444 protein-coding genes, 2 tRNA genes, 3 rRNA genes, 11 pseudogenes and 1 riboswitch (2 of these 461 cut by a window edge) are annotated in these 460,100 nt (G+C 46.8%); of the genes and pseudogenes, 228 read left to right on the forward strand and 232 right to left on the reverse strand.

Annotation, left to right across the window (positions count from 1 at the left end; genetic code table 11):
- The 9 genes from rnr to ACUHGC_RS00665 form a co-directional block, all read left to right on the forward strand.
- A protein-coding gene (gene rnr, locus ACUHGC_RS00625; protein WP_446833780.1) for a ribonuclease R crosses the window boundary here: on the forward strand, nt 1–1,872 show its 3' portion. It extends 483 nt beyond the left edge of the window; the window shows 1,872 of its 2,355 coding nt (coding positions 484–2,355); the start codon falls outside the window, past its left edge; it ends in the stop codon at nt 1,870–1,872.
- Nucleotides 1,873–1,902: 30 nt separating this feature from the next.
- Entirely contained in the window at nt 1,903–3,024 is a 1,122-nt protein-coding gene (locus tag ACUHGC_RS00630) for an S-(hydroxymethyl)glutathione dehydrogenase/class III alcohol dehydrogenase (RefSeq protein WP_446833781.1), read from the forward strand.
- A gap of 50 nt (nt 3,025–3,074) precedes the next feature.
- A complete protein-coding gene (gene fghA / locus ACUHGC_RS00635; RefSeq protein WP_446833782.1) occupies nt 3,075–3,917 on the forward strand; it encodes an S-formylglutathione hydrolase in 843 nt (280 codons plus the stop codon).
- A 56-nt stretch (nt 3,918–3,973) separates the two neighbouring features.
- Nucleotides 3,974–4,711, forward strand: a complete 738-nt coding sequence (rlmB, locus tag ACUHGC_RS00640; RefSeq protein WP_446833783.1) for a 23S rRNA (guanosine(2251)-2'-O)-methyltransferase RlmB — start codon at nt 3,974–3,976, stop codon at nt 4,709–4,711.
- A gap of 726 nt (nt 4,712–5,437) precedes the next feature.
- Nucleotides 5,438–6,250: a pyridoxal phosphatase gene (locus ACUHGC_RS00645; RefSeq protein WP_446833784.1), complete on the forward strand. Its 813-nt coding sequence runs from the start codon at nt 5,438–5,440 to the stop codon at nt 6,248–6,250.
- Between the two features lie 108 nt (nt 6,251–6,358).
- On the forward strand, nt 6,359–6,880 hold the full coding sequence (locus tag ACUHGC_RS00650; protein WP_446833785.1) for a YgiW/YdeI family stress tolerance OB fold protein: 522 nt from the start codon (nt 6,359–6,361) through the stop codon (nt 6,878–6,880).
- A gap of 53 nt (nt 6,881–6,933) precedes the next feature.
- Nucleotides 6,934–7,602, forward strand: coding sequence for a response regulator (locus ACUHGC_RS00655; RefSeq protein ID WP_446833786.1), 669 nt, complete (start codon nt 6,934–6,936; stop codon nt 7,600–7,602).
- Entirely contained in the window at nt 7,592–8,944 is a 1,353-nt protein-coding gene (gene qseC / locus ACUHGC_RS00660) for a quorum sensing histidine kinase QseC (protein ID WP_446833787.1), read from the forward strand. The genes ACUHGC_RS00655 and qseC overlap by 11 nt, the downstream gene beginning before the upstream one ends.
- A 98-nt stretch (nt 8,945–9,042) precedes the next feature.
- On the forward strand, nt 9,043–9,291 hold the full coding sequence (locus ACUHGC_RS00665; protein ID WP_446833788.1) for a YgaP family membrane protein: 249 nt from the start codon (nt 9,043–9,045) through the stop codon (nt 9,289–9,291).
- Between the two features lie 196 nt (nt 9,292–9,487).
- On the opposite strand, the gene ACUHGC_RS00670 is transcribed toward ACUHGC_RS00665, so the two are convergent.
- The 5 genes from ACUHGC_RS00670 to leuA all read right to left on the reverse strand — a co-directional run bounded on the left by ACUHGC_RS00670 (nt 9,488) and on the right by leuA (nt 15,244).
- Nucleotides 9,488–10,375 (reverse strand): IS256 family transposase, variant Zn-binding type, encoded by an 888-nt coding sequence (locus ACUHGC_RS00670; RefSeq protein WP_446834807.1) that lies wholly within the window; start codon nt 10,373–10,375, stop codon nt 9,488–9,490.
- Between the two features lie 164 nt (nt 10,376–10,539).
- Nucleotides 10,540–11,142, reverse strand: a complete 603-nt coding sequence (leuD, locus tag ACUHGC_RS00675) for a 3-isopropylmalate dehydratase small subunit (protein ID WP_446833789.1) — start codon at nt 11,140–11,142, stop codon at nt 10,540–10,542.
- 10 nt (nt 11,143–11,152) lie between these two features.
- Entirely contained in the window at nt 11,153–12,562 is a 1,410-nt protein-coding gene (leuC, locus tag ACUHGC_RS00680; RefSeq protein WP_446833790.1) for a 3-isopropylmalate dehydratase large subunit, read from the reverse strand.
- Nucleotides 12,563–12,598: 36 nt separating this feature from the next.
- Nucleotides 12,599–13,675, reverse strand: coding sequence for a 3-isopropylmalate dehydrogenase (gene leuB / locus ACUHGC_RS00685; RefSeq protein ID WP_446833791.1), 1,077 nt, complete (start codon nt 13,673–13,675; stop codon nt 12,599–12,601).
- A gap of 27 nt (nt 13,676–13,702) precedes the next feature.
- Nucleotides 13,703–15,244 (reverse strand): 2-isopropylmalate synthase, encoded by a 1,542-nt coding sequence (leuA, locus tag ACUHGC_RS00690; RefSeq protein WP_446833792.1) that lies wholly within the window; start codon nt 15,242–15,244, stop codon nt 13,703–13,705.
- Nucleotides 15,245–15,768: 524 nt separating this feature from the next.
- Between leuA and ACUHGC_RS00695 the strand changes: the two genes are divergently transcribed.
- Complete coding sequence (locus ACUHGC_RS00695) at nt 15,769–16,194, forward strand: TOBE domain-containing protein (RefSeq protein ID WP_446833793.1); 426 nt, start codon at nt 15,769–15,771, stop codon at nt 16,192–16,194.
- Nucleotides 16,195–16,269: 75 nt separating this feature from the next.
- Here the strand turns inward: ACUHGC_RS00695 and glmS are convergent, their stop codons facing one another.
- From glmS to ACUHGC_RS00780, 17 genes are all read right to left on the reverse strand, one after another.
- Complete coding sequence (gene glmS, locus ACUHGC_RS00700) at nt 16,270–18,102, reverse strand: glutamine--fructose-6-phosphate transaminase (isomerizing) (RefSeq protein WP_446833794.1); 1,833 nt, start codon at nt 18,100–18,102, stop codon at nt 16,270–16,272.
- Nucleotides 18,103–18,137: 35 nt separating this feature from the next.
- Entirely contained in the window at nt 18,138–18,863 is a 726-nt protein-coding gene (locus tag ACUHGC_RS00705) for a DeoR family transcriptional regulator (protein WP_446834808.1), read from the reverse strand.
- A gap of 170 nt (nt 18,864–19,033) precedes the next feature.
- The gene (locus tag ACUHGC_RS00710) at nt 19,034–20,236 is read right to left on the reverse strand and encodes an acetate kinase (RefSeq protein ID WP_446833795.1); all 1,203 of its coding nucleotides are present in this window, start codon (nt 20,234–20,236) and stop codon (nt 19,034–19,036) included.
- A gap of 20 nt (nt 20,237–20,256) precedes the next feature.
- Nucleotides 20,257–20,709, reverse strand: a complete 453-nt coding sequence (locus tag ACUHGC_RS00715; RefSeq protein ID WP_446833796.1) for a BMC domain-containing protein — start codon at nt 20,707–20,709, stop codon at nt 20,257–20,259.
- 131 nt (nt 20,710–20,840) lie between these two features.
- The gene (locus ACUHGC_RS00720; protein WP_446833797.1) at nt 20,841–21,869 is read right to left on the reverse strand and encodes a response regulator; all 1,029 of its coding nucleotides are present in this window, start codon (nt 21,867–21,869) and stop codon (nt 20,841–20,843) included.
- A 14-nt stretch (nt 21,870–21,883) separates the two neighbouring features.
- Entirely contained in the window at nt 21,884–23,119 is a 1,236-nt protein-coding gene (locus ACUHGC_RS00725) for a sensor histidine kinase (protein WP_446833798.1), read from the reverse strand.
- Nucleotides 23,120–23,141: 22 nt separating this feature from the next.
- Nucleotides 23,142–24,059, reverse strand: coding sequence for a glycyl-radical enzyme activating protein (locus ACUHGC_RS00730; protein ID WP_446833799.1), 918 nt, complete (start codon nt 24,057–24,059; stop codon nt 23,142–23,144).
- Nucleotides 24,060–24,129: 70 nt separating this feature from the next.
- Nucleotides 24,130–26,679 (reverse strand): glycyl radical diol dehydratase GrpM, encoded by a 2,550-nt coding sequence (gene grpM / locus ACUHGC_RS00735; RefSeq protein ID WP_446833800.1) that lies wholly within the window; start codon nt 26,677–26,679, stop codon nt 24,130–24,132.
- Nucleotides 26,680–26,739: 60 nt separating this feature from the next.
- Nucleotides 26,740–27,048, reverse strand: a complete 309-nt coding sequence (locus ACUHGC_RS00740; RefSeq protein ID WP_446833801.1) for a BMC domain-containing protein — start codon at nt 27,046–27,048, stop codon at nt 26,740–26,742.
- An 18-nt stretch (nt 27,049–27,066) separates the two neighbouring features.
- Entirely contained in the window at nt 27,067–28,590 is a 1,524-nt protein-coding gene (locus ACUHGC_RS00745) for an aldehyde dehydrogenase family protein (RefSeq protein WP_446833802.1), read from the reverse strand.
- 46 nt (nt 28,591–28,636) lie between these two features.
- Complete coding sequence (pduB, locus tag ACUHGC_RS00750) at nt 28,637–29,425, reverse strand: propanediol utilization microcompartment protein PduB (RefSeq protein WP_446833803.1); 789 nt, start codon at nt 29,423–29,425, stop codon at nt 28,637–28,639.
- 19 nt (nt 29,426–29,444) lie between these two features.
- Nucleotides 29,445–29,732, reverse strand: coding sequence for a propanediol utilization microcompartment protein PduA (gene pduA / locus ACUHGC_RS00755; RefSeq protein ID WP_446833804.1), 288 nt, complete (start codon nt 29,730–29,732; stop codon nt 29,445–29,447).
- A 257-nt stretch (nt 29,733–29,989) separates the two neighbouring features.
- Entirely contained in the window at nt 29,990–30,439 is a 450-nt protein-coding gene (locus ACUHGC_RS00760; RefSeq protein ID WP_446833805.1) for a GlcG/HbpS family heme-binding protein, read from the reverse strand.
- A gap of 9 nt (nt 30,440–30,448) precedes the next feature.
- Nucleotides 30,449–30,727, reverse strand: coding sequence for a EutN/CcmL family microcompartment protein (locus ACUHGC_RS00765; RefSeq protein WP_446833806.1), 279 nt, complete (start codon nt 30,725–30,727; stop codon nt 30,449–30,451).
- Between the two features lie 8 nt (nt 30,728–30,735).
- The gene (locus ACUHGC_RS00770; protein WP_446833807.1) at nt 30,736–31,050 is read right to left on the reverse strand and encodes a hypothetical protein; all 315 of its coding nucleotides are present in this window, start codon (nt 31,048–31,050) and stop codon (nt 30,736–30,738) included.
- 21 nt (nt 31,051–31,071) lie between these two features.
- A complete protein-coding gene (pduL, locus tag ACUHGC_RS00775; RefSeq protein ID WP_446833808.1) occupies nt 31,072–31,788 on the reverse strand; it encodes a phosphate propanoyltransferase in 717 nt (238 codons plus the stop codon).
- A 12-nt stretch (nt 31,789–31,800) separates the two neighbouring features.
- Nucleotides 31,801–32,919: a 1-propanol dehydrogenase PduQ gene (locus tag ACUHGC_RS00780; RefSeq protein ID WP_446833809.1), complete on the reverse strand. Its 1,119-nt coding sequence runs from the start codon at nt 32,917–32,919 to the stop codon at nt 31,801–31,803.
- A 346-nt stretch (nt 32,920–33,265) separates the two neighbouring features.
- On the opposite strand from ACUHGC_RS00780, the gene ACUHGC_RS00785 reads away from it, so the two are divergent.
- Nucleotides 33,266–34,171 (forward strand): hypothetical protein, encoded by a 906-nt coding sequence (locus ACUHGC_RS00785; protein WP_446833810.1) that lies wholly within the window; start codon nt 33,266–33,268, stop codon nt 34,169–34,171.
- 84 nt (nt 34,172–34,255) lie between these two features.
- Here the strand turns inward: ACUHGC_RS00785 and ACUHGC_RS00790 are convergent, their stop codons facing one another.
- The 21 genes from ACUHGC_RS00790 to fkpA form a co-directional block, all read right to left on the reverse strand.
- Nucleotides 34,256–34,528: an HU family DNA-binding protein gene (locus ACUHGC_RS00790; protein WP_446833811.1), complete on the reverse strand. Its 273-nt coding sequence runs from the start codon at nt 34,526–34,528 to the stop codon at nt 34,256–34,258.
- A gap of 155 nt (nt 34,529–34,683) precedes the next feature.
- Entirely contained in the window at nt 34,684–35,280 is a 597-nt protein-coding gene (locus ACUHGC_RS00795) for a YjaG family protein (RefSeq protein ID WP_446833812.1), read from the reverse strand.
- A gap of 2 nt (nt 35,281–35,282) precedes the next feature.
- Entirely contained in the window at nt 35,283–36,356 is a 1,074-nt protein-coding gene (gene hemE, locus ACUHGC_RS00800) for a uroporphyrinogen decarboxylase (protein WP_446833813.1), read from the reverse strand.
- 15 nt (nt 36,357–36,371) lie between these two features.
- Nucleotides 36,372–37,181 carry an NAD(+) diphosphatase gene (nudC, locus tag ACUHGC_RS00805; protein ID WP_446833814.1) on the reverse strand — a complete coding sequence of 270 codons (810 nt, stop codon included), beginning with the start codon at nt 37,179–37,181 and terminating at the stop codon, nt 36,372–36,374.
- A gap of 123 nt (nt 37,182–37,304) precedes the next feature.
- Entirely contained in the window at nt 37,305–41,531 is a 4,227-nt protein-coding gene (rpoC, locus tag ACUHGC_RS00810; RefSeq protein WP_446833815.1) for a DNA-directed RNA polymerase subunit beta', read from the reverse strand.
- A gap of 81 nt (nt 41,532–41,612) precedes the next feature.
- Entirely contained in the window at nt 41,613–45,644 is a 4,032-nt protein-coding gene (gene rpoB, locus ACUHGC_RS00815) for a DNA-directed RNA polymerase subunit beta (protein ID WP_446833816.1), read from the reverse strand.
- Between the two features lie 286 nt (nt 45,645–45,930).
- A complete protein-coding gene (rplL, locus tag ACUHGC_RS00820; protein ID WP_446231458.1) occupies nt 45,931–46,299 on the reverse strand; it encodes a 50S ribosomal protein L7/L12 in 369 nt (122 codons plus the stop codon).
- A gap of 54 nt (nt 46,300–46,353) precedes the next feature.
- A complete protein-coding gene (rplJ, locus tag ACUHGC_RS00825) occupies nt 46,354–46,845 on the reverse strand; it encodes a 50S ribosomal protein L10 (protein WP_446833817.1) in 492 nt (163 codons plus the stop codon).
- 277 nt (nt 46,846–47,122) lie between these two features.
- Entirely contained in the window at nt 47,123–47,815 is a 693-nt protein-coding gene (rplA, locus tag ACUHGC_RS00830) for a 50S ribosomal protein L1 (protein ID WP_446833818.1), read from the reverse strand.
- A gap of 4 nt (nt 47,816–47,819) precedes the next feature.
- Nucleotides 47,820–48,248, reverse strand: coding sequence for a 50S ribosomal protein L11 (gene rplK, locus ACUHGC_RS00835; RefSeq protein ID WP_446833819.1), 429 nt, complete (start codon nt 48,246–48,248; stop codon nt 47,820–47,822).
- Nucleotides 48,249–48,387: 139 nt separating this feature from the next.
- On the reverse strand, nt 48,388–48,942 hold the full coding sequence (gene nusG, locus ACUHGC_RS00840) for a transcription termination/antitermination protein NusG (RefSeq protein WP_446833820.1): 555 nt from the start codon (nt 48,940–48,942) through the stop codon (nt 48,388–48,390).
- 3 nt (nt 48,943–48,945) lie between these two features.
- Nucleotides 48,946–49,356, reverse strand: a complete 411-nt coding sequence (gene secE, locus ACUHGC_RS00845; protein WP_446833821.1) for a preprotein translocase subunit SecE — start codon at nt 49,354–49,356, stop codon at nt 48,946–48,948.
- Nucleotides 49,357–49,557: 201 nt separating this feature from the next.
- Nucleotides 49,558–50,742 carry an elongation factor Tu gene (gene tuf / locus ACUHGC_RS00850; RefSeq protein ID WP_446833822.1) on the reverse strand — a complete coding sequence of 395 codons (1,185 nt, stop codon included), beginning with the start codon at nt 50,740–50,742 and terminating at the stop codon, nt 49,558–49,560.
- 60 nt (nt 50,743–50,802) lie between these two features.
- Entirely contained in the window at nt 50,803–52,908 is a 2,106-nt protein-coding gene (gene fusA, locus ACUHGC_RS00855) for an elongation factor G (protein ID WP_446833823.1), read from the reverse strand.
- A gap of 94 nt (nt 52,909–53,002) precedes the next feature.
- Entirely contained in the window at nt 53,003–53,473 is a 471-nt protein-coding gene (gene rpsG, locus ACUHGC_RS00860; protein WP_034616418.1) for a 30S ribosomal protein S7, read from the reverse strand.
- 110 nt (nt 53,474–53,583) lie between these two features.
- Nucleotides 53,584–53,958, reverse strand: a complete 375-nt coding sequence (gene rpsL / locus ACUHGC_RS00865) for a 30S ribosomal protein S12 (RefSeq protein ID WP_034616415.1) — start codon at nt 53,956–53,958, stop codon at nt 53,584–53,586.
- Between the two features lie 193 nt (nt 53,959–54,151).
- The gene (gene tusB, locus ACUHGC_RS00870; protein WP_446833824.1) at nt 54,152–54,442 is read right to left on the reverse strand and encodes a sulfurtransferase complex subunit TusB; all 291 of its coding nucleotides are present in this window, start codon (nt 54,440–54,442) and stop codon (nt 54,152–54,154) included.
- 21 nt (nt 54,443–54,463) lie between these two features.
- Nucleotides 54,464–54,820: a sulfurtransferase complex subunit TusC gene (gene tusC / locus ACUHGC_RS00875; RefSeq protein ID WP_446833825.1), complete on the reverse strand. Its 357-nt coding sequence runs from the start codon at nt 54,818–54,820 to the stop codon at nt 54,464–54,466.
- Nucleotides 54,817–55,197 (reverse strand): sulfurtransferase complex subunit TusD, encoded by a 381-nt coding sequence (tusD, locus tag ACUHGC_RS00880; protein ID WP_446833826.1) that lies wholly within the window; start codon nt 55,195–55,197, stop codon nt 54,817–54,819. The genes tusC and tusD overlap by 4 nt, the downstream gene beginning before the upstream one ends.
- Nucleotides 55,197–55,868 (reverse strand): helix-turn-helix transcriptional regulator, encoded by a 672-nt coding sequence (locus tag ACUHGC_RS00885; protein WP_446833827.1) that lies wholly within the window; start codon nt 55,866–55,868, stop codon nt 55,197–55,199. Before ACUHGC_RS00885 ends, tusD begins: the two co-directional genes overlap by 1 nt.
- Before the next feature lie 79 nt (nt 55,869–55,947).
- On the reverse strand, nt 55,948–56,679 hold the full coding sequence (fkpA, locus tag ACUHGC_RS00890; protein ID WP_446833828.1) for an FKBP-type peptidyl-prolyl cis-trans isomerase: 732 nt from the start codon (nt 56,677–56,679) through the stop codon (nt 55,948–55,950).
- A 117-nt stretch (nt 56,680–56,796) separates the two neighbouring features.
- Between fkpA and ACUHGC_RS00895 the strand changes: the two genes are divergently transcribed.
- The gene (locus tag ACUHGC_RS00895) at nt 56,797–57,018 is read left to right on the forward strand and encodes a SlyX family protein (protein WP_446833829.1); all 222 of its coding nucleotides are present in this window, start codon (nt 56,797–56,799) and stop codon (nt 57,016–57,018) included.
- A 7-nt stretch (nt 57,019–57,025) separates the two neighbouring features.
- On the opposite strand, the gene fabR is transcribed toward ACUHGC_RS00895, so the two are convergent.
- Both fabR and oxyR read right to left on the reverse strand, forming a co-directional pair.
- Nucleotides 57,026–57,637: an HTH-type transcriptional repressor FabR gene (fabR, locus tag ACUHGC_RS00900; RefSeq protein ID WP_446833830.1), complete on the reverse strand. Its 612-nt coding sequence runs from the start codon at nt 57,635–57,637 to the stop codon at nt 57,026–57,028.
- A 5-nt stretch (nt 57,638–57,642) separates the two neighbouring features.
- Nucleotides 57,643–58,548, reverse strand: coding sequence for a DNA-binding transcriptional regulator OxyR (gene oxyR, locus ACUHGC_RS00905; RefSeq protein ID WP_446833831.1), 906 nt, complete (start codon nt 58,546–58,548; stop codon nt 57,643–57,645).
- A 245-nt stretch (nt 58,549–58,793) separates the two neighbouring features.
- On the opposite strand from oxyR, the gene hemC reads away from it, so the two are divergent.
- From hemC to ACUHGC_RS00925, 4 genes are read left to right on the forward strand one after another with little or no spacing between them, the layout of a single operon-like run.
- The gene (gene hemC, locus ACUHGC_RS00910; protein ID WP_446833832.1) at nt 58,794–59,741 is read left to right on the forward strand and encodes a hydroxymethylbilane synthase; all 948 of its coding nucleotides are present in this window, start codon (nt 58,794–58,796) and stop codon (nt 59,739–59,741) included.
- 11 nt (nt 59,742–59,752) lie between these two features.
- The gene (locus ACUHGC_RS00915) at nt 59,753–60,511 is read left to right on the forward strand and encodes a uroporphyrinogen-III synthase (protein WP_446833833.1); all 759 of its coding nucleotides are present in this window, start codon (nt 59,753–59,755) and stop codon (nt 60,509–60,511) included.
- Between the two features lie 16 nt (nt 60,512–60,527).
- On the forward strand, nt 60,528–62,222 hold the full coding sequence (locus tag ACUHGC_RS00920) for a uroporphyrinogen-III C-methyltransferase (protein ID WP_446833834.1): 1,695 nt from the start codon (nt 60,528–60,530) through the stop codon (nt 62,220–62,222).
- 10 nt (nt 62,223–62,232) lie between these two features.
- Nucleotides 62,233–63,468: a heme biosynthesis HemY N-terminal domain-containing protein gene (locus ACUHGC_RS00925; protein ID WP_446833835.1), complete on the forward strand. Its 1,236-nt coding sequence runs from the start codon at nt 62,233–62,235 to the stop codon at nt 63,466–63,468.
- A 153-nt stretch (nt 63,469–63,621) separates the two neighbouring features.
- Here the strand turns inward: ACUHGC_RS00925 and hslU are convergent, their stop codons facing one another.
- The 5 genes from hslU to ACUHGC_RS00950 all read right to left on the reverse strand — a co-directional run bounded on the left by hslU (nt 63,622) and on the right by ACUHGC_RS00950 (nt 69,781).
- Nucleotides 63,622–64,953 carry an HslU--HslV peptidase ATPase subunit gene (gene hslU / locus ACUHGC_RS00930; protein WP_446833836.1) on the reverse strand — a complete coding sequence of 444 codons (1,332 nt, stop codon included), beginning with the start codon at nt 64,951–64,953 and terminating at the stop codon, nt 63,622–63,624.
- Between the two features lie 19 nt (nt 64,954–64,972).
- The gene (gene hslV, locus ACUHGC_RS00935) at nt 64,973–65,497 is read right to left on the reverse strand and encodes an ATP-dependent protease subunit HslV (protein ID WP_446833837.1); all 525 of its coding nucleotides are present in this window, start codon (nt 65,495–65,497) and stop codon (nt 64,973–64,975) included.
- 71 nt (nt 65,498–65,568) lie between these two features.
- On the reverse strand, nt 65,569–66,750 hold the full coding sequence (locus ACUHGC_RS00940) for a XylR family transcriptional regulator (RefSeq protein WP_446833838.1): 1,182 nt from the start codon (nt 66,748–66,750) through the stop codon (nt 65,569–65,571).
- Between the two features lie 120 nt (nt 66,751–66,870).
- Entirely contained in the window at nt 66,871–68,118 is a 1,248-nt protein-coding gene (locus tag ACUHGC_RS00945; RefSeq protein WP_446833839.1) for an MFS transporter, read from the reverse strand.
- A gap of 13 nt (nt 68,119–68,131) precedes the next feature.
- The gene (locus ACUHGC_RS00950) at nt 68,132–69,781 is read right to left on the reverse strand and encodes a family 43 glycosylhydrolase (RefSeq protein WP_446833840.1); all 1,650 of its coding nucleotides are present in this window, start codon (nt 69,779–69,781) and stop codon (nt 68,132–68,134) included.
- A 272-nt stretch (nt 69,782–70,053) separates the two neighbouring features.
- Here ACUHGC_RS00950 and xylA point away from each other — a divergent pair, with 272 nt between their 5' ends.
- Both xylA and xylB read left to right on the forward strand, forming a co-directional pair.
- Entirely contained in the window at nt 70,054–71,373 is a 1,320-nt protein-coding gene (xylA, locus tag ACUHGC_RS00955; protein WP_446833841.1) for a xylose isomerase, read from the forward strand.
- Nucleotides 71,374–71,423: 50 nt separating this feature from the next.
- Nucleotides 71,424–72,873: pseudogene (gene xylB, locus ACUHGC_RS00960) on the forward strand (xylulokinase).
- Here the strand turns inward: xylB and rfaC are convergent.
- The 3 genes from rfaC to deoC are packed head-to-tail and all read right to left on the reverse strand — an operon-like array spanning nt 72,856 to nt 75,317.
- The gene (gene rfaC / locus ACUHGC_RS00965; RefSeq protein WP_446833842.1) at nt 72,856–73,839 is read right to left on the reverse strand and encodes a lipopolysaccharide heptosyltransferase RfaC; all 984 of its coding nucleotides are present in this window, start codon (nt 73,837–73,839) and stop codon (nt 72,856–72,858) included. The pseudogene xylB and the gene rfaC sit on opposite strands and share 18 nt — an antisense overlap.
- A gap of 29 nt (nt 73,840–73,868) precedes the next feature.
- Nucleotides 73,869–74,627 (reverse strand): DNA-binding transcriptional repressor DeoR, encoded by a 759-nt coding sequence (deoR, locus tag ACUHGC_RS00970; RefSeq protein ID WP_446833843.1) that lies wholly within the window; start codon nt 74,625–74,627, stop codon nt 73,869–73,871.
- 15 nt (nt 74,628–74,642) lie between these two features.
- Entirely contained in the window at nt 74,643–75,317 is a 675-nt protein-coding gene (gene deoC, locus ACUHGC_RS00975) for a deoxyribose-phosphate aldolase (protein ID WP_446833844.1), read from the reverse strand.
- Nucleotides 75,318–75,477: 160 nt separating this feature from the next.
- On the opposite strand from deoC, the gene rbsK reads away from it, so the two are divergent.
- From rbsK to ACUHGC_RS00990, 3 genes are read left to right on the forward strand one after another with little or no spacing between them, the layout of a single operon-like run.
- Nucleotides 75,478–76,398 carry a ribokinase gene (gene rbsK, locus ACUHGC_RS00980; RefSeq protein WP_446833845.1) on the forward strand — a complete coding sequence of 307 codons (921 nt, stop codon included), beginning with the start codon at nt 75,478–75,480 and terminating at the stop codon, nt 76,396–76,398.
- Nucleotides 76,399–76,414: 16 nt separating this feature from the next.
- On the forward strand, nt 76,415–77,707 hold the full coding sequence (fucP, locus tag ACUHGC_RS00985) for an L-fucose:H+ symporter permease (protein ID WP_446833846.1): 1,293 nt from the start codon (nt 76,415–76,417) through the stop codon (nt 77,705–77,707).
- 15 nt (nt 77,708–77,722) lie between these two features.
- Entirely contained in the window at nt 77,723–78,739 is a 1,017-nt protein-coding gene (locus ACUHGC_RS00990; RefSeq protein ID WP_446833847.1) for an aldose 1-epimerase family protein, read from the forward strand.
- 72 nt (nt 78,740–78,811) lie between these two features.
- On the opposite strand, the gene ACUHGC_RS00995 is transcribed toward ACUHGC_RS00990, so the two are convergent.
- The 6 genes from ACUHGC_RS00995 to ACUHGC_RS01020 are packed head-to-tail and all read right to left on the reverse strand — an operon-like array spanning nt 78,812 to nt 85,440.
- Complete coding sequence (locus ACUHGC_RS00995; RefSeq protein WP_446833848.1) at nt 78,812–79,456, reverse strand: L-fuculose-phosphate aldolase; 645 nt, start codon at nt 79,454–79,456, stop codon at nt 78,812–78,814.
- Nucleotide 79,457: 1 nt separating this feature from the next.
- Nucleotides 79,458–80,564, reverse strand: coding sequence for an S-methyl-5-thioribose-1-phosphate isomerase (gene mtnA / locus ACUHGC_RS01000; protein ID WP_446833849.1), 1,107 nt, complete (start codon nt 80,562–80,564; stop codon nt 79,458–79,460).
- A 2-nt stretch (nt 80,565–80,566) separates the two neighbouring features.
- Entirely contained in the window at nt 80,567–81,829 is a 1,263-nt protein-coding gene (gene mtnK / locus ACUHGC_RS01005; protein WP_446833850.1) for an S-methyl-5-thioribose kinase, read from the reverse strand.
- A 22-nt stretch (nt 81,830–81,851) separates the two neighbouring features.
- Entirely contained in the window at nt 81,852–82,880 is a 1,029-nt protein-coding gene (locus tag ACUHGC_RS01010; protein WP_446833851.1) for a substrate-binding domain-containing protein, read from the reverse strand.
- Nucleotides 82,881–82,915: 35 nt separating this feature from the next.
- Nucleotides 82,916–83,899 (reverse strand): ABC transporter permease, encoded by a 984-nt coding sequence (locus ACUHGC_RS01015; RefSeq protein WP_446833852.1) that lies wholly within the window; start codon nt 83,897–83,899, stop codon nt 82,916–82,918.
- Nucleotides 83,900–83,934: 35 nt separating this feature from the next.
- Nucleotides 83,935–85,440 carry a sugar ABC transporter ATP-binding protein gene (locus tag ACUHGC_RS01020; protein WP_446833853.1) on the reverse strand — a complete coding sequence of 502 codons (1,506 nt, stop codon included), beginning with the start codon at nt 85,438–85,440 and terminating at the stop codon, nt 83,935–83,937.
- Between the two features lie 250 nt (nt 85,441–85,690).
- Here ACUHGC_RS01020 and ACUHGC_RS01025 point away from each other — a divergent pair, with 250 nt between their 5' ends.
- On the forward strand, nt 85,691–86,662 hold the full coding sequence (locus ACUHGC_RS01025; protein WP_446833854.1) for a sugar-binding transcriptional regulator: 972 nt from the start codon (nt 85,691–85,693) through the stop codon (nt 86,660–86,662).
- Between the two features lie 96 nt (nt 86,663–86,758).
- Here the strand turns inward: ACUHGC_RS01025 and waaF are convergent, their stop codons facing one another.
- The 5 genes from waaF to ACUHGC_RS01050 form a co-directional block, all read right to left on the reverse strand.
- Nucleotides 86,759–87,799 carry a lipopolysaccharide heptosyltransferase II gene (gene waaF / locus ACUHGC_RS01030; protein WP_446833855.1) on the reverse strand — a complete coding sequence of 347 codons (1,041 nt, stop codon included), beginning with the start codon at nt 87,797–87,799 and terminating at the stop codon, nt 86,759–86,761.
- A 25-nt stretch (nt 87,800–87,824) separates the two neighbouring features.
- Nucleotides 87,825–88,748: an ADP-glyceromanno-heptose 6-epimerase gene (rfaD, locus tag ACUHGC_RS01035; protein ID WP_446833856.1), complete on the reverse strand. Its 924-nt coding sequence runs from the start codon at nt 88,746–88,748 to the stop codon at nt 87,825–87,827.
- Nucleotides 88,749–88,911: 163 nt separating this feature from the next.
- The gene (locus ACUHGC_RS01040; protein WP_446833857.1) at nt 88,912–90,921 is read right to left on the reverse strand and encodes a TRAP transporter permease; all 2,010 of its coding nucleotides are present in this window, start codon (nt 90,919–90,921) and stop codon (nt 88,912–88,914) included.
- A complete protein-coding gene (locus ACUHGC_RS01045) occupies nt 90,905–91,369 on the reverse strand; it encodes a DUF1850 domain-containing protein (RefSeq protein ID WP_446833858.1) in 465 nt (154 codons plus the stop codon). The genes ACUHGC_RS01040 and ACUHGC_RS01045 overlap by 17 nt, the downstream gene beginning before the upstream one ends.
- A gap of 36 nt (nt 91,370–91,405) precedes the next feature.
- Nucleotides 91,406–92,416: a TAXI family TRAP transporter solute-binding subunit gene (locus ACUHGC_RS01050; protein ID WP_446833859.1), complete on the reverse strand. Its 1,011-nt coding sequence runs from the start codon at nt 92,414–92,416 to the stop codon at nt 91,406–91,408.
- 263 nt (nt 92,417–92,679) lie between these two features.
- On the opposite strand from ACUHGC_RS01050, the gene nhaA reads away from it, so the two are divergent.
- Nucleotides 92,680–93,855, forward strand: coding sequence for a Na+/H+ antiporter NhaA (nhaA, locus tag ACUHGC_RS01055; protein WP_446833860.1), 1,176 nt, complete (start codon nt 92,680–92,682; stop codon nt 93,853–93,855).
- Between the two features lie 51 nt (nt 93,856–93,906).
- On the opposite strand, the gene ACUHGC_RS01060 is transcribed toward nhaA, so the two are convergent.
- The 5 genes from ACUHGC_RS01060 to ACUHGC_RS01080 form a co-directional block, all read right to left on the reverse strand.
- Nucleotides 93,907–94,191 (reverse strand): DUF1294 domain-containing protein, encoded by a 285-nt coding sequence (locus ACUHGC_RS01060; RefSeq protein ID WP_446833861.1) that lies wholly within the window; start codon nt 94,189–94,191, stop codon nt 93,907–93,909.
- On the reverse strand, nt 94,184–95,437 hold the full coding sequence (gene glyA, locus ACUHGC_RS01065; RefSeq protein ID WP_446833862.1) for a serine hydroxymethyltransferase: 1,254 nt from the start codon (nt 95,435–95,437) through the stop codon (nt 94,184–94,186). Before glyA ends, ACUHGC_RS01060 begins: the two co-directional genes overlap by 8 nt.
- Nucleotides 95,438–95,610: 173 nt before the next feature.
- Nucleotides 95,611–96,900 carry a phosphoribosylamine--glycine ligase gene (purD, locus tag ACUHGC_RS01070; RefSeq protein ID WP_446833863.1) on the reverse strand — a complete coding sequence of 430 codons (1,290 nt, stop codon included), beginning with the start codon at nt 96,898–96,900 and terminating at the stop codon, nt 95,611–95,613.
- 77 nt (nt 96,901–96,977) lie between these two features.
- On the reverse strand, nt 96,978–98,579 hold the full coding sequence (purH, locus tag ACUHGC_RS01075) for a bifunctional phosphoribosylaminoimidazolecarboxamide formyltransferase/IMP cyclohydrolase (RefSeq protein ID WP_446833864.1): 1,602 nt from the start codon (nt 98,577–98,579) through the stop codon (nt 96,978–96,980).
- A 318-nt stretch (nt 98,580–98,897) separates the two neighbouring features.
- A complete protein-coding gene (locus tag ACUHGC_RS01080) occupies nt 98,898–99,305 on the reverse strand; it encodes a DoxX family protein (RefSeq protein ID WP_446833865.1) in 408 nt (135 codons plus the stop codon).
- A 142-nt stretch (nt 99,306–99,447) separates the two neighbouring features.
- On the opposite strand from ACUHGC_RS01080, the gene ACUHGC_RS01085 reads away from it, so the two are divergent.
- On the forward strand, nt 99,448–99,777 hold the full coding sequence (locus ACUHGC_RS01085) for a DMT family transporter (RefSeq protein ID WP_446833866.1): 330 nt from the start codon (nt 99,448–99,450) through the stop codon (nt 99,775–99,777).
- A gap of 53 nt (nt 99,778–99,830) precedes the next feature.
- Here ACUHGC_RS01085 and ppnP read toward each other — a convergent pair whose 3' ends face one another.
- The 7 genes from ppnP to nudE all read right to left on the reverse strand — a co-directional run bounded on the left by ppnP (nt 99,831) and on the right by nudE (nt 106,372).
- Complete coding sequence (ppnP, locus tag ACUHGC_RS01090) at nt 99,831–100,112, reverse strand: pyrimidine/purine nucleoside phosphorylase (protein ID WP_446833867.1); 282 nt, start codon at nt 100,110–100,112, stop codon at nt 99,831–99,833.
- 70 nt (nt 100,113–100,182) lie between these two features.
- Nucleotides 100,183–100,965 (reverse strand): 4,5-DOPA-extradiol-dioxygenase, encoded by a 783-nt coding sequence (gene ygiD, locus ACUHGC_RS01095; protein WP_446833868.1) that lies wholly within the window; start codon nt 100,963–100,965, stop codon nt 100,183–100,185.
- Between the two features lie 148 nt (nt 100,966–101,113).
- Nucleotides 101,114–102,562, reverse strand: coding sequence for a decarboxylating NADP(+)-dependent phosphogluconate dehydrogenase (gene gnd, locus ACUHGC_RS01100; RefSeq protein ID WP_446833869.1), 1,449 nt, complete (start codon nt 102,560–102,562; stop codon nt 101,114–101,116).
- Between the two features lie 111 nt (nt 102,563–102,673).
- Nucleotides 102,674–103,387 (reverse strand): 6-phosphogluconolactonase, encoded by a 714-nt coding sequence (pgl, locus tag ACUHGC_RS01105; RefSeq protein WP_446833870.1) that lies wholly within the window; start codon nt 103,385–103,387, stop codon nt 102,674–102,676.
- A 1-nt stretch (nt 103,388) separates the two neighbouring features.
- Nucleotides 103,389–104,888: a glucose-6-phosphate dehydrogenase gene (zwf, locus tag ACUHGC_RS01110; RefSeq protein ID WP_446833871.1), complete on the reverse strand. Its 1,500-nt coding sequence runs from the start codon at nt 104,886–104,888 to the stop codon at nt 103,389–103,391.
- A 102-nt stretch (nt 104,889–104,990) separates the two neighbouring features.
- On the reverse strand, nt 104,991–105,809 hold the full coding sequence (gene cysQ, locus ACUHGC_RS01115) for a 3'(2'),5'-bisphosphate nucleotidase CysQ (protein WP_446834809.1): 819 nt from the start codon (nt 105,807–105,809) through the stop codon (nt 104,991–104,993).
- Nucleotides 105,810–105,811: 2 nt separating this feature from the next.
- The gene (gene nudE / locus ACUHGC_RS01120) at nt 105,812–106,372 is read right to left on the reverse strand and encodes an ADP compounds hydrolase NudE (RefSeq protein WP_446833872.1); all 561 of its coding nucleotides are present in this window, start codon (nt 106,370–106,372) and stop codon (nt 105,812–105,814) included.
- 88 nt (nt 106,373–106,460) lie between these two features.
- Between nudE and ACUHGC_RS01125 the strand changes: the two genes are divergently transcribed.
- From ACUHGC_RS01125 to ACUHGC_RS01150, 6 genes are all read left to right on the forward strand, one after another.
- The gene (locus tag ACUHGC_RS01125; protein ID WP_446833873.1) at nt 106,461–106,943 is read left to right on the forward strand and encodes an HAD family hydrolase; all 483 of its coding nucleotides are present in this window, start codon (nt 106,461–106,463) and stop codon (nt 106,941–106,943) included.
- Nucleotides 106,944–106,992: 49 nt separating this feature from the next.
- On the forward strand, nt 106,993–107,118 hold the full coding sequence (locus tag ACUHGC_RS01130) for a hypothetical protein (protein WP_446833874.1): 126 nt from the start codon (nt 106,993–106,995) through the stop codon (nt 107,116–107,118).
- A 3-nt stretch (nt 107,119–107,121) separates the two neighbouring features.
- A complete protein-coding gene (hslR, locus tag ACUHGC_RS01135; protein WP_446833875.1) occupies nt 107,122–107,514 on the forward strand; it encodes a ribosome-associated heat shock protein Hsp15 in 393 nt (130 codons plus the stop codon).
- Nucleotides 107,515–107,594: 80 nt separating this feature from the next.
- A complete protein-coding gene (gene hslO / locus ACUHGC_RS01140; RefSeq protein WP_446833876.1) occupies nt 107,595–108,479 on the forward strand; it encodes an Hsp33 family molecular chaperone HslO in 885 nt (294 codons plus the stop codon).
- Nucleotides 108,480–108,656: 177 nt separating this feature from the next.
- The gene (gene pckA / locus ACUHGC_RS01145; protein ID WP_446833877.1) at nt 108,657–110,261 is read left to right on the forward strand and encodes a phosphoenolpyruvate carboxykinase (ATP); all 1,605 of its coding nucleotides are present in this window, start codon (nt 108,657–108,659) and stop codon (nt 110,259–110,261) included.
- A 217-nt stretch (nt 110,262–110,478) separates the two neighbouring features.
- The gene (locus ACUHGC_RS01150; protein ID WP_446833552.1) at nt 110,479–111,321 is read left to right on the forward strand and encodes an IS256 family transposase, variant Zn-binding type; all 843 of its coding nucleotides are present in this window, start codon (nt 110,479–110,481) and stop codon (nt 111,319–111,321) included.
- 148 nt (nt 111,322–111,469) lie between these two features.
- On the opposite strand, the gene speC is transcribed toward ACUHGC_RS01150, so the two are convergent.
- Complete coding sequence (speC, locus tag ACUHGC_RS01155; RefSeq protein WP_446833878.1) at nt 111,470–113,617, reverse strand: ornithine decarboxylase; 2,148 nt, start codon at nt 113,615–113,617, stop codon at nt 111,470–111,472.
- A gap of 438 nt (nt 113,618–114,055) precedes the next feature.
- On the opposite strand from speC, the gene rpsJ reads away from it, so the two are divergent.
- From rpsJ to rplQ, 30 genes are all read left to right on the forward strand, one after another.
- Complete coding sequence (gene rpsJ / locus ACUHGC_RS01160; protein ID WP_001181005.1) at nt 114,056–114,367, forward strand: 30S ribosomal protein S10; 312 nt, start codon at nt 114,056–114,058, stop codon at nt 114,365–114,367.
- 16 nt (nt 114,368–114,383) lie between these two features.
- Nucleotides 114,384–115,016: a 50S ribosomal protein L3 gene (gene rplC / locus ACUHGC_RS01165; RefSeq protein WP_446833879.1), complete on the forward strand. Its 633-nt coding sequence runs from the start codon at nt 114,384–114,386 to the stop codon at nt 115,014–115,016.
- Nucleotides 115,017–115,031: 15 nt separating this feature from the next.
- Entirely contained in the window at nt 115,032–115,637 is a 606-nt protein-coding gene (gene rplD, locus ACUHGC_RS01170; protein WP_446833880.1) for a 50S ribosomal protein L4, read from the forward strand.
- The gene (gene rplW / locus ACUHGC_RS01175; protein WP_034615160.1) at nt 115,634–115,936 is read left to right on the forward strand and encodes a 50S ribosomal protein L23; all 303 of its coding nucleotides are present in this window, start codon (nt 115,634–115,636) and stop codon (nt 115,934–115,936) included. Before rplD ends, rplW begins: the two co-directional genes overlap by 4 nt.
- 18 nt (nt 115,937–115,954) lie before the next feature.
- A complete protein-coding gene (rplB, locus tag ACUHGC_RS01180) occupies nt 115,955–116,776 on the forward strand; it encodes a 50S ribosomal protein L2 (RefSeq protein WP_446833881.1) in 822 nt (273 codons plus the stop codon).
- Between the two features lie 25 nt (nt 116,777–116,801).
- Entirely contained in the window at nt 116,802–117,074 is a 273-nt protein-coding gene (gene rpsS / locus ACUHGC_RS01185) for a 30S ribosomal protein S19 (RefSeq protein WP_132964897.1), read from the forward strand.
- A gap of 15 nt (nt 117,075–117,089) precedes the next feature.
- Nucleotides 117,090–117,422 (forward strand): 50S ribosomal protein L22, encoded by a 333-nt coding sequence (rplV, locus tag ACUHGC_RS01190; protein WP_034615150.1) that lies wholly within the window; start codon nt 117,090–117,092, stop codon nt 117,420–117,422.
- Nucleotides 117,423–117,432: 10 nt separating this feature from the next.
- Nucleotides 117,433–118,134, forward strand: coding sequence for a 30S ribosomal protein S3 (gene rpsC / locus ACUHGC_RS01195; RefSeq protein ID WP_034615147.1), 702 nt, complete (start codon nt 117,433–117,435; stop codon nt 118,132–118,134).
- Nucleotides 118,135–118,147: 13 nt separating this feature from the next.
- A complete protein-coding gene (gene rplP, locus ACUHGC_RS01200) occupies nt 118,148–118,558 on the forward strand; it encodes a 50S ribosomal protein L16 (RefSeq protein WP_034615144.1) in 411 nt (136 codons plus the stop codon).
- The gene (gene rpmC / locus ACUHGC_RS01205; protein ID WP_446833882.1) at nt 118,558–118,749 is read left to right on the forward strand and encodes a 50S ribosomal protein L29; all 192 of its coding nucleotides are present in this window, start codon (nt 118,558–118,560) and stop codon (nt 118,747–118,749) included. Before rplP ends, rpmC begins: the two co-directional genes overlap by 1 nt.
- Nucleotides 118,749–119,003 (forward strand): 30S ribosomal protein S17, encoded by a 255-nt coding sequence (rpsQ, locus tag ACUHGC_RS01210; protein ID WP_446833883.1) that lies wholly within the window; start codon nt 118,749–118,751, stop codon nt 119,001–119,003. Before rpmC ends, rpsQ begins: the two co-directional genes overlap by 1 nt.
- A gap of 196 nt (nt 119,004–119,199) precedes the next feature.
- The gene (locus tag ACUHGC_RS01215; protein ID WP_446833884.1) at nt 119,200–119,565 is read left to right on the forward strand and encodes a hypothetical protein; all 366 of its coding nucleotides are present in this window, start codon (nt 119,200–119,202) and stop codon (nt 119,563–119,565) included.
- Nucleotides 119,562–120,023 (forward strand): pyruvate kinase, encoded by a 462-nt coding sequence (locus ACUHGC_RS01220; RefSeq protein WP_446833885.1) that lies wholly within the window; start codon nt 119,562–119,564, stop codon nt 120,021–120,023. The genes ACUHGC_RS01215 and ACUHGC_RS01220 overlap by 4 nt, the downstream gene beginning before the upstream one ends.
- A gap of 244 nt (nt 120,024–120,267) precedes the next feature.
- The gene (gene rplN / locus ACUHGC_RS01225) at nt 120,268–120,639 is read left to right on the forward strand and encodes a 50S ribosomal protein L14 (protein WP_034615134.1); all 372 of its coding nucleotides are present in this window, start codon (nt 120,268–120,270) and stop codon (nt 120,637–120,639) included.
- Between the two features lie 10 nt (nt 120,640–120,649).
- Nucleotides 120,650–120,973, forward strand: a complete 324-nt coding sequence (gene rplX, locus ACUHGC_RS01230) for a 50S ribosomal protein L24 (RefSeq protein WP_446833886.1) — start codon at nt 120,650–120,652, stop codon at nt 120,971–120,973.
- 15 nt (nt 120,974–120,988) lie between these two features.
- Nucleotides 120,989–121,528, forward strand: coding sequence for a 50S ribosomal protein L5 (rplE, locus tag ACUHGC_RS01235; RefSeq protein WP_084257852.1), 540 nt, complete (start codon nt 120,989–120,991; stop codon nt 121,526–121,528).
- Between the two features lie 12 nt (nt 121,529–121,540).
- Nucleotides 121,541–121,846: a 30S ribosomal protein S14 gene (rpsN, locus tag ACUHGC_RS01240; RefSeq protein WP_446833887.1), complete on the forward strand. Its 306-nt coding sequence runs from the start codon at nt 121,541–121,543 to the stop codon at nt 121,844–121,846.
- Between the two features lie 39 nt (nt 121,847–121,885).
- On the forward strand, nt 121,886–122,278 hold the full coding sequence (gene rpsH / locus ACUHGC_RS01245) for a 30S ribosomal protein S8 (RefSeq protein WP_446833888.1): 393 nt from the start codon (nt 121,886–121,888) through the stop codon (nt 122,276–122,278).
- Nucleotides 122,279–122,293: 15 nt separating this feature from the next.
- A complete protein-coding gene (gene rplF, locus ACUHGC_RS01250) occupies nt 122,294–122,827 on the forward strand; it encodes a 50S ribosomal protein L6 (protein WP_446833889.1) in 534 nt (177 codons plus the stop codon).
- A 12-nt stretch (nt 122,828–122,839) separates the two neighbouring features.
- Complete coding sequence (gene rplR / locus ACUHGC_RS01255; protein WP_084257856.1) at nt 122,840–123,193, forward strand: 50S ribosomal protein L18; 354 nt, start codon at nt 122,840–122,842, stop codon at nt 123,191–123,193.
- A gap of 15 nt (nt 123,194–123,208) precedes the next feature.
- On the forward strand, nt 123,209–123,709 hold the full coding sequence (gene rpsE / locus ACUHGC_RS01260; RefSeq protein ID WP_084257857.1) for a 30S ribosomal protein S5: 501 nt from the start codon (nt 123,209–123,211) through the stop codon (nt 123,707–123,709).
- Between the two features lie 6 nt (nt 123,710–123,715).
- Nucleotides 123,716–123,895, forward strand: a complete 180-nt coding sequence (rpmD, locus tag ACUHGC_RS01265; protein WP_446833890.1) for a 50S ribosomal protein L30 — start codon at nt 123,716–123,718, stop codon at nt 123,893–123,895.
- A 4-nt stretch (nt 123,896–123,899) separates the two neighbouring features.
- Nucleotides 123,900–124,334: a 50S ribosomal protein L15 gene (gene rplO, locus ACUHGC_RS01270; protein ID WP_446833891.1), complete on the forward strand. Its 435-nt coding sequence runs from the start codon at nt 123,900–123,902 to the stop codon at nt 124,332–124,334.
- 7 nt (nt 124,335–124,341) lie between these two features.
- Entirely contained in the window at nt 124,342–125,667 is a 1,326-nt protein-coding gene (gene secY, locus ACUHGC_RS01275; protein WP_446833892.1) for a preprotein translocase subunit SecY, read from the forward strand.
- 28 nt (nt 125,668–125,695) lie between these two features.
- Nucleotides 125,696–125,809, forward strand: coding sequence for a 50S ribosomal protein L36 (rpmJ, locus tag ACUHGC_RS01280; RefSeq protein WP_084589884.1), 114 nt, complete (start codon nt 125,696–125,698; stop codon nt 125,807–125,809).
- A gap of 139 nt (nt 125,810–125,948) precedes the next feature.
- Complete coding sequence (gene rpsM, locus ACUHGC_RS01285) at nt 125,949–126,305, forward strand: 30S ribosomal protein S13 (protein ID WP_084257862.1); 357 nt, start codon at nt 125,949–125,951, stop codon at nt 126,303–126,305.
- A gap of 15 nt (nt 126,306–126,320) precedes the next feature.
- Complete coding sequence (rpsK, locus tag ACUHGC_RS01290) at nt 126,321–126,710, forward strand: 30S ribosomal protein S11 (RefSeq protein WP_005701868.1); 390 nt, start codon at nt 126,321–126,323, stop codon at nt 126,708–126,710.
- Nucleotides 126,711–126,739: 29 nt separating this feature from the next.
- Nucleotides 126,740–127,360: a 30S ribosomal protein S4 gene (rpsD, locus tag ACUHGC_RS01295; RefSeq protein ID WP_132964871.1), complete on the forward strand. Its 621-nt coding sequence runs from the start codon at nt 126,740–126,742 to the stop codon at nt 127,358–127,360.
- A 28-nt stretch (nt 127,361–127,388) separates the two neighbouring features.
- Entirely contained in the window at nt 127,389–128,378 is a 990-nt protein-coding gene (locus tag ACUHGC_RS01300) for a DNA-directed RNA polymerase subunit alpha (RefSeq protein WP_446833893.1), read from the forward strand.
- 40 nt (nt 128,379–128,418) lie between these two features.
- Nucleotides 128,419–128,805, forward strand: coding sequence for a 50S ribosomal protein L17 (rplQ, locus tag ACUHGC_RS01305; protein ID WP_446833894.1), 387 nt, complete (start codon nt 128,419–128,421; stop codon nt 128,803–128,805).
- 187 nt (nt 128,806–128,992) lie between these two features.
- Here the strand turns inward: rplQ and ACUHGC_RS01310 are convergent, their stop codons facing one another.
- The 9 genes from ACUHGC_RS01310 to ACUHGC_RS01350 form a co-directional block, all read right to left on the reverse strand.
- Nucleotides 128,993–129,880 (reverse strand): IS256 family transposase, variant Zn-binding type, encoded by an 888-nt coding sequence (locus ACUHGC_RS01310; protein WP_446834810.1) that lies wholly within the window; start codon nt 129,878–129,880, stop codon nt 128,993–128,995.
- 294 nt (nt 129,881–130,174) lie between these two features.
- Nucleotides 130,175–131,116 (reverse strand): PstS family phosphate ABC transporter substrate-binding protein, encoded by a 942-nt coding sequence (locus tag ACUHGC_RS01315; protein WP_446833895.1) that lies wholly within the window; start codon nt 131,114–131,116, stop codon nt 130,175–130,177.
- Nucleotides 131,117–131,128: 12 nt separating this feature from the next.
- A complete protein-coding gene (locus tag ACUHGC_RS01320; protein WP_446833896.1) occupies nt 131,129–131,344 on the reverse strand; it encodes a hypothetical protein in 216 nt (71 codons plus the stop codon).
- A gap of 11 nt (nt 131,345–131,355) precedes the next feature.
- Nucleotides 131,356–132,516 carry a hypothetical protein gene (locus ACUHGC_RS01325; protein ID WP_446833897.1) on the reverse strand — a complete coding sequence of 387 codons (1,161 nt, stop codon included), beginning with the start codon at nt 132,514–132,516 and terminating at the stop codon, nt 131,356–131,358.
- 218 nt (nt 132,517–132,734) lie between these two features.
- Nucleotides 132,735–133,088, reverse strand: a complete 354-nt coding sequence (locus ACUHGC_RS01330; protein WP_446833898.1) for a diacylglycerol kinase — start codon at nt 133,086–133,088, stop codon at nt 132,735–132,737.
- 73 nt (nt 133,089–133,161) lie between these two features.
- Nucleotides 133,162–135,384 carry a GTP diphosphokinase gene (gene relA, locus ACUHGC_RS01335; protein ID WP_446833899.1) on the reverse strand — a complete coding sequence of 741 codons (2,223 nt, stop codon included), beginning with the start codon at nt 135,382–135,384 and terminating at the stop codon, nt 133,162–133,164.
- A gap of 10 nt (nt 135,385–135,394) precedes the next feature.
- Nucleotides 135,395–136,714, reverse strand: a complete 1,320-nt coding sequence (rlmD, locus tag ACUHGC_RS01340; RefSeq protein ID WP_446833900.1) for a 23S rRNA (uracil(1939)-C(5))-methyltransferase RlmD — start codon at nt 136,712–136,714, stop codon at nt 135,395–135,397.
- A gap of 155 nt (nt 136,715–136,869) precedes the next feature.
- A complete protein-coding gene (locus ACUHGC_RS01345; RefSeq protein WP_446833901.1) occupies nt 136,870–137,364 on the reverse strand; it encodes a YfbU family protein in 495 nt (164 codons plus the stop codon).
- A gap of 36 nt (nt 137,365–137,400) precedes the next feature.
- Nucleotides 137,401–138,111, reverse strand: coding sequence for an MlaA family lipoprotein (locus ACUHGC_RS01350; protein WP_446834811.1), 711 nt, complete (start codon nt 138,109–138,111; stop codon nt 137,401–137,403).
- 385 nt (nt 138,112–138,496) lie between these two features.
- Between ACUHGC_RS01350 and carA the strand changes: the two genes are divergently transcribed.
- Complete coding sequence (gene carA / locus ACUHGC_RS01355) at nt 138,497–139,648, forward strand: glutamine-hydrolyzing carbamoyl-phosphate synthase small subunit (RefSeq protein ID WP_446833902.1); 1,152 nt, start codon at nt 138,497–138,499, stop codon at nt 139,646–139,648.
- Nucleotides 139,649–139,713: 65 nt separating this feature from the next.
- A complete protein-coding gene (gene carB, locus ACUHGC_RS01360; protein ID WP_446833903.1) occupies nt 139,714–142,908 on the forward strand; it encodes a carbamoyl-phosphate synthase large subunit in 3,195 nt (1,064 codons plus the stop codon).
- Between the two features lie 45 nt (nt 142,909–142,953).
- On the opposite strand, the gene hemN is transcribed toward carB, so the two are convergent.
- The 6 genes from hemN to idnD form a co-directional block, all read right to left on the reverse strand.
- Nucleotides 142,954–144,321 carry an oxygen-independent coproporphyrinogen III oxidase gene (gene hemN, locus ACUHGC_RS01365; RefSeq protein ID WP_446833904.1) on the reverse strand — a complete coding sequence of 456 codons (1,368 nt, stop codon included), beginning with the start codon at nt 144,319–144,321 and terminating at the stop codon, nt 142,954–142,956.
- Nucleotide 144,322: 1 nt separating this feature from the next.
- Nucleotides 144,323–144,769, reverse strand: a complete 447-nt coding sequence (locus tag ACUHGC_RS01370; protein ID WP_446833905.1) for a DUF2489 domain-containing protein — start codon at nt 144,767–144,769, stop codon at nt 144,323–144,325.
- A gap of 3 nt (nt 144,770–144,772) precedes the next feature.
- Nucleotides 144,773–145,360: a Der GTPase-activating protein YihI gene (gene yihI / locus ACUHGC_RS01375; protein ID WP_446833906.1), complete on the reverse strand. Its 588-nt coding sequence runs from the start codon at nt 145,358–145,360 to the stop codon at nt 144,773–144,775.
- A gap of 175 nt (nt 145,361–145,535) precedes the next feature.
- Complete coding sequence (locus ACUHGC_RS01380; protein ID WP_446833907.1) at nt 145,536–146,885, reverse strand: GntP family permease; 1,350 nt, start codon at nt 146,883–146,885, stop codon at nt 145,536–145,538.
- A gap of 23 nt (nt 146,886–146,908) precedes the next feature.
- Entirely contained in the window at nt 146,909–147,676 is a 768-nt protein-coding gene (gene idnO / locus ACUHGC_RS01385) for a gluconate 5-dehydrogenase (RefSeq protein WP_446833908.1), read from the reverse strand.
- A 25-nt stretch (nt 147,677–147,701) separates the two neighbouring features.
- The gene (idnD, locus tag ACUHGC_RS01390; RefSeq protein ID WP_446833909.1) at nt 147,702–148,733 is read right to left on the reverse strand and encodes an L-idonate 5-dehydrogenase; all 1,032 of its coding nucleotides are present in this window, start codon (nt 148,731–148,733) and stop codon (nt 147,702–147,704) included.
- A gap of 263 nt (nt 148,734–148,996) precedes the next feature.
- Between idnD and ACUHGC_RS01395 the strand changes: the two genes are divergently transcribed.
- Entirely contained in the window at nt 148,997–149,527 is a 531-nt protein-coding gene (locus tag ACUHGC_RS01395; protein ID WP_446833910.1) for a gluconokinase, read from the forward strand.
- A 53-nt stretch (nt 149,528–149,580) separates the two neighbouring features.
- Here ACUHGC_RS01395 and ACUHGC_RS01400 read toward each other — a convergent pair whose 3' ends face one another.
- The 9 genes from ACUHGC_RS01400 to ltnD all read right to left on the reverse strand — a co-directional run bounded on the left by ACUHGC_RS01400 (nt 149,581) and on the right by ltnD (nt 159,490).
- Nucleotides 149,581–151,368, reverse strand: a complete 1,788-nt coding sequence (locus ACUHGC_RS01400) for an alpha/beta hydrolase (RefSeq protein WP_446833911.1) — start codon at nt 151,366–151,368, stop codon at nt 149,581–149,583.
- The gene (locus ACUHGC_RS01405) at nt 151,358–152,050 is read right to left on the reverse strand and encodes a cyclase family protein (RefSeq protein ID WP_446833912.1); all 693 of its coding nucleotides are present in this window, start codon (nt 152,048–152,050) and stop codon (nt 151,358–151,360) included. Before ACUHGC_RS01405 ends, ACUHGC_RS01400 begins: the two co-directional genes overlap by 11 nt.
- A gap of 15 nt (nt 152,051–152,065) precedes the next feature.
- On the reverse strand, nt 152,066–153,430 hold the full coding sequence (locus tag ACUHGC_RS01410) for an alpha/beta hydrolase-fold protein (RefSeq protein WP_446833913.1): 1,365 nt from the start codon (nt 153,428–153,430) through the stop codon (nt 152,066–152,068).
- A gap of 61 nt (nt 153,431–153,491) precedes the next feature.
- Nucleotides 153,492–154,964, reverse strand: a complete 1,473-nt coding sequence (locus ACUHGC_RS01415; protein WP_446833914.1) for a GntT/GntP/DsdX family permease — start codon at nt 154,962–154,964, stop codon at nt 153,492–153,494.
- 11 nt (nt 154,965–154,975) lie between these two features.
- Nucleotides 154,976–155,923, reverse strand: a complete 948-nt coding sequence (gene denD, locus ACUHGC_RS01420) for a D-erythronate dehydrogenase (protein WP_446833915.1) — start codon at nt 155,921–155,923, stop codon at nt 154,976–154,978.
- A 10-nt stretch (nt 155,924–155,933) separates the two neighbouring features.
- A complete protein-coding gene (gene otnI / locus ACUHGC_RS01425; protein WP_446833916.1) occupies nt 155,934–156,710 on the reverse strand; it encodes a 2-oxo-tetronate isomerase in 777 nt (258 codons plus the stop codon).
- A gap of 1 nt (nt 156,711) precedes the next feature.
- Nucleotides 156,712–157,344: a 3-oxo-tetronate 4-phosphate decarboxylase gene (gene otnC, locus ACUHGC_RS01430; RefSeq protein ID WP_446833917.1), complete on the reverse strand. Its 633-nt coding sequence runs from the start codon at nt 157,342–157,344 to the stop codon at nt 156,712–156,714.
- A complete protein-coding gene (gene otnK, locus ACUHGC_RS01435; protein ID WP_446833918.1) occupies nt 157,341–158,588 on the reverse strand; it encodes a 3-oxo-tetronate kinase in 1,248 nt (415 codons plus the stop codon). Before otnK ends, otnC begins: the two co-directional genes overlap by 4 nt.
- 2 nt (nt 158,589–158,590) lie before the next feature.
- Nucleotides 158,591–159,490, reverse strand: a complete 900-nt coding sequence (gene ltnD / locus ACUHGC_RS01440; protein ID WP_446833919.1) for an L-threonate dehydrogenase — start codon at nt 159,488–159,490, stop codon at nt 158,591–158,593.
- A 216-nt stretch (nt 159,491–159,706) separates the two neighbouring features.
- On the opposite strand from ltnD, the gene ACUHGC_RS01445 reads away from it, so the two are divergent.
- Nucleotides 159,707–160,465: a DeoR family transcriptional regulator gene (locus ACUHGC_RS01445; RefSeq protein ID WP_446834812.1), complete on the forward strand. Its 759-nt coding sequence runs from the start codon at nt 159,707–159,709 to the stop codon at nt 160,463–160,465.
- 46 nt (nt 160,466–160,511) lie between these two features.
- On the opposite strand, the gene glpX is transcribed toward ACUHGC_RS01445, so the two are convergent.
- The gene (glpX, locus tag ACUHGC_RS01450) at nt 160,512–161,525 is read right to left on the reverse strand and encodes a class II fructose-bisphosphatase (protein WP_446833920.1); all 1,014 of its coding nucleotides are present in this window, start codon (nt 161,523–161,525) and stop codon (nt 160,512–160,514) included.
- A gap of 206 nt (nt 161,526–161,731) precedes the next feature.
- Here glpX and zapB point away from each other — a divergent pair, with 206 nt between their 5' ends.
- The 6 genes from zapB (at nt 161,732) to glgP (ending at nt 171,865) form a co-directional block, all read left to right on the forward strand.
- Complete coding sequence (zapB, locus tag ACUHGC_RS01455; RefSeq protein WP_446833921.1) at nt 161,732–161,971, forward strand: cell division protein ZapB; 240 nt, start codon at nt 161,732–161,734, stop codon at nt 161,969–161,971.
- Nucleotides 161,972–162,315: 344 nt separating this feature from the next.
- A complete protein-coding gene (gene glgB, locus ACUHGC_RS01460; RefSeq protein ID WP_446833922.1) occupies nt 162,316–164,511 on the forward strand; it encodes a 1,4-alpha-glucan branching protein GlgB in 2,196 nt (731 codons plus the stop codon).
- A gap of 3 nt (nt 164,512–164,514) precedes the next feature.
- The gene (gene glgX, locus ACUHGC_RS01465) at nt 164,515–166,503 is read left to right on the forward strand and encodes a glycogen debranching protein GlgX (protein WP_446833923.1); all 1,989 of its coding nucleotides are present in this window, start codon (nt 164,515–164,517) and stop codon (nt 166,501–166,503) included.
- Between the two features lie 62 nt (nt 166,504–166,565).
- The gene (gene glgC, locus ACUHGC_RS01470) at nt 166,566–167,888 is read left to right on the forward strand and encodes a glucose-1-phosphate adenylyltransferase (RefSeq protein WP_446833924.1); all 1,323 of its coding nucleotides are present in this window, start codon (nt 166,566–166,568) and stop codon (nt 167,886–167,888) included.
- A 69-nt stretch (nt 167,889–167,957) separates the two neighbouring features.
- Complete coding sequence (gene glgA, locus ACUHGC_RS01475; protein WP_446833925.1) at nt 167,958–169,394, forward strand: glycogen synthase GlgA; 1,437 nt, start codon at nt 167,958–167,960, stop codon at nt 169,392–169,394.
- Between the two features lie 35 nt (nt 169,395–169,429).
- Nucleotides 169,430–171,865 (forward strand): glycogen/starch/alpha-glucan family phosphorylase, encoded by a 2,436-nt coding sequence (gene glgP / locus ACUHGC_RS01480; RefSeq protein WP_446833926.1) that lies wholly within the window; start codon nt 169,430–169,432, stop codon nt 171,863–171,865.
- Between the two features lie 115 nt (nt 171,866–171,980).
- On the opposite strand, the gene metL is transcribed toward glgP, so the two are convergent.
- Nucleotides 171,981–174,410, reverse strand: coding sequence for a bifunctional aspartate kinase/homoserine dehydrogenase II (gene metL, locus ACUHGC_RS01485; RefSeq protein ID WP_446833927.1), 2,430 nt, complete (start codon nt 174,408–174,410; stop codon nt 171,981–171,983).
- 166 nt (nt 174,411–174,576) lie between these two features.
- On the opposite strand from metL, the gene metJ reads away from it, so the two are divergent.
- Nucleotides 174,577–174,894: a met regulon transcriptional regulator MetJ gene (gene metJ, locus ACUHGC_RS01490; RefSeq protein WP_446833928.1), complete on the forward strand. Its 318-nt coding sequence runs from the start codon at nt 174,577–174,579 to the stop codon at nt 174,892–174,894.
- Nucleotides 174,895–174,941: 47 nt separating this feature from the next.
- Here metJ and ACUHGC_RS01495 read toward each other — a convergent pair whose 3' ends face one another.
- The 4 genes from ACUHGC_RS01495 to murB are packed head-to-tail and all read right to left on the reverse strand — an operon-like array spanning nt 174,942 to nt 178,665.
- Entirely contained in the window at nt 174,942–176,294 is a 1,353-nt protein-coding gene (locus ACUHGC_RS01495; RefSeq protein ID WP_446833929.1) for an alanine/glycine:cation symporter family protein, read from the reverse strand.
- Between the two features lie 36 nt (nt 176,295–176,330).
- On the reverse strand, nt 176,331–176,657 hold the full coding sequence (locus tag ACUHGC_RS01500) for a DUF2322 family protein (protein ID WP_446833930.1): 327 nt from the start codon (nt 176,655–176,657) through the stop codon (nt 176,331–176,333).
- Between the two features lie 41 nt (nt 176,658–176,698).
- Entirely contained in the window at nt 176,699–177,646 is a 948-nt protein-coding gene (birA, locus tag ACUHGC_RS01505) for a bifunctional biotin--[acetyl-CoA-carboxylase] ligase/biotin operon repressor BirA (RefSeq protein ID WP_446833931.1), read from the reverse strand.
- A complete protein-coding gene (gene murB, locus ACUHGC_RS01510; protein ID WP_446833932.1) occupies nt 177,646–178,665 on the reverse strand; it encodes a UDP-N-acetylmuramate dehydrogenase in 1,020 nt (339 codons plus the stop codon). The genes birA and murB overlap by 1 nt, the downstream gene beginning before the upstream one ends.
- A 127-nt stretch (nt 178,666–178,792) precedes the next feature.
- Between murB and ACUHGC_RS01515 the strand changes: the two genes are divergently transcribed.
- Nucleotides 178,793–179,740, forward strand: coding sequence for a DMT family transporter (locus tag ACUHGC_RS01515; RefSeq protein ID WP_446834813.1), 948 nt, complete (start codon nt 178,793–178,795; stop codon nt 179,738–179,740).
- 18 nt (nt 179,741–179,758) lie between these two features.
- On the opposite strand, the gene slyD is transcribed toward ACUHGC_RS01515, so the two are convergent.
- From slyD to lepA, 12 genes are all read right to left on the reverse strand, one after another.
- Complete coding sequence (slyD, locus tag ACUHGC_RS01520) at nt 179,759–180,361, reverse strand: peptidylprolyl isomerase (protein ID WP_446833933.1); 603 nt, start codon at nt 180,359–180,361, stop codon at nt 179,759–179,761.
- A 78-nt stretch (nt 180,362–180,439) separates the two neighbouring features.
- A complete protein-coding gene (locus ACUHGC_RS01525) occupies nt 180,440–181,177 on the reverse strand; it encodes an SIMPL domain-containing protein (protein ID WP_446833934.1) in 738 nt (245 codons plus the stop codon).
- 18 nt (nt 181,178–181,195) lie between these two features.
- Complete coding sequence (gene dtd, locus ACUHGC_RS01530; protein ID WP_446833935.1) at nt 181,196–181,630, reverse strand: D-aminoacyl-tRNA deacylase; 435 nt, start codon at nt 181,628–181,630, stop codon at nt 181,196–181,198.
- On the reverse strand, nt 181,605–182,564 hold the full coding sequence (locus ACUHGC_RS01535; protein ID WP_446833936.1) for a virulence factor BrkB family protein: 960 nt from the start codon (nt 182,562–182,564) through the stop codon (nt 181,605–181,607). The genes dtd and ACUHGC_RS01535 overlap by 26 nt, the downstream gene beginning before the upstream one ends.
- A 20-nt stretch (nt 182,565–182,584) precedes the next feature.
- Complete coding sequence (locus ACUHGC_RS01540; RefSeq protein ID WP_446833937.1) at nt 182,585–183,148, reverse strand: anthranilate synthase component II; 564 nt, start codon at nt 183,146–183,148, stop codon at nt 182,585–182,587.
- A gap of 78 nt (nt 183,149–183,226) precedes the next feature.
- Complete coding sequence (locus ACUHGC_RS01545) at nt 183,227–183,853, reverse strand: 7-carboxy-7-deazaguanine synthase QueE (protein WP_446833938.1); 627 nt, start codon at nt 183,851–183,853, stop codon at nt 183,227–183,229.
- On the reverse strand, nt 183,853–184,278 hold the full coding sequence (gene queD / locus ACUHGC_RS01550; protein WP_446833939.1) for a 6-carboxytetrahydropterin synthase QueD: 426 nt from the start codon (nt 184,276–184,278) through the stop codon (nt 183,853–183,855). The genes ACUHGC_RS01545 and queD overlap by 1 nt, the downstream gene beginning before the upstream one ends.
- The gene (queC, locus tag ACUHGC_RS01555) at nt 184,271–184,939 is read right to left on the reverse strand and encodes a 7-cyano-7-deazaguanine synthase QueC (RefSeq protein ID WP_446833940.1); all 669 of its coding nucleotides are present in this window, start codon (nt 184,937–184,939) and stop codon (nt 184,271–184,273) included. The genes queD and queC overlap by 8 nt, the downstream gene beginning before the upstream one ends.
- 2 nt (nt 184,940–184,941) lie before the next feature.
- Nucleotides 184,942–184,986, reverse strand: a riboswitch (PreQ1 riboswitch).
- Nucleotides 184,987–185,156: 170 nt separating this feature from the next.
- Entirely contained in the window at nt 185,157–186,077 is a 921-nt protein-coding gene (gene era, locus ACUHGC_RS01560) for a GTPase Era (RefSeq protein WP_446833941.1), read from the reverse strand.
- Between the two features lie 9 nt (nt 186,078–186,086).
- Nucleotides 186,087–186,773 (reverse strand): ribonuclease III, encoded by a 687-nt coding sequence (gene rnc, locus ACUHGC_RS01565; protein WP_446833942.1) that lies wholly within the window; start codon nt 186,771–186,773, stop codon nt 186,087–186,089.
- 10 nt (nt 186,774–186,783) lie between these two features.
- Nucleotides 186,784–187,758 carry a signal peptidase I gene (gene lepB / locus ACUHGC_RS01570; RefSeq protein WP_446833943.1) on the reverse strand — a complete coding sequence of 325 codons (975 nt, stop codon included), beginning with the start codon at nt 187,756–187,758 and terminating at the stop codon, nt 186,784–186,786.
- Between the two features lie 9 nt (nt 187,759–187,767).
- Complete coding sequence (gene lepA, locus ACUHGC_RS01575; RefSeq protein WP_446833944.1) at nt 187,768–189,564, reverse strand: translation elongation factor 4; 1,797 nt, start codon at nt 189,562–189,564, stop codon at nt 187,768–187,770.
- A gap of 402 nt (nt 189,565–189,966) precedes the next feature.
- On the opposite strand from lepA, the gene grxB reads away from it, so the two are divergent.
- On the forward strand, nt 189,967–190,614 hold the full coding sequence (gene grxB / locus ACUHGC_RS01580; RefSeq protein WP_446833945.1) for a glutaredoxin 2: 648 nt from the start codon (nt 189,967–189,969) through the stop codon (nt 190,612–190,614).
- A gap of 127 nt (nt 190,615–190,741) precedes the next feature.
- On the opposite strand, the gene malM is transcribed toward grxB, so the two are convergent.
- The 3 genes from malM to malK all read right to left on the reverse strand — a co-directional run bounded on the left by malM (nt 190,742) and on the right by malK (nt 194,215).
- Complete coding sequence (malM, locus tag ACUHGC_RS01585) at nt 190,742–191,590, reverse strand: maltose operon protein MalM (RefSeq protein ID WP_446833946.1); 849 nt, start codon at nt 191,588–191,590, stop codon at nt 190,742–190,744.
- A 60-nt stretch (nt 191,591–191,650) separates the two neighbouring features.
- A complete protein-coding gene (locus ACUHGC_RS01590) occupies nt 191,651–192,919 on the reverse strand; it encodes a maltoporin (RefSeq protein WP_446833947.1) in 1,269 nt (422 codons plus the stop codon).
- A gap of 177 nt (nt 192,920–193,096) precedes the next feature.
- Nucleotides 193,097–194,215, reverse strand: a complete 1,119-nt coding sequence (gene malK / locus ACUHGC_RS01595; protein WP_446833948.1) for a maltose/maltodextrin ABC transporter ATP-binding protein MalK — start codon at nt 194,213–194,215, stop codon at nt 193,097–193,099.
- 394 nt (nt 194,216–194,609) lie between these two features.
- On the opposite strand from malK, the gene malE reads away from it, so the two are divergent.
- The 3 genes from malE (at nt 194,610) to malG (ending at nt 198,341) form a co-directional block, all read left to right on the forward strand.
- Nucleotides 194,610–195,797, forward strand: coding sequence for a maltose/maltodextrin ABC transporter substrate-binding protein MalE (gene malE, locus ACUHGC_RS01600; RefSeq protein WP_446833949.1), 1,188 nt, complete (start codon nt 194,610–194,612; stop codon nt 195,795–195,797).
- Between the two features lie 79 nt (nt 195,798–195,876).
- Nucleotides 195,877–197,439 carry a maltose ABC transporter permease MalF gene (malF, locus tag ACUHGC_RS01605; RefSeq protein WP_446833950.1) on the forward strand — a complete coding sequence of 521 codons (1,563 nt, stop codon included), beginning with the start codon at nt 195,877–195,879 and terminating at the stop codon, nt 197,437–197,439.
- 11 nt (nt 197,440–197,450) lie between these two features.
- Nucleotides 197,451–198,341, forward strand: a complete 891-nt coding sequence (malG, locus tag ACUHGC_RS01610) for a maltose ABC transporter permease MalG (RefSeq protein ID WP_446833951.1) — start codon at nt 197,451–197,453, stop codon at nt 198,339–198,341.
- A 42-nt stretch (nt 198,342–198,383) separates the two neighbouring features.
- Here the strand turns inward: malG and malT are convergent, their stop codons facing one another.
- Complete coding sequence (gene malT, locus ACUHGC_RS01615) at nt 198,384–201,086, reverse strand: HTH-type transcriptional regulator MalT (protein ID WP_446833952.1); 2,703 nt, start codon at nt 201,084–201,086, stop codon at nt 198,384–198,386.
- A gap of 200 nt (nt 201,087–201,286) precedes the next feature.
- Between malT and malP the strand changes: the two genes are divergently transcribed.
- The 13 genes from malP (at nt 201,287) to ACUHGC_RS01680 (ending at nt 219,406) form a co-directional block, all read left to right on the forward strand.
- Nucleotides 201,287–203,698, forward strand: a complete 2,412-nt coding sequence (malP, locus tag ACUHGC_RS01620) for a maltodextrin phosphorylase (protein WP_446833953.1) — start codon at nt 201,287–201,289, stop codon at nt 203,696–203,698.
- A gap of 10 nt (nt 203,699–203,708) precedes the next feature.
- A complete protein-coding gene (gene malQ, locus ACUHGC_RS01625) occupies nt 203,709–205,802 on the forward strand; it encodes a 4-alpha-glucanotransferase (protein ID WP_446834814.1) in 2,094 nt (697 codons plus the stop codon).
- Between the two features lie 294 nt (nt 205,803–206,096).
- Nucleotides 206,097–206,849 (forward strand): DeoR/GlpR family DNA-binding transcription regulator, encoded by a 753-nt coding sequence (locus ACUHGC_RS01630; protein ID WP_446833954.1) that lies wholly within the window; start codon nt 206,097–206,099, stop codon nt 206,847–206,849.
- Nucleotides 206,850–207,105: 256 nt separating this feature from the next.
- Nucleotides 207,106–208,872 carry an L-fucose isomerase gene (gene fucI, locus ACUHGC_RS01635; protein ID WP_446833955.1) on the forward strand — a complete coding sequence of 589 codons (1,767 nt, stop codon included), beginning with the start codon at nt 207,106–207,108 and terminating at the stop codon, nt 208,870–208,872.
- Between the two features lie 96 nt (nt 208,873–208,968).
- Nucleotides 208,969–210,468: an L-fuculokinase gene (gene fucK / locus ACUHGC_RS01640; RefSeq protein ID WP_446833956.1), complete on the forward strand. Its 1,500-nt coding sequence runs from the start codon at nt 208,969–208,971 to the stop codon at nt 210,466–210,468.
- Nucleotides 210,462–210,896, forward strand: a complete 435-nt coding sequence (fucU, locus tag ACUHGC_RS01645; protein WP_446833957.1) for an L-fucose mutarotase — start codon at nt 210,462–210,464, stop codon at nt 210,894–210,896. Before fucK ends, fucU begins: the two co-directional genes overlap by 7 nt.
- 41 nt (nt 210,897–210,937) lie before the next feature.
- The gene (locus ACUHGC_RS01650) at nt 210,938–211,585 is read left to right on the forward strand and encodes an L-fuculose-phosphate aldolase (protein ID WP_446833958.1); all 648 of its coding nucleotides are present in this window, start codon (nt 210,938–210,940) and stop codon (nt 211,583–211,585) included.
- A 28-nt stretch (nt 211,586–211,613) separates the two neighbouring features.
- Nucleotides 211,614–213,149 carry a sugar ABC transporter ATP-binding protein gene (locus ACUHGC_RS01655; protein ID WP_446833959.1) on the forward strand — a complete coding sequence of 512 codons (1,536 nt, stop codon included), beginning with the start codon at nt 211,614–211,616 and terminating at the stop codon, nt 213,147–213,149.
- A 16-nt stretch (nt 213,150–213,165) separates the two neighbouring features.
- Nucleotides 213,166–214,155 carry an ABC transporter permease gene (locus ACUHGC_RS01660; RefSeq protein ID WP_446833960.1) on the forward strand — a complete coding sequence of 330 codons (990 nt, stop codon included), beginning with the start codon at nt 213,166–213,168 and terminating at the stop codon, nt 214,153–214,155.
- Nucleotides 214,156–214,201: 46 nt separating this feature from the next.
- Nucleotides 214,202–215,155 (forward strand): substrate-binding domain-containing protein, encoded by a 954-nt coding sequence (locus tag ACUHGC_RS01665; RefSeq protein WP_446833961.1) that lies wholly within the window; start codon nt 214,202–214,204, stop codon nt 215,153–215,155.
- A gap of 146 nt (nt 215,156–215,301) precedes the next feature.
- Nucleotides 215,302–216,453, forward strand: coding sequence for a lactaldehyde reductase (gene fucO, locus ACUHGC_RS01670; RefSeq protein WP_446833962.1), 1,152 nt, complete (start codon nt 215,302–215,304; stop codon nt 216,451–216,453).
- Between the two features lie 279 nt (nt 216,454–216,732).
- Complete coding sequence (locus ACUHGC_RS01675) at nt 216,733–218,055, forward strand: alpha-L-fucosidase (protein WP_446833963.1); 1,323 nt, start codon at nt 216,733–216,735, stop codon at nt 218,053–218,055.
- A gap of 10 nt (nt 218,056–218,065) precedes the next feature.
- Entirely contained in the window at nt 218,066–219,406 is a 1,341-nt protein-coding gene (locus ACUHGC_RS01680; protein WP_446833964.1) for a PTS sugar transporter subunit IIC, read from the forward strand.
- Nucleotides 219,407–219,516: 110 nt separating this feature from the next.
- On the opposite strand, the gene ACUHGC_RS01685 is transcribed toward ACUHGC_RS01680, so the two are convergent.
- The 20 genes and pseudogenes from ACUHGC_RS01685 to ACUHGC_RS01780 form a co-directional block, all read right to left on the reverse strand.
- Nucleotides 219,517–220,272 carry a DeoR/GlpR family DNA-binding transcription regulator gene (locus tag ACUHGC_RS01685; RefSeq protein WP_446833965.1) on the reverse strand — a complete coding sequence of 252 codons (756 nt, stop codon included), beginning with the start codon at nt 220,270–220,272 and terminating at the stop codon, nt 219,517–219,519.
- Between the two features lie 96 nt (nt 220,273–220,368).
- Nucleotides 220,369–221,049 carry an SDR family oxidoreductase gene (locus ACUHGC_RS01690; RefSeq protein ID WP_446833966.1) on the reverse strand — a complete coding sequence of 227 codons (681 nt, stop codon included), beginning with the start codon at nt 221,047–221,049 and terminating at the stop codon, nt 220,369–220,371.
- A 6-nt stretch (nt 221,050–221,055) separates the two neighbouring features.
- Nucleotides 221,056–221,523 carry a YhcH/YjgK/YiaL family protein gene (locus ACUHGC_RS01695; RefSeq protein ID WP_446833967.1) on the reverse strand — a complete coding sequence of 156 codons (468 nt, stop codon included), beginning with the start codon at nt 221,521–221,523 and terminating at the stop codon, nt 221,056–221,058.
- Between the two features lie 33 nt (nt 221,524–221,556).
- Nucleotides 221,557–222,333 (reverse strand): exo-alpha-sialidase, encoded by a 777-nt coding sequence (locus ACUHGC_RS01700; protein ID WP_446833968.1) that lies wholly within the window; start codon nt 222,331–222,333, stop codon nt 221,557–221,559.
- Nucleotides 222,309–222,722, reverse strand: a complete 414-nt coding sequence (locus tag ACUHGC_RS01705) for an exo-alpha-sialidase (RefSeq protein WP_446833969.1) — start codon at nt 222,720–222,722, stop codon at nt 222,309–222,311. The genes ACUHGC_RS01700 and ACUHGC_RS01705 overlap by 25 nt, the downstream gene beginning before the upstream one ends.
- Nucleotides 222,723–222,760: 38 nt before the next feature.
- Nucleotides 222,761–223,441: a TRAP transporter large permease subunit gene (locus tag ACUHGC_RS01710; RefSeq protein WP_446833970.1), complete on the reverse strand. Its 681-nt coding sequence runs from the start codon at nt 223,439–223,441 to the stop codon at nt 222,761–222,763.
- Nucleotides 223,357–224,625, reverse strand: coding sequence for a TRAP transporter permease (locus ACUHGC_RS01715; protein WP_446833971.1), 1,269 nt, complete (start codon nt 224,623–224,625; stop codon nt 223,357–223,359). The genes ACUHGC_RS01710 and ACUHGC_RS01715 overlap by 85 nt, the downstream gene beginning before the upstream one ends.
- 26 nt (nt 224,626–224,651) lie before the next feature.
- A complete protein-coding gene (locus ACUHGC_RS01720) occupies nt 224,652–225,020 on the reverse strand; it encodes a TAXI family TRAP transporter solute-binding subunit (protein WP_446833972.1) in 369 nt (122 codons plus the stop codon).
- On the reverse strand, nt 225,005–225,640 hold the full coding sequence (locus ACUHGC_RS01725) for a hypothetical protein (RefSeq protein WP_446833973.1): 636 nt from the start codon (nt 225,638–225,640) through the stop codon (nt 225,005–225,007). Before ACUHGC_RS01725 ends, ACUHGC_RS01720 begins: the two co-directional genes overlap by 16 nt.
- Nucleotides 225,641–225,981: 341 nt before the next feature.
- Complete coding sequence (locus tag ACUHGC_RS01730) at nt 225,982–226,512, reverse strand: tripartite tricarboxylate transporter substrate-binding protein (protein ID WP_446834815.1); 531 nt, start codon at nt 226,510–226,512, stop codon at nt 225,982–225,984.
- Complete coding sequence (locus tag ACUHGC_RS01735; RefSeq protein WP_446833974.1) at nt 226,439–226,975, reverse strand: tripartite tricarboxylate transporter substrate-binding protein; 537 nt, start codon at nt 226,973–226,975, stop codon at nt 226,439–226,441. The genes ACUHGC_RS01730 and ACUHGC_RS01735 overlap by 74 nt, the downstream gene beginning before the upstream one ends.
- A 23-nt stretch (nt 226,976–226,998) precedes the next feature.
- On the reverse strand, nt 226,999–228,498 hold the full coding sequence (locus ACUHGC_RS01740) for a tripartite tricarboxylate transporter permease (RefSeq protein WP_446833975.1): 1,500 nt from the start codon (nt 228,496–228,498) through the stop codon (nt 226,999–227,001).
- Nucleotides 228,499–228,509: 11 nt separating this feature from the next.
- Nucleotides 228,510–228,986 (reverse strand): tripartite tricarboxylate transporter TctB family protein, encoded by a 477-nt coding sequence (locus tag ACUHGC_RS01745; RefSeq protein ID WP_446833976.1) that lies wholly within the window; start codon nt 228,984–228,986, stop codon nt 228,510–228,512.
- A 44-nt stretch (nt 228,987–229,030) separates the two neighbouring features.
- Nucleotides 229,031–229,401 (reverse strand): annotated as a pseudogene (locus tag ACUHGC_RS01750) (hypothetical protein).
- Complete coding sequence (locus ACUHGC_RS01755) at nt 229,370–230,161, reverse strand: iron-containing alcohol dehydrogenase (protein WP_446833977.1); 792 nt, start codon at nt 230,159–230,161, stop codon at nt 229,370–229,372. Before ACUHGC_RS01755 ends, ACUHGC_RS01750 begins: the two are co-directional and overlap by 32 nt.
- A 19-nt stretch (nt 230,162–230,180) precedes the next feature.
- Nucleotides 230,181–231,158, reverse strand: coding sequence for a hydroxyacid dehydrogenase (locus tag ACUHGC_RS01760; protein WP_446833978.1), 978 nt, complete (start codon nt 231,156–231,158; stop codon nt 230,181–230,183).
- 23 nt (nt 231,159–231,181) lie between these two features.
- Nucleotides 231,182–232,057 carry a 4-hydroxy-tetrahydrodipicolinate synthase gene (gene dapA, locus ACUHGC_RS01765; protein ID WP_446833979.1) on the reverse strand — a complete coding sequence of 292 codons (876 nt, stop codon included), beginning with the start codon at nt 232,055–232,057 and terminating at the stop codon, nt 231,182–231,184.
- A 25-nt stretch (nt 232,058–232,082) separates the two neighbouring features.
- Complete coding sequence (gene pdxA / locus ACUHGC_RS01770; protein ID WP_446833980.1) at nt 232,083–233,084, reverse strand: 4-hydroxythreonine-4-phosphate dehydrogenase PdxA; 1,002 nt, start codon at nt 233,082–233,084, stop codon at nt 232,083–232,085.
- A 10-nt stretch (nt 233,085–233,094) separates the two neighbouring features.
- Entirely contained in the window at nt 233,095–233,652 is a 558-nt protein-coding gene (locus ACUHGC_RS01775; protein ID WP_446833981.1) for a nucleotide-binding domain containing protein, read from the reverse strand.
- A 7-nt stretch (nt 233,653–233,659) separates the two neighbouring features.
- Nucleotides 233,660–234,352, reverse strand: a complete 693-nt coding sequence (locus ACUHGC_RS01780) for a four-carbon acid sugar kinase family protein (RefSeq protein WP_446833982.1) — start codon at nt 234,350–234,352, stop codon at nt 233,660–233,662.
- 208 nt (nt 234,353–234,560) lie between these two features.
- On the opposite strand from ACUHGC_RS01780, the gene yqfB reads away from it, so the two are divergent.
- The gene (yqfB, locus tag ACUHGC_RS01785) at nt 234,561–234,875 is read left to right on the forward strand and encodes a N(4)-acetylcytidine aminohydrolase (RefSeq protein WP_446833983.1); all 315 of its coding nucleotides are present in this window, start codon (nt 234,561–234,563) and stop codon (nt 234,873–234,875) included.
- A 49-nt stretch (nt 234,876–234,924) separates the two neighbouring features.
- On the opposite strand, the gene tkt is transcribed toward yqfB, so the two are convergent.
- The 3 genes and pseudogenes from tkt to ACUHGC_RS01800 all read right to left on the reverse strand — a co-directional run bounded on the left by tkt (nt 234,925) and on the right by ACUHGC_RS01800 (nt 239,367).
- On the reverse strand, nt 234,925–236,919 hold the full coding sequence (gene tkt / locus ACUHGC_RS01790; protein WP_446833984.1) for a transketolase: 1,995 nt from the start codon (nt 236,917–236,919) through the stop codon (nt 234,925–234,927).
- 141 nt (nt 236,920–237,060) lie between these two features.
- Nucleotides 237,061–238,038, reverse strand: a complete 978-nt coding sequence (dusA, locus tag ACUHGC_RS01795; RefSeq protein WP_446833985.1) for a tRNA dihydrouridine(20/20a) synthase DusA — start codon at nt 238,036–238,038, stop codon at nt 237,061–237,063.
- Nucleotides 238,035–239,367, reverse strand: a pseudogene (locus ACUHGC_RS01800) (chloride channel protein). The gene dusA and the pseudogene ACUHGC_RS01800 overlap by 4 nt, the downstream one beginning before the upstream one ends.
- A gap of 205 nt (nt 239,368–239,572) precedes the next feature.
- On the opposite strand from ACUHGC_RS01800, the gene rsmD reads away from it, so the two are divergent.
- Nucleotides 239,573–240,184, forward strand: coding sequence for a 16S rRNA (guanine(966)-N(2))-methyltransferase RsmD (gene rsmD, locus ACUHGC_RS01805; protein WP_446833986.1), 612 nt, complete (start codon nt 239,573–239,575; stop codon nt 240,182–240,184).
- 50 nt (nt 240,185–240,234) lie between these two features.
- On the opposite strand, the gene ACUHGC_RS01810 is transcribed toward rsmD, so the two are convergent.
- A complete protein-coding gene (locus ACUHGC_RS01810) occupies nt 240,235–241,119 on the reverse strand; it encodes a DUF808 domain-containing protein (RefSeq protein ID WP_446833987.1) in 885 nt (294 codons plus the stop codon).
- A 132-nt stretch (nt 241,120–241,251) separates the two neighbouring features.
- Here ACUHGC_RS01810 and ACUHGC_RS01815 point away from each other — a divergent pair, with 132 nt between their 5' ends.
- The 7 genes and pseudogenes from ACUHGC_RS01815 (at nt 241,252) to ACUHGC_RS01845 (ending at nt 247,316) form a co-directional block, all read left to right on the forward strand.
- Nucleotides 241,252–242,001 (forward strand): homocysteine S-methyltransferase family protein, encoded by a 750-nt coding sequence (locus tag ACUHGC_RS01815; protein WP_446833988.1) that lies wholly within the window; start codon nt 241,252–241,254, stop codon nt 241,999–242,001.
- An 82-nt stretch (nt 242,002–242,083) separates the two neighbouring features.
- A complete protein-coding gene (locus tag ACUHGC_RS01820; protein ID WP_446833989.1) occupies nt 242,084–243,502 on the forward strand; it encodes an ABC transporter substrate-binding protein in 1,419 nt (472 codons plus the stop codon).
- A gap of 48 nt (nt 243,503–243,550) precedes the next feature.
- Nucleotides 243,551–244,507: an ABC transporter permease gene (locus tag ACUHGC_RS01825; RefSeq protein ID WP_446833990.1), complete on the forward strand. Its 957-nt coding sequence runs from the start codon at nt 243,551–243,553 to the stop codon at nt 244,505–244,507.
- Nucleotides 244,508–244,518: 11 nt separating this feature from the next.
- Nucleotides 244,519–245,373: pseudogene (locus ACUHGC_RS01830) on the forward strand (ABC transporter permease).
- Complete coding sequence (locus ACUHGC_RS01835) at nt 245,370–246,608, forward strand: ABC transporter ATP-binding protein (protein ID WP_446833991.1); 1,239 nt, start codon at nt 245,370–245,372, stop codon at nt 246,606–246,608. The pseudogene ACUHGC_RS01830 and the gene ACUHGC_RS01835 overlap by 4 nt, the downstream one beginning before the upstream one ends.
- Nucleotides 246,553–246,855, forward strand: coding sequence for a hypothetical protein (locus ACUHGC_RS01840; RefSeq protein ID WP_446834816.1), 303 nt, complete (start codon nt 246,553–246,555; stop codon nt 246,853–246,855). The genes ACUHGC_RS01835 and ACUHGC_RS01840 overlap by 56 nt, the downstream gene beginning before the upstream one ends.
- On the forward strand, nt 246,852–247,316 hold the full coding sequence (locus ACUHGC_RS01845; RefSeq protein ID WP_446833992.1) for an oligopeptide/dipeptide ABC transporter ATP-binding protein: 465 nt from the start codon (nt 246,852–246,854) through the stop codon (nt 247,314–247,316). The genes ACUHGC_RS01840 and ACUHGC_RS01845 overlap by 4 nt, the downstream gene beginning before the upstream one ends.
- A gap of 75 nt (nt 247,317–247,391) precedes the next feature.
- On the opposite strand, the gene ppx is transcribed toward ACUHGC_RS01845, so the two are convergent.
- The 5 genes from ppx to ACUHGC_RS01870 form a co-directional block, all read right to left on the reverse strand.
- The gene (gene ppx, locus ACUHGC_RS01850) at nt 247,392–248,915 is read right to left on the reverse strand and encodes an exopolyphosphatase (RefSeq protein ID WP_446833993.1); all 1,524 of its coding nucleotides are present in this window, start codon (nt 248,913–248,915) and stop codon (nt 247,392–247,394) included.
- A gap of 38 nt (nt 248,916–248,953) precedes the next feature.
- Nucleotides 248,954–251,035 (reverse strand): polyphosphate kinase 1, encoded by a 2,082-nt coding sequence (gene ppk1, locus ACUHGC_RS01855; protein WP_446833994.1) that lies wholly within the window; start codon nt 251,033–251,035, stop codon nt 248,954–248,956.
- 35 nt (nt 251,036–251,070) lie between these two features.
- Nucleotides 251,071–255,024, reverse strand: coding sequence for an autotransporter assembly complex protein TamB (tamB, locus tag ACUHGC_RS01860; protein WP_446833995.1), 3,954 nt, complete (start codon nt 255,022–255,024; stop codon nt 251,071–251,073).
- A complete protein-coding gene (gene tamA, locus ACUHGC_RS01865; RefSeq protein ID WP_446834817.1) occupies nt 255,024–256,736 on the reverse strand; it encodes an autotransporter assembly complex protein TamA in 1,713 nt (570 codons plus the stop codon). Before tamA ends, tamB begins: the two co-directional genes overlap by 1 nt.
- 233 nt (nt 256,737–256,969) lie before the next feature.
- A complete protein-coding gene (locus ACUHGC_RS01870; RefSeq protein WP_446833996.1) occupies nt 256,970–257,269 on the reverse strand; it encodes a helix-turn-helix domain-containing protein in 300 nt (99 codons plus the stop codon).
- Nucleotides 257,270–257,348: 79 nt separating this feature from the next.
- Between ACUHGC_RS01870 and ACUHGC_RS01875 the strand changes: the two genes are divergently transcribed.
- The 5 genes from ACUHGC_RS01875 (at nt 257,349) to ACUHGC_RS01895 (ending at nt 262,786) form a co-directional block, all read left to right on the forward strand.
- Nucleotides 257,349–258,650, forward strand: coding sequence for an extracellular solute-binding protein (locus ACUHGC_RS01875; RefSeq protein WP_446833997.1), 1,302 nt, complete (start codon nt 257,349–257,351; stop codon nt 258,648–258,650).
- 175 nt (nt 258,651–258,825) lie between these two features.
- Nucleotides 258,826–259,701 carry an ABC transporter permease subunit gene (locus tag ACUHGC_RS01880; RefSeq protein ID WP_446833998.1) on the forward strand — a complete coding sequence of 292 codons (876 nt, stop codon included), beginning with the start codon at nt 258,826–258,828 and terminating at the stop codon, nt 259,699–259,701.
- A 23-nt stretch (nt 259,702–259,724) separates the two neighbouring features.
- Complete coding sequence (locus tag ACUHGC_RS01885; RefSeq protein ID WP_446833999.1) at nt 259,725–260,588, forward strand: ABC transporter permease subunit; 864 nt, start codon at nt 259,725–259,727, stop codon at nt 260,586–260,588.
- A 20-nt stretch (nt 260,589–260,608) separates the two neighbouring features.
- The gene (locus ACUHGC_RS01890) at nt 260,609–261,697 is read left to right on the forward strand and encodes an ABC transporter ATP-binding protein (protein ID WP_446834000.1); all 1,089 of its coding nucleotides are present in this window, start codon (nt 260,609–260,611) and stop codon (nt 261,695–261,697) included.
- A gap of 24 nt (nt 261,698–261,721) precedes the next feature.
- Complete coding sequence (locus ACUHGC_RS01895; protein ID WP_446834001.1) at nt 261,722–262,786, forward strand: endonuclease/exonuclease/phosphatase family protein; 1,065 nt, start codon at nt 261,722–261,724, stop codon at nt 262,784–262,786.
- A 75-nt stretch (nt 262,787–262,861) separates the two neighbouring features.
- Here ACUHGC_RS01895 and ACUHGC_RS01900 read toward each other — a convergent pair whose 3' ends face one another.
- The 6 genes from ACUHGC_RS01900 to hxpB form a co-directional block, all read right to left on the reverse strand.
- Nucleotides 262,862–265,033: an autotransporter outer membrane beta-barrel domain-containing protein gene (locus tag ACUHGC_RS01900; protein ID WP_446834002.1), complete on the reverse strand. Its 2,172-nt coding sequence runs from the start codon at nt 265,031–265,033 to the stop codon at nt 262,862–262,864.
- Complete coding sequence (locus ACUHGC_RS01905; RefSeq protein ID WP_446834003.1) at nt 265,000–265,416, reverse strand: hypothetical protein; 417 nt, start codon at nt 265,414–265,416, stop codon at nt 265,000–265,002. The genes ACUHGC_RS01900 and ACUHGC_RS01905 overlap by 34 nt, the downstream gene beginning before the upstream one ends.
- A 113-nt stretch (nt 265,417–265,529) precedes the next feature.
- Nucleotides 265,530–265,781, reverse strand: a complete 252-nt coding sequence (locus tag ACUHGC_RS01910) for a hypothetical protein (RefSeq protein WP_446834004.1) — start codon at nt 265,779–265,781, stop codon at nt 265,530–265,532.
- The gene (locus ACUHGC_RS01915; protein ID WP_446834005.1) at nt 265,772–266,887 is read right to left on the reverse strand and encodes an ESPR domain-containing protein; all 1,116 of its coding nucleotides are present in this window, start codon (nt 266,885–266,887) and stop codon (nt 265,772–265,774) included. The genes ACUHGC_RS01910 and ACUHGC_RS01915 overlap by 10 nt, the downstream gene beginning before the upstream one ends.
- Before the next feature lie 321 nt (nt 266,888–267,208).
- Entirely contained in the window at nt 267,209–268,711 is a 1,503-nt protein-coding gene (locus ACUHGC_RS01920; protein WP_446834006.1) for a helicase HerA-like domain-containing protein, read from the reverse strand.
- The gene (gene hxpB, locus ACUHGC_RS01925; RefSeq protein ID WP_446834007.1) at nt 268,708–269,451 is read right to left on the reverse strand and encodes a hexitol phosphatase HxpB; all 744 of its coding nucleotides are present in this window, start codon (nt 269,449–269,451) and stop codon (nt 268,708–268,710) included. The genes ACUHGC_RS01920 and hxpB overlap by 4 nt, the downstream gene beginning before the upstream one ends.
- Before the next feature lie 285 nt (nt 269,452–269,736).
- Here hxpB and ACUHGC_RS01930 point away from each other — a divergent pair, with 285 nt between their 5' ends.
- Nucleotides 269,737–270,120 carry an endonuclease domain-containing protein gene (locus ACUHGC_RS01930; protein ID WP_446834008.1) on the forward strand — a complete coding sequence of 128 codons (384 nt, stop codon included), beginning with the start codon at nt 269,737–269,739 and terminating at the stop codon, nt 270,118–270,120.
- A 270-nt stretch (nt 270,121–270,390) separates the two neighbouring features.
- Here the strand turns inward: ACUHGC_RS01930 and ilvY are convergent, their stop codons facing one another.
- A complete protein-coding gene (gene ilvY, locus ACUHGC_RS01935; RefSeq protein WP_446834009.1) occupies nt 270,391–271,266 on the reverse strand; it encodes an HTH-type transcriptional activator IlvY in 876 nt (291 codons plus the stop codon).
- Between the two features lie 135 nt (nt 271,267–271,401).
- On the opposite strand from ilvY, the gene ilvC reads away from it, so the two are divergent.
- Nucleotides 271,402–272,883: a ketol-acid reductoisomerase gene (gene ilvC, locus ACUHGC_RS01940; RefSeq protein WP_446834010.1), complete on the forward strand. Its 1,482-nt coding sequence runs from the start codon at nt 271,402–271,404 to the stop codon at nt 272,881–272,883.
- Nucleotides 272,884–272,965: 82 nt separating this feature from the next.
- Here the strand turns inward: ilvC and brnQ are convergent, their stop codons facing one another.
- On the reverse strand, nt 272,966–274,279 hold the full coding sequence (gene brnQ, locus ACUHGC_RS01945; RefSeq protein WP_446834011.1) for a branched-chain amino acid transport system II carrier protein: 1,314 nt from the start codon (nt 274,277–274,279) through the stop codon (nt 272,966–272,968).
- A 258-nt stretch (nt 274,280–274,537) separates the two neighbouring features.
- Between brnQ and ACUHGC_RS01950 the strand changes: the two genes are divergently transcribed.
- From ACUHGC_RS01950 to ACUHGC_RS01965, 4 genes are all read left to right on the forward strand, one after another.
- On the forward strand, nt 274,538–275,584 hold the full coding sequence (locus ACUHGC_RS01950) for an extracellular solute-binding protein (RefSeq protein ID WP_446834012.1): 1,047 nt from the start codon (nt 274,538–274,540) through the stop codon (nt 275,582–275,584).
- A gap of 73 nt (nt 275,585–275,657) precedes the next feature.
- Nucleotides 275,658–276,368 carry a tRNA isopentenyl-2-thiomethyl-A-37 hydroxylase MiaE gene (gene miaE, locus ACUHGC_RS01955; protein WP_446834013.1) on the forward strand — a complete coding sequence of 237 codons (711 nt, stop codon included), beginning with the start codon at nt 275,658–275,660 and terminating at the stop codon, nt 276,366–276,368.
- 89 nt (nt 276,369–276,457) lie between these two features.
- On the forward strand, nt 276,458–276,763 hold the full coding sequence (locus ACUHGC_RS01960; protein ID WP_446834014.1) for a type II toxin-antitoxin system RelE/ParE family toxin: 306 nt from the start codon (nt 276,458–276,460) through the stop codon (nt 276,761–276,763).
- On the forward strand, nt 276,763–277,053 hold the full coding sequence (locus ACUHGC_RS01965; RefSeq protein ID WP_446834015.1) for an addiction module antidote protein: 291 nt from the start codon (nt 276,763–276,765) through the stop codon (nt 277,051–277,053). Before ACUHGC_RS01960 ends, ACUHGC_RS01965 begins: the two co-directional genes overlap by 1 nt.
- 62 nt (nt 277,054–277,115) lie before the next feature.
- Here the strand turns inward: ACUHGC_RS01965 and rmuC are convergent, their stop codons facing one another.
- Nucleotides 277,116–278,747 carry a DNA recombination protein RmuC gene (gene rmuC, locus ACUHGC_RS01970; protein ID WP_446834016.1) on the reverse strand — a complete coding sequence of 544 codons (1,632 nt, stop codon included), beginning with the start codon at nt 278,745–278,747 and terminating at the stop codon, nt 277,116–277,118.
- 77 nt (nt 278,748–278,824) lie between these two features.
- On the opposite strand from rmuC, the gene ACUHGC_RS01975 reads away from it, so the two are divergent.
- The 3 genes from ACUHGC_RS01975 to ACUHGC_RS01985 are packed head-to-tail and all read left to right on the forward strand — an operon-like array spanning nt 278,825 to nt 280,990.
- Nucleotides 278,825–279,445, forward strand: a complete 621-nt coding sequence (locus ACUHGC_RS01975) for a Maf family protein (protein ID WP_446834017.1) — start codon at nt 278,825–278,827, stop codon at nt 279,443–279,445.
- Nucleotides 279,442–280,443: an aminodeoxychorismate synthase component I gene (locus tag ACUHGC_RS01980; RefSeq protein ID WP_446834018.1), complete on the forward strand. Its 1,002-nt coding sequence runs from the start codon at nt 279,442–279,444 to the stop codon at nt 280,441–280,443. The genes ACUHGC_RS01975 and ACUHGC_RS01980 overlap by 4 nt, the downstream gene beginning before the upstream one ends.
- Complete coding sequence (locus tag ACUHGC_RS01985; RefSeq protein WP_446834019.1) at nt 280,427–280,990, forward strand: aminotransferase class IV family protein; 564 nt, start codon at nt 280,427–280,429, stop codon at nt 280,988–280,990. Before ACUHGC_RS01980 ends, ACUHGC_RS01985 begins: the two co-directional genes overlap by 17 nt.
- A gap of 49 nt (nt 280,991–281,039) precedes the next feature.
- Here the strand turns inward: ACUHGC_RS01985 and ACUHGC_RS01990 are convergent, their stop codons facing one another.
- The 4 genes from ACUHGC_RS01990 to ACUHGC_RS02005 all read right to left on the reverse strand — a co-directional run bounded on the left by ACUHGC_RS01990 (nt 281,040) and on the right by ACUHGC_RS02005 (nt 284,311).
- On the reverse strand, nt 281,040–282,464 hold the full coding sequence (locus tag ACUHGC_RS01990) for a DASS family sodium-coupled anion symporter (RefSeq protein WP_446834020.1): 1,425 nt from the start codon (nt 282,462–282,464) through the stop codon (nt 281,040–281,042).
- A 202-nt stretch (nt 282,465–282,666) separates the two neighbouring features.
- Nucleotides 282,667–283,182, reverse strand: a complete 516-nt coding sequence (gene rraA, locus ACUHGC_RS01995) for a ribonuclease E activity regulator RraA (RefSeq protein WP_446834021.1) — start codon at nt 283,180–283,182, stop codon at nt 282,667–282,669.
- Between the two features lie 69 nt (nt 283,183–283,251).
- Nucleotides 283,252–284,172: a 1,4-dihydroxy-2-naphthoate polyprenyltransferase gene (locus tag ACUHGC_RS02000; protein WP_446834022.1), complete on the reverse strand. Its 921-nt coding sequence runs from the start codon at nt 284,170–284,172 to the stop codon at nt 283,252–283,254.
- Nucleotides 284,153–284,311, reverse strand: a complete 159-nt coding sequence (locus tag ACUHGC_RS02005; protein WP_446834916.1) for a hypothetical protein — start codon at nt 284,309–284,311, stop codon at nt 284,153–284,155. The genes ACUHGC_RS02000 and ACUHGC_RS02005 overlap by 20 nt, the downstream gene beginning before the upstream one ends.
- Between ACUHGC_RS02005 and tsaA the strand changes: the two genes are divergently transcribed.
- Both tsaA and ACUHGC_RS02015 read left to right on the forward strand, forming a co-directional pair.
- Nucleotides 284,305–285,039 carry a tRNA (N6-threonylcarbamoyladenosine(37)-N6)-methyltransferase TrmO gene (gene tsaA, locus ACUHGC_RS02010; RefSeq protein ID WP_446834023.1) on the forward strand — a complete coding sequence of 245 codons (735 nt, stop codon included), beginning with the start codon at nt 284,305–284,307 and terminating at the stop codon, nt 285,037–285,039. The two genes, ACUHGC_RS02005 and tsaA, sit on opposite strands and share 7 nt — an antisense overlap.
- Before the next feature lie 165 nt (nt 285,040–285,204).
- On the forward strand, nt 285,205–285,573 hold the full coding sequence (locus ACUHGC_RS02015; RefSeq protein WP_446834024.1) for a helix-turn-helix domain-containing protein: 369 nt from the start codon (nt 285,205–285,207) through the stop codon (nt 285,571–285,573).
- Nucleotides 285,574–285,610: 37 nt separating this feature from the next.
- On the opposite strand, the gene ACUHGC_RS02020 is transcribed toward ACUHGC_RS02015, so the two are convergent.
- The 6 genes from ACUHGC_RS02020 to coaBC form a co-directional block, all read right to left on the reverse strand.
- Entirely contained in the window at nt 285,611–286,375 is a 765-nt protein-coding gene (locus ACUHGC_RS02020; RefSeq protein ID WP_446834025.1) for a class I SAM-dependent methyltransferase, read from the reverse strand.
- A gap of 131 nt (nt 286,376–286,506) precedes the next feature.
- Entirely contained in the window at nt 286,507–287,151 is a 645-nt protein-coding gene (gene crp, locus ACUHGC_RS02025; RefSeq protein WP_446834026.1) for a cAMP-activated global transcriptional regulator CRP, read from the reverse strand.
- A gap of 38 nt (nt 287,152–287,189) precedes the next feature.
- Nucleotides 287,190–287,414 (reverse strand): YheU family protein, encoded by a 225-nt coding sequence (locus tag ACUHGC_RS02030; protein ID WP_446834027.1) that lies wholly within the window; start codon nt 287,412–287,414, stop codon nt 287,190–287,192.
- A gap of 7 nt (nt 287,415–287,421) precedes the next feature.
- The gene (gene slmA / locus ACUHGC_RS02035; RefSeq protein ID WP_446834818.1) at nt 287,422–288,036 is read right to left on the reverse strand and encodes a nucleoid occlusion factor SlmA; all 615 of its coding nucleotides are present in this window, start codon (nt 288,034–288,036) and stop codon (nt 287,422–287,424) included.
- 12 nt (nt 288,037–288,048) lie between these two features.
- The gene (dut, locus tag ACUHGC_RS02040) at nt 288,049–288,504 is read right to left on the reverse strand and encodes a dUTP diphosphatase (protein ID WP_446834028.1); all 456 of its coding nucleotides are present in this window, start codon (nt 288,502–288,504) and stop codon (nt 288,049–288,051) included.
- Between the two features lie 43 nt (nt 288,505–288,547).
- On the reverse strand, nt 288,548–289,804 hold the full coding sequence (coaBC, locus tag ACUHGC_RS02045) for a bifunctional phosphopantothenoylcysteine decarboxylase/phosphopantothenate--cysteine ligase CoaBC (RefSeq protein ID WP_446834029.1): 1,257 nt from the start codon (nt 289,802–289,804) through the stop codon (nt 288,548–288,550).
- Between the two features lie 203 nt (nt 289,805–290,007).
- Between coaBC and radC the strand changes: the two genes are divergently transcribed.
- The 8 genes from radC (at nt 290,008) to ACUHGC_RS02085 (ending at nt 294,553) form a co-directional block, all read left to right on the forward strand.
- Nucleotides 290,008–290,670, forward strand: a complete 663-nt coding sequence (gene radC, locus ACUHGC_RS02050; protein WP_446834030.1) for a RadC family protein — start codon at nt 290,008–290,010, stop codon at nt 290,668–290,670.
- Nucleotides 290,671–290,881: 211 nt separating this feature from the next.
- Nucleotides 290,882–291,118, forward strand: coding sequence for a 50S ribosomal protein L28 (rpmB, locus tag ACUHGC_RS02055; RefSeq protein WP_034615498.1), 237 nt, complete (start codon nt 290,882–290,884; stop codon nt 291,116–291,118).
- Between the two features lie 11 nt (nt 291,119–291,129).
- Complete coding sequence (rpmG, locus tag ACUHGC_RS02060) at nt 291,130–291,300, forward strand: 50S ribosomal protein L33 (protein ID WP_446834031.1); 171 nt, start codon at nt 291,130–291,132, stop codon at nt 291,298–291,300.
- 119 nt (nt 291,301–291,419) lie between these two features.
- Nucleotides 291,420–291,671, forward strand: a complete 252-nt coding sequence (locus ACUHGC_RS02065) for an FAD assembly factor SdhE (RefSeq protein WP_446834032.1) — start codon at nt 291,420–291,422, stop codon at nt 291,669–291,671.
- A 119-nt stretch (nt 291,672–291,790) separates the two neighbouring features.
- Nucleotides 291,791–292,369 carry an RNA polymerase sigma factor RpoE gene (rpoE, locus tag ACUHGC_RS02070; protein ID WP_446834033.1) on the forward strand — a complete coding sequence of 193 codons (579 nt, stop codon included), beginning with the start codon at nt 291,791–291,793 and terminating at the stop codon, nt 292,367–292,369.
- Between the two features lie 57 nt (nt 292,370–292,426).
- Nucleotides 292,427–292,996 carry an RseA family anti-sigma factor gene (locus ACUHGC_RS02075; protein ID WP_446834034.1) on the forward strand — a complete coding sequence of 190 codons (570 nt, stop codon included), beginning with the start codon at nt 292,427–292,429 and terminating at the stop codon, nt 292,994–292,996.
- A gap of 81 nt (nt 292,997–293,077) precedes the next feature.
- Nucleotides 293,078–294,100: a MucB/RseB C-terminal domain-containing protein gene (locus ACUHGC_RS02080; protein ID WP_446834035.1), complete on the forward strand. Its 1,023-nt coding sequence runs from the start codon at nt 293,078–293,080 to the stop codon at nt 294,098–294,100.
- Between the two features lie 3 nt (nt 294,101–294,103).
- Entirely contained in the window at nt 294,104–294,553 is a 450-nt protein-coding gene (locus ACUHGC_RS02085; RefSeq protein ID WP_446834036.1) for a SoxR reducing system RseC family protein, read from the forward strand.
- Nucleotides 294,554–294,564: 11 nt separating this feature from the next.
- Here the strand turns inward: ACUHGC_RS02085 and greB are convergent, their stop codons facing one another.
- Complete coding sequence (greB, locus tag ACUHGC_RS02090; protein WP_446834037.1) at nt 294,565–295,044, reverse strand: transcription elongation factor GreB; 480 nt, start codon at nt 295,042–295,044, stop codon at nt 294,565–294,567.
- A gap of 107 nt (nt 295,045–295,151) precedes the next feature.
- Complete coding sequence (aqpZ, locus tag ACUHGC_RS02095) at nt 295,152–295,844, reverse strand: aquaporin Z (RefSeq protein WP_446834038.1); 693 nt, start codon at nt 295,842–295,844, stop codon at nt 295,152–295,154.
- Between the two features lie 311 nt (nt 295,845–296,155).
- Between aqpZ and ACUHGC_RS02100 the strand changes: the two genes are divergently transcribed.
- A complete protein-coding gene (locus ACUHGC_RS02100; protein WP_446834039.1) occupies nt 296,156–296,977 on the forward strand; it encodes a carbon-nitrogen hydrolase family protein in 822 nt (273 codons plus the stop codon).
- Nucleotides 296,978–297,032: 55 nt separating this feature from the next.
- Here ACUHGC_RS02100 and ACUHGC_RS02105 read toward each other — a convergent pair whose 3' ends face one another.
- The 3 genes from ACUHGC_RS02105 to ACUHGC_RS02115 are packed head-to-tail and all read right to left on the reverse strand — an operon-like array spanning nt 297,033 to nt 299,659.
- On the reverse strand, nt 297,033–297,785 hold the full coding sequence (locus ACUHGC_RS02105) for a heme ABC transporter ATP-binding protein (protein WP_446834040.1): 753 nt from the start codon (nt 297,783–297,785) through the stop codon (nt 297,033–297,035).
- A gap of 11 nt (nt 297,786–297,796) precedes the next feature.
- On the reverse strand, nt 297,797–298,807 hold the full coding sequence (locus tag ACUHGC_RS02110; RefSeq protein WP_446834041.1) for a FecCD family ABC transporter permease: 1,011 nt from the start codon (nt 298,805–298,807) through the stop codon (nt 297,797–297,799).
- A gap of 6 nt (nt 298,808–298,813) precedes the next feature.
- Nucleotides 298,814–299,659 (reverse strand): heme/hemin ABC transporter substrate-binding protein, encoded by an 846-nt coding sequence (locus ACUHGC_RS02115; protein WP_446834042.1) that lies wholly within the window; start codon nt 299,657–299,659, stop codon nt 298,814–298,816.
- Nucleotides 299,660–299,756: 97 nt separating this feature from the next.
- Here ACUHGC_RS02115 and ACUHGC_RS02120 point away from each other — a divergent pair, with 97 nt between their 5' ends.
- From ACUHGC_RS02120 to ACUHGC_RS02170, 11 genes are all read left to right on the forward strand, one after another.
- The gene (locus tag ACUHGC_RS02120) at nt 299,757–301,916 is read left to right on the forward strand and encodes a TonB-dependent hemoglobin/transferrin/lactoferrin family receptor (protein WP_446834043.1); all 2,160 of its coding nucleotides are present in this window, start codon (nt 299,757–299,759) and stop codon (nt 301,914–301,916) included.
- A 188-nt stretch (nt 301,917–302,104) separates the two neighbouring features.
- The gene (gene ftsB, locus ACUHGC_RS02125) at nt 302,105–302,389 is read left to right on the forward strand and encodes a cell division protein FtsB (RefSeq protein WP_446834044.1); all 285 of its coding nucleotides are present in this window, start codon (nt 302,105–302,107) and stop codon (nt 302,387–302,389) included.
- The gene (gene ispD, locus ACUHGC_RS02130; protein WP_446834045.1) at nt 302,389–303,084 is read left to right on the forward strand and encodes a 2-C-methyl-D-erythritol 4-phosphate cytidylyltransferase; all 696 of its coding nucleotides are present in this window, start codon (nt 302,389–302,391) and stop codon (nt 303,082–303,084) included. The genes ftsB and ispD overlap by 1 nt, the downstream gene beginning before the upstream one ends.
- Nucleotides 303,081–303,572: a 2-C-methyl-D-erythritol 2,4-cyclodiphosphate synthase gene (gene ispF, locus ACUHGC_RS02135; protein WP_446834046.1), complete on the forward strand. Its 492-nt coding sequence runs from the start codon at nt 303,081–303,083 to the stop codon at nt 303,570–303,572. The genes ispD and ispF overlap by 4 nt, the downstream gene beginning before the upstream one ends.
- Nucleotides 303,572–304,612 (forward strand): tRNA pseudouridine(13) synthase TruD, encoded by a 1,041-nt coding sequence (gene truD / locus ACUHGC_RS02140; protein WP_446834047.1) that lies wholly within the window; start codon nt 303,572–303,574, stop codon nt 304,610–304,612. Before ispF ends, truD begins: the two co-directional genes overlap by 1 nt.
- Nucleotides 304,613–304,620: 8 nt before the next feature.
- Nucleotides 304,621–305,361 (forward strand): 5'/3'-nucleotidase SurE, encoded by a 741-nt coding sequence (surE, locus tag ACUHGC_RS02145; protein WP_446834048.1) that lies wholly within the window; start codon nt 304,621–304,623, stop codon nt 305,359–305,361.
- A 1-nt stretch (nt 305,362) separates the two neighbouring features.
- On the forward strand, nt 305,363–305,989 hold the full coding sequence (locus ACUHGC_RS02150; protein WP_446834049.1) for a protein-L-isoaspartate(D-aspartate) O-methyltransferase: 627 nt from the start codon (nt 305,363–305,365) through the stop codon (nt 305,987–305,989).
- Nucleotides 305,986–306,561, forward strand: coding sequence for a YqaA family protein (locus ACUHGC_RS02155; RefSeq protein ID WP_446834050.1), 576 nt, complete (start codon nt 305,986–305,988; stop codon nt 306,559–306,561). The genes ACUHGC_RS02150 and ACUHGC_RS02155 overlap by 4 nt, the downstream gene beginning before the upstream one ends.
- Before the next feature lie 31 nt (nt 306,562–306,592).
- Entirely contained in the window at nt 306,593–307,837 is a 1,245-nt protein-coding gene (gene nlpD / locus ACUHGC_RS02160) for a murein hydrolase activator NlpD (RefSeq protein WP_446834051.1), read from the forward strand.
- Nucleotides 307,838–307,912: 75 nt separating this feature from the next.
- Complete coding sequence (locus tag ACUHGC_RS02165) at nt 307,913–308,374, forward strand: low molecular weight protein-tyrosine-phosphatase (RefSeq protein WP_446834052.1); 462 nt, start codon at nt 307,913–307,915, stop codon at nt 308,372–308,374.
- Between the two features lie 105 nt (nt 308,375–308,479).
- The gene (locus tag ACUHGC_RS02170; RefSeq protein ID WP_446834053.1) at nt 308,480–308,692 is read left to right on the forward strand and encodes a YdcH family protein; all 213 of its coding nucleotides are present in this window, start codon (nt 308,480–308,482) and stop codon (nt 308,690–308,692) included.
- 56 nt (nt 308,693–308,748) lie between these two features.
- Here ACUHGC_RS02170 and udp read toward each other — a convergent pair whose 3' ends face one another.
- Complete coding sequence (gene udp, locus ACUHGC_RS02175) at nt 308,749–309,504, reverse strand: uridine phosphorylase (RefSeq protein ID WP_446834054.1); 756 nt, start codon at nt 309,502–309,504, stop codon at nt 308,749–308,751.
- Nucleotides 309,505–309,567: 63 nt separating this feature from the next.
- Nucleotides 309,568–310,029: a transcriptional regulator AsnC gene (asnC, locus tag ACUHGC_RS02180; RefSeq protein WP_446834055.1), complete on the reverse strand. Its 462-nt coding sequence runs from the start codon at nt 310,027–310,029 to the stop codon at nt 309,568–309,570.
- A gap of 190 nt (nt 310,030–310,219) precedes the next feature.
- Here asnC and asnA point away from each other — a divergent pair, with 190 nt between their 5' ends.
- The 5 genes from asnA (at nt 310,220) to ACUHGC_RS02205 (ending at nt 315,909) form a co-directional block, all read left to right on the forward strand.
- Nucleotides 310,220–311,212: an aspartate--ammonia ligase gene (asnA, locus tag ACUHGC_RS02185; RefSeq protein WP_446834056.1), complete on the forward strand. Its 993-nt coding sequence runs from the start codon at nt 310,220–310,222 to the stop codon at nt 311,210–311,212.
- 139 nt (nt 311,213–311,351) lie between these two features.
- Complete coding sequence (locus ACUHGC_RS02190; protein ID WP_446834057.1) at nt 311,352–311,690, forward strand: P-II family nitrogen regulator; 339 nt, start codon at nt 311,352–311,354, stop codon at nt 311,688–311,690.
- A gap of 66 nt (nt 311,691–311,756) precedes the next feature.
- Nucleotides 311,757–313,058 (forward strand): ammonium transporter, encoded by a 1,302-nt coding sequence (locus ACUHGC_RS02195; protein ID WP_446834058.1) that lies wholly within the window; start codon nt 311,757–311,759, stop codon nt 313,056–313,058.
- Nucleotides 313,059–313,181: 123 nt separating this feature from the next.
- Nucleotides 313,182–314,552 carry a bifunctional UDP-N-acetylglucosamine diphosphorylase/glucosamine-1-phosphate N-acetyltransferase GlmU gene (glmU, locus tag ACUHGC_RS02200; RefSeq protein ID WP_446834059.1) on the forward strand — a complete coding sequence of 457 codons (1,371 nt, stop codon included), beginning with the start codon at nt 313,182–313,184 and terminating at the stop codon, nt 314,550–314,552.
- 220 nt (nt 314,553–314,772) lie between these two features.
- A complete protein-coding gene (locus tag ACUHGC_RS02205) occupies nt 314,773–315,909 on the forward strand; it encodes an N-acetylneuraminate epimerase (protein ID WP_446834060.1) in 1,137 nt (378 codons plus the stop codon).
- 118 nt (nt 315,910–316,027) lie between these two features.
- Here ACUHGC_RS02205 and glpQ read toward each other — a convergent pair.
- From glpQ to nfuA, 4 genes and pseudogenes are all read right to left on the reverse strand, one after another.
- Nucleotides 316,028–317,109: pseudogene (glpQ, locus tag ACUHGC_RS02210) on the reverse strand (glycerophosphodiester phosphodiesterase).
- A 62-nt stretch (nt 317,110–317,171) separates the two neighbouring features.
- Nucleotides 317,172–318,489: pseudogene (locus ACUHGC_RS02215) on the reverse strand (MFS transporter).
- Nucleotides 318,490–318,714: 225 nt separating this feature from the next.
- Nucleotides 318,715–321,036, reverse strand: a complete 2,322-nt coding sequence (locus ACUHGC_RS02220; RefSeq protein WP_446834819.1) for a Tex family protein — start codon at nt 321,034–321,036, stop codon at nt 318,715–318,717.
- A 117-nt stretch (nt 321,037–321,153) separates the two neighbouring features.
- Nucleotides 321,154–321,735, reverse strand: coding sequence for a Fe-S biogenesis protein NfuA (gene nfuA, locus ACUHGC_RS02225; RefSeq protein ID WP_446834061.1), 582 nt, complete (start codon nt 321,733–321,735; stop codon nt 321,154–321,156).
- A 155-nt stretch (nt 321,736–321,890) separates the two neighbouring features.
- Between nfuA and ACUHGC_RS02230 the strand changes: the two genes are divergently transcribed.
- Nucleotides 321,891–322,241 (forward strand): RidA family protein, encoded by a 351-nt coding sequence (locus ACUHGC_RS02230; RefSeq protein ID WP_446834062.1) that lies wholly within the window; start codon nt 321,891–321,893, stop codon nt 322,239–322,241.
- Here ACUHGC_RS02230 and vapC read toward each other — a convergent pair.
- From vapC to ACUHGC_RS02245, 3 genes and pseudogenes are all read right to left on the reverse strand, one after another.
- Nucleotides 322,238–322,630: a type II toxin-antitoxin system VapC family toxin gene (gene vapC, locus ACUHGC_RS02235; protein ID WP_446834820.1), complete on the reverse strand. Its 393-nt coding sequence runs from the start codon at nt 322,628–322,630 to the stop codon at nt 322,238–322,240. The two genes, ACUHGC_RS02230 and vapC, sit on opposite strands and share 4 nt — an antisense overlap.
- Nucleotides 322,617–322,820 (reverse strand): type II toxin-antitoxin system VapB family antitoxin, encoded by a 204-nt coding sequence (locus tag ACUHGC_RS02240; RefSeq protein ID WP_446834063.1) that lies wholly within the window; start codon nt 322,818–322,820, stop codon nt 322,617–322,619. The genes vapC and ACUHGC_RS02240 overlap by 14 nt, the downstream gene beginning before the upstream one ends.
- 60 nt (nt 322,821–322,880) lie before the next feature.
- Nucleotides 322,881–323,582: pseudogene (locus tag ACUHGC_RS02245) on the reverse strand (phosphoribosyltransferase family protein).
- A 223-nt stretch (nt 323,583–323,805) separates the two neighbouring features.
- Between ACUHGC_RS02245 and ACUHGC_RS02250 the strand changes: the two are divergent.
- From ACUHGC_RS02250 to ACUHGC_RS02290, 9 genes are all read left to right on the forward strand, one after another.
- Nucleotides 323,806–324,708 (forward strand): glycyl-radical enzyme activating protein, encoded by a 903-nt coding sequence (locus ACUHGC_RS02250; RefSeq protein WP_446834064.1) that lies wholly within the window; start codon nt 323,806–323,808, stop codon nt 324,706–324,708.
- Nucleotides 324,709–324,712: 4 nt separating this feature from the next.
- Nucleotides 324,713–327,145: a formate C-acetyltransferase/glycerol dehydratase family glycyl radical enzyme gene (locus tag ACUHGC_RS02255; RefSeq protein WP_446834065.1), complete on the forward strand. Its 2,433-nt coding sequence runs from the start codon at nt 324,713–324,715 to the stop codon at nt 327,143–327,145.
- A gap of 60 nt (nt 327,146–327,205) precedes the next feature.
- The gene (locus ACUHGC_RS02260) at nt 327,206–327,961 is read left to right on the forward strand and encodes a DeoR family transcriptional regulator (RefSeq protein WP_446834066.1); all 756 of its coding nucleotides are present in this window, start codon (nt 327,206–327,208) and stop codon (nt 327,959–327,961) included.
- A gap of 25 nt (nt 327,962–327,986) precedes the next feature.
- Complete coding sequence (gene fsa / locus ACUHGC_RS02265; protein WP_446834067.1) at nt 327,987–328,649, forward strand: fructose-6-phosphate aldolase; 663 nt, start codon at nt 327,987–327,989, stop codon at nt 328,647–328,649.
- 576 nt (nt 328,650–329,225) lie between these two features.
- Nucleotides 329,226–329,642: a PTS sugar transporter subunit IIA gene (locus tag ACUHGC_RS02270; RefSeq protein WP_446834068.1), complete on the forward strand. Its 417-nt coding sequence runs from the start codon at nt 329,226–329,228 to the stop codon at nt 329,640–329,642.
- A 32-nt stretch (nt 329,643–329,674) separates the two neighbouring features.
- Nucleotides 329,675–331,318 carry a PTS transporter subunit EIIC gene (locus ACUHGC_RS02275; protein WP_446834069.1) on the forward strand — a complete coding sequence of 548 codons (1,644 nt, stop codon included), beginning with the start codon at nt 329,675–329,677 and terminating at the stop codon, nt 331,316–331,318.
- Nucleotides 331,319–331,521: 203 nt separating this feature from the next.
- The gene (coaA, locus tag ACUHGC_RS02280; RefSeq protein ID WP_446834070.1) at nt 331,522–332,469 is read left to right on the forward strand and encodes a type I pantothenate kinase; all 948 of its coding nucleotides are present in this window, start codon (nt 331,522–331,524) and stop codon (nt 332,467–332,469) included.
- A gap of 47 nt (nt 332,470–332,516) precedes the next feature.
- Nucleotides 332,517–333,146 (forward strand): ABC transporter ATP-binding protein, encoded by a 630-nt coding sequence (locus ACUHGC_RS02285; protein WP_446834071.1) that lies wholly within the window; start codon nt 332,517–332,519, stop codon nt 333,144–333,146.
- Between the two features lie 3 nt (nt 333,147–333,149).
- On the forward strand, nt 333,150–333,929 hold the full coding sequence (locus tag ACUHGC_RS02290) for an ABC transporter permease (RefSeq protein WP_446834072.1): 780 nt from the start codon (nt 333,150–333,152) through the stop codon (nt 333,927–333,929).
- A 401-nt stretch (nt 333,930–334,330) separates the two neighbouring features.
- On the opposite strand, the gene ACUHGC_RS02295 is transcribed toward ACUHGC_RS02290, so the two are convergent.
- Genes ACUHGC_RS02295 through ACUHGC_RS02320 form a run of 6 tightly spaced genes read right to left on the reverse strand, consistent with a single transcriptional unit; the run spans nt 334,331 to nt 339,868 of the window.
- Entirely contained in the window at nt 334,331–334,918 is a 588-nt protein-coding gene (locus ACUHGC_RS02295; RefSeq protein WP_446834073.1) for a cytochrome c3 family protein, read from the reverse strand.
- A gap of 12 nt (nt 334,919–334,930) precedes the next feature.
- Entirely contained in the window at nt 334,931–335,380 is a 450-nt protein-coding gene (locus tag ACUHGC_RS02300) for a nitrate reductase cytochrome c-type subunit (RefSeq protein ID WP_446834074.1), read from the reverse strand.
- Complete coding sequence (gene napH / locus ACUHGC_RS02305; protein ID WP_446834075.1) at nt 335,377–336,258, reverse strand: quinol dehydrogenase ferredoxin subunit NapH; 882 nt, start codon at nt 336,256–336,258, stop codon at nt 335,377–335,379. The genes ACUHGC_RS02300 and napH overlap by 4 nt, the downstream gene beginning before the upstream one ends.
- Nucleotides 336,258–337,025 carry a ferredoxin-type protein NapG gene (napG, locus tag ACUHGC_RS02310; RefSeq protein ID WP_446834076.1) on the reverse strand — a complete coding sequence of 256 codons (768 nt, stop codon included), beginning with the start codon at nt 337,023–337,025 and terminating at the stop codon, nt 336,258–336,260. Before napG ends, napH begins: the two co-directional genes overlap by 1 nt.
- 13 nt (nt 337,026–337,038) lie before the next feature.
- Nucleotides 337,039–339,519, reverse strand: coding sequence for a nitrate reductase catalytic subunit NapA (napA, locus tag ACUHGC_RS02315; protein WP_446834077.1), 2,481 nt, complete (start codon nt 339,517–339,519; stop codon nt 337,039–337,041).
- A gap of 52 nt (nt 339,520–339,571) precedes the next feature.
- Nucleotides 339,572–339,868, reverse strand: a complete 297-nt coding sequence (locus ACUHGC_RS02320) for a chaperone NapD (RefSeq protein WP_446834078.1) — start codon at nt 339,866–339,868, stop codon at nt 339,572–339,574.
- Nucleotides 339,869–340,154: 286 nt separating this feature from the next.
- On the opposite strand from ACUHGC_RS02320, the gene ACUHGC_RS02325 reads away from it, so the two are divergent.
- The 8 genes from ACUHGC_RS02325 (at nt 340,155) to ACUHGC_RS02360 (ending at nt 349,394) form a co-directional block, all read left to right on the forward strand.
- Nucleotides 340,155–340,613 carry a DUF441 domain-containing protein gene (locus tag ACUHGC_RS02325; protein WP_446834079.1) on the forward strand — a complete coding sequence of 153 codons (459 nt, stop codon included), beginning with the start codon at nt 340,155–340,157 and terminating at the stop codon, nt 340,611–340,613.
- A gap of 125 nt (nt 340,614–340,738) precedes the next feature.
- The gene (locus ACUHGC_RS02330) at nt 340,739–341,308 is read left to right on the forward strand and encodes a TetR/AcrR family transcriptional regulator (RefSeq protein ID WP_446834080.1); all 570 of its coding nucleotides are present in this window, start codon (nt 340,739–340,741) and stop codon (nt 341,306–341,308) included.
- 33 nt (nt 341,309–341,341) lie between these two features.
- The gene (locus ACUHGC_RS02335; protein WP_446834081.1) at nt 341,342–342,535 is read left to right on the forward strand and encodes an efflux RND transporter periplasmic adaptor subunit; all 1,194 of its coding nucleotides are present in this window, start codon (nt 341,342–341,344) and stop codon (nt 342,533–342,535) included.
- A gap of 27 nt (nt 342,536–342,562) precedes the next feature.
- Nucleotides 342,563–345,664: an efflux RND transporter permease subunit gene (locus tag ACUHGC_RS02340; protein ID WP_446834082.1), complete on the forward strand. Its 3,102-nt coding sequence runs from the start codon at nt 342,563–342,565 to the stop codon at nt 345,662–345,664.
- A gap of 174 nt (nt 345,665–345,838) precedes the next feature.
- Nucleotides 345,839–347,209, forward strand: coding sequence for a signal recognition particle-docking protein FtsY (gene ftsY / locus ACUHGC_RS02345; RefSeq protein WP_446834083.1), 1,371 nt, complete (start codon nt 345,839–345,841; stop codon nt 347,207–347,209).
- Nucleotides 347,210–347,227: 18 nt separating this feature from the next.
- Nucleotides 347,228–347,887 carry a cell division ATP-binding protein FtsE gene (gene ftsE, locus ACUHGC_RS02350; protein WP_446834084.1) on the forward strand — a complete coding sequence of 220 codons (660 nt, stop codon included), beginning with the start codon at nt 347,228–347,230 and terminating at the stop codon, nt 347,885–347,887.
- Nucleotides 347,888–347,899: 12 nt separating this feature from the next.
- Nucleotides 347,900–348,835, forward strand: a complete 936-nt coding sequence (gene ftsX, locus ACUHGC_RS02355) for a permease-like cell division protein FtsX (protein WP_446834085.1) — start codon at nt 347,900–347,902, stop codon at nt 348,833–348,835.
- Between the two features lie 67 nt (nt 348,836–348,902).
- On the forward strand, nt 348,903–349,394 hold the full coding sequence (locus tag ACUHGC_RS02360) for a YbaK/prolyl-tRNA synthetase associated domain-containing protein (RefSeq protein ID WP_446834086.1): 492 nt from the start codon (nt 348,903–348,905) through the stop codon (nt 349,392–349,394).
- A gap of 127 nt (nt 349,395–349,521) precedes the next feature.
- Here the strand turns inward: ACUHGC_RS02360 and ACUHGC_RS02365 are convergent, their stop codons facing one another.
- From ACUHGC_RS02365 to ACUHGC_RS02395, 7 genes are all read right to left on the reverse strand, one after another.
- The gene (locus ACUHGC_RS02365) at nt 349,522–349,767 is read right to left on the reverse strand and encodes a hypothetical protein (protein WP_446834087.1); all 246 of its coding nucleotides are present in this window, start codon (nt 349,765–349,767) and stop codon (nt 349,522–349,524) included.
- Between the two features lie 229 nt (nt 349,768–349,996).
- Nucleotides 349,997–350,112 (reverse strand): 5S ribosomal RNA (gene rrf, locus ACUHGC_RS02370).
- Nucleotides 350,113–350,285: 173 nt separating this feature from the next.
- A 23S ribosomal RNA gene (locus tag ACUHGC_RS02375) occupies nt 350,286–353,291 on the reverse strand.
- Between the two features lie 245 nt (nt 353,292–353,536).
- Nucleotides 353,537–353,612, reverse strand: a tRNA-Glu gene (locus ACUHGC_RS02380).
- Nucleotides 353,613–353,698: 86 nt separating this feature from the next.
- Nucleotides 353,699–355,239 (reverse strand): 16S ribosomal RNA (locus ACUHGC_RS02385).
- The 16S, 23S and 5S rRNA genes sit together here with 1 tRNA gene alongside, the layout of an rRNA operon.
- Before the next feature lie 335 nt (nt 355,240–355,574).
- Nucleotides 355,575–355,673: a methionine/alanine import family NSS transporter small subunit gene (locus tag ACUHGC_RS02390; protein ID WP_446834088.1), complete on the reverse strand. Its 99-nt coding sequence runs from the start codon at nt 355,671–355,673 to the stop codon at nt 355,575–355,577.
- Nucleotides 355,674–355,682: 9 nt separating this feature from the next.
- Nucleotides 355,683–357,332, reverse strand: coding sequence for a sodium-dependent transporter (locus tag ACUHGC_RS02395; protein ID WP_446834089.1), 1,650 nt, complete (start codon nt 357,330–357,332; stop codon nt 355,683–355,685).
- Between the two features lie 281 nt (nt 357,333–357,613).
- Here ACUHGC_RS02395 and ACUHGC_RS02400 point away from each other — a divergent pair, with 281 nt between their 5' ends.
- Entirely contained in the window at nt 357,614–358,216 is a 603-nt protein-coding gene (locus ACUHGC_RS02400; protein ID WP_446834090.1) for a nitroreductase family protein, read from the forward strand.
- 62 nt (nt 358,217–358,278) lie between these two features.
- Here the strand turns inward: ACUHGC_RS02400 and aroE are convergent, their stop codons facing one another.
- The 5 genes from aroE to ACUHGC_RS02425 all read right to left on the reverse strand — a co-directional run bounded on the left by aroE (nt 358,279) and on the right by ACUHGC_RS02425 (nt 362,159).
- On the reverse strand, nt 358,279–359,076 hold the full coding sequence (gene aroE / locus ACUHGC_RS02405) for a shikimate dehydrogenase (RefSeq protein ID WP_446834091.1): 798 nt from the start codon (nt 359,074–359,076) through the stop codon (nt 358,279–358,281).
- A 4-nt stretch (nt 359,077–359,080) separates the two neighbouring features.
- Complete coding sequence (locus ACUHGC_RS02410) at nt 359,081–359,638, reverse strand: Sua5/YciO/YrdC/YwlC family protein (RefSeq protein WP_446834092.1); 558 nt, start codon at nt 359,636–359,638, stop codon at nt 359,081–359,083.
- The gene (locus tag ACUHGC_RS02415; protein WP_446834093.1) at nt 359,638–360,183 is read right to left on the reverse strand and encodes a topoisomerase DNA-binding C4 zinc finger domain-containing protein; all 546 of its coding nucleotides are present in this window, start codon (nt 360,181–360,183) and stop codon (nt 359,638–359,640) included. Before ACUHGC_RS02415 ends, ACUHGC_RS02410 begins: the two co-directional genes overlap by 1 nt.
- Nucleotides 360,184–360,244: 61 nt before the next feature.
- The gene (dprA, locus tag ACUHGC_RS02420) at nt 360,245–361,366 is read right to left on the reverse strand and encodes a DNA-processing protein DprA (protein WP_446834094.1); all 1,122 of its coding nucleotides are present in this window, start codon (nt 361,364–361,366) and stop codon (nt 360,245–360,247) included.
- 109 nt (nt 361,367–361,475) lie between these two features.
- Complete coding sequence (locus ACUHGC_RS02425; RefSeq protein ID WP_446834095.1) at nt 361,476–362,159, reverse strand: MliC family protein; 684 nt, start codon at nt 362,157–362,159, stop codon at nt 361,476–361,478.
- A gap of 145 nt (nt 362,160–362,304) precedes the next feature.
- Here ACUHGC_RS02425 and def point away from each other — a divergent pair, with 145 nt between their 5' ends.
- From def to mscL, 6 genes are all read left to right on the forward strand, one after another.
- A complete protein-coding gene (gene def, locus ACUHGC_RS02430) occupies nt 362,305–362,811 on the forward strand; it encodes a peptide deformylase (protein ID WP_446834096.1) in 507 nt (168 codons plus the stop codon).
- Between the two features lie 60 nt (nt 362,812–362,871).
- Nucleotides 362,872–363,828, forward strand: a complete 957-nt coding sequence (gene fmt / locus ACUHGC_RS02435) for a methionyl-tRNA formyltransferase (RefSeq protein ID WP_446834821.1) — start codon at nt 362,872–362,874, stop codon at nt 363,826–363,828.
- A 25-nt stretch (nt 363,829–363,853) separates the two neighbouring features.
- The gene (gene rsmB / locus ACUHGC_RS02440; protein ID WP_446834097.1) at nt 363,854–365,149 is read left to right on the forward strand and encodes a 16S rRNA (cytosine(967)-C(5))-methyltransferase RsmB; all 1,296 of its coding nucleotides are present in this window, start codon (nt 363,854–363,856) and stop codon (nt 365,147–365,149) included.
- 18 nt (nt 365,150–365,167) lie between these two features.
- Nucleotides 365,168–366,544 (forward strand): Trk system potassium transporter TrkA, encoded by a 1,377-nt coding sequence (gene trkA / locus ACUHGC_RS02445; RefSeq protein WP_446834098.1) that lies wholly within the window; start codon nt 365,168–365,170, stop codon nt 366,542–366,544.
- 21 nt (nt 366,545–366,565) lie between these two features.
- Complete coding sequence (locus ACUHGC_RS02450) at nt 366,566–368,008, forward strand: TrkH family potassium uptake protein (RefSeq protein ID WP_446834099.1); 1,443 nt, start codon at nt 366,566–366,568, stop codon at nt 368,006–368,008.
- Nucleotides 368,009–368,105: 97 nt separating this feature from the next.
- Entirely contained in the window at nt 368,106–368,504 is a 399-nt protein-coding gene (gene mscL / locus ACUHGC_RS02455; protein WP_446834100.1) for a large-conductance mechanosensitive channel protein MscL, read from the forward strand.
- A gap of 45 nt (nt 368,505–368,549) precedes the next feature.
- Here the strand turns inward: mscL and selB are convergent, their stop codons facing one another.
- Entirely contained in the window at nt 368,550–370,418 is a 1,869-nt protein-coding gene (gene selB, locus ACUHGC_RS02460) for a selenocysteine-specific translation elongation factor (RefSeq protein WP_446834101.1), read from the reverse strand.
- Nucleotides 370,415–371,803: an L-seryl-tRNA(Sec) selenium transferase gene (selA, locus tag ACUHGC_RS02465; RefSeq protein ID WP_446834102.1), complete on the reverse strand. Its 1,389-nt coding sequence runs from the start codon at nt 371,801–371,803 to the stop codon at nt 370,415–370,417. Before selA ends, selB begins: the two co-directional genes overlap by 4 nt.
- Nucleotides 371,804–371,889: 86 nt before the next feature.
- Between selA and ACUHGC_RS02470 the strand changes: the two genes are divergently transcribed.
- From ACUHGC_RS02470 to ACUHGC_RS02620, 31 genes and pseudogenes are all read left to right on the forward strand, one after another.
- Nucleotides 371,890–371,984: transfer RNA gene (locus ACUHGC_RS02470), tRNA-Sec, on the forward strand.
- Nucleotides 371,985–372,332: 348 nt separating this feature from the next.
- A complete protein-coding gene (locus tag ACUHGC_RS02475; RefSeq protein WP_446834103.1) occupies nt 372,333–373,589 on the forward strand; it encodes a tyrosine-type recombinase/integrase in 1,257 nt (418 codons plus the stop codon).
- A gap of 163 nt (nt 373,590–373,752) precedes the next feature.
- Nucleotides 373,753–374,430 carry a hypothetical protein gene (locus ACUHGC_RS02480; RefSeq protein WP_446834104.1) on the forward strand — a complete coding sequence of 226 codons (678 nt, stop codon included), beginning with the start codon at nt 373,753–373,755 and terminating at the stop codon, nt 374,428–374,430.
- 11 nt (nt 374,431–374,441) lie between these two features.
- The gene (locus tag ACUHGC_RS02485; RefSeq protein WP_446834105.1) at nt 374,442–375,251 is read left to right on the forward strand and encodes a hypothetical protein; all 810 of its coding nucleotides are present in this window, start codon (nt 374,442–374,444) and stop codon (nt 375,249–375,251) included.
- 210 nt (nt 375,252–375,461) lie between these two features.
- Entirely contained in the window at nt 375,462–375,650 is a 189-nt protein-coding gene (locus ACUHGC_RS02490; protein WP_446834106.1) for a helix-turn-helix transcriptional regulator, read from the forward strand.
- A gap of 9 nt (nt 375,651–375,659) precedes the next feature.
- Nucleotides 375,660–376,508: an antA/AntB antirepressor family protein gene (locus ACUHGC_RS02495; protein WP_446834107.1), complete on the forward strand. Its 849-nt coding sequence runs from the start codon at nt 375,660–375,662 to the stop codon at nt 376,506–376,508.
- Nucleotides 376,509–376,518: 10 nt separating this feature from the next.
- Nucleotides 376,519–377,253 (forward strand): Rha family transcriptional regulator, encoded by a 735-nt coding sequence (locus ACUHGC_RS02500; protein WP_446833242.1) that lies wholly within the window; start codon nt 376,519–376,521, stop codon nt 377,251–377,253.
- Nucleotides 377,240–377,473, forward strand: a complete 234-nt coding sequence (locus ACUHGC_RS02505) for a helix-turn-helix domain-containing protein (RefSeq protein WP_446833241.1) — start codon at nt 377,240–377,242, stop codon at nt 377,471–377,473. Before ACUHGC_RS02500 ends, ACUHGC_RS02505 begins: the two co-directional genes overlap by 14 nt.
- Before the next feature lie 156 nt (nt 377,474–377,629).
- A complete protein-coding gene (locus ACUHGC_RS02510; protein ID WP_446833240.1) occupies nt 377,630–377,803 on the forward strand; it encodes a hypothetical protein in 174 nt (57 codons plus the stop codon).
- A 171-nt stretch (nt 377,804–377,974) separates the two neighbouring features.
- Nucleotides 377,975–378,430, forward strand: coding sequence for an ArsR family transcriptional regulator (locus ACUHGC_RS02515; protein ID WP_446834108.1), 456 nt, complete (start codon nt 377,975–377,977; stop codon nt 378,428–378,430).
- Nucleotides 378,431–378,786: 356 nt separating this feature from the next.
- Nucleotides 378,787–379,227, forward strand: a complete 441-nt coding sequence (locus ACUHGC_RS02520; RefSeq protein ID WP_446834109.1) for a terminase small subunit — start codon at nt 378,787–378,789, stop codon at nt 379,225–379,227.
- Between the two features lie 225 nt (nt 379,228–379,452).
- Nucleotides 379,453–379,743: pseudogene (locus ACUHGC_RS02525) on the forward strand (ash family protein); the annotation flags it as partial.
- 42 nt (nt 379,744–379,785) lie between these two features.
- Nucleotides 379,786–379,965, forward strand: a complete 180-nt coding sequence (locus tag ACUHGC_RS02530) for a host cell division inhibitor Icd-like protein (RefSeq protein ID WP_446834110.1) — start codon at nt 379,786–379,788, stop codon at nt 379,963–379,965.
- Nucleotides 379,958–380,179 (forward strand): hypothetical protein, encoded by a 222-nt coding sequence (locus ACUHGC_RS02535; protein ID WP_446834111.1) that lies wholly within the window; start codon nt 379,958–379,960, stop codon nt 380,177–380,179. The genes ACUHGC_RS02530 and ACUHGC_RS02535 overlap by 8 nt, the downstream gene beginning before the upstream one ends.
- The gene (locus tag ACUHGC_RS02540; RefSeq protein ID WP_446834112.1) at nt 380,172–380,342 is read left to right on the forward strand and encodes a hypothetical protein; all 171 of its coding nucleotides are present in this window, start codon (nt 380,172–380,174) and stop codon (nt 380,340–380,342) included. Before ACUHGC_RS02535 ends, ACUHGC_RS02540 begins: the two co-directional genes overlap by 8 nt.
- Before the next feature lie 120 nt (nt 380,343–380,462).
- Complete coding sequence (locus tag ACUHGC_RS02545; RefSeq protein WP_446834113.1) at nt 380,463–380,984, forward strand: hypothetical protein; 522 nt, start codon at nt 380,463–380,465, stop codon at nt 380,982–380,984.
- A gap of 456 nt (nt 380,985–381,440) precedes the next feature.
- Nucleotides 381,441–382,457 carry an Abi family protein gene (locus tag ACUHGC_RS02550; RefSeq protein ID WP_446834114.1) on the forward strand — a complete coding sequence of 339 codons (1,017 nt, stop codon included), beginning with the start codon at nt 381,441–381,443 and terminating at the stop codon, nt 382,455–382,457.
- Between the two features lie 577 nt (nt 382,458–383,034).
- Complete coding sequence (locus ACUHGC_RS02555; RefSeq protein ID WP_446834115.1) at nt 383,035–383,520, forward strand: hypothetical protein; 486 nt, start codon at nt 383,035–383,037, stop codon at nt 383,518–383,520.
- A gap of 120 nt (nt 383,521–383,640) precedes the next feature.
- The gene (locus ACUHGC_RS02560; RefSeq protein ID WP_446834116.1) at nt 383,641–383,994 is read left to right on the forward strand and encodes a type II toxin-antitoxin system YafO family toxin; all 354 of its coding nucleotides are present in this window, start codon (nt 383,641–383,643) and stop codon (nt 383,992–383,994) included.
- Nucleotides 383,995–384,249: 255 nt separating this feature from the next.
- Nucleotides 384,250–384,702, forward strand: coding sequence for an FMN-binding protein MioC (gene mioC, locus ACUHGC_RS02565; protein WP_446834117.1), 453 nt, complete (start codon nt 384,250–384,252; stop codon nt 384,700–384,702).
- 413 nt (nt 384,703–385,115) lie between these two features.
- Nucleotides 385,116–387,020 (forward strand): tRNA uridine-5-carboxymethylaminomethyl(34) synthesis enzyme MnmG, encoded by a 1,905-nt coding sequence (gene mnmG, locus ACUHGC_RS02570; RefSeq protein ID WP_446834118.1) that lies wholly within the window; start codon nt 385,116–385,118, stop codon nt 387,018–387,020.
- Nucleotides 387,013–387,633 (forward strand): 16S rRNA (guanine(527)-N(7))-methyltransferase RsmG, encoded by a 621-nt coding sequence (gene rsmG / locus ACUHGC_RS02575; protein WP_446834822.1) that lies wholly within the window; start codon nt 387,013–387,015, stop codon nt 387,631–387,633. Before mnmG ends, rsmG begins: the two co-directional genes overlap by 8 nt.
- Nucleotides 387,634–387,878: 245 nt before the next feature.
- The gene (locus ACUHGC_RS02580) at nt 387,879–388,274 is read left to right on the forward strand and encodes an ATP synthase subunit I (RefSeq protein WP_446834119.1); all 396 of its coding nucleotides are present in this window, start codon (nt 387,879–387,881) and stop codon (nt 388,272–388,274) included.
- A 24-nt stretch (nt 388,275–388,298) separates the two neighbouring features.
- Nucleotides 388,299–389,099, forward strand: coding sequence for a F0F1 ATP synthase subunit A (gene atpB, locus ACUHGC_RS02585; protein WP_446834120.1), 801 nt, complete (start codon nt 388,299–388,301; stop codon nt 389,097–389,099).
- A gap of 74 nt (nt 389,100–389,173) precedes the next feature.
- Entirely contained in the window at nt 389,174–389,428 is a 255-nt protein-coding gene (atpE, locus tag ACUHGC_RS02590) for a F0F1 ATP synthase subunit C (RefSeq protein ID WP_084257557.1), read from the forward strand.
- Between the two features lie 58 nt (nt 389,429–389,486).
- Nucleotides 389,487–389,957, forward strand: coding sequence for a F0F1 ATP synthase subunit B (atpF, locus tag ACUHGC_RS02595; RefSeq protein ID WP_446834121.1), 471 nt, complete (start codon nt 389,487–389,489; stop codon nt 389,955–389,957).
- A 14-nt stretch (nt 389,958–389,971) separates the two neighbouring features.
- Nucleotides 389,972–390,505 carry a F0F1 ATP synthase subunit delta gene (gene atpH, locus ACUHGC_RS02600; RefSeq protein ID WP_446834122.1) on the forward strand — a complete coding sequence of 178 codons (534 nt, stop codon included), beginning with the start codon at nt 389,972–389,974 and terminating at the stop codon, nt 390,503–390,505.
- A 12-nt stretch (nt 390,506–390,517) separates the two neighbouring features.
- The gene (gene atpA / locus ACUHGC_RS02605) at nt 390,518–392,059 is read left to right on the forward strand and encodes a F0F1 ATP synthase subunit alpha (RefSeq protein ID WP_446834123.1); all 1,542 of its coding nucleotides are present in this window, start codon (nt 390,518–390,520) and stop codon (nt 392,057–392,059) included.
- A gap of 24 nt (nt 392,060–392,083) precedes the next feature.
- Nucleotides 392,084–392,950 carry a F0F1 ATP synthase subunit gamma gene (gene atpG, locus ACUHGC_RS02610; protein ID WP_446834124.1) on the forward strand — a complete coding sequence of 289 codons (867 nt, stop codon included), beginning with the start codon at nt 392,084–392,086 and terminating at the stop codon, nt 392,948–392,950.
- 22 nt (nt 392,951–392,972) lie between these two features.
- Nucleotides 392,973–394,346: a F0F1 ATP synthase subunit beta gene (gene atpD / locus ACUHGC_RS02615; RefSeq protein ID WP_446834125.1), complete on the forward strand. Its 1,374-nt coding sequence runs from the start codon at nt 392,973–392,975 to the stop codon at nt 394,344–394,346.
- A 58-nt stretch (nt 394,347–394,404) separates the two neighbouring features.
- Complete coding sequence (locus ACUHGC_RS02620) at nt 394,405–394,833, forward strand: F0F1 ATP synthase subunit epsilon (protein WP_446834126.1); 429 nt, start codon at nt 394,405–394,407, stop codon at nt 394,831–394,833.
- Nucleotides 394,834–395,754: 921 nt separating this feature from the next.
- On the opposite strand, the gene ACUHGC_RS02625 is transcribed toward ACUHGC_RS02620, so the two are convergent.
- From ACUHGC_RS02625 to ACUHGC_RS02635, 3 genes are all read right to left on the reverse strand, one after another.
- Complete coding sequence (locus ACUHGC_RS02625) at nt 395,755–396,642, reverse strand: IS256 family transposase, variant Zn-binding type (protein ID WP_446834810.1); 888 nt, start codon at nt 396,640–396,642, stop codon at nt 395,755–395,757.
- Between the two features lie 175 nt (nt 396,643–396,817).
- A complete protein-coding gene (locus ACUHGC_RS02630; RefSeq protein WP_446834127.1) occupies nt 396,818–398,266 on the reverse strand; it encodes a surface lipoprotein assembly modifier in 1,449 nt (482 codons plus the stop codon).
- 149 nt (nt 398,267–398,415) lie between these two features.
- Nucleotides 398,416–400,314 (reverse strand): transferrin-binding protein-like solute binding protein, encoded by a 1,899-nt coding sequence (locus ACUHGC_RS02635; protein ID WP_446834128.1) that lies wholly within the window; start codon nt 400,312–400,314, stop codon nt 398,416–398,418.
- 325 nt (nt 400,315–400,639) lie between these two features.
- Here ACUHGC_RS02635 and ACUHGC_RS02640 point away from each other — a divergent pair, with 325 nt between their 5' ends.
- From ACUHGC_RS02640 to ACUHGC_RS02670, 7 genes and pseudogenes are all read left to right on the forward strand, one after another.
- A complete protein-coding gene (locus ACUHGC_RS02640; RefSeq protein WP_446834129.1) occupies nt 400,640–403,255 on the forward strand; it encodes a TonB-dependent hemoglobin/transferrin/lactoferrin family receptor in 2,616 nt (871 codons plus the stop codon).
- A 15-nt stretch (nt 403,256–403,270) separates the two neighbouring features.
- Nucleotides 403,271–403,993, forward strand: coding sequence for an energy transducer TonB (locus ACUHGC_RS02645; protein ID WP_446834130.1), 723 nt, complete (start codon nt 403,271–403,273; stop codon nt 403,991–403,993).
- Nucleotides 403,994–404,061: 68 nt separating this feature from the next.
- Nucleotides 404,062–404,724 carry a MotA/TolQ/ExbB proton channel family protein gene (locus ACUHGC_RS02650; protein ID WP_446834131.1) on the forward strand — a complete coding sequence of 221 codons (663 nt, stop codon included), beginning with the start codon at nt 404,062–404,064 and terminating at the stop codon, nt 404,722–404,724.
- 2 nt (nt 404,725–404,726) lie between these two features.
- A complete protein-coding gene (locus ACUHGC_RS02655; RefSeq protein WP_446834132.1) occupies nt 404,727–405,146 on the forward strand; it encodes an ExbD/TolR family protein in 420 nt (139 codons plus the stop codon).
- 65 nt (nt 405,147–405,211) lie between these two features.
- Entirely contained in the window at nt 405,212–405,523 is a 312-nt protein-coding gene (locus ACUHGC_RS02660) for a transposase (protein ID WP_446834133.1), read from the forward strand.
- Nucleotides 405,524–405,655: 132 nt separating this feature from the next.
- A complete protein-coding gene (locus ACUHGC_RS02665; protein ID WP_446834134.1) occupies nt 405,656–406,300 on the forward strand; it encodes an IS3 family transposase in 645 nt (214 codons plus the stop codon).
- A 20-nt stretch (nt 406,301–406,320) separates the two neighbouring features.
- Nucleotides 406,321–407,040: pseudogene (locus ACUHGC_RS02670) on the forward strand (IS256 family transposase, variant Zn-binding type); the annotation flags it as partial.
- Nucleotides 407,041–407,102: 62 nt separating this feature from the next.
- On the opposite strand, the gene ACUHGC_RS02675 reads toward ACUHGC_RS02670, so the two are convergent.
- The 6 genes from ACUHGC_RS02675 to cyaY all read right to left on the reverse strand — a co-directional run bounded on the left by ACUHGC_RS02675 (nt 407,103) and on the right by cyaY (nt 412,581).
- Nucleotides 407,103–407,720, reverse strand: a complete 618-nt coding sequence (locus tag ACUHGC_RS02675) for a ferric reductase-like transmembrane domain-containing protein (protein WP_446834135.1) — start codon at nt 407,718–407,720, stop codon at nt 407,103–407,105.
- Nucleotides 407,720–408,646, reverse strand: coding sequence for a protein-methionine-sulfoxide reductase catalytic subunit MsrP (msrP, locus tag ACUHGC_RS02680; RefSeq protein ID WP_446834136.1), 927 nt, complete (start codon nt 408,644–408,646; stop codon nt 407,720–407,722). The genes ACUHGC_RS02675 and msrP overlap by 1 nt, the downstream gene beginning before the upstream one ends.
- A gap of 151 nt (nt 408,647–408,797) precedes the next feature.
- Complete coding sequence (sodC, locus tag ACUHGC_RS02685) at nt 408,798–409,343, reverse strand: superoxide dismutase [Cu-Zn] SodC (protein ID WP_446834137.1); 546 nt, start codon at nt 409,341–409,343, stop codon at nt 408,798–408,800.
- 106 nt (nt 409,344–409,449) lie between these two features.
- Nucleotides 409,450–410,337 carry an aldo/keto reductase gene (locus ACUHGC_RS02690; protein WP_446834138.1) on the reverse strand — a complete coding sequence of 296 codons (888 nt, stop codon included), beginning with the start codon at nt 410,335–410,337 and terminating at the stop codon, nt 409,450–409,452.
- Nucleotides 410,338–410,407: 70 nt separating this feature from the next.
- Nucleotides 410,408–412,246: a DNA helicase RecQ gene (recQ, locus tag ACUHGC_RS02695; RefSeq protein ID WP_446834139.1), complete on the reverse strand. Its 1,839-nt coding sequence runs from the start codon at nt 412,244–412,246 to the stop codon at nt 410,408–410,410.
- A 26-nt stretch (nt 412,247–412,272) separates the two neighbouring features.
- Nucleotides 412,273–412,581: an iron donor protein CyaY gene (gene cyaY, locus ACUHGC_RS02700; protein ID WP_446834140.1), complete on the reverse strand. Its 309-nt coding sequence runs from the start codon at nt 412,579–412,581 to the stop codon at nt 412,273–412,275.
- Between the two features lie 117 nt (nt 412,582–412,698).
- Here cyaY and lptM point away from each other — a divergent pair, with 117 nt between their 5' ends.
- Nucleotides 412,699–412,821: an LPS translocon maturation chaperone LptM gene (gene lptM / locus ACUHGC_RS02705; protein WP_446834141.1), complete on the forward strand. Its 123-nt coding sequence runs from the start codon at nt 412,699–412,701 to the stop codon at nt 412,819–412,821.
- A gap of 18 nt (nt 412,822–412,839) precedes the next feature.
- Nucleotides 412,840–414,090: a diaminopimelate decarboxylase gene (gene lysA, locus ACUHGC_RS02710; protein WP_446834142.1), complete on the forward strand. Its 1,251-nt coding sequence runs from the start codon at nt 412,840–412,842 to the stop codon at nt 414,088–414,090.
- A gap of 7 nt (nt 414,091–414,097) precedes the next feature.
- On the opposite strand, the gene ACUHGC_RS02715 is transcribed toward lysA, so the two are convergent.
- Nucleotides 414,098–415,036 (reverse strand): GntR family transcriptional regulator, encoded by a 939-nt coding sequence (locus ACUHGC_RS02715; protein ID WP_446834143.1) that lies wholly within the window; start codon nt 415,034–415,036, stop codon nt 414,098–414,100.
- 153 nt (nt 415,037–415,189) lie between these two features.
- Between ACUHGC_RS02715 and ACUHGC_RS02720 the strand changes: the two genes are divergently transcribed.
- The 9 genes and pseudogenes from ACUHGC_RS02720 to ACUHGC_RS02760 all read left to right on the forward strand — a co-directional run bounded on the left by ACUHGC_RS02720 (nt 415,190) and on the right by ACUHGC_RS02760 (nt 423,005).
- Entirely contained in the window at nt 415,190–416,194 is a 1,005-nt protein-coding gene (locus ACUHGC_RS02720) for a zinc-binding alcohol dehydrogenase family protein (protein ID WP_446834144.1), read from the forward strand.
- A 52-nt stretch (nt 416,195–416,246) separates the two neighbouring features.
- Nucleotides 416,247–417,236: a C4-dicarboxylate TRAP transporter substrate-binding protein gene (locus tag ACUHGC_RS02725; RefSeq protein ID WP_446834145.1), complete on the forward strand. Its 990-nt coding sequence runs from the start codon at nt 416,247–416,249 to the stop codon at nt 417,234–417,236.
- A 48-nt stretch (nt 417,237–417,284) separates the two neighbouring features.
- Entirely contained in the window at nt 417,285–417,788 is a 504-nt protein-coding gene (locus ACUHGC_RS02730) for a TRAP transporter small permease (protein WP_446834146.1), read from the forward strand.
- Nucleotides 417,785–419,071: a TRAP transporter large permease gene (locus ACUHGC_RS02735; RefSeq protein WP_446834147.1), complete on the forward strand. Its 1,287-nt coding sequence runs from the start codon at nt 417,785–417,787 to the stop codon at nt 419,069–419,071. The genes ACUHGC_RS02730 and ACUHGC_RS02735 overlap by 4 nt, the downstream gene beginning before the upstream one ends.
- A 26-nt stretch (nt 419,072–419,097) precedes the next feature.
- Nucleotides 419,098–419,948, forward strand: a pseudogene (locus ACUHGC_RS02740) (tagaturonate reductase).
- 26 nt (nt 419,949–419,974) lie between these two features.
- Nucleotides 419,975–420,541: a mannitol dehydrogenase family protein gene (locus ACUHGC_RS02745; RefSeq protein ID WP_446834148.1), complete on the forward strand. Its 567-nt coding sequence runs from the start codon at nt 419,975–419,977 to the stop codon at nt 420,539–420,541.
- 3 nt (nt 420,542–420,544) lie between these two features.
- Nucleotides 420,545–422,032 carry a UxaA family hydrolase gene (locus ACUHGC_RS02750; protein ID WP_446834149.1) on the forward strand — a complete coding sequence of 496 codons (1,488 nt, stop codon included), beginning with the start codon at nt 420,545–420,547 and terminating at the stop codon, nt 422,030–422,032.
- Nucleotides 422,033–422,082: 50 nt separating this feature from the next.
- Nucleotides 422,083–422,325, forward strand: a complete 243-nt coding sequence (locus tag ACUHGC_RS02755) for a PfkB family carbohydrate kinase (RefSeq protein WP_446834150.1) — start codon at nt 422,083–422,085, stop codon at nt 422,323–422,325.
- The gene (locus tag ACUHGC_RS02760; protein ID WP_446834151.1) at nt 422,322–423,005 is read left to right on the forward strand and encodes a sugar kinase; all 684 of its coding nucleotides are present in this window, start codon (nt 422,322–422,324) and stop codon (nt 423,003–423,005) included. The genes ACUHGC_RS02755 and ACUHGC_RS02760 overlap by 4 nt, the downstream gene beginning before the upstream one ends.
- Before the next feature lie 66 nt (nt 423,006–423,071).
- On the opposite strand, the gene fruA is transcribed toward ACUHGC_RS02760, so the two are convergent.
- The 4 genes from fruA to ACUHGC_RS02780 form a co-directional block, all read right to left on the reverse strand.
- The gene (gene fruA / locus ACUHGC_RS02765; protein WP_446834152.1) at nt 423,072–424,772 is read right to left on the reverse strand and encodes a PTS fructose transporter subunit IIBC; all 1,701 of its coding nucleotides are present in this window, start codon (nt 424,770–424,772) and stop codon (nt 423,072–423,074) included.
- Between the two features lie 4 nt (nt 424,773–424,776).
- Nucleotides 424,777–425,718 carry a 1-phosphofructokinase gene (gene fruK, locus ACUHGC_RS02770; RefSeq protein WP_446834153.1) on the reverse strand — a complete coding sequence of 314 codons (942 nt, stop codon included), beginning with the start codon at nt 425,716–425,718 and terminating at the stop codon, nt 424,777–424,779.
- A 2-nt stretch (nt 425,719–425,720) separates the two neighbouring features.
- Nucleotides 425,721–427,244, reverse strand: coding sequence for a fused PTS fructose transporter subunit IIA/HPr protein (fruB, locus tag ACUHGC_RS02775; protein WP_446834154.1), 1,524 nt, complete (start codon nt 427,242–427,244; stop codon nt 425,721–425,723).
- A gap of 240 nt (nt 427,245–427,484) precedes the next feature.
- On the reverse strand, nt 427,485–427,970 hold the full coding sequence (locus ACUHGC_RS02780) for a hypothetical protein (RefSeq protein WP_446834155.1): 486 nt from the start codon (nt 427,968–427,970) through the stop codon (nt 427,485–427,487).
- 213 nt (nt 427,971–428,183) lie between these two features.
- Between ACUHGC_RS02780 and ACUHGC_RS02785 the strand changes: the two genes are divergently transcribed.
- From ACUHGC_RS02785 to glpE, 4 genes are read left to right on the forward strand one after another with little or no spacing between them, the layout of a single operon-like run.
- A complete protein-coding gene (locus ACUHGC_RS02785; protein ID WP_446834823.1) occupies nt 428,184–428,696 on the forward strand; it encodes a TIGR00645 family protein in 513 nt (170 codons plus the stop codon).
- Nucleotides 428,697–428,728: 32 nt separating this feature from the next.
- Nucleotides 428,729–429,325, forward strand: coding sequence for a DMT family transporter (locus ACUHGC_RS02790; RefSeq protein WP_446834156.1), 597 nt, complete (start codon nt 428,729–428,731; stop codon nt 429,323–429,325).
- Nucleotides 429,326–429,354: 29 nt separating this feature from the next.
- Nucleotides 429,355–429,633, forward strand: coding sequence for an EamA family transporter (locus tag ACUHGC_RS02795; protein WP_446834157.1), 279 nt, complete (start codon nt 429,355–429,357; stop codon nt 429,631–429,633).
- 52 nt (nt 429,634–429,685) lie between these two features.
- Nucleotides 429,686–430,015, forward strand: coding sequence for a thiosulfate sulfurtransferase GlpE (gene glpE / locus ACUHGC_RS02800; RefSeq protein WP_446834158.1), 330 nt, complete (start codon nt 429,686–429,688; stop codon nt 430,013–430,015).
- Nucleotides 430,016–430,022: 7 nt separating this feature from the next.
- On the opposite strand, the gene ACUHGC_RS02805 is transcribed toward glpE, so the two are convergent.
- Nucleotides 430,023–430,337 carry a DUF5389 family protein gene (locus ACUHGC_RS02805; RefSeq protein ID WP_446834159.1) on the reverse strand — a complete coding sequence of 105 codons (315 nt, stop codon included), beginning with the start codon at nt 430,335–430,337 and terminating at the stop codon, nt 430,023–430,025.
- Between the two features lie 92 nt (nt 430,338–430,429).
- Between ACUHGC_RS02805 and ACUHGC_RS02810 the strand changes: the two genes are divergently transcribed.
- Entirely contained in the window at nt 430,430–431,293 is an 864-nt protein-coding gene (locus ACUHGC_RS02810; RefSeq protein WP_446834160.1) for a rhomboid family intramembrane serine protease, read from the forward strand.
- Between the two features lie 374 nt (nt 431,294–431,667).
- On the opposite strand, the gene adhE is transcribed toward ACUHGC_RS02810, so the two are convergent.
- On the reverse strand, nt 431,668–434,289 hold the full coding sequence (gene adhE / locus ACUHGC_RS02815) for a bifunctional acetaldehyde-CoA/alcohol dehydrogenase (RefSeq protein ID WP_446834161.1): 2,622 nt from the start codon (nt 434,287–434,289) through the stop codon (nt 431,668–431,670).
- Between the two features lie 293 nt (nt 434,290–434,582).
- Between adhE and rraB the strand changes: the two genes are divergently transcribed.
- Entirely contained in the window at nt 434,583–435,020 is a 438-nt protein-coding gene (rraB, locus tag ACUHGC_RS02820; RefSeq protein ID WP_446834162.1) for a ribonuclease E inhibitor RraB, read from the forward strand.
- 300 nt (nt 435,021–435,320) lie between these two features.
- Nucleotides 435,321–438,236 (forward strand): S8 family serine peptidase, encoded by a 2,916-nt coding sequence (locus tag ACUHGC_RS02825; protein WP_446834163.1) that lies wholly within the window; start codon nt 435,321–435,323, stop codon nt 438,234–438,236.
- A gap of 62 nt (nt 438,237–438,298) precedes the next feature.
- On the opposite strand, the gene shiA is transcribed toward ACUHGC_RS02825, so the two are convergent.
- Together shiA and ACUHGC_RS02835 are read right to left on the reverse strand one after the other, a co-directional pair.
- Nucleotides 438,299–439,621: a shikimate transporter gene (shiA, locus tag ACUHGC_RS02830; protein WP_446834164.1), complete on the reverse strand. Its 1,323-nt coding sequence runs from the start codon at nt 439,619–439,621 to the stop codon at nt 438,299–438,301.
- A gap of 232 nt (nt 439,622–439,853) precedes the next feature.
- Nucleotides 439,854–440,471: a MarC family protein gene (locus ACUHGC_RS02835; RefSeq protein ID WP_446834165.1), complete on the reverse strand. Its 618-nt coding sequence runs from the start codon at nt 440,469–440,471 to the stop codon at nt 439,854–439,856.
- 69 nt (nt 440,472–440,540) lie between these two features.
- Here ACUHGC_RS02835 and ACUHGC_RS02840 point away from each other — a divergent pair, with 69 nt between their 5' ends.
- Entirely contained in the window at nt 440,541–442,451 is a 1,911-nt protein-coding gene (locus tag ACUHGC_RS02840) for an ABC transporter ATP-binding protein (RefSeq protein ID WP_446834166.1), read from the forward strand.
- A 12-nt stretch (nt 442,452–442,463) separates the two neighbouring features.
- Here ACUHGC_RS02840 and ACUHGC_RS02845 read toward each other — a convergent pair whose 3' ends face one another.
- The 3 genes from ACUHGC_RS02845 to recA form a co-directional block, all read right to left on the reverse strand.
- A complete protein-coding gene (locus tag ACUHGC_RS02845) occupies nt 442,464–442,967 on the reverse strand; it encodes a GNAT family N-acetyltransferase (protein ID WP_446834167.1) in 504 nt (167 codons plus the stop codon).
- A gap of 115 nt (nt 442,968–443,082) precedes the next feature.
- On the reverse strand, nt 443,083–443,532 hold the full coding sequence (recX, locus tag ACUHGC_RS02850) for a recombination regulator RecX (protein ID WP_446834168.1): 450 nt from the start codon (nt 443,530–443,532) through the stop codon (nt 443,083–443,085).
- A 133-nt stretch (nt 443,533–443,665) separates the two neighbouring features.
- On the reverse strand, nt 443,666–444,715 hold the full coding sequence (gene recA / locus ACUHGC_RS02855) for a recombinase RecA (RefSeq protein WP_446834169.1): 1,050 nt from the start codon (nt 444,713–444,715) through the stop codon (nt 443,666–443,668).
- A gap of 223 nt (nt 444,716–444,938) precedes the next feature.
- On the opposite strand from recA, the gene mutS reads away from it, so the two are divergent.
- The gene (gene mutS / locus ACUHGC_RS02860; protein WP_446834170.1) at nt 444,939–447,536 is read left to right on the forward strand and encodes a DNA mismatch repair protein MutS; all 2,598 of its coding nucleotides are present in this window, start codon (nt 444,939–444,941) and stop codon (nt 447,534–447,536) included.
- A gap of 24 nt (nt 447,537–447,560) precedes the next feature.
- On the opposite strand, the gene ACUHGC_RS02865 is transcribed toward mutS, so the two are convergent.
- Nucleotides 447,561–447,791, reverse strand: coding sequence for a hypothetical protein (locus ACUHGC_RS02865; RefSeq protein WP_446834171.1), 231 nt, complete (start codon nt 447,789–447,791; stop codon nt 447,561–447,563).
- A gap of 268 nt (nt 447,792–448,059) precedes the next feature.
- Complete coding sequence (gene rdgC / locus ACUHGC_RS02870; protein WP_446834172.1) at nt 448,060–448,974, reverse strand: recombination-associated protein RdgC; 915 nt, start codon at nt 448,972–448,974, stop codon at nt 448,060–448,062.
- 81 nt (nt 448,975–449,055) lie between these two features.
- Between rdgC and proC the strand changes: the two genes are divergently transcribed.
- The 3 genes from proC (at nt 449,056) to clpB (ending at nt 453,722) form a co-directional block, all read left to right on the forward strand.
- A complete protein-coding gene (gene proC, locus ACUHGC_RS02875) occupies nt 449,056–449,871 on the forward strand; it encodes a pyrroline-5-carboxylate reductase (RefSeq protein ID WP_446834173.1) in 816 nt (271 codons plus the stop codon).
- Nucleotides 449,871–451,049, forward strand: coding sequence for a 3-phenylpropionate MFS transporter (locus ACUHGC_RS02880; protein WP_446834174.1), 1,179 nt, complete (start codon nt 449,871–449,873; stop codon nt 451,047–451,049). Before proC ends, ACUHGC_RS02880 begins: the two co-directional genes overlap by 1 nt.
- Nucleotides 451,050–451,148: 99 nt before the next feature.
- A complete protein-coding gene (clpB, locus tag ACUHGC_RS02885) occupies nt 451,149–453,722 on the forward strand; it encodes an ATP-dependent chaperone ClpB (protein WP_446834175.1) in 2,574 nt (857 codons plus the stop codon).
- An 89-nt stretch (nt 453,723–453,811) separates the two neighbouring features.
- On the opposite strand, the gene ACUHGC_RS02890 is transcribed toward clpB, so the two are convergent.
- The 4 genes from ACUHGC_RS02890 to ACUHGC_RS02905 all read right to left on the reverse strand — a co-directional run bounded on the left by ACUHGC_RS02890 (nt 453,812) and on the right by ACUHGC_RS02905 (nt 457,018).
- Nucleotides 453,812–454,486, reverse strand: coding sequence for a DNA-3-methyladenine glycosylase I (locus tag ACUHGC_RS02890; RefSeq protein WP_446834176.1), 675 nt, complete (start codon nt 454,484–454,486; stop codon nt 453,812–453,814).
- Entirely contained in the window at nt 454,483–455,247 is a 765-nt protein-coding gene (locus tag ACUHGC_RS02895; RefSeq protein ID WP_446834177.1) for a DeoR/GlpR family transcriptional regulator, read from the reverse strand. The genes ACUHGC_RS02890 and ACUHGC_RS02895 overlap by 4 nt, the downstream gene beginning before the upstream one ends.
- 155 nt (nt 455,248–455,402) lie before the next feature.
- A complete protein-coding gene (ytfE, locus tag ACUHGC_RS02900) occupies nt 455,403–456,074 on the reverse strand; it encodes an iron-sulfur cluster repair protein YtfE (protein ID WP_446834178.1) in 672 nt (223 codons plus the stop codon).
- A 194-nt stretch (nt 456,075–456,268) separates the two neighbouring features.
- Nucleotides 456,269–457,018, reverse strand: a complete 750-nt coding sequence (locus ACUHGC_RS02905) for an SDR family oxidoreductase (RefSeq protein WP_446834179.1) — start codon at nt 457,016–457,018, stop codon at nt 456,269–456,271.
- 180 nt (nt 457,019–457,198) lie between these two features.
- Between ACUHGC_RS02905 and asd the strand changes: the two genes are divergently transcribed.
- The 3 genes and pseudogenes from asd to ACUHGC_RS02920 form a co-directional block, all read left to right on the forward strand.
- Nucleotides 457,199–458,308 (forward strand): aspartate-semialdehyde dehydrogenase, encoded by a 1,110-nt coding sequence (asd, locus tag ACUHGC_RS02910; protein WP_446834180.1) that lies wholly within the window; start codon nt 457,199–457,201, stop codon nt 458,306–458,308.
- 146 nt (nt 458,309–458,454) lie between these two features.
- A complete protein-coding gene (locus ACUHGC_RS02915; protein ID WP_446834181.1) occupies nt 458,455–459,405 on the forward strand; it encodes an alpha/beta fold hydrolase in 951 nt (316 codons plus the stop codon).
- Between the two features lie 71 nt (nt 459,406–459,476).
- Nucleotides 459,477–460,100, forward strand: a pseudogene (locus tag ACUHGC_RS02920) (subtype B tannase); it runs 858 nt beyond the window's last position.

Consider the following 460,100-nt stretch of genomic DNA (forward strand, 5'->3'; position numbering starts at 1 on the left):
ATTGCATTTGTGGTGCCGGACGACAGCCGAATCAGCCACGATATTTTAATTCCGAACGAACACCGCATGGGCGCGCGCATGGGGCAAGTGGTGGTGGTTGAATTGCAACCGCGCACCCGCAATCACAACCCCGTCGGGATTATCACCGAAATTTTGGGCGACAACATGGCGCCGGGCATGGAAGTGGAAATTGCGTTGCGCAACCACGATATTCCGCACATTTTCCCTGAAGCGGTGTTGAAGCAAGTTGAAGGTTTAAAAGAAGAGGTGACCGAAGAGGCGAAGCAAGGGCGCATTAACTTACGCGATTTGCCGTTAGTCACCATTGACGGCGAAGATGCACGCGATTTTGATGATGCGGTGTATGCACGCAAAAACGGCGACAGCGGCTGGAAGCTATGGGTGGCGATTGCCGATGTCAGTTATTATGTACGGTTGAAAAGCGCACTGGACGGCGAAGCGCGCAACCGTGGCAATTCGGTGTATTTTCCGAATCGGGTGGTGCCGATGTTGCCGGAAGTGCTATCGAACGGCTTATGTTCATTGAATCCACAAGTTGACCGTTTGTGCATGGTCTGCGAAATGGACATCTCTAAAAAAGGCAAAATGACAGGTTATAAGTTCTACGAGGCGGTGATGAATTCCCACGCCCGTTTAACCTATACCAAAGTGTGGCGCATTTTAGAGGGCGATGAGGAGCTGCGCCAGCGTTATGCGCTGCTTGTACCGCACTTGGAAGAGCTGTATAGCCTGTTCAAAGTGCTGAACGATGCACGCAAAAAACGCGGGGCGATTGATTTTGAAACTATTGAAACCCAGTTTATTTTTAACCCGCAAGGGCAAATTGAGCGGATTGAACCGGTGGTGCGCAACGATGCACACAAAATCATTGAAGAGTGTATGATTCAAGCCAATATCGCTGCCGCAACGTTCGTGGAAAAAGCGCAAGAACCGGCGTTGTTCCGCATTCATGCCGGACCAAGCGAAGAAAAATTAATGGCGTTCCGCAGCTTCTTGAATGAATGCGGGCTGACGCTCGGCGGCGGTTTAAAACCGACACCGGCCGATTATGCCGAACTGATGACACAAGTGAAAGAACGCCCTGATCATGAGCTAATCCAAACCATGTTGCTGCGTTCGCTTAGTCAAGCGGTGTATTCCGCCGACAATATCGGGCATTTCGGCTTGGCGTTAGAGAATTATGCGCACTTCACCTCACCAATTCGCCGCTACCCTGATTTAAGCCTGCACCGTGCAATCAAATATTTGATTGCCAAACAAGACGGCAGCACCAAGCGTTCCACTAACGGCGGCGGTTTCCACTATTTGCTGGACGACATTGATTTGCTTGGCGAACACTGTTCCACCACCGAACGCCGTGCCGATGATGCGACCCGTGATGTTGCCGATTGGCTGAAATGCGAATATATGCAGGATCACGTGGGCGAAGAGTTTGACGGGATTATTTCGAGCGTCACCGGCTTTGGCTTGTTTGTGCGCCTGAACGATTTCTTTATCGATGGGCTCGTGCATATTTCCACCTTAGACAACGACTATTACCAATTCGACAGCGCAGGACAGTGTTTGATCGGCGAAAACAGCGGCATGTATTACCGCATCGGCGACAAAGTGCGGATCAAAGTGGAGGCGGTCAGCTTAGAACAGAAACAGATCGACTTCACGCTGATTTCCAGCGAACGCAAGCCACAACGGGAAGGCAAAACCGCGAAAGATCGGGTCAAGAAAAACGCACGCTACGCCGAAAGTTTGGAAAAACGGCTGCGTGACGGACACGACAGTAAAAGTGCGGTCGAGAAAAAGAAAAAACGCAATGCCAGAGGCACATTCAGCAAAGCGAAAAAGCGCAAATAGCGCGATAAACAACCCATAGGAGGATTGTCGATGACAGATTACATCAAAACCCGTGCGGCTGTCGCTTGGGCGCCGAACGAACCGCTAAAAATTGAGGAATTGGATTTAATGCCACCGCAAAAAGGCGAAGTGTTAGTGCGGATCGTCGCCAGCGGCGTGTGTCATACCGATGCCTACACCCTTTCCGGACAGGATTCGGAAGGCGTTTTCCCGTGTGTTTTAGGGCATGAAGGCGCCGGCATTGTCGAAGCGGTGGGCGAAGGCGTGACCAGCGTGGAGGTGGGCGATCATGTGATTCCGCTATATACCGCCGAATGCGGCAAATGCAAATTTTGCCTTTCCGGCAAAACCAATCTCTGCTCCGCAGTGCGTGAAACCCAGGGCAGGGGCTTGATGCCGGACGGCACGGTGCGCTTTTTTAAAGACGGGCAGCCGATTTATCACTATATGGGCTGCTCCACCTTTTCCGAATACACCGTGGTTGCCGAAGTTTCTCTGGCAAAAGTGCAAAAAGAAGCGCCGCTGGAAGAGATCTGCCTGTTGGGCTGCGGGGTGACCACCGGCATGGGTGCGGTGATCAATACCGCTAAAGCCAAGAGCGGTGACACCGTCGCCATTTTCGGGCTTGGCGGCATCGGGCTTGCCGCGATTATCGGCGCCCGCATGATTGGCGCCAGCCGCATTATCGGGATCGACGTGAATCCTGAAAAATTTGCGATGGCAAAAAAATTGGGTGCCACCGACTGCATTAATCCGAAAGATTTCGACAAGCCGATTCAAGAGGTGATCGTCGAAATGACCGACGGCGGTGTTGATTATTCATTTGAATGTATCGGCAACGTTGAGGTTATGCGCGCCGCGTTGGAGTGTTGTCACAAAGGTTGGGGCGAATCGGTGATTATCGGCGTCGCACCTGCCGGTGCTGAAATTCGCACTCGCCCGTTCCAGCTGGTGACCGGTCGGGTATGGCGCGGCTCGGCGTTCGGCGGCGTGAAAGGCCGCACTCAATTGCCGAAAATCATTCAGCAATATTTAGACGGCGAATTTGCCCTGAGCGATTTTATCACGCACACCATGCCGCTGGAGGAAATTAACAACGCCTTTGAGTTAATGCACCAAGGCAAATCGATTCGCAGCGTCATTCATTATTAATCTACCAAAGTGCGGTCAAACCGCACTTTGTGTTTTATTGTGAGGAAATGATGAACCAATTAACCCTACTCAGCAGCAACAAAATGTTTGGCGGCGTACACCGCCGCTACCTCCATACCGCCCACAGTACAAAGTGCGTGATGACCTTCGCGGTGTATCTGCCGCCACAAGCCGATCAAAACAATAAAGTGCCGCTGCTGTATTGGCTGTCGGGCTTAACCTGCAATGACGAAAACTTCTCCACCAAAGCCGGGGCGCAGCGCCTGGCGGCACACTACGGCTTCGCCTTGGTTATGCCGGACACCAGCCCGCGCGGTGAACAAGTCGCCGATGATGATAACTATGATCTGGGGCAAGGCGCCGGTTTTTATCTGAACGCCACCCAAGCCCCTTGGGCGGAACATTACCGGATGTATGATTACCTCACCCAAGAGCTGCCGCCACTGCTGCAACAGCACTTTCCGATTAATGATCAAGCGGCGATTTTCGGGCACTCGATGGGCGGGCATGGTGCGTTGTTCATTGGGCTGCGTAACAGCCAGCGCTTCAGCTCGATTTCCGCCTTTGCGCCGATCGTCAACCCAAGTGAAACCCCGTGGGGCATTAAAGCTTTTTCTGCGTATTTAGGCGAAGATCGGACATCATGGGCGCAATATGACAGCTTAATTCAGCTTGAGCAGGCAACACGAAAATTGCCGATTTTGATCGATCAGGGCGACGCTGACGATTTCTATCCGCAGCAATTGCAGCCGGAAAAATTTGTGCAGCGCGCGCTTGAACTCGGCTTTGAAGTGCAATTTAATCTGCGCAACGGCTACGATCACAGCTACTATTTTATCGCCAGCTTTATCGAACCGCACTTCGCCTTTCATGCCAAACATTTCGGATTATAATCAGGCGGTTTTTATGCTATCTTAACCGCAAGTGATTTCTGATTTTAAGAGCATTTATGAGCGAAAATATTTACGGCATCCACGCGGTGTCGTCTTTTTTAAACACCGCGCCGGAGCGGATTATTGAAGTGTTTGTGCTGAAAGGACGCGAGGACAAACGGCTGCTGCCGTTGTTGACTGCACTGCAAAACTTGGGCATTGCGGTGCAGCAGATGAACCGCGCCACACTAGACAAAAAAGCCGACGGTGAAGTGCATCAAGGGATTATCGCACGGGTGCAACCGGCAAAAGAGCTGAATGAAAACGATCTGGACGCGATTTTACACGGCAAAACTGCGCCATTTTTGTTGGTGTTGGACGGCGTAACCGATCCGCACAATCTCGGCGCCTGCCTGCGCACCGCCGATGCAGCGGGTGTGGATGCGGTGATCGTGCCGAAAGACAAATCGGCGCAACTCACTTCCACCGCGCGCAAAGTGGCATGCGGTGCGGCAGAAACCATGCCGTTGGTGCGGGTCACCAATTTAGCGCGCACCTTGCGCGAATTGCAGCAAAGCCACAATATCTGGGTGGTCGGCACCGCCGGCGAAGCGACCGAAACGCTATATCAAACCAAACTGAACGGCGCGATTGCGTTAGTGATGGGCGCCGAGGGCGAGGGAATGCGCCGCCTGACACGCGAACACTGCGATCAATTAATCAGCATTCCGATGGCAGGCAGTGTTTCATCGCTGAACGTTTCGGTTGCCACCGGCGTTTGTTTATTTGAGATTGTTCGCCAGAGGGCGGTTTAATTAATAATAGTCTAACTTTTTGGGTCAGATCATACGAAGTGCGGTTTTGTTATATACCCTCCCCCAGCCTTCGGCAGCCCCCTCCGTAAACGGAGAGGGCGAAAAACCAGATAGTTTTCTGTTCCGGTTTTCCAAATCGTGAATATTTTTCTCTCCGTTGGGGCTGAGTGAAAAACAAAGTGCGGTGAGAAAGAGCGGTAGGATGGGCTTGCTAGCCCATCATTGCAAACCATCGTTATGATATGGTGGGCTGGCAAGCCCACCCTACAATGTTATGTTGATGATAGAATAACTTGCGCAATTGAGGGTGAACGCCGCACACTCGGCGTGTGCGGTTAAGTATGGTTTCGCCCCGTTGGGGCTGAGTGAAAAGCAAAGTGCGATGCAATGGGTTTTAAATTCCCCTTCTGCGCTGCCTGAGCGGCGGTGAAATTTGTAGGAAAATTTTTTTGTTTGAGCGCAGCGAGTCTGCCCACAACGTGGGCGAATTAAAAATTTTCCGTGAAACAAATTCAGCGCAAGCGAAGATCAGCAGCGCAATAGGGGGCGTGCTTTTTTTGCTTACTTTTTTTGCACGAGCAAAAAAAGTAAGTCGCCATCGGCGAAATACGATATCGATAATGTAAATCGCAGAGAATAGCCCAAGTGCGGTGTCAACAGCGTAGCGGGCGTATGCAGATGATAAAGTAGATTTTTTTAATAGATTGATTGAAATAAGGAAACCACATGAAATACCGTGTAGTGGCATTTGATTTAGACGGCACCTTGCTCAACAGCAAAGGGGAAATTTTACCGAGCAGCATCGCGGCAATTCACGCGGCGCGTGCTAAAGGCGCGAAAGTGGTGCTGGTGACAGGGCGACACCACACCGCAGTGAAACCGTATTACCACCAGCTGCAACTCGACACCCCGATTATCTGCTGTAACGGCACTTATCTGTACGATGTCGCCAACGACAGCACCCCGATTGCCAATCCGTTCAGCTGGCAGCAGGCGCGCAAAGTGATCGACACCGCCGAACAACTGGGCATTCACCTGCTGATGTACACCCGCGATCAAATGACCTTCACCGAATACAATCCTCATATGCGCAAATTTAGCCAATGGGTTGACAGCTGCCCGCCGGAAGTGCGCCCGAACTTAGCGCAAATCAGCAGCTTCTATGCGCCACTGGCGGCAGGGGAAACTATCTGGAAATTCGTGATCAGCCACCCGGACCGCACCTTAATGGAACAGGCGGTGGCGCAATTGCCGGACGATCAATTCAGTTGCGAATGGTCGTGGATCGATCGAGTGGACGTGGCGAATAACGGCAACAGCAAAGGCGGACGGCTGCTGGATCTGCTGAAAATGTGGAATATCAGCCCGCAACAAGTGATTGCGTTTGGCGACAATCACAACGACACCAGTATGCTAAGTGCGGTCGGACTGGGCGTGGCAATGGGCAATGCGGAAGAAGAAGTGAAAACCCAAGCGGCGCTTATCACCACCGATAACGATCACAACGGCATTCAACAGGTGTTGGAAAAATATTTATAAAAATATCGGGGTTAAGTTTTTTTTAAGAACTCTTTGGTTTAATAGCCTCAACAAAACGCAAAACGGCGCTTTGTGAACATTAAAAATTAAATTCGGAGAGTGAATATTATGAAAAAATTAGCCCTTGTTTCCGCTGTTTTACTTGCCGTTAGCGGCGCCACCTTTGCAGCAACCCAAACTGCCGACAATGCACAAAGTGCGGTTCAAAGCGTACAGCCTGCAGCACAAGGTGGATTCAACAGCGACACAGCGACCCCACGTCAAGCAAATCGCGCCAATCTGCCGCGCGATGGGAAATTTAAAGACGGACGTCACTGTGACGGCGCACGCTTGCAAGACGGCAGCCGCGGCGGTTTTATCAACAATAATCTGACGGTGACTTCGGTCAGCGAGCTCAGCAAATTGAAAGACGACGACCGCATTGTATTAGAAGGCGTGATCGAAAAACAAGTCGGCAAAGATGACTTCATTTTCAAAGACGCCAGCGGCAGTGTTGAAGTGGAAATTGACCGCCGCGCTTGGATGGGGCAAAACATCACCCCAACGGATAAAGTCAAATTGTTCGGCGAAGTCGATAAATCTTGGAACAAAACCGAAGTGGAGATTTACCGTGTGGTAAAAATCCAATAACCCTTGAGCAAACCGCACTTTAACCAGTGCGGTTTTCACACTAGGAAAGCGAGATGCGGATTTTACTTATCGAAGACGACCCTTTAATCGGCGATGGTTTAAAAATCGGATTGACAAAATTTAATTACAGCGTGGACTGGTTTAAAGACGGTAAAACCGGCTTTGATGCGCTTGCCTCTGCTCCGTATGATGCGGTGGTGCTTGATCTTACCTTACCTAAAATGGACGGAATGGATATTTTGCAGCAGTGGCGCAAGCAGAACCAAGATGTGCCGGTGTTGATCCTAACCGCGCGCGATACACTGGAACAGCGAATTTCCGGCTTGAAACTAGGCGCCGATGACTATCTGTGCAAGCCGTTCGCACTGGCAGAAGTCGCTGCCCGTTTGGAAGCACTGATTCGCCGTCGCCACGGCAGCCTGAATCCGATTATCACCCACGGCAATCTGACCTTTGAACCCGACTCACGCAGCGTTAAGCTGAACGGCAACGAAGTCAACCTCACCAGCCGAGAATTTAAATTACTGGCATTGTTTCTCAGCAACAAAGAACGGGTGTTGGCACGTTCGCTGATCGAAGAAAAACTGCACAGCTGGGACGATGAAATCAGCAGCAACGCGCTGGAAGTGCATATTCACAATCTACGCAAAAAACTCGGCAACCATATTATCCGCACAGTACACGGCGTGGGTTACGCCTTGGGTAAACTCGATGAAAGTTAACAGCTTACGCCTGCGTTTAATTATCATTCTGTCACTTGTTTCGCTATTATTGTGGTTCGGCGCAGGTGCGATCGCTTGGTTCAAAGCAAAAGATGAAACCGATAAAGTGTTCGACGCCCAACAAATTTTGTTTGCACAACGGCTGGCGACCTCTAATTTAAAGCAAATTTTGATGCAGCAACGCGGCGGCAGAATGGCGGACAGTTTCAAACCGCCACGCCATATCCGCAAAAAAGTGCTGGATGATGACGCACTGGCGTTTGCGATTTTTACCCGCCAAGGCGAGTTGATTTTATCGGACGGACAAAATGGCGATCATATCGCCTTTTCGCCGGTGAAAGGCTTTGCCAAGCAACGCATTGATGACGACTCATGGCGGATTTTTTGGCTGCCTGCTGCTGGAGGCGATCTGATGATTGCCGTCGGGCAAGAGCTGGAATACCGTGAAGACATTGTCACCGATATGGTGCTCAGCCAGCTTTTGGTCTGGCTTGCCGGACTGCCGATTCTACTGGCGTTAATCGTGTTTGTGGTCAGTCGCGAACTGGCGCCGCTGAAACGCCTGCGTCATCAGCTGCAACAGCGTTCCCCTGATGACAACACCCCGCTCGTCATTCCACAGCTGCCGTCGGAAATTCAGCCGTTGGTCGACAGTTTGAATCAATTTTTCAACCGCACTTCGACGATGTTATTACGCGAACGACGCTTCACCTCTGATGCAGCCCATGAATTGCGCAGCCCGCTGACCGCACTTCGGGTGCAAACCGAAATCGCCCAACTGGCGGGCGATGACAGCGAAATGCGCAACCAAGCACTCAACCATTTAACCGGCGGAATTGATCGCGCCACACAGTTAATCGAGCAGTTGCTGACCCTTTCGCGCTTGGATTCGGTGGTCGAATTGGATAATCTCGAAATGATCCGCTGGCAGGATCTGATTGAATCCTTATTGGGCGAACGCTATTTTGCCGCCGACAAAAAACAGATCGAATTGGTGTTTGAACAGCAAGCCACCCCGGCGCCACAACTCGGACAGCCGCTGCTGATTTCACTGATGTTGCGCAATCTGATTGATAACGCCATTCACTACTGCCCACCCGGCAGCCGTGTTTGCGTCAGTTTAGCCGTCGATCGGATTACAGTGAGTGATAACGGCAATGGCGTTGCCGCCGAAGATCTGGAAAAACTGGGACAGCGTTTTTATCGTCCCGCCGGGCAAAATGAGAAAGGCAGCGGCTTGGGCTTGTCGATCGTCAATCGGATTGCCGAGTTGCACCATTATTCCATAAAATACGACAATTGCGTGCCTCACGGCTTTAAAAGCGAGATCATATTCGGATAATCAGAAAGAGTTATTTGACATCTTTTCTAAAATCTGTATTAATAAAATTGAAGCGGTAAAACCCCTACTTTCGATTTAACCGAACTAACGGAGGGAATATGCCTAAAAAGTTACGCAAAAATCTCAGTAACAAAGAACGAATTATTCGCATAATTTTAGGAATCGCACTGTGTATATTAAGTGCGGTCAAAATTATTGGTCCATGGGGCTACATTGGTATTTTACTCACCATCAGCGGGTTATTGAGTTACTGTCTTGTTTATAAATGGCTGGGCATTTCAACTTGCGTCAACAATTGCGAAATTGATTTTGACGACGAACAGCCTGAAAACCGCCCTAAATTATAACTATTTTGTATCTATCAAACCGCACTTGAAGCCGTATTGCCTCAAGTGCGGTTTATATTACCCTAACACATTACTCTTCACCTCTGTACTTGCCACATGCTTCAAGTAGGCATAGTAGCCAAAAATGTGGCTGATTTTGAGATCTAAGCTTCTATTAGACATTTTTGTGGCTACTCCTCTTAAAGCGCTAGTTTTTCTAGCTCTTTTTATTCAAAAAATCCTGTATAAACATAATCTTATTCCTTCGGTTTAGTCCATTATGAACGGATAATTTCTGCTTTAAATCCTTAAACAGCCCTTCCAGCCGATTTGTCGTTTTTTCTATCCGTAACTCCGGGTATTTTTCAAAGACAAACAAGTAATCCATATAGCGTTTAATACTGGCATAAGCCCCTCTCAATTTGCGATGTTTATAAGGAAATTTACCCTGATTATCGGGTATATCAGACCGTTCTTCTAAGTAAGCTTTATGCTGCAAAAACCAGTGATGCAAACGGACATAAAAGTCATTTTTGTGACTCTGCTTGAGTGTTTTAACCATTGTTTTCAGTTCCTTTCCGGCAACGGATTTAGGGTTTCTCGTCAGCTTGCGAATCACCATTGCAACAAGGTGAAATTGGCACATTTGGGTTGGCGTATTAAATATATCTTTCAATAAGTCCCGTCGCCCATCGCAAGTAATAGATTGAATAATAAATCCTTTTTTACGCAATCGATTGATGGCTTTGGTATAGTAAATGTCCTTTTCGGTACGAACGATTTGGTGGTAAATCACCTTTTTTGAGCGGGAATCCATTATGACTAATACGCCGAATTGTCGCCCGAAAAAAGTGACATCCATAATAAGATTCAACATTGTGGTTTGCGGTGTGCTGAGTGGCGTTTTAGGGGCTTTTTTCAGGTGCCTTTGGATAGTCCTGACCGAACAATCATAGGTTAACGCAAGCTGCTTATACGTCTGTTTTCCGACGGTGTAATCGTGCCAGATTTGGGCGGATTGAAGGTAATTTGTGTGAGAATATGTCCGTAAACAATCCAAGCATTTATAGCGTTGCTTGCCTGAATTTTTACCGTGTTTTTTAATGTGTTCTGAACCACAGAAATAGCAATTTTTTGGTCATTTTAAAAAATCTCACTTAACGCCTTATTCTATAAGGGATTAAGCGAGATTTCAGCCACATTTTTGTCTACTATGCCTTCAAGTATAAAAAAGCACGCCGCAGCGTGCTGTATCATTAACCCATTGAACTAGCGTAAAAATGCCGGAATATTCCGTTCATATTCGCTGATCGCATCAGCGTGTTGCAAGGTTAAACCGATGTTGTCCAAGCCGTTTAACAGGCAATGACGGCGAAATTCGTCCAGTTCAAAGGTGTAAACCTTGTCACCGACCGTGACGGCGTTCGCTTCCAGATCCACATCAATCGCTTTGCCTGGATTTGCCCACACCCATTGGAAAATCTCTTCCACCTGCTCTTCGCTCAAGCGGATCGGCAGCATATGGTTGTTCAAGCTGTTGTTGTAGAAAATATCAGCAAAACTCGGGGCGATCATCACCTTAAAGCCGTAATCCGCCAATGCCCACGGTGCGTGTTCGCGCGATGAACCGCAGCCTAAGTTTTTGCGCGCCAATAGAATGGTTGCGCCTTGATATTGCGGGTAATTCAGCACAAACTCAGGGTTTGGCTGTGTGCCCTCGACATCTAAATAGCGCCATTCGTGAAACAGATGTTTGCCGAATCCGACACGGGTGATCGCCTGTAAGAATTGTTTCGGGATAATTGCATCGGTATCGACATTTGCCGCGTCTAACGGCACAACTAAGCCTGAAAGTTGTTTAAAACCAGCCATTGTACGCTCCTTAATTTAATCCGATTTGACGAATATCGACAAATTTACCAAACACTGCCGCAGCGGCTGCCATTGCCGGGCTCACCAAGTGAGTACGCCCGTTGCGCCCTTGGCGACCTTCAAAATTGCGGTTACTGGTAGACGCGCAACGTTCCCACTCACCTAAGCGGTCATCATTCATGCCTAAGCACATTGAACAGCCCGGATTGCGCCACTCGGCACCGGCATCGATAAAGATTTTATCCAAGCCCTCTTGCTCCGCCTGTTCTTTCACCAAGCCTGAGCCCGGCACCACCAGCACTCGCTTCACATTGGCGGCAACTTTGCGCCCTTTCATCACCGCCGCCGCAGCACGCAGATCTTCAATTCGTGAATTGGTACACGATCCAATAAACACTTGATCGATTTCGACTTTGGTTAAATCGGTATTGGCTTGCAAGCCGATATAATCCAAGGCTTTTTCGGCAGAGGCGCGTACAACAGCATCACTCATCTCAGCCGGATTCGGCACCAATTGATCAATGCCGATCACTTGCCCCGGGTTGGTTCCCCAAGTCACTTGCGGCGCGATTTCACTGGCTTCTAACGTGACAACGGTGTCAAACTCTGCGCCTTCATCAGTTTGCAATGTTTTCCAATAGGCGATCGCATCATCCCAATCTTTGCCTTTCGGGGCGTGCTGGCGATCTTTCAAATAGGCAAACGTAGTTTCGTCCGGCGCAATCAATCCTGCTTTGGCGCCCATTTCGATCGCCATGTTACACACCGTCATCCGTCCTTCCATCGACAAATCCCGAATCGCTTCACCACAAAATTCAACAACGTGCCCTGTGCCGCCCGCCATGGTGGTTTTGCCGATAATCGCCAACACAATGTCTTTCGCGGTGATACCTGCGCCCACTTTGCCGCGCACTTCAATTTTCATGCTTTTGGCGCGCGCTTGTTTTAAGGTTTGAGTGGCTAAAACGTGCTCCACTTCAGATGTGCCGATACCAAATGCCAACGCACCAAATGCGCCGTGAGTGGCGGTGTGCGAATCGCCACAGACAATAGTCATACCCGGCAAGGTTAAGCCCTGCTCCGGCCCCATCACGTGCACAATGCCTTGCTCTTTGCTGTTCATATCAAACAGCGAAATGCCGGTGGCCTTACAGTTTTTATCCAATTCCAGCACCTGAATCCGCGCTTGCCCTTCCAGCTTATGCACATCACGCTCTTGAGTGGAAATGCTGTGATCCATCGTGCCGAAGGTTTTATTGACTTGGCGCACTTCGCGCCCCGCCACGCGCAATCCGTCAAACGCTTGCGGGCTGGTCACTTCGTGAATCAAATGGCGATTGATGTATAAAATCGGGGTTTCGCCGTCCGCTTCATAGACGACGTGTGAGTCGAACAGTTTTTCGTATAAGGTCTTTTTCATGTTAAATCCGTAAATTCGTGAGTATTCGTTTTCGAGTTAAATCTTCGCTGCGATCAAATCGCCCATTTGCGAAGTGGAAATCGGCTGGCTGTCGTCGGCTAAATCGGCGGTGCGATGTCCTTCGGCAAGCACCGCTTTAACCGCACTTTCAATCGCTTGCGCTGCATCTTCCAGATTAAAGCTGTAACGCAACATCATTGCCGCCGATAAAATCTGTGCAATCGGGTTGGCAATGTTTTTACCGGCAATATCCGGTGCCGAGCCGCCAGCGGGTTCATACAAACCGAAGCCTTGTTCATTTAAGCTAGCAGACGGCAGCATGCCCATAGAGCCGGTGATCATCGCACATTCGTCAGAGATGATGTCGCCGAAAATATTGGAACACAGCAGTACGTCAAAGAACGAAGGCTGTTTAATCACCTGCATGGTGGCATTGTCGATATAGATGTGATCCAACCGCACTTGTGGATACTCTTTCGCCACTTCACTGACCACTTCACGCCATAATACGGAACTGGTCAACACATTGGCTTTATCGACTGACGTAACGTGCGAATTGCGCTTAAGTGCGGTTTCAAACGCAATGCGGGCAATGCGTTCGATTTCAAAACGATGATACACTTCGGTGTCGTAGGCTTTTTCCATTGCGCCTTCGCCCTCACGCCCTTTCTGCTGCCCGAAGTAGATGCCGCCGGTCAGCTCACGCACCACTACCATATCAAAACCGGTGGCGGCAATGTCGGCACGCAATGGACAGAATTTCTCCAAGCCTTTATATAACGTCGCCGGACGCAGATTACAGAACAACGCAAAGTGCTTTCTTAGCGGCAACAACGCACCACGTTCCGGCTGTTCTGCCGGTGGCAAATGTTCCCATTTCGGGCCACCCACTGAACCAAACAGAATCGCATCTGCCGCTTCACAGCCTTTCAGCGTCACATCCGGCAGTGCTTTGCCGTGGTTGTCGATCGCCACACCGCCGATGTCGAAGCTGGAATAATTCAATTTAAACTGAAATTTTTGCTGCACAGCGTCCAGCACTTTAATGGCTTGTGCCATGATTTCAGGGCCGATACCGTCACCGGGTAAAACTGCGATATTATATGTTTGCATTCTCTGTTCCTTTTTAAGTAATGAGCGTTATTTTTTCGCTTTCAAATCTGCCACTTTGTGCGCGCGGTAAATCGCATTAATCGCATGGATCAGCGCCAACGCCGAAGATTCGATAATATCCGTCGCCAAACCGACCCCGTGGAATTTGCGCCCTTCATGTTCGACCACAATATCCACCTGCCCTAGCGCTTCCGCGCCTTCGCCTTTAGCAGTTAAATTGTAGTGCGACATACTGATGTCTAATCCGGTCAGTGCCAAAATCGCATTGTAGGTGGCATCTACCGGACCATTACCACCGGCGGAAACGGTGCTCAATTTCTCGCCGTCCAGTTCGATTTGCACGAAGGAAGTTGCCGGAAATTCGCTGACCGAATGCGCGGAGATTTTATCTAATGTTAACCGATCTTCGTCCCCTTGCTGCATATCAATAAACGCCAAGGCTTCAAGATCGTAGTCAAACACCTGCCCTTTTTTGTCTGCCAATTTCAGGAATGCTTCGTACAGTTTATCCAAATCGTAATCCGCTTCGGTATAGCCCATGTCCGCCATGTGTCCTTTCACCGCCGCACGTCCGGAGCGCGCGGTGAGATTCAATTTCTCTTTTTTCAGCCCAATCGATTCCGGCGTCATGATTTCGTAGGTATTTTTATTTTTCAGCATCCCGTCTTGGTGAATGCCGGAGGAGTGCGCAAACGCATTCGAGCCGACAATCGCTTTATTCGGTTGAATCGGCATATTACACAGTTGGCTGACCATTTGACTGGCGCGGTGGATTTCTTGGGTATTGATACGCGAATCCACTTTAAACATATCCTGACGGGTTTTGATCGCCATCACTACTTCTTCAAGTGCGGTATTACCGGCACGCTCGCCAATGCCGTTAACAGTACACTCGATTTGACGCGCGCCGTTCAGTACCGCAGTTAACGAGTTGGCGGTCGCCATGCCCAAATCGTTATGACAATGCACCGACACAATCGCTTTATCGATATTCGGCACACGGTTCATCACTTGATGAATGATATTGCCGTATTCGGTCGGCAAACAAAAACCAACGGTATCAGGAATGTTCACCGTGGTGGCGCCGGCATTAATCGCCGCTTCCACCACGCGACAGATATTGTCCACGCCGGTGCGTCCGGCATCCTCACAGGAAAATTCCACATCGTCGGTATAACGGCGCGCCCGTTTAACCGCACTTACCGCCATTTCGACCACATCATCAAACGAACGCTTCAATTTGGCTTCGACGTGCAGTGCCGAAGTGGCGATAAAAGTATGGATCCGAAAACGTTCCGCTTCTTTCAAGGCTTCATACACCGCGTCAATATCTTTATCCACCGCACGCGACAGCCCGCACACTACCGAGTTTTTGATGTGTCGCCCAATGGTGCGCACCGATTCAAAATCGCCGGACGAGGAAACCGGAAAGCCCACTTCCATCACATCAACCCCTAACCGCTCCAATGCCAGCGCGATTTGTAGTTTCTCTTTGACCGTCAAACTGGCACTCAGCGCCTGCTCGCCGTCGCGCAGGGTGGTATCGAAAATAATAATCTGATCACTCATCTGATGTTCCTTCTGTTAATATTGCCCAAGTGCGGTTTTGCGTCGCTTAAAATACAAAAAACCCGCAACGTTGTGCGGGTTTCAAACTCTGGTGAACTGTAATTTGCCAATCATCTTCCACAGTCAAGCCGCACAATTAGTTTGCGAGCAAGAGGAGGAGAGAGAAAGTAGCAAATGGAAAATTCATCGGGTATCCAATTCAGTTCAACTAAACAAGCTGTTAATAATCTGGAAGGTATTCTCACTTGAACACCGCCATTTGTCAATCAATTAAATAAAATATTTCACTGAAAAACGAGCAAAAAATCAGCCTTGAATTATATAAAAATCTAATTCAACCACTTTAATTAAAATAAAATTTTAAAAAATTTCAAATTTATGGTACGAATCAATTTTTAAATAGCAATTTGCAGAATAGCCTACTTTTAATTTTTACAATGCACACCGATTGCTTATACTGGTGCAATCGTCAGGCACAAGCTGGCGAGTACACTCTTTTCTAACCACGTCTAAAAGGAGCAACAATGACAATCAGCGCCAGAAATCAATTACAAGCGACCGTGAAAAGCATCAAGTGCGGTGCGGTTAACGATCAAATCGAATTAACTTTAAACGGTGGCGAAACCTTGGTTTCCGTGATCACCTCAGAAAGCACGCAAAAATTAGGATTAAAAGCCGATTCAAATGTGGTTGCTATTTTCAAAGCGCCATCGGTGATTCTGTCAACCGACAGCGAATTGCTGCTTTCCGCACGCAACCAGTTACAAACCACCGTTGAACAAATCACACATGGTGCAGTGAATGCCGAAGTGTTGGTGAAAACCCAAGGCGGCGTTTCTATCACCACCATCATCACCGAGCAAAGTGCTAAAAATCTGGCTCTGGAAGTCGGCAGCGCAGTGAATGTGCTAATCAAAGCATCGCACGTGATCTTAGGTGTGAAAAAATAAGCCTGACTCACAACAAAAAACCGCACTTGGTGTTTGCAATGCCAAGTGCGGTTTGTTTTTTAAGACTGTGGAAACTTATTCTACCGTCACTGCTTTCGCTAAGTTACGCGGCTGATCCACATCCGTGCCTTTGATCAATGCGACATGATATGCCAATAATTGCATTGGTACGGTGTAGAAAATTGGTGCCACCACTTCGTCCACTTCCGGCATGGTGATGATTTTCATGTCTTCGGTTGAGCTGAAGCCGGCTTTTTCGTCGGCAAACACATACAACTGACCGCCGCGCGCGCGCACTTCTTCGATATTCGATTTCAGTTTTTCCAACAGTTCATTATTCGGCGCAACCACGATCACCGGCATATCGGCATCAATCAGCGCCAGCGGACCGTGTTTCAACTCCCCTGCAGCATAGGCTTCAGCGTGAATATACGAAATTTCTTTCAGTTTTAACGCCGCTTCCATCGCGATCGGGTAGTATTCGCCACGCCCTAAGAACAACGCATGATGCTTCTCGGCAAAATCTTCCGACAGTTTTTCAATCGCTGAATCAAACGCCAACGCTTGCTCAATTTTCGCCGGCAGGCTTTGCAGTGATTTGATGATTTCACGCTCTTTCTCAGCGGAGATTTGTCCGTTTAATTTGCCGATTGCTACCACCAATAACAGCATGGTTGCCAATTGAGTGGTAAACGCCTTAGTGGAAGCCACCCCGATTTCCACACCGGCACGGGTCATAAACGCCAAGTCGGATTCGCGCACCAGCGAGGAGCCGGAAACGTTACAAATGGTCATTGCCGACATATAGCCTTTTTCTTTTGCCAACCGCAACGCTGCCAATGTGTCCGCCGTTTCACCCGATTGCGACAGCGTCAACAACAGGCTGTTCGGGCGGGTAACAAATTTGCGATAACGAAATTCTGAGGCGATTTCCACATCGCAGCTCACGCCTGCGAGGGCTTCAAACCAATAACGCGCCGCCATGCCGGAATTATACGACGTACCGCAAGCAACGATTTGAACGTGTTCGACTTTTTCCAGAATTTCGCGCGCACCGTTGCCGATACTGTCGATGATGACGGAATCGTTGGCGATCCGTCCTTCCAGCGTATTGATGATTGCGGTCGGTTGCTCAAAAATTTCTTTTTGCATGAAATGGCGATATTTGCCTTTTTCAGCCGCATCATTTTCCAGATTGGATTCGTGAACTTGGCGCTCCACTGGCTCACCATCACGATTATAAATCTCAATTGAACGGCGGCGGATTTCGGCGATGTCGCCCTCTTCCAAGAAAATAAAACGGCGGGTAACACTCAGCAGAGCTAATTGATCGGAAGCTAGAAAATTTTCGCCCAAGCCCAAACCGATGACGAGCGGGCTGCCGGAACGCGCGGTGATCAAATGTTCCGGTTGTTCACGATGCAACACCACCATGCCATAAGCGCCGGTGAGTTGTTTCACGGTTTTTTGTACCGCTTCCAGCAAACTGGCAGAAGTACGGTTTTCCCACTCCACTAAATGCGCGATCACTTCGGTGTCGGTTTGTGACAGGAATTGATAACCGCGCGCTTTTAAAATTTCACGCAGTTCTTCGTGGTTTTCAATAATGCCGTTATGTACCACGGTAATATCACCGGAAACGTGTGGATGCGCATTGGCTTCCGACGGTTCTCCGTGCGTTGCCCAACGGGTGTGAGCAATCCCGGTTCCGCCAATCAGCGGCTGGCTTGCCACTGCGTCGTCAAGGGCTTTCACTTTGCCCAAACAGCGCACCCGCTGCAGGTTATGTTGTTCGTCCACCACTGCGACACCCGCCGAATCATAGCCGCGATATTCCAAGCGGTGTAAGCCTTCGATTAAAATTTCCGCGACATCACGCTGCGCCACTGCGCCAACAATTCCACACATAGTTTTTCCTCTATCAATAGTATTAAATTATAAAATTAATTTGCCAAAATCACGTCAACTTGCTGTTGCTCGATTTGCGCGATCATCTCTGCAGAAATCTGTGAATCCGTGATCAGCACGTCGATTTGATCCCAACTGAGTTCTAAATTCGGCATTTTTCGTCCGATTTTTTGCGATTCGACCATCACCACCACTTCGCGCGCCGTTTCCGACATCACTCGGCTCAAACCGACCAGCTCGTTGAAGGTGGTCGTGCCGCGTTTCAGATCGATGCCGTCGGCGCCGATAAACAGTTGGTCAAAATCATAGGAACGCAGCACCTGTTCGGCAACCTGCCCTTGAAATGATTCCGAGCGCACGTCCCAAGTGCCGCCGGTCATCAGCAGCGTCGGTTCGTTTTCCAGTTCGGTTAATTGATTGGCGACGGCCAAAGAATTGGTCATCACCACCAGCCCCTGTTTTGGATTCAGCTGTTTAATCAATGCCGCTGTGGTGCTGCCGGAATCGATAATAATCCGATTATGATCACGAATTCGTTCAGCAGCAGCACGCGCAATCGCAAGCTTATGCTGCGAAAACGGTTCGTCGTGCTCATCAGACAGAATCTCACTCGGCATTAAAATCGCCCCACCGTAACGCCGCAACAATAAGCCGTTGTTCTCAAGTGCGGTCAAATCTTTGCGGATAGTGACTTCGGAGGTATTAAAATGTTGTACCAGACTTTCAACCGACACTTCGCCTTGCTGCTGCAACAGCTGCATAATCAAGTGCCGACGCTGGCTACTGTTTCGCTTTGACAAAATATCTTTCCAAACGATTGTTATAAGTTTCGGTTCGGAATTATATAGTGGGAGAAAATAGAGTACAACATATTATGACTATCTAATATGTGCTAATCTGACTTAAAATTAAACAGTTTTGGTTAAATACTTTAGGTTACAAGCTGCATGGCCTGCTGTGCAATGACTAGTTCTTCATTAGTAGGAATAACCCAAGCCGGGCGAAGAGAGTTGTTTGATGTAATCACACCCGTTTTGCCAAAACACATTTTTTCGTTCTGCTCTCGGCTTAATTCAAATCCTAATATCGAGAGTTTTTCCACTGTTAATTGGCGTATCAACACCGAATTTTCACCGATGCCACCTGTAAAAACCAGTGCATCCCATCTGCCATTCAATAAGGTACTATAGCCTCCAATATACTTTGCGAGACGATGAACATAAATATCCAGCGCATTTTTGGCATTGCTATCCGTATCATAATGCTCCGTTAAATAGCGGCAGTCATTACTCATACCACTGATTCCCAAAAAACCGGACTGCTTATTTAACATATTACTGACTTCTGATGTGGACAAAGATAACTTCTCCATTAAAAACAATAAAATTGATGGATCGAGATCACCACAGCGAGTTCCCATGACTAACCCCTCGCAAGGTGTAAATCCCATCGAAGTATCAACAGATTTACCGTTTTTAATTGCCGTAACAGAGCTCCCATTACCCAAATGACAGCTAATAATATTTAAAGTATCTATCGGCTTCTGTAATAATCTAGCTGCTTGTTTGCTGACATAATCATGGCTAGTACCGTGAAAGCCATAGCGTCGAATTCCATACTGCTCATATAATGCTTTTGGTAGTGCATATAAATAGGCGGATTTTGGCATTGTTGTGTGAAAGGCTGTATCAAAAATCGCAATATTTTTGGTACGTAAATGAGGAAAAGCAGCTAAAGCCGCATGAATTCCCAGTAAATTCGCGGGGTTATGCAACGGTGCAAAATCTACTGCGGCTTGAATACCTTGAATAACCGTATCATTGATTATGACAGCTTTCGTGTATTGTTCGCCACCGTGAGCAATTCTATGCCCAATTGCCTTAATGCTTGCTAAAAGAGATTTATTCGGCTGCAGAATATTGCGTAGGATAAAATCAAGTGCTTCAGTGTGTGCCGCTCCACCACTTAGTTCAACTTGATGCGAGACCGTATCTTTCCACTTAATCCGAGCGTCAGGTAAACCAAAACATTCAGCCAGACCGGAGAGATAATTCTCTCCGGTCTGAGCATCAATAACAGCAAATTTCAAAGAGGAGCTACCGCAATTCAGTACCAAAACTGTGGATTTAGACATACGCAATACCTTAGATATGCTTATTCACTTTTTGCTTTCGTCTCACTTGTAGCAGTTCTTCTTCTCGATGTACTCGGTTTATTTTCAACAGTCTCTGTCACTTGACTACCGATATCTGAGCACCCAAGTCCATTTTGGACGTCAGACACCTCAATTTCTTTGATTGTAATTGATTTTGACGGGGCCTCATCTTGCTTGAGCGCTGGAATGAGCAATTCTAATTCTTTAGCCGCCCTTGCAATCACTTTAGTAGCATAAACTTTGCCCACTTTCGCTACAGCAAAACTGGCAGCCTCCACTGCGGCATTCACCGCCCCCACTTCACCGGCAACTTTCACCACAACAAAACCACCTCCTTTTGTGATTTCATAGCCCAGCAGTAAAACATTCGCAGATTTTACAGCCGCATCAGCCGCTTCAAATGCGGCGGTTAAGCCAACGGTTTCAATTAGCCCTAAACTTTGTGGTTTCATCTTTTTATCCTCATCTGCAAGTAATTGATTTTCATCTTAACCGAGCGAGAATAAAAAAGTTTTGAACTGATGGTGGATTATTTTTCACTATCACTTCACCGTACACAAAATAATCCTATTCCCCGTTTACGCTATTCGACACCGACTTGTCGGCGGTATTCCGACGGCGACAGCCCGACTTCTTTCTTAAACAGTCGGCAAAAATAGTTCACATCATTATAGGCGAGCTCCAACGCAATGCTGTTGACTTGTAGATCACTAAAGCGCAATAACAGTTTTGCCAGCTCAATTTTCTGGCGAGAAAAATATTCCGAAAAGCCGATACCAAAATGTTTTTTATATAAACGACTGAGATAGCATGAGCTGACATAAGCATGTTCCGCCACTTCATCTAGCCTGATGCTGTTAAAAATATTTTTGCCGATATAATATTGCGCCCGTTGAATCGCATTCAAATTCGAGCCCAATTTTTTATATACAATATCGAAAATATGATTGCTGATATTAATCAGATTTTTCAAGGTCTTATAATAATTCTGCTTGGTGAGCTTGACACCACTTAACAATAAATCATATTGTTTAAGCTCATTCACAGCCCAGCCACGCTCTTTAATAATCTGCTGTAAGATATTGATTAAATGAGTAATCTCTAAATTATATGCTTCCGAATCCAGCATATTTTGATTCGCCAATTTCTCCATAAATAGCGAAGTCCATTTCATATATTGGAAATTATCAATCAACTCTTCTAGTTCTTTTTTCTTATTCTTCAACGCACAATTTTTCTGCTCATCAAATGAAAGGCTGTCTTTGATGGTATTGATCAACATCGGAGGCTTAATCGGCTTCAGCAGATAGTCATCCACTTTTAATCCGAACATATTTCTCGCCATCGCAATGTCATCATTTGCGGTAGTAACAATCACTTTGGTTTTATGTGATTTCGTGCGCAGGTAACGAATCACCTCCAACCCGTTTGGTAACGGAATGTTAATATCAACTAACATCAGATCAATATGATCGAGTTCATCAATAAATCGGATCGCATCGCTGCCTCGGTTTGCTTCAAAAATATTGATGCCATCAATATGACGATGGATAATTTTTTTTAGTGCCGCAACTTCGATAACCTCGTCCTCAACTAAGACAATATTATACATACCGACCTTCCTACTTAATTCATCTTAACCATGGGAACTCGCAACTGTACGGTTGTGCCCATACCTTTTTTATTGGCGCTATAAATATGAATCCCGTATTCTTCACCGAAAGAGAGTTTTAGACGATCATGCACATTTTTCAAGCCAATACCTTTTCCACTTGAGCTTTCAATCATGCCAGACAAAATAGAATTAATTTTATTTTGCTCAATACCATCGCCATTATCATTCACTGTTAAAAAAACATCTTTTCCATTATCATTCGCTTTAATCATAATATGACTTTTCTCTTCTCTCGGCTCGACCGCATAATTAAAACAATTCTCAACCAATGGCTGTAAAATTAAAAATGGACAGGTAACTTCTGAATATTTTTCATCCACATGAATTTCATAGCTAAACCGATCTTTCATTCGGCATTGTTGAATAGCTAAATAGCTTTCAATTGAATTTATTTCTGTACCAATCGTTATTAACTTATTATCACTTTTATTTAAGATATAGCGCATCATATCGGAAAAATTATACACAATATCTTCGGTTTGATTGGCATCTTCAAGGAATGCCAAGCGTCCGATGGTATTTAACACATTAAATAAAAAATGAGGATTAATTTGGTAGGAAAGGGCTTTATATTCGGCATCACGCAGCGCACCCTCCAGCTCGGCGTTGTTGCGCTGCTCCTCCGCCAGTTTAATGCTTTTGGCATGCAGTTCTTTTTGAATGTTGTTACTGTAACTCTGCTCGGCAAGGCTCTGCGTTACATTCAGCAGCAGGTGGGCTGCTGCCACAAATTTTTCATACGGCAGATAATTAGCTTCTTGATGCGCATGCACCAGCCGGTTGTCTTTTTTCCAATCATCAGAAGAATCAATGATATAAGGAATGTGTTTCTCTTTTTCCGGCTCAACCCGAATCTGTCCGGAAATAAACGCACCCAGATATTGATCGTGCACAATCAACGGCACGGCAAATTCAACAAAGCCACAATAGCAACGATAGAAAATCGGTTTGCTTGCCGACATCGCTGCCCGCCCACCGGCATTATCACACTCAAAACACTTGCCTGCCTGTTTGCAGTCCATGCGGGCTAAATTACAAAATGTCGAAAATCCGCTCGGCTCAATCACCGGAACGCCTTTTTCATCGACCACCACTAAGGCGACACCTAAGGCTTTGCTAAAATTATGTTGAATAACTTCCAGTTGTTTAATATCTAAGAGGTCATGTAATCGAAAGGAATAACTCATAAATACTCCTATGATGCAGCAATTACCCTCCTATTTGACAAGAAATCCCCTTATTTTCGATTTCCTGCTTAAATATATTCATTTTGTCTTTTTCAACTTCGCCGGTATTTCCCATCGGATAGATTCGCCCCAGCAATGAATATTTATTTTCACCATAGTTGTGATATGGCAGAAGATGAATGGTGGTAATGTTATGCATTAGTTTAGTGAAATCCGCAATCGCTTGAATCTCCGATATATTATCATTAACTCCGCCAATTACAGGTATTCTTACGATAGTTTTTGTAATATATGAGATTCGTATCACGTTTTCTAAAATAATGCGGTTATCCACACCTGTTGCATTACGATGAATCGTCGGATTAATTGCCTTAATATCAGTCAATGCCAAATCAACAAAAGGAAACACATCTTCAATCACCGCTTTTGTGGTTAAACCGGTGGTTTCAATCGCTGTATGCCAGCCTTTTTCCCGACACGCCCGCAACAATTCACGGGCAAAGTGCGGTTGACTCAACGGTTCACCGCCTGATAGGGTAATGCCACCTCCCGAACGACGATAAACATTGCTGTCTTTTTGCAACTCTTGCACCACTTGCGCCACAGTCATTCTTTTGCCTTTCATCAGCAGTGCTTGCGTCGGACAAACTTCGGCACAGTCACCACAGCCGACACAGGCTTGGCGATCAACAAAATTGGGATTGCTTATCGACAACACTTGATGCTGACAAACTGCGAGGCATTTGCCACAATGGATACAATCATTAGCTTTGAACAACAGCTCGGGTTTTGGATTTTGTGATTCAGGATTACTACACCATTTACACGCTAACGGACAGCCTTTTAAAAATGGAATAGTACGAATCCCCGGACCATCATGTAACGAGTAGCGTTGAATATTAAATAACACTCCTTCAGTATCATAAGCGATATTTTCCATAGTTGTCCCACCACGTCTATGTGATAAAAATGTGGTGAATAAGTTCTATCCACCACATTCACTGAGTGTATTAATAGTGCTGCTCTGTCCGACTGATGATGTCGTCCTGAACCTCTTTTGCCAATACAACAAATTGTGCACTATAACCTGCAACACGCACCACTAAATCATGATATTGTTCAGGGTTTTGCTGCGCTTTCAACAATGTTTCTCTGTCAATTACGTTGAACTGCACATGCATGCCTTTGCGATCAAAGTAGCCTCTCACCATACCGGCAAAGTTACGCAATCCACTTTCGCCTGCCAGTGCGGACGGAAGGAATTTTTGGTTATAAAGCGTACCATTAGAGGCAATAAAGTGATCCAGCTTCGCCACCGAATTGGCTGCGGCTGTCGGCCCCAGTGTATCTTTACCTTGGCGAGGGGAAACCCCGTCCGCCAGCGGCTCTTTGGCCAAGCGTCCGTCAGGCAATGCGCCCACGTCTTTACCAAACAGCACGTTTGCCGATACCGGATAGATCCCTGCTTGGAACTGACCACCCCGTGGGTTAGTGTATTTTTCCACCTCTTGACAATAGATTAAGGCACAACGGCGAGCCACTAAGTCCACTTCATCAATATCATTACCGAAGCATGGTGTGCTTTCTAAGATGCGGTGGATTTCTTGATAACGTGAATTGCCACCAGCGGTAGTGGTTGCAGTGTTACTGCCGGAAAGCAAGCGATACACTTCGTTTTTAATCGCTACCGGATCAAGTGAACCGCCTTGCGCAATCACTTGTTGAACCATCGCATACACATCTTGTTCACTAAGTGCGGCTGATGAAGTGCCTGCATGTGTACAACCACCAACCGGATAACCGAAGTTAGCTTGTAGAGCATCTTTCAATTCCGGCAGGGTGATTTTACGATCTTCAAACACTTGTTTTTGAATCGCATAAACCGAGTCACCGGTATCGGCAACACCGAACGCTTGCGGGCCGGTGAAGTTATAAATCGCACCGCCCTCTTGTAACGATTTGCCCCGTCCGATACAGTCATCAACCATCGCAGACAAGAATGGCAGCGGACAACGTTCGCCGTGGGCGATATCCACACAGTTACAGGATTCAACCAAATTGCGGACAAAGAATGCCATTTGTGTGCTGAATGCACGATAGAAATCGTCAAGACTGCGGAATGTGGTTAAATCACCGGTAACCGGTCCAAGCTGTTTACCGTTAACCTGTCCATTATTCAATGTAATATCTAAAATTTTCGCTACATTGAAGAACGCCGCATCATGCCAGCCTTCCGTTCTGTGAGGAGCTTGCGGTTCAACACAGCCGATAATGCAATAATCACGAGCATCTTTCAGTGAAACACCCCGATTTTGCAATGACGGAATAATCACCTCGTCATTATACATTGCCGGCACACCCAAGCCTAAGCGCACCACTTCACAGGCACGATGTAAGAACTCGTCCGGTGAGCCTTGCCAAACACGAATAGAGAATGACGGTTGTGGTAACCGAACGTGTGCGGTGGCTTCCATTGCCATGTAGCTCAACTCATTGGTTGCATCAAGCCCATCTTCGGTTTGTCCGCCGACACATAAGTTTTGGAACACGGCATAACCGGCGAATGCTTGCGCTGACACTTCATCGCGTGTTTTATTGATGTCGTTCAGTTTAATCCAGCAACAGTCCACCAGCTCTTGAGCAAAGGTCTGCGACAAGTTTTTATCCGCTTTATAATACGGATACATATATTGGTCAAAGCGTCCCGGTGAAATGGAATGGCCACTGGACTCAATTTGCAACAAACAGTGAATAAACCAGAAAGACTGACACGCTTCCCAGAAATTGGTTGCCCCGTATTCCGGCACACGACGGCAGTTTTGTGCAATTTGCAACAACTCAGTTTTACGAGTCGGATTGGTTTCACGCTGTGCCAATTCATTCGCATGATCCGCATAACGATGAGCGAAATTGATCGCTGCTTTATAGCTGATGATTACTGCACGATAAAACTGCTCTTTTTTGATCGATTCCGGATCTTTATGATCCAGTTTCTCCATCGCATTGTTCACTTCGCTGATAATGCCTTGGAAACCGATACGCAAAATTTTGCCGTAATCTACGCTGACATGCCCGACACCACCGTAGAAATAGTTGCCGACGGTGAACACACCATTCGCAATACAGTCACGGTTTTGTTGCGACATATAAGCGTTAGCTAAATCACTGGTAGTTCTGCCCGGCCAGTATAAAAAGGCATCGTGCAACTCTTTAGCGGTCTCTTTCGGGATAATAAACGGATCGGCAATGCGATGCTCCATCGTCTCGAACTCTTTTTCCACCCAGTCAAAAGAAAATTCCGGGCAAATTTCGGTTGAACGTGGATTTTTGGTAATTGCCCCGACAATCAATTCGTCTTCACGAATGGTTACCGGCAAATTGTTAAAGATTTTTTCAGCTACTTTGGCACGCCGTAAAATGGCCGGCAAGCCTTCCGTTTCCTTATACGCCTCTGTTGCAAGCACCGCACGCTCTGACTCTACATACGGCTTAGCATTCAGAATCATATTTTTTAATCTGACGACACGATCTGTCGGTTGGGAAAATCCTTTCTCTGCCATGATGTATGACTCCTATATAATCAAAATAATTAACGCAATAACTCAGGGAATAATCCCTAATTAAAATCCATGTTCATTCTGCTCGAGTGCTTCAATTGCCTCCATCGCAATTTTCACCGCCGAAATTTCGCCCAAAATCGCTAAGGTGGTCACGTGTTGCGGACAACTACCCGTGATTTCAGACACAATGACGTTGGCACTTTTGGCGGCAAGATCGGCATAAAAATACAACTCCGGAATCGACAGCATCAGCAACCCGACGGCATCAATATACTGTTGACCGACTAAGGTACGAGCCTCGCTCGACATTCGCCGCTTCATCATATTCAGCACCTCTTGGCTCGGTGCACTGATCAGTCGTTTCTTCATCTTGCCCGCCCTTTGCTATTAACGTACATTCAACGACTCAACCATCGTACAACGCCGCTGTCTGGCAAACGATTTAGCCGATGTCAGCCCCTCGCCCGTTGGTCCTGCGATGGTGAAGGTGCTGAATCCCTCGCCTCCAACACCAATGCCGGCATAGGACGGTCCGTTTTTCACAAAGATGGTGGTTTGAATCAGCTTTGCCATTTTGGTTAATTTTTCCACGTTGGTTGAGTGCATGATGGCGGTATGACGGTTGCCGTGTTCCACTTCAATGGCAAGATCAATCGCATCATCCACATTTTTCACTCGAATCAACGGGAGAATCGGCATCATCAATTCGTGGCGAACGAATGCATGATCACGATCGGTTTCAACTAAAATGACTTTAATATCTGCACCGGCTTCAATGCCCAATTGCTGCAATAGATAGACCGCACTTTTGCCGACAAACGCCGTGTTCACGCCGGTTTGGGTTTCATTCAACACCAGTGTTTGTAAACGAGCCACCAGTGCTGAATCCGTCAAACGGTATGCGCCGTTGTTGGTCATGCAATGGATCAGAAAATCTGCCACTTCATCAACCACAATCAGCTCTTTTTCGGCGATACACGGCAAGTTATTGTCAAAGCTACAACCGTTCACAATATCTTTTGCCGCTTTTTCCAGATTGGCCGTTTCATCAACCACCACCGGCGGATTGCCAGCCCCTGCGCCAATCGCTTTTTTACCGCTCGACATCACCGAACGCATAATCGCCGGCCCGCCGGTCGCCACCAACATATTGACCTTAGGGTGTTCGATCAGCACTCGGGTGCTCTCCATTGACGGCTGCTCCACAGTGGTGATCAAGTTGCTTGGTGCGCCCAATGCAGCTAATTTTTCATTAATCCGCTGCACCGCCAGTAAAGAGACATTTTTTGCTCGAGGGTGTGGGCTGAAAACCACGCTGTTGCCTGCCGCCAACATGCCGATGGAATTACAGATAATGGTTTCGGTCGGGTTGGTGGTTGGTGTAATCGAACCGATTACACCATACGCTGAGTATTCCACCAGTGTTAAACCGCTATCACCGCTACAAGCCTGAGTTGTCAAATCTTCTGTTCCCGGTGTATTCACCGCTGCCAATCGATTTTTCAACACCTTATCGTGGAAATTGCCCATGCCGGTCTCTTCCACCGCCATGCGAGCGATCTCTTCCAATAGCGATTGTTGCTGAAACAACTCACGAATACCGTCCACGAACAGTTGGCGATCCGCCATGGTGCAGAGTGCATATTGCCGCTGTGCAAGGTGTGCGGCGGCAATCGCCTGTTCCATATCGGAAAAAATACCGCTGTTTGCTGCGCCAGTGCTGGCTTCTTGCTGACGAGCTCCATTGAGTGCCTGATTGATGAAATGATCAATTGCCGGCACATCAGATGCTGGTGCAGACATGCTCGCTTCCTTGCGTGATTCAGGCAATGTTGAGATCTTCACCTCGTCTGTTGCTTTGTATTTCTGCAACACTTGCGCTACAGCTTGAGAAATCGCTAAATCGTCCATGCTATTATCCTACTTAAGTATTGTCCTGCTTATGCGGTAACGAAAATTAAATATACGGTGTCGTAACCGACTTCAACTCAGACGGATCAAGCGTTGACAACAGTTGTAATCCCACTTCCCGTGCAGCAATCACCGCTTGGCGCACAGCACCGGAATCACCGGAGAAGGTGAAAATCACTTCGTTGCTGAAGCTTGTGCCTTTGCTTGGACTAGAATAGCCCACTGCATCGACCACCGCTGATTTTGCCGCTACGTCTGCAATCACCACCCCAATCGACGCTGGACAACCAACGGTGATCCCGAACGATTTGCCCAATGGCGCGCCAAAGGCTTTGTTCAACGCATGACTGGCTCTTGCCGTATATTGAAACTCCAAATGTCCTGCCGGTGAGCCGTAAACATCACCCATGGTGCGTTCAATCTCGGTCAGTGACACTTCCACCGCTCTGCGTGCGTCAGATACATCTTGTGCGCCGAACAAAATCAAGCTGCCGTGTCCACCACCGCCAGCGGTATCCCGTGGCAATTCAATGGAAATAATTTCACTGTTGGTGGCTTTCACCGCTTCATCTGCAGCAAAAATATGCGGCCCTGCACCGGTTCTTGCCCCCAAAATACCGATGGAACGGTATTTTTTGTCAATCCCCATCAGCTCATGCAGCTGGCTATCTACATTGGCGATGACAAGCCCGATGGTCTGTCCGATGGCAGTGCCGACAAATTCGGTCAACCCACAACCGCTCGAATAAGAAGAGGCGCATTTGGTCTCTTGTTTGCCAAGCGACTGTTTTTTGATGACCTCTGATACAATTTGTTCTACAAGGCTGTTACTCATGTTGCCTCTCCTTTAGCGATTAACCTTTGATCAAACTGCTAGGCAGAATTTTTTCAACTTCGGTATGTGGACGAGGAATCACATGGATAGATACCAGTTCGCCGACTTTGCTTGCGGCCGCTGAACCTGCATCTGTCGCTGCTTTCACCGCACCAACATCACCCCGAACCATCACGGTAACAAAACCTGCACCGATTTTTTCATAACCAACCAAGGTAACATTTGCAGATTTCACCATCGTATCGGCTGCCTCGATTGCTGCGACCAATCCTTTGGTCTCAACCATTCCCAGTGCTTCTTGTTGCATATTGACTCCTTAATAATGAAATTGTCTGATAAGAGCAGCAATATTTATCCTAAGGCGAACCTGACGGGATAAATGTCTTGCTGATACCAAGCTTAGAGAGTCGGTGCTAGAAAGTCTTGACCACGGATTAGAGATTTTTGTTATCCCATTTTACTTCATGACAAAATAATCCTAATCGAACATCAGTTTAGGCAAAACAGGGGATAATCGGCTGAAACAGCCGATTGAATAGGGTGTAAAGTGCGGTTTCGAACGGCTTAACAGAGAGAAAGGGCAAACCGTTGTTTGCTGAATTGATGTGCGGTTGCCAACGCCAGTGCAATATCTTGCTCCACACTGCCGCCACTGATGCCGATTGCCCCGAGCAACACAGGAGCTGCATTTTCCGCAGTTGACCAACACGGGAATCCACCGCCGATGGCGCACAGTTCAGGAATGTGCCGTTCTAAGCCATAAAGTGCGGTTTGTGATTGCAACAGGGTATTCAGTTGATGGGTCGGCATGCGCATCGCCACCGCCGAATAGGCTTTTTGTCGGGCAAGCCGCTGACTGACAAGCAACACCTGCGGCATGCTGAAATAAAAACGTTCGATGCCGTTTGCGTCTGCGCATGAAAACGCAATCTCCAATTTCAGCATTTCCGCCTGCTGTTTTGCGATTATCGCCAACCGCTGCATATCGTCAAAGCTTAAACCATTCGCTTGCATATCCATTCCTTATACCAGTGAGATAAATTCCATATTATCGACAATGCCCACAATGGCGGCATCGATCACCGAATAGTCTTTATGGTGTGCAAAACGTGCCGAGCTACCGGTGGAAACAATCACAATCTCTCCGTTTCCTGCGCCGACCGTATCCACCGCAATTTCCGGATTAGTGTTATCCGGTTGCAATTGCGCATTTAAACGGGTGATCAGCAGTAGCTTCATGCCGCTTAACGACTCGTCCTTACTGGTTGAAACCACCGTGCCTATCACCTTCGCTAAATACATAACGCCTCCTATTGCCTGATTAACCGAATGCCTTTCTGGCGAATCAAATCCCTTGCCAATGGCGTGATCAGGGTTTTTTCATGGATATACAGTGGAATATCGGCACAATGCAGCCGAATATCCGCTTGGGTGATCAGCTTCTTGACCGCACTTGTCGTATGTACCGTTGCCGATTGCACAACACGCCCTAAAGTGCGGTTTGCCGCCACTGAAGCCGCCATCTCGCCGCCCGAACAGCGTAGCAATTCAACGATTTTGTCTGAAATCAGATCGACAATCACCTTGTCAATCAAGGCTGACAGCCTGTTATCCTGTTGCTCCATCGCCACTACCTTATATCGCTACTACTTCATGATGGTTACCGCCATATCATTTTTTAAGCCGTACGCATTGGCTTCTTCCACATCAATGTGCATTTCAAGCACCGAAGCCTCTGTCGCCCGAACCACCACATTATGCATCACCCCGCCACGAATGCCATGCACGTTTACATCGACTATTTCGCCATCTTTTAAGCCGTGTGCAGTGGCGGTTTGCGGATCAATATGAATATGCCGCCACGCCACAATGGCACAGTGCGTTTTTTTCACGCTGCCTTTCGGGCCGATAATCTCCAACGCTGCCGCCTGAGTTAAATCACCCGACATTTTGATTGGCGCTTGAATCCCCAAGGTATAATTATCGGCAATCGACAGTTCGACTTGGGTCTCTTTTCTTAACGGCCCCAGCACCCTGACCCGCTGAATTTCTGCCTTTTCACTTTTCAAGATCACCGTTTCCTGTGCAGCGAATTGCCCCGGTTGTTTCACCGCTTTCATGCGGGTTAAGGTTGATCCCTGCCCGAACAGAATATCCATATCCTCACGACTGAGATGCACATGCCGATTTGAAATCCCAATCGGAATCGACAATGCCGCTACCGCACTTTTTTCCACTGCCACGCTTGCCCCTGCTGACAGCGTAGGCTGCCCTACATTCAGCTCATTAACAATTTGCTTAGTCATCTGCTGTGCAAGCCCTTGCGTGATCATCTGCGTGATCCGACAGTCCATATTTTCCATTGTCCCGATTCCTTACTGTTTTATCAGCCTATCTAACAAACGTTCCACATCCTCTGCCGCAACCTGACGAGGATTGGTTTTGGTGCAACCGTCATTCAGCACCGCTTGCACAATCTGCTCCCGTTGTTGCTGCACCAATTTCAGATCACAACCCAAACTACGCAGCCCTTGCTCAATGCCCATCATGCTGTTCATCTTTTTAATTTTCAGCACCAACTGATTCACGGCCAGCGTTGCCGACAGCGTGCGGCAACCGCCAATCCGTGCACAAACCGCATATTTTTGCTGGATTTCATTATTGTCCTGTGCATTAAATTCAATAATCATTGGCAACAACACCGCATTCATGCGCCCATGGGGAATATGCAACAGCGCACCAAGCGCATGCGCCATGCCGTGCACTAGCCCCAAACCTGATGAATTAAATGCCATGCCTGCCATGCAGGACGCATTGTGTAGTTTTTCTCTGGCAGTCAGATCTTTCGGTTCGCTGTAGATCTGCGGCAAATAGTTAAACACCAACGCAAGTGCTTTTTCTGCCAAACCGTCGCTAAAATCATTCGCCTGCCGCGACACCATCGCTTCAATTGCATGAGTCATCACGTCCATGCCGGTTTCGACTGAAATCCGCTGCGGCAGACTGACCACCAATGACGGATCTAAAATCGCCACATCTGCCAGCAGATCGTCCGAGACTAAGGGGTATTTCACTTGCGTTTCACTATCGGAAATCACCGCATAGGCGGTAACTTCCGAACCTGATCCACTGGTGGTCGGAATGGCAATCAATAGTGGCTGTGCTGACGGCTGCAACGTACTCAAGGTAACCACAATCCCTTTGGCGGCATCTAATGCCGAACCACCGCCGCAAGCAATCATAATTTCAGGGCGGAATGCCTGAAAAAACGCCGCACCGGCTTTCAACACCGCCGTATCGGGATCTGGCTTGATCTCACTAAACAGCTCAATTTGGCAATCAGACAACTGTTCTGTGATTTTGCTAATCAAACCAGAGCTGACCATAAACGGATCGGTTACAATGCCGACACGCTTGTGGTGATAGCACGCCAATGCCTGTAACGCACTTGCACCGCTATATACTTTTGCTTTCACACTAAATTCAGTCGTCATATTGCTATCCGTCAACTCGCATTACGTCATAATTAGGTTAGTGTGTAATGTATCACTAACCTTGTTAAACAAAACGACGTTCTCTTGCCCTGCAATAGCACATTCTTGTCATTGTCTTTTGTTATGTATCAAAAAAATCTAGCCGTTTTCAATTGATCACGCTCTTGCTCATCAAGTGCGGTTTCAGCTCACTGAAAACGCATAGGATTTTTTTATCCCCCTCCCTTATAAACCAACAAAAAATCCTTTACTGTCGTCAAAATAATGCAATACGGCTCAGGTATTCTACGTTTACATTTAATTGCAATATCATTCGGCTTATTTTTATTACCTCGAGGGATTTATTATGGAAATAACAGATCTATTAATCGCATTCGGCGGTGGAATATTGGGAGCTGCATTAGGCGCATTGGCAGCATTTGAGTTGGTTGGTTTGTTGGTGATCATTCTGGTGGTTATACAGCTGGCAAGCGGTGCACCGTCCGACTTTGTCTCGATTCCGTTTGGCTATTTTGGTCCTCATGTCGGGGGATTTGCCGCCGGTGTCGCCGCCACCGCCTATGCCGCCAAAAAAGGCATGCTGGATTCAGGGCGCAATATTTTGACGGGACTGTGTGGCTTAGGCTGTGCCAATACGCTGTTAATCGGTGGTGTGTTCGGGATTATAGGCTTTCTCTGTGTCTCGTTATTAAATCAAGTGCCTGCATTCTCTTCAGGCTTAGCATGGACCGATACGGTCGCCTTCAGTGTGGTGATTTCAGGGATTTTAGTGCGTTTTGCCTTTGGCACAACGGGATTATTCGGCAAACCGGAAAATGGCATTTCACGTCTTATGCCACCAATTGAAAAATGTTGGATGCCGTATCACAGCCGCCTTGCGCAATTAATCACTCTCGGCTGTGGCATCGGGCTGTTTGCCGGTTATCTCGGCATATCTCTCGGTTCAAACGGGGTACTGTTGGCATTCGGTATTTCAGCCTTCTCGCTGATCTTCCTGCATTTCAACACCAGTGTACCAATCTCTCACCATATCTCATTACCGGCTGCAACCACCGCACTTTTATCCGGCAGCCTGATTTGGGCGGCAATTGTCGGCATCATCTGCGCCTTGTTGGGTGAACTGATTTCACGGCTGTTTTTAATTCATGGTGATACTCACATTGATCCGCCTGCGTTTGTGATTTTCCTGATGACCACCGTGATCCACTTCCTCACCACCGCCAACGTGTTCACCACGCTTGCGATGTTGTAAAGTTTCAAATAGTTAGTAGCTATTTGTCAGACATAAAAAACCCCTGCCGTTTGCAGGGGTTATTCAATTTGGGTCTATCCGTAATTATTTGATAGCGTCTTTCAGTGCTTTACCGGAAACAAATGCAGGTACTTTTGCCGCTGCGATTTGGATTTCTTGTCCGGTTTGTGGGTTGCGACCGGTGCGAGCTTGACGTTGGTTTACTTTAAACGTACCGAAACCGATCAATTGAACCGGATCACCTGCTTTCAGGCTGTCGGTAATTGCAGTTAAAGTCGCTTCTAAAGCCGCTTTAGCTTGTTTTTTGTTTAAATCCGCAGCCGATGCAATTGCATCAATTAATTCTGCTTTATTCATAAGATAGTACCCCTTGTTATTGATGTTTAAGTTAAGCTTTTGTATGGATTGAATATATAAATATTCTGTTTCAACAGCTGTCTAAAAACAGTATCGTAAGATTAATCTAAGTTGTGCCAGATTGAAAGCTATAAATCGCAAAATCTGACTGAAAATCACGTTTGTTGGTCAATTTTTATCCCAATATTGCTAATTGCCTCTTCGCGCAACTCATTTTTCAGGCTCAACAGCAGTTCGATATCGCGTTCTTCCGCTTCATTTAAGGTTCGATAAATCAGCCATTGTACGTCTAATTCCTGCTGAATATCTTCCGATTGCTTTAATTCCTGCTCATTAAAAGTGCGGTCTTGTTCGGTTTCCAAAAGTGAAACCACGGTCTGTAAGGATAATTTACTGACCAAAATCGCCTGTTCCAAACTGGAACCGGAAATAATCGTGTGCAATACTTCGGATAGCCCTTCACAGGCATCTGCCGCCGGAAATACGCCATATGAATCGTATTCGTTCACATCAGGAATAATCGCTTCCAGCTTTTCCAACTGTGATTCAAAATTAATTTTTGCCCCTTTGACGGTGAGATATTCCCAAACTAAATTGAGAATATTGTGATAAACCTTGCTATCTTGTTGTTTGTCGTGCATTTGGCAAAACAGTTGGAAATTCGGATACATCCGTTCGCATAAGCACAACATGAATGCCAGATGTTGCCATGTTTCAAAATGTTCCAGCCGTTTTTGAATCGGGTTACGCATAGTTAGTTTCCTGTTTGATGGTAAGGCTGTGAAAAACGGTGTACCGCATCAACCAAATAACGCGGGCTGTCTTGCGGCACATCTTGGTGAATGCCATGTCCCAAGTTGAAAACGTGTCCGCTGCCCTGTCCGAAATCACGCAGAATATGCTGCACTTCTTGATCGATGCGTGCTTGATCGGCATACAGTACACTCGGATCCATATTGCCTTGCAATGCCACTTTGTGTCCGACGCGTTGGCGTGCCTGATTGAGATCGACTGTCCAATCAAGTCCCACAGCATCGCAACCTGTTTCGGCGATCGCTTCCAGCCATAAACCGCCGCCTTTAGTGAATAAAGTCACCGGCACGCGGCGCCCACGATAGTCACGAATCAAGCCGTCCACGATTTTGTGCATATATTGCAGCGAGAAATCACGGTAATCACGGTGCGCCAACACTCCCCCCCAGGTATCGAAAATCATCACCGCTTGTGCGCCGGCTTTGATTTGGGCATTCAGATATAAAATCACACTGTCCGCCAGTTTATCCAGCAGTTGATGCAGCAAGTGCGGTTCGGTGTATAGCATTTTCTTAATTTTAGTGAACGCTTTGCTACTGCCGCCTTCTACCATGTAGGTGGCTAATGTCCATGGGCTGCCTGAAAAGCCGATTAACGGCACGCTGCCATCCAATTCGCGGTGAATAGTTCGCACCGCATTCATCACATATTGTAGCTCTTGCTCCGGATCGGGAATCGGCAATTGTTGCACATCGCGTGCGCTTTCAATCGGTTTAGCAAATTTCGGGCCTTCCCCTGCGCCAAAACTCAAGCCTAAGCCCATCGCATCGGGAATGGTTAAAATATCGGAAAACAGAATGGCTGCATCCAGCTCGTAACGACGTAGCGGCTGTAAGGTTACTTCGCATGCCAGATCTTGATTGCGGCACAGCGACATGAAATCGCCGGCTTGTGCGCGCGTGGCTTTATATTCCGGCAAATAGCGCCCTGCCTGACGCATCATCCAAATCGGAGTCATATCCACCGGCTGACGCAATAGCGCGCGCAAATAGCGATCGTTTTTTAATTCTGTCATCTTGAGGCTTCCTTGTTATTTTGATTTATTCTCGGATTGTGTATCACTCGCCTGTTCAGCACAAATCGTTTGTGTTAATTCAATTAATCGGCGTGCGATTGTGCCTTTTGGCGGTAAAGTCGGCAATTCGGCACCATAGCGGAACCAGCGGGCATCATTCAGTTCTTCCGCTTGAATTTGAATCTCGCCACTGTCGTAGTCAGCAAGAAAGCCTAACATTAATGAGTTTGGAAATGACCACGGCTGACTGCCGATGTAGCGGATATTTTTAATTTTCAGACCACTCTCTTCAAACACTTCACGTTCAACCGTCTGTTCCAATGTTTCGCCCACTTCGACAAAACCGGCCAGTGTGGTGTAGATTTTTTCACTGCTGTGGCGAACATGGTTGGCGAGCAGAATAGATTCGCCGTTACGCACTGCGACAATGATCGATGGCGCAATCATCGGGTAAGTGCGGTGTTGGCATGTGCAACATTCAACCGCCCATTCGTGTGGGGTCATGGCTTGTGTTTCACCGCCGCATACGCCGCAAAAACGATGGGTTTTCCAGAAGTAATTCAAGGCTACGCCACGGTTCATCAGATTAAAAATCCGTTCCGGCAGCACCAGTTGATCACGCAGCGAGAAGTAGTCTCGTGTATCCTCAAATTCTTGCACTAACCACAGGGGCGCATCACGGTATTCGCCAATGACCATTGCTTTCCATGCGGTTAAATTCAATTCGGCGGCTGTGCCGTAAGGCAATTCACCCTGTTCGAGATAAACCGCACTTCCTTTGGTCAGCAGCCAATAGCCGAAATCATGGGGTTGTAACTGTTGCATAGTTGCTCCGCAAGGATAAATTTAGCCGATATTATAAAGGATTATCAGCTTAAAAGGCAGATCGCACGCCATAAAAAAACCCAAAGTGCGGTACACTTTGGGTTTTTCGGTCAAGTAATTCGATTATTCGAATTCTGCCATATTCAACATTTCTGCCAAATTCGCAGTGGCTTCGTCAACGTCGAATTTGCTATCGATCTCTTCCAACGGTACGTTTTCCACTTTAGCACCTTTGCCGTTATGACGGTTTTGGTGGTAAACATAACCGGTACCTGCCGGAATCAAGCGACCAACGATCACGTTCTCTTTCAAGCCGCGCAACTCGTCACGTTTGCCTGCAACCGCTGCTTCCGTCAATACTCGGGTCGTTTCTTGGAACGATGCCGCAGAGATGAAGGATTCTGTTGCCAATGACGCTTTGGTGATACCCAGCAATTCGCGTTCAAATTCCACCAACGGTTTGCCTTCGGCTTCACGTTGACGGTTAACAATTTTCACGCGAGCCACTTCCACTTGTTCCCCTTCGAGGAATTCAGAGTCGTGAGCTTTGGTGATGATACCTTTACGCAACATCTGACGCACAATCACTTCGATGTGCTTATCATTAATTTTTACCCCTTGTAAGCGGTAAACTTCTTGCACTTCGTTAACGATATAATCGGTTACCGCATGGATACCACGCAGGCGCAGAATGTCGTGTGGCGTTTCCGCCCCTTCCGAAATAATATCGCCACGAGAAACCAATTCGCCTTCGAATACGTTCAGTTGACGCCATTTCGGAATCATTTCTTCATACACTTCGCCTTCGCTCGGAGTAATCAATAAACGACGTTTGCCTTTGGTTTCTTTACCGAATGATACGATACCGGAAATTTCTGCCATAATCGCAGGCTCTTTCGGTTTACGCGCTTCGAATAAGTCTGCAACGCGCGGCAAACCACCGGTAATATCTTTGGTTCCGGCCGATTCTTGTGGAATACGTGCTAATGGTTCACCAATGCTGATTTCCGCGTTGTCGTCTAAGGTGACAATCGCTTTACCCGGTAAGAAGTATTGTGCCGGCACATCGGTACCCGCGATCAACACTGGATTGCCTTTCGCATCAACAATACGCAACGCAGGACGCAGATCTTTACCGGCTGTCGCACGTTCACCGACATCTTGTACCACTACGGAAGACAAGCCTGTCAATTCATCGGTTTGGCGAGTAACGGTGATGCCGTCAATGATATCAACAAATTCAACCTTACCTTCCACCTCGGAGATAACCGGCATGGTATGCGGATCCCAGTTGGCGATGATTTCACCGGCATTCACGTCGCTGCCGTCATTTTTGCTTAAGATCGCACCGTAAGGGACTTTATAGTTCTCTTTGGTACGGCCAAATGCGTCGATCACGGTTAATTCGGTGTTACGCGACGTAATAACTAATTTGCCATCTTTGTTGGTGACGAATTTAGCATTTGTTAAACGCACGCTACCGTTGTTTTTGATCTGAATGCTGGACTCAGACGCCGCTCTTGATGCGGCCCCCCCGATGTGGAAGGTACGCATCGTTAACTGTGTACCCGGTTCACCGATAGATTGTGCGGCGATAACCCCAACGGCTTCCCCGTTGTTGATTAAGTGTCCGCGCGCCAAATCACGGCCGTAACATTTCGCACACACCCCGAAATCGGTGCTACAGGTTACCACTGACCGCACTTTGATGCTGTCAACGGAGTTGGCGTCAATCACATCACACAGTTTTTCGTCAATTAAGGTGTTACGTGCGATCAACACTTCGTCTGTGCCCGGAATTAAGACATCTTCCGCCACCACACGACCTAATACTCGATCACGCAGGGCTTCTTTAACATCACCACCCTCGATTAACGGGGTCATGATCACGCCTTCTTCGGTGCCGCAATCGTCTTCAACGATAACTAAGTCTTGCGCCACGTCAACCAAACGACGGGTTAAGTAACCGGAGTTCGCGGTTTTAAGTGCGGTATCCGCCAAACCTTTACGCGCACCGTGGGTTGAAATAAAGTACTGTAATACGTTCAAACCTTCACGGAAGTTCGCGGTGATTGGGGTTTCGATGATCGAGCCGTCCGGACGTGCCATCAAACCACGCATACCGGCTAACTGACGAATCTGTGCCGCAGAACCACGAGCACCGGAGTCCGCCATCATAAAGATGCTGTTAAATGAAGCTTGTTTTTCCAACTCGCCGTCACGGTTAACCACTTCTTCGGTTGACAGATTTTCCATCATCGCTTTGGCAACACGCTCATTCGCTGCCGCCCAAATATCGATCACTTTGTTGTAACGCTCACCTGCGGTAACCAAACCTGATTGGAATTGTTCCTGAATTTCTTCCACTTCGCTTTCTGCAGCAGAGATGATTTCATTTTTCTGTTCAGGGATCACCATGTCGTCAATACCGACCGATGCACCGGAACGTGCCGCATAGGCAAAACCGGTATACATGATTTGGTCAGCAAAGATAACGCTGGATTTCATGCCCAACAAACGGTAACAGGCATTGATTAAGCGAGAGATCGCTTTTTTGCCTAAGGTTTGGTTGAACAATTCAAACGGCATGCCTTTTGGCGCAATCATCCATAAAATCGCACGGCCCACGGTGGTTTCGGTCAATGTGGTAACGGCTTCAAATTCATTACCCGCCGATTTCACATATTCCGTGATCCGCACTTTAACACGGGCGTGCAGTTCTGCCTGAACGGTACGGTAGGCTTTTTCCGCTTCGCGCGGATCTTGCAACAACATGCCTTCGCCTTTGGCGTTGACTTTTTCACGGGTCATGTAATACAGACCCAACACCACGTCTTGTGATGGCACAATAATCGGCTCACCGTTTGCCGGTGATAAGATGTTGTTGGTTGACATCATCAGCGCACGGGCTTCCAATTGTGCTTCCAGTGTCAACGGAACGTGAACCGCCATTTGGTCTCCGTCGAAGTCGGCGTTAAATGCCGCACAAACCAACGGATGCAATTGAATCGCTTTACCTTCGATCAACAAGGGTTCAAACGCCTGAATACCCAAACGGTGCAAGGTTGGTGCACGGTTCAATAAGATTGGGTGTTCACGGATAACATCAGCCAAAATATCCCACACAATCGCATCTTCACGCTCAACCATTTTCTTCGCTGCTTTAATGGTTGACGCATAGCCTTGGCTTTCTAATTTGGCATAAATAAACGGACGGAACAGTTCCAGTGCCATTTTCTTCGGCAAACCACATTGGTGCAGGTGCAAATATGGACCTACGGTGATAACCGAACGACCGGAATAGTCAACACGTTTACCCAACAAGTTTTGACGGAAACGACCTTGTTTCCCTTTGATCATGTCGGCTAACGATTTTAACGCACGTTTATTTGAACCGGTAATCGCACGACCGCGACGACCGTTGTCTAACAACGCATCAACCGATTCTTGCAGCATACGTTTTTCGTTGCGCACGATAATATCCGGTGCAACCAGATCCAACAGGCGTTTTAAACGGTTGTTACGGTTGATCACTCGGCGATACAAGTCGTTCAGGTCAGACGTAGCAAAACGACCGCCGTCTAACGGCACTAACGGACGCAGATCCGGTGGTAATACCGGTAATACGGTCAACACCATCCACTCCGGATTATTGCCGGATTGAATGAATGCTTCCAGCAATTTCAAGCGTTTGGTGATTTTTTTACGTTTGGTTTCTGAGCTGGTTTCTTGCAACTCTTCACGCAGGGTTTCACACTCGTGTGCCAGATCCATTTGTTGCAGCAAGTGCTGGATAGCTTCCGCACCCATCTTGGCTTCAAATTCGTCTGCCCAGCAATCTTCCGCGTCCATGAATTGTTCTTCAGTCAGCAGTTGTCCACGCTCTAAATCGGTCATGCCCGGTTCGGTTACGATATAAGATTCGAAATACAGCACGCGTTCAATATCACGCAACGGCATATCCAACAATAAACCGATACGGGACGGCAGGGATTTCAAGAACCAGATGTGCGCAACCGGGGAAGCCAATTCGATATGCCCCATGCGCTCACGGCGGACTTTGGTTTGGGTAACTTCAACGCCACATTTTTCACAGATCACGCCACGGTGTTTCAGACGTTTATACTTGCCGCACAAACATTCATAATCTTTAACCGGCCCGAAAATACGTGCGCAGAACAAACCGTCACGTTCCGGTTTGAAAGTGCGGTAGTTGATGGTTTCCGGCTTTTTGACTTCACCGAATGACCATGAACGGATCATATCAGGCGATGCCAGACCGATTTTAATCACATCAAAATCTTCTGAAGATTTTGTTTGTGCTTTCAAAAACTTAACTAAGTCTTTCACAGATTTGCTCCTGTCGGAGTTAAACTTAATTCAAGTGCGGTCAAACCGCACTTGAGCATACTTTCTATTGCAACGGCAATCTTACTGGTCTTCATCCAAGTCGATGTTGATACCCAGAGAGCGAATCTCTTTCAACAATACATTGAATGATTCCGGCATGCCCGGTTCCATCTGATGTGCGCCGTCCACAATGTTTTTATACATTTTGGTACGCCCGTTCACGTCATCGGATTTCACGGTCAACATCTCTTGCAGGGTGTAAGCCGCACCGTATGCTTCCAGTGCCCATACTTCCATCTCCCCGAAACGTTGTCCCCCGAACTGTGCTTTACCGCCTAACGGTTGCTGCGTTACCAAGCTGTAAGAACCGGTTGAACGTGCGTGCATTTTGTCGTCAACCAAGTGGTTCAATTTCAGCATATACATGTAACCCACGGTAACAGGACGCTCAAACTTCTCACCAGTACGTCCGTCAAACAGGTTAATCTGACCGGAGGTCGGAAGATCTGCTAACGCTAACAAGCCTTTAATTTCGCTTTCATGCGCACCGTCAAAGACCGGTGTTGCCAACGGCATACCTTTACGCAAGTTCTGCGCTAGACGAATCACTTCGTCATCGCTGAAGGTCGCAAGATCCACTTGTTGTGAAACATCACCCAAGTCATACGCACGTTGGATATAGTCACGCAATTTCGCTACAGACTGTTGCTGTTTGATCATCGCATTGATCTTGTCGCCGATGCCTTTCGCCGCCAGACCTAAGTGTGTTTCTAAGATCTGACCGATGTTCATCCGCGATGGTACGCCCAACGGATTCAATACGATGTCAACCGGCTGACCGTTTTCGTCGTATGGCATATCTTCAACCGGGTTAATTTTCGAGATAACCCCTTTGTTACCATGGCGACCCGCCATTTTATCACCCGGCTGAATTTGACGTTTCACCGCAAGATACACTTTAACGATTTTCAACACACCCGGTGCTAAGTCATCGCCTTGAATGATCTTATTGCGTTTAATTTCTAATTTACGTTCAAACTCTTTACGCAACTCTTCATGCTGTTCAGCCAACTGTTCTAATTGGTTTTGTTGCGCTTCATCTGCCAGTGATTGCTCCAACCATTGGTTGCGTGTTTGTTTATCCAATTGTTTCTCATCAAAACCATTGTTTAGCAACAGGTTGCGAACACGGGTAAACAAGCCGGCTTCTAAGATCTCCAACTCTTCAACCAAGTCTTTTTTGGCTTGTTTCAGTTGCATCTCTTCGATTTCTAATGCACGTTTGTCTTTTTCCACGCCATCACGGGTAAAGACTTGTACATCAATTACCGTACCGGATACGCTGTTCGGTACACGCAATGAAGAATCTTTCACGTCAGAGGCTTTTTCACCGAAGATCGCACGCAGCAATTTCTCTTCCGGGGTTAATTGGGTTTCACCTTTCGGTGTCACTTTACCCACCAGAATATCGCCACCTTTCACTTCCGCACCGATATACACAATACCGGATTCATCAAGCTTGCTCAGTGCCGCTTCACCCACATTCGGGATATCCGCGGTAATTTCTTCCGCACCCAGTTTGGTATCACGCGCTACTGCAGTTAATTCTTGAATATGAATCGTCGTGAAACGATCTTCTTGTACCACACGCTCAGAAACCAACATGGAGTCTTCGAAGTTATAGCCGTTCCATGGCATAAACGCCACGCGCATGTTTTGACCTAACGCCAATTCACCTAAATCGGTTGAAGGGCCGTCCGCCAACACCTCGCCCCGTTCAATCGGCTCGCCCAGTGAAATACAAGGCACTTGGTTGATACAGGTGTTTTGGTTTGAACGGGTATATTTAGTCAGGTTATAAATATCAATGCCCGCTTCGCCCGGCACGGTTTCATCTTCGTTAACTTTAATCACGATCCGTGAAGCATCAATATACTGAACATAACCACCACGTTTCGCAACAACGGTTACCCCGGAGTCCACCGCAACCGCTTTTTCGATCCCGGTTCCGACTAACGGTTTGTCCGCACGCAAAGTTGGTACGGCTTGACGTTGCATGTTCGCACCCATCAAGGCACGGTTAGCATCGTCGTGTTCAAGGAATGGAATCAATGCTGCCGCAACAGACACCACTTGTTGCGTGGAAATGTCCATGTAATGAATCTCTTCCGGTTTATATAAACCGGATTCACCATGCTCACCACGACAGGTTACAAAGGTATCGGTGAAACGTGATTGTTCGTCTAAATTCGAGTTCGCCTGTGCGATTACATATTTGCCTTCTTCAATCGCTGACAAATATTCGATCTCTTCGGTTACCTGCCCGTCAACCACTTTGCGGTATGGGGTTTCCAAGAAGCCGTAGTCATTGGTACGCGCGTACACCGACAAAGAGTTGATCAAACCGATGTTCGGTCCTTCAGGGGTTTCAATCGGACAGACACGACCATAGTGAGTAGCGTGAACGTCCCGCACCTCAAAACCTGCGCGTTCACGTGTCAAACCGCCCGGCCCTAATGCGGAAATACGGCGTTTATGGGTCACTTCCGACAACGGGTTATTTTGATCCATAAATTGCGATAATTGTGATGAACCGAAGAACTCTTTCACTGCCGCAGAAATTGGTTTGGCATTGATCAGATCTTGTGGGGTCACGCCGTCCAGATCGCCTAATGACAAGCGTTCTCTTACCGCTCTTTCCACACGCACTAACCCGATACGGAATTGGTTTTCCGCCATTTCGCCGACAGAACGAATACGACGGTTGCCCAAGTGGTCGATATCATCCACTTCACCACGACCATTACGGATCTCGATCAGTTTTTTCATCACCAGAACAATATCATCATTGCTCAGGATGCCGCTGCCTTCCCCTTCTGGGATATTCAAAGAGCGGTTAAACTTCATGCGACCTACCGCAGATAAGTCATAACGATCGCTGGAGAAGAACAGGTTATCAAACAATGATTCTGCCGCTTCTTTTGTCGGTGGCTCACCAGGACGCATCATGCGATAGATTTCAACCAATGCGCTCAGACGATCGTAAGACGGATCGACACGCAGGGTCTCGGAAATATACGGGCCGTGATCCAAATCATTCGTGAATAACACTTCAATGTCTTTGTAACCGGCTTGGCTTAATTTCGCCAATGTTTCCAGATTGAGTTCGCTGTTCGCGCTGCAAATAATCTCGCCACTCTCAAGATCCACATAATCTTTTGCTACAATTTTGCCGACAATATATTCGGTCGGAACAACAACTTGAGAGATATTATCTTTTTCTAATTGGCGGATATGACGTGCAGTGATACGACGACCACGCTCAACATAAACGGTGCCGTTTGCTTCAATATCAAAGCTGGCGGTTTCGCCACGCAGACGTTCAGGCACTAATTCCATCATCAGTTTATTGTCACTGATGGAGAAGTTCACTTTTTCAAAGAACAGCGCCAGAATTTCTTCTGTAGTGAAATTTAATGCACGCAGAATGATAGTCGCAGGCAATTTACGGCGACGGTCGATACGCGCAAATAAGTTATCTTTCGGATCGAACTCGAAATCCAACCATGAACCGCGGTAAGGAATGATGCGTGCGTTATACAGCACTTTTCCTGACGAGTGGGTTTTGCCTTTATCGCTGTCAAAGAATACGCCTGGGCTACGGTGTAATTGAGAAACGATAACACGCTCGGTACCATTGATCACAAAGGTTCCGTTATCGGTCATCAATGGGATTTCGCCCATATAAACATCATTTTCTTTGATGTCTTTTACGGTTCCGGGAGCCGCATCACGATCGTAGCTGACCAAACGCAGTTTCACTCTTAACGGCGCAGAATACGTGGTTCCGCGAATTTGACATTCACGCACATCAAAAACAGGCTCACCCAGTTTATAGCTCACATATTGCAATTCGGTGCTACCGTTATTGCTGACAATCGGAAACACTGAGCGAAACGCAGCTTCCAGGCCTTGCTGACCTTCCGGATCTTGCTGAATAAATTTATCGAAAGAGTCGATTTGGATTGTTAATAAATAAGGTACATTTAAAACTTGTTGGCGTTTGCCAAAGTTTTTACGAATACGTTTTTTCTCGGTATAGGAGTAAACCATAGGGTTCCTCTGCTTGCTGATCGGTGACCCAAAATTCGCGCACACTTGCGATCAAGTTAACAAGGTGGCAATGCTATCGATACCGTTTGTTGGTACCGCACTTTTCGCTATCACTAGCAAAACTTCCAGTGCAGGCTTAAAAAATCAGATATAACGCCATTTTTTAAGCAAGAATAAAAGTAAAAAAACGGCATATTTACTTCTATTTTTTAAAGGCACAAAATGGCTAGCAGTGCTAAACCGCTAGCCATTCGCCTATAACAGGCTATAAACTTAATAAAATGAATTATTTAAGTTCAACAGAAGCGCCTGCTTCTTCTAATGCTTTTTTCAGTTCTTCAGCTTCAGCTTTAGAGATGCCTTCTTTCAGAGCAGCCGGAGCAGATTCAACTAAGTCTTTAGCTTCTTTCAAGCCTAAGCCAGTTGCACCGCGTACCGCTTTGATTACAGCAACTTTGTTAGCGCCTGCTGCAGTCAAGATTACATCGAATTCAGTTTTCTCTTCTGCTGCTTCTGCTGGGCCTGCTGCTACTGCTACTGCTGCCGCTGCTGCAGAAACACCGAATTTTTCTTCCATCGCAGCGATTAATTCTACGATTTCAGTTACAGATTTAGAAGCGATCGCTTCAATGATTTGTTCGTTAGTTAATGACATAACAATCAATTCCTAAAGTAAATAAATTAAACGAGGTAAGAAACGCTTTTAAAATTAAGCCGCTTCTTGTAATTTGTCGCGCAATGCCGCAAGAGTGCGAACCAGTTTTCCTGCCGCAGCTTCTTTCATAGTACCCATTAAACGTGCAATTGCTTCTTCGTAAGTCGGCAATGTTGCTAAGAATTCAACATCTTGAACTTTACCTTCAAAGGCAGCACCTTTAATTTCAAACTTATCGTTAGCTTTTGCAAAGTCTTTGAACAGACGTGCCGCCGCACCTGGGTGCTCGTTAGAAAAAGCGATAAGTGTTGGACCTGTCATTGCGTCTTTTAAACACTCGTAGTCAGTGCCTTCTACCGCGCGACGTAATAAAGTATTACGTACAACACGCATATTAACACCGGCTTCACGCGCGGTTTTACGCAATTCAGTCATTTTATCAACAGTTACACCGCGAGAATCCGCGATCACTGCTGACAAGGCACCTTTGGCTGCTTCGTTTACTTCAGCAACAATTGCTTGTTTGTCTTGAAGATTTAATGCCATTGGCTTGTAGCTCCTGAATACACTCCGGTTTCCCGGATTTAAATTACCCGTTGTATCAATACAACAGGACGTCTTTCGGTGCGCAGAAGCAGAAATTTTCTATCATTCTGTTCACCATCTACGCAGGATAATTAAGAAATTACCGAAGTAAACTCCCCTGCGGTCTTGGATGGGGCTTGAATAAGGTCAAGCACCAACCAGAAGTTTCCGGTCAAACAACAACCGGAAAATAAGGGAACGAATTATAAACACAATCCGTTCCCCTGTAAAGTTTTTATTAGTTCAAGCTGGTTTGATCGATAGTCACGCCTGCGCCCATAGTAGTGGACAAGCTAACTTTCTTGATAAACACGCCTTTAGATGAAGCCGGTTTAGCTTTCACTAATGCTGCCAATAAGGCTTCCAAGTTTTCTTTGATCTGTGCAGTTTCAAAGCTCACTTTACCGATAGTGGTATGAATGATACCGTTTTTATCATTGCGGTAACGAACCTGACCTGATTTAGCATTTTTAACTGCTTCAGCAACGTTAGGGGTTACAGTACCCACTTTCGGGTTTGGCATTAAGCCGCGTGGACCTAAGATTTGACCCAATTGACCAACAACACGCATTGCGTCCGGAGAAGCAATAACCACGTCGAAGTTCATTTCGCCTTTTTTCACTAATTCAGCTAAATCGTCCATACCGACTAAGTCAGCACCAGCTTCTTTTGCTGCATCAGCGTTAGCGCCTTGAGTAAATACTGCTACGCGAACATCACGACCTGTGCCGTGTGGTAATACGGTTGCACCACGAACGTTTTGGTCAGATTTACGTGCTTCGATACCCAAGTTCACGGCAACATCCACGCTTTCAACGAATTTTGCAGTCGCTAATTCTTTCAGCAATGCAACGGCTTCGTTGATTTCGTAAGCTTTAGTTGAATCTACTTTATCTTGGATCGCTTTCATGCGTTTGGTTAGTTTAGCCATCTGATTAGTCCTCCACTACCAAGCCCATTGAACGAGCGGTACCTTCAATAGATTTCATTTTGGTTTCGATGCTCGCACCCGACATATCCGCTGCTTTAGTTTCAGCGATTTCTTGGATTTGTTGACGAGTTACTTTACCGACTTTTTCTTTGTTTGGTTTGCCTGAACCAGACTTAACGCCTGCCGCTTTCTTCAACAAAACAGCCGCCGGCGGAGTTTTGGTGATGAAAGTGAAAGAGCGGTCTGCATAAACAGTGATAACCACAGGAATCGGTAAGCCTTTTTCCAGGCTGTCTGTACGGGCGTTAAACGCTTTACAGAATTCCATGATGTTCACACCTTGTTGACCTAATGCAGGACCAACCGGTGGACTTGGGTTTGCCATACCGGCTGCAACTTGCAGCTTAACGTAGGCTTGTACTTTCTTTGCCATTTTTAGTTTCCTCTCGCGGGTATTATCGCCTTGCGGCTCCCCTGTGTTGTAAAAGTGCGGTATTTTAATGAAACACCGCCTACTTTTCAAGCGTTTTAATTAAAAAAACACTTGAGAAATTGCTTAATTCAATCTGTGATTAAACCGCTTTTTCCACTTGGCGGAATTCCAACTCGACCGGTGTTGCACGACCAAAGATAGAAACCGACACTTTCAAGCGGCTCTTGTCGTAATCCACTTCTTCCACCGTACCATTGAAGTCCATGAACGGTCCTTCGGTAACCCGCACTTCCTCGCCCGGTTGGAACAGCGTTTTTGGTCTTGGCTTGTCGCCGTCTTGTTGTAAGCGGTTCAAGATAGTATCAGCTTCACGGTTTGAAATCGGAGCCGGTTTATCCGGAGTTCCGCCGATAAAACCCATCACACGCGGCACGCTACGCACCAAGTGCCAGGTTTCATCGTTCATTTCCATTTGCACTAACACATAGCCCGGAAAGAATTTACGCTCGCTTTTACGGCGTTTGCCGGCAACATTTTCCACCACTTCTTCCGTTGGGACTAGCACATCGCCGAACTGATCTTCCATGTTGTGCTGTTTGATGTATTCGATTAATGTTTTGGCAACACGACCTTCAAAGCCTGAAAAAGCCTGTAGCACATACCAACGTTTTTTCGGTGCGGTATTCTCACTCATAAATTAAAATCTCAGGTTGGTTAAAAACGAAATCACAGCGATAATTAAGGAATCAAATCCCCACAGAACCAATGATGCTACAACAGTGACACCAAATACAATCAATGTGGTTTGTGTTGCTTCGGAACGTTTAGGCCAAACAATTTTTCTCAGCTCGCCGCGTGATTCTTTAAAGAAAGAAAGCGCTTTTTTTCCTTGGTTAGTGATCGCCGTCAAGCCCAGTGCCGCTGCCATTAATACAACGACGCCGACTACACGAGCCGCCAAAGGAAATTGATCGGCAAAATAGGTATTTCCGACCGCCGCCAGCACAATCAATACAATCGCTAAAAGCCAAAAGAGATTATTTGTCGCTTTGCTTTTGCCTTCGTGGCTTTCGATAAGTGTTTGTTTTTTAGTATTTTCTGAACTCATGCTTTATATCTATCCGACTCAGTGAATAACGGTATATTTTTGAACGAACGATTGTAGCATTTTCTTTATAAATTGGGTAGGTGAATTAACGGGAAAAGCGATAATTTTCTGCGTAGATTCTCAAGTCATTACGATTTTCGGCATGAAAAAAGGCACTCAAAGAGTGCCTTTATATCGTGTAGCTTATGCTGCTGCGATCAATTATTTGATGATTTTAGCAACAACGCCCGCACCTACTGTACGGCCACCTTCACGAATCGCAAAGCGTAAGCCTTGGTCCATCGCGATTGGGTGAATCAAGCTTACAACCATTTTGATGTTGTCGCCCGGCATTACCATTTCCACGCCTTCCGGTAACTCGATTGTACCGGTTACGTCAGTGGTACGGAAATAGAATTGTGGACGGTAGCCTTTGAAGAATGGCGTGTGACGGCCACCTTCATCTTTAGACAATACGTACACTTCTGATTCGAAGTCAGTGTGCGGCGTGATTGAACCCGGTTTCGCCAAGACTTGACCACGTTCGATTTCTTCACGTTTTGTACCACGCAACAAGGCACCGATGTTCTCACCTGCACGACCTTCGTCTAACAGTTTACGGAACATTTCAACACCCGTTACGGTTGTTTTAGTGGTTTCTTTGATACCTACGATTTCAACTTCGTCACCGGTACGAACGATACCGCGCTCAACACGACCGGTAACTACGGTACCACGGCCTGAAATTGAGAATACGTCTTCGATTGGTAACAAGAACGGTTGGTCAATCGCACGCTCCGGCTCTGGGATGTAAGTATCCAAGTGCTCTGCCAATTCGATGATTTTTGCTTCCCACTCTGCATCGCCTTCCAACGCTTTCAGCGCAGAACCACGAACGATTGGCGTGTCATCGCCCGGGAAATCGTATTGAGACAAAAGTTCACGCACTTCCATTTCAACCAATTCTAATAATTCTTCATCGTCTACCATGTCACATTTGTTCAGGAATACGATGATGTATGGAACGCCTACTTGGCGACCTAACAGGATGTGTTCACGAGTTTGTGGCATTGGGCCGTCTGTTGCCGCAACAACTAAGATAGCGCCGTCCATTTGCGCCGCACCGGTGATCATGTTTTTAACATAGTCGGCGTGTCCCGGGCAGTCAACGTGCGCATAGTGGCGAGTTGGCGTATCGTATTCAACGTGTGAAGTGTTGATGGTGATACCACGTGCTTTTTCTTCCGGTGCGTTATCGATTTGATCGAATGCACGAGCAGCACCGCCGTAGGTTTTTGCCAATACGGTTGTGATTGCAGCGGTTAAAGTTGTTTTACCATGGTCAACGTGGCCGATTGTTCCCACGTTAACGTGCGGTTTTGTACGTTCAAATTTTTCTTTAGACACGATTAAGTTTCCTTATGTAAAGTCTACAAGCCCTACGGCTTGTAGATTTGTTTAACAAAATTACTTCGCTTTGCGTGCTTCAATTACAGCATTTGCCACGCTAGTCGGCGCTTCAGCATACTTCAATGGTTCCATTGAGTAAGACGCACGACCTTGAGTTTGTGAACGAAGGTCTGTTGCATAACCAAACATCTCTGAAAGTGGAACTTCAGCATTGATTTTAACAACAAATTCATTACTTTCTTGACCGTTCACCAGTGCACGACGACGGCTCAAGTCTCCGATAACATCACCAACGTAATCCGGCGGAGTTTCGACTTCAACTTTCATGATTGGCTCAAGCAATACCGGTTTCGCTCTCATGTAACCGCTCTTGAATGCCAAAGAGGCAGCCAATTTAAACGCCAACTCAGAGGAGTCAACATCATGGTAAGAACCGAAGTGCAAACGCACGCCCAGATCAACGACAGGATAACCCGCCAATGGGCCGGATTTCAATTGTTCTTGAATACCTTTGTCAACCGCAGGGATGTATTCGCCAGGGATTACACCACCTTTGATTTCGTTCACGAACTCGTAACCAGGACCTTCCGGCTCTAATGGGTACAAGTCGATAACAACGTGACCGTATTGACCACGACCACCGGATTGTTTCGCGTGTTTACCTTCAACATCTTTAACCGTATCACGGATTGTTTCACGGTAAGATACTTGCGGTTTACCGATGTTCGCTTCAACTTTAAATTCACGACGCATACGATCAACCAAGATATCCAAGTGTAACTCACCCATACCGGAGATGATAGTTTCGCCTGACTCTTCATCAGTGTGAACACGGAAAGATGGATCTTCTTGTGCTAAACGGCCTAATGCTAAGCCCATTTTCTCTTGGTCAGCTTTAGTTTTCGGCTCAACCGCAACAGAGATTACCGGCTCAGGGAATTCCATACGCTCAAGGATAATCGGTGCGTTCAGGTCACATAATGTGTCACCGGTACCAACGTCTTTCAGACCGATTGCCGCAGCGATGTCGCCCGCACGAACTTCTTTGATCTCTTCACGTTTGTTAGCGTGCATCTGTACGATTCGACCGAAACGCTCACGTTTTTGTTTCACGGAGTTCATCACGGTGTCGCCGGAGTTGATTACACCGGAGTACACTCGGAAGAAGGTCAAGTTACCTACAAACGGGTCAGTTGCGATTTTAAATGCCAACGCAGAGAACGGCTCGTCATCAGATGGATGACGCTCACCTTCGGTTTCATCTAAGTTGATACCTTTGATCGCAGGTACGTCAGTCGGTGCCGGCAAGTATTCGATTACCGCATCCAACATCGCTTGTACGCCTTTGTTTTTAAACGCAGAACCACAAGTTACCAAAATGATTTCGCTGTTCAGCGCGCGTTGACGCAAACCGGTTTTGATTTCTTCTTCAGTCAGCTCTTCGCCGCCCAAATATTTTTCCATCAACTCTTCTGATGCTTCCGCAGCAGATTCGATCAGATTTTGTTGCCACTCTTCAGCTAATTCTTGTAATTCGGCAGGAATCTCTTCGTATTCGAAAGTCATACCTTGGTCAGCTTCGTTCCAGTTGATCGCTTTCATTTTTACTAAGTCGATCACACCTTTGAAGTTGTCTTCTGCGCCGATCGGCAATTGCAGAGGAACGGCATTACCGCCCAAACGTGCTTTAATTTGTTCAACAACACGCAGGAAGTTTGCACCGGTACGGTCCATTTTGTTAACGAATGCAATACGCGGAACCTGATATTTGTTCGCTTGACGCCATACAGTTTCAGACTGTGGTTGTACGCCACCAACAGCACAGTAAACCATTACCGCACCATCAAGCACACGCATAGAACGTTCTACTTCGATAGTGAAGTCCACGTGTCCCGGGGTGTCGATGATGTTGATACGGTGTTGAGGGAATTGGTTTGACATTCCGCTCCAGAATGCTGTTGTTGCAGCGGAAGTAATGGTGATACCACGCTCTTGCTCTTGTTCCATCCAGTCCATGGTAGCCGCGCCATCATGCACTTCACCAATTTTATGACTGACACCGGTATAGAACAGAATACGCTCACTGGTAGTTGTTTTACCCGCATCGATATGAGCACTGATACCGATATTACGATAACGCTCAATTGGAGTTGTTCTAGCCACGATTATTTCCTCTCGTTAGGCGTTGAAAAAGAAGTTTGTTTGCAACAGGCTTGAGAGTCCCAAGCCTGTTCTGCGAATGATCAATAACGTCAGATTACCAACGGTAGTGAGCAAACGCTTTGTTGGCTTCAGCCATACGGTGAACGTCTTCACGTTTCTTAACCGCTGCGCCTTTGTTATCTGCCGCATCAGACAATTCGTTGGCTAAACGTAACGCCATTGATTTGTCTCCGCGTTTACGCGCTGCATCAACGATCCAGCGCATACCTAACGCATTACGACGAACCGGACGAACTTCAACCGGTACTTGGTAGGTTGAACCACCAACACGACGAGATTTAACCTCAACGGTTGGACGCACGTTTTCTAATGCGATTTCAAATGCTTCTAAGTGATCTTTACCAGTGCGCTCAGCTAAAGTGTCTAACGCATTGTAAACGATTTTTTCAGCGATAGATTTTTTACCATCTACCATTAATACATTAATGAATTTTGCAAGTAATTCTGATCCGAATTTAGGATCTGGAAGGATCTTGCGTTGACCAATTACACGACGACGTGGCATGGCATTTCTCCGTTTATTTTTCTTCAGGTTACCCAAAACTCTATTACTGGAGTTATGGTTTATATTAAGTGTTTAAATATGAACGTTTGGCCTTACTTAACGGAGATCCATTAAGCTTTAGGTCTCTTAACGCCGTATTTTGAACGCGCTTGTTTACGATCTTTAACGCCTGCACAGTCTAATGCGCCGCGAACGGTGTGGTAACGCACACCCGGTAAGTCTTTAACACGACCACCACGGATAAGCACAACGCTGTGCTCTTGAAGGTTGTGACCTTCGCCGCCGATGTATGAGGTTACTTCGTAACCATTAGTTAAACGAATACGGCATACTTTACGTAATGCAGAGTTCGGTTTTTTAGGTGTAGTAGTGTATACACGAGTACACACGCCACGTTTCTGCGGACATGCTTCCAATGCAGGAACGTTGCTTTTTACAACCTTTTTAACACGCGGTTTGCGTACTAGCTGGTTGATAGTTGCCATTAAAAAAGCTCCAGTTTATTAATATTATTCATAAAAGAATGTAAAAGATAAATCCACTCAATAATAGAATGGACGCAGAATTTTAGACTTTGAACGGGGGAATGTCAAGGATTAGCGCAAAATCGGCTGATTATTTTCTATTCAGCATCTGGACGGTGAAAATAAACCGCACTTTGCCTGTTTAGCATCGTTTCTAACGGGCAAATTGAGGGAAATGTCGTTCGGTCAGTTCGACCCATTCGGACAGGCTCAATGCGTTGATTGCTGAGGTTGACGCAACAGCCTCCAAACTGAGATTGCGGGCATCCAGATCTTGTTGCAACACATAACATTTCGCGTCACAATCATTCAGTAGCGCCGCATATTTGAACAATGCCCAAACGCCGTCTTGCCAAAATAGCAACGCATCATCTCGGCTTGCCGCTTGCAGATATTGCTTGAGGCTTAACGGATCATAACTTGAATGTGCAAAAGTATACAGCATACTTCCTCTTAAAAATCACGGCTAAAACGTCAGCACTTTTTCTGCGTAGGCTAATGTGTGTAACAATTTTTCAAGTGTCACGCATTGGGTTTGAATAATTCCCTGCTCCGCATTTAAACCGAAACACTGCCACGCCTCTTGCGCGGAATAGCGCCGCTCAATTTCATATAAATCCAACAGTTTGAATGCCGCTTGCATGTCTTTTTGTGAGAGCAAGTGCGATTGCTGCGGGTAAAGATTCAGCACGCCGTCACCGATAAAAAATACCCCGATCTGATCTTCGTCAACAAATGCGGTTGCTGCCAACAGCGCGTCCAAACCTTCGCGCGAGGCGGAAGAGGCGAACGGTGACTCGGTGAATACAAATGCCAATTTCATACGCTAATTAACCGGTCCGCTTGCAGCACCGCACGAGTGAATTCGCCCAGACCGGCAAGCTCAAAACCCGATGCCAAATTATGCTGCTGATTATCACGCGAACTTTCCGTTGCGACCACGCCGCGCCGTTGCGCCGCCGCCACGCAGAGATTCAACCGCACTTGGTATGTTTTCGCCAGCGCTTGCCATTGTGTTAATAAATCCGGTTCATCATTGGCGGGATAGCTGAACGCATTACCGTGGTAAACGCCCTCACGATAGAAAAATACCTGATCGAGTTGATGACCGCACTTGAGTATGCTTTCCGCCAGTTGTAATGCCAAGGCTGAGCCTTGTCCGGCATACAGCGGCTGGGTGACTTGCAAAACGTAGCGCATTACACGTCCGGTTCGTCTTGTTTGATTTGGCGGATATACAGATACACCGTATGTCGGGAAATATCCAAACGTTCCGCCACCTGATGAATCGCATCTTTAATATCAAAGATTCCTTTCTCATATAACGAGCAAACAATCTGTTTATTTTTGCTGTTATTTGCCACGCTGATGTCGGCGTTGATCTCCTCAATGGTGTATTCCACCGTTTGCGCCACCAAATCTTCGACCGAGTTCGCGAAGTTGACAGCAGACGACAGCTCTTGCTGAGTATCGGTCGGTACAAAGGTTTGCAACACTTGTGACAACGGGGCATCCAAGTTCATATTGATACACAACAGCCCGATAATCCGCTTATTCGGATTGCGGATCGCTATCGTCACCGATTTCATCAGCACATTACCTTTCGAACGGGTGAAATACGGCTTAGACACATTATCGGTCTGCATATGGTGCAGCGAACTCAGCGCCAAATCGGTGATCGGCGAGCCCACTTTACGGTTGGTGTTGTGTCCGTTGGCGATATAAATCGCGGAACGCTGCAAATCCTCCAGCGAATGCAGTACGATTTCACAATGACTGCCGATTAAAGCCGCCACGCCTTCGACCACGGCATGGTAAGATTGCAAAATAGCGTAATCCTGTTCAGTAAAAGGGCGAGTGTCCTGTACCATAAAAATCTTGAATTAAATAAAATAAAAGGGTTAAAACGACAAGACTACCGCCAAGTGCGGTAGCCTCTTATTTCAATGTTTATTTTTTAGCCGGCTTAGTAACATCCAGCAACTCAATGTCAAACACTAAGGTGGAGTTTGGCGGGATATTGCCGGTTGCATTTTCGCCATACGCCAATTCCGCAGGAATGACCAATTCGATTTTGCCGCCTTTCTTAATCAACGGAATGCCTTCAACCCAGCCGCGAATCAGTTGGTTCAACTGAAACTCGATCGGCTCACCGCGTTGGTGAGAGCTGTCGAACACTTCGCCGCTGATCAATTTGCCTTGATAATGCACTTTTACGGTATCGGTCGGTTCAACCGTATCACCTTCTCCGGCTTTCTCAATTTTGTACAACAAGCCGGATTCGGTGCTTTTCACGCCGTCTTTCGCCGCATACTCTTTACGGAATTCTGAGCCTTTATCGGCATTTTCTTTAGCCGCTTCAGCATCTTTTTTCGCCACAACCGCACCAAGTTCCTGATCCAATTGGCGCAATTGTTGTTCCAGTTGTTGATCGGTCAGTTTGCTTTTGCCTTCTAAGGTTTGCTGAAAGCCTTCGATAATTTTAGCTTGATCATAAGTAATCAATTCTTTTTGTGAATCAACCGCTTGCTGGATGTTTTTGCCCATCAATACGCCCAGCGCATAAGACGAATCTTCAACGAATTTAGGCTCTTTCAATGTACCGCCCGCTGCCAATGCCGCAGTCGAAACCGCACTTGCAATCAATAACGCCACAATAGATAATTTCTTCTTAATTAACATATTATATTTTCCCCTTTAGTTTGGAGTGGTTTAGGTAAATCATCTTATACTATATATTTGATGCCGAATAGGTTAAAGTACATTTTTTTATATATGGACACTTTTTAAAAAATCAATATGCCGTCATCTACCGAATTACAACAGCAACTCGCCGAACTGGAAATGAAATTAACCTTTCAGGAAGGCACAATTGAAGATCTAAACCAAGCGCTAATCGAACAACAATTTATGATCGACCGCCTGCAACAGCAAATGCGCGGGCTGGCGCGTAAGCTGACCGATCTGCAGCCGTCGAACATCGCTTCACAAGCGGAGGAAACGCCACCGCCGCACTATTAAAGTGCGGTTAGTGTTTTTCCTCCACCACTTTCAGCGCGCCTTTGGCGATCATTCGCAGCTGTAAAATCAGGCGTTTTTTTAAGGCTTCGCGCTCTTTATTGTTCATATCCAAGGCATGAGAACCGGCGGTAAACACAATCGTCACCATGCCTTCCGCCTGCACATATGCCAGATAGCGCGAATCGCTCTCTTGGGTCACAATATATTCGGTCAGCTCGGCGACAAAATGCTGAATCTCGCGCGCCGCCGCCGTACGGAACTCTTGTGAGGTGCCGGAACTTTCACGCAGCAATAAGCGAAACATATTCGGGCGATCGTGGATAAACTCAAAAAAGGTTTCGACCGAAATTACAATCACACTGCCGCCGCGTTCGATTCGTTTACGTGCTTGGCGCATTAACTGGCGCAGAATCAAGCCCGCTTCGTCAACCATGGTTAATCCCAACTCGTCCATATCGCGAAAATGGCGATAAAAGGAGGTCGGCGCAATCCCCGCCTCGCGCGCCACTTCGCGCAAGCTCAAGTTGGAAAAACTTTTTTCCGCGCTCAGCTGATTAAATGCCGCGTCAATCAGCGCCCGGCGTGTTTTTTCTTTTTGTTGTGCCCGAACCCCTGCCATCTCGATTATTCCTGTTCGGACAACATCGGCGCCACCGCCGCTTGAATGATTTTGGCAATCCGCTCATAACGGGCGCGCAACGGCGATCCCGGACGATAGACCAAAATCACGCTGCGATACGGCTCCGGCTCGCTAAACGGAATGTACTCCACCCCTTGACGGCTGCCTTCATTAATGATCGCCAAGCGCGGCATTAACGTCACGCCGGTATTTGCCGCCACCATGTTGCGCAAAGTTTCCAAACTGGTCGCCTGAAAATGGCTGTTTTCGCGCGCGCCGGCAGTGAAACAGTAATCCAACGTCTGTTCACGCAGGCAGTGCCCGTCGTCCAACATTAGAATTTCCTGATCTTTCAACACGCTCAACGGCAGCGACGATTCACTTGCCCAGCGATGCTTCGGCGACACCGCCAACATCATTTTTTCTTTAAACATCGGCACTTCGATAAAGTTACCGGTTTCCGGCACCTGCGCCAAAATGGCACAATCCAGCTGCCCCATTTCCAGTTTTTCCAGCAAGGTTTGGGTTTGGGCTTCGTAGAGATACAGTTCTAAATCGGGGAAGTCTTGCTCCAATACCGGCAGCATACAAGGCAGCAGATACGGCCCTAACGTCGGGATCACCCCGATGTGCAGCGGCCCGCTCATCTCTTTGCCCTGATTGCTCGCCATTTCACGGAAAATCTGCACTTCAAGCAAAATCTTGCGCGCCTGCTCCACCAGCAACATTCCTGACTGGGTGAACAACACTTTACGGCTGGTTCTTTCCAGCAACAAAATGCCCAATTCATCTTCCAGTTTGCGGATTTGCCCGCTTAAGGTCGGCTGGCTGACGTGGCAAGCATCCGCCGCCTTACGAAAATGCTTATATTCCGATAATACAACCAAATATTCCAGATCCCGAATATTCACAATAAGCCTCTATCAATTGATGTCATAAAATAGAAATGATTATAATCCATTCCGTCTCTTTCTCGGTCAACTTTTTAGTTTAAATAGTTTAAAACGACGCAAAATAGCGAAAATTCCCGATTCTGTGAGGAAAATCGCTGATAAATCATGCTGAATCCCGTTCGAATCGCTGACAATTTAGCATAACAATGATAGGATTAAGCCTCTGTTTCTCTGCAACCGCTGACAAAATAATATATAAAATCATGATGAAAAAGACCATTCGAATTGCGACCAGACAAAGCCCGCTTGCGCTGTGGCAGGCAAATTTTATCCAATCCCGTTTGCAAAGCCTGTATCCCGATCGCCAAATTGAGCTGATCCCGATGGTGACCAAAGGCGATATTATTTTGGATACCCCGCTGGCGAAAATCGGCGGCAAAGGGTTGTTTGTCAAAGAGTTAGAGTTGGCATTGTTGGAAGGACGCGCCGATTTAGCGGTGCATTCGATGAAGGATGTGCCGATGGAATTTCCCGAAGGGTTAGGGCTAAGCGTAATCTGCGAGCGTGAAGATCCGCATGATGCATTTGTTTCCAATGCCTATACCGCACTTGAACAACTGCCGCAAGGCGCGGTGGTCGGCACGTCCAGCCTGCGCCGCCAAGCGCAACTGCAAGCGCTGCGCCCCGATTTACAGATCACCTCTCTGCGCGGCAATGTCGGCACCCGATTAAGCAAGTTGGACAACGGCGACTATGACGCGATTATCCTTGCCGCCTCCGGATTAAAACGCTTAGGTCTGCACCAGCGCATTCGTTCACTGATCAGCTATCAGCAATCGCTGCCTGCCGCCGGACAAGGCGCACTGGGGATTGAAACCCGAATTGACGATGACCAAATCAACCAATTATTACAGCCGCTGCAACACTTGCCGACCCATTATTGCGTCAGCGCCGAACGGGCGATGAACCGCCATTTACAAGGCGGCTGCCAAGTGCCGATTGCCGGCTTCGCCACCCTGCTCGATGAGCGCCAGATTCAGTTAAAAGCACTGGTTGCCAATCCTGACGGTTCACAAATTCTGCGTGCCGAAGGGCAAAGTGCGGTTGAGGACGCTGAACAATTGGGGATCGCCGTCGCCGAACAATTATTGGCACAAGGCGCCGGGCAGATTTTACAAGCCGTTTATCATACTCAACCTGAAACCCACTAACGGAAAACGCAATGGCTATTCTGGTAACCCGTCCCGAACCCAATGGCGAAGCCCTTTGCAAATTGCTGAATCAGCAAGGCTTCGCCACGCTCTACGCACCGCTATTCGGCATTGACAAAGGCGGCGATCTGAACCAACTGCCACAACGGCTGCAACAATTGCAAAGTGGTGATTATGTTTTCGCCGTCTCAAAAAATGCGATTCAATATGCCGATCAAGTATTACGCAACGTCGGCTTACACTGGCGCGCCGATTTACACTATTTCACCGTCGGGCGGCGCAGTGCGGAATATCTGAGCGCCGTTGCCGAACAGGCGGTTCAGTATCCTTATCCACAAGAAAACAGCGAAGGCTTGCTGGCATTGCCGCAGATGCAACAGCTGGAAAATAAAACGATTTTGATCTTGCGCGGCAACGGCGGACGTGACCTGTTTCGTCAACAAACGGCTGCCAAAGGCGCCAATCTTGAGATTTTAGAATGTTATCAGCGCATTCCTAAAGAATATGATAATATTCAACAAATTAGCATCTGGAAACGCGCTGGTATCGACACGATCGTCGTCACCAGTAACGAAATTTTGCGCTATTTAGTGGAATTTGTGCCGAAAAATGACCATAATTGGTTGACTCAATGCCATTTGATTGCCATTAGTCCGCGCATTGCTCACTTAGCCAAAGAATACGGTTGGGAAAAAGTGACCCAAACCGCGCGCGCGGATAACGCATCGATCTTAGAGACGCTATTGTCATTAAAAAACGAATTGAATTAGCAGAGGTAGGATAAATATGAGTGAACAACAAACACCAGAGAACCGTGCGGATCTTGAAAAAAATACCGCCGTCACCCCTGAAACGCCGCAGCAGCCTGAAAAAGCCTCTGCAACTGTCGGTGCGAAAACTGCAGTCAATAAAAAACCGGCGCCTAAAACGGAACCCGAAACTAAAGCAGGCAAATCCGGTGTGGAAAACAAACCGTTAGATAAAAAAGCGGCTGACAATGCGAAAAGTGCGGTCAAACCAGAAACTAACGAGCGCACCGCACGCAACCAACCGGCAGAAAAATCCCCTTCCGGTGGCGGCAAAGGCTTGTCATTGTTGGCGATTTTAATTGCGTTAGGCGTCGGCGTAGGTGGTTATTTCTGGGGCACCCAACAACTAAGTGCGGTTGAGCAGCAAGTGACGACGCTCTCCTCCGAACTGGCGAAGTTGCAAAACCAAACTGCACCCGCTGCACCACAAGCGCCTGCCGTTGTTCAAGACAACGGTGCGGAAGCCCTGAAAGCCCAATTCGGCGAATTGCAAGCTGCGCAACAGAAAGCCGTGCAGCAAACTCAGCGTGAACTGCAACAACTGGCAGCGGCACTAGATCTGCAAAAAACCGAAAACAGCGAACTGCGCAATCAGTTGAATAAACTCAGCTTTAATAACAAATCCGAACCAAACGACTGGCTGATGTCGGAAGCCGATTTCCTGCTGACCAATGCACAGCGTAAGTTAGTGTTGGATAACGACATTGAAACCGTGGTAACGCTACTGCAAGCCGCCAATCAAACGCTGCAACAAGTTTCCAATTCGCAAGCACTGTCGATTCGCACCGCGATCGGCAACGATTTGACTCAATTGCAAAATATCAATGAAGTCGATCAAGATCTGATCATGTCGCAATTGAGCCTGCTGGTTTCACAGGTCGACAACCTGAAAGTCTTGGCGTTAAATCCAAGCCATAAAGCCAGCGCCGAAGTCAGCGAATCAATCGAAGATTGGCAGCAAAATCTGGAAAAAAGCGCCTCGTCATTCCTTTCTCACTTTATTCAAGTGCGCAAGAAAGACCAAAACCGCCCGGAATTGCTAGCGCCGGATCAAGACGTGTTCTTGAAAGAGAATATCCGTTTAAGTTTGCAAGTCGCCCTTTCTGCGGTGCCGCGTCAACAAAACGAAGTGTATAAACAGTCGTTAAATTCGGTTGCCAGCTGGGTGCGCAGCTATTTTGACACCGATGATTATTCGGTGCAGCAATTCCTGCAACAAGTGGATCAACTGAAAGAACAGTCGATTTATGTTAATGCGCCGCAACAACTGCAATCTTGGTTGGCGATTGGTACGCTGTTAAACCGCGACTACCGCACTTTGGAACAATTCTCCAGCTCCGAAGCGGCAAAAGCTAAAGCCGCCGAAGAAAAAGCAGCTGAGGAAAAAGCGGCAGAAGAAAAAGCGGCGGAAGAAAAACCGGTTGAAGCCAAAGCAGTCGAGCCAAAAACTGAGCCGAAAATTGCAGCTGAACCCGTCAGCGAACAACCAAGCAGTGAAAACAGCACACCGGCAACGGTGACTGACAACGCCTCAGAAAACCTAGCGGCAAAAACCGAAAGCACCTCAGCTGAAGCAACAACCGAAGCCCAACCGGCTGAAAGCGCCACCGAAGCGAATGCCGGCAGTGACGCCGCCACTCCCGCCGCACCAACCACTGAATCGGCACAATAGGAGCTAGCTTATGTTTAAAGTTCTGTTTTTAATGTTGATTTTATTGGCGGGATTAGTCGCAGGGCCCTATCTTTCCGGCAAACAAGGCTATGTACTGATTTCCACCGCCAACCACGATATTGAAATGACGATCCCGACGCTGGTGATCATCTTTGTATTATCGCTAGCAGTGGTGTATTTAGTGCAAGCGGCAATTTCTCGTTTTTGCAGTTTGAATAAAAGCACTTACGGCTGGTTTTCTCGCCGTAAACGTCTGAAAGCGGAAAAACAAACCCTCGCCGGTTTAATCAAAATGGACGAGGGCGATTACGCCAAAGCGGAAAAATTGATCGGCAAAAACGCCAAACACGCCACTGAACCGGTGTTGAACTTCATCAAAGCCGCCGAAGCCGCGCAACAAAAAGGCGATGAGTTTAGCGCCAATAAATATTTGATCGAAGCGACAAAACTAGCTGGCAACGATAATCTCGTGGTTGAACTGGCACGCACCCGCATCCTGCTGCAGCAAGGCAAATTGTCCGCCGCGCGCAGCTCGATCGACAGTTTGCTGCTGCTCGCGCCGTATAATCCGGAAGTGTTGCGCTTGGCAGTCGATATTTACCTGCAATCCAAAGCCTACACCTCGCTGGACGAACTGTTCGGACGAGTGGAGAACAAGCTGAATTACAGTCAGGAAAAATTGCAACAACTGCGCCGCCAAATCGAAGACGGTTTGCAAGATGAGAAGCTGAATGAGGAAGGCGTGGACGGCTTGCTGGCATGGTGGGAACAACAGAGCCGCAAACGCCACAACGATCTATATGCCAAAACCGGCATGGTCAAGCGCTTGATTGCCGCTAACGACCATGAGTCAGCTTACGAAATCGCATTAGAAGCGATTAAAAAAGTCGACGGCAAGGCAGATCGATTAACACTACTACAGTCATTGGCTTACTTACAGACTGAAAACAGCAATAAATTGATTAAGATTTTAGAAAAACAGTTGGCGAACTGCAACGATAGCGAGCTGCAACTTGCTTATAACCGCACTTTAGGTTATCTGGTATTGCGCCAAAACGAATTTAAGCAAGCTAAAATCTACCTTGATAATGTGTTGCAACATCCGGCGGCAACCAAAGCTGAAGACTATAGCGTAGCCGCCTATGTGTATGAGCAGTTGGGCGAAAATATCGAAGCGCAGCGTATTCGTGAGAAAAGCTTCCAGCAATTATTGCACACCCAGAAAAGTGCGGTCGTTCCGGTTTAAACGACATTCTCTACCCAAGCCCGCTTGAATATTCAAGCGGGCTTTTTTATCGGCAGAAATCTCTCAACCGCACTTTGACAAAATAAATCAAGCAAGATAAAAAACGGCTTGTTATTGCTAACAAACCGTTTGCTTATGGCTGAGCCGAAATACTTAAAGAATAAAGCGACTCAAATCTTCATCTTCAATAATGTCGCCAAGTGCGGTGCTGACGTAGGTAGAATCGATCTTCACGCTCTGCCCCGACATTTCACTGGCGTCATACGAAATTTTATCCATTAAGCGTTCCAACACCGTATGCAGACGGCGGGCACCGATATTTTCGGTTTTCTCATTCACACGGAATGCCGCTTCGGCGATTTTCGCCACCGCATCTTCAGTAAATTCCACGTCCACGCCTTCGGTTGCCATTAGCGCTTTATATTGCTGGGTCAATGACGCATTCGGCTCGGTTAGAATCCGCTCAAAATCTTTGCTGCTTAATGCACTCAATTCTACCCGAATCGGCAAACGCCCTTGCAATTCCGGAATTAAATCCGACGGGCGCGCCACCTGAAATGCGCCGGAAGCAATAAACAGAATGTGATCGGTTTTCACCATACCGTGTTTGGTATTAATGGTGCTGCCTTCGACTAACGGCAATAGATCACGTTGCACGCCTTCACGCGAAACATCAGGGCCTGAGCTTTCGCCACGTTTACAGATTTTATCGATTTCGTCGATAAACACGATGCCGTGCTGTTCGGTGGCTTCGATCGCTTTTTGTTTCAGCTCTTCCGGATTAATCAGCTTCGCCGCTTCGTCTTCGGTTAAAATTTTCAACGCATCTTTGATTTTCATTTTGCGTTTTTTGGTTTTTCCGCTCGACATATTTTGGAACATCGATTGCAGCTGGTTGGTCATCTCTTCCATGCCCGGCGGCGCCATAATTTCCACGCCGACCGAGGCAGAAGCAACATCGACTTCAATCTCTTTATCGTCCAGCTGCCCTTCACGCAATTTTTTGCGGAACACCTGACGCGTGCCGCTTTGTTTATCGGCTTCCTCTTCCGCGCCCCAGCTGTTTTTCGCCGGCGGCAACAGAATATCTAAAATCCGATCTTCCGCCATTTCTTCCGCACGATAACGATTTTTATCAATTTCGGTTTGACGCACCAGCTTCATCGCCACGTCGGTGAGATCGCGGATAATCGAATCCACTTCCTTGCCGACATAGCCCACTTCGGTGAATTTGGTCGCTTCCACTTTAATGAACGGTGCGTTTGCCAATTTTGCCAAACGGCGGGCAATTTCAGTTTTCCCGACACCGGTCGGACCGATCATCAAAATATTTTTTGGCGTCACTTCATAGCGCAGCGCTTCATCGAGCTGCATTCTGCGCCAGCGGTTACGCAACGCAATCGCCACCGCTCTTTTGGCATCGTTTTGACCGATAATATGTTGATCCAGCTCGGATACAATTTCGCGAGGAGTCACCTCAGACATGATTTTTCCTTATCTTGATTTATTCGGGCAACTGCTCGATAGTTTGATTCAAATTGGTGAATACGCAAATATCACCGGCAATTTTCAGCGATTTTTCCACAATCTCACGCGCTGACAGTTCGGTGTTTTCCAACAACGCCCGTGCTGCCGACATCGCATAGTTGCCGCCTGACCCGATTGCCAAAATATTATCTTCCGGCTGCACCACATCACCGTTGCCGGTGATGATCAGCGATTCGGTTTCGTCCGCCACGATCAACATCGCTTCCAAACGACGCAGCGCACGGTCGGTGCGCCACTCTTTCGCCAGTTCAACCGCACTTTTCAACAAATGCCCTTGATGCATTTCCAATTTGCGTTCAAACAGCTCAAATAGTGTGAACGCATCTGCCGTACCACCGGCAAAGCCTGCTAATACTTTATTATGATACAAACGGCGCACCTTGCGTGCATTGCCTTTCATTACTGTGTTCCCTAAAGAAACCTGTCCATCGCCGCCGACAACCACTTGTCCGTTACGACGTACACTTACTATCGTGGTCATAAATCACCTCATCTTTTATCTCAATGAGAGTTATATGGAGATGAAAAGTGCGGTTTCAAGGGGGAAATTCGTTAGCCTGCTTTCTTGCTGTATTGCTGACGGTATTCGTTCGGGGTGTAGCGGTACTCTTTTTTAAATACCGAATAGAAATATTGGATTGAAGGGTAGCCGCACATTTCGGAAATTTCATGGATAGAAATCGAGGTTGACACCAGCAATTTTTGCGCGCGCGCAATTTTTTCCTCATGCAACACTTGGTGAATGGTTTTGCCCAATTCCAATTTGAAGCGGTTCTCTAAATTCGTGCGCGATGCTTTCACATAATCCAGAACTTGTTCGACTTTAATCCCTGAATAGGCGTGCAAACGGATATAGTGCATAGCTTGAATCACTAGCGGATCATGAATTGAGCGATAGTCCGTCGAGGCTCGCTCCTCGATGCGCACCGGCGGAATCAGTAACGGCTCGGTTTTCACCCGCTTGCCTTGCAGCATATTTTGCAAGATTTTAGCCGCTTGATAGCCCATTGCCTTGGTGCCTTGCAACACCGATGATAGCGACACTCTGGAAAAATATTGGATCAGCTCCTCGTTATCAATTCCGATAATACAAAGCTGCTCAGGAATAGCGATGTTGAGGTTCTCACAGGTTTGCAATAAATGGCGCGCTCTGGCATCGGTGACCGCAATAATCCCGGTGTGTTCGGGCAAAGAGCGGATCCAGCAATTCAACTCTTGTTGCGAAAGCTGCCAATTTTCTTGACGGGTTTCATGCCCTAAATAAACATGGCTGTCATAGTGGTTCGCCCGCATTAATTGCTCGAACGCAAAGCGCCGCTCTTCCGACCAGTGACGGCGGCTGTCACTCGGCACACCATAAAACGCAAAATGATTCAATCCCTTGCTTCTTAAGTGTTCAAACGCCATTTCAATCAGCGCGCGGTTATCCGTCGCGACATACGGAATATTTTGCGGATAATCATCTGGGTTATGATAAGAACCGCCCACCGCCACAATCGGAATCGAATGCTGCGCCAACTGCTCCGCCAGCAGCGGATTATCAAAATCGGCAATAATCCCATCGACCGAATTGAGGTCAAACTGCTGTTCGCGGTGAATAAAATCATCTTCCAAAAATACGTCCCAATGGCAGAGTGAGGCTTGAATATATTCACCAACGCCCTCCATCACCTCTCGGTCGTAAACCTTATTGGCATTAAAAAGCAGGGCGATGCGATGATACTCCGCGCTCATGAGACGATCCTTTCAGTCAAACAATTAAATGTCTGCCAACTATAGAATAAAACGCTGATAAAGAAAAGGGCTGCCAAATGAATGGACAGCCCTTGGTTATAGATAAAATAAATCACCTAATTAGCGCCTTACTGAGCGTATTGATAAAATACAAATACCGCCTAATAATGCGAAAGTAAATGAAACAATAAATATGGCAGAAAAATCAAATTGAGAAATAACAAATGAAGCTATAATTGGTGCAAATGCTTGAGTCAACGTATTACCTAAGTTATAAACTCCCAAAAAGAATGCCACTTGTTTTTTGTCTGGAATCACTCTTAAATTTAACAAATTATCGAGTGAATTCCAGATTCCCATACCCAATCCTGCCGCAAATCCATAGATCCAAATACTAAGGTCATTTCTTAACAAATAGATACTTAAAGCGCCTACTGCTAATAAAATCGTTGATAATGCAACTGGGTATTTGAGTGTTTTATATCTATCAGATAAAGGACCTGCCAAAAATCCCATCATAATACCGAATACTAACATAATCATATTGACTATTTGTATTGATGTCTGTGCGCCTTGTGTATCTTTCCCCATAAAGTCAGTCATAATATAGAGAAAATAACCAACGATTGCAAAGTTCCCTATCCCCTGAAATATTTTACCAATTAATGCCAAGTAATAATCTCTACCAACACTCCAACTTGGAAAAGCTTTCAGAATATTTTTAAGTGAGCTACTTTCCTCGTGTTTTAGCTTATTAATTCCTGCATTATCTTTCTCATCTAAATTAGAAGGCTCTTTGACGATATAAGCCGCTAATAGTGTTCCGATAACCGTGATCACGCCAAAAATAATGAACCCTAGTCTGAATTGCCCTAAAAACATCGCACCAAAAATACTAAAGCCATTATTACCAAGTGCCATACCCAATCCACCGTATGCACCTGAGGCAGTCCCTTTTCCTTCTTCAGGAGCTGAATCGAGCCATGCAACCATTGGTGCGACAATAAAATTTAACGCAACTTGTCCCAACATCCACGCCGCGAGTAAAAAGCCTATTGATTTCGCATAAGATGCTAAAATCATCGCGATCATAAAAAACACTGCTCCGCCTACTAACCAAGGTGTTCTTTTCCCATATTTTGAATAGGTTCTATCTGATAAATAGCCTGCAACCATATTTGAAATCGAAGCAACAATCATACCGCAAGTGGAAAACAGTGCTAAAAGCTGTACTTTATTTTCAGCATCAATCTCCTGAATCAATGCCGGCAAAAAAAGGCTTACTGCAACAATATACGGTCCTAACCATGATGCCGGTCCAATAATCAATCCCGGAACTAATCGTCTTAACGGTATCGTTTTATTCATAATAAATTCTCCATTAGTTATTTTTTATTTTGTAATATTCAAAATCTGCATATGAATCATGTTGGTGTGCATCAACCGAACCAATAAAGTTAAATAACCCTGTAAATCCGCCAATTTCTCCGGGTTCACCATTAACCCCCTCATCAGACAAATAAGAGACATCAATATCTTGAATTAAAATATCCCAATCATTATCTAACTTATAAAATAATGTTGAATTCCCATATTTATATTCAATTTTCAACTCAACAACGCCTTTAGGCATTGATATGCGGTGATGTGGATATTCTATTCGGCAACCAAGCTTCGCTTGTAGAATTGTTAAAACAGTTTCTGATGTTTCTTCTGCGTAAGTTAAGCATAGATAGATCCTGTTGTTTGAATCATAATAAAGCCCTACTCCTGCCGTTTCGGAATAATGATTAGGGAAAAACTCTAATTTAGTTTCAATCTGATAATCAAATGAAGTGGCTCTGGTTGCCATTATTGCCGGGTTATTTTGTGAGAAAAATGAATTTTCACCGCGAATACGTAAATAGCCAGGTCTTTCAGATGTATTCACCCAATGACTATTTTGAGTTCTATAAGGTGTCATAAATCGCAAATCATAATGATCGGTGAAATTGTCCTCAATATCTTGATTGATCTTCTGCTTAATTTCTAAGCCGGAAATCCCTTCAAACTCCATTTTAGCCAATGTTGAACCGTCAGCCATAACCAACCAATCATCATCACTCCATTTCATCTTTTGAATTGAGGTTTCTCTGCCTAGAGGATTAAGCAATTGATCAGGCAAAGGTCTCGACATCAAATGCGCGATATACCATTCACCGTTTACTGTTTCTACCAACGATCCGTGCCCCGCTTTTTGCATTGGCGATAACGGGTTGTACATCTCAAAATGCCCGGCATCAGGATCACCCAGTGAAAATAAGTGTCTAGGTGATGAAGTAACAATCGGCTCTTTTGACGGATGTGGCTCGTAAGGACCAAATATATTCTTAGCCCGCCCTATTTCAATGCCATGACCGTAACCTGTACCGCCTGCGGCAATTAGCAAGTAATAATAGTCATTGTGTTTATATAACTGTGGCGCTTCGGCACAACCTCTGGTGGTAAATCCTTGGCAAATACGATGCCATTCACCGATGATTCCACCTTGATTTAAATTCGCTTCCGCAATGACAATATGCCCTGGAGCTTGGTATCCCTGCCGAGTTTCCCACTCTAAGATGCTGAGATAAGATTTACCGTTTTCATCATGATAGAGCGCCGGATCAAACCCTATTGAGGTCAAAAATAACGGTTCTGACCATGGTCCATGAATACTGTCTGCGTAGATTGCATAATTGTCCGCATTGAACTCTCTTCCTGCCATATTCAGCATATGAGAATAAACAATCCAATAGCGTTGTGTTTTTTTATCATAAGATAAGTGCGGTGCCCAAATCCCTGCCGAAGTGTTACAGCCCCTTAAATTTACCTCATCTTTTTTTAGCGCATAATCCACTAATGTCCAGTTAACCAAATCTTTAGATTCAAAAATTTGGATAGCCGGATTCCAGTGAAATGTTGAAGTCGCAATATAATAAGTATCATCAACTCTGATGATTGAAGGATCCGGAGCCATTCCGGGAATCACTGGGTTTGTAAAATAAGCCATCTCTAACCGCCTTTTATTTATGAATTTTATTTTGGATATTCACATCGTATAACGAAAGAAGCTATTGCCTTATACGCTTTCAGTTTGCTGATGTTATCTAAGGAGTTCAATTATCAGATTTTTCAATGCTATTATGTTTTTTCTTTTTTGTGATTTGATTCACAACAAACAATTATCTTAATCCATAAACAAAATAACATAATTGCCCCCTTCTCCCCCTAGCATTTATCTTTTATTCCGAAGTGAAAATAGACTCAGACAGGAGAAAGAGCATGACTAATTATTTTGAAAATATTGAGAGCATCAAATTTGAGGGAAAAGACAGCACCAATCCGTTAGCTTATCGTTACTACGATCCAGAACGTGTGGTTTTGGGGAAAACCATGGCGGAACATTTGCGCTTGGCGGTTTGCTATTGGCACACCTTCTGCTGGAACGGTACTGATATGTTCGGCAGCGGTTCGTTGGATCGCCCTTGGCAAAAAAATGCAACTCCGCTAGATGCCGCGAAACAAAAAGCCGATATTGCGTTTGAATTTATCAAAAAGCTCAACGTGCCTTATTACTGCTTCCATGATGTTGATATTGCGCCTGAAGGCAACTCTTTTAAAGAATATATCCACAATTTCTCTACCATTGTCGATATTTTGGCAGAAAAACAAGCGCAAACCGGCATTAAATTATTGTGGGGAACGGCAAACTGTTTCACCAATCCACGCTATATGTCAGGAGCAGCAAGCAACCCGAATCCGGAAGTGTTTGCCTGTGCCGCCACCCAAGTTTTTCACGCCATGAACGCCACCCAAAAACTCAACGGTGAAAACTACGTTCTCTGGGGTGGGCGAGAAGGCTATGAAACCCTGCTCAACACCGATTTAAAACGGGAGCGTGAGCAACTCGGTCGCTTTATGCAGCTGGTTGTCGAACATAAATACAAAATCGGCTTCAACGGCACTTTGCTGATTGAACCGAAACCGCAAGAGCCGACTAAGCATCAATACGATTACGATGTGGCAACCGTGTACGGTTTCTTGAAACAATTCGGATTGGAAAACGAAATTAAAGTCAATATTGAAGCCAACCACGCTACCTTGGCGGGGCACACTTTCCAACATGAAGTGGCAAGTGCGGTAGGACTGGGAATTCTCGGCTCGATTGATGCCAACCGTGGCGATCCGCAATTAGGCTGGGACACCGATCAATTCCCTAACAGCATTGAAGAAAATGCACTGGTGATGTATGAAATTTTGAAAGCCGGCGGGCTGACCACCGGAGGTTTTAACTTTGACGCGAAAATCAGACGTCAAAGCATTGATAAATACGATCTGTTCTATGCGCATATCGGCGGAATCGATGTTCTGGCACAGTCGTTATTAATTGCTGCGAACATGATTGAAGATCAACAATTACAAAGCATTGTTGATCAACGTTACAGTGGCTGGAATGGCGAACTGGGGCAATCAATTCTGAGCGGCAAAACCTCGTTAGCCGATCTGGCACAGTTGGTTGAAACCAAGCAGCTTGCGCCGCAACCGGTCTCCGGACATCAAGAGTTATTGGAAAATATGGTAACCCGCTATATCTATAAATAAAATCCTATTCGGGGTAATCTTGATTACCCCGCCTTTCTACGGAGTGTAATATGTATCTCGGTATTGATTTAGGCACTTCGGGTGTCAAACTGGTCTTATTAGACGAACAACAAACCCTTCTCGCCACCCATTCGACCGCACTTAGCATCAGTCGCCCACAGCCACTTTGGTCGGAGCAAAATCCGGCAGAATGGTGGCAAGCCATTCAAACCAGTATTCAGGCATTAAAAAGCCAGTATGATCTCAAACAGATCAAAGCCATCGGGCTGACTGGACAAATGCACGGGGCGGTTGTGCTCGATCAACAAAACCATGTACTGTATCCTGCTATTTTATGGAATGACGGGCGCAGTTTTGCGGAGTGTGCCGAATTAGAACAACAAGTGCCTGACTCTCGCCAAATCACTGGCAATTTAATGATGCCCGGATTTACCGCACCGAAATTAAAATTGGTTGGCAAAACATCAACCAAACCTGTTTAGCCAAATCCACAAAGTCTTGTTGCCGAAAGATTATATCCGCCTGTTAATGACCGGCGATTATGTCTCCGATATGTCTGACGCCGCAGGCACGATGTGGTTAGATGTCGCCAAACGTGCATGGAACGAACCGCTGCTTGCCGCTTGCGGTTTATCGCTGGAGCAGATGCCTGAACTTCGAGAGGGTAATCAAATTTCCGCTGTTTTATCGCCGGAAATCGCTGAACAGTGGGGAATGGATCCCATTCCGGTCATCGCTGGTGGTGGCGATAATGCCGCTGGAGCAATCGGGGTCGGCTTATATAAAGCGGGTCAAGCGATGCTGTCGCTCGGCACATCGGGCGTGTATTTTGTGGTAACCGATAAATTTGTCAGTAATCCTGAAAAAGCAGTGCACAGTTTCTGCCATGCCCTGCCGCAGCGTTGGCATTTGATGTCGGTGATCCTTAGCGCCGCATCGTGCATTGATTGGGCAAACGAGGTATTGGGAATTAGCGATATTAACCGTTTCTTTGCCTTAGCCGAACAGCACAGCGATGATTCCAATGTGATTTTCCTGCCTTACCTCTCAGGCGAACGAACGCCGCATAACGATCCTTATGCCAAAGGCGTGTTCTGGGGAATGGACCACAACAGCACACAGGCGGCATTGGCGAAAGCAGTGGTTGAAGGGGTGAGTTTTGCCCTTGCGCAAAGTATTGATGTGTTGCATGACAGCGGTGTGCAAGCCGACAACATCACCCTCATCGGCGGCGGCGCAAAAAGCCACTACTGGCGACAACTGCTCGCCGATATTAGCGGAAAAACCTTTGAATATCGCAAAGGCGGCGATGTCGGCCCTGCACTCGGTGCGGCAAAACTCGCCCAAATCGCCCTTAATCCCGATAAAGATATTGCGGATTTTTGTCCACCGTTGGAATTGGAACAGGTCTATACCCCGAATCCGGACAAACAGGCTTACTACCGAGCCAAAAGAGCAACCTTTACGGAATTATATCAGCGGTTAAAAGGGGTGCTCTAACAGAGGCTGCAACCTCGCCATCACCTGCTCAGCACGAATCTCCGCCATACTCTTGGCAGCAAGTGCGGTTTGATTTTTGCCGTAGCTGCCAATCAGTTTCGGATCGCTAGCGCCGTAGAGGGTGATGTTGGGTTTATCGAGAGCTGCGGTGAGGTGTGCCAGCCCGGTATCGACCGACACCACCGCTTTGGCGTGGGCGAGTTGCTGGGCGATCTGTGAAAGGGTGGTTTTCGGCAACACGTCAACGTGGGCGAAGCCCTGTGCCAATCGCACGGCGCGCAACCGCTCTTGCTCGTTACCCCACGGCAGGCGGATTTGATAGCCCAGTGGTGCGGTTAGCGCAATTAATTCACGCCATGCGCTTTCCGCCCAGTGTTTGTCATCACGGGTGGTAGAGTGAATAAACACCAGATAAGGCGGTTGTGCTGTGTCGGCTGATTGCAATGAAGACGGCTGCAAAAAATGGCGGGCAATGGCGTAATCGCCTTTTTCATCGGGCAGGGCATAGCCAAGGCTTAACGCAAACAGCTGTCGAATCCGTTCCACGGCGTGCTGCTGATAGCTGATCGCATAGGTTTTATCATAAAAAAAACTGGCGAGCGGTTCACGAATTGAGCGGCAATCATAGCCGTGTTTTTCGCCGTGCGCTAAACGGGTGGCAAACACCGCACTTTTCACCAAGCCTTGCGCATCAATCACCGCATCATAGTTTGTTGCTTGCAGTAAAGTGCGGTATTGTCGCCATTCCGACCGCACTTGCGCTTGAAACGGGCTTTTGCGCCAACGGCGTAGCGCAATCGGAATCACCCGCTTCACCGCCGAATGCCACAGTGGGATCTCCGCAAAATGCTCTTCCACCACCCAATCCACCGCCAAGTACGGTATGGCACGCTGCGCATCGGTGAGCGCAGGCAAGGTGTGCAGAACATCACCCATGGAGGAGGTTTTGATCAGGCAGAGTTTCATATCAGATTTTATTAATCCTGAGTCTTTCATTACTTACATAACAGGGACGGTAACGTCGTTTGCGAAAAATTTCCTGGCAACGATGTGTTACAAATCATGAGATCAAATTGATCTATTTCACCCACATAAGCTTGCTGTACTTTATTGATTTTACTGTCATCAAATATCAAAATATTATACTGTGATTTCTGCATCGCTTTGATTTTCACCCTTGCCTCATTAAAATTAAAGCAGGTAATGCCTTTCTGATGATGAACACCAGCAGCAGAAATAAAGGCTTTGTTAGGGCATACTACATCCAACTCATTTTGTATTGTAATCGAATCTAAAAAAGAGTTATCTCGAGAGTAACTTCCACCACATAAAATCAGCTTACATCGATTTTTCTCTTGTAAAGCCATAAACGTGTTGATCGAACAGCAAAGTGCGGTAAACGTGAGTGAATCACTAATTTGTGATGCAATAAAAGGAATGGTGGAGCCACAATCGAAGAAAACAACATCACCTTCCTTAATCTGCTCCGCGGCTAATTTACCAATCTGCATTTTTTGAGCAATGTTCTTACTCTGTTGTTCAAAAATAAAATAACCATTTTCATTCGCTCGTTGAGGATCTTTAACGATGTAGCCACCAAGCAAGACCAAGGAGCCAGGCTCTGTACTTAAATCCCGACGAATTGTCATTTCAGAAACATTTAAAATACCCGCTGCATCACGCAAATGTATTTTATCCATTTGTTTCAACAAAAATTCCAACTGTTGAATTCGAGAATTTGTTTTTGTATCCACACCGACTCCTACTCTTTAATAGCTCGAGTGATTATCCTGCAATCCATTCACAATGGCAACACCCGAGCTGGTTCCCAACCGAGTTGCCCCAGCCTCAATCATTGACAACGCGGTTTGTATGTCTCTTACTCCGCCTGAGGCCTTAACACCAATCTCATCACCCACCGTTTTTCGCATAAGCACAACATCTTTGACCGTTGCCCCACCGGTATTAAATCCAGTTGAGGTTTTTACAAACGCGACATTAAGATCCCGACAAATTTCGCACAGTCTGACAATTTCATCATCCGTCAATAAGCAAGTTTCCAAAATCACCTTAAGCGGAGTTGTATTACAAGCTGTTAGCACCGCTTGGATATCTTGCTTCACTTCCTGCCATTTATTTGATTTGACCCAGCCTATATTGATCACCATGTCAATCTCGCCAGCACCAACACGAATCGCCTCTGCTGCTTCAAATGCTTTCACTGTCGATAAGGTAGCCCCCAATGGAAAACCCACCACTGTGCAAATTTTAACATTGCTATCTATCAGTAATGCCTTTGCGAGTGGAATGTGGCACGCATTGATACAGACTGAATAAAATCCATTTGAAATAGCTTCCTGGCAGAGTGTCTGAATGTCAGATTCTGATTTATCGCTTGTTAATGCGGTGTGATCAATCATATTGGCTATGTTTTTAACGTTCATTTTTTCTCCTATTGAATATAAAATCGAACAAAGTATGGCTTTTTCATATCATATCCGGATTTAATTTAAAATCTGTGATCGATGTAACTTTTTTAACATTTTTATTATTATAAACTAATTTTAGATTTAAATGTTTTTATTTTAACAAAGGAGTAATACTATGGATATCGCTGTTATTGGTTCAAATATGGTCGATTTGATTACTTATGTTGATCAAATGCCAAAAGCCGGGGAAACACTCGAAGCGCCTAATTTCCATATGGGATGTGGTGGTAAAGGGGCAAATCAGGCAATTGCCGCCGCAAAATTGGGGGCAAAAGTGATGATGTTATCAAAAGTCGGAGATGATGTTTTTGCAGATAATACCATTAATAATTTCAAACAATATGGCGTTGATACTCAATACGTTGAAAAAGTGGAAGGAGTTTCCAGTGGTGTCGCCCCTATTTTTGTCGACTCTAGCTCACAAAATCGCATTTTGATTATCAAAGGTGCAAATGCACACTTAAGTTCGAAAGATATTGATCGGGCAGCCGATCAACTAAAACAGTGTAAATTAATTATCTTACAGCTGGAAATCCCGCTGGAGACCGTTTATTACGCCATTGATTTCGCTAATCGTCATGATATCCAAGTCATTTTAAACCCCGCTCCGGCTAGTAAAGCGCTGTCCTTAGAATATGCCTGTAAGTGCGACTTCTTTATGCCGAACGAAACCGAATTAGAAATCTTAACCGGAATGCCTGTGAATGACATGACTGAGATTCAAGCTGCCGCCCGCTCTTTACTCGATAAAGGACTAAAAAACCTCATCGTCACATTGGGCGAAAAAGGCGCTATTTGGTTGCATCATGATCAGATCACTCATATTCCATCTTATAAAGTAAAAGCGATTGATACCAGTGGTGCAGGCGATGCGTTTATCGGCTGCTTTGCCCACCACTATATCCAAACCGGTGATGTATTGATGGCGATGAAAGAGGCTTCCTTATTTGCCGCCTGTAGTGTCACCGGAAAAGGTACACAGTCTTCTTACCCAAGCCAGTCTGAATTTGAATTTTTTAAACAGAATTCTCTTTGAGAATAAGGAATATATTATGAAAAACATTATCCAAATGCCTGACGGCTATCTTAACAGAACACCTCTATTTCAATTTATTTTGTTATCGTGCTTATTCCCTCTATGGGGCGCCGCCGCCAGCCTAAACGATATCCTCATCACTCAATTTAAAAGCGTTTTTACACTCAGCGATTTTGCGAGCGCGCTGGTACAAAGTGCCTTTTATGGTGGTTACTTTCTGATTGCGATACCCGCATCATTGGTGATTAAAAAAACCAGCTATAAAATCGCCATTTTGATTGGGCTTACATTATATATCGGTGGTTGTATGATGTTCTATCCTGCCTCACACATGGCGACTTATACGATGTTTTTAGCTGCAATATTCTCAATCGCCATAGGATTAAGCTTTCTAGAGACATCCGCTAATACTTACAGCTCAATGATCGGGCATAAAGATTATGCCACGCTCCGTTTAAATATTAGCCAAACTTTCTATCCAATCGGGGCAATTTTCGGGATCCTCCTCGGTAAATATCTAATTTTCCAAGAAGGCGCCACATTGGAAGAACAGATGATCGGCATGACTCCGGAACAATTACATGATTTTAAATTAGCAATGCTGCAACATACTTTGCAGCCTTACAAATATCTGATTTTTGTCCTGATTGCCGTCACATTCCTGTTTTTGATCACGCAATTTCCAAAATGTAAATCAGCAAAAGAAGATAATAAACAAGATGTCCATTTTATGGATACCCTAAAATACCTACTGAAAAATAGCGCTTTCAAAAAAGGGATTGTCGCTCAATTCTTATACGTCGGTATGCAGGTTGCTGTCTGGTCTTTTACTATTCGCTTAGCACTGAATTTGAGCAATATGAATGAGCGCGACGCATCTAATTTTATGGTATATAGCTTTATCGGCTTCTTTATCGGCAAATTTATTGCTAACTTCTTAATGACAAAATTCAAACCCAATTGGGTGTTGGTTTGGTACTCAGTATTAGGTGTATTCACTCTGGCTTATACGGCTTTTGTCCCGGATTTTTCTGCAGTGTACGCCGCTATCTTTGCCAGCGCTCTATTTGGCCCATGCTGGGCAACCATTTATGCTTCGGTATTAGGAACCGTTGAACAAGAGCATCGAGAAGTTGCCGGCGCTGTTGTCGTCATGTCAATCATTGGTGCCGCAGTTGTGCCGGCTATTCACGGTTTGGTTTCCGACTCCCTTGGTTCAATTCAACACGCTTTTATCGTTCCGCTCTTCTGTTTTGCTTACGTTGGTTACTATTTTTATGGAAAACGTAACGAAGCCCAAAACCACTAATATGAGGAAAATAATATGAAAAGCACCATTCCTTTGTTTAAAGAGTCCTTCGGTACAGACAAAAAAATTCTATTACAAAACGACAATATCATCGTTGAGGGATTTAAATATCAATCTGGTATTGAAGCAATAAAAGCGAGTAATAGTAAAGGATTTGTGACGATACTCCCGTTCTATGGACAAATTATTTGGGATGCTAATTTTAACGGTCACAGCCTAAAAATGAAAAATATGTTCACCGAACCGAAGTGCGGTACTGAAATTATCGACACCTACGGCTGCTTCTGTTTTCATTCGGGATTAATCCGCAATGGTTGCCCCTCTCCGGAAGATTCTCACCCTCTACATGGTGAAATGCCTTGTGCTCGTATGGATAAAGCTTGGCTTGAATTAGCGCATGATCATATTGCAGTTTGTGGAGAATACGAATATGTAAAAGGTTTCGGGGATCATTATTCCGCTCAGCCAAAGGTTATTATTTATCCAGATAGTAGTCTGTTTGATATTCAAATGCAGGTCACCAATCTTGCCAGTGTCGAAATGCCGCTACAATATATGTGCCATATGAATTACTGCTATGAACACGGTGCGAAATTTACGCAGAATATCCCAGATTCCGTAATTCAGCTCCGAGAGTCTATTCCCGCTCATGTTCAACCGACACCCGCATGGCTTGCTTTCAACAATGAAATAAAGCAAGGAAAATATGTTTTAACCCATTTGGACAATGATGAAATGTACAATCCTGAAATCGTTTTTTTCATGGATAATTTACAACAACATCAAAAACATCTGGAATACCGAGTGCACTCCCCACATGGACACACCTATTTAGCAACATTCTCTTCAGAGCAATTTAATTATGCTACTCGCTGGATTTTATACAATGCGGATCAGCAGGTCGGCGCCTTTGTATTACCTGCAACTTGCAGGCCAGAAGGATACTTGGCTGCGCAGAGAAGTGGGACGCTAATTAAACTAGCACCTAATGAAAGCCGTTGTTTTTCCGTGACGACTGGAATTGAAATATAATCTATTTAATATTTCATTAAAAAAGCGTTAAATTTTATTTAAATTTAACGCTTTAGATATTAAAAAATAACATTATGATGATTTTAAACCATAAGTACTAAACTTATTCAACACAATCTTCATTTCTTGTTCAGAAAGTACAGGTACGGCATCACTAACACTAAGTAAAGTCATATATTGCTTTGCCAAGACCTCCACTTCATTTGCGAGCCATAATGCTTTCTCAAGCGAACTCTCCATACAGACTACCCCATGATGTTGCAGCAGTACAGCTTTCGATAAGCAAATTCCTTGTCTAACAATCTCTGATAACTCTAGGCCACCAAAAGTAGCATAAGGTAGGCAAGGAATGGCACTTCCTCCACTTACAGCAACCATGTAATGTATTGCTGGAATTGACTTATTCAATATGGAAACCGCTGTTGAATACAATGCATGATTATGAATTACTGCATTTAACTCGGGTCTCGCTTGATAACATGCCAAATGGAAGTGCCACTCACTTGATGGTATTTTATCTCGTTCAACCTGTCCATTATTATCAATAAAGACTATTTGTTCTGCTATAAGTTGATCACTAGGTATTCCACTTGGGGTAATCAGCATGCCATTTTCAAATCGACAACTGATATTACCTGATGTTCCTTGATTCAGTTTTAAGCGATTCATTTCTTGATAAATGAAAATAATTTTTTGAGATAAATCCAATCGCTCCATATCAATTTCCTTTTGATTTTAAATCTGAAAATAGCTGATTTAGCCCTTGTTCCGAAGCATCGCAAACACCACGTTCTGTGATTAATCCACCTGTAATCAATTCCGCTGGTGTTACATCAAATGCAAAATTTCCACATGAAGTACCTTGCGGAATAATATGCACTTTATTCAATTGCTGATTTTCATCTAATCCATAAACATAGGCCTGTTCATCACCAGATCGTTCCTCTATCGGAATCTCTTTCACACCATCATAAACCGTAAAGTCAATAGAAGGAGATGGAAGCGCCACATAAAATGGAACACTATTGTCTTTGGCTGCTAGTGCTTTCAAATAAGTACCTATTTTATTACATACATCACCTCTAGCGGTGGTGCGATCAGTGCCAACAATACACAGATCAACTAGTCCATGCTGCATTAAATGCCCTCCAATATTATCCGCAATAAATGTATGAGGCACTCCATGCGCTCCCAATTCAAATGCGGTCAACCCTCCCTGATTGCGTGGTCTAGTTTCATCAGCCCAAACATGAACGTTAATACCAGCCTCATGCGCCATATAAATCGGCGCAAGAGCAGTTCCCCAGTCTACCGTAGCAAGCCAGCCTGCATTGCAGTGTGTTAAAATATTAATTACCGATTTATCTTTCTTTTTATCTAAAATATTTTTAATTTCATTCAGTCCATGCTTACCTATGGATTTACATATTTCAATATCTTCATTACTGATTTGTTCAGCTAAGGCATATGCCAGAGATACGCGATTATTTACTAATGCTAGTTTAAGTGCTGTAAGACACCGATCTAAGGCCCATTTTAAATTAATTGCGGTTGGCCTGGTATTGATTAATAAGTTATATGTCCTCATTAAATTTTCATCTGAAGAATCTTGATGCATTGCGATTGCCATTCCATATGCAGCTGTCGCACCAATTAATGGTGCTCCACGTACATTCATCTCTTTAATCGCATTTGCCACATCATCAACTGTCGATAATTTCAAAATATCAAGTTTAAATGGTAATTTCGTTTGATCAATAATATTAATACTTATACTATCATCAGATAACCAAACTGTTCTGTAATACTTTCCATTAATTTTCATAATTACTGCTCCCCACTAAAATCTCTTATATAATCAACAACCGAATTTATGGAGTTAAATTCATTTGAATTCAACATTAAATAGCAACCTATTTTTAATGATTTACTACAGCAATCAGCTCTTAACTTTTCATCAGAAATATTTTTCAAGTCAGCTACCCCTGCAAATCCAATAATTCGCCTATTAATTTCTAGCCCTGCATTGACTAACGTATCAATAAAAAGATTTCTAAAAAATTCTTTTTGAAAGTCAACTGTTAATTGTTTGTCATAGATTCCTATTGGATAAGCATCGCCTTGATTCTTTTTATTCCACAAATGAGTAAATTCATCAACAAACACATTCCATGTATTAGTTATCTCACTTAAAATCCACTCACAATAATCAATCCTATCAACTTGATTTTTGATATAATATTTTTGTGAAAAGTATGACATAATCAGATTACCAAGATAATTTCCAATATCAAAAGCCATTGGGCCCATGAACCCAAATTCAGGATCAATAATTACCGTTGACTCAGATGTAACCATGATAGATCCTGTATGCAAATCACCATGTAATAAAGCCTGAGACTCTGTCATAAACTTATATTTATACTTCATTGCAATCTTAATGAGATCATGATCAGCCCAAATAGATTTTATCTGTTGTTTTAATAATGGTGTTGACCAGTTGTTTCTCGGCGCATTAAAATATGGCTCAGTAAAAATCAGATCTTCTGTTATCTTACATAATTCATAATTTAGTGAAAATTTAGACACTAGCTTTTTCTTATCTTCTGCATTAAGTCCTATATCAGAGGTAAAAAATAGATTTCTTGCTAAAAAAACACCGATATCATTAGAGAGATTTTTAAATTTCTTTCCACTTATCATTTCTTTTCTTAATACAATATGTGGATGAATATATTCCATAGCAAATATTGCCATAACATCATCATAGAAATAAACCTCAGGAATTAATTTGCTTCCAACATTATTGTATTGTATTTTCAATGTATTATATTCAAAAAATGCTCTCTGTAATGATAGTTTCCAGCCTTCTCCTGCGGCTCTCACATATGGTATAGCCTGTTTTACAATAATCGTTTTTTGAGCACCTGAAACAACAAAAACAAGGTTTATATTCCCATCGCCAATTTCACTAATTTTCCAATGGTTAGAGTCGCCACCCAAATCAATATTTTTAGGTAGTTTTTTAATTAAGTAATCGGCAATATTTTCACAGTTTAAAATAAAATATGAGGTAGATTCATTATTCATAACGTCATTCCTTTCAATAAAGTTAGTTTTTTATTCTCATCCAATCTTCCAATAAAACATCCGAAGATTTAAACTCAGGAATTTTTTCTATAAGATCGCTAATGTTTTTAATATTATTTTCATTAAGCATCTCTTGTGTAATCAATACTGGGGGAACTGTAACTTGAGAATCTACATTCTCACCTTTCAACAATTTAGCCAATGCTCGCACACTCACCTCTCCCATAATTGCTGGATTTGTTGCCACTGTCGCTACCCAAGCGCTGTTCGGCTCTCGCATGATTTGAATATCTGAATTTGAAATATCCGCACTATATATCCTGACTTTATTACTCAATCCAGCTTCATCAACTGCAATTTTTATACCTTTAGCAAATTCATCATAAGGTGAGAATGCAACTGTAATATCAGGATTAGCTCTAAAAACTGCCGCAGCTTGATCTGCTACTTGATTCGGAATAGGATTATTCATGGTGCCAAATCGGGCAACTTCATTAATATCGGGATATATATTTTTAAATTCTGTAAATACTTCATCACGGCGATCTAGAGGCGGGATACCTGGCACATATACATAAGCAGCTTTCCAAGATTGACCGTTATCTTTAATTGCTTTAGATAACGACAATCTAGCAATTTCATGATCACCTTGGTTAATTTGTGGAATATATTTATTTTCTGCATTAACATCAAAAGCAACTACTTTAATCCCATTTTCCACGGCAATAGCAGCTAAATCTTTTAATGAGTCAGTAAACCCATGCTGTAAAATAATACCGTCATAACCTTTCATAATGACTTGCTCTAGTTGATTTCGTTGTAATGCTGCATCTTGTCTGGCATCGTAAACATCTAATTTCAAACCTAATTCTTTACTCTGCTTTTTTACACCATTTAAATATTGCTCAGGAAAATCACCTTGGGACAAATATCTTACATGTGCAATTTTAAAATTTCTGCTCTTAAAATCCACCAACTCATTCGCTACTACTGCATTAGCAGCACTTATCGAAATTAAGAACATCATGTTTTTTAATAAAAAATTTTTCATATTAAACTCCATTAATAATTATGTGAATAAAAAAACTACTTCTGTTTCTTAGATAGACCGAATGTAAACATTAAGGCTACAACTAATACCAGACCTTTAATAAAGTCTTGGGTATAATAAGGTGTATTCATCATAGTTAATCCATTCAATAGTACACCTACAAATAATGCTCCAATTGCTGCGCCTAATGCATTAGGTCTAGCAGCGCCTAATACCGCATATCCTATCAATGCACCTGCAACACCATCCATTAGCAGAGAATTACCAGAACTAACATCACCACGCCCAATTCTTGCTGCAAGTAAAATTCCACTAATTGCCGCATATATACCTGATAAAATATAAGCTGTATATTTATAATATTCGACTCTCGCTCCAGCCAATCTAGCAGCCTGCTCATTTGAGCCTATCGCATACATTACTCTTCCATATCGTGTTTTTTCTAAAAAAAGATATGTAATAACAGCCAGTAACAACATAATAATTACAGGAATAGGTATCAAGTCAAAGACTCTTGCACGTCCTAGAAATAAGAAAAATTCAGAAAATATACCAGTTGCATTACTGCCATCACTTAAACTCATCCCTGTAGAAATAGAACGTCCTTGTGTCGGTATGAGCTGTAATCCTAATAATAAAAACATCATACCCAATGTTGTTAATAAATCAGGTATTTTCATTTTTATAATTAAAAATGCATTAATAAAACCAACAATAACTCCAATAAAGATTGCAACAAGAATAGCAATACCTGCACCAAAATCCATAATAACCATAACGTAGCTAGAAGCCATCATAGAAAAAGCTGCTGTAGATCCTACCGAAAGATCAAAACCATTTATTGCAAGAGTTGCGGTTATACCTAAAGCTAGAATTGCAACTATTGAAACTGACTGTAGAATAATCATCATGTTTAATGTACTCATAAACATAGGTTCTATAATTGAAAACATTAGTAGCATTAATAACAATAGTATTAAAAGACCATACTTAATGCTGAATTGTCTTATCTTTTCCATAAATACCCCTTGTAAAATAATAAAATGCAAGCCCATTAATTATTACTAAATTTAGCTGAAGCTATTTGATTAATAATTAACTTCATATCTATCTGGTTAATATTATGCTCTCCCACTAAATTATTGTTATTAAATACAATAATTCTATCCGCTATTTCTAATGCCTCTTCAATATCAGTGCATACTACAACAGTAGCTCTCAAATTAGCTGTACTTCTTAAAAGCTTTCCTATTTCTCGTCTCGATCCTATGTCAACCCCTTGGAAAGGCTCATTTAATAAAAATACCTTACTCTCATTTAACATCCATCTCGACACCATTACTTTTTGCTGATTTCCACCTGATAAAGTTGATAATAAATCTTTAGAATCACGATATTTTACGCCAGTTTTATTTAATATCTTATTGGCCACTAGCCGTTCACTTTCTTTTTTAATAAATCCAAATTTATTTGATAAATATTTTAAAAAAGGAAAAGTAACATTCTCTTCAATAGAAAAATCAGGAATAATTGCATTATTACCTCTATCTTCCTGCAACATAAAAATACCCCGTTCAATAGCCTTTTTAGGTGTGTCTGAAACCCATTTTTTACCATCTAAAAAAACCTCTCCAGAATAGGGCTTATCTAAACCGAATAATGACTCAATGACCATATGGCAGCCAGAAGAGAGTAGCCCCGTGAGAACAACAATTTCTCCCCTTTTGAAAATAAGATCAAAAGCATTTGAATTTTTCTTTAATTTATAATTTTTAAGCTCTAGAATGGTTTCATTACCCTGATTATAGGTATGTTTGATATCAGCAACCTTATGTCCCAACATTGAATCTACTGCACCCGCATAATCTAGAGGCTTTGTAAAGTTCCCAACAATTCTTCCTTCTCTTAATGTTGCAATTCTATCTGCTAATGCTCTAATGTCTGACATTCGATGAGAAATATAGATAATCGCAACTCCATCACTTCTCATTTTATTGATAGCATCAAATAGTTTTGTAGTTTCTGAATCAGATAAACTTGATGTTGGTTCATCTAATATTAACAAACTTGGCTTCTTGGCTAATGCTCGAGCAATGCCAACCAATTGTTTATCTGCTTGCGATAATTCAGAGACAGATAAATCAAGCGGCAAATCAAGTCCCACTAAAGAGGCTATTTTTCTAGCTTCTGTATAGAGCGATTTTTTCTGAATAAATATATTTTTATTATTTTTACATAGCCTATCCAATACTAAATTTTCAGCTACAGTTAAATCTTGTACAACACCATCATTAATTGTTTGGTGAACGGTAATTACACCCGCCTCAATCGCTTCCGCAGGAGAGTCTATATTGCATTTTTTACCATTAATAAGAATAGAGCCGCCATCAGAGCGATAAACTCCACTCAAAATTTTGACTAATGTTGATTTACCTGCTCCATTCGCACCCATTAAGGCTAGAACTTCCCCCCCTTTAATCTTTATGGAAACATCTTGCAATACAATGTTTTCATTAAACCGTTTCTTTATTCCTTGTATCTCAATCTTGTTCTTCTCCATAATGCACCAACCTTACATTTGATAACCTATAGCATTCTTTTGATAAATACTAAAATCTATCTATTGATAATGCAATACATACTTTTGTATAATGTGTGACGTAATTAACACTTTTAAGATTTTTTATGCAATGATGATCGAAGTGACATAAACCAGATGTATCAATAGACAGACGCTTCCGTCAGAAATCGCTACTCAGTAGCCAAGATACGACATACATTAAATTTCAGCTAAATAAAAGGGATAAGAAATGAGCAATCATAAAAGGGGGTTTAAAATCGATCCGATACTCCATGCATCATGGCTATACTATCAAGAGGGACTGAATCAAGCGGACGTTGCAAAAAAGATGAATGTATCTAGGCTGACGGTAAATAAATATTTATTACAGGCAAGAGAAAGAGGGGCTATCAAAATCGAGCTCAATTTCAATGAATATATGAATGATTATTCTGCAATCACTATTAAAACTAAGTTTAATCTCAATAATGTCTTTATTGTGCCAGGTGTACATTCCCAAACAATGCCATCTAATATATTTCGTAAGCACATGGCAAATGCCGGTGCCGCTTATCTAGCCGAAATCATAGAAGATAATGATTTTTTAGGTGTTGCTTGGGGACGTACAATCCATATGTTAGGCAATTACATTGCGAGAAAACGGCTGAATAATGTCAATGTTATCCAAATGTTAGGTTCTATCCTACCTCAACCTGACTTCACCACAATAGAATCATCAACAAAAATTGCACAAAAGCTTTCTGCCAAATGCGTTTCATTACATGTACCGGCAATTGTTTCAACTCCTAAGCTAGCACAAGAACTGATGAGCGAACCGATTATCCAACATAATTTTTCGTTATTAAAAAAGTGCAATAAAGCACTTACTGTTGTCGGTAATTCACAAGATAGCAATCCGCTCATCAGTAGTGGTGTTCTTTCTATTCAAGACATGAAAATATTCAGAGATCTTGGGGCTGTTGGCGTATTGTGCGGACGATTTTATGACATCAACGGCCAAGCTGTTCCATATGAAAACGTAGATAAGCGCTTGCTTGGCATCACACTTTCTCAGCTACAAAAAATAGAGACAAAAATTTTCCTAAGTGCCGGAGAACAAAATTTTGATGCATTAATCGGTGCATTACGGGGGCGATTTATTACAGATCTAATTATTGACGAAGATACGGCAAAATTCTTACTCACCGATACTCAAATATAGTATAAAAAGTCATATTGACTAATAAGGCATAACCCAAGCGCAGCCTATACGCTGCGCGAAAATATTTAGTCTGACAATAGCTAATTTCCTTATTTATCAAAGTAGCAACGACTGTAATTTTTCCACCACCATCTGCGGCTGAATATCAATCAAACTTTGATGATAGCCCTCTTCGCTGTCTTTGCCTTTCCGCACTTTGATTAAACCGCCTTCGATTAAACGAATAATTTCCACGTTGTCGCTGAGTGGCGGGGTGTATGCTGGGCTGGTCGGGCCGTATAACGCCACCAGCGGGCGTTGTAAGGCGGCGGCGATGTGCATTAAGCCCGAATCGTTGCTCACCACTGCACGGCAGCAGGCAATCAGGTCAATCGCTTCTTCAAGACTGGTTTGCCCTGCCAAATTAATGCAGTAACGCTGAAGTGCGGTCGGCAGGCTGTTGCGGATCTGCTCCGCCACCGCATCATCTTTGGCTGAACCAAAAATATGGATCTGATAGCCCTGTTCAACCAGCTGTTTTGCCAGTTCGGCATAGTGGTAATGCGGCCAGCGTTTAGCCGGGCCGAATTCCGCCCCCGGGCAAAAGCCGATAATCGCACGGTTTTCGGCAAGTGCGGTCTGCTTGGCAAATTTAGCACAGGTTAGTGCCACCTGTTCGGCGTGGGTGGTTAAATACGGATACGGGGTCGGCAATTGTTCAGCTGGCGGAACCGCACTTCGCTCAAATGCCAACGCAGCGTAACGCTGCACCATGCGAGGGTAATCCTGCTTGTTGCTGCGCAGATCGTTTAACAGTAAGTAGCGGCTTTCACCTTTCCAGCCACGGCGTTGCGGAATGCGGGCAAACAGCGGAATAAACGCCGATTTGAGTGAATTAGGTAACACAATCGCTTGATCGTATTGCCCACGCAGCGCCTTGCCTAAGCGGTAACGCTCGCCCAATGCAAAACTGCCGTGCCCAATCGGCATGGCAATCACTTGATTCACTTCCGGCATACGAGACAGCAACGCCCGACACCAATTCGGCGCCATCACATCAATCACGCAATCGGGGTGGCGTTGTTTCAGCACTTGATACAGGCTGTGCGACATCATCATGTCGCCGACCCACGAAGGACCAATCACTAATATTCTCATGTTAACCGCACTTTGTATCTTGTCGTTATTGATTTAACCATGCCATGTACTCCGCTACGCCCTCGGCAACGGTTTTGAACGGCTTGTCGTAGCCCGTGACACGCAAGTTGGTTAAATCCGCTTGGGTGTATTCTTGGTAGCGGCTTTTTAAATGATCCGGGAATGGAATGGTTTCAATCTCGCCTTTTTGGTGGAACTTCACCACGGCTTTTGCCACCTCTTCAAACGATTCCGCATTGCCGGTGCCGCAGTTGTAAATGCCCGACACCGCATTTTGCCAGCACCAGATATTCACTTGCGCCACATCGCCGACATACACAAAATCACGGCGGAACTGTTCACTGCCCGCAAACAGTTTTGGATTTTCACCTTTAAGGATTTGATTATTCAAGTGGAACGCCACACTTGCCATGCTGCCTTTGTGGTTTTCACGCGGTCCATACACATTAAAATAACGGAAGCCGCACACCGGTGATTCGGCTTCCAGCAGGATTTCACGCACATATTGATCGAACAAGAATTTAGAATAGCCGTACACATTCAACGGCGCTTCAAATTCACGCTGCTCTTTAAACTCGGTTTTGTCCCCGTAGGTTGCGGCGGAAGAGGCGTATAAAAACGGAATGCGGCGATCAAGGCAATAATGCAACAGCTCTTTGGAATATTCATAGTTGTTGCTCATCATGTATTTTCCGTTCCATTCTGTGGTCGCAGAACATGCCCCTTCGTGGAACACCGCCTCAATCTCACCAAAATCATCACCGGCAATAATCGAGGCGATAAAATCCTCTTTGTCGCAATAATCGGCAATATCCAAATCCACCAAATTGGCAAACTTGGTGCCGTCGGTCAAATTATCCACCACCAGAATGTCTCTGCGCCCGATGTCGTTTAATGCCTTGATAATATTGCTGCCGATAAATCCTGCGCCGCCTGTTACGATAATCATAGTTGCCTACCTTGTTCGGTTGTTGGAATAAATTAGGGATATTGTAATGGATTTCTATCGGGTGGCAAAGGCGGAATGCAAAAGTGCGGTTCGGCACGTCAGATAATGGAAAATGCCCCGACAGAAAACAAAAAGTGCGGTATAAACCGCACTTGCTTGCTGGTTAAGCGTCGGCTCGACTGCGATAATTCAGCCACACCATAGCGGCAACAATTACCATGCCGATCAAATCGGTGATATGTTCCGGCACGATCAGCATGAAAGAACCGATTGCCAAAATCACTCGCTGCCACGCGGCGAAAGCGTTTTTGAGGTAGCCTTCCACTGCTGCCGACAGGCCCAACACGCCGACGGTGGCGGTCACAACCACGCTGATAATCACCCAAATATCCGGCAACGGGAAGGTGCGGGCGGTCACCGCCACATCGGTCACATCAATCATCAACATATTCGGGTTATACACAAACATAAACGGCACGATGAACCCCGCCAATGCCAAGCGCAGCGACTGCCAGCCGGTTTTCATCGGATCGCCGCCGGAAATCCCCGCACCGGCAAAGGCGGCAAGCGCCACCGGCGGTGTGATATTGGCGAAAATTCCGAAATAGAACACGAACATATGTGCCACCAATACCGGCACGTCGAAGGTTGCCAACGCCGGTGCCGCCATGGTCGCGGTGATGATATATGCCGGAATCGATGGCAGCCCCATGCCTAGCACCATTGAAGCAAGCATAGTGAGAATCAGTGTTAATAATAATGAGCCTGCGCCAAGGGTAACGATCGATGAAGTCATCACCGTACCGAAGCTGGTCAGGTTGACCACCCCGATCACAATGCCGACTACCGCACACGCCGCCATTACCGGCAGCGCCTGACGCGCGCCGTCTTCCAGCGCCGCCCAAATATCTTTCAGCCCCATGCGAGTTTCTTTACGCAATTGGCTGACCAGCACGGTAATCCCGATAGTATAAGTCGCGGCATAGCCGATTGGCACCGATTGAATCAGGAAGTACACCAGCGCCACAATCGGCAACAACATATGCCCGCGCGCTTTCATCACTTCTTTCAATTGCGGCAATTGATCACGCGAAATGCCTTTCAAATTGCGCTTGCCGGCGCGGAAATGTACCTGCGCAATCACGCCTAAATAATACAAAATCGCCGGGAACAGTGCGGCGAGGGCAATCGTTCCGTAGCTGACGCCGGTGGTTTCCGCCATGATGAACGCACTGGCGCCCATAATCGGCGGCAGGATTTGTCCGCCGACCGATGCGCTGGCTTCCACCGCACCGGCAAAGTTTTTGTGATAGCCGATTTTTTTCATTAACGGAATGGTGAAAGCGCCGGTGCTGACCACATTCGCAACCGCCGCACCGTTAATACTGCCCATAAAGCCACTGGAGATCACCGCCACTTTCGCCGGCCCGCCTTGTTTATCACCGGCAATTGCCAAGGCTAAATCGTTAAACAGCTGCCCCATGCCCGACTTGCCCAGAAACGCACCGAACAAAATAAACAGGAAAATAAAGGTCACCGACGCCCCGGTGGCAGACGAATACAGCCCTTCGGTTTTCAGGTACAGCTGTCCGAAAATATCGCCGATGTCATACGGACGGGTCAGCAAGCGATACGGCATAAAATCCATCGAGCTGATAAACGGATAAACCAAAAACAGCAGCGCAAAAATCACCAAAATCCAGCCGGTGATCCGCCGCGCCGCTTCCAGCACCGCCAGCACCGTCAAAATCGCAAACACAATATCCTCGGTGTTCGGAATGCCGCCGCGCACGGTCATAATGGCTTGATATTGATAAATTAAATAGACCGCTCCGGCAATTGCCGCCGCCACCCACAACCATTCGTACCAAACGATTTTATCGCGACGGCTACTTTTCGCAGCAGGGTAAAGCAGAAAGATTAGTGCACAACCGACTGCAACGTGGATCGAACGTTGCAGCAGCGTCGGCAACGGATAAAAGGTGATATATAAGTGAAATAACGAATAGAATACGGCAATAACACTGATCAGCTGTTTTTCCCAACCCGGCTTTAACAGACGGGTGACCGATTCGCGATCATATTTTTCTAGAATTTGCTGCTCTTTATTTGGTTGATCTTGGTTTGGCTGATCCGCCAACAATTGAGAATCCTGATTAACTTGCCCATTCATGGCACGTTCTCCCCAATAAAAAAATAATCAATGCTGTCCGAGAAGGTGTTATATTCACTTCACTGTAGTCCGGCACTAACCTGTAAATCGGTATCACCAGCTGCGGCGTGCTTAATTCGCCCTGCATATTGGCGGATACCACCCAATTAATTTCCGCTAAACGAATTTGTTGCCGATAGCCGACGTACCCTTCCCGCCCGTGAATAGGCTCGCCTTGCGACGGCGTGCCCGCACCAAAGGTTTGCAGCCAGCTTTGCTCCAACAAAATAGCGTCACCGTCGTGGCGATACTGCTCGCGCCACCATTGGTGCTCGACCGAATGGCGCCAACTCAGTTCAAAGGTCGACGAATCGAGATAACAACGTTGGTTTTCGGTTTGAATAATAAACAGCTTTAGCGGAAACAAACAGGCAAGTGCGGTTATCATCACAATTCCGATGATTAACATACGCTTGCCTGAGTTTATCATCAACGGCGCGCGGCTTTATTTAGCCAACACTTCATCATAATATTTTTTCGCGCCCGGGTGTAACGGCGCGACTAAACCTTGCTGTGCACTTTCCAGATTGATGTCTTTCGCAGCCTGGTGCGCAGTTTGCAATTGCGGCAAACTTTCGAAGAAGGTTTTGGTCAATTGATAAACATCGTTTTCACTTAAGTCGGAACGCACCGCCAATGCATTTTTAATCGCGGCGGTCGGAATCGGATCAGCATTGCCGTAGGTTCCCGCCGGAATTTCCATTGCATTGAAATACGGTTTGTCTTTGGCAATTTCGGCAATACCGTCCGCCGGAATACTGACAATTTGCAGATCAAAGCCTTGTTGTAGCTCCATTAATGAGGAGTTCGGCAAACCACTGGTTAAAAATGCCGCATCAATTTTGCCGGATTTCAGTGCATCCGCCGCTTCGGCATAGCCTAAATAATCCACGCTGATATCGTTATAGGTGATACCGAAACCTCCCAACAGGTTGCGTGCATTCACTTCAACTCCTGAATTTTGCGCCCCGGTGGCAACTCGACGACCTTTAAGATCGGTAATGCTGGTGATGCCGCTGCGTTTTGAGGTGACGATTTGCACATAGTTCGGATACAACGCCGCCACTTCGCTGACGGTGTCAATTTTATTCGGGAAGTTGCCGACACCGTTCACTGCGTCGCTCAACACGTCGCTCATTAAAAATGCCATTTCGACTTTTTTCTGATTGAGCAAATTCAAGTTTTCAACCGAAGCGCCAGTGGTTTGGGTTTTGGAATTGGTTTTGAGATCTTTACTGTAAATTTCAGCTAAGGTGGTCGCAATGATGTTATACGGGCCGGATGCGCCTCCGGTGGCGATGGTTACAAATTTACTTTGCAAGCCCGCAGTTTCAGGCGCCGCTGCCGAAGATGCCGGCGCAGCCGTGGTGCTGCCTTTGTTATCGTCACAGCCGCTGACCAACACGGTCAATAATGCGGCAGCCAGTGCCATTGCTGATGCTTTCATTTTTTTCATAACATTCCCCTTTAAAATCAGTGAATCCCTTGCCTAAAGCAGGCAGTTCGTGAAACAAAACAACGCATATTCAAAAATATGCGATTAAACGACAATAATAGCTCCGCTATTGGCTGTCAATCGCTAAATTGGGTTAACAAAAAAATTACACCGCATTTCAGAGCGCTATAAAAAACAGGAGTACTTGCCGTTTTTACTTTAATCCGCGACAAGGCTGTTATATTCTATAACTACCGTTTTATATAAAAAGAATAAGGAATTTTATGCGTTCATTTATCGGAAAATTTTTAAAATTGGAATCTTCCGGCGGAATTACGCTGCTGGCAACTTCCGCTTTGGCACTGATTTTTGCCAACAGTTTTTTATCCCCCTACTATTTTGAATTATTGAATACCCCGGTGATCGTGCAATTCGGCGAACAAGGGATCGCCAAACCGTTTTTATTGTGGGTCAACGACGGTTTAATGGCGATCTTTTTTGTGCTGGTCGGCTTGGAAGTGAAACGCGAAATTATGCTCGGCTCACTCTCCAGCTATCAACAGGCGATTCTGCCGGTGTTGGCGGCGCTGGGCGGCATGATTGTACCGGCGTTGGTTTTCACCTTTTTCAATTATGACGATCCGCTCGCGATGGAAGGCTGGGCGATTCCAATGGCGACCGACATCGCCTTTGCACTCGGGATTATGGCGCTGCTCGGCAAACGCGTGCCGCTGCCGTTAAAAATCTTCCTCTTGGCGCTGGCAATCATTGACGACTTGGGGGCGATTATTGTTATCGCACTGTTTTTTGCCCACGGCTTAAGCGTCGAAGCAATGATCGGCGCCGGTTTGTCGATTATCGTGCTGATTATTATGAACAGAATGCGAATTAGCGCACTGTGCGCTTACCTGTTCGTCGGCATGGTGTTGTGGTTCTGCGTGCTGAAATCCGGCGTACACGCCACCTTGGCGGGGGTGATTCTCGGCTTTAGCGTGCCGATTACCGCACGCGACGGCAGCAGTCCGCTGGAAAGTTTGGAACACGCGCTCAATCCGTGGTCGGCGTTTTTTATTCTGCCGATTTTCGCCTTTGCCAATGCCGGCGTGCCGTTGCTGGGGGTTAATCTGGAAATGTTAAGCGGCGCGTTGCCGTTGGGGATTATGCTGGGCTTGTTAATCGGCAAACCGTTGGGCGTGTTCAGTTTCTGCTTTTTGGCGGTGAAATTAAAAATCGCCCGCTTGCCGTTATTAGTGAATTTAAAACACATTTTTGCCGTCTCGGTGCTGTGCGGCATCGGCTTCACCATGTCGATGTTTTTATCCGGTTTGGCATTTGAAAATGCTGGCGAAAGCATCAACACGCTGTCCCGAATCGGCATTTTGTTAGGCTCATCGCTTTCTGCGGTTCTCGGTCTACTGCTGCTGCGTGCCTCGACTTCGCCGCCGGAACAGTCTCATTAAGCCTTCATTATTTCTAAAAAGCAAAGTGCGGTATAAACCGCACTTTTTGTTTTAATACCGCTGCCAATACAGCCAAATCGCAGGCAGCACGCCCAACCACAAGATCGCGCTGAGCATCACCACCACTTTAAAACTGAGATGTTGGGTTTTATGCCGAAAGCGTTTCATCGCCAAGCCGACTCCGACAAAGCCGCCCGCAAAACACAATCTGAAAAATAGCCGTTCGGCAATCCGTCGCCGATTTCTGACCGCACTTTGCTTATCGCGAAACATCAAAAAATAAGCGGCGATATTTATCGCCGCTAAGTAACTGCCGAGTATCAACCAATTAGGCATAAACCGGGAAGTTTTTACAGATGCTGATCACTTTCTGTTTCACTGCTTCAATGGTGGCTTCGTCTTCGATATTATCCAACACATCGCACATCCAGCCTGCCAGTTCTTTCGATTCGGCTTCTTTGAAACCGCGACGGGTGATCGCCGGGCTGCCGACACGAATACCGGACGTCACAAACGGGCTTTTCGGATCGTTTGGCACCGAGTTTTTGTTCACGGTGATATTCGCGCGCCCTAATGCCGCATCTGCCGCTTTACCGGTCAAGTTGTGGCTGACCAAATCCACCAAGAACAGGTGGTTTTCAGTACCGTTGGAAACTACGTTGTAACCGCGTTGTTTAAACACAGCCACCATCGCTTGCGCGTTTTTCAACACTTGTTGTTGGAAGGTTTTAAATTCCGGTTCCATCGCTTCTTTAAAGCACACCGCTTTCGCCGCGATAACGTGCATTAAAGGGCCGCCCTGACCCGCCGGGAAAACGGCGCTGTTCAGTTTTTTGTAAAGCTCTTCATCACCACCTTTTGCCAAAATCAAGCCGCCGCGCGGGCCGGCAAGGGTTTTGTGCGTGGTGGTGGTGACAACGTGGGCATATTCCATCGGGCTTGGGTAAACGCCTGCGGCGCTCAAACCGGCAACGTGCGCCATGTCAACGAACAAGTAAGCACCCACTTCATCGGCAATTTCGCGCATTTTTTTCCAATCAACCACTTGGGAATAAGCCGAAAAACCGCCGACGATCATTTTTGGTTTCACTTGCAACGCTTGCTCGCGCAGCGCGTCGTAGTCAATGAAACCTTCGTCGGTGATGCCGTATTGTTCGGCGTGATAAATTTTGCCGGAGAAGCTAACGGTCGCACCGTGAGTCAAGTGGCCACCATGCGCCAAACTCATGCCTAAAATAGTGTCGCCCGGATTTAACAATGCCATGTACACCGCGGCGTTCGCTTGTGAACCGGAATGCGGTTGCACGTTGGCGTAGTCTGCGCCGAACAGCTCTTTCGCGCGATCGATCGCCAACTGCTCGACGATATCCACATATTCGCAGCCGCCGTAGTAGCGTTTGCCCGGATAACCTTCGGCATATTTATTGGTCAATTGTGAACCCTGTGCTTCCATCACGCGCGGGCTGGCGTAGTTCTCGGATGCGATCAGCTCAATGTGCTCATCTTGGCGACGATCTTCGTCTTGCATCGCTTGCCATAACACCGGATCATAATCAGCGATATTCATATCACGTCTTAACATTGCTCAATTCCTCATTTTTGGTTGGATAAATCATCTGTAAGTGTACGGCTTTTTCAACACGCCATACAGCCTTTTTTCATTAAATTGCCGTCGTTTATTTTGTGGCGATGATGAATTTTTTTCATTCATTCACCACTCGAGGCACAGTGATTCGCCCCGTTCGGCGGTAAATGTTACTTGGCTTGCTCTCTCGCCACCGCGCGATAGCCGATGTCACGGCGATAGAAACGCCCTTGCCATTGCACTTGCTCCGCCAGTTGCAGCGCTTGCTGCTGTGCGGCGGCAACATTGTCGCCAAGTGCGGTCACACATAACACACGCCCGCCGCTGGTCAGCAGTTGATCGTTTTTCTGTTCCACTCCGGCTAAAAAGACTTTCTGTCCGTGTTGTTCGCCGCTTGGAATGCCTCTGATTACATCGCCTTTGCGGTAGTCACCCGGATAGCCTTCTGCCGCCAGCACGATCCCCAATGCCGCTTGCGCGCACCATTGTGACCGCACTTGATCCAATTTGCCGTCGCACGCCGCCAAGCACAACTCGACCAGATCCGATTGCAAACGCATCATAATCGGCTGAGTTTCCGGATCGCCGAAGCGGCAGTTAAATTCGATCACTTTCGGTTGTCCGTTCGGCATAATCATCAACCCGGCGTACAAGAATCCGGTGTAAACATTGCCTTCCGCCGCCATGCCGTTGACGGTCGGGTAGATCACCTCACTCATAATCCGCTGATGAATCTCGGCAGTGACCACCGGCGCAGGTGAATAAGCGCCCATGCCGCCGGTGTTCAAGCCGGTGTCTTGTTCACCGACGCGTTTATGATCTTGGCTGGTTGCCATCGGCTCGACATTTTTGCCGTCCACCATCACGATGAAGCTGGCTTCCTCGCCGTCTAAAAACTCCTCAATTACAATCCGATGTCCGGCATCGCCAAACGCATTGCCCGCCAACATATCTTTAACCGCACTTTCCGCTTCCTCCAGCGTCAAGGCAACGATCACGCCTTTGCCCGCCGCCAAGCCGTCGGCTTTGATCACAATCGGTGCGCCTTTTTGCTGCAAATACGCCAACGCCGGTTCCACTTCGGTGAAGTTTTGGTATTCGGCGGTCGGGATTTGATGGCGTGCTAAGAAATCTTTGGTGAAGGCTTTTGAGCCTTCCAATTGTGCCGCAGCTTGGGTCGGTCCGAAAATTTTCAAACCGGCAGCGCGGAAGGCATCGACCACACCGATCACCAACGGCGCTTCCGGCCCGACAATCGTCAAGCCGATTTCATTTTTCTGGGCAAATTCCACCAGCGCCGCTAAATCGGTCGCCGCAATGCTGACATTTTCCACGTTCGGCTCAAGTGCGGTGCCGGCGTTACCCGGGGCAACAAAAACTTTATCTGCTAGCGGCGATTGCGCCACTTTCCATGCCAATGCGTGCTCGCGTCCGCCGTTGCCGATGATTAAAATATTCATAGAAGGTTTTCCTTAACTCGAAAAATAACTGTAAGCAATAAAAAGTGCAGTCGCTTGAGCAAACCGCACTTGAAAGATTAATGACGGAAATGACGCATATTGGTCAGCACCATTGCCATGCCGTGTTCGTCGGCAGCGTCGATCACTTCCTGATCGCGCATCGAGCCGCCCGGGTGGATCACACAGCTCACCCCGGCAGCCGCTGCGGCATCAATGCCGTCGCGGAACGGGAAGAAGGCGTCAGACGCCATCACCGTGCCTTTCACTTCCAGCCCTTCGTCGGCAGCTTTAATTCCGGCGATTTTGGCGGAATATACTCGGCTCATCTGTCCGGCGCCGATGCCGATGGTTTGGTTGTTTTTCGCATACACAATCGCATTGGATTTGACATATTTCGCTACTTTCCAGCAAAACAGCAGATCGTTCAGCTCAGCTTCGCTCGGTTGGCGCTTGCTCACCACTTGCAGATCGTCTAAACCGACCATGCCCAAATCACAATCTTGCACCAGCAAGCCGCCATTGACGCGTTTGAAATCCAAGTGCGGTTGGCGCGCTTGCCATTCGCCGCATTCGAGTACGCGTACGTTTTTCTTGCTTTTCAGCACGGCTTGCGCATCGTCCGCCACAGCCGGTGCGATGATCACTTCAACAAATTGGCGATCGATGATCGCTTTCGCCGTGGCAGCATCCAAAGTGCGGTTAAACGCGATAATGCCCCCGAATGCCGAAGTCGGATCGGTTTGATACGCGCGATCGTAGGCTTGCAGAATGTCCTCGCCCAACGCCACGCCACACGGATTGGCGTGTTTAACAATCACGCACGCCGGTTGGCTGAACTCTTTCGCACATTCCAGCGCCGCGTCGGTGTCGGCGATGTTGTTATATGACAACGCCTTGCCTTGCAGCTGTTTGGCAGTGGCAACGCTGGCTTCTGTTAATTCGTTTTCCACATAAAATGCGGCGTTTTGGTGGCTGTTTTCACCGTAACGCATGGTTTGTTTGCGGGTAAAATTCAGGTTCAGGGTGCGCGGGAATTGTCCGCACGGCTGCGTTAAATCCTCTTCCTCCGCCCCTTGATACGGCGGCACCAGCTGCCCGAAATGGTTGGCGATCATGCTGTCGTATTGCGCGGTGTGCTCAAACGCTTTAATCGCCAAGTTAAAACAGGTTTCCAGCGTCAATGAATTATCGTGTTGATCCATTTCCTGCAAAATCGCATCGAAATCGTCGTTGTTCACCACAATTGCCACATCTTTATGGTTTTTCGCCGCCGAACGCACCATGGTCGGGCCGCCGATGTCGATATTTTCCACCGCATCTTCCAGCGAGCAATCCGATTTCGCCACGGTTTGCGCGAACGGATACAGATTCACCACCACCATATCGATCGCCTGAATGCCGTGAATGGTCATCACCGCGTCGTCCACGCCGCGTCGTCCTAAAATCCCGCCGTGCACTTTCGGGTGCAGGGTTTTCACGCGGCCTTCCATCATTTCCGGAAATTGGGTGTATTGCGACACCTCGGTCACTTGCAGCCCGGCATCAGCCAGTAATTTTGCCGTACCGCCGGTCGAAAGCAATTTCACCCCACGATTGACAAGCCCTTGAGCAAATTCGACAATGCCGTTTTTGTCGGAGACACTTAACAAGGCTTGGCGAATAGGACGATTAGATTGCATGGTTGTTTCCTTTACAGATTGATTGAAGTGGATAAAATTCAGGCTGGAATTATATATTAAAACCGCACTTTTCTACAGTAGAAAAGGCGGTTTAATACAATTAAACTTCGCTTTTCGCCAATCGCGCCATCACGGCTTCAGCCGCTCATCCGGCGCGGCGACGATTCGGCAACAATTGACACGTTCGGCACACTTTGCCAAATCTTAGCATGAAATAAATTGTCAAATAAAGTCAGAAAACATTCGCTGTAGCACAAAAAAACAAAAACCCGTCGGCTTGCGCAAACGGGTTTTCGGTTTGAATCGACGGCTGTCCGATTATTTTTTGCCGAATCGGTTATCCAGCGCAAACGCGCCTGCACCGACAAATACGAAATACAGGAACACCAGCGAATACAGCGCCGCCAATTCACCGTTATTCAGCAACGGCAGCAGCAGATTGTCCGCCGAGGCGTGCACGCCGAAATAGGCGAATGCCATAAAGCCGGATAATACAAACGCCACCGGACGGGTGAACAAGCCCAGCGCCAACAAAATGCCGCCGCCGATTTCCAACACGCCCGCCAAGCCGTATTGTGAGAACAGTGCCACACTGCCGTTGCCGCCGGTCATTGAGCTTGGGTATTCAAAAAATTTCGCCGTGCCGTGCCAAAAGAACATGTAAGCGGCGACAATCCGCAGTAAAGCCAGCGCATAAGGTGCAAAAGTGTTTAATTTGTGATTCATAATAGTGTTCACCGACATTAAAACAATCGGCAAAAAAGAAAGGTATTATTTCCTCAAAGGAAATGATCGAATCTGTCGAACGTAGAAAAAGCCCGCTTGATTGGTTATACTAGCGCCGCTTATCTCCAACAAAGGAATTTTTATGGCGTGGGCCTATTTAATGATCGCAATCATCGCCGAAGTGATCGCCACTTCAATGTTGAAACTGTCGAATGAATTTAGCAAACCGCTGCCGAGCCTGATCGTGGTGATCGGCTACGCCGTGGCGTTTTACTTTTTGGCACTCACGCTGCGCACCATGCCGGTCGGCGTGGCTTATGCGGTGTGGTCGGGCGTCGGGATTTTTTTGGTGACCGTGATTGCGTGGATTTTCTATCAGCAGAAACTGGATTGGGCGGCGCTGATCGGCATCGGGCTGATTGTCAGCGGCGTATTGGTGATGAATTTATTCTCGAAAGTGATTTCGCATTGAGCCGTGCGAAATCAAGCCCAAGTGCGGTCTGAAGCCGCACTTAGATTGAATGGCTATTCGTAAGTACAGAAATACGCGGTTTCCACCGCCACTTTCAGATCAAACGATTGGTTTGCCTCGACAGTGAAGGTTTCACCAGCGTTAAAGGTTTGCCACTCGTCGCTGCCCGGCAATTTTACCGTTAACGCACCGCTGATCACACTCATGGTTTCAAATTGGCTGGTGCCGAAAGTATATTCGCCGACCGCCATCACGCCGACGGTCGCCGGCAGGGTTTCGGTTTGCAAGCCGATTGAGGCGACTTTGCCGTCAAAATACTGGTTGATTTTTAACATGTTGCTTTCCTTAAACTGAATAAACGAATTTTTATTCTAGGGGAAAACCGACAGCCAATGCAAGTGCGGTTTAGCCGACTTTGACACAGCTCATATCCAGTGAACCACCGACAAAATCGGTATTAAAAATCGTTAGTGGATCATCCGCTTCGCGCAAGGCTAAAATATACAACAGCGGCAAAAAATGCTCCGCAGTCGGAACCGCTTTTTGCACCGCATCGCTTAAACTGTGGTAATCAGCAAGCGCCGCTAAATCGCCTGCGCGCACCAAATCCAGCAGCGTTTGCTGCGCTGAATGCGCCCAGTCATAACCAAACAATTGATCGGCTCTCTGCCAATCAAGTAAGCGTAAATTATGGATTAAATTGCCGCTGCCGAGAATCAGCACGCCCTGCTCGCGCGGCGGTTTGAGCTGCTTTGCCAGTTCCAGATGTTGAGTCATACTCAAGCGCCCGCCGAGGCTCAATTGCACCACCGGAATATCTGCGTCGGGATACATCTGTGTTAACACCGCCCAACTACCGTGATCCAATCCCTGCTGTGAATCCAGCGAAATGTTCGGGCTGTTAACCAGTTCGGCGATTTGCTGCGCCAACTGCGGTGCGCCTTTCGCAGGATACCGCACTTGATAAAGCTCCTCCGGAAAGCCGTGAAAATCGTAGATTAACCGGTACGAACTGGCAGCGGTTTGTGCCACGCCCATTGAAATCCAGTGGGCGGAGATCACCAAAATCGCACGCGGTGTCGGCATCTGCTCCGCCGCTTGCCGCCATTTTGGGGTGAACGGATTGTCTTCAATCGCCAACATCGGCGAACCGTGTCCGATAAAAATTGCTGGCATTTTATTGCTCATGGGTATTCCTTAGTTTGAATTTCAGTTTCCGCAGTATAGAAATTCACGTTTAACAAATAAAGTGCGGTTTTATTGATGATGAGTTTCCTAAAAAGAAAAAACCATACCGGCAAGCCGATATGGTTTCTGTCAACGTGTGGTTTAGTGCTTACACATCATACGTGGTGGACGCGGTGTCGCCGCCTTTGCCTGTCCAGTTGGTGTGGAAGAACTGTCCACGCGGCTGGTCAATGCGTTCATAGGTGTGCGCACCGAAGTAGTCGCGCTGGGCTTGCAGCAAGTTCGCTGGCAAGCGAGCGCTGGTGTAGCCGTCAAGGAACGTAATCGCTGATGCCATACATGGCATTGGCAAGCCGATTTCGATCGATTTCGCCACCACTTTACGCCACTCTGGTAACGCATTTTCTAAAATGGTTTTGAAGTAGTTGTCGGCACCTAAGAATTGCAGATCAGGGTTTGTCGCATACGCATCACGAATGTTGCCTAAGAATGCGCTGCGGATAATGCAGCCTTCACGCCATAACAGTGCGGTGTTGCCGTAGTTCAGATCCCATTGGTTGGTTTCGGACGCTTCACGGATCAGCATAAAGCCTTGCGCATAAGAGATGATTTTTGATGCCAGCAATGCTTTGCGCACCGCTTCAATCCATTGCGCTTTGTCGCCTTCAACCGCGCCGATTTGTTTATTGAATAACGCGTCATTGGCAACACGTTGCTCTTTAAATGCTGACACACAACGGGCGAACACCGCTTCACTGATTAAAGTTAATGGAATGCCGAGATCCAACGCGTTGATGCCCGTCCATTTACCGGTGCCTTTTTGCCCTGCGGTATCCAGAATTTTTTCCACTAACGGTTCACCGTTTTCATCACGGTAGCCTAAAATATCCGCAGTGATTTCGATCAGGTAGCTGTCGAGTTCGGTTTTGTTCCATTCGGTGAATACGCTGTGCAACTCATCGTAGCTTAAGCCAAGCCCTTCTTTTAAGAACTGGTAGGCTTCACAAATCAATTGCATATCGCCGTATTCGATGCCGTTGTGTACCATTTTCACAAAATGCCCCGCGCCCTCTTTACCAACCCAATCACAGCACGGTTCACCGTCTTTGGTTTTGGCGGAAATGGCTTGCAGAATCGGTTTCACAAACGGCCAGGCTTCTTCGTTGCCGCCCGGCATAATTGAAGGCCCGAAACGCGCGCCTTCTTCACCGCCTGACACGCCAGCACCGATAAAGCGAATGCCTTTTTCAGCCAAATCTTTCACGCGACGGTTGCTGTCCGGATAGTTGGAGTTGCCGCCGTCGATGATGATGTCGCCCTCTTCCAAGTAAGGTAATAGGCTGTCGATAAACTGATCCACCACTTGACCGGCACGCACCATTAACATCACTTTGCGCGGTTTTTCCAGTTTGTCGGCTAAATCTTGCAGCGAGTACGCACCGATGATGTTTGTGCCTTTTGCCGCGCCTTGTAAAAACTCGTCCACTTTGCTGGTGGTGCGATTGTAAGCAACCACTTTAAAGCCGTGGTCGTTCATATTCAGGATCAGGTTTTGCCCCATCACCGCCAAGCCGATTACACCAATATCACCTTTCATTGTTTTGTTTTCCTCTATTTTCTCGATTAAGTAATTCGTTATACCGCACTTGCCTGTTTTGGCGTCTGTTTTACGACAATGGGCGGAGGATTATTCCACTCTTAAATGCCATTATTGCAATTGAAACGCGGCGTCTGCGTCTAAATACCATTCGGTATTGCCGTTTTTGGCTTGTACCCGCGCTGCCGGATACGGCAGTTCGTTGTTGCCCGCTTGTTGAATTTCATGTAACAGATCGGCTTTGCTGGCGCCGGTGACCAAGTAAGTCACGCGCTTGGCGTTGGCGATCAAATACGCTGATTTGGATACCCGTAGTTGTCCGGTTTGCGGCTGTTTCGCCACAATGCTTAGCGTTTGATCGTCAAAATCTACTTGCAGCGGGAACAGCGACGCCGTGTGTCCGTCGGTGCCCATACCGAGAATAATCCAGTCGAATGCCGGTACACCATCAGCGTTTTTCGGCACAAGTGCGGTCATTTCCGCGGCAAAACGAGCAGCTTCGGCTTCCGGCTCATCCTCGCCGCGAATGCGATGGATGTTTTCCGCCGGGATTTGAATGTGATCGAACAGCAAGCGCTGCACTTCGCCGTAGTTACTCTCTTCGTCGTCAGGCGCAACACAACGCTCATCGCCCCACCAGAAATGCAGATTGTTCCAGTTGATTTGCTCGGCGTACTCTTCCGCCAAGGTTTTAAACAACAGTTTCGGCGTGCTGCCGCCGGACAGGGAAATATGCACCGGCTCGGCTTGTTGGCTATAGGTTAAAAACGCTTCTGCTATCTTCTCTACCGCACTTTGTGCGTCTGCAAACTTAATATATTTCATGTTATAACTCACAATATTCCGTATTCGTTAAATTTTTACACGGGAAACGCCAGTTGCGGTTTTTGGATTCCATCATAAAATCTGCCTCTTGAGGCCCCCAAGTGCCGCTGGCGTATCCATAAAGTTTTGGATTGTGTGCTTTGTAATCCAAAATCGGTTGGACAAACTTCCAACAGGCTCGCACTGCATCACTGCGTGAGAACAGAGTGGCGTCCCCCAGCAGCGAATCCAGCAGCAAACGTTCATACGCATCAAGAATATTCGTATCAGCCAAATCCTGATAGTGAAAATCCATTGATACTTCTTTCGCCTGAAAACCCGATCCCGGATTTTTCAGACCGAAACTCATCACGATCCCCTCATTCGGCTGAATGCGGATAATCAATTTATTTTCCGGCGCGTTAGCGTTAAACACCGGGTGCGGCGTTTTCTTAAAGTGAATCACCACTTCGGTCACCCGCGTCGGCAGGCGTTTACCGGTGCGAATATAAAACGGCACGCCGCTCCAGCGCCAGTTATCGATTTTCAGTTTCAGCGCCATATAGGTTTCGGTGCGCGACTGCGGATCAACACCTTTTTCCTCGCGGTAGCCTTTTTGGTACTCACCGCGCACTTTCGCGCCGGTATATTGCCCCAGCACCAAGTATTTTTCCAAATCTTCTTCGCTTAGCGGATGCAGGCTTTGCAGCACTTTCACCACTTCGTTACGCATTGCATCGGCGTCAATCACCGCCGGTGATTCCATTGCGATCATCGCCAGCACTTGCAACAAGTGGTTTTGGAACATATCACGCATCGCACCCGATCCGTCATAATAGCCGCCGCGCTCTTCCACGCCCAGCGCTTCCGCACCGGTGATTTCCACATAATCAATGTAATTCCGATTCCACAACGGTTCAAATAAGCCGTTGGAGAAACGTAGCACCAAAATATTCTGTACCGTTTCTTTGCCTAAGTAGTGGTCGATCCGGTAAATTTGCCCTTCGTCAAAATCCTCGTGCAGCTTGCTGTCGAGACTGATTGCCGATGCTAAATCGTAGCCGAACGGTTTTTCCACCACCAACCGTTTCCAGCCGTTGTCTTGATGATTCAAGCCGTGCGCCGCCAGATTCGCCGGGATCACCGGATAGAGGCTCGGCGGAGTGGAAAGGTAGAACAGCGCGTTGCCGCCGGTGTTGTGTTTCTGCTCGAATTCGGCTAACCGCACTTTGACTTTGGCATAGTCGTCAACATTCGCGGTATCAATCGCCTGATAGTAAATATGTGAGAAAAACTCGACCATTTCGCTTTTTTCAATGTTTTCGCTTTTGCTTAAAATGTCGCTCAGTTTTTCACGGTATTGTTCGTCGCTGTATTCGGTGCGGCTAACGCCCAGAACGGCGAAATCATCGGCGAGTCTGCCGTTTTTAAAAAGATGATAGAGTGCGGGAATTAATTTGCGGTGGGTAAGATCCCCCGAAGCGCCAAAAATCACTAGGGTGTTGTTGTCCGGTTTTTTCATTTTCCTTATCCTTCAGGTTTGCGTGACCTTTTCATCAACAATTTATTCAGTCTAATAACATCACTCCACAGCGTCAATCGCTTATTTTAGGCGAATCGTCTATTATTTCGATAGTTGCTGAAATCGGACCACTTTTTGCCAAGGAAAGGCGGCGTTGCCCAGCATAATAAAATCCGGATTAATCAAACTTTCGCGCTGATTGTAACTTAGCGGATTACCCTGCAAATCGACGATTTTGCCGCCGGTTTCGCGCAAAATGCACTCCACCGCGGCGGTATCCCATTCGCCGGTTTTGCCCAAACGAATATAACAATCACTGCGCCCTTCCGCCACCATCGCGCCTTTCAAGCCGCTGGAGCCGTAGCGAATCAGCTGATATTCAAAGCCGTCGTGAAATTGCTGCAACACCCGCTCTTGCCGCACGCCTTTGCCGACCGCAATGCGAATAATCTCGTCCGACGGTGCTTGGGTTTGCAGCCGACTGACCACACCGTTTTGCTGTCGGTAGGCGCCGAAGTTATCCATCGCATAAAATGCCAAGCGCGGCACCGGCGAATAGACAATGCCCAAGGTCGGCAGATTATTTTGCACCAGCGCAATCAGCACCGAAAATTGATCGGTTTTTTCTAAGAATTGCTGGGTGCCGTCCAGCGGATCGACCAGCCAATATTGCGTCCATTGGCGGCGTTCGGCAAACGTCACCGCTTGGCTCTCCTCCGACAACACCGGCACGCCGGGCGTCAGATTTTGCAATTCATCAATTAAAAAGTGGCTGACCGCCAAATCCGCTTCGGTGACCGGCGTGTTATCTCTTTTCAGCTCACTTTCAATCTCGAGGTAATAAAAGGTCAGCAGCTTTTCACCGGCGCGTTTGGCAATCGACAACGCGGCGTTCAGCAGTTCGGGGGTTAAAGCGAGCAGCGTCATGCTGTCGCCCGCTGTGCTAAATAATCGCGCAATAAGTAAAGTGCGGTCAGATTTCTCGCTTCGCAGAAATCTGCCTGTTGCAGCAGTTGATCCAGCTGCGCTAACGGGTATTCCACCACCTCCAACGGTTCAGGTTCATCACCTTGCAACACGGAAGGGGAAAGCTGTTCAGCCAAGAAAATATGCATCGGGTTGTGCATAAAGCCCGGCGAAGTGATGACGGTTTTCAGTAAAGTGAGTTTCGCGGCGCGAAAGCCAATCTCTTCCTGCAATTCGCGGTTGGCACTCTGCTCCGGCGTTTCGCCTTCGTCCATTAATCCTTTGACAAATCCCAGCTCATAACGCTCGGTTCCTACTGCATATTCATTAATCAGCAATAGCTTGTCTTGGTGAATGGCCACCACCATCACCGCACAACGACTGCTTGGGGTGAAACGCTCAAAGGTGCGCTGTTCGCCGTTGGAAAATGCCAGTTCCACCGCCTGAATTTCAAAAATACGGGATTTGGCTGCGACGGCAACCGAGAGAATTTCAGGTTTTTGCTTTTCTTTCCACATAATATCCCGCCTACGCTCCTTAAGAATTTGCCAACCTATTCTGCCAACGATACCATATAACCGCTATTAATGTAAAAAAGGAAAACGCGTGAAAATAATTGATTGGGATCAGATTGATACCGTGTTATTTGATCTGGACGGCACCTTGATCGACTTGCATCTGGACGCCTATTTCTGGAAAGAACTGGTGCCGCAACGCTACGCCGCGCAAATGGCGATCGATCCGGCGCAGAGCCGGCATAAACTCAAGCAGCTTTATCGCGATATTGAACATACGATGCAGTGGTATGACATCGATCACTGGGCGAACGCCTTAAATCTGCCGATTCGTGAGATGCAGCGCGAGCACGTTGTGCACACTCAAGTGCGGTCGGGAGTTTATCCTTTATTGGAAAAATTAAACCGCCAAGGCAAACGCCTGATTATGCTAACCGATTCGCATCCGTTCAGCCTGCAAGTTAAACTGGAAAATTGCGAGCTGGCACCGCACTTTGCCCATTTGGTTTCGTCTCACGAATTTCAAAAACCGAAAATGGACGCCGGACTTTGGGTGCAACTGTATCGAACTTAATCAGATCGATCCGCAATCTTGCGTGTTGTTTGACGATCTGGAGCCCGTATTGGATCAAGCCAAACAGAATCGAATTGCGTATACTATCGGCATTGAGAATCCCGATCCGCAGCTGCCGCCGAAAACCTTTCAGCGTCACCACAGTATCGCCGATTTTAACCTTTTATTGGACTAAAGTATGACAACAGACAGATTACAAGTGCGGTTAGACAAATGGCTGTGGGCGGCACGCTTTTATAAAACCCGTTCCCTTGCCCATGAAATGATAGACGGCGGCAAAGTCCACTACAACGGGCAGCGCAGCAAGCCGAGCAAAATGGTGGAAATCGGCGCGATGCTGAAACTGCGCCAAGGCAGCGATGAAAAAGAGGTGGAAATTTTGGCGCTGTCCGACAAACGCGGCAACGCAACGCAAGCCCAACTGCTCTATCGCGAAACTGACGCCAGCATCCGCAAACGCGAACAAACCGCACTGGCACGCAAAACCAACGCGCTGTCGATGCCAAATCCGGAACGCCGCCCGAATAAAAAGGAACGGCGGGATTTGATTAAATTCAAATATCAGGAATAACTGCACTTTGTACGCCCCCTTGCAAAGCACAATTTCGCCCATATATAGCAGTCAACCTTAATGAATTAAATGGAAAGATTATGACAACAACCGATTACACCCAAGACAACGACACCCTGCACCGCTACCTGTTCAGCCAAAGAGCGGTACGCGGCGAATGGGTGCGACTGAACCGCACTTTCGAGCAAACCCTGAACACCCACCACTATCCGACGGCAGTACAAAATCTGCTGGGCGAAATGTTGGTCGCCACCAGCCTACTGACCGCCACCCTAAAATTTGAGGGCAATATCACGGTGCAGATTCAAGGCGACGGCCCGTTAAAACTGGCATTGGTGAACGGCGACAACCAGTTGAATCTGCGCTCTTTGGCTCGTGTTGACGGCGAGATTGCCGACGGCAGCAGCTTGCAGCAGATGATCGGCAAAGCGGTGTTGGTGATTTCAATCAATCCGAATCAAGGCGAGCGCTATCAAGGGATCATCGAACTGAGCAAGCCGACGATCAGCGAGTGCTTGCAGGATTATTTCGAGCGTTCCGAGCAGCTGAAAACCGCACTTGTGATTAAAACCGGCGAATTTGACGGCAAGCCGGTTGCCAGCGGAATGCTGCTGCAAATTATGCCGGACGGCACCGGCTCACTGGACGATTTGGAACATTTGCAGCTGTTGACCGAAACTATCAAAGCGGAAGAACTGTTCGGGCTAACCGCCGAAGAGCTGCTCTATCGGCTTTACCATGAAGAAACAGTGGAATTGTTCGCCCCAAGCAAAACCCAATTCCACTGCGGCTGTTCGCAGCAACGTTCCGGATCGGCATTATTGTTGCTGGACGAAGCGGAAATTGATGAAATTTTGGACGAACATAACGGCAGTATCGATATGCAGTGCGAATGTTGCGGCACCCATTATTTTTTCAACAAACAGGCGATCGAACGTCTTAAACAAAATACCCACCAAGGCTAAACAATTCGTTAACAGCAATGTATAACTCTGGTAAAAAGCGCGTCAAAACCGGACGCGCTTTCACTTTTTTTCTGATAAGCATTTTGAATAGTTTGATCCAGCTAACATTTTTTTGCTGGATTTTCTTTTACAATACCTTCGAATTCAATTTTTAATAACTATATCGAGGTAACAACTATGTCAGTAGCAAAAGAATTAGCGGTATTGGGTATCAATGACGTTCAAGAAGTGGTGTATAACCCAAGTTATGAATTCTTATTTGAAGAAGAAACCAAAGCCGGATTGGAAGGCTTTGAGAAAGGCACACTAACCACCACTGGCGCGGTGGCGGTTGATACCGGTATTTTCACCGGTCGTTCGCCGAAAGATAAATATTTGGTATTAGACGATAAAACCAAAGACAGCGTGTGGTGGACCAGCGACAAAGCGAAAAACGATAATAAACCGATGACTCAAGAAACTTGGAGCAGCCTGAAAAAATTGGTCGGCGACCAACTTTCCGGCAAACGCCTGTTCGTGATCGACGCCTTCTGCGGCACCAACCCTGACACCCGTCTGGCAGTGCGTATTGTGACTGAAGTGGCATGGCAAGCGCATTTCGTAAAAAATATGTTTATCCGCCCAAGCGAAGAAGATCTGAAAAACTTTAAACCGGATTTCACCGTATTAAACGGCTCTAAAGTCACCAACCCGAACTGGAAAGAGCAAGGCTTGAACTCTGAAAACTTTGTGGCGTTCAACCTGACCGAAGGCGTGCAATTAATCGGCGGAACTTGGTACGGCGGCGAAATGAAAAAAGGGATGTTCTCAATGATGAACTACTTCCTGCCATTGCGTGGCGTTGCTTCTATGCACTGCTCCGCCAACGTGGGCGAAGACGGTGATGTGGCAGTGTTCTTCGGTCTGTCCGGCACCGGGAAAACCACGTTGTCTACCGATCCGAAACGCCGCTTAATCGGTGACGATGAGCACGGCTGGGACGATGAAGGCGTGTTCAACTACGAAGGCGGTTGCTATGCGAAAACCATCAACTTGTCTGAAGAAGCCGAGCCGGATATTTACCGTGCAATCAAACGCGACGCATTGTTAGAAAACGTGGTGGTCTTGGAAGACGGTACTGTAGATTTCAACGACGGTTCAAAAACCGAAAATACCCGTGTGTCTTACCCGATTTATCACATTCAAAACATCGTGAAACCGGTTTCCAAAGCCGGTCATGCGAAAAAAGTGATTTTCTTGACTGCCGACGCATTCGGCGTGTTGCCGCCGGTTTCTAAACTGACTCCGGAACAAACTCAGTACTACTTCTTGTCCGGTTTCACCGCCAAATTAGCCGGTACCGAGCGCGGCATCACCGAACCGACACCAACCTTCTCTGCCTGCTTCGGCGCGGCATTCCTGTCATTGCACCCGACGCAATATGCGGAAGTGTTAGTAAAACGCATGCAAGCGTCCGGCGCAGAAGCCTATTTGGTTAACACCGGCTGGAACGGCACCGGCAAACGGATTTCAATCAAAGACACTCGCGGCATCATCGATGCGATTTTAGACGGTTCAATTGAAAAATCCGAAATGAAACAATTGCCAATCTTCAACTTGGCTGTGCCGACCGCACTTCCGGGGGTTGATCCTGCCATTTTAGATCCGCGCGATACCTACGCCGATGCTGATCAATGGCAAACAAAAGCCGAAGACTTGGCGGGTCGTTTTGCGAAAAACTTTGACAAATACATCGACAATGACGAAGGCAAAGCCTTAGTTGCTGCAGGTCCTAAAGCCTAATTTAGCGTCGCTAACTTAAGCAAAAACCGCACTTTGGATATCGTTCAACGTGCGGTTTAGGCATAGTAGACAAAAATGTGGCTGAAATCTCGCTTAATCCCTTATAGAATAAGGCGTTAAGTGAGATTTTTTAAAATGACCAAAAAATTGCTATTTCTGTGGTTCAGAACACATTAAAAAACACGGTAAAAATTCAGGCAAGTAACGCTATAAATGCTTGGATTGTTTACGGACATATTCTCACACAAATTACCTTCAATCCGCCCAAATCTGGCACGATTACACCGTCGGAAAACAGACGTATAAGCAGCTTGCGTTAACCTATGATTGTTCGGTCAGGACTATCCAAAGGCACCTGAAAAAAGCCCCTAAAACGCCACTCAGCACACCGCAAACCACAATGTTGAATCTTATTATGGATGTCACTTTTTTCGGGCCACAATTCGGCGTATTAGTCATAATGGATTCCCGCTCAAAAAAGGTGATTTACCACCAAATCGTTCGTACCGAAAAGGACATTTACTATACCAAAGCCATCAATCGATTGCGTAAAAAAGGATTTATTATTCAATCTATTACTTGCGATGGGCGACGGGGCTTATTGAAAGATATATTTAATACGCCAACCCAAATGTGCCAATTTCACCTTGTTGCAATGGTGATTCGCAAGCTGACGAGAAACCCTAAATCCGTTGCCGGAAAGGAACTGAAAACAATGGTTAAAACACTCAAGCAGAGTCACAAAAATGACTTTTATGTCCGTTTGCATCACTGGTTTTTGCAGCATAAAGCTTACTTAGAAGAACGGTCTGATATACCCGATAATCAGGGTAAATTTCCTTATAAACATCGCAAATTGAGAGGGGCTTATGCCAGTATTAAACGCTATATGGATTACTTGTTTGTCTTTGAAAAATACCCGGAGTTACGGATAGAAAAAACGACAAATCGGCTGGAAGGGCTGTTTAAGGATTTAAAGCAGAAATTATCCGTTCATAATGGACTAAACCGAAGGAATAAGATTATGTTTATACAGGATTTTTTGAATAAAAAGAGCTAGAAAAACTAGCGCTTTAAGAGGAGTAGCCACAAAAATGTCTAATAGAAGCTTAGATCTCAAAATCAGCCACATTTTTGGCTACTATGCCGAAAAAAATCGCTATCGGAAAACCCGATAGCGATAGGATTGATGTCTAACTGTATCAGCGTTATTGCTTCAACACATAGGCCGATGCGCGTTTGTGTCCGAACTCATCGGCTTCTAAGTAAACCCCTTGAATTTCCGGTTCAAAGCCCGGCAGTTCGTTAATGCCTTGTTCCAATGCAAGGAAATATTCCAACACCGCACCGTCCCAAATCTCACCCGGCACGATACACAGCACCCCCGGCGGATACGGCAATGCGCCCTCGGCAGCGGTGCGGCCACGAATTTCCGACAGTGGCACCAGTTCGACCTGATTGCGGATAAACGCATTGTGGCACTCTTCCGGCGTAATATTGATTTTCGGCCAGGCATCACGCAGGAACATCTGTTGTTGCAGCTCGTTCAAGCGGTGTTTGGCATAGAAATCATGCAATTTTTGGCACAGATCGTTGATCCGCATTTTGCCGTATTGCGGATAGGTTTTTGCCAGTGTCGGCAGCATATCAATCACTGGGGTGTTGTCTTGAATATGTTCCTCAAAACGGGCGATATTGGCAACCAAATGCTGGAATTTCGCCATGGTTTCCGCCGGAGTCAACAGGAACAGAATCGAGTTCAAATCCGCTTTTTCAGGGATCACCGAACGTTCACGCAGGAAATGTGCCAAAATGGTGGCAGGAATGCCAAATTCCTCATATTCCCCAGTTTCCATGTTGATACCTGGGGTGGTGAGTAACAATTTGCACGGATCGATAAAGTATTGCTCTTCGGCATAGCCGTCAAAATCGTGCCAGCGGGCATCTTTAGCGAATTGGAAAAAGCGAATATTATTGGCGATATCTTCTGATTTATGGTTTTCCCATGATTTACCGTCCACCATTGGCGGCACAAACGGACGAATCAGTTTACAGGTTTTCAGCAGCATTTTGCGCACTTCCACGCTGCTTAACACACACTCTTGCCACATCCGTTTGCCTGCCTTGCCGGCGTGCATTTTGGCGTTGACATCGAGTGAAGCGAACAGCGGATAAAACGGGCTGGTTGAGGCGTGCATCATAAAGGCGTTATTGAAACGTTTATGGTTGCAATACCGCTCTTGCAGGTGGATATGGTTGTCTTTTTTGTGAATTTGCGAGGCTTGCGAAAAGCCCGCTTGTTGTTTATGCACCGATTGGGTGACTAAAATGCCCGGATCGTTTTCATTCAGTTCCAACAATAGTGGCGAACAATCTCTCATCATCGGGATAAATTGTTCATAGCCGACCCACGCCGAATCAAACAGAATGTAATCACACAAATGCCCGATGCGATCCACCACTTGGCGTGCGTTGTAAATCGTGCCGTCATAAGTACCCAGTTGAATCACCGCCAAACGGAACGGGCGCTTATCGTTGGCACGCTCCGGAGCGACTTTGGCGATTTGCGCCCGGATATCATCCTCTTCAAAACAGTGCGACGGAATCCCGCCGATAAACCCGTAGGCGTTGCGAGTGGTTTCCATATATACCGGGGTTGCGCCGCTGATGGTTAACGCGCCTTGATGAACCGATTTATGGTTGTTGCGATCGAACAACACCAAATCGCCCTTGGCGACCAGTGCGCCAATTGCCACTTTGTTGGCTGATGATGTGCCGTTCAGCACAAAATAGGTTTTATCGGCATTGAATACTCGTGCCGCATGAGCTTGTGCTTGAAACGCCGGGCCTTCGTGAATCAGCAAATCGCCTAAGCGCACATCGGCGTTACAGGAATCGGCACGGAACAGCGTTTCGCCGAAATATAGATAGAAACGACGCCCTGACGGGTGTTTACGGAAAAATTGCCCGCCTTGATGCCCCGGGCAGTCAAAGGCAGCGTTGCCGTAGTCGGTGTACTCTTTTAACGCTTGGAAAAATGGCGGATCAAGGGTGTCGATATAGTCGGCGGCAGCGGCATTGATCAGCTGTCCGTTATAATATTTTTGATCTTCCGCCAGCTCGATTACCCCGTAGAGCTCAGTTAGCCACTCGTCAGGCACGGTTTCGCCATATTCAATGGCGGCAAAAATCGGAATCGCAAAGCCCAACCGCTCCAGCTCTTCCCAAACTTCAGGCAAATCTTTAATGGTGGTCACCACGGCACAGACATTGGTGAAGTCGGTCATGTCTATGTCCATGATTTTATAGTCAGACAAAAAGGCAAATTCGGTGCCTTGACTGGCAGCAATTTTCATCGGCGTTTTCCTATCGGCAGACGAGTCAATTCAGGTGAATGCGCAGGGCATTTCACGGTCATTTTGCAATCGCAAAAGAGCGGTTAAAGCTCGGGCAAACGATAGCAAATTTAGCGTGTCAGTGAAAGAAAGATCGGGCTTAAAACGGAGAAAAACGTCGTCAAGTGCGGTCTGAGAAATGGCGGGGGTGGACAGTGGATTATTTTTGAAAAAACGCTTGCAATCTGTGCAGTGATTCTATAGAATTTGCGGACTTTCATTAGGAAGTCGTTTGATGTAATCATTTATCAAACGAGCGACAACAATCGGTTGTTGCTGACAATGTTCCCGATTGGGGAACTAAAATAGGCTTAATCGCACTTCATTTTCATATCAAGTAGTAGAAAATTGAGGTGTCGGTTTTTTGTTATCTAATTTTTAGAATGGAGCTCTGGTCTCATGCAGAACCAAAGAATCCGTATCCGTTTGAAAGCGTTTGATCATCGTTTGATCGATCAATCCACTGCGGAAATCGTAGAAACAGCTAAGCGCACAGGTGCTCAAGTTCGTGGTCCAATTCCATTGCCGACCCGTAAAGAGCGTTTTACCGTGTTGATTTCTCCACACGTTAACAAAGACGCACGTGATCAATACGAAATTCGTACTCACAAACGTTTAGTTGATATTGTTGAGCCAACAGAGAAAACTGTTGATGCGCTTATGCGTTTAGATCTGGCTGCCGGCGTTGACGTGCAGATCAGCCTAGGTTAATTAAGAGGTTATTACAATGATTGGTTTAATCGGTCGTAAAGTTGGTATGACTCGCGTGTTCACTGAAGCAGGCGTTTCTATTCCAGTTACTGTCATCGAAATCGAAGCCAACCGTGTTACTCAAGTGAAAACCCTTGAAACAGATGGCTATTCTGCAATTCAGGTTACTACGGGTGCTAAAAAAGCAAGTCGTGTAACTAAGCCTGAAGCAGGTCATTTCGTTAAAGCAGGTGTTGAAGCTGGTCGCGGTTTATGGGAATTCCGTACTAACGGTGAAGAATTCACCTTAGGTCAGGAAATTAATGTTGATGTCTTCGCAGACGTTAAAAAAGTAGACGTAACAGGTACATCTAAAGGTAAAGGTTTCGCCGGTACAGTTAAACGTTGGAACTTCCGTACTCAAGATGCTACACATGGTAACTCTTTGTCTCACCGTGTTCCGGGATCTATTGGTCAAAACCAAACTCCGGGTCGCGTATTCAAAGGGAAAAAAATGGCAGGACATTTGGGTGCTGAGCGTGTAACCGTTCAATCCCTTGAAGTTGTTCGTGTTGATGCTGAACGTAAATTATTATTAGTAAAAGGCGCTGTTCCAGGCGCAACTGGTAGTGATTTAATTGTTAAACCAGCTGTTAAAGCTAAAGCATAAGTCTAGGAGATAGGAATGGAATTAGTAACTAAAGATGCACAAAGTGCATTGACTGTTTCTGAAACTACCTTCGGACGTGAGTTTAACGAAGCGTTGGTACACCAAGTTGTTGTTGCTTATGCAGCAGGTGCTCGCCAAGGTACTCGTTCACAAAAAACTCGTGCTGAAGTAGCAGGTTCAGGCAAAAAACCATGGCGTCAAAAAGGTACAGGTCGTGCACGTTCCGGTAACGTAAAAAGTCCGATTTGGCGTTCAGGTGGTGTGACATTTGCGGCTAAGCCACAAGATCACAGCCAAAAAGTGAACAAAAAAATGTATCGTGGTGCAATTAAGAGCATTCTTTCTGAATTAGTTCGTCAAGACCGTTTGGTTGTGGTGGAAAAATTCGAAGTTGCCGCCCCGAAAACAAAAGTTTTAGTTCAAAAATTAAAAGAAATGGCACTTGATGATGTGCTGATCATTACAGCGGCTTTAGATGAAAATCTATTCTTGGCTGCACGTAACCTCTACAAAGTAGACGTGCGTGATGTTCAAGCGATTGATCCGGTAAGTCTGATTGCTTTTGAGAAAGTTGTTATTACTGCTGAAGCTGTTAAGCAAATTGAGGAGATGTTGGCATGATTCTAGAAGAACGTTTGCTAAAAGTGCTTAAAGCACCTCATGTCTCTGAAAAAGCGACTAATAATGCTGAACAGTCGAACACCATCGTTTTCAAAGTAGCGAAAGAAGCCAACAAAGTTGAAATCGCCGCTGCGGTTGAAAAATTGTTCGAAGTGAAAGTGGATTCTGTACGTACAGTGGTTGTTAAGGGTAAAACCAAACGTCACGGTGCAAGAACAGGCCGCCGTAGCGACTGGAAAAAAGCGTATGTAACATTGCAAGAAGGCCAAGAATTGGACTTCCTTGACAGTGCAGAGTAATCAGAGGAGTAGAAAATAATGGCTATCGTTAAATGTAAGCCGACCTCCGCTGGTCGTCGTCATGTAGTTAAAATTGTTAACGCTGATCTTCATAAGGGTAAACCTTATGCACCTCTTTTAGATACTAAATCTAAAACAGGCGGGCGTAACAACTTCGGACGTATCACTACCCGTCATATCGGTGGTGGTCACAAACAACATTACCGTATCATCGACTTCAAACGTAACAAGTTAGATGTGCCGGCAGTGGTTGAGCGTCTGGAATATGATCCAAATCGTTCTGCAAACATCGCATTGGTGTTGTATAAAGACGGTGAACGTCGTTATATCTTAGCACCAAAAGGCTTGTCAGCAGGCGATCAAATCCAAGCGGGAACCCAAGCGCCAATTAAAGTTGGTAACTCATTGCCAATGCGCAATATCCCAGTTGGTACCACTGTACACAACGTAGAATTAAAACCGGGCAAAGGCGGTCAAATCGCTCGTTCTGCCGGTGCGTATGTACAAATTATTGCTCGTGAAGGTAACTATGTAACTCTGCGTCTTCGTTCAGGCGAAATGCGTAAAGTGTTATCTGAATGTCAGGCAACTATCGGTGAAGTTGGTAATTCTGAGCATATGCTGCGCGTACTGGGTAAAGCCGGTGCGAACCGCTGGCGCGGAGTTCGCCCTACTGTTCGCGGTACGGCGATGAACCCGGTAGATCACCCTCATGGTGGTGGTGAAGGTCGTAACTTTGGTAAACACCCAGTAACACCTTGGGGCGTTCAAACTAAAGGTAAGAAAACTCGCCACAACAAACGTACTGATAAATATATCGTACGTCGCCGTGGTAAATAATTTTAATATAACAAGAGGATAAGCCATGCCACGTTCTCTCAAGAAGGGTCCTTTTATTGACCTACACTTGCTGAAGAAGGTAGAGAAAGCGGTGGAAAGCGGGGATAAAAAACCAATTAAAACTTGGTCCCGTCGTTCAATGATCATTCCTACAATGATTGGTTTGACCATCGCCGTCCATAATGGTCGTCAGCACGTTCCTGTGTTTATTTCCGATGAAATGATCGGACACAAACTGGGTGAATTTGCCCCGACTCGTACTTACCGCGGTCATGCCGCTGATAAGAAAGCTAAGTAAGGAAGGAAGTAAAAGATGGAAACTATTGCAAAACATCGTTTCGCTCGCACTTCAGCTCAAAAAGCTCGCTTAGTTGCTGATTTAATTCGCGGTAAAAATGTTGCTCAAGCTCTGGAAATCTTGACATTCACCAACAAAAAAGCTGCGGCTTTGGTGAAAAAAGTTCTTGAGTCTGCAATTGCTAACGCAGAGCACAATGACGGTGCAGATATCGATGATCTTAAAGTTGCTAAAATCTTCGTTGACGAAGGTCCAAGCATGAAACGTGTTATGCCACGTGCTAAAGGTCGTGCAGATCGTATTTTAAAACGTACAAGCCACATCACTGTGGTTGTGTCTGACAAGTAGGAGAATAACAATGGGTCAAAAAGTACATCCTAATGGTATTCGCCTAGGTATTGTTAAACCTTGGAGTTCAACCTGGTTTGCGAATACACAAGACTTCGCTGACAACTTGGAAGGCGATTTCAAAGTACGTAAATTCTTGAATAAAGAATTAGCTAACGCTTCTGTAGCACGTATCGATATCGAGCGTCCTGCGAAGAGCATTCGTGTGACTATTCACACTGCTCGTCCGGGTATCGTTATTGGTAAAAAAGGCGAAGATGTTGAAAAATTGCGTAACAAACTGGCTGAAATCACCGGTGTGCCTGCGCAAATCAACATCACTGAAGTGAAAAAACCTGAACTGGATGCGAGATTAGTCGCTGAAAGCATCGCTTCACAACTTGAGCGTCGTGTGATGTTCCGTCGCGCGATGAAACGTGCTGTACAAAACGCAATGCGTTTAGGTGCACAAGGTATCAAAGTTGAAGTAAGCGGTCGTTTAGGTGGTGCAGAGATTGCACGTTCTGAATGGTATCGTGAAGGTCGTGTGCCTTTGCATACACTACGTGCAGACATCGATTATAACACTGCAGAAGCTCATACAACATACGGCGTTATCGGCGTTAAAGTATGGATCTTCAAAGGTGAGATTCTTGGTGGAATGGCTGCAGTTATGCAATCAGAACAACAACCTGAAGCGCAGCCTAAAAAAGCGCGCAAAGGTCGTAAGTAAGGAGATTGAATAAATGTTGCAACCAAAACGTACAAAATTCCGTAAAGTCCACAAAGGTCGTAACCGTGGATTAGCGGCAGGTACCGATGTGAGCTTCGGTACATTCGGCTTAAAAGCAGTTGGCCGTGGTCGTTTAACAGCCCGTCAAATTGAAGCGGCTCGTCGTGCAATGACACGTGCGGTTAAACGTCAGGGTAAAATCTGGATTCGTGTATTCCCAGACAAACCAATTACTGAGAAGCCATTGGAAGTCCGTATGGGTAAAGGTAAAGGTAACGTTGAGTACTGGGTAGCCTTGATCCAACCGGGTAAAGTGCTATATGAAATGGACGGTGTGTCTGAAGAAATCGCAAGAGAAGCTTTTGCATTAGCAGCAGCGAAATTGCCAATCAAGACAACCTTCGTAACTAAGACGGTGATGTAATGAAAGCTCAAGAACTACGTACAAAAAGTGTTGAAGAGCTGAATGCTGAATTGGTTAACTTGTTAGGTGAGCAATTCAAGTTGCGTATGCAAGCAGCCACCGGTCAGCTTCAACAAACCCATCAGTTGAAACAAGTGCGTCGTAATATTGCACAACTTAAAACTGTTCTAACCGAAAAGGCGGGTGAGTAATGACTGATAAAATTCGTACAGTACAAGGTCGTGTTATCAGTGATAAGATGGATAAATCTTTCACAGTAGCAATCGAACGTATGGTTAAACACCCACTTTATGGTAAGTTTATCCGTCGTACAACCAAGTTACACGTACACGATGAAACCAATGAAGCGAATGTTGGTGATTTAGTAGAGATTCGCGAATGTCGTCCTATCTCTAAAACTAAATCATGGACTTTAGTTCGTGTTGTTGAAAAAGCAGTAATCTAATTATTGTTCTTTCACCAAAATAGAAACCGTACTTTGCAAAAAGTGCGGTTTTTTTATATCTATTTCCCTCACGCTATTTATCTTCCAACTGCACTTGACGCTTAAAAAACCAAAATTTTTTAGCAGTATACTGCTATCACTTGTTATTGACATAACAAGTGAATAATCCCTTGCTAAAAAATAATAAGGACATCACATGAAGAAATTTTTATGTTTAGTTGGAATTTTTACAGCCATAACATCAATGTCAACCCAAGCAAAAACTCTGGAGGATGTTGGTAAAATGACATTTAGGGAATTTTGTAGTTCGCCAGAATCTTATAAGGATGTAGTAGAGGCAGCGGCTGAAGATTATGGATCGAGACATATGGTAGCGAGAGTAATTTACGAGATTGCAGTGCGACATCAGAGGGACTGTACTGATGGTGGTAAAACTGAAGTCAGTATATGTGACAGAATCAATGAGCTACCAAGAAAACAGCGAGAAAAAGTGGAAACAGTCTGTAATATGCCATTATCTGAAATCTATATTTCTAATGTTGAAAGGGAGTACGGGCAATGATATGCAAAAGATTGATAACAGAAGTTCAATTCTGGCATATGCAGATGTTCCCCAGTGATAATATCGCATATTCGGAAAAAGTACCGCATATTTTAGAGCATCAGAAATTTATCGGCTTAGGTGATTGGGAAGAGAAAGCCGAACAAATTCCCGATTTCTGTGAAAAGATTCAGGTTAATGACATTATTGCAGTTAAGAATGGTGCTAAATTGATTGCGCTGGTGCAAGTTATCGGCGGTGTATATTATGTGAATGATGATGAAACCGACTCAGGGTGGATGGTTTACCACCGACCTATTAGAGTATTGGATTGGGCATTAAATGATGAACATTTACCCCATGCAAGGGGTACATTAAACCGCTGTGTAAATGATGTCGAAACCACTCAAATTATCAAAAACTGGTATGCAAGGGTAAAACATTCTTTTAAAGAACGTGGTTTAAGTGTAGTGGTTTAATAAAACGATTACCTACCATTGTTAGCCAGTATTCTAACTTTCAAAGTGCGGTTGAAGATTATTATCGCTAAACCGCACTTTGAATTATATTCCCCCATATTTTCCCAACCCATGATAAATCTTAGCTGCAAACACAAAATCCGGTTGCTTTCCTTTTAGCCATTCGATATAATCCGCATCCTGTTTGCATTGGGCAAATAGGTTCGTCCCGAAAGGGTTTTTTTGATTTTAGCGGAGCACTAATATGATCCAAGAACAGACTATGCTGGACGTTGCTGATAATTCAGGCGCTCGTAGCGTAATGTGTATCAAGGTTCTAGGTGGCTCACACCGTCGTTACGCCGGTATTGGCGACATCATCAAAATTACTGTGAAAGAAGCAATTCCTCGCGGTAAAGTAAAAAAAGGTGATGTATTAAAAGCGGTTGTGGTGCGCACCAAGAAGGGTGTACGTCGCCCAGATGGTGCAGTTATTCGCTTCGATGGTAATGCTTGTGTTATTTTGAATAATAATACCGAGCAACCAATCGGTACACGTATTTTCGGACCGGTGACTCGTGAACTTCGTTCAGAGAAGTTTATGAAAATCATCTCATTGGCCCCGGAAGTAGTGTAAGGAGAGTGTTATGGCTGCAAAAATCCGTCAAAACGATGAAGTAATCATGCTAACCGGAAGCGCTGAAAAGGGCAAAGGTAAACGTGGTAAAGTAACAAAAGTACTGTCTAACGGTAAAGTAATCGTTGAAGGTTTAAACATGGTTTCTAAACATGAGAAACCGGTTCCGGCTTTAGGTAAAGCTGGTGGTATTGTGAAACAAGAAGCGGCAATCGACGTTTCTAACGTAGCAATCTATAACCCGTCAACTAATAAAGCTGACCGCGTAGGCTTCCGATTTGAAGACGGCAAAAAAGTTCGTTTCTTCAAATCTACTGGTGAAACAATTAAATAATACTGGAGTATAGCGATGGCGAAACTGCATGATTATTACAGAGATCAAGTAGTAAGCGAATTGAAAGACAAATTCGGCTACAAATCTGTCATGCAAGTCCCACGAGTCGAAAAGATAACCCTGAATATGGGTGTGGGTGAAGCGCTGACCGATAAAAAACTGTTAGATAACGCAGTAGCGGATCTGGCAGCAATTAGCGGTCAAAAACCTTTAATCACTAAAGCACGCAAATCTGTTGCAGGCTTTAAGATTCGTCAGGGATATCCAATCGGCTGCAAAGTGACCCTACGTGGTGAACGTATGTGGGAATTCTTTGAACGATTGATTCATATTGCGGTTCCTCGTGTCCGTGATTTCCGTGGTTTAAGCGCGAAATCATTCGACGGCCGTGGAAACTACAGCATGGGTGTGCGTGAGCAAATCATCTTCCCTGAAATCGATTACGATAAAGTGGATCGTGTTCGTGGTTTGGATATTACTATCACAACGACTGCGAAAACAGATGAAGAAGGTCAAGCACTACTGGCTGCCTTTAACTTCCCATTCCGTAAATAAGGCGGGTTGCAAATGGCTAAAACATCAATGAAGATGCGCGATGTAAAACGCGCAAAACTGGCTGAAAAATTCTACGCTCAACGTGTTGAGCTGAAAAAAATTATTTCAGACGTGAATGCCTCTGACGAAGATCGTTGGAACGCCGTGTTAAAGTTACAATCTTTACCACGTGATTCTAGCCCTTCTCGTCAACGTAACCGCTGCCGTCAGACCGGTCGTCCGCATGGTGTATTGCGTAAGTTCGGTTTGAGCCGTATTAAGGTTCGTGAAGCTGCCATGCGTGGTGAGATTCCGGGTCTTAAGAAAGCAAGCTGGTAATTTAACCACTTTAATTTGGAATCATGGGAGTAAAGACACATGAGCATGCAAGATCCAATCGCAGATATGTTGACCCGCATTCGTAACGGTCAATCTGCGAACAAAATCGCGGTCAACATGCCTTCATCCAAGCTAAAAGTGGCGATTGCCAATGTGCTTGCGGAAGAAGGTTATATTGAAAGCGTAAAAATTTCCGAAGGTGCTAAACCTGAACTGGAAATTACTTTGAAATATTTCCAAGGTAAACCTGTTGTAGAAAGTATCCAACGTATCAGCCGTCCTGGTCTGCGTATTTATAAACGCAAAGACGAATTACCGAGTGTAATGGGTGGTTTAGGTATCGCTGTGGTTTCTACTTCTAAAGGTGTGATGACTGACCGTGCCGCGCGTAAAGCCGGTTTGGGCGGTGAGATCATCTGTTACGTAGCTTAATAGAGAGGTAGGAAGATGTCTCGTGTTGCTAAAGCACCCGTTAATATTCCTGCCGGCGTTGAGGTAAAACTTAACGGTCAGCTATTAACGGTAAAAGGTAAGAATGGTGAGTTATCTCGTACCATTCACAATGAAGTTGAAGTTAAACAAGAAGATGGTGCGCTGACTTTTGTTCCTCGTAACGACGGCAAAAGTGCAAATGCACAATCCGGTACAGCTCGTGCGCTTGTTAACGCAATGGTTATCGGTGTTACTGAAGGCTTCACTAAGAAGTTAAGATTGGTGGGTGTAGGTTACAGAGCACAACTTAAAGGCAATAGTATTGCGTTAAGTTTAGGCTTCTCTCACCCGGTTGAGCACGCATTGCCGGCTGGTATCAAAGCTGAATGCCCATCACAAACAGAAATTGTTTTGACCGGCGCAGACAAACAGCTTATTGGTCAAGTCGCAGCAGACATTCGTGCTTATCGCCGTCCTGAGCCTTACAAAGGCAAAGGGGTACGTTACGATGATGAAGTCGTTCGTACCAAAGAGGCTAAGAAAAAATAATAAGGTAACACTATGGATAAGAAATTGGCTCGTATCCGTCGTGCAACTCGCGCACGTCATGCGATGAGAGAGCAAGGAGTAACCCGTCTGGTTATTCACCGCACCCCTCGTCACATTTATGCGCAAGTTATTGCACCTAACGGTTCAGAAGTACTTGCCGCTGCTTCAACTGTTGAAAAAGTAATTAGTGAGCAAGTGAAATATACCGGTAACAAAGATGCTGCTGCAGTAGTAGGTAAAGTTGTTGCAGAAAGAGCATTGGCTAAAGGCGTACAATCTGTTGCCTTTGACCGTTCCGGTTTTAAATATCATGGTCGTGTGCAAGCATTGGCCGACGCTGCTCGTGAAGCTGGTCTACAGTTCTAATAGAGGTAATTTGAGATGGCAAACATCGAAAAACAAGCTGGTGAACTGCAAGAGAAGCTAATCGCGGTAAACCGTGTATCTAAAACAGTAAAAGGTGGTCGTATTTTCAGCTTCGCTGCATTGACAGTGGTAGGTGATGGTAACGGTCGCGTAGGTTTTGGTTACGGTAAAGCCCGTGAAGTTCCGGCAGCGATCCAAAAAGCGATGGAGAAAGCCCGTCGTAATATGGTTAATGTAGCGATTACAGAAGGTACTTTACAGCACCCTGTTAAAGGTACTCACACCGGTTCACGCGTATTTATGCAACCGGCAAGTGAAGGTACCGGGATTATCGCAGGTGGTGCGATGCGTGCAGTATTAGAAGTTGCTGGCGTGCGTAACGTATTGTCTAAAGCATACGGTTCAACCAACCCAATCAACGTTGTCCGTGCAACAATTGATGCATTGGCAAATATGAAATCACCAGAAATGGTTGCTGCGAAACGTGGCAAAACCGTTGATGAAATTTTGGGGTAATTGATCATGGCAAAAACTATCAAAGTAACACAAACCCGTAGCTCAATCGGTCGTTTGCCGAAACATAAAGCTACGCTTCGTGGTCTTGGTCTTCGCCGTATCAACCACACAGTCGAGTTAATTGATACTCCGTCTGTTCGTGGCATGATCAACCAAGTTTCATACATGGTTAAAGTAGAGGAGTAAGAGAATGCGTTTAAATACTCTGTCTCCGGCTGATGGAGCTAAGAAAAGTGCTAAACGTCTTGGGCGTGGTATTGGTTCCGGTTTAGGTAAAACAAGTGGTCGTGGTCACAAAGGACAAAAATCCCGTAACAACGGTGGTGGTGTTCGTCGTGGCTTCGAAGGTGGTCAAATGCCTTTATACCGTCGTTTACCGAAATTCGGTTTCACGTCACAAAAAGCACTGGTTTCAGCTGAAATTCGTTTGAATGATTTAGCGAAAGTGGACGGTGAAGTTACATTAGACTCACTGAAAGCAGCCGATATTATTTCGAATAATATCCAATTTGCAAAAGTTATTCTTGCCGGTGAAGTTAAAGGTCCTGTAGTTGTTCGCGGTCTGCGTGTGACTAAAGGTGCTAAAGCAGCAATTGAAGCTGCTGGCGGCTCAGTTGAGGAATAATTAATCAATGGCAAAACAACCAGGTTATCAAGCAAAAAGTACCCAAGGTGGTACGGGTGAGCTTAAAAGAAGATTGCTGTTTCTATTGGGAGCATTAATCGTTTTTCGGATAGGTTCATTTATTCCGGTTCCTGGTATTGATGCCGCTGTATTAGCTCAGTTGATCAATCAACAACAAGGTACCATCATCGACATGTTTAACATGTTTTCCGGTGGTGCTTTGAGTCGTGCTTCAGTCTTTGCGTTAGGGATCATGCCGTACATTTCGGCATCGATCATTATCCAGTTATTAACTGCGGTACATCCTGCGCTGGCAGAATTAAAGAAAGAAGGGGAATCCGGTCGTCGTAAAATCAGTAAATACACACGTTATTCGACGTTGGTATTGGCTACGATTCAAGCGATTGGAATCTCTACCGGCTTGCCAAGCATGATTCCGGGTTTGGTTCCAAACCTTGGCTTAGGCTTTTATGTTACGGCAGTTGTGAGTTTAGTCACCGGAACCATGTTCTTAATGTGGTTAGGTGAACAAATCACTGAGCGTGGTATCGGTAACGGTATTTCTTTAATCATCTTCGCGGGTATTGTCGCCGGACTGCCTTCTGCGATTGGTCAAACCATTGAGCAGGCGCGTCAAGGACAAATGAATGTACTGGTATTATTGTTGATTGCAGTCATTGTATTTGCAGTAACCTATTTTGTTATCTTCGTAGAAAGAGGACAAAGAAGAATCGTCGTTAACTATGCCAAACGCCAACAAGGCCGTCATATGTTAGCTGCACAAAGTTCGCACTTACCGCTTAAAGTCAATATGGCTGGGGTTATTCCCGCTATTTTTGCTTCCAGCATTATCCTGTTCCCAGCCACGCTGACGCAATGGTTCGGACAAGGAACTAATATGGAGTGGTTGTCGAATTTATCATTGTTGTTAGCGCCGGGCGAACCGATTTATTTGGTTCTGTATGCGGTAGCAATTATCTTCTTTAGTTTCTTCTATACGGCAATGCAATATAATCCACGAGATACTGCGGATAATCTGAAAAGATCCGGCGCATTTATCCCGGGTATTAGACCAGGTGAACAAACGTCGCGTTATATTGACAAAATCATGACTCGTTTGACCTTGATTGGTGCATTATATATCACGTTTGTTTGTTTAGTGCCTTATATTATGACCTCAACTTGGAACGTACAATTCTACTTTGGTGGAACCTCGCTTCTGATCGTTGTTGTAGTAATTATGGATTTCATCGCACAGGTTCAAAGTCACTTAATGTCGACCCAATATGAATCTGCGCTGAAGAAAGCAAACCTTAAAGGGTTCGGGCAGTAATCGCCCATTGAAATAAAAGGGAAAAGCAATGAAAGTTCGTGCTTCCGTAAAAAAAATGTGTCGTAACTGCAAAGTGATCAAACGTGACGGTATCGTTCGTGTGATCTGCAGTGATCCGCGACATAAGCAACGTCAAGGTTAACCTCAATTTTCCTTGCAAAGAATAAGCTGAGCAGTTATACTGCTCAGCTCATTTCGTCCTTGATATACTGTTTGAGTATCCTGAAACGGGCTTTTCAAGATCAGTATATCAATTAACTTTAAATAAATAGGAGTGCATAGTGGCCCGTATTGCAGGCATTAACATTCCTGATCACAAACATGCTGTAATTGCGTTAACTGCAATCTACGGAATCGGTAAAACCCGCTCAAAAGCCATCTGTGCTGCGGCAGGTATTGCTGAAGATGTAAAGATCAGAGAATTGTCTGAAGAGCAGATCGATATTCTGCGTGACGAAGTTGGTAAATTTACCGTTGAAGGTGATTTGCGTCGTGAAGTAACTTTGAACATCAAACGTCTTTTGGACTTAGGATGCTATCGTGGTTTACGTCATCGTCGTAGTTTACCGGTACATGGTCAACGTACTAAAACAAATGCGCGTACCCGTAAGGGTCCTCGTAAGCCGATCAAGAAATAATCGGGGTAAATGATAATGGCTAAAACACCAGTTCGTGCACGTAAGCGTGTAAAAAAACAAGTCGTAGATGGCGTGGCACATATCCATGCGTCTTTCAATAACACAATCGTTACCATTACAGACCGTCAAGGTAACGCTTTAGCATGGGCTACAGCGGGTGGTTCAGGTTTCCGTGGTTCACGTAAATCCACTCCGTTTGCTGCACAGGTTGCTGCTGAGCGTTGTGCCGAAGTTGTTAAAGAGTTCGGTTTGAAAAATTTGGAAGTTATGGTAAAAGGACCAGGTCCTGGTCGTGAGTCTACTATTCGTGCGTTGAATGCTGCGGGTTTCCGTATCACCAACATCACAGACGTGACTCCGATTCCTCATAACGGTTGTCGTCCACCGAAAAAACGTCGTGTTTAATGGCGTTCTAGGATAGTTGGAGAAAGAAAATGGCAAGATATTTGGGTCCTAAACTCAAGCTAAGCCGTCGTGAAGGTACTGACTTATTCCTTAAGTCCGGTGTCCGTGCGATTGAATCAAAATGTAAATTAGATACAGCACCCGGTCAACACGGTGCTCGTAAAGCACGTTTATCCGATTACGGTAGTCAATTACGTGAGAAGCAAAAAGTTCGTCGTATGTACGGCATCTTAGAGCGTCAATTCCGTAACTACTACAAAGAAGCTAACCGCTTAAAAGGTAATACCGGTGAAAACTTGTTGGTATTATTGGAAGGTCGTTTGGATAACGTTGTTTACCGTATGGGATTTGCGGCAACTCGCGCTGAAGCTCGCCAATTAGTGAGCCACAAAGCGATTGTTGTGAATGGTCGTGTGGTTAATATTCCATCGTTCCAAGTTTCTGTTGAAGATGTTGTTGCTGTTCGTGAAAAATCGAAAAAACAAGCACGTATTAAAGCATCATTAGAATTAGCAGAGCAAAGAGAAAAACCAACATGGTTGGAAGTTGATGCTGCTAAAATGGAAGGCGTATTCAAACGTACTCCTGAACGTTCTGATTTATCAGCAGACATTAACGAACATCTGATCGTTGAGCTTTATTCTAAATAATAGAGCTTAGAAGCAAAGAGAGGATAAAATGCAGGGTTCTGTGACAGAATTTTTAAAGCCACATTTAGTTGATATCGAGCAATTAAGCCCGACTCAGGCTAAAGTGACCTTAGAACCGTTAGAACGTGGCTTTGGCCACACATTAGGTAATGCGTTACGTCGCATCCTTCTATCTTCTATGCCGGGTTGCGGCGTGACCGAAGTGGAAATCGACGGCGTATTGCATGAGTACAGCAGTAAAGAAGGCGTTCAAGAAGATATTCTGGAAGTGCTTCTAAACTTAAAAGGTCTAGCGGTTAAAGTGCAGAATAAGGACGATATGTTCCTGACGCTGAGTAAATCTGGAATCGGACCTGTTGTTGCTGGCGATATCACCCATGATGGGGATGTAGAGATTGTTAATCCTGAACATGTGATTTGTCATTTGACGGATGCTAACGCATCAATTAATATGCGAATCCGTGTGCAACGTGGGCGTGGCTACGTGCCTGCCTCTGCACGCAAACACGTTCAAGACGAAGATCGTCCGATTGGTCGCCTGTTGGTTGACGCTTGTTACAGTCCGGTAGATCGCATTGCTTATAATGTCGAAGCTGCCCGTGTTGAACAACGCACCGATTTGGATAAATTGGTTATCGAAATGGAAACCAATGGCACTATCGACCCGGAAGAAGCGATTCGTCGTGCAGCGACAATTCTAGCAGAGCAACTTGATGCATTCGTTGATTTGCGTGATATCCGTCAACCTGAAGTTAAAGAAGAAAAACCGGAATTCGATCCGATTCTTCTGCGTCCTGTGGACGATTTAGAGTTGACAGTTCGTTCTGCTAACTGTTTGAAAGCAGAAACAATTCACTATATCGGTGATCTAGTTCAACGTACAGAAGTGGAGCTATTGAAAACCCCTAATCTTGGTAAGAAATCACTTACTGAAATTAAGGATGTACTGGCTTCACGTGGACTATCACTGGGTATGCGCCTTGAAAATTGGCCTCCGGCAAGTATTGCTGAAGACTAATTTCGGTATGGATTAAGATTTTTCTGAGAAGGATAAGGTCATGCGCCATCGCAAGAGTGGTCGTCAACTAAACCGTAATAGCAGTCATCGCCAAGCGATGTTCCGTAATATGGCAGGTTCTTTAGTTCGTCATGAAATCATCAAGACGACTTTGCCTAAAGCAAAAGAATTACGTCGTGTAGTTGAACCGTTAATTACTTTAGCTAAAGCAGACAGCGTTGCAAATCGCCGTTTAGCTTTCGCTCGTACTCGCGACAACGAAATCGTTGCGAAATTATTTAATGAATTAGGTCCACGTTTTGCTCAACGTGCCGGTGGTTACACCCGCATTTTGAAGTGTGGTTTCCGTGCAGGCGACAATGCACCAATGGCATACATTGAGTTGGTTGATCGTCCGGAAGTTGCTGAAGAAGCGGCTGCGGAATAATCATTAAACGATTAAAATCGTTAAAATAAAAAGCTCACCGAATGGTGAGCTTTTTTATGGACGCAAAGTGCGGTCAACGATCATCAATCCCTTTTAATAGGCATAGTAGACAAAAATGTGGCTGATTTTGAGATCTAAGCTTCTATTAGACATTTTTGCGGCTACTCCTCTTAAAGCGCTAGTTTTTCTAGCTCTTTTTATTCAAAAAATCCTGTATAAACATAATCTTATTCCTTCGGTTTAGTCCATTATGAACGGATAATTTCTGCTTTAAATCCTTAAACAGCCCTTCCAGCCGATTTGTCGTTTTTTCTATCCGTAACTCCGGGTATTTTTCAAAGACAAACAAGTAATCCATATAGCGTTTAATACTGGCATAAGCCCCTCTCAATTTGCGATGTTTATAAGGAAATTTACCCTGATTATCGGGTATATCAGACCGTTCTTCTAAGTAAGCTTTATGCTGCAAAAACCAGTGATGCAAACGGACATAAAAGTCATTTTTGTGACTCTGCTTGAGTGTTTTAACCATTGTTTTCAGTTCCTTTCCGGCAACGGATTTAGGGTTTCTCGTCAGCTTGCGAATCACCATTGCAACAAGGTGAAATTGGCACATTTGGGTTGGCGTATTAAATATATCTTTCAATAAGCCCCGTCGCCCATCGCAAGTAATAGATTGAATAATAAATCCTTTTTTACGCAATCGATTGATGGCTTTGGTATAGTAAATGTCCTTTTCGGTACGAACGATTTGGTGGTAAATCACCTTTTTTGAGCGGGAATCCATTATGACTAATACGCCGAATTGTGGCCCGAAAAAAGTGACATCCATAATAAGATTCAACATTGTGGTTTGCGGTGTGCTGAGTGGCGTTTTAGGGGCTTTTTTCAGGTGCCTTTGGATAGTCCTGACCGAACAATCATAGGTTAACGCAAGCTGCTTATACGTCTGTTTTCCGACGGTGTAATCGTGCCAGATTTGGGCGGATTGAAGGTAATTTGTGTGAGAATATGTCCGTAAACAATCCAAGCATTTATAGCGTTGCTTGCCTGAATTTTTACCGTGTTTTTTAATGTGTTCTGAACCACAGAAATAGCAATTTTTTGGTCATTTTAAAAAATCTCACTTAACGCCTTATTCTATAAGGGATTAAGCGAGATTTCAGCCACATTTTTGTCTACTATGCCTTTTTGTCTACTATGCCCGATTTTTCTGACCGCACTTTATTTGCTATGCCTCATATTTTTCGGGTTCCCTTATGAACAGCCTGAGCGCGTGTTTTTTTGCACGAGCAAAAAAGAGTAATAGACAAAAAACCACCGCGCTTTCTCAGTTACGGTGGTTTTTTTGCATCTTATCCAAGTGCGGTTATTGTAACTGCTGTTGCACCGCTTGATAGTCGCTGTTGTGCAACGGCATATAGCCGGTGAAGTGCAACCAAGTGCGCAAGTTGGCATAGTAGTGTTGCAGAAACGGTTTCAGATCGGCTTTTTGTTGTAGCGAATGTTGATTAACGTATAAATACAGTTGGCGGGTCAGCGGCTGGTAACTGCCGTCGGCGGCGGTTTGCAGCGACGGTGCGACTGCGCCGTTGCCGTTGCCGTTATCAATCGCTAACAGCTTCAGTTCCTGCCAGTGGCGGTGATATGCTCCGATGCCGAAAAATGCCAGTGAGTTTGGATCTTTGGCGATTTTCGCTACCAATTCCTCTTCGTTTTCCGATGCGGTGTAATCGCTGCGGCTAACGCCAGCTTCGCTGGTGATTTTATCGGTGAAGTAATCATAAGTGCCGGAGGCTTGTCCGCGTCCGTATAAAGCAAGCGGTTTGTCCGGAAAACTTGACCGCACTTGATTCCAGTTGCTGATTTTGCCTTCGGCGGCTTTTTGCCAAATGGTTTTCAGTTCACTGACGCTCAATTCGTTCACCCAATCGTTTTTCAGATGAGTGACCACCGCCACGGTATCCACCGCGAGCGGAAGTGCGGTATAGGCAATGCCGTTCTGTTCGCACAGCGCTTGCTCTTTGGCATTGATCGGGCGGGAAGCATCGTTAATATCGGTTTTGCCGCTGCAAAACAGTTGGAAGCCCGCGCCGCTACCGGAAAATTTAACCGAGATGCTGGCGTTTTTGTTTTTGCGTAGAAAACGCTCGGCAGCTTCTTTGCTGATCGGGTAAACCGTGCTGGAGCCGTCGATCACCAAGGTATTGGCACCGATTTCCACATCGCTGGTTTTGTCACTGTCACAACCGACACTCGCCAACACGGCGGCTGTGGCGGCAAGTGCGGTGAGCATTCTGAATTTACGCATAGCCAACCTCATTTATGCTTTGTTTCTTTTTTCCGCCATGAAACTTTCCCAGAAAGTTTTCAGGCTGCTGTATTTGGTTTCCACCGCATTGAAATAGGTTTCCACCTCGTCGATCACCTCGTGCTGGCTGTCTTCAATATCCGCCTGTAACTTGGCTTCCAGATCCGCGAGTGCTTGTTTTAATTCTTGAATTTTCTGTTCTTTTTCACGAATACTTTGCAGTGTCATAATGTGGTTCCTTATAGAAGTTGTCCGATGCCGATGATAGCAAGCGGGATAGCAAAGAACACACCAAACATATAAGCAAATACATACATTTTATTCTTCAAACCCCATTCGGCGAGGGTGGTTGCCATAATAATCGGCACTTGGCGCAACAACGGCAATACATAAATTAAGCCGATACCGAATACGTTAAACAGTAAATGCACCAAGGCAATTTGTAGCGCAACCTGTGCGGCCGGGCCGGAAATCGCTGTGGCGGCTAAAAGTGCGGTTACCGTGGTGCCGATGTTGGTACCCAGTGTGAACGGGTAAACCTGTTTCAAGGTGAAAACGCCTGTTCCCGCCATTGGTACGATTAACGCGGTGGTGGTTGAGGAGGATTGCACCATCACGGTGATCAGCGTGCCGGACAGCATTCCGGAAACCGGACCGCGCCCGACTGCGGCGTTTAACACGTCTTTGGCTTTGCCGACCATCACTTTGCGCAACACTTTGCCGATTTGGCTGACCACAAACAGAATCAACACCACGCCCAACACAATCAGCAACAAGCCCGACCAAATGCCCGGAAGCCAGCCGGTCAGCATTTTTAGTACATTATCAGCAGGTGCCAGCAGAGTTTTCATAAAGTTCATGCCGCTCATGCTCATATTACTATCGGAAACAAATAGTTGCGCCAGATAGGCTGAGGAATTTTGTAGCGGTCGGAAAATTAATTCCAGCGGAAGCATAATGGCTACCGCTAAAATATTAAAGCTGTCATGCACCGTGGCGGCGGAAAACGCGCGGCGGAATTCGTCCGGATTTTTAATATGCCCAAGACTGACGATGGTGCTGGTCAGTGAAGTACCGATATTCGCACCCATTACCATCGGAATCGCCATACTGACCGGCAGACCGCCGGCAACCATGCCGACAATAATCGAGGTGACAGTGCTGGAGCTTTGGATCAGTGCGGTGGTGACAATCCCGACAATTAAGGCAACGAACGGGTTGGACGCAAAACTGAACAGCTCTTTGGCGTTGCTGCCGGTGGCGATTTTAAAGCCACTGCCGATAGCGCCAACGGCGGCTAACAAGAGATAAATTAAAACCGCTACCAATAGCCATGCTTGCCAATTTTTGGAAGAAGCGCTTGGTAGCTCATGTGAAGGTACGGTTTGAGCAGTATTCATACTTGTCATCTTTACGTTAAGTTAAAATCGAGGCAAAGTTTACCAGAGAAGTATGACAGTTTTATGACAGCGGGAGCGGCAGAGTGCATTTGGCAGGGCTTTGCGGGCGGTTGAGAAAAAATTGTCCGCATTACGCATTTGATATGAATGATTTTTTTCTTATACGGTTTTACAGACCGCACTTGAGATTTTATTGGCAGGCAAGTGCGGTTTTATATTTAGAGCATGATGATCAGCAGCCAAATCAGCGCCATGATCAGCAGCGTCATGGTTACGGCGGCGGAGCCTAAATCTTTGGCTTTGCCGGATAGCGCGTGATAATCGGTGCCGATGCGATCCACCACCGCTTCAATCGCGCTATTCAGTAGTTCGACCACCAACACCAACAGCGCCGAACCGATCATCAATGCCCATTCCACGCCGTTATCGCCAAGCAAGAACGCCAGCGGAATCAGAACGGCGACCATGATTAGCTCGTGTTGAAACGCAGTTTCGCCGAGCGCTTGTTTAAAGCCTTGGATTGAATAGCCGGTGGCTTTGATGATGTGAGTAAAGCCTTTGTGTTTTTGCATACGCTTCCTAATTATAGTTTTGTGTGGTTTGCCAGAATACTCGCAATTTATTAGCTGAAAATTAGCTCTACAATCAGCTTGATAGCCGCCGGGCTTCCACCACATCGTCAATCCGCAGCAGTGAAGATAAAATTTTCCCTAACATACCGACATTATTCAACTCGATTTCCATGTCCATGGTGGCGGTCATATTTTTGGTGTCGCTTTTGCTCGATACCCGCTGCACGCTGACTTTTTCATTGGCAAGCACGGTGGTGATGTCGCGCAGCAAGCCGGTGCGATCGTTGGCGACCACGCGAATCACTAAATTGAACTTAGTGTTGTAGCTTTCGCCCCAAATCGCTTCCACCACCCGTTCCGGACAGGCTTCTTGCAGGTTCAACACTTGATCGCAATCGGCACGGTGAATCGAAATACCACGCCCCTGTGTGATGTACCCCAAAATATGATCGCCCGGAATCGGCTGGCAACAGCGCGCAATATGGTGCATTAAGTTGCCCACGCCCTCAACCACAATTTGCCCTTTGGCCGCCGGCGGTTTATGACTCTGTTTGCTTTCCACTTGACGCAGAATATGCTCGTCCACTTGCTCCGCCGTCGGGCGCAACAGCTTGCCTTGCAGATAATTGATCAGCTGGTTTAAGCGAATATCGCCGTTGCCGATGCCGGCATACAGATCGTCCAGCTGTTTGAGGTTATGCCGCGGCAGGGCATATTCTTCAATTTGTTTATAATTCAGCCCCAGCTTCGTCATTTCCGCTTCCAGCAACTCTTTGCCGATTGGAATATTTTTCTCGCGATCTTGACGCTTGAACCAGGCTTGAATTTTGGAACGCACCCGATTAATCGTAACGAAGCCGGAGTGCGGATTCAGCCAATCGCGGCTTGGATTCGGGTTTTTCTGGGTGATGATTTCGACTTTATCGCCCATTTGTAGCTTGTAGGTGAACGGCACAATCCGATCCGCCACTTTGGCACCGATGCAGCGGTGTCCGACTTCGCTGTGAATGGTGTAGGCAAAATCCAGCGGCGTGGAGCCGACCGGCAGATCGACAATGTCGCCTTGCGGGGTGAACACATAAATCCGATCATCAAAAATTTTGCTGCGGGTTTCCTCAACCATGTCGCCGGACTGGCTTAAATCATGCTGCCACGCCAACACTTGCCGCAACCAAGTGATTTTTTGCTCGTAACCGGCACGCCCGCCGGTGCTGCCTTCTTTATATTTCCAGTGCGCCGCCACACCCAGCTCGGCATCATCGTGCATTTGTTGGGTACGAATTTGTACTTCAATCACTTTTTGCCCTTCGCCGAGCACCACGGTGTGAATCGACTGATAGCCGTTCGGTTTCGGGTGGGCAACGTAGTCGTCAAATTCAGCGGCAATATGCTTGAAATGGCTGTGGACAATGCCAAGTGCGGTATAACAATCCTCTAATTTATCCACAATGATCCGCACTGCACGAATATCGAACAGCTGATCGAACGGCAGGTTCTTTTTCTGCATTTTTTTCCAAATGCTGTAGATGTGTTTCGGTCGTCCATAGACTTGCGCCGTGTCGGGCAACTCAATTTGTAGATCGCGTTCAATCACTGCCACAAAATGTTGAATATAGGCTTCGCGATCGCGGCGTTTTTCATGTAACAGCTTGGCGATTTTGCGATAATTTTCAGGATCGAGATAGCGGAAGCAGTAGTCTTCCAACTCCCATTTCAACTGTCCGATGCCGAGGCGGTTTGCCAGCGGCGCGTAGATATTGCTGCATTCGCGTGCGGCTAAGATTTTTTCTTGTTCGGAAATAAAGTTATTTTCTTCACGCAGAAAAGCCACCCGCTCGGCAAGTTTAATCACCACGCAGCGGAAATCGTCCACCATCGCCAACAGCATACGGCGCACATTATCCACTTGCAGATTACTGCCCGATTGGCTGGCGCTCAATTGACGAATGCCGTCCATATCGACCACGCCTTTCACCAATTTACGAATGTCGTTGCCGAAATCCTCTTTAATCTGATCGTAATTAATCACACGGCGGCGCACCAGCGGAAACAGCATTGCCGCCAACAGACTATCTTGATCCATATTCAAGCCACACAGCACTTCGACCATTTCACTGGCGGCGTACAGCAAATATTGGCGCTCTTTCGCATCAAGGTCTTGCAATTTGTCGTGATTATAGTGCCAAGTTTCGATTAACTTTTGACGAACGGCAGGAGCAAGCGGCAGACGCTCACTCCAATCTTCAACCACAAACTGCTCGGGGGTGAGCAAATGTGAGGCTCGTATTGCGACCATAGTTTTTCCTTTATGCCAGTCTGCTAAACAGGGTTATCGATTCCAAATGGGCGGTTTGCGGAAACATATCAATTGCGGCAGTTTTTTCAATCCGGTAGCCGTGTTGTAACAGGTATTCGCTGTCGCGCACCAGTGTTGCCGGATTGCACGACACATACACGATTTTTTCCGCCTGTAACTCACACAGCTGCGGCAGGGCAAACAGCGCACCGCTGCGCGGTGGATCAAGCAGCACTTTATTGAACCGACGTGCCGCCCACGGTTGATCGGCAAACGGCTGATCTAAATCCGCTTGGAAAAATTCGACGTTGTCCAATTGATTGTCGGCGGCGTTTTGTTTGGCCTGCGCCACCATTTCCGCTACGCCTTCAATTCCGACCGCACTTGTTACTTTTGACGCTAACGGCAGGGTAAAGTTTCCCATGCCGCAAAATAAATCCAGCACCTCATCATGCGGCTTCAAATCGAGCCAGTCAAGTGCGGTTTCAATCATTTGCTGGTTGAGTGTGCGGTTAACTTGAATAAAATCCCGAACAGAAAAATGCAGTTGTTGTCCGTTTTCCAATTGATAATAGGGCTGTTCGCCGTGCCAATGTTCGATCTTGCCTTCCTGTTCGCAGGCAAACAGGTTGAGCTGCTGTTCGGCGGCAAATTGCACTAACCGCACTTTGTCCTCGGCACTCACTTGCCCCAAATGACGCAATAACATCGCCACACCGTTATCAGCGGCGACCAGTTCAATATGCCCTAATTTGGCTTTGTTGTGCCACTGCGGCAGCCACGTTTGTAATTCTGACAAAACACGGTTCAAGTGCGGTTCGGCAACGGCACAGTACTGAATATTCACCAACGCATTGGAACGACGGCGACGCAAGCCGAACGACAGGGTTTTGGTTTTTTTATCATACTGAATGCCCAAGCGTAAGCGGCGGCGGTAATGCCAGGGAGCGGCACGCAATATCGGTTGAAAGACGATCTCAGCTTGAAGTCGGTTTAACCGTTGCTGTAATGCCTGTTGCTTCACCTGTTGCTGTTCAGCGTGCGGAATATGTTGCATTTGGCAGCCGCCACAGTCGGCATAATGACCGCACTTCGGTTCGATTCGCTGCGCGGAACGCTGTAAAATTCGCTGCGTCAGCGCAGTTCCATACTGTTTTTTCTCCTCCAGCACCCGCACTTCCACCTGTTCCTGCGGCAACGCATTCTCCACAAACCACGTTTTACCCTGCGCCCGCGCCACGCCCAGCCCTTGATAATCGAGGCTGTCGATGCTGAGCTGCATTTTTTTCGGTTGGGTGATTTTTTTGCGTTCTGTATAAAAAAGTGCCATAGCCGGAGTATCTTTGAATTAGCGGAAATCGGAGTGCCATTATAAAAGCGAAACGGCGGAAAGCGAAATAATCTATGCTGATAAGTTAGAACAATCTGCTTACCACAAAAAAATACCGCACTTTAGATTTAAAGTGCGGTATAACATTTATCAAATTACGCGTTGAGGATTTGTTTGATTTCCGCAATGCTTAAATGGAATTGGCGCGGGCATTTGTGCCAGATGTCGAGCATTTTGCTGTATTTGTCCCACATCGGAGTTTGTGCGTCGCAGCCGTTCGGGCATTGGATCAGTTCGCGGTATTTTTTGTCGTTTTCGGCGATAAAGCCCAGATAGTTCAAATATTTTTTCTCGCGAATGCCGCAGTAGCCGAGGAATTTTAAGCGGTGCGCGGTTAAGTCCTCTTTATTGTGCAGGTTGTTATATGACACTTGCAGCGCTTGATACATTTCCAGGGTGTTGATCACGATTTTGCATTCATCTTCGCTCAGGTCGCTGAATTGACCGTACAGCTCTTTTAATTCCAATTTATAGCCGCCTTTGATAATGCTTTGATAACGTTGGTATTTAGCGGCATTTTCTTTGTCGAGTAACGCCATTAATTCATATTGGTTAACCAGAATCAGGCGTTGGGTTAGGGTCATTTCCATATCATATTCCTTCTTTAAAATTGAAACAGCGAATGATTAATCAATACTTTTTAAATCGTCTTCCGACAGTTGTTCTTGGATTTCGCCGCGTTGTTTGCCGTCGCTGATTCTAAATTCCAGATTTTGGAAATAGGCTTCGCGCACGGTGAGATAACTGTCTTGCGACTGTTCCAAAATGGCGTCTTGGCTGAGCAGCGCGGCACGTTTGTCAACCGCCTGAATGCCGGTTTTTACCAGCGTCCAAGGGCCGAGCAGCGATAACATCGGATAGGTGTGGTCAACTAAGCCGCCTAAATCCTGACGCGGAGTTGCCGGGCCGTACAGCGGCACCATCACATACGCGCCGGTGCCGACGCCGTAGCTACCAAGCATATCGCCGAATGAGCGCGAACCGTCAGTGCGCAGCCCTTCGCTGGCGCTGGCAATATCCATTAACCCGCCTAAGCCGAACACCGAGTTAATCCAAAAGCGGTTAAAATGCACCATCGCTTTGTTAAATTCGCCTTCCAGCAGGCGGTTGACGAAGCTCGCCGGTTCGTCCAAGTTGTTGGCGGCGTTCACAAGAGCGGTTTTTGCCGGCTGTGGCACATACTCTTTCCAGCCGGTGGCGACCGGTTTTAATAAATACGGATCGGCAACGTTATAGTTGAAATTCCACATTGTGCGGTTGAAGCCTTCCAGCGGATCTTGGCGCTGACCGGTGGTTTCATCAATGCTTGAACAGGCGCTGACGGTGGTGATTAACATCAGTGGAAGCCACAGTTTGGTCAGTTTGCCTTTGGCGGAAATGGTTTTTTTCATGGTGCTGTCCTGTTTTCTGATTTAATGTTTTCATTTTAACAACTTTCATTTCAAAACATAGCATTATTTCTCTCTATTTTGAGCTGGGTCAACTTGCGCAAAAGTGAATTTTTATTCATAATATTGCATTAAATTTCACAAATATGGCAATAAGCCAATTATAGACTTGAATTGTATCGGTGGCTCAATTACAATAATTTGCTCATTTCTGCTACACTTCAGATACGATTCGTATGCGGTCTTCGTGAATAGAGAGTAACGAGCAACCTATCGGCGCACGCCGATATGGATTCAAGATTGAACATAAATACGATTATCCCGGGAGAGATTCATGTCTGAACCAGCCATCTTAGTCTTAGCTGACGGCTCTGTTTTCCACGGCACTTCAATTGGTTATCAAGGCAATACCATTGGCGAAGTGGTTTTTAATACATCTATGACGGGCTATCAAGAAATTCTGACCGATCCGTCCTACAGCAAGCAAATCGTCACCCTGACTTATCCGCATATCGGCAACACCGGCGTGAACCAACAAGATTGCGAATCAGAGAAAGTCTATGTTTCCGGCTTGGTGATCCGCGATTTACCGCTGATCCACAGCAACTTCCGCAGCGAACAAAGCCTGTCTGACTATCTGGTGCAACATAAAATCGTGGCGATTGCCGACATTGACACCCGCCGTTTAACCCGATTGCTGCGTGACAAAGGCGCACAAGCCGGCTGTATTATGGCGGGCGAAATTGATGAGGCAAAAGCGCTGGAACTGGCAAACAGCTTCGGCAGCATGGCGGGCAAGGATTTGGCGCAGGAAGTGACTTGCGACAAAATTTACCGCTGGGAACAAGGCGAATGGAAACTGGGGCAAGGCTTCAGCCACAAAGTCGGCGGACGCTATCATGTGGTCGCTTATGACTTTGGGGTGAAACACAATATTTTGCGGATGCTGGCGGAGCGTGGTTGCCAACTCACCGTGGTGCCGGCAAAAACCAGCGCGCAAGAAGTGCTGGCGCTGAATCCGGACGGCATTTTTCTTTCCAACGGCCCTGGCGATCCGGAACCGTGCGACTATGCGGTTAGTGCGATTCAACAACTGCTCGAGAGTAAAAAACCGATTTTCGGCATCTGTTTAGGGCATCAATTATTAGGCTTGGCGGTCGGCGGCAAAACCAAAAAAATGGCGTTTGGTCACCACGGTGCCAACCACCCGGTGCAAAATCTGGAAACCGAACAGGTGTATATCACCAGTCAAAACCATGGCTTTGAAGTCGACGAAACCAGTCTGCCGGACAGCGTGAAAGTGACGCACCGCTCTTTGTTTGATAATTCAGTGCAAGGCATTGAGTTGACCACCCAATCGGCGTTTTCATTCCAAGGCCACCCTGAGGCAAGCCCGGGGCCGCACGATGTTGCCGAGTTGTTCGACAAATTCGTGCATGAAATGGAAGTGGCGCGCCACACCCATACGCCGCAGGTTGTGGTGTAACGCTGTTCACAGTCGAAACATTAACCGTTTTTGAAAAGAATACGCAGTATAGAAAGAGAAAGATTATGCCAAAACGTACGGATATAAACACGATTTTAATTATTGGCGCAGGCCCGATTGTGATTGGGCAGGCGTGTGAGTTTGACTATTCAGGGGCGCAGGCGTGTAAAGCGTTGCGTGAAGAGGGTTATAAAGTGGTGCTGGTGAACTCCAATCCGGCAACCATTATGACCGATCCGAATATGGCGGATGTGACCTATATCGAGCCGATTCACTGGCAAACGGTGGAAAAAATCATTGAGAAAGAGCGTCCGGACGCGATTTTGCCGACTATGGGCGGACAGACCGCACTTAACTGTGCGTTGGATTTATCCAAAAACGGCGTGTTGGCAAAATACAATGTGGAATTGATCGGCGCAACCGAAGATGCTATCGACAAAGCGGAAGACCGTGGACGTTTTAAAGACGCGATGACCAAAATTGGCTTAAACACTCCGAAATCCTTTGTTTGCCACAGCTTCGAAGAAGCATGGAAAGCACAAGCGGAAGTGGGCTTCCCGACCTTGATTCGTCCGTCTTTCACCATGGGCGGTTCCGGCGGCGGGATTGCGTATAACAAAGACGAATTTAACGCAATCTGCGAACGCGGTTTTGATGCCTCCCCAACCCATGAGTTGTTAATCGAACAATCGGTTTTAGGCTGGAAAGAGTACGAAATGGAAGTGGTGCGCGACAAAGCGGACAACTGCATTATCATCTGTTCAATTGAAAACTTCGATCCGATGGGCGTGCACACCGGCGACTCAATCACCGTTGCACCGGCTCAGACTTTAACCGATAAAGAATATCAAATTATGCGTAACGCCTCATTGGCGGTGTTGCGTGAAATCGGCGTGGATACCGGCGGTTCAAACGTACAATTTGCGATCAATCCTGAAAACGGCGAAATGATCGTGATCGAAATGAACCCGCGTGTCAGCCGTTCGTCTGCGTTGGCGTCGAAAGCGACCGGCTTCCCGATTGCCAAAGTAGCGGCAAAACTAGCGGTGGGCTACTCCTTAAACGAATTGCGCAACGATATCACCGGCGGATTGATTCCGGCGTCGTTTGAGCCGTCAATCGACTATGTGGTTACCAAAGTGCCACGTTTTGCCTTTGAAAAATTCCCTAAAGCCGATAACCGCCTGACCACTCAAATGAAATCGGTGGGCGAAGTGATGGCGATGGGGCGCACCTTCCAAGAGAGCTTGCAAAAAGCATTGCGCGGACTGGAAACCGGCATCTGCGGTTTCAACCTGAAAACCGAAGACATGGAAAAATTGCGTACCGAACTCTCCAATCCGGGCCCGGAGCGGATTTTATATGTGGCGGATGCGTTTGGTATCGGTTGGCCACTGGAAGATGTGTATCACTATTCCAAAATCGATCCGTGGTTCTTAGTGCAAATTCGTGATTTGGTGGAAGAAGAATTGGCACTGGAGAAGAAAACTCTCGCCGAGTTGGATTATGCCGAATTGCGCCGCTTGAAGCGCAAAGGCTTTGCCGATCGCCGAATTGCACAACTGGTGAAAAGTAGCGAAAAAGAGGTGCGCGATTTGCGTCATCAGTTGAACCTGCACCCGGTTTATAAGCGTGTGGATACTTGTGCGGCGGAATTTAATTCAGATACCGCGTATCTGTATTCCTGCTATGAAGAAGAGTGCGAAGCCAACCCGACCGACCGCAAAAAAATCATGATCTTAGGCGGCGGGCCAAACCGTATCGGGCAAGGGATCGAATTTGATTATTGCTGCGTACACGCCGCACTGGCGCTGCGTGAGAGCGGTTTTGAAACCATTATGGTCAACTGTAACCCGGAAACGGTTTCCACCGACTTTGATACCTCCGATCGCTTATACTTCGAGCCGTTGACACTGGAAGAAGTGTTGGAAATCATTCATGTGGAAAAACCGTACGGCGTGATCGTCCATTACGGCGGGCAAACCCCGTTAAAACTGGCGAATGCGTTGCATGAAAACGGTGTGCACATTATCGGCACTTCTGCCGACAGCATTGATGCCGCTGAAGACCGTGAACGTTTCCAACAAGTGCTGAACACCTTAAACCTGAAACAGCCGCCAAACCGCACCGCACGCAACAGCGAAGAAGCGTTGCAATTGGCGAACGAAGTCGGTTATCCGTTGGTGGTGCGTCCTTCTTATGTATTGGGTGGACGTGCGATGCAGATCGTGTATAACGATGAAGAGCTGCAAACCTATATGCGTGAAGCGGTACGCGTTTCCGATGACAGCCCGATTCTGTTGGATCATTTCTTGAATGACGCGATTGAAGTCGATGTAGACTGTATTTGCGACGGCGAACAAGTGGTGATCGGCGGCATTATGCAGCACATCGAACAAGCCGGGATTCACAGTGGCGATTCCGCCTGTTCCTTGCCGCCGTATTCATTAAGTGCGGAAATTCAAGACGAAATCCGCCGCCAAACCGCCGCAATGGCGTTTGAACTGAAAGTAGTCGGCTTAATGAACGTGCAGTTTGCGGTGCAAAAAGACACGATTTATGTATTGGAAGTTAACCCGCGTGCTTCTCGTACCGTGCCGTTTGTCAGCAAAGCGACCGGCGTGCCGTTGGCGAAAATTGCCGCGCGTGTAATGGCAGGGATCAGCCTGAAAGAACAAGGCGTGGATAAGGAAGTGATTCCAAATCTGTACTCGGTGAAAGAAGCGGTGTTCCCGTTCATCAAATTCCCTGGTGTGGATATTATCCTAGGACCTGAAATGCGTTCGACCGGTGAAGTGATGGGCGTCGGCAAAACTTTCGCTGAAGCATTCTTGAAAGCGCAAATCGGTGCCGGTGAGCGTTTGCCGAAACTGGGCAAAGTGTTCTTGTCGGTCGAAAATACCGACAAGCCGAAACTGGTGAAAATCGCCAAACGCCTGCAAGATCTGGGCTACGGCTTATGTTCAACCTTAGGAACGGCAAAATACCTGCGCGAACACGGCATTGGCGTACAGATCGTCAATAAAGTGCGTGAAGGCCGCCCACACATTGTCGATGCGATTAAAAACGGCGAAATTGCGATGGTGATCAACACCGTCGGCAGTATGCCGGAATCCGTCGCCGACAGCCACTCAATCCGCAGCAGCTCGCTACAACAACGCATTCCGGTGTACACCACCGTCGCCGGCGCAGAAGCGATCAGCCAAGGCTTGAAGAGCATCAACGACACTGAGGTTTATCGTCTGCAAGAGATGAATTGAGGTTGAAAATATATAGAAAAGAGCGGTTAAAACCGCTCTTTTTGTTTAGATAATCCTTGAAAACTGTTGCCGTTTGGCTAATTGCCGTGAATAGGTATCGAAACACAAGCAGATATTGCGGATCAACAATCTCCCTTTAGCAGAGACAACAAGTGCGGTTTCGCCAATGGTGAGTAAGCCGTCTTCTGCCAGTGGTTTCAATAATTCCAAATCGTCGGCGAAATGCTGTTTGAAATCAATTTGATATTGTTGTTCCAGCGGGGCATAGTCTAAACGGAAATTACAGATTAACGCTTTAATCACATCACGGCGCAGGCAATCTTCTTGGCTCATTGCAAAGCCTTTGTGCAAGGCGTTGGCGTGATCTTCCACGTCGGCATAATACTGTTTCAGCTCTTTTTGGTTTTGTGCGTAATGATCGCCCATCAAGCTGATTGCCGACACGCCTAAGCCCAATAGATCCGCTTCTTCTTGCGTGGTGTAGCCTTGGAAATTGCGGTGCAGCACGCCGTTTTGTTGGGCGATTGCCAATTCGTCGTCAGGCTTGGCAAAATGATCCATGCCGATAAAGCGATAGCCGGCGGCAGTCAGCGTTTCGATGGTTTTCTGCAAAATCGTCAATTTACTGTTCGGTGGCGGCAGGGTGTCATCTTTGATTTTATGTTGTCCGGCAAAGCGCGACGGTAAGTGGGCGTAGTTAAACACACTCATGCGATCCGGATTCAGTTCGCTAACCCGTTTCAAGGTCGCCATAAAACTTTCAACCGTTTGGAACGGTAAGCCGTAAATCAAGTCGATATTGGTGGAGGTGAATCCCAGCTCGCGCGCTTTTTTCATCAACGAGAAGATAAATTCTTCGTCTTGAATCCGATTAATCGCCGCTTGCACGTCTTTATTAAAATCCTGAATCCCCATACTGATGCGGTTGAACCCGATGCTGCGCAGGTGATCAAGCATTGACAGTTCAATTTCACGCGGATCCATTTCAATGCTGATCTCCGCTTGCGGCGAAATATGGAAATTGTCGCGCAGCATCTGCATTAAGCGTGCCGATTGCGCTTCGCTTAAGTAGGTTGGTGTGCCGCCGCCCCAGTGAATTTGAGTGACGGTGCGCTCGGTGAACAAGGTGGCGCGCGCTTGGACCTCTTTTTCCAGATAGTCGAGGTAAATATCCGCCTTATGTTGATGCCGAGTGATGACTTTATTACAGGCGCAGAAGTAACACAATTTGTGGCAGAACGGAATATGCACATATAACGACAGCGGGCGCTCGGGATAGCGGCGGCTGGCTTGCAGAAAATCCTGCTCGCTATAAGCGTCGTTAAACTCAAGTGCGGTCGGATACGAGGTGTAGCGTGGTCCGGACTGATTATATTTTTGAATTAACGTTAAATCCCACTCAATTTCAGACATCTTATTTCCTGTTTATTTTAATATCACTCAACAATTGGCGCAATTCTAATTTAATTTTCGCTTCCAATTCCGCTTCGCTGCTTTCACGGGTTAAATCCAGTCGCATCCGTTGATTTTTCGGCAAGGCGCGCCGCGCTTCGTGGGTCGGCATATCGATCACCACATGATACAGCTGCTGCATTGCGTGGTATTTCTCCATTGCTTCAGGCTGTAAACCGGGCAGCAGCGCATTCAAGCGAATCACGCCCTCCGACAGATTGCAATCGCCGCTCAGCATTGCTTTGGCAATAATTTGCACGCTGTCGTAGGTGAAATCCTGCCGTTTTTGTCTGGCGGCAGCGATTTTCTGTTTCTGCTTGCGCAATGCCAACAGCAGCCAAGCGGCATAACTTGCCAATCCCACAATCACCGCCACCGCGGTGATGAGTAAAAAAATCGTCCAATTCATGCTTTAACGAAACTTATTAATGTCAATGGTGTTGAAAGTGCGGTACAGCGCATCTTCGCTGTTGTCCTCTTCTTCCTCGGTTAATCCCAGCTCTTGCATTAACTGTTCGATTCTCGCCAAGCAGTCGTCAACGAATTGCTGATCTTCGGCGGATAAGGTTTTGCCTTCATCTAATTGATCGAGCAAATCATTCAAGCATTCGTTATTTTCTAATTGCTCCAGCTCCAACATCGGATCCAATTTTTTCGGCGCAGCCGGGGCGTCGGTTTTGATTGGGGTGATCACTTTGCCTTTTTCCGGTTTGTTGACCATTTCGATGATTAATGGAATTTTCTTACGGCTGCCGACGCGCGGATCGGCTTTAACCGCACTTTGCTTATTCGTATTGTCGTCGGCGGAGCTGTGGCGCGAGCCTGCGCTCAGTCCTTTATGTTTCTTTTTGCGTTTTTCCGTCCAGGCGATACTGTCTAACTCATAACGAGTCGGCTTGCGCCCTTTTTTGGTTTTTGCCTGCGCCACCACCGGTTTTTTTTCGACTTTTCGTGCCGGCATGATGTCGCTAATTTTGCGCGTTTTCTTTGAACGAGCCATAGTGTTTCTCTCTTTACTTGCTTTCAATCGGATTATCTTAGCGGCAAATTGTATCATTCATGCCGCTTTTGCACACGGAATTAAACGGGCTAAATGCAGAAATTGTTTCAAGCTATTAATGAAAAACCGCACTTTCAGGCAGAAAGTGCGGTTGGAAGAAGGGCGTCGAGGATGATTACAATAAGATGCTGCCGACAGCGGCAATGCCGAAGCCGACAAAGCCGATTAAGGTTTCCATCACTGTCCATGTTTTTAACGTGGTTTTGGTGTCCATCTCTAAGAAGCGACTGACCAACCAAAAGCCGGAGTCATTCACATGGGAAAAGGCTGTTGCACCGGAGGCAATCGCAATCACGATAAAACACAGATCAAATGCGCTCAATCCGGTGGTGGCGGCAACTGTCGGCGCAATTAATGCAGAAGCCGTAGTCAGTGCAACGGTCGCTGAACCTTGCGCCACGCGCAGTGCCAATGAAATGATAAAGGCGGCAACAATCACCGGCATTCCGGTATCAGACAGCATTTCTGCTAATACATCGCCGATACCGCTGGCGCGTAATACACCACCGAACATTCCACCGGCGCCGGTAACCAACACAATGGCGCAGATCGGACCCAGTGCGTTATCACAGATTTTTTCAATTTGCTCATAGCTGCGTTGTCCTTTTAACAATAAAATCGAAACAATCAGCGTGATCAACAAGGCGATTGGCGTTTTGCCGAGGAAACGTAAGGTTTGCACCCATAATTGTGAGCCGTCAACTACTTTTGCAACAGTTAGGGTGTTTAAACCGGTATCTAACATAATTAAGAAGAGAGGCAATAATAGAATGAGTAAAACTTTTCTAAAACTTGGTGGATTTTGAGTGGCAGTTTCACTAATTGCTGTTGTATTTAAAAAGGCTTTTGGTAAATCTAAGTGTACTTTTTTACCCAAGAAGGTTCCAAAGAGGTAAGCGGAAATATACCAAGTCGGAATCGCACAGGCTAAACCTACAATGACAAGCAATCCAATGTTAGCACCAAGTAAGTCACCAGCTGCGACTGGGCCTGGGTGTGGCGGTAGAAAAGCGTGCATAACCGCAAAAGCACCGGCAGCAGGAAATGCATAGCGTATTAATGAGCCACCAAATTGTTTAGCCACACTGAAAATAATCGGTAGCATTACCACCAAACCGGCATCAAAAAAGATCGGAAAACCAAATAATAGCGAGGCAATACCTAATGCAAGCGGGGCTTTTTTCTCACCGAATTTATTGATTAAGGTATCAGCCAACACTTTAGCGCCGCCGGTGATTTCCAGCAACCGTCCGATCATCGCGCCTAAACCGACTAACAACGCCACGGAAGCGAGGGTGCCGCCGAAACCGCCTAGCATCGTCGGTAAAATTTTATCCACCGGAATACCAGTGGCAAGTGCGGTCAGCAGGCTGACAATAATCAATGCAACAAATGCATGAACCTTGAACTTAATAATTAGAATCAGCAATAGCAGGATTGCTGCGAGCATAGTAAAAATTAGCATAACTTAAAATCCTTTTAAAAAAGTTAGACTGCTGCCAACATACCACCATCAACAAATAGCAGATGGCCATTGATGAAATCAGATGCTTGGGAAGATAAAAATACTGCTGCGCCGATTAATTCTTCAGGATTTCCCCAGCGAGCTGCCGGTGTTCTTTTACATAACCAGCCACTAAACTCGGGGTTTTCGACTAAAGGTTTAGTCAGCTCGGTTTTAAAATAGCCAGGAGCAATACCATTAACTTGGATATTATGGCGAGCTAATTCCACACACATTCCACGCGTTAACATTTTTATGCCACCTTTTGAAGCTGCATAAGGCGTGATAGTATCTCTCCCTAATTCACTTTGCATGGAACCGATATTAATGATTTTCCCTTTTTTGCGGTTTACCATGTATTTAGCAACAGTTTGTGAAATTACAAAAACAGCTTTTAGGTTTACATTAATCACCTCGTCAAACTCATTTTCTGGGAAATCGCAGAATGGATGACGACGTTGAACTCCGGCATTATTAATTAAAATATCAATCGGACCAATCGTGTTTTCAATATTGTCGACCGCTTCCCTTACCGCTTGTGAGTCTGTTACATTAAAAGCAATTGCATGAGTTTTAACGCCTTTACTTGCTGCGATCTGCCGTGCAACTTCTTCAGCTTTTTGCTGATTTGTTCCATGGATAATAAGCTCAGCACCATGAGCTGCTAACCCTTGGGCTAATAGCAAACCAATCCCGCGAGTCGATCCGGTAATTAGAGCTCGTTTATTGCTTAATGAAAATAATTTGCTCATTCTATTTATCCTCTATTGATTGAATTTACTCAAAAGTGAGTTGCACTTTTGAAATTTCATTCTTATTGCCCGCTGTTTCTAATGCTTGCTCTAATTTTTGAAATGGGAATTTCGCAGATAAGAGTGGCAGTGGATTAACTTTCTGTTTACTTAACCATTCAACCGCCATATTGAATTCTTCGACGAAACGGAATGAACCAACCAAATTAATTTCTTTAGCAATAAGGGTCATAATCGGGAAGTCAGGGATATTTCCTCCCATTCCAACCTGTACAATAGTGCCTTTTGCTTTAGTAACTGCTAAGCAGCGCTCCATTGATGATGGATGTCCTGACACCTCAAAGGATATATCACACTCTCCTTTGTGTGTTAAATACTCAGAGAAATCTTCATCAGCAAGTAATGTTTTAGTTGCTCCCATTTGACTTGCTATGTTTAGGCATCGCTGGCTAATATCAGTACAAATAATCTCTTTTGCACCTAACACTTTCACTGCTGCGACAATTAGGCATCCGATAGGTCCTACACCAGAGATAAAGACACGCTTATTTTTTAAGTCACCAGCTTGCTTTCCGGCATGGATTGCTACTGCTAACGGTTCAGCAAAAGTCATTACGTCATCGCTGATTTCTTGAGGGTAGGGAATACATTGGTTAGTATCAACAATTTTAAATTGAGTAAATCCACCATCAATATGTGGATTATACATAGCGCTACCAAAGAATCGCATTTGTTCACATTGGTTAGTATCACCAGATAAACAATATTTACAACTTAAGCATGGTTTACTTGGATTAATAGCAACTTTTTGCCCTTCATATAGTGTGGAAGAATCCGTTTTGGTTATTTTTCCAATTACCTCATGACCTAAAACCATAGGGTGTTTCACTTCGAAGTTGCCGACCTTACCATGTTGATAATAATGCAGATCAGAACCGCAAATACCGCCTTGTGTAATTTGAACGAGAGTGGTTCCTGAATTTGGAATAAAATTAATTTGTTGTTGTATTATACCAACATCCTTTTTTCCTTTAACAACACATGAGAGAGTTTCCATATTTTTTCCTTATTTAGAACAATGGCAGGTTAGATCAATCTCTTGAGGTTACCGATAACATACTTTTGGAATGAGGTATGGTAAAGTATTATTTAATAGTAAAGCTTAATTTTGTGATCAACTTCAAATAACTTGATATATTACGATATTTATTGGATCGTTTAAGAGTGAAATGTGATATATATCACCATATAAATTGTTACAGGTAACTATTCTTGTCGAATTTTAGTCATGTTCACAAGACAGGGTTTAAGGAGTCATCTATGGCACAGACCACAGCAGGAAAAGGTAAAAGTTTTGTTCTGATGGGGGTTTCCAGCACTGGCAAAACCTCTATCGGCACCGCACTTGCACAGCGATTAGGGATTAAATTGATTGACGGCGACGATTTACATCCACGCGCGAATATTATCAAAATGGGCTCAGGGCAACCGTTGAATGACGACGACCGCGCTCCGTGGTTGGAACGAATCCGCGATGCGGCATTTAGTTTAGAACAGAAAAGTGAAATCGGGCTCATCGTCTGTTCCGCATTGAAAAAGCAATACCGCGATTTAATTCGTGATGGCAATGAACATGTTAAATTTCTATTCTTAGAAGGCAGCTTCGATCTGGTGCTAGAACGAATGAAACAGCGCAAAGGGCACTACATGAAAACCGAAATGCTAAAAAGCCAATTCGACACGCTGGAAGTTCCGCAACAAGATGAGGCTGACGTTATTCACATCGATATTGACGGATCGTTTGAGGAAGTGGTGGCAAGGTGTGAAGGGGCGTTGAAGCCGTTGTTGTGACTGAAAATGCCGAATCGATGATTCGGCATTAAATTAAATAGCAAAGTGGATTATTAAGCTAGAAAGCGTCCGATAACTTGTCCGCCTACCAGAATCCAGGTCATTAATAATGAACAGAAAAATGCACCGAAATAAATATAGCCTGTTTTTAAATAACACCAATTATTGATGAAAAGCAAGACAATAAATTGAGGGATAATAACGGCTAACATCATCATCCAACGCCCACCAAATTGCGGAAGCCCCACGAGATCAAAACCGGGTCCGATTTGCATAAAATTAGGCACAAAATGGAATAACCATAAAAGAATTAAACCACCAACCGCAGTGAATACGGTTTTTGTTGTCCACACCAATAATGTTGATGTGAAAGTGCGGTACAGCTTTTGCTTCATTTGAATGTTTAAGATCAATCCATTATATACCGTGAAAAAGGCGAGAATGGGTATCCAGTAGATCAAAAATAATTCTGCTCTTTCTGGTGTGAGAGGTTTTAAGAATGGCCAAAGGAAGCGCAGTTCAACGCCCCAATACCAATGACAAACGGTTGCAAGGATATAGAGCCAGCCAATTAATACGATACTTAATGATAGAAAACGCGTGATGACGGTAAATGTCGGTTGGTGATTACCCATAACACCGAGTATCGCGAGATTAACATTGGCTGATTTTTGCCAGCGTAAAAAGAAAATAAGATTGAGTATCGCACTGATGGTTAGCCAAGTGATGATCCCATTTCCCATCTCTAGTGGCATAAAAGAGAAGACGGCTGCGATGGGCTCGTTTGCACCACCCCATTGAGTTAATAATGGATAGCAAAATAATGTAATTACGATATTGAAGAGTGCAAAAGCCCACTGTTTTTGAGGTGTTATTGCCACCGTCTCACTGACTTTCTGTGAAACTGCTTGAAAATAAGGCTGGTGTAATAAGCCCGCAGCCAGAAATAATGCTGAAATCAATGCTGAAAAGAGCGCAAATAAACCTGCAAATTCTTTATACCAGTAGCTTTGTTCGGCGGGATCTAGCCAGTCTGTTTTATCGTTTTTTTGCAATGCGGTATTAAACCATTCAATTGCACGACGGTTACTTTCAGCGGCAATCATAACACCTAAGTGCGTGCCGTTAACCAGATCGGCTCGTCTGGCACTGCCATCATTAAAATTGCCATAAGTTGTTGACCATTTTAGTGTTTCATCTTCTGGCAGTGAGAATGCAGTTAAGCGATTTTTATTATGAACGAGATTTTTAACTGGAAATGTACGCTCACGGTAACCGCCAATTTCTTCATAGAGCCCTTGTGTGAGGAGGTAATTATGTATTTCAGGATCTCCGCCATTACTGCTTAATCCATTAACAGCCTTGTGATCAGGGTTCATTTTAGCGACTCGGATAGCATTAAGTGCGCCTGTGGAGTGTCCAAATATACCCAGCGAGTGTTGATCGACAAAAGGTAAGGATTTGAGATATTGGTAGCCATTATTGGCGCCACTCATGTTTTTATTAGATGCAGGAAGTGCGGTCGAAAATCCATGGCCAAATTGATCGAGAGCCAACACGACAAACCCACGCTTAGCTAGCTCTAACGCACCAAAAGTGCTGGTTGCTTCTTTATCACTTTGATAACCATGTAGTGCGAGCAAACCTGCGGCTGGATTCTCTTGGGTTGCGGTTATTGGGCGATAGAGTTTTGCGACCATAGGTTTCATTTCTTCGGTCATAATATGAATGGTAGAAACATCAATTCGTCCAAAATCACGTTCTATTTGTGAGGCTAGATAAGCCCCAACAAAAGCCAATGCTGCAAATATCACCGACCAAATATAATATTTATTTTTCATTATGATGCGCTCCTATTTCGGCTAAGATTGTGACTTGCGCACTATCGACGCCTTTAACGAGGAGGGGGAGTGCAAAAATGGTATTTAATCGAGATTTATCTAGGTGTGCTAATTTCATATCCTCAATAATACAAATAAAATTTTCACTAAACATACCTAGCATAATTTGATGTGCTCTCACGCCATGTTCTGGATTAGCGGGGGAGGCTAAAGAAATAAAATCAAAGCCGAGTGCTTTTAAGTTTGGTGCATAGTCGATAAGGTATTGTGCGGCATCGATACTGACCGCACAGCCCCTTTCTGCATAGTCTTGAGGCGCAGACTCACGCACTTTTTCTAATCCAGTTCGAATAATTAAGCAGTCAGCCTGTTGAATGCGGTGTAAATGAGGGGATAAATCGTCGATTTCAATTAAACTGGCTTCTGCTTTGGGTATATCGAGCAAGAGCGGGTTTTCATAAATAAATTGTGTCAGAGGGAGTTCGGTGATGGTTTTCCCTGTGGGGTTAAAATGATTCGGTGCATCAAAATGCGTTCCAAAGTGATTGAATAGGTGGATTTTGGCACTATTGTACACATCACCTCGCTTGATATCAGTACAAGTTTCAATCATGAGCGTTGGCTCACCTGGAAATCCAGGATCTTTTACATCGAGTGGGTGAGAAAGTAATTGGTATTGCATCGTCATTCTCCTGTTTTAGCGTGTGTTATGTTGCTGTAAAAGCCAATGGTGTACGGTCGGGCTATTAAATACAGCATCCCAGGTATTATGCGGGTTGTTATTCAGAATGCCGTTGTCGCCTGCTTGTGTGAAACTGAATTCGGTATATTTGACATAAGGGTTTTTTAATTGGTCATGTAAGATTTGGTAATTAATGCGTGAGCCGTTGACTGGTGAAACCTTATCCTCTTTACTGTGGAAAAACCAAATGGGCGTTTGGCTAAGCGATGCCAGATTGTCTTTATTGGCGTTGTCGTCAAGCCATTCGAGGCTATAGGCTTCTCTTCCACTCATCAGTAGTGCGCCTGCAAAGAAATCAGGGCGATCAAGCAATAAATACAGCCCGCCCTCTGCCCCTCGGGAAAGTCCAATCAGATAAATGCGGTTGTGATCGATTTCAGGATTTTCTTGAAGCGTTTTATCGATCATGGCTAACAAAAGTTGGCGACGATTTTCGGTTTGCCAGTGAATGCCGCCTCGTTGTCCTTTATTCACATCGTCAAACGGATCAAATACGGTGCGATATTGCGGGGCGAGGACGAAGCCCTCTTCATAGTTTAGGGTGCTGATGGCGCCTTTGCTAGAGAGCAGGTGCGCGAGGTTATCGTTGCCTAATTGCCCGGAGCCGTGGAAAAAAATCGTCAGCGGGAATTTTTTCTGAACCGCACTTTGTTGTGGTTTATACAGCTGGTAATGCAAGGTATTTTGTGGATTGCCTAATTGAACCTCATCTGCACGGAAGTGTTCGATAACTAAATTTTTAAGATTGTTAGTGCTAGCGGTAATGTGAATATCCTGAGCATCAATGGTTTTTCCATTGCTTAATTTAATGAATCCTGTTTGCTTGATGACATATTCCAGTCGATCTTGATAAAGCTCAGGCACACGGTTGCTTTGTACAATCGCTTTATGAATCAACTCATTATTTTCATTTTTGGCACGAAATAACATGGGTTCGCTATTTTCGGTTCGCAACGAATATAAATCGGCATTTTTATCATCTTTATTCAATTCTAAAATAACAAATTTGCCGCTTTTAGCCTGGTGAGATACGGCTACTACATCTTGACTATAACCGTTGAGGATTTGGCGGCTACCTTGAGATTTTCCGTCTAAAAAGACGTCCACTTGATAGCTATGCTGCAATTCATCGCCACTTAATAGTGTGTCTTCGTATTCTAATGCCACCACGCTGATTTTTTGCCCTTTCGCCGTCACTTCGGTAATCAAGGTGGCGTGGACGGAATTAGGTTGTTGAGGATTATCAGGGATAAGGTTATTGGCAAAAAGTGGTGAGGTGATAGTCAAAGAGAGTATGAGCGTAACGATAGATTTAAACATAATGATATCCTTTAGCTTGATGGTAAAACGGGCAATATGGATTGCCCGTTTAAGTTGAGGATTACAGTTTTTTGTTTTGCGTTTGAACATACACCAGAATCAGTGCCAACACGCCAAGTGGGAACACTAAGTCAAACACAGAACCGTCTTGACCCCAGATGAGATTGGATAAAATCACCATCATTCCACCAACCGCCCAAGCGATAGTGGTCGGTACAGACCAAACGATCATTTGTTTTTTCACGTCGTTAATGCCCATCATGCGGTTAACCACCCAGAACAAGCTGTCGTTGAAATAACCGAAGAATAAGGAACCCATAGTGGCAGCTTGTGCGGCAAGTAACATATTAACGCCTGGGATTTCAGCTAAAATCGGTGCGGAAATCGACGCGGCGGTGATCATCGCAACCGTGCCTGACCCCTGAATAAAGCGTACTAACGTTGACACAATAAACGGAATTAAGATCGGTGAAATCGGCAGATTTGCGACTTGTTCAGCCAATTGCTGACCGGCACCACTGTCACGCAATACTGCGCCCAATGCGCCGCCCGCACCGGTTACCAATAAGATAATCCCGGCAGTTTTAACTCCTTCTTCTAAGTGAAGTGCGGTAGTGTGTTTGTCGGCGTTTGGTAATAAGGTGTAGATAGATACCAATACGCTGATTGCTAGAGCAATGATTGGGCTACCGACAAACGCGATCACTTGATAAATACTTGAATCTAGAATCCATGCAAACTGCTGTTGTTTTGCAATTAAATCCACGATGGCTTTAATGAAGATAAGTACTATTGGCAACACGATTGGCAACATTGAAATACCTAAGCCAGGGAGATTTTTCTTTTCTCTGCTTTCAATATAATTATCAAATTTTTCTCGAAGTTCTTCTTCGGTAAACACCTCTTGATTAAAGGTTGGGTATTTTTTATCCAGCCATTTTGCATACAGTACGATCCCGATTACAGCCGGAATAGCGAAGCACATGCCTACTAACAGCATAGCGCCGATATCTACACCAAACAAGCCGGCAACGCCTAGCGGACCCGGTGTTGGGGGCACGGTATGGTGTGTAACCACCAATCCGCCCGCCAAGGCTACGCCAAGGGTTAACAGGCTGCGTTTACCGTTTTTAGCTAATGCTTTAGCAACGGGATACAAGATCACAAATGCCGAATCCACGAAGATCGGAATACTGACCACATAACCGGTGATGGCGAGTGCCCACTCTTCTTTTTTCTTGCCTAAGAATTTAATGAAGCTATACGCCATTTTTTCGGCTGCGCCTGAGACTTCAAGAATACTTCCCATCATCACGCCCAAACCTATCACAATCCCGATGCTGCCGAGCGTGCCGCCAAAGCCTTTGGAAATCACCGCCAGTGTTTCGGTGGCATTTAAACCGCCGACAATCCCGGCGATTGCTGAGGCAATGAGCATGGCAATAAAGGCATGAACACGGGTTCTTAACACTAAATACACTAAAACAATTACAGCAACAATCAACCCAATAATGGGAATCGGTAATCCAAACATAGGGTTATCTCCTATAAGTCATGCTGAATAAATTGATGAATAACATCACTGAAGTTGTTATCAACATAAAAGCCCAGTTTCGATGCTTGACTACAATCAATTCTGGCAGGCCAACTGGCGACAATATCATTGATTTTTTGATCAAATTGGAATTCGATTTTTTCTAAAATGGCTTCTCCTTTAATGCTGGCGAGGTCCTGTAGCATGGATTCGACACTGACAGTGAATCCCGGTAGGTTAATCACGTGCCAATCTCTGGCGGGCAGCGAAGGCAGGGTTAACGCATGAATAAAATTACGCACCACCGTATTTGGGCTTGAAATCCAAAGCAGTAGTTCTTTTGAAACAGGGCAGACCGTGTTTTCGCCATTGAGCGGTTCACGAATGATGCCGCTGACAAAAGAGGAGGCCGCTTTATTTGGTTTTCCTGGGCGAATGCAAATTGTTGGTAAACGCACGGCAATGCCATCCACAAAGCCTTTGCGTGAATAATCATTGATGAGCAATTCACACATCGATTTTTGCGTGCCGTAAGTTGATTGTGGTGTAACGACGGTGCTGTTTGTAATGGTTTCAAGCAAGTTGCCGCCGTAAACCGCCAGTGAGCTGGAGAAAATAAACCGAATATTCGGATTCACTTTGCGGCAGGCTTCCAATAAGTTTTTGGTTGCTAAGAAATTGATTTCATAGCCGAGATCGGGATCTTCCTCCGCATGGCTGCTGACAATCGCCGCCAAATGGAAAATCGCGGTGGTTTCACGGGTAATAATGTCCGCCAATCCGTGAGGGTGGCGCAAGTCCATTTTGATACTGCGCACACGGCTATCGTTATTTGGAATTACGGGTTCATTCACATCAACCAAAATCAATTCGTTGATGTGAACCTCGGTTTGTTGCAAAAGTGCGGTTGCCAAGCGTTGTCCAAGGAAGCCTTGGCCACCGGTAATAATAATATTCATGGGCGTGTCCTTATTGATATTGTTTAAACCAAGCCAATCCATCAACGGTGTTGCCTCTTGGGTTATATTCACAGCCAACCCCGCCGTCATAGCCGATTTCATCGAGTTTGTCGAAAATGTGTTGATAATTGATTTCCCCTTCGTCCGGTTCGTGGCGCGCGGGAACGGAGGCGATTTGAACATGTGCGAATTTGCCGTTTAGCGTATCGGTTAAGCGGGTCAGATTGCCGTCGACGTTTTGTGCATGGAAATAATCCAGTTGCACAAACACATTATCGCGATCGATAAGCTCCACTAACGCTAGCGTTTGGAATTGGCTTGCGGTTAAATAGTTTGGCTTCACTTGCGGGCTGAGCGCTTCCAATAAGATCTTGATCCCATGCGGTTTAAATTTATCGGCGGCATAACGTACATTGTCGATAAAGGTTTGTTGATATTTGGCATAGTTTTCATTCGGTGGAACCACACCCGACATGATGTGTACATTCGGGCAATTGAGCGCTAGCGCATATTCCAATGCTAAATCAATATCACGATGGCTGTCGGCTTCTCGCCCCGGAATAGCGGATACGCCCCATTCGCCCGCTTGCACATCGCCTGCGGCAGTGTTGAATAACACCTGCTGTAAGCCGTTTTCGTCAAGTTTGGCTTTTAGGACCTCTTTTGGATAGTCGTAAGGAAACAGGTACTCCACATACTTGAAACCGGCTTTGGCAGCGGCTTCAAAACGATCTAAAAAAGGCACTTCGGTAAACATCATGGATAGGTTTGCGGCAAATTTAGGCATATTATTTCCCTCTATTTTTCAAATCATTGACTTCATCTTGGTTCAAATACCGCACTTTGTGTGTTTGCAGTAAAAACATCAATTTGGCGGTTTCTTCCAGTTCTTCGGTGTTATCTACCGCATCGAACAGATCGCTGCCGCACACCACAACGCCATGATTGGCGAGTAAAAAGGCTTTGCCGTCTAACGCACGTTCGCTTAATTCACGGGCGATGTCAGGAGAGCCGGGGCGGTAGTAAGGAATCACCGGCAATTTGCCGACCCGCATCACATAATATGGCGTGAAAGGCTTGATGGCGTTCTCGGTATCCAAACCATCAAGACAAGAAAGTGCGGTCAGGTAGGTTGAATGCAGGTGTACAATCGCATTGCACTCTGGATTGCGTTTATACATTGCCAAATGAAATACCGATTCTTTCGACGGTTTTTTCCCTTCCAGCACGTTGCCGTCACTATCCAAAACCGACAGCTCGTCAGCAACAAGCCGCCCCAACGAAGAGCCGGTTGGAGTGACCAAAAAACGGTTATCGCTTAAGCGAACAGAGATATTGCCTGCGCCGCCGACACTGTAGCCACGATCAAACAGCGATCGGGCTAAATTCACTAAGTCTTGTTTCAATTGTTGTTCGCTCATACAAACATCTCCTGTGCATAAGCAAAAAAGGCTTCGCTGCCGAAATTACCCGATTTCAACGCCAAGAAAATATCGTCGTCCAACGCTTTCAGCCAAGGCACACCGGGGGCAATCTGTTTGCCGATATGGAAGCCGTCGAAGCCCAGTTCTTGCACCACAATGCTGGAGGTTTCACCGCCTGCGGTGATGAAGTTTTTCACGCCGTGCTGTTTTAATTTTTTGGCTAATTGAGCAAATGTCTTTTCAATTGCTTGGCTGGCTTGTTCACCGCCGAATTGCTGCTGAATGGCTTTCAGCGCTTGTGGCGGCACGGTGGCATAAATCATTGGCGCATGAGGTTCGTCTAAATGCGCAATTGCCCATTGGTACAGTTCTTCCGCATAATCGGGATTATTCAGGCTTTGTTCGACCTCTAGGAATTTATGCGCGCCTTTTTGCTTGTAGGCTTCAACCTGTTTGTTGGTCATCACCGAGCAGGAGCCGGATAAAATCACGCTGCTGCCTTGAGTTGGCAAAAGTGCGGTTTTGGCATCGAGTTGCTTATCTCGGCTTTTATACGCCGCCATATATGCCGCTAAGCCAGAGCCGCCGGTGACCAATTTGAAATCATCAATCGCTTCGGCAAGCACCGCCAATTGTGAATTATCCACTGCATCGACCACGGCATAACGGTAGCCTTGCTGTTTGAGTTGTTCGAAGCATTGCTTCACGTTTTCAGCACCTTGAATCACATCGGCATAGCTGACTAATCCGGTTTTACCGCTGGCTTGTGCGTCCATTAAACGCATTAAGTTGGCGTCTTTCATCGGCGTGATCGGATGGTTCTGCATGCCGGATTCATTTAGCAACGCTTGCCCGACAAATAAATAGCCGTTAAAAATAGTGCGGCCGTTAATCGGCAAGGCTGGGGTGATCACGGTGAAGTTGGCATCTAATGCGTCGAGCAACGCATCGGTAACGGGACCGATATTGCCTTTCTCGGTGCTGTCGAAAGTGGAGCAATATTTGAAATAAAATTGGGTGCAGCCATTGTTTTGCAACCAATCCAAAGCGGCTAATGATTGCTCAATCGCTTCATTTACAGGATTGGAGCGCGATTTTAAGCTGATCACCACCGCATCAACCGCACCGTCTAATGGGCGTTTAGGCACGCCGTTCATCTGTACCGTGCTGAGCCCATTTTCGACTAAGAAGCTGGCAATGTCGCTGGCACCGGTAAAGTCATCTGCAATAACACCTAACATGATTATGCCTCCCCTTTTTTCGGTAGGTTGATGCCGTCAAAAATTTTGATCACCGCGCTGTCATCCTCTTTGCCATATCCCGCATTGCTGGCGGAGGTGAACATATTAAATGCCGTGCTGGCAAGTGGCAGTGGGAAACGCAGTGATTTGGCGGTGTCAGTTACCAAGCCTAAATCTTTAACAAAAATATCCACCATCGAGAGTGGCGAGTAATCGCCGTCAACCACGTGCTTCATGCGGTTTTCAAACATCCAAGAGTTACCTGCAGCATGGGTGACCACGTCATACATTAAATCGAGCGGAATGCCGGCACGTGCGGCTAATGCCATCGCTTCTGCACCAGCAGCAATATGTACACCTGCCAGTAATTGGTGAATAATTTTCACCGTCGCGCCTAAGCCAATCTCTTCGCCGATATTGTAAACTTTGCCAGCCACCGCATTCAGTACAGGGGCGAGTTTTTCAAAGGCTTGTGCCGAGCCCGATGCCATTACGGTCATTTCGCCTTGCGCCGCTTTTGCCGCCCCGCCGGAAACCGGGGCGTCTAACATAATCAGATTTAATGCTGTTAATTTTTGTGAGATTTCTTTGGCATCTTGTGCGGATATGGTAGAGGACACCATCACCGCAGTGCCGGCTTTCAGTTTGGCAGCAAGTCCGTTTTCACCGAACAAAATGCCTTTGACTTGCTGGGCGTTGACTACGAGCAGCAAGACGGCATCTAATTGACCGGCAAAATCGCCAGCATTGTTCGCAACGGCTTTTGCACCCGCTTGTTTTAATTTATCCAGTAAAACTGGATTTAAATCAATTCCATAAGTATCAAGACCGGCTTTAACACAAGAAAGTGCTGCGCCCATTCCCATTGCGCCGAGCCCGACGACTGCAACTGAATAACTCATAATAGACTCCGTTAGTTAACAAAATTAATCGATAGATTTCGTGAGTGTATCTTGCCTGAATAGCAGATGGAAAACCGAGATCGAGATCACAAATATTAACAATAAATGTTATTTATTGTTAAATTTAGTTTGTTGATGGCTTTAATTTGAGTTGAATACACATAAAGTGTTATTATTTCACTAAAATTCACAGTGGACTGAATGAGATTAACAATTATGATCCCGGCGGAAAGGCAAAAAAGATTACTGACGTTAGTGACTGAACATGAATTGATCAGCATTGCGGAGTTGGTGGAAATTATGCAGGTGTCGCACATGACGGTGCGACGTGATATTCAAAAATTGGAAGAACAGGGCAAAGTAGTGTCGGTCTCCGGCGGCGTGCAATTGTTGCAGCGTTTGGTAAGCGAACCGACCCATGATGATAAATCGTTGCTTTTTCAATTGCAGAAACAGGCGATCGGAACTCAAGCGCTAAATTTCATCGGAGACAGCAAAACGATTTATTTGGACGCAGGCACAACCACCTTAGAAATCGCCCATCAACTCGCTAAACGGCAAGATTTGCTGGTGATCACCAATGATTTTGTGATCGCCAATTTCTTGATCAAGGAAGGAGCGTGTGATTTGATTCATACCGGTGGTTATGTCTGCAAAGAGAATTATTCCTCTGTCGGCGAGCTGTCGGCACAATTTTTGCGCAATATTTCGATTGATGTGGCGTTTGTTTCGACCTCGTCTTGGAATTTGAAAGGGCTAACCACGCCGGATGAGAAAAAATTAGCCGTGAAACGAGCAATCGTAGAATCGAGTAAAAAGAATATTTTGGTCACGGACGCCTCAAAATACGGCAAGGTGGCGACGTTTTGGATTTACGGACTGGAAGTGTTTGATACCATTATTACCGATAGCAATCTGCTGGAAAGCGTGCAGAAAAATATTCAAAATTTGACTATCGAATTAGTCTTGGCATAATCAACAGGGCGGAAATTGCCGCCCTGTGTCAAAGTGCGGTTTGCGATTAGCTGCCAATCAAACGATACAGCTCACTGTCTTTGCGATCCAAATAGTGGAACGATTGGATACGGCGAATGGTGCGGGAGCGTCCGCGGATCAGCAGGGTTTCGGTGGTAGCGATGTTGCCTTTGCGATGAATGCCTTTCAACAAGTCGCCATTAGTGATGCCGGTGGCGGAGAAAATCAGGTTGTCGTCACGAACAATCTCTTCCAGTTGCAATACTTTGTTCACTTCCACGCCCATTTGTTGACAGCGTGCAATCTCTTTTTCGGCAATCGCACGATTTTCTTCGCTGTCGCCTTTCACTTGGTTGCGCGGCAGTAACCGCACTTGCATTTCGCCGCCCAGCGCACGGATTGCCGCACCGGCAACCACGCCTTCCGGCGCACCGCCGATAGCGTATAACATATCGACATTATTGTCAGGCAAGCAACACAAGATAGACGCCGCTACGTCGCCGTCCGGAATCGCCAGCACTTTCACGCCCAGTTGTTGCATTTTGGCGATGGTTTCTTGGTGGCGTGGTTTGTCGAGGGTGATCACGGTCAGCTGTGAAAGCAGTTTGCCCAGCTTAGAGGCAACACGGCGCAGATTTTGTTCCAGTGGCAGATTGAGATCGATCATGCCTTTCACTTCCGGTCCGACCACCAGTTTTTCCATGTACATATCCGGGGCTTGCAGGAAGGTTTCCGGCCCGCCGGCAGCCAGCACCGAAAGGGCGTTTGCTTGCCCCATGGCGGTCATGCGGGTGCCTTCAATCGGATCGACGGCAATCGAAATGGTGTCGCCTTGTCCGGTGCCGACTTTTTCGCCGATATACAACATCGGCGCTTCGTCGATTTCGCCTTCGCCGATCACAATTTCGGCATTGATGTCAATTTGGTTTAACATGATTCGCATGGCTTTGACGGCGGCATCGTCGGCGGCATCTTTGTTGCCTCGTCCTAACCAGGCAAATCCTGCCAAGGCGGCGGCTTCGGTAACGCGGGAAAATTCGATTGCAAGAGCTCTTTTCATTTTGTGTGACCTATATTGGTTAAAAGGTGAAATTTAGCCTATGGATTAGTTATCCACACAAAAAGGCAGTTTAGCATAAATTCTCTGCACTTGCTGAATTATCCAAAAAAGTCGGCGCCATTTTCAATTTCTATGTGAAATCTGTCGCTAACTAGGCTAGAATAGCTTAAATTTCATTTGGCAATTATTACTATTAAGGATTTATTATGTCTTTCGAACTTCTTGAACAACTCGATGAAAAAATTAAACAAGCCGTTGAAACCATTCAATTACAACAATTGGAAATTGAAGAATTGAAAGGCAAACACGACAACGCGCAAAATGAGTTGAATCATCTGCGCGACGAGCGTGACGCGATGGCGGGTGAAAACGAGCACCTGAAAAATGAACTGAACAACTGGAAAGAAAGAATCAGTTCACTGTTAGGAAAAATTGACAATATCTAACCGTGTCGACCGCACTTTGACCATTTAAAAGCCGAGATCTTGCTCTCGGCTTTTTCTTTTTTCACTCCTTTTTTCACTCCTTTTTTGATAAAACATCCACTTCATATCGAGAATTTATTTAATTTGATAAAATAATGTGACCCAGCGCCTGATTTTTGACTTTTCCGGTTGTATCTTAGTTACGCTTATGTCAATCTTAACATCCAATCACATTAATATGTTAAAAGTATAAAAAAGATAAGATTAGGTTATATTTTTTACTGAAATGTTAAGTTCATTTGACATTTTTTTATCATTATCAAATAAAGATAATGTAACTTAACATGATCGAAATGGAGATAAACATGAGTGTTTTGGTCGATACAGATACAGCTACAATAGATGCGTTGTTGGGTGGCAGATGTGCGGATCCGTTTTCCGTTTTGGGAATGCACGAAACGGATAACGGGATTGAAGTGCGGGTATTAATGCCGGATGCGTCGAGTATTTCTATTATTGATAAAGAGAGCCAGCAAGACGTGGTCGAAATGGAGCGGCTGCATGACGACGGTTTTTTTGCCGCGCTGATTCCGGAAAAACATGATTTTTTTGCCTACCAACTGAATGTTTTCTGGGGACATGAGAACCAGATCCTCGAAGATCCTTACCGTTTCCGTCCGATTCTGTCCGATTTAGACAACTGGCTACTGGCGGAAGGCACTCACTACCGTCCGTATGAAAAGCTGGGCGCGCATTTTACCGAAATCGAAGGCGTTGCCGGTGTAAACTTTATTTTATGGGCGCCGAATGCCAAACGGGTATCGGTGGTCGGCGATTTTAACTTTTGGGATGGGCGTCGCCATCCGATGCGTTTCCACCCGGAAAACGGGTTGTGGGAAATCTTTATTCCGCAAGTGGCGCTCGGCAGCCTGTATAAATATGAACTGCTTGACGCCAATGACGCGCTGCGTCTGAAAGCTGATCCGTATGCGTTCGCCTCGCAACTGCGCCCGGATACCGCATCGCAAGTCAGCGTGCTGCCGGATGTAGTGCCGATGACCGAAGCGCGCAAAAAAGCCAATGCGTTTGACGCGCCGATCTCCATTTATGAAGTGCATCTCGGCTCATGGCGACGCAACTTGGAAAACAACTTCTGGCTGAATTATGATGAAATCGCCGAACAGTTGATTCCGTATGTCAAAGAAATGGGTTTCACCCATATCGAACTCATGCCGATTAACGAATTTCCGTTTGACGGCTCTTGGGGTTATCAGCCGCTGGGGCTGTATTCTCCGACCAGTCGTTTCGGCGATCCGCAACAATTAAAAGCCTTTATCCAAAAAGCACATGACGCCGGAATTAACGTGATTCTGGACTGGGTGCCGGGGCACTTCCCTAATGATACCCATGGCTTGGCGTATTTTGACGGAACCGCACTTTATGAACACGCCGATCCGCGCGAGGGCTATCACCAAGATTGGAACACCCTGATTTATAACTATGGTCGCAACGAAGTGAAAAACTTCCTGTCCGGCAACGGTTTGTATTGGCTGGAGCGCTTCGGGGTCGATGCATTGCGGGTGGATGCGGTGGCGTCGATGATCTACCGTGATTACAGTCGCAAAGAGGGCGAATGGATTCCTAACCAATACGGCGGCAGAGAAAATCTGGAAGCGATTGAGTTTTTAAAACACACCAACTATGTGATCGGCAATGAAATCGACGGCTGTATCGCAATCGCGGAAGAGTCCACCGCCTTCCCGGGCATCACTAATCCGCCGGAAATGGGCGGGCTGGGCTTCCATTATAAATGGAATATGGGCTGGATGAACGACACCCTGTCTTACATGAAGCTCGATCCGGTTTACCGCCAGCACCACCATAATCAGCTGACGTTCGGAATGTTGTATAACTACACCGAAAACTTTATTTTGCCGCTGTCGCACGACGAAGTGGTGCACGGCAAAGGTTCGCTGTTGGATAAAATGCCGGGTGACGCGTGGCAAAAATTTGCCAACCTGCGTGCTTACTACGGCTATATGTGGGGGCATCCGGGCAAAAAACTGCTGTTTATGGGTTCAGAATTTGCCCAAGGGCGCGAATGGGATTATCAAGAAAGCCTCGATTGGTTCTTGTTAGATGATCAAAACGGCGGCGGCTGGCACAGCGGTGTGCAGAATCTAGTGAAAGATCTCAACCATTTCTATCAAAAAACACCGGCAATGCACCAGTTGGATTTTGATCCGCAGGGCTTTGAATGGCTGGTGGTTGACGATTACCAAAACTCGGTGTTTGCTTTTGCGCGTAAAGATCGCGACGGCAACGAAGTGATTGTAGTCAGCAACTTTACCCCGGTGCCGCGTGAAAATTATCGGTTCGGCGTGAACCAGGCGGGAATTTATCGGGAAGTACTGAACACCGATTCGGAATACTATCACGGTTCGAATGTCGGCAACGGTGCGGCGTTGCACACCGACGAGATCGCGGCGCATAACAAGCCGCAATCGATTGAATTAACGGTGCCGCCATTGGCGACGATTTATCTGCAACGTCAGGGGTAGTCGATGTTCGGCAGAGTAAAACATGGCCGCAGCCAACCGATGGGCGCTTCGCTGCAAGCGGTTGACGGCACAAACGGCGTCAATTTTGCGGTTTTTTCCGAACACGCAAGCCTCGTTGAGCTTTGCCTGTTCTCGTATCGCGGCAAAGAACACCGCTTTAAAATGCAGCGCAATGCCGAGCATATTTGGAGTTTGTGGCTGGCGGGAATTGAAGCGGGCATTAAATACGGCTTTCGGGTGCACGGGGAAGATAAACCGCACTTGGGGATCTATTTTAATCCGCAAAAGCTGATGCTTGATCCTTACGCCGAAGCGGTGGATAGCAAGCCGAGCTTTCAGGGTGACGAGCAGATCGCGTTGTTTGATCTCAGCAATGAATTGGATAACGCCACCGTTGCACCGAAAGCGGTGGTGGTCGATCGGCAGTTTGATTGGCAAGAGGATTGCGCGCCGAATCACAGCTGGCAACAGACCGTGATTTACGAACTGCACGTCAAAGGCTTTAGCCAACTGAACCCGGCGATTCCAGAAGGATTGCGCGGCAGCTATGCAGGCTTGGCGCATTCGGCATCGTTAGACTATTTGAAAAAGCTGGGCGTGACCGCACTTGAGCTGATGCCGGTGGCATTTCACGCCGATGAGCTGCATTTGCAGCGTCGCGGGCTGTCGAATTATTGGGGCTATAATCTGTTGGCGCCGTTTGCGGTGGATGATCGCTATTGGTCGGGACGCGCCGGAACGACACCGGCGAGTGAATTTAAACAGATGATCAAAACCTTGCATCAAGCGGGCTTTGAAGTGATTTTGGATGTAGTGTTTAACCACACTGCCGATTCGGATTTATCACAGCCGACCTTAAGCCAGCGCGGCTTGGATAATCCGAACTACTACTGGCTGACTGAAAACGGCGAGTGTCACAACTGGAGCGGCTGCGGCAACGCCTTAAATCTGACCAACGCCAACACCTTACAATGGGTGCATGACTGCTTGCGTTACTGGGTGAACGAATTTCATGTGGACGGCTTCCGTTTTGACTTGGCAACCATTATCGGGCGCGAACCGCACTTTAACCGTCAGGCGGAAATTTTCCAGCGGATTGCCAATGATCCGATACTAAAAGATAAAAAATATATCGCCGAACCTTGGGACATCGGCTGGGGCGGGTATCAACTCGGGAATTTCCCGGATTATTTTGCCGAATGGAACGACCGTTTCCGTGACGATATGCGTCGCTTCTGGCTGCATTATCAAGGCAATATGGGGCAGTTTGCCCAACGGTTCAGCGCTTCGGCGGACATTTTTCAACACGATCACAAACATCCTTACGCTTCAATTAATTATATCTGTTCTCACGACGGTTTCACCTTAAACGATTTAGTCAGTTATCAACAGCGCCACAACTGGGCGAACGGCGAGGACAACCGCGACGGACACGGCGAAAATTTCAGCCGCAATTTTGGAGAAGAGGGCGAAAGCCGGGATTCGAGCGTGTTGGCAAACCGACTTGCGGCACAAAAAGCACTGCTGGCAACCGCACTTTTAGCCAAAGGTACGCCGATGCTGCTGGCGGGAGATGAATTCGGGCATAGCCAGCGCGGCAACAACAATGCTTATTGCCAAGATAATGAGATCACCTGGATTGACTGGTCACAACAAAATCAACAACTCTTGGCGTATAGCCAGGCGGTCATCCAGTTGCGCAAACAGATTAACGCACTTTCGGCAAGCGGGGAGTGGTGGAACGAGCAGCACGTTCAATGGCTGAACCGAAACGGCGAAAGCATGAGTGTTGCCGATTGGGAAGACGGCGGCAGTGCGGGCTTTCAGATTCAATTGGATGAAAAATGGTTGCTGGTGGTGAACCGCAGCGAGGGACGGCAGCATTTTCGCCTACCGGCGGCGCACTGGCAAAGTGCGGTTGCACAAGAGTTGGTGATTGAAGGAGATAATTTAGAGGTCGAGGGACTCGGTCTTTATATTTTATGTCGGTAGGCGTACAGGCTTGCCGAATCGTTGTGTTGTTTTTTGGATCTTAAAACTAGGGGAAAATTAATATGGACGAAATTTTAAAAAACTCACCGAGTATGTTGCGTATCACGGATGATACTTTAGTTCTGATTTTGGCAGGAGGACGAGGTTCCCGTTTGTACGAGCTCACAGATAAACGCGCTAAACCGGCGGTTTATTTCGGCGGGTCTTGTCGTATTATTGATTTTGCCTTATCAAATTGTATTAACTCCAATTTGAATCGGATCGGAGTTGTGACCCAATATATGGCGCACTCATTGCTGCGCCATTTGCAGCACAGCTGGTCTTTTCTGCCGCGCGAAAGAGGCGAATTTGTCGATATGTTGCCGGCGCGTCAACAGTTGGACGACAGCACTTGGTATCGCGGCACGGCGGATGCGGTGTTCCAAAACTGCGGCATCATGAAAGGGCACTATAAACCAAAATATGTGCTGATTCTGGCGGGCGATCACATCTATAAAATGAATTATGCACAAATGTTGCTGGATCACGTTTCCAGCGGCGCAAAATGCACCGTCGGTTGTATCGAAGTGGAAAAAGAGAAAGCCACGGAGTTTGGCGTGATGGCAGTGAATGAAAACCTGCAAGTCACCGACTTCATCGAGAAACCAAAAAATCCACCAACTATGAAAGGCAAGCCGGACACTTCGTTGGCTTCCATGGGGATTTATGTGTTTGATGCGGATTATCTGTATGACATTTTGGATCGTGAGTTTGCCAAACCGGATTCCAGCCACGATTTCGGCAAAGACATCATTCCACAATCGTTGAAAGAAGGCGTGTTGTACGCACACCCGTTCAGCCGCTCTTGTATGGGGCGCAACCCGCAAGGGGAAATCTACTGGCGCGATGTCGGCACGATTGACGCGCTGTGGGAAGCGAATATCGACTTGGTGACAGAGCATCCGCAGTTGGATATTTTCGATCAACGCTGGCCGATTCGTTCAACGCCGAAACAGACCTTCCCGTCGAAATTCTTCTATAAAAACCTGCGTAAAACCAAGGCGTTGGATAACTCATTAGTGGGCGGCGGCTGTATCATTAATGATGCGATCATCAGTAACTCGGTGTTGTTCGATCAAGTGGTCGCCAAAGAGGGCTCGCAGGTGGAATACAGCGTGGTGCTGCCTGAAGTGACGATCGGCAAAAACGTGATTATCAAGCGTGCGATTATCGATCGCCACTGCCAAGTGCCGGACGGAATGGAAATCGGTGTCGATTTGGAGCTGGATGCAAAACGTTTCCGTGTCAGCAAAGGCGGCGTGGTGTTGGTCACCTCTAAAATGTTGCAGACGCTGAAACAAGAAGCGGAAGCACAGGAACAAAAAAGCTATAAAGCGGAACCTTAAAAACAACCAAATCGTCTCTGTCATTGTCGGCAGAGACGATTTTTATTGGGAAAAATCAGGTAGGAAAAAATGAAAGTTTTACACGTTTGTTCGGAACTCTATCCTCTCTTAAAAACCGGCGGCTTAGCCGATGTGACCGGCGCTTTGCCGTTTGCGCAGCAACAGCGCGGCGATGACGTGCGGGTGTTGATGCCGGCTTATCCGGCGGTGGTCGCGGGCTTGCCGCAATCAGGCGTGGTCGGCACCTTTGCCACATTTGCCGGTGATGTCACCTTGCGCTACACCGAATATAACGGCTTGGGTATTTACCTGATTGACGCACCGCACTTGTATCAACGCGAAGGCAATCCGTATCACGATCCGTACTATAACGACTATGGCGACAACTATCTTCGCTTTGCCTTGTTAGGCTGGTTCGGCGCCGAGCTGGGCGATAACCTTGACAGCTGGTGGAAAGCCGATGTGGTGCACGCCCACGATTGGCACGCCGGCATGGCTTGTGCCTATTTACACGCCAAAGGACGCCCGGCGAAATCGGTGTTCACGATTCACAATCTGGCGTACCAAGGGCAATTTTATTATCAGCATATGTTCGAACTGGGTTTGCCGCTGGAGATGTTCCACGTTAACGGTTTGGAGTTGAACGGACAAATTTCATATCTGAAAGCCGGATTGTATTATGCGGATCACGTCACCGCCGTCAGCCCGACTTATGCGCAAGAGATCACCACGCCGGAATATGCGTACGGCTTGCAAGGCTTGCTGACCACTTTGCAACAGCAACATAAATTGAGCGGCGTGCTGAACGGCGTTGATTACACGATTTGGAATCCGGAGCTGGATCCGCACTTGCCGGCGAATTACAAACTAAAAAGTATGACCGGCAAAGCCAAATGCAAAGCCGAGCTGCAACAAGCGTTCCAATTGCCACAAGATAAAAATGCGCTGCTGTTTGTGATGGTGACGCGATTAACCGCGCAAAAAGGCGTTGATCTGCTATTGCAGGCATTGCCGCGAATTTTAAAAGACGGCGTGCAGTTTATCCTGCTCGGTTCGGGCGACAGTCAGTATGAACAGGCGTTTTCACAATTAGAATTACAATATCCGCAACAAGTTAGCGTCGAGATCGGCTATAACGAAAAATTATCGCATTTGATTATCGCCGGTGGCGATGTGATTCTGGTGCCGAGCCGCTTTGAACCTTGTGGCTTAACACAGTTATATGGGTTAAAATACGGCACATTACCATTGGTCAGAGCCACCGGGGGCTTGGCGGATACGGTGACCGATTGCAGCAAAGAGAACCTGAAAAATCGCAGCGCGACCGGGTTCAGCTTTGCAAATGCAGATACCGATTCGTTAGTTTTAGCGTTTGAACGGGCGGAGGCGCTTTGGCGCGCTAAACCGCAATGGTATAAAGTTCGAATTAATGCCATGGAGGCCGATTTCAGCTGGCATTTAGCGGCTGAAAAATATTCGGTTATTTATCAAAACTTATTTAACTGAAATCGTGACAAACGCTTTAGTAAGGAATTAATTTAATGAGCAATACCATTTTGCACCATTCCCCATTATCTAATGTAGAAGGTGTTAAAAATTCAATCGTACAAAAGTTAGTGTTTTCAATCGGCCGCGATCCGTCAGCGGCAAGCCAACGCGACTGGTTGAATGCAACGCTGTTGGCGGTGCGCGATCTGGTTTCCGAAGGTTGGCTGAAAACCCAACGCGCCACCCAATCACAGGATTGTCGTCGAGTTTACTACCTTTCCATGGAGTTTTTAATGGGAAGAACACTTTCAAATGCAATGATGGCTGTTGGTATTTATGATGTTGTACAAGAAGCATTGGAAGAATTGGGACTGGATCTGGAAGATGTGATCGAAAAAGAGATCGACCCGGGCTTGGGCAACGGCGGTTTAGGTCGTTTGGCTGCCTGTTTCCTCGATTCTATCGCCACCTTGAACTATCCGGGCATGGGCTACGGCATTCGCTATGAATACGGAATGTTCCGTCAAAAAATCGTTGACGGACAACAAGTTGAACGTCCGGATACTTGGTTGGAAAAAGGGATGCCGTGGGAATTCGTGCGCCCGACCAAACGCTATCGTGTTGAATTTGGCGGTCGTATCTATTTTGAAGGCGGAAAATGCCGCTGGATTGACACCGACCAAATCGTTGCGCTCGGCTATGACCAAATTATTCCGGGCTATGAAACCGATATGGCAAACAGCCTGCGTTTGTGGTCTGCGCATGCCGGCGACATCTTTGACTTAAACAAGTTTAACCGTGGTGATTACTTTGCGGCAATGGAGCGTCAAAACAGCTCTGAAAACGTGTCGCGCGTACTTTATCCGGATGACTCCACTTACGCCGGACGTGAGCTGCGCCTGCGTCAGGAGTATTTCCTGGTTTCCGCTTCCCTGCAAGATATTCTAAACCGCCACAGATGGCAGCATAAAACTTTGGAAACCTTTGCCGACAAAGTCGCAATCCACTTGAACGACACCCACCCGGTGTTGGCGATTCCGGAATTAATGCGAATCTTAATCGACAACGAAGGATTCAGCTGGGATGAGGCATGGGAAGTGACGTGCAAAGTATTCTCATACACCAACCACACCCTGATGAGCGAAGCGTTGGAAACCTGGCCGGTTGACATGATGGGGGCGATTTTGCCACGTCATTTACAACTGATTTTGGAAATCAATGAAAAATTCCTCTGCAGCATTCAGGCTTACACCGAAAAAGATCCGGACTTAGTCCGTCGCGTATCGCTGATTGATGAAAATGACGGGCGCAAAGTGCGGATGGCATGGCTGGCGGTGGTCGGTTCACACAAAGTCAACGGCGTTGCCAAATTACACTCCGATTTAATGGTGAAATCCATTTTCGCCGATTTTGCTAAAATCTATCCGGAACGTTTCTGCAACATGACCAACGGCATCACGCCGCGTCGTTGGATTGGAGTGGCAAATCCGGATCTGTCGGCGGTATTCGATAAATATATCGGCAAAGCTTGGCGTAAAGATTTGAGCGACTTAGAGCAGCTGAAACCGTATACGGATTATCCGAAATTTATGGAAGAAGTGCGGTCGGTGAAACAAGCCAATAAAGAAAAATTGGCGAATTACATCGCCCGCAACCTGAATATCGTGGTCAACCCGGATTCGTTGTTCGACGTGCAGATTAAGCGGATCCACGAATATAAGCGCCAGCACATGAACCTGTTCCACATCATTGCCCGTTATAATGAAATTCTGCGTAATCCGGAGAAAAACTGGGTGCCGCGCGTGTTCATTATTGCCGGGAAAGCGGCTTCCGCCTACTATCAAGCAAAACAAATTATCCGCTTGATCAATGATGTGGCGAAAGTGATCAATAACGATATGCGGGTGCATGACAAACTGAAATTGGTATTTATCCCGAATTACAGCGTCAGCCTGGCACAGTTGATTATTCCGGCAGCGGACGTGTCCGAACAAATTTCCTTAGCGGGAACCGAAGCATCCGGCACCAGTAACATGAAGTTCGCACTTAACGGTGCATTAACGGTGGGAACGCTGGACGGCGCCAACGTGGAAATTCTGCAAAATGTCGGTGAAGAAAATATCTTTATTTTCGGTAACACGGTTGAGCAAGTGGAAGCACTGCGTCGCGAAGGTTACAATCCGTCGGCTTACTATGAAAATGATCCGCAACTGCGTGAAGTATTACAGCAAATCACCAGTGGGGTATTCAATCCGGAAGAGCCGAGCCGTTATCATTCATTGGTGTTATCGAACGACTATTATCAGGCATTTGCCGATTTCCGTAGTTATGTCGATGCTCAGCAGGAAGTGGATAAAATCTACCAAGATGAAAATCTGTGGGTACAAAAAGCGATTCAGAATATCGTGAATATGAGCTACTTCTCCTCCGACCGCACGATCAAAGAATATGCGGAGCAAATCTGGGATCTGAAACCGGTGAAACTGTAACCGATAGCGAATAGTCATTCCAATCAAAACGGTGCTTGAAGTAATTCAAGCACCGTTTTTTATCAAGTGCGGTCGAATACGTTTTGATACGAATGGTGTCGTCATATTCAGCGGATTAAAGTAGTTTGACCAACCGGTTTAAATCGCTTTGGATCGCACCGGCGGTCATTGCCGGGCCGGAGCTTGGGCCGTGGATAATCAGCGGTTTGTCGCGATACCATTGGCTGCGAATGATAAACAGATTTTCACCCGGCAGGGTTTTGCTGAGCGGATCGTCCGGCTCCAATTCCTCCAAACAGACAGTGGATTGTCCGTTGGCGTTAAAACGGGCAACATAGCGCAGTGTCAGCCCGTCATCGTGGGCGTTGAGGTAGCGCTCTTCCAGCGTTTGGTTCAGCGGCGCCAGCGATTCGAAAAATTCGTTCAGCGACAATTTATCCGCGTCGGGCGCGAGCAGCGATTCCACTTTGATTTGCTGCGGATCAATGTCGTATCCGGCACTGCGCGCGGCGATCAGCAGTTTGCGCATCGCATCGGTGCCGCTTAAGTCTTCGCGTGGATTACGCTCGCTTAGCCCTTGTTCCCAAGCTTGTTCAATCAATTCGGCAAAGCTGTGGATGTGTTGATCATACTGATAGAACAGCCAAGTCATGGTATCGGAAAACGTCCCCTCCACCGATAGGATCGTATCGCCGCTTTCCACTAAATCGCGCAGAATGGTGTTGATCGGCAAGCCGCGTCCGATGGTGGCGTTATACAACCAGTGGCTGCCGGATTGGCGAAACGCATTTTGCAACTCATGGAATTGCGCCAGCGGAAATGCGGCGCCGCGTTTGTTGGCGCTGATCACATGGAAGCCGTGTTTGGCGAAGCTCAGATAGTGCTTGGCAACTTCATCGCTGGCGGTGATATCCAGCACCACCAATTCGTCAAACGGATGACCACTCATCCAATTGAGCAGCTGGTTGGGTTCCAACTCCTGCGCCTGTTGCTCAAACGTCTCGTCCAAAGTGCGGTTTTGCAGTTGCGGAATCAGCCCTTGATAGCTCAGCCAGCCTTTAGTGCTGGAAACCACGCCGATTAAGGTGAAATTAAACTTGCTGCGCGCCGACAAGGCTTCGCGCTGTTGACGGTATAGCTCCAGCCAGGTTTTGGCAATCGTGCCGTGTCCGAGCACCACCAAACCGATGGTTTTATGCGGACGGAACAGATCGTCATGCACATTGCGTAGCAACTCACGACTGACCTGCTGGCGCAGAATTGCCACCACGCTGATTTGATCGGGCGACTGCCAGATAAACTCCAGCGGCTGGGTTTTCAGCATTTGCAGAAAACGCATCATCTGCAACGAATTGCGGCACACACCATAGCCGACAATTGCCAGCAGCGCTAAATCGTATCGAATGGCGGAGGAATCGACCCTCAACGGCAATTGCTTAAATTGAATATACACATTGTCAATATATTCAATCGGATAGGCAATTTTCAGCAGCCGCTGCGGACGATCAACATTCTGTGCGAGCGGCATGAGTTGTTGCTGTTCCATCCATTGCTGACACTGTTGCAGCCACTGCTCGAGATCCTGATTCGGCGGAATGCTGAGTTCAATCAAGCCGATTTGATTATGTTGGGTCACAATCTTGCCGTTTTCACTGGCGCTCAGCGCGTGTTCGATACGGGTTGAGCCGTTGTCCGGCTGTAAACTGCTGCGCAACATCAGCGTCAATTGCTGGCTTTTCACCGGCTGCAAGGTGCGGGCGTGCAGCAGCGGCGCGGCTAAACGCGCCAGTTCGGTGGCTTCGTCCACGCGCAGGAAACTCAACAGATTGGCGTTGCTGATTTTGTGCGGATCGGCGCTGTAGACACCTGCAACATCGCTCCAAATCGTCACTTTTTTAATCTCGGCAAGGGCTGCGATTTGGGTGGCGGAATAGTCCGAACCGTTTCGCCCGAGCAGCACGGTTTCTTTCGCTTGATTTTGACAAATAAAGCCGGTGATGATCAGATGCTTGCCGTCCGCCTGCTGCAAATGCGGTTGCAATGCCAGACGGCTGCGTTCCACTTCGACCTGCGGCAAAACCGCTCTTTCGGCATATAAAAACAGACGTGAATCCAAAAATTGGCTTTCCATCCCTAACTGATTCAGATAAGCGCAGACTAAGCGCGCGGTCCAAATCTCGCCGTGTCCGACCACTTCGGCATAAATCGCTTCGCTCGGCGGCTTATCCAGCAGCGACGACAACAACAGAATTTCTTCCAAAAAGTGTTGTGAAACGGCTTCAGGCTGATTGAGCAGTTTGTTGGTTTGGGTCAGATAGTGGAATTTGATTTTTTGCAGCTGTTGGTTGGCACTGACCGGATCGGTGGCGGAAAGGGAAACCCATTGAATCAGATTATTGGTCAGCTCGCCCATGGCGGAAACCACGATCAAATCCTGTGGTTGGGTCTGATTCTTGATAATTTGCGCCACATTGCGAATACGTTCGGCATCCGCCAAACTGCTGCCGCCGAATTTGTGCATCTCTTTTGTCGGATTAATTGCCATTTTGCCCCCGCTACGAATTCCGAAGTGGCGTTATTTTAGCAGTTTTCTGAGACTATCCAAATAAAGCAGCATGATTTTTAGCAGTCTTTACGTCCAGATTGTTATTTCTGTGTTTTTTGTTAAAATAGCCAAAGTTTTTATAGGGATTTTTTTAAAGGGATTCATTATGGCAGAGTGGGACGGCAAATATATCAGCCCTTATGCAGAGCACGGCAAAAAAAGCGAGCAAGTCAAAAAAATTACGGTTTCCATTCCGATTAAGGTGTTGGAAATTCTCACCAATGAACGCACTCGCCGTCAAATCCGCAATTTGCGCCATGCCACCAACAGTGAGTTATTGTGCGAAGCCTTCTTGCACGCCTTCACCGGACAACCGTTGCCGACCGATCACGACTTAATGAAAGACCGCAGCGACGAAATCCCGGAAGATGCCAAAGCGCTAATGCGCGAGTGCGGTATCGATCCGGAGAGTTGGGAATATTAAACGAAAAAACAGCGCAAAATTTGCGCTGTTTGTTTTTTGTTTATGCACTAAGGCAACTCGCCGCTTTTACGTTTTTCGATAAAGTCTTTAGTCTCGCGCACGATCACCCCGGACAAGAACAGCAACGCGATTAAGTTCGGAATTGCCATTAAGCCGTTGAACACGTCGGCGGCAGACCACACCAAATCCAACTGCAACACCGCGCCCGCCATTACGGTAGCGACATACACGATTCGATACAGATTGACATATTTGTCGCCGAACAGATAGGTGGCGCATTTTTCGCCGTAGTAACACCAGCCGAGAATGGTGGAGTAGGCAAAGAAAATTAAGCCGAAAGTCACCACCCAACCACCCGGACCGGGTAACATTTTGTTGAACGTAAGAGTGGTGAGCGCGGCACCGGTTTGTCCGTCGGTGTATAAACCGCCCATCACCAGCACGATTCCGGTGATACTGCACACGATAATCGTGTCTAAAAATGTGCCGGTCATTGACACCAGCGCTTGTCGCACCGGATGATCGGTTTTGGCGGCAGCTGCGGCAATCGGCGCGGAACCCATGCCCGCTTCGTTGGAAAACACCCCGCGCGCCACACCGTAGCGCACCGCGTTGCCTAAAATCGCACCGCCGACCGCATCGGCGGCAAAAGCGTGATCCAAAATGGTTGAAATCGCCGGTAAAAACAGCTCGGCATTGACGATAATAATTGCCAAGCCGCCCAAAATATAGGAAATTGCCATGAACGGTACGATAATCGACGAGGCACGAGCAATGCTTTTAATTCCACCCAACACCACAATTCCGGTCAACAGGGTGAGCACCACGCCGGTGAGGGTGTTATTAATCCCGAATGAGGTGTGGATTGCATTGGCGACCGAGTTGGACTGCACCGAGCTGCCGATGCCGAACGAGGCAAGAGTGCCGAACGCAGCAAACAACAGCGCCAGCCACTTCAGTTTCATGCCGCGCTCAATGTAGTACATCGGACCGCCCGACATCTCGCCTTTGTCGTTTACAATCCGATATTTCACCGCCAGCACGCCTTCGCCGTATTTGGTCGCCATGCCGAAAATGGCGGTCAGCCACATCCAAAAAACCGCACCCGGGCCGCCGCTGACCACCGCGGTGGCAACACCGGCGATGTTCCCGGTGCCGATGGTTGCCGAAAGTGCGGTCATCAGTGCGCCGAAATGGGAAATATCGCCGTGATGATCGCTGCCGTCCTCTTTTTTCGGATGCGGCGTGAATGCCTGTTTTAAGGCAAACGGCAACAGTCGGAATTGAAGAAAAATCAGGCGCAAGCTGAGATACACGCCGGTGCCGACCAGCAGCGCCAACATATACGGCCCCCAGACATGATCGCTGAGGTTGTTAAAAAAAGTTTGAATATCCTGCATAAAAATTCTCAAGAAATGCAATCAGCCGCTGTCGCGTTACGGCTGCGCCGCCAAGTGCGGTTGTAAGGTTAAGGTTAATTCATCGCGGATTACGTTAAACAGCAGATCAATATTCGGGTGTTTGCCCGGATGCTGTTCGGCATCGGCAACGTGTTCGGCGAACCAAATCAGCCCTTGTTGCGCCGCTTGCGGTGTGAGTTGTTGCTGGAACTGTTGTGCCAGTGCGTTGTACAGCCGCAGCGAGCCGAGTTTGCCAGCGATCGCCGGAATGGTGTGGATCACCTCGCCTTGTGAGTTGAACACATCAAGACCACTTAAATGATCGACGCTCGGCATGGCTGCCAAATTGTGTTGAAATGTCATAATAGTCCTTTTTATTCAATTAATTAATAGATTAGCGCAATTTATTGCGGGCGCAGCGAGATTTCTCCAATGTTGAAGCGCAGTAATTGTCCGTCTGCGGTTTGCAGAAGCAACTCTCCGCTGTCGCTGTCAATCCCTTGGCAGATGCCGGTGATTTCGGTTTGTTGTAACAGCAGTTTGATCGGTTTTTGGTAAAAATGATCGTAATGTTGCCAGCGACTTAAATAAGGCGCGACGCCGTGTTGCTGGACTTGCAGCAGCACATATTGCAGATTATTGGCAAGAGTGGCGACCAGCTGATTGCGCTCGATCCGCACCGCACTTTCGCTCAAATTCGCCCAGGCTTGTTCGATTTGAGCCGCAGCATCAGGCTGCATACTCAGATTTAAGCCAATGCCGATCACTAACTCTTGCTTATCTTGTTCAAATCGCCGACTTTCGATTAAAATCCCGCCTAGTTTGCGCCCGTTCAGGTAAATATCATTCGGCCATTTTATGCTGATATTGTCCACTCCCAATTCGCTCAGGGTATCGGCAAGGCAGATGCCGACCACCAGACTCAGCGGCTGCAAGGCGGCTGCCGACATTTCGAAATGCCACAGCAGCGAAAAATAGAGATTTTGCGCAAACGGCGATTGCCATTGGCGTCCGCGTCGTCCGCGTCCGGCGGTTTGCATTTCAGCACTGCAAATTGTGCCGGAAGGCAGAGATTTGTTTTGCAGCAAAAACTCATTGGTGGAATCCACGCTGCGCAGCACAATCGCTTGTCCGTATTGCAAAGTGCGGTTGATTTGCTGTTGGTCGAGTAGGTTCAACGGCTGTTCAAGGCAATAGATTTGATCTTCCAAACGCCGTGCGGTTAATCCCCACGTTTGCAACCGGTGCAAAATCTCACGGCGTTGTGATTCTGGCATTGCTGGCAGCAAGTGCGGTTTGCCGTCTGCCAGCAGCGTCAGCACTGCGTCGAGCATCTCTTGATCGTCGTTCATCAGCTGATCGCCTGTTCGCTGTCGATTTCACCGTCGGCGTTGAAAAACCGCACTTCGGGTTGCAGCGCCACTTCGAAACGTTGCAGCACTTGCCGGCGCACATGGCGCGCCAGTGCCAGCACATCTTGCGGCTGGGCGTGTTCGCGGTTAATCAGCACTAACGCCTGTTGTTGATGCACCGCCGCGCCGCCGATTTGACAGCCTTTTAAGCCGCATTGATCGATCAGCCAGCCAGCCGCCAGTTTGACACTGCCGTCGGCTTGCACAAACGCCGGCATCGACGGATAGTCGGCAAGCAGCCGTTGGTAATGGGAGTTGCTGACCAGTGGGTTTTTAAAGAAGCTGCCGGCATTGCCAAATTCTGCCGGATCAGGCAATTTGCTGCGCCGCACTTGACACACTTCGGCATAAATTTGTCGGGCAGTGACCGTTTGCGGATCAAAATTCGCCAGTGAACCGTAGCTCAATTGCGGCTGCCAGTTTTTCGCCAGTTTTAAGCCGACGGCGACAACCGCATAATCTTCACGATAGTGATGTTTGAAAATACTTTCACGATAGCCAAATTCGCATTGTTGCGCGCTCAGGCGGGTCAACTGACCGCACTTGAGATCGAGCACTTCGACATAATCGCACAGATCTTTAAATTCTACCCCGTAAGCGCCGATATTTTGAATCGGCGCCGTGCCCGCACAGCCGGGGATTAATGCCAGATTTTCCAGCCCGTTATAGCCGTTTTCGACGCAGAAGGTCACCAAATCGTGCCAATTTTCGCCACCGTTGACATGCAGATAATGAAAATCGGCATCTTGTCGATAGTCAATGCCTTTGATTCGATTGAGCAGAATAACGCCGTTAAAATCGGCTAAAAACAGCACGTTGCTGCCTTGTCCCAACAACAATTTCGGACGTTCGGCATACTCTTGCCAAACTTGCTGCAATTGTTCGCACGATTGAATTTTCACGATGGCGGCGGCTTGCACCGGCAGCGCGAAAGTATGAAACGGTTGTAAATTTTGCATAATGGTTTTGGAGTAATGAAACGAATCCGCTTAGTTTACCGATCAAATCGAGATGAGCAATCAGAAATTTCAGCAAAATCCGATTTGCTTGGTCGCAGCCGCTGTCGGAAGGGGCTATAATGGAAGCATGAGCAATGATAATAGGTTGAAACGCGTGCAAAAATATCGAGGAGAATGGATCTTGTTGGTCGTCAGCATTTTAGCGGCGGCGGGTTGGCTGTTTTCCAAATATGCGTTGTTGGAACTGCCGCCGGCGGGGTTTATCAGCGTGCGCTTTTTGGCGGCGGCATTGCTGTTTTTGCCGTTTGCCTATCCGCAACTGCGCAAGCTTTCGCCCGCGCAGTGGAAAAGTGCGGTCACGGTCGGTTCGGCATTCAGCTTGAATTTGTTTTTGTGGGTGCAGGGCATGAGCTACACCGAAAACATGGGCGAGGGCGCGTTTATTGTCAGCTTGTCGATGTTGATTGCGCCGTTGGTGTCATGGCTGATTTTCCGCCATCGCCCGCAGCGGATGTTTTGGTTCAGTTTGCCGTTGGCAGCGAGCGGGCTGTTTTTGTTGGCGTCCGGCAACGGGTTGCATCTGTCGCTCGGCAATTTATTGTTTCTGTGCTCATCAATGGCAGCCGCCACTTCGTTCGTGTTGAATAATCAATTTTCTAAATCAGTGCCGCCATTGCCGTTGACTACCATTCAACTGACGATGGTCGGGCTGTTTTGCGGCATTTTCTCGCTGCTGTTTGAGCAGTGGCAAAGCGGCATTTCGCTGATCACTTGGAGCTGGGTTGCCGCCAGTGTGCTTATTTCCACCGGCTTTCGTTTTTTGTTACAAGCGATTGGGCAGAAGCACAGTCAAATCACCAATGCGGCGATTATTATGGTGCTGGAGCCGGTCTGGACGTTGTTATTGAGTGTGAGTTTGTTGGGCGAGCTGATCAGCTGGCAAAAAGCGCTGGGCTGTACGTTGATTCTGACCGCACTTTTTGCTTATCGGCTGCAGCCGCAGTTGCGCTATCGGCTGCTGTTGTGGCGCAAGCGGAAACGGCATATAAAAAGGGGCGTATCGCCACGCCCCTGATTCGATCCTAAGCTGATCTTAGTGTTTGTGTTTGCCACCGCAGCAACCGTCATGATCGTGATGATGGTGGTCATGTCCGTGATGATCATGGTTATGACCGCAGCCACAGCCGTGTCCTTCTTCGTCACTGTCGTGACCGCCGCAGCAACCGCCGCCTTCAGCGTGGATGTGTCCGTGTGAAATCTCTTCCAAAGTCGCTTCGCGAGTGGCTACGATTTCTACGTTAAACAGCAATTCTTGTCCGGCTAACATATGGTTACCGTCAACCACCACATAGTCGTCGCCCACTTCGGTAATCACCACCGGCAATGGCCCGATGTCGGTGTCGGCGATAAAGCGCATTCCGACTTCCAATTCGTCAACGCCAACAAACACGTCTTTCGGCACGCGTTGTACCATGTTGTCGTTGTATTCGCCGTAGCCTTCTTCCGGTTTAACCCGTACTTCCAACTTTTCACCGACTTCACGACCTTCCAAGGCGTTTTCCAAGCCGATGACCAGATTATTATGTCCTTGCAGGTATTCTAAAGGTTGATTTACCGGTGCTTCATCGACCAACACCCCGTCTTCAGTACGAACTTGATATGCGATACTGACCACTACATTTTTTGCTACTTTCATCGGCTACTCCGCCTTATTTAATGGATAAATGATAGAAAGCGGGATTATACGCAAATCCCGCCGAGAAGTTAATTCGGATTATTCGGTTACTAACTTAATGGAGGCGTGCAGCTGGATTTTCAAGTCCGCTACGCCACTTTGCACCTGCATAGCCGGCATTTCCGCCGAAGATGAGAGCGCCATTCTGCGCTCATTGCGCTCATAATACACCGGCTGGCTGTCTGCTCCGCCGTCATTCGGGCTGCCGATATCCAATCGGGCGATTTGATACGCTTTAGCCGACAGATTTTTGCGGATCAGCTCGGCTTTTTGTTTGAACGCTTGCAGTGCTTCTTCGGTCAACGCCTGTTCCAAAGTCTGCTTTTGTTGATCCGACAGGGTGAAACGAATATCTTGCACCGCCAGCTGTTCACCGGTGGCGGCAATCAGCTCGGAAAGTGCGGTGAAGTCTTTGCTTTCCAGCGAGATCTCGGCATAGTCAATCCAGCCGTTCGGCTTGCCTTGTTTATCGTAAGTCATATTGGTGCGGCGATTAGTCATACCGGTTTGAATATTGCGTTTTTTCGCTTCTTCCACTGCCAGATTCAGTTTGTCGGTCACCAATGCGCTGATCGCTTTTAAGGTTTTGCCGGATTCTTGCGCATACAACACCACTTGCATGGTGTCGCGTTCAACTTGGCGCGAAACTTGCACGCTAAATGAAATTTGCTGCGCGTCTTGCACGTTGCTGTTTGATTCGGCGGCTTGCAGCGGAAGTGCGGTTGCCAGCAGAATGGCGCTGCTGCCGAGTAGTTTTTTTAAGAGTTTGTTTGTCATCTTATTTCCTTTTTTATTTTAAACCTGTAACCAAAACGTCACCGGACCGTCGTTAATTAAACTGACTTGCATATCCGCGGCAAAAATCCCGGTTTCGGTGTGGATTTTCGCCTGTGCTTGTTGGCTAAAATAGTGATACAACGCCTCAGCTTGCTGTGGGGCGGCGCCGTTGGAAAAACTCGGGCGCAAGCCTTTGTGGGTGTCTGCCGCCAATGTAAACTGAGACACCACTAAAACGCTTCCGTTCTCTTGTTGCACATTTAAATTCATTTTGCCGTCGGCGTCGGCAAACACGCGATACGCCAATACTTTGTCTAGCAGTCGATCGGCTTTTTGTTGATCGTCGTTTTTTTCTACCCCGAGCAGCACCAATAATCCACTGCCGATTTCGCCGACAATTTGGTTTTCGACTTGCACCGAAGCCTGTTTAACACGCTGGATCAGGGCTATCATTGTTTTTCCTTTGTTGTTGTCGGCTGTTGTCGACTTTCTTCACTAAGCGTTTTAAGTCGCCGTGAAATTTTTGCTGTTTTTGTTGATATTCGCCGTATAAATCCAAGTTGCCGCGCTTGAGGCGCTGGAAATCTTCCAGCACCGCAGTTAACTGCGCGCCGAGCAGCACAAAAGTCCAGCTGAGCTGGATCCACAGCAGTAAAATCGGCAAGGTTGCCAGCGCACCGTAAATCAGTTGGTAAGACGGGAACATCGTCATATACCAAGTAAACGCGCGGCGTCCAAGGGTGAAAAACACCGCGGCAATCAGCGCGCCGATCATCGCATAACGCAAATTGACCTTGGTATTCGGCACCACGGTATAAATCAGGGTGAATGCCAGCCAAGTCAGCACAAACGGCACAAAGCTCAATAATGTGGTGCCAAGCGACATCACACTTTCGTGGCTAAAAAATTGAATTGAGAACACATAGGAGCTGATAATCAATCCGACTGCCAAAAACAACGGCCCAAGTGTGAGGATCATCCAGTAAATCGCGAACGAAAACAATAAAGTGCGTGAATTGGTGTTCGGCCAAATGTCGTTGAGAGTGTGATCGATTGAGGAGATCAACATCAGCGCCACCACAATCAAACCGAGGATCCCGACGCCGCTCATTTTAGTGGAATTGACGACAAATTCGTTCAGATATTGCTGTAATATTCCGCCGGTTTCCGGCGCAAAATTATCGAAAATTAAATTTTGGATCTGCCCGCTCACTTCGTCGAACACCGGGAAAGCGGAAAAAATTGCCAGTACGACAATCATCAACGGCACCAAGGCGAGCATGGTGCTGTAGGTGAGATAGCCCGCCGCCATGTTTAATTTGTTTTGGTTGAACCGATGCCAAAAGAGTTTTACAAACAGTAATGATTGTGAAAAAAAATGCGCCATTCAGTGAGTCCTTTTGGTTGTTAGCCCGCAAGCCAATTTCGCAACATGTGTTCGCCATATTCGCTGATAAAGGATTCCGGGTGAAACTGCACGCCGTAAATCGGCAAAGTGCGGTGCTGCATCGCCATTAACGTGCCGTCTTGATCCAGCGCGCTAGCTTGCAGGCAACTCGGCAAACTGCGCCGTTCGACCGCCCATGAGTGATACAACCCTATCTTAAAGGATTGCGGCAAGTTTTTAAACAGTAACGATTTTTCAATTTGATTTAACACCGCACTTCGCCCGTGTCGAATCTGCGGCAGGTTGTATAATTTGCCGCCGAAAAATTCGCACAGTGTTTGATGCCCTAAACAAACGCCCAAAATAGATTTTTGCTGATGATAGCGTTGCAACATTGCGAACAGCTGTGGATAGGCTCGTGGCACGTCCGGGCCGGGCGAAATTAAGATATGGCTAAATTCTGCCACTTGCTGCAAATCGACCTGTTCGGTGTCGCAAACCTGCATCTCGACGCCTTCAATCCGCCGCAGTAAATCGACCAAATTATAGGTGAAGGAATCGTGATTGTTGATGATTAACAGCATAAGTCAAGCAGCCTTAAGTGCGGTGAAGTAAGATGGGTAGCTTATTATCCACAAATTTCGGCGTGTGCCAACCGCACTTTACTCAATCCCGATTAACTTATGGGTTTGTAGGCTCAATTGCCAGCGTTTGTGCGTTGCTGCTTGCGGACGTTGGTTGAGCAACCCGATTTTGCGAATCGTATCCAGCAGGTTCATCTCGCCTTGTTGCTCACAGGGTGAAAGGTAATAATGCTCCGCCTGTATCTGCCGTTCAATCTGTTCGCAAAACGGCAGAATATCGCCGTCGTTGACGATCCGCACTTCATCGACGTTTGCAATGCAACGCTGTTGATATTTGTGCTGATAGAGCAATTTCGGGCTGGTGGCGACATAATCAATTTGCGGCGGGATCGGTTTCAGCCCGTTGGTTTCAATCGCCAGAAAATAGCCTTCGGCTTTTAGTTGATCGAGTAATATCTCAAGTTTCGGTTGAATAGTCGGCTCGCCACCGGTAATGATGATATTTTTGGCACTGAATGACCGCACTTTGGCTAATATGCGCGCAAGGCTCCAGCGTTCAAACTGGTTATAGTTGGTGTCGCACCACGGACAGGCAAGATTGCATTTGCCGAAACGGATAAAAATGCTTGGCATGCCGGTGTTGAAGCCCTCGCCTTGTAGGCTTTCAAAGATTTCCACCAGATTGTATTCAATCTCGTTGTGCATTACTGCTCCGTATATTCACAAAATGAAGTCGGGGTTTCCCACAGGCGCACCGCAGAAATCGGCAAACCCGCTTGTTGCAGGCGCTGAAAGATAAACTGTGACATTTGCTCGGCAGTGGTGCGATAAGGCAGGGCGAACACTTTGGAATCCAGCTCTTGTAACAGGGTGGCGACTTTGCACTCTTTTTCGCTAGTTTGATCAAAAATAAACGCATGATCCATCGGCTTCAGAATCAGCTCGTCCACAATCCGTTTTAAATCGCTGTAATCCATCACCATACCGCACTTGACTGGGTCAGTCAGCAGCGGGGCGCAGAGTTCTACTTGCAATTTATAGGTGTGTCCGTGCAGGTTTTGGCATTTTCCGTCGTGTCCGTCGAGCATATGCGCCATGTCAAAACTAAACTCTTTGCTGATCTTAAACATCACGCGCCTCTTTTTGTTGCAAGTATTCATTCAGCCCCTTTTCACGCAGCACACAGCTCGGGCATTCATGGCAGCCGCCCTCCACGCCCAGATAGCAGGTGTGGGTGTGTTGCAGAATGTAATCCAATCCGCCTAATTGATCCGCAAGCGCCCAGGTTTGTTTTTTGTCTAAATACATCAACGGGGTTTTCAGATTAAAGTTGTAATCCATTGCCAGATTGAGGGTGACATTCATGGATTTCACGAACACATCACGGCAATCGGGGTAGCCGCTGAAATCGGTTTCACACACGCCGGTGATAATATCGTGGATTCCTTGTCCTTTGGCATAAATCGCCGCATATAGCAAAAACAGCGCATTGCGCCCGTCAACAAAGGTGTTCGGCATTTCATTTCCGTGCTGTTTGATAACCGCACTTTGATCCATTAAGGCGTTAGTGGTAATGGCGCTAATCACGGAGGTGTCGATCAAGGTTTGTTTCACGCCCAGATCGTGAGCAATCCAACGGGCTTTTTCCAACTCTATCGCATGGCGTTGCCCATATTGAAAGGTGACGACTTCGACATGTTCCTTGCCGTAGTCATGAATTGCCTGTAGCAGGCAGGTGGTGGAATCTTGTCCGCCGGAGAAAATCACCAAGGCTTTTTTCGGTTGTAACATACAGTATCCTAGTTTTTTTGCGTGGGAGGGTTGCGAACCACGTTGATTAAAGGCGGGAATTTTACAGGATTTTGGCGTGGAAGCCTAGTGTAAACCGCGCTTCGCAATATTTTAAATCACAGAGAATAACCAAGTGCGGTCAAGCTAATCAAGATAAAAAATCGCTACCGGTGACACCGATAGCGATAGCGATTTCTCTTAAACAAAAGAACGACGACTATTCGTCAATATAGCCGAGGCTGCGCAATGCGCGTTCGTCGTCCGCCCAGCCAGATTTGACTTTCACCCACAGTTCGAGGTGAACTTTATTGTCGAATAGCTTTTCCATATCCGCGCGGGCTTCGATGCCGATGGTTTTGATTTTTTGTCCTTGATGTCCGATCACCATCTTTTTCTGCCCTTCACGTTCCACCAGAATCAGCCCGTTGATTTCATACGTGCCGCGTTCGTTGGTTTTGAACTGTTCAATTTCCACCGTGACCGAATATGGCAGCTCCTCGCCCATAAAACGCATCAGTTTTTCACGAATGATTTCCGATGCCATAAAGCGTTCGGAACGATCGGTGATGTAGTCTTCCGGGAAGTGATGAATGCCCGGGCGCAGCGACTCTTGCACGATTTTTTTCAGTTGATGCACGTTATTGCCGCGCTGTGCAGAAATTGGTACTGTGGCTTTAAACTGAAAGCGTTTATTTAATTCTGTGATATATGGCAACATCTCGTCTTTGTTTTTGACGTTATCAATTTTGTTGATCACCAGAATCACCGGCGCTTTTGCCGCACGGAGTTTGTTCAGCACCATTTCGTCATCATCTGTCCAATGAGTGCCGTCCACCACAAAGAAAATCAGATCCACATCGCCGATGGCGCTGCTGGCGGCTTTGTTCATTAAGCGGTTAATCGCACGTTTCTCTTCGATGTGCAATCCCGGGGTGTCAACGTAAATCGCTTGGTACGCACCTTCGGTGTCGATGCCGACAATGCGGTGGCGGGTGGTTTGCGCTTTGCGTGAAGTAATAGAAACTTTTTGTCCGAGCAGCTTGTTCAACAGCGTCGATTTGCCGACATTCGGACGACCGACAATGGCGATAAAGCCACAGTAGGTTTCGGAGGTTGGAGTTAGTTCGGTGTCTGTCATGCTGTCGCCTTATGAGGTTTGGGTGGTTAAATTCAGCTGCTGCAAAATGGCTTCTGCGGCGGCTTGCTCGGCTTTGCGGCGGCTTTGCCCTTGTCCGATCACGGTTTTGTCGAGGCTGCTGACGCGGCATTCGACCTTGAACAGCTGTTTGTGCGCTTCGCCTTGAATATCGATCACTTCATATTCAGGCAGCGGTTGGCGATTGCCTTGCAGGTATTCTTGCAAGCGGGTTTTCGGATCTTTCTGGTTGTCGCCCGGTTTGATTTCCGCTAAGAAGGTTTTATACCAATTGCGTATGATCGGCATGATATTTTCCAATCCGGTGTCAAGATACATCGCACCGATAATCGCTTCCACGCCGTCCGATAAAATCGAATCGCGGCGATAGCCGCCGCTTTTCAGTTCGCCTTGTCCCAAGCGCAGGTAGTCGCCCAGTTCAAACTCGCGCGCTAAAATCGCCAAGGTTTTTTCGCGCACCAAGGTGGCTCGCATACGGCTGAGATCGCCCTCGTCCACCTTGTCAAACTGCTTAAACAAGGCTTCGCCGATGATAAAATTCAGAATCGAATCGCCAAGAAATTCGAGGCGCTCGTTATGTTTGCTGTCGGCACTGCGATGTGTAAGCGCCTGTTTCAACAAGGCAATCTGCTGAAATTGGTAGCCGATTTTACGCTGTAATCTGTCGAGATTTTGCATATTGTGTGCCTTACGGAATTGCGCTGAATAGACGCTCGGTGCGGATGCCGGTCGGCCATTCATTGGCTTTTTTATCTAAACTTAACCAAATCCAGCTGGCTCTGCCGACCAGCGCTTTTTCAGGCACAAAGCCCCAGAAACGGCTGTCGTCGCTGCTGTCGCGATTATCGCCCATCATGAAGTATTCGCCTTCAGGCACGGTCCATTCGCCCGGCGGGTTGCCCGCTTGCTTGTAATAGGCGGCATCATAATAGAAGCGCACCGGATTGAGCAGAATTTGGTGCGTTCTCGCGCCTTTTTCGGTCATTTCGATTTGGGCATTGCCGTGATAGAAAAATTCGGGATTGGCTTTAGCATCGCTGTATTGGTACACTTCCGGTTCACATACAGCTTGACCGCACTTGGCAGGGGTGACGGTGAGCGTGCCGTTGGCTTGATCGTATTTAACGTGATCGCCCGGCAAGCCAATCACGCGTTTGATGTAGTCGATATTCGGGTGCGGCGGTGCTTTGAACACCACTACATCGCCACGTTTCGGCTCACCGGTCGGAATCAGGGTGTTTTGGAAAATCGGATCTTTAATCCCGTAGGCATATTTTTCGACAATCACAAAATCACCGATGCGTAGGCTCGGCTCCATTGAACCGGATGGAATTTGGAACGGCTCAAACAGAAACGAGCGCACCAACAACACGATCGCCAACACCGGAAATAGCGAGCCAACAAATTCGCTGCCTTCGGAAATCGGCTCAACTTGCGCCCGTTCTTCCTCAGTTAAGGTTTTGCCGCTGCGTTGTTCCAAGCGCGCAATTTGACGCTGACGTTTTGGCTCCAGTGAAAAACGGTTGTAGCACCAGGTCGCGCCGGCAATCAGGGTGAAAATAATCAGCAGAATCGAAAAGGTGTTCGGCAGTGCCAGATGATCCAGCACTTTCCATAACACATAGCCACAAACTAACAGAATCGGGAGAAAAAATTTCGACATACGCTTTCCTTATTTGTCTTTGCCGACATGGAGAATTGCCAAAAACGCTTCTTGCGGCACTTCCACGTTGCCCAAGGATTTCATGCGTTTTTTACCCTCTTTTTGTTTCTGCAACAGTTTTTTCTTACGGCTGACGTCGCCGCCGTAACACTTCGCCAACACGTTTTTACGCAGCTGTTTCACGGTAGAGCGGGCGATGATATGGTTGCCGATCGCCGCTTGAATCGCAATGTCAAATTGTTGACGCGGAATCAACTCTTTCATTTTTTCCACCAGCTCGCGTCCGCGGTACGGCGCGTTGTCTTTGTGTACGATCAGCGCCAGCGCATCGACGCGTTCGCTGTTGATCATAATATCCACCCGCACCATATTCGCCGCTTGGAAGCGTTTGAAGCTGTAATCCAATGAGGCATAGCCGCGCGAGGTGGATTTCAGGCGGTCGAAGAAGTCTAACACCACTTCGCCGAGCGGGATTTCATAGGTCAGCGCCACTTGGTTGCCGTGGTATACCATGTTGGTTTGCACGCCGCGTTTTTCGATACACAGCGTGATCACGTTGCCCAAATATTGCTGCGGCAACAACATATTACATTCGGCAATCGGCTCGCGGATTTCGGCAATGTTGTTCAATGGCGGCAATTTCGCCGGGCTGTCAACGTGCTCGACGGTGCCGTCGGTCAATTCCACTTCGTAGATTACCGTCGGTGCGGTGGTGATCAGATCCAAATCGTATTCACGCTCTAACCGCTCTTGGATAATTTCCATGTGTAATAAGCCGAGGAAACCGCAGCGGAAGCCGAAGCCAAGTGCGGTGGAATTTTCCGGCTCGTAGAATAAGGAAGCATCATTGAGGCTCAATTTGCCGAGTGCGTCGCGGAACGCTTCGTAATCATCGGAGCTGATCGGGAATAAGCCGGCATAGACTTGCGGTTTGACTTTTTTAAAACCCGGCAGCGGCTGTTCGGCGGATTTATGTTGCAGCGTTAAGGTATCGCCGACCGGCGCACCCAAAATATCTTTAATGCCGCACACAATCCAACCTACTTCACCGCACTTCAGTTCGGTGGTGTCCACTTGTTTCGGAGTGAAAATCCCCAAACGATCGACACCGTAGGAAATGCCGGTGCTCATCACTTTAATTTTGTCGTTCTTTTTCAGCGTGCCGTTTTTGATCCGTACTAAGGAGACCACGCCTAAATAGTTGTCGAACCACGAGTCGATAATCAACGCTTGCAACGGTGCGTCAGGGTCGCCCTCCGGTGGCGGAATCTCTTTGACGATCACTTCCAACACATCTTCAATGCCCACGCCGGTTTTCGCTGAGCAGCGCACCGCTTCGGCCGCTTCAATGCCGACGATGTCTTCGATTTCTTCCGCGACCCGTTCCGGATCAGCCGCAGGCAAGTCGATTTTGTTTAAAATCGGCACTACATTCAGATCCATGTCAAGTGCGGTGTAACAGTTTGCCAAGGTCTGCGCTTCTACGCCCTGCCCTGCGTCAACCACCAACAATGCCCCCTCACACGCTGCGAGCGAACGTGAAACTTCATACGAAAAGTCAACGTGCCCCGGGGTGTCGATAAAGTTCAGTTGATAGGTTTCGCCGTCTTTGGCTTGATAGTTCAAGGTGACGCTTTGGGCTTTAATCGTGATCCCGCGTTCGCGCTCCAGATCCATTGAGTCCAGAACCTGTTCCGCCATTTCGCGATCGCTCAAACCGCCACAGGTTTGAATCAAACGGTCGGACAGGGTCGATTTCCCGTGGTCGATATGGGCAATAATGGAAAAGTTACGAATATTTTTCATCTAAAAGGCATTCTCTGTTTGCAATTTTTATTCACAAGTTAATTGGCGAATTGTACCTGAATATTAGCGCAGGTGCTATAGAGGCGGTGAGATTTGGGCGGGCGGCTGTGAAAAAGTGACGGAGTAGATAACTATGAAATAAAATATTACAGAACCTCCCTCTGCCCTTCGGGCATCCCCCTCCGCACGCGGAGGGAGAGAAAATCATCTATATCACTAATAATGGGCAATAAAATTAGGGGGAGATCATTTCGTTCGCCCTTTCCGTTTACGGAGGGGGCTGCCGAAGGCTGGGGGAGGTTTAATTCGGTCGCGTAGGTACGTTTAGTAGACTAGGATTCGGGCGCGAGATGTTTTAAGATAACATCGAATGCGCAATGGTTATTAAATAAGGAGAATCAAATGAAACTGTTTATTTATCAACACTGTCCGTTTTGCGTCAAAGCGGCGATGATTTTCGGTTTGAAAAATGTGCCGGTAGTGCAGGAAGTGCTGGCGGAAGACGATGTCGAAACGCCGACCAAAATGGTAGGGCGCAAAGTCGCGCCGATTTTGCAAAAAGCGGACGGCAGCTTTATGCCGGAAAGCATGGATATTGTACGTTATATCGATCAGCTGGACGGCAAACCGAACTTGACCGGCGCGACTAACCCGGCGATTGCCGAGTGGCTGAATGAAGTCAAAAATATCGCATCGGCGCTGTTTATTCCGCGTTTCACCCAAGCACCGTTTGCCGAGCTGGTGACCGATTCGGCAAGGGCGCGTTATGTTAAGCGGATGCGCGATTGGGTCGGCGATTTGGATCTGTTACTGACGGATACGCCGATTTATTTGGAAAAGCTGCAACCGCACTTGGCGCAGTTGGAACAGCTGATCGTGAGTGAAAGTGCGGTCAACGGTACACTGTCGGAAGATGATATTCACCTGTTTCCAACCTTGCGTTCGCTGACGATCGTGAAAGCGTTACAATTTCCGCCAAAAGTGCAAGCTTATGTGGAAAGCATGGCGAAGCAGAGCGGCGTGCAGTTGCTGGATAAAATGGCGATTTAATCTTAAAGTGCGGTTTGGGAGCTACCGGTTGATTTACTATGTTATTTTTTGTCTACTATGCCGAAGTAAAAACGGCATAAGTGTAGTTGAATTGTAGAAGATCAGGTCTGATCTTCTACAAATAAATCTATTTTTTAGAAACTAAACCGATAAACGTTTTGCGCGCTGAGCTTATCCCGAGTTGTTCGGCTTCACTGACGAGATTCATTGCCCGATTGATATCATTATTTTTCATTGCACTACGAATAGCATTATTAAAATACTGCTCAGTTTCCTTTTCTACCGGCTGAGTTAGTGTTGTTTCAGCTTTCTTTTTATTTCCGATAGTTTGTTTGGTACTCTTCGCGTTAAATTCAGGCATTTTTAAGCCGATAAATTGAGCACTTTGCTTGTTGTCAATCTTAATTTGAAGTTTTCCATTCAAGCTATGTTTAGCGTGTAAATCATCGATTGCAGGAGGCTGATTACCACGGGCTTTCGCATACAATTTTGCCGGATGGGGGATTACTGTGCTGCCTTTTAAATCATCATCAGTGGTATAAACCAGCAAATAGATATAGTCCTGATTTGGTGTCGGTGTGAGCTGTAGATGCTTACTTAAGCGGTTTTCCTGCAATCCGCCTTCATTTTGGAATTGAAATGTATCGGCAGGATAAGTGGCGGCTAAGTTAAAGTGGGCATCTAAGATCGCGATATTAGGAATAAAAATATGATCATTATCTTCTACCAAACTGCTGACAGTAATATCTAATGTTCCTTGATTAGCAGGTAAACGATAAGCGGCGATAGGGCTGTTGATGCCGCTAAAATTGCGCTGTTTAGCGTCAAGTGCGGTAATCCGCTGCTGTGATAAGCCAATATCTTGCCAAATCAGTTTACTGGCTATTTGTGCATTGATATGGGGTTGCTGAGCATAACTTATTGCGGAAGAAAGCAGCATTAAGCCTAGTGTGGTTGATTTAATCCATTTTTTCATATTAGCCTCTTAATTTTGATGAGAAAAACCACACTTGAATATAAGTGCGGTTTGTTTGTGTTACCACCAAGCTTCAAATTGAACGCCGTAAACAAATTCATTATCGTTGGCTTTTCCATATTTGCTCGGATTTGTGGTGCGATCACCAAATTTGTCATTCCAGTCGGCATAGGTAACAAAGGCTCGGATGGCAGGGCGCGCCCAAATACTATTACCGGCTTGCCATTGCTGAGCTAGTGTCACTTTTTTCAGATCATTCTTTTTGCCGCTCGCTTGATCTTTGACACGGTCATATCCCAGTTCAACCAGTGTGCTTATTGTGTCGTTCCACTTATACATTGGGCGGATGCCGGCTGAATACCAAGTATTACCTTGATTATTATCTAGGTCGGTTTTTTGGTAAATTAAAGCATACATTGTCTCAACACGATCACTAAGTTGGATAACTCCTTGATTGATTAAGCGCAACATATGTCCGTTATTATTGATTGAACCGCCTTGAGAATGGCCGGTATTCCAAGAGGTCATGGAATCGGTTGCGTATTGCACGGTAAATTTATTGAAGCCGCCGAAAAATTCACTTTGCGTATGTTCCGCAGTCAGCATATATCCGCGCTTACTGGCGCCGTCCGCAAGTTTTACTCCGTCTTTGGTGTGTGCATTTCCGACATCAATCCCAAATTCCAATTTTCCGTTTTTGTTGATGTTTAGATCAGCCAAACGGAGATCGAATACATCATTATATACATCTTTATCTTTCTGGGTTTCCCACTGTTTGGTGATGTCGTTGTATTCCCATGAGTAAGCGCCGGCAGGTTCAGTGTTGCGAGTCACGGCGAGTGATAATTTACCAAAACCTAAGTCAATATTTTCTATCCCTGCGCCGGGTCCGGAAATATCCCAATAGTAGAAATCGTTCATATGAACATCGTGACGCTGATAAAACCGTTTACCAGCCCAGAGTGTTGCGCCGGGTAAGGAGTCTGCGAAATTTTTGAATTGTACGTTGATTTCGCGTAATGCAGGGTTAGTAGATTCCCAATCAACTTGCTGATTGACCGAATAAGCAACATTTGTATCTAAATAGATGCTTTTTTCACCCTGTTGAAATAATTCTTGTCCCAGCTTGAATTCGGCATAGGTTTCTGCCTCATTGCCCAAGCGGTATTTAGCCGGGGCGCCGGTTGCTTTAAATGCGCTTTGCTCCCCGCCACCGGCAGCCCAACCGATCCCAGAACGGGCATAACCGTGGAAATCAACCGCACTTGCGGTACCGGCAAATAAGGTGCTGGCGATCGTAATGGCAAGCAATGTTTTTTTACTATTCATAATGTTGGCCTCTTTTGTATAGGTTAGTTAAAGTCGTGAATACATTGTGAGTTGCTATCTTCTCTGAAAGAAATGATCGGAAAGAAACCATGTTTTACAGATAAGACAACCCCGTCCGAATAGTTAAACCATTCGGCCTTTATGTAACTGATTGATTAAAAAAGGTATTACTGGTAATTAGACACCAATTTCTTTATGTAGCCTTCGACAAGCCGTACCGTCTTCTTTAAACAGATGACAGCGTTCCGGGATAATGCCGATGTCCATAATTTGACCTTCTTCAACCAGCACCACATCATTTTGGCGGTCGACCAAAGTGGGCTGTTTGATTTCAGGAATTTCAAGATGAATCTGGGTTTCGTTGCCCAGCAGTTCTACGACCGTTACCGTGCCTTTGAGTTTTACCTCAGCAGTTTCTGCCGGAATAAGATGCTCCGGACGCACGCCAAGTGAGAGATTTTCACCGACCTTGACGCCGAAGCCTTCAACCGGAATCCAAAAACAGTGATGATTAGCATCGGGCAATTCAATTTGTACCCGCGTTTTTTCGACCGCCGTGACTTTTACCGGTAAGAAATTCATTTTTGGTGAGCCGATAAAGCCTGCTACAAATCGGTTTGCAGGATAGTGATACAATTCTAACGGTTTACCGACTTGCGCAATTCCGCCGGCATTTAGAACCACAATTTTGTCTGCCAGCGTCATAGCTTCAATTTGATCATGCGTCACATAGATCATCGTGCGGTTTAATTTTTTATGTAATTTTGAAATTTCAACCCGCATTTGTACGCGTAAAGCGGCATCTAGATTGGAAAGAGGCTCGTCCAACAGGAAAACTTTGGGTTGGGAAACCAATGTACGTCCGATCGCAACGCGTTGCCGCTGCCCGCCGGAAAGGGCTTTAGGCTTACGATCTAATAAATGTGCCAATTGCAAAATTTCCGCCACTTGGTTAACGCGTTTGTTACGTTCCGCTTTGTTGATGCCTGCTAATTTCAAGCCAAAAGACATATTTTCAGCAACGTCCAAGTGTGGATAAAGGGCGTATGATTGAAATACCATACCAATACCGCGTTTGGCAGGCGGCACTTCGTTCATCAGGGTATCGCCGATATACAATTCGCCGGAGGTGATATCCTCTAGGCCCGCAATCATCCGCAGTAAAGTTGATTTTCCACAGCCGGAAGGACCGACGAATACGACAAATTCACCTTCTTTAATTTCCAGGTTGATATCTTTGGAAATATGAATATCGCCATAAGACTTATAGACTTTGCGCAAAGAAAGACCCGACATATTAACCCCTTATTCTATCCGCCGTGATATATTTCATTTGTATTTTGTTCAATTCATGTGATGGTATTTTTATGCTTGCCAGTATGCACGGATACAACAATAAAAAAATCATCCTTTTGCTATTTTTTTAGGATTAGAATAAAAAAAATAGCAAAGCCTGAAGAAGCTTTTTATCATGTAATCTTGTGATCAAGCTCTTATTTATACGCAATATTTTTGTGATCTGCATCACTAAAATATGGTTCGTTGTGATCGAGATCACTGTTTTGGTTCAGAGGGATGAGTGATAGGGATGATGTCAGTTCCCTCCTATAATGTGCATTATTACGCATAATCTATAATCTAAAATGGCGGCATGGGGCTTTCATTTTTACTTAATGAGGAATGACTTATTATGAAAAACAAATTTATGACACTAACCTTAAGTGCGGTTGCGGCATTGGTTTTTTCTACTTCAAGTATGGCAAAATTAGAGGCCGGCAAGCTAGTCATTTGGATCAATGGTGATAAAGGCTATGACGGCTTGGCAGAGGTGGGGGAAAAATTTGAAGCGGATACCGGCATTCCGGTATTGGTTGAGCACCCTGATAAATTAGAAGAAAAATTTCCGCAAGTCGCGTCTACCGGTGATGGTCCGGATATCGTATTTTGGGCGCACGATCGCTTTGGCGGATATGCACAAGCCGGTTTGTTGAGTGAGTTGCACCCTAGTCAAGAATTCAAAGATAAATTTGTTACATTTGCATGGGATGCTGAAACTTATAACGGTAAAATTATCGGCTATCCGGTAGCAATTGAAGCACTATCCTTAATTTATAACAAAGACTTGGTGGCAGAGGCGCCAAAAAGCTGGGAGGAAGTCGTAAAATTGGATGCTCAGCTGAAAAAAGAGGGTAAAAATGCGGTAATGTGGAATTTAGCAGAACCTTATTTTACTTGGCCGATTGTTGCAGCCGACGGAGGCTATGCGTTTAAATATGAAAATGGGCAGTATAATGTGAATGATGTCGGTGTGAATAACGCAGGCTCACAACGCGGCTTACAGTTTGTGGTTGAAATGGTTAAAAATAAGGTGATTAATGCCGATACCGATTATGCGATTGCCGAAGCCTCTTTTAATAAAGGACAGACCGCATTAACCATTAACGGGCCTTGGGCTTGGGGAAATATTGATAAAAGCGGTATTAATTACGGCGTTGCTGTATTACCAACCTTGAACGGACAGCCATCGAAACCCTTTGTCGGGGTGTTGAGCGCCGGGATCAACGCTGCCAGCCCTAATCAAGATTTGGCGGTCGAGTTTTTAGAAAACTATTTGTTGAGCGACGACGGTTTGGCAATGGTGAATAATGACAAGCCATTGGGCGCCGTTGCGCTAAAATCATATCAAGAGCAGTTGGCGAAAGATCCACGCATTGCCGCGACGATGCAGAATGCCGAAAACGGCGAAATTATGCCGAATATTCCGCAAATGTCAGCCTTTTGGTATGCGGAGCGCAGCGCCATCACAAATGCGGTGAATCAACGCCAAAGCGTAAAAGCGGCACTGGATGATGCTGCGACTCGGATTAAAGCACAGTAAGTCAATGTGATATGGTTTTAACCGCACTTTGCCTTTTTTAAAACAAAGTGCGGTATTTTTCTTTCGGACAGGCGGTTTTATGCAACAAGTCACCTCTCAATCTTTTCATAACGCGGCAGATAATTCCATGGCAAGATATCTCAAATGGGGATTAATCGCTTTGGTACTGCTGATAGATTTCTATTTAGTTTCGGTCATGTATCTGCAGGGAGAAATTCTGTTTGCCGTTTTAACACTGGTGGTGATCAGTTCCGGAATTTATATTTTTGCCAATAAAAAAACCTATGCTTGGCGTTATGTTTACCTCGGCGTAATGGGAATGGCGATTTTTATCCTGTTCCCGTTGGTGTGCACGATCGTGATTGCGTTTACCAATTACAGCGGCACCAACCAACTTTCGTTTGAAAGAGCGGTTAACGTACTGTCGCAGCAGCGTTACTTTTCCGGCGAAAAATACAATTTTAAACTGTTTGCGCAACAGGATGAACAGTGGAAAATCGAAGTAAATTCCCCGCAGGGTGAACGTTATCTCTCCGATAATTTCACGTTAGGTGATAAAACCGTCGAGCTTAAAAATGAAAGTGCGGTTAGTGAGATGACAGCCGCACCATTAAAAACCGTAATTGAAAACCGCACTTTATTACAACAAAGTCAGTTATTATTGCCGGACGGCTCACAGCTCAGCATGAGCTCGCTGCGTCAATTCGCACAGCAAAGTCAGCGTTATCACTATGACAGCGAAAGTGGTATCCTGCAAAATCAGGAAAACGGCAAGCAGTACCGTGCTGATGATGAAATCGGTTTTTTTCGCTTGATTGATCAGCAAGGCGTTTTCCAAAATGAAACGCTAGAGCCGGGCTACACCGTCGTAACCGGCTGGGGCAATTTTCTTAAAATTTTTACTGATGAAGGGATTCAAAAACCGTTTATCCAAATTTTTATCTGGACGGTGCTATTTTCGGTATTGACGGTGCTGTTTACGGTGATTATCGGCATGGTGTTGGCGTGTGTGGTGCAATGGGAACCATTGCGTGGCAAAGGGCTTTACCGTTTACTGTTAATTTTGCCGTATGCCGTGCCGGCCTTCATTTCGATTCTGATTTTCAAAGGTTTGTTTAACCAAAGTTTTGGTGAAATCAATATGATTTTAAACCAATTGTTCGGCATTCGTCCGGAATGGTTCAATAGCCCGACGTTGGCAAAAGTGATGATTATTATCGTCAATACTTGGCTCGGTTATCCTTACATGATGATTCTGTGTATGGGGCTACTAAAAGCGATTCCTCAGGATTTGTATGAAGCCTCGGCAATGGACGGCGCCAGTACATGGCAGAACTTCAGCAAAATCACCATACCGCTGTTGATCAAACCGTTAACGCCGTTAATGATCGCCTCTTTTGCTTTTAATTTTAATAATTTCGTACTGATTCAATTACTGACTAACGGTCGTCCGGATATGATCGGCACCTCAACGCCGGCAGGACATACTGATTTACTGGTCAGTTATACCTATCGGATTGCGTTTGAAGGAAGCGGAGCGCAAGATTTTGGCTTGGCGGCAGCAATTGCGACCATTATCTTCCTGCTCGTCGGCGGGCTGGCGCTGTTGAATTTGAAAGCAACCAAACTCAAATTGGATTAGGAGAATAAATTATGGCAATGGTACAACCTAAATCCATGCGTTACCGTTTGTGGGCGACGCATATTTTATTAATCTGTTTTCTGGCGTTAATTTTATTTCCGTTACTCATGGTGGTCGGGATTTCATTACGCCCGGGAAATCTGGCGATTGGCGAGATCATTCCGCAGCAAATATCATGGGAGCACTGGCAACTGGCATTGGGAATGGAGGTGGCGAATATCGACGGTTCGATCACTAAACCGCCGTTTCCGGTGTTGCTGTGGCTGTGGAATTCGGTCAAGGTGGCGGGAATTAGTGCGATCGGTATTGTTGCACTTTCTACAACCTGCGCTTATGCGTTTGCACGCATGAAATTCAAAGGGAAAAAGACGATTTTACAAGGTATGCTGATTTTCCAAATGTTTCCTGCGGTATTGTCGTTGGTGGCGTTATATGCGTTATTTGATCGGCTGGGTATGTATGTGCCGTTTTTGGGGTTGAACACTCACGGCGGAGTTATTTTTGCCTATCTCGGCGGCATCGCTTTACACGTTTGGACAATTAAGGGCTATTTTGAGACCATCGACGGCTCACTGGAAGAAGCCGCCGCACTTGACGGCGCAACCCCATGGCAGGCTTTCCGCTTGGTATTATTGCCGCTGTCGGTACCGATTTTGGCTGTGGTGTTTATTTTGTCATTTATTGCGGCAATTACTGAATTTCCGGTTGCATCATTGCTGTTACGTGATGTCAATAGCTACACATTAGCGGTAGGTATGCAGCAATATCTTTATCCGCAAAATTATCTCTGGGGCGATTTTGCCGCCGCTGCGGTGCTTTCCGCTATTCCGATTACCATTGTATTTTTATTAGCGCAGCGTTGGCTGGTCGGCGGTTTAACCGCCGGTGGAGTGAAAGGCTAAAGCCGAGTAGACCGCACTTTTATATAACGTACAAAGTGCGGTCTAATTGGTATAACCCATTAACTGTAATAGCTGTTTGGTATATTCAATTGATTCGCTACGATTATTGACACCGATTTTTTGGTACAGATTACGGATGTGTGTTTTAATTGTAGTTGGCGCAACCTGCAGTTCGGTTGCAATCTGCTCGTTACTGTAACCCGAATAAATTAAGCCGAGCACTTGCCATTCACGTTGTGTTAACGGACTAATACGCAACAATTCCGGTACTTGCGGATTTTTTAGTAATTTTTCAACAAAATTTTCATCAAAATGTGCGAATTTATGCCGATAATGCTGGTTAATACTGCGTAGGATAAATTGGGCTTTATGGGTCAACAGCTCATCTAAGATATTAAGCTGCAGCAGTTGACGCAGCTGTTGCGCCATTATCTCCCCTTCAATCACAAAAATACTGATAAAATTGGTCTGCTTACTTAACTCCAGCGCCTCCAATAAGCTTTTTTGTGCTGCGGCGAAATCGCGTTGTAAAAAGCAGATTCGATTGTGTAAAACCAAATCTTTATTTAACTCACTGATAAAGCTATAGGTTCTTGCGGTGCTGATTAAACGTTCGGTTAGCAGTAAGGCGTCGCTATATTGTTGCAAAATAATATTGGCGCGTACAATATTTCGCCATTGCCGGTGTGAAAAATGGTTAGTATCCTGTTTCGGTTTATCCGCTTGTAATAACCAAGAGCGTGTTTGCAGCTGCTCGTCTTTCATCTGCCAATACAGCAACTCCGCTTCATTGTGGTGTGCAAGCCAGTCATTATGGTAGCGGTGAGCTTGTAATAAATTTTTTTCATGTTGTAAGATCCGTGCTGCGTTATCCAAATTACCGCGAGTAATCGAAATTTTTGCCAATAGTGACAGACATTGCAGTTTATCTTGTTCGTTTGCCAGCACCTCCAACCCCGCTTCAGCCATTGCCTCGGCTTTGTCGAGTGAATACCATTCCCACAGAATATGCCCCTTCAAACGCAGCAGAAATTCATACATCGGCAGTTTTTGTAAATGCTGTTTTTTTACCAGTAGTGTGGCTTTATCCAAAATGTCATACGCGGTTTGTAAGAATCCTTGCGCTTGCAGAATTTCCGCTTGTTGTAATAATGACCACAAAATATGGTGATAGGCTTGGTTCTGTTGTGCCAGTTTCTCGGCTTCACGCAGCATTTTTAAAGCCTGATTGAGCTGCCCGCGGCAATGCTGCGCTTCGCCGATGACGGCGGTGGCGACAATATAGGCATATTGTTTTTCCTGCGGCAGATGCTGCAGCGCTTGTGATGCCAGTGTCAGTGCTAACTGATCATTGCCGGCATTAATTGCGATCTGCGCGCGCAGTGCATCAAATTCGGCCTGTTGCGCTAAATCCACTTCAATGTGTTGCTGCTGCGCGGCGTTAGCGAATTTTTTTAACAAGCCATCGACTTCGTGATGTTTGTGTTGGCTTTGCAGCAGCCATGCTTTGAGTAATACCAACCGCGGGTATGCCACCAGTAATTTAAAACTGGCGGCGCTTAAACTTTCCTCTAACAGTTTCAATTCACCTTGATGATATAACTGCCAGCCGATTTGTTGCAGCAGTGCTAATAATGGCTGTCTCTGCTGTAATTGCATGGCATGATAAAGCGCTTCCGTCGGATAACCGATTTCGAGCCAGGCATCGGTAGCTTTTTGATGTAGGGCCTGCAACTCATTTTGTAGCTCAAGTTCGCGGTAATGCTGTAGGAAAGAAGCAAACAGCGGATGAAAGCGCCACCATTGTTCTTGTTGATCGATATTGATCGGATAGACAAATAACCCTTGCTTAACCACGTTATCCAGTTTTAATCGGCTGTCAGGGATGTCGGTGATTTTTTCCAGTAAAAACTCATTCATAGAACGCAAAACGGAACAGCGCAATAGAAACAGACGAGTGTCGGCATCAATGTTATGAAAGACCTCATCATTTAAATATTCGCTGATATGGTTGCTACTGATTTTCGTGATTGATTTTGCCGCTTGTTGCAGCGAAGTGTTGTGCTGTCTGGCATACAAGTTAACCAGTTGAAGTGCGGTCGGCCAGCCCTCCACCTGATCACAAAGTTGGTAAATTTCATGTTCGGAAATCGGATTTGAAGTGCGGTTCAAAAAAAATTGCCGGCTTTCGTCATGGGTGAACGGCAGTTGGGTAATATCCAGCTCTAAGAGTAGTTCCTGCACGCGTAAATTGGCGATATTAAGTGGTGGCATTGTGCGTGAAATAAGCAGCAACGTCATATTTTGCGGCTGATGCTTGATCCAGAACTTAATGCCGTCATGAATTTCAGGGTTATCAATCAGGTGATAATCATCGATTACGATAAAAAAGTGCGATTTGAAACAGCTGTGTTCAATTAATAACTGACTTAGCCCGGCAAGAAAGTTACTGTGTGCCTGACCGGGCGACGACGTGATCTCCTGTCCAGTTGCTTTTGCAAGCGCGGCTCGAAAATAGGCGATAAAACGTTCACATTCATTGTCGCTTTCATCGAGCGAATACCAACCGAGATGCGCTTGGCTTTCTGCCCATTGTGATAACAGCGTGGTTTTGCCGTAACCTGCCGGCGCATTGATTAATACCAACGGATAATCATTGGCTTTTTCGAGCAAACTCAGTAGTCGGGAGCGAATCACAATATGCTGTAAACGCGACGAATGACTGAGTTTTGAAGGAATAAGCATTATTTTTTCCTGTAAAATATTGGTATAGTGGTAATCGGTTAGAGTCATGATAAGAGCTATTTCCGGGGCAGACAAGCCTAATTCTTATTAAGCCTTGATTATCCTCCTATAAAGATTTTAGCAGGGAGGAGGGCAAACACAGTAATTGTCGCATAATGATTGCAAATCATTAATTTATGTTTATTGCATAGGAGTAATTCATGTCAGCAACAACCGCCATTCCGTTTCACCAACCGCACTTTGATGCGGCGATTGAAAAACAGTGCCGTTATTTAAATGTCGAAAGCCCAGCCCAATTATCGGAAGCACAGTGGTATCAAGCGCTGTCGCAGGCCGTGCTGGATTTAACCTATTCTGAAACTAAACCGTTACAATCGGACAAACGCCATGTGAATTATCTTTCGATGGAGTTTTTGATCGGACGGCTAACGAGCAATAATCTGCTGAGCTTGGGCTGGTATGAGCAAGTGCGGTCTTACCTGCAGCAATACCAAATCGAGCTGACCGATTTGCTGGAATATGAACGTGATCCTGCGCTAGGGAATGGCGGTTTAGGGCGATTGGCGGCTTGTTATCTGGATTCAATGGCGGCAATCGAACAGCCTGCCACCGGCTATGGCTTACATTATCAATACGGCTTATTCAAACAAGCGTTTGCGCAAGGCAAGCAAGCGGAAAGCGGCGATGATTGGGCGCGTAATCAATACCCGTGGCAGCAATACAACCATGGCAAAACCTGCCAAATCGGTTTTGGCGGTAAGAGCCAACGGATTCACGGTGATCGCTACCAGTGGCAGCCGAAATTTACCATTCAGGGCAAAGCGTATGATCTGCCGGTGTTTGGTTACCAAAATGGTGTGGTGCAGCCGCTGCGACTGTGGCAAGCGGACAATGAGCAAAGTTTCGAACTGGCTGAATTTAACGACGGGAAGTTCCTCAAAGCGGAAAGACAAGTGGTGAATGCGGCGAGTCTCACCAAAGTATTGTACCCGAATGATAATCACAAAAACGGGCAACAATTGCGCTTGATGCAGCAATATTTCCACTGTGCCTGTTCGGTCGCCGATATTTTAGAACGCCATTTCAGCGCAGGTTATCGCTTGGAAGGGCTGCCTGAACGGCAAGTGATCCAGCTCAATGATACTCACCCGACGCTGGCGATTTTGGAGCTGATGCGCTTGCTGTTGGATAAATATCAACTGGAGTGGAACGATGCTTGGTCGATCTGCAACCGCACTTTCGCCTATACCAATCACACTTTGCTGCCGGAAGCACTGGAGCAGTGGGATCAGCGATTATTAAAACGTCTGCTGCCGCGCCACTTCCAAATTGTGGATAAAATTAATGCATTGTTCCAGCAACAAGTGATAGAACAGTTTGGTGATAACGCCGAAATCTGGCAAAAAGTCGCCATTTTGTATGATTATCGAGTCAGAATGGCGAATTTGTGCGTGGTGGCGTGTTTTGCGGTAAATGGCGTGGCGCAAATTCATTCGGATCTGATCGTCAGCGATCTGTTCCCCGAATATCATCAACTGTTCCCGACCAAATTCTGCAATGTCACCAACGGCATCACCCCGCGCCGCTGGATCCGTTTGGCAAATCCGAACCTTGCCGACTTGCTCGACCGCACTTTGGATCGCAAACAAGGCGACTGGGCACGCGATTTGTCGTTGTTAGAAGGCGTGGAAAACCATGTTGACGACAGCGGATTCCGCGAGGAGTATCGCCGTATTAAACAGAGCAATAAGCAGATTTTGGCGGAAGAAATTCAGCGTACATTAGGGCTGCAAGTGAACACTGACGCGATTTTTGATGTGCAAATCAAACGTTTTCATGAATATAAGCGCCAGCACCTGAATTTATTGAATATTATCCACAGCTATCAACAGCTAAAAGATAACCCGAACATGGATTACACCCCGCGCCTGTTTGTGTTCGCCGGCAAGGCGGCGCCCGGTTATTATTTGGCGAAAAATATCATTCATGCGATTAACAATGTTGCCGAGCTGATTAATCACGACAAACAGGTGCGTGATAAATTGCAGGTGGCGTTTTTGCCGGATTATCGCGTCAGCCTAGCAGAAAAAATTATTCCGGCGGCGGATATTTCCGAACAAATTTCAATGGCGGGCAAAGAGGCGTCCGGCACTGGCAATATGAAACTGTCGCTCAACGGTGCGCTAACACTCGGCACGTTGGACGGCGCAAATATCGAGATTGCCGAAATGGTGGGCGAGGAGAATATCTTTATTTTCGGGCATACGGTCGACAGCGTGCGTAGATTATTAGCCGAAGGTTATGATCCGAAAACATATTATAAAGCCAATAAACCGTTGAAAGCCGCATTGGATTTCCTGAAAAAAGGCAAAGTCTGCGCCGGTGACAAACAGATGTTTCGTATGCTGCTAGACAGCTTACTGGAGCGAGATCCGTTCTTGGTGCTGGCGGATTTTGACAGTTATGTTTCGGCACAGCACGCCGTGGGGGAACGCTATCGCGATCAAGAAAGCTGGCTGCGCAGCGCGATACTCAATACCGCACGTTTAGGGGCATTCAGCTCCGACCGTTCGATTCGTGATTATCAACAACGAATTTGGCTGAAAAAATAGGACGTGAATGATGAGCAAAACAGAGCAACGCACCTTTACGACAGCCGGTATTCATCCGTATTTTTTTGATGAGCGCGGCCTGCGTAATTATGCCTCAAGTGCGGTCAAACGCCAGATTTTCGCAGCATTTAACCGCAATATCCCGCAAAATTTACCCAAAGCATTACTGCCGACGGTGAAAATCGGCTACCACCGGCAGCCGCTGTATCTCCGTTTGCAAGCGCCGCATTCTCATCAGCCGCAACACGGCGAATGGCGGATTGTCTTAGAAAATGGCGAGCTGGCGGCAAGCGGCAAAATTAAACGCAATACGCTAAATCTGCCGTCGGATTTGCCGCTGGGCTACCACCGACTAGAGTTGCATACCGTAGACGGCAAAACGGCAGAATGCCGTTTAATTATTGCGCCAAAGCAGTGTTATCAACCGCCGGAAATTCAGCATAAGCAAAAATTGTGGGGCAGTTGCGTGCAGCTATATACCCTGCGCTCTGAACGGAACTGGGGCGTCGGTGATTTTGGCGATCTACAACAGTTTTTGCATCAATTTCAGCAAGCGGGTGGCGATTTTGTTGGGTTGAACCCGATTCATGCGCTGTTCCCCGCCAATCCTGAGGGCGCAAGCCCGTATAGCCCGTCATCACGTCAGTGGCTGAATATTATCTATATTGACGTTGCCGCCTTGCCTGAATTTCAGCAAAGTGCGGTTGCGCAACAGTGGCTGGCGGCTGAAGCCACACAAACCACTTTGGCACAGTTGCGCGCGCAAGATTGGATTGATTACAGCGCAGTGATGGCATTAAAACTGGCGGGGCTGAAATTGGCGTTTGAACAATTCGAACAAGCGCCAAATCATGCGCGGCAACAGCTGTTTCAGCAATTTGTGGAAAACGGCGGTGAGAGTCTGCAGGTGCAAGCCACATTTGATGCGCTGCACGCCGATTTAAGCGCCCGTTTGGATAACCAATGGGGTTGGGATTGCTGGGCGCCGGAATATCAAGATTATCATAGCGACGCGGTGCGGGCTTTTCAGTGCGAACAAGCAGCGCAAGTGCGGTTTTATGCCTGGCTGCAATGGTGTGCCGCCGAACAATTGGCGCAGTGCTATGCGGTTTGCGTGGCACAGCAGATGCCGATTGGCTTATATCGTGATTTGGCGGTCGGAGTCACCGCGAATGGTGCGGAAACCTGGCGCGATAAAAACCTGTTTTGCCTAAACGCCTCAATCGGCGCACCGCCCGATATACTGGGACCACAGGGGCAAAACTGGGGCTTAGCGCCGATGAACCCGCATATTTTGCAACAACAAGCTTATCGCCCGTTTATTGAGATGATCCGAGCCAATATGCAAAGCTGCGGCGCATTGCGGATTGACCATATTATGTGTTTGCTGCGTTTATGGTGGGTGAAGCGTGGCGACAGTGCGAAAAACGGCGCTTATGTCGGCTACCCGGTCGATGATTTAATTGCGATTTTAGCACTGGAAAGCCAACGCCATCAGTGCATGATCATCGGTGAAGATCTGGGCACTGTGCCGAAAGCGATTGTCAGTAAGCTAAAAAATGCCGCAATTTTCTCTTATAAAATTTTCTATTTTGAGTTTGATCAACAGGGGCAAAGTCGCGCCTTGAGCGAATATCCGTACCAAGCGATGACCACCCTCAGCACCCACGATTTGCCGACCATTAATGGCTATTGGCGAGGACATGATTTTGAATTGGGGCAGCAGTACGGCGTGTATCCGAATCCGGAGATTCTCGCCATTTTGCAGCGGAACCGCACTTCGGCAAAAGCGAAAATCCTGCAACGACTACAAGCCGCAGGGGTGGCAATTCCTGACGGCGTTGATGCCAGCTTGCAATCCGCTTGCCCGCTGGCGTTCAACCACGATTTACAACGCTACACCGCCGCGGTCAACAGCGCACTGTTCGGCTTACAGCCTGAAGATTGGCTTGGCATGACGGAACCCGTGAATATCCCGGGCACCAGCACCCAATACTCAAACTGGCGCCGCCGTCTAAACCGCACTTTGGATGAGATTTTTGCTGATCCGCAGATTGTGGTGTTGTTGCGTGATGTGGCGCAGTTGAGGAAGTCAGGCGGTTGATATTTGGTTTTCTCTCCGAACCGTAGTGTGGGCTTGCCAGCCCACAACCGTAATTTACCATTCCTCGCCCCTTTGGTGCGACACCATGCGTAACCGCACACGCAAGTGTGCGGTGTTTTAACCAAGTGCGGTTGTGGTAGGCTGGCAAGCCCTACCATTGAAACACGATAAATCGAATTTCCGCTTATTACCATTACATAAAAAACCGTCATTTGAACAAAATTATATCTATCTCGATTAAATCGGCTTATAATCTTTTTTGCCCGATTTGACCGTTTTTATGTGAGATTGATAATGAAAGAGAGAGAACGTTTTATCCTAGAGCGTTTAAGTAAACTAGGAAAGGTTGATGTGAATCAGCTGTCGGTGGAGTTGGAAGTCTCGCTGGAAACCATTCGTCGTGATTTGAGCAAGTTGGATCGCAAAGGCTTGCTGCATCGCACCCACGGGGGCGCGGTGGGCTTGAAGACGCAGGATTTGGGGCGCTCTTTCCAAAACCGTCAAAAAAGCAATTCAGATGCCAAGCGGCTGATTGCCGAAAGTGCGGTGGAGTATGTGTTTGAAGATGCGGTTATCGGGTTAGATGCTAGCACCACCAGCTGGTTTTTTGCCCAAGCGATGCCGGATATTCCCTGCACCGTGGTGACCAATGCGATGCACAATATCAATGCTTTAGCCAATAAATCAAATATCAAAACGATCGCCACCGGCGGTGTGTATTCGGTCAAATACGACGCCTTTTACGGGCCGTTATCAGAACAACTATTACAACGCCTGCACATTGATATTGGGATTTTTTCCTGTATCGGGGTGGATAACGGCGGCTCGGTGTGGGAGTCGAATGAGTTGAATGCCTCGATTAAGCGTAAGATTATGGCGGCTTCGGAAAAGAAATTTTTGTTAGTCGACAACAGTAAGATGGGGCGGAAAAGTTTGATGAAAATCTGTGACTTATCACAGATAGACATTCTTTTCAGTGACGAACTGCCGAGTGGTGAGCTTGAAGCCTATTGCAACCGGCATAACTTGTTAATCATCACGCCTTAACATTCTGATATCAGATCAAAACCGCACTTCCATTTTAAATGCCCGAATTGCCCGATTTGATTTTTTATAAATTAAATCGGGCATTTATTTTGCCATTTTTCGCACTTTTTTGTGGTTTTTTTCGTGATACCAATCACAAAACTGATGCTTTTTTAAACAAAATACTTTTATTCCTTTAGCTTTGTGTTGAAGATAGATTTCAGAAAAGTCATTCGGGTTTCTATTTTACTTCACTGCAGATTGAGAGGAACAAGATATGAGTTTAGCAAAATCCCAACCAGTAAAAATCGGTATTCGCCCAACCATTGACGGGCGTCGTTTAGGGGTGCGTGAATCGTTAGAAGCGCAAACCATGAATATGGCGAAATCGGTCGCCGACTTGTTGCAGTCGACTGTGCGCCACCCTGATGGCAGCTTTGTGGAGTGCGTGATTGCCGACAGCTGTATCGGTGGTGTGGCAGAAGCGGCTGCCTGCGCGGAAAAATTTAAACTGAATAATGTCGGTGTGGTGCTAACCGTGACGCCGTGCTGGTGTTATGGCTCGGAAACCATTGATATGGATCCGCACATGCCGAAAGCCATTTGGGGCTTTAATGGCACAGAGCGCCCTGGGGCTGTGTATCTGGCGGCGGCATTGGCGGGGCATTCACAAATGGGCTTGCCGGCATTCTCCATTTACGGCACGGAAGTGCAAGAGGGCGGTGACACCACCATTCCGCAAGATGTGCAGGAAAAACTGTTGCGCTTTGCCCGTGCTGGCTTAACTGTGGCGAACATTCGCGGCAAATCCTATCTCTCTATCGGCTCGGTTTCCATGGGGATTGCCGGTTCGATTATTGATCAAAGTTTCTTCCAAGACTATTTAGGCATGCGCAATGAATACGTCGACATGACCGAAATCAAACGCCGTCTTGATCGTGAAATTTACGATCCGCAAGAGGTGGAACTGGCATTAAGTTGGGTGAAAACCTATTGCCAAGAGGGCATTGATGTCAACTCGCCTGAAAATCAAAAAAGCGCTGCGGAACGTGAAGCGTTATGGGAAACCGTGGTGAAAATGGCGATTATCACCCGTGATTTAATAGTGGGTAATCCGACATTGGCTGACTTGAATTATGGCGAAGAAGCGCTTGGGCATAATGCGATTGCCGTAGGCTTCCAAGGGCAACGCCAATGGACCGATCACCTGCCAAACGGCGATTTTATGGAAGCGATGCTCAATTCAACCTATGACTGGAACGGCGTGCGCCCACCGCATATTTTGGCAACCGAAAACGACTCATTAAATGCGGTGTGTATGCTGTTCGGTAATCAATTAACGGGGCAAGCACAAATTTTTGCCGATGTGCGGACCTATTGGAGTGAAGATGCGGTGGAACGTGTTACGGGCTTCCGCCCTGAAAGTGGGTTTATCCACTTAATCAACTCGGGCTCAGCGGCGTTAGACGGCACGGGGCAACACCAAGATGCACAAGGCAATCCCGTGATTAAACCCGTGTGGGACGTAACCGATGCCGACGGCAAACGCTGTTTAGAGCACACTCGTTGGTGCCCAGCGGTGCATGAATATTTCCGTGGCGGCGGTTATTCTTCTCAATACCTGACAAAAGGTGGTATGCCGTTCACCATGACCCGTATCAACATTATTAAAGGCATTGGTCCTGTGCTGCAAATTGCTGAAGGCTGGTCGATCGACTTGCCGCCTGAAGTGCACGACATCTTAAATAAACGCACCAACGAAACCTGGCCGACCACCTGGTTTGTACCGCGCTTGACCGGCAAAGGCGCGTTTACCGATGTGTATTCGGTGATGGCGAACTGGGGTGCAAACCACTGTGTCGCTACTTACGGACACGTTGGGGCGGATTTCATCACCTTGGCGTCAATGTTGCGGATTCCGGTGTGTATGCACAATCTGGACGAAGCACAAATCTTCCGCCCAAGCAGCTGGAATGCGTTTGGCATGGATAAAGAGGGGCAGGATTATCGCGCCTGTGCTAACTTCGGGCCGCTGTATCGCTAACCACCCGTCAGTCGGGCTTCTGCCCGATTGACAATCTCGATAGATAAAAAACCAATATAAAGTGCGGTTGTTTAAAACCGCACTTAGGGAGATTTTATGCCGATTGTACTGATTTTTGACTGCGGTGCGACCAATACACGCACGATCGCACTCGACGAAAAAGGCAAAATCTTAGCCGCACACCACCTTGCCAGCGCAACGAAAGCGGGAGAAGAATCCGACGATTATCATATCTGGGATTTTGATGAGATCTGCAACAAGCTGTCGGAATGCGCACGGCACGTTGTGGTGCAACTGAGCCATCAGCATTACCATATTCAAGATATTGTCGGAATTTCCGTCACCACGTTTGGCGTGGACGGTGCGCCTTTTGATGCCGACGGCAAGCAAATTTATCCGATTATCTCATGGAAATGTCCACGCACGATCCCGGTGATGCAACACATTGCCGATCATTTCGATGTGGAACAACTCTACACGCGCAATGGCATTGGGCTTTACAGTTTCAATACCTTATTCAAATTACTGTGGCTGAAAGAAAACCAAGCTGATGTGTATCAGCGCATGGATAAATTTGTGTTTATCTCCTCGATGTTGACCCACTGGTTAACGGGCGTGTTCAGCACCGATAAAACGATGGCGGGCACGTCAATGCTCACCAATCTACAACAAGGCGATTGGGATACCGATATTCTGTCGGTGCTCGGGCTGACAGCGCAGCATTTTCCGCCAATGGTGGAGGCTGGTGAAGTTATCGGTGAATTGCAAGCCGACGTGGCACGTGAAATGGGCTTGCCAGCAGGCATTCCGGTGATCTCTTGTGGGCATGATACCCAGTTTGCGATTTTTGGTTCAGGGGCGAAGCCGAACCAGCCTGTTTTGAGTTCGGGCACGTGGGAAATTTTAATGGCGCGCACCGCCAAAGCTGAACTGCACTTTGAACTGATTCATCGTGGGCTAACCACCGAATTTGATGCCAAAACGGGTTATTTCACCCCAGGCGTACAGTGGTTGGGCTCAGGCGTGTTGGAGTGGGTTGGCAAGCGGTTTTATGCCGACGTGCTGAACAGCGCCCACTATTATGATACCATGATGAGTGAGGCGGAAAAGATTGCCGCAGGTTCGGGCGGCGTGGCATGGCACGGCAACTTTAATCAGGCGGACGATGCGGCGCACGTGGGCAGGATCTCAGGGCTTTGCTTGCACACCGAACGGGCACAGATTTACCGTGCGGCACTGGAATTTATGGCGTACCAGCTGAAGTGCGGTTTAATGACGTTAGAAAGCGTCAGCCACTTTAAAGCCGACAGCCTGATTTGTGTGGGCGGCGGCTCGAAAAATCGCTTGTGGAATCAAATTCGTGCTGATGTTACTGGCTTGCCGCTCGATGTGGTCGATGTGGCAGAAGCCACGGTGTTGGGCGCCGCGATGTTCACCTTCACGGGGGCGCAATATTATCAATCAATCGAAGTCGCACAACAGCAGATGCAGCCACAACGCCAGCGGATTTTGCCCTCAGCGAATCAGCAGGATTACCAAGTGCGGTTTCAACACTATCTTCAAGACAATCTTCAACACGGAGACACAGCATGTTAAAAGGCATTCACCCCGCAATTTCACCCGAATTATTGAAAATCCTAGCAGAAATGGGGCACGGCGATGAAATTGTGTTATCCGATGCGCACTTTCCTGCGCACAGCTTACATCACCATGTGATTCGAGCCGACGGCATTGATGTTGCCACGCTATTGACCGCCATCAGCCCATTATTTGAATTTGATCACTATGTGGACGCGCCATTAATCATGATGAGCGCTGTGGAGGGCGACAGCCTCGATCCAGCGGTGGAAGCGCGCTACTTAGCAGCAATTGAAGCGGCAGTTGGGCAAGTGCCGAAGCTGGAGCGGATTGATCGGTTTGACTTTTATGATCGCGCAGAAATGGCGTATGCCGTGGTGATCAGCGGCGAATTGGCAAAATACGGCAATATTATTTTGAAAAAAGGCGTTACGCCAACCGCGTAATACTAAACGGAACACGGTGAAGAACACATTAAGGACACAACATGAATAGAAAACAACTTTCTCGCGAGATTATTGATACCTGCCTTGAAATGACCCGTTTAGGGCTGAACCAAGGCACGGCAGGCAATGTGAGTGTGCGCTATAACGGCGGCATGCTGATCACCCCAACGGGCACGCCGTATGACTTAATGACCGAAGAATCCATCGTGTATGTCGATGCCGACGGGCATTATGAAGCGGGCAAACTGCCGTCTAGTGAATGGCGCTTTCACCAAGCGGTGTATGAGGCGCGCCCTGATTTAGATGCGGTGGTGCATAACCATTCGATTAACTGCTCGGCGGTGTCGATTTTAGGCAAAGACATTCCTGCGATTCACTACATGATCGCGGTCAGCGGCAATAATCGCATTCCGTGTGTGCCGTATGCCACCTTCGGCACGCCGAAATTGGCGGAATTTGTTCAGCAAGGGATTGCACAAAGCAAGGCGATTTTACTGCAACACCACGGATTAATTGCGGCAGAGAAAAACTTGAAAAAAGCCCTGTGGTTAGCGCATGAAGTGGAAGTGCTGGCAACGTGGTATATGCGCTTACTGGCGGTCACTCACGATGTGCCGGTGTTATCAGACGAGGAAATTCAAGTGGTGTTGGGCAAATTCAGCACCTACGGCTTACGCATTGAAGAATAACGCGTTTTCACAATAGCAGGAGTGTCACATGGAAAATCAACCTCAAGCAGCCCCACTGCTTTCCATGACCAACATCAGTAAATCGTTCGGTGCGGTGCAAGCGCTGAAAGACGTGCATTTGGAACTGCGCAAAGGGGAAGTTCACGCCTTAATGGGGGAAAATGGTGCGGGGAAATCCACTTTGATGAAATGCCTGATTGGCGTACACCACCCCGAACAAGGGGAAATCCGCTATAAAGGCGAGCAAGTGCGGTTTGAATCAGTGCTGGACGCACAGAAAAACGGCATCAGCATGATCTTTCAGGAGTTGAACCTGATACCGCACTTGACGGTGGCGGAGAACATTTTCTTTGCCCGCGAGCCGCTGAAACACGGCTTGGTGGATAAACGCAAGATGAATCACGATGCCGCTGAATTGTTGTCGATGTTTGATATTGACGTTGCCCCAACCGACATTGTGAATACGCTGTCGGTGGCGAAACAGCAAATGGTGGAAATCGCCAAAGCGCTGTCGTTTGATGTGGAAGTGCTGATCATGGACGAGCCGACGTCTGCGCTGACCGAAAAAGAGATTGATCGGCTGTTTGAGTTGGTGCATCGGCTGAAATCAAACGGTGTGTGCATTGTGTATATCTCTCACCGCATGGAAGAGCTGAAGCGGATTTGCGATCACATCACCATTTTCCGCGACGGCACTTATGTGTCGAATCACCGTTTCAGTGAGATCACCATGGATCAGATCATTACCAAAATGGTGGGGCGTTCGCTCGATAATCACTTCCCACCGAAAACCGCGGTGGTGGACGATGAGATCATTTTATCGGTGATGAACGCGGAACGTTACGGGGTGTTTAAACCGCTGAATTTTGATTTGCGACGCGGTGAAATTTTGGGGATCACGGGTTTAGTGGGGGCGAAACGCACCGAGTTAGCGCGCTCAATTTTTGGCGCCGATCCACTGGATAAAGGCGAAATTTTCGTGCATCACAAAAAAGTGTCGATCAAAAGCCCCTCTGATTCCATCAAGGCAGGCATTGCGTACTTGTCGGAAGATCGCAAGTTAAATGGGGTGGCGGTGCGCATGTGTATTCGTGAAAACATCACCATGGCGTCGATGGACAAAGTGTGTAGCGGCATGGGGGTGATTTCGAAAGATGCCGAAGTGAGCGCGGCGAAAACTTTTGTCGATAAAATGGAGATCAAAACCCCGACGGTTGAACAGTTGGTGAATAACCTTAGCGGTGGCAACCAACAAAAAGTGGTGATCGGCAAATGGCTGTTCCGTGATGCCACGGTGATGATTTTTGATGAGCCGACGCGTGGGATTGATGTGGGCGCAAAATATGCGATTTACCAATTATTAGACGAACTGGCGGCAAACGGTGTGGGCGTGATTGTGATCTCGTCTGAATTGCCAGAAGTATTGGGGGTTTCCGATCGGATTATCGTGATGCGAGAAGGCAAAATGACGGGCATGCTCGAGACCAAAAAAACCGATCAGGAAGAGATTATGCAATACGCCACGGGCGTAAAAAACATGTTTGCTAACGAATATGCGAGCTAACCAAAAGGTGAATGTGATGAATGATAAACAAAAAGATCTACTCAGAAAATTAGCGTCATTGGCGGGGTTGTTGCTGTTGGTGTTGGCATTTACCGTCAGTAATGACTACTTCTTCACGTTAAATAACATCATGACGATTGGGCTGCAAACCTCCACCATTGCACTGATCGGGATTGGCGCGACCTGTGTGATTTTAACAGGCGGGATTGACTTGAGTACAGGCTCGGTGGTCGCGCTTTCTGGTGTAGCGGCGGCGATGTTTGTCAACGGTGGCATGCCCGTGCCGATCGGCATGATTGGCGGGATTTTAGTTGGCGGAATCTGTGGCTATGCCAATGGCATGTTAGTCACCAAAATGAAACTGCCCCCGTTTATTGCCACCCTCGGCATGATGATGGTGGCGCGCGGTGTGGCGCTGTATGTGACTAACGCCGCGCCCGTTTCAGGCATGCCTGAATCGTTCTCTTACCTTGGCAACGGCGCATTGTTCCGCATCGTGGAAGAGGGCGCAAATGGCTTGCCACTGGTGAAATTCCCAGGGATTCCATACCCTGTGATTATCATGATTGTGATTGCGCTGTTATTCACTTTTGCGCTGAATAAATTGCGCGTCGGGCGCTATATCTATGCCATCGGTTCGAATGAAGAGGCGGCGCGCTTGTCGGGGATCAAAACCAATCAAGTGAAAAATTATGCTTATATCGCCAGCGGCTTGTTGTCAGGCTTGGCTGGGGTGATTCTGGCATCACGTTTGGTGACCGCACAACCGAACGGCGGTGTGGCGTATGAGTTGGACGCTATCGCCAGTGCGGTGGTTGGGGGCACATCGTTAATGGGCGGTGTGGGGACCATTCCAGGGACATTAATTGGTTCGTTTATTATCGGGGTGTTGCGTAATGGCTTGAATATGAATGGAGTGTCAGCCTTTATTCAACAAATTATTATCGGTCTGGTGATCATCGTGACGGTGTCGATCGATCAGTTAAGACAAACGAAGAAAAAATAAGCTGTTCAATTCACTTTTATAAACCAATCCAAACAAGGAGCACGCAATGAAAAAATTCGCAGTCGCAGCATTGGCAACGGTCGTTGGATTTTCAGCCTTAGTCAGCACATCGGTGATGGCAAAATCAAACGAAATTGCCGTTATCGTTAAAACCGCTAACGCCAACTTCTGGCAAAATGTGAATAAAGGTGCGGTAGACGCTGGCAAAGATATTGGCGGACAATACAACATCTCATTCCAAGGCCCGCAAGCCGAAACCGCCATTGATGAACAAGTCAACATGGTAAATAACGCCGTCAACCGCGGGGTGGCAGGGATTGTATTAGCCGCCTCTGACCCTGATGCGCTGGTGCCAGCCGTGAAAGCCGCTTATGAAAGAGGCATTCCGGTGGTGATGATCGATTCGGGTATCAATAGTGACGGCAAATATTACCAATCGTTCCTCGCCACGGATAATCGTGCTGCGGGCAAACTGGCAGCGGAAAAACTGCTGGAGAAAAACGGCACCAAAGGCAAAGTGGCAGTGATGTCCTTTACTCCGGGTGCTGCCAGTGCGATTGAGCGTACCGGTGGCTTTGTGGATAAAATCAAAGAGAATGCCGACATCACTATGGTCGGACCGTTCTATTCACAATCCGACATGGTGACCGCACTTAACCAAACTATTGACGTGTTGACCTCTCACCCTGATCTCACCGCAATTTTCGGTGCGAATGAGCCAACTGCGGTGGGCATGGCACGTGCGATCAAAGAGCGTGGTTATGCGGGTAAACTGGTCGCCGTGGGCTTTGACGGCAACCAAGATCTGCAAAACTTCGTGCGTGACGGCACACTGGAAGGCATTGTGGTGCAATCCTCTTATCAAATGGGTTACAAAGGCGTGACCGCGATTAAAGATGTGATTGATGGTAAGAAAATTGAAAAATTCATTGATACTGGCGTGGTGTTTGTCACCAAAGACAACATCGACTCCAAAGAAGCGCAAGGTGTGTTGTATTAATGGATAACACAGAAAGGCAGGGCATCACCTGCCTTTCTTTATGCGGCTTCACTGTTGGGTGAGCCGCACTTTACATCAGGCAACTTCGCCTGATGGCATGATTTTAAAATATAGTTGGTTTCATTGACTTAAACGAGGTAAACACAATGGCAAACAGAATCATTCTGAACGAAACCAGTTACCACCGCAAAGGCGCAATTGAACACATTGTGCCAGAAGCGGTCAGCCGCGGCTTTCGCAAAGCTTTGGTGGTAACGGACAACGATTTAATCAAATTCGGCGTGGCGGAAAAAGTGACCGCATTGTTGGATCAAGCAGGGCTGGCATATACGGTGTTTGATCAGGTGAAAGCCAATCCGAGTGTAGCAATTATTAAACAAGGCGTAGCGGCATTTAAACAAGCGGAAGCCGATTTCCTGATCGCCATTGGCGGCGGCTCACCGATTGATACCTCAAAAGCGATCGGGATTATCATCAATAACCCCGAATTTGCTGATGTGGTGTCGCTGGAAGGCGTGGCGCCGACCAATAAAAAATGCGTACCGATTATTGCGGTGCCGACCACCGCAGGCACGGCAGCGGAAGTGACGATCAATTATGTGATCACCGATGAAGCACATAAACGCAAATTTGTGTGCGTCGATGTGCACGATGTGCCAACCGTTGCGGTGGTCGACCCTGATATGATGTCGAGCATGCCGAAAGGGCTGACCGCGGCAACGGGCATGGACGCACTCACCCACGCCATTGAAGGTTACACCACCAAAGCCGCATGGGAACTCACCGATGCGCTGCATTTGAAAGCGATCGAACTGATTGCCAAATCGTTACGAAGTGCGGTCAACAACGAACCGCAAGGCAGAGAGGGCATGGCACTGGGGCAATATATTGCCGGCATGGGCTTCTCTAACGTTGGGCTTGGCGTGGTGCACGGCATGGCACACCCGCTATCGGCGTATTACGACACCCCACACGGCATTGCTAATGCGGTGTTATTGCCGTATGTGATGGAATTTAACCAAGACTATACTGGCAAAAAATACCGTGAAATCGCCCGTGCGATGGGCGTGAAAGATGTCGACGGCATGAGCCAAAGTGAATACCGCCTAGCGGCGATCAACGCCGTGAAACAGCTGTCTAAAGATGTGGGCATTCCAGAGAAACTGTCTGAAATTGGCGTGCAAGAAGCCGATTTAACCGCACTTTCGATTGATGCCTTCAACGACGTCTGTACAGGCGGTAACCCGCGTGAATGCACACCGGAATTGATTTTAGAGGTGTATAAAACCGCATTTTAACTAATTTTAAATCCCAAAACGGATACCAAGTGCGGTATCCGTTTTTTTGTTTTTATGATTTTTATTGACTGAAATGTCTAGATTTAGTCCAATTCGGTCATTGAGTGTGAGATTTTTGTCTCTAAAAATTTGTACTTTCAGTGAGCGGTATCACAGAATCTTTTTTACTTTCAGTAAAATTATCATTCCATTTGATTCAATGGTGAAATATTGTTTTCATATTATTTGTGCAGTCGTTGTACTGTAGTGTTTATATAACGATAACAAATAGGAGTTAGTATGAAAAAGATCTATTCCGCGACTTGGGAATCCGTCAAAACACACCCGTTACCGGATTGGTATGACGATTATAAATTCGGAATTTTTGTACATTGGGGCATTTATTCCGTGCCTGCGTTTGCGCCGCTAACATGGGAATTGGGCGAAGTGGATATTGATGAACAGTGGTTCTGCAATAACCCGTATGCCGAATGGTATTTCAATTCGATTAATGTCAAGTGCGGTCCGAGCTATGAACATCATGTTAAAACCTATGGCGAAGACTTTGCTTATCGTGATTTTTTACCGTTATGGAAAGCTGAAAAATGGCAGCCCACAACATGGGCTGAGTTGTTTAAGCAAGCCGGTGCAAAATATGTGGTGCTGACCACAAAACACCATGACGGATTTTGCTTGTTTCTAAGCCGTTACACCGATTATCACAGCCTGAATTATGGTCCGAAACGGGATATTTTAGGCGAATTGAAAAGTGCGGTTGAGGCAGTCGGGTTAAAAATGGGTACTTATTATTCGGGGGTGATTGACTGGACGTTTTCTTCAGCACCGATTTTTACCGAAAGCCAAAATATGTCGAATGCCAGCCCGACCTATGCGTATGCCGATTACGCCTTTAATCAAGTGATGGAATTGATCGATAATTACCAGCCGGCGGTATTGTGGAATGATATCGGTTGGCCGAAACAAGGCGAACACATGCTGCCGACACTGTTTTCGCATTATTACAATCAAGTTGAGGGTGGCGTTATTGATGATCGCTGGAATGGGCTTTGGTGCGACTTCACCTCAAAAGAGTACAAGCACGGCGAGGCTTCACGTCAACGCAAGTGGGAAATGTGCCGAGGTTTAGGTTTATCGTTCAGCTATAACCAAAATGAAAGCGATGATGATCTGATTTCGGTCAAAAAACTGGTGTCGTTGCTAGTGGAAGTGGTGGCAAATAACGGTAATTTACTGTTGAATGTCGGGCCGAAAGCGGACGGCACAATTCCAAGCGGGCAAGTTGAACGCTTACAAGGATTGGGCGAGTGGCTGGCACTGAATGGTGAGGGAATTTATGCGACAAAATGTAGTCACCGCGAATCTTATTCAGCAGGCGAGTTCAATTTCCATTTTACCCGTAAAGGTGAAGATTTATATTGCTTTGTCGATGGTTTAACGGAAGGTGAAAACCAGTTCAGCCTGCCGTGTGATATCGAACTTGTTGCGTTAAATTCGCAGGTTGATTTTTCCCAACAGCAGAAAAACGGCGAAGTCAGTTTAGTGGTACATAACTATCAGCCGCAATGGCAGGTGTTATGTTTTAAAGCGGTGAACGGGGAATAAGGAGGATGTAATGAGCGCCTTTAGCCAAAAAATGATCCATTACATGGATAAATATGTTACTCCAACCGCACTTCGCTTAGAAAAACAGCCACATATTTCAGCAATTCGAGACGGGTTCATCGTGGTATTACCATTTTTGATTGTTGGCAGCTTTATCATGATTTTGCTGATTCCACCGTTTGATCAAAACACCACCAACAGCTTCGGCATGGCATGGTGGCGTTTTGCTACTTGGGCGAGTGATTACGGCTGGACGTTCTTCCAAATGTCGTTTAACGCTATTTCGCTCTTCACTTCAGCGAGTATCGCCTACAATTTGGCAAAAGCCTATAAGCGAGAACCGCTGCCTGCAGCATTTTTGTCGGTGATGACGTTTTTACTGATTGCCGCTCCGGTAAAAGATGGCGCAATGGAGATTAAATTTTTCGGTGGAATCGGGTTGTTCTCTGCCATTTTTGTTGCGATTTATACCGTGGAAGTTACTCGACTGCTCGAATATTTGAATATTCGTATTCGATTGCCGAAAGAAGTGCCAAGTGCGGTTGCGGAATCGCTGAATATTGTGATTCCGATTTTAACGATGTTGATCACCATTTTTCCGCTTTCCATCTATATCGAACATTTAACCGGCGTCACCATTCCGCAGCTCATTATGGACTACATGGCACCGCTGATTAAAGTCAGTGATTCGTTGGGTGCAATCATGCTGTTTGTGTTTGCAACGCATTTACTGTGGTTTTTGGGCATCAACGGCTCATTAGTTTTGATGCAATTATGGACACCGTTCTTACTACAAAATATGGCGGCAAACCTTGCGGCCTTGCAGGCGGGCGAAGCGTTGCCATTTATTGTAACTAACTCATTCTGGGATTTTTATGTGGTACACGGCGCATCGGGCGGTGTGATCGCGCTGGCATTTTTATTAGTGCGCAGTCGCTCGGCACATCTACGTTCTATCGGCAAAATCGGCCTAGTGCCATCATTTTTCTCTATTGGCGAACCGATCGTTTATGGCGTACCGATGGTGGTGAACCCGCTATTTTTCATTCCATTAATTTTTGCACCGATGGCAAATGCGGTGATCGCCTACTTAATTTTGGATTTTGATCTGATTCATCGTGTCTATTTAATGGCGCCTTGGACCACTCCTGCCCCAATCGGCGCTTATCTGGTTTCCGGCGGCGATATCTGGGCACCGATTCTCAGTATTGGATTGATTATTCTGGATATTTTTATTTACTATCCCTTTTTTAAAGCCTATGAGCGAGAGTGTATTAAGAAAGAGCAGGCAAAAGATCTTGAATTGGAATTACAACAAGAGACTGAGCTGGCGAAAGAATTAGCTAAATAGCATTGAATGACGACAGATCGCGATTTTGACAAACGCTATTTAAGTTAATTAAATGCTCTTTCTATTATACAACATGGATATAGGTGCGGCCAATTAGGCCGGTACCTATTTTACATAAGGTTAAGTCGAAAGTTTCTGTTTTGTAACTCTTGTTGCTGTGAAGCCGTTAAATTATTGTCGGTCACAATTTCCGTCAATTCATTTAAATGAGTCGCGCAGAAAAATGAGTATTTTCCATATTTGCTACTGTCTGCCACTAACACTTTACGCTTGGCATTTTGTACTAGGCATTTTTTTAGAAATGCCTTTTCTTCGGTCGGGGCAGTAATGCCTTTTTCCATGCTCCAGGAATTGCAGCTGACGAAAGCAATATCGGGATAAATTTTTTGTAGGCTTTCTTGTCCGTAATTGCCAATGCAGGATTGGCTGCTGTTATCCACTCTGCCGCCGGTGACAATAATTTCAATCTGTTTATATTCGGAAAGCAGTAATGCGATATGCAGATCGGTGGTGACAACCCGCAGTGGCATATGTGCGATTTTTTTGGCAATACATAATGTCGTGGTGCCGGCATCTAGCACAATCGAATCGCCCGGAGAAATTAATGACATAGCATATTCGGCAATTCTTTCTTTTTCAAGAATTTGTTTTGACAACTTTTCATTGGTTGTTGGCTGAAACGGAATAAATTGGTTTAAGCTGACGCCGCCGTGAGTGCGGAGAATCGTTCCTTCCTCACTGAGTTTAATCAGATCTCGTCGAATAGTGGCGGGAGATGAATTGGTTACTTTGACTAGCTGTTCTACCGTCGCAATATTGTGATTTTTAAGAAATAATATTATTTTTTCTGATCTTTCTTTAGGCATAATACATTCCTGAAAGCTGATTTTAAGATTAAAAAGTCAAGGTAGTAGCATTTTAACACTAATGTGTTAGATACAAAGATAAAATAATTTACTGAGTTATAAAGACGCTCCGCCGCAAATAACCAACTCTTGCCCGGTAATCGCAGCGGCAGAAGGGGAAAGAATATAATTTACATAATCAGCCACTTCGGAGGGCATGATATAGCGCCCGATAGGCGGTAATTTGGGTGCGGAATTTTCACGCCCCGGTTGATTTAACATCGGGGTATCCGTAGCACCCGGGGCAATGACGTTAACGGTGATACCTTGAGGAGCGAGTTCTGCTGCCCAACTCCGTGCCATTGCAACTAAGGCGGCTTTAGTTGCGGTATATTGTGATCGTCCTGCCATGCCTTTTGACGTTCTACTGCCAATTAAGATGATACGTCCGCCCGCTTGTAGTTTTGAAATTAACGTATTTGCCAGCACTTCAGCAACATGGACGTGTAGTTGCCACAATTGCAAACTGCGTTCTTCATTGAGTTGACTTAAAGGCGCTGCGACCATGCTACCGGCTGCGTGAATAATGGCGTCGACATGCGATATATTTTGTAGATACTGTTTTAATCCGGCAGTATTATTTAAATCGATACTCTGGAAAGTAAATTCAGGCGGATAGCAGCCATCGGGCGGACGCCTGCTAAGTCCTGTTACTATCCAGCCGTTTTTAAGCAGGGACTCCAAAATAGCCTTACCGATTCCAGAACTAACACCGGTAATAATCGCATGCTTCGCCATATTCAATTACCTTAGCATTTCCACTGGTATTTTAAAGACAGCTTTTCTAATTTTTTCCGGTTGCTTTACCATGCAGAGTGCTTGGTGGGCTTCTCCGGGGAAAAACACCGCAAAATCCCCAACTGTTAAATGAATAGATTGCGTGAGTTTGGGGTTATTAAGAATAAAGAAATCGGGCTTCTTCTCTTCTTTTTCTTCTGATGAGCAGTCGTTAAGAGAGTAATGAATGATTTCTTCTCCTTGTAAAATGATTTGAATATCAGCATACAAGGTATGCAGCTCCGTGTGTCGTGAGGCAGCGGGGCTAGTTTCGGAGTAGTTGATATTATAAAACCACGTCTTTCCTTCCTGCTGATATCTGCCGTCAGGTTTAGCGGATATTTGTGCTAATGTCAGTTCCGGCGCCGAGAGCAAATTAAGTAAAACGCTGGGCAATCCTGATGAGTGTAGTGAACTAAGATTTCCGCAAATCATAAAAATTCCTAATAATGTCTTGAATGATACTATTTAAAGCGAATCTATCCGCACATATTTAATTGCTTGGCGAAAATAGGTATAGCTAATATGGAGTGTACCGTCTTTTCCTTCCGTAATACTCGGATAAGAAAACTCGTGGTTTAACTTCTGTTGTGAGTTATTGGTCATACAATATCCATCACCTTCATCTAGGTTTTTCACAACCACCCAGTTTTCACCGTTGTCTTTTGAAACCGCTAATGTCATCGGCGCTCTTGGTGCTCCCCAAAATGCAGTTTTTCCTTGTGGTGAAGCATGACTTGGCACAATGTCATTTGTTGTTTCATCTTCATCCTCAATTTCATCATACAGTGAGGTTCTTCTTTCCAGTGCGTTTAGGGCGCTGGAATTGTTGAATACCAAAGCCAAATCACCATTTTTTAATGTTGTCACTTGAATTGATGAATTGTTATTAGGAAGTGCGGTTGCGATTGGTGACGACCAACTATTTCCACCGTCGGAAGAGATGCTTTTATAAATATAATCTGCCCAACGACTGCGGAATAATGCCAACAATGCTCCGTTTTTTAATAGTGTGATATTCATATGTACGCAACCGATGCTATCCGGCACAATTACATCGCGCCAAGTTTTCCCTTTATCGGAAGATATTTTTACCGCACTATAATCATTATTACCGACCCATTTTTCTCCTGCTTCAGTGACGCAATAAAAAACAGGCAGCAGCCAGTCGCCATTTTTTAGCACGGTAATAGGTTGGCGAATAAATGTACCGGGTTGATCTAATAATGTCTTAATTTCCCCCATGTTTCACCGAAGTCAGCGGATTGACGATAACGAACGATCGCCGTGTCCTGATTCCCAGATTTTTGTGCGGTCCATAATAGCCACAGTGTATTGTCAGGATCAAGAAATAACACGGGATTTTGCTCGGAACGGGAAGGATCATCAGATAACTTCTGTGGCTCCGACCATTGTTTGCTATTTTCAGGTAAATGAGAAAGAAAGATTGAAATATTGGCAATGCCTTCTTGTGTTCCGCCAAACCAAGTGCATAGTAAGTCTCCGTTTGGCAGTTCAAACAAGTTGGAAGCGTGATTTTGCGGGCAATGCACTGGAATCATTGCCGTCGCGAGATGAGGCTCGCGACTTTCGACTAAACCATTAGCGATGACGGTTTCTGTTGCTTGAGTCATATTAATTATTCCTTATTATGAATGTTATCAGAGTATCGCTATACGATAATCGGGTTTTTGGACGCCGAACTTTTCCAGCACCAAAGTATCATCAGCAGGGCTGATACTAGGCAGAGATACCACAATGTCGTACCGGAGTTATCTAATACAATGCCTAAACTAATGACTAAAAAGATTGTTCGTTCGAGAATATTTAAATTTTTCTTCATCCAGCCTTGTAGGAAAATTGCCCAACATAATGTAGCCACCAACATACCGAAGAAGGCGATGAGGATCATTCCGATACTACCTTGCCAAAGCACTACAGGATCGGTAATAAAGCTAAATGGAATAAGGAAAATAACTAATGCGTAGGAAAATGCGATCATTCCCGTTTTTGAGGAATTACTATTGGCAATCGCCGCCGCTGCATAAGAACAGAGAGCCACTGGTGGGGTTACCATGGACAGCACGCAATAATACATAATGAACATATTGGCGGCTAGGCGATCCACACCGAGATCAATTAGCGCCGGAGCAAAAATAATAGCGCCAATAATATAAGCCGCAACAGTTGGTAGACCCATGCCCATGATAATACAGCCGAGAATAACCATTAGTAGTGACAGATATAGGTTTCCTTCACCAACCTCACTTAAAATTTCAACAAATTTAAATGCAAGATTAGATTGGGTACGACCATGATGATCCCAACAGAAGCAAGCGGGACAGAGACCCAAGCCATTTGTTTGGCGGTATCAATGATCATCGGATAAATGGTTTTCAGGCTGTAACGGGTGCTTTTGCGTAGTAATGGTGCCAACAATGCAATAATAGAGCCCACAAATGCTGCATAAGGGGCGGAGTAGCCGGCGATTAGTGAGACAATCAATAATAGTGGAGAAATTAGCAGATGGATTCTTGGTAAAATCGGTTCGATCGTTAATTCTTTAATTGAAATGTTACCGACTCCGGTTTTTCTTGCTCTAAGATCGATAATGACAAATAAAGCAAAATAGAATGCAACTGCCGGAATCAGGCCTGCCGCTGCAATTTCAACATAAGGAATACCTAGCATGTCAGACATAACAAAAGCGGCGATTCCCATAATAGGCGGCATTAATTGCCCACCGGTAGAGGCAATGGCTTCCGTTGCTGCAGCCTGTTCTTTGGTATAACCGGAACGGCTCATAATCGGAATCGTCAGCACTCCGGTTGAGGTGGTATTTGCAACGGCGGAACCGCTCACCATTCCAAATAGTGCGGAGCCTAATAGAGACATTTTGGCTGCACCGCCTTTGAGTGGGGCGATAGCTTTCATCGCTAAATCAATAAAGACGCTACCGCCACCGGTCATGGTAAAAACACAGCCGAACATGACGAAATAAAAAACAAAGTTAATCGCCGTGCTGGCGGTGATACCGAATAATCCTTCCGTTTGCATACTGATTAATTCGGTTAAGGTATCAAGTGAAAATCCTTCAAAGGCAGTCCATCCTGGGAAATACGAACCAAAATAACCATAAAGAACAAAAATGATGACAACGGATAATAAAGAAAACCCGACAGAGCGTCTCACGGCTTCAAATAGCAGTGCTAAACCGACAACAAAGGCAAATTTATCGGCAAATAGCACTTCATCAATCATTTCTAAACGGGATTCTAATCTGGGAATGGAAACATAGTAGTGATAACAAATATACAATGCCAGTCCAATACAGATTAAATCGATGATTCGACCGATATATTTACCCCGTTTTAGTTCCAGAGGTTTAAAGCAAAATACCAACGCTGTCGCCATATAAACATGGATGCTTGCCGCCTCTAAAGGTGACATGGGTATAAAAAATTGCTGTAATAAAAATGCGATATAAAAAATCCCAAGAACAGAGGATACAGTCTTTAAAAAGAGATCATATTTCATATTGATACCTATCGATTAAAAAGCGTTTATTTAATCCAACCCTGCTCACGGAAATATTTTGCGACGCCGGGATGTAGTTCAAACCACTCGGCATCTTGAGCAATTAATTCAGGTTTCCAATAAGTTAAAGGTGCATGAGCTTCTTTCAACTGTTGCTGTTTTTCAACTAATGCTTTGGTTACATTATAAACGGTGTCATCAGCTACTTTTGTATTGGTGATAAATACCGTAGCACTGACCGGATTAACGTAATCTTGAGTTTGTCCTTTATAAGTACCGCTTGGCATTGTTCCGGTCGGTAATCCGACTTCGGCTAAGGCATCCAGTACATTCTGTGGATATGGAATATAAACCACGTCATTTGTCAGCGTCATTTCAGTTAAATTTGGGTGCATTGCCGGAACATTATCGATATATACATCAATAGTATTTCTCTTAACATTTGGCTAGCTTGCCCACTGCTGATTTGGACGACTTTCCCCTTAGATTTCATCGTTTCAAAATCCGTTCCCAACGCTTTAAAAATAAAGTCGGCAATAATCGGAACTTGAGAACCGGTTGGCTTGGTGGCGATAACTACTTTATCGGCATTCACGATTTTCTCTAAAGTATCGTTGCCTGTCTGTTCAACCCACGATTTACGCGCAATCATGATGGTATAAGCCTCTTGCATATTGCCAAAGACGAGGCGCTGTTCTTTGTTTTGTTTTCCTTTATATAGATCGGTCAAACCATCTCTTGCCCAGACAACTGCATTTGACGTGGCAAAACCAAAATCCGCTTTATTATCATTAACCACGACCGGATTAGTCATACCGCCGCCCCGAGGGATTAACTTGATTTTGTACTCATTATTAGTCACTTCAGGAACTAGTCGGCTGAATGTAGTTCCATAGGTATACCACCCATTACCCGGTGGTTGAGAAATGATTGTGGATTCAATGCTTGCTTGGGCGATGCCGGTAAAGAATAGCGTGGTTAGAGCAATTTTTAGTGAGCGTTTAAATTTTAACATGGTCAGTGTCCTATAATTAGATTACTAGAAATGGTTGCGTGAGACAGTCTCTAACTAGATTCGATTGTTCGATTGCTGACGTCCTCCTTGCTGTTTTTAAATCAAAACGATTTAAATTAATCATATTTTGTTGCTTTTATACCCTATTGCATTAAATAAATATGAGATCTAGCACTAAAATAATCGCAATGATTAAAATAAATCAACTTAATGTGATGGAGATCTCTTTTTATCAGATTGATTGAGAGATAAGTGATTAAGGAGACGGTATAAGTGCGGTTTAATTAAGATCATTTGTATAGAATCGCTCATCATAAATAATGAACGATTCTGTATCTTGATTAGTTATTCACTAATTCTTTATTTTTTTCAAATAATTGGAGAGTGCCGTCCAGGTGTTCAATCAGCTCTTTTGTGTCGACAAATGTAGGTGAAACACTATAGGCATCTTCAGTTTTTTTCCGAAAATCCGATTGTTCAGTTACCTTTTTGATGGCATCAGCCATTTTTGTAACAATTACACTATCAGCACCTTTTGGAAAGCTTAAAAAGTAATATCTCTCAGCTAACCAATCATATCCTTGTTCTTTTGCAGTTAAGACATCTGGAAAGAGTTTATTGCGGTTTTCATTAATAACCGCGAGTGGAATAAAATCTCCGGATTCAAAGTATGATTTCATGACACCATAAGGATTTACATTAATATCGATTTTTCCGGCTAATAATGCAGCATTCCTATCTGTACCACCTCCAGCGTCCACAATATTAAAATCAACTCCTGTTAGTTGTTCAAATACTCTACCTAAATAGTATGAATACCCGCCTACAGAAGATGCATAAATCAGCTCTCCAGGTCTTTTTTTTTGCTTCAGCCACTAAATCATCTAGATTTTTCATATTACTTTTTGCATTGACTGCAATAACATAAGAGTCATCTACAATGGTTGCAGCAACTGGGGATAGAGCATCATGTGCTTGATTAGATGTTCCAACAACTTTATTAGTTAGCATTGATTCGTGGAAAAATAGGGCGGTATAGCCATCAGGTTTTGCATTAACCATTTGACGCATACCGGCATTGCCGTTTGGGCCAGAAACATTATTAACAATAATCGTTACACCAAGCTCCTTTTCTAAATGGCTTGCAAGATTTCGTGCGTGGAAGTCAGTATCACCACCTGCATAAAAAGGAACAATTATGGTGATATTTTTATTTGGCCAGCTATTATTATCGGCTGTAGTATTAGCGCCTGTGGACTCTTTAGAGTCTTTGTCACATCCAACGATAAATACACTTAAAATAGCAGTTAAAAATAAAGTGAGTATTTTTTTCATGGTGAATCTCCTTGTATTATGTATTAGTCGGTATGTTTTTTCTTCATTTGTGATTTGACTGCAAAAATAATAACGATAGCTGTCATAATGAAAAATACGAGTGCGATTGGTGCTCTGAAAAATTCGAAAAAGTCACCTCTAGAGAACATTAATCCTCGTCTTAAATTCACTTCTGCAAGCGGTCCAATAATAAATCCTAAGATAAATGGAGCAGCGGGAATTGATAGTTTAAAGAAGGTAAAACCAATCACGCCAAACAAAACTGTTGCCCAAACATCAAAAAAATTATTTCTAACGCCAAAAGCACCGATAATACAGAATAGAAAAATAGCAGGTAGTAAGAAGTGTTTTGGAATAGCCAATATTTTAGTGAAAATACGCAAACCATAGAATTCCATTAGAAACATGATGATTGCACCAAAGAACATCGCGACAAAGATAGTGTAGACGGTGCTAACATTTTCAGTAAACATTAAAGGACCAGGAACAATGCCGTGTAATGTTAATCCACCTAACAATATTGCCGTAACAGTATCACCTGGAATTCCTAATGCTAATAGAGGAACTAAGGCGCCACCAATTGCTGCATTGTTTGAAGATTCAGATGCAACCAATCCATCCATAATTCCCGTACCGTACTTTTCAGGATATTTTGAGGTTGATTTTGAAACAGTATAGGCCATAACATTTGCAGCACCACCGCCAATACCGGGTAAAATACCAATAGCAGTACCAAGTGAAGAACATAAAATAAAGTTTTTGATTTGACCAAAAAATTCTTTAATTGAAAACCCAAGAGCTTTAACGATTTTAATTGCGGTAATAACCTGCATATTATTTCTTTCGGTTTTTACGGTATCAGCTTTAGAAATGATCTCAGTAATTGCAAATAAACCGATTAAAACAGGTAGAACATCGAATCCATAAGTAATTTCTTCAGACCCAAAAGTAAATCGATTTACTGATGAGATTTTATCCATTCCGACAGTCGCAAACATACATCCCATTAAACCGGAAATAAGTCCTTTCCAAATATTGTCACCGGATAATCCAACTAGCATACTTAAAGAGAATAGCGCTACAGCAAAGTATTCATAAACACCGAACTTAATTGCAATTTTTGCTAACATTGGGGAAAGAAAAACTAACACGATAGTCGAAAAAATAGTACCTAGAAAAGAGAATGTAACTCCAACGCCAAGTGCTTTGAAGGCTTGTCCTTTTTTAGTCATTGGATAACCATCAAAAAAAGTTGCAATTGATGATGGTGTTCCGGGAATACCAGCTAAAATAGCTGTAATTAGTCCGCCAGATATTCCTCCGATATAGAGCGCGATTAGTAAAATAATAGAGATGTTCGGATCCATGGCATAAGTTATCGGTAAAAATAGAGCAAGCGCCATAGTGGCAGATAACCCCGGAACAGAACCAAATATAATACCTATAAAGACACTGCCAACCATACATATCATTCCACTGACGGTGAATAATGTAGAAAGTCCTTGTGATAATAAATCATACATAATTTACGTCCTTAAAACAAAATACCTGACGGCATCGTTAAGTTTAGATAATGACTGAATATAAAGTTGGCAATAAATGGCAAAATCACTGAAAATATAGCGTATACCCATAACCTCTTTTGGATGTAATCAGGAGTAAGTATGATTGAAAGTAAAAATAAGAATGGTATAGATATCAAAACGAAACCTAAGATCTGAATGAGAGAAATGTATATGAATATGAGCAAAAGAATTGCAGATACTCTTTTCCAGTCCATCTCTCTTTTCAATGATTTCTGATGATGGTTTTTTATTTTAATATAAGATGTTAGCATTAAAATTATTGATGCTATCAATAATAATCCGCCATATATTTTCGGCATAAAATCAGCTTCTACACTAACAACATTTTTTGTGCTAATTGAAAATGAGCTTATTAAGTAAAAAATCGCCACAAAGAAAAATATAAATCCGGCCATGAAGTTCTGATTTGAAAAATATTTTTTCATATTTACCTTACCCCCATACTTTTTATGTGCACTTTAGATGGTTATCATAGTAGTTTTTGGTAAATGGCTAAAATATCAGACTTAGTCATTTCTCTCGGATTATTATCCAATAACCGTCGTACTTTAAATGCCGAATCAACTAACTCATCTAAAATTTCTTCATTGATTCCGACCGCACTTAGATCACATTTAATCTCTAAATCACGAATTAGCGCATAAAGCTCGTCAATCATTTTTTCTGCAGCTTGTTTTGCGTACAGCCTTGCATATCTAAGCCCATGGCTTGAGCAACGTTAGCAAATTTTTCGATACAGACTGGTAGATTGAATTGCATGACATCCGCTAATAAAATCGCATTGGATAGCCCATGTGGAATGTGATATTTACCACCAAGCGGGTAAGAAAGTGCAGGCACCGCCTAAAAACGAACCCAATAACATTTTTTCACGCGCAGCTATATTTTTTCCGTCATTGTAGGCGGTTCGGATATTTTGCGTAATCAACTCAATGGCTTTGAGAGCGAACATATCACTGAACGGACTGGCTTTTTTAGAGATATAGCATTCAATGGCATGACACAACGCATCAATCCCGGTATTTGCGGTAATGCTTTTTGGTAAACCGACGGTTAATTCCGCATCTAAAATAACACTGCTCGCCACCAGTTTTTCATCCACGATACCAATTTTAAGTTCCTGAGCCGTATCTAATACAATAGAGTTTTGTGTCGCTTCAGAGCCGGTGCCTGAGGTTGTCGGCACCATTAATGTTGGCAAGCTGCGTTGCACAAATTTTTTCTGACCGGAGGTCACCTCTTTTAGAGAAATATTCTGATTATTCAGCATTAATGCGACAAGTTTTGCCGTATCCATCGCACTGCCGCCACCGATACCGATCACCATGTCAGCACTGAATTTCACAGCTTCAGAAAAAATATGATTTACCGCTTCCAGTGGTGGTTCCGACGGCACATCGCTAATAATATGCACGGCAATGCCGGCTTGTTCTAAAATTGTTTTCGGCTTCGTGATTAAACCTGCGTTAAATACACCTGCGTCAGTAATAAGAGTCACATTTTTTGCACTATATCCTTGGGCAACTTCGCCTATTTGAGCGATAGAACCTGCACCGCCGATTACTTTGCTTGGGTTAAATAAAGAATAAACACCTGACATAATATTGTTTCCTTGTTATTTATTTGTTCCATCTTGGATTATCGTAAGCCTCTGGGTTACAAACATATTCCCAACGTTCGCCATTTATGACGGCTAATACGCCTTCAGCTGCCATTGTAGCCACTCCTGAAGCCGCTTCTTTTGTTTGTCCCGCCATATGTGGTGAAACAGTGACATTATTAAGTCTAAATAATGGCGCGGTGGTCTCAACAGACTCGGAGGCAAAGACATCTAGGCCTGCACTATGGATAAGCCCTTTTTCTAATGCCACGCTTAGAGCAGATTCATCAATAACTTCGCCTCTGGCGCAATTAATGAGAATAGTATTAGCCGACATCCAACTAATCTCTTTTTCACCGATTAAACTACGGGTTTCAGAAGTTAACGGAACATGGATGGAAATGACGTGAGAATCTTTAATTGCTTCATCTAAGCGAGAACAATATGTATAGCCTGCACTTTCAATAGACTCTCGATTTACAAAAGGATCATAAACTTTGATTTTCATTCCTATTGCACTCGACATCTGAGCCAGAATAGAGCCGATACGCCCATAACCAATTAACGCTAATGTTTTTCCTTGCAACTCATACGCTTTGTAACTACTGCGAATGGCAAAATTTCCTTTTCTCATTTCATTATCGGAACGAATAAGATCCTTAGCGCAGGCAAACATTAAAGCAAAAGCGTGTTCGGCTACTGAGCGTGTATTTGCGCCCGGTGCAATAACAACTGGAATACCCAATTCCGTTGCGGTTTTAACATCAACACCATCTACACCAACACCCGGACGACCAATAACTTTCAAATTTTTAGCTTGTAACATAGTTTGGCGATCAATAGAACCAATACGGATAATTAGGCCATCGGCATCTAATAACTCCGGCAGCATAGCCACCGGAGAACCGTCGTTAGTTATTGCAATTTCAGCCTTAGCTTGTTCTAGAATTGCCATTCCATCGTCGTGTAGACGATGGGAAATAACGATTTTTGTCATAATAATTTTTCCTATCAGCTTTATCACTCATACAGTTTAAAGACATCGTGCAACGCCTGATCAATAGTCGGATTAGCACAGTTTGAAGGTTCTCTGGCTGGGCCGACGTTATGACCGCGTAGTTGGGCTGCGCGTTTGACGACTGAATTCGGATTTCCCATTTGCATGACATTGCGGAAATCACGGATTTTCTTCTGTGAGGCGTTGGCTTTTTCGAAGTCACCTTGTTTCCAGTAGTTGTAGATTTCAACCATTAATTCCGGGAATACGTTGGAGCAGCCGCTGATGGCACCGGTGCCGCCTGCCAATAATGTCCATAAAATCAGTGAATCGTTGCCTGCCATTACGCTCAAGCGTGGGTCGGTGTTTTCAATATATTTCAATGAATTATCAAAATTGCCGCTACTATCTTTAATGCCGATAATGTTGTCAAATTCGGCTAGTTTTTTCAGGGTTTTATAATCAATATTATTGCCGGTGCGTGCCGGAATGTTATACAGCAAGATTGGCGCTGCAACATTTTTAGCAATGGTGCTGAAGTGGCGGTATAAATCGTCTTGTGAAACGGAAACAAAGTATGGCGAAATAATTGAAAGGACATCGACGCCCAAATCCATAACCTGTTTGGAAAATTCGATGGTTTCTTTAGTTGTCACACAACCGGTGCCAACGTAAACCGGCACTCTGCCGTTCACGGCTTTAATGGCGGTTTTGATAACTTCCAATTTTTCCTGTTGATTAAAGGCATAAAATTCACCGTTGGTGCCGAGTGGAAAAATGCCATGAATCCCTGCATTGATCAGATAATCAATAAATTCTTTATAGGCTTCCGGATTAAATTTTTCGTTTTCATCCAAGCTGGTTAATACCGGTGCAATAATTCCTTCTGGTTTAAACATAATCATTTCCTCTATTAATTGATTGTTACTTATCTGAATATTTCACATTAGCCATTTTGGCGCCTAGGTATAATGCTTCCGTCATACTACGACTGTCAGCTACCCCTTTGCCGGCGATAGGAAATGCGGTTCCGTGATCGACCGACGTACGGATAAACGGCAGACCGACCGTGACATTAACACCGCTGTCGAAACCTAACAGTTTTAACGGAATGTGCCCTTGGTCGTGATACATCACCACGATAATGTCGAATTCATTTAAATTCGCTGCGCGGTGGAATACGGTATCCGGTGGAATCGGACCGACAACATTAATGCCTTGCCGTTGCGCTTCTTGAATGGCGGGAAGGATTTCTTTTTCATCTTCATCGCCGAACATTCCATTTTCTCCGGCGTGCGGATTTAGCCCGGCGACGGCAGTTCTCGGCTGTTTAAATCCCAGCATTTTGATATTTTCATCGGCAAGATGGATGACTTTTAAAACGCGTTCTTTTTTTACTAAATCACAGGCTTGGCGCAGTTGAACGTGGGTTGTCACATGGATAACATTTAATTTCTCACTGGATAGCAACATCGAGAAATCTTTGGTATTGCTCAGATGTGCTAAGATTTCGGTATGGCCGGGGAACATTTTCCCACCGGCGTGTAATGCTTCTTTATTGAGAGGGGCGGTGACAATGGCATGAATTTTACCTTGCATGGCATATTCAACCGCTCTTTCAATATAGTCATAGGCGGCTTTTCCTGCCCGCGGATCAACTTGGGAAAATGGCAAATCCGCCGGTAAATTATCCAAATCAATCATGTCGATATAGCCGAATTCGCTTTTGGCATCTTCGATTTGCGTAATCACTCGCAGCTTCAGGCTGGAATTTACAATGGGTAAAGCCCTCTGCATGATTTTTTGATCACCAATGACAACAGGACGAGCTAGCTCATAAATTCTTTTATCTTCTAGTGCTTTAATGATGACTTCAGGGCCGATCCCCGCGCCATCACCCATGGTGATGCCTAATATTGGTTTCATTTAACGCTCCTTATTGGTGATTCCTGATAAAATTAATCGTTTCGATAAAAACGGCGGGAGAACCGAATCCTCCTGCCTTGGTGACAATCGGGATATGCTGAAGTGCGGTATTTGGCAAATAACCAAACGGCACTCCGTTTTCGATTTCGCCTGCAATGCGGTAGTGAGTTGCTTGTAAATTTTGAGCAACGCTGATTGCGATATCGCCACCGGTCAGCACCAGCCCTGCGATTTGATTTTTGATCTGCTTTAGGCTGGCAATTACGATTGCTGATAATTTTGAGCAAATTTGCTCACCTAATTGTGTTCTATTCAAGCCGAGTTGGGTGCATAGTGCGCTAATGCCGTGTCGCGCCTCTGGACTACTGTCTGTTTTTAATAAGATATTGTGTTGCGCCGAAAGTCCTTCATTCACCTGTTCAATCAGGTGTTGATGATAATTTTTATCCTTTAGCAATGAAGCAACGTCAATTTGAACCAATTGAACTAAGTCTTGCTTCAGTAACGCTTCGCTTTGTTGGTTGCTGGCTTGGCTCATTGAGGCGACGACAAATAATAACGGTAACATATTGATTTTATTTAGATACAGCGTTTCCGGCAGGTAAGAGGCTAATCCGGAAGAACCGACGATAATACAAAGGTTCATTAATCGCGGCAATACAGTCCGCAATACGTGATAAATCCTCATTTTCAACCGCATCAAAACAGAAAATACAGCGCGGATGCTGTTCTGCCAGTTGATTGAGTATTTGCAAACAATCTTGGCTTCGTAAGATTTCGAGATGAATGTCGAGAATCGGAAGTGCGGTCTGCGAAGCCAAAATTGCACTCACTTCTGAAGAGTGGATCGGTGTTTTGGGATCGGTTGCAAATTCCGTTTCAGCTAACGGTTGCCGGTTAACATAGCAAACCCCTTGTTGTACCGTTCTGCCCATATTCGGCAGTGCCGGGCAAAAGAGCGCAATCTTCCTATTCGATGCCTCAAGTGCGGTTTCTAACTCGGCGCCGATATTGCCACGCAAGGTGGAATCTATTTTTTTATATAGTGTAATATTGTCGGTCGGATAGTGAGCAAGAACGGTTTTGATTCGCTGTTTGGCATCATTAATATTGGGGGCGCGACTGTCGGTATTCACCACTGTAACATCGGCTTGCTGGCAATTATCGTTATCTTCCCAATTGAGCGCAACATCAACCACAGCCTGTTTTTTGCAGAATTGAACGCCGGTATCATTTGCACCGGTAAAATCATCTGCAAGCACCAACATTTTCATTCTATTCGATCGCCTCATCTATGACTGGATGTTCGGAATTATAGCGAAAACATCTTGATAAAACTTTGTGGTAGATCACAAAAATGATTATTTAAAATCTTTTTGATTTAAAATAATCAAAATGTAATTATCATACTGACGGGTTTTATCCTTTATACTGTCGTTAATGTGCAGTTAAACGAAGATCATTTTAAGGAATTGTATGCCCCCAACCCAAATCACATTTTTTCAACGCTTCGAAGCCGATATTCTCAGTGGTCGTAAAACCATCACCATTCGCGATCACGCAGAAAGTCATTATCTGCCGGGTACGGTTGTAGAGGTGCTGACCAATGAAACTCAGCGCTGGTTTGCCAACATTCGGATTGAATCGGTAACCCCGATTCAGATTGATCAGCTGAATGAACAGCACGCACAGCAGGAAAATATGAGTTTGAGTGAGTTAAAGCAGGTGATTCGGCAGATTTATCCGCATGAAACCGCACTTTGGGTGATTGCGTTTCAGTTAGTGGCATAAAAAATCCCCGCGGTGATAGCGGGGATTCGGTGAGTATTCAGCGTGGAAATTACAGAATTTCTTTCGCTTTCGCCACCACGTTTTCAACAGTGAAACCGAACAGCTTGAACAGCTCGTCCGCCGGTGCGGATTCGCCGAAGCTGTTCATGCCGACGATGCGGCCGTTGAAGCCAACGTATTTGTACCAGAAATCGGCGATGCCGGCTTCGATAGCTACACGTTTGGTGACCGCACTTGGCAACACCGCTTCGCGATAGGCTTGATCTTGCGCGTCAAACACGTTAGTTGACGGCATGGACACCACGCGAACTTTGCGACCTTCACCGCTCAGTTGTTCTGCTGCTTTCACTGCCAGTTCCACTTCCGAACCGGTGGCGATCAGGATTAACTCCGGTGTGCCGTCGCAATCTTTCAGCACATAACCACCACGCGCCACGTTTGCTAATTGCTCTGCGTTGCGATCCATTTGGGTTAAGTTTTGACGGGTGAAAATCATCGCGCTTGGGCCGTCGGTGCGTTCCACCGCCGCTTTCCAGGCAATCGCCGATTCCACTTGGTCACATGGGCGCCATGTTTGCAAGTTCGGGATTAAACGCAGCGCAGCCGTTTGTTCGACCGGTTGGTGGGTCGGGCCGTCTTCACCTAAGCCGATGGAGTCGTGGGTGTAAACAAACAGCACGCGCTGTTTCATCAATGCCGCCATGCGCACCGCGTTGTGTGCGTATTCCATAAACATTAAGAAGGTCGCACCGTAAGGAATAAAGCCGCCGTGTAACGCCACGCCGTTCATAATTGCCGACATCCCGAATTCACGCACCCCGTAGTTGACGTAGTTGCCGTCAATAATGTTGGCACGAATCGGTTTGGAGCCTGACCACAAGGTCAAGTTCGAGCTTGCCAAGTCGGCAGAGCCGCCCAAAAATTCTGGCAATAACGGTGCGTAGGCTTCAATCGCGTTTTGTGAGGCTTTACGGCTGGCGATGGAAGCTGGGTTGGCTTGTAATTTTTCAATAAACGCTTGGCTTTCTGCCGCCCAATTGGCAGGCAGCTCACCGTTCACACGGCGGGTAAACTCGGCAGCCAGTTCCGGATAAGCGGCTTGATAAGCGGCGAATTTGTCATTCCATGCGCTTTCTGCTGTTTGTCCTTTGGCTTTGTTGTCCCACTCGGCATAAATTTCCGCTGGGATTTCAAACGGTGCGTGCGCCCAGTTCAATGCTTGACGGGTTGCGGCGATTTCATCATCGCCCAACGGTGCGCCGTGGCTGTCGTGGGAGTTGGATTTGTTCGGTGAACCGTAACCGATGATGGTTTTGCAGATAATCAAGGTCGGCTTGCCGGTTTCGGCTTGTGCCTGTTCAACCGCACTTTTCACTTGTGCCGCGTCGTGGCCGTCAATTGCCGGGATAACGTGCCAGCCGTAGGCTTCGAAGCGTTTTTGGGTGTCGTCGGTAAACCAGCCGTCCACATGACCGTCAATCGAAATGTTGTTGTCATCGTAGAATGCGATTAATTTGCCCAAGCCCAAGGTGCCCGCCAATGAACAGGCTTCATGTGAAATCCCTTCCATTAAGCAGCCGTCGCCCAAGAACGCATAGGTGTAGTGATCGACAATCTCATGTCCGTCACGGTTAAATTGTCCGGCTAAAGTTTTTTCTGCCAGCGCCATACCAACTGCATTGGTGATCCCTTGTCCTAACGGACCGGTGGTGGTTTCAATGCCCGGCGCATAGCCGTATTCCGGGTGTCCCGGGGTTTTGGAGTGCAATTGACGGAACTGCTTTAAATCTTCAATTGACAGGTCATAGCCGCTCAAATGCAGCAAGCTGTAAATCAGCATCGAGCCGTGTCCGTTGGATAACACGAAACGGTCGCGGTTTGCCCAGCTCGGGTTGGTCGGGTTATGCACTAAAAAATCGCGCCATAACACTTCGGCGATGTCCGCCATGCCCATCGGGGCTCCCGGGTGTCCTGATTTTGCTTTTTGCACTGCGTCCATACTTAAAAAGCGGATTGCATTTGCCAATACTCTGCGTGAAGCCATGTGGTTCTCCTGTTCAAAATAGAAATAATTATTTAGCAAAAAAATAGTTTCATAAGTTTACACTAATCTGATTTAAAATGCCGATAGATAATTTCAATGACTTAAATCTCAAAAACTTTTTGTGATCTTGCTCACAAATATTTAACTAACGAACGCAAGTGCGGTTTCAACCACCTCTAAACCGGCACTGCTTTTATGTGCATTTTCGCTCAGATAGCGCCGCCACTGTTTCGCCCCTTTGCAGCCTTGAAATGCGCCGACCATGTGGCGGGTAATGTGGTTTAAATGCGTGCCTGCGGCCAACTCTTTTTCAATATACGGGAACATCGCTTCCACCGCCTGATGTGGGCTGACAACCGCACTTTCAGCGTTGAATAGCGCCTGCTCGATCTGTCCCAACAGGCTCGGGTTTTGATATGCCTGGCGCCCGACCATCACACCATCCACAAATTGTAAGTGCTGCTGCATCTCCGCTACGGTTTTAATCCCGCCGTTAATGCTGATCAGCAATTCGGGAAAATCGCGTTTCAATTGATAGACGCGCTGGTAATCCAGCGGCGGAATTTCGCGGTTTTCTTTCGGGCTCAAGCCGGAAAGCCAGGCTTTGCGCGCGTGTACGATAAATTCACGACAACCGGCTTGCTGGAGTTTTTGTACGAAATCACATAAAAACTCGTAGCTATCGAGATCATCAATCCCGATGCGGGTTTTCACCGTGACCGGAATGCTGACCGCACTTTGCATTGCCGACACGCATTCGGCGACCAAATCGGCTTTTGCCATTAAACACGCGCCAAACATGCCGTTTTGTACCCGATCCGACGGGCAGCCGACATTCAAATTAATTTCATTATAGCCGTAAGATTGCGCTTTTTCGGCGCACAATCGCAATTGTTCCGCATCGCTTCCGCCCAGTTGCAGCGCCACCGGCTGTTCGCCTTGATCGTAAAGCAGGTGATCGTATTTGGCGTGAATAATCGCACCGGTAGTGATCATCTCGGTGTACAGCAACGCATTTTTGCTGAACTGGCGGTGAAAATAGCGGCAATGGCGCGTGGTCCAATCCAGCATCGGCGCGACTGAAAAACGCCCGCGGTAGTGAGTAGTCATAGATGTCATAATGTGTTCGATTTCGTTAAGTGATGTTTGCTGTCTGCTCCGGTGTCTAACTCCCGAATGCGCTGGCGAAAACGCCCCACAGCAAAATGATAAAACGGTTTCGGGCAAAATTGGCGAGAAACCAGTGATGCTAATAGGCTGCAAACCAACAGCCAGAATAATACAGGCTGGCTACCGGTCATTTCCATCACCACCACGCTCGCCGTCACCGGCGATTGGGTGGCGGCAGCTAGGAATGCCGCCATTGAAAGCAAGACTAATAAGCGTTGATCGACCGCGCCGTCGGTGAATTGCCAAATTTGAGCGCCAAGCGAGGCGCCGATAGTCAGCGCGGAGGTGAAAATGCCTCCGGCGATGCCGGTCCAGTAGGTCGCCACCGTCGCAAACAGTTTCGTCAGCCCCAGCCCTTCGCTCGGCAACGGGAAGTCACTCAAGAGGTGAGTCACCACATCATAGCCGGTGCCGTAGATATTGCCGTGGGAAAAATGCCCTAACGCGGCTAAAACCAACCCCAATAAAAAGGCGATAGATAACGGATGGCGACGGATCCAGCCGCGCCATTTTGCCGGTGAATAGGCTGCCAGCCCTTTGCCGAGCAAGCGTTCGAATAAGCCACCGAACACGCCGCACACCACTGCGCACAACAACGTCCAGAAGTACATATACGGCGGCGCCCAGATAGTGTGGGAAATAAGGATTATTGCCCATAATTGCCACCACGATAAAACCCGATGCCAATACGCCGAGCAACACTTGCCGTTCCCAACGCAGCAGCACGCCGCGCCCTAATTCCTCGATAGCAAAAATCACCCCGGCTAACGGCGCGTTAAATGCCGCCGCCAATCCACCGGCGGCGCCGGTTGCCATCAATTGATTGCTGGAAAGCCCTTTAAACGCGATATTGTGTTTACGGCAAAAATTGCCCCACGCCAACATCACCGCCGCGCCGACTTGCACCGACGGCCCTTCGCGCCCGACAGAGGCGCCGAGCAGCATGGCGATAAAGGTCAGCGGAATTTTCCACAGCGTTTGCGCAAATGCTAACAGCCGGGTTTTGTTCGCGCCGTGCGGCAGCCCGAGGCTGGCGATCACTTGCGGAATTCCGCTGCCGGCGACATAGGGCGGATATTTGGCGCTCCAGTGAGCATTCCATTCCAACCCCAAATCCGCCAGCAACGCAAAGCCCAATGAAAACAGCGCAACCCAAGCGGCGCCGATTAGCAAGCAGGCAAATTCAATACTCTTACGCGACAGGCGACCGGTTTGATGAGTTTTATGACGCAGGTAAAACCGCACTTTGCGTAACACAGGGGAAATATTCGGCAACATGGCTTTTGTTTAGCAGATCAAAGAAAGTGAAATTATAACTGAAAAGCCGACAAGAAACAGCGTTAAAAACGCAAGTGCGATGAATTGTCGATCGCCGTAAGCAATTTGATAAAAAAGCCGCAGCGAATAACAGAAAAATCCCTTTTTAGTGTGAAATAACATACACTATCGCCATTCCATTTCCATTGGGCTAAGAGAATCGATTATGAAAAAACCAAAACGCAAGCCGCCTAGCACCGAGAAAAGCAACAACACCAAAAGTAAAGGCGAAGTGCGGATCATCGCCGGAATCTGGCGCGGACGCAAACTGCCGGTGCTAAACAGCCAAGGGTTGCGCCCGACCACCGATCGAATTAAGGAAACGCTGTTTAACTGGTTGATGCCGTATATTGTGGATTCACGCTGCTTAGATTGCTTTGCCGGCAGCGGCAGCCTTGGCTTTGAAGCCCTCTCGCGCCAAGCGGCATTTGTGCAATTTTTTGAACTGGATAAAACCGCTGCCAAACAGTTGCAGCAAAACCTGCAACGGCTGGAATGTTCAAACGGCAATATTCAACAAGGCAACAGCCTGCAACTGCTCGCCAACGGCAATACACAAACGCCTTACGATCTGGTCTTCCTCGATCCCCCGTTTCAACAAGGACTGCTTGCCCCCACCATCGACGCCCTCACTCATGGCAACTGGCTGGCGGACAACGCGTTGATTTATATTGAATCGGAAAAACAACTCAGCAACCTCACCATCCCGCCGGATTGGCAGTTGTTAAAAGAAAAAATTGGCGGTGAAGTGTGTTTTCGGTTGTATCGGAAGGGGTGATTAGGGAACAAAAATAGCAAGTGCGGTCAAACCGCACTTGCCCTTTCTCATTAATGCGCCGTTTGTTTTTTTGAAAACAATGCGCTGAAGGTGGAGACCACGGCTAACACGATGGCGCCGCTGATCACGCCGATAATCAGGCTTGCGAGGCTAAAAGTCCAGCCGTCGAGCCAGTTCATCTGTTCCAACCAGTGGTGAATTAAGCCGAAGTTATGGGCGATAATGCCGCCGCCGACTAAGAACATCGCGGCAGTGCCGACGATGCTGAGCAGCCGCATAAAGTGCGGCATCACCATGATGATGCCTTTGCCGAGACGTTGGCTGAGCGCGCTGGGTTTACGCATCAGCCAAAGACCGAGATCATCCAGTTTCACAATGCCGCCGACTAAGCCGTAAACCAACACAGTAATACCGAGTGCAATCGCGGATAACACCAGTGTTTGAGTCAGCAGGTTGTAGTCGGTCACCATGCCGAGCGCGATAGTGACAATTTCCGCCGATAGGATAAAATCGGTGCGGATTGCGCCTTTGATTTTGGTTTGTTCCTCTTCCGGCGTCATTTCGACTGCCACCTCACTTTCTGTGGATTCATCGTGTTTGTGCAGCAGCTTGTGGAAGATTTTTTCCACCCCTTCAAAACAGAGATAGGCGCCGCCGATCATTAATAAATAGGGAATCGCCGCCGGTAAAAAATAGGAAATTAACAACGCCAACGGCACTAAAACTACTTTATTCCAAAAAGAGCCTTTCGCCACCGCCCATACCACCGGCAGTTCGCGCTCTGCACGCACACCGGCGACTTGATTCGCATTCAGCGCTAAATCATCACCGACCACCCCGGCGGTCTTTTTGGCGGCGACTTTGGTCATCAGCGCCACATCGTCGAGCACCGCGGTAATATCATCAAGTAAAGTAAACAGAGAAGCGAATGCCATATAAAATCCTCGTTGGCAACAAATGAAAACGCACGCACTATAACAAATAAATCTAAAAATAGATAATCCGATTTATTGACCTTTGGGTGACGCTTCTCTACTATTTTGTCAACATCATCAAACGGGGTATTTATGAATTTCACTTTACTTGACGGCGGCATGGGGCGCGAGCTGTTGCGCATCGGGGCGCCGTTTAAACAACCAGAGTGGTCGGCACTGGCGTTAATCGAAGCGCCGCACTGGGTAACGCAAGCGCACCGTAATTTTCTGGACGCCGGAGCGGATATTATCACCACCAACAGTTATGCCTGCGTGCCGTTTCATATCGGGCAAGCACGCTTTGAACAACAGGGCGCGGCATTAATCGCCCTGGCGGCGCGCTTAGCGCGCGAAGCGGCGGATTTGTGGTTGGGCGAAACGATGTCGTCTTTTGCCGAAGCGGAATTACTGTTGACGCTGCTGGTAGAGCAGCCGAAGCCAATCTGGATTTCATTTACCTTGAACGATGAAACCGCACTTCAAGCGCCGCAACTGCGTTCGGGCGAGAATTTGGCGGAGGTGTTGGAAAAATTGGATTTAAGCCGCGTTGAAGCGATTTTATTTAACTGTTCGATTCCGGAAGTGATGCAAAGTGCGGTTGTGGCAGCGAAGCAATGGCTTGTGCGGCAACAATCGGCAATCCAAGTCGGGGTATATGCCAACGGCTTTTCGCCGAAAGCCAATGATCGGGCGGCAAATGAAGGATTAAGCGAACTGCGCGATCTGTCCGCCGAGGAATACCGCAGTTTCGCCGAGCAATGGCTGCAAGCCGGTGCCAGTATTATCGGCGGTTGTTGCTGCATCACCCCGCAGCACATTGCGCGCTTGGCGCAGTTGCGTTAAAAACCGCAGTTTTATTTGTTTCAATAGGCGGAGAATGCTATTCTTTGCGCCTAAATTTACCGTGATAAGGATTTAATTTACGATGAAATATTCTGTTATGACAACCGTGGCGTTGACCGCACTTTCTGTTTCCGTGCAAGCGGAAACGCTACGCATTTCTCACGAACTGGGCTACGGCGGTGCGGAATCACTCGATCCGATTTCACCGACGCCGTTTTCACAGCTTTCACAAACAGTGTTCAGCCGTCTGGTGCGCCAAGGGGAAAACGATCAGGCGGTGGCAGATTTGGCAACCGAGTGGCAAGCCAGCCCGGATGCCAAAGTCTGGACGTTCAAACTGCGTGAAGGGGTGAAATTTCATAACGGCAATGATTTTGATGCCGCTGATGTGGTGTATTCGTTAACCCGAATTAAGTCCGAAACCATCGACAGCCCTGCGCGCGCGGTGTTGGATATCGTTGATAGCATTACCGCGGTCGATCCGCTCACGGTACAAATTAATCTGAAATCCGCCCATACCGATTTCCCGATTCTGTTGTTGGATTATCGGGTGCAGATGATGGACAAAGAGAGTTGCCAAAATGAGATGAATAAATTGTGCGAAAGCGACAACGGCACCGGGCCGTATAAAGTGGTGAAAGTCGATCCGCTCGGCACAACGACTTTGACCCGCTTTGACAGCTATTGGGAAGGACCGGCGAAAATCGATCTGCTGCCGTCAGTCACTTCGCAACAACAAGCGCTGTTTGCCGACAGCAACCGCTACACTATTCAAAACGTGCCGACCGGACGTTGGGCAGGGCTGATTATGCGCACCGACACCGCACCGTTTGACAATCCGAAAGTGCGCCAAGCGATGCGAATTTTCGCCGATCGTGATGCGTTCGGCAAACTGGTGATGGGCGACAGCGGTTATGTGATCAGCTGTGATACGACGGTGTGGTCGGGCGATCAGTACGCCACTGATCTGACATGCCCGGCAGATATTGACGGCGCGAAAAAACTGTTAGCCGAAGCGGGCTATCCGAACGGCATAGAGGTTACGCTACACTATTCCGATGTGGATTACGGCACCTTGCGTTTGGCGGAAGTGTATCAACAACAAGCCAAAAATGCGGGGATTAACGTGAAATTGGCATTAACTCCGGCGGACGGTTACTGGACGGATACTTGGATGGTGGAGCCGTTTTTTGTCACCTCGTGGTTCCAACGCCAAGCGGATCAAGTGTTCAACGAAATCTATCGTGGTGGCGCAAAATGGAACGAAAGCCACTGGAACAATGCGGAGTTTGATCGCAACCTCGATGCGGCACGCCAAGAGTTAGATTTCACTAAACGCAAAGCGATCTACCACGATTTGCAACAGCAGTTGTTTGCCGAAGGCGGGGCGTTTATTCCGTTCCATCAAAATGCGGTGCGGGTGCTGTCCGCTAAGTTGTCCGGTTTAGCGCCTGACACCGAAGAGATGGCAATTCGCTTTCAGGATATTGAGAAAAAATAACCGTTCAACGCTGCCGTCGGTATCGCTGACGGCAGCAGACCGCACTTTATGATTAAAACCATTCTGCAACGCCTGTTTTTCGCCCTGTTCACCCTGATTTTCGTGTCAGGGTTGGTGTTTACCGTGGTCGAAATGTTGCCCGGCAATGTCTGCACCGCCTATTTACAGCGTGCTGCGCAAGGCGCACGTTTGGAGCAGTGCATTCAACAACAAGGGCTGGATAAACCGGCGTTAACCCGTTATCAACACTGGGTCAGCGGTATTGCCGACGGCGATTTCGGCACCTCTCTCAAACGGCGCAAGCCGATAAGCGAACTGGTGCAAGAGCGGTTTCGCAATACCGCACTTCTCTCCGGCGCAGCGGCGGCTATCGGCATTCCGTTGGCGTTGTTGTTCGGTTTTTGGGCGGGGATTCGGCGTGATAAACCGGCGGATTTAGTGATTTCCACCGTGGCGATGTTGGCGATGACGATTCCCGAATTTGTCAGTGCCGCTCTGTTGATTTTTGTGTTTGCGGTGTGGCTTAACTGGTTTCCGGCGATCACCACCGTGCCGCCGAATGCGCCAATTGCGGAGCTGTTGCCGAATTTGGTACTGCCGGTGATTGTGTTGGCATTTGTGATGACCGCCCACATTCTGCGCATGACCAGAGCGGCGGTGATTGAAGTGATGTCGTCCGATTTTGTACAAATGGCAACCCTGAAAGGCGTGCCGGCTCGACAGCTGTTTTTTAAACACGTTGCGCCGTCGGCGTTGATTCCGGCGATTAATGTGATTGCGTTGACGGTGGCATGGCTGCTCGGCGGTGTGGTGGTGATTGAGCAGGTGTTTAACTATCCGGGCATGGGCACCTTAATGCTACAAGCGATTTACGATCGCGATTTGCCGCTGGTACAGGCGATTGCGCTGATTTTTGCCATTATCTACATTGTAGTGAATTTATTGGCGGATCTGCTGATTCTGCTGCTTGATCCGCGTTTGCGCCACGCCAAAACCGCAGTTTGACAGGAATCGCCATGTTTGCTTTTAACCCCACTTTACAGCGTATCGCCTCTCGCCCGTCGGGCGCAATCGGCTTAGGGCTGACGCTGACCTACATTGTGCTTTCACTGCTTGCCCCTTGGCTAGCACCGTATGATCCGAGCAGCCAACACCCCGATTTGATTCAACAAGCCCCGTCTTGGGCGCATTGGATGGGCACCGACAGTTTAGGACGCGATATGTTCAGCCGTGTGTTGTTCGGCGGACGTTTGGCGCTGGTGGTGACCGCTTGTGCGGCAGCGATTGCGGTGCTGTGGGGCGGCTTTGTCGGCATTCTGCTTGGCGTGTCGGGCGGCAAAACCGATGAAATTGCGATGCGCTTTGTCGATGCCTTTTTGTCGATCCCGTGGCTGTTGTTTTTACTGTTGGTTGCGTCGGTGACACAAGGTGGCGCTTGGACGGTGGTGCCGATTTTGGGTTTTTTCTATGGGGTTGCGGTGATTCGGGTTTCCCGTGCGGCAACTTTGCAAGTGGTCTCGCGTGATTTTATCACCGCTGCCAAAGCACGCGGCTAGCGCTTGCGCACCCTTATTTGGCACGAAGTGTTGCCGAATGTGGCGGATATTTTGCTGGTTGAAGGGGCGATGCGTTGGAGCTGGATGTTGTTGGCATTCTCTTCGCTGTCGTTTCTGGGTTTTGGCGCCACCCCGCCAACACCCGATTGGGGCTTGATGATTGCCAATGAACGCGGCTTCATGGCGGTAACTCCGTGGGCGGTGGTTTATCCTTGTATTGCGCTGTCGGGGCTGATTATCGGAATTAATTTGTTAGCCGATGCACTGGGCAAAGCGTTGGGCGTGGATCGTGCCAAACAGCAGGTGAAACGATGAGCAGCGCATTGATTAAAGTCGAGAATTTGAGCGTCGGGTTTGTGGTGAATGATCGCCGCTACCCAATTTTGCGCAACCTCAACCTGAGCGTAAATGCCGGTGAATGTATCGGAATTGTCGGTGAATCGGGTTCCGGCAAATCGACTTTGGCGTTAGCCTTAATGGGTTATCTAAAGAGCGGTTTAAGCGTGTTCGAGGGCGAAGTCTATTTTGCCAAACAGCCACTGTTCAGCCTGAAAAACAAACAGCTTAACCGTTTGCGTGGCGGACAAATTGCGCTGATTCCGCAAAATGCCGGGCAGGCGCTCACCCCGACGCTGACGGTCGGCGCGCAGATAGCCGAGAGTTTGCAACTGCACACCCGCCTAAACAAGGCGCAACGGCAGCAAAAAGTGTTGGAATTATTGACACTGGTGCGCTTGCCTGCACCGCACTTATTGGCAAAACGCTATCCGCATCAGCTTTCCGGCGGGCAACAGCAGCGAGTGGCAATTGCCATGGCACTGGCCTGTGATGCCAAAGTGCTGCTGTTAGACGAGCCGACCACCGGACTGGACGTGACCACCCAAGCGCATATTCTGGAATTTTTGCGTGAATTGGCGCAGCAGACTCAAGTGGCAATGGTGTATGTCAGCCATGATCTCGGCGTGATTGCACGGGTTTGTCAGCGGATTGTGGTGATGTATGCCGGTGAAATTGTCGAACAGGGCGACAGCCAACGCGTGTTGACTCAGCCGCTGCACCCGTATCCGCAGGCGTTGCTGCGGGCGATTCCTCGCATGGGTGAAAGACGGATTCCGTCAGCGTTGCAGGGCTTTCCGCCGCCGGTGGGTGAAGTGCGGTCAGGCTGTGCGTTTGCCGCACGTTGTCAGTATGCCGCCGAGCTGTGCCGTCATACTGCGCCACCGCTGCGCACAACCGAGCGCGGGGAAGTGCGCTGCCACTTTGAGATCGCAACCGAAACCAATATTCAGCCGTCAGTGCAGACCGCACTTGCCGATTCGGAACAAGCCACTGCGTTGCAAGTGAACGGATTGGCGATCAGCTATCAGCGTCAAGCGTGGTGGCAACGCCTGAGCAAACAGCCGTTGCACAATACGGTTGCCGATGTGGCGTTTCACTTGCCAAGGCGAAACGCTGGCACTGGTCGGCGAATCCGGTTCGGGCAAATCGACGATTTTGCGGGCGATTGCCGGTCTGCAACCTGCCAATGCAGGGCAAATTATCTTGAATGATTCACCGCTGGCAACGAGTGTGAAACAGCGCAGCCGTAAGCAGTTACAAGCGTTACAAGCGTTACAAGCGTTACAAGCGTTACAACTGATTTTCCAAAATGCCGACAGTGCGCTCAATCCCCGTCATACCATTGCGGAAATCTTAGCCGCTCCGTTGAAACGCTATTTTGGGTTGAATGAAACCGCACTTCAGCAGCGTTGTAAACAGCTGCTTGATGCGGTGCGTTTGCCGCCGAGCCGCAATTGATTTTGTGCGATGAAGTCACCTCTGCATTGGACGTATCGATTCAAGCGTCGATTTTAACGCTGCTGAAACAGCTGCAAGCGGAAAAAGGCACGGCATATATTTTTGTTTCCCATGATTTGGCGGTGGTGCGTGCGTTTGCCGATCAGATTGTGGTGCTGTATCAAGGGAGAATCTGTGAAATGGGTGCCACTGAAAGCCTGTTCCGCCCGCCGTTTCACCCTTACACCGAAGTGTTGTTGGGCGCGATTTTAGAGCCGGAAACCGATCATGCGCCGAAGCTGCTGCGCGATGACAGCATTGAACAAGCCCCATCATGGCAAGGCTGTCCGTTCCAACGGCGTTGCCCAAAAAAGATCGATGGCTTGTGCGAACGCCAAACGCCGCCGAAGCGCAGCTTTGCCGATCAACACCATATTTTTTGCCACTTGCCGGAAAGTGAACTATTGCAACCGATTTTCTAATCTTATTTCGTGTGTTGGCTAAGCAATAAAAAATGCCCCGATAGTCAGATAACGGGGCATTGTGCTGTAATGGGGTTACTTAAACTGCAAGTTGATGTCGAGGCTGGTTAAAAACTGCTGTTCCTCGCCGAGATCGCTTTGCGTCAGCGGGTTGCGTTCCAGATAGCCTTGTTCAAACTCCAGTTCCCAAAGACTAAAATCACTGCTGACATCAAGGGTGAACTTATCAGTCAATTCAGTGGCGCGGCGTGAACGGTTAATGATTAACGCCAAGCGCAGCAAGATGATCAGCGCTAAACAATCTTGGGCATCATAACGGTTATCCAGTTGTAAATCGGCAAGTTTAAACGATTTAATTTGGAAGCGGGTCAGGGTTGCCAATAGGCGCTGTTGGCTGCGATCGAAGCCCGGCAACTCACTGTTTTGAATAATGTATGCCGAGTGCTTTTGCACGCCGCTGTGATTGATCACAATCCCAACTTCATGCACCAAGGCGGCAGACAACAGAATATTCTGCATATCCTGTACCAAATCGGCACTTTTCCAACGTTGATATTTTTGCCCTAATAATACCGCAGTATCCGCCACCCGTAGCGCTTGTTCCTGATCAATGCTGAAGTGCTCCATCAGGCTGTTGACGGTGCGTTCGCGGATGTCATCCACCTGAAAGCTGCTTTCTAATCCGTACATCACCCCTTCGCGCAGTGCGCCGTCGGAATAGCGCATTTGCTCGATACGGTAGTTGTCGAAAACCGCACTTAAGATCGCCAGCCCCGGCACAAACACGCTGACTCGATCTTCACTCAAGCCATTGAGTTTCAGTTTATCGAAGCTGTCGAATTTCAGCACTTTTTCCACCAGCTGTTGCAGGTTGTCGGCAGTGATAACGCCGTCGGGATTAAAGTTTTCGCTGATGATTTGGCTGACGGTTTTAATTGTGCCGGATGAACCCAGCACCGATTGCCAACCGAGGTGGCGGTATTCCCATGACAAATCTTCAATTTTTTCCAGAGCCGCCTGCTTGGCGTTGTTGAAACTTTTATTGCTGATTTTGCCGTCGGGGAAAAAGGTTTTGCCGAAACTGACACAGCCCATGTGGCGACTTTCGGCAATCAGTGGATTAAAGCCTTCACCGATGATCATTTCGGTGGAGCCGCCGCCAATATCGACCACTAATTTACGTCCGCTTTCCGGCTGGGTGTGCGACACGCCGGAATAGATCAGCTTGGCTTCTTCAGTGCCGGAGATGATACGAATCGGAAACGGAAAAACCTCGGCTGCCGCCTGTAAAAACTCGTCGTTATTTACCGCACGACGCAGGGTATAAGTGCCGACGGCACGCACATTTTCCGCGGAAAAACCTTGTAAGCGTTCGGCAAACAACGCCAGGCAAGCGACGCCTCGAGCGATCGCTTCCTGACTTAAATGTTGCTTGTCGTCCAACCCCTGTGCCAGTTGCACCCGTTGTTTCAAGCGCGACAGCACCTGAATCGAGCCGTTGACGATGCGTACAATGATCATGTGAAAACTGTTGGAACCCAGATCGATTGCCGCAAATTCTTTTGCTGTCGATTCAGTCGAGGTGGTTTGCTCATTCATAATAATTACTCTTTTGATTTGTTACTTAATGACTTAGGTTATTTAGTTGCTGTTCTCGCCGATAAATAGGCGTGAATCGCCAGCTGCGAGCGGCAAGACGGCTGCTCGTTGCGCACATATTCATTCCTTTCTTCGGCGTCAATGATACGCGCTTTCACGTTGTCTGATAACTGAATATTCAGAATATCGATCACGCACTGCTTGGCGTCGGCGTCCAACAACGGCGTGCCGACCTCAATCCGGCGATCCAAATTGCGAGTCATCCAGTCGGCGGATGAAATGTACACATCCGGATTGCCGTCATTTTCAAAATAATAGACCCGCGGATGCTCAAGGAAACGGTCGATTACGCTGATGATTTCAATGTTTTCGCTTAAGTCTTTCACTCCGGCGCGTAGTGCGCACATTCCGCGGATAATCATTTTGATTTTAACCCCCGCTTGGCTGGCACTATACAGCAAATTCACGGTTTCCGGATCAACCAAATTGTTGATTTTCAGAATCATACCGCTCTTTTTGCCGGCTTCGGCATTGCGAATTTCGCGATTGACCAGTGAAGCGAGACGGTTGCGCACGTTAATCGGCGACACCAGCAAATGGGTGAATTTGGTCGGGCTGAACGGCATTTCGATAAAGCGGAACACCCGTTTAACTTCCTCGGTGATTTTGCCGTTTTTGGTCAACAGTGCGAAGTCGGTATAAATTCGCGCGGTGCTTTCGTGGAAGTTGCCGGTTCCGACATGGGCGTAGTCCACCAGCTGCATATTTTCACGGCGGGTGATCAGGAATAATTTCGAGTGAATTTTAAAGCCCGGTGAGGAGAACACCACTTTGATGTTGCTGTCGGTCAGGCGTTTTGCCCAGTTGATGTTGGCCTCTTCGTCAAAACGCGCCTGCAATTCGATGATCACCGTCACCTGTTTGCCGTTGTTGGCGGCATTCATCAAGGCTTCGATAATCCGTGATTTTTTCGCCACCCGATACAAATTGATTTTGATCGCGGTGACATTCGGATCGAAAGAGGCTTGGCGCAGCAATTCGCACACCACATCAAAGCTGTGATACGGATAATACAGCAACACGTCTTTTTTGCTGATTGCGTCCAAAATAATTCGCTCGTTTTTCAGCTGCGGGTGCGGAATAATCGGCAGCGGCGCGTTCACCAATTCTTTTTTGCCTAAATCCGGAAATTGCAGCAAATGCTTGAAACTCAGATAGCGCCCGCCCGCCTCGACCGAATCCAGGCTGCTGATATTCAAACGCTGTTTCAGCATTTTCAGTAGATTTTTCGGCATTGATTTTTCATATAAAAACCGCACCGGCTGCGCGGTCACTCGCTGTTTTAAGCTTGATGACATCAATTCCAACAGGCTGTATTCCACCTCGGTGATCAAATCATATTCGGCATCACGGGTCATTTTAATCGAATAGGCGGTGATTTCATCGTAGTCGAAAATCGCATCGGCGAAAATGTCTTCCAGACAGAAACGCAGCGCGTTATCCAGCAAAATAATGCCTTGATGGCGCTTGTAGCGCTCTTTCGGCAGCACGATAAAGCGGGAAATCGCATCGGACGGAATCGGCAGAATCGCCAGCGTTTGGATTTTTTTGTTTTTCTTCAGCTCGATAATCAGGTTCGAGTTGTGGGCGCTGAGCGATTGCAGCAGATCGATGTCTTCGTTGAGGATAATCGGGAAAATATGTTGTTTGATTTCGCGTTTGAAATGTTCTTTAAGCCAGTTCTGATGATAGGGGGAGAGTTGATTTTCGTTTAGGAGGAAGATTTTGTGTTTTGCCAAACGTAACATCAGGCGGCTGTAGATTTCATCGAATTTTTGATTTAATTTTTCCGTTCGCTGCTGAATCACTTCCAATTGTGAACGGATCTGCTTCGCCGGCAAGGATTCCTGTTCACGGATAATCAACAGCTTGTGTTTGAGGTTGGCGAACCGCACTTGATAAAACTCATCCAGATTGGAAGCAAAAATCCCCAGAAAGCGAATCCGTTCCAGTAACGGATTGCTTTCGTCGTAGGCTTCTTGCAGCACGCGCTCGTTAAAGGCAAGCCAACTCAGCTCTTTTGAGGTGTAGCTGTTCTCGTCTATGTTTAAAGTCAACATCTGGTTTCTCCTTTTTAAATACTGTTTTTTTATAATTAAAATTCAAATTGGTACAACAAATCGACTGCTTGGCCTACCCCCGAAACCGATTGTAAAAATAGTTGCGACATTATTTTATATCGTAATGTTAATTCTGCCAATGGCTGGAACAGCCCCACCCCGTATTTGACTTGCAACCGCGGCGTCAGGTTGCCGCTGACCACCACTTGTGAATTGTCGCCGATACCGGCGGTGTCTAAACTTAAATCGCTGATCCCAAAGGCTTCGCCGATGCCGCCGACCAGCTTACCGCTCTTGGATAAGCCAAGCCCCAACATTGCCGCGCCGATTGAGGCGCTGGAGGCGGAATCGCCGCTATTGTCGAGCCCGCGCCCGGTCAGCAAGTAGGAAAGCGCTTCTTCCTGTGACATTCCCGGCTCGGAGAACACCGCCACATCCGGCTGTTCGGCGATGCCGGTCACTTTAATCCCGGCGACGATTTTGCTGTTTTCCATTGCTTCCGGATTGCGGATCGCCTCGACATTGAGGAATGGTTGCGATGCCAAACCGGAGAAGCTGATTTGCCCACGACGGATAATCAAATCCTGTCCGAAGGAGGCGTAGCGGCCGTTTGTAATATTCACCTGCCCGTACAACCCAAGAGTACGCTCTTGCCGCACTGCCAAGGTGCCGTTGAGGTTGGCTTTTAAGCCGTAGGCATCTAAAAAGACATCATTGCCGATATTTAAGGTAATGTTAGATGAAACCGCCATGCCGGCTTGGCGCGCCAGCGCTTGCTGTTGCAGTGCGGTGCGGATTGAGGCTTTGTTTTTGCTCTCGACAATCACCAAATCGCTGCTGATCCCGACCGCACTTTCCGGCAGTTCCTCGATTTCAATTCGCGCCCAAGGCACATCGACATTGCCGGTCAGGCTTAGCAGTTGCGGGGTGATGTTGGCTTCGACATTCGGGCTGACTTCCAGTTTCGCCATGCCCGGCATATCCAGTTTGAAGCGATCGGCTTGGGCGGCGATCTGCGCCTGCCACTGGTCCAAGGTGCGCCAAGAGGCGCTGCCGCGCAGGTTTAGTTGGCTATCCGGCGTTTTCAGCGTGCTGTTAAGCGTTGATGAAGTGCCGTTGAACGCGATGTTTAGCTGTCCGTCGCTGACTTGGAACGGTGTGGAGAACAGCTTGCTGCGGATCTGTTGCACGTCAAATTGTCCGTTCAGCAACGGCGCCTGCAAGCTGCCGCCGAGTCGCAAGTTGCTGTTGACCACGCCCTGCACCCGCTCGCCTTTGGCAAGCAGCTGGTTTAACAAATCCAAATTGAAATCCTGCAAACGGATTTCGCCCGACAGCCCGCGTGCGGCGGCAAGATCGGAAATAGTCAAATCGGTGCTTAGGCTGCCTTTTTGATTAATTTGGGTGTCGGTTTTCAGCACCAGATTATTATTTTGAATCTGGCTGTTGATCCGCAGTTGGTTCAATGCAATTTGGAAAGTGCGGTAGTCGATTCGGTGTTTAAAGCCCAGCTGGTTGCTGTTTAAGGCTAAATTCAGCTCAAACGGTTTGTCGCTGAACCACGCCACTCTGCCGCTGCCGTCGATCACGCCGGAGGCTTGGCTGTTTTTATCTAAAAACTCATTCACCATTGCTAGGTTAACCTGTTTCAACTCAAACGGAATCTCGCCGTTGTTGCCGGCTTTGAAAGCTTGCGGGAAACAGATTTGCGCCTGTTGGTGCAGCCAGCAGTGGGCGGAGACCTCCGCTTCGCTGCGGGCGGCGTCGAATTGCAGCTGCATATTCTGATTATTGCGCCAGTCGCCGACCGGTGAGGTGATCCGCACTTGGCTGAGAGTGGCTTGCCAAACTTCAGTGCCGCGATCAAACCCGCCGTAGATATTCAGTGTGCCGGATACCGGCTCGCCGCGGGTGCGCAGATTGAGCTTGTGGTTTTTCTCATTGCCTTCGGCGATCAGCTTGGTTTGCTGCAACACAATATCGCCGTATTTGAACGAATCCAAGTTGAGATACAACGCGCCGGCAATTATCTCATCCATGTTTAGCCGCCCTTTGGCGCTGAAATTGCGCAGGCGGAAATCTTGATAATCAATATTTTTACTCACCAAGTCCAGATCGGCGCTTGGATTTTGCAAGCTGCCTTGAATATTGATGTTGCCGTTAAGCGAGGCGGACAAGTGCGGTAGCAGCCCGCTTAAATTCGGGGCGTTGATGTCGGCGTGCAGGTCGGATTCCTGATCCAGATGTCCGTTAATTAAAATGGTGTTATTGCCATAAATCAGCTTGAGTTGCTCGGCATTCAGCAAGCGCTGTTTGCTGCTTTGCAGTTTGCCGTCCAGCTGCAGGTTTTGATTATTTAACCGCCCTTGAATCGCTAAGTCGTCGATTGCCACTTGCCAGTTGTCGCCGCTGACTTCGCCCTCGGAGCGTAAACCGCCGTTCAGCACTGCCGCCCATTCCGGCAGATAGCTGCGGGTGTCGATGTTCTCCAGCTTGACCGCACTTTGCCAGTTCACGCCGTCGCGCCATGCCAGTTTGCCGTTGAGTTCCGCTTTGCCGTTTAAGGCTTCCAGCAATAACGCTTGAATGTTCAAATCGGCAATCGTGCCGTCGGCAGTCAGTGTCAGCTTAGACGGTGGGATATCGTTGCCGCTGACCGCACTTTGCAGCTGGATTTGATAGTGCGATAAGTCGCCGTGCAGCTGTAAGTCCAAATCTTGTAACGTCACATCCGCTGCGGTTTTAGCCGTATTTAATTCGGCATCGGCTTGCGGCGCGGCGCTGAACGGATAATGAAATTGCGGGCTGGTCAGACGAATTTGGAACGGATTATTCGCTTGGTTCAGCTGAAATGCCGCCTGTAAATTTGTCTCTGCCGCGCCCTGGATACTGAGTTGCAGCTCGGCGGTCTGTTTGAGCGCACCGTTGAGTGTTAACGTAACCGCACTTTGTGGCAACAGCAGTTGCTCGCCTTGCATCAGCGGGTAAACGTCGGCGTTCAATTGCAAATTCAACGGGAAATCTTGTTCCAGCGTGATGTCGCCGTGGGCGTCTAAGTCAATTAAATCGCTGTTGATTTTCAGCTGTTGCAGTTGCAGCTGTTGTCCGCTGGCATCGGCAAGTATATCCAACGTCGGAATCGCAATATCCAGCCCGTTTTCCGCCGTTTCACGGTAGCGCCAATCTCTGCCGTGCAAGCCTAAAATATGAATATCAAACGGCAGGATAATTTGTTGCAGCTCGGCTAATAACGGTTTTGCCAGCCGTTGTTGCAGTGCGTCCCAATCGACCGGCTGTGCGGCGTTGGTTGGTGTCGCAGCGGCGGCGGTTTCGCTGTCATCCGGACTTGGCGGCATCACCACCGACAGGTTTTCAATTTGGGTCGGCTGAATGGTCAGTCCTTGTTCGTTATTCAGCGAAAGTGCGGTTTGGAAACGCGCTAAGTCAAATGCCATTTGATCGACTTTAACATTGGCTTTCTGTAAATCCAGATTATTAATTTCAACCGCCAGCGGCAGCTGAATACGCCGCATCTCGCCGGAGGATTCGCTCGGTTCGGACGGCGGCAAAAGTGCGGTATCGACGCCGACAGCGACTTGCTGCAAGGATAAATCTTCAATGCAGATCTTGCGCTGCCACAAGCAGGATAGCGGCAGATGAGCACGGGCATGGGCGACGGAAACTGCAATGCCGTCGCTGTGGTATTCCACATTTTGCAGCACTAAGCCTTCATTCAAGCTGCCGCTGACCTGCTCGATTTTCAACTCGTCCAGCCAGTTGTCCGCCAATGCCAGCAGGCTGCGTTGCCCGTAGCCGCTGGCGAGTAATCCGACAATGAGAGCAAGGATCAGCAGTAATAAAATTGCCAGGCTGCATAACAGCTTGCGCCAACCGCACTTATGTTTTTTGCCCGTGGTTGCGGGTTTGCTTTGGTTGCTGTTGTCGGTTTCGTCAGGGTGTTGCGTCGCTGCGGTTTGTTGTTTATCCATTATAATTCTGTTCCTAACCCGATATAAAATTGGATATTCTTGCTGTTGTCTTTGTCGCGAATCGGCGTGGCAATATCAAATTTCACCGCACCGATCGGCGACGCCCAGCGCACGCCGATGCCGGCGCCGGAACGCAACTCGGCGCCGGAGAATTTATTGGCGGCAAGCCCGGTGTCGTAAAACACCGCCGCCCACCAATCCGGGTACACCTGATATTGATATTCCAAGTTAGCGGCAGCCATGCGAGATGCGCCGACCAACTTGCCGTCGCGGCCTTTCGGCGAAACTTTTTTATAGCCGTAGCCGCGAATGCTGCGGTCACCACCGGCAAAATAGCGTAGCGCAGGCGGAATCCGTTCGAAGTCGCGAGTGTTGAGGTAGGCAACTTCAAAACGGGCTAAAAAGCGGTGATCGGTAAAATAGGTGCGAATCCAGGTGGTGGAGGCGCGCACGCTGAAGAAATTCACATCGGAGCCCCAAATTTTCTGCCCCAGATTGAAGGTGAGGTTTTGTGAATCTCCCCAGCTTGGAAACATTCCGCCGCGCATTCGAGTGCGGTTGAAGCCGGCGGTCGGGTAGATCAGCAGGGTTTTGTGCGAAATGTCCGCTTGGGTGAAGTCATCATAGCGGGTGCGTAAGCCGGCGAAATATTGCCAGCCGCTGCTGTGATTCCAATAGCGCAGCCCTGCCAAGGTGACGGTGTTGGATTTGGTATCATTGTTATTTTCGCGCTCCATCCCGCCGGAAAACTCATAATAATAATTCATCGGGTTGGCGAGCAGCGGCATTCGATAGGTCGCTTCCAGCGTTTGCTGTGGCGCGGAAAGATACAGATTGCTGCGGAAGCTGTGCCCGCGGCTATTGATCCACGGGCGCGTCCAGCCGATTTGCAGCCGTGGCCCGACATCGGTTGAATAGCCGATCCCTAACTCCATGCTGTTTTTCTTTTTCGGTCGTAGCAACACTTCTAAATCCACCCGTTTCGCCTCGGCGTCCAAGTGCGGTTCCAGCAGCACTGAGCTGAACCAATTGCTTGAAGTGTAATTTGAGGTCAGGGTTGAGAGATCGTTGATCAGATACGGCTCGCCGGCTTGAATCGGCAGCATATTGCGCAGATAATCCTCGCGGATCTGGGAATTACTAAAACTGACATCGCCGTAGTGGTAGCGCTGCCCGCTGTTAAACACGATGTGCCAAACGGCGGAATGCTCCTCCGGCATCACCAACAATTGTGACAACATAAAATCGGCATCGAAATACCCGCGTTTTGCCGCTAAGTTTTGCAGCGCGGATTTGTAACCGTCGTATTCGCCTTGATTGAGCACCGAGCCGACCGGCGGCAGGGTTTTGTTGAGTGCAATAAATTCGGGATCCAGTGCCGCGTCGCCTAAAATTTGGATTTCGGGCGTGTCGTTTTTAACCGGCTGCGCCAACTGCACATTGGCAAACAGCAGATCTTTTGCCGGCGCGGCGCGGCGCTGTAGGCGGAAAGTAATTTGGTTGTTGAAATAGCCCAAAGCGCGCAACGCATTTTCAATGGTTTGACTGACCAGATATTGATAGCGCTCCGAGTCATCCGCCTCATCGTTACTGAGCTGTGACAAATGGATGCGCACATTGTTGCTTAAGCTCGGATTATCAATGCCTTGCACCCGCAGCAACACGGTTTGTCGCTGGATTTGATCTTCCGCCGAAACGGACGGCGAACACACGAATGACGCAAGCAAAACAACGCCCAGCCCGCGTTTATTCCATTGCCCAACAGGCAGTTTCCATTGAAATAATTTCACATAAACTCCATGTGCAGTGCTATTTAATTGTTATTCGGATCTTTATTGGACTACAAAATTGCCATTAAGTTTACCGTTAAGCACCGGCGATGCCAATGGTTTTGGTCTGAGTGTATTTAAATATCGCTCAGGTTGCGGAATGACGCTTCAAATAATTAAATTAAACGTAAGGCGGAAATCAAATCAGGGCGCTGTTCCAGTATTAACAGTAATTTTCGAGCCGAGTCGTTTGGGATCCGACGTAGCGTTTCCCACGATTGCACCAGTGCCAGGCTGACGCCGATCGCATCGGCAAATTCGGATTGTTTCAGCTGTGTTGCCGAGCGGATTTTTTTGACATCCGGGATTTTATGCACGAAAACGGATTTTGGATCCGGCGATTTTCGATGGGCTGCGATTATTTTCTCGTGCCAGATCGCAAATTTCAAAAAAATCACGCCATTTTTCACTGTCATATTAGTGTAATAATTCTTTGCTACAGTAATTCGGCTCAATGTCGAGCTATTATTTTTCGCATTCACTGAAGGACTGTTTATGTTTAAGAAATCACTTTTGATTACCGCACTTGCGACAGCAACTGTTTCTTTCTCTGCTTCTGCTGCAACCGATATTAGTTGGTGGCACGCGATGGGCGGGCAATTGGGCGAGACTGTCAATAAAATGGCGGCAACGTACAACGCTTCCCAAAACCAATGTAAGATTGATCCGATTTATAAAGGCAGCTATGAAGAACTATTAACCGCCGGCATTGCGGCGTTTCGTGCTAAACAAGCACCGAACATTATTCAGGTGTATGAAGCCGGTTCGGCAACCATCATTAATGCAAAAGGCGCATTGACACCGGTGGCGGATCTGTTTGCGGAAAGCGGCGTGGTTTTTGATAAAAACGATTACTTACCGGGTATCCGTAATTTCTATGCCGACAGTCAAGGCAAAATGATCGGTATGCCGTTCAACTCCTCTACGGTAATTCTGTATTTCAACAAACCGGCATTTGAAAAAGCCGGCGTACAACCGCCGAAAACCTGGGAAGAATTTGAAGCGGTGGCGGAAAAATTAAAACAAGCCGGTTATATCGCATTATCCCAATCTCACTCACCATGGATTCTGTTCGAAAACTTCCAATCCCGCCACAATTTGCAACTGGCTGACCTCAATAACGGTTTTGACGGGCCGGCAACCAAACTGATGTACAACAACGACCACTTAAAAATGCACTTGAGCAAATTTAAAGAGTGGAAAGACAAAGGCTACTACGGTTACTACGGCGAAGGCTGGGGCGACAATCAAACCCCATTTGAAAAAGGTGAAGTGGCAATGTGGTTAGGCTCAAGCGGTTCATTCGGCGGCATTAAAACCCAAGCTGATTTTGAATTCGGTACAACCTATTTGCCGTATTGGGATTCCATCACTCAAGGCAAAAGTTACAATACCTTTATCGGCGGTGCGGCATTGTTTGCCTTCTCCGGCAAAGCAAAAGAGCAGAATGCTTGTTCAGCCGATTTCTTTAAATATTTAAGTAGCGCTGATGTTCAGGCAGGCTGGCATAAAGAGACCGGCTATGTGCCGATCACCACTGCGGCTTATGAAAAAGTGAAAGCTGAAGGCTATTACCAACAAGAGCCTGCGGCAGAAACCGGTATTTTGCAATTGAACTTACCGGGTGGCGACTGGACAAAAGGCTACCGTTTAGGTTTTTATCCACAAACTCGCGAAGTGATTCGCAGTGAAGTGACCAAACTGTTCACCGGTGCAACCGATGTGGATAGTGCGTTAACGGTGATTGAAAAAGACGGTAACCAACTGCTTTCACGCTTTGCGCAAACCGTAAAATAAGCCAAGTGCGGTTTCATTTCCTGTTCTTGCCGTAGCATACCTTTTGCAAGCGGAGAGTAGGAAAGTACAACACTTGAGCAAACACCTTCGCCCCTTCCGTTTACGGAAGGGGCTGCCGAAGGCTGGGGGAGGGCGAGATCGCAGCTCCATCGGCAAGTGGATTTAGGATCACAATATGAACAAAAGAACGTTTAAACATTCTGCGCTACCATACCTGTTTATTGCGCCGCAGTTGCTGATTATTGCAGTATTTTTCGTCTGGCCGGCGTTGCAATCGGTCAATATGAGCTTTTATCTGGAAGATCCGTTCGGCTTCAGTTCCACCTTTGTCGGCTTGCAAAACTATATTGATGTGTTGAGCAACCCGAACTACTACGGCTCATTCCGTTTCACCTTGATTTTTTCGGTGTTAGTCACCTTTTTTTCGTTAGCGATTTCGTTATTGCTGGCGGTGAAGGCGGATCACGTGATTCGCGCCAAAAATAGCTATAAAACCCTGATCATCTGGCCTTATGCGATTGCACCGGCGGTGGCGGGGCTGTTGGCGGTGTTCCTGTTCGATTCCCACGTCGGCCCGATGTACAAACTGTTTAACCAAATGTGGGCGTTCGATCACAAACTGGATTCGTTTGATGCCACCTTGGCGCTGGTGCTAATCTCCGTTTGGAAACAGGTGAGTGTGAATTTCGTCTATTTTATCGCCGGTTTGCAGGGCATCCCCAATTCGGTGAAAGAGGCGGCGGAAATCGACTGCAAAAGCCGCAGCAAACGCTTTTGGACCATCACTTTCCCATTACTCGCACCGACCACCTTTTTCCTGCTGGTGATCAATATCACCTACGCCTTTTTTGAAACTTTCGGCATCATCGACACCTTAACCCGCGGTCGTCCGAGCGGCGAGACCTCAACCTTGGTGTATAAAATCTACCAAGACGGCTTTTTAGGTGCGGACTTGGGCGGCAGCTCGGCACAATCGGTGATGTTGATGATTTTCGTGATGTTGCTGACCGTGATTCAATTCCGCTTCCTCGAAAAGAAAGTGCATTATTAATTGCCCGGCAAAAGGAATGTGATATGAGACATAAAATTTTTGACCACTTGATTTTAATTGTCGGTGTGATTTTTTTAATGCTGCCGGTTTGGATGGCACTCACCTCGTCAACCCACAGCGCCGAATATCTGGCGCGTAACGGCATTCAATTCTGGTTTGGAGATGAATTTATCAGCACCTATCGCGATCTGCTGTTCGGCAGTTCCAGCGTATTTTTGAATGATGTTTCGACTCAAATCAAAGGCGCCAGCGGCTTAACTATGCTGAAAAACTCGCTGATTTTGGGCTTTGGCTTTGCAATCGGCAAAATCATTATTTCGATGCTGGCGGCGTATGCGATTGTGTATTTCCGCTTCCCGATGGGCACGTTTTTGTTCTGGATTATCTTCAGTTCGCTACTGTTACCGCTGGAAGTGCGGATCATTCCGTCGTATGAAATTGTGGCGCAGCTCGGCATGGTGAACAGCTACACCGGCTTGATTCTGCCGTTGATCGCCTCGGCGACCGCCACCTTTTTCTTCCGCCAGTTTTTCTTGTCGATTCCCGACGAGTTGATCGAAGCGGCCAAAATGGACAACGCCGGACCGTGGCGCTTCTTTATCGATATTTTATTACCGCTGTCGAAAGCGATGATCGCCGCGATTTTTATTATTATGTTTGTGGTCGGTTGGAATCAATATTTATGGCCGATTCTGATGACCACCGACGACAGTTTTAAAACCCTGCTGCTTGGGATCAAAGACATCATCAATGTGTTGGACGACGGCAAAATTCCCGCCTATAACCGCGCGTTTGCGCTGGCGGTGTTGTCGATTGCGCCGCCGGTGTTGGTGGTGGTGCTGTTCCAAAAATGGTTTATCAAAGGCTTGGTTGATTCCGATAAATAGCGAAGGAATAAGAGAAAATTATGTCAGCATTAGAAATTAAAAACGTCAGTAAAATTTATCCTAACGGCAAAGCCGCAACCCACAATGCCAATATCAGCATTGAAGCCGGCGAATTTGTGGTGTTTGTCGGCCCGAGCGGCTGCGGCAAATCCACTTTGTTACGCATGATTGCCGGTTTGGAATCGATCACCTCCGGCGATATGTATCTTGCCGATGAGCGGATTAATGATCTGGAACCTGCCGATCGCAATATCGCAATGGTGTTCCAAAACTACGCGCTGTATCCGCACATGACGGTGTTTAAAAATCTTGCCTACGGCTTGATTAACCGTAAATATCCGCAAGCGGAAATCCAAAAGCGGGTCGAAGCCACCGCCAAACTGTTACAGCTGAGCGAATATCTGGACAGCAAACCGAAAGAGCTGTCCGGCGGGCAGCGACAGCGGGTGGCGATGGGGCGCGCGATTGTACGCGAGCCGAAACTGTTCCTGTTTGACGAACCGCTGTCGAATCTTGATGCCAAACTGCGCAACACCATGCGGCTTGAAATTAAAGCGTTGCAGCGGCGGCTGAACATCACCGCGGTGTATGTCACCCACGATCAAGTGGAAGCGATGACCATGGCGGATAAAATCGTGATTTTAAACGCCGGCAGAGTGGAGCAGATCGGCACACCGAAGCAGATTTATCACCAGCCCGCCAATCTGTTTGTCGCCACCTTTATGGGATCGCCGGCGATGAATATTCTGGATGCCACGTTACAACAGGGCGTGTTGCGGCTGCCGAGCGGGCACTATTTCAAACCGCACTTTGATCTGCCGTCAAGCTGGCAGGGCAAGGCATTTAAGATCGGCATCCGTCCGGAAAAAATTCAGCTTTCGCACCAAAAGCCGGAAGTGGAAAATCCGTTTTTACTGGCGGTCGAAGTGGTGGAAGATCTCGGCGCGCAGCGGGTGATCCATGGCAACTTAGGCAGCCAGCCGCTATTGGCGGTGACCGAGATGAACAATATTTCGTCTGAAGACAACGTCTATTTTAGCGTTGCCAGCCGGGATATTTACCTGTTCGACGCCGAAAGCGGGCAGGCAATTTATCACACCGATCTGTAATCATCGCAAATAAAGGAGGCGCGTATGTCACTGGCGTATTCACTTGAACCCGAACAACCGCAGATTCCGTTAATCACCCGAATCTGCTCGGCGCTGGAGCCCGTTCCGAAACAGACGTTCAGCGAGATTTCGCAGGCGGAGCGCAGCCGCGAAACCCACCGCAGCTATATGCAGCTGCCTTGCTTGCAAAGTATCGAGTGCGGTCATCAAGGTTTGGGGCGGCAGTTGTCGCGCCATTTCCGCGTGGTGGCGTGGAACTTGGAGCGTTGTTTAGATGTGAGTGCAAGTGCGGTTTTGTTGCGCCAGCACAATCCGGATATTGTGCTGCTGTCGGAAATGGACAACGGCATGGCACGCACTCAACAGCGCCACACCACCCAGGCGCTGGCGAAAGAGCTGGGAATGTACTATCTGTACGGCGTTGAATTTCTAGAGCTGGATCTCGGCAGTGAAATCGAACGCAAACTGGCAACTGACGACTTCAACAGCAAAGGCTGGCATGGCAATGCGATTCTCAGCAAAGTGCCGTTTAAATCGGTGGCGATGTTGCGTTTTGACGATCACGGACATTGGTTTAACGGGCAAAAAGTCGGCGAGCATTTTGGCGAAGCACGGATTGGCGGACGCATGGCGCTGTTGGCGGAAGTGGCGACCGCACAAGGCAATCTGCTGCTGGTTAGCACCCATTTGGAAAGCAATGTGAATCAAGACGTTCACTACCGCGAGCAGCAGATGCTGACGTTAGCGCAAGCCTGCCAACAGTTTAAACCGGATATGCCGGTGATTATCGGCGGCGATCTCAACACCGGCAACAACCTTGCCGACGGCTTGGATCACCGTGCCGAACCGCTATTTAACAGCATGGAACAGCTGGGTTATCACTGGAAAGCTAACCCTGAGGGCGTTACCACCCACCATTCACGCATCACCCTGCGCCAAACCCGGCAACAGAAACTGGATTGGTTTTGTGCTAAAAATATTCGCTGTTCGCACAGTGAAATTCTCTCCGCCTTTACCCCCGATGGCACGCCGCTTTCCGATCACGAACCGATTTTAGCGGATTGGGTCTATCCGAAAAAGAATAGCTGACCGCACTTGTCCCAAAACGAAAAAACCTTGTGAGCGTTAGCCCACAAGGTTTTGTTTTTCGATAATACCGCTGGATTACCAGTTATAGCGAATCCCGATATTGCCGTGTACGCCTTCGCGTGCCGCCCCGGCGTTGCTCGGATTGCTGCCGAATGCGTGTTGATAGCGCACGTCACCGTACAAATAAGTGGATTTCGCCACTGCAATTTGTCCGCCGACACCGGCTTCCCACCAGGTTGAACCTAAACGCTCGGCAATACGTTCACTGCCGACAGTCAAACTTGGGGTGCGACCGGAGAAGTCATGCAATACGTTTGAGGTGAAATACACGGTTTTCGCGCGCTCGCCCGCATCGGCATTCCAGGCTAAACGGCCACCGACACGCCCACGCACACCGTGTTTGGTAACATCGTGTACATTGCGAGTGCCGTCATTGAAGCCGCGCAAGTGTAGTAATTGATAACTTAACTGCGCTTGTGGCTCAACTAACCAGTTATCATTCAACGCATAAGGGCGGCCGATTTCGGCAGACAGCGCAATGCTGTGGCCGTATTGATTCGCTTTTACCCCGTTGCGGCTGTGATATTGGTTGCGCAAGTAAGCAAATTGACCGACTAAGTCTAAATAACTGCCGTTTTCAGCATACCATGTTGAGTAACCGCCCAAGCTCCATGTTTGGCTTTTCGCACGGCCGGTGTATTTATCGGCAACAACATAACCGTTTTCCGCACGATAGCGGTCATTGAAGTCATGTTTTCCCCAACCGTGCGTGAACATGATACCGCCATGGCGACGATACTCTTCGCCGGACTGAGCTGTCCAACTTTTCGCCACTAAATCACTGCCCAGTTGTACAAAGCCGGTTCTGATCTCTACACCGAAGCGGTTTTTGCCGTTCAACGTTAGACGATCAAGATATAAACGAGCCCAAGCCAGAGGCTGATGTTGTGCCCCGCGATCCAATTTACCATGCTGCTCACCCATACGCTCATGCAATTTGCCCAGTTGTGAATAGCCCATATTGAACAACATACTTTGTGTTAATAAATAACCCGACACAGGTTGAGCAATAATGGTCGGACCATTCGGTATTGGTTGCGGTTGTGGTTCAGGCTGTGGCTCAGGTTGTGGTTCCGGCTGCGGCTCAGGCTGTGGTTCCGGCTGCGGCTCAGGTTGTGGTTCCGGCTGCGGCTCAGGTTGTGGTTCCGGCTGCGGCTCAGGCTGTGGTTCCGGCTGCGGCTCAGGCTGCGGTTCCGGCTGCGGTTCCGGCTGCGGCTCAGGCTGCGGCTCAGGCTGCGGCTCAGGCTGTGGTTCCGGCTGTGGTTCCGGTTGTGGCTCAGGTTGCGGTTCAGGTTGCGGCTCAGGCTGTGGTTCCGGCTGTGGTTCCGGTTGTGGCTCAGGTTGCGGTTCAGGTTGCGGTTCAGGCTGTGGTTCAGGCTGCGGCTCAGGTTGCGGTTCAGGCTGCGGCTCAGGTTGTGGTAACGCTATTAACGTCCAGTGGTAGTCATTACCAACTTTGACTAATTGCGCTTCTCCGGCGTTAGAGGTTTCAGCGCTGCCGCTAAAGACCGTATCACTCTGCTCTTCTGCCACGGTGATCACTGCAACATTCGATATTTTTGCTTGATCCGCACGAGTGACATTACCCAAAATCTTGCTCGGCACCGAAACGCTGGTGCTGCCGCTTGCGCTGCCGGTAATCGCCAAGGTGTCGGTTGTCAGGTTGTTCGGATCGTCCCATTTGCTGTTAACCACTAACTGAGAACCGCTAACGCCTTGATAATCACCATTAATGGTTAATGTTTGCGGCGTGAAGCTATTATTTTCTACTGTCGAGTTTAAATAAATTGTACCGGAATTCAGCATATTGCCGGTAATGCTGCCGTTCATAGCGGCTAAAATCAGGTCTTTTTGATTTTCCATATTGCCGTTGATGGCGGCGCTGCTGCTTTTGAGTGTCAGCTCGCCGTTATTCAAGACATTACCGTTGATGCTGTTCATACCACTCAACGTCAGTATACCCTGATTATTCACCGCACCGTTGACACTCGAATACATGTCCAGGCGGCTGTTGCTGTTGATAAATAAACCTAAGACGTCTTCTGTGCCGGTGGTTAATGTTTTGGTTAGCTCCACATTGGAATTTTCAAGCGTAATTTTTTCCCAATTGGTGAATTGCGCGCCGTTGAGACTGCCGGTTCTACCGTTAAAGGTCAGGCTGTCGATCCAACCATCGGCTGCAGACACATCATCACCGCCATCAAGCACTTTCCCGCCATCACTTGATAGTTTCCGTTTAAAATGGCGGTATCAGAGCCATCGCCCATTAAAATATCATCCATTATCGTGCCAGCGGTTGCGATGAGTTGGTCATCACCTTTGCCAAATTCTAACTGTCCGAAAATTGTGACATCCTCCCCATTTAAGGTTGCGATGTCATCGCCCTCACCCATGTTGATGCTGCCGAAGACGGTACCGGAGGTCGCATCGAAACTGTCGTCATTGCCGCCTAAATCAACACCGTCCCAGATGGTGGAATTTGAGCTTAAATTCACCTTTTCTTTGCCTTCACCACCGACAATCGAAAGATCGGTATCTGTGCCGTAAATTGAAGCATTTGTACCTGACACATTAATATGGTTTGTGCCGAGACTATCTCTAGTATCGATACCGATACGATTGCCACGAATCTCACTGCTGTCTTTTAAGGTAATGTTATTGATTGAATCTGCGGAGTTGGAGGCTAATCGAATACCGGTTTCACCGTATATAGCTGCGTTATCAGTAGGAGTGTGAGGGCTGAGTTGCCGCTTTCATTGCTCGCATCTAATGCAATGCCTTTATGGGCACTTAAATTAATAACGTTTGCGGAGATCGCACCATCAGCGGTTGAGGTCAATTCCATAGCCGCCGCATTGTCGCCTATTGCAGAAATTGAGCCGCCGGTCTGTTCAACATTGATTGGATTTCCGGCAGAGGTGAGCTTCACCGCCACCGCATCTGCGCCACTGGTGCTGATGCTATTGCCGGAATCGACCAAACTTCATTGTTTGCATCGCTCAGGGCTTGGCTGTTCGCCCCAATAGCTGCCGCACCTGCGCCGTTAATCACCACCGCATGGGCATTAGCACCTTGAGTAGTGATATCGACACTGTTGTTGGCAAGCTGCACCGCACTTCCGCCGGTTAAGGAAATTGCCGTGGCACCATCACCTTGGGTGCCGATACGGCTTGTGCCAAGTGCGGTCAGGGTGGCGCTTGATTCGCCTTCAATACCGCCGGCATTTTGGGTTGTGATAGATAAATTGCCACCGACAGCGGTTTCGGCAGCGTTATGCATGCGAATAGCACGATGCCCCACGGAAGTACTGTTATTGATGATATTCAGATTGCCGCCGATATTGACTTGAGCACTTTTACCATACAGCCGGATACTGTCGGCAAAACGACTGGTCATATCTATGTTATTTTTAACGTTGACAACGCCACCGAGAAGATCTTCGCCATTTGCATTTTTAGCCGCGTCCAAAAACAGTGATGTTCCTGAACTAGCATCGTGTCTTGTTGTTAATGACCCCTCGACGTTTAAGGTATTTTGCCCCCCAACAGCACCTGTGCCAGAACGAATATAAATAAGGTGGCTTGGATAGGAGGAAGCATATTCTGAAACAACGGTTAAATTATTTGCATTTACAGTTGCCCCCGGTGCGGTGGGAAGAGAGCCTGCATTTGAACCACCGATACTTAAAATATGCCCCCTAACGCCTTCGCCGTCTAATTTAACGCTGTCTTGAATAAAGTTTAGAACAGAGCCATCTCCGGTTGAAACAGCAACGTTATTTCTGCTGTATGAGGGGTGTGTGGCATCACAGGTGTCGCCACCGGAAGCATATACGGCAAGATTGGATGCACGCGACACATCCCGACATGCCGCATAAACGGAATCAAACGGAAAAAAGCTGCCGACAGCGGTCAACGCCAGTGCGGTAGCCGCACCACCGACGCTGCTGCTGGCTCTCTTACCTTTAGCTCTGCTCAGCTCTGAGCAAACAACGCAAGTGCCAAGAGCGGTATTGTAAATTGATTTGAAAATATGGTTCATAAATAATCACCCCAAGGAGTAAATGTAATAAGAATGCGTGGATTTTGTAAAATTTAACTAATTATACAGAATATGAAATAGCGGGGGTGGGCAAATCAGTGTAAATTAAAGAAAGTTTAAGCGTTTCGTTACAATTAAAGGCGAGGTGATGCTGTTGAAGTGTTGCTTGTTTTAGATTTATCGTGGGAAACGGATTGGGCAGTAATTCAATCTCTATTTTATAATATTGTTCGGCAAAAATACCTACGGTTATCGCCCCAGAAAACCTTGTACCCGATAGATGGTACAAGGTTTCGGCGATTGCGAGGTCTCATTAAACGGCTATTTTTTCAGTGCGCCTAAAATACCGCGCACAATTTGGCGGGTGATTTGGTTGCGGATATTGCGCCCGACACTTTTACTGACGCTGCTGACCACTTGCTCGGTCATGGTCAGTTGTTCGCCACGCTTTTTGGTGCCGAAAATCATGCGGCTGAGGCTGCCCATTAAACCGTTTTGTTCCTCTTCCGCCTGTTGCTGCTGTTTTTCGGCAACCGCTTGCAGGCTTTGCTGCTCGGCGTTCAGCACTTCAAATGCCGATTCGTTATCGACATAATCTCGATAGAACGGATACAGATCATCGTCTTTCACCCATGCGCTGCGCTGTTCGGTGCTGATCGGCTTCAGTTGGCTTTTCGGCGGATAAATATAGGCGATTTCGACCGGAGTCGGCATACCTTTTTCGTCCAAGAAAGACACTAACGCCTCGCCGACGCCAAGTGCGGTGATCGCTTCCACCACATTCACCTCCGGATTGCTGCGGAAGGTTTCGGCGGCGGATTTCACCGCTTTTTGATCGCGCGGCGTGAACGCACGCAAGGCGTGTTGAATCCGGTTGCCCAGCTGCCCCAATACGCTGTCCGGCAAGTCGAGCGGATTTTGGGTGACGAAATACACCCCAACGCCTTTAGAGCGAATCAGGCGCACCACTTGTTCCACTTTTTCCACTAAGGCATTCGGTGCGCCGTCAAACAGCAAATGGGCTTCATCGAAAAACATCACGAATTTAGGTTTTTTCGGATCACCCACTTCCGGCAGCTGCTCGAACAGCTCCGCCATTAGCCACAACAGAAATGCGCCGTACATTCGCGAAGAGTTGATTAACTTTTCTGAATTCAGAATATTGATCACACCGCGTCCGTCCCGAGTTTGCAGCCAGTCGTCCAGATTCAGTGCGGGTTCGCCGAACAGTTCGCTTGCTCCTTCGTTTTCTAAGGTCAACAATGAACGCTGAATTGCGCCGACACTGGCGGCGGAAACATTTCCGTATTCCACCCGATAAGTGGCGGCATTGTCGGCAACGTGTTTCAGCATGGCACGCAGATCTTTTAAATCAATCAGTAACAAGCCTTTATCGTCTGCCACACGGAACACCAGATTCAGCAAGCCCTCTTGGGTGGCGTTCAGATTCAGCAAGCGAGATAACAGTAACGGACCCATTTCAGAAATCGTGGTGCGAAGTGGAATACCGCTTTCACCGAACACGTCCCAAAATGACACCGGATAGCCGCTCAGATAACTTTCGCCGCCCAGCTCACATTGCTCGATGCGCTCGGCGACTTTGCCTTGCAACTCACCGGCTTTTACTAAGCCGGAAATATCGCCTTTCACATCCACTAAAAACACCGGTACGCCGTCATCACTGAATGCTTCCGCGAGTTTGCGCAAGCTGATGGTTTTGCCGGTGCCGGTCGCACCGGCGATTAAGCCGTGGCGGTTCGCCATTTTGGCAGTGAGTGAAAGGGTTTTGCCCTGTTTGGTTTGGGCGAGTGCGTAGTGGCTCATAAAATATCCTTCTGTAAGCAATGGTTGGCGCTGATAATAACGGATTTACCTTGTTGACGAAAGGTTAAACCGCACTTTGTGCTGCCAATTTCCCGGTGTAGCAGCGACGGCAGTTCTAATAACGAATCCAAGCGGCGATCGGCAATGCTGTAGCGCGGATCTTGCTGCAAGGCTTGCGGCGGAATGGCAACCGCTTTCATTTGTGCCGCCTTGGCGGCGATCACGCCGTTAACCGAATCCTCAATCGCTAAGCATTCCAGCGGCGAAACGCCCAGTTTTTCAGCGGTGCTGAGATACACCATCGGGTGCGGCTTGCCGTATGGCAACTCATTGGCGGAATTGAGCGAAACAAAATAGTCACGCAGTTGCAGCGTGTCGACCACTGTATTAATCACCTGCATATTTGACGACGATGCCAGCGCGACTTTTAACCCGCTTTGTTGCAGCCATTGCAACGAGCCGAGCACCCCGGGCAACGCCTCGCCGTGCTGTGCTATCCACTTGATCACCGTGTTGTTCATTTCTTCACTGATTTGCTGCTGTTTTTCCGGCGCAAGATTGAACTGTTTGCACCATGCATAAGCAATATCTTCCACCCGCTTGCCGACAGTGGCATCGGCATCGGCTTGAGTGATTTGAATACCACAAATCCGCTGCATCACCTCAAATTTCGCCGCTTCCCAAGCCGGCTCGGAATCAATCAAAATCCCGTCCATATCAAAAATCACAGCTTTTAGCATGGTTTCTCCTTTTAATTTAATATGATATTGAATAATGTTATTTATCTTCTCCCTCGATAGCTCCCTCCGTAAACAGAGAGGGTAAAAGATATTCTCCTTTCTTTATTAGGCAGAGGAAAAAGAATAGTATCTTTCTCTCCCTCCGCTTGCGGAGGGAAATGTCCGTAGGACAGAGGGAGGGAATATTGTTTTTCCGATCTCTGTTCCAATTTTAATCACAATATCCTCTATTATCTACTCAAAAAACTATCATTCCTTACTTTAGGACAAATGAGGAATAATATTATGCGCACAAATGAAAACGCAAGATTACGTCAGTATGCTAAACAGTTAAGAGCCAATCCAACAGATGCGGAACAAAACCTTTGGTATCATTTGAGAAATCGGCGACTTGGAGGGATAAAATTTTTACGACAAAAAATCATAGGAGGTTATATTGTTGATTTTCTTTCTTTTGATATACAGTTAATCATTGAATTAGATGGCTCACAACATAATGAAGACAAGCAAAAGCAATATGATGAAGAGAGGACGCACTATTTAGAAACGCAGGGTTTTAGGGTGATTCGTTTTTGGAATGATGAAATATTGCGTGAAATGGAAAGCGTATTAGAGATTATTTGGTCTTTTATTGAGCCCTCCCCCAGCCTTCGGCAGCCCCCTCCGTAAACGGAGAGGGCGAAAGCATTATTTTTTCTTTGCAAATAGAAGTGAATAAAGAAGTATTTTTCTCCCTCCGTTCACGGAGGGAGATGCCCGTAGGGCAGAGGGAGGGGCGTTCAGATAAATTGATTTCCTTCCCCCAGCCGTCGGAAGCCCCTCCGTAAACGGAGAGGGCGAAAGCATTGTTTTTTCTTTGCAAATAGAAGTAAATAAAGAAGTATTTCTCTCCCTCCGTTCACGGAGGGAGATGCCCGTAGGGCAGAGGGAGGGGCAAGGCTACAAAATCCCCCAAAATGCGCTGATTAACGGCTGTTGCAGGCGTTTTTTCTGTACACAAACGCCCAGTTCAAATGCTTTACCGGAGATCGGCAGTTCGAGATGGGAAACTTGTCCGCTCATCGGGCTGTTTTTAATCACCACATTCGGCAGCAGCGCCACGCCACAGCCGAGAGCGACCATCGGCACGATGCCCTCGTGTCCGCTGACCGAAGCATAAATTTGCGGATTTTTGATGTTCATCTGCTTAAACCACAAATCGATCCGCTCGCGCACCGGTCCGGCGACCGGCAGGATAAACGGAATCTGTTCCCAATCAATCGGTTGTTGCTGCAATAAACGGGTGGATGGGCAAGCTACGCGCGGGGCAATCAGTGATAATTCAATATGATCGATAAAATGAAAATCCATATTATCCGATAACTTCAACGGCTTACCGACCAACGCCAGATCCGCCTGCTGCGACCGCACTTGCTCAATCGCATTGGCAGGATCGCCGGTGGTGAGCTTGATTTCCACTTTCGGATAGTGGCGGCGAAAGGCTTCCAAAATCGGCGGCAAGTGGCTGTAGGCGGCGGTGACCGAACAGAACAGCTTTAATTCACCGCTTAATTCCTGCTGATTGGGTTGCAGTTGGGCTTTCACCTGTTGCCAGCGTTGCCATGCGGAGAGCGCATATTGCAAAAATGTGTTACCGGCTTCAGTCAGGCTGACCTGGCGGTTATCCCGTAAGAACAGCGGCTGTTTCAGTTCCGCTTCCATTTTTTGAATTTGACGCGACAGCGTGGACGGGCTCATGTGGTGCTGAAGTGCGGTCTGGCTGAAGTTACGGTTCTCGGCTAAATCCAAAAACAGTTTGATCTCTTGAAAATTCATCGGCTTGCCTGTGCGTTATTGCAAATAATGCAATCATAAGTTGTAATAATATCAATTTTCGCAACTATGATTTTAGTCTATACTGACCGCACTTGTCCATTAGGACGTTTTTTAACCTATTTAAAAGGAAAGAGTATGTCTAATTACTTCAATACATTGAACTTGCGTCAGCAATTGGAACAACTGGGGCAGTGCCGTTTTATGCAGCGTGAAGAGTTTGCCGATGAAGCGAACTACCTGAAAGGCAAAAAAGTGGTGATCGTCGGCTGTGGTGCGCAAGGGCTAAATCAAGGCTTGAACATGCGTGATTCCGGCTTAGATGTGAGCTATGCATTGCGTCAAGAAGCGATTGATGAAAAACGTGCTTCTTTCACCCGTGCCAGCGAAAACGGTTTTAATGTCGGCACTTATGAAGCGTTGATCCCGACAGCAGATTTAGTGATTAACCTCACACCGGACAAACAGCACTCTGCGGTGGTGAAAGCGGTGATGCCATTGATGAAACAAGACGCAGCGTTGGGCTATTCTCACGGTTTGAACATTGTGGAAGTGGGCGAGCAAATCCGTAAAGACATCACCGTGGTGATGGTGGCGCCAAAATGCCCGGGCACCGAAGTGCGTGAAGAGTACAAACGTGGTTTTGGTGTGCCGACCTTGATTGCGGTGCACCCTGAAAACGACCCGCAAGAAGAGGGCTGGGCGATTGCGAAAGCGTGGGCGGCTGCAACCGGCGGACACCGTGCAGGCTGCTTGGCATCGTCTTTCGTGGCGGAAGTGAAATCCGACTTAATGGGCGAACAAACCATTCTGTGCGGTATGCTGCAAGCCGGTTCTATCGTGTGCTACGACAAATTGGTGGCGGACGGCAAAGACCCTGCGTATGCCGGCAAATTGATTCAATACGGCTGGGAAACCATCACCGAAGCGTTAAAACAAGGCGGCATCACGCTGATGATGGATCGCTTGTCGAACTCGGCAAAACTGCGTGCGTTTGAGCTGTCTGAACAGATCAAAGATGAATTGGCGTTCCTGTTTGAAAAACACATGGACGACATTATCAGCGGTGAGTTTTCCTCAACGATGATGGCAGACTGGGCAAACAACGATGTGAACTTGCTGACATGGCGTGAAGAAACCGGCAAAACCGCATTTGAAAATGCGCCGAAAGCCGACGGCATCAAAATTTCCGAACAAGAATTTTTCGATAACGGCGTGGTGATGGTTGCAATGGTGAAAGCAGGCGTGGAATTGGCGTTTGACACCATGGTGGCAAGCGGCATCTATGAAGAATCCGCCTATTATGAATCGCTGCACGAATTGCCGTTGATTGCCAACACGATCGCACGCAAACGCCTGTATGAAATGAACGTAGTGATCTCCGACACCGCAGAATACGGCAACTATTTGTTCGCCAACGTGGCAACCCCAATCCTGCGTGACAGCATTATCCCGACCTTGCAGCGTGGTGATTTGGGCGAACCGACTCCAACGATTGAAATCGACAACGTGACACTGCGCGATGTGAATGACGCAATCCGCAATCACCCGATCGAATACATCGGACAAGAACTGCGCGGCTACATGACCGACATGAAACGCATTGCTTCACAAGGTTAATTTGTACTGACCGCACTTTAATGCTGAAAATCCCTTTGATGAAAATCGAAGGGATTTTTTTATGCCAAATCTTAATCTTAAATCAAGCCGCAGCAGCTCTCTTGCCGAACAATACGCTCAACAACAGTGTAATCACCGCAGGCATCACCCAGCTTAAACCTAGATGATAAAACGGTACTTGGCTTAACAGCGTATCAAGTTGCGGTGGCAGCCAGCCGAGATTGTTCAGGCTGTCGAACAGGCTGAACAGCAACACCACTGAAATTGTCACGCGGTAGCTGAAACGGACGGCAGGCAAGTGCGGTCGCAGCAGTTGCAGCACCACCAGCATAATCGCCATCGGATAGATCAACAACAACGCCGGAATGGTGACCCGCAGCAGGGTGTCGAGTCCGGCTTCGGCGATAATAATGGTGGCAAAGGTGAACAGGATCGCGAAAAATTTATAGCTCAAACGCGGGTGGAATTGTGAAAAATAGTCGGCAGCTGCGCTGGTGACCCCGACCAAGGTGGTTAAATTTGCCAGTAATACAATGCCGCTCATCAGCAGTAAACCGGCGTTGCCGAACAGTTGATTGACATAACCGGAAAAAATTTGCCCGCCGTTGGTGGCACTTGCCGCCACTTGCTGGCTGGTGGCGCCTAAATAGAACAGGCATAAATATAACGCGGATAGCAGCACCACCGAAACCACGCCGGCGCCCAGGGTGTATTTCAACACCGCACTTTTATGTGCCACGCCTTTCACCGCTAACGCCCTGGCAACAATGCCACCGAATGCCATTGCCGACAACACGTCCATGGTTTGATAGCCGCCGACCAAGCCGGTTGCCACTGCCGAATTTTCGGCATACGCATGGCTCGGCAAGCCGATGTCGGACAGCGGATTAGCCAGCACGGCAATGCCGACCACCACTAACAGGATTAACAGCAGCGGCGCCATATATTTGCCGATGCTGGAAATCATAGTGCTGCGCCCAAGCATAAAGAACAGCGCAATCAAGTTGAACGCAATCGCAAACAGAATATGCGAATACTCGCCGTTAAACAGGTTCAGCGGCTGCCACGCCATTTCATACGCCACATTGGTGATCCTCGGCATGGCGAAGGTGGAACCGATCACCAAATATAAAATCGACCAAAACGCCACCTCCAGCCATTTCGGCAAGTCTAACGACAGCTCCTCGCCGCGCCCTTTAACCGACACCACCAACAAGGTGATAAACGGCATCAGCACGCCGGTCGAAATAAATCCAAGCGCCGCCCACAGCCAGTGCGAACCGGCGTGGTAGCCTTCCATCGGCGGGAAAATAATATTGCCGGCGCCCAAAAACAGCGAAAAAATCATCATGCCCAAAATGGCAATCTCTTTGCGGGATAACATAATCTGCGTCACCTTTACTCTTTATTTTTAAAATTCGACGATGATACTATAAAAGTCATATTTTTTAGAGAATTAATTGGTGATTGATGTTGTTTACGCCACTTTATCATGTAAATTTATGTATTTTAAGAGAATGCAACTGCTGACAATTGCGTGAAACAGCGTTAGAAAAGCCGGCATTAACTTGTTATACTTGCCGGGTCTGAGATGTGTATCTTTTAACCGCACTTGTATTATCGCCTGAGAATAAGGGCGTTGGAGGATTGAAAAGTGAAAAAATCATTTGCCCGTGGTCTGCGGAAATCGCTGTTGTTGGCGACGTTAAGCCTGTTCAGCGTATCCGCATTGGCGCAGAAATTGTATGTGTATAACTGGACCGAGTACATTCCGTCTAAACTTTTGGCTGAATTTACTAAAGAGACCGGGATTGAGGTGATCTATTCAACCTTTGAAAGTAACGAAGAAATGTATTCCAAAATGAAGCTGAGCAAAGACAGCGGCTATGATTTGGTATTTCCGTCCAGTTACTACATCGGCAAAATGGCGCAGGAAAATATGTTGCAGCCGTTGGATAAAAGCAAACTCAGCAATCTGGGCAATATCAGCAGCGAGTTATTAGATAAACCCTTTGATCCGAATAACGTCTATTCATTACCGTATGTTTACGGGCTGACCGGCATCGGGCTGAATGCGGAGGAAATCGATCCAAGTGCGGTCAGCAGCTGGCAGGATTTATGGAAGCCGGAATACAAAGGCAAAGTGTTGCTGACCGCCGATTCACGCGAAGTGTTCCATTTTGCGCTGTTATTGCTAGGTTATTCACCAAATACCACCGATGAAAATGAGATTAAACAGGCGTATGAATCGCTAAAAAGTTTAATGCCGAATGTGGTGGCGTTTAATTCCGATTCGCCGGAAGTGCCGTATTTGCAAGGCGAAGTGGAGATCGGCATGATTTGGAACGGCTCGGCATTCCGCGCCGAACATGAGAACGACCAGATTCGCTTTGTTTATCCAAAAGAGGGCGCGATTTTCTGGATGGATAACTACGCTATTCCGAAAGGGGCGAAAAATAGTGATGCTGCACACCAATTTATCGACTTTATGCTGCGCCCGGAAAGCGCCAAAGTGGTGATCGAAAGCATGGGCTTTTCCATGCCGAACAACGGGGTGAAAGCACTGCTGAACGAAGCGGACGCCAACAACCCGACATTGTTCCCGCCGGCAAGTGAAATCGCTAATGGTGTGCTGCAGGCGGACGTCGGCGACGCGATTGATCTTTATGAAAAATATTGGAATTTATTAAAAACCCATTAATCAAAATACTTACGCTAAAAAGTGCGGTTTGACCGCACTTTTCCGTTTAATTAACCCAATCGAATAAAAGTCTATGTATCAACAACTCCTTGCTCCGATTCACCAATTTTTAAAATGCGAAACCCCTGATGCCTGGATTGAGCACGCCAAACAGCCGGAAAATCTTAGCATCATCCTGCAAGATCACATGATGTGCGAACTAAAAGCGGCACAATCGGCGATGTTACTGCTGCGCAAATATGCCGCCGACACCGCCGGCAATCACAACCTGCTGCAATGGATGAAGCCTTATGAGGATTTCGCCTACCGTAAAATCGAACCGCGCAGCGATCAGCCTTATGCCCAAGAGATTATCGACAAAATGGTGCTGCTGATTAAAGAGGAATTGCACCATTTTTATCAGGTGCTGGAAATTATCGAACAGCGCGGAATTGAATTGGAAAACATCACCGCAGGGCGTTACGCCAAAGGCCTAATGCGTGAAGTGATTAATCACGAGCCGCATACCTTGGTGGATAAACTGATCATCGGCGCGTTTATCGAAGCCCGCTCCTGTGAACGTTTCGCCAAATTGGCGCCGTATTTGGACGCACAGCTTGAAAAATTTTATATCTCCTTGCTGCGCTCCGAAGCCCGCCATTATGAAGACTACCTCACCCTGGCAGAACAAATCGCCGGACAAGACATCAGCGCACGCATCGCCCATTTCGCACAACTGGAAGCCGAGCTGATTTCCAGCCCCGACCCAGAATTTAAATTCCATTCCGGCGTACCGAGCGTTTAATCACAAAGTGCGGTTTGACCGCACTTTGCTTAAAATATCACTTGCTTGTTTGTATCTCATAGATTACATTAAATGAAAAGGGAAATCTGATGAATGTGATTTTACGCAGCGAAATATTTAATAAATGGTTCGCAAAACTCAAAGATAAAATGGCAGTCGCATTAATCACTCGTCGTCTTGATCGCATAAAACTTGGTAATTTTGGCGATCACAAATTTTTAGGCGGTGGGATTTATGAAATGCGAATTGATACCGGAAAAGGGTATCGCATTTATTATGCAAGAGAAGGTGAGATCACCTATTTGCTGATTTGCGGTGGTGATAAAACCTCACAGCAGCATGACATTGATCTCGCAAAACAGCTGTGGGCTGAATATAAACAAGGTGAACACTAATGAAATTTACTGAATTTGATCCGGCAGAATATTTAAATGACGAAGAAACGATCGCTATTTATCTCACCGACGCGCTGGAAAATGGCTCGGAAGAGGAATTTCTTCTGGCATTAAAAAATGTGGCTCGCGCCAGAGGCATGACCCAGCTTTCAAAAGACACCGGGCTTGCCCGCGAAAGCCTGTACAAAACACTTTCCGGTGAAACGAAGCCACGTTTTGAAACCGTGAATAAAATTGTCGGCGCATTAGGCGTAAATCTCTCGTTTACTGCGAAATCTGCCTCATTGTAACCGCACTTCCGATAAGCCACCGATACGGTGGCTTACTTTCTATTTTTCCTTATATTTTTCCATTAAGTGCGGTTTTCCGGCGGGTTTTCGTCGCTTAACACCACCAGCCGATCGGTTTCAATGTTGCTTTGTAGCGGTTCGACTTCGGGCAGGGTTTTGGTGACTTTCGCCGACAGGGTTTTAAAGCGCTCCACTTTACCGTATAGCCCCTGATTGCCGACCAAGGCGGTGACGGTGTTGTTATAGTGATTGTTGGCAGCCGTCAATGAGCCACCCAGCTTTTGTAGCCTTTCCGCCAGCAGGCTGACTTGATTGTACAATTCACCGGCGCGTTCGCTTATTTCGCGCGCTTCGCTGTTGCCGCGTTCAATCCGCCACAAATTTGCCACAGTGCGCAGAATCGGCATTAATGTGGTGTGCGATACCAAAATCACATTTTTATTGTAACCGTCGTTAAACAGCGCGCGATCGAGCTTCATCGCCTCGATATATGCCGGTTCGATCGGAATAAACATCAGCACAAAATTCGGGCTGCGCATGCCGATTAAGTTGCTGTAATCTTTGTTCGACAGATCGCTGATATGGTTGCGCAAGGCTTTGACGTGTTCGCTTAAATAGTGTTGCTGCCGGGCGTCATCCTCGCTGCTGACCGCACTTTCATAGTCGTTCAGCAACACTTTGCTGTCGATGATCAAATGCTTGTTGTCCGGCAGTTTCACCACAAAATCCGGCTGTCTGCGTTTGCCGTCGCCGTCTTGGTAAGATTCCTGCGTGCTGTAGTGGTCGCCCGCAATCAAGCCCGCTAGCTGCAAACTGCGTTCAAGCTGCATTTCGCCCCAGTTACCGGCGGTTTTTTTGCTGCCTTTCAGCGCGGAAGTGAGGTTGTTCGCCTCTTGCGACATCGACAAGCCGATCTCCAGCACTTTTTTAATTTCACTTTCCAGCGCAGTGTTGCCCTTAATCGCTTCGGAATGCACTTCGTTCACCCGTTTTTGAAAGCCTTCGATCTGTTCGCGGAACGGCTTTAACAGGTTATCGAGCGAAAGTTGATTGGTTTGGCGGAAGGCTTGGCTTTTCTCTTCTAAAATGCGGTTCGCCAGATTTTGAAATTCCGCCGTCAGCTGTTGCTTACTTTGCGCGAAGTTCTGCTGCTGTTCGGCAAAATTCTTCTCTTTTTCGCTTAAGGTGGTTTTCAGCTCGGTGAGCTCCTGAATCAGCTCGGTCAGTTGTGCGCGGCTGTGCTGCAGCTGCTGTTCGCGCTGTTCGACCGCACTTTGGCTGTGCTGTAACTGCTGTTGCAGGCTGTTGGCTTGCGCCGAGGCGCTGCCGAACCGCTCTTTTAACTCGGTGATATTGCGCTGCACCACTTCGTTACGCAGCTGTTCCTCGTCCAGCTCTTTTTGCAAATAGCGCAGCTTCTCATCGCGCTCGCCCAACCGCTCTTCCAAGCCCTCGGCGCGGGTTTTGGCTTGAATATGCGCTTGTTGCAGGCTTTCCCGCTGCTGCTGCACGGCTTCGTATTTGCTTAATAATTGATTGAAATCGGCAATGGTTTTGTTTAAATCTTGCTGTAATTCTTGGCTGTCGCGTTTGCGACGGGCGGCGATAAAAAACAAAAACAGGCAAAGTGCGGTCAGTGCCGCGCAGATCAGTAGCCAGTGTTGCGGCGACAATTGCGGGGTTAATTCATTCATGGGCTAACTTCCTCTTTTATTTCGAGCGATTATAAAGCAAAATACCGCACTTAGCGAAAAACAGCAGGCGAAACGGCATGAATAACTCTCTTTACTTGGCGTCGGGCAGTCCGCGCCGTTGGCAACTTTTGCAGGAACTGGGCTTGGATTTAATTCGGTTAGACGCCGAAATTGACGAAACCCCGTTTGACAATGAGGCGGCAGAAACGTATGTGATGCGCATGGCGCAGCAAAAAAATGCGCGTGCGCATGAATTGCTCGGGCGAGAGCCTGAGTTTCCGCTGCTGACCGCCGACACCACGGTGGCGTTGGCACATCAAATTCTAGGCAAGCCGGAATCCACCGAACACGCCGCCGAGATTCTGCGTTTGCTGTCCGGCACCACGCATCAGGTCTTAACCGCGGTATGCGTCTATTTTGCAGGGCAAACCCATAGCGTATTGCAAACCAATGAAGTCACCTTTGGTGAGTTAAGCGAGCAACATATTCAGGCGTATATCGCCACCGGCGAACCGATGGATAAAGCGGGCGCGTTTGCGATTCAAGGCTTCGGCAGTCTGTTTATCCGTCATATCAGCGGCAGTTTCAGCGGGATTATGGGCTTGCCGATTTATGAAACCGCGCAGCTGCTGTTAAAGTGCGGTATGACCCACCCGCTGCTTGCCGATGCAAGTAAAAAGGCAGGATACGGCGTATGATGAACGCCTTTATTCAACAAGCCAATGCCTTTGGGCGGCAAAGAAAACCGTTTCTGTTTGTGATCGATTTTGAGCAGCAACAGCCGATCTTATTGCCGCTCGAGCAAGCCAAACAACACGGCATCTACTTTCAGATCGGCAACCAAACCAACCGCGATTGGCAACTGCCTGCACCCCAAGAAGCGCTGCAGATCACGCCAACGCCGATCAGCCTGGCGCGTTATCAACGCGGCTTTGAGCAGGTGCAACAGCAGCTGCAATTGGGCAACACCTATTTGTTGAATCTAACCTATCCGACACCGTTGGCGTGCAATTACGATTTGCGCCAGATTTTCCAATTCAGCCGCGCCCGCTTCAAACTGCTGTGGGAACCGCACTTTGTCTGTTTTTCGCCGGAATCGTTTGTCAGCACGCAAGGCAATCAGATCTATTCCTACCCGATGAAAGGCACAATTGATGCCGCCTTACCGAATGCCGAGCAGCAGTTGCTTGCCTCAGAAAAAGAGCAATGGGAACACAACACTATTGTGGATTTGATCCGCAACGATTTGGCGCTGGTTGCCGAGCGAATTGAGGTGCGCCGTTTTCGCTATGTCGAGCGGCTGCAAACCGAGCGCAGCATGATTTTGCAAACCAGTTCGGAAATCTGCGGCACGCTGGCTGAAAACTGGCAAGACGGCGTGGGCGATCTGCTGGCGAAACTGCTGCCTGCGGGCTCAATCAGCGGTGCGCCGAAAGAGAAAACAGTAGAGATTATTCAGCAAGCCGAACAGGGCAAACGCGGTTATTACACCGGCATTTTCGGCGTGTTTGACGGCGAAAACCTGCAAAGTGCGGTCTTGATTCGTTATCTGGAACAAACTGCCAACGGTTTTGTGTTCCGCAGCGGCGGCGGCATCACCAGCCAAAGCCAGCTTGCCGATGAATATCAAGAATTGCTGCAAAAAGTCTATATTCCGATTGTGCGCGAGGAGGCAGCCGATGTATCCACTGTTTGAGACTATTGCCGTTGAACAGGGCGTGCTGCAAAATCTGGCGTATCATCAGCAGCGCTACCAGCAGGCATTGGCGGCGTATTATCCCAATCAGCCGCTTCAACGGCTGGATTTCAGCACGATCCGCGTGCCAAGCGAATTTCAACAAGGCTTGGTGCGCTGTCGTGTGGATTACTGCGCGACCACACAGCAAGTGCGGTTTTTCCCTTATCAACGCCGCCAGATTCGCCGATTTAAACCGATTATCGCCGATGATTTGGATTACTCACTGAAATTCAGTGAGCGCACTTTGCTCGATCAACTGTATGCACAACGCGGCGATTGTGATGAAATCATTATCGTGCAACAGGGCTTGCTGACCGATTGCACCATCGGCAATTTGGTGTTATTGCAAAATGGCATTTGGTACACCCCGCGCCGCCCCTTGCTGGCAGGCACACAACGGGCGAAACTGCTGGCGGAACAGCGGATTGTGCCGCGCGATATTCCGCTGGCAACGCTGGCTGAATATCGTGAGATTCGGCTGATTAACGCCTTGAATCCGTTATAAACCGACAAAAAAATACCGGCATAAATAGCCGGTATTTTTTCAAGTACGTTTAGAACCACAGTAGATAAGCAACGGTGCCGATTAAGAATACCGAGATGATATTCAAACGGATACCGGCACGCACCATTTCGCTTTGTTTGATCTGCCCGGTGCCGAATACAATCGCATTCGGCGGGGTGGCAACCGGCAACATAAAGGCGCAAGATGCTCCCAGGCCGATAATCAATGACAAGCCTAACGGCGGCATTCCCAAGGTTTCGGCAATCGAGATGAAGATCGGCACTAACAACGCCGCACTGGCGGTGTTTGAGGTGAATTCGGTCAGGAAAATGATGAATGCCGCGACCACTAAACCGATAACATAGAAATGTCCGCCTTCAATCGCAGACACCACCATATCGGACAAGACTTTGCTGGCACCGGAATCACGCAACACCGCACTTAAGGTCAAGCCGCCGCCGAACAGCATCAATACGCCCCAGTCGGTATTTTTCTGAATGTCTTCCCAAGCGGCAACACGACTGATACAGATCGCCACCGCCGCAATCAGTGCCACGATACTGTCGAAACTTGCTATATTCTTTTCCAGTCCGAACAGTGAGGAAAGTAGCGGGTTGATTTGCCCGCTAAAGACCCAACACAGCGCGATGACTACAAAGATTGCCAGTGCAATATATTGCTTTCTGTGCAGGCTTTGCTCTTCGAAGGTTTTTTCAAATTTAGTATCTAATTTTGGTTTGAAGGTCATATACAGTGCGCCGATCATTAGCGGCATCATCAGAATCATGATTGGTAAGCCGTATGACATCCATTGAGCAAAGGTGATTTTCAGCTGTGAAGCCACAATCGCGTTCGGCGGACTGCCGACAATGGTTCCCATGCCGCCGATACTGGCACTGTAGGCAATCCCCAATAACACAAAGACATAAGTATTATGATCGGAGTTTTTGTCCATTTTGCTCAAAATCCCCATTGCCAGCGGCAACATCATCGCGGCGGTGGCGGTGTTACTCATCCACATCGACAAGAACGCGGTGGTGCTGAACAGGTATAGCACCGCAAGAAACAATTTGCCCTTCGCCAAATTCATGATTTTATTGGCAATGATTTTATCCAAACCCTGAATATGTAACGCGGTCGCTAACGCAAAGCCTCCGAAGAATAGGAAAATCGTCGGGTTGGCAAAGGTCGCCAAGGCTGCGCTGGTGGTAACTAATCCCAGTGCAATCGCAATAATCGGCACTAAAAGTGCGGTGATGGTGACGTGCACCGCTTCGGTCAGCCATAAAATGCCGATAAAGACCAGCAGTGCCAAGCCTTTATTCTCTTTCACGCCAAATGGCAGGAAATTAAGTAACAGGAAAAACAGGATAATATCCAGCAGAAAGATGATGCCGCCGCGTCTTAGTTCGCGATCTTCAATCCCACTTTGTAAGGGTTCCGGTTTCAGTTTCTTTAAGTTATGGTCTGTCATACGAGTTCCTCAATGCGCTATACAATCTCATGCTATCAATATAACAGACGGTTGCGATTTTATTAACTAAATGAAATAAATAATTGTCAAAAATGTGAAGTTGAGCAACTAAATCAGTGAAAAACGGTGTGATGTGCCGAATGAGCGGCATAAAAAACCTCTGCACGCCGTGCAGAGGTTTATGAATAGCGGCTGTGGCGGATTAATCTTCAAAATCGTCGTCGGCATTCGCGCCGTTCAGTTCCAACGGCTCCGGCGACAGGATAATTCCGGTCAGATCGGCATACACATAATCTTCCGGCAGGAACGACACGCCACCGAAATTTACCGGCACGTCGGTTTCGCCGATAGTTTTGTCGTCGGCGGATACCGGAATCGGCGCCAACGCATGAATGCCGATGTCCAGATTTTCCAGAATATCCAGCTGGCGCACCGCGCCGTAAACGATAATGCCTTCCCAGTCGTTATCGGCGGCAAGCTGCGCCAGATCGGAGTCAATCAGTGCACGACGTAACGAGCCGCCCCCGTCGATTAACAGCACGCGCCCCAAGCCGTCTTCTTCCAGCACTTCTTCAATCAGCCCGTTGCTTTCAAAGCACTTCACGGTGGTGATTTTGCCGCTGAATGCACTGCGGCCGCCAAAACTGGAAAAAATCGGCTCGACAACATCAATTTGATCCTGATAAATATCGCACAACTCGGAAGTATCAATACGCATGGTGGTATCCTTAAGCTCAAAATATAAACAAAGGTCAACTGGCTCTAGTATAAACAGGAAAATGCCAAATTACCAATTAAACCCGCCCGCCGACAGCAAACCGACGCTGAACAGTAAATTGGTCAGCAGCGCCAACATCGCCATTTGCGCCAACATCGGGCGCAGCTGCTTCGGATCGTCGGCGTGCAACACCGCCCAAGCGTGTTTCAACAACAATGGAAATGTTAATACAACCAGCAATCCCGCCCAATGAAGGAAATACAGCAGAATAAAGGCGAGATACAGTAAAATCGCGCCGCCGATCAGCAGGCAGTGGTAAATTTTGGCGGGCTTGTCGCCTAAGCGCACAGCCAAGGTATTCTTGCCGGCTTTGCGATCTTGTTCGATGTCGCGTAAGTTATTGATATTTAATACTGCCGTAGCAAGCAAGCCGCAGGCGGTGGCGACCATTAACACCGGAAAATGGATATTGTGCGCTTGTAGATAATAGGTGCCGCCGACGCCGAGCCAGCCGAAGAAAATCAACACCGAAATATCGCCCAAGCCGATATAACCATAAGGCTTGCGTCCGACGGTATAGGTGATCGAGGCAATCACCGCCAACACGCCCAGCACTAGAAAAGCCAGAAGATCTTGCCAGCTTTCGGTGGCGACCAAAATTAACGCCAAGCCGGAGGCTAAACTGGCGACAATCGCCATAATCAAACCGTTACGCAGCTGTTTCGGCGTGATCACCCCGTGCTGAATGCCACGCAGCGGACCGATGCGTTCACTGGTGTCGGAACCTTTGAGGTGATCGCCGTAATCATTGGCGAAGTTCGACACCACTTGCAACAAAAGTGCGGTCAGAATCGAGAGCAGAGAAATTGCCCAACTGAAGGTGCCGGCAAATGCCGCCAATGCCGAGCCGGTGACAATTGAAGCCAGTGCCAGCGGTAAGGTTTTCGGGCGAGCCGTTTCCAGCCACATGTTAAATGCTGTTTTTTCCATATCCGTCAATAAAAATAAAAGTGCGGTGACAGACCGCACTTAAGCCAATTTGAGTGCTATTATAGGCGAAAATAGTGTACTTGTTTTGATTTGACAAGGTATTTTGCGGCTTTTTATCGAGAATCTGAAAAAATGTCATCTGAATTTTCTTTCCGTCCGTTACAGTTACAACCGATTGCGCTGGCGCACACCCCGTATAACGAAAAATTTTCCGTGCCGCGTCAGCCCGATTTGGTGCTGGACGGCAGTGGGGTGATTGAACTGTTGCCGCCATATAATCAGCCCGATGCGGTGCGCGGTTTGGAGGCGTTCAGCCATATTTGGCTGATTTTCCAGTTTGATCGGATTGCCGAAAATAAGTGGCAGCCCACCGTGCGCCCGCCGCGTTTAGGCGGCAATCAACGGGTCGGCGTCTTCGCTTCGCGCGCCACTCACCGCCCGAATCCGTTGGGTCTATCGAAAGTGGCGCTGAACAGAATTGACTGTAGCGGCGGCAAAGTGCGGTTGCAGGTCGGCAGCATCGATCTGGTGAATCGCACGCCGATTTTTGATATTAAACCCTATCTCGGTTATGCCGACAGCCAGCCGGACGCGGTCAGCGGTTTTGCACAGAGCAAGCCACAAACCGCACTTGAAGTGCGGTTTCAGCCGCAGGCACTGCAAGCCATTGCGCAACAAACGGCAACCTACCCGAACCTACAACGCTTTATTCAACAGCTTATCCAGCAAGATCCGCGCCCGGCTTATCAACAACAGCAAAGCGGCGAACGGATCTACGGCATGAGCATTTGGCAATTTAATGTCCGTTTCCGCTTTATCGAACCGAAAGTGGCGGAGGTGCTGGCAGTTGAACCGTTGGCAAAATAACGTTTTTTTGTGATCTAAAATCCATGTTTTACCGCACTTTATCGCGTTAAAGTGCGGTTTTCGTATGCTTTGTTGAAATGGCGACGTAACACGCGCCTTGTTTTTGTCCTAAATTGGGACTAGTATCTGTAAAAACACCTATACAACGAAGTGAGGGAGCAGCAGATGTATATTAAGCCGATTAAAACAGAGCAGGATTATCAAGAGGCGTTGGCGATTGTTTCGCCGATGTTTGATAATCAGCCTGAAATGGGATCTGAGGAGGGCGATTTTTTAGAGATTATGATTTTGCTCATCGAAGCCTATGAAGCCAAGCATTATCCGATTGAGCCGCCGGATCCGATTGAGGCGATTAAATTTAGAATGGAGCAGCAGGGGCTGACGGCGAAAGATTTGGTGCCGGCAATCGGGCAGCTGAATCGGGTGTATGAGGTGCTGAATAAAAAGCGCAAATTAACGCTCACTATGATCCGCAAGCTACACAAACAGTTCGGTTTTCCGCTGGAAAATTTGATTCAGGCGTATGAGCTGTGAAGCGAACCGCACTTGAATGCCAAGTGCGGTTTGAAACTCAGTCGGCGGCTTTATGGCTACAGACCGCAATAAAATTCAGCCGCTGCTGCGGATCGTTAAAGGTGCGGAACATCTTTTTAAAGGTCGGGAAGTTGCGCGGTTTGATGGCGTTGCGCACAATTTTCAGTGCGCCGAGAAGCCCTTCGTCATATATCATGCCTTTGGGCGAAAGCAAGGTCATACGGTCGTGAATCGACTCGCAGCGCGCAAAGCCGCATTGCTGAAATAGCGCCAGCCAGCGCTGTTCACTGAGCGGGGTAACACTAATGTTGATTGCATCGCGCAGTTGCTGCAAGATTTCCGGATCTTCATCACGGGTCAACATCACATCATGGGTGAGCAACACCCCACCGGGTTTCAGCACGCGGAAATATTCGCTGATCGCTTTGCGTTTTGCCTCCAACGGCAGCATGGTTAGCATCGCTTCATTGATCACCACGTCAAAAGTGCGGTCGGCAAACGGCAACTTAGTGGCGTTGGCGCGCTGAACGTGGATTTTGTCTTGTAAGCCGTGTTTTTGAATATTGGCATTGGCTTTGTTTAACGCCTGTTCGTCCAAATCAATCCCTTCAATCCGGCAGCCGAACTGTTTGGCAAGCCCGACGGCGGTGGTTGCCATATTGCAGGCGACTTCCAGCACTTGAGTGTCGGCACTAAAATTGCCGTGTTGAATCAGCCATTCCGTGGCGCGTCGTCCGCCCGGGCGCAAACGGGTTTTGCCCAAGCGGGCGAGAAAGTTGTGTCCGACTTCGTCTTTTTTCATCAGTAGCAAGCCTCAAGGATAAGGTAGATTTTAAATAAATCTTATCATAAACAAGCGGCTTGCTTTTTACAAATGAAAATTATTCTTAGCAATAAAAATGCCCCGAAACGGGGCATTATAAGGTGGGAAAATCAGCGCGTGCCGTAGACGACAATGGTCTTGCCGTGCGCTGAAATCAGATTTTCATCTTCCAGCATTTTTAAAATTCTACCGACGGTTTCGCGCGAACAGCCGACGATTTGCCCGATCTCTTGACGGGTGATTTTGATCTGCATTCCGTCCGGGTGAGTCATCGCTTCCGGCATTTTTGCCAGATTTAATAAGGTTTGCGCAATGCGTCCGGTGACGTCTAGGAACGCTAAATTGCTGACCTGTTTTGAGGTATGTTGCAGGCGGCGAGCAAGCTGTTCGGACAGATACATCAACACTTCCGGATTAATTTGGATCAGTTGGCGGAATTTTTTATATGAGATTTCCGCCACTTCGCAAGTGGTTTTTGCTCGAACCCAAGCGGTGCGTTCGCTATCCGGTTCAAACAGACCGATTTCACCGACAAAGTCACCTTGGTTGAGGTAGGACAAAATCATCTCTTTGCCTTCTTCGTCTTTAATTGAAACCGCGACGGTGCCTTTGATCAGATAATACAGGGTTTCCGCTTTTTCACCGGCGTGAATCAGCGTGCTTTTCGTCGGATATTTATGAATATGACAATGGGAAAGAAACCATTCCAGCGTTGGATCCGTCGATGTTGGTTTTGCAGCTGTTTGCTCTTGCATAGATACCTCTTTTAACTATGGCCCGTTATTTCCTCGGCTTATTTGCCGGTTAAAAATAATTTTTTGTCTTTTATATCAATTGACTGATGCAATTCCGACCACACCAGTACCACGTGTCCCGCTTCTAATTGTCGCCTCAAGCGCTGTTTTTTCTGTTCCAGCGTCAGCTCGGTGGCACCGTAATCGGTGCCTTCACGTAAGATCACCGTTTCCAGGATATTCTCAAGGGTCTGCGCCTGTATGTCTTGCCAAGGAATCAACATAGTAACGTTATTTTAGTAAGGACGCAAATAGCGGCCATTGTTGTTCAAATTCCGCCTGACTGTTGCGGCGGAAATTGGTGCGCACATAACGCAAAAATTGCCCCTCACAAAAGGTGACTAAATGTGCGGCAATGATTTTTTCATCAATAGCAAACGGCTTGCCGCTGCGTAAGCGCTGCATTTGCAAAATGTTGTTAAATTGCAGTTCGAGGCTGTCGAAAAATTTCACCACCCGCACTTTCAGGCTTGGATCTTCAAACATCAGCGCATGGCCGCTTAACACACGGGTCATGCCCGGATTTTTACGCGCAAAATCCAGAATCATCTGCATAATGTTGTGAATGCGCGCCACGGTATCGGTGTCGCTTTTGATCGACTGTTTAATCCGATGCAGCAGGTTGTCTTCAATCAGATCAATCAGCGCTTCAAACATTTTGGTTTTGCTTGGATAGTAACGGTAAAGCGCCGCTTCCGACACGCCGACCTCCGCCGCCAGACGGGCGGTGGTGATCCGTTCCATGCCTTTTTCCGAATGTAGCAGGTGCGACAATACCGTAAGTACTTGCTTACGGCGTTCTTTAACCGAACGTTTCTCGCTATTAGCGGTTGTTGGGGCTGTCATACTCATGGCGGATCAATGTTTTCCCGAATGCCCGAAGCCGCCTTCGCCGCGCTCACTTTGTTCAAATTCAGTCACCAGATTAAATTCCGCTTGCACCACCGGCACGAACACCAGCTGGGCAATGCGATCGCCGACTTCAACCGTAAACGGCTCGCTGCCACGATTCCACAATGAAACCATTAACGGACCTTGATAGTCGGAATCGATCAAGCCGACTAAGTTGCCGAGCACGATGCCGTTTTTATGTCCCAAGCCGGAACGCGGCAGAATCACCGCCGCCAAATTCGGATCCGCCACATGAATCGACAGCCCGGTCGGAATCAGTTGAGTTTCGCCCGGTTGTAGCACCAACGGTTGTTGTAGTAACGCACGCAGATCCAAACCGGCAGAACCGGGGGTTGCGTAGGTTGGCAGTGGAAATTCGTTGCCAAGGCGTTGATCAAGAATTTTGAGGTCAATTTTTTTCATTATACGGTTAATCCAATGTCATCGGGTTAGTGTGTTTCGGTTATTACGGATTGGTTTCTCGGTTTGCTTGCCGGTGGTAGCATTGCATAATCAGCTGCGCCAACTGCAGGCTGAGCTGATATTTATCGTTCAACGCCAGCGCTTGCTGCTGCACGCCGTGCGGTGTTTGCCAAAATACCGTCAGGGCATTTTGCTCGCTGTTAAAGCCTTGCCCCTGCTGTGCCACATCGTTGGCGCAGATCATGTCTAAATTTTTACGCTGTAGTTTACTCAGCGCATAATGCTGCACATCTTGGGTCTCCGCTGCGAATCCTACCACAAAAGGGCGGTTGGCGGATAGCGCGGCAACCGCTGCAATAATATCGGGGTTTTTCACCAGTTTCAGCAGTATACTGTCGCTGTCGTCGGTTTTTTTAATTTTTTGTGCGGCGACGGTTTCCATCCGGTAGTCGGCAACTGCGGCACAGCCGATCATAATCTGCTGGGAAGTGGCTAACGATAAGCTGAGATCGTGCATCTGTTGCGCTGATTCCACATCATAACGTTGCACGCCGACAGGTATCGGCAGATTCACCGGACCGGCAATCAAACTGACTTCCGCCCCCAATTCGGCGAAGGCGCGCGCCAGTGCAAAGCCCATTTTGCCTGAGCTGTGATTGCTGATAAAGCGCACCGGATCGATCGCTTCGCGCGTCGGACCGGCGGTAATTGCGACTTTAATGCCTTGATACGGCTTGTCAGACCGCACTTTAGTCTCAAGTGCGGTTTCGATGGCGGCAAAAATTTCCGCCGGTTCGGACATCCGCCCTGCGCCGACATCACCACACGCCTGCTCGCCGGAGTTTGGACCGATTAACCGCACGCCGCGTTGCTGCAAGCTCGCGAAGTTTTGTTGCACCACCGGCTGGCGGTACATTTGCTGATTCATCGCCGGTGCCAGCAAAATCGGGGCTTCGGTTGCCAAACAGATAGTGGTTAACAGATCGTTTGCCATGCCGATCGCTAAGCGCGCGGCAAGATCAGCGGTGGTCGGTGCGATCACGATCAAATCCGCCCACTTTGCCAGTTCAATATGCCCCATTGCCAATTCGGCTTGCGGATCGAGCAGTGATTCGGCAACCGGATTGCCGGAAATCGCTTGCAGCGTCAACGGTGTCACAAAGTGTGTTGCCGCTTCGGTCAGCACTACCCTCACTTGCGCGTCTGCTTTGCGTAGCAGGCGGATCAATTCAATGCTTTTATAGGCGGCAATGCCGCCGCTAATTCCGATGACAATCCGTTTTCCGCTCAAGTTGCTCATGTGGTTTTCCGCTGTTGGTTCTCAATAATGTTGTGCATTTTACTGTAATTTTTCCCCTTCGGCTAATTGTTCGGCTATCAGATTGTTGAAAAAATGGCATAAAACGTAAATTTGGATTACGGATCGCAAAAATAGTGTGTTGCGATGTCATTTTGATCGACGTTCGCTGATATTACCCTTCTGATTTCAAACGGGAAACGACTATGACAACCGACAATTTGATGCCACGCGAAAAGTTATTGCGGCTGGGCAGTGAAGCACTGAGCGATCAAGAGCTGATCGCGATTTTTTTACGCACCGGCATTAAAGGCTGTCCGGTGATGGAGCTGGCGCAGCGGGTGTTGTGGCATTTCGGTTCGCTGCGCCAGTTATTGAATGCTGATCAGCAGACATTTTGCGGCATGAAGGGGCTGGGCGTCACTCAGTTCATTCAATTACAGGCGAGCAAAGAGATGACCAAGCGCTATTTACAGCAGCAATTGCAGCGGGAAGTTCAATTTCACGATACCGAGAAAGTGCGGTTATACTTGCAAACCGAACTGGAAGCGCATCGGCGCGAAATCTTTATGGTGCTGTTTCTCGACAATCAACACCGTTTAATTAAAAAAGAAGAGATGTTTTTCGGCAGCATCAACAGCGCCTATGTGCACCCGCGTGAAATTGTCAAAACCGCACTCGAATATAATGCCGCCGCGGTGATTTTGGCGCATAATCACCCGTCGGGCGTTGCCGAACCGAGCGCTGCCGATCGCGACATCACCGATAAGATCCAACGCGCTTGTGAGCTGATCGAAGTGCGGGTGCTGGATCATTTTGTGATCGGCGAAGGCTGCTACCGCTCTTTTCGTGAACTGGGCTGGTTATAACTGATAGCGGATCGACGATCCTGAAAACGATCCTGCCGAACGGGAAAATTTGATTTAATCTGTTTTTGTACTTGAGTCGTGATGAAAAAATGGTATAATCCCCCACCTTTAATATTGGCGTGGGTCGGGTTACATACCTGACGAGGTTACCGCAAGGCGGGATCCGAACCACGAAGCTCGAGCTTAATTAAGTTTTATTGGAGAATTAACAATGTCTAGAGTCTGTCAAGTCACAGGCAAGCGTCCGGCAGTTGGTAACAACCGTTCGCACGCAATGAATGCGACCAAACGTCGTTTCTTACCAAACCTGCACTCTCACCGTTTCTGGGTTGAAAGTGAAAAACGTTTCGTAACCTTGCGCGTTTCTGCGAAAGGTATGCGTATTATCGATAAAAAAGGCATCGATTCAGTGTTAGCTGATTTGCGTGCCAAAGGTGAAAAATTCTAAGGATCTGAATTATGGCAAGCAAAGGCGCGCGTGAGAAAATCAAACTGGTTTCTACTGCTGAAACAGGTCATTTCTACACCACAACCAAAAACAAACGTAATATGCCTGAGAAAATGGAGATCAAAAAATACGATCCTGTTGTTCGCAAGCACGTTGTTTACAAAGAAGCAAAAATTAAATAATTTTTGTTACTGTTAAAAAAGCCCGATTGTTATCGGGTTTTTTTATGCCTGCAATTCAGAGATATGCTATGATTTGCGCTATTCCGTTCGTGGTTTTCGAGAAGATAGAGGAGTGGAAAGTGAATCAATACAATAAATTAAAAATTGCCTGGGCGTGTCGGCGCGGGATGTTGGAACTGGATTTTATGATTATGCCGTTTTACCAACAGTGTTTTGACACGCTGTCCGAACAGCAAAAAGCCACCTTTATCGAGCTGTTGGACTACACCGATCCCGAACTGTTCCGCTGGCTGATGAATCAACAACCTGCGCCGACACCACAGCTCGCCGAGATGGTGGCGCTGATTCAGGCAAATTTAAGAAATAATTAAGCTAATTTTGATAAAAAATTGAACTTTTGAAAAAGTGCGCGCTCTAATTCAGTATACCGACCCTGCTGTCATTGCAATTGGATTGTTAGCGTACTATGAGGTAAGGAGATTCACTTCTGATGAGTGAACAACTAACGGATCAGGCTCTGGTAGAAAAAGCACAGCAAGGTGATAAAAAAGCATTTAATTTGTTGGTCGCGCGCCATCAGAACAAAGTTGCCGGTTTGTTGACCCGATATATTTCGGCAAATGACATTCCCGATGTGGTACAGGAAACTTTTATTAAAGCCTACCGCTCTTTGGAACTGTTCCGTGGCGACAGCGCATTTTACACATGGCTTTACCGCATTGCGGTGAACACGGCAAAGAATTACATCACCGCGCAGGGGCGGCGACCGCCGAGCGAAGACATTCAGGCGGAAGACGCGGAAACCTATGAAGCGGGTGATCATTTAAGAAATGTGGATACACCGGAAAATTTAATGCTGTCGGCGGAATTGAAAAAAGTCGTGTTTGAGACGATTGCCGCTCTACCGGAAGAATTAAAAACCTCAATTACGTTGAGGGAATTAGAGGGATTGAGTTACGAAGAGATTGCTGAGATTATGGAGTGCCCGGTCGGAACGGTACGTTCGCGAATTTTCAGGGCGCGGGAAATTATCGACAGCAAGATTTCGCCACTCGTCAATAACGTTTAACCTTAAGTGACTGGATTACAGATCAACTGGATACAGAAAATAGCGGAGTAGATTAAAATGCAAAAAGAGTTACTTTCAGCCTATCTGGACGGGGAATATCAAAACGATCACCTGCTTGATACCCTGTGCCAAGATGAAGAACTTCAGCAAGCATGGAATCGCTACCATTTGGTTCGCACCGTTGCCCGCCAAGAAACAACCGTGTTGCTGGGAACCGACTTTACCGCCAAAATGGCAGATTTGATCGAGGCTGAACCGCACTTTGCCGTTGAGCAGCCGACACCTGCCGCAGCGCAGCAATTGCCGTTTATGCAAAAACTGAGAAGCTGGCTGAACCCGTTGAGCCAAGTGGCGGTGGCGGCAAGCGTTTGCTTAGTGGCAGTATTCGGCGTGCAATCTTATCTGCAAAGTGACAACGGCGTTGTGGTGGCGGAAAATCCGGTGCTGCAAACTCTGCCGTTTACCGACAATATCCAACAAGTGAGCTACAATGCGCCGAGCCAAGATGTGCCGAGCCAAGCGCAGATGGAGCAACAAAGTAAACGTATCAATATGATGCTGCAAAACTATGAATTGCAGCGTCGCAGCAATAATCAGCAGTTGAATGCCGCCGCCAGTCATGAGTAACGGCGCGTAAGCTGTAAGTATTAAAAATTTCACCACCTTACGGTGGTGAATTTGTTTTGGTCGCTACGAGTTTAATTGTGTATGAAGTCATTAAAATCTCTGTTTTTGTTCACCGTGCTGTTGCCGTTTTCGGTGTTGGCGGATTCGCCGTCGACTGAAGCGGCTGCGCCAACCGTCAATCCGCAGCAAACCGCCCCGACACAGCCGAGTGCCGAGTTGCACAACAAATTGCTGAATGCTTTGCAACAGATGTCTCAAGCCTGGCGCAGCAGCAATTACGATATTTCGTTTATTCAGATCCTGCCTTCCCAGGTCAACAGCTATCAATACCGCCACGTGTTTGCCAATCAGCGCCATTACGCGCAGCTTTCCGCATTGGACGGCGCACAGCAGGAAATTATTCAACGAGACGGGATCATAAGTTATTACGGCAACAGCTATCAGCCGTTCAGTATTCGCGGCAGCTATATTTTAGACAATATTCCAAGCGTCGCTCATGCGGATTACCGCTATCTGCAAACTTATTATGATTTTATCGACGCCGGTAAAAATCGGGTTGCCGACCGGTTGGCGCAAGTGATTCGGCTGCTGCCAAAAGACGATTTCCGCTATCAATATGTGCTGTGGCTTGACGAGCAAAGCAAGCTGCTGTTGCGCAGCGATCTGTTGGATCGCAACGGCGAATTGTTGGAACAGTTTCGGGTGATCGATTTGCAGCAAAGCGGCAACGCACAAAGTTTGGTCGGCTTGTTGGAACAGTTGAATCTGCCGCCGTTAATCAACGTGCAAGGCGAACATTCGCCCGCGCCGAGCTGGCAGCTTGCCTGGTTGCCGCCGGGTTTCCAGTTGGTGAAGCATGAACGTTACGAAACGGAAATCGGCTCGCTGGAAAGTGCGATGTATAGCGACGGGCTGTTTTCGTTTAGCCTGTATATCAATCATAACATTGAGGATGAACTTGGCGAACATTACTGGCAGCAGGCGGGCAATACCATTTATACCGAAACCGCAAACCAGCGCGAAATTACCTTAATCGGGCAAATCCCATTGATCACCGCCAAGCGGATTGTGAAAGATGTCAGCTTTGCCGAAGGGGCAAACTAAGCGATGTTGATTGAAACGGCATTGGTGCTGGAATATCGCGACGGCATTGCCAAAGTGCGGTGTGAAACCAAAAAAGGCTGTAGCGGCTGTGCGGCGCAAGCCAGCTGCGGTGCGGCGGCATTGTCGGAGCTGAACGGCAGTCAGAATAACGGCAGCCTACTGTTTGAGCTGCCGGTCGATCAGCCGCTTGAAGCCGGACAGTTAATTGAAATCGGCTTGCAGGAAAAGTCGATGATTCTGTCGGCGCTGCTGCTGTATATCGTGCCGCTGACCGCACTTTTGCTTGCAACCTTAATCGGTTCGCTGTTTTTGTCACATGAACTGCTGCTGGCGCTGTTTGTGTTCTTGATGACCGCCACGGCATTTGTGGCGGTGAAAAACATCAGCGCGCGCTTAAGCCGCCAAACCCTGTACCAGCCGATTTTTCTACGCAAGCTGCTGAACCGCACTTGAGCTGGCGGCGCTTATTCCGGCTGATACCAAATTTTATTGATATACCACACCGCCTCGCCCGACGGGGTGTTGACTTTAATTTCATCGTCCACCGCTTTACCGATCAGCGCGCGCGCAACCGGCGAATCAATCGAAATCCAGTGCTTTTGCGGATCAAACTCATCACAGCCGACAATCCGATACTGCTTGGTTTGCCCGTCCAGATCTTCCAGCTCCACCCAAGCGCCAAAGAAAATTCTGCCCTCTTGTTTCGGGTGATAATCCACGATTTGCAACACGTCCAAACGCTTGCTTAAAAAGCGTACCCGCCGATCAATTTCACGCAACCGACGCTTGCCGTAGATGTATTCGGCGTTTTCACTGCGATCGCCGAGTGCCGCCGCTTCCGACACTGCCTGGGTCACTTTCGGACGCTCTTCGCGCCATAAAAATTTCAGTTCTTGATCGAGGCTGTTCCAGCCGTGGCGGGTAATATAATTGGATTTTGCCATCTGTTTTTGAGTTATCGATTAAATTGAGCTTAATGTACGCTGATTATAGCACAGAAAAAAGCCGCTTTCCTTGGCTGGAAAGCGGCTTTTGCTGAATAATTCAGGGATTATTTTTGACCTGAAAGCAATGAACGGTAGATGACGCCGCCGATTGCCGCACCGACGATTGGTGCCGCCCAGAACAACCACAGTTGTTCAACCGCCCAGCCGCCTTGGAACAATGCCACACCGGTACTGCGCGCCGGGTTAACCGAGGTATTGGTAACCGGAATGCTGATCAAATGAATCAGAGTCAAGCCCAAACCGATTGCGATCGGTGCGAAGCCTTTCGGTGCACGCTCGTCGGTGGCGCCCATGATGATGATCAGAAAGAACGCGGTTAATACCACTTCAATCACCAATGCTGCCGCCAGGCTGTATTGGTTTGGAGAGTGTTCGGCGTAACCGTTGCTTGCAAAGCCGCTTGCTGCCGCGTCAAAACCGGCTTTCCCGCTGGCTACGCAATACAATACCGCTGCGGCGGCAATCGCGCCCAACACTTGAGAAATGATGTATGGCAGCAATTCTTTCGCGCTGAAACGGCCACCAACCAATAAACCTACGGAAACCGCCGGGTTAAAATGACCGCCGGAAATATGCCCGACTGCATAAGCCATTGTTAAAACGGTTAAGCCGAATGCCAAAGCCACACCGGCAAAGCCGATACCCAGTTCAGGATAAGCCGCAGTCAAAACCGCACTTCCGCAACCGCCGAATACCAACCAGAATGTGCCGAAGAACTCAGCAAAATATTTGTTCATACCATAATTTCCTTTCGTTAGTTTACAAACGAGCGAATATTACTCGTTTCAGCGCCAGACCACAACAATATTTACACTCCGATTGGTATTTATATTTTATTCATTAAAAAGCAATTAAGTCATTTAAAGCAATAGTAACCGGGTGTTATTACTTTCCGCTGGAAATTGTCGATCCATTCGGTGTTTTTTCGACTTTAGTAAATAACTAAGCTAATTTAAAAATCTCTGTCACGATGCCCGTTCTGACTTGTTTTCCGAACAAAATCAAGGGATACTGAAACGAGAAACTGGAACAAAGATAAGGACACAGCATGACGACAGCAAATTTCAAAGTAGCCACGATCCAAATGGTTTCGACAACTAACATCGACTCCAATATTGACACCATGCAAACTCTGGTGCATAAAGCGGCGCAAGCCGGTGCCAAATGGGTGTTATTGCCGGAATATTGGGCGTTGATGGGCGCAAATGAGAGCGATAAGCTCGCCATTGCCGAAACATTTGAGCAAGGCAGATTGCAGAGCCTGCTATCCGAATTGGCAAAAGCGTTACAAATCGTGCTGTTTGCCGGTTCGATTCCGCTGCGCGGCACTGAAGAGAATAAAGTGCTGAACAGTATGTTGGTGTATGGCGAGCAGGGCGAACTGCTTTCCCGTTACGATAAAATCCATCTGTTTAACTATAGCGGCAACGGCGAAAATTATTGTGAGGCAGACAGCATTCAAGCCGGTTATCAAGTGCCGGCACTGCAAATCGGCGAAGTCAGCGTCGGGCAGGGGATTTGCTATGATCTGCGTTTTCCCGAACTGTTCCGCGCGCAAACCCCGTATGATGTGTTGATGCTGCCTGCGGCGTTCACCTATACCACCGGCAAAGCCCACTGGGAACTGTTGTTGCGTGCAAGAGCGGTGGAAAATCAGTGTTATGTGGTGGCGTCGGCGCAGGGCGGGCGTCATCAAAGCGGACGCACTACCTTCGGACACAGTATGATTATCGATCCGTGGGGTGAAATTATCAGCGGTGTCGGTGAAGGTGAAGGATTCGCGATTGCTGAAATTAACTTTGAACGCTTAGATGAGGTGCGTAGCCGCCTGCCGGCACTCGGCCACCGCCAGTTGTTTGTGCGCGCTTAGCCGTTCGCTTGTGCAAAACCGCACTTTGCCTCGACTGCGGTCAAAGTGCGGTTTATCACCAAATATGCAGCCTGCCTTGTTCTTCTTTAACCTCGGCGCGATAGCCGTAAACCGCTTCTATTTGATCGGTGGTCAAAACCGATTTTGGCGTACCTATATTAAAAATACGCCCTTTATCCAATAAAATAATGCGATCACAATAACGAGCGGCAAGGTTCAGGTCGTGCAAAACCAACAAAATTAAATGCCCTTGTTCGGCTAGGGCGTTGGTTTGTTGCAGCAGTTGATGTTGATGTTTCAAATCCAACGCGCTGGTCGGTTCGTCCAGTAACACTAATTTGGGTTGTTCACTGGCTTGAATTTGCAACCAAATGCGTGCGGCGTGTACTCGTTGTTTTTCACCGCCGGATAAATACAGATAATTTTGGTTTGCCAAATGTTGTAAATCAAAAATCGTCAATGCTGCTGCCATTAACTGCTCGGCGCGGGTTTTCTCGGGCATTACGGTGGCAAAGCCCATTGCCATAATTTCAGTCACGCAAAAGGCAAAATTCAGCTGACTCTGTTGTGGTAAACAGGCAAGCTGTTTAGCGCGTTCGGCGATCGACAAATGACGCAAATCCTGTTGTTGCCAATTTAGTTCGCCGTGAGACGGAAGATCTTGCATTATCGCCTTGAGTAAGGTTGATTTGCCTGCACCGTTTGCCCCCAGAATCGCCACTGTTTGCCCTGCGCAGAGTTGTAGATTAATTGATGATAATAAGCGCTTATGCGCAATCTGTAGGCTCAGATTTTTTAAAATCAGCATGATTTTCTTTGCTATCCCTTTCTGCGTTGGTTAACCAGTAGTAACAGAAAAAACGGCGCACCGACTAAGGCGGTGATAATCCCGACCGGAATTTCCGCCGGTGAGGCTAGGGTTCTAGCCAACAAGTCGGCTAACAGCATTAATGTTGCGCCACAGACCGCACTTGCAGGGATTAAATATTGATGATTCGGCCCCAATAAGCTGCGACAAATATGTGGCACGATTAAGCCGACAAAACCGATCATGCCGGCAACAGCCACTGCACTGGCGGTACCAAGTGCGGTTAGATAAATACAACGGCGTTTTAAGCGTTCAACCGAGATACCTAAATGTCGGGCTTCATTTTCGCCTAATAACAAAAGATTCAATCCTTGTGCTCTCCTCATAAAGAAACTCAACATCAAGATTAACACCGCATAACATCCCCATAAATCGAAAAAGTCAGCGGCGGCAAACGAGCCCAGCTGCCACATACTTAAATCGCGCAAGCGCTGATCATCGGCAATAAATTGTAAAAAGCCAAGTAGCGCAAACGCCAGTGAGCCAATCGCAATGCCACTCAATAACATCAGTAACATTTGGGTGCCAAGTGCGGTATGCGCAATTCGATAGACCAATAAAGTGGTGCTGATGCCGCCGATAAAGGCAAACAATGCGGTGGCTTGTAACGGAAATAGGGCAAACCAGCCGGCGGGCAGCAACACAATTGCGACTGCCGCTCCCAATGCCGAGCCTGCGCTAATGCCGATAATTCCGGGATCAGCTAGCGGATTGCGGAATAAGCCTTGCAGCACTGAGCCGGAGACACCTAAAATTGCACCGACCGCGATGCACAACAAACTGCGTGGCAAACGTAACTGTTGCACAATATATTGTTGCATCGTGTCACCTTGCCCGAGCAAGGCGGAATAGCTTTCTCGCCAACTCAAAGCAACCGCGCCTTGGCTTAATGAGGTAAAAAACAGCACGAGCAACACACCGCTACACAGCATAAAAAACAGAAACGGATTAATTCGTTGCATTATGCCTTATCCGCAGTTCGGGTTATTGGCGATCGCTTGGGCAATCCGTTCGGCTTCATTCACACTGCTAAGGTTAAATCCGCCCAACAACGCACGCCCGTCTAAAGTGAAAACGCACTGGTTTTTTGTGGCTTGTAATTGGCTAAGATATGGATATTTAGTCAAAATATCTGGTAGATTCTGTGCCAAACTACGCTCAGATACCAATAAAATTTTAGGATTGAGTGCCAATAACTGTTCAATTGAATAGGAAAAATAGGCTTTGCCGTGGACTTGATTTTGAATATTGATTAATTGCATCACCCCGTCTGCGGTACTGTTATCACCACTGATTTGTGGTGGACGTTGTTCGCTCAATAGTACGAAAGCCCCTTGTAACGGCTTCGGTGTCAGTTTTTTGATATTTTCTACTTGCAGATTAACCGTATTTTTCAATTGTTGTGCCGCTTCGGCATTATCGGTCAAACTTGCCAGTTGATCGATCTGGTTGTACAACCCACTCACGTCATGATTGCCTTGTTTAATGATATCAATCCGAATCCCTGCCGCTTCTAACTGTTTTAAAACGCTTTCCGGCCCCATTTCTTCACTGCCGATGACTTGAGTCGGTGCTAGCGCCAAAATCCCCTCGCTGCTTAAATTGCGTTGATAACCCAAAATCGGCACGTTTAAACCTGCGGCACGGCTGGTTGAATCCACTGCAACAATATTCTCGCGTTGCTTTAAGGCAATCAGAATTTCGGTTATACCTGAGCCGACGGAGACGATTTTTTGTGGTATTTGTTGTGCTAATGTGGCGCTGCTGATAAGACACATTAAACCCATACTGATGATAAGTCTTTTATATTGCATAAATTTATTTCCTAAATTAAAGCGGACAGATATTGCAAAATTGTTAAATGAAAATATAATGCGAATTGTTATTATTTGCAATATATAAGGTGGTTCTATGCAGTTTCAAAAATCAAAATTAGTATCGGCAATTATTTTAGCGTTAACTGCCGGTTACACTCTGGCGGAAACCCAATTGGCAGAAATTCGGGTGATTGAAGAAGGCAACGTAAGTGCGGTCAATCATTCGGAAATTAACGCAAGCGAGATTGGAAAGCGCAACCCAAGTAGCATTAAAACCTTGTTTAACAGCCTATTGGATGTCGATGTTAACAGTTTGCAACGTACCCGTGCCGGTAACGAAGGGATTAATATCAGGGGGTTGCAAGGTAATCGGGTCGGTATGTCGATTGACGGGATCCCGTTACCTGAATCACAAGAAAATAAATTGTTTGCCACCGTCGGCATGGCGTTTGGGCGAGGTGATTTTATTGAGCCTACCTCATTGCAAACGGCACAGATTCAGCGTGGTGGTTCATCTACAGGGCTTTCCGGCAGTGTGAATTTTACCACCTTAGAACCTGATGAACTGTTAAAAGGGCGGGCATTGGGCGGACTTCTATCCAGCGCATATAACAGCGTTGATCAATCGGTCGCCGGAACGCTGGGTTTTGCCGCACAAAATGAAAAATATCAAGGATTACTATTAACCACTTATCGCCAAGGCCATGAAAGTCAAACCAATGGTGATGTCGGCGGAGTCGGCAGCAACCGCACTGAAGCCAATCCGGCGGATTATAAGAGCGGTTATGTGTTAGTCAAAAATTATTACCAACTGAACGATAAGCATCGGATCGGTGTGACCTTTGAACATTTGCAACGGGAAACCGACAGTGAGCGTTTGTCTGAGCTCGGTTCCTCCGTCAGTCGTAGCGGGGTGGTTACCAATAATATCAGCGATCATACCAACGATAAGGTTAAACGAAACCGTCTCTCTTTAAGTCATCAATATGCCGATGACAATTTGTTAATCGATAGCAGCGTTTATTTCCAATCGGCGCAAACTGACAACCACCGTCGCCGCTACTACACGACCGGAACCGTTGCCACCACTCGTCTTGATGATGCGTTTAATAAAGATAAAACCTATGGTATTCGTTCGCAAATCAGCCGGTCATTATCCTCCGCATTGCCGCAAATTCTGCGCTACGGCGTGGCGTATTCCTATCAGGATTTGACTAATCAATTAATCACCACGGCCGCCGATAACCGCAAACCTTCGGCGGATACCAAGCAGTCTAAATTACATTTATACGTTGAAGATGAAATCACCTTGGGCAACGTGGTGTTGACACCGCACTTGGGGATTTTGGATTACCGTTTAAAACCGAGCGCGGCGAATGGCTATGTGCAACGTGCCGAAAATTATGCCCCGATCCAAAATCAGCATAAAACCGTATTCCTGCCTAAATTCAGTGTAGTTTGGAACATTATGGACGAAATTCGTCCATATGCTCAATATTCGCGCGGTTTCAAAGCACCGTCGGCACAGCAGTTAACCACCTCGTTCGGCAACAGCGGCCCTGGTTATAGCTATTCGATTGTCGGCAATCCGAAATTAAAACCGGAAACGGCGGATAACTTTGAAGTCGGCTTTAAGGGTAATAGCGACCGCTTAGAATATCGGGTTGCCGGTTTCTATAACCGTTATAAAAACTTTATTGATTACCTCACCCAAGCCTCCATGCCGAATATGATTATTCAGTATGAAAATATTGCCAAAGCCAAAATTTACGGTGTTGATGCCAACCTAAAATGGGCATTCTGGCAAGATCTGAGTGCTTCTGCCGGCATTAGCTATGCTCGCGGTAAAGCGACGGAAGATGGCGTGGTACGTCCAATCAACAGTGTTCAGCCGCTAAAATTGCGTGCAGGACTGGCGTATGAGAGTGAACAATGGGGCGCCAATCTGACGTTAACCCATGTTCGAGCCAAGGCGGACAAAGATATCGACGGCACGATGTATAACCCGAGTATCAGTTATAACTTGGTTGATCTTGGCGCTTATTGGCAACCGGTTAAAAACGTAACCTTGAGCGCAAGCGTTAACAACCTGTTTGATAAAAAATACTGGAATTGGTCGGATATTTCTTATCTTGCCGGTAGAAGTAACCAAACGTCCGCTTACGACGGCAGCGTGTCTATCAGCAACGGCAATGCCGACGCTTACACTGCACCGGGACGCAATTTTAACCTCGGTATTCGTTACGCCTTTTAATTTGCAAGACCGCACTTTAATTTTGCTTAAAGTGCGGTAGCTATCTAGTGAAGATATTCTCAAGTAATTGTTACTTTTCACCACCCCCTATTCGGATTTTTTCACCGCTTCGGCGTTTAGCATTCCATTTTTACGCGATTTCAAGGTAAACTATCCCTCATTTAATCACAACAAGAGAACAAGCAACAATGCGGGTATTGATCATTATTCTGGGTGGTTTGCTGCTGCTGTTTCAATACAGTTTCTGGTTCGGCAAAAACGGTTACCGCGATCATCAGACGGTGCAACAGGAAATCGAACAACGCACGGCGGAAAATACGCAACTGGCGCAGCGCAATCAGCTAATCATGGCGGAAATCAAAGATCTGAAAGAGGGCGTGGCGGCGGTTGAAGAACGCGCCCGGCTGGAACACGACATGGTAAAAAGCAACGAAGTGTTCTATCGTTTGATGAAAGCGGACGAATATCAGTAATGGCGGTGCGTAGAATTATCGCGGTGGTGCCCGCCGCCGGCAACGGCAGCCGAATGCGGCAGCAGAAGCCGAAACAATATTTAGAGCTGAACGGCAAAACCATTTTACAGCACACCTTAGACGTGTTGCTGAGCTACCCGGCGATTGAAAAAGTGATTGTCGCAGTGGCAAAAGACGATCCCTATATTGACGACTTGGCATTGCAGCAGCAGACTAAAATTGAACTGGTGATCGGCGGCGAAACCCGCGCCGACTCGGTACTTGCCGGTTTGCAACACGCGCCGGACGACAGTTGGGTGCTGGTGCATGACGCCGCGCGCCCTTGCTTGACTCATCAGGATTTAGACCAATTATTACAGATTGACGATCCGAACGGGGCTATCTTGGCTCATCCGGCGACCGACACGATTAAACGTGCCAATTCGAAGCAGCAAGTTTGCGCCACCGAAGATCGCAGCCGATTATGGCACGCCATGACGCCGCAATTTTTCCCGACTGCCGCCTTGCGCCAAGCCTATCAAGCGGCATTTGCCCAACAGCTCAGCCTGACCGATGAAGCCTCGGCCATGGAGTTGGCGGGGTTTAGACCGCACTTGGTGAGCGGGCGCTCGGATAATTTGAAAGTCACCCGCCCGGAAGATTTAGCCTTAGCGGCGTTTTACTTACAACACAGACAAACGGAGAACAACCGATGATTCGCATTGGACACGGTTTTGACGTACACGCTTTCGGCAGCGAAGGCCCGATTATCATCGGCGGCGTGGCGATTCCTTATGAAAAAGGCTTGCTGGCGCATTCCGACGGCGATGTGGCGTTGCACGCCTTAACCGACGCGTTGCTTGGCGCGGTGGCGCTCGGCGACATCGGCAAATTGTTTCCCGACACCGACATGGCATACAAAGGTGCCGACAGCCGCGGCTTGTTGCGTGAAGCCTATCGCCAAGTGCGGTTACAAGGCTATCGGGTTGGCAATGTTGATGTGACGATTATTGCGCAAGCGCCGAAAATGCGCCCGCATATCGACGCGATGCGTGCCTGTATCGCCGCAGACTTGGAGTGCGACATCACACAAGTGAACGTGAAAGCCACCACCAGCGAGAAGCTCGGCTTCACCGGGCGCGGCGAAGGGATTGCCTGCGAAGCGGTGGCGTTGCTGCTGCGCGAACAAACGAAGGATAACTAATGGCGGAACTACACTACCTCTATGGCAAGCCGACACAACACGCTCGCTTGAAAACCGAGTTCAGCGATTTTATCGTGCGAGAACAGTTGGGCTACGAGATGAGTGGCGACGGTGAATTTGTCGCGCTCAAAGTCCGCAAAACCAATGCCAACACCCTGTTTGTCGGCGAAAAACTGGCGGCATTTGCCGGGATTTCGGCGAAAAATATGAGTTATGCCGGTTTGAAAGATCGCCATGCGGTGACCGAACAGTGGTTCTGTTTACACCTGCCGGGCAAAGCGACGCCGGATTTCAGCACATTTCAATTGGACGGGGTAGAGATTCTGGAAATTACCCGTCACAACCGTAAAATTCGGGTCGGCAGTTTGCAAGGCAACCAGTTTGAAATTTTGTTGCGTGATCTCAGCGAAAGTGCGGATCTGAACCAACGCTTAGAAAACATTCAACAGCACGGTTTCCCAAATTATTTCACTGAACAGCGTTTCGGACGCGACGGTCATAATTTAACCCAAGCACTGCGCTGGGCGAAAGGCGAGATTCAGGTGAAAGACCGCAAAAAGCGCAGTTTTTACCTCTCTGCCGCACGCAGCGAACTGTTTAATTTGATTGTCTCGGCGCGGATCCAAGACGGCTTGAGCCAAACGGTGCTTGAGGGCGATGTGTTGCAGCTACAGGGTTCGCACAGCTGGTTTGTGGCGCAGCAAGCCGAACTGGAGGATTTACAAGTGCGGTTACAGCAACACGATGTCGGGCTGACCGCAGCACTGATCGGCTCGGCAGAACTACAAACACAGCACGATGCACTGTTGCGCGAACAGGCATTGGTCGAGCAACATCAAGAATTGGTGGCGCTGATGCATAAAGAGCGGTTGCAAAATGCGCGTCGTTTAATCTTGGCGCAGCCACAGAATTTTGAATGGCAATTTGAAGCCGACGGCTTAAGGCTGCGTTTCGGCTTGGAAAGCGGCAGCTATGCCACCGCGCTGGTGCGTGAATTGGCACAGTTGGGCGGCAACGAATCACAAAACGAATCACAATAAGGAAGTGTATGCACATATTATTGAGTAATGATGACGGCATTCATGCCGAAGGGATTCAAACCATGGCGGCGGCGCTGCGCAAATTCGCCACCGTGACGATTGTTGCGCCGGATCGTAATCGCAGCGCGGCATCCAGCTCGTTAACCTTGGTCGAGCCGCTGCGACCGCTGAAATTGCCTAACGGCGATTACTGCATTAACGGCACGCCGGCGGACTGCGTTCATCTGGCGTTAAACGGCTTCTTGTCGGGGCGGGTCGATTTGGTGGTGTCGGGGATTAATGCCGGTGCAAATTTAGGTGACGATGTGATCTATTCCGGCACGGTTGCCGCCGCACTGGAAGGCCGCCACCTCGGATTGCCGTCGATTGCGGTTTCCTTGGACGGGCGAATCTATTACGAAACCGCCGCGCAAGTGGTATGCGATTTGATTCCGACGTTGCATGACAACGTGCTGGGCAAGCGAGAAATCATCAATATCAACGTGCCGGATGTTCCGTATGAACAACTGAAAGGGCTGAAAGTCACCAAGCTGGGCTATCGGGAATCCGCCAGTGCAATGGTGAAACAAGTGGATCCGCGCGGTGAGCATATTTATTGGGTCGGCGCCAGCGGCTTGCCGGAATACAGCGGCGAGGGCACTGATTTTCATGCGGTGGCGAACGGTTATGTGTCGTTAACGCCGATTCAAACCGACATGACCGCACATCAATCGTTGCAGCGCCTGCAAACTTGGGTGGAAGCGGAGTAAGATGTCGATACTGGAACAGCGCCGCTTGGTTGAGCGGCTGCGCTCACAAGGCATTCAAAGCCACACGATTTTGCAAGCGATGTATGAAATTCCGCGCAGCAACTTTGTGCAGGAAGCGTTTGCGCGCCGCTGTTATGACAACACCGCGATTCCGATCGGCGAGGGGCAAACCTTATCGCAGCCGTATATCGTGGCGAAAATGACCGAACTGCTGCAGCTGACGCCAGATGATAAAGTGCTGGAAATCGGCACCGGCAGCGGTTATCAAACCGCACTTTTGGCAAAACTATGCCATCAGGTGTACAGTGTCGAGCGGATTAAAAAATTACAGTGGCAGGCGATCCATCGCTTGAAAAAGCTGGAGCTGCACAATATTCAGCTGCGCCATGCGGACGGTTGGAGCGGCTGGGCGGCAAAAGCACCGTTCGATGCGATCATTGTCACCGCGGCGGCGGAAAGTATGCCGATTGAGCTGTTACAACAATTAAAAGACGGCGGGCGAATGGTGATTCCCGTCGGTAAAGAGGTTCAGATTTTACAACTGATCACCCGCGTCGGCGATAAATATCATGTTGAAAAAATCGAAGAAGTCAAATTTGTGCCGTTAGTGGCAGGAGCGCTACAGTGAAAATTTTTGGAAAGATGTATGATCAGGTAATGCGCTGGTCGCGTCACCGTTTGGCAGTATATTGGCTGGCGTTTGTCAGCTTTATTGAATCGATTTTTTTCCCGATCCCCGTTGATGTGATGCTGATTCCAATGGCAATGAACGCCCCTAAGAAAGCATTGCATTATGGGCTGTACACCTCACTTGCGTCCGTCGCTGGTGGCTTAGTAGGGTATTTGATTGGGTATTATGCGTTTGATATGGTACAACACTATATTGTGCAATTTGGTTACCAAGCCAAATTAGAACAAATTATTCAATGGTTTGAACAATGGGGCATTTTGGTGCTCTTTGTCGCGGGATTTTCGCCTGTGCCTTATAAAGTCTTCGCCATTGCCGCAGGGTTATTACATATGGCACTCTTGCCTTTTATCTTCACCTCGTTTATTTCACGCGCGGCACGTTTTATTCTAGTGGCAAAATTAGCCGCTTGGGGTGGACCGAAAGTCGAAGCGAAATTGCGCCGTTCTATTGAAGTGATCGGCTGGGGCGTGGTAGTCTTAGCCGTTATCGCCTATTTTATTTTACGTTAGTTTTAGGTTATTCAAAGTAAAGGATTGAAACATGAAAAGTAAATTGTTCTTTTTGCCGACCGCACTTGCGCTTGCCGTTTTGGCGGGCTGTAGCTCCAGCGGCGGTGCGCCGGTGCAAAGTGCTGACGGAAATTTGTCGCCAGGCATTATGCAGCCGGTTGAATCTAGCGGCGCAAGCAGCGGCAGCTGGCAGCCGGAAATTCAGCAGCAGAGTATGCCGGAGAGCATGAGCGTGCAGCAAGCGGTGCAGCAGCCGATCGGACAAGTACAACAACAGTCGCAGCAAATTCAGCAAAATGTGCAAACGGCGGTGCAGCAGCCAATTGGGCAAGCACAACAGGCGGCACAAACTGCCAGCAGTGCAACTCGCACCAATAACGTGTCGCAAGACTTCACCATTCCGCGCGATACCACGACTAACGCACCGATTTATAATCAAATCGACAAAGGTTTCTACAAAGGCGACAGCTACACCGTGCGCAAGGGTGACACCATGTTCCTGATCGCCTATATTTCCGGTATGGACGTGGCGGAGCTGGCAGCAAAAAATAATATGAGCGAGCCGTATAGCTTGCGCGTCGGACAAGTGTTAAAAGTCGGCTCCGGTAGCCCGGCTATCAGCACGCCAGCGGCGACTGCAACGGTTGCAGAGGCAACCACCGCACCAGCCGTAACCGAAGTGAAACCGACACAACCAGCTGTAACATACACACCGGGTCCGAATAATACCCAATACGGCTCCGACGGCACGATTACCGGGCCGGTGAAAGCCTCGGCAGGCAATGCCGCAACCATGGCACAACAGCAAGCGGCACAAGCCCAACAAACCGTTACCGCAACGGCGGCTACAGCAGCGACGAGCAGCACCGCGGTGAAGGTGACGCCACCAAGTGCGGTCAATTCCAATATCAGCTGGCGTTGGCCGACGAACGGCAAAGTGATCCAAGGCTTCTCCTCGGCTGACGGCGGCAACAAAGGGGTGGATATTTCCGGTTCGCGCGGGCAAGCGGTGAATGCCGCTGCCGCAGGGCGAGTGGTGTATGCAGGCAATGCGCTGCGCGGCTACGGCAATCTGATTATCATCAAACATAACGATGATTTCCTCAGTGCCTATGCACACAACGAAAGCATTTTGGTGAAAGATCAGCAGGAAGTGAGCGCCGGTCAACAAATCGCCAAAATGGGCAGCTCCGGCACCAACGGCGTGAAACTGCACTTTGAGATCCGTTTCAAAGGCAAATCGGTCGATCCGACCCGCTACCTGCCGCCGCGCTAAGCGTATAATCAGTGAATCCCACAGGCATTTTTGTTATGAAAATGCCTGTTTTTTTGAAGGCGAAAAAGGAAAACGATGAAAATTTTATTTGTCTGTTTAGGTAATATCTGCCGCTCGCCAATGGCGGAATATATTATGCGGCATAAAGTCGAACAAGCGGGGCTGCAAGATAGCGTCGTGCTCGACAGCGCCGGCACGGCGGGCTACCACGACGGCGAAGATATGCACCGCGGCACGGCAGCGATGTTGCAGCAACAAGGCATCGATCGGCATGGTTTTGTCATCCGCAAAGTGCGCAAAAGCGATTTGCAGGCTTTCGATTATCTGATTGCAATGGATAACAGCAATTTGACGGATTTAAACAAGATGTTCGGCAAGCAGGCAAAAATTTTTAAGATCACCGATTTAGTTTCGGATTTGGGGTTTGATCATATTCCCGATCCTTGGTATGACAATAATTTCGCACAAACTTACCAATTATTGGATCGCTGTTGCGAGCAACTTTTGCGACAAATCCGGCGTAACGATTTAGGCTAACCTCAATTTTGTGAACTGCGCCCAACCTTGATTGGCGAAATGGTGGTAAAATCATCACAGCAGTAATCCTTACTCACCCGATCTGATGACCACAAGGAGTCCACTATGTTCCCTGAACACCGCGATCTGATCAGCCGACTGAAATCGGAAGATGCCCATTTTGCCCGCCTGTTTGAGAAGCACAATGAACTGGATCACAAAATTGTTGCGATTGAAACCAATGTTGAATTAGGCACGCATGAAGAAGTCGAAAATTTGAAAAAAGAGAAACTGCGCTTAAAAGATGAATTGTATCGAATGTTAAAAAGTGCGGTCTAGAACCAAAAAATCCCGTTGAAAAACGGGATTTTTTACGTTTAGCGCTTCGCCGCCGATTATGCCAGCAGCCCGGCTGCTTGCACCACCAAGGCGACCGCTTTGGCTTCTGCCGCTTTAATCGTGCTTTCGTTCGGAATCTCCTGCTGGGTGCGGTTAACAATCACTGCTGAAATCATGCCGGCTTTTAAGCCGAGCGCCGAACACATGGTGAACAGGGTTGCCGATTCCATTTCAAAATTCATCACGTTCAGCTGCTGCCACTCTTTCAGTGAACCGCTAAAACGACGACAGACTTTGCCGCTGTAGGTGTCGTAGCGCTCTTGCCCCGGGTAAAAGGTATCGGACGAGGCGGTGATGCCGACATAAGTGGTTTCGCCGCTCTGTTGCGCCACTTGGTACAGGGTGGCGGTGCAATGGAAATCGGCGACCGCCGGATATTCCAACGGTGCAAAATGTTGGCTGGCGCCGTCTAAACGCACCGCACCGGTGGTGACTAAAATATCGCCGACATTAATGTGCGGCTGAATCGCGCCGGTGGTGCCGATGCGCAAGAAAGTGCGCACGCCCAATTGCGCCAACTCTTCCACCGCAATCGAAACCGAAGGCCCGCCAATGCCGGTGGAACACACCATAATCGGTTTGCCGTTCACATAGCCCAACCACGAGGTGAACTCACGGGTAGAGACCAAAAATTTCGGGTTATCCATCAACTTGGCAATTCGCTCGACACGCGCCGGATCGCCCGGGGTAATCGCCACGGTTGCGCCGTCTAAATCCGACTTGACCAACCCTAAATGAAATACGTCTGCCATACATTCTCCTTGATTATTCTCATTTTTATCATGACTACAAAGCAGGTATTTTACGCCGAATGACTACGGATTTATATCGCGAAGGATCGGATTTTGCATAGAAATTAACGTTTCTGTGGACTGGATCTCATCAATCAGTTGGATTTTGGTCGCCAGCACGCTATGCAGTTCTTCGATAGTGTGGGTCATCACTTTGATAAAGATCGAATAGTTGCCAGTGGTGTAGTAAGCCTCCACCACTTCATCAAAGGTTTGCAATTTTTTGATCACGTTATCGTAATCTTTGGCACTTTTTAGAATAATGCCGATAAAACAGCACACGTCATAGCCCAATTTGCGTTCGTTGATCCGCACTTTGGTACCTCCAATCACGCCGGACTGGCGCATTTTTTCCACCCGCACATGGATCGTGCCCGGGCTGACGCCGAATTTTTTCGCCATTTCGGCATACGGGGTGCGCGCATCTTTGGTCAACACGCGTAAAATCTGCTGATCCAGCGCATCGATTTGAGCAACTTGTTGCATAAGCCTCTCCTTTTTTAGTTTTTTTTCAAAAAAAACGCAATTAAATTGATTGATGAACACATATTATCAAAAAAAATTAAAAAAGTATTGGAAATTTTGCTTTCTTTGTTGAATAATACATAAAAACTCGGCGAACGCCGATTTTTATTTAATAAACCCAGAAATCCATTTAAAAAAGAATAGAAAAATTATGAAAAATTCATTTATTTTGCAACAGCAAGAAATCAGTTTTGTGAAAAACACCTTTACCCAGATGTTAAAAGAGCATTTAAAAATCGTTGAAGTGCAAGGTCCGTTATTGAGCCAGGTCGGCAACGGAATGCAAGACAACCTGTCCGGCGTTGAGAATGCGGTGCAGGTGAACATCCGTGAAATTCACGGCGTGCGTTTTGAAGTGGTGCACTCATTGGCGAAATGGAAACGTCACACCTTGGGGCGTTTTGATTTCCAACCGAACGAAGGGCTGTTCGTACACATGATCGCGCTGCGCCCTGATGAAGACAGCCTGGATCAAACTCACTCGGTGTTTGTTGATCAGTGGGACTGGGAGCGCGTAATCCCGCAAGGCTCACGCAACTTGGCTTATTTGAAAGAGACGGTCAGATCGATCTACACCGCGATCAAAGAAACCGAGCAGATGGTGGAAGTGCAATTCGGGATTAAAGGCTTTCTGCCGCCGGAAATCACTTTTGTTCACAGTGAAGATTTAGTACGCCGCTATCCGGATCTCAGCGGCAAAGAGCGTGAAAGTGCGGTCTGTAAAGAGTTCGGCGCGGTGTTCCTGATCGGCATCGGCGGCAAACTGTCCGACGGCAAACCGCACGACGGGCGCGCGCCGGATTATGACGACTGGACAACGCCAAGCGAAGGCGAATACAAAGGCTTGAACGGCGATATTCTGGTTTGGAACCCGGTGCTGGAATCAGCATTTGAATTGTCATCAATGGGGATTCGTGTAGACGAAGCCGCGTTGCGCCGCCAATTGACGATTGCCAACAACGAAGAACGCGCCGAATTCCCGTGGCACCAAGCGCTATTAAACGGTCAACTGCCGCAATCGATCGGCGGCGGCATCGGACAATCGCGTTTGGCAATGCTGTTGTTGCACAAACAACATATCGGGCAAGTGCAATCCAGCGTTTGGCCAAAACGCATTATGGAGCAATACGATAATATTTTGTAAGACTGTTTTTGATGTACCGCACTTTTTATTTTTTATCTCGGAAAGCAAGCATCCATGTCATTCGGTGTTTTGTTTGACATTTTGTTTGATATGGATGGTTTGCTCCTTAATTTAACGTAGTTATGATAGGAGAAACTATATGAAACAAATCACTGCCATTGTGCAGCCCTTCAGATTAGACGATATCCGTGAAGCCTTGTCCGACATCGGCATTCAAGGCATCACGGTCACCGAAGTCAAAGGTTTCGGACGGCAAAAAGGACACACCGAGCTGTATCGCGGTGCCGAATATGCCGTCGATTTCCTGCCTAAAATTGCCCTCGATATTGTTTTGCCCGACGAACTGGCAGAGCAAGCGGTTGAGGTTATTTGCCAAACCGCACGCACCGGGAAAATCGGTGACGGCAAAATTTTTGTTAAACCGGTGGAACAAGTGATTCGGATCCGCACCGGCGAAACTGACGAAAATGCGATTTAATTCAGTACATTCGCTGAATTTTTAGTTTGATTTTATTTAATTTCGGAAAGCAATATAGGTGGAAAAATGAAAAAGCAACTTTTGACACTGGCGGCGCTGTGCGCGCCCGCCACAACTTTCGCAACAGAAACCGCCGACTGGGTACGCCCGATGTCGGAAATCAGCGCCGGTGATACCGCATGGGTGATGGTTTCGGCACTTTTGGTGTTGTTTATGACTTTACCGGGCTTGGCGCTGTTTTACGCCGGCATGGTGCGCAAGAAAAACGTGTTGGCAACCATGGTGCAAAGCATTGCCGTCGCCTGTTTGATCTCCTTGCTGTGGATCTGTTTCGGCTACAGTTTGGCGTTCACCTCGAACAACGGCTTTATCGGCGGCACCGAGCGCTTTTTCTTAAACGGTTTAAACGTTTTCAGCGAGAGCGAGCAACTGACCATTTTCCCGGGTGCCAGCACCATTCCTGAATCGGTGTTTATGCTGTTCCAAATGACATTCGCGATTATCGCAGCAGCGATTATCACCGGTGCATTCGCCGAGCGGATTAAATTTTCTGCCATGCTGCTGTTCAGCGGCTTGTGGTCACTGCTGATTTATGTCCCGACCGCTCACTGGGTGTGGGGGCCGGACGGCTGGCTGGCGGCAGACGGCGTACTGGATTATGCCGGCGGCACGGTGATCCACATCAATGCCGGGATCGCAGGCTTGGTCGGTGCGATTATGCTGGGCAAACGTATCGGTTACGGCAAAGAAGCAATGCCGCCGCACAACTTGGTTTTGACACTGATTGGGATGGCAATGCTGTGGATCGGTTGGTTCGGATTCAACGCCGGTTCTGCTTTGGCGGCGGACGGACGTGCAGGTATGGCGATGGCGACCACCCAAGTGGCAACGGCTTCCGCCGCACTGGCATGGATTATCACCGAACGCTTATGCGGACATAAACCGTCGGCATTGGGCTTGGCGTCCGGCGCAATCGCGGGCTTGGTGGCAATCACCCCGGCAGCCGGTTTTGTCAGCGTGCAAAGTGCGGTTGCACTGGGTGCGATTTCCGGCGTAATCTGTTTTTGGAGCGCCACCAAACTGAAATATTGGCTGGGCTATGACGATTCATTAGACGCCTTCGGCATTCACGGCATCGGCGGTATTGTCGGTGCGGTGTTGACCGGTGTGTTTGTCTCCACCGACATCACCGGCGGTGACGCCAGCCTGTGGGTTCAAATTGAAAGCGTGCTGATCACCATCGGTTACAGCGCCGTCGGCAGCGCAATCCTGCTGTTCATTGTGGATAAAATGGTCGGCTTGCGGGTCGAAAAAGATCAAGAACGTCAAGGTTTGGACGTGGTGCTGCACGGCGAACGCGTCGAATAATTTTCACTTCAACTGACCAACCGCACTTTGTGTTTGAATAGCGCAAAGTGCGGTTTTTTACATTCCTAATGTATCCGATTTAAGGTAAACTCACTACAATTTTTTACTGCAAGAGAATCAATTATGAGCAAACAAGCATTAAGCGTTGTGATTTTGGCGGCGGGCAAAGGCACCCGTATGTATTCCGATTTACCGAAAGTGTTGCACCCTATCGCAGGCAAGCCAATGGTAAAACACGTTATCGACACCGTGACGAAGCTAGGAGCGCAGAATATCCACCTGATTTACGGGCACGGCGGCGAAGTGATGCAGCAGCGTTTGCAAAGCGAGCCGGTGAACTGGGTGTTGCAGGCGGAACAATTGGGCACCGGACATGCGATGCAACAGGCTGCACCGCACTTTGCCGACGATGAAAACATTTTGATGCTGTATGGTGACGGGCCGTTGATCACCCAAGAAACGTTAGAAAAACTGATCGCCGCCAAACCGCAAAACGGAATCGCGTTGTTAACGGTTAATTTAGACGATCCGACCGGTTACGGACGGATTATCCGTCAAGACGGCAATGTGGTGGCGATTGTCGAGCAGAAAGACGCCAACCCGCAGCAGTTGGCGATTCAGGAAGTGAATACCGGCGTGATGGTAGCGAGTGGCGCCAGCTTTAAACAATGGCTTTCCCGCTTAAACAATAATAACGCGCAGGGGGAATATTACATCACTGATGTGATCGAATTTGCCAATCAGGACGGCTGCCAAGTGTGCGCGGTGTCTGCCGCGGACAGAATGGAAGTGGAAGGCGCTAACAACCGTCTGCAAATGGCGCAATTGGAGTGTTATTATCAACAGCAGCAAGCCAAAAAATTGTTGCTGGCGGGCGTGATGTTGATCGATCCGGCGCGGTTTGATTTGCGCGGCGAATTGCGCCACGGCAAAGACGTGGAAATTGACGTGAACGTGATTGCCGAAGGGCTGGTCGAGTTGGGCGATCGCGTGCGAATCGGTGCAGGTTGTGTATTGAAAAATTGCCGTATTGCCGCGGATGTGGAGGTAAAACCGTATTCGGTGATTGAAGATGCGGTGATCGGTGAAAGTGCGGTTATCGGGCCATTCTCACGCTTGCGTCCGGGCGCGGAATTGGCGGCGGAAACCCACGTCGGCAACTTCGTTGAAATCAAAAAAGCGGTGGTCGGCAAAGGCTCGAAAGTGAATCATTTGACCTATGTCGGCGATGCTGAAATCGGCAGCAATTGCAATATTGGCGCAGGGGTGATCACCTGCAATTACGACGGCGTAAATAAATTTAAAACCGTGATCGGTGATAATGTATTTGTCGGTTCTGACAGCCAGCTGGTGGCGCCGGTGACGATTGCTGACGGTGCCACCATTGGTGCCGGAGCGACGATTACCAAAGATGTGAGCGACAACGAACTGGTGATCAGCCGTGTGCCGCAACGCCACATTGCCAACTGGCAGCGTCCGAGCAAGAAAAAATAATCCTCTCTTTAAATCAGTTATCGGCAGGCGTTGGCTTGTCGATGCTGAAATATTCTACAAACTCTCGCTAAAACTGTGATCTCCACTGGAGTTTAGATAACAAAACCGCACTGGCTATTGCATTTCGTGGCGGAGTAAAGTTATCATCACCTCAAAGAAAAATGATAATTATCTTTCAAGATATTGTGTGGTTTCACTGCACGATAATGGAATAAAACGGATGACCAAGCCTTTAAAAATCGCACTGACGCTTTGCCTAACGCTGCCTTTATGGGCAGCGGCAATGAGTGCGCAAGCGGGGCGTTATCCCGATTTGCCGCATGCGATCAAATTCGGCAGCGGCGCGATGATCGATAGCACGGCTTATGTCGGTTTGGGCAGTGCGGGCAAGCGATTTTATGCGTTGGATCTCAGCCAAAAGAACGGTGAATGGAAGGCAATTGCCGAATTCCCCGGTGGCGCGCGGCGCTATGCGGTGGCCGCCGCACTGAACGGCGAGCTGTATATTTTCGGCGGCTTAAAACAAACGGAAAGCGGGTTTGAGGTGGTGAACGACGCCTATCGCTACCAACCGGAGAAAAATCGTTGGGTTAAATTAAATACCCAAGCACCACGCGGAATCGTCGGTGCCGGTGCGGCGGTGTATCAAGATAAAATTTATCTGTTCGGCGGCAATAATTCGGATGTGTTGAACACTTATTTACACGATCGCGCACTTGCCCCCAGCAAAGCGGCAAAAGACGCAGTGAAGCAAGCCTACTTGGCGCAACGACCACAGGACTATTTTTTTACCGCCGAATCTTTGAGCTATGATGTAGCAGAAAATCGCTGGCGCAATGAGGGCAAATTTCCGTTCAGTGGCAGAGCTTGTGCCGCAGTGGCCGGGAATGGCGAAACGGTGTTGATGGTCAGTGGCGCAGTGAAACCGGGATTGAATACGCCGGCAGCGCAGCTGGGCAGCATCGGCAAACAGCGGGTGGAGTGGAGAAAATTGCCGAATTTGCCGATGACAATCGGCGAGAATGCACAAGAAGGCTTGAGCGGCGCGGCGGCTGGCTATAGCCACGGCTATTATTTGATTGCCGGAGGCACCAGCTTCCCAGGCGCGCAGCAGCAATATCAACAGGGCAAACTGTTTGCGCACCAAGGTTTAAGCCAAGCGTGGCACAAAGAAATTTATATTTTAAAAGACAATCGTTGGAAAGCGTTCGGCGAGCTGACAACCGGCGTCAGCCATGCGGTGACAGTTTCTTACGATAACCAAATTTTATTAATCGGCGGCGAAAGCGACGGCGGCAAAGCAGTCAGCGCGGTGCAAGTCCTGAGCTATGACGGCAGCCGATTAACTATCGAATAACAAACTTCCTCTATTTAGTTTGTACTTCCCCCTTAACCGTGAGGCTAAGGGGATTTTTTTGTTGATGATTTGGCTGAAATTAAAAGTGCGGTCAGATCAGAATCAGACCGCACTTGCACTATTGTTTGTCCTTATCTAAGAATTTCACCGCTAAATCCGGGAAGTCGGTGAAAACGCCTGTGGCGCCTGCGTGGTTCAACAGCGCATCGAAATTTGATCGATATTACTAAAAAACGGCGGCAGTGCATCTTTGCGCACGGTGTATGGGTGCAGTTCAAGCGATTGGGTTGCAATGTCGGCGACCATCGGCGTATAGCGAATATCGCCCGGCGCGGATTGTTTGTCGTCAATCAACATATACCAGCCTGGTCCGACACCGTCGGCATATTTTGCCACTTCTGCCATCGCACCCGGTTTAAACATCCAGTCGTAATCGTAGTTCACCCAGTTGCCTTGCGCGTTTTTCTCCTCGGTTTCATGCCAATCGGTATACGCAATCAACTGCACCAGTTTGATGTCCATGCCTAATTTTGGCAATAATTCGGTTTTAATCCGTTTGAGTTCATTGAAATCAAAGGTTTGCAGATAAACCGCCGAATCTTTGTCGGTGTAGCCATATTTTTTCAGCACTTTTAAGGTTTCGAGTGCAATGTCTTTGCCTTCTTGGTGGTGCAACCAAGGGGCTTTGATTTCAGGATAAATCCCGATTTTTTTACCGCTGGATTTTTCTAAACCTTGAATAAATTCGATTTCATCTTCAAAGGTATGAATGCGGAAATGCGATTGCCACAGCGGAAAACGGTTCGGGTAGACTTGCAGTTGTTTGCCGTTTTCGACGTTGAAATTTTCAGTCATTTCCAAGGTCTGAATTTCCGCTAAGGTGAAATCCGCTACATAGTAGCGTCCGTCTTTGCGTGCGCGTTTCGGGAATTTTTTCGCCACGTCGGTGAGTCCGTCTAAGAAGTGATCGTGGATCACCACCAAACGATTGTCTTTGGTCATCGCCAAATCTTGTTCCAAGTAATCCGCCCGTTGACCAAAGGCAAGCGCTTTGGATTCCAATGTATGTTCGGGCAGATAGCCACTGGCGCCGCGGTGGGCGATAACCAGTTTGTCTTGATTATTGCTCGACAATTGTTGCGCACAGCCGACAAGTGCGGTCGAAACGGCAAATATAAGTGTTAATAATTTGAATTTCATCGCATTTTCCTTTTTTAGATAAAAAGAAAGACGAGCTAGCTCGTCTTTCGGAATGTTATGGATTATTTAATTAAGCGATCTTGTTCGGCGATTCTGGCTTTATGTTTGCCTTCTTCCACCATGGTGATCAGCATTAATACGCAGGCTAACACCGCACCGCCGATCATGATGTAGAATCCGCCGTCCCAGCCGAATTTATCCGCCGCCCAGCCGATCACCGCACTTGCTGCAACCGTGCCGCCAAGGTAGCCGAATAAACCGGTGAAACCAGCAGAAGTACCCGCCGCTTTTTTCGGCGCCAATTCCAGCGCGTGCAAGCCGATCAACATCACCGGACCGTAGATTAAGAAGCCGATAATCGTCATCATAATAAAGTCGGTTAATTGATACGGGTTGTGATACCAAGGCAGAGTCGCGTAGTGCGCCAGTTCCGCTTCCGGGGTTGCCGGATTCAGCCAGAATACAGTTACCGCGATGGTCACCAGCACCATAAATACGAAGCCGGTCAGCCCGCGTCTGCCTTTAAACAGGGTATCCGACATCCAGCCGCATAACAGCGTGCCCGGAATTGCGGCGAATTCATAAATCGCATAAGCAGAGGCGGTCGCTTTGATGTCGAAGTGTTTTACTTCGCCCAAATAAACCGGCGACCATTTCAACACGCCGTAACGAATCAGATACACAAACACGTTGGCGATCGCGATATACCACAATAAACGGTTTTTCAGCACATAGGTCACAAAAATGTCTTTGGTGCTGAGATCGTGTTCGTAGGTTTCTTCATTATAATCATCCGGATAATCGTTTTTGTATTTTTCAATTGGCGGCATACACCATACTGGCGATCCCAACCAATAACGCCGGCACCATCCCGCCGAGATTATGCGCAGTATTCCAGATTGACACAATCCGTCCGCGTTCGCTTTTCGACCACCAGTGCACCATGGTGCGCCCACACGGCGGCCAGCCCATGCCTTGGAACCAGCCGTTGATAAACAACAGCACAAACATGATCAGGATTCCGGAAGTCGCCCAAGGCATCAGCCCCATCATCGTCATACACAAACCTGACAGTGCTAAACCAAATGGCATAAACATTTTCGGATTAGAGCGGTCGGAAATTGCCGCCATAAAGAATTTGGACAAACCGTAGGCAAGACCCGGTGCAATCCCGATAATCCCAAGTTCGGTTTTGCTGTAAAGCCCGGCTTCAATCAGCCCTTTTTGCGCTAAATCGAAATTGCTGCGGATGAAGTAGTAAGCAGCGTAACCCAAAAAAATGCCCATAAATACCTGCCAACGTAAGCGGGTATAAGTCGGTTCGATTTTTTCTTGAGGTAATAACGGCTTATGTGCCGCCGGTTTAAAAAAACCTATCATAAAACACCTCTGTTTTATTGTGATGTGAAAGTAAGAATGAAAAGAAATGGTCTGCATTTCGGTGGGAGATAATAACAACTTTTTTAAGGATTTTCATGTTCGAATATGAAAATTGGGATCAGTATCACATTCATTTTTGACATTATTTTTAAAAACTGTCATAAATTTGTAATAAAAAATCCGCTCAAAAGAGCGGATTTAAGCTAACAAATTGGATTAATTCAGTTATTTTTTCCAATTTTTCAGCGCATCGGCAAACGCATTATTGCTGATTGCGTTGTTTTGGCGGGGTTGGCGCGTACGGTTGTTCGAATTTGAACGTTCGGTTGCAGATCGGGTTTGTTCGCCGCCTCTGACCGCACTTTTGTCTTGCGGCTGTTCGTCTAAGCGGCAGCTTAACGCAATCCGTTTGCGGGGAATATCCACATCCATCACTTTCACTTTCACCACATCGCCGGTTTTCACCACTTGGTGTGGATCTTCGACGAATTTATTTGATAATGACGAGATATGCACCAAACCGTCTTGATGCACGCCGATATCCACAAACGCGCCGAAATTGGTGACGTTGGTGACCGTACCTTCTAAAATCATGCCGACAGCTAAGTCGGTGATTTCCTCCACGCCGTCCATAAAGGTCGCGGTTTTAAATTCACCACGCGGATCGCGCCCCGGTTTTTCCAATTCGCTCAAAATATCGCGCACCGTCGGCAAACCGAAACGTTCATCGGTGAACTGTGCGGCATTCATCTGACGCACCGCACTGGCATTGCCCATCAGATCGCCGATAGTTTGTGAGGTGGCTTGCAGGATTTTTTCCACCACCGGATAGGCTTCAGGGTGCACACTGGAGGCATCGAGTGGGTTTTTGCCGTTGTTAATCCGCATAAATCCGGCACATTGTTCAAAGGCTTTCGGCCCTAAACGGGTGACTTTTTTCAACTGCTCACGGTTGTCAAAACGCCCGTTTTGGTCACGATAGCTGACGATATTTTGCGCCAGTGTGGCGCTCATGCCGGCAACTCGCGCCAGCAGTGGCGCAGACGCGGTATTTAAATCCACCCCAACCGCATTCACACAGTCTTCCACCACCGCATCGAGTTTGCGCGCCAGCTGGCTTTGATTGACATCGTGCTGATATTGCCCCACGCCGATCGCTTTCGGATCGATTTTCACCAATTCCGCCAGCGGATCTTGCAAGCGACGAGCAATCGACACCGCCCCACGCAAGGACACATCCAGCTGTGGAAACTCTTGCGCCGCCAGCTCGGAAGCGGAATAGACCGATGCACCGGCTTCACTGACCACCACTTTTTGCGCTTGCCAATCGCTGGATTTTTGCAAAATCTCTGCCACAAAACGTTCGGTTTCGCGCGAAGCGGTGCCGTTGCCGATCGCAATCAGCCCGACATTGTGCTTTTTGCCCAGTTGATACACGCTCACCATCGCTTTATCCATTTGCCCGGTGTGTGGATAGATAGTGTCGGTTGCCAGCAGCTTGCCGGTGTTATCCACCACTGCGACTTTCACGCCGGTACGCAAACCGGGATCCAGCCCCATGGTGTTTTTCGCCCCTGCAGGCGCTGCCATTAGAAGTGCGGTCAAATTGCGTGCGAACACGTCGATCGCCTCGGTTTCGGCTTTTTCACGCAGTGCTGCCATCAGCTCGGTTTCTAAATGCAGCGCAATTTTAATTCGCCACGTCCAGCTGATCACCTGCTGACGCCAGCTGTCGGCAGGCTGCTGGTTGAACTGTACGGCTAAATGCTGGCGAATAATCTCTTCGCAATAGCTTTGGCGCAGGCTTTCATCTTGATCGGGATCGGCATTTAAACTCAGCTGTAAAATGCCTTCATTGCGCCCACGCAACATCGCCAGTGCACGGTGTGAAGGCACGGCAGATAACCGCTCTTGGTGTTCAAAATAGTCTTGAAACTTCGCGCCTTCAGTCTGTTTGCCGTCGATCGCTTTCGAGACTAAAACCGCACTTTTTTGCAAATAGGCGCGCACTTTCGCTAATAATTCCGCATCTTCAGCAAAACGCTCCATTAAAATATAGCGCGCGCCATCAAGTGCGGCTTTGCTGTCGGCAACGCCTTTTTCGGCATTCACATAACTTTCAGCGGCATTTTCAGGCACTTGTTGCGGCTGTTGCCACAATAAATCAGCAAGTGGCTCTAAGCCCGCTTCAATCGCAATTTGCCCTTTGGTGCGGCGTTTCGGTTTATACGGCAGGTATAAATCTTCTAATTCGGTTTTGCTTTGGCAGGCTTCAATTTTGGCTTGCAGCTCATCGCTCAATTTGCCCTGATCGCCAATCGATTTCAAAATGGTTTGGCGGCGATCGTCCAGTTCACGCAGGTACAGCAAGCGGTTTTCAAAATGACGCAGCTGGGTGTCGTCTAAGCCACCGGTGACTTCTTTGCGGTAACGCGCGATAAACGGAATGGTGTTGCCTTCATCGACAAGGTTAATCGCGGCAAGAATTTGCTTGGCTTGCACGTTGAGTTCTTGGGCAATGGTTTGGCTGATAGTTTGATTTAGCATAGTAGAAAGTATCTCTTGAGTTAAAGTGCGGTAAATTGCAACGCGTTGACCGCACTTTAGGTATGGCTGTTTGAGGATTGCAAGTACAGGGCGCATGGCTGCGCCGCTGAAAACGGATTAATAGTAAGAGTGTTCGCCGTGTTGATGTTCGGTGACATCGCGCACGCCGTACAGCTCACCGGCAAATTGTTCCAACAACTGTTTTTCAATGCCGTCTTTCAAGGTGACATCCACCATTGAGCAGCCATTGCAGCCGCCGCCGAATTGCAGCACCGCATAGCCGTCATCGGTCAGTTCGATTAAGGTGATGCGCCCGCCGTGGCTTGCCAGTTGCGGATTGATTTGGGTTTGAATCACATAATCCACGCGCTCGATTAGTGGCGCATCGTCTGCGACTTTTTTCATTTTAGCGTTTGGTGCTTTCAAGGTTAATTGTGAGCCCATATCGTCAGTGACAAAATCCAATTCCGCGCCTTCTAAAAACGGATAACTCACTTCATCGACAAAAGCGGAAAAGCCGGCATATTTAAATTCGCTGTCCGCCGCTTCCACCGCATTCGGCGGGCAGTAAGAGACGCCGCACTCGGCATTTGGCGTGCCGGGATTGACCACAAAAATACGAATATTGGTGCCTTCTTCCTGTTGTTCCAGCAATTTGGCGAAGTGTGCTTGTGCCGTATCGGAGATTTTAATGTACATAGTCCACCTTAATTTGTTTAGTAATATCCGACCGTTATTGTCGGAAATAGAATGCTGAAAATCATACGCCTTAATTGCGTTTTTTTCCAGTCTTTCCGTTCGTGAAGCTTATGTTACTATAGCCGCCTGACGAAACCATTTTGAGGAATTTTCCTATGACAATTCAATATTTCGGGCAAACCGTCCGCTTTTCCGAAGCCACCGTCGCCAACGGCTTGGTTTTTCTCGCCGGTATGGTGCCGGAAAACAGCGATGCGGATATCACTGAGCAGACCCGCGATGTGCTGGCACAAATCGATCACTGGCTGGCAAAGTGCGGTTCGGACAAAAATCACCTGCTGGAAGCGACCATTTTTTTAACTGATATGGCGGATTACGACGGCATGAATTTGGCATGGGACGAATGGGTAGATCCCAACCACACACCGGCACGCGCCTGCGTGGAAGTGAAATTGGCAAAAGCGGATTGGAAAGTGGAAATTAAGGTGTCGGCGGTGCAGATCTAAAGACAAGTTTGCAAACCAAAATGAGCAACAAACGGCTCAAAATCTCGATCCTGAAATAACAGTGGTAAATGGTGATTGAGACAAAAACCTGCGATCATCACATCATTGCTTTTACGGATCGTCGTGCCCTTTTGACGTAAAGTGCGGTAATAATCGGCATAGCGCTGCGCATTTTGAGCACCAAGAATATCAAAGCAAGAAAGAACGGCAAGTGCGGTTTTGGCTTGTCGATACTCTTTTTCAAGGCGGAATCCCTGTAAAATTTCCATTAAAATAACATCGGTCAAAGCGACTTGCCCGGTTTGTAGCGTATTATCCAAATAATCAGTGTGTGGCGTGATTACGCCGTTAAAATAATCAATCCAAATGTCGGTGTCAGCGATAATCATCACATCCTCTCATTTCTGCTAAATCCCCCTCCCAATGTAAAGCGCCGCGTAGCTCACGGATTTTCTGTTGACGTTTTTGCTGAACTAAAAGTTTCAGCCCCGCTTCGACAGCTTCACGTTTGGTGTTTAAGCCGGAAAGTAATAACGCTTCCTGCATTAAATGATCATTAATGACGATATTGGTTCGCATCTTATTTCTCCATCAATGTGTATGTTTAATTTAAATTATACACAAAAATTGGTTTATTGCTCAAGTTCTACACAAACACCAAACCTGAATCTGTTCAATACCGCACTTTTGCAGTTGTTTGCTGATTTCTTGTACGGTGGCGCCGGTGGTAACAACGTCGTCGATAATCGCCACCGAGCGATAAGTCGGGTTGCCGGTTAGGCGGAACGCATTTTTGAGATTTTTACGCCGTTGTTTGCCGCTCAGTTCACGTTGTGCCGGGGTGCGGCGTGTGCGTTATAATAATTGGGTGTCGCACGGAATCGCTAGCCGGCGTGAAAGCTGACGGGCGAGCAATTCGGATTGATTATAGCCGCGCTGCCAGTGGCGCAGCGGATGTAACGGCACGGGCAGCAATGCGTCGGGCAGGGTTAAACCATGATTGCGTCGTGCTTGTAACACCGCTAACAGCAGCAAACGTGCCAAAGTGCGGTCGAGCTGAAACTGGCGATGGAATTTAAAACGGTGGATCATCTCCGACAGTGGCGGCTGAAAATGGCTGACCGTGACTAAGCCTTGCCATAGCGGTGGCTCAGTTAAACAGTTGCCGCAACGGCGTACATCAAACGTCAATTCCGCGCCGCAACTGCCGCAATAGGCAAAGCGCTTAATCTCTCGATTACAATGGCTGCAGATCCCATGTCCGGCAATGGCGAGGGTGTGCTGGCACAGCAGGCAGCAGGCGCCGAGCCAGTTTTTCGATAATGCGGATGTTATGCGCATATTTCTTCTATTAGGGAGGACAAGAACATAGGAATAAAAATAGAAAAAACGGAAATGAGTTTCCAGTTTCATGATGAATTTTTATGAGCATGATTCCAAAAATTGCCTTCACTAGTTTAAATTCCACAAAAGTTGATCTAAGTCAATAACTTTCACTTGAAACTATTTTGTTTTCAAACAAAGAGCGCATACTTTCATTCAAAAGATGTGAGGTGTAAATAAGATGATCTTCAACATTCAGCGTTATTCAACACATGATGGACCCGGTATTAGAACAGTTGTTTTTTTAAAAGGCTGTTCACTCAGCTGTGCTTGGTGCCAAAATCCAGAAAGTGAATCTCGCCATGCGGAAATCTTATTTGATCAGCGCTTTTGTTTGAAAGACTGTCGTTTGTGCAGCCAGCAATTTCCACATATTTTTCATAAAACAGCGACGACATTTTCGATTAACCGAGAGATTATTTCCGATCAGGAATATCGCACATTAGTCAACACTTGCCCAACAACGGCATTGCATGTTTGTGGGCAGGAAATGGAGCTTGAGCAGATCATGATGGAGGTGCGCAAAGATAGTGCGTTTTACCGTAAAACAGGTGGTGGAATGACGTTGTCGGGCGGTGAGCCCTTCATGCAACCGCATTTAGCGATGAAACTATTACAACAATGCCGTGTCGAAGGCTTTCATACTGCTGTAGAGAGTTGTTTACATACACCATGGAAGCATATTTCCCCTTCTTTGCCATTTTTGGATTTACTGTTAGCTGATTTAAAGCACCTTGATGAAAAACGGTTTTATGCGTGGACAGGGGGATCGGCTAAACGGATATTAGATAATTATCGCCGTTTATCTACAGAGAGTGATGTTGAGATGCTCGTACGGGTGCCGCTAATCCCTGATTTTAATGCCGATAAACAGACAATCAAACAGATGATTGATTTTGTTTCCAATGAAACTCGCGCACAACAAATCCACTTTTTACCTTATCACACCCTAGGGGCGAATAAATACCAGATGTTGGATCGAACGTATTTAGCGCCGCCTAAGCCACTCAACGATGATGCCTTACTGGATTTTGCAATGCAATATGCAGAACAGCAACATTTAACCCCCATTTTAAAAGGATAACATCATGAGAACTCTTGATTTAACGACCGTGACCCCACGTATTCAAGCGCACAAAGACACCTTGATTCATATTATTAAGCCCGATATTTGTGTTGAACGAGCAGAGCACTATACCGAGAGCTATCAAACGCATTTTGCGCAACCGATGGTGATTCGCCGTGCATTAGCATTGGAAAATCATCTCAAAAAGAAAACAATTTGGATTAAACATGATGAATTAATTGTGGGTAACCAAGCGAAAACACCGAAAGCAGCGCCGATTTTTCCTGAATATACGGTGGGCTGGATCGAAAAAGAGATCGATATTTTAGGTGATCGCCCTGGTGCAGGCTTTAATGTGACGGAGCAGGATAAGGCGGTTTTACATCGTCTTTGCCCTTGGTGGCACGGACAAACGGTGGTCGATAAATGCTTTGCGCTTTTTAGTGATGAACATAAAGCGTTGCTGGATAGTGTGATGATCAAAGCCGAAGGGAATATGAATTCGGGCGATGCCCATCTGGCAGTGAATTTTCCATTGTTGTTGGAAAATGGCATTGATGGATTACTGGCGAAGACACAAGCTCGTCAATCTCGAGTCAAACTCACGGAATTAGAGGGCTTTTATCAAAATCAATTTTTAACGTCCGTGGTTATCGCGTTGAAAGCCATGAGTGATTATATTGAACGTTATGCGGTATTGGCACGTGAGATGGCGGAGCAGGAAGAGCGTGTTTGGCGTAAAAAAGAGCTTATGCAAATTGCACAAAACTGCTCGCATATTGCTCACCAACCACCAGAAACATTCTGGCAAGCCTTGCAATTGAGCTATTTTATTATGCTGGTATTACAAATTGAATCGAATGGACATTCGGTTTCATTTGGTCGCTTAGATCAATACCTCAATAAATGGTATGAACAAGACGTCATTGCACAGAAAACCCTGTCAAGAGAAAGTGCGATTGAATTATTGCACAGTTGTTGGTTGAAACTCCTTGAAGTCAATAAGATTCGCTCTGGCTCACACTCTAAAACATCAGCAGGAAGTCCGATGTACCAAAATGTAACAATTGGTGGGCAAATACTGGTGAATGGTGTGCCGCAAGATGCGGTGAATGAACTGTCCTATACAATTTTAGAATCTTGTGGTCGTCTACGTTCAACGCAACCAAACCTCAGTGTCCGTTATCATGCTGGCATGAGTGAAGCATTTATGCAGGCTTGCGTACAGGTGATTAAGTGTGGATTTGGTATGCCTGCATTTAATAATGATGAAATTGTGATCCCTGAATTTATAAAATTAGGGGTTAGCCGTGAAGATGCCTATGACTATTCGGCGATTGGCTGTATTGAAACCGCAGTGCCAGGCAAATGGGGCTATCGTTGTACGGGTATGAGTTTTATCAATTTTGCACGGGTTGTGTTAGCCAGTTTACATGGCGGCAAAGATGCAACCAGTGGAAAAGTCTTTTTACCTGCAGAAAAATCGTTAGCACAAGGAAATTTTAACAATTTTGATGAGGTTATGACGCAATGGCGTGAACAAATTGCGTATTACACGGAAAAATCGATAGAAATCGAATACATTATCGACACGATGTTAGAACATAATGCGCAAGATATCCTGTGTTCAGCGTTGGTTGATGACTGTATTGAAAAAGGCAAAACCTTAAAAGAAGGGGGCGCAAAATACGATTGGGTATCGGGGTTGCAAGTGGGCATTGCCAATACGGGGAATAGCTTGATCGCCGTTAAAAAGTTAGTTTTCGATCAACAATTGATTGGACAGCAAGCACTGGCAGAAGCGCTAGCCAATAACTTTGCAGGTAGTGAAGGCGAAATTTTGCGCCAGCGTTTACTCAACAGTGCGCCGAAATACGGCAATGATAATGATGAGGTCGATGGCCTGTTGGTTGAGGCATATCGTGCTTATATTGAAGAGTTGGCACAGTATCATAATCCGCGCTATGGAAGAGGTTCTATTGGTGGCGATTACTACGCAGGAACATCATCTATATCTGCGAATGTGCCGTTTGGGGCTCAGACAGCGGCAACGCCAGATGGCAGAAAGGCTTGGACTGCATTGGCGGAGGGCTGTAGCCCATCATCAAGTACCGATATTTTAGGACCAACGGCGGTGTTTAATTCAGTCGGGAAATTACCAACCGATAAGATTCTAGGTGGGGTATTACTGAACCAGAAATTGAACCCTTCTACGTTAGAAAATCCGCGGGATCGGGAGAAATTGATTCTGATGTTGAGAACGTTCTTTGAAGAGCATAAAGGTTGGCATATTCAATACAATATTGTTTCGAGAGAAACGTTGCTCGCTGCGAAAGAAAATCCTGAGCAATATCGAGACTTAGTTGTGCGTGTGGCGGGCTACTCGGCATTTTTCACCGCACTTTCACCTGAAACCCAAGATGATATCATCGCGAGAACGGAGCATGCGCTGTAGTTTTGTGATAAATTGGTCGGTATTAACTACCGACCAATAAAAAACAAGAAGGGCGTTTCGATGATGATTGAGTTAAATGAAAGACAGCAGAATATTTTGTCTCAAGTGTTTAAGCAAGGGCAAATTAAAGTGACTGAATTAGCCGCATTAAATCAGGTTTCTGAAGTGACAATCCGACAAGACCTCACGCAGTTAGAGGAGTTGCGTTATATCAAGCGTACACATGGTTATGCGGTTGCCACGGACAGTGATGATATTGAGACGCGTATTAGTGTTAATTTTAGTTTAAAGCAACAGTTAGCACATTTTGCCGCTTCATTTGTCAATCATGGCGATTATGTTTTTATTGAAGGTGGAAGCACCAATTCATTATTAGCAAAATATATTGCATATAATAAATTGGTGACGATTATTACACCGAGTTGTTATATTGCGAGGGCATTAAAAGATAGCCCGATTAAAATTTTCTTACTGGGCGGTGAGTATCAAAAAGACAGCGATTATGTTGTTGGCCGAGCGGCTTGTGAAAGTGTATTAAATATGGATATTGATAAATCTTTCATTGGTATTGATGGTTTTAATGAACAGGGTATGAGTGGCAAAGATCGAAAAAGAGCGGAGTTAGTCAATACCTTACTGAGTCGAAATATTGATCATTACATCATTACCGATGCCAGTAAGTTTGGTAAGGCGTTTCCACATTATTATCAATCAACGCATAGGCTTTCAGGTCTGATTACTGATGCGTCTATTAGCAAAGCGTATGAAACGATTGTCAGTCAATTGGATATTCCACTGTATAAAGTTGATGCTTAATTTAATATAAATAAGAGGTAAATTTATGGAGTTATATTTAGATACGGCAAATCTTGCTGATATTGAAACCTTTGCAAACATACTGCCAATTCAAGGGGTAACCACAAATCCCAGTATCATTGCAAAAGAACGGCGCCCCTTACTGACCGCACTTCGTGACATTCAGCAGATTATTGGCCCAGATAAATTATTATTTGCGCAAGTACTGGCACATGAAGCGGACAAAATGGTTGGCGAGGCACTACAACTTAGGGATCAAATTGATAATCTTGTGGTAAAAATTCCAGTTACGGCAGAAGGTTTGATTGCGATTAAGCAGCTGACTGCACAAGGCGTACCGACATTGGGCACCGCTGTTTATGGTGCTGGACAAGGTTTCTTAGCCGCATTGGCAGGTGCAAAATATATTGCGCCTTATGTTAATCGTATTGATGCGCAAGGCGGTAATGGCATTCAAACGGTTGCGGAATTACAAACGTTGTTGGATTTACATCGACCTGAAGCAATGGTATTAGCGGCGAGTTTTAGAACGCCAAGACAAGTATTGGATTGTATGCTTGCACGCTGTAGCTCAATCACGGTAGGTTGTGATGTTATGGCATTATTTGTGAATGATCCTGCTGTTTTCGCGGCCATTGATAAATTCGATCAAGATTGGCAGCTTGCTTTTGATAAAAACACATTCTAGTTATTTGTTAATACACCTCACCTATATTGAACTAACCGCACTTATATTAATGTGCGGTTATTTTTTGTTTGGATTGGGATTAGATTGCTTAAAATGCGCATTCTAGTTTTATTTCGCCAGCAGTTCTTCATTTTATCATCTTACGTATCTCTTTCAATGTAACAAGCAAGCATATTACTTAATTACTGGTAATCGCTATCTGTTGTCACGATTAAATAGCGCTATTTAATATCAAGGAAAATAAAAATCTATTGAGGCGGTGCTGTTTTTTATGTATTTAAAAATTGATTAAAATCAACTTTGCCATATTTGATTAGCGTCCTAAATTTGGGGTTAGATCAATAATGGATTATTGTTTATATTTTTGATAAATAAAAGGAGGAATAAAATTGATCGATCTCACAATATTAGCATTCGTCAATTTACAAACGAAAATTATAGGCGTAACTTTTCATTTGAATGAAGGGTTTTGTTCTTTGTTTTTTGATAAATAAAAAGTGAGGATCTTTTATATTTGGATTATTGAAAAGTAGAGCCAGTCGGCTCGTAGCAACGCAAAACGGCTTATTGTTAAGCATGGAACAAGTGCCAGATGAGATGTTCTCAGAAAAAATGCTGGGAGATGGCTTTGCGATCTTACCTTCAGGTGAAAGTGTTTTTTCACCGATTGAGGGAGAGATTATTTCTATCTATAAAGGCTCAAATCATTGTTACGGCATTCGTGGTAAAGATGGTTTGGAAATTCTGATTCATGTAGGTATTGATACCGTGAGTTTAAATAATAATGCCATTATCCCCCATGTTATTCTCGGTGAACGGGTTCAAGCAAATCAGCTTATTGCAACCGTTGATCTTAATAAAGTGCGGTCGAGTAATTTGCAACTTCATACAATGACTGTCATTACCAATATGGAAAGAGTGAAATCCTTTACGTTGTCCGAAAAAAAAGAGGTATCACACGGTGATGAGATATTTTCTTATGCACTAGCATAAATTATTTAATTCTATTTTTAGGGTGATTCATTATGAAAAGTCAAGGTAAGTCTTTTGAAGTATTACAAAAGATGGCAAAATCATTTTTCTTGCCAATTTCAATTTTACCGTTTGTCGGTATTCTTTTAGGATTAGGTGCTTCATTTACGAATCCAGCAACGATTGCATCATATCATTTAGAATGGTTACTGGGTGAAGGCTGCTTTCCCATCATGTTAAATATTTTTAAATCGGTCGGCGTTGTTGTCTTTGGTAATCTTCCATTATTATTTGCGATGGCAGTCGCATTAGGATTAGCGAAACAAGAAAAAGCGGTAGCTGTTTTTGCTGCAGGTATTTCATTTATTGCAATGCATGCCATGATCAATGTGTTATTAAATGCAAAAGGGATTATATTGCCTGACGGTTCAGTTTCACCCGGTATTGCTTTAGGGCGTTTAACCGATGTACTGGGTATTACCTCGTTACAGTTAGGCGTGTTTGGCGGTATTATATCGGGTATGCTCGTATCTTATTTGCATAATCGCTTCTATAAAATTGAATTACCCTCAATGATTTCTTTTTTTGCAGGGACGCGTTTTGTTCCGATTATCAGTGTCTTGAGTGCAATTATTCTGGGGTTCATTTTTGAAATTGTTTGGCCTTTTATTCAAGAAGGAATCGGTGTATTAGGGAATGTTGTGGTAAGCTCAGGCGTAGTTAGTACATTTTTATTTGGTGTTATTGAACGAGCCTTAATTCCATTTGGATTACACCATGCTTTTTATATTCCAATTTGGCAAACCGAGTTAGGCGGTAGCATGGAAGTTGCTGGAAAGCTTTATTTTGGCGCGCAGAATATTTACTTTGCACAATTGGCAGATCCGAATACAACACACTTTAATATGGACGCCGTTAAGTTTCTGGTTGGGAAATATCCGTTTATGATGGGTGGTTTGATTGGTGCTGCGTTGGCAATGTACCATACAGTGAAAAAATCACGCCGTAGTTTAGTGAAGGGGCTATATTTATCCGCAGCGCTAACCAGTTTTTTAACGGGTATCACTGAGCCGATAGAATTTACATTTTTATTCTTAGCCCCAGCATTGTTTGGTATCCATGTGTTATTAGCAGGAACCGCTTTTGCGGCTTGCTATTTACTGAATATTGCGGTTGGCACAACATTTTCTGATGGCTTGTTAGATTTTACTGTATTCGGTTTATTACAAGGTGCAGAAAAAACCAATTATCCACTTTTGATCATGCTGATTGTTGTTTATGCTGTGATTTATTACTTTATGTTCCGTTATTTCATCGTAAAATGGAATGTTCTCATTCCTGGGCGAGAAGAAGATTTTGATGCGGATAATGCAAAACTCTACACAAAAGCAGATTATTTAAATAAATCGGATTCTAAGCACGCCGCATCAGGATTGAATAGCACAGATGATTCAAAATCAGCCACCATTCTCAATGCAGTAGGTGGATTAGGCAATGTTTTGGACGTTGATAACTGTGCCACCCGCTTACGTTTGACGTTAAAAGACAGTGCGGTACTTGATGAAGTTTTACTGAAAACAACGGGCGCAACAGGGATCATCAAACGAGGAAATGCAATTCAAATTATTTATGGCCCAATGGTGTCGATAATCAAAAGCAATGTTGAAGAGTATATTGAGTCTATTAAAGTGAAATAAATATCGCTCCTTTCATTAAAGTGCGGTTAATCAACCGCACTTTAATTATCTGTATGGCATTTGATCAACTTTTGAGCTTTTTCTTCAATAATTGCTGAAAATCAACGATTATTTGTGAAATCAGGATTGCGTCTAGGAGTTAATCGGTGCAATATATCGCCCATTGTCAACGAATCGCCGGTAAGCGAGAAAAGAAGTGATACATGGGTTCAGAACAGAAAAAATTTACGCCGTTTTTGGAATTTGACCGTCAGCAGTGGGCGGCATTGCGTAAATCTGTCCCGTTGACCTTGACCGAGCAAGATTTAGAGCCGTTATTGGGCTTTAACGAAGAATTGTCACTGGAAGAAGTCAGCACCATTTATTTGCCGCTGGCGCGTTTGGTCAATTATTACATTGAAGAAAATTTGCGGCGCCAAACGGTGTTGCACCGTTTTTTAGGTGTCGAAACCCCAAAAGTACCGTATATCATCAGCATTGCCGGCAGTGTGGCGGTGGGCAAAAGCACCTCGGCGCGGATCCTGCAATCGCTGCTCAGTCACTGGCCGAAAAAGCGCAAAGTGGATTTGATCACCACCGACGGTTTTCTCTATCCGTTAGCCAAGCTGCAGCAAGAGAATCTGTTGCAGAAAAAAGGCTTTCCGGTTTCTTATGATACTCAGCGTTTGATTCGGTTTATTTCCGACATTAAATCGGGCAAGAGCGGGGTGAAAGCGCCAATTTATTCGCACTTAACTTATGACATCGTGCCGAATGAATATAATGTGATTGATCAGCCGGATATTCTGATTTTGGAAGGGCTGAACGTGCTGCAAACCAGCGCCAATCACAGCAGCCACCCGGATCGGCTGTTTGTTTCCGATTTTGTCGATTTTTCGATTTTTGTTGATGCCAAAGAGTCGCTATTGAAAACTTGGTACACCAAGCGTTTTCTAACCTTCCGTAAGGGGGCGTTCAGCGATCCGAATTCTTATTTCCACCACTATTCGTCACTGTCCGAACAGCAAGCGATTGAGACGGCTCACCATATTTGGGACACGATTAACGGTTTGAATCTGAAACAGAATATTTTGCCGAGCAGTGAGCGTGCCAATTTGATTTTAGTGAAAGGTGCCAATCACGAAATTGAGCGAGTCAAGCTGAGAAAATAGCAGCGATATGCTATACTTGGTGATTATTTACTCTCTATATGATCGCCATGACCGCACTTATCGAATTACAACAGGTGACTTTCCAAGCACAGCAAGTGCTGCATTATCCCGACAGCCAAATTCTTGCCGAACAAGTCACCTTTCTACAAGGTCCGAGCGGCAGCGGAAAAAGCACGCTGTTGCGCCTGATTAACGGCAGCGAATCGTTGAGCGGCGGGCAAATTCTCTATCAAGGGCAAAACATCGAGCAGCTCGACAGCATACAACTGCGGCGTGAGTTGCTGTTGATGAATCAGCGCCTGTTTCTGTTTCCACAGTCGATCCGAGAAAATTTTGAGCAATTCTATCGTTATTTGGATAAATCGCCGCCGAATAGCGAACAAATCAAGCAGTTTTTACATATTTGCCATGTGGATTTTGAATTGGATGCGTCATGCAACACGTTGTCAGGCGGCGAGCAGCAGCGGGTTTTTCTGGCATTGGCGCTGAGTTTGCAGCCTAAATTGTTAATGTTGGATGAACCCACCTCTGCGCTAGACGCCGAACTGGCGGAAACGGTGCTGAGTGAGATATTGGCATATTGCCGTGAGCAACGGATTAGCGTGTTGGCAATCAGCCATGATCGACGGTTAACCGAACGCCATGCGGATCAGATTATCCAAATTAAAAAGGATTAAAATATGAATGATGTCAGTATGAACTTACTGAATTTCAGCTTGGTGTATCTGCTGTTGTTGCTGGTGCTGTATGTGATGAAAAAAAATCACATTCAGCAATCAAAGCTGCTGTTAATTGCCAGTATCCGCATGACGTTGCAACTGATCATTGCCGGCTGGGTGTTGACGTATATTTTCGGACATCCTAGCCCGATTTTTACGATTTTATATGTGGCGGCAATGGTGATTTTCGCGATTCATCGGGTGCTGTCGAAAAATCCGAATTTAAGCCGCGCGTTTAAATTGGCGATTGCGCTGGCGATGACGTTTTCCGGACTGAGTATCATCGCTTTCTTTGTCGTCGTGGTGACTAACCAGCATTTGTTTAACCCGCAATATGTGATCCCGCTCGGCGGCATGATTATGGGCAATTCGATGACGGCACTGAATTTGGGGATTAAAACCTTCCGTGAGAGTCTGCGTTCGGAGCGGGATAAAATCAGCACCTTGCTCAATTTCGGCGTGACGCCACAAAAGATTTTGCTGCCGTATGTCAATCAGGCGGTGGAAACCGCACTTTTACCGACGCTGAACAGTATGCTCGGCATGGGAATTATCGCGCTACCGGGCATGATGACCGGGCAGATTCTCTCCGGCACGTTGCCGAGCACCGCAGTGTTGTATCAAATTGCGATTATGATTGCAATTTGCACCGCCGTCAGCCTGTCGCTATTCGGTGCGCTGTATTTCGGGCATCGCACGTTGTATAACGCCCGCAATCAGATTCGATTGCCGCAGGGATAGTGACTGTGTTTGCTATGGTTATGAAATAAAACATCATATCGCCTCCCTCTGCCCTTCGGGCATCTCCCTCCGCACGCGGAGAGAGAAAATCATGCATATCACCAATAATGAGCAAGAAAATCTCTTTCGCCCTCTCCGTTTACGGAGGAGGCTGCCGAAGGCTGGGGGAGGTATAGCGTATTATTTTAATCTGGTAGCGCAGTTCTGTTACCTATCCCGCTCGTATTGCGCTGATAGTGACCTTGAAATTTGCAACGTAAAATAGCGGGATTGAAAACAAATCTAACTTTGCTTGGAATATTGTCAATAAAATTAGAATAGATCCGCAGAGAGCGTGACAACGAATAGAATATAAAAAAGCCCAAACATTTGTTTGGGCTTTTGTTCTTTGAGAGAACGGATTAGTATGCGGTGGCATCTTCCACTTCGCGCATATCCGGCAATTGGTGGGCGATGCCTTTGTGGCAGTCGATACAAGTGTTGCCGTCTTTAATTGCTTTTTCATGCATTTTAGCAGCTACAGTTTTTTGTTGGCTGAAATCCATATTGTCGAAATTGTGGCAGTTGCGACACTCTTGTGAATCGTTGGCTTTTAACCGTTCCCATTCACGTTCAGCCATGTGCAGGCGGCGAGCGTTGAATTTCTCAATGGTGTCGGTGTAACCCATCACGTGCGCATACACTTCACGGCTGGCTTGCAACTTACGGATCATTTTCGGTACAAATTCATGCGGCACATGGCAATCCGGACAGGTGGCTTTCACGCCGCTGCGGTTTTGGTAGTGCGCGGTGTGCAAATATTCCGGGTACACATCATTGCTGTGGCAGCTGACGCAGAATTCCTCGGTGTTGGTCTGTTCCATTCCGTAGTTAAAGCCGACCCATGAAACGATACCGGCGATAAACGCGACCACTAACAAGGTGCCGACCGCGATTCGGCTCGGCGAGCGGAACCAGTGCCAAAAGCGTTTTATCAGGTTTTTAATCATGATGTTTGCTCCTTATTTGTCGCCGTAGCCCGGTAACGGTTTGAATTGGTTCTCGATGATAGGCTCAACATCAGATTGTGAAACGTGGCACTGCACACAGAAATAGCGGCGTGGCGACACTTCACCGCTGACAACACCGTCACGGCTGGCAAAGTGTGTCGGGCTGATTCGGGTTGCGCCGGTGGTGCGAGAAGCTTGCACGCTGTGGCAGTTCAAACATTGATTGATGTTTTTGGTCACCTGATAATTTTTAGTGCTGTGCGGCACCATTGGCGGTTGGTTAACATAGCTCAGTGCCGCCAGTTCACTCTCTTTAGGTTGATTGTGAAATTGCGGAGCGGTACTTTCCGGCGAGCTGGCAATGTCTTTTCCTACCGGATAGACGTCCTGCGCCAGCGCCGAACTACACAAACCACTTAATAATAAACCTGCCAATGCTAGTACTTTAGTATTTTTAATCATCGCTCACTCCTCGCATGATCAAATCTTGTGGAAAATTTAAAAACAGATTCAGGGCAGACATCAATACAACGTCCACAACTGATACAATCTTTTGATAACACTAATAAATTTTGTTCTTGTTGCTCTTCTTTATTGCCAAAGAGCGGGTTGCGTAAAACTTGTGGTTCCGGGCAAACGTTAAAACAGTCCATGCAGCGGTCGCAACGATCGCGATCGATCACTTTAACCCGAATAATCCCTTTGGCGCCGATTATGCCGTAAGTCGCGCCAATCGGGCAAAGATGACCGCACCAACCGTGTTCGACAATCAACAAATCAAACAGGAAGATCGCCAGTAATAACCAAGTGGTTGCACCGAAGCCGTAAATCAGTGCGCGCCCGAGAGCGGCAACCGGGTTGATCCACTCCCATAACAACATGCCGCTGACCGCACTTCCGATTAAAATCATAATCAAAATGCCGTAACGCAAAGAGCGGTCGAGTTTGGCACTCTGCCGGATATTTAATTTACGTCTTAGCCATGCTGCGCTATCAGTGACCACATTCAACGGACAACACCAGCCGCAGAACACTTTGCTACCCAATGCAGCATACACCGCAATGATGATCAGTCCGCCCAAAAGTGCGGTCAAGTGCGGTAAGTAGCCGCTGGCAAGGCTTTCTGCCATGATTAGCGGGTCAGATAACGGAATGGTATCCAACAACATGCTGCTGCTGTAGTTTCCGTTCAAAATCCAAACGCCAAACCAAGGACCGGATAAAAACATCGCTAAAATGCTCAGTTGAGACAGTCGTCGCCAAAACAGAAAACGGTTGGCTCGCCACCAGCCCAGTTTTTCGCGTGCTTCTCTGCCGGCAAGATTAATCGGATTTGCCATTATGGACTCTCCGACAATGAGTTTTCAGGTAGCCGAGTCGGCAGTTTAATCATCTCATCAGGCAACAATGGGTGACCCACTTTCTCTTTTTCTTCCCAACCCAGACGATAGTGATAGCCCAACACGCCTTTTGCCAACGAAAGTGGTAACACTTTGATCGCAGCTTCTTCTAACACACACGCCTGCTCGCATTTTCCACAGCCGGTACAAGCATCGGAATGCACCGTCGGGATAAATTTCGCATGGCGATCGCTGCGATCATTGTGCTGCATTTCCAGCGTGATCGCTTTGTCGATTAACGGACAAACCCGATAACACACATCGCAGCGCAGTCCTTGCCAGTTCAAGCAGGTTTCGTGATCCAACAACACCGACAAGCCCATGCGGGAATCGTCAATATTATCTTGAGTTGAATCCAGCGCACCGCTCGGGCAGGCTTTGGCGCAAGGAATGTCCTCACACATTTCGCACGGTTTATCACGCGCAATAAAATACGGCGTGCCCGCTTCCAGCGGTGATAAAAGTGATGCGAGATGCAACATATCATACGGACAAGCTTGCACACATTGCCCGCAGCGGATACAAGTCGCCGCAAAGTCTTTTTCATTTTCCAATGCAAACGGCGGGCGTAGGGCAACCCCTTCGCGCGCCAGACTTTGCTGTTGCTGCAAACCCAGCAGCAATCCGATGCCCGCCAGACCACCCGCAGTGCGGGTGGCATCTTTTAAAAAGCGGCGACGGTTCGGGTTCACAGCTGGTTTACGCATCATTCACCACGGTTTAGGCTTTAACCACTTTCACGGCACATTTTTTGAAATCGGTTTCTTTCGAAATCGGGTCGGTTGCGTCTAACGTCAGGACGTTTGCCAACTGACCTGCATCAAAGAATGTGGTGTATACCAAGCCTTGCGGCACTTTATTCCGTCCGCGAGTATCTAAGAAGGTGACCATTTCTCCGCGGCGCGAAACGACTTTTACCTTATCGCCATGGCGCATTCCGCGTTCTTTCGCATCTAACGGGTGCATATACAGCAAGTTGTTAGGGAAAGAGCGGTGCAATTCAGGCACGCGACGCGTCATGCTGCCGGTATGCCAGTGTTCCAATACGCGACCGGTGGACAACCACAAGTCGTATTCTTGATCCGGTGCTTCTGCAGGTGGCTCATAAGGCACGGCTAAAATCACGGCGCGGCCATCCGGCTGTCCGTAGAATTTCACGCCTTCACCGGCTTTGACATACGGATCGTAGCCTTCACGATAGCGCCATAAGGTCTCTTTATTGTCCACTACCGGCCAACGTAAGCCGCGCGCCTTGTGATACATTTCAAAATCCGCCAAGTCATGACCATGACCGCGACCAAACTCGGCATACTCTTCAAACAACCCTTTTTGCAGGTAGTAACCGAAATGGCGGGATTCATCGTTCAGCACGCTATCATCCCAGTCACTGATCGGGAATTTGTCTACTTGTCCGTTGGTGAACAGAATTTCGTATAGCGTTTTGCCACGGTATTCCGGCATTTGTGCCAACAGCTCTTCTTCCCAAACTTCTTCTACTTTGAAATATTTAGCAAATTCGACCAATTGCCATAAATCGGAACGCGAGTCACCGGTTTTCGGCACTTGTTGACGCCAGAATTGGGTACGGCGTTCTGCGTTACCGTAAGCGCCCTCTTTTTCCACCCACATGGAGGTCGGTAGAATCAAGTCAGCAGACAAGGCACTGGCAGTCGGGTACGGATCGGAAACGATGATAAAGTTTTCCGGATCACGCCAGCCCGGTAGGCGGTCTTCATTGATATTCGGACCTGCTTGCATATTGTTGTTACACATCACCCACAGCACGTTCATTTTGCGATCTTTCAATGCGCGGTCTTGAGCGATAGCGTGATAGCCGACCTTTTCAGAAATCGTGCCTTTCGGTAATTTCCAGGCTTTCTCACAAATGTCGCGGTGTTTCTCATTGGTCACCACCATGTCGGCAGGCAGACGGTGAGCGAAGGTGCCCACTTCACGCGCCGTACCACAAGCAGACGGTTGACCGGTTAATGAGAACGGCCCGCAGCCCGGCAGTGAGATTTTACCGGTCAGCAAGTGAACGTTGTACATTAAGTGGTTAACCCATACGCCGCGGGTATGTTGGTTGAAGCCCATGGTCCAGAAAGAAACCACTTTTTTGTTCGGATCGGCATACAGTTTTGCCAATGCTTCCAATTGATCTTTCGGCACGCCACTGATTTCGTGCGCTTTTTCCAAGGTATATTCGGAAACCAACGCTTTCAGTTCTTCAAAATTACTGTCGTGCATTTTGCCACTGCCGGCATTTTGGGCTTTTTGCTCTAACGGGTGCTCCGGACGCAAGCCGTAGCCGATGTCGGTGTCGCCTTTCTTGAATTTGGTGTGTTTGTTGACGAAATCCCAATCGATCGCATCATTTTGAATCAAATAGTTGATGATATAGTTCAGAATCGCCAAGTCACTTTGCGGGGTGAACACTAAACCGTAGTCCGCCAATTCAAAAGAGCGGTGTTCGAAGGTGGATAACACGAACACTTGGCTGTCTTGTTTGGACAGGCGGCGATCGGTGATCCGCGACCACAAAATCGGGTGCATTTCCGCCATGTTGGAACCCCACAGCACGAAAGCGTCTGCGTGTTCGATATCATCATAACAACCCATCGGCTCATCGATCCCGAAGGTGCGCAGGAACGCAACCGCCGCAGACGCCATACAGTGACGCGCGTTCGGGTCAACGTTATTCGAGCGTAAGCCGGCTTTGAACAGTTTGTTCAATGCGTAGCCTTCCCAAATGGTGGATTGTCCGGAGGTGAAGCAACCAACGGCATTGCGACCGTTTTTCGCAATGGCTGCTTTGAATTTGTCTGCCATAGTGCTGAGCGCGACATCCCAGCTGACCGGGGTAAATTCGCCGTGTTTGTCGTATTGGCCGTTGGTCATACGCAACATCGGCTGAGTTACGCGGTCTTTTCCGTACATGATTTTCGGCAGGAAGTAACCTTTGATACAGTTCAGCCCGCGGTTTACTTCGGAATCCGGATCGCCTTGCGAAGCAACGACGCGACCGTTTTGTGTTCCGACCAATACACTACAGCCGGTTCCGCAGAAGCGGCAAACGGCTTTGTCCCATTTGATTGAGTTATCGGCGGCGGCAATATTCACCACCGGAATACTCAAACCGGCTGCCATCGTTGCCGCGGTTGCGGCATTGGCTTTCATAAATTCACGACGACTTAAATTCATCTGTTCCCCCACTGTTTTTTAAACATCGGTTTTTGCCGACGGATTAATCTTGTTAATCTTGCGCTTGTTGGTGATACACCAAAGAAAGAGCCAACACACCCGGAATATTGCGTGCCGTCTCCATACGTTCCAATAGGACACCCTGATTGTGTGACTCCATTACCACCGCCAGTTTGCCCGCACTTTCGTCAGTTGCGTTGATTTCGGTGTAGTCCAGTTGCTGTAAAGCGGTTTTCACTGCGTTAATATCGTCCGGACGGCACTGCACCACCACGCCGCAAACATGCCATTCGTCGGCATTGTCAGCAGGCGTATCACTGCGGTTATCATTTTTTACAACTGAATTCATCTTTATTCCCGAAATTTAGCTTCTGTGTCATTCGATTAAGACCCTAGCCGATTGACACGTTTGTTCATCTTTGGGATTATCCATGCTTTCTTTATAGGCTTAATGCCTATAAAGAGGTATTTTGATATTTAATTTACTAATTGTTGACTTATATCAAGTTAAAAATAATGAAAATATGGTCATATAATTATTTATATAGCGATTAAAGGGAGATAACTCTTGCATTTCCTCTTTGGCGTAGTAGATTAAATCCATTGATTATTACGCCGACCCAATATGAGTTTTCATGTCTTTTTTCCATTTTAATGCCGCTGCGGCAATGCTGGTTTTTCTGATTGTGTTAGGTTATTTCAGCCACAATCAATCGATCATTATCTCCGCCGCTGTGCTGCTGGTGCTACAACAAACGCCGTTGGAACGCTATATTCCTTGGGTGGAACAATACGGTTTACAGATCGGGATTATCATTTTGACAATCGGCGTATTAAGCCCGTTAGTGTCAGGGAAAGTTAAGCTGGATAATCTTGGCGGCTTGCTGTTGAATTGGAAAATGCTGTTAGCGATCGTAGTTGGGATTTTTGTCGCGTGGCTAGGCGGGCGCGGGGTCAATTTGATGACTTCGCAACCTTCGATTATCACCGGCTTGTTAATCGGCACGATTGCCGGAGTGGCGCTGTTTAAAGGCGTGCCGGTCGGGCCGTTGATTGCGGCAGGGATGCTATCGTTAATTTTAAACAGGTTGTAACCGCACTTTGCTTTTTCCCTCCTTTAATTCACAGAAAAATCGCACTGACAAAAGTTTTATTTCTTGAACTGCGTCACAAAAATCACTAGAATGAACGTTCATTCATTTTAGGGATTTTTTGATTAATGCGACATTCCGAACTTGCAACTGCACAGCAAATCTTATTGGCGACTGAAAAGTTGATGGCCGAACAAGGATTACATACGCTATCAATGCAGAAAATTGCCAAAGCCGCCGGGATCTCGGTCGGCACGATTTATATCTATTTCAAAAATAAAGACGAACTATTAACTGAATTGGCGAAATACCTGTTTGCCCGAGTAGATGAGCAACTCAGCAAAAATCTGGATCCCGAAGCGCCATTATTTGAACAATACCGCCAAATGTGGTGGAATTTCTGGGAATTTTTTAATCACAATCCGCAAATATTAAAAAATTTTTATCAATATACGACCCTACCGGGCTTCAGCGAGTTGGTTAAACGTTGTCGGGAAGGGCACGATCCCTGGAATAAATTTATCAAACTGGGGCAGAAGCAGCGGCAGTTATGCCATTTGCCGCCGGATGTGCTGTTTGCCTTAAGCTTGGAAAGCGCGCCAAAATTGGCGTTTCGCCAAGCGCACTATGCCGAGGCGTATGCCGACGATGTGTTGGAAGCTGTTATTAAAAAAACATGGCAATCCATTTGCAACTAATTTTATTATCTCTTAATCATTACGGAGTTTTTTATGTCAGACGTTCAAAATAACAAGCCTAAGAAATCGCGTTCTTTCGTGATGAAATTGGTTCTCCTTATTGTTATTCTGGCTTTTGCTGCCGTTATCGGCTTACAAATGTTAAAGGCACGCGGAATGGCGGCGTATTTTGCCAATATGCCTGAACCGATTAATCCGGTCACGGTCACCACACTACAAACCCAACAATGGACGCCTGCAATCGAAGCAACCGGGATTATTCGCCCGAACCAAGGCGCGATGTTGAGTTCCCAAACCAGCGGTACGGTAAAAAATGTCTTTGTTGAAGCCGGACAGCAGGTGAAAAAAGGCGATTTATTGATTGAGCTGGACTCTGATGTTGAAAAAGCCAATCTTGCCGCCTACCAAGCACAATTGACCTCGGTACAGGCGAATTATCAGCGTTATGCCACCCTGTTCCGCAGTAAAAGCGTTTCACAAAGTGATTTAGACAACGCCGAATCCAGCTATAAAACCTTGGTTGCGAATATCGAGTCGGCGAAAGCCACCATCGCCCGCCGCCAAATTTACGCGCCGTTTGACGGCGTCACCGGGATCATTCAGGTTAATGTCGGTGAATATGTTACGGTTGGTCAGCCGATGGTGCGGGTTGAAGATATCAGCACCACCAAAATTGATTTCTCAATCGGACAAAATAATTTAGAAAATCTGTTTATCGGACAGAAAGTCACCGCGGTTGTCGATGCGTTTACCGGCGAAACCTTCGCCGCAAAAATTTCGGCGATCGAACCGGCAATCACTTCAACCAGCGGGTTGATCGATTTACAGGCGACGGTGGAAGACAGCCGCGACAAATTGCTTTCAGGAATGTTCGCCCGCGTGCGGGTTGCGTTGACCACCGAGTATGATCAGCTGGTGCTGCCGCAGGTGGCGATTGCTTATAATATGTACGGCGAAAGCGTTTACCGTCTGACCGCACTTTCCGATGAAGACAAAGAAAAATATGCCGATAACGAGAATTTAGACAAAATGTATCGTGCTTATCTGGTGACGGTAAAAACCTTGGATCGTAGCGGTATCTATTCCCACCTGGAAAAAGGTCCGTTGCAATTCGGCGATATTATTGTCACCGGCGGACAACAGCGTTTGAGTAATGGCAGCTTGGTCGTAGTTTCGGACAAAGCCGGCATCGGTACGCAACAGCCTGCTGAAACGCCTAAGTTATAAGTCAGCCAAACAGGATAGGAAAATACGATGCGTTTTACAGATATTTTTATTCGCCGCCCGGTTCTCGCCGCTGCAATCAGTATTCTGATTGTGATCCTCGGCTTGCAAGCGGTTTCTAAGCTGACGGTGCGGGAATACCCGAAAATGACCACCACGGTGATCAATGTCAGCACTACTTATCCCGGCGCCGATGCCAGCCTGATTCAGGCGTTCGTGACCTCACAATTGGAAGAGGCGATTGCGCAGGCGGACAATATTGATTATATGTCGTCCTCAAGCAGCCAAGGTTCTTCGAGCATTACGGTGAAAATGAAATTGAACACCGATCCGAACGGTGCTTTGGCGGACGTGTTGGCGAAGGTCAACTCGGTGCGTTCGGCGCTGCCGAGTGGGATTGACGATCCGAGCATTACCTCTTCCACTGGTGGTTCGGGCATGATGTATGTCAGCTTCACCTCGGAACAGCTCGATCCAAGCCAGGTAACCGACTATATTCAACGGGTGGTTAAACCGCAGTTCTTTACCGTGCCGGGGGTTGCCAAAGTCGATGTATTCGGCGGCACGCCATATGCGATGCGAATTTGGCTGGATCCGGAAAAAATGGCGACTTTAGGATTATCCGCGCCGCAGGTGATGAGCGCACTTTCCAGCAATAACGTGCAAACCGCCGCAGGGAATACCAACGGCTGGTACACCATTGTAAAAAATAAAGTGTACACCACCACCACCGATATCGAGCAGTTGAAAAAACTGGTAATCAGCGCTGACGGCGACAAATTGGTGCATTTAGCCGACATTGCCACGGTTGAATTGAATAAAGAGAGCGATACTGCGCGAGCGGCGGCGAACGGTGAAAATGCGGTGGTCTTGTCGATTGAACCAGCATCCAGTGCCAACCCGTTGACGGTAATCGAAAACATCTATCCGTTATTGAAAACCATTGATAATAACTTGCCGCCGAGCATTCAGTCAAAAGTGCTGTATGACCGCACTACGGCGATTAACAGTTCGATCGACGAAGTGGTGAAAACCATTTTGGAAGCGACCTTAATCGTATTGGTGGTGATCACCATGTTCCTCGGTTCGTTCCGCGCGATGATTGTGCCGGTGGTGACCATTCCGATTTCACTGATCGGGGTAATCATGCTGTTACAGGCATTTGATTTCTCGATTAACTTGATGACATTGCTGGCAATGATTCTAGCAATCGGTTTGGTGGTGGACGATGCGATCGTGGTGTTGGAAAACGTCGACCGTCATATCAAACTGGGCGAAACGCCGTTCCGCGCAGCGATTATCGGAACGCGCGAAATTGCGGTGCCGGTTATCTCAATGACTATCGCGTTGTGTGCGGTATATTCCCCAATGGCGTTAATGGGAGGGATCACCGGAACGCTGTTTAAAGAGTTTGCTTTGACCTTAGCGGGTGCAGTGTTTATCTCAGGAATTATTGCCTTGACTTTATCGCCGATGATGTGCGCGCACTTGCTGAAAGCGCATTCTAATCCGAGCAAATTGGAGCGGTGTGTAGAAGGCTTCCTAAACAAACTGACCAATGGCTACCGCACTTTGCTGGCATTGACCATGGCGAACCGTATTTGGGTGCTGGGTTTTGCTGCGATCATTTTTGCCACGCTGCCGGTGATGCTCAACTCGCTATCGAGCGAATTGGTGCCGAATGAGGATAAGGGCGCGTTGTTGGCGGTGGGAACCACCTCAGCGAATAAAAATATCGACTATATTCAGAACTCGATGAAAGCCTATGAACAACTGCTGAAAGACACGCCGGAGATTCAGTTCTCACAAGTGATTTCCGGGGTGCCGAGCTCAAATAACGCCCTGGCAATTGCCACCTTGGTTGACTGGAATGATCGGACGCGTAGTCAGGCACAAATCATGGCGGATCTGAATAATCGCGCTAAAGCGATTCCTGAAATTTCGGTCAGCGGTTTCCCATTCCCGGAAATCGATACCGGGGAGCAAGGAATGCCGGTTGCATTTGTGATCACCACACCAAACAGTTATCAAGATTTGGTGCAGATTGCACAATCGGTCTTGGAAGCGGCGCAGCGTTCCGGACAATTTATCGTCAGCAATTTGGACTTGAACTTTGACACCGCCGAAATGAATATGCGGATTGATATGGACAAAGCCAATACTTACGGCATTACCATGAGCCAAATCAGTACCACGCTAGGCAGCTTCTTATCCGGCGCGACTATCACCCGGGTGGATATCGAAGGGCGGGCATATCGGATTATTTCCGGCGTAGAGCGCAAAAAACGTTTGAATCCGGAAGCGATGGATGGCTACTTCCTTACAGCGGCGGACGGACGATCCGTACCGTTAAGCAGCTTGATTACTTTGGAATTAAAAACTCAACCGTTAACGTTGCCGCGCTTCAATCAGTTGAACTCGGCGGTGATCAGCGGCGTGCCGACCGGCTCGCTGGGCGATGCGGTCAGCTGGTTCCAAACCACCGGTGCGGATCTATTGCCGCAAGGTTACACCTACGATTTCCGCAGCGAATCGCGCCAATTGGTACAGGAAGGCAGCTCATTGGGTACCACTTTCGGACTGGCGGTGATCATCATCTTTTTGGTGTTGGCAATCCAGTTTGAATCGATTCGCGATCCGCTGGTAATCATGGTTTCCGTGCCATTAGCTATCAGTGGCGCATTATTAGTGCTGAACTTGCTCAGTTTCCTGGGAACGGTAGGCACCACGCTAAATATCTACTCAGAGGTTGGATTGATCACCTTAGTCGGCTTGATCACCAAACACGGAATCTTGATGTGTGAAGTGGCAAAAGAGGAACAATTGCTACACGGCAAAAGTCGAATCGAAGCGATTTCAGAAGCGGCGCGTATTCGTTTGCGTCCGATCCTGATGACCACTGCGGCGATGATCGCCGGTTTGATTCCGCTACTGTTTGCTTCCGGTGCCGGTGCGGTTTCCCGCTTCAGTATCGGGGTGGTGATCATTTCCGGATTGGCGATCGGTACGCTGTTTACCCTGTTCGTCTTGCCGGTGATCTACAGCTTTATCGCCAGCCAGCACAAACCATTGCCTGAGTTTGATGAAAACCAAGCAGTGATCGAAGACCACGGCCAGCTGGATCAAGCGTAACATAATCGAATAGCGTTAAGGGATTGCATTGGCAATCCCTTTTTTTATCACGAAATTATGGCTAAAATTTCACAAAAAATAAGGTTAGGTGATAAACTAACGCTCGGTTTAAAGCATTTCGACGCAAACCTAGATAACATTCGGAATTAATGCAGAATTATTGAGAGTAAATCAATGGCAGAGAACAACAAAAAGAGCGGTTTTTGGTCTTGGCTGGGGCTTGGCAAAAAAACAGAACAAAATGAGCAACAGCAGTCAGTAGAACAAAAAGTAGCTGAACAAGAGCAGTTAGCGCAAGCAGAACATGAAGCGGCGGAACAAGCCGAGCAAGCACGGTTGGCACAGGAACAAGCGGAACGTGAAGCGGCAGAACAAGCTGAACAACTGCGGTTAGCGCAGGAGCAAGCAGAACGTGCAGCGGCAGAACAAGCAGAGCGCGAAGCAGCGGAAAAAGCCGAACAACTGCGGTTAGCACAAGTGCAAGCGGAACGCGAAGCGGCAGAACAAGCTGAACAACTGCGGTTAGCGCAGGAGCAAGCAGAATGTGAAGCGGCAGAAAAAGCTGAGCAAGTGCGGTTAGCACAAGAGCAAGCAAAAACGCAAGAACAAGAAAAACCAAGTGAAGGCGGCTTTTTCAGCCGTTTGCTGAAAGGGTTGGTCAAAACCAAACTGAATCTGGGCGCAGGCTTTCGCAGCCTGTTCGTTGGCAAAAAGATTAATGACGAGCTGTTTGAGGAACTAGAAGAGCAGCTACTGATCGCCGATATTGGTATGCCGACCACCACTAAAATTATTGATAGCCTGACGCAGCACGCCTCAAAAAAAGAGCTGCGCGATGCCGAGCAGCTGTATCAAAAACTCAAACAAGAGATGGCGGACATTTTGCAGCCGGTGGCACAGCCGTTAGTGATCACTGATAAAAAGCCGTTTGTGATTCTAATGGTCGGCGTCAACGGCGTCGGTAAAACCACCACCATCGGCAAGCTGGCGCGCCAATTCCAATCGGAAGGCAAATCGGTGATGTTGGCGGCGGGCGACACCTTCCGTGCGGCAGCAGTCGAGCAGCTGCAGGTGTGGGGCGAGCGCAATGGCATTCCGGTGGTGGCACAAAGCAGCGGATCGGATTCCGCCTCGGTGATTTATGATGCGATCGAATCGGCAAACGCCAAAAATATCGATGTATTGTTAGCAGACACCGCCGGGCGTTTGCAAAATAAAAATAACCTGATGGACGAATTGAAAAAAATCGTGCGGGTGATGCAAAAGCTGGATCCCGAAGCACCGCATGAAATTATGCTGACCTTAGACGCCGGCACCGGACAGAATGCCATCAGCCAAGCGAAACTGTTTAATGAGGCGGTCGGCTTAACCGGCATCAGTTTGACTAAGCTGGACGGGACTGCCAAAGGCGGGGTGATTTTCGCGATTGCCGATCAGTTCAAAGTGCCGATTCGTTATATCGGTGTGGGCGAAAAAATTGACGATTTGCGCCCGTTTGAAGCACAGCAATTTATCGAGGCGCTGTTCAGCCACGAACAGGAATAACCAAAAAAGAGAGAAAACATGATCCGTTTTGTGAATGTGAGCAAAGCCTATTTGGGCGGCAAACAGGCGTTGCAAGGACTGAGCTTTCACCTGCCGGTCGGCAGCATGAGCTACCTGACCGGACATTCCGGCGCAGGCAAAAGCACCCTGTTAAAATTGATTATGGGAATTGAGCGCGCCAACGGCGGCAGCGTATTTTTTAACGGGCATGACATCACTCGAATCAGCCCGGAACAAGTTCCGTTTTTGCGTCGTCAAATAGGCATGGTGCATCAGGATTACCGCTTGCTGACTGATCGTTCTGTATTGGAAAACGTGTCGCTGCCGCTGATTATCAGCGGAATGCACCCGAACGAAATCAAGCGCCGTGCGTCTGCCGCGTTGGACAAAGTCGGTTTGCTGCACCGCGCCAATCACTTGCCGCTGCACTTGTCCGGCGGTGAACAACAGCGGGTGGATATTGCCCGCGCGGTGGTGAATCGCCCGCAATTGTTGCTGGCAGACGAGCCGACCGGCAACTTAGATAAGGCGCTGTCGCACGAGATTTTCCGCCTGTTTGAGGAGTTTAACCGAATCGGTGTCACAGTATTAATCGCTACCCACGATCACGCGATCATCCAACAAAAACCAAAACCGACCCTTGTGCTGGAACAAGGGCATTTGCGTGCATTTCAATAGGAGTTGCTACAGATGAATTCACGTCGTTTACAAGCGCCTTTTTGGATGCAAACCCAATATGTATTGAAATCGGTATTGGCGGATTTATGGCTAAAACGGGTCGGCACATTGCTAACGGTGTTGGTGATTGCGGTTTCCCTGACCATTCCGACCATCAGTTATTTATTGTGGAAAAACACCAAAGAGGCGGCAAACAAATTTTATCCCGAATCACAAATCAGTGTTTATTTGGATAAAAGCCTGAGCGAAGCCGACGCCAATCTGGTAACAGAAAAGTTGCGTCAACAAAACGGCGTTGCCTCGTTGAGCTACATTTCGCGCCAGCAAAGCCTTGAGGAGTTCCGCGCTTGGTCGGGCTTCGGCACCGAGCTGGAATTGTTGGACGATAATCCGTTGCCGGCGGTGGTGACGATAAGTCCGGAGGACGAGTTTAAACAGAGCGCGAAACTAGCGGATCTGCGCGTTGCCCTGGGCAAGGTCAAAGGCGTGGACGAAGTGCGGTTAGACAGTGATTGGCTGGAAAAACTGGGTGCGATCACTTGGCTTGCCGGGCGAATTGCGGTGGTTTGCACCTTGCTGATGTTGCTGGCGGTGATTCTGGTCATCGGCAATAGCATCCGTTCCGATGTTTATAGCAGCCGCGCTAACATTGAAGTGACCAAATTGCTTGGCGCCACCGAACTCTTTATTTTGCGTCCGTTTCTTTACACCGGCTTAATTTACGGCATTATCGGCGGGATTTTAGCGGCACTGCTCAGCACGATCACTATCGCCTATTTTTCCACCGCGATTGAATACGTCGCCGATATTTTCGCAGTGAAGTATGAGCTGAACGGCATCAACCTAATCGAAATGCTGTTTATCATTATGCTGGCGGCATTCACCGGCTGGTGCGGCGCGTGGATCGCGGCGAAAAAACACATTAACCGTTTGGACGAGGGGCAATAATCGCCCCTTTGGCGGTTTAGTCAGGGCGCCCGAACCGCACTTTTACTTTATTTCAGCAAGGCGAGTGATGTCGGAACAAACCTTTAAACAAGTGGTTGAATTGCTGTCGCAACAGCAGGCGCGCTATCGCGTGGTGGAACACCCCTCAGCCGGAAAATCGGCGGATGTCGCCAAAATCCGTGGCACTGAAATCGGGCAGGGCGCGAAAGCGTTGGTCTGCACCTTGAAAGGAAATGGTGTGAAACAAAGCGTGCTGGCGATTTTGCCGGCGGATCAGCAAGCGGATTTAAACCTGATCGCCGCGGCGTTCGGCGCAAAAAAAGCCTCGTTATCCAGCCCGGCGGAAGTGTATGCATTGACCGATTGCGTATTCGGCGCCATACCGCCGTTCAGTTTTGATTCCCAGTTAGCACTGGTGGTTGATCCCAGCCTGTCGGAACGCTATGACGAATTGGCGTTTAACGCAGGCACTTTAGAGCGTTCGATTATCCTCAACACCGAAGATTATTTCCGGATTGTGTGCCCGCGCTTGGTGCGCTTTATCCAAGTAACCGAATAAGTGGCAGATTTATCTCGTCCGATAAAAAACGGCATATTACAGAGAATCCATATAGCGCTTAATGCCGGCATAAACCCCTCTTAATTTGCGGTGTTTATAAGGGAATTTACCCTGAGTATCCGGTATATCAGACGGCTCTTCTAAGTAGGATTTGTGCCGTAAAAAACCTGTGGTACAAACGAACATAAAGCTCATTTTTGTGACTCTGCTTGAGCGTTTTAACCATTGTTTTCAACTCCTTTCCTGCAACGGATTTAGGGTTTCTGCCCAGCGTTCTAATCACCATTGCAACAAGGTGAAATTGGCACATTTGGGTGGGATAATCCCCGTCGTCCATCGCAAGTAATAGACTGAATAATAAGTCTTTTTTCAAGAGGGAATCCATTATGACTAATACACCTAATTGTCGCCTGAAAAAAGTGACATCCATAATAAGATTCAAATTTGTGATTCGCTTTAAAGCCGTATTTGTGGGAGTAGCATTTATTGCAAAAAGGACTCTTTTTAGTCATTTTTCTACGATGCCTTCTGCCTTTGCCGTTTTTTATTTCCCCAAAACAAAAACCCCTGCATCTCTCGATACAGGGGCTATCTTATATAAAATCCGGCGGTGTCCTACTCTCACATGGGGAGACCCCACACTACCATCGGCGTTACAGCATTTCACTTCTGAGTTCGGCATGGAATCAGGTGGGACTACTGCACTATCGCCGCCGGAATAATTCGGCTTGATTGTCATTTTGTTCGTTCGTACTTATCTATACTTTCGTATCTATTCTTTCGTGCGTCACGCTATTCTTTATTCGGTCACAAGCTAATCTCTTCAAAAACTCTTTCTTATCAGGTTCTCTAGTTGACTCTATCCTCAACTCAAAAACCCTTGAGCGTTGTATGGTTAAGCCTCTCGGGCAATTAGTACGGGTTAGCTCAATATATCACTACACTTACACACCCCGCCTATCTACGTCTTAGTCTTAAACAACCCTTACCGACTCTTAGTCGGGGAGAACTCATCTCAAGGCAAGTTTCGTGCTTAGATGCTTTCAGCACTTATCTCTTCCGCACGTAGCTACCCAGCAATGCTTCTGGCGAAACAACTGGAACACCAGCGGTGCGTCCACTCCGGTCCTCTCGTACTAGGAGCAGCCCCTTTCAATTCTCCAACGCCCACGGCAGATAGGGACCGAACTGTCTCACGACGTTCTAAACCCAGCTCGCGTACCACTTTAAATGGCGAACAGCCATACCCTTGGGACCTACTTCAGCCCCAGGATGTGATGAGCCGACATCGAGGTGCCAAACACCGCCGTCGATATGAACTCTTGGGCGGTATCAGCCTGTTATCCCCGGAGTACCTTTTATCCGTTGAGCGATGGCCCTTCCATTCAGAACCACCGGATCACTATGACCTGCTTTCGCACCTGCTCGACATGTCCGTCTCGCAGTCAAGCTTGCTTATACCATTGTACTAACCTCACGATGTCCGACCGTGATTAGCAAACCTTCGTACTCCTCCGTTACGCTTTGGGAGGAGACCGCCCCAGTCAAACTACCCACCAGACACTGTCCACGACCACGTTCCGCAGTCTGTGTTAGAACATCAAACCTTAAAGGGTGGTATTTCAACAACGACTCCATAACAACTGGCGTTGCTACTTCATAGTCTCCCACCTATCCTACACATCAAAATTCAATGTTCAGTGTCAAGCTATAGTAAAGGTTCACGGGGTCTTTCCGTCTAGCCGCGGGTACACCGCATCTTCACGGCGATTTCAATTTCACTGAGTCTCGGGTGGAGACAGCCTGGCCATCATTACGCCATTCGTGCAGGTCGGAACTTACCCGACAAGGAATTTCGCTACCTTAGGACCGTTATAGTTACGGCCGCCGTTTACTGGGGCTTCGATCAAATGCTCTCACATCATCAATTAACCTTCCAGCACCGGGCAGGCGTCACACCCTATACGTCCACTTTCGTGTTTGCAGAGTGCTGTGTTTTTAATAAACAGTTGCAGCCAGCTGGTATCTTCGACTGACTTCACCTCCATCCGATAAGGACTTCAATTACCATCAGCGCACCTTCTCCCGAAGTTACGGTGCTATTTTGCCTAGTTCCTTCACCCGAGTTCTCTCAAGCGCCTGAGTATTCTCTACCTGACCACCTGTGTCGGTTTTCAGTACGGTTTATTATAAGATAAGCTTAGCGGCTTTTCCTGGAAGTGTGGTATCGGCAACTTCGACTCCGTAGAGTCTCCCCATCACGCCTCTGATTTAAATGACCGGATTTGCCTAATCATCCATCCTACACGCTTGGACCGGGACTTCCGTCACCCGGCTCACTTAACCTGCTCCGTCCCCACATCGCTCTTATAACAAGTACGGGAATATTAACCCGTTTCCCATCGACTACGCTCTTCAGCCTCGCCTTAGGGGCCGACTCACCCTGCCCCGATTAACGTTGGACAGGAACCCTTGGTCTTCCGGCGAGGGGGTTTTTCACCCCCTTTATCGTTACTTATGTCAGCATTCGCACTTGTGATACGTCCAGCATACTTCTCAATACACCTTCTTCCGCTTACACAACGCTCCCCTACCCAACAGGCGTATCACTAATAATCCTTCCTCACGCCGATTCAACAGCATACCGTCTCAACGTTTAAAGGGCTTGACCAACTTACTCATTCCACTCGTAAGTTGTTAAGCTTAAGGCGTATTAGTGATACGCCTGATGCCGCAGCTTCGGTGACTAGTTTTAGCCCCGTTACATCTTCCGCGCAGGCCGACTCGACTAGTGAGCTATTACGCTTTCTTTAAATGGTGGCTGCTTCTAAGCCAACATCCTAGCTGTCTAAGCCTTCCCACTTCGTTTCCCACTTAACTAGTACTTTGGGACCTTAGCTGGCGGTCTGGGTTGTTTCCCTCTCCACGACGAACGTTAGCACCCGCCGTGTGTCTCCTAGATATTACTCTTCGGTATTCGCAGTTTGCATCGGGTTGGTAAGTCGGGATGACCCCCTAGCCGAAACAGTGCTCTACCCCCGAAGGTATTCATCTAAGGCTCTACCTAAATAGATTTCGGGGAGAACCAGCTATCTCCCGGTTTGATTGGCCTTTCACCCCCAGCCACAAGTCATCCGCTACTTTTTCAACAGTAGTCGGTTCGGTCCTCCAGTTAGTGTTACCCAACCTTCAACCTGCCCATGGCTAGATCACCGGGTTTCGGGTCTATATCATGCAACTACTCGCCCAGTTAAGACTCGGTTTCCCTTCGGCTCCCCTATTCGGTTAACCTCGCTACATAATATAAGTCGCTGACCCATTATACAAAAGGTACGCAGTCACCCCATTAAAGAGGCTCCCACTGCTTGTACGTACAGGGTTTCAGGTTCTATTTCACTCCCTTCACCAGGGTTCTTTTCGCCTTTCCCTCACGGTACTGGTTCACTATCGGTCAGTCAGGAGTATTTAGCCTTGGAGGATGGTCCCCCCATCTTCAAACAGGATTTCTCGTGTCCCGCCCTACTTGTTGTTAGCCTAGTACCACAATGGAATCTTCGGATACGGGATTATCACCCTCTACGATTGTGCTTCCCAGCACATTCTCCTAATTCCATCGCTATCACTAACGGCTCTTCCGCGTTCGCTCGCCGCTACTTACAGAATCTCGGTTGATTTCTTTTCCTCGGGGTACTGAGATGTTTCAGTTCTCCCGGTTCGCCTCAACACACTATGGATTCATGTGTTGATAGTGGGTTCTTCACCCACTGGGTTTCCCCATTCGGATATCGTGGAGTGATAGCGCTTCTTATCAACTCCTCCACGCTTTTCGCAGATTAGCACGTCCTTCTTCGCCTCTGACTGCCTAGGCATCCACCCTGCACGCTTAGTCACTTAACCATACAACCTCAAGAGTTTTCATCCCTGACGCTGTCTCAATTGACTCGTGCGTAAGTTTCCCTACGCTGACCTATCAAGTGCCTTTTATCACTCAACAAGTCCTTCGATTTCTCGATTACTCAGCTCTTACGATGTTATCTTCAATAAACTTTCATTCATCAAAAACAACTCGCTTGAGTTCTCTTCAGTTTTTAGCTTGTGTCCAAATTTTTAAAGAACAATACGATTTCAACAACATCGTGTTATGGCGTCCCCACGGGGATTCGAACCCCGGTTACCGCCGTGAAAGGGCGATGTCCTAGGCCTCTAGACGATGGGGACTCCGACCATAACACGATATTCTGTTATCTCTCTTCTCTTCATCATCAAACAATCTGTGTGAACACCTATACAACACATCAATCTACTAAGGAGGTGATCCAACCGCAGGTTCCCCTACGGTTACCTTGTTACGACTTCACCCCAGTCATGAATCATACCGTGGTAAACGCCCCCCCGAAGGTTAAGCTATCTACTTCTGGTACAACCCACTCCCATGGTGTGACGGGCGGTGTGTACAAGGCCCGGGAACGTATTCACCGCAACATTCTGATTTGCGATTACTAGCGATTCCGACTTCATGGAGTCGAGTTGCAGACTCCAATCCGGACTACGACGCACTTTAAGAGATTTGCTCATCATCGCTGACTCGCCACCCTCTGTATACGCCATTGTAGCACGTGTGTAGCCCTACTCGTAAGGGCCATGATGACTTGACGTCATCCCCACCTTCCTCCGGTTTATCACCGGCAGTCTCCTTTGAGTTCCCGACCGAATCGCTGGCAACAAAGGATAAGGGTTGCGCTCGTTGCGGGACTTAACCCAACATTTCACAACACGAGCTGACGACAGCCATGCAGCACCTGTCTCAGAGCTCCCGAAGGCACTCCCGTATCTCTACAGGATTCTCTGGATGTCAAGAGTAGGTAAGGTTCTTCGCGTTGCATCGAATTAAACCACATGCTCCACCGCTTGTGCGGGCCCCCGTCAATTCATTTGAGTTTTAACCTTGCGGCCGTACTCCCCAGGCGGTCGATTTAACGCGTTAGCTACAAGAGCCAGATATACACCCAACCCCTAAATCGACATCGTTTACAGCGTGGACTACCAGGGTATCTAATCCTGTTTGCTCCCCACGCTTTCGCACATGAGCGTCAGTATTTGTCCAAGGGGCCGCCTTCGCCTCCGGTATTCCTCCACATCTCTACGCATTTCACCGCTACACGTGGAATTCTACCCCTCTCTACAATACTCTAGATAAACAGTATGAAATGCAGTTCCCAAGTTAAGCTCGGGGATTTCACATCTCACTTATCTATCCGCCTGCGTGCCCTTTACGCCCAGTTATTCCGATTAACGCTCGCACCCTCCGTATTACCGCGGCTGCTGGCACGGAGTTAGCCGGTGCTTCTTCTGTGACTAACGTCAATGACTAACCCTATTAAAATTAGCCCCTTCCTCATCACCGAAAGAACTTTACAACCCGAAGGCCTTCTTCATTCACGCGGCATGGCTGCGTCAGGGTTGCCCCCATTGCGCAATATTCCCCACTGCTGCCTCCCGTAGGAGTCTGGGCCGTGTCTCAGTCCCAGTGTGACTGGTCATCCTCTCAGACCAGTTAGAGATCGCGGGCTTGGTAGGCCATTACCCCACCAACTACCTAATCTCACTTGGGTTCATCTTATGGCGCATGGCTCCGAAAAGTCCCACACTTTAATCTCTCGATACTACGCGGTATTAGCGACAGTTTCCCGTCGTTATCCCCCTCCATAAGGCAGATCCCCAAGCATTACTCACCCGTCCGCCGCTCGTCAGCAAGGAAGCAAGCTCCCCCCTGTTACCGCTCGACTTGCATGTGTTAAGCCTGCCGCCAGCGTTCAATCTGAGCCATGATCAAACTCTTCAATTCAAGTTCAATCGCTCAATGAATATCTGACCTAAAATAAATTTACTTCAGCACTCATTAAGACTTTAATATTTAAAATTTTCATACCAATGTCTTGCACAAGTGCCCACACAGATTGTCTGATAAATTGTTAAAGAACAACACAACGACTTGAACCTTTCGTTCATCACTGCGTCGTTGTGAGGTGCGCATTATAGACATTCACGAAATCTTTGCAAGCCCCTTTTGAAAGTTTTTTTGATTTTTTATTTACCTGACGGTTTTTTATGCAAATGTGCAGTTTTTTGCCTAAAAAAGGGCGTTAACCACTGGTTAACGCCCTTTTTTCAATTTAAAGCTTATTTATCGCTGCGGATTAAACGCATAACTGCCACAGCCAAGCCACCCCAGATGATCACTAACGCAATCACCATCATAACAATTGCAGATGTACTCATGTTGATCTCCTAGTTTTTATCAATTGAGGTTTGGCTAACCGGACCGTCCTGAGTCGCCACATTTAAGCCGGCGGATTCACGCAGTTTAATCACTTTATAATCCAGCTGTCTATCGAGAATCGGCGGTGCGACCGGCGCGCCGTCAATATCATGTTGATATAAACCGGAACGTTTTGACCAGTTAACTCGCGATAACAGGAAGGAAACCACCACAATCCCAACAGCCATACCCCAACCGAAGGTATTTACGAACCAAGTCGGATAGCCGCCATAACCCTCGGATAAACGCTTAACAATTTCAGTAATCAAAATATAGCCCAACATCACCGGTGTAATTCCACCGACAAAAATCTGCCATTTACGTCCCAGACGGAAAGAAGATGAAGCATTCAAGTGGTTACGCAAACTTGGCAGGGCGCTGACACCGGCAACCAAGAACACCACTGAAACCAACGCTGCGGCAACGATACCAAAGTTATTCACATACGCATCCACCACATCAAGCAATGCCAAGCCGGTAGTCGTCGGGAATAACAGCACTGAAACTAGCATCATCGGTACGCTCACGACCAAAGTTGCTTTCACACGCTTCATTCCCCATTTGTCTTGTACTGATGAAATAATCACTTCCAGAATCGAGATCATCGAGCTTAAGCCGGCAAAAACCAAGGAGCCAAAGAACAGAATCCCGATCAGTTCGCCGAATGGTGCTTCAGAAATAATGGTTGGGAACGCGATAAACGCCAAGCCGATACCTGATGCTGCCACTTCAGAAACCGGTTTGCCTGCCGCTGCCGCCATAAAGCCCAATGCCGCAAACACCCCGATCCCTGCCAACACTTCAAAACTACTGTTGGCAAAGCCGACAACCAAACCGGAACCGGTTAAGTCTTCTTTTTTCTTTAAATAAGAGGAATAAGTCAACATAATCCCGAAGCCAACCGACAACGAGAAGAAAATCTGTCCGTATGCCGCCACCCAAACAGAGGCATCACTCAGTTTTGACCAATCCGGCGTAAACAAAGTATTTAATCCTTCCGCCGCACCCGGTAAAAACAGCGCACGCACCACCAAAATCAGGAACATCACTAACAATAGCGGAATAAAAATTGCTGAGGATTTGGCAATCCCTTTTTGCACGCCCATCGCCAAAATACCGATTACAATCAGCCAAACCGCCACTAATGGCCAAGTAACCGAAGCGACAAACTCAAAGCTCACGCCCGGTTCGCTCGACATTTTCAGATATTCACCAAAGAAAAACCCCGCCGGATCGCTGCCCCAGCTGTGATTAATCGAGAAGAAAGTATATGACGCCGCCCAGCCGATAATCACCGCATAATACAGCCCGATCATCACACAGATCATGGTTTGCCACCAGCCCACGGTTTCCATGCCGCCAAACAGACGGCGGAAAGCCAACGGTGGCGAACCGCGATATTTATGCCCGATCGCATAATCCAAAAACAGCAGCGGAATCCCCGCGGTTAATAATGCAATCACATACGGCAGAATAAACGCGCCGCCGCCATTTTCGTAGGTTACATACGGGAAACGCCAGATATTTCCCAAACCGACCGCTGAACCGACCGCGGCAAAAATAAATGCCCGGCGACCGGAAAATGTCTCACGTGAAGACGGCGTATGCTGCTGAGCCATGCTTCAACCTCCTAAAATCAGATGATGATATGTTAAAATAATCGAGAATAGATAATATCTAAACTTCGCAACTATATATCATATTTTCAAGCCAAAAAAGAGATTTGTTTTAAAAAAACCGCATAAATTGGCGTTAATTACTATTTTATTCTCTTAAAAACCGCACTTTGCCACATTATTATTTCCTGTGATGAAACGATACATCAATATTTTTGTTATTTACAACCCCGATAGTTCAAAATAAGATACCAAAAACCGTCCCTAAATCAGGAGAAAATAACATGAGCTCTGCTTTTAACCAGTTACAACAAACTCGCCGTTCTATTTATGCTATCGGCAAAAATGTGAACCTGTCTAAAGACAATCTAACCGCATTGATTAAACAAACCGTGCGTGACACCCCGTCTTCTTTCAATTCACAATCATCACGCGTGGTGGTGGTGTTCGGTGAGCAACATGAAAAACTGTGGAATATCGTATTAGACACCTTGCGTAAAATCGTGCCGGCGGACGCATTTGAAGCAACCGAAACCAAAGTCAATAACAGCTTTAAAGCCGGTTTTGGCACGGTGCTATATTTTGAAGATCAAAGTGTTGTGGAAGGCTTACAACAGAAATTTGCTGCCTATGCCGACAACTTCCCGATTTGGTCGGAACAATCTGGCGGTATGGCGCAATATGCAGTGTGGCTGGCATTAGCCGAAGCCGGTTTAGGCGCAACCTTGCAACACTATAACCCAATCATTGATGAGGAAGTGGCAAAAACTTGGGGCATTCCGGCAAGCTGGAAGCTGCGTGCACAAATGCCGTTCGGCAGCATTGAAGCGGCGGCAGATGAGAAAATCTATATTGATGATGAAAGCCGTTTTAAAATTTTCGGCTAATCCCATTCGGATTTAATCGGATTATCTCAAGGCGGCATTTAAGCCGCCTTAATTATTTGTGGCTATTTCAGCAGTTGTTGGGTGTCCGGCATCACGCCGAACCACAGCGCAAAGGCGTGCGCCGCCTGTCCGATTAACATGCCGATACCATCGGCGGTCTGCGCTGCGCCACAGCGTTTCGCCAATGCCAAAAACGGGGTGTCGTCGCCTTTAGCATATTGCATATCATAAGCCAGACCGCACTTTTGCAGAATACTCGGCTGAATCTCCACCGTTTTGCCCTGCAACCCGAGCGATGTGGCATTGATCACCACATCAAACCGCTGATCGGGTAGCTGATTTAACGCCACTGCCTGAATCTCGCCATACGATTTAAATTTCTCCGCCAGCTGCTGCGCTTTGTCTAACGTGCGATTTGCCAGCGTGATGTGCTGCTGCGCTTGCAACAATGGCAACAACACGCCTTTGGTTGCGCCGCCTGCGCCCAAAATCAGTAACTGTTGATTCGGTTTCAACCAGCCCAAACGTTCCAGATCACTCACCAACCCTGCGCCGTCGGTGTTGTCGGCATATAAGCGACCGTCCACCTGTTTTTTCAAGGTGTTGCACGCTTCGGCTGTTAGGCAGCGTTCGCTATGTTCGTCTGCCAAACGGAACGCACGTTCTTTAAACGGCGCGGTGATATTACAGCCCTGCCCGCCGTCGGCAAAAAAGATTTGTAACTGCTGCTCAAACCGCACTTCGTCGCCCAGCATTCGCTGATAGTCCAGTTCAATTTGTTGTTGTTTGGCAAAATGCTGTTGAATTTGCGGCGATTGACTCTGTGCAATCGGATTGCCCCATACGGCGTATTTATTCATCTGTTTAACCCTGTCTGATCACTTGCTGACTAAAAATATCCCGAATCTCCGACGGCTTGCTTGCATTGCCGACCGCAGCGTCCAACACTGGAAAATCATCGCCAAATTGTAACCGCACTTGGCTTGCGTTGTAGCAAGGCGGCAGTCCGCTCAGGTTGGCACTGGTGGAAGTCAAGGCGGTTTGTGCCGCTTCACACAATGCGGCAACCGCCGGGTGGCGGCAAATTCGCACCGCCAAGGTATCAAAATCGCCACTGAGAAAATCCGGTGTGGCTGCACTTTTCGGCACCACCCAAGTTAACGGGCGATCATAATCGGCTTGCAGCCGCTGCCAATCGGTAGTCTGTAACCGCCGCCTGTCAATAAACGGCAACAGATAATCCAAGTGCGGTGCAATCACAATTAACCCTTTCGCTTTCGGGCGCTGTTTCAATGCCAATACCTTCAAAACCGCACTTTCACTCAGCGGATCACAGCCCAAGCCGAACACCGCTTCGGTCGGATAGGCGATCACCTGCTGCTGTTTAATCAGTGCCGCTAATTGCGCAATACTGTAATTCATCATTCTTCGACTTGAAATATGTGGCGGCACTGTTTGTCCGCACATTGATACTGGTTATCGTGTTTATGCAACGCCAACGGAAAACCGCACTTCGGGCAGGGCTGATTTTCCGGTTTGTGCGCCAGATTAAAACGGCATTTAGGAAATTGATCGCAGCCATAGAACGTTTTGCCTTGTCTGCCGCGGCGTGCCACCAACTGTCCTTGTCCGCAAGCAGGGCAAGCAATTGCTGCCTGCAGCTCACTGCTTTCCGCTTGTTCATGCACAATATAATGGCAATCGGGAAAATGGCTACAGCCGATAAACATCCCGTAATGCCCCAGCTTCAGCACCAGCCCGTTACCGCACTCAGGGCAGGCTTGCGGCAGCTGTTTCAACACTTTGCTTTCACTGTGTTGCAGCGGTTTCAAATAATCGCATTCAGGATAAGCACTACAACCTAAGAAAAGCCCTTTTTTACCTTGCCGCAAACGCAACGCCGCACCGCACTTCGGGCAAAGTTCGGTTTGTCGGGGTTGGGCTTCAAAAAGCGGGCGCTTGTGCATACTCATCTTCGGTTTGATCAATCAGGACATTATCTTAACCCGAATCAGGCGAGCGGCACAATCAGCAGCGACAATATCCGCCGCTCACACTGCGAACCGCACTTTCCAACTCCAGCTCCAACAGCTGCGACAACACCACGGCAATCGGTAAATCAGCAGCGATGGCTAAGTCATCAACGCTGATCGGTTCAAAACTCAAATGGCGATACAGCTCAGGATAAGCGACTTGCCGAGGTGCTGCCGCTTGCGCCGTTGGCGGTGATTGAAGTGTGGTGTTGGCGATTGATGTTGTAACTGCAAGTGCGGTCTGCGGCGGCGATGCATGATAATTCAGGTTCTCCAAAATATCCTGATAGCTCTCCACCAGCAATGCACCTTGCTTGATCAACGCATGGCAACCTCGACTAAACTGATTTTGAATCATCCCCGGCAGCGCAAACACCTCTCGATTCTGTTCTAACGCATAGCGTGCGGTAATTAGCGAACCACTCTTGATGTCGGCCTCAATCACCAGTGTGGCTAAACTCAAGCCGCTGATGATCCGATTGCGGCGTGGAAAATTCTCCTCCAACGGCACTTGATCGGGAATAAACTCGCTCACCAGCGCACCTTGCTCGATAATCTGCTGCGCTAATTTACGGTTGCGTTTCGGATACAGCTGGTTCAACCCGCTGCCGAGCACCGCAATGGTTTTACCGCCTGCCGCCAATGCCGCTTGGTGGCTGTAACTGTCGATCCCCAATGCCATGCCGCTGGTGATCACCAAGCCTTGTCGGCTTAATTCTCCGGCAAAATAGCGGCTCCAATATTCGCCGTAATCGGAACAGTGGCGACTACCGACCATCGCAATTTGCGGCTCAGAAAGCAACGCCCGATCCCCTTGCAGATATAGCAACAGCGGCGCAGATCCACTCTGTTTTAACAGATAGGGATAATCCGCATCAAAAATCGTGATCACCTGATTGACCGCACTTTGTGCCTGCCATGCTAACACCGGCTGAATATAGTGCTGTTGCGGTTGCAGCCAACGTTGGATCTGCTTTGTATTCCAGCCGAGCGTTGCCAATTGAGTGGCATCGTAATTCAGCAGTTGCTCAACTGAAACCCGTTTCAGCAAGCGCAAAATCGACACTGTACCAAGATGAGGAATTTGATTTAAGCGAAGTAAGAGTTCTAACGGCATAATCATCAAAAAAATAAAAAACGGTAGCTCATTTTGCCTGAAGCTACCGTTGTTATTCAAAATGACTGCGATTTTTGGAATTGGGATCGCAAAAAGCAGAAAATGGCGATTACGCCTCGTGTTCCTGCCCGACACAATTAGCCAAAATGGTTTTGCCGTCTTCCTCTAGAAAGGCGGTATCCCCTTTGGTGTATAACTTATAGCCGTAGCGTTTATCCACGGTGGTATAATTCGCGCCCGATGCCATCGGCATGATTTCCATTGGGATCATTTCGCCCATTTGGTAAATCACCGCATAATTTACATTCGGTGCGTTGATGTACAGCACTTCTAAGATTTTTTGGTTATCACAGCTATAATAAGTCTTTGAAATCGCCCCGTCAGTATGCGGCTGCGGCACATTCTCGGCGCTTGGGTTTTGAATATCCACCGTTAAGCGATACGGCGACTCGGCACCACGGCGAGCAAAAGTGCGCATTTGCAGCACCCGTACTTCATATTTGCCGCTTTTCGGCAGCACATAATCTTCGCCCACCACATAATCGTCCTGTCCGAACAACACCATTTCCGCGTGGGCATCACTGTCTAAATTCAACTTCAATACTTGCCCTTGTTTAGCGGTGAAAAAGTAACTGTCGTAAGCATCTCCTTTAATTTTGCCTTGATAAGTGGCTGAAGTTTGTCCCTTTTTAAATTGCACCGTGGTATCAGCGGCATAAGCACTCGGGACAGTCGCGAATACGGCAGCGGCTGTTAAAACGGCAAATACGGTTTTTTTTATACTTAATGTCATCTTGTTCTCCTAAATGAATAACGACTTAATTTAGACTACACAAAGTGCGGTTTTGTTGTGTAAATTTAGTGGGATATTTCTTTATCGCTAAAAAATCGTTAGAATGGCAGACTATTATTATCCGAATAAAAACAGAGAACCCAATATGAGCATTTTAGCGGTTGTAAAATACCCAGATGAGCGGTTGCGCATCAAAGCCAAACCGGTGGAAAGCGTGGACGATTCGATTCGTGAAATTATCGACAATATGTTCGACACCATGTATCACGACGAAGGCATCGGTTTAGCCGCCACCCAGGTGGACATTCACCAACAGATTATCACCATTGATATTGAAGGCGACAAACAAAACCAGATCGTGCTGATTAACCCTGAAGTGGTTGAAGCCAGCGGCGAAACCGGGATTGAAGAAGGTTGTTTGTCGATTCCGGGCTGTCGCGGATTAGTGCCACGCAAAGAGTTTATTACCGTGAAAGCACTGGATCGCAACGGCAATCCGTTCACCTTGAAAGCCGACGAGCTGCTGGCGATTTGTATTCAACATGAAATCGACCACCTCAACGGCGTGCTGTTTGTCGATTATTTGTCGCCGCTGAAAAGACAGCGCATCAAACAAAAAATGGAAAAACACAACCGTTTAGCCGCCAAATAACCCGATAACCTCTCGCTTGAGAGGTTTTTGTTTTGTTCCTCTATTTTGATGACCCAGATGATGAAACCCTTAAAGATTATTTTCGCCGGCACGCCTGAATTTGCCGCCCAACATTTACAAGCATTGCTCAACAGTCAGCATCAGGTGATTGCGGTTTATACTCAACCGGACAAACCTGCCGGACGCGGCAAAAAATTGCAGCCAAGTGCGGTTAAGCAACTGGCGGAACAGCACCAGCTGCCGGTTTATCAACCGAAATCACTGCGCAACCAAGAAGCACAACAGCAACTGCATGAACTGAACGCCGATGTGATGGTGGTGGTAGCGTATGGTTTGTTACTGCCGCAAGCAGTGCTGGACGCACCACGTTTAGGCTGTTTGAATGTACACGGTTCACTGCTGCCGCGCTGGCGCGGGGCGGCGCCGATTCAAAGAGCGGTTTGGGCGGGCGATCAACAAAGCGGAGTGACCATTATGCAGATGGATATTGGCTTAGATACCGGTGCCATGCTGCACAAAGTTTATTGCAACTTGGCAGCCGATGAAACCTCCGCTTCATTATATCAAAAATTGGCGCAGCTAGCACCACCGGCATTGATTGACGTGTTGAACGGCTTAGACAGCCAACAATTTTCACCTGAACAACAGAATGAAGCCGAAAGCAATTACGCCGCCAAACTGAGCAAAGAAGAAGCAAAATTGGACTGGACGCTACCGGCGGCACAACTGGAACGCTGCATTCGCGCCTTTAATCCGTGGCCGATCAGCTATTTTATTACCCAAGACGAAAAGCAACAGCCGCAAACGATTAAGGTTTATCAAGCCAATGTACTGCCACACGTTGCACAACCTGCCGGCACGATTTTAGCAGCGGATAAACACGGCATTCAGATTGCCACCGCCGACGGCGTGTTAAACCTGACACAGCTGCAACCGGCGGGCAAAAAACCGATGAGTGCGCAAGATCTGTTGAACTCGCGTCGTGATTGGTTTCCCGTTAAGCATAGCTTAAGCTAATCGGCATTTTGACACAGGATTAAACATGAAAAAAACCGCACTTTCCAGCCGCGCCATCGCCGCGCAAATTATTCAGCAAGTGCTGGATCACGGTAAATCGTTGTCCGCATTGTTGCCGGAAGCCAGCACACAACTGAAGCCGCAAGATCTGCCGCTGCTGCAAGAGATCTGCTTTGGCATTTGCCGCACTTTGCCGCGATTAGAACGAATTATCGGGCTGTTAGTGAAAAAACCGCTGAAAGGCAAAACCCGTATCGTGCATTGTTTGCTGCTGGTGGGGCTTTATCAACTGTTATATCTGCGCGTTCCTGCGCACGCGGCGGTTGACGAAGTGGTAAACGCCGCCAAGCAACTGAAAGCTGACAGCTTTCGCGCGCTGTTAAACGGCGTATTGCGCAGTTTTTTACGCGAACAACAAACAATTTTGGCAACCGTGGACAAACACTGGCAAACCTTGCATCCTGAGTGGTTGGTTAACCGGTTAAAACAAGATTATCCCGAACAATGGCGTGAAATTGTCGAGGCGAATAATCAAAAGCCGCCGATGTGGCTGCGGGTCAATCGCCAACATTGCACCACTGAACAATATCTCGATTTATTGCAACAGCACGGCATTGCCGCTGAAATCGGGCAACCAGATTGCGCGATTCGGTTGCAAAGTGCGGTCAGCGTCAACCAACTACCGTACTTTGAACAAGGCTGGGTGACGGTGCAAGACAGCCATGCGCAATGGGCGGCACTGCTGCTTGAACCGCAAGATAACGAACGGATTTTAGACGCCTGCGCCGCACCGGGCGGCAAAACCACCCATATTTTAGAACAAGCACCGCAAGCAAAAGTGCTGGCATTAGACATTGAACAGAATCGCTTGCAGCGGGTGAAAGATAATTTACAGCGTCTCAATCAACACGCTGAGGTGGTTTGCGGCGATGCCACTCAGCCGGAAAGCTGGCTGGCGGACGAGGTGATGTTCGATCGGATTTTACTCGATGCGCCATGTTCCGCCACCGGCGTGATCCGCCGCCACCCCGACATTAAATGGCTGCGCCAAGCACAAGACATTGACGCACTCAGCCAACTGCAACAGCAAATTCTGACCGCACTTTGGCAGCGATTGAAAGTGGGTGGCACTTTGGTTTACGCCACTTGTTCGATTCTGAAACAGGAAAATCAGCAGCAGATTGACACCTTTCTGGCAAATACTGCCAACGCCGAACTCTTGACGATTTTGACGCAATCCCAACCGAACGGACAACAATTTTTACCCGATGTCGATGGCGGCGACGGGTTTTATTATGCTAAATTGCGTAAAACAGCATAACAAGGCGGAAGCGATAACATGAAAATCATTATTCTCGGCGCCGGACAAGTCGGCGGCACGCTGGCGGAAAATTTGGTCAGCGAAGATAACGACATCACCGTGATCGACAACAACCAAGAGCGGTTGAATAATCTGCAAGATAAATTCGATTTGCGCGCCATTTTAGGCAACGGCTCGTCGCCACGTATCCTGCGCGAAGCCGGCGCAGCAGATGCCGATATGTTGGTGGCGGTCACCAGTTCCGATGAAAGCAATATGATCGCCTGCCAAATCGCCTACACCCTGTTCGGCACACCGAGCAAAATCGCCCGTATTCGCGAAAATGAATATATCCGTGAAAAAGACAAACTATTTCATAATGATATGATCCCAATCGACCATATTATCGCACCGGAAAAACTGGTGATCGATGATATTGCGCGCTTAATTGACTACCCCGGCGCACTGCAAATCGCCCATTTTGCCGACGAGCGCATCAGCTTGGTGGCGGTCAAAGCCTATTACGGCGGTCCATTGGTCGGCTATGCCATTTCGGCACTGAAAGAGCACCTACCGCACTTGGACGCGCGAATTGTGTCGATCACCCGCCAAGAACGCTATATTCGCCCGCAAGCCTCGACGATTATCGAAGCGGGTGACGAAGTGGTGTTTATTTGCGCCACGCCGTACATTCGCGCGGTGATGAGTGAATTACAACGGCTAGAACGCCCATATCGCCGAGTGATGATCATTGGCGGCGGCAATATCGGCGCCGGACTGGCAAAATATCTGGAAGATCGCTGTCGGGTCAAGCTGATCGAACGCAACCCACAACGCGCCGAACAACTGGCGGAAAAACTGTCGAAAACGATGGTTTTTTCCGGCGATGCTTCGGATCAATCGCTGCTGTTTGAAGAACACATTGAAAATATTGATGTATTTATCGCGCTGACCAGCGACGACGAAGCCAATATCATGGCAGCCTTGCTGGCAAAACGGCTCGGTGCCGCTAAAGCGATGGTGCTGATTCAACGGATTGCCTATCTTAACCTGATTCAAGGCGGCACCATCGACATCGGCTTTTCGCCGCAACAAGCCACCATTTCGGCACTGCTCGGTCATGTACGCAAAGGCGATGTGAGCAATGTTGCCACTCTGCGCAAAGGCAATGCCGAAGCGATTGAAATCGTAGCACACGGCGATCACGACACTTCGTATGTGGTCGGACGCAAAATCTCGGAATTAAAACTGCCGAGCGGCTGCACCATCGGCGCGATTTTGCGTGGCGAGGAAGTGATTATCGCCAAAAACCAGCTGGTGATTGAAGATAACGATCACGTTATCCTATTTTTGAATGATAAAAAACAAGTGCCGGAAATAGAAAAGCTGTTCCAACCGACACCGTTTTTCATTTAACTGTAATGTGAATGGCAAACCATGTTTAATGCAACCTTTTTACTCTATACGCTAGGTTCAATCCTAAAAAAAATCGCATTATTGCTACTGTTACCAATCATAACCGCACTTTTAACTGACGGTAAAGGACTGGCTGAATTTAGCCAGTCATTTGCCATTATCTTTTGCTTTGCCGCCTTATTAAGCCTAAAAAAGCCCGATGAAATAAAGCTAAGAGTGAAAGATTTATTTCTGATCACCAGCTTAGCCTGGATTTTTGTTTGTCTATTTAGTGCGCTGCCGTTTGTATTTATTAAACATATTTCTCTCAACGATGCCTATTTTGAAACCATGTCAGGGCTGACTACAACCGGTTCCAGCGTGCTATCAAATTTAAATCAAACCGCACCAAGTTTATTAATGTGGCGTTCCACCTTAAATTGGATTGGCGGATTAGGGGTGATCGTGATGGCGGTGGCAATCTTGCCGTTTTTAAATATCGGCGGTATGACGCTGTTTCGCAGTGAGTCATCGGATTGGTCGGAAAAAAACACGCCGCACACAAAAGACATGGCAAAAAGCATCCTCACATTTTATGTCGTCCTGACCGCACTTTGTATTCTGGCTTTTCTATTTAGCGGAATGTCATTTTTTGATGCTATCAATCACGCCTTTTCAACGATTTCAACCGGTGGATTTTCCACCCGTGACGCCGGCATGGCTGATTTTTCCCCTTTAGCACAGTGGATTTGTTTAGTGTTTATGTTCATCGGTTCATTGCCCTTTTTATTACTGCTACAAGCCAAACAAAAGAAATCACTGCTGCTTATTTTAAAAGATCAGCAAATTCGAGGTTTTGCACTATTTATCCTCATCACCGGACTTTTTTTAACTTTTTATCTCTACCAACAACAGCTTTTTAACTTTAATGACAGCTTACGAATCAGTTTTTTCACCCTGATCAATATTGTTTCAACAAGTGGCTTTACCTTAGCCAATTTTGATAGTTGGAGCACCACGACCACGCTGGTTCTGGCTTTTGCGTTTTTAGTCGGCGGATGTTCCGGCTCGACAGCCGGCGGGATTAAAATTTTCCGATTTCAAATTATTTTCACCCTATTAAAGGGACAAATCAGCAAATTGATTCATCCGAACACCGTCTATTCCGTTCAATATAATAGGCAAAAAGTCGCGAATGAGACGCTATTTGTCATTATCAGCTTCATTTTTTGCTATTTAGTCAGCATTGTTATTTTAAGCATTTTACTTGGTTTATGCGGCATGGACAGTTTATCTGCGCTAAGCAGCGCAGCGACCGCGATCAGCAACGTAGGGCCGGGATTAGGCGAGCAAGTCGGGCCGAGTGGCAATTTTGCCGCAATACCGACAACGGCAAAATGGCTGATGTCATTTGGAATGTTGCTTGGGAGATTGGAAATCACCACAATCCTCGTATTATTGTTTCCCGGCTATTGGAAAATATAATTTTTACAAAAATATAACTTTACATTTTCATATTAATATCTATAATACCGCCCAACAAACAAGTTGATTATTTTTTAAACAAGAAAGGATTATTTTTATGAGCATGATGAAAGAGTTTCGTGAATTTGCAATGCGTGGCAATGTAGTTGATATGGCTGTCGGTGTGATCATCGGCGGTGCATTCGGTAAAATTGTCAGTTCTTTAGTGGCTGATATCGTAATGCCTGTATTAGGTATTTTCACCGGCGGCGTTGATTTCAAAGACATGAACATCGTATTGAAAGAAGCAGTTGGCGAAGCTGAAGCGGTAACCCTGAACTACGGTGCATTTATCCAAAATATCTTTGACTTCGTGATCGTGGCTTTCGCTATCTTTATGATGATCAGAACCTTGAACAAATTAAAACGTGAACAACCGGCTGAAGAAGAAGCACCGGCTGAACCGTCAAGCGAAGAAAAATTGCTGACTGAAATCCGTGATTTGCTGAAAAAATAATTAAGCAATCTAACAAATGAAAAATGCCGCATTGTGCGGCATTTTTTATGGCTGCTCAAAAATATCACCATCGCGCAATAAATGTTGATAACCTTTACGCCGCAAAAAACCGCACTTGTCAAAATACTCAATGAGCTGCACCGTCATCTTACGCCCGAATTGCAATTGATCACGCAATTCATTCACCGAAATACTGCCGTGTTGCTCAATGTGTTGTTTAATCCGATCCGCATAGGCATAAATGGTTTCACTCAGGAAAAAGCGGTCTTTGATAATCGCGGTTAAATAGCCTAGTTTGCCCGCCTTATACAGCAAATTACGCATCACGCCCTCTTGCTGCGCCAGGCTTTTTGCCAAATCACGCACCCAAAGCGCTTGCCCTTGAGCATTGAGAAATTCCGCTTCGACTTTTTGCCATAATAGTTGTTCATCATCAGTGAACGCGATTTTATGATCGGGCAGATGTATCCAACCGCGAGTTTGCGCCAGCTGCGCATTATCCAGCAATTGCTGAATAAAGTGATAAATCACCGCTGGCGGTTGTTTCAGCGCCGCCATTCGCTGTAAACGCGCTTTGGAAAGCCCGAGCTGATCGGGGTGCTGCTGGTGATATAACGCCACCGCTTGCAATATACGTTGCTGCTGTTCTGTTTGATAAACCCGATTAAACAGCCACGATTGTACCGACTGAATATCCAAATCATGCTGTAATTCCAAAAGTGCGGTTTCACTCAACTGTTCCGCCCAGCAGACCGCACTTTGCTTCAAGCAGCCTTGCTGTAAATATAAATCAAGCCGTTCGGCAACATTTTGCGCTGTCGCCAACTGCCACAGATACGCCAATCGTTGCGGATTGCGCTTATAGCGTAGCGGTGATCCGACTTCCAACGCCTTCGCGCCCGCCAAGGTGTGTTGATTGTCGCCGCTACGCAAAATCAGTTTATCGCCATGTGCTAAAAACAACGGCTGCTGCAACACCAATTCCGCTAACTGTTTTTCATGCTGATCAGATAATTTATTTTCTAACAGCGTCAACTTGCCGACGGTATGGCTGGCGGCATGAAAAACATGCACCGCTTGGCTCTCTTTAAGCGATTGAATCGGATTGAGTAATACGGTCACCCGATCATAGCAATCGGCTTGTGGGCTGGAAAACAGCCAATCGCCGCGTTCAATTGTGACTTGCTCACCGACTAAATTAATCGCCAAGCGCTGCCCTGAACAGCCTTGTTGGCTTTGGTGGTTTTGCGCATGAATATTTTTCACTCGCAACGGGTATTTCAATTGGTTGGAAAGAAACAGATTATCATCGATCGCTATCTGACCGGCAAAGGCGGTGCCCGTCACCACTTTGCCGGCGCCTTTCAGATGAAAAGTGCGGTCAATCACATAACGAAATGGTTTTTCAAGCAGCTGATTGTTTTCTAACAATCCCGCTAAATGGGCTTTCAATGCGTCAATTCCTTGCCCGTTGGCTGCCGAGGTGACAAAAACCGCACTTTGACTTAACAGTGGGTAACGTTCGGTAATTTGACTTTGCAGATCCGTCAGTTGCGACGCCTCGACTTTATCCGCTTTAGTGATCACCAATATAATCTGTTCAAAATCTAGCAGTTGCAGGATTTTTAAATGTTCTTCGGTTTGCGGTTTGATCCCTTCATCGGCAGCAACAACCAACATCGCATAGCGCACGCCGCCAAGCCCTGCCAACATATTCGACAGAAAGCGTTCATGCCCCGGCACATCAATAAAACCGATAATTTGTTGATCATTTAACGGTAAATAGGCATAACCTAAATCAATCGTCATGCCGCGTTTCTTTTCTTCCGGCAAGTGGGTGGTGTCGGTGCCGGTTAGGGCACGGATAAGTGCGGTTTTGCCGTGATCAACATGGCCTGCGCTAACAATAATCATAATTCGTCCAAAGTGATAAGCAGTTGTTGCGGATTGGCAAGGCTGCGTAGATCCAACCACAATTTATTGTGTTCGATCCGTCCGATAATCGGCTGGCTCAGCTGTTTTAGCCAGCGGCTCAATTGCATCACGTCACTGCCGCCAGAGTGTGGGGTTAAGGTGATTGCCAGTGAGGGAATACGATACATCGGTTGTGAACCACTGCCGATTTGCGCCGAACTGGCTTCGATATGCAGAGTATAGTCGGCACCGAGTTTATCCTGTAATTTGGCCAATAACGGCTCGGCAAGGCGCTGTAATACGTCCAAATTTTGGGTTAATAACCTTAACGTTGGGTTGCTTTGCGTCAATTTTTCCGCAAACAGATAATCGCGCAAGGTGGCTTCCAAGCCGGCTAAAATCACTTTATCACAACGCAATGCGCGTTTTAACGGATGCTGCTGCAAGCGGTCAATATAGGCTTTTTTACCGACAATAATCCCCACTTGTGGTCCGCCGAGCAATTTATCGCCGGAAAACGAAACCAGATCAACCCCGTCTGCCAACATTTTTTGTGGCGTTGGTTCACTTGGTAAGCCGTATTGCGCCAAATCAATCAATGCGCCACTGCCGAGATCACTAATCAGTGGCAATTGGTGCTGTTGCGCCAAAGCGGCTAATTGTGCTTCGGAGGTGCTTTCGGTAAAACCACAAATTTGATAGTTACTGCAATGAACTTTCATTAAAAGTGCGGTATTTTCGTTGATCTGTTGCTGATAATCAGCTAATCGGGTGCGATTGGTGGTGCCGACTTCAACCAGTTTACAATTTGCCTGCTGCATAATATCCGGGATACGAAATGCACCGCCAATTTCGATCAACTCACCGCGCGATAAAATCACCTCTTTTCCTGCGGCAAAGGTCGCCAACATCAACAGCACTGCGGCGGCATTATTATTCATAATACACGCCGCTTCTGCGCCGCACAGTTCCGCCAATAGTTGCGAAACAGCATGATCACGGTGGCTGCGTTTGCCCTGCTGTAAATCAAACTCCAACGCCACATTTTCCTGCATCGCCGCCAGTGCCGCCTGTTGCGCCGACATGCTCCACAGTGCTCTACCTAAATTAGTATGTAGCACCGTACCGGTTAGATTATGCACTTTTTTCATCGCCGGTTGCTGTTGCAATTGCAGTGCATGTGCCACTTTTTTATACACCACTGACACATCACTGAAATAGCGCGGCAGCTGCTGATACTGTTGGATATGTTCGCGTGCTTGCTGTAGCAGCTGGCGCAGTTGCTTGACCACTGGCGTACGCCCAAAACGCTGAATCAACAGCTGCCCTTGAGCACTGTTTAATAGTTTGTCGATCGAAGGCAGGGCACGATAAAGAGAGTTCATAATCTTTCCAAATACGGTCATTGTGATGAGATGATCAATTTTAATGTTATTTTGATGAAAATTCAGTACAATATTGCAAAATCCAAGGAAGATCGTCGTTTCCGGTGAAGCGGCAGGACTTCAAATCCTGTTAAGGCTGCCAGCAGTCTTGGGTGGGTTCAACTCCCATGATCTTCCGCCATTCCACTAATCAACACTCCCCATAATTCATCATTTCACACGCTAAACCCCAGTAAAATCAACGTTCAAGGCTAAATCCATTCGTTATAATTAATCATCATTAATCAATTTATACCACTTTTTTTGTTCCCTTTTTTGTTCCCTAATTTATAATATTTGCTCAACACTCTAAATTTACTCTCTAAAACTGCTTGTTTTCAAAAAATAGAAAGGAACAAATAGATTATATTTTATTGAAATAAAAAGAAAAAAATTAAATTTCAAGAATAATCTATAGGGACAGTGAGAGAAAAAAGGGAACAAAAATTCTTTTTTAAGGGAACAAAAAACGCTGAAAGGCTTGCTATATATGGCTAGAACACTAAAAGATACCGAGATCAAAAACGCTAAACCAAAGGCAAAAGAATATCTGCTTGCAGATGGTGCTGGATTGTATTTGATAGTTACCCCAGCAGGGGGAAAGCTATGGCGGTTTATCTATGTGCAACCTTATACGAAAAAACGCTTAAAAATGAATATAGGGCGTTACCCTGATTTGCCATTACAGCAGGCACGAAAGAAACGTGATGAATTTAACGCTTTACTTGTACTGAATATCGATCCACAACAACAGCGGCAGAAAGAACGGATAGCACAAGCTGAAAGGCTGGACCGCACTTTTAGCCGATTAGCGAAAGATTGGTTTGAGGACCGCAAACAGAAAGCCAATTATTCAGAACGGACAGCTAAAGATACATGGGCGATTTTTGAGCGCCATATTTTACCGGCATTGGGGAATTACCCTATTAGTGAGATAACACCATTAATCGCAATCAATGCGTTTAAACCATTGGAAAAAGCAGGCAAGTTAGAAACCGTTAAGAAGATAATCGGTAATGTGAATAACGTTATGCGCTACGCCTTGCACCGAGGCATGATTGAATATAATCCGCTGGCGCAAATTGGAAAAGAGTTTGATAAGCCGGTAAGCCAAGGCATGAAGACCATTTCACCCGAAGAGATCAGCGATTTCTTGCATGGCTTTTATGCCGCCAGAGATAGCGCAAAATTTAGCCCATTGGCGTTCTATGCGGTGATGTTAGTGGTGCTGACAGGGGGAAGACCTTCCGAGATAGCCGCGGCTAAATGGCAGGATATAGACACCGAAGCGCGCAAATGGTGCTACCGTGTTCAAAAGGGAAATAAGAACCTCCCTGAAGGGCGCTTACATACGGTTACCCTATCACGGCAAGCAATCGAGATATTCACCAAGGTAAAAACCATTCACGCCGCAATCGGCATTGATAGCCCGTTTGTCTTTGCCAGCGCCATAGCCAAAAGCGGGCATATAACGATTGAATCAATGCGGCAGGCTATCATTAAAGGCATAGGCGAAAAACGGCTTACCACGCATGGCATAAGGCATTTATTCAGCACCTCACTGAATGAAAAGGATTATAAAGCAGACTGGATAGAAAGGGCGTTATCACACAAGCAGAACAGCGATAAAAACCAAATTAGGCGAGTATATGACAAATCACAGTATATCAATCAACGGGCGCAGATGTTGCAAGAATGGGCGAACTATGTAGAGAGCCAAGCACCAGCCCCTATCGTTACAGAATAAGCAATATTAACTGTATGCTTGATTGTGATTAAATATGACTAAAGAAATAAATTAAAGAATTAAGTGAGGCTAGGAGCGGATTAATTACCCGAGCCGAAAGACAGTAACCCTTATTGCTGTTTGCCTCACTTCTACAGATAAGGGCAAACGTAAGGGCGTTTTTATGAATGACAGCCAATTTCTATCAGCATTTGAGAATGATTTGAAGCCGCTAATCAGCCTCAAGGATATTATCATTAGCATTTCTGAATATACCAACCAAAGACCCGATCAGATAGCCGATAACTTAGAGCATTTATTATTTGGATTTAGACAGAATAGGCAATATGTAAACTCTTTTTGTCACTGTACTATATGGGATCAAACTGGAAGCCAAAGAACTATTTACGAACCAATAGAAAATAATTTTAAAGATGCCTTTAATCATATAAAAGGCTTTCTAAAAGATGTAATTATTTTAAATTCATTTGATATTGACGGATTAGATAAGATTTTTGTTAGGCGTAAAGAGTTCGCACAACGGGTTAAAACAAGTGAAATTACAGTTTTAGCAAAGATGCCAAACAAGCCAGAAAATGGCACAAGCAAGGTAAGAGATGATTACGTTAGCGTTTATGATTTTCTCGAATTTTCAAGATCAAAATACGATAGTTATGAAGAGGCGGTAAGTGATATTTTGAGCTTGCTTAAACACAATAATATTAATTTATATGAGTTCATAGAGAAAGGTTTTAAGCCAAGAATAAAGAGATTTAACAGCCCGACATTCAGAGATTGCCTAGAGAGTGTTAAGGCTAGAGGTGGTTACTATAATCCACTAGATGATGAAATTCCATTTTAAGGCGGTTAACAATGACGCTAACAGAGCAAAATGCAAAAAAATACTTAATTTTGAAAAAAGACTTAGAACAAGCATTAGGGGTTAAGATTAATTTTGATGAAGTGAATCAAATAAACCTAAAAGAGCATTTAAAGCCATACAATGCAATGGGGGTATTTAATCTATGGGATAGTATGGGCTTACTATTAAATTGCACAGAAAAACAATACACGAAAGATCGCCTAAAAGATAATAGATATTACCCTACTTATAGAGCATTACTATCAGCTATTAGGAACGGCAGTTTAGCTAAATCTAAAATAATAGATGACGCACCCGATGAGGACCCAAATTATGCAGAAATTGAAGCAGATAGAACCGAATTAGAGCAATGGGCAAAGCATAACGGCTATAAATGGGAGCTGCCGCCATATATACCATTTAGAGCTAGTATAAGCGGAGAGCAATTCAGTGAAAACGAAACGGAAGAAATTATAACAACACTACAAGCTGAAAACGAAGCATTGAGGCAACGCATAGCAGAGCTAGAAGCCCAGTTAGAGGCTAAAGAAAATCAAGTACCTACCACAGTAAACTATGATGATTTTTCTATTTATGGGCATACCACAGAACCAATAAAGGCTATATTTGGCACGGTAAATAAGTTTTGGATTAACGTTGATTATTCGCAACCTGATACCATAGTAAACGCAGGCGAAATAGAAGAGTGGATCATGAATAACTATAGCGTAAGCAGGAATATTGGAACAGCAATTCAAAAAATAACCAGACCAGAGCAAGCAAGAACAATCGGAAGTAAGGGAAATAATAAAAAGGGGTAGCACCCTTTTACTTACCGCATAAAATCTAGCTTTAACGATATCTTAAGGGTTTATCCGAAAAAGGGGTATAACCCTTTTTTGTTGATAAATGGGTACAACCCTTTATAACCCTTTCACCCTATTCTCATATAAAAATCAGTAGTTTAATACCCCTAACGCAATAAGAACACTATTGCGGATATTTGACTAATCAAATCACAGGGGGCATTTATGACCGAACAACACGACACTATCAAAAAACACTATTCAATTCCTGAACTGACTGAGCGTGGTATTGGATCACGTTCCAAGATTGATCGCTTAGCAAAGCAAGGGCTGCTGAAAAAAATCAAAATTGGGCGTTCTGTTCGTTTTTGCGCTGATGACGTTAACGCATTCATTAATGGCACTAACGCATAGGGGGCTGGTATGAACGTATTAACCTCAGCCCAAGCGAAAGCATTAACCCCAGTCAAAGCACCAGCAGAAGCCGTTATTTTTGCGAATCAATTACCGATTCAAGAAAGCTATTTTCAGGGCGTAACCACGCACAGCATTAATGCGAGAGATTTACACCGCTTTTTAGAAAGTAAGAGGCAATTTGCCAACTGGATAAAAAGCAAAATTGACCGATATGGATTTAAACAGGGTGAAGACTTTGCCATTGTTGAAAGTTTTTGTAAGCCAGAAATGACTAGCAAAAAATCTACTGGTGAAAATTTGAGCTTAACAAATTTGTTAAGCTCAAAAAATAAACAATCCACAAAAGCACGCCCACAAACCCAAATTGACTATCACCTTTCGCTAAACATGGCGAAGGAATTAGCGATGCTGGAGCGCAACCAGCAAGGCAAATTAGCCCGTAAATATTTTATTGATTGTGAAACCGAGCTGAACCGAGTAGCACCACAGCGAGCGGAAGCATTGCGCCTTGATTGGCTGGCGCGACGGGAAGCTGCTAAAGCCCATTTCAGCCCACTTACTGACGCATTGAAAGCCAGCTTGATTCGTTCAGGGCGAGACCCACAAAAGCGCTATCACTACAGCAACGAATCGGCAATGGTTTTATCGGTGGTGCTAGGCAAAAGCGATAAACAATACCGCAAAGAACGGGGCATTGTTGGCAATATTCGCCCAACTTTAAACGTTGAACAGTTGGAGAAATTAGCCTATTTGGAACAAGCGGACGCAATGCTACTGAACGCAAATATTGACGATTTTCATGAACGGAAGCAGAAATTAATTATCGCCTGTTCTAACCATTTTTGCAGATGTTAAGGGGGAAATTATGCAATCTATCAGCACAAACACAAAAACCGCACTTTTAACCGATGCGCCAGCAGTTCAGCCATTGCCAGAAGTGATTTACCACAAGCATAAAGCCCTGACAACGTCGCTAGCGGTGGCGAAGTTTTTTGGTAAACAGCACAAGAATATTTTGCGAGCAATCGAAAATTTAGAGTGTTCGCCAACATTCAACGAGCTCAATTTTGAGCTGGTTAAATACACCGATGAAAAGGGTGAGCGTCGCCCAATGTACCGCATGACCCGAAGCGGATTTGTATTTTTAGCAATGGGATTTACCGGGAAGAAAGCAGCTCAATTCAAAGAAGCCTACATTACTCGATTTGATGAAATGGAACGCTGGATTGTTTCAAGGGAATCACTAGCCAAAACCAACGACAGATTAGGCGATGCGGTGAAATTCTATTTGCAGGCAACAGGCGCAACCGATCCGCACGCTTACAGCCGTGAGCATACCTTGATTTATTGCGTGGTGTTAGGTTGTAGCCGTAAGACATGGCTAGAGAAACACGGATTGCCACCAGACAGTGAAATCAGAAACCACTTGAGCCAAACACAATTAGATTTGATTGATGTTTTAATCCCGCAATCAGCGGCAATGCTTAACATGATGATGACCTACAAAGACCGTAAAAACGCCTTAACCGAGTTTGCATTGCGATTCATTACACAATCGGAGCAAGTAGCACCGCAGGGGGGAAGTCATGAAATCCATTAATTCCACCAACACCCACAATCAACGCTTGTTTATTTTGGCGAGATTGCGAGAGGCACCACACAGCACGCTTGAATTTAGAGATATGGGCGTTTGTTCGCCAGCCGCCCGAGTGCTTGAGTTGAAAGAGCAGGGGTACAAAATCACTACCCATTTTCGAGATGAATATGACAGTGCAGGGGTAAAACACCGCATTGGCGTTTATACCCTACGCAACGAATAGCGACAAAACGAAATAAGAAGCGCATAGGGAGGTTTTTATTATGAAGATGAATAAACAACCAGCAAACAAAATAACGGCTTAAAACCAACGCTAGGCGATTTAATCGCACAGCTTGAAAACATCACCGCAATTGCTGCTCACTACGGAAGCGGCAAATTGATTGAATGGAAAAACGAAGACGGGCGCTATAGCCACACCGCAACCGCTGAAGAATCGTTTAATTATCTATCAGAGCTGGCAATGCTGGCGCAGGCTGACGCAATGGCGCTACAGAAACAGCTTAGCGCCTTGATTGGCGGGGGATCAACTTACACCGGTGAGGAAAGTTAAACCCCAAGATTACCACAAGGGAGACGTTAAGATTACGGTAAGGCAGACGTTAAGATTACGGTAAGGCAGACGGTAACATCACGGTAACCTTGCATTGATTGTAACGGCACAAAAAAGCCCACGTTCAAGGCTGAAACCGTGGGCAATATTTTCAATTAGCAGGGTTATTATATGGGTAGCACAGCGCAAAGACAACAAGAAAGCAGAAAAACGACAGCTAGAAAAATCAAGATGGCAAAGCTAAACCAAGATGAAATTAACGGCGCAAACTGGTTTAGATTAAGAGGTGATTTGATTCGCGATTTAGGATTTAAAGCTATGACAGGCTACGCAAAGAGCGTTTATCTTGGCTTGTTCGCCGAATATACCGGCACGAACAACGGCGCGTTAGCTTTGCCATATGGGCAAGCAATGAAAGAGCTAGGCATGGCAAGAGCAACTGTCAGCAAAGCATTCACGGAGCTAGAGAAGGGCGGATTTATTCAGGTAACACGACAAGGCAACGCCTCATTGAAAAGCCTGTATGCCCTAACCTGTTTCCCTGTGAATAGTGATGATAACTTATCCATCAAAGGAACAGCCAAAGCGTCGGATAACTGGAAACGTAAGCCAAAGGGTAAGGATTGATTAAGTTTTGAAGACCAAATTTTTTTATCATGCTTGTTTTGTTCGTTTTGGTGATGGATTTTTATTTTTCTGCTGAGTGAAATGCAAATAAAAAATAATGCCTATGGCTAGATCTCTATTAGAATAGTTCACCTCATGAACTAGGTAGGGGGTCAAAAAAGGGGTCTATCGGTTCACGTGGTGAACCAGTTAGGGCTAAAATGGCTAAAAAATAAACAGGGGTGGTTCACGAGATGAACCGATAGGCGGATAAGTGGTTCACGAGATGAACCGGTCAAAATACTTTCAATTTGAAACTATAACGTACGTTACTATTTTAAATTTAACAGCAAGCCACAAGACGAGGAGAAAACAAAATGACCTTAACCCCAAAACAAGAATCATTCTGCCTTGCGTATCTTGAGACAGGTAACGCCACCAGCGCATACAAGCAGTCTTATTCTGCCGAGAAGATGAAATCAGAATCGGTGAATGTGGAGGCAAGCAAACTACTGAGTAACCCCAAGATTGCCCAAAGAATCGAGGAATTGCGCCAACCGGTTATCCGATCTCTACAATCCGCCTTAAGCGAACACCTCAGCCGCTTGGATAGGCTGAGCAAAAAAGCGGAGGAAGCCGGGCAGCTTTCCATTGCGGTGAGTGCAGAGATTGCCAGAGGCAAAGCAATGGGGCTTTATGCCAAATCGGAGGAGAGTGCACAAGTGATATTCGGTAATCGTGAACAGGAAATTAAAAAAGTCGCTGACCCGGACGGATATAAACTTGACCAAATGTTATCATTTCGCTGTAGTGAGTAGTCATTTTACCTTGATTCTGCAATCTAGATTAAAGCACACCTCAGTAATCGGATAAAATAGCCATAAATCTATCGTAGACAGGTTTTTAATTTTAACTTGACAATGATATGCCTAAAATTAAACACCTATTAAAATGCGATTCAGGCGCTTTCTTGAATATTATTAACTTTGCCAAAATTTAACCCTCTCCACTTTACCGAATAAAACAAATTTCAAAAGTTTGATCTGAATCACTTTACAACCCCCCGCACTTTAGATTATCGTAAACACGCTTTAGCAAAATCTAAAGCCGAGCCTCGAAACTCGTACGATAGACACAAGGCGCATGACACGCCTAGATTAGCGTGTTTTTTTATGCGTAAGATTCGCACATCCCAAGAAAATTTAGCGGCTCAATTTGAGCTACTTAACATTCTCTCAATGGTAGCGTGCGATGGGAAAGGTTTCGCCCTTTGCTGCTTTCCTTGTGTCGCAGTTTTCGAGCCCGTCGCACGTTACCGCCCAAACCCTCGAAAGTTTAGCGGTAACTCTTATCAAGATACACAAGGAGTTACAGCCATGATCTATTTATTCGCAGGCATTAAACGCCTAGACCGCACCAACAAAATTCATTCCCTACGCATTGAAGCCGACAGCGAACGCCAAGCCTGTGCCCTTTTAGCCCGTGATTATGTGTTAGCGTTTGCTGGGCGGATTAACCGCACTTTCACCGCTGTTCAGGGGGTGATTTATGCGTAATACACTTGTTACTCAAAAGCACAAAGATGAATACTTACTAGACCGAATTTCAGAGGTTGAAAGCCTTGTTTATTTGCTTCAAAAGTGGACGGAGGGCGGTGAAAACCTAACAATTAAGCATGCTTTATCCGTATTGGAAAGTTGTGTAATGGAGACTTATAGGACAGCTTGCTGGAGTACTGTAGAGCAAGTATTGGGGGGCGATGATGAATAATACTCTTTGGCAAGTAGTCCGTTATACCGAGAATAACAAGCCGTCCATTGTTGGCAGTGATAGCGATATTCAAACCGTGCTGAACATCATCAAGCGAACATTAGAGAATCACGATCCGGCATTGACGGCGATAGCGGTTAAGAAAATACAGCCACCAGCATAACCCAAAAGACAAAATGGCCACGGTAACGAGCTGATGTTTTGTTGTGACAAGTTGTCGCAGAACATCAGCTAAATATTGAACAGGCGAGAGGATAAAATCAAGATATTGCGGGTTGATGATATGGGAAACAGACAACAAGACCAGCAGGACAGTAAACGACCCACCGACAAAAAGAAAGCGTATCGGCGGGCGCAACAAGAGCGGCTAGGCGTGAATTTTAAGCAAGGCGGTTATCACATTACGAGGCATGATATGGTTAATAGTCCAGAGTTTACCGCACTTAGCGGCAATTCGGTTAAAGTGTTGATCAAGTTGATGGCACAATTTAGGGGCTTCAACAATGGCGATCTTTCAGCACCACAGAATAAAGCCCTTGAGCTGTTTGGAATGAGTACCCCTACGTTAAACAAAGCTCTTTCCGAGTTGATAGAGAGCGGTTTTATTGTGGTGACACGACAAGGACATAATAACCGATGTTCGCTTTATGCAGTGACGTGTTGGGCGATAGATCCGTGTGGCGGTAAATTAAACCTTGAGCCAACTCAAAACCCCCTGAACAGTTGGAGAGTTCAAAATTGGGATTTAACCATTGAGGGGAAAAAGCGTAAGCCAAGCGAAAACCAAAATGACCCGCCGATGTGATTTCCTGTATTTTCATGGATAACATTAATAAATTTAAAGTAGGGTATATGGTAATAATATATAAGGTCTTAAAAAATTTAAGACCGAATAGGGGTAAAAATGGGCTGACCGCTTAAAAAATTTAAGACCGAGCCACTTAAAGTGAATAAAAAGTGAACAGTCGGTCTTAAAAAATTTAAGTACCCTACTTAAAAAATTTAAAGCCGAAAAATACTTGCAGTTTAAAACTATAATGTGCGTTACTAAATTGCATTTAGAGATTTCTAGATTAACTTTGATGCTTGTTTTGCTGGTGGAAAGTTAAAACAGCAGCTTCCTACATAACTGATAGTATTGTGCGTTATCATTCATTACTGTTCATTGCCATTCATTTTGTGACGGCTATCACTTGTGCTATATTTTTAAACGTGTATAATTCGCCTCAATCGTGGGGTAGCCTAAAAGATAAAACTGACCTTGAAGAATCTTTCTTTAAGAGTTAAAGCTACCTCCTTACTTCCCCTTTTCTTACCTCAATTAATGAATAATCATCAGATTAAACCTCATCAAGAATATAGTAAATTAGTAGATTTATTGCTTTCTAGGGGAATGATTATTTCAGATTCTGAAAGACAATACGCAGAAAGAAAACTGCTTCAAGTTGGTTATTATCGTTTATCTGGTTTTTGGTTTTCAAGTCGTCAAACAAAAATCATAGATAACAACTCAAACAATAAAAATGAGTTTATAGATCTATTTTTACCTGAAACAAAATTCGTAAATATTTATCGGTTATACCTATTTGATAAAAAAATAAGATTATTATTACTAGATATTATAGAACGTTTAGAGGTTAATATTAGATCTGTGTTGGCGCACGAAATGGGGAGAATAGAGCCTTTAGCATATAAAGATGTCCGATTCATTAACCCTAGATGGGAAAGCGATTATACAGGCAAATGGCTACCAAAGTTAACAGAATCAATCAAGAACAGCAAAGATGATTTTATTAAATGGCACACAAATCAAAATAAACCGATTCCATTTTGGGTCGTTATTGAGGTTTGGGATTTTGGGACGTTATCAAAATATTATTCATTTCTAAAAGGTAGCTATCAAACAAGAATAGCGAAAAAATTTGACATAGACGCAAACACATTCGGAAAATGGTTGCATGAGATAAATTTATTAAGAAATCTATGCGCACATCATTCTAGGGTATGGAACCGAGAATATAGTTCTGAGATAAGAACGCCAACAATCCAGAATTTGAACGTAGCCGATAAAGGGAAAAAGCGACTATTCAGTAGAATAATTGTTTTATGGTACTTAAATTCAAAGGCTGGAAGTAAAAATTATAAATGGCTTGAAAAGCTAATCTCGCTGATTAATGAAGATTTCCCAGCCGTACCAAATGCAAAATTAGAATCAATGGGCATTACAGGCGATCCAATTCAACAAATTGAGCTATTAAGAAATACTTGTAAAGAATAACAGAGTCTTTGCTAGTGGTGCGCTTGTCATAACCTCACCATAGTGAAGTGGAACAGCCGAAAAATAAAAGTCATAACTGAATCAACCTATTGCGGAAAGTGGAACAGTAAACGGAACATCTGAGACCGAACAGCACTAGCGACAGAAAGCCAATCATATCAACGGATCAACCAATCTCAGCGAACAAACCGAACAGGCAACCGAACACTATCGGCAAAGCAGAATTTAAACTTCAACCCCATGTAAGCAGGGTGCAAGATATTTTTGATAGTCATGGGGTCTCCAATAATTTTGGATACCCCGCCGAACAATTTAATATTGATGGGCTAAAAAACGTACAATTAACGGACTCGTATAGAGGGGGAGTAAATGAGCCGCTGTTTAAAAAGGTACTCCCCTAGGGGTATGGCTCTCCACGGGGTTGCGCGCTCGCGGTTTTCGACAATTTTTTGGGTTTCTAGGCATCATCATGCTGAACATTTACCCTATCAGACTTTAATCATATTAAGTCAATAATCATTGCCTGTTTGTCGCCCATTGTTTATCATATTGGTAATTCACTAGCGTAAAAAATCACATGAAAAAGACAGCAGTAGCCATTTTGGCAGGGCTAGGCATAGCAACCTCACAGCCCCAAGCAAATATTATCTATAGCGTTTCTGATTCAATCCGCCAACTTCAAACACTGGCAGAGCGAAACACTAACGAGGGCGAGCTGTTTCTAAAATTGGTAGATTTAACGCAATCTGTAAATAAATTAAATCAAACTATCAGGAGTAAAAAATACCGTTACAGTGAATTACAGGCTAAAGATTTACTAGTCGTAAAGCAGCTATTGGATTTCGGTTTTGAAATGATTAAAAATCGCTACGAGGAACAAATTTATAATGCTTACTACGCTGAATTTAGAGCTTTTTCAAGCGCACGCCATACACTACAACACGCATTACACCGTATCACAGAGAATCTAACAGGGGTACAGTTTGCGGCTATCCAAGGCGTAACAATCACAAACACAGATATTGACGAAATCAGCCGACAAGCAAAAGCCATTGATAGTTAATGATGTAAACGTAATGCAATCAAAAATCATTGTTCCCTCTTCACTAAGTCAATTTCACGACATTAAAAAATAGCCGTTGGGTTAGCTCTATTCCACGATACCGGCTACTACCCTGATTTTATGGGGCATTATGGGCAGTTTGAAAATAACGCCCAAGCAATGGCAAGTAATATCAATAAAATGCACATAGCGTTATGTTCTCAAGATATGACATTAAGAACATGGCAAAGACGGAATGGGCATAATAGAACCGCCGATAATTTTGTCATTTACACAGAACATTTTTTACATGATAAATATTTCCAGATTCTAGCGGTACTGTCGCCAGAAGCACATAGAAGAATTAATACTCTTCTTCCAAGCTACATAAATCAAGCTGAACAATTCCACCGTCTGAGCGAAACTCAACTAAATTCCCTACCCTATTTCACCAACACAAATCAGATAGATAAATTATTCTCAATAACACCATAGATGAAAAATCTTGTATTTATCGGCTGCTGGTGGCAGATTATCAATCAAAGAACGAAGTGAGAACGTGAGCGGATTTTATGAGATGAATGGGGTAATAAACTTTTTTTGTTCCCTTTTATGTTCCCTTTTTTACGAATTGAAAAATAATTTCTTTATAAATCAATGATAAAATGGATAAATTCAACTCCCATGATCTCCGCCATTTCAAAAAATCACTTCAATATCAAATTCTTATTTTTTATACAGGACATTATTATGCAACAGACCGTTTGTGTGATCAGTGGCAGTACCCTTGGCAGCGCAGAATATTTAGCCGAACATTGTGATGATGTGTTGCAACAACACGGCTTTAAAACTGCACTTTTTCATGGGCCGGATTGGCAGCAGGTGCAAGATTACACTACTTGGCTGGTGGTAACCTCAACCCACGGCGCAGGTGATTTGCCGGATAATCTGTATCCGTTATTCGAGCAACTTGAACAACACGATCAGCCACTAAGTCAGTTACGCTTTGCGGTGATCGGACTTGGCAATTCTGATTATGATACCTTCTGTTTTTCCGTCGATAAAATTGAACGTATTTTGCAACAGAAAAATGCCGTACAACTTGCTCAATCGTTAAAAATTGATGTGCTGAGTTGCTACGCTCATGATCATGCAGCAGATGAATGGTTACCGGCTTTTATCACTCAGCTTAAAAAATCCTAAAAAAGATCATTGTGGATAACTAAGATCAAAACTGTATAAAAACTGTATTTACTGATTGAATAAAATTTATTGTCATGATCACTGTGGATAAAGTGCTGTGTTATCCACAATATGTTGAGCAACAAAACGGATCTTGCTCACAGTATTAAAAGCGATCTAAGATCTTATAATTAAATGAAAAAAAGATCTTTCTCACAGGATCATCCGGCACTAATAATAACAATAATAAGATCTTTATATATAAAAAGATCTTTATTTATAAGCAAACCGGATCCCAAATCGATCGTGTCGATCTCATCAATAAATTTCCTTTTACCAGCAAGCTAAATTCAGTAGAATAGCGCCCAATTTCGTTACTCTTGGATTCCTCGATCAAGCGCTGATCAATCGGAATCGGTTAAACAAGGTTTTTTATGATTTATACAAAAACATACGACGTGATCGTCGTTGGTGGTGGCCATGCCGGAACAGAAGCGGCATTAGCACCTGCAAGAATGGGGCTAAAAACCCTGCTACTTACTCACAATGTAGATACCTTAGGGCAAATGTCCTGTAATCCGGCAATTGGTGGAATTGGCAAAGGTCATCTGGTGAAAGAGATCGATGCGATGGGTGGCTTAATGGCAACTGCTGCTGATCAGGCAGGAATCCAGTTTCGTACTTTAAACAGCAGTAAAGGGCCGGCAGTGCGTGCCACGCGGGCGCAGGCGGATCGGGTTTTATATCGCCAAGCGGTACGGATCGCGTTGGAAAACCAAGATAATTTGGATATTTTCCAGCAGGAAGTAACCGATATTCTGTTTGAACAGGATCGCATCAGTGGTGTGCAAACCAAAATGGGTTTAATCTTCCGCAGTAAAGCGGTAGTGTTGACCGCCGGGACTTTCTTGGCAGGCAAGATCCATATCGGCATGGAAAATTATGTCGGCGGTCGTGCCGGTGATCCGGCATCGATCATGTTGGCGGATCGTTTACGTGAACTGAATTTACGGGTTGATCGCTTAAAAACCGGCACCCCGCCGCGCTTAGATGCACGCAGCATTGATTTTTCGGTGTTGGAAAAACAACATGGCGATGCGATCCTGCCGGTATTTTCGTTTATGGGATCGGTGGATCAACATCCGCGCCAAATTCCGTGCTATATCACTCACACCAATGAAAAAGCCCATGATCTGATCCGCGCCAATCTGGATCGCAGTCCGATGTATGCCGGCGTGATCGAGGGGATCGGGCCGCGTTACTGTCCGTCGATCGAAGATAAAGTCATGCGTTTTGCCGAGCGTAACAGCCATCAGATCTATTTAGAACCGGAAGGCTTAACCAGTAATGAGATCTATCCGAACGGGATCTCCACTAGTTTGCCGTTTGACGTGCAAATGGGGATCGTCAATTCGATGAAAGGGCTTGAAAAAGCTCGGATCGTGAAACCCGGTTATGCGATTGAATACGATTATTTTGATCCACGTGATCTGAAGCCGTCACTGGAAACCAAAGCGATCAACGGCTTGTTCTTTGCCGGACAAATCAACGGTACCACCGGCTATGAAGAAGCGGCGGCGCAAGGCTTACTGGCGGGAATTAATGCCGGTTTATCGGTGCAACAAAAAGTCGCGTGGTATCCGCGCCGTGATCAGGCGTATCTCGGCGTGTTGGTGGATGATCTTTGCACCCTCGGAACCAAAGAGCCGTATCGGGTGTTTACTTCGCGTGCCGAATACCGTTTGCTGCTGCGCGAAGACAATGCTGATCTGCGTTTAACCCCGATTGCGCGTGAGCTGGGCTTGATTGATGATCAACGCTGGGCGCGTTTTAACCAAAAATTAGAAAATATCGAACGGGAGCAGCAGCGTTTGCGTCAAATTTGGATCCATACCCAATCCGAATCTTTAAACGAGGTGAATGCGATCTTAAATACGCCGTTGGTGCGAGAGGCTAGCGGTGAGGATCTGCTACGCCGTCCGGAAGTGGATTATCAAAAACTGACCGCACTTTCACCGTTCTCACCACCGATTGAGGATCGTCAAGCGGCGGAACAGGTGGAAATTTCGATTAAATATCAGGGTTATATCGATCATCAGCAGCAAGAGATCGCTCGACATAAACGCCATGAGAGCACCGAAATTCCCGCGAATTTTGATTATGATAAAGTCAGTGGTTTGTCGAATGAAGTGCGTGCCAAGCTTACCCAGCATCGTCCGGTCTCTATCGGGCAAGCGTCACGCATTTCCGGTGTTACACCGGCGGCAATTTCGATTCTGCTGGTCAACCTGAAAAAACAGGGAATGTTGAAACGTGGAGAAGCCGATGACGCTGTCTGAAAAATTGGATCAACTGTTGGCTGAAACCGCACTTGAGGTGAATTTGTGCCAACGTGAGCAGTTGGTTGCATTTGTCGAGCTGCTGAATAAATGGAATCAAGCCTATAATCTGACTTCAGTGCGTGATCCGCAAGAGATGTTGGTTAAACATATTCTCGACAGTTTAGTGGTGAGCCCTTATTTACAAGGCTCACGCTTTATTGATGTCGGCACCGGCCCTGGATTGCCCGGCATTCCGTTGGCGATTATTAATCCCGATCAGCACTATTTCTTGCTCGACAGCCTCGGCAAGCGGATCACCTTTATTCGTCAGGTGATTCGCCAGTTAGGCTTGACTAACGTAACGCCGATTCAAAGCCGAGTTGAAGCATATCAGCCTGAAGTGCGGTTTGACGGGGTGTTAAGCCGCGCGTTTGCTTCATTGCAGGATATGACCGACTGGTGTCAGCACTTAGTAGCGGATAACGGACGTTTTTATGCGCTAAAAGGCATTTTTCAGCCGGAGGAATTACAGCCGCTGGAACCGCACTTTACGTTGCAACAAAAAATCAAATTAACGGTGCCGGAATTGGTCGGTGAAAGGCATCTGATTGTGTTGACGAAACGTAGGTAATTTACGCCATAAAAAGATGAAATACGGCGCTTTGGCGTATTTTGTGATAAAAAAGTAAAAAAATTTTAGTAAATGTTAACTGGATAGCATTTTTACGCCGTTTAATCGTTGCAATAATTTAATCTGACCGTATAATTTAGACCTGTTTTGTTTGCGTATAATTTAACTCGTTCGAGGTAAGGTTTTGCGCATCAAATAACCGAAAAGAATAGTGGAATAAGCTCGGTTAATCAACGGGATATAAAATGTCGGCTGTATTGGATAAAAATAAAAAACGTTATACCAAGGTCTTTATGGTCGAATCGGCGCTGATCTTCCTGGTTTATGCGCTGTTTTATCTGTTAAAACCCACTGTTTCGCTCTCGTTTTTATTGGGCGCGTTAGCGGCTTTTTTGCCGCAAGTTGTGTTTGCAGGCTATGTTTTTTACCTGCGAGCCGGTTCGCCGCCGGTGGAGAAGGCAAAAATTCTCTATCAGGGCGAAGCGATAAAAATAACCGTGATGATTGTCTTGTTGCTGCTGATTTTCATCAATATAAAATTAAACCCGATCATCTTTTTTGCGGGTTATTTTGGCTTGATTTTACTTAATAACCTTTTACCGTTTGTACTGTCGCCAGATAGCGCAAGCCGTAAAAATTAACTCACTTACGAAGTAGGAAACTGTATGGCTGCCGAAGGTTCATCTCAAACTTCTATTGAATATATTCAACATCACCTTTCGTTTCTCATCCACGGCGACGGTTTTTGGGCGGTTAACCTCGATTCCTTGTTTTTTGCCGTTATCACCGGGATTTTATTTATCTATCTGTTCCGCAAAGCGGCAAAAAAAGCCACCAGCGGCGTGCCGGGAAAATGGCAGTGCGCAGTAGAAATCATGGTGGAATGGGTTGACGGCGTGGTGAAAGAAAACTTTCAAGGCAGCCGCAATTTTGTCGGTCCGTTAGGGCTAACGGTATTCGTTTGGGTATTATTAATGAATACCATCGATTTGATTCCGGTTGATTATCTACCACAAATTGCCCATGCAATGGGGTTTGAATATTTGCGTGCTGTGCCGACTGCGGATATGAACATCACCTTCGGGATGTCACTGGCGGTATTTTTCTTAATCATTATCTATACCGTTAAATCCAAAGGTTTCGGCGGTTTGGTGAAAGAATACACCATGCACCCGTTCACTCATCCGGTGTTTATTCCGGTCAACTTCTTGCTGGAAACCGTAACTTTACTGGCAAAACCGGTTTCATTGGGTTTGCGTCTGTTCGGTAACTTATATGCCGGCGAATTGATCTTTATCTTGATTGCACTCACTTACTCCGCCAATTATCTGGTCGGCGGCTTGGGGATCGGTTTGCACTTAGCATGGGCGATTTTCCACATTTTAGTGGTGGTGCTGCAGGCATTTATTTTTATGATGTTGACAATTGTCTATATCAGTATCGCTTATAACAAAGCGGAACATTAATTTTAATCTGACTTTTACGCTTTATTTTTAACCCGGCAATCTTGCCAACACTTAACTTAAACATGGAGAAAATCATGGAAACTGTAATCACGGCAACAATTATCGCTTCTGCAATTATGATTTCAATTGCGGCATTAGGCACAGCAATTGGCTTTGCATTATTGGGTGGTAAATACATGGAGTCGGCAGCTCGTCAACCTGAATTAGCTAACTCTTTGTTAACTAAAATGTTTATCGTTGCAGGTTTACTTGATGCGATTTCAATGATTGCGGTTGGTATTGCACTATACTTCATCTTCGTCAATCCGTTCACTGCGTTATTGGGTTAATTTTTCCCATTACGGCCGTAAGGCTGTATAACCGGTAACCATTATTGAGGAGGACGTTGTGAATATTAACGCAACACTGATTGGACAATCAATTGCATTCCTGCTGTTCGTCTGGTTTTGCATGAAGTTTGTCTGGCCGCCGATTATTAAGGCGATTGAAGAGCGTCAATCCGGAATTGCCAATGCACTGGCTGCGGCGGAAGCGGCAAAACAAGAACAAGCCGACACGAAAGTATTGGTTGAACAAGAATTGACTACCGCTAAAAAACAAGCGCAGGAAATTGTTGATTCGGCGAATAAACGTCGTAATGAAATTTTGGACGAAGTGCGGTCTGAAGCCGAATCGGTCAAAGCCAAAATTATCGAGCAAGGTTACGCCGAGATCCAAGCCGAACGCAAACGGGTACAAGAAGAGCTGCGCGTGAAAGTGGCTTCACTGGCGGTTGCCGGTGCTGAGAAAATTGTCGGTCGTTCAATTGATGAAGCAGCGAATAGCGACATCATTGATAAACTTGTTGCAGAACTATAAGGAAGGTGGGGCTAATGTCAGAATACATCACAGTCGCACGCCCCTATGCTAAAGCTGCATTTGATTTTGCGGTAGAACAGAATCGGTTGGCGCAATGGCAGCAGATGCTGAGTTTCAGTGCTGCCGTGGCGGAAAACGATCAGATGAAAATTTTTCTGAAAGATACGTTTTCACCGCAGAAAACCGTCACCACATTTCTGCAAATTTGTGGCGATCAGCTGGATCAATATGGGCAAAACCTTATCCGTTTAATGGCAGAAAACAAGCGGTTAATCGCGCTTCCCGAAGTGCTTCGACAGTTTCAGCATTTTGTTGATGATTATCAGTCGCTGGCTGATGTCGAAGTGATTTCCGCCGAACCATTAACGCAGAAACAACAACAAAATATTCTCCAGGCAATGGAAAAGAAACTTGCCCGCAAAGTGAAATTAAATTGCAGCATTGATAAGAGCTTAATTGGTGGCGCGGTAATTCGTGCCGGTGACTTGGTCATCGACGGCAGTAGCCGTGGTCAATTAACCCGCTTGGCCAATGAGTTGCAATTGTAAGAGGAAGAGAAGATGCAACTGAATTCTACAGAAATTAGTGAACTGATTAAGAAACGGATTGCCGATTTTAGCGTGGCGAGTGAAGCGCGTAATACCGGCACTATCGTTTCCGTAAGCGACGGAATTATCCGGATTAACGGTCTGAGCGACGCGATGCAAGGGGAAATGATTGCCCTACCGGGCGGACGTTTTGCCATTGCCTTGAACTTGGAAAGAGATTCTGTCGGTGCAGTGGTCATGGGACCGTATTCCGATTTAGCGGAAGGCATGGAAGTGCAGTGTACCGGGCGTATTTTAGAAGTGCCGGTCGGCCGTAATTTGTTAGGCCGTGTGGTGAACACCTTAGGTCAACCGATTGACGGAAAAGGCGAAATCGTTGCTGATGCTTATTCGCCGATCGAAGTGATTGCGCCGGGCGTTATCGATCGTAAATCCGTTGATCAGCCGGTACAAACCGGTTATAAAGCGGTTGACTCCATGGTGCCGATTGGCCGTGGTCAGCGTGAATTGATTATCGGTGACCGTCAAACCGGGAAAACCGCACTTGCGATTGATGCGATTATCAATCAGCGTGATTCCGACATTAAATGTATCTATGTTGCGGTCGGTCAAAAAGCCTCAACTATCGCTAACGTAGTGCGCAAATTAGAAGAGCACGGCGCTTTAGCGAATACTATCGTGGTGGTGGCGTCTGCTGCTGAATCCGCTGCATTACAATACTTGGCGCCGTATGCCGGTTGTGCGATGGGTGAATTCTTCCGTGATAACGGCGAAGATGCGTTGATCGTCTATGATGATTTGTCAAAACAAGCGGTGGCTTATCGCCAAATTTCATTGTTATTACGCCGTCCGCCGGGTCGTGAAGCGTTCCCGGGAGACGTATTCTATCTGCACTCTCGCTTATTGGAGCGTGCGGCTCGTGTTAGCGCGGAATATGTTGAGAAATTTACTAACGGTCGTGTAAAAGGCAAAACCGGTTCTTTAACCGCACTTCCGATCATCGAAACCCAAGCGGGTGACGTATCGGCGTTCGTACCGACTAACGTAATTTCGATCACCGACGGTCAGATTTTCTTAGAATCCGATCTGTTTAACTCCGGGATTCGTCCGGCGGTTAACCCGGGGATTTCAGTATCTCGTGTGGGTGGTGCGGCACAAACTAAAGTGGTTAAAAAATTGGCGGGTGGTATTCGTACCGCACTTGCTCAATACCGCGAATTAGCGGCGTTTGCCCAGTTTGCTTCCGATTTGGATGATGCAACCCGTAAACAGTTATCGCACGGTCAAAAAGTGACTGAACTGCTGAAACAGACCCAATACGCGCCGTTGAGCGTTGGCCAACAAGCATTGGTGTTGTTTGCGGTTGAATTCGGTTATCTGGACGATGTTGAGTTGGATCGTATTGGTTCGTTTGAAAGCAGCCTGTTTGATTTTGCTAACAACAATCATGCGGAGTTCTTGAACGAGTTGTCAAAAACCGGCGATTACAACGACCAAATCAAAGAGACCTTAAAATCTATCTTGGATAATTTTAAAGCCAAAGGTTCATGGTAAGTATTGACCTAACGGAGAGATGAAATGGCAGGTGCGAAAGAGATCAGAACCAAAATTGCCAGTGTGAAAAGTACGCAAAAAATCACCAAGGCAATGGAAATGGTTGCAGCCTCAAAAATGCGCAAAACGCAGGAACGCATGTCTTCTTCACGTCCGTATTCGACAGCAATACGCAACGTAATTAGCCATGTTTCCAAGGGTAATATTGAATACAAACACCCTTTTTTAGTTGAGCGTGAAATCAAAAAAGTAGGTTTTTTGGTGATTTCTGCTGATCGCGGACTGTGCGGCGGTTTAAACGTGAATCTGTTTAAAACCGCACTTAACGAGTTCAGACAGTGGAAAGATAAGCAAGTTAACGTCGAAGTCGCTTTGCTGGGTTCGAAAGCGATCAGTTTCTTCCATTCAATCGGCTTGACCATTCGTGGTCAAACCTCCGGCATGGGCGACACACCGTCTGTTGAGCAAATCATCGGTATTGCCAATACCATGTTTGACAGCTACAGCAGTGGTGAATATGACGCAATTTATGTGATTTACAATAAATTCGTCAACACCATGTCGCAAAAGCCGGTAGTACAGCAGTTGATTCCGTTGCCGGAATTGGAAGAAGATGAGCTGACAACCGAAAACAGCTGGGATTATCTGTACGAACCGAATTCCAAATATCTGTTAGATAAACTGCTAACCCGTTATCTGGAAGCACAGGTTTATCAAGCGGTGGTGGAAAATCTGGCGTCAGAGCAGGCGGCACGGATGGTCGCGATGAAATCGGCAACGGATAATGCCGGTAACTTGATTAATGACTTGCAGTTGGTTTACAACAAAGCTCGTCAGGCCAGTATTACAAATGAATTAAATGAAATTGTTGCCGGTGCGGCCGCAATTTAAAGCAAATAGTAGAGGATCGGTAATGGCAACAGGAAAAATTGTACAAATCATCGGTGCCGTCATTGACGTTGAGTTTCCACATGATGCAGTGCCAAAAGTTTATGACGCACTGAAAGTTGAAACGGGGCTTACCCTTGAAGTTCAACAACAATTGGGCGGCGGAATTGTACGCTGTATCGCAATGGGTTCATCAGACGGTTTAAAACGCCACTTAAGTGTCACTAACACCAATAACCCGATTTCAGTGCCGGTAGGGGTAAAAACACTGGGTCGGATCATGAACGTGTTGGGTGAGCCGATTGATGAAAAAGGCGAGATCGGCGCAGAAGAGAGCTGGTCAATCCATCGTGAAGCACCGAGTTATGAAGATCAATCCAACAGCACCGAACTTTTGGAAACCGGCATCAAGGTTATCGACTTGGTATGTCCGTTCGCCAAAGGGGGGAAAGTCGGCTTGTTCGGTGGTGCGGGCGTAGGTAAAACCGTAAACATGATGGAATTAATCCGTAATATCGCGATTGAACATTCCGGTTATTCGGTGTTTGCCGGCGTGGGTGAGCGTACTCGTGAAGGGAACGACTTCTACCACGAAATGCAAGAGTCCAACGTATTGGATAAAGTATCGTTGGTTTACGGTCAAATGAATGAGCCGCCGGGCAACCGTTTGCGTGTTGCGTTGACCGGTTTGACCATGGCGGAAAAATTCCGTGACGAAGGCCGTGATGTGTTGTTCTTCGTAGATAACATCTATCGTTATACCTTGGCGGGAACTGAAGTATCCGCATTGCTGGGTCGGATGCCGTCAGCAGTAGGTTATCAGCCGACATTGGCGGAAGAAATGGGCGTATTACAAGAGCGTATCACTTCAACTAAAACTGGTTCTATTACCTCGATTCAAGCGGTATATGTTCCGGCGGATGACTTGACTGACCCGTCACCAGCAACCACCTTTGCCCACTTGGATGCAACCGTGGTATTAAGCCGTCAAATTGCCTCTTTGGGGATTTATCCTGCGGTTGACCCACTGGATTCGACTTCACGTCAGTTAGATCCGTTAGTCGTCGGTAAAGAGCACTATGAAGTGGCTCGCGGCGTGCAATCGACATTGCAACGTTATAAAGAACTGAAAGACATCATCGCGATTTTGGGGATGGACGAATTGTCGGAAGACGATAAGTTAGTGGTTGCCCGCGCGCGGAAAATCGAGCGTTTCTTATCACAGCCGTTCTTCGTGGCAGAAGTCTTTACCGGTTCACCGGGTAAATATGTGTCGCTGAAAGATACCATCGCTGGCTTTAAAGGCATTTTAAGCGGTGAATTTGACCATATCCCTGAACAAGCGTTCTATATGGTAGGCTCGATTGACGAAGTCTTGGCAAAAGCTGAGAAAATGTAATCACTCCTTAGGGTATGTGAGCAACCATAAACGACATAACCAGGAATAGGAGAAGAAGATGGCATCTTCATTTGAGCTGACAGTGGTGAGTGCCGAGAAACAGATTTTCCACGGCAAAGTCAATAGTATTCAGGTTTCCGGCGTTGAAGGGGATCTGGGTATTTTGCCCGGACACACCCCGCTGTTGACCGAAATCAAACCCGGCGTGCTGCAAATCACGCAGCCGGACGGAAAAGAGGTGATCTATGTTTCCGGCGGCTTCTTAGAAGTGCAGCCGGAAGAGGTGACTGTGTTGGCGGATACGGCGATTCGCGGCGATGAACTGGATAAAGACCGGATTCTGGCGGCTAAGCGTCGTGCCGAGGATAACACCCATTCCAAACATGGTGATGTGGATTACTCCTTGCTGTCATCGAAATTATCGCGTGAATTGGCAAAACTGCGCGCTTATGAATTGACTGAAAAGTTAACTAAAGCGAAACGTTAGTTAAAGACAGTAATCTAAACCCGCTAGCCCTTTAAGGGGCGGCAATGCCGTGCGACATAATGGCGTATAAAAAGGCATAGTAGACAAAAATGTGGCTCTAAGCTCCTCTTAATTTGCGATGTTTATATAGGATATTTGCCCTGATTATCCGGTATATCAGACCGCTCTTCTAGGTAGGATTTGTGTCGCAAAAACCAGTAGTGCAAACGAACATAAAAGTCATTTTTGTGACTCTGCTTGAGCGTTTTAACCAGCGTTTTCAGTGCCTTTCCTGCAACGGATTTAGGGTTTTTTGTCAGCTTTTGAATTACTATCGCAACAAGATGAAATTGGCACATTTGGGTGGGCGTATTAAATATATCTTTCAATATATCCACGTCGTCCATAGCAAGTAATAGACTGAATAATAAATCCTTTTCCACGCAGCCGATTAATAGCTTTCGTATAGTAAATATCTTTTTCTGTGCGAACGACTTGGTGGTAAGTTACCTTTTTTGAGAGGAAGTCCGCTATGACTAATACGCCGAATTGCCGTCCGAAAAAAGTGATATCCATAACAAGCAACTTTGTGGGGTGTTGAGAGGCGTTTTAGGGGCTTTTTTCAGGTGCCGTTGGATAGTCCTGACCGAACAATCATACGTTAACGCAAGCTGTTTATAAGTCTGTTTTCCAACGGTGTAATCGTGCCAGATTTGGGCGGAGTTTAATGTTTTTTAATGTAAAAATACGCCGACAATCGGCGCATTTATATCGTTGAATGCCTGCTTAAAGCCTTATGCTGTAAGGCTTTAAGCAGGTTTTGACCAACCTTTTGTCTACTATGCCTCTTTGAAGGCATAGTAGACAAAAATGTGGCTGATTTTGAGATCTAAGCTTCTATTAGACATTTTTGTGGCTACTCCTCTTAAAGCGCTAGTTTTTCTAGCTCTTTTTATTCAAAAAATCCTGTATAAACATAATCTTATTCCTTCGGTTTAGTCCATTATGAACGGATAATTTCTGCTTTAAATCCTTAAACAGCCCTTCCAGCCGATTTGTCGTTTTTTCTATCCGTAACTCCGGGTATTTTTCAAAGACAAACAAGTAATCCATATAGCGTTTAATACTGGCATAAGCCCCTCTCAATTTGCGATGTTTATAAGGAAATTTACCCTGATTATCGGGTATATCAGACCGTTCTTCTAAGTAAGCTTTATGCTGCAAAAACCAGTGATGCAAACGGACATAAAAGTCATTTTTGTGACTCTGCTTGAGTGTTTTAACCATTGTTTTCAGTTCCTTTCCGGCAACGGATTTAGGGTTTCTCGTCAGCTTGCGAATCACCATTGCAACAAGGTGAAATTGGCACATTTGGGTTGGCGTATTAAATATATCTTTCAATAAGCCCCGTCGCCCATCGCAAGTAATAGATTGAATAATAAATCCTTTTTTACGCAATCGATTGATGGCTTTGGTATAGTAAATGTCCTTTTCGGTACGAACGATTTGGTGGTAAATCACCTTTTTTGAGCGGGAATCCATTATGACTAATACGCCGAATTGTGGCCCGAAAAAAGTGACATCCATAATAAGATTCAACATTGTGGTTTGCGGTGTGCTGAGTGGCGTTTTAGGGGCTTTTTTCAGGTGCCTTTGGATAGTCCTGACCGAACAATCATAGGTTAACGCAAGCTGCTTATACGTCTGTTTTCCGACGGTGTAATCGTGCCAGATTTGGGCGGATTGAAGGTAATTTGTGTGAGAATATGTCCGTAAACAATCCAAGCATTTATAGCGTTGCTTGCCTGAATTTTTACCGTGTTTTTTAATGTGTTCTGAACCACAGAAATAGCAATTTTTTGGTCATTTTAAAAAATCTCACTTAACGCCTTATTCTATAAGGGATTAAGCGAGATTTCAGCCACATTTTTGTCTACTATGCCTCTTTGAACGATCTACGATAATCGAGCTGAACATCTTCGCCCGATGAGGAAACGTAGGTTTATTAAAAACGTTTACTCATTTCAAGATAAACACTATTTTTATCATAAGAATAAAATGCATTATTGCTGTCAACTTTGTTGTATGACCAAGTGATTCGGGGTGTTATGCCCCAAAAGTGGATATTGCGGTGCCATAGGTTAATTTGCCCACCATACTCTTTGTTCTTTTGCCTTATGTTAGCGAAACCGGGCGCGTTGTATTCCCGCTTAGCATAGTTGAGCGATATTTGGCTTGAAATACCAAACGGCCATTCTTGTCCCCAGCCGACTCGAATATTCTTACGGTCGTAAGCATCACTTTTACTTAATGCATTATTACGTGAATAACCGGCACTGACAAACCAATGTTGGTTGCTATTTGGTACATATAACAGGGTATTCGACCATAAATAATTATTTCCATCCAAGTGTTTTCGAGTGGCATGACGTTGTTCACCATATTCTAAGGTAGACGAAATTTGCCAACGCGATGTTAACCAATAGTTAACATCAATTCGCAGTCCTGAGCTCTGTGAAAAGCGTTTTAAAGAACCACTGTTAGAGGAACCCCCACTAAACCAGCGTCGTTCCGTAAAAGGCATTAGAGAAACCTCTATATGGGCGGTCTGGTAGCCCAGTCCAGCACTTACTCGAATATTTAGCTCATTATATTTTTTATTATCCCAATAATAATGACCATAACCAAACAGACTTATCTTGCTAAAAAAACCATTATTTAAAGACCACTTTTTATCTGCACTTAAGTTATAATTTACACCTTCAGCGGATTCTGGCCCCGAAGCCTTAAAATTCATGACTTCTGTTCCAGTTTTAGGCGCATTATTTACATTTCGGTCATTTAAATAACCTAAACTACCTTGGAAAGACCACTCATCCTTTTTTCTAAGTGCTTTTAAATATAAATCAATAGTATCTAAAACTAGGGGGGGGAGGGGTTCACTTCTTAACTTTTCAAACTGTTCTTTAGCTGCTTCATTATTATTATTTAAATATAGCACTTTCGCCATCTGGTAACGTAATGGGATGAGTCTAGGATTTTGTGAAAACAATTTTCGATACAGCGTCAACGCATGGGAATAATTTTGCTGCTGACTTGCTAGAATAGCTTTCCCCCAAGTCAATATTTGTATGTCAATATTTTCCTGCTGTTCATAAATAGGCAATAAAATAGCCACACCTTCAGCGTTATTTTGCATTAATGCCGGGATTAAGGTACGAATAACTAACTCAGGATAATTTGCCAATTCTTCCCTTGTAATTGAAATAGATTTTTTTTGAACGTGAGAACGTAGTGCTTGTGGAGTTAAGGATAACTTAGGTTGGACCATTTGAACTCTTTCACTAGGCATTGCTGAACGTGGCGCTATCTCCGTCATGTCAGTTTCTGCATAAGCATTATTGATGAAAAATGGCATTACTAATAGAATAACGAACTGTTTTTGAATACACATTATATGATCTCAAAGAAAAAGGGAAACCTGAAATTGGGTAACCCCGAACTTACTTTAACATTTAGCGTTCACATCATTAAAGAAAATCTTTCATTTAGATAATTACTACGCTAAATCGGAAAATTTTTATCGTGAAAGTAGTTAATATATTATTTGTTAGCTTGTTTTTTCCCGCCAAACACCACACCTGTTTTCCCATCAGTCGAAGTTATGTGCCCTCCAAGCTCTGCTGCTTTAGGTCCGAAAAATCCACCGTTGACTTTATCAAAGCTAGGTTGGATTGATTTATACGCAACATCAACAGTCTTTATTTCAGGCATAATAGCTGTTCCAAAAAATTGATTTCCTTTGATGTCAGCGTCAATATTTACCCATGGTGTACGACCAGAATGAACAGTTCCCTGGTCAGTTACGCCGCCATCCCCGACTAATGAACCCGTTAGTTTTTTATCCCCGAAATGAGCCTTGTAAACAGCATCCCCCTTTATTTCATAAGAAATGTCACTATCGTTGCTACTCACAGGATTAACTATGGTTCGCATTTTCCATTTACCCACGTAATGCGCTTCAATGGAAGTTGGCACCTCTGAAGTAGGCGTTAAGTATCCTTGGATAAATAGGGATTCTTGCAGGTTTGAAGCGGTACTATTATTAGTATTAGCGTTATTATCCGCTGATGTTATTCCTCCAAATCGCATAAACTGAAAATTATCACAACAAGCATCTATCGCGTAAACCGAGCTATTAATCTGTTGTTGATTTTTACTATTAACATCTAAAGTCACTACCTTCCCGTTTTTGGCAATAATATTCAATTGCATAATATCATCAACATATCCCAGATCTATGGTATCCACTTTGCCAGAAGTATTTTTCCATAATAGTTGCTTACTGCTCGTCAATTGTTCCGTTTCTATCTTTTCATCATCTTTATCTTTCCTTTTAGCGATAAAAGCAACCGCTAGTGTTTTATCTCCATTTGGTTTATTTTTATCCGCCAGAGAATAAAATGCACCGCCCAGTTCTTCTCCTTTTTCACCATAAAAATTACCATGTAATACATCTGAATCTTTATTCAATATCTTATCATCCTGTTGTTTGGATGTCGCTTTACCGGTAAATTGATTACCTTCTATTTTGGCTGATATATCAAAATAATATTTTTCTTCCTCTGTTTTTTTATTTTTACTTTTCAATTGGCCTGTTAACGTTTTTTTACCAAAATCAATATCAAATGTGGCATTAAAAGAGGTATTACCTTTATAGGCGCTTAAGTTTTGCCCTGTGTAACCGCCGCCTTCACCATTTTGAGCCTCATAATAAGACAGAGGGCGCATATAGACCCATTTTCCAGTATAGTTTGCCTTCAATGATATTGGTAAGCTTTGTGCACGATCAATGCCTCGATAAAATAAAGTTGCATTACTTAATGTACCTTCTGTCGAAAATTTTGTATGTTCATAGCCAATAAATCCTAATTGTGTGTGATCAAAATTTAACAATAGAACATTTTCGTCTTCATTTACTACTAGATCACCATTTTCAAACCAAGTTTTATCTGGTTTTAAGTTAGTGATCTTTTTTTCGACAAACTTAACAGTAACCTTACCATTTTCATCAGTCTGGTAAATAGGGTGTATCAATACCACTTCTTCTAGAGAGGAACTATTATTCAATACATATATATCTTCAGGGCGTAAGTTCATAATGGCTTCTTTCGCCTCTTTGCCGTTCCCGAATACCAAATTAGGATTTTCAATAAACTTCTCATACCATTTCTTCCCTTCTTTGTTCTCCACATATCGCGCTGTTGGATTTTTAAAAGCGAAACCGTATTTAGGTAAATCATTATTCTTCTCGGGTACATCCACAACTTCATCTTTACTGGGAGCTGGAGGTTTAGGTTTGGTTATCGTCGGTTTTATTTCAACTGAATCTAATTCAACTCCGCCGCCACCTACTGAACAGCCATTCAATGTTAAACTGATCAATGCTGACGATATTAATACACGACTTTTGTATACAGCGGTAGGAATAGAAATAAACATAATAACACCTCTAAAAAATGCAACTTAAACTTAAAATAAGGGATTGACATATCCACATTAAACAAGATCTTTAAAAATGAAAATCATTCTTGTTTTAGATGTTTTTTTGAGTATAATACTATTTAGTTCAAATGTAAAATGTTTTAGAACTTGTCTTTTATAGCTCAACAACACTAGGATATTTTACGATTATGTTTTATGTAAAATTTTTCTAACTATATAGAATATATGGAAATAGTATGTAAACCACCCAAATCTATTTATTTAAGTTGCCCCGTAATTCATTGCGGAGGTTTTTTGTTTTACAAAATCTGAGGAGCTTATTTTGCCTTATCAACGTCAGCTAAAGTCCTTTTTGCTAGTACTATTCTTTTCTTCCCCTATACAAGCCGAAGAGGTAGAAAAACGAACAGCAGGAGAGGGAGAAATAATAGAAAATGCCGCATTAGCACCACAAGAAGTGAATATTCGAGTAGTGGGGAACGTAAAAGCACATCAACGTCCGAATAAAGTACAAAAAAGTATTGATCTAATTAATAAAGAACAGGTTTCTAATATCCGTGATCTAACCCGTTATGATCCAGGTATTTCTGTGGTTGAACAGGGTCAAGGCGCGACAAAAGGGTATTCCATTTATGGGGTGGATCGCAATCGAGTCGCTATCAATGTAGATGGTTTAGCGCAAGCGGAATCATTTCAGCTACATCGTCAGTCAACTAGTGGTGCACGATTAGAGTCAGAATACGAACATGTTTCACAGGTAGACATAAACAAAGGGGCTGACTCAGTTAATAGTGGTAGTGGCGCGTTAGGTGGTGCAGTATCGTTACGGACTAAATCAGCTAAGGATATTATTGAAACAGGAAAAACGCGTGGTGTGCGTTATAAAACCGGTTATTTTAGTAAAGACCAGCAATGGCTTAATAGTTTTGCGGTTGCGGCAGATAATGATCGTTTTGACGCATTGTTGATGCATACCCGTCGGACGGGGCATGAGTATCAAGCTAACGTTAAAAATGCACCAGGGCAGACTTTTTCTTACCGTAAGCTGAAGCCTAATTTAAACGATCCATATCGAGTTGAAATTGGCGGAACTGATGTTGAAGACGGCACTATACATCTTTCTGCTCAGGATATTGTTGGAGAAACACGCTTACTGCCAGACCCAATGAAAATGCAATCTGAGGCAACACTTTTCAAGTCAGGACTTAAATTAGGTGAACAAAAAGAACATTATCTTGGTATAGTGGGAGAGTTAGAGAAAAAACGTTTTGACATTCACGTTAAGAGTGAATCTGAATTTTGTGAGCGGAAAGGGACAGCCGTTTTTTGTAAAAACAAGAATAGTGGGAGTGAACGAATCCAAGAAAGCATGGCTTCCCATCAATTCAGAAATGAGGCACACAGGCGTCAACGTGTTGGGTTGGAATATCTGTATCGGCCGCAGGACACTGAAAATTCGTGGGTAGATCGTGTGAAGTTGGCTATTAATTGGCAGTTTTTCCGTGTAGATCTTGATGAAAGTATCAGACGTTGTACAAAAGCGCCCTTTGCAGATTCGGATTGTCGCCCAAAGTTTTGGGATGAAAAGTTGGCTGAAGACGGCTTTGGTTTTAAACAACGGCAAAATAACGTTAGCCTAGAACTGGATAAGTGGCTTGAAACTCCACTGGGAGAGCATGATATCAAATTGAATCTTGGTATGGGCAAAAACAATTATACCGTTAATACGAGGTCTCGATACTATTCAATTGATTATTTATACCCAGGTAAACGGCTTGGTCCACAACACAAGAATTGTATAACTGTGAAAAATAAGGCTGGTATGAATATCCCTGTCTGTGAATGGCATACAATTGATTTAAATGAGGATAGTAGGCCAATTGATCAGAAGAAATGGTATTTAAGTCTTAGCGATCAAGTAACGTTTAACCGTTGGTTATCAGCCGATGTAGGCATACGTTGGGAGGTAAACCGTTTCCATTCTGAGCAAAATGGACTCCCTTTAGATAATTACCGCAATAGTGCATATCGAGCAGGTTTAAATATTCAAGCTTCCGAGCACTTAACGTTTGGCTATAAATACGCAACTGGTTTCCGTATTCCTTCGGCCGGTGAAATGTATGGTTCTTTTTCTGAAATTAGATATCGGAATAACCCGGCCCCCGAAACACAGGATTTTATTGATAAAAACACAAAATTGAAACCCGAAATTTCCGAGATGCATGAATTATCAGCTCGCTTGAATACCTCATGGCTAAATGGTAGCTTAACAGTATTTACTGTTAATTATGACAATCTTATCGGTAGAGGACAACTTTGGCGCATCCCGCGTCCTAGCCATGGCTCAAAATCCTATTTTGAACGCAACTATAATTTACAAGAAACTAAAGTAAAAGGGGGAAATCTTACTTTACAATCGGAGCTATACAACATTTGGGATAAGATACCAAATGGTTTAAGTGCTACGTTTTCTGCCACAATCGTTAAACCGATTAGATCAAAAGTGATCAATCCAGATGCCTATAGTGATTACATGACTTATCCCCTAGAGGCCCTTCAACCTTTGAAAATTGTTTATGGATTTGACTACAATGCACCCAATGGTAAGTGGGGGATATCACACCGTGTAACTTATTCGCAAGGAAAAAGTGAGAAGGAATTATTAACACACGGTAAACTATTTGGGAATACCATAATAAATGATCAGGCGGTAGGGCGTTATCTGAATAAGAAATGGTCAACTGTCGATATCTTAGGCTATTGGAAACCATATAAAAATTTCACTATTAATGCAGGTATCTACAATGTATTTAACTACCAATATACGACATGGGAATCAGCTCGCCGAACCGTGACTTCGTCTGATAGTCCATCTAAGGGTAAGGTATTATTGGCTCCCGGTAGAAGTTTTTCGCTATCGGCTGAGTTCACCTTCTAAGAGGAAGTATCATTCATGAGATGTGAGCGATATTTGGACTTTCCAATTGGTGTTATTGTGTTATTGGTGCATGTAATGGGGTTATCACTTCTATTCGATAGAAATACGCCAGAGTTAAGCATTGGAGCTCCTGCTATGCAACTTGTTTCATTGGGTGATTTAAATATAGGGAAAGCTAATCTTGCAGAAGCCATTCCAGTTACGCCTATTGAACCGCCCCCTTTAATTAAACAACAAGATGAGATATTAACTGTTAAAACAGAAACAGAAAAAACAGATGTCATCAAAGCAACAAAACCAGAAAAAAGCGTAAAGCAAAAGACAAATCAGTCTAAAAAACCAAAGGCAAATAAAATTGTTAAATCAGCTTCATCGAATAATGCAACAAAAAAGGAGGGAGATACGTCAACATCTGCTGGCGGGGAACAAACTGGAAAAGGGCAGGGAGAAACAACAGCGACACATTTGGGGAAGACTTTGAATAACCCCATTCCCCCTTATCCCCCTTTGTCTATTGAAAATAGGGAATCTGGTCGTGTTCGTCTAGAGGTTGTTGTCGAAACAAATGGGCGTCCTTCCTCGGTCAGATTGATTAAATCTAGCGGATATCCTCGGTTAGACCGTTCTGCACTGAAAACAGTAAGAGAGCAGTATCACTTTAAACCAGCAACTCGTTTAGGAATTCCTGTAAAATCAAACTATACATTTGTTATCACGTTTGATCTTAACCAATTGTAGTTGTACATGATGGCATCTTTAAGCCGTGCACTATTTTAACTTTAACTTTTTTAGTTTAGGAATAAGCAATGAATTTACAAATTATTTTTGAACAGCAAAATTATATTTTATTGACTGTTTTTATTATATTAGTATTAATGAGTATTGTTACATGGGTTATTATTCTTGTCAGAACAATTAAACTCTGGCTAGCTAAATTCAGAAATAAACGTTTTACTATTATTTTTTGGCAAGCAGAAAACTTACAAACTGCCATTGATTCTATCAGGAACATTTATGCACCGATGAGCTTTGTTGCAATAAAATCATATCAAGCTCAACAGAATTATGTTACTCAGCCACACGGACGTCTACACAATACAGTGCCCCAAGGTGAATATATCGTTCGTCATATCCGACATAATCTGAATAAGGCGTTACTTCCATTTGATAGCGGTTTAACTGTCCTTGCTTCTATCGGGGCGACCGCACCTTTCATTGGTCTATTTGGCACAGTATTGGGCATTTACCATGCGCTTATTAATATTGGTATTGCAGGGCAAGTTACTATTGCGGCAGTTGCAGGGCCAATAGGTGAGGCCTTGATCGCTACTGCTGTGGGACTATTCGCGGCTATTCCTGCGGTATTGGGTTACAATGCCCTGGTACGTGCTAATAAAAATCTTGCCCATGACATGGATAGTTTTGCTCATGATTTACACGTACAATTTCTCAACAGTGAGGATAAATAACAATGTCATTTGGATCTTTTGAGCATAATAATACTTCTCCGATGGCTGAGATTAATGTCACACCGTTCGTGGATATTATGTTAGTACTACTTATCGTGTTTATGGTCACTATGCCGATACTCACACATACTATCCCGTTACAGCTTCCTGTAAGTTCGGAAAATAAGACTACAAGCCCTCCCTCTGAACCAATAAAATTATCTATCAATATCAACGGAGAATATTATTTAAATGAGGAGTTAGTCACCCTACCTGAATTAGAGAAACAGCTTCGTGATATACAGTCACAAAATGCTGAGGCCGTGTTAGCGGTTGCGGCTGATCAAGATGTATCATATAAAAAAGTTGTTGATGCATTATCCGCAGCACAAATGGCTGAAATAAGTAAAATTGGGTTTGTCACTGAAATGAAGCAACCTTAATTTTTATCAGATTGGGAAAAATCCTGTATCAAGGTGAACTCTATTCTATCCGAAAAGACGAATAAATGATGAGTAAAAAGCGAAGAAGTTACAGCGCAGATTTTAAGCGTGAAGCCGTTAAATTAGTCATTGTTGAAGGACGGAGTATTGCGGAGTCGTGTCTAGTTAGGGGGGGTGAAACAGTACTACGGCGTTCGATTAGTCAGCTGGAGCATGAAGCTAACGGTTATGTGTTGCCGGGGTGCAAACCCTTAAGTCCAGAACAACAACGTATTCGAGAATTAGAGAAACGGGTGAAAGAGCTGGAGTTTGATAAACATACTCTAAAAAAGGCTACTGCGATTTTAATGTCAAACGAACTAGACGATATGAACTGATTTGTGGTTTAAAATCGCAAAATATTAAACGGTTATGTGCACTTTTTGAGGTGTTAGAGAGTGCTTATTATGCTTACTTCAGACATAAAGACCCAAAGCGAAACACTATTCGCCAACAACTAGAATTATAAAGTGGCCTTTAGTCGAACCTTGTCAGCCCGCTTAAAGGCGCTGGGATTTCAGCGAGGACGCTACTGGGTTCGAAAACACATGAAATTGTTAGGGTTGGTTTCCAAGCAGCCCAGAAAATGGCGTTATTGTCGCCAAATGAGTGTGCGGCGATTTGATAATCTAGTGGAAAGGAGGTTTGAAAAGACAGATGTTGCTAATGCGCTGTGTGGTGATGTGACTTATTTGAAAGTGAATGGTAAATGGCATTACTTGGCTGCTGTGTTACACCTTGCCACAAGGCAAATTGTCGGCTGGTCATTGGCAGAAAGAGAAAGTACTGAGCTTGTGATAGAGGCATTGGATAAAGCCGTCAACCAAGTCAGACCGGAAAAAGCGATGCTCTTTCATTCAGACCAGGGCGCAGTATTTAGCAGTTTGGCATTTTGCGAGCGGGTAAAGAAGCACCGGTTAATACAAAGTATGAGTCGTCTAGGCAATTGTTGGGACAACGCCGTCATGGAGCGTTGGTTCAGGAGTTTTAAATATGAGTGGCTACCACAAGGTGGTTACAGCGATATTAAGAGTGCGAGAAAGGATGTGGAGAAGTACAGTGATGACTATAACCATACACCGTTGGAAAACAGACGTATAAGCAGCTTGCGTTAACCTATGATTGTTCGGTCAGGACTATCCAAAGGCACCTGAAAAAAGCCCCTAAAACGCCACTCAGCACACCGCAAACCACAATGTTGAATCTTATTATGGATGTCACTTTTTTCGGGCGACAATTCGGCGTATTAGTCATAATGGATTCCCGCTCAAAAAAGGTGATTTACCACCAAATCGTTCGTACCGAAAAGGACATTTACTATACCAAAGCCATCAATCGATTGCGTAAAAAAGGATTTATTATTCAATCTATTACTTGCGATGGGCGACGGGGCTTATTGAAAGATATATTTAATACGCCAACCCAAATGTGCCAATTTCACCTTGTTGCAATGGTGATTCGCAAGCTGACGAGAAACCCTAAATCCGTTGCCGGAAAGGAACTGAAAACAATGGTTAAAACACTCAAGCAGAGTCACAAAAATGACTTTTATGTCCGTTTGCATCACTGGTTTTTGCAGCATAAAGCTTACTTAGAAGAACGGTCTGATATACCCGATAATCAGGGTAAATTTCCTTATAAACATCGCAAATTGAGAGGGGCTTATGCCAGTATTAAACGCTATATGGATTACTTGTTTGTCTTTGAAAAATACCCGGAGTTACGGATAGAAAAAACGACAAATCGGCTGGAAGGGCTGTTTAAGGATTTAAAGCAGAAATTATCCGTTCATAATGGACTAAACCGAAGGAATAAGATTATGTTTATACAGGATTTTTTGAATAAAAAGAGCTAGAAAAACTAGCGCTTTAAGAGGAGTAGCCACAAAAATGTCTAATAGAAGCTTAGATCTCAAAATCAGCCACATTTTTGTTTACTATGCCTTTTTATACAGGCTAATCGGCCTGGTAAGCCTTTCCACAGCAAGATCAGAACCGCAAAGCCGAGAAACAGACGCGGCTGCAGCGCTAATCCTTTGCTGGACCAATAATAGTGAATAATCGCCAACACAATGGCTAAATGGCTAAATTGGTGCAATATAAACCACTTTTTTGCCATTTTACGCCGCAACACCGGAGCTGAGCTGACGGCAATAACCAGAAAAATCAGAAACGCGAAGCTGCCTAACAGCAGATAAGGGCGCGTTATCACTTCATTTAAAAACAGCCGATAATCCAGCGCCAGCTCAAAAATCAAATAAGCGCCAAGGTGCAATATCAGCCAAAAAAGCCCCCATAGCCCTAAATCCTGATGCAGGCTGCGTAACCGGCTGTTTGCACTGAGTTGCGAAATCATCCGCAAGATAAACAGCGCACTAAAAATATAAAGTGCGGTCAATCCTAAAAAATGGATTAACTCTTTAATCGGGTCAGCACCTAATAGTTGACTGATATCACCATACTTGACGTTGTAGCCCAGCCATAACAGCGGCAGCAGGCAGCCGAGATGTATCAATCCACGAACGAGGCTCAACATTAGAAATGTTTCCGTAAATCAAGATGTTGATATAACGAGGCAACTTGCTCCGCATAACCGTTAAACAGTAATGTCGACTGGCGTTTAACTGAAAACAATCCGCCGCTGCCGATAACCCGTTCACTAGCTTGCGACCAGCGCGGATGATCGACTTGTGGGTTAACGTTGGCGTAAAATCCGTACTCATTTGGCGCCAGTTTTTGCCAAGTATTGAGTGGCTGTTGCTCTGTCAAGGTGATTTTCACGATCGATTTAATGCTTTTAAATCCGTATTTCCAAGGCACAGCTAAACGTACCGGCGCTCCGTTTTGCGGTAGTAATGGTTTGCCGTATAGTCCGACAGCCATTAATGTCAGCGGGTGCATCGCTTCTTGAATGGTTAATCCTTCAACATACGGATAATCAATTCCGCCGCCAAAATAGCGATCCCGTTGTCCCGGCATTTGTTGCGGATCGTATAAGGTTTCAAATCGAACATATTTGGCATTGCCGGTCGGATTGGCGGCGTTTAATAATTGATTGAGTTCAAACCCCAGCCAAGGAATGACCATTGACCAGGCCTCCACACAGCGAAAACGGTAGATTCGTTCTTGTAACGGGAAGCGTTGCTGCAAATCGTTCCAATCAAGGGTGAGAGGGTTGTGAACTTCTCCGTCAACCGTCAGTGCCCAAGGGTTGGTCTGAAAATTGGTGGCGTGTTGTTGCGGATCTTGCTTGCTGGTGCCAAATTCATAGAAATTGTTATAGCCGATGATCTTGTCTTCGGCGGTAGGCGTCAGGTCGCTACTGCCTTGTAACACCGATTGCGCCCGCGCAAAGTCGGGTAGCAACAAGCTGCTGCCGGCAACACCAAGTGCGGTCAGAATTTTACGCCGTTGGTGAAAAATTCGTTCATCGGTTACTTCGTTTTCTAAGTATTTATTCATATTAAGCCCCTTTATCATGTCGAGTATTTTTATGACAAAGTGAAACGGGAAAAGTGCGGTTTATTTATAGCGATTGAGTCTTAGAAAATGATGAATTCATCTAAAAACAACCCTGATGAAAACATCAGGGTTGAGAGTTGTAGTAATAGGATTATTTAATCACGCCGCAGGCCATTCTCGCCCCGCCGCCGCCAAGTGCTGCCGGGTGATCTGAGTAGTTATCGCCGCCGACATGGATCATAACCGATAAGTTTTTAATTTCGGATAATGATTTAATTCGTGGTGCCAATACCGGATTGGTCGCGGTGCCGTCTTGGTTAACCGCGAATGCCGGCAAATCACCCAAGTGGGAATCGTTTAGCCAAGGAAAACCGTGTTTTTCCGCTTTTTTCGGATCCCAATGTCCGCCGGCTGCCAAACCTGCCACCAGTTTTCCGTCTTTTTCTTTAGCATCACAGCTTGGGTTTTGATGCAGGTGGAAGCCGTGCAGTCCCGGAGTAAGGCTATTGAGTTGTGGCGTAAACACTAAGCCGTACTCGGATTCGGTGACCACAATGGTACCAATGTCTTTGTTGCCGTTAGTCGGATCGAGCTGCTGTACGTTAATCGTCAGCTGATCGGCTTGGTTTGCCAAGGTTGTAGCAGGTAAAGCGAATGCGCAAAGTGAAAGTGCGGTTACAACCAGTGTTTTTTTCATACAGTCTCCTTAATGAGTGATAAAATTCGATCGTTAGTTATCGGATATGTCTACAATAAAACATAATTGACAAAATTTTAAGTAATCCGTTTCACAAATTATTTAATTACGGAATATCATGCCCCTGTGCCGCTTTATACACTTCAATCCATTCCTGTTCGCTAAAGCGGATTGACAGCGCATCAACCGCGCGTTTAATCCGGCGCAGTTCGCCCGATCCGATCACCGGTGTGATTTTTGCCGGGTGGCTTAACAGCCAAGCAAACGCCAAGGTATCCAAATGGCTTTCATTGAAGCGTTGCCCGATGTCGAGCAATGTTTTGCGCACCCGCACGCCGGCAGGATTGTCCTTGTTGAACAACTCGCCGCCTGCCAGTGGAGACCACGCCATCGGGCGAATGCGTTTTTCCATTAAATAGTCCAACGTACCGTCATTAAACGGTTGTAGATGCAGCGGTGAGATTTCAATTTGGTTGGTGATCAGTGGCTGTGCAACATAGGATTGCAGCATACTGAATTTGCTCGGTGTGTAGTTCGACACCCCGAAAAACCGCACTTTGCCGCTGCGGTGTAGCTCCTCAAACGCTTGCGCCACCTGCTCCGGATCAACGCACGGCGACAGGCGGTGGATCAGCAATAAATCCAAATATTCACATTGCATTTTCTCGATTGAGCGTTCTGCCGAGGCGATGATGTGTTGATAACTGTTGTCGTAATAGTGGCTGTTAATGGTTGGAAATTCTTGGCTGGGAAATAAAATACCACACTTGGTCACTAAGGTGATTTGTTGGCGCAGCGACGGCTTTAATTTCAACGCTTGCCCGAACGCTTCTTCATTGGTGAACGAGCCGTAGCAGGCGGCGTGATCAAACGTTCGGATCCCCAACTCAAACACCTGTTCGGTCAGGCGCAATAATTGCTGTGCGGTTAAATTCCACTGCTTCAAACGCCAATAGCCGTGTACTAAACGATCCAGTTGAAATGTGTTGCTCATCATGTTCTCCTTTTTACGTGGATTAACTATGAAATCATAGCGCAAAAGTGCGGTGTTGTGGCAGCTTATTTTAACGGCTTTGCAGATTTGCCTGATGTTCTTTAATTAAGGCGATAAACGGTTGGGCGAAACGATCTAATTTACGCAAGCCGACACCGTTAATTTGCAGCATTTCACTTTGTGAGGTCGGCATGAGTTGCGCCATTTCTTGCAGCGTGGCGTCGTTGAACACCACATACGGCGGAATGCTTTCCCGATCAGCAATTTGTTTACGCAAAAAGCGCAGGCGAGCGAACAGGTCTTTGTCGTAGTTTCGCAGACCGTTGTTCTGTGAATGTTGAATCACCGACATCGACAAACGTGGCGTTGCCAGTGAAAGTGCGGTTTCACCACGCAAGATCGGGCGTGCGGCTTCGGTCAGGCGCAGGGCGGAGAATTGCAGAATATTCTGCTCGATATAGCCGAGATGGATCAGCTGGCGAATCACATTAAACCAATACTCTTGGCTCTGTTGTTTGCCGATTGCAAACACCGACAATTTGTCGTGTCTGTACTCTTTAATTCGCTGGTTTTGCAAGCCGCGCAACACCGCCACCACATAGTGAATCCCGAAATTTTGCCCGACCCGATAGATCACCGACATCACTTTTTGTGCGTCCAGTAAGCCGTCATAAGACTTCGGCGGATCGAGGCAAATATCGCAATTTTTACAACCGGAGGTGCGGTGTTCGCCGAAATAGTTCAACAACACCAAGCGGCGGCAGGTTTGTGATTCGGCAAATGCGCCCATCGCTTGCAGCTTGTGCTGTTCCACTTGCCGCTGTTTGTTGTCGGGCTTTTCCAGCAGCATTTTGTTCAGCCAGTTGTAATCGGCAGGGTCATACAACATCACCGCTTCCGCCGGCAAATCATCACGTCCGGCACGGCCGGTTTCCTGATAATAGGCTTCAATGCTGCGTGGCAGGTCAAAATGCAGCACAAAACGCACGTTGGATTTATTAATCCCCATGCCGAACGCCACCGTTGCCACCACCACTTGAATATTGTCGCGCTGAAACGCCAATTGGGTCGCTTCCCGTTGTTCAATCTCCATGCCGGCATGATAGGGAGCACAGCTGATATTACGCCGTTGCAGGCTTTCACACAGCTGTTCGGTTTTTTTGCGGCTGTTGCAATACACGATTCCGCTCTTGCCTTTTTGCCCCAACACAAAACGGCACATCTGTTCGACTGCTTTGTATTTTTCAACCAAGGTGTAACGAATATTGGCACGATCGAAGCTGCCGATGTATTGATACGGCTGATCCAAATCCAAATATTGCAAAATATCCTGACGGGTCGCCTGATCGGCAGTGGCGGTCAGTGCCATTACCGGCGTGTTGGGAAAGCTCTTTTTCAAGCCGCCAAGTGCGGTATATTCGGGGCGGAAATCGTGCCCCCATTGTGAAATACAGTGCGCTTCATCAATCGCAATAAAACTGACACGACATTGGCAGATAAACTGAAAAAAGCCGGTGGTCATCACCTTTTCCGGCGAAATATACAGCAGCTTCAACTCGCCGTTGATCGCTTTGTTTTGTACTTGCTGTTGCTCGGCAAACGATTGACTGGAGTTGAGATAAGCGGCTTCCACGCCGTTGCTTAACAGCTGATCGACCTGATCTTTCATCAATGAAATCAGCGGCGAAATCACGAGGGTTAAGCCGTCAAAACAGAGAGCCGGTACTTGATAACACAGCGATTTCCCGCTGCCGGTCGCCATCACCACCAACGCATCTTGCCCGCTTAACACCGCCTCAATAACTTGCTGCTGCCCTTGACGAAAGGCATGATAGCCGAACACTTGATGTAACACCTCAAGTGCGGTTTTTAAATCTGGGGTGGACTTAGCCGGTCTAACAACAGACAAAGACTCAGCGGCGGAACTGTGTAGCATTAAGCGAAATCGACATATTCGCCGTAAGCCGACATTGCGTCAGTTAACAGCTGAAAAAATTCCTGCTGATCGTTGGTCAGCCACACGCCATCGCGGAATTTAAAATGATAGCCGCCCAGCTTACTGGCAAGCCACAATTCCAATAACGGTTCTTGTTTGTTGATCACGATTTGCTGTCCGTTTTCAAAGCTGATGGAAAACACTGAGCCGTGGGTATCGCAATCCACATCAATCCCTTGTTGATCGAATTGCTCTTCAATATAAGTCCAGGTTTGCTCAACCTGTTGGTGAAATTCTGCTACGTTCATAATAAGATTCTGTCTGCGGATAGTGGGGACGAATTATAGTAATTTTCACACAATAGTGATAGCACAAAGCGTCAATTAATGGTAAAAAGAGCCATTATCCAATGATAAGAGGCAGTTATGAAAAAATATTTAGCTTGTCTGTTGGCAGGCGCAATGTTGCTCGGATTGAGTGCGTGCGGTGTGAAAGGCCCGCTTTATTTTCCAGAACAACAAAAACCGCAACAAACCGAAACACAATAACCCCGTACAGGATTTACAATGGATTTTTTTCAGTATCAACAAAACCAATTGATGGCGGAACAACTGCCGGTGGCAGAGATTGCCGCCCAATTCGGCACGCCACTTTATATCTACTCCCGCGCCACCTTAGAACGCCACTGGCGCGCGTTTGACAACGCATTCGGCGATCATCCGCACTTAATCTGTTTTGCGGTGAAATCCAACTCCAATATTGCAGTATTAAACATTATGGCACGACTCGGTTCAGGCTTTGACATTGTGTCACAAGGCGAATTGGAACGTGTTCTAGCGGCGGGTGGCGATGCCAGCAAAGTGGTATTTTCCGGCGTGGCAAAAACCGAACAGGAAATCGCGCGTGCATTGGATGTGGGCATTCGCTGCTTCAATGTGGAGTCAACTTCCGAACTGAAAAGAATCGACCAAGTGGCGGCAAAATTAGGCAAAATTGCGCCGATCTCACTGCGAGTGAATCCGGACGTGGACGCTAAAAGCCACCCGTATATCTCCACCGGTTTGAAAGAGAATAAATTCGGCATCAGCGTTGATGAAGCAAGAGCGGTTTACCGTTTGGCGGCAAGTCTGCCGAATATTCGGATCAGCGGCATGGACTGCCATATCGGTTCACAGTTAACCGAATTGCAGCCGTTTTTGGACGCCACCGATCGTTTGTTGGTGCTGATGCAGCAGCTTAAAGAGGACGGCATTGAGCTGCTGCATCTGGATTTGGGTGGCGGTTTGGGCGTGCCGTATCACGGCGAAACGCCACCACACCCGAGCGAATACACCACTGCACTGCTGCAAAAACTGCAAGCCTACCCGGATTTGGAAATCATTCTGGAACCGGGGCGGGCAATTACCGCCAACGCCGGCATTTTGGTCAGCAAAGTGGAATACCTGAAAAGCAACGAATCGCGCAATTTTGCGATTATCGACGCCGGCATGAACGACATGATCCGCCCGGCACTGTATCAAGCCTATATGGAGATTGTCGAAGTTGACCGCACTTTAGCACGTCAAAGTGCGGTTTATGATGTGGTCGGTCCGATTTGCGAAACTTCTGATTTCCTCGGTAAACAGCGGGAATTGGCAATCGCCGAAGGCGATCTGATCGCCCAACGTTCCGCCGGTGCTTACGGTGCAACCATGTCCTCCAACTACAACTCCCGCCCGCGCACGGCTGAAGTGATGGTCGATGGCGATCAGGTGCATTTAATTAAACGCCGTGAAAGCTTTGAAGAGTTGTGGCAGTTGGAGCAGTTAGTGCCGTAGGTTGATGTTAAACAGCACTTGACAGTGCTGTTTTATTAATTAAGGCAATGCTATTTTTTAAAGTTTTTTTGGCTGTATTTAGGTGTTGCTTCAGTTCGATTTCTGCACCTGGTTTATCGTTATTTAAGATATTTTGGATAATAGCTAGATGTTCCTCTACAGCTAAAATATTACGTTCAAGTAAATTACTATTATCCCATTGATAATGAAAATGAAATATTACTGAAATCAGTTCGATAAAGTCGTCAATAAATGGGTTATTGGCTGCAGAAAGTAATAGCGAGTGGAGCTTGTTATCCAAACCGGAGAAATCAGGATATTCTTTGATAACATTGTTGCGCAGATTCTGATGTAAACCAAATAGTATTTTCATCTCTATCCACCGTTTATCCTCTTTTGGGAGCATCATAAAACACTCAAGCGCATGAATTTCCAATAGCTCTCTTAATTCAAATAATTTATCAGCATAGTATTCATTGATCTCTATTAAACGCCATCTTCCTCTAGATAAACTCTCAATCAGATTAAATCGAGAATATTGTATTAGATATTCCCTAACAGTAAAAATATTGACGCCAGCATCTTTAGATAGCTGGAGTTCTGTGAAAATATCTCCAGGTTTTAGTAGCTTCTTTTGAATGACATCTTTAAAGTAAATATCAATGGATTGATATTGGTTTTTTCTAGGGTATTTTATTCTGACTTCAGAAAGGATATCTGATTTTTCAGGTAGGCGTATAATTTGATATTTTCCTTCTTTTTCTTCTACTATGCGAGCATTGATTAAATGTTGGACAGCATGACGGATAGTCGTTCTACTCACATTGCAGAGATCTGCCAACATAACCTGTGATGGTAAATATAATTTGAATTGCCCGCTGGATATAAATTCAAGTATTTGATTTACTGTGTCATATCGTAAATTTTGATTTCGCCCTCTGCTCATTTAAATACTCTCCTCCTGGTTTATCATCGAATAAAAAACACTAAAAAAACATAAAAGCACACTACTTATCACAAATCAATCAACTAAGTTTAAAAAATAAGAAAATTTAGAAAATAATGTATCCACTATCTTTCAATCATATAAGGACACATTATGAGATCGCTCGTTTGCATGGAGCCATTTAGCCTCCAATATCAAGAAAGACCTGAGCCTGTTGCAAAAAGCAATGAGGTTGTTATTAAAGTATCGGCTGTTGGTATTTGTGGTACAGATATCCATGCTTATCAAGGAAATCAGCCATTTTTTGAGTACCCACGTGTATTAGGGCATGAGGTGTCCGGTAGTATTACAGCGATAGGTAATCAAGTTAAAAATTATAAAATCGGTGAGAGAGTTGCACTAATTCCTTATTTATCATGTGGTAAATGCGTTGCTTGTAAAAATGGAAAAACGAATTGTTGTGAAAATATCTCAGTTATGGGAGTTCATCAAGATGGTGGATTTAGTGAATTTTTAGCCATACCAGAAACTAATATTATTCCTATAGATGATAATGTTGATGATATTAGTGCAGCATTAATAGAACCTTTTGCTATTAGTGCTCATGCGGTGCGCCGCGCTAACGTTATTAAAAATAGCCAAGTATTGGTCGTTGGGGCGGGTCCTATCGGGCTTGGAGTTGCTGCGATAGCTATTGCCGAAGGAGCTAAAGTGGTTGTTGCTGATACGAGCTTAGAAAGACGAATGCACATTCAACAAAAATTAAAAGTTGATGTAGTTGATCCTTTATCTGAAAAAATTGAAAGTCATTTTGACGGTATATTGCCGGAGATTGTCATTGATGCGACAGGCAATCCACATTCTATGAATAATACAGTTAATTTTATTTGCCATGGAGGAAAAATTGTTTTTGTTGGGCTATTCAAAGGTGATTTAGTTATTAATGATCCCGATTTCCATAAAAAAGAAACAACCTTAATGGGGAGCCGCAATGCAACAGAAGAAGACTTTGTTAAAGTACAAAAACTAATGTCAGAAAATAAAATACACTCATCTATGATGTTGAGTGATATGTTTAAATATGATGATCTTGTTAATATTTATGAAAATGAAATTATTAATAACAAAAGTTTGGTAAAAGGCGTAATACTCTACTAATAGGTCTTTATTTTAATATAGACTTTACAACAATGATAGCGAGGATGACTCTATGACTATTTTTAAAAAATTAAAAGGTATTTCTTTATTAGGCGCTATTGGGCTAAGTATTAGCTTTGGTGCTCAATCTGCAACCGAGATAATGATTGCATATGGAAATCAACCGGGTGAGCCGATAGATAAAGCAATGCATTATTGGGCTGATCAAGTTAAAGAAAAATCTAATGGAGATATTATTTTTAAATTATTTCCATCTAGTCAGCTTGGTAGCGAAACTGAAGTCATGGAACAAGCAAAATTTGGAGCAAATATTATCACTATTAGTGATTACGGTGCATTAATGGATATTGTGCCAGATTTAGGAATTATAAATGCACCTTATTTAAGCCAATCTTTTGAGAAAAAATCAAAATTACTACATTCAGAGTGGTTTAATAAACTATCTAATCAACTTGATCAAAAAGGCGTACATATTGTGATTCCTGATGTAATTTACGGAACAAGACATTTATTAACCAAAAAAGCAGTAACTACGCCCGATGACTTAAAAGGAATGAAAATTAGGGTTCAGCACTCGCGTTTATTTGTGGCAACGATTAAAGGGATGGGTGGGGTACCTACGCCAATGTCATTAGCTGACGTATATCCTGGATTATCGGAAGGGATTATTGATGGATTAGAAAATCCTACAGTAGTTCTTTTTGGGGAAAAATTCTATGAAGTTGCTAAAAATTTAAACCTCACCGCACATACAAAACATATGTCCCCGTTTGTCGCCGGTAATGTTTTCTGGCAAAGATTAACAGAAGAGCAACGAAATATCATTAAAGATACTGGAGCTGACATGGTTAAGTATGGTGCTTCTCTTATTGAACAAAATGAAATGGAAGCACTAAATAATCTTAAAGATGCTGGGGTTACAGTAAATGAAGTTGATCTTGGTGCATTTGAGACGGTTGTCAAAGAGCAAATACAAAAAGATTTTCCAGAATGGACACCTAATTTATATGTAGATACTCAAAAATTACTTTCTGAACTGTAATTCTTAAGAGGGGATAATTCCCCTCTAATTTATAAAGGAATTTAAAACATGAATGATATACCTAAAAAAGAATTATCCATTTGGATAAAATTGAGTTCAATAGATGAAATTTTAGCATCTATATTTTTGTCGATCATAGTAATTTTATCTGCTTATGGAGTTATTACTAGGTATATATTAAACTCACCTAGTGCATGGGTAGAAGAAGTTTGTATTGTGTTTTTTATTTGGTTTACATTTTTAGCATCTAGTGCTCTAGCTAAGAATAATGAATTAATAAGAATAGATTATCTCTTAACTAAAATACCAGCTAAATTAGCTAATATTATTGATGGGATATTTCAGCCAATAATTATGATTTTTTGTCTAGTATTTATGATTTATCTTGGATTTAAGCTTTTGCCGATGGCGCAATTTAGGTTTACTCCTTCATTACAGTTGTCTTACGCATATATTTATGCAGCCATACCAATCAGTGCGCTATTTATGCTCTTCTATGAGCTGAGAAAAATACTTTACTTTTTTAAAATAAATAGAGGAAGTAAGTCATGAGTATATTCATTCCAATAATTATCTTATTAGTATTATTTACATTAGGCATTCCAGTTGCATTTTGTATCTTTTTTTCAACGTTAAGTTATTTTTTGATGAGTGACTTACCAATGATTATGTTAGTGCAACGACTAGCCGGTAGTCTTGAGTCTGTTACGTTATTAGCAATACCATTCTTTATTATGGCAGGCGTTTTTATGAATCACTCAGGTATTAGTGAACGACTACTTAAGTTTTGTGAAGTACTGACAGGGCATTTAAATGGAGGATTAGCTCAAGTTAATGTTGCTTTAAGCACTTTAATGGGCGGTTTATCCGGCTCTAATATTGCTGATGCCGCAATGAATTCAAAATTGTTGGTTCCTCAGATGGTAGCTAGAGAGTATAGTGCTTCCTTTTCTTCAGCTGTAATAGCAGCAGGATCTTTAATTACACCAATTATTCCTCCTGGAATAGCAATGATTATTTATGGCTATGTGAATAATGTATCAATTGGACGTTTATTTTTAGCTGGTGTTGTACCAGGTTTCTTGCTTTGTATTTTAATGATGGTCTTGGTTTCTATCATTTCTAAAAAAAGAGGTTATTTGCCTATTAGAGAGAAAAGAGCTTCATGCAGAGAGATTATTTTTTCAGCTAAAGATGCAGTATTAGCTTTAATGCTACCAGTAATTATTATTGGTGGAATTAGAATGGGTGTATTTACACCAACGGAAGCTGGTGCTATAGCAGTAATTTATGCCTTAGTGTTAGGTATGTTTGTTTATAGAAAAATGAATCCCTATCAGCTTTGGCTTTCAATTAGAGAATCAGCTCTAGGTGCTGCAAATGTATTATTAATTATTTGTGTGGCGGTTGGATTTTCAAAATTCCTAACTTGGGAAAGAATTCCGCAATCCTTGGCTACTTGGATAACTCAAATTGTTGATAGCCCACTAACATTTTTAATAATTGTTAATATAACTTTATTAATATTAGGAATGTTTTTGGAGGGGAATGCTATTATGATTGTACTAGCCCCTCTTCTTGCACCTATTGCGCATTCATATAGTATAGACCCTATCCATTTTGGAATTGTATTTATTTTTAATGGAGCAATTGGGACTATTACCCCACCTTTAGGAACAGTAATGTTTACTACATGTTCAATCACAGAAGTGCCAATTGAAAAATTTATTAAGGACGTTATCCCATTTTGGTTATTGCTGGTTGTTGAGTTATTACTATTAACCTATATTCCGGCAATTACAACTGCACTACCTAACTTTGTTTATGGCTCTTAATTACGAACTGATTATAAGGATATGATATGAAAAAATTAAACCGCCAAAATTTCCCCGGCCCACAATATCCGACCAAAATCGTTCAATTTGGAGAAGGAAATTTTTTACGTGCCTTTATTGACTGGCAAATAGATATTTTAAATGAAAAAACAGGGCTAAATGCGGGAATCACGATTATTCGGCCAATTGATACCGATTTTCCTCCATCACTGGATACTCAAGATGGGCTTTATACCACGGTTATTCGCGGTTTAAATGAGCAGGGTGAGGCAGTGAAACAAACTCGAATTATTCGCTCTGTTAATAATGAAATTAATATTTATCAGCAGTTTGATGATTATTTGGCGCTAGCTCAAGATGAAAATATCCAAATTGTTTTTTCCAATACGACGGAAGCCGGTATCAGCTATAGCGAACACGATCGGTTTGATGATGCGCCACCTGCCAGTTATCCAGCAAAGTTAACACGGTGGTTATATGAGCGTTTTTGTCATTTTAATGGTGATTCGGAGAAAGGCTTGACCCTATTACCGTGTGAACTAATTGATTATAACGGCGATCAGTTAAAACGGCTGGTTTTAAAATATGCTGACCAATGGCAATTACCACCGAGCTTTTCCGCTTGGCTCGAGAATATAATACTTTTTGTTCGACATTGGTTGATCGTATTGTCACCGGCTATCCGAAAACCCAAGCCGCTCAATTAGAAAACGAATTGGGATATCACGATACCTTTTTGGATACTGCAGAATACTTTTATTTGTTTGTGATCCAGGGGCCGGAATCGATTAAATCCTCATTACATCTGGATAAAATCGCAATGAATATCTTGGTTGTAGATGACATTAAGCCTTATAAAGAAAGGTCGCTATTTTAAATGGTGCTCATACCGCACTTGTGCCGGTGGCATATCTGGCTGGAATGGATTACGTTGGACAAGCGATGGATGATGAACAATTACGTGATTTTGTCGAACAAGCTATCTATCAAGAAATTATCCCGGTGCTTTCTTTACCGCAAGATGAATTGAAAACATTTGCACAAGCTGTGATTAATCGCTTCCGAAATCCGTTTATTCAGCATCAGCTGCTATCAATTTCCCTAAACAGTATGACCAAATATGTAACCCGAATTTTACCGCAGTTATTGGCATATGTTGAAAAATACAAGAGCCGGCTAACTTTTGCATTGGCGGCATTAATCGTGTTTTATCGAGGTCAACGAAATGGAGAAGCCACACCGTTGAATGACGATCAGCATTGGCTACAACATTTTGAATTGTGGTGGCGACAAGTCGAACAACAGCAAATTTCTATTGCTCAGTTGGTTAGCAACGTACTTCAACAACGCGAACATTGGCAGCAGGATTTAAATGAAATTCCAGGGTTAGGTTTGCAAGTGAGCGAACAGATTAATTCTATTTTAGCAAACGGGATACGCACAGCATTGAGAGTTTATTGTAAGGATTAAGATATGAAACAGCTTATTCAAATTAATTCTGAAGATAATGTTGCCGTTGCCTTGCAAGATTTGGCAGTGGGGCAACAGATTGTGTTTAACGGGATTGAGCTAACGGTTCAAAGTGCGGTTATGCGTGGGCATAAAATTGCATTACTGCCGATAAATACCGACGAATTGGTGATTAAATATGGCTACCCGATTGGACACGCTACACAGCCGATTGGTGTGGGAGAGCATGTTCATGTGCATAATACCAAGACTAATTTAAATGATATCAATCAATATCAATACGAACCGATTTTAACGACGCTGCCACCACAATTAGCTGATAGAGAAGTGCGGTTATATCGTAGAAAAAATGGCGATGTCGGTATTCGAAATGAACTTTGGATTGTGCCGACCGTTGGTTGTGTTGTCGGGATTGCGCGTCAAATACAAAAACAATTTTTAAATAATCATCCCGACTTGGCAATTGATGGAGTTCATACGTTTAACCACAGTTATGGTTGTTCACAGTTGGGTGATGATCACCAAAATACGAAAATTATTTTACAGGACATGGTTAAACATCCAAATGCCGGCGCGGTATTGGTTATCGGTTTAGGCTGTGAAAATAATCAGGTCAATGAATTTGAACGCACTTTAGGTGACTTTGATCCTGAGCGGGTTAAATTTATGATTTCGCAAAAAGTGACAGATGAAATCGAAACGGGGGTTGAATTACTTGAACAATTGTACCAAACCATGCAGCAAGATAAGCGTGAAAACGGTTATTTAAGTGAGGTGAAATTCGGCTTGGAGTGTGGTGGCTCCGATGGTTTTTCCGGCATCACTGCGAATCCGATGCTGGGTTTGTTCTCGGATTACCTGACCTCACATGGCGGTACGACGGTTTTGACCGAAGTGCCGGAAATGTTTGGCGCCGAGCGGATTTTGATGAGCCACTGCCGTGATCAAGCCACCTTTCAGAAAACGGTAGAAATGGTTAATGATTTCAAACACTATTTTATTGTACATAATCAACCGATTTACGAAAATCCGTCGCCGGGCAATAAAGACGGTGGGATCACTACGTTGGAAGATAAATCTCTTGGCTGCACGCAAAAAGCAGGTCATAGCCAGGTTGTGGATGTTTTGAAATATGGTGAAAGGTTAAAAACGAAAGGGTTGAATTTACTCAGTGCGCCCGGAAATGATGCGGTAGCAACGAGCGCATTAGCGGCTGCCGGTTGCCATATTGTGCTATTTACCACTGGCCGTGGAACACCTTATGGCGGTTTTGTGCCGACCTTAAAAATAGCGACTAACAGTGAACTTGCAGAGCGAAAAAGACACTGGATTGATTTTGATGCCGGCCAGTTACTACGCGATGTTTCAATGCAAAAAATGCTGAATAATTTTATTGAATTACTTGTTCAAACGGTAAACGGGCAACCGGCTAAAAATGAGTTAAATGATTTTCGCGAATTGGCAATTTTTAAGAGCGGTGTAACTTTATGACAAGTGCAATAAACTTGATAACCTCAAAAATCGCTATTCTTGGTGAGTGTATGATTGAATTATCGGTTAAGGAATCAGCGCCAAAGCTAGCGTTTGGCGGCGATACTTTAAATACCGCCATTTATCTTTCCCGCTTGCTGAGAGCAAAAAATGCTGAGGTTCATTATGTCACCGCACTTGGGCAAGATTCGTTTAGTGAGCAAATGCTCGCAAACTGGCAGCAAGAAGGGATAAGGACAGAGCTAGTACAACAGCTGCCGGATAAATTGCCCGGGTTGTATTCTCCATTGTGACGGATAAACAAGGCGAGCGCAGCTTTTACTATTGGCGCAATGATTCGGCAGCACGTTATTGGTTGACTACAGCAGATAGTGATTCTATTGTCCAACAGCTGCTGAATTTTGATTATCTCTATTTAAGCGGTATTAGTGTAGCGATTTTGGATTCCCCTAGCCGTGAGAGTTTGTATCGTCTACTTGCTGACTTCAAACAGCAAGGCGGTAAAATCATTTTCGATAATAATTATCGTTCGATACTTTGGGATTCTCCGGAGACGGCAAGAATGGCTTATCAACGGATTTTGTCACTCACAGATATTGCTTTTCTTACACTGGACGATGAGATTGTACTCTGGCAACAAGAAAATGATTTTACCGAACAGCAACAGAGTGCGGTTGAGGCTGTGATTACACGCACTCAGCGTTATGGCGTGGCGGAAATAGTGATTAAACGCGGTTCGGAAAGTTGTTTTGTCATACAGGGGGAAAATCGGTCAGAGATTGAGGCTAATAGCATCCCTGCCGATAAGATAATTGATACGACGGCAGCAGGCGATTCCTTTAGTGCAGGTTACCTTGCAGAACGATTACAAGGTGGCTCAATAACTATTGCTGTAGAACAAGGGCATAAACTGGCAGGAATAGTTATTCAGCACCGCGGCGCGATCATTCCAGTAGAAAAAATGCCGAACTAGGATTAGTGGTGATAAAAATAAACCCCGAAAATATCGGGGTTTTGATTACCTCAAAGCAGTTGCGGATTAAACCAACGCTTCCTCTTTCGGTTTAATTGCGGCATATAAGAAACCGGTTACCGCAGTACCTGCCAAGATAGCAACTAAGTACAACAACACCGGCTGAATGGCGCCCGGGATTGCCAATACGAAGATCCCGCCGTGTGGTGCCATCAGTTTGGCGCCGAACAGCATTGATAACGCGCCGGTTACTGCGCCGCCGATCATGCAGCTTGGGATAACGCGCATCGGATCGCGGGCGGCGAACGGAATCGCCCCTTCGGAGATGAAGCATAATCCCAATACGAATGAAGCCTTGCCGCCTTCACGTTCGCTTGGGGTGAATTTTTTACGCGCCAGGAAAGTCGCTAAGCCCATACCCAAGGCTGGCACCATACCTGCCGCCATGACCGCTGCCATTGGCAGGTAAGAGGAGGAGGCTAGTAAGCCGACGCCGAAAGTGTAAGCCGCTTTGTTGACCGGGCCGCCCATGTCGAAACACATCATTGCGCCCAAGATAATGCCGAGCATAATTGCGCTGCCGGATTGCATTCCGGTCAGGAATTCGGTCATGCTGCTCATGATCCAAGCAACCGGTTCACCGATAATATAAATCATCACCAAACCGACAACCAAGGTTGCCAAGAAAGGAATGATCAGAATCGGTTTCAGTGCGTTCATGGTTGCCGGCAATTTAACGTGATCGGCAATCGCTTTCGCCACATAACCGGCAAGGAAACCGGAAATAATCCCGCCAAGGAAACCGGCGCCGATTGAACTGGCGAGCATCCCGCCGACTAAGCCCGGCGTTAAGCCCGGACGATCGGCAATTGAATAGGCGATATAGCCGGACAGCACCGGAATCATCAAGCCGAATGCACTGCCGCCACCGATTTGCATTAATGCCGCCGCTAATGTGCCTTCTTCTTTAAAGGCTTCAATCCCGAATACGAAGGATAATGCGATAATCAACCCCCCGGCGACCACCACCGGCAACATATGCGAAACCCCGGTCATTAAATGGCTGTAAACGCCTTTTTTCTCGGTTTTTTCTTCTTGTTTGACCGCACTTTTCACTGCGGTGCCGGTGTACACTTTAGCTTCTTTGAACGCTTTCTCGAACTCTTGCGCGGTTTTTTTCAACGCCAGTCCGGTTGAAGTGCGGTACATTGGTTTGCCTTCAAATTTGCTTAAGTCCACATCAATGTCTGCGGCGATAAACACTAAATCGGCTGCGGCAACGTCTTCTGCCGAAATGATGTTATTCGCGCCGACTTGCCCGCGGGTTTCAACTTTGACGTTCCAGCCCTGTTTTTTGCCGTATTCGGCAATCGCTTCTGCCGACATAAAGGTGTGCGCCACCCCGGTCGGACACGCGGTGACGGCAACGATATTTTTCACGCCACTGCTGCTGATTTGGCTTCCGCTTGCTGCAACGTCGGCGGCAGTTTCAGCCGGTGCGATATAGTCGCTGGCTTGTGCTAATGCGTCGGACAAGGTTTTTTCCGGTGCGGAAAATGCGGTTTCCAATCCGGCTAAATAGACTTTTTTGCCGTTTAATTGCGGGTTATTCGGCAAATTTTCACCGAGCACCACCACGACATCGGCATCGGCGGCATTCTCCACCACCTTGTGCGAGGCATTCGCCGCGGCAGCGGCTAATACTTGACGCACCAAGAAGGTCTTGGTTTTGCCGAGGGCGGGATCTTCGATCAGTAGAATGTTCATGTTATTATCCTTCTAAAACGTTAATTTCAACTTGCTGTAAAATCTTATCGACTAAAGTGCGGTCATTAATGCCAACGTTACTTTGTGAAACGGCGAAAGCCGAAACCGCGCTGGCAAATGCCAAGGTTTCCGCCTGCTGCCAATTTTGGCTGATGCCGTAAATTAAGCCCGCTACCATTGAATCACCGGCACCGACGGTGCTGACCACGTTTTCACATTTCGGCGGTCTTGCCTGCACCACTGCGTGATCGCTCAACCAAACCGAGCCTTCGGCGCCCATTGAGATGATCACATTGGCAATGCCTTGCGCTTTTAATTGTTTGGCGGCGGCAATGATTTCCACTAGGTTGGTTAACGGTTTGCCGATCCAGGCTTCTAATTCGCGGTGGTTTGGTTTGACTAACCACGGATTGGCTTTCAGCCCGGCGGTTAAGGCGGCGTGGCTGCTGTCGAGCACCACTTTCACGTCGTTTTGTGCCAATTGGCTTAACCATTGGGTGAACTGTTCCGGCGTTACGCCGCGCGGCAAGCTGCCGCACACCGCCACCACATCAAATTCTTTGCTCCACGCCAGTGAATCTTGCACAAATTTCGCCCAGTCGCATTCGTTGATTTGATAGCCCAAAAAGTTAAGGTCGGTGACATCAGCCTCCGTTTCAGTAATTTTTACGTTGATGCGTGTCTTACCGGGAACACGCTGAAATTTATCGTCTAAATTTAACGCTTGAAACATCTGGCTGAAGTCACCTTGATTGTCTTCGCCGAGGAAACCGCTTACCGTGACATCGACATCCAGATCATGCAGCACTTTGGCGACATTGATGCCTTTGCCTGCCGGAAACAAGCCCAGTGTTTCTACGGTGTTTACTTCGCCCAATTCGATTCGTTGTAAACGCCCGACCAAATCGTAGGCGGTGTTTAAAGTGATAGTTGCGACTTTTGCCATGCTTATTCCCCTAAGCCGGCGGCAATTGCCGCACCGATGGCGTCAATCGCTTGCTGCGCATCTTCACCTTTGGCGACAAAACGCATTTTTTGCCCTTTCACCACGCCGAGTGCCACCACTTTCATCATGCTTTTGGCACTGACGGCAGCAGTTTGGCGATCGAGGTTTTCAACGGTGATTGCCGATTGGAATTTTTTTGCTTCCTGCACTAATAATGCGCAAGGTCGCGCGTGTAGGCCGTGTTCGTTTTTCAGGGTGAAGATGCCTTCCACTTGTTGTTCGCCGCCGGTTGTTGCGTCTGCGCTCGCTGCGACCGCACTTGCCGCAGGCTCGGCAGCAATATTCACTTCTTCAATGCTGTCCGGTTGTTGTGGCGTGATGCCGGCACCTTCGCCCAATCCGTCGGCAATCGCTTTGCCTACCGCTTCAATTGCGGCTTTCGCATCGTCACCTTCGGCAACAAAACGTAAACGGTGTCCTGCAACGACGCCTAACGCGACTAATTTCATCAAGCTTTTGGCATTAACTGCGTTGCCCGGACGATCCAGATTTTCGACGCTGACTTTCGCGGCGAACGGTTTCACCGTACTGACCAATAATGCACCCGGACGGGCGTGTAAGCCGTGTTCGTTGCGCACGGTGAAGGTGCCGATCACTTGGCTGACCGCACTTGTGGCAGCGGCTGTATTTGCTTGCGCTTGTTTGCCCTCTAACAACGCGACCACTTGTTCGCCACTGTTGGCATTTAATAGCGCTTGGCGGACGTTTTCGTCCAGTAAGCGGGTTAATATCGGGTTAAGTTGCGCATCGACGGCGGCAACGGTGACCACTGCCCGCACAGCATTGCCACGGCTGTCATTAAATGCCTGTTTGGCGCGGCTAAATGCCACGGCGTTATATTGGTTGCCTTTTGGGTTGTCGTTCAGCCAAATTCCGTTGCCGAGCGCCAAGCCCTGATCGCCGATCACTTGGCTGACAAACTGAGTGTTGACCGCACTTTTGGCTTCTAATTTGCCGGCATTAATCGCAGCTAAGGTTAAATGGCTTGCTGTTTCAACATCTAATGACACAAAGTCGGCTTGCAGCGCTGCTTCTTTTTTCTCGCCCATTAAAATGGCGCCGAATTCGGCTTTGTCTTGTAAAGTGACTAAGGACGCAGCGGTGTCGTCATCGCCTAAAACATGGGTCAGTTGGAGCAACAGTGCCAAGTGTTCGTCAGAACGGGCGGCAATCCCGATTACGATATACGCGGTGTTGCCTTCGCCCCACTCAATCCCTTGCGGAAATTGGAAAATCTGCACGCCGGTTTTTTTCACCAGTTCGCGGGTTTCCAGTGTGCCGTGCGGAATGGCAATGCCGTTGCCTAAGAAGGTTGAGGTTTGCTGTTCGCGCGCCAACATTCCTTGTAAATAACCCGCTTCGACATACCCGCCTTGTACCAACGCGTTGGCGGCAAGTTCGATCGCTTGTTGTTTATTATCAGCGGTTGCTGATAAATGAATGTTATTTTCCGGTAAGTTAAACATTCAGTGCTCCTATATATTTGAAAAAAGAAAAGTCATCATTTCTTGTTGCTGAATAAAAAGCAAGCAAATTGGTTGTTTTTTATTAATTGAAACGTTTCAGCATAAAAGATAAAAATTTTGCCACCATAAGTCTTGCGGTGGCAAATATAGACTTGCTGTATTATTAGCCATTCACCTGATCGGTTCAAGCTGCGCAATAAGAAAAATCGTCAAAAAGTGATATGAATCACGTTTTCTCGGCTATTTTTGGCACGCCGACAAGAATTGCGCGGTGCCGGTGGTTAAATAGGGATCATCTTCCGCACGCAATCGGGCGTTGCTTAAATCGCGCATTGCGTCATAGATGCCTTGGGTCAGGCTCGGTTTATTCAGCTTTGACCAGCAGCCTTTACTTAAGCGGGAAAAGTTATTTTGTAATTCTCCGGCAAACACCACGCCGCTGCGAAAGGCGTAAATATCACTGTCTTGCAATTGGTTGTATAACTTTTTGCGCATATCCTCTACGCTCTCTTTAATGTCGCCGCGATACCACGCTTGCGCGCCGCGCGCAAAAGCGTCCACTTCATAGTTGTCGTCTACAATGCCGTCAAACGACTGTACTGTGGTTTGATAGGCGATGGCATAAGATTTGGCATCGCGTTGGCTTTCCGCCAAATCGATCACCGGCTTTGAGCTACAAGCGCTTAAGAGTAACGCCGCGGCTAAACAATAAATTTTTTTTAACATCCGTTTTCTCCTTAAAACCGCACTTTTGCCAAGTGCGCTGTCTTTTATGCCACTTCCTGCGGTTTTTGTCGATAATTTTCTGCCTGGAATCTTGCTATTTCAGCGGAAAATAGGTAATTTTCTCTCACTTTTATTTGCCCCTATTCTGTCAACAAGAAGATTAAAATGGAAACACCAGAAACAACCGAAACAACCATTGAAAAACGCGATCGAATGAGAAGAACGTCGATTTTCAGTAAAATTATTTTTGCCAGCCGCTGGATTCAGCTGCCGATCTACATCGGGCTGATTGTGGTGCAGATTATCTATGCCTACAAATTTATCAAATCGCTGTGGGAATTGGTGGTCAATCTCGGCAATATGAATGAAAATGCAGTTATGCTGGCGGTGCTGAATTTGATTGACGTGGTGATGATCGCCAACTTGCTGATCATGGTGATTGTCGGCGGTTATGAAACCTTTGTTTCCAAACTGAACACCGACGGACACCCGGATCAGCCGGAATGGCTGAACCATGTAAATGCCTCGGTGCTGAAGGTGAAACTGTCGATGGCGATTATCAGTATTTCGTCGATTCATATGCTACAAACCTTTATCAACGTGGCAAACTTGCCGGAAAAACAGATGATGTGGCAATTGTTGCTGCATTTGGGTTTCTTGGCGTCGGCGTTAGCGATGGCTTACACCGATCGGATTTTGTACGGCACCAGCCATAAAAATCACTAATGTAATCCAATTAACAACCAAGTGCGGTATTGATGAGCAATCTTAGCAAAGGCATTCTGGCGATGCTGATTTCCGCCTTGGGCTTCACCGTGATGGCGGTTTGCATCAAGCTGGCGGGCGATTTGCCGGTGGTGCAGAAGTCGATTTTCCGCAATGCGATTGCCGCGCTGTTGAGCGGCTATCTGGTGTGGAAAAACCGCACGTTGTTTTTCGGCAGTAAAATCAATCGCCGTGCATTGCTGTTGCGTTCGTTGTTCGGATTGTTCGGTGTACTGTTCGGCTTTTATTCAATCGCTCATCTGTTGCTCAGCGATGCCGACATGATCATGAAACTGTCGCCGTTTATCTTGATTGCCTTATCGGCGCTGTTTTTGCAAGAACGGGTGAGCGGGCGCCAACTGCTGCTCTGCCTGTTGGCATTTGTCGGCGTGCTGCTGATTATTCGCCCGGGCTTCGGTATTGCAAGTGGTGCGACTCAAACCGCACTTTTTGCCTATGTTATCGCAATTCTCGGTGCGGTTTTTGCGGCTGCGGCGTATTTGATGTTGCGGGTGCTGGCGTTGAGCGCCAAACCGGAATTGCCTTATACCATCGTCTTTTTCTTTTCTTTTTTTCAACCGCTGCGTTGATTCCGCCGCTGTTGTGGCAGTTTGAACCGATGTCGGCGCAACAGTTGGGCTATTTGTTGCTGTCGGGCGTGATGGCGACGGTCGGGCAGTTCGGCATCACCTTGGCATACCGTTACGCCAGCGCCAAAGAAGTGTCGATTTATTCGTATGCGTCGGTATTGTTTGCCACTCTGTTCGGGGTTTGGCTGTTCGAACAATATCCGGATTGGTTCAGTTGGGGCGGTTATCTGCTGATTTTCCTCAGCGGCTATTGGATGTTTCGTTTGAATCGTAAAACTGTGAACAAATCCTTCCCTCAAAAGGGTTAAATTGTTAGCATTTACTTAACATTTAAACTAAAAAAGCACACGAGAACCGCCGATGAGCACTGAAATTGAAACCATCACCCCGCAACAAGCCTGGCAGCAGGTGCAGGACGGCAGCGCCGTATTGCTGGATATTCGCGATTTGCGCAACTACAGCTTTCGCCGCGCACCGCAGGCTTTCCATTTAACCAATCAAAGTTACGGCGCATTTTTGGATCAATATGATTATGAATTTCCGATTTTGGTGATGTGTTATCACGGCGTCAGCAGTCTTAACGTCGCGCATTTCTTGCTGGAACAGGGCTTTGATCACGTTTACAGCGTTAAGGGCGGCTTCGACGGCTGGCTGCGCGCCGGAATGCCGACTGAAAGTGATTTAGAATAACGCGGATTTAAAGCCAGACCGAACGGATTAGATACGCCAGAAACAGATAAAACGCCACAAATCCCAGCGCTAAGACTGCCTGTGCCGCTCGTTGTGAAGTGCGGCGCAGTTTGGCAACCAGCAACGCCAGCGCGAACAACACCGCCGGATAAACCCAAAGTGCGGTTGAGAACCAATAAATTTCACGACTGCTCAGTGCCGGATTATCGGCAACCGAAGGCGAAATCAGCAGTGCCAATAGCCATAAAATCGATGGCAGGCAAAACAGCGCCAATGCCCAAGCAAAGCCGGAAAATCCGGTCGGTTGTTGCGGTTTACTCACGTTTTATCCTTGTTTACTTTTCATCTGTCGGGGAAGCGGCTAGTATAGCTTAACTTGTTTATGATGAAACGGATTATTGAAAGATTGTCACAATGAAAATAATTTTAAGCACCGATCAAGCGGAATTGGCGCTGCGGTTTGGCGATTATATCCGCCAGCAATATCAGCGGGATTTGCCGCTGTATCAGCAACAAACCCACTATGTCTTTGCCCTGCCGGAAGATGATCCGCAGTTGGACGCATTCTTGAACGAAGCGGAACGCTATCGTTTGAATCCGAGTGCGGAAAAATATATGCAAGCCAGTTGGCAAGGCGGGCAGACGTATTCCCTGCACGGACGTTTTGCACAATGGCTACCGCAAGGTGGCGCGTGGCGAACCGCACTTCGGCAAGCGCCTTTCAGTTGGACGATTGCGCTGTGCTGTGTGCTGGTTTATCTGCTGACGATCAGCGGTTATCGCGCCGAGGTTTATCACTGGATGCACTATCCGGAAAGCAGCGCGCAGTATCAGCAAGTTTGGCGATTTTTCAGTCATGCGCTGGTGCATCTGTCGTTTTCGCATTTACTGTTTAACCTCACATATTGGCTGATTTTTGCGGCGATGATTGAGAAAAACGACGCTGCAATGCGCGGTTCGGGCAAGGTGCTATTGCTGTTTTTGTTGATTGCGGTCGTCAGTGGCGCGGTGCAGAACAGTTTCAGCGGCGCGGCGTTTTTCGGGCTATCCGGTGTGGTGTACGGCGTGCTGGGCTATGTGTACCTGATGAGCCGTTTTGATCCGGCAAAACGCTTCCGTTTGCCGAGCGGCTTTATTTATCTGCTGCTCATCGGAATCGCGTCCGGTTTCATCGGACCATTAATCAATTTGCATTTCGGCAATGCGGCGCATATTTCCGGCTTATTGCTCGGCATTGCTGGGGCGTGGGTTGAGATTGTTCGCCTGCGGCGGGTGTAGTTTTTGATAGGGCCGCTTGCTTACGTTGGTATGCTGTTTTCCGGTAGCAACCGTGTTTTCTACGGTTATTAAATAAAACATCACATAGCCTCCCTCTGCCCTTCGGGCATCTCCCTCCGCATGCGCAGGGAGAGAAAATCATTTATATGACTAATAATGAATAATAAAATCTCTTTCGCCCTCTCCGTTTACGGAGGGGGCTGCCGAAGGCTGGGGGAGGGAATACAACGATTTACTAAACCGATAGCGTGCTATTTTGTAATCAGGTCGCGCAGGGAGTCGATTAAATAAAAAACGCCCCACAATTATACTTATGGGGCGTTGGTTATGTGCCGTTAGTTAGCGGGATGATTCATCGCCGCTATTCATCACCACTACTCATCACCATAATAGGCTTTAGTCAGGATTTCTTCCATGTCCTCAACCATCGGCAAGCGTGGGTTGGCAGGCGAGCATTGGTCTTCAAACGCCAACAGTGCAATACTGCGGCGGCTGTCCATCCACTCTTGTTCGTTTAAGCCTTGATCTTTAAATGACATTTTGATGCCGACTTTTTTCGCCAGTTCCGCACAGGCTTTCGCAAAGGATTCCACCCCTTCCGCCGCCGTTGCGCAAGGCAGCCCTAACATTTTCGCAATGTCTTGGTACTTCACATCGGCTTTGTAGTAGTTGTACTTCGGCCATGTGGCGGTTTTTTGTGGGCGAGTGCCGTTATAGCGGATCACGTGTGGCATCAGAATCGCATTGGTGCGTCCGTGCGGCGTATGGAAACGTCCGCCGATTTTGTGCGCCAGTGAGTGGTTCATGCCCAAGAACGCGTTGGCAAATGCCATGCCGGCAATGGTGGATGCATTGTGCATTTTTTCACGCGCTTCCGGATCAGACGCACCGTTTTTCACCGAACGTTCTAAGTATTCAAACACCAGTTTAATCGCTTGCAGCGCCAAACCGTCGGTGAAATCATTCGCCAAAGTCGAGACATAAGCTTCGGTGGCGTGGGTTAACACGTCCAGACCGGTGTCGGCGGTGACGTGTGCCGGTACGCTCATGGTGAATGACGGATCGATAATCGCCACTGTCGGGGTGAGTGAGTAGTCGGCAATCGGATATTTTTTATCGCCTTCGCTGATCACCGCAAACGGAGTGACTTCCGATCCGGTACCCGAGGTGGTTGGAATGCCGATAAAGCGTGCCTTGCGCCCCAATTGCGGGAATTTAAACGCCCGTTTGCGAATATCCATGAATTTTTGTACTAAATCACGGAAATCCACTTCCGGTTGTTCATAGAACAGCCACATCACTTTTGCGGCGTCCATTGCCGAGCCGCCACCGAGTGCGATGATGGTGTCAGGCTGATAGTTGCGCAAAAGTGCGGTGCCGCGGCGTACGGTTTCAATACTCGGATCCGGCTCGACATCGGCAAACAGTTGATAGGTGACATGGTTGCCACGCGCGGTGAGCTGGTTGGCAATTTTCTCCACAAAGCCCAAATCCACCATGGTGCGGTCGGTGACGATCACCACACGTTCCATGCCTTTCATGGATTGCAAGTATTGAATTGAATCGCGTTCAAAGTAGATTTTTGAAGGCACTTTAAACCACTGCATATTATTTCTCCGTCTGCCCACTCGTTTGATATTTAATAAATTCACCGCACTGACGTTATTGCCGACTGAGTTTTTGCCGTAAGAACCACAACCCAGAGTTAATGACGGCAGGAAGGAGTTATACACATCACCGATGCCGCCGAAGGTGGACGGTGAATTCCAAATCACCCGAATCGCTTTCACTCGTTCGCCGTAGGCTTTGGCAATGTCGGCGTCTTTGGTGTGAATGGCTGCTGAATGCCCTAACCCGTGGAAATTCACCATTTGTTCAGACAGTTCAAAGCCGTGTTCGGTGGAATCGGATTTTAAAATCGCCAACACCGGTGAGAGTTTTTCACGGGTCAGTGGTTCTTTTTCGCCGACTAACGCACATTCTGCCGCCAGAATATTGGTTTTTTCCGGCACGCTGAAACCGGCTTGTTCGGCAATCCAAAAGGCTGATTTGCCGACCACGTTAGCATTCAGTTTTGCGCCGCTGCAGTTGGCACTGTTGGCTTTCACGCCGAAAATAAAGCTTTCCAACAGTGCTTTTTCTTTTTTATTGACGAAGTAAACCCCGTAGGATTTCATCTCAGCAACAAATTCGTCATACACCTCTTTATCGACAATTGCCGCTTGTTCGCTGGCGCAGATCATGCCGTTATCAAACGCTTTTGACATCACAATATCGTGGGTGGCTTGTTTAATATCCGCGGTTTTTTCCACATACGCCGGCACATTACCAGCCCCCACGCCCAGCGCCGGTTTGCCGCAGGAATAAGCCGCTTCCACCATCGCATTGCCGCCGGTGGCAAGAATGGTTGCAATGCCAGGATGCTTCATTAACGCCGCCGTGCCTTCCATTGACGGATTTTCAATCCATTGTACACAGTTTTCCGGCGCGCCTGCCGCCACTGCCGCTTCATACACCACGCGCGCGGCATGGGCGGAAGATTGTTGTGCTGAAGGGTGGAAAGCAAACACGATCGGGTTGCGGGTTTTCAGGGCAATTAAGGCTTTGAAAATCGCCGTTGATGTTGGGTTGGTCGTCGGGGTAATGCCGCACACCACGCCAACCGGATCGGCAATTTCGGTGATGCCGGTGACATCGTCCTCGCTGATCACGCCGACGGTCTTCAAATGGCGCATGTTGTTGACCACATATTCGCAGGCGAACAGATTTTTCGTGGCTTTGTCTTCAAATACGCCGCGTCCGGTTTCCTCGACGGTGTGCATTGCCAATACGCCGTGTTGATCCAGGGCTGCAACCGAGGCTTTAGCGACGATATAATCGACTTGTTCCTGATTCAGCTTGCGAAACTCTTCCAACGCAGCCAACCCTTTTTCAACCAGTTGGTTGACTTCGGTTTGTGCCGGGCTGATCGCGACATCTGTTGTAGTTTTGTTCATAGTGATTTCTCCTAGAAGTTTATATAAATTAAAAATTTTCTGAGAAAAATTATAGGTGCTTGAAGTGAATGTTTAAGCTTTATTTACCTCTAAAGAGTGATCTAGATCACGTTTCAATTAAACGAGGGATAAATATTAACAAGCGGCTAACAGCCTGTTACAAACGCCCTTTTTTTAAAACAATTTTTCTGAAAAAAGCGGGTGTAAAAAGATAGGGATTGTGTAATTGGAAGCGGGGTCTTACAATGTGACGGAAATTCCATTCTGGCTATTTTTTCAATTAAGGAGAGGGTATGAAAGCGAGCAACGCACAGTTACAACAGGAAACCCGAGAAATTATCGACGATCTATTAAATGACGGCAGTGATCCGCAAGCACTGTACATCATTGAGCACCACATTTCCCATCGCGATTTTGATAAGTTGGAAAAAATTGCCGTAGACGCGTTTAAAGCCGGCTATGAAGTGTCGGAAGCGGAAGAGCTGGAAGATGAAGACGGTAACGAGGTATTCTGTTGTGATATCATCAGCGAAATCGAGCTGAAGGCCGAGCTGATCGACGCCCAACAAAACGAGCTGATTCCGCTGGTTGAAAAACACGGCGGTGCTTACGACGGCTGGGGCACCTATTTTGAAGATCCGAACGCCGATGATGACGAATACGGCGACGACGGCGAATTTTTCGACGAAGATGACCATTATGATGACGAGGACGAAGACACCCGTCACTAACCGCACTTGCTACTCCAAACGGATATGACACGATTGAACAGCCTGATTTCAGGCTGTTTTTTTATACGGCTTCAGACCATTTTAAATTATCCGCAATTAAAATACATTTGCTTTCAAGCAAACTATAATAATTGTTCTTATGCGTAAATCATTGTGATTATTTGGGATTAAGCCGGATAGTACCTTGTCGTTATTTTTTTTATTTTCTACATTACCCTCCATTTGAAAGATGAGAATGATTAACAATTATCTTTTAAAACAAACAATTATCAACAGAAAATAATAATAACAGAGGTGACAATGTCTTTGTCTCAATGCAAACCCTCCCGTCTCAGCCTGGTTATCAGTGCACTGATCTTTACGGCATCGGCGCAAGCTGCGGAGTTAACCAAAGATCAGCAAAATTTGGCGGAATATTTAAAACAGCCGCAACAGGCAATCGGTTTAAGCGCGGAAATTGCCAACAAGTATAACGGCAACGGCAACGGCGTTAAGGTCGGTGTGGTCGACTCGGGCTTTTTTAACCAGCACGGCTTATTAAAAGACAAGCGCAATATTATCCCTTTGCCTTTTACCGCAACCTTAAACGGCAAGCCGTACCGTTTTGATCCCACTAAATTGTCGGATGAAAAAGATCAAGAAAGCGGAAAGCAGGTTTACAGCACGCACGGCGGGCAGGTCAGCGGCATTATTGTCGCCAATGCGTTGAAATCGACGATTGATCCGCGATTGAATTATTTCGGCGGCATAGCAAAAGAAGCGACGCTGTATCAGGTTTCTTATGAGCCGACCACTGCGCCGCCGTCCAGAGGACAGCCGGATGATAAAAAACTGCTGTTGGGCAAAGATCCGCTGTCACGAATGACCTTTTCTGCGGCGATCGACAACCTGCTGGCAAAAACCTCAAACTTAAGCATTATGAACCACAGTTGGAACGAAGACCCGGCATCGGAGCAGGCGGCGGGCGTGGATCGCGAATATAAAGGCAAGTTGGATTTGTCGAATGTATTGGTCAGCAGTTTGCACCGAGCGACACAGCAGGGCGTGCTACAGGTTTTTGCCGCCGGTAACGAATCTAAAAAACAGCCGGGCATTATGGCGGCACTGCCGCGTTATTTTCCGGAAATGGAAAAGCATTACCTGTCGGTGATCGCCGTGGGCGCAGATCATAAATTGGAAAGTTACTCCAACCACTGCGGCATCAGCAAAAACTGGTGTATTGCCGCGCCCGGAACGATGGTGTTGCTCTCATTAAAAGGTGATCCGAAAGCCGGAACAACCGATTACACCTTCAGCGTAGAGCAAGGCACTTCATACGTTGCGCCAACAATCAGCGGTGTGGCGGCGCTGCTTAAACAACGTTTTGAGTATATGAGTATGCCGCAGGTGCGCGATGTGATGCTGACAACCGCCACCGATTTGGGGGCGAAAGGCGTTGATGACACCTTCGGCTGGGGCATGGTGAATGTGAGCAAAGCGTTAAACGGTCCGGCGCAGCTGCTGGGCGATGAGCGCTATACGCTCAATCGTGATGACAGTTGGTCGAATGCGATCACCGCCGGTGGGCGTTTAACCAAATTGGGCAGCGGCAAACTGACTTTAACCGGTGAGAAAAACCAACTGAAAGGCATCACTCTTGCCAGTGGCGGTTTAACCCTGCAAGGCGATACCCGCTTAACCGAAAGTGCGGTAGTCGATCAAGGCAATTTGCATTTAAATAGCCGTTTGCAGGCGGGTGAATTACAAGTCAATCGTGCAGGCAGTTTAAGCGGCAACGGCACTGTTGACGCCGCAGCCAGCATCAGCGGCAAACTGAAAGCCGGCGGCATGACATTCTTAAACGCGCTAAGCTTACAATCGAGTGCACAATTGGAATTGGTGGCGGCAGAAGGCATCATTGCCGACGGCAAAGCGGCACAAGTGCGGTTAGACGGACAAGTGACGACGGATAGAGTGGATTTCAGCGAAGTGAAAGCAGGGCAAACGGTCGGGCGGGTATTAAGCGTGAAAAACGGCGCCGATTATCACGGCGGATTCAGCGCGCTGGCGCAACCGCAAGGATTGTTAGCGCAAAACCTGCGTTATGATCTGCAATTTAACCCGAATGAGGTGCTGCTGACGATTAATTCGCGCCGGTTAACCACCGGCGTGGCAAACCGCAATGAAGCGTCTGCGCTGAATGTATTAAATCAATTGCGCGACAGCCGTTTGGCATTCAGCCGTAGCAGCTATAACCGCTGGCTGACGCAAGCCTTGCAAAGCGGTGATTGGCAGGGGTTACAGGGCAATTTAGGCAACAGTATTTATGCCAACAGCGTGCGCTATTTGTTGGATCAAGCCGGATTAAACCGCACTTTGCTACATAGTCGGCTATTTGCCGCCAAAGCATTAAAAACCGGCGAATGGCAAGTGTGGAGTGAAAGCGCGCGTGACAACAGTCACGACCAAGCCAACCACATCGGCAAACGCGTGGACTATCGTGCTAAGCAGCAGATGTTAGGCGTGAGCAAATCCTTGTCCGAACGCACATTGATCCGTGCGGCGGTAGCCAAAAACCGTATTGAGGTGGAACAGAATCACGCGTCAGCGAAAATTGATGAAGTTCGCCTTTCTGCGGCAGCGCGTTACTATCCGTTTGTCGCGGCACAAGGTTGGTTTGTGGAGGGGGATTTGTCATGGGCGAAACTCAACTATAAACAACAGCGCCATTTTAACGGCGTAGCCGACAGAGCCAAAGGTGATAGCAAAGGTTGGAACGCCAACGTCGGCTTGAGCCTTGGGTATTTATGGCAGCCAAACGCTTGGACGTTAGAGCCGAGCATCGGGTTCGAACTGAATCGTTTATCACTCAAAGGCTTTAACGAGCGCGGCAGTGATTTGGCGCTCAGCAACCAAAAAGTGCAGAAAACCGAGACCGATTTAGTGTTGGATGTGAAATTGGAGCGCCGCTTTCAACTTGCGGATTGGCAGCTGATGCCGAGTGTTTCCCTGGGTTATCTTCACCACTTGGCAAAACGCCCGATCACCGGTCACAGCCGTTTAGCCGATGTGGAAATCACACAGACGGCAACTGCCGAGCAGCGCGCGAGTTTGCGCACTCAGTTGGCGGTGGCGGCGCGTTATCACGCTTGGCAGGTGACGCTGGGCTGGCAGCATAACGGCTATAAACAACAGAAAGGCAATAAGGCTTACTTGAATATCGGCTACCAGTTCTAAACACCGACGGATAGCGTTAGACAAAAAAATAGGGCGGAATTTTCCGCCCTTTTGTGTGTCGATTAAGCCGTTTTCTGCATTCTTGCCGCCACAAGTGCGGTCAGCAGACAGCCGATCATCAGATAAGCCGCCACCGGATACCACGAGCCGTTAAACCACGCGACCAGCGCAGCGGCAATAAACGGTGTGAAACCGCCGCCGACAATGCTGGCAACCTGATAACCGACGCCTGCGCCGCTGTAGCGGTAGGCAGTACCGAAAAATTCAGTAAATAGCGGTTGGTGAACGCTGACCACCATATCATGTGCAATGTTTGCCAACAAAATCGCACAAACATAAATCCAGAATACATCGCCCTGCTCCATCGCCAAAAAGAACGGAATGGCACTCAAAGCGCCGATTAACCCGCCGCCGATACACATTATCCGATAGCCGGTTTTGGTTTGGGCGTAACGGTCGGCAATTCGTGCGAACAGCGGAATAGTGAAACAGCTGATTGCCCCGACCATTAAGCCGATATTCAAAAATACGCTGCTCGACATGCCTAAGTGCGCGGTGGAGTAATTGAGGGCGAAGTTGGTGACCAGGTACATCGTCAGCAGCTCGGCGAAGCGCAGCGCGATAATGTAGAGAAACGCTTTCGGATGACGAGTGATTGCCTCGATAATCGGCGGGCGTTTCACCTGCTGCTGGGTTTTGATCACGGTTTGTTCAAACTCGGTAGATTCCTCCTGATTGCGACGAATCCATAATGCCACCAGTAGCAACACCACACTGGCGATAAACGGAATTCGCCACGCCCAAGCGTGGAACGCTTCATTGCCAAGGAAGTAAATAATCAGCGACACACTGCCGGTCGCCAACATTAAGCCGACGCCGTAACCAATCTGCACTCCGCTGCTGTAAAACGCTTTTTTGCCCGGCGGCGCACTTTCCACCGCCATTAGTGCTGCTCCGCCCCATTCGCCGCCAACGGCAAATCCTTGAATCGCGCGTAAGATCACTAATAACACCGGCGCCGCCCAACCGATACTGTCGAAATTCGGCAGCAAACCGATCAATACCGTTGAACCGCCCATTAAAAACACGGTCAGCACCAACATTTTCTTACGCCCGATCCGATCACCGAAATGCCCGAACACAATCCCGCCTAGCGGACGGAACAAAAAGCCGATCCCGAAGGTGGCAAACGCCGCCAAGGTGCCCATCGTCGGGCTGATATTCGGGAAAAATTGATGATTGAACACCAGTGCGGCGACAATGCCGTACAGTAGAAAATCATACCAGTCGACCACGGCTCCCATAAAACTGCTCAATGCGGCACGGTGGGCGCGTTTATTGTTGTATAGCGGCGTTTTTACCGCACTTTGGTTTAAATCGGACACTTGCAAACCTCGATTAAACTCGGTGTAAAAAATAAATACCGTTTTGTAATAATTTTTATACACAAATGAAAGGAGAGGTACTGAGATTACCGAAAGTGCGGTGCAAGGTCAAATGGTGTTTTATCGGTCAAAACAAAAAATAATGCCGCGGTTGTAAATCGCGGCATGGATTATCTTAAAGACTGTTTTAATTTCTATACAGCGGCTTGCGTAACGTTGCGGTTAATCTTCGTTATTTAACGTACATAAAGAAATCACGCACTCCGACCAAAATATTATTGATCGCCACCGCTGCCAGAATCAGCCCCATCACCCGACTGATAATTGCCGCACCGGTGGTGCCGATAATCCGTTGAATCCGATTGGCGGCAATAAACAGCAGATAGGTCACCAGTAAAATCACCAGCATGATCAGCGTGGTTAGCATTTGTTCGCCGAGATTAAAACGGTGGTTATCCGTTAGCAGTACGATTGCCATCATTGCGCCGGGAGACGCGATAGACGGCACGGCAAGCGGATAGACCGCAATTTCATTTAAATTGGAAGGCAGGCGCATCTCTTCGCTCGGTTTGCCTTCGCCGAAAATCATGGTCAACGCGAATAACAGCAGCACCAACCCACCGGCGGTTTGGAAGGCGGTAAGCGGAATTTGCATCGCCTCGAGCAACATTTGTCCGGCGACTAAAAAGAACACCAAAATGCCGGCGGCAATTAAGGTTGCATTCCGTGCAATCCGATGACGATCTTCCAACGGCAAGCCGATAGTTTTGGCAAGGTAAACCGGCACCGATCCAATCGGGTCAATTACCGCCCAAAGCACCACGAATTGTACAATAAGAGAGTCAAACATTATTCATCCTGAATGGTTAAGAGTTATGTTATCATTGTGCAATAATCTATTAACAAAATAAAATAAAAAATGATCTTTTTTAGCGACCTGACATTAAAGCGTGGGGTAACCACGTTATTGGAACACGCCAACGCCAGTATTAACCCCGGACAGAAGGTCGGACTGGTCGGCAAAAACGGCTGTGGTAAGTCATCGTTATTCGCATTATTGAAAGGCGAAATGAGCAGCGAAGGCGGCGAGGTGAAATTTCCCGCCAATTGGTCGCTGGCGTGGGTGAATCAGGAAACGCCTGCGCTCGACATCAGCGCGATTGACTATGTGATCCAAGGCGATCGCGAATATATTCAATTGATGAGTGAACTGGAACACGCCAATGCCACCAACGACGGCAACCAAATTGCGTTGCTGCACGCCAAACTGGACACCATTGACGCTTGGACGATTCAATCGCGCGCCGCGACCTTGTTGCACGGTTTGGGTTTTGAGAACGAACAACTGCAAAGTGCGGTCAAATCATTCTCCGGCGGCTGGCGGATGCGGCTAAATCTGGCGCAGGCGCTGATTTGCCGTTCGGATTTATTGCTGCTTGACGAACCGACCAACCACTTGGATTTGGACGCGGTGATTTGGTTGGAACGCTGGTTGAGCCGCTACCCCGGCACCCTGATTTTGATTTCTCACGACCGTGATTTTCTCGATCCGGTGGTCAGTAAAATTCTGCATATCGAACAGCAGCAACTGAATGAATACAGTGGCGATTACTCCTCGTTTGAAGTGCAACGAGCCACCAAACTGGCACAGCAAAATGCGCTACATCGCCAGCAACAGCAAAAAGTCGAACACCTACAAAGTTATATCGATCGTTTTCGCGCCAAAGCCAGTAAGGCGAAGCAGGCGCAAAGCCGAATTCGCGCGCTGGAGCGCATGGAATTGATCGCACCGGCGTATGTGGACAATCCGTTCAAATTTGAATTCCGTCCGCCGGTTTCGCTGCCGAATCCGATTCTCAGTATGGAAAAAGTCAGCGCCGGTTATGCGGATAAAACCGTGTTGCAGTCGGTGAAGTTGAATTTAGTGCCCGGTTCGCGTATCGGTTTATTGGGGCGCAATGGCGCGGGCAAGTCCACCCTGATTAAACTGCTGGCGGGCGAACTGGCGCCGCAAAGCGGCGTGGTGCAACTGGCAAAGGGCGTACAGCTCGGCTATTTTGCCCAACACCAGCTAGATACGCTGCGTGAGGACGAAACCGCACTTTGGCATTTGGCACGGCTGGCGCCACAACAAACGGAACAACAGCTGCGGGATTACCTCGGCGGGTTTGCGTTCCACGGTGACAAAGTTAAGCAGGCGGTCAGCAGTTTTTCCGGCGGTGAAAAAGCCCGTTTGGTGCTGGCGCTGATTGTTTGGCAACGCCCGAATTTATTGCTATTGGACGAACCGACCAACCACTTGGATCTGGATATGCGCCAAGCATTGACCGAAGCGCTGGTCGATTACCAAGGCTCGCTGGTGGTGGTGTCACATGATCGTCATTTGCTGCGCAACACCGTGAATGACTTTTATTTGGTGCCTGATCAGAAAGTCGACGATTTTGACGGCGATTTGGATGATTACCAAAAATGGCTGAACGACAGCGCTAATCAGAGCAGCCAAGCCGCCGGTAATGGCGAAGCGGCGACAGAAAAAGCAGAAAACAGTGCGCCGAACCGCAAAGAACAGAAACGCTTGGAAGCCGAACTGCGCCAACAGAGCGCACCGCTGCGCAAAAAAATTCAGCAGCTGGAAACGCAACTTGACAAGTGCGGTACTCAGTTAAGTGAAATTGAAAGTCAGCTGGCGGACAGCGCACTGTACAGCGATGAAAATAAAGGGCGCTTAACTGCGCTGCTGGCGGAACAAGTGCAAGTGAAAAAACAGTTGGAGCAGATTGAAAGCGACTGGCTGGATGCACAGCAGGAATTGGAAAGTCTATCGGTTTAATCTATCGGCGGCTTAGCTTTCAATGAAGCTGCTACCGATTTTGCGGTTTAACACCGAGCGTGCGCCGCGCACATTGATAATTACCCGTCCGGCAGCTTGGAAACCACAGCGTAAATACAGCCGATAGGCGCGTTGGTTCAGCGGGTTGACCGCCAACACGATTTCGTTATATTTCGGTGATAAGTTGTAGATAAAAGAATCGATCAAATTCGGCGCAAGGGCGGCGCTGGCAAAGCCCATGCCTTGATATTTCGGATTAATCGAAAACGAACGCAATAAAATCGCCTGTTGATTATTGGTGTATGCCAACTTCTCAGCGCCGCGATCAAGCACGAAAAAACCGACCGCAGTATCGTTATCCAGAATAGAAACGCCGGTCATGTCGTTGCTTAACAACAACGTCTGTCCTTCAAACCACTGCCACGGCTGGCGGACATATTTGGCCTGTTCCGAGTCGAGTTGATAGTTGACCAAATCATCGAAATGCCAAAAGGTATATTTTTGAATACTGATCATAGTTAGTCCATTAAGCTACAACAAATATCAAATTAAAAAGTGTAATCCACAGCCACTATTTAGCCACAAAGCGGCATGGCAGGCAATCGAAAGATTAAAAAACAAACAAATCTTTTCAATCCATTTCAGGATTAAAAACGTGGCGGAAATGGTCACTGTGAAAACCGCGGCTCAACATAAAGCGCCACACTTTTTGCTTTAACGCCGGCGTCCAATCCTCAGCGTCTAAGTGGGCATATTTTTTGTTAAACACCGCTTCGGCGGCGGCGAACCAGCCGATTTCGCATTGCTGCAACTGCTCGCTGATCAAGCCGCTGCTGATGCCCTTTTGTTGTAATTCCTGTTTGATTCTTGCCGGGCCGTAGCCTTTGCGACTGCGAGAAAGAAGATAGTTTTCACAAAAGCGCTGATCACTCTGCCAGCCTTTCTGCTGACAATGCTGCAACACTGCTTCGATCTCATCGTCGGCAACGGCTTTTGCCGTCATTTTTTGTCGAATCTCCTCGGCACTGTAATCACGGCGGGCAAGTAAATTCATCACATACGTCAACGCTATTTTATTCATCTCTTTTCCCTGTTTCCATGCGCGAGATTTGCTCTCACAAAACCGATAAATTCGCCGATTCTATAAACTCAAAAGCCAAGTGCGGTTCGGCACTTGGCTCTGTAGCGATTAACAGTGTTGAAATGCCGTGCGGTTACTCTTCGGCTTCAAATCCGTCGTCATCGCCTTCAACATCGGCAATCACGCCTTGTTCCGGATTTGCCAACAATTCGGCACGCAATTTCTCTTCCAATTCGCCCGCCGCTTGCGGATTTTCCGCCAGCCATTTCATCGCATTGGCGCGGCCTTGCCCGATTTTGCTGCCGTTATAGGCATACCAAGCGCCGGATTTTTCCACTAATTTGTGTTTCACGCCCAATTCAATCAGCTCGCCCAATTTGGAAATACCTTCGCCGTACACAATCTGGAATTCTGCTTGACGGAACGGGGCGGCGACTTTGTTTTTCACCACTTTGACTCGCGTTTCGCTGCCGATCACTTCCTCTCCGTCTTTCACCGCGCCGGTGCGACGAATATCCAAACGCACCGAAGCGTAGAATTTCAACGCATTTCCGCCGGTGGTGGTTTCCGGGTTGCCGAACATCACTCCGATTTTCATTCGGATTTGGTTGATGAACACCACTAAACAGTTAGCGGTTTTGATATGTCCGGTCAGCTTACGCAACGCTTGCGACATCAAACGCGCTTGCAAGCCCATGTGCGAATCGCCCATGTCGCCTTCGATTTCGGCTTTTGGTGTTAATGCCGCTACCGAGTCGACGATGATCACTTCCACCGCGCCGGAACGCACCAACGCATCACAGATTTCCAACGCTTGTTCGCCGTTGTCCGGCTGGGAAACCAATAATTCGTTGACGTTCACGCCCAGTTTGGCGGCGTAAATCGGATCCAACGCGTGCTCCGCATCAATAAAGGCACAGGTTTTGCCGGCTTTTTGCGCTTGCGCAATCACCGAAAGGGTTAACGTGGTTTTTCCTGACGATTCCGGCCCGTAGATTTCAACAATCCGTCCCATTGGCAAGCCGCCGATGCCCAACGCCACGTCCAATCCGAGTGAACCGGTGGAAATCGATTCGACATCCAAGGTTTGGGTGTCGCCAAGGCGCATAATCGAACCTTTGCCAAATTGCTTTTCAATCTGTCCTAATGCCGCCGCCAGTGCTTTTTGTTTGTTATCGTCCATTTCTAAACCTCATGTTTAAACCGTCTTTCTGTATTACAATTGTTGCTTATTATACTGTATGGTTATACAGTATCAAGTGAAATTTTGATCTTTTTTACAGAATGTGCGATCGATTCCAAAGTGAAAAGGTTTATGCGCTTTTAAACCGCACTTGACCGAGAATTCATTGATCATCTTGGGGGGATTCAGTATCATTTTTATTTTTAACCTGCCGAGTACCGAAATGACATCCGCCGACAGCCAATTTTCCGCCCACACTCCCATGATGCAACAGTATCTGCGCTTAAAAGCGGAGAATCCTGAGATTCTGCTATTTTACCGCATGGGGGATTTCTACGAGCTGTTTTATGACGATGCGAAAAAAGCGGCGCAGTTGTTGGACATTTCCCTGACCAAGCGTGGCAGCTCCGCCGGGCAGCCGATTCCAATGGCGGGCGTGCCGTATCATGCGGTGGAAGGCTATTTGGCGAAATTGGTGCGGCTGGGCGAATCGGTGGCGATTTGTGAGCAGATTGGTGATCCCGCAACGAGCAAAGGCCCGGTTGAACGGCAGGTGGTGCGGGTGGTTACACCGGGCACGGTCAGCGACGAAGCGTTGTTGCCGGAACGGCAAGACAATTTACTGGCGGCAGTTTACCAACATAAAACCCGCTTTGCGTTGGCGACGTTGGATATGGCATCGGGGCGTTTTCAGATCAGCGAACACGACGACAAAACCGCACTTCATGCCGAATTGCAGCGCTTGTCGGTTGCCGAGCTGTTGTATGACGAAGAATTTGGCGAAATGGCGCTGCTGGAAAACAGCCGCGGTTTGCGCCGCCGCCCGATTTGGGAGTTTGAACTGAATACCGCACTTCAGTTACTGAACCGCCAATTCGGCACCCAAGATCTGAAAGCCTTCGGAGTGGAACACGCCACCCTTGGCTTGTGTGCCGCCGGTTGCTTGCTAAATTATGCCAAAGAGACCCAGCGCACCGCACTTCCGCATATTAATGCCATCAGTTTAGTACAAAACAGTGAATTTATCGTGCTGGATGCAGCAACCCGACGCAATTTGGAACTGACGCAAAATCTGGCAGGCGGCAGCGAATACACGCTGGCATGGGTGCTGGATCACTGTGTCACCCCGATGGGCAGCCGGCTGCTGAAACGCTGGATCCATCAGCCGATTTGCGATTGGCAGCAGATTCAGCAGCGGCAAAACGTGATCGCCGAGATTATGCAGCACGATTTGGTTGCGGAATTGCAGCCGTTGTTGCGCCAAGTGGGCGATATGGAGCGGATTCTGGCGCGGGTGGCGCTGCGTTCGGCGCGCCCGCGCGATCTCACGCGGCTGCGCACCGCACTTGAGCAGATTCCGTTGCTGAAAAACCAGATTATGCAAACCGAATCAGCACAATTGACCGCACTTTGTCGGCTGATCGACGATTTTGCCGAATTATGCGAGTTATTACAGCAGGCATTGGTCGAAGCGCCGCCACTGCTGATTCGCGACGGTGGCGTGATTGCCGCCGGTTACCACGCCGAACTGGACGAATGGCGCGAGCTGTCCGCCGGGGCAACCCGCTTTTTAGAAGAATTGGAAGCGCGTGAACGGCAAACCACCGGCATCGACAGCCTGAAAATCGGTTTTAATGCGGTGCACGGCTACTATCTTCAAATCAGCCGCGGGCAAGCGGATCGCGCGCCGATTCACTATGTGCGCCGTCAAACGCTGAAAAATGCCGAACGCTATATTATCCCCGAGCTGAAAACCTACGAAGACAAAGTGCTGAAAGCCAAAGGTGCGGCGTTGGCGTTGGAAAAGCAGCTGTATGACGAACTGTTTGAGCGGCTGTTGCCGCAGTTGGGTGAATTGCAGTTGGCGGCATTAACCTTGGCGCAATTGGACGTATTCAATAACCTTGCCGAACGCGCACAAAGCCTGAATTACCAGCGTCCGCAATTTTCCGAGCAAATCGGGATTCAAATTGAAGGCGGTCGTCATGCGGTGGTCGAGCAGGTGATGCGTGAGCCGTTTATCGCTAATCCACTGAATTTAAATGCCGATCGCCATTTATTGATCGTAACCGGTCCGAATATGGGGGGAAAAAGCACCTATATGCGGCAAACGGCGCTGATCGTGTTAATGGCATATATCGGCAGCTTCGTGCCGGCGCAAAGTGCGGTGATCGGCCCGATCGACCGGATTTTCACCCGAATCGGCGCGTCTGATGATCTGGCGTCCGGGCGTTCAACCTTTATGGTGGAAATGACCGAAATGGCGAATATCTTGCATCAGGCGGGCGAAAAAAGTTTGGTGCTGATCGACGAAATCGGGCGCGGTACCTCAACTTATGACGGCTTGGCGTTGGCGTGGGCGTGCGCCGAATGGTTGGCGAAAAAATTGCGCTCGCTCACCTTGTTTGCCACCCACTATTTTGAATTAACCGTGTTGCCGCAACAGTTCGACGGGGTGTTTAACGTGCATTTAGATGCGTTGGAACACAATGACAGTATCGCCTTTATGCACGCAGTGCAAGACGGCGCTGCCAGCAAAAGCTACGGCTTGGCGGTGGCGGCATTGGCGGGCGTGCCGAAAAATGTACTGACGCTGGCAAAACAAAAGCTGAATCAATTGGAACGCTTGTCGCAGCAAACTGGCGATCAAAAACTGCAACAACTGCGTGAATTAAATCAAATACAGGCGGAATTGCCGTTGGTTGAGCAAGACGAGGGCAAAAGTGCGGTCTGGCAGATGTTGCAACAGCTTGATCCTGATGATTTAACCCCGAAACAGGCGTTGACTTATCTGTATCAATTGAAAACCTTGGTAAATTAAGGCGATTGCAGCGGCAGGCTTTGCTTATTTTGAATAGTTTTTCGAGCTTTTCGGCAATTTTAGCCCGACTTTCTCGGCAAGATAGCTACAAGTGCAAAAGCCGGTTAAGCCGCTGGTTAGCATATTTAAACTGATAACCAGGCTTAATAAGAGCCATAACGAGCTGACGAATAACGGGCTGGAGTTTAAGCCCAGTAGTAAAGAGAGCAAAATAGACAGCCCACGAATAAAATTAACCAATTGCCAATATGCCACAACTAACCTCAAAATAGTTTACGGACAAGAAAAGGGCGTCGAGTATAACGTAAAATGTCAGCTTAAAATATGAAATTTGTCATTTTTCATTAAAAAATATCTAACAGATTAAATTTTGTGCCGAATACCATTTAATCCGTATGGTTAAATTAACGCAGCGGACAATCTTTGCAGTATTTGCCCTTTTTCTTGTATTTTTTACAACACTTTCCTTTTTTGCTCATCGCGGCTTCCGGGCTTCCGGGCTTCCGGGCTTCAAGATGTTTGTTTAGTGTTCGCCTAAAGACGGCGCTTCACCGCCGAAAGTATCGAGTAAGCGTTCGCTGAGTTGTGCCAAAGTGCCGGTCATCAAAATAAAATCAGCGTCGAAGCGTTGGGCATAATCTTCTTTTAGAATGTCATCATTTTTTTCGCGTACGCTGTCGGCGAATTTCAAGCGCTTCAAGCTGCAATCTTGTTGCAATACAAAACTCAAATGCTCTTCCCACTCCAGCGCCAGCTTGGTGATCTGCTTGCCGGCAGCAAAATGGTTTTGCATTTCGTCGCTGTCCAGAGGCTGTTGTTTACAGCGGATCACTGCCTCATCGGTGGTGGAAGTCAGCTCCGCTTCTTCAAGTGCGGTCAGCCAAGCGGGCAGGTTGTCATTGGCGATCCAATCCGTCATCACCGCACTTGGATCGTTGGCAAACGCCAGCGGCACCACCGGCAACGAACCGAGTGATTTGCGCAACAGTGCCAGCGTGTCTTCCGCGCGTTTTGCCGAAGCGGCATTTAGATAAATCAGATCATTGACCGAATCGATCCAAAGTGCGGTTTGCTGTTTTTTACTGAACGCGCGCGGCAGCAGTTCATTGACCACGTCATCTTTCAGCGTTTGCTTTTCTACCTTACTCAACTTGCGTTGTTCTTTGTTTTCCAGCGATTCAATCCGCTCGTCAAGTGCCTGTTTCACCACGTGCGCCGGCAGGATTTTTTCCTCTTTCTGCGCCAGTAACAAAATTTGCCCGTTAACGCTGAAATGCAGCAACTCGCTGCCTTTTAACGGTGTCGCCCAGCCGAATTTGCTTTGATCATGGCTGCCGCACGGATAAAATGCCTGATTCGCCAAGCTGCTGTCCAGCGTTTGTGTTGACCAATCCAGCTTTTTGCTTAAACGGTATGCCATAATATTTTTAAACCACATAAATCTGCTTTCCTGCTTTTTCGTAATCAAGGTAGAATGAGGCGTCATTGTAACTGAATTTGCGAAGGAAAAGGCAAACTGATGCAACAAAAATTAATCGCTTTTATCGGCGCGGGCAATATGAGCCGCGCGATCATTCTCGGGCTGCTCAACAGCGGCTATCCTGCCGACAAAATTATCGCCAGCAATCCCAGCCGTGCCAAACTTGATGCGTTGGCGCAACTGGGGGTGCAAACCACCCAAGATAATCAACAGGCGGCGGCAGCGGCAGACGTGGTGCTGTTGGCGGTGAAGCCGCAGTTGATGGCAAGCGTATGCGGCGAATTAAGCGGGCTGGATTTCAGTCACAAATTAGTGATTTCGATTGCCGCCGGGATTTCGGTCGCGCGCTTGCAACAGTTGCTGCCAAGTGCGGTTGCGTTGGTGCGGGTGATGCCGAATACGCCGTCGCTGTTGTCGGCGGGCATGGCGGGGCTGTTTGCCAATGCCGAATGTACCGCGGCAGACCGCACTTTTGCTGCCGAATTGATGCAAGCGGTCGGCAAAATCTGTTGGCTGCAACAGGAAAAAGAGATTAATACCGTGATTGCCGCCTCCGGCAGCAGCCCCGCCTATTTTTTCCTGTTTTTAGAAGCGATGCAGCAAGAGGTGGTCAAGATGGGGTTGGCGCCGCAGCAAGCGCGCGAGTTGATTCAGCAGGCGATGCTGGGCGCGGCGCAAATGGTGATCGCCAATCCGGACACTGAGTTAGCCGAGCTGCGCCAGCAAGTCACCTCGAAAGGCGGCACCACCGCAGCGGCGATTGCGGTGTTTGAACAGCAGCAGTTGGCGGCAACGGTGCAAGCAGCAATGCGGGCGGCGGTGGCGCGAGCCGAAGAGATGGAAAGCCTATTCTGATGATTCGCGTATCCCCTTTTATCTGGCTGATCGTCAGTTTTACCGGCTATTTCGCCGCTTATGGCGTCTTTTTGCCGTATTTACCGGTTTGGTTAAAATCCTATCACTATTCCGATGAAGTTATCGGCACGGTGGTGGCGTTTTCGTTTCTATTCCGTTTTATCGGTAGTATGCTGTTTTCACAATGGGTCAAACGACCGTCGGCGCTGATTTTTATGTTGCGTTTGATTGGCTGGTTAAGTCTCGGCTTGGTATTGGCGATCAGCGTCAGCGCCGAAATCGCGTGGCTGGCAATCGGGTTGATTTGGCTGTTTAATGCGGTGTTCGGCGCCGGCATTCCGTTAACCGATGCGCTGGCGGGCAATTGGCAGCAGCAGGTGAAACTGGATTACGGTAAAGCACGGTTGAGCGGCTCGCTGGCGTTTATCGGCGCCAATCTGCTCGGCGGTTATATTTTAGGCGTGTTTAGCGATCAAAGCATGATGTGGCTGATGACCGCACTTTTACTGGCGTATGCGCTGCTGCAACAGCTGTCGCCGAGTGTGTATCCGCAAGATGCGCCGCAATCGCGTGATAATTCGCAAGATGCCGTACCAAGTGCGGTCAGTTACCGCACGTTGCTTGCCAATCGGCAGATTGTGGCGTTGTTGACCGCTCTTGCGTTGATTCAGGGGGCGCACGCCGCCTATTATGCCTACGGCGTGCTGTATTGGGCGGATCGCGGCATCGGCGTTGAACTGAGCGGCTGGCTGTGGGGCATTAGCGTGGCGGCGGAAGTGTTGGTGTTCTTCTTTGCCGGACGCTTGCTGAAAGGCTGTTCATTGTATCAGTTGCTGATGTTCACTACCTTGGTTACGGTGTTCCGCTGGACGGCAATGGGCAGCGCCGATCAGTTCTGGCAATTTTTACTGCTGCAACCGCTGCACGGTATCACTTTTGCGTTGTGCCATTTTGTCACGGTGCGCTACATCGCCAGTTGCCCGCCAAGTTATATCGCCAAACTGCAAGCGCTCTATAACGGAGTGTGCAGCTGTTTAAGCGTGGCGTTGTTTATGCTGTTGGCAGGCGCGGTGTATCGGATTGATCAAAGTTGGGCATTTTACTTAATGGCAATTTTAGCGCTGCCGGCACTGCTGTTATTGCAAAAAGTCAAAGTGCTGAACATTCCACAAGATTAAAAAATTGTTCAAAAAACAGCCTTGAATTTTTAAAAATCCCCCTCATCTAATCCTCGTGAACGAAACTATCGTGAAGATAAGCGTCAGGAGGATTTTTTTATGAATATCGAAAAGTTTACCACCAAATTCCAACAAGCGATTGCCGAAGCGCAGTCGCTGGCGTTGGGCAAAGAACAACAATATATTGAGCCGCTGCATTTGATGTTGGCACTGCTTAATCAGCAGGGCGGCTCGGTACAGCCATTGCTGGTCAGTTGCGGCGTGAATGCGGCGCAGCTGAAAAATCAGCTGAATAGCGAGATTGATCGTTTAGCCAAAGTCGAAGGCAACGGCGGCGATGTGCAGTTGTCACAAGCGTTGGTGCGCTTGTTGAATCGTTGCGATCAGCTGGCACAAAAACGCCAAGATAAATTTATTTCATCCGAGCTGTTTGTACTGGCGGCGCTGGAAGACAAAGGCGCGCTCGGCAATGCGTTGCGCCAAAACGGCGTAAAAGCCGAAGCGGTTGAAGCCGCGATTCAAAAAATACGCGGAGGAGAGAACGTGAACGATCAAAATGCCGAAGAGTCGCGCCAGGCGCTGGAAAAATTTACCATTGATTTAACCGCACGCGCCGAAAGTGGCAAGCTTGATCCGGTGATCGGGCGTGATGACGAAATTCGGCGTGCGATTCAGGTGCTGCAACGTCGTACTAAAAACAATCCGGTGTTGATTGGTGAGCCGGGCGTGGGTAAAACTGCGATTGTCGAAGGCTTGGCACAACGAATCGTCAACGGCGAAGTGCCGGAAGGTTTACGCAATAAACGCGTGCTATCTCTCGACATGGGCGCATTGATTGCCGGTGCTAAATACCGTGGTGAGTTTGAAGAGCGGTTAAAAGGCGTGCTGAACGAACTGGCAAAAGAAGAAGGGCGAGTGATTTTGTTTATTGACGAAATTCACACCATGGTCGGCGCAGGCAAAAGCGACGGCGCAATGGATGCCGGCAATATGTTAAAACCGGCGTTGGCACGCGGTGAGCTGCATTGTGTTGGCGCCACCACTTTGGACGAATATCGCCAATATATCGAAAAAGATGCAGCCCTTGAGCGCCGCTTCCAAAAAGTGCTGGTGGACGAACCGAGCGTGGAAGATACCATCGCCATTTTGCGCGGACTAAAAGAGCGGTATGAACTTCACCACCATGTGCAGATCACCGATCCCGCGATTGTGGCGGCGGCAACCTTGTCGCACCGTTATATTTCCGATCGCCAATTGCCAGACAAAGCCATTGATTTGATCGATGAAGCCGCCTCTAGCATTCGAATGGAAATTGATTCCAAACCGCAACCGTTGGATCGCCTAGAACGGCGGATTATTCAGCTGAAGCTCGAGCAACAAGCGCTGCAAAAAGAGGACGACGAAGCCAGCCGTAAACGTTTGCAGATGTTAGAAAACGAATTGGCGGAGAAAGAGCGCGACTATTCCGAACTGGAAGAAGTCTGGAAAAGCGAGAAAGCTGCGCTTTCCGGCACACAACACATTAAGGCGGAACTGGACAACGTGCGCACCCAAATGGAACAAGCGCGCCGTGCTAGCGATTTTGCCAAAATGTCGGAGTTGCAATACGGCGTGATCCCACAACTGGAAAAACAGCTCGAACAAGCGGAAGCCTCGGAAGGCAAAGAGATGACGCTACTGCGTTATCGCGTCACCGACGAGGAAATCGCCGAAGTGTTGTCGCGCGCCACCGGCATTCCGGTCGCACGCATGATGGAAGGCGAAAAAGAGAAATTGCTGCGCATGGAACAAGAGCTGCATAAGCGGGTGATCGGACAAAGCGAAGCGGTGGAAGCGGTGGCGAATGCCATTCGCCGCAGTCGTGCCGGGCTTGCCGATCCGAATCGTCCTATTGGCTCGTTCCTGTTCCTCGGCCCAACCGGGGTAGGGAAAACCGAGTTGTGCAAAACCTTGGCGAATTTCATGTTCGACAGCGAAGATGCGATGGTGCGGATCGATATGTCGGAGTTTATGGAAAAACACAGCGTATCACGTCTGGTCGGCGCGCCTCCGGGCTATGTCGGCTATGAAGAGGGCGGCTATTTGACCGAAGCGGTGCGTCGCCGCCCATATTCGGTGATTTTGCTCGATGAAGTGGAAAAAGCACATCACGACGTGTTCAACATCTTATTGCAGGTGTTGGACGACGGACGATTAACCGACGGACAAGGCAGAACCGTGGATTTCCGCAATACGGTGGTGATCATGACTTCGAATCTGGGGTCCGATCTGATTCAGGAAAACGTGAATGACTTGGATTATGCCTCGATAAAAGAGCTGGTGATGTCGGTGGTCGGTCGCCACTTCCGTCCGGAATTTATCAACCGGATTGACGAAAGCGTGGTGTTCCACCCGTTAGATAAAGCCAATATCCAAGCGATTGCCTCAATTCAGTTGAACCGCTTGAGCAAACGCATGGAAGCGCACGGCTATCAAATCCAGTTCAGCCAAGCGGCGTTGGATTTTATCGGCAATGTCGGTTACGACCCAATCTACGGCGCGCGCCCACTGAAACGCGCGATTCAGCAAGAGATTGAAAATCCGCTGGCGCAACAGATTCTGTCCGGTGCGCTATTGCCGGGCAAACCGGTTACGGTGGATGTGGTGGATAACCGCGTGGTGGCGAGCCAGTAAATTATTCGGTGAAACAGCCGTTTAAAATGATAAACCGCACTTTGCTTAAGCGGGCAAAGTGCGGTTTTTTTTAATTGAATTTCAGGCTGCTATTTGCCCATACTAAACGCGACAATCTGACTGATGTGCGCCAGTGGGCGTCCGCTCTGTTGTTGCCATTCGAGAAACACTTGCTGTGTGCTGGCAAACGAGCGCTGGGTTTGAATGCCGCCGTCAATCAGTTTGTGGTTGCGCAGATAGGCTTCCACATCGTGAGTCAGCAAAAAGGTGTCCTTGCGGACCGCTCTTAAGCTGTAAGCGCCGGTGTTGCCGCCCAGTCGTTTGCCGTGTTTTTTCAGATACTGCCAAAGTGCGGTGATGTTGTCGCTTGGCCATTCGGCAATTAATTTTGAAAAGCCGCCGTCCAAATTGGCTTGATAAATCATCTGTGCGTTGTATTTAATGGTTTCCACTTTCGGCCAATAGCGGATAATCCCCGGATCTTGCGCTTTCTTTTCCCACAATTCATCGGGCATCATCAACAGCTTTTCAATTTCAAAGCCCCAGAATACCTGCTCGAAATTCTCCCATTTGTTATTCACAACCTGCCAAACCACGCCGCACTGAAACACTTTGCGCGTCATTTCCGCCAGCCAGCGGTGATCGGGCACTGCAAGCAGTTCCTCACGGCTTTTCAGTTTGCATAAACGCGCTTCCAATGCCGCTTCGCCGCCTTGATGGGCGGCGGCACGCTGATAAATATCGTCAAATTTTTCTAAAATCATACTGACCGGCAGATCTCCAATTGCACATTGCCTTGTTGTAATAAATCGCTGATTTGCTCACTTGGCTGAATATCGGTCAGCACCACGTCCAAATCCTGAATTTGCCCCAACCGAACTGTGGCATGGCGGTTGAATTTCGAGTGATCGACCGGCAGCAGCACCTTGCGTGATGCCTTGATCAGCGCACGTTTCACTTGCACCTCGTGGAAATCGTAATCCAGCAGCGTGCCGTCCTCGTCAATCGCACTGATACCCAAAATGCCGTAATCCAGCCGAAATTGGGAAATAAAATCCACCGTGGCTTCGCCGATCATGCCGCCGTCCTCACGCAAATTGCCGCCGGCGATGGTGATGCTGAAATCGGCTTTTTTCATTAAAATGTGTGCGGCATTCAGGTTGTTGGTCACGATTTGCAGATTTTGGTGATCTAACAGCGCATAGGCAACCGCTTCCGGAGTGCTACCAATGTCGATAAACAGCGATGAACCGTTTTTAATCAGGCTGGCAACTCGCTGTGCAATTGCCTGTTTTTCTTTGGAAAAGAAGTGTTTGCGCTCTTGGTAATCGCTGTTTTCGGTGCTGGACGGTGACGCTGCGCCGCCGTGGTGGCGACGAATCAGATTTTGCTCCGCCAGCTCATTCAAATCGCGTCGAATGGTCTGTGATGTGACATTGAACACAGTGACTAAATCTTCGGTGCTGATATATCCTTTTTGCGTCACCAGTTCGACAATTTGCTGGTGGCGTGTTGATTGTTTCATCTCGTCTCCTTTGCTTTCGCCCCGTGAGTATTTTGCTTGATTCTACCTCAAAGTGCGGTCGCTTTGATACAACGATTGCATGAAAATCGCTGCCGACACAAGCCGACAGCGATTTTATCGTCGTGAGAGATGAAAGAGCGGTTAGGCTCGGTTTTCTATGCCTGACTGACCACGCGTGGGAACAGAATGTTGTTTTCCAAATGGATATGCAGCATTAAATCATCAATAAATTCATTGATGCCGCTGTACAGCGCGCGCCAAGTGTTGCAGGCATCCGCCGGTGGCGTGACGTTATTGGTGATGGATTTCAGCACTTCCACTTGTTGTCCGGCGTCGTCATGTTCGTGTTCCATCACCTGAATCGGCATTCTTGCCATTGCGTATTGCCCGGCTTTGATCATCGGGAACAGGATTTGTTCCTCTTTTTGCATATGTTGGCTGAGTTCGGCATAAATTTCTTTTAATACCGCCGAAGCGCCCATCGGGCAATCGTCACGATCGCCGTGTACGTTTTCCACTTTTTCCGCCATAAAAATCAGCTCCGGCAGTTGTTCGCGGTGGCGTTGGTGGTAACGAGCGATGATGTGTTCGATAATCTCAGGATAAGCGGCTTGAGTCCAATCTTGCTCCTGCCCGACGTCTTGACGCCCTTCCAGCTCTGCCAAACGGCTTTCGATTGCCGCCAAATCCAAATTTTTCAGTTTCGCCGCAAAGCCTAAAGTGTTGGCACCGCCGCAGCAGAAATCCAAATCATATTCGCGAAACAGTTTGGTTGCGCCCGGAATGGCGATCGCCAATTCACTCAATTTTTTCTCTTGACATGACATAATGTCCTCGTGTTATTCGTTGGGTTGTAGGGATAAATAAAAGTTGAGTTAAATAGTAAGGTATTTTTTGGTTTAAAGCAGTATTTTTAATTCATCTTTTGATATAGATCAATTCGAATACCGTAAACGAGGTAGATTTGGAAAGATAAACCGCACTTGCTGCCAAGTGCGGTTCTGTCGCTATCAATGGAGGATTAGGCTTTTTTCTTCACCGTCAAACCGGCGGGCGCTTGTGCCACCGGCATGATTTCAATCCGGTTGATATTGACGTGTGGCGGCTGCTCGGCAACCCAAACCAGCGTGGCGGCAATGTCCTCAGGGGTGAGAAAATCTACGTTGGCATACAGCGCTTCGGCTTTGTCGTTGTCGCCGTAAAAACGCACGTTGGAAAATTCCGTGCCGCCGCATAAGCCCGGCTCAATGTTGCTGACTCGCACCGCCGTGCCGACCAAATCCGCGCGCAGGTTCAGGCTGAACTGTTTCACAAACGCTTTGGTGGCGCCGTAAACATTGCCGCCCGGATAAGGGTAATCACCGGCAATCGAGCCGAGATTGATGATGTGTCCGCGGTTGCGTTCCACCATGCCGGGCAAAATGGCGTGGGTCAGGGTGACCAAGCCGCCGATATTGGTGGCGATCATCTGTTGCCAATCTTGCAGACGGCTTTTTTGCGCGCTTTCGATCCCAAGTGCCAAGCCGGCATTGTTGATCAGCAAACCAATCTGCTGCCACTCCGGCGGCAGGCTGTGAAGTGCGGTCAACACCGCATCTTGGTCACAAACGTCGAACGCGAGCGCCAGACAGTTTTCGCCCAGCTCTTGCTGCAATGCAGTTAAACGTTGCTGGCGGCGGGCGGCGATGATCACCCGATGTCCGTGCTGAACCAGCAGGCGGGCGGTGGCGGCGCCAAATCCGGCGCTGGCGCCGGTAATCAGTGCTAGCATAATGATTCCCTCTATGGTTGATGTCGATGACTTTCAATATAACAAAAACCGACGGTAGCGGTAAAAATTTTTCGTAAAACAGTTGCTTTTATTGAAGTGATGTTGTAATTAATTAGAACTATAAATTTAATAATCTTAATTACACAACATCAAAAACTCAGTCAAAAATAAGGACACACTATGCAAAACGTAGGTTTTATCGGTTGGCGCGGAATGGTCGGTTCCGTATTAATGGATCGTATGCAGCAAGAGCAGGATTTCGCACAGATTAATCCGGTGTTTTTCACCACCTCACAAGCCGGGCAAAAAGCGCCGACTTTCGGCGGCAAAGACAGCGGTGTGCTGCAAGACGCTTATGATCTGGACGCGTTGAAAGCACTAGATATTATCGTCACTTGCCAAGGCGGCGATTACACCACCGAAGTCTATCCGAAACTGCGTGCCGCCGGTTGGGAAGGCTACTGGATTGACGCCGCTTCTACCCTGCGCATGGAAAAAGACGCGATTATCGTGCTTGATCCGGTGAACCAACACGTTATCCGTGACGGCTTGGCGAAAGGCGTGAAAACCTATGTCGGCGGCAACTGCACCGTCAGCTTAATGTTAATGGCATTAGGCGGTCTGTTTGAAAAAGATTTAGTCGAGTGGGTTTCGGTCGCCACTTACCAAGCGGCAAGCGGCGCGGGCGCGAAAAATATGCACGAACTGCTGGTGCAAATGGGACAATTGCGCGATGTGGTGCAAACCGAACTGGATAATCCGGCATCTTCAATTCTGGAAATCGAAAGAGCGGTCACCGACAAAATGCGCGGCGATTTGCCGATTGAAAACTTCGGTGCGCCACTGGCTGGCAGCTTGATTCCGTGGATTGACAAACTGCTCGACAGCGGACAAACCAAAGAAGAGTGGAAAGGCTATGCCGAAACCAACAAAATTTTAGGCTTATCCGACAGCCCGATTCCAATCGACGGCTTGTGCGTGCGTATCGGTGCGCTGCGTTGCCACAGCCAAGCATTCACTATCAAATTGAAAAAAGATCTACCGCTGGCGGAAATCGAGCAGCTACTGGCTTCGCACAACGAATGGGTGAAAGTGATCCCGAACGAGAAAGAAGCCACTTTGCGTGAATTGACGCCGACCAAAGTCACCGGCACCTTGAGCGTACCGGTCGGACGCTTGCGCAAACTGAACTTAGGCCCTGAATATCTGGCAGCATTCACCGTCGGCGATCAGCTGTTATGGGGTGCGGCAGAGCCGTTGCGCCGCATTCTGCGTCAGCTGGTGGCATAATTTCAGCAATAATAACAATAGCACGCGGGCGGATTCTCTATCCGCCCGTTACGATATAAGCATTTAGTCAATCAATAAAAGTGCAAAGTGCGGTTCGGGCGGATATAATCCGCCCTACTTTTACCGCATAAATAACGGAGCAAACTATGCAACGAGAACCGCACTTCGGGCAGTTTGCCTTAAGAACTTTAAAACCGTTTGCCGAACAGTTTCCGCTGCAATATGTGAGCGGGCAGCGCGGCTGCCGAATTGCCTATCGTTTCTTTGAACACCCCTCGTCGGACGAAATTCAGGTGCGGAAACTGATGATTCTGGTCAGTGGACGCGCGGAAAATCTGTTGAAATGGACCGAAATCGCCTATGATTTTTATCAGCAAGGCTATGATGTACTGACATTCGATCACCGCGGGCAGGGCTATTCGCAGCGTTTGCTGCCCGATCCCGACAAAGGTTATATCGACCGTTTCGATTATTATCTCGACGATTTGGATGTGGTGCTGCACAGCGTCAACCATCTCCATGCGTATCAACAGCAGGTGATGTTGGCGCATTCGATGGGCGGGCTGATTGCCACACTGTATCTGGCGAAATACCCACATAACATCGACAAACTAGTGCTGAACGCGCCGTTGTTTGCTTTGCCGCTGAAACGCCCGCTGCTCGATCCGCTGATTGTGCATTTAATGGTGCTGCTGGGGCAGGATCAGCGTTATATTTTCGGCAGAACCGCCTACCAACCGATTAACCCTGAAAACAACGAATTGAGCTTCTGCAAAAGCCGCATGATGTGGACCAACCGGATTAACCGCCGTTTTCCCGAACTGCATTTGGGTGGTCCGACCTTCCGCTGGGCGAATCAATGCCTCAACCAATTCGGCAAACTGCCGCGCGCGATTGCTAAAATCCGCATTCCGGTGATGTTGCTACAAGCGGAAAAAGAGCTGATTGTTTCCAACGCACAAATTGAAAACTACGCCGCCCGCTTTGCCGATTTACAGCATGAAATTATCCGCAACGCCAAACACGAATTGCTGTTTGAACGTGACGATATTCGCCAGATTGTGTTAGATAAAATTTATCAATTTTTAGCCGATTAAGGTTTTATTAATATTTCAGTGCTAGTGTTAGCGCAGCGTTTTTCTTTCTACCTGACCAAAAGGGCAATATTATGTTAAAAACACTGCTTGCAACCGCACTTGCCGCCGGCGGGAGCTTAACTTCACTGGCGGTCGCTGCGGCAGACAGCCACGATTTGACGTTTAATCCCGAAAATTACCAATTACAAACCTTGCATATCGACGGACAGGCGTTTGATGTGCGGGCGTATGAAAATCTGGTATATGTCAAAAATCCGGTCGATACCGAATATCAGATTATCAATATTTATATTCCACAAGCCTATTTCGAAGGCAAAAGCATTAACGGCTACCAGGCGGACAATGCGCCGATTTTCTTTCCGAATCAAGTCGGCGGCTATATGCCGGCGAAACCGGGCGTAGCGTTAGCGAGTGACAAGCGGGGCGAACGCAGTGCCGCCACGATTGCCTCCGCATTACAGCAAGGGTTGGTGGTCGCCTCGCCGGGTGCACGAGGGCGCACCACACAAAATGAGAACGGCATTTACACCGGCAAAGCGCCGTCGGTGATTGTCGATTTGAAAGCGGCGGTGCGCTATTTGCGCTATAACGATCAACGGATGCCGGGCGATGCGGAAAAAATTATCTCCAACGGCACCAGCGCTGGTGGTGCGGTGTCCGCCCTGTTGGGGGCGAGCGGCGACAGCGCGGATTAT

This window comes from Testudinibacter sp. P27/CKL/0425 (assembly GCF_052931395.1).

What these genes read in the sequence shown, in the direction of transcription:
- tusC (WP_446833825.1), bottom strand. Translation starts at nt 54,820, where the DNA reads ATGAAATTGGCATTTGTATTCACCGAGTCACCGTTCGCCTCTTCCGCC.
- ACUHGC_RS01515 (WP_446834813.1), top strand. Translation starts at nt 178,793, where the DNA reads ATGAGCAATGATAATAGGTTGAAACGCGTGCAAAAATATCGAGGAGAA.
- ACUHGC_RS01735 (WP_446833974.1), bottom strand. Translation starts at nt 226,975, where the DNA reads ATGAAAAAAATACTCACTTTATTTTTAACTGCTATTTTAAGTGTATTT.
- dtd (WP_446833935.1), bottom strand. Translation starts at nt 181,630, where the DNA reads ATGATAGCCCTGATCCAGCGTGTTAAACAGGCTTCGGTGCAAGTCGAA.
- xylA (WP_446833841.1), top strand. Translation starts at nt 70,054, where the DNA reads ATGACTAATTATTTTGAAAATATTGAGAGCATCAAATTTGAGGGAAAA.
- ACUHGC_RS02835 (WP_446834165.1), bottom strand. Translation starts at nt 440,471, where the DNA reads ATGTTTGACTCTCTTATTGTACAATTCGTGGTGCTTTGGGCGGTAATT.
- ACUHGC_RS02505 (WP_446833241.1), top strand. Translation starts at nt 377,240, where the DNA reads ATGAAATCCATTAATTCCACCAACACCCACAATCAACGCTTGTTTATT.
- ACUHGC_RS02555 (WP_446834115.1), top strand. Translation starts at nt 383,035, where the DNA reads ATGAAAAAGACAGCAGTAGCCATTTTGGCAGGGCTAGGCATAGCAACC.
- pduL (WP_446833808.1), bottom strand. Translation starts at nt 31,788, where the DNA reads ATGGAAAATATGGACTGTCGGATCACGCAGATGATCACGCAAGGGCTT.
- tusD (WP_446833826.1), bottom strand. Translation starts at nt 55,197, where the DNA reads ATGCGCTACGTTTTGCAAGTCACCCAGCCGCTGTATGCCGGACAAGGC.
- ACUHGC_RS00790 (WP_446833811.1), bottom strand. Translation starts at nt 34,528, where the DNA reads ATGAATAAAGCAGAATTAATTGATGCAATTGCATCGGCTGCGGATTTA.
- fruB (WP_446834154.1), bottom strand. Translation starts at nt 427,244, where the DNA reads ATGTTTAACTTACCGGAAAATAACATTCATTTATCAGCAACCGCTGAT.
- rplC (WP_446833879.1), top strand. Translation starts at nt 114,384, where the DNA reads ATGATTGGTTTAATCGGTCGTAAAGTTGGTATGACTCGCGTGTTCACT.
- ACUHGC_RS01880 (WP_446833998.1), top strand. Translation starts at nt 258,826, where the DNA reads ATGAACAAAAGAACGTTTAAACATTCTGCGCTACCATACCTGTTTATT.
- fucP (WP_446833846.1), top strand. Translation starts at nt 76,415, where the DNA reads ATGAAAAACATTATCCAAATGCCTGACGGCTATCTTAACAGAACACCT.
- ACUHGC_RS01810 (WP_446833987.1), bottom strand. Translation starts at nt 241,119, where the DNA reads ATGGCATTCGCTTCTCTGTTTACTTTACTTGATGATATTACCGCGGTG.
- aqpZ (WP_446834038.1), bottom strand. Translation starts at nt 295,844, where the DNA reads ATGAACAAATATTTTGCTGAGTTCTTCGGCACATTCTGGTTGGTATTC.
- nhaA (WP_446833860.1), top strand. Translation starts at nt 92,680, where the DNA reads ATGCGTTCATTTATCGGAAAATTTTTAAAATTGGAATCTTCCGGCGGA.
- hslR (WP_446833875.1), top strand. Translation starts at nt 107,122, where the DNA reads ATGACAACAGACAGATTACAAGTGCGGTTAGACAAATGGCTGTGGGCG.
- rpmC (WP_446833882.1), top strand. Translation starts at nt 118,558, where the DNA reads ATGAAAGCTCAAGAACTACGTACAAAAAGTGTTGAAGAGCTGAATGCT.
- atpD (WP_446834125.1), top strand. Translation starts at nt 392,973, where the DNA reads ATGGCAACAGGAAAAATTGTACAAATCATCGGTGCCGTCATTGACGTT.
- ACUHGC_RS01400 (WP_446833911.1), bottom strand. Translation starts at nt 151,368, where the DNA reads ATGAAAAATAAATATTATATTTGGTCGGTGATATTTGCAGCATTGGCT.
- purD (WP_446833863.1), bottom strand. Translation starts at nt 96,900, where the DNA reads ATGAATATTTTAATCATCGGCAACGGCGGACGCGAGCACGCATTGGCA.
- ACUHGC_RS00950 (WP_446833840.1), bottom strand. Translation starts at nt 69,781, where the DNA reads ATGGCTTATTTTACAAACCCAGTGATTCCCGGAATGGCTCCGGATCCT.
- ACUHGC_RS01665 (WP_446833961.1), top strand. Translation starts at nt 214,202, where the DNA reads ATGAAAAAATTCGCAGTCGCAGCATTGGCAACGGTCGTTGGATTTTCA.
- asd (WP_446834180.1), top strand. Translation starts at nt 457,199, where the DNA reads ATGCAAAACGTAGGTTTTATCGGTTGGCGCGGAATGGTCGGTTCCGTA.
- ACUHGC_RS02630 (WP_446834127.1), bottom strand. Translation starts at nt 398,266, where the DNA reads ATGTGTATTCAAAAACAGTTCGTTATTCTATTAGTAATGCCATTTTTC.
- fmt (WP_446834821.1), top strand. Translation starts at nt 362,872, where the DNA reads ATGAAACCCTTAAAGATTATTTTCGCCGGCACGCCTGAATTTGCCGCC.
- ACUHGC_RS02150 (WP_446834049.1), top strand. Translation starts at nt 305,363, where the DNA reads ATGTCGATACTGGAACAGCGCCGCTTGGTTGAGCGGCTGCGCTCACAA.
- ACUHGC_RS02275 (WP_446834069.1), top strand. Translation starts at nt 329,675, where the DNA reads ATGAAAAGTCAAGGTAAGTCTTTTGAAGTATTACAAAAGATGGCAAAA.
- rplF (WP_446833889.1), top strand. Translation starts at nt 122,294, where the DNA reads ATGTCTCGTGTTGCTAAAGCACCCGTTAATATTCCTGCCGGCGTTGAG.
- hslV (WP_446833837.1), bottom strand. Translation starts at nt 65,497, where the DNA reads ATGACCACGATAGTAAGTGTACGTCGTAACGGACAAGTGGTTGTCGGC.
- ACUHGC_RS01330 (WP_446833898.1), bottom strand. Translation starts at nt 133,088, where the DNA reads ATGCAAAAACACAAAGGCTTTACTCACATCATCAAAGCCACCGGCTAT.
- ACUHGC_RS02675 (WP_446834135.1), bottom strand. Translation starts at nt 407,720, where the DNA reads ATGTTGAGCCTCGTTCGTGGATTGATACATCTCGGCTGCCTGCTGCCG.
- ACUHGC_RS02400 (WP_446834090.1), top strand. Translation starts at nt 357,614, where the DNA reads ATGAGCTCTGCTTTTAACCAGTTACAACAAACTCGCCGTTCTATTTAT.
- rpmG (WP_446834031.1), top strand. Translation starts at nt 291,130, where the DNA reads ATGGCAAGCAAAGGCGCGCGTGAGAAAATCAAACTGGTTTCTACTGCT.
- atpH (WP_446834122.1), top strand. Translation starts at nt 389,972, where the DNA reads ATGTCAGAATACATCACAGTCGCACGCCCCTATGCTAAAGCTGCATTT.
- carA (WP_446833902.1), top strand. Translation starts at nt 138,497, where the DNA reads ATGTCTGAACCAGCCATCTTAGTCTTAGCTGACGGCTCTGTTTTCCAC.
- secY (WP_446833892.1), top strand. Translation starts at nt 124,342, where the DNA reads ATGGCAAAACAACCAGGTTATCAAGCAAAAAGTACCCAAGGTGGTACG.
- rnc (WP_446833942.1), bottom strand. Translation starts at nt 186,773, where the DNA reads ATGCAAAATCTCGACAGATTACAGCGTAAAATCGGCTACCAATTTCAG.
- fkpA (WP_446833828.1), bottom strand. Translation starts at nt 56,679, where the DNA reads ATGTTAATTAAGAAGAAATTATCTATTGTGGCGTTATTGATTGCAAGT.
- ACUHGC_RS01215 (WP_446833884.1), top strand. Translation starts at nt 119,200, where the DNA reads ATGAAGAAATTTTTATGTTTAGTTGGAATTTTTACAGCCATAACATCA.
- rpsG (WP_034616418.1), bottom strand. Translation starts at nt 53,473, where the DNA reads ATGCCACGTCGTCGTGTAATTGGTCAACGCAAGATCCTTCCAGATCCT.
- ACUHGC_RS01370 (WP_446833905.1), bottom strand. Translation starts at nt 144,769, where the DNA reads ATGAATTGGACGATTTTTTTACTCATCACCGCGGTGGCGGTGATTGTG.
- secE (WP_446833821.1), bottom strand. Translation starts at nt 49,356, where the DNA reads ATGAGTTCAGAAAATACTAAAAAACAAACACTTATCGAAAGCCACGAA.
- fruA (WP_446834152.1), bottom strand. Translation starts at nt 424,772, where the DNA reads ATGAACATTCTACTGATCGAAGATCCCGCCCTCGGCAAAACCAAGACC.
- vapC (WP_446834820.1), bottom strand. Translation starts at nt 322,630, where the DNA reads ATGATTATCGCTGACACCGACATTTGGATTGATTATTTTAACGGCGTA.
- ACUHGC_RS02165 (WP_446834052.1), top strand. Translation starts at nt 307,913, where the DNA reads ATGAAAATTTTATTTGTCTGTTTAGGTAATATCTGCCGCTCGCCAATG.
- rpsD (WP_132964871.1), top strand. Translation starts at nt 126,740, where the DNA reads ATGGCAAGATATTTGGGTCCTAAACTCAAGCTAAGCCGTCGTGAAGGT.
- ACUHGC_RS02530 (WP_446834110.1), top strand. Translation starts at nt 379,786, where the DNA reads ATGATCTATTTATTCGCAGGCATTAAACGCCTAGACCGCACCAACAAA.
- ACUHGC_RS00770 (WP_446833807.1), bottom strand. Translation starts at nt 31,050, where the DNA reads ATGGAGCAACAGGATAACAGGCTGTCAGCCTTGATTGACAAGGTGATT.
- atpB (WP_446834120.1), top strand. Translation starts at nt 388,299, where the DNA reads ATGGCTGCCGAAGGTTCATCTCAAACTTCTATTGAATATATTCAACAT.
- fghA (WP_446833782.1), top strand. Translation starts at nt 3,075, where the DNA reads ATGAACCAATTAACCCTACTCAGCAGCAACAAAATGTTTGGCGGCGTA.
- ACUHGC_RS02330 (WP_446834080.1), top strand. Translation starts at nt 340,739, where the DNA reads ATGCGACATTCCGAACTTGCAACTGCACAGCAAATCTTATTGGCGACT.
- ACUHGC_RS02485 (WP_446834105.1), top strand. Translation starts at nt 374,442, where the DNA reads ATGACGCTAACAGAGCAAAATGCAAAAAAATACTTAATTTTGAAAAAA.
- ACUHGC_RS00915 (WP_446833833.1), top strand. Translation starts at nt 59,753, where the DNA reads ATGGCTATTCTGGTAACCCGTCCCGAACCCAATGGCGAAGCCCTTTGC.
- rpsS (WP_132964897.1), top strand. Translation starts at nt 116,802, where the DNA reads ATGCCACGTTCTCTCAAGAAGGGTCCTTTTATTGACCTACACTTGCTG.
- ACUHGC_RS02515 (WP_446834108.1), top strand. Translation starts at nt 377,975, where the DNA reads ATGGGTAGCACAGCGCAAAGACAACAAGAAAGCAGAAAAACGACAGCT.
- ACUHGC_RS01010 (WP_446833851.1), bottom strand. Translation starts at nt 82,880, where the DNA reads ATGAAAAATTTTTTATTAAAAAACATGATGTTCTTAATTTCGATAAGT.
- ACUHGC_RS01835 (WP_446833991.1), top strand. Translation starts at nt 245,370, where the DNA reads ATGAGCAGCGCATTGATTAAAGTCGAGAATTTGAGCGTCGGGTTTGTG.
- rpsL (WP_034616415.1), bottom strand. Translation starts at nt 53,958, where the DNA reads ATGGCAACTATCAACCAGCTAGTACGCAAACCGCGTGTTAAAAAGGTT.
- ACUHGC_RS01405 (WP_446833912.1), bottom strand. Translation starts at nt 152,050, where the DNA reads ATGCAATACCAATTACTTTCTCACCCACTCGATGTAAAAGATCCTGGA.
- ACUHGC_RS00760 (WP_446833805.1), bottom strand. Translation starts at nt 30,439, where the DNA reads ATGCAAGCGAATGGTTTAAGCTTTGACGATATGCAGCGGTTGGCGATA.
- ACUHGC_RS02475 (WP_446834103.1), top strand. Translation starts at nt 372,333, where the DNA reads ATGGCTAGAACACTAAAAGATACCGAGATCAAAAACGCTAAACCAAAG.
- ACUHGC_RS01685 (WP_446833965.1), bottom strand. Translation starts at nt 220,272, where the DNA reads ATGCCTAAAGAAAGATCAGAAAAAATAATATTATTTCTTAAAAATCAC.
- ACUHGC_RS01915 (WP_446834005.1), bottom strand. Translation starts at nt 266,887, where the DNA reads ATGAACCATATTTTCAAATCAATTTACAATACCGCTCTTGGCACTTGC.
- ACUHGC_RS01825 (WP_446833990.1), top strand. Translation starts at nt 243,551, where the DNA reads ATGATTAAAACCATTCTGCAACGCCTGTTTTTCGCCCTGTTCACCCTG.
- ytfE (WP_446834178.1), bottom strand. Translation starts at nt 456,074, where the DNA reads ATGTCATGTCAAGAGAAAAAATTGAGTGAATTGGCGATCGCCATTCCG.
- ACUHGC_RS01920 (WP_446834006.1), bottom strand. Translation starts at nt 268,711, where the DNA reads ATGAGCCACTACGCACTCGCCCAAACCAAACAGGGCAAAACCCTTTCA.
- fsa (WP_446834067.1), top strand. Translation starts at nt 327,987, where the DNA reads ATGGAGTTATATTTAGATACGGCAAATCTTGCTGATATTGAAACCTTT.
- ppnP (WP_446833867.1), bottom strand. Translation starts at nt 100,112, where the DNA reads ATGTTAAAAATCAACCAGTATTTTGACGGCAAAGTCGCCTCAATCGGC.
- crp (WP_446834026.1), bottom strand. Translation starts at nt 287,151, where the DNA reads ATGCAAGAGCAAACAGCTGCAAAACCAACATCGACGGATCCAACGCTG.
- zwf (WP_446833871.1), bottom strand. Translation starts at nt 104,888, where the DNA reads ATGAAAAAACCGGACAACAACACCCTAGTGATTTTTGGCGCTTCGGGG.
- malQ (WP_446834814.1), top strand. Translation starts at nt 203,709, where the DNA reads ATGAGCAAAACAGAGCAACGCACCTTTACGACAGCCGGTATTCATCCG.
- fabR (WP_446833830.1), bottom strand. Translation starts at nt 57,637, where the DNA reads ATGGCAGGGGTTCGGGCACAACAAAAAGAAAAAACACGCCGGGCGCTG.
- rpmB (WP_034615498.1), top strand. Translation starts at nt 290,882, where the DNA reads ATGTCTAGAGTCTGTCAAGTCACAGGCAAGCGTCCGGCAGTTGGTAAC.
- ACUHGC_RS02840 (WP_446834166.1), top strand. Translation starts at nt 440,541, where the DNA reads ATGATCTTTTTTAGCGACCTGACATTAAAGCGTGGGGTAACCACGTTA.
- glgP (WP_446833926.1), top strand. Translation starts at nt 169,430, where the DNA reads ATGAGCAATACCATTTTGCACCATTCCCCATTATCTAATGTAGAAGGT.
- ACUHGC_RS02580 (WP_446834119.1), top strand. Translation starts at nt 387,879, where the DNA reads ATGTCGGCTGTATTGGATAAAAATAAAAAACGTTATACCAAGGTCTTT.
- ACUHGC_RS00730 (WP_446833799.1), bottom strand. Translation starts at nt 24,059, where the DNA reads ATGGAAAATATCGCTTATGATACTGAAGGAGTGTTATTTAATATTCAA.
- ACUHGC_RS02005 (WP_446834916.1), bottom strand. Translation starts at nt 284,311, where the DNA reads ATGACATTTTTTCAGATTCTCGATAAAAAGCCGCAAAATACCTTGTCA.
- ACUHGC_RS02755 (WP_446834150.1), top strand. Translation starts at nt 422,083, where the DNA reads ATGATTGAATTATCGGTTAAGGAATCAGCGCCAAAGCTAGCGTTTGGC.
- ACUHGC_RS01080 (WP_446833865.1), bottom strand. Translation starts at nt 99,305, where the DNA reads ATGAATCACAAATTAAACACTTTTGCACCTTATGCGCTGGCTTTACTG.
- ACUHGC_RS02660 (WP_446834133.1), top strand. Translation starts at nt 405,212, where the DNA reads ATGATGAGTAAAAAGCGAAGAAGTTACAGCGCAGATTTTAAGCGTGAA.
- waaF (WP_446833855.1), bottom strand. Translation starts at nt 87,799, where the DNA reads ATGAGAATATTAGTGATTGGTCCTTCGTGGGTCGGCGACATGATGATG.
- ACUHGC_RS00655 (WP_446833786.1), top strand. Translation starts at nt 6,934, where the DNA reads ATGCGGATTTTACTTATCGAAGACGACCCTTTAATCGGCGATGGTTTA.
- ACUHGC_RS01535 (WP_446833936.1), bottom strand. Translation starts at nt 182,564, where the DNA reads ATGGCGCATTTTTTTTCACAATCATTACTGTTTGTAAAACTCTTTTGG.
- queD (WP_446833939.1), bottom strand. Translation starts at nt 184,278, where the DNA reads ATGTTTAAGATCAGCAAAGAGTTTAGTTTTGACATGGCGCATATGCTC.
- ACUHGC_RS02810 (WP_446834160.1), top strand. Translation starts at nt 430,430, where the DNA reads ATGAAAATAATTTTAAGCACCGATCAAGCGGAATTGGCGCTGCGGTTT.
- leuC (WP_446833790.1), bottom strand. Translation starts at nt 12,562, where the DNA reads ATGAAAAAGACCTTATACGAAAAACTGTTCGACTCACACGTCGTCTAT.
- rpsJ (WP_001181005.1), top strand. Translation starts at nt 114,056, where the DNA reads ATGCAGAACCAAAGAATCCGTATCCGTTTGAAAGCGTTTGATCATCGT.
- rplD (WP_446833880.1), top strand. Translation starts at nt 115,032, where the DNA reads ATGGAATTAGTAACTAAAGATGCACAAAGTGCATTGACTGTTTCTGAA.
- ACUHGC_RS00995 (WP_446833848.1), bottom strand. Translation starts at nt 79,456, where the DNA reads ATGGAGCGATTGGATTTATCTCAAAAAATTATTTTCATTTATCAAGAA.
- ACUHGC_RS01745 (WP_446833976.1), bottom strand. Translation starts at nt 228,986, where the DNA reads ATGAAAAAATATTTTTCAAATCAGAACTTCATGGCCGGATTTATATTT.
- ACUHGC_RS02030 (WP_446834027.1), bottom strand. Translation starts at nt 287,414, where the DNA reads ATGTTGATTCCTTGGCAAGACATACAGGCGCAGACCCTTGAGAATATC.
- ACUHGC_RS00645 (WP_446833784.1), top strand. Translation starts at nt 5,438, where the DNA reads ATGAAATACCGTGTAGTGGCATTTGATTTAGACGGCACCTTGCTCAAC.
- rpoB (WP_446833816.1), bottom strand. Translation starts at nt 45,644, where the DNA reads ATGGTTTACTCCTATACCGAGAAAAAACGTATTCGTAAAAACTTTGGC.
- ACUHGC_RS00705 (WP_446834808.1), bottom strand. Translation starts at nt 18,863, where the DNA reads ATGCAGCTGTTGCAGCAGCAAGGCGAAGTGTCGGTTGAAAGTCTGGTA.
- ACUHGC_RS02000 (WP_446834022.1), bottom strand. Translation starts at nt 284,172, where the DNA reads ATGGAAAAAACAGCATTTAACATGTGGCTGGAAACGGCTCGCCCGAAA.
- ACUHGC_RS02295 (WP_446834073.1), bottom strand. Translation starts at nt 334,918, where the DNA reads ATGATTAAAAACCTGATAAAACGCTTTTGGCACTGGTTCCGCTCGCCG.
- ACUHGC_RS01675 (WP_446833963.1), top strand. Translation starts at nt 216,733, where the DNA reads ATGAAAAAGATCTATTCCGCGACTTGGGAATCCGTCAAAACACACCCG.
- ACUHGC_RS02285 (WP_446834071.1), top strand. Translation starts at nt 332,517, where the DNA reads ATGACCGCACTTATCGAATTACAACAGGTGACTTTCCAAGCACAGCAA.
- ispF (WP_446834046.1), top strand. Translation starts at nt 303,081, where the DNA reads ATGATTCGCATTGGACACGGTTTTGACGTACACGCTTTCGGCAGCGAA.
- rplL (WP_446231458.1), bottom strand. Translation starts at nt 46,299, where the DNA reads ATGTCATTAACTAACGAACAAATCATTGAAGCGATCGCTTCTAAATCT.
- ACUHGC_RS00990 (WP_446833847.1), top strand. Translation starts at nt 77,723, where the DNA reads ATGAAAAGCACCATTCCTTTGTTTAAAGAGTCCTTCGGTACAGACAAA.
- ACUHGC_RS00630 (WP_446833781.1), top strand. Translation starts at nt 1,903, where the DNA reads ATGACAGATTACATCAAAACCCGTGCGGCTGTCGCTTGGGCGCCGAAC.
- napG (WP_446834076.1), bottom strand. Translation starts at nt 337,025, where the DNA reads ATGCGTAAACCAGCTGTGAACCCGAACCGTCGCCGCTTTTTAAAAGAT.
- ACUHGC_RS00945 (WP_446833839.1), bottom strand. Translation starts at nt 68,118, where the DNA reads ATGAATAAAACGATACCGTTAAGACGATTAGTTCCGGGATTGATTATT.
- ltnD (WP_446833919.1), bottom strand. Translation starts at nt 159,490, where the DNA reads ATGAGTTATTCAGTTGCAGTCGTCGGGCTCGGCGCAATGGGAATGGGC.
- purH (WP_446833864.1), bottom strand. Translation starts at nt 98,579, where the DNA reads ATGCAATCTAATCGTCCTATTCGCCAAGCCTTGTTAAGTGTCTCCGAC.
- def (WP_446834096.1), top strand. Translation starts at nt 362,305, where the DNA reads ATGAGCATTTTAGCGGTTGTAAAATACCCAGATGAGCGGTTGCGCATC.
- ACUHGC_RS01660 (WP_446833960.1), top strand. Translation starts at nt 213,166, where the DNA reads ATGAATGATAAACAAAAAGATCTACTCAGAAAATTAGCGTCATTGGCG.
- ispD (WP_446834045.1), top strand. Translation starts at nt 302,389, where the DNA reads ATGGCGGTGCGTAGAATTATCGCGGTGGTGCCCGCCGCCGGCAACGGC.
- mioC (WP_446834117.1), top strand. Translation starts at nt 384,250, where the DNA reads ATGCAACAGACCGTTTGTGTGATCAGTGGCAGTACCCTTGGCAGCGCA.
- ACUHGC_RS02260 (WP_446834066.1), top strand. Translation starts at nt 327,206, where the DNA reads ATGATGATTGAGTTAAATGAAAGACAGCAGAATATTTTGTCTCAAGTG.
- ACUHGC_RS02230 (WP_446834062.1), top strand. Translation starts at nt 321,891, where the DNA reads ATGACAATTCAATATTTCGGGCAAACCGTCCGCTTTTCCGAAGCCACC.
- ACUHGC_RS01875 (WP_446833997.1), top strand. Translation starts at nt 257,349, where the DNA reads ATGTTTAAGAAATCACTTTTGATTACCGCACTTGCGACAGCAACTGTT.
- rraB (WP_446834162.1), top strand. Translation starts at nt 434,583, where the DNA reads ATGAAAGCGAGCAACGCACAGTTACAACAGGAAACCCGAGAAATTATC.
- ACUHGC_RS02785 (WP_446834823.1), top strand. Translation starts at nt 428,184, where the DNA reads ATGAGAAGAACGTCGATTTTCAGTAAAATTATTTTTGCCAGCCGCTGG.
- tusB (WP_446833824.1), bottom strand. Translation starts at nt 54,442, where the DNA reads ATGCTGTATACTTTTGCACATTCAAGTTATGATCCGTTAAGCCTCAAG.
- rplX (WP_446833886.1), top strand. Translation starts at nt 120,650, where the DNA reads ATGGCTGCAAAAATCCGTCAAAACGATGAAGTAATCATGCTAACCGGA.
- ACUHGC_RS02015 (WP_446834024.1), top strand. Translation starts at nt 285,205, where the DNA reads ATGTATATTAAGCCGATTAAAACAGAGCAGGATTATCAAGAGGCGTTG.
- ACUHGC_RS01040 (WP_446833857.1), bottom strand. Translation starts at nt 90,921, where the DNA reads ATGAATGGGCAAGTTAATCAGGATTCTCAATTGTTGGCGGATCAGCCA.
- era (WP_446833941.1), bottom strand. Translation starts at nt 186,077, where the DNA reads ATGACAGACACCGAACTAACTCCAACCTCCGAAACCTACTGTGGCTTT.
- rsmB (WP_446834097.1), top strand. Translation starts at nt 363,854, where the DNA reads ATGAAAAAAACCGCACTTTCCAGCCGCGCCATCGCCGCGCAAATTATT.
- ACUHGC_RS02240 (WP_446834063.1), bottom strand. Translation starts at nt 322,820, where the DNA reads ATGCGAACCAATATCGTCATTAATGATCATTTAATGCAGGAAGCGTTA.
- ACUHGC_RS01325 (WP_446833897.1), bottom strand. Translation starts at nt 132,516, where the DNA reads ATGAATACTGCTCAAACCGTACCTTCACATGAGCTACCAAGCGCTTCT.
- dprA (WP_446834094.1), bottom strand. Translation starts at nt 361,366, where the DNA reads ATGCCGTTAGAACTCTTACTTCGCTTAAATCAAATTCCTCATCTTGGT.
- glgX (WP_446833923.1), top strand. Translation starts at nt 164,515, where the DNA reads ATGTTCGGCAGAGTAAAACATGGCCGCAGCCAACCGATGGGCGCTTCG.
- rbsK (WP_446833845.1), top strand. Translation starts at nt 75,478, where the DNA reads ATGGATATCGCTGTTATTGGTTCAAATATGGTCGATTTGATTACTTAT.
- ACUHGC_RS01630 (WP_446833954.1), top strand. Translation starts at nt 206,097, where the DNA reads ATGAAAGAGAGAGAACGTTTTATCCTAGAGCGTTTAAGTAAACTAGGA.
- mutS (WP_446834170.1), top strand. Translation starts at nt 444,939, where the DNA reads ATGACATCCGCCGACAGCCAATTTTCCGCCCACACTCCCATGATGCAA.
- lepA (WP_446833944.1), bottom strand. Translation starts at nt 189,564, where the DNA reads ATGAAAAATATTCGTAACTTTTCCATTATTGCCCATATCGACCACGGG.
- sodC (WP_446834137.1), bottom strand. Translation starts at nt 409,343, where the DNA reads ATGAAAAAAACACTGGTTGTAACCGCACTTTCACTTTGCGCATTCGCT.
- ACUHGC_RS02450 (WP_446834099.1), top strand. Translation starts at nt 366,566, where the DNA reads ATGTTTAATGCAACCTTTTTACTCTATACGCTAGGTTCAATCCTAAAA.
- ACUHGC_RS00740 (WP_446833801.1), bottom strand. Translation starts at nt 27,048, where the DNA reads ATGAAGAAACGACTGATCAGTGCACCGAGCCAAGAGGTGCTGAATATG.
- ilvY (WP_446834009.1), bottom strand. Translation starts at nt 271,266, where the DNA reads ATGAATTTTCAAGAGATCAAACTGTTTTTGGATTTAGCCGAGAACCGT.
- ACUHGC_RS01780 (WP_446833982.1), bottom strand. Translation starts at nt 234,352, where the DNA reads ATGTTGGTGCTTGCAGATGATTTTACCGGTGCAAATGATACCGGCGTT.
- ACUHGC_RS02545 (WP_446834113.1), top strand. Translation starts at nt 380,463, where the DNA reads ATGGGAAACAGACAACAAGACCAGCAGGACAGTAAACGACCCACCGAC.
- ACUHGC_RS01975 (WP_446834017.1), top strand. Translation starts at nt 278,825, where the DNA reads ATGAATAACTCTCTTTACTTGGCGTCGGGCAGTCCGCGCCGTTGGCAA.
- ACUHGC_RS02880 (WP_446834174.1), top strand. Translation starts at nt 449,871, where the DNA reads ATGATTCGCGTATCCCCTTTTATCTGGCTGATCGTCAGTTTTACCGGC.
- ACUHGC_RS00920 (WP_446833834.1), top strand. Translation starts at nt 60,528, where the DNA reads ATGAGTGAACAACAAACACCAGAGAACCGTGCGGATCTTGAAAAAAAT.
- nfuA (WP_446834061.1), bottom strand. Translation starts at nt 321,735, where the DNA reads ATGTACATTAAAATCTCCGATACGGCACAAGCACACTTCGCCAAATTG.
- rpsH (WP_446833888.1), top strand. Translation starts at nt 121,886, where the DNA reads ATGAGCATGCAAGATCCAATCGCAGATATGTTGACCCGCATTCGTAAC.
- ACUHGC_RS01300 (WP_446833893.1), top strand. Translation starts at nt 127,389, where the DNA reads ATGCAGGGTTCTGTGACAGAATTTTTAAAGCCACATTTAGTTGATATC.
- ACUHGC_RS01700 (WP_446833968.1), bottom strand. Translation starts at nt 222,333, where the DNA reads ATGGGGGAAATTAAGACATTATTAGATCAACCCGGTACATTTATTCGC.
- ACUHGC_RS02120 (WP_446834043.1), top strand. Translation starts at nt 299,757, where the DNA reads ATGCAGTTTCAAAAATCAAAATTAGTATCGGCAATTATTTTAGCGTTA.
- msrP (WP_446834136.1), bottom strand. Translation starts at nt 408,646, where the DNA reads ATGAATAAATACTTAGAAAACGAAGTAACCGATGAACGAATTTTTCAC.
- rsmD (WP_446833986.1), top strand. Translation starts at nt 239,573, where the DNA reads ATGAAAAAACCAAAACGCAAGCCGCCTAGCACCGAGAAAAGCAACAAC.
- glpE (WP_446834158.1), top strand. Translation starts at nt 429,686, where the DNA reads ATGAGCACTGAAATTGAAACCATCACCCCGCAACAAGCCTGGCAGCAG.
- recA (WP_446834169.1), bottom strand. Translation starts at nt 444,715, where the DNA reads ATGGACGATAACAAACAAAAAGCACTGGCGGCGGCATTAGGACAGATT.
- miaE (WP_446834013.1), top strand. Translation starts at nt 275,658, where the DNA reads ATGTATCAACAACTCCTTGCTCCGATTCACCAATTTTTAAAATGCGAA.
- hslU (WP_446833836.1), bottom strand. Translation starts at nt 64,953, where the DNA reads ATGTCTGAGGTGACTCCTCGCGAAATTGTATCCGAGCTGGATCAACAT.
- malE (WP_446833949.1), top strand. Translation starts at nt 194,610, where the DNA reads ATGAAAAACAAATTTATGACACTAACCTTAAGTGCGGTTGCGGCATTG.
- ACUHGC_RS01050 (WP_446833859.1), bottom strand. Translation starts at nt 92,416, where the DNA reads ATGAAAAAAATGAAAGCATCAGCAATGGCACTGGCTGCCGCATTATTG.
- ACUHGC_RS01540 (WP_446833937.1), bottom strand. Translation starts at nt 183,148, where the DNA reads ATGCTGTTAATCATCAACAATCACGATTCCTTCACCTATAATTTGGTC.
- ACUHGC_RS02320 (WP_446834078.1), bottom strand. Translation starts at nt 339,868, where the DNA reads ATGAATTCAGTTGTAAAAAATGATAACCGCAGTGATACGCCTGCTGAC.
- ACUHGC_RS01760 (WP_446833978.1), bottom strand. Translation starts at nt 231,158, where the DNA reads ATGACAAAAATCGTTATTTCCCATCGTCTACACGACGATGGAATGGCA.
- mscL (WP_446834100.1), top strand. Translation starts at nt 368,106, where the DNA reads ATGAGCATGATGAAAGAGTTTCGTGAATTTGCAATGCGTGGCAATGTA.
- ACUHGC_RS00765 (WP_446833806.1), bottom strand. Translation starts at nt 30,727, where the DNA reads ATGTATTTAGCGAAGGTGATAGGCACGGTGGTTTCAACCAGTAAGGAC.
- proC (WP_446834173.1), top strand. Translation starts at nt 449,056, where the DNA reads ATGCAACAAAAATTAATCGCTTTTATCGGCGCGGGCAATATGAGCCGC.
- ACUHGC_RS00695 (WP_446833793.1), top strand. Translation starts at nt 15,769, where the DNA reads ATGACAATCAGCGCCAGAAATCAATTACAAGCGACCGTGAAAAGCATC.
- rpsN (WP_446833887.1), top strand. Translation starts at nt 121,541, where the DNA reads ATGGCTAAAACATCAATGAAGATGCGCGATGTAAAACGCGCAAAACTG.
- ACUHGC_RS02905 (WP_446834179.1), bottom strand. Translation starts at nt 457,018, where the DNA reads ATGCTAGCACTGATTACCGGCGCCAGCGCCGGATTTGGCGCCGCCACC.
- fucI (WP_446833955.1), top strand. Translation starts at nt 207,106, where the DNA reads ATGAGTTTAGCAAAATCCCAACCAGTAAAAATCGGTATTCGCCCAACC.
- ACUHGC_RS02325 (WP_446834079.1), top strand. Translation starts at nt 340,155, where the DNA reads ATGTCTTTTTTCCATTTTAATGCCGCTGCGGCAATGCTGGTTTTTCTG.
- ACUHGC_RS01220 (WP_446833885.1), top strand. Translation starts at nt 119,562, where the DNA reads ATGATATGCAAAAGATTGATAACAGAAGTTCAATTCTGGCATATGCAG.
- ACUHGC_RS00665 (WP_446833788.1), top strand. Translation starts at nt 9,043, where the DNA reads ATGCCTAAAAAGTTACGCAAAAATCTCAGTAACAAAGAACGAATTATT.
- ACUHGC_RS01725 (WP_446833973.1), bottom strand. Translation starts at nt 225,640, where the DNA reads ATGTTAAAATTTAAACGCTCACTAAAAATTGCTCTAACCACGCTATTC.
- otnI (WP_446833916.1), bottom strand. Translation starts at nt 156,710, where the DNA reads ATGCCTAAATTTGCCGCAAACCTATCCATGATGTTTACCGAAGTGCCT.
- ACUHGC_RS02110 (WP_446834041.1), bottom strand. Translation starts at nt 298,807, where the DNA reads ATGCAACGAATTAATCCGTTTCTGTTTTTTATGCTGTGTAGCGGTGTG.
- ACUHGC_RS01060 (WP_446833861.1), bottom strand. Translation starts at nt 94,191, where the DNA reads ATGCCTAATTGGTTGATACTCGGCAGTTACTTAGCGGCGATAAATATC.
- glyA (WP_446833862.1), bottom strand. Translation starts at nt 95,437, where the DNA reads ATGTTAAGACGTGATATGAATATCGCTGATTATGATCCGGTGTTATGG.
- ACUHGC_RS01045 (WP_446833858.1), bottom strand. Translation starts at nt 91,369, where the DNA reads ATGTTAATCATCGGAATTGTGATGATAACCGCACTTGCCTGTTTGTTT.
- hemC (WP_446833832.1), top strand. Translation starts at nt 58,794, where the DNA reads ATGATGAAAAAGACCATTCGAATTGCGACCAGACAAAGCCCGCTTGCG.
- ACUHGC_RS00885 (WP_446833827.1), bottom strand. Translation starts at nt 55,868, where the DNA reads ATGGTACAGGACACTCGCCCTTTTACTGAACAGGATTACGCTATTTTG.
- ACUHGC_RS01705 (WP_446833969.1), bottom strand. Translation starts at nt 222,722, where the DNA reads ATGACTCAAGCAACAGAAACCGTCATCGCTAATGGTTTAGTCGAAAGT.
- ftsY (WP_446834083.1), top strand. Translation starts at nt 345,839, where the DNA reads ATGGCAGAGAACAACAAAAAGAGCGGTTTTTGGTCTTGGCTGGGGCTT.
- ACUHGC_RS00720 (WP_446833797.1), bottom strand. Translation starts at nt 21,869, where the DNA reads ATGTATAATATTGTCTTAGTTGAGGACGAGGTTATCGAAGTTGCGGCA.
- fruK (WP_446834153.1), bottom strand. Translation starts at nt 425,718, where the DNA reads ATGGCAAAAGTCGCAACTATCACTTTAAACACCGCCTACGATTTGGTC.
- ACUHGC_RS02730 (WP_446834146.1), top strand. Translation starts at nt 417,285, where the DNA reads ATGAATGATATACCTAAAAAAGAATTATCCATTTGGATAAAATTGAGT.
- ACUHGC_RS01985 (WP_446834019.1), top strand. Translation starts at nt 280,427, where the DNA reads ATGTATCCACTGTTTGAGACTATTGCCGTTGAACAGGGCGTGCTGCAA.
- metJ (WP_446833928.1), top strand. Translation starts at nt 174,577, where the DNA reads ATGGCAGAGTGGGACGGCAAATATATCAGCCCTTATGCAGAGCACGGC.
- ACUHGC_RS02845 (WP_446834167.1), bottom strand. Translation starts at nt 442,967, where the DNA reads ATGATCAGTATTCAAAAATATACCTTTTGGCATTTCGATGATTTGGTC.
- rfaD (WP_446833856.1), bottom strand. Translation starts at nt 88,748, where the DNA reads ATGATTATCGTAACAGGCGGCGCAGGATTTATCGGCAGCAATATTATC.
- rpsE (WP_084257857.1), top strand. Translation starts at nt 123,209, where the DNA reads ATGGCAAACATCGAAAAACAAGCTGGTGAACTGCAAGAGAAGCTAATC.
- napA (WP_446834077.1), bottom strand. Translation starts at nt 339,519, where the DNA reads ATGAATTTAAGTCGTCGTGAATTTATGAAAGCCAATGCCGCAACCGCG.
- leuA (WP_446833792.1), bottom strand. Translation starts at nt 15,244, where the DNA reads ATGAGTGATCAGATTATTATTTTCGATACCACCCTGCGCGACGGCGAG.
- slmA (WP_446834818.1), bottom strand. Translation starts at nt 288,036, where the DNA reads ATGACAGCCCCAACAACCGCTAATAGCGAGAAACGTTCGGTTAAAGAA.
- ACUHGC_RS02100 (WP_446834039.1), top strand. Translation starts at nt 296,156, where the DNA reads ATGACGACAGCAAATTTCAAAGTAGCCACGATCCAAATGGTTTCGACA.
- radC (WP_446834030.1), top strand. Translation starts at nt 290,008, where the DNA reads ATGACAACCGACAATTTGATGCCACGCGAAAAGTTATTGCGGCTGGGC.
- ACUHGC_RS02415 (WP_446834093.1), bottom strand. Translation starts at nt 360,183, where the DNA reads ATGCACAAGCGCCCGCTTTTTGAAGCCCAACCCCGACAAACCGAACTT.
- rpmD (WP_446833890.1), top strand. Translation starts at nt 123,716, where the DNA reads ATGGCAAAAACTATCAAAGTAACACAAACCCGTAGCTCAATCGGTCGT.
- ACUHGC_RS02115 (WP_446834042.1), bottom strand. Translation starts at nt 299,659, where the DNA reads ATGCAATATAAAAGACTTATCATCAGTATGGGTTTAATGTGTCTTATC.
- asnC (WP_446834055.1), bottom strand. Translation starts at nt 310,029, where the DNA reads ATGCAACAAGTTGCTCAAATCGATGCGCTGGATCAGCAGATTTTACGC.
- ACUHGC_RS01690 (WP_446833966.1), bottom strand. Translation starts at nt 221,049, where the DNA reads ATGGCGAAGCATGCGATTATTACCGGTGTTAGTTCTGGAATCGGTAAG.
- nudE (WP_446833872.1), bottom strand. Translation starts at nt 106,372, where the DNA reads ATGTGGAAAGAAAAGCAAAAACCTGAAATTCTCTCGGTTGCCGTCGCA.
- greB (WP_446834037.1), bottom strand. Translation starts at nt 295,044, where the DNA reads ATGGCAAAATCCAATTATATTACCCGCCACGGCTGGAACAGCCTCGAT.
- otnC (WP_446833917.1), bottom strand. Translation starts at nt 157,344, where the DNA reads ATGAGCGAACAACAATTGAAACAAGACTTAGTGAATTTAGCCCGATCG.
- ACUHGC_RS02520 (WP_446834109.1), top strand. Translation starts at nt 378,787, where the DNA reads ATGACCTTAACCCCAAAACAAGAATCATTCTGCCTTGCGTATCTTGAG.
- rmuC (WP_446834016.1), bottom strand. Translation starts at nt 278,747, where the DNA reads ATGAATGAATTAACCCCGCAATTGTCGCCGCAACACTGGCTACTGATC.
- ACUHGC_RS02500 (WP_446833242.1), top strand. Translation starts at nt 376,519, where the DNA reads ATGCAATCTATCAGCACAAACACAAAAACCGCACTTTTAACCGATGCG.
- ACUHGC_RS02750 (WP_446834149.1), top strand. Translation starts at nt 420,545, where the DNA reads ATGAAACAGCTTATTCAAATTAATTCTGAAGATAATGTTGCCGTTGCC.
- ACUHGC_RS01495 (WP_446833929.1), bottom strand. Translation starts at nt 176,294, where the DNA reads ATGCAGGATATTCAAACTTTTTTTAACAACCTCAGCGATCATGTCTGG.
- ACUHGC_RS02395 (WP_446834089.1), bottom strand. Translation starts at nt 357,332, where the DNA reads ATGGCTCAGCAGCATACGCCGTCTTCACGTGAGACATTTTCCGGTCGC.
- denD (WP_446833915.1), bottom strand. Translation starts at nt 155,923, where the DNA reads ATGAATATTATTATTACCGGTGGCCAAGGCTTCCTTGGACAACGCTTG.
- recX (WP_446834168.1), bottom strand. Translation starts at nt 443,532, where the DNA reads ATGAATAAAATAGCGTTGACGTATGTGATGAATTTACTTGCCCGCCGT.
- ACUHGC_RS01085 (WP_446833866.1), top strand. Translation starts at nt 99,448, where the DNA reads ATGGCGTGGGCCTATTTAATGATCGCAATCATCGCCGAAGTGATCGCC.
- glmS (WP_446833794.1), bottom strand. Translation starts at nt 18,102, where the DNA reads ATGTGTGGAATTGTTGGCGCAGTGGCGCAGCGTGATGTCGCGGAAATT.
- leuB (WP_446833791.1), bottom strand. Translation starts at nt 13,675, where the DNA reads ATGCAAACATATAATATCGCAGTTTTACCCGGTGACGGTATCGGCCCT.
- hemN (WP_446833904.1), bottom strand. Translation starts at nt 144,321, where the DNA reads ATGTCTGAAATTGAGTGGGATTTAACGTTAATTCAAAAATATAATCAG.
- glmU (WP_446834059.1), top strand. Translation starts at nt 313,182, where the DNA reads ATGAGCAAACAAGCATTAAGCGTTGTGATTTTGGCGGCGGGCAAAGGC.
- lepB (WP_446833943.1), bottom strand. Translation starts at nt 187,758, where the DNA reads ATGTCGAAATTTTTTCTCCCGATTCTGTTAGTTTGTGGCTATGTGTTA.
- carB (WP_446833903.1), top strand. Translation starts at nt 139,714, where the DNA reads ATGCCAAAACGTACGGATATAAACACGATTTTAATTATTGGCGCAGGC.
- speC (WP_446833878.1), bottom strand. Translation starts at nt 113,617, where the DNA reads ATGAAAATTGCTGCCAGTCAAGGCACCGAATTTGCCTTTTTGTCTGAC.
- ACUHGC_RS02390 (WP_446834088.1), bottom strand. Translation starts at nt 355,673, where the DNA reads ATGAGTACATCTGCAATTGTTATGATGGTGATTGCGTTAGTGATCATC.
- ACUHGC_RS02020 (WP_446834025.1), bottom strand. Translation starts at nt 286,375, where the DNA reads ATGAAAAAAGACGAAGTCGGACACAACTTTCTCGCCCGCTTGGGCAAA.
- selB (WP_446834101.1), bottom strand. Translation starts at nt 370,418, where the DNA reads ATGATTATTGTTAGCGCAGGCCATGTTGATCACGGCAAAACCGCACTT.
- pdxA (WP_446833980.1), bottom strand. Translation starts at nt 233,084, where the DNA reads ATGAAACCAATATTAGGCATCACCATGGGTGATGGCGCGGGGATCGGC.
- dusA (WP_446833985.1), bottom strand. Translation starts at nt 238,038, where the DNA reads ATGACATCTATGACTACTCACTACCGCGGGCGTTTTTCAGTCGCGCCG.
- ACUHGC_RS01410 (WP_446833913.1), bottom strand. Translation starts at nt 153,430, where the DNA reads ATGTTTAAATCTATCGTTACGCTCATACTCTCTTTGACTATCACCTCA.
- rdgC (WP_446834172.1), bottom strand. Translation starts at nt 448,974, where the DNA reads ATGTGGTTTAAAAATATTATGGCATACCGTTTAAGCAAAAAGCTGGAT.
- rplP (WP_034615144.1), top strand. Translation starts at nt 118,148, where the DNA reads ATGTTGCAACCAAAACGTACAAAATTCCGTAAAGTCCACAAAGGTCGT.
- ACUHGC_RS02715 (WP_446834143.1), bottom strand. Translation starts at nt 415,036, where the DNA reads ATGAGCAGAGGGCGAAATCAAAATTTACGATATGACACAGTAAATCAA.
- mtnA (WP_446833849.1), bottom strand. Translation starts at nt 80,564, where the DNA reads ATGAAAATTAATGGAAAGTATTACAGAACAGTTTGGTTATCTGATGAT.
- rfaC (WP_446833842.1), bottom strand. Translation starts at nt 73,839, where the DNA reads ATGAAACTCTGCCTGATCAAAACCTCCTCCATGGGTGATGTTCTGCAC.
- dapA (WP_446833979.1), bottom strand. Translation starts at nt 232,057, where the DNA reads ATGTTTAAACCAGAAGGAATTATTGCACCGGTATTAACCAGCTTGGAT.
- adhE (WP_446834161.1), bottom strand. Translation starts at nt 434,289, where the DNA reads ATGAACAAAACTACAACAGATGTCGCGATCAGCCCGGCACAAACCGAA.
- ACUHGC_RS02795 (WP_446834157.1), top strand. Translation starts at nt 429,355, where the DNA reads ATGTCGGCGCAACAGTTGGGCTATTTGTTGCTGTCGGGCGTGATGGCG.
- ygiD (WP_446833868.1), bottom strand. Translation starts at nt 100,965, where the DNA reads ATGAGCAATAAAATGCCAGCAATTTTTATCGGACACGGTTCGCCGATG.
- trkA (WP_446834098.1), top strand. Translation starts at nt 365,168, where the DNA reads ATGAAAATCATTATTCTCGGCGCCGGACAAGTCGGCGGCACGCTGGCG.
- malM (WP_446833946.1), bottom strand. Translation starts at nt 191,590, where the DNA reads ATGAAAAAATGGATTAAATCAACCACACTAGGCTTAATGCTGCTTTCT.
- cyaY (WP_446834140.1), bottom strand. Translation starts at nt 412,581, where the DNA reads ATGAACGTAGCAGAATTTCACCAACAGGTTGAGCAAACCTGGACTTAT.
- rpsK (WP_005701868.1), top strand. Translation starts at nt 126,321, where the DNA reads ATGGCTAAAACACCAGTTCGTGCACGTAAGCGTGTAAAAAAACAAGTC.
- qseC (WP_446833787.1), top strand. Translation starts at nt 7,592, where the DNA reads ATGAAAGTTAACAGCTTACGCCTGCGTTTAATTATCATTCTGTCACTT.
- rplA (WP_446833818.1), bottom strand. Translation starts at nt 47,815, where the DNA reads ATGGCTAAACTAACCAAACGCATGAAAGCGATCCAAGATAAAGTAGAT.
- malT (WP_446833952.1), bottom strand. Translation starts at nt 201,086, where the DNA reads ATGCTTATTCCTTCAAAACTCAGTCATTCGTCGCGTTTACAGCATATT.
- ACUHGC_RS01655 (WP_446833959.1), top strand. Translation starts at nt 211,614, where the DNA reads ATGGAAAATCAACCTCAAGCAGCCCCACTGCTTTCCATGACCAACATC.
- leuD (WP_446833789.1), bottom strand. Translation starts at nt 11,142, where the DNA reads ATGGCTGGTTTTAAACAACTTTCAGGCTTAGTTGTGCCGTTAGACGCG.
- ACUHGC_RS01680 (WP_446833964.1), top strand. Translation starts at nt 218,066, where the DNA reads ATGAGCGCCTTTAGCCAAAAAATGATCCATTACATGGATAAATATGTT.
- asnA (WP_446834056.1), top strand. Translation starts at nt 310,220, where the DNA reads ATGAAAAATTCATTTATTTTGCAACAGCAAGAAATCAGTTTTGTGAAA.
- ACUHGC_RS02290 (WP_446834072.1), top strand. Translation starts at nt 333,150, where the DNA reads ATGAATGATGTCAGTATGAACTTACTGAATTTCAGCTTGGTGTATCTG.
- birA (WP_446833931.1), bottom strand. Translation starts at nt 177,646, where the DNA reads ATGAACGACGATCAAGAGATGCTCGACGCAGTGCTGACGCTGCTGGCA.
- ACUHGC_RS01960 (WP_446834014.1), top strand. Translation starts at nt 276,458, where the DNA reads ATGAATGTGATTTTACGCAGCGAAATATTTAATAAATGGTTCGCAAAA.
- murB (WP_446833932.1), bottom strand. Translation starts at nt 178,665, where the DNA reads ATGCAAAATTTACAACCGTTTCATACTTTCGCGCTGCCGGTGCAAGCC.
- ACUHGC_RS02085 (WP_446834036.1), top strand. Translation starts at nt 294,104, where the DNA reads ATGTTGATTGAAACGGCATTGGTGCTGGAATATCGCGACGGCATTGCC.
- ACUHGC_RS02540 (WP_446834112.1), top strand. Translation starts at nt 380,172, where the DNA reads ATGAATAATACTCTTTGGCAAGTAGTCCGTTATACCGAGAATAACAAG.
- ACUHGC_RS00895 (WP_446833829.1), top strand. Translation starts at nt 56,797, where the DNA reads ATGCCGTCATCTACCGAATTACAACAGCAACTCGCCGAACTGGAAATG.
- metL (WP_446833927.1), bottom strand. Translation starts at nt 174,410, where the DNA reads ATGGCAATTAATCCGACAAAAGAGATGCACAAATTCGGCGGCAGCAGT.
- napH (WP_446834075.1), bottom strand. Translation starts at nt 336,258, where the DNA reads ATGGCAAATCCGATTAATCTTGCCGGCAGAGAAGCACGCGAAAAACTG.
- ACUHGC_RS02255 (WP_446834065.1), top strand. Translation starts at nt 324,713, where the DNA reads ATGAGAACTCTTGATTTAACGACCGTGACCCCACGTATTCAAGCGCAC.
- ACUHGC_RS00710 (WP_446833795.1), bottom strand. Translation starts at nt 20,236, where the DNA reads ATGTCTAAATCCACAGTTTTGGTACTGAATTGCGGTAGCTCCTCTTTG.
- ACUHGC_RS02170 (WP_446834053.1), top strand. Translation starts at nt 308,480, where the DNA reads ATGTTCCCTGAACACCGCGATCTGATCAGCCGACTGAAATCGGAAGAT.
- rplN (WP_034615134.1), top strand. Translation starts at nt 120,268, where the DNA reads ATGATCCAAGAACAGACTATGCTGGACGTTGCTGATAATTCAGGCGCT.
- ACUHGC_RS02270 (WP_446834068.1), top strand. Translation starts at nt 329,226, where the DNA reads ATGGAACAAGTGCCAGATGAGATGTTCTCAGAAAAAATGCTGGGAGAT.
- ACUHGC_RS00795 (WP_446833812.1), bottom strand. Translation starts at nt 35,280, where the DNA reads ATGCGTAACCCGATTCAAAAACGGCTGGAACATTTTGAAACATGGCAA.
- malP (WP_446833953.1), top strand. Translation starts at nt 201,287, where the DNA reads ATGTCAGCAACAACCGCCATTCCGTTTCACCAACCGCACTTTGATGCG.
- ACUHGC_RS01820 (WP_446833989.1), top strand. Translation starts at nt 242,084, where the DNA reads ATGAAATATTCTGTTATGACAACCGTGGCGTTGACCGCACTTTCTGTT.
- tkt (WP_446833984.1), bottom strand. Translation starts at nt 236,919, where the DNA reads ATGGCTTCACGCAGAGTATTGGCAAATGCAATCCGCTTTTTAAGTATG.
- ACUHGC_RS02690 (WP_446834138.1), bottom strand. Translation starts at nt 410,337, where the DNA reads ATGAGCAACACATTTCAACTGGATCGTTTAGTACACGGCTATTGGCGT.
- glgA (WP_446833925.1), top strand. Translation starts at nt 167,958, where the DNA reads ATGAAAGTTTTACACGTTTGTTCGGAACTCTATCCTCTCTTAAAAACC.
- malF (WP_446833950.1), top strand. Translation starts at nt 195,877, where the DNA reads ATGCAACAAGTCACCTCTCAATCTTTTCATAACGCGGCAGATAATTCC.
- lptM (WP_446834141.1), top strand. Translation starts at nt 412,699, where the DNA reads ATGAAAAAATATTTAGCTTGTCTGTTGGCAGGCGCAATGTTGCTCGGA.
- ACUHGC_RS02720 (WP_446834144.1), top strand. Translation starts at nt 415,190, where the DNA reads ATGAGATCGCTCGTTTGCATGGAGCCATTTAGCCTCCAATATCAAGAA.
- glpX (WP_446833920.1), bottom strand. Translation starts at nt 161,525, where the DNA reads ATGAAAAGAGCTCTTGCAATCGAATTTTCCCGCGTTACCGAAGCCGCC.
- ACUHGC_RS02490 (WP_446834106.1), top strand. Translation starts at nt 375,462, where the DNA reads ATGACCGAACAACACGACACTATCAAAAAACACTATTCAATTCCTGAA.
- nusG (WP_446833820.1), bottom strand. Translation starts at nt 48,942, where the DNA reads ATGAGTGAGAATACCGCACCGAAAAAACGTTGGTATGTGCTACAGGCT.
- ACUHGC_RS01345 (WP_446833901.1), bottom strand. Translation starts at nt 137,364, where the DNA reads ATGGAAATGACCCTAACCCAACGCCTGATTCTGGTTAACCAATATGAA.
- rpsQ (WP_446833883.1), top strand. Translation starts at nt 118,749, where the DNA reads ATGACTGATAAAATTCGTACAGTACAAGGTCGTGTTATCAGTGATAAG.
- atpE (WP_084257557.1), top strand. Translation starts at nt 389,174, where the DNA reads ATGGAAACTGTAATCACGGCAACAATTATCGCTTCTGCAATTATGATT.
- ACUHGC_RS02075 (WP_446834034.1), top strand. Translation starts at nt 292,427, where the DNA reads ATGCAAAAAGAGTTACTTTCAGCCTATCTGGACGGGGAATATCAAAAC.
- gnd (WP_446833869.1), bottom strand. Translation starts at nt 102,562, where the DNA reads ATGAAAGGTGATATTGGTGTAATCGGCTTGGCGGTGATGGGGCAAAAC.
- ACUHGC_RS00650 (WP_446833785.1), top strand. Translation starts at nt 6,359, where the DNA reads ATGAAAAAATTAGCCCTTGTTTCCGCTGTTTTACTTGCCGTTAGCGGC.
- ACUHGC_RS01715 (WP_446833971.1), bottom strand. Translation starts at nt 224,625, where the DNA reads ATGAAATATGATCTCTTTTTAAAGACTGTATCCTCTGTTCTTGGGATT.
- ACUHGC_RS02780 (WP_446834155.1), bottom strand. Translation starts at nt 427,970, where the DNA reads ATGTTAAAAAAAATTTATTGTTTAGCCGCGGCGTTACTCTTAAGCGCT.
- queC (WP_446833940.1), bottom strand. Translation starts at nt 184,939, where the DNA reads ATGTTACAACCGAAAAAAGCCTTGGTGATTTTCTCCGGCGGACAAGAT.
- aroE (WP_446834091.1), bottom strand. Translation starts at nt 359,076, where the DNA reads ATGAATAAATACGCCGTATGGGGCAATCCGATTGCACAGAGTCAATCG.
- ACUHGC_RS02495 (WP_446834107.1), top strand. Translation starts at nt 375,660, where the DNA reads ATGAACGTATTAACCTCAGCCCAAGCGAAAGCATTAACCCCAGTCAAA.
- coaA (WP_446834070.1), top strand. Translation starts at nt 331,522, where the DNA reads ATGGGTTCAGAACAGAAAAAATTTACGCCGTTTTTGGAATTTGACCGT.
- ACUHGC_RS02480 (WP_446834104.1), top strand. Translation starts at nt 373,753, where the DNA reads ATGAATGACAGCCAATTTCTATCAGCATTTGAGAATGATTTGAAGCCG.
- fucK (WP_446833956.1), top strand. Translation starts at nt 208,969, where the DNA reads ATGCCGATTGTACTGATTTTTGACTGCGGTGCGACCAATACACGCACG.
- ACUHGC_RS00780 (WP_446833809.1), bottom strand. Translation starts at nt 32,919, where the DNA reads ATGACGACTGAATTTAGTGTGAAAGCAAAAGTATATAGCGGTGCAAGT.
- ACUHGC_RS02340 (WP_446834082.1), top strand. Translation starts at nt 342,563, where the DNA reads ATGCGTTTTACAGATATTTTTATTCGCCGCCCGGTTCTCGCCGCTGCA.
- ACUHGC_RS00715 (WP_446833796.1), bottom strand. Translation starts at nt 20,709, where the DNA reads ATGAAACCACAAAGTTTAGGGCTAATTGAAACCGTTGGCTTAACCGCC.
- coaBC (WP_446834029.1), bottom strand. Translation starts at nt 289,804, where the DNA reads ATGAGCAACTTGAGCGGAAAACGGATTGTCATCGGAATTAGCGGCGGC.
- atpA (WP_446834123.1), top strand. Translation starts at nt 390,518, where the DNA reads ATGCAACTGAATTCTACAGAAATTAGTGAACTGATTAAGAAACGGATT.
- ACUHGC_RS02635 (WP_446834128.1), bottom strand. Translation starts at nt 400,314, where the DNA reads ATGTTTATTTCTATTCCTACCGCTGTATACAAAAGTCGTGTATTAATA.
- ACUHGC_RS00725 (WP_446833798.1), bottom strand. Translation starts at nt 23,119, where the DNA reads ATGAGTTATTCCTTTCGATTACATGACCTCTTAGATATTAAACAACTG.
- dut (WP_446834028.1), bottom strand. Translation starts at nt 288,504, where the DNA reads ATGAAAAAAATTGACCTCAAAATTCTTGATCAACGCCTTGGCAACGAA.
- ACUHGC_RS02190 (WP_446834057.1), top strand. Translation starts at nt 311,352, where the DNA reads ATGAAACAAATCACTGCCATTGTGCAGCCCTTCAGATTAGACGATATC.
- ACUHGC_RS01890 (WP_446834000.1), top strand. Translation starts at nt 260,609, where the DNA reads ATGTCAGCATTAGAAATTAAAAACGTCAGTAAAATTTATCCTAACGGC.
- ACUHGC_RS01350 (WP_446834811.1), bottom strand. Translation starts at nt 138,111, where the DNA reads ATGTTAATCACCACCGTCAGCGCCTGTTCAAGCATTGATGAAACCACC.
- ACUHGC_RS01395 (WP_446833910.1), top strand. Translation starts at nt 148,997, where the DNA reads ATGGCACAGACCACAGCAGGAAAAGGTAAAAGTTTTGTTCTGATGGGG.
- rraA (WP_446834021.1), bottom strand. Translation starts at nt 283,182, where the DNA reads ATGCGTATTGATACTTCCGAGTTGTGCGATATTTATCAGGATCAAATT.
- ACUHGC_RS01720 (WP_446833972.1), bottom strand. Translation starts at nt 225,020, where the DNA reads ATGCACCCAAATTTAACTGAAATGACGCTGACAAATGACGTGGTTTAT.
- ACUHGC_RS02735 (WP_446834147.1), top strand. Translation starts at nt 417,785, where the DNA reads ATGAGTATATTCATTCCAATAATTATCTTATTAGTATTATTTACATTA.
- lysA (WP_446834142.1), top strand. Translation starts at nt 412,840, where the DNA reads ATGGATTTTTTTCAGTATCAACAAAACCAATTGATGGCGGAACAACTG.
- ACUHGC_RS02080 (WP_446834035.1), top strand. Translation starts at nt 293,078, where the DNA reads ATGAAGTCATTAAAATCTCTGTTTTTGTTCACCGTGCTGTTGCCGTTT.
- udp (WP_446834054.1), bottom strand. Translation starts at nt 309,504, where the DNA reads ATGGCAGACGTATTTCATTTAGGGTTGGTCAAGTCGGATTTAGACGGC.
- glgC (WP_446833924.1), top strand. Translation starts at nt 166,566, where the DNA reads ATGGACGAAATTTTAAAAAACTCACCGAGTATGTTGCGTATCACGGAT.
- hxpB (WP_446834007.1), bottom strand. Translation starts at nt 269,451, where the DNA reads ATGCTAAAAGCTGTGATTTTTGATATGGACGGGATTTTGATTGATTCC.
- rplR (WP_084257856.1), top strand. Translation starts at nt 122,840, where the DNA reads ATGGATAAGAAATTGGCTCGTATCCGTCGTGCAACTCGCGCACGTCAT.
- ACUHGC_RS02915 (WP_446834181.1), top strand. Translation starts at nt 458,455, where the DNA reads ATGCAACGAGAACCGCACTTCGGGCAGTTTGCCTTAAGAACTTTAAAA.
- rpsC (WP_034615147.1), top strand. Translation starts at nt 117,433, where the DNA reads ATGGGTCAAAAAGTACATCCTAATGGTATTCGCCTAGGTATTGTTAAA.
- ACUHGC_RS01445 (WP_446834812.1), top strand. Translation starts at nt 159,707, where the DNA reads ATGATCCCGGCGGAAAGGCAAAAAAGATTACTGACGTTAGTGACTGAA.
- rplB (WP_446833881.1), top strand. Translation starts at nt 115,955, where the DNA reads ATGGCTATCGTTAAATGTAAGCCGACCTCCGCTGGTCGTCGTCATGTA.
- rpoE (WP_446834033.1), top strand. Translation starts at nt 291,791, where the DNA reads ATGAGTGAACAACTAACGGATCAGGCTCTGGTAGAAAAAGCACAGCAA.
- rplE (WP_084257852.1), top strand. Translation starts at nt 120,989, where the DNA reads ATGGCGAAACTGCATGATTATTACAGAGATCAAGTAGTAAGCGAATTG.
- ACUHGC_RS02195 (WP_446834058.1), top strand. Translation starts at nt 311,757, where the DNA reads ATGAAAAAGCAACTTTTGACACTGGCGGCGCTGTGCGCGCCCGCCACA.
- ACUHGC_RS01775 (WP_446833981.1), bottom strand. Translation starts at nt 233,652, where the DNA reads ATGTTACCGTTATTATTTGTCGTCGCCTCAATGAGCCAAGCCAGCAAC.
- rlmD (WP_446833900.1), bottom strand. Translation starts at nt 136,714, where the DNA reads ATGGCACTTTTTTATACAGAACGCAAAAAAATCACCCAACCGAAAAAA.
- ACUHGC_RS01980 (WP_446834018.1), top strand. Translation starts at nt 279,442, where the DNA reads ATGATGAACGCCTTTATTCAACAAGCCAATGCCTTTGGGCGGCAAAGA.
- ACUHGC_RS02890 (WP_446834176.1), bottom strand. Translation starts at nt 454,486, where the DNA reads ATGATTTTAGAAAAATTTGACGATATTTATCAGCGTGCCGCCGCCCAT.
- rplQ (WP_446833894.1), top strand. Translation starts at nt 128,419, where the DNA reads ATGCGCCATCGCAAGAGTGGTCGTCAACTAAACCGTAATAGCAGTCAT.
- malK (WP_446833948.1), bottom strand. Translation starts at nt 194,215, where the DNA reads ATGTCGGGTCTTTCTTTGCGCAAAGTCTATAAGTCTTATGGCGATATT.
- ppk1 (WP_446833994.1), bottom strand. Translation starts at nt 251,035, where the DNA reads ATGTTGACTTTAAACATAGACGAGAACAGCTACACCTCAAAAGAGCTG.
- ACUHGC_RS02655 (WP_446834132.1), top strand. Translation starts at nt 404,727, where the DNA reads ATGTCATTTGGATCTTTTGAGCATAATAATACTTCTCCGATGGCTGAG.
- rplV (WP_034615150.1), top strand. Translation starts at nt 117,090, where the DNA reads ATGGAAACTATTGCAAAACATCGTTTCGCTCGCACTTCAGCTCAAAAA.
- ACUHGC_RS00785 (WP_446833810.1), top strand. Translation starts at nt 33,266, where the DNA reads ATGGAAATAACAGATCTATTAATCGCATTCGGCGGTGGAATATTGGGA.
- ACUHGC_RS02360 (WP_446834086.1), top strand. Translation starts at nt 348,903, where the DNA reads ATGTCGGAACAAACCTTTAAACAAGTGGTTGAATTGCTGTCGCAACAG.
- idnD (WP_446833909.1), bottom strand. Translation starts at nt 148,733, where the DNA reads ATGGAAACTCTCTCATGTGTTGTTAAAGGAAAAAAGGATGTTGGTATA.
- selA (WP_446834102.1), bottom strand. Translation starts at nt 371,803, where the DNA reads ATGAACTCTCTTTATCGTGCCCTGCCTTCGATCGACAAACTATTAAAC.
- ACUHGC_RS01015 (WP_446833852.1), bottom strand. Translation starts at nt 83,899, where the DNA reads ATGGAAAAGATAAGACAATTCAGCATTAAGTATGGTCTTTTAATACTA.
- ACUHGC_RS01885 (WP_446833999.1), top strand. Translation starts at nt 259,725, where the DNA reads ATGAGACATAAAATTTTTGACCACTTGATTTTAATTGTCGGTGTGATT.
- rplK (WP_446833819.1), bottom strand. Translation starts at nt 48,248, where the DNA reads ATGGCAAAGAAAGTACAAGCCTACGTTAAGCTGCAAGTTGCAGCCGGT.
- ACUHGC_RS01545 (WP_446833938.1), bottom strand. Translation starts at nt 183,853, where the DNA reads ATGCACAACGAGATTGAATACAATCTGGTGGAAATCTTTGAAAGCCTA.
- clpB (WP_446834175.1), top strand. Translation starts at nt 451,149, where the DNA reads ATGAATATCGAAAAGTTTACCACCAAATTCCAACAAGCGATTGCCGAA.
- fucU (WP_446833957.1), top strand. Translation starts at nt 210,462, where the DNA reads ATGTTAAAAGGCATTCACCCCGCAATTTCACCCGAATTATTGAAAATC.
- zapB (WP_446833921.1), top strand. Translation starts at nt 161,732, where the DNA reads ATGTCTTTCGAACTTCTTGAACAACTCGATGAAAAAATTAAACAAGCC.
- ACUHGC_RS00940 (WP_446833838.1), bottom strand. Translation starts at nt 66,750, where the DNA reads ATGAGCGCGGAGTATCATCGCATCGCCCTGCTTTTTAATGCCAATAAG.
- ACUHGC_RS01380 (WP_446833907.1), bottom strand. Translation starts at nt 146,885, where the DNA reads ATGCTAATTTTTACTATGCTCGCAGCAATCCTGCTATTGCTGATTCTA.
- ACUHGC_RS02645 (WP_446834130.1), top strand. Translation starts at nt 403,271, where the DNA reads ATGAGATGTGAGCGATATTTGGACTTTCCAATTGGTGTTATTGTGTTA.
- ACUHGC_RS02250 (WP_446834064.1), top strand. Translation starts at nt 323,806, where the DNA reads ATGATCTTCAACATTCAGCGTTATTCAACACATGATGGACCCGGTATT.
- ACUHGC_RS01895 (WP_446834001.1), top strand. Translation starts at nt 261,722, where the DNA reads ATGTCACTGGCGTATTCACTTGAACCCGAACAACCGCAGATTCCGTTA.
- grpM (WP_446833800.1), bottom strand. Translation starts at nt 26,679, where the DNA reads ATGGCAGAGAAAGGATTTTCCCAACCGACAGATCGTGTCGTCAGATTA.
- ACUHGC_RS01020 (WP_446833853.1), bottom strand. Translation starts at nt 85,440, where the DNA reads ATGGAGAAGAACAAGATTGAGATACAAGGAATAAAGAAACGGTTTAAT.
- rpmJ (WP_084589884.1), top strand. Translation starts at nt 125,696, where the DNA reads ATGAAAGTTCGTGCTTCCGTAAAAAAAATGTGTCGTAACTGCAAAGTG.
- slyD (WP_446833933.1), bottom strand. Translation starts at nt 180,361, where the DNA reads ATGAAAGTAGCAAAAAATGTAGTGGTCAGTATCGCATATCAAGTTCGT.
- rlmB (WP_446833783.1), top strand. Translation starts at nt 3,974, where the DNA reads ATGAGCGAAAATATTTACGGCATCCACGCGGTGTCGTCTTTTTTAAAC.
- ACUHGC_RS01590 (WP_446833947.1), bottom strand. Translation starts at nt 192,919, where the DNA reads ATGAATAGTAAAAAAACATTGCTTGCCATTACGATCGCCAGCACCTTA.
- ACUHGC_RS01650 (WP_446833958.1), top strand. Translation starts at nt 210,938, where the DNA reads ATGAATAGAAAACAACTTTCTCGCGAGATTATTGATACCTGCCTTGAA.
- ACUHGC_RS02105 (WP_446834040.1), bottom strand. Translation starts at nt 297,785, where the DNA reads ATGCTGATTTTAAAAAATCTGAGCCTACAGATTGCGCATAAGCGCTTA.
- ACUHGC_RS02895 (WP_446834177.1), bottom strand. Translation starts at nt 455,247, where the DNA reads ATGAAACAATCAACACGCCACCAGCAAATTGTCGAACTGGTGACGCAA.
- ACUHGC_RS01990 (WP_446834020.1), bottom strand. Translation starts at nt 282,464, where the DNA reads ATGACAGACCATAACTTAAAGAAACTGAAACCGGAACCCTTACAAAGT.
- ACUHGC_RS02620 (WP_446834126.1), top strand. Translation starts at nt 394,405, where the DNA reads ATGGCATCTTCATTTGAGCTGACAGTGGTGAGTGCCGAGAAACAGATT.
- nlpD (WP_446834051.1), top strand. Translation starts at nt 306,593, where the DNA reads ATGAAAAGTAAATTGTTCTTTTTGCCGACCGCACTTGCGCTTGCCGTT.
- ACUHGC_RS01930 (WP_446834008.1), top strand. Translation starts at nt 269,737, where the DNA reads ATGCGCACAAATGAAAACGCAAGATTACGTCAGTATGCTAAACAGTTA.
- ftsB (WP_446834044.1), top strand. Translation starts at nt 302,105, where the DNA reads ATGCGGGTATTGATCATTATTCTGGGTGGTTTGCTGCTGCTGTTTCAA.
- ACUHGC_RS02725 (WP_446834145.1), top strand. Translation starts at nt 416,247, where the DNA reads ATGACTATTTTTAAAAAATTAAAAGGTATTTCTTTATTAGGCGCTATT.
- pduA (WP_446833804.1), bottom strand. Translation starts at nt 29,732, where the DNA reads ATGCAACAAGAAGCACTGGGAATGGTTGAGACCAAAGGATTGGTCGCA.
- tamB (WP_446833995.1), bottom strand. Translation starts at nt 255,024, where the DNA reads ATGGATAAACAACAAACCGCAGCGACGCAACACCCTGACGAAACCGAC.
- ACUHGC_RS02560 (WP_446834116.1), top strand. Translation starts at nt 383,641, where the DNA reads ATGGGGCATTATGGGCAGTTTGAAAATAACGCCCAAGCAATGGCAAGT.
- ACUHGC_RS01025 (WP_446833854.1), top strand. Translation starts at nt 85,691, where the DNA reads ATGAGCAATCATAAAAGGGGGTTTAAAATCGATCCGATACTCCATGCA.
- ACUHGC_RS01695 (WP_446833967.1), bottom strand. Translation starts at nt 221,523, where the DNA reads ATGATTTGCGGAAATCTTAGTTCACTACACTCATCAGGATTGCCCAGC.
- relA (WP_446833899.1), bottom strand. Translation starts at nt 135,384, where the DNA reads ATGGTCGCAATACGAGCCTCACATTTGCTCACCCCCGAGCAGTTTGTG.
- ACUHGC_RS02300 (WP_446834074.1), bottom strand. Translation starts at nt 335,380, where the DNA reads ATGATTAAAAATACTAAAGTACTAGCATTGGCAGGTTTATTATTAAGT.
- tsaA (WP_446834023.1), top strand. Translation starts at nt 284,305, where the DNA reads ATGTCATCTGAATTTTCTTTCCGTCCGTTACAGTTACAACCGATTGCG.
- ilvC (WP_446834010.1), top strand. Translation starts at nt 271,402, where the DNA reads ATGTCTAATTACTTCAATACATTGAACTTGCGTCAGCAATTGGAACAA.
- mtnK (WP_446833850.1), bottom strand. Translation starts at nt 81,829, where the DNA reads ATGAATAATGAATCTACCTCATATTTTATTTTAAACTGTGAAAATATT.
- ftsX (WP_446834085.1), top strand. Translation starts at nt 347,900, where the DNA reads ATGAATTCACGTCGTTTACAAGCGCCTTTTTGGATGCAAACCCAATAT.
- ftsE (WP_446834084.1), top strand. Translation starts at nt 347,228, where the DNA reads ATGATCCGTTTTGTGAATGTGAGCAAAGCCTATTTGGGCGGCAAACAG.
- hslO (WP_446833876.1), top strand. Translation starts at nt 107,595, where the DNA reads ATGACAACAACCGATTACACCCAAGACAACGACACCCTGCACCGCTAC.
- hemE (WP_446833813.1), bottom strand. Translation starts at nt 36,356, where the DNA reads ATGACAGAATTAAAAAACGATCGCTATTTGCGCGCGCTATTGCGTCAG.
- pduB (WP_446833803.1), bottom strand. Translation starts at nt 29,425, where the DNA reads ATGAGTAACAGCCTTGTAGAACAAATTGTATCAGAGGTCATCAAAAAA.
- ACUHGC_RS01500 (WP_446833930.1), bottom strand. Translation starts at nt 176,657, where the DNA reads ATGACATTTCAACACAATTTGGCAGCCATGCCGAGCGTCGATCATTTA.
- ACUHGC_RS00925 (WP_446833835.1), top strand. Translation starts at nt 62,233, where the DNA reads ATGTTTAAAGTTCTGTTTTTAATGTTGATTTTATTGGCGGGATTAGTC.
- pckA (WP_446833877.1), top strand. Translation starts at nt 108,657, where the DNA reads ATGTCAGTAGCAAAAGAATTAGCGGTATTGGGTATCAATGACGTTCAA.
- rplW (WP_034615160.1), top strand. Translation starts at nt 115,634, where the DNA reads ATGATTCTAGAAGAACGTTTGCTAAAAGTGCTTAAAGCACCTCATGTC.
- ACUHGC_RS01815 (WP_446833988.1), top strand. Translation starts at nt 241,252, where the DNA reads ATGAATTTCACTTTACTTGACGGCGGCATGGGGCGCGAGCTGTTGCGC.
- ACUHGC_RS02825 (WP_446834163.1), top strand. Translation starts at nt 435,321, where the DNA reads ATGTCTTTGTCTCAATGCAAACCCTCCCGTCTCAGCCTGGTTATCAGT.
- ppx (WP_446833993.1), bottom strand. Translation starts at nt 248,915, where the DNA reads ATGAATGAGCAAACCACCTCGACTGAATCGACAGCAAAAGAATTTGCG.
- malG (WP_446833951.1), top strand. Translation starts at nt 197,451, where the DNA reads ATGGCAATGGTACAACCTAAATCCATGCGTTACCGTTTGTGGGCGACG.
- fucO (WP_446833962.1), top strand. Translation starts at nt 215,302, where the DNA reads ATGGCAAACAGAATCATTCTGAACGAAACCAGTTACCACCGCAAAGGC.
- ACUHGC_RS02205 (WP_446834060.1), top strand. Translation starts at nt 314,773, where the DNA reads ATGACCAAGCCTTTAAAAATCGCACTGACGCTTTGCCTAACGCTGCCT.
- ACUHGC_RS02650 (WP_446834131.1), top strand. Translation starts at nt 404,062, where the DNA reads ATGAATTTACAAATTATTTTTGAACAGCAAAATTATATTTTATTGACT.
- ACUHGC_RS01965 (WP_446834015.1), top strand. Translation starts at nt 276,763, where the DNA reads ATGAAATTTACTGAATTTGATCCGGCAGAATATTTAAATGACGAAGAA.
- mnmG (WP_446834118.1), top strand. Translation starts at nt 385,116, where the DNA reads ATGATTTATACAAAAACATACGACGTGATCGTCGTTGGTGGTGGCCAT.
- idnO (WP_446833908.1), bottom strand. Translation starts at nt 147,676, where the DNA reads ATGAGCAAATTATTTTCATTAAGCAATAAACGAGCTCTAATTACCGGA.
- ACUHGC_RS02335 (WP_446834081.1), top strand. Translation starts at nt 341,342, where the DNA reads ATGTCAGACGTTCAAAATAACAAGCCTAAGAAATCGCGTTCTTTCGTG.
- ACUHGC_RS01870 (WP_446833996.1), bottom strand. Translation starts at nt 257,269, where the DNA reads ATGACAGTGAAAAATGGCGTGATTTTTTTGAAATTTGCGATCTGGCAC.
- yqfB (WP_446833983.1), top strand. Translation starts at nt 234,561, where the DNA reads ATGCCCCCAACCCAAATCACATTTTTTCAACGCTTCGAAGCCGATATT.
- ACUHGC_RS01525 (WP_446833934.1), bottom strand. Translation starts at nt 181,177, where the DNA reads ATGACAAACAAACTCTTAAAAAAACTACTCGGCAGCAGCGCCATTCTG.
- ACUHGC_RS02790 (WP_446834156.1), top strand. Translation starts at nt 428,729, where the DNA reads ATGAGCAATCTTAGCAAAGGCATTCTGGCGATGCTGATTTCCGCCTTG.
- grxB (WP_446833945.1), top strand. Translation starts at nt 189,967, where the DNA reads ATGAAACTGTTTATTTATCAACACTGTCCGTTTTGCGTCAAAGCGGCG.
- ACUHGC_RS01415 (WP_446833914.1), bottom strand. Translation starts at nt 154,964, where the DNA reads ATGTTTGGATTACCGATTCCCATTATTGGGTTGATTGTTGCTGTAATT.
- surE (WP_446834048.1), top strand. Translation starts at nt 304,621, where the DNA reads ATGCACATATTATTGAGTAATGATGACGGCATTCATGCCGAAGGGATT.
- atpG (WP_446834124.1), top strand. Translation starts at nt 392,084, where the DNA reads ATGGCAGGTGCGAAAGAGATCAGAACCAAAATTGCCAGTGTGAAAAGT.
- rplO (WP_446833891.1), top strand. Translation starts at nt 123,900, where the DNA reads ATGCGTTTAAATACTCTGTCTCCGGCTGATGGAGCTAAGAAAAGTGCT.
- truD (WP_446834047.1), top strand. Translation starts at nt 303,572, where the DNA reads ATGGCGGAACTACACTACCTCTATGGCAAGCCGACACAACACGCTCGC.
- glgB (WP_446833922.1), top strand. Translation starts at nt 162,316, where the DNA reads ATGAGTGTTTTGGTCGATACAGATACAGCTACAATAGATGCGTTGTTG.
- deoC (WP_446833844.1), bottom strand. Translation starts at nt 75,317, where the DNA reads ATGAACGTTAAAAACATAGCCAATATGATTGATCACACCGCATTAACA.
- ACUHGC_RS01320 (WP_446833896.1), bottom strand. Translation starts at nt 131,344, where the DNA reads ATGACACTGCAAAGTATTCGTGAAAAAGAACAGAAAATTCAAGAATTA.
- rplJ (WP_446833817.1), bottom strand. Translation starts at nt 46,845, where the DNA reads ATGGCATTAAATCTTCAAGACAAACAAGCAATTGTTGCTGAAGTAAAC.
- ACUHGC_RS02535 (WP_446834111.1), top strand. Translation starts at nt 379,958, where the DNA reads ATGCGTAATACACTTGTTACTCAAAAGCACAAAGATGAATACTTACTA.
- ACUHGC_RS00745 (WP_446833802.1), bottom strand. Translation starts at nt 28,590, where the DNA reads ATGGACGATTTAGCGATTTCTCAAGCTGTAGCGCAAGTGTTGCAGAAA.
- ACUHGC_RS02425 (WP_446834095.1), bottom strand. Translation starts at nt 362,159, where the DNA reads ATGACATTAAGTATAAAAAAAACCGTATTTGCCGTTTTAACAGCCGCT.
- otnK (WP_446833918.1), bottom strand. Translation starts at nt 158,588, where the DNA reads ATGTTAGGTGTTATTGCAGATGACTTTACCGGTGCCAGCGACATTGCC.
- ACUHGC_RS02410 (WP_446834092.1), bottom strand. Translation starts at nt 359,638, where the DNA reads ATGAATTACAGTATTGCGCAATTAGCGGCACTGATTAAACAGCAGCAG.
- ACUHGC_RS01315 (WP_446833895.1), bottom strand. Translation starts at nt 131,116, where the DNA reads ATGCGTAAATTCAGAATGCTCACCGCACTTGCCGCCACAGCCGCCGTG.
- pgl (WP_446833870.1), bottom strand. Translation starts at nt 103,387, where the DNA reads ATGAAATATATTAAGTTTGCAGACGCACAAAGTGCGGTAGAGAAGATA.
- nudC (WP_446833814.1), bottom strand. Translation starts at nt 37,181, where the DNA reads ATGCAACAGTTACAACCCCATGATTTCGGCTATTGGCTGCTGACCAAA.
- ACUHGC_RS01740 (WP_446833975.1), bottom strand. Translation starts at nt 228,498, where the DNA reads ATGTATGATTTATTATCACAAGGACTTTCTACATTATTCACCGTCAGT.
- ACUHGC_RS01755 (WP_446833977.1), bottom strand. Translation starts at nt 230,161, where the DNA reads ATGTCAGGTGTTTATTCTTTATTTAACCCAAGCAAAGTAATCGGCGGT.
- yihI (WP_446833906.1), bottom strand. Translation starts at nt 145,360, where the DNA reads ATGGCTCGTTCAAAGAAAACGCGCAAAATTAGCGACATCATGCCGGCA.
- ACUHGC_RS02220 (WP_446834819.1), bottom strand. Translation starts at nt 321,036, where the DNA reads ATGCTAAATCAAACTATCAGCCAAACCATTGCCCAAGAACTCAACGTG.